A 415,702-nucleotide genomic window follows, 5' to 3' on the forward strand; every position below is an offset into this window, starting at 1 on the left:
CGGCAAGTATCGCCGGCCTTGTTTTTCTTGCGCTTAGGCGCGTTATACCTGGAAGCGTCCCACCGCTGAGCGCAGCAATTGCGCCTGCTCTTCCAGCGAAAGCGCAGCTGCCGCAGCCTGCTCCACCAGCGCAGCGTTCTGTTGCGTCACCTCATCCATCTGATTCACCGCCTGATTGACCTGCTCAATTCCCGAGCTTTGCTCGTCGGACGCGGCAGAAATCTCTCCCATGATGTCGGTCACGCGCTTGACCGCGACCACCACTTCGTCAATCACGGTTCCCGCTTCCTGCACCAGCGCAGAACCGTTCTGCACACGCCCCACCGAGTCGCCAATCAACTCCTTGATCTCCTTGGCGGCACTGGCCGAGCGCTGTGCCAGGCTGCGCACCTCACCCGCCACCACCGCAAAGCCGCGGCCCTGCTCGCCGGCGCGCGCAGCTTCCACCGCGGCGTTGAGTGCCAGGATGTTGGTCTGGAACGCAATGCCCTCGATCACACCAATGATGTCGGCAATCTTCTTGCTGCTCTCGTTGATGCCCGACATGGTCTCAACCACGCGCCCGACCACTTCGCCGCCCTTGACAGCAATATCCGACGCGTTGACGGCCAGCGTGCTGGCCTGACGCGCGTTGTCGGCGTTCTGCTTCACGATCGATGTCAGCTCTTCCATGCTCGATGCTGTCTCTTCCAGTGACGATGCTTGCTGCTCCGTCCGCTGTGACAGATCGGCATTGCCGGCCGCAATCTGTTTGGTTGCACTGGCAATGGAATCGGCGGAGTTCTTGATGTCGCTGATCGTGCCCGTCAGTTGCTGCTGCATCTGCGACATGGCAAAGAGCATGCTGTCGCGATCGCCTGGGCGCGTCTGCACACGCACCGCCAAATCGCCTCCTGCAATACGTGCGGCAACGTCTGCGGCATACGCCGGTTCACCGCCCAGCTGACGCTGCAAACCGCGCGTGACGGCCACGACAACCACGGTCATCAGCAGGCCAACACCCAGCAACAGGCCGAGCGATTGCATGAGCGAGGTACGAAACGCTGCATCAACGTCATCGATATACAGCCCTGTCGTCATCGACCAATCCCAGGGCTCGTAATACGAGACGTAGGTCAGCTTGGGTTCGGCCTTGTCGCTGCCAGGCTTGGGCCACAGATAGCGCACAAACCCGCCGCCCGCCTTGGCCATCTGCGCGATGTCCACGAACAGGTGCTTACCCTCAGGGTCGGTCGCAGCAGACATGTTCTTGCCGACCATCTCAGGCTTGAACGGGTGCATGACCGAAACGGTATCAGTTCTCGACAGCGAGAAATAACCGTCGGTGCCATAGCGCATGTCTTTCAAACGTGCGATGGCCTGGGCCTTGGCCTCTTCTACCGGCATCTTGCCGTCTTGCGCCAGTTGGCCGTATTCCTTAATGACGCTGAATGCGGTGGCACTGACGTTCTGGAGATCGCGTTGGCGCTCCTCCATGCGCACGGTGCGTGCGCTCCATGCACTCCACAATGTGATGACAAGCAGGCACAGCCAGCTCAGGACGAGCGGCAGCCACAGCTTCTGTCGAAGCGTGAGTCGGTTCATCTTCCTTCCTCCAAGCGTTTCTTCTTGTCCGCGTGATGCTAGCGGCGCTCCCCGGCGCGATTGCACGCGCTCTACATGGGCTAACGGGCAAGCCGGAAGAAAACTTGAGTACTAGGCGTGATCAACTTCCGTAAAGATGAAACGACCTCAACGCAGCGCGTTGGGATTGATGCTTGGCAACGTGCCGTTACTGGCCGGCGCGGGCGCAGGCTCGGTCGGCGCAGTCGCTGTGGCTGGTGTGCCTGAGGTATCGGGCGCATTGTCCAGCGGCGACCACGACTCCCACAGCCCCTGGCGACGAAGCGTCTCGGGCTGCACCGCAGACGAGGCAATTTCTGGCAAGGCAGTATTTGCTATAGCGACTTTTGCTGCCAGTTCGACATGCGAGCCGGCCATGCGTGTGGCACGACCGCCCGCATCGCGCAAAGCCACGCCGCGCGCGATGAGCTGACGATAGCTGCCGTCCTTGTGCCGCATGCGGAATTCCGCGGCGTAGGCGGGAGCATTGCCGTCAACGTGCGCCTGGATACGGTTCAGCACGAGCGGCAAGTCGTCCGGGTGCACGAGGCGCAGGTACTCGCTGGTACTCGGGCCGATCTCTTTGAGCGTGTAGCCGAGCATGGCGGCAAAGCGCGTGGAGAACTGCGCGCTGCGCGTGATCAGATCGAATTCCCACAAGCCGACATCCGCACCATCGAGCAGCAGTTGATGCCGCGCGGCCAACTCAGCCTCTCGCTGCCGATAGCTCTGCTCCAGATCGTTGAGCGCCTGCATCGTTTCCTTGCGGCGGCGGATCTCGCGGGTGGCAATTGCAGCAGAGGTGTCACCCGATGCCCGGTCACGGTAACCGAGCAGGAAGCCGGCAAGCACCGTCGCCATTGCCCCGCCTGCCAACAGTAATTGCAGCCAAGCCGGCGCACTGCCGACGGGAGCCGCTGGCGAATCCACCAGCGAAGCCGCATACACCGCATCGATGGCCAGACCGATGCCAAACAGCACACTCACGAACAGGCTCACGATGGGGCGACGGACCGCCACCCCCGTGGCACCTGATTGCGCCGACAGCGCAAACTGCAACGCCGCCGCACAGGCCGCCGCCGACAGCAAAATGACGATGCCAAGCACACCGGCATCTGCCCACGCCAGCGCATCGAAGCTGGTGACACCCACCAGCAACAACACGGCCACAGGGCCGCTGATACTCAGCAACACACCCAGCAGCACCGCGCGTACGGTGCCCGCCTGGCCACCCAGGATGCACCACAACGCGGCCACCGCCAGACTCCAGCAGAACGATGCCGGCGTCATCACCAGCAGCGCGGCGCCCTCATGCATCGGCCAGCGCGCAACCAGCGGCAGCAGCGGTACCGTCCACAGCGCAATCGCGCAGAACAGCGCCGTCATCGCCAGCGGCAATCGGGCGCGCGTGGCACTGGCACTGCGCAGATCGTCCAGCAAACGCAGCAGCAAACTGCCCGCGCCGCATGCCACGATCAATGGCAGCAATGCGCCGGCAAGCCTGCTGGTCAGTTGCGCAACTAGGTGAGCGACGTCATCCACTGCGGGGTGGTTCCAGTTCTACGGGTGTCAAACAGTGTCGTGGATCAGCGGGACTGAAAGCCGTCCGGGTTCATGCTTTGCCAGCGCCACGAGTCTTCGCACATGCGCTCGATGCCGTATTGCGCGCGCCAGCCCAGCATGGAGGCAGCGAGTGCCGGATCGGCGTAGCACGCGGCAATGTCGCCGGGGCGGCGGTCCACGATCTGGTACGGAACCGCGCGGCCGCTCGCACGCTTGTAGGCTTCAACGACTTCCAGCACCGAGTAGCCGCGCCCAGTGCCCAGGTTGACGGTAAAGCCACGACCATCGCGGCGCAGCACATCAAGCGCCGATAGATGTCCGCGCGCCAGGTCGACCACGTGGATGTAGTCGCGCACGCCCGTGCCATCGGGCGTGGGCCAATCGCCGCCGTAGACGGAAAGCTTCTCGCGCTTGCCAATCGCCACCTGGGCCACGTAGGGCATCAGGTTGTTCGGGATGCCGCGCGGGTCTTCGCCGATCAGGCCGCTGTGGTGCGCGCCCACCGGATTGAAGTAGCGCAGGTAGGCAATCTGCCAGGCGGCGTTGGATATCTCCAGATCGAGCAGTACCTGCTCGCCCATCAGCTTGGTCTGGCCGTACGGGTTGGTGGCCGACAGCGGAAACGACTCGGTAATCGGCACCGTATGCGGATTGCCATACACGGTGGCCGACGAGCTGAACACCAGCTGGCGCACGTTGGCATGCGCCATCGACGCGCACAGCGTGACCAGCCCTCCGATGTTGTTGTCGTAGTAGGCCAGCGGCTTCTGCACAGACTCACCCACTGATTTGAGCGCCGCGAAGTGGATGACGGCCGAGATGCGCGTGCTGGCAAAAAGATCGTCGAGCAGGCGGCGGTCACGCACATCGCCCTGTACAAACTTGGGGGTCTTGGCGGTGATCTGCTCGATGCGCGAGAGCACGGCCGAGTTGCTGTTGCACAGATTGTCGAGGCCGATCACCTGATAGCCCGCATCCAGCAGTTCAACCCAGGTATGCGAAGCAATGTAGCCGGTGGCGCCGGTCAGCAGAATGGTTTCTATCATTGGGTGCGAGGTATCGAGAAAGAGATCATGGCGTGCCGATTCGAGCGCGGCATCGGGTTCACCGCACAATACAACCGGCGCAGCGGAACAGCGCGATCATAGCAAGCCCAGTGCTGGTTTGCGGGCAGTTTGCATGCGATGTTGCGCAAAAAAACCGTGCTACAAAACGGTGCCCTCGCGCCCATCCGGATGGGCTGCCGCCTGCCAGTCGGCATACGCCGAGCGCAGCCGCCAGGCCGAGGCCTGGTCCCGCAAGCCCAACGCGTACCCCACCTCGGCGGGGGCGGCACCCGCATCGAACAGCGCCGCGGCATAGCCGTTACGCAGCGTCTGCGGCGAGAGCCGTTCGCTGCGGTGCATCAAAGCCGGCAACGCGGCCAGCCAAGCCTCAACGCGACGGTATACCGAGGCTGCGTGCATGACGCGCCCACCCGCATCGGCCACGAAGACGCGCTCGCCCGGCACCTCGGCATGGCCGCGCACAGCCAGCCAGGCCGCCAGTGCAGGGCGTGCGCTCGCCAGCAGCGGAGCATGGTAGGACGGGCCGCGCGACGGTTCGACAGTGATGCTCTGCAGCGCCGCATCCACCTGGCGCAGCAACAAGGACTGCACCTGCGCGACCTTCAGCCCGGCGCCGTGGCACACCGCCACCAAAGCCCTGTCGCGCGCCAGCTTGAACGCGCTGGCGTTCGCTGCCGCCTCGCTTGCCCGCGCGCCCACCTCCAGCGAGGCTTCGATGGCGACTCGTTCGATCGTCGAAAGAAAGGTGGTCGGATCGTTCTCGCCGTCGGCCAGTTTTTGCTGCACGGCAGCACTGGCCGGGTTGTGCGTGCCCGTGCGCAGCAATTCGAGCTGGTGGAAAACACGCTCGATCAGGCGCGCATACCGATACCGATGCAGCTTGGTCAGGCCCGACTCATCCAGGAACGCGGCGATGTCGCCAGCGCTCCAGTCCGCCAGCGCGCGCTGGTGCGATTCCACCCAGCGCAGCCATTTGCGCCACATCGCGCGGTAAACCGTCGCCGACGATTCGCGATAGCCGCGCGCGGCAAGCCAATGCTCGAAGGCCTGCGCTGGCTGCTCCGCCCAGTCCTGCAGGGTGGGCTGAAACAGGTCGGAAACAGGCGTGGCAGGCGGCGTTGGATTGACTGACATGCAGGAAAAACGGGCGGGGGCGAGCCGAGTGTTTGGCAATTCGCGTATCCTGCCGAGCGTAACATGCCGTCATCAGCTTCCTAGCAGACCCCATCGTGAAGAAAACCGACCTCGAAAAACTCAAGGGCCTCAAGATCGCCAATAACCTCAAGCGCGACAGCCAGCGCACCGGCAAGCCAGGCCAAGGCACCGGCAAGGCAATTCCTCAGAACAAACTGCTGAAGGCGCTGCTCGGCAAGCCCGCCGAAGACGACCCGAAAAAATCCTGACGCGCGCCCCCCACATCTAGAACCCCGCCCTGTTGTTCCAACGGGCGCTTGGGTGCTACCGTCCGGCGCGTTTCCACATCACGTGATGCGCCGGACATGTCCTCCTCCACGCCCTCCTCGCCGTACCCTCACCTGCTGGCCCCGCTCGATCTCGGCTTCACCACGCTCAAGAACCGCGTGTTGATGGGCTCGATGCACACCGGGCTGGAAGACGGCAACCACTTTGACCGCCTGGCCGCCTACTTTGCCGAACGCGCGCGTGGTGATGTCGGCCTGATCGTCACCGGTGGCTTTGCGCCCAACATTGCCGGGTGGACCAAGCCGTTTGCCGGGCGCCTGGCCACGCATGGCGCCGCACGCCGTCACCGCATCGTGACCGATGCCGTACACCAGGAAGGCGGCAAGATCGCGCTGCAGATCCTGCATACCGGCCGCTACGGCTATCACCCGTTTGCCGTGGCGCCCACAGCCCTGCGCTCCCCCATCAGCCCGTTCACGCCGCGCGAGTTGTCCGTGCGCGGCATCGAGCGCCAGATCCGCGCCTTCGTGCGCTGCGCCCAACTGGCCCGCGAGGCCGGTTACGACGGCGTCGAGATCATGGGTTCCGAGGGCTACTTCATCAACCAGTTCCTCGTCACCCACACCAACAAGCGCACCGACGACTGGGGCGGCAGCTACGCCAACCGCATGCGCCTGGCCGTCGAAATCGTCCGACGCACGCGCGAGGCGGTCGGCCGCGACTTCATCATCATCTACCGCCTGTCGATGATCGACCTGATTCCCGACGGCAGTTCGTGGGAAGAAGTCGTGCAACTCGCCAAGGCCGTGGAGCAGGCAGGCGCCACCATCATCAACACCGGCATCGGCTGGCACGAGGCGCGCATCCCCACCATCGCGACGAGCGTGCCGCGCGCCGCCTTCGCCTGGGTGACGAAGAAGATGAAGGGCGAGGTCGGCATTCCGCTGGTCACGTCCAACCGCATCAACACACCGGAAGTGGCCGAGAGCGTGCTGGCCGATGGCTGCGCCGATATGGTGTCGATGGCGCGCCCGCTGCTGGCCGACCCTGCGTTCGTACGCAAGGCGTCGACGAATCGCGCGCAGGACATCAACACCTGCATCGCCTGCAATCAGGCGTGCCTGGACCACGCGTTCAAGGCCAAGATTGCGAGCTGCCTGGTCAACCCGCGTGCATGTCACGAGACCGAGCTGGTCATCCGCCAGACGCCCGCGAAGCGCCGCTTTGCGGTGGTGGGTGCGGGGCCTGCGGGCCTGTCGGCTTCGATCACGCTGGCGGAGCGCGGCCATGCGGTGGACCTGTTCGATGCCGCACCGGAAATCGGCGGCCAGTTGAACATGGCCAAGACGATTCCGGGCAAGGAAGAGTTTCACGAGATGGTGCGCTACTTCACGCGCCGCGTGGAGGCCACCGGCGTGACGCTGCGCCTGGGCGCGCGCGTGGATGCGCAGCAGTTGCTGGCGGGCAAGTACGATGGGATCATCGTTGCGACAGGGGTATCGCCGCGCAATCCGAAGATTCCGGGGCAGGATCATCCGAGCGTGCTGTCGTACATCGACGTGCTGCGCCATCGCAAACCGGTGGGCAAGCGCGTGGCGATTGTCGGCGCAGGCGGCATCGGCTTTGACGTGGCCGAATTCCTCGCGCTGGATGGCCACTCGCCCACGCTCGATCTGCAGACGTGGCGCACCGAATGGGGCGTCGGCGATCCGACCGAGGTGCGCGGCGGCGTGGATGGCATCCGCCCGCAGCCCGAAGCGCCAGCGCGCGACATCATGTTGTTGCAGCGGCGCGCCGGCAAGCTGGGTGCGGGCCTGGGCAAGACAACCGGCTGGATCCATCGCACGAGCCTGAAGAACATGGGCGTGCGCATGATGGGCGGCGTCAACTACGAGCGCATCGGCGACGAAGGCCTCCTAGTCAGTTATGGCGAAAAACGCGAAGCTGCTGAATGGCTCGCGGTCGACTCCATCGTGCTGTGCGCTGGGCAGGAACCGCTGCGCGAATTGGTCGAACCGCTGCAGGCCGGCGGCGCCAAGGTGCATGTGATTGGCGGTGCAGACGAGGCACGCGAACTCGACGCTAAACGGGCCATCGATCAAGGCACCCGCCTGGCTGCATCGCTGTGACGCTGGCTGCGCGTACGGGCGCGGGGACACATGAAGGATTTTCACCCTGCGCCCGTTTTTACAAGCCCATCCCCCTTCAAACCGGCCGCAGATGGCGAATCGACAGCGCCTGGCGTGGTCGGTCCGGTTCTTGCGTGAAACATCGCATCACGCACATTCACATGAACCGGTTTGCCCAAGAGCGATCAATCACCACATTCCACCAGCGCGTCGCCTCTACCCGAGGTCGACGTTGCTCACACGGCCTTCCTGCTGGACTTTGACGGCACGCTCGTCGACATCGCCCCGCACCCCGATGCCGTGCGTGTCTCTGCGCCGCTGCGCAAAACCCTCGCTGCCTTGCATGCGGCCTGCGGTGGCGCGCTGGCCATCATCAGCGGGCGCACAGTGCATAACCTCGAATCCCTGCTCGCCCTGCCCGGCCTGGTGATTGCCGGCGTGCACGGCGCGGAACGCCGCTGTGCCGATGGCAACGTTGTCCGCCTGAACACCGACGCAGATGTCATCGCCGAATTGGAGCGTGAACTGCGCGCCGTACTCGTACAACTGCCGGGCGTCATGCTGGAGAGCAAGGGCATTGCCTTCGCGCTGCACTACCGTCACACGCCGGACGCAGAGAACACCGTGCTCGCCTTGGCCAATCGCCTCGCGCATCGCTACTCAGAACACATCCGCCTGCAGGCTGGCAAGATGGTCGTCGAGCTCAAACCGCGTGGTGCAAGCAAGGGCGATGCCGTACACACCCTGATGACCGAGCCCCCCTTCATGGGGCGCACGCCATTGTTTGCCGGCGATGACCTGACGGACGAAAGCGCCTTCGACGCGGTGAACACGCTCAACGGCTGGTCGGTCAAGATCGGCACGGGCCCGAGCCAGGCACGGTGGCGCGTGCACGATCCCTCAGCGCTGCGCGCGTGGTTGGCTGCGATGCTTCCAGATCAGCAAGATCGCACATGAGCCGGCTCATTGTGATCTCCAACCGCGTTGCGCCCATGACCGAAGGCCAGGGGACGGCGGGCGGACTAGCCGTCGGCGTGTTCGATGCGCTGCGCGAAACCGGCGGCGTGTGGTTCGGCTGGAGCGGCGAGGTGACGACACAGAGCGCAACCACCGTATCCAGCGAGCCCGCCATCGTTTCCAAGGGCAACATCACCTATGCCACCGTCGGCTTGAGCCGGCGCGACTACGACCAGTACTACCGCGGCTTTGCCAACGCGACGCTCTGGCCGATCTTTCACTACCGCGTCGATCTCGCGCGCTTCCAGCGGCAGGAGTACCACGGCTATCGACGCGTCAACTCGCAGTTCGCGCATCAACTCAAGGCGCTGGTCGAGCCCGACGACATCCTCTGGGTGCACGACTACCACCTGATCCCGTTCGCTGCCGAATGCCGCGCACTGGGGCTGACCAACCGCATCGGGTTCTTCCTGCACATCCCGTTTCCAGCGCCGGAAATCCTGACGACCATCCCACCGCACGAAGAGCTGATGCGCGCGCTGTGTGCGTACGACCTGGTCGGCTTCCAGTCCGAAACCGACCGCGTCGCCTTTTACGACTACATCGAGCGCGAGGCGCGCGGCTACATCGAGAACAAGGAACAGAACGGCCCGGTGCATGCGTTCGGCCACACGCTGCGCGCAGAGGTCTATCCCATCGGCGTGCACCCCGATGAGATCGCACAGCAGGCGGTGTCGTCGCTGGCGCGGCGCAACCCGCTCAGTCCGTTCATGCGGCACACCAGCCCGCGCGGTGAACACAACAGCAGCCAGCCCAAACTCATCATGAGCGTGGATCGCCTGGACTATTCGAAAGGGCTGCCTGAGCGCTTCCACGCGTTCGAGCAGTTGCTTGACGATTTTCCAGACCACCGCCGGCACGTGACCTTCATCCAGATCGCGCCGACCTCGCGCCAGGACGTGCAGAGCTACCAGCAGATTCGCCAACGCCTGGAGGCCGAATCGGGGCGCATCAACGGCAAGCATTCGGAGCTGGACTGGACGCCCATCCGCTACATCAACAAGCAATACGAGCGGCGCGTGCTGATGGCGCTGTTCCGCACCTCGCACGTCGGTTATGTCACACCGCTGCGCGATGGCATGAACCTGGTTGCCAAGGAATACGTTGCCGCGCAGGACCCTGAGGACCCGGGCGTGCTGGTGCTCTCACGTTTTGCCGGTGCGGCGCGCGAGCTGGATGCGGCACTCATCGTCAACCCGTACGACACACGCGGCATGGCCGAGGCACTCAACCGTGCACTGACGATGCCGCTGGAAGAACGCAAGGCGCGCTACGCCCACATGATGGATCGGCTACGCACAGCCAACCTGACGGTCTGGCGCGAGCGCTTCGTGGCCGACCTTCGCAACGTGGCGAGCGATGTGCACGTCGCCTCACATGAGGCTGTTACACAAATTTAGCTTGCTATTAGATAGTGCACGATCTAATATGCCCGACATGGACACACGCAAGACCTCCTCTCCGTACCCGAACCTGACGCTGGATGTGCAGCTGTGCTTCGCGCTGTACTCGACCATGATCGGGTTGAACAAGGTATACCGGACGCTGCTCAAGCCCCTGGGCCTGACGTATCCGCAATACCTTGTCATGCTGGTGCTGTGGGAGAACGACGCGCAAACCGTATCAGCCATCGGCGAGCGGCTGTTTCTCGATTCCGCCACCCTCACCCCCATGCTCAAGCGGCTGGAGGCGGCGGGCCTGGTCGAGCGTCAGCGTTCGGAGGCGGATGAACGGCAAGTGATCATCTCGCTGACGGACGCAGGCTGGCAGCTGCAGGAACGCGCCAAGGACGTGCCGAACTGCATCGGTGCCGCCGCAGAATGCGCGCCGGAGGAGATCGAATCCTTGCGCACACAGTTGAATGACTTGCGCGGGCGGCTCTTCAAACACGCCGCCTGAAGCAAGAGCACGACCCCGCGGGTGCCGCAATGCGCCCGTTTTTTTGAAGTAAATATATAGCATGCTATTTAATAGCAAGCCAATTAACCCCAGTGCTTCGGCTCCGACAGTCGTTGCACTTCGCTCCCAACCTTCATCAGGAGAACTGCCATGTCGATCGAAAACGTCGTCTACCGTGCCCAAGCCAACGTCACCGGTGGCCGTGATGGCCGCGCCACCACTGCCGATGGCCGCCTGGATCTGAGCCTGTCCACGCCCCGTGAGCTTGGCGGTGCCGGCGGTCAAGGCACCAACCCCGAGCAGCTGTTTGCTGCCGGCTATAGCGCCTGCTTCATCGGTGCGATGAAGTTCGTCGCGGCCCGCGACAAGCTGCGCATCCCGGCGGATGCAAGCGTGCAGGGCACCGTGGGCATCGGCCCGATCCCCAATGGCTTCGGTATCGAAGTCGAACTGGCCATCAGCCTGCCCGGTATGGACCGCGCCGAAGCGCAAACGCTGGTCGAACGCGCCCACATCGTCTGCCCGTACTCGAACGCCACGCGCGGCAACATCGACGTGCGCCTGAACCTGGTCTGATGGTTTGAGCGATTGCGTGGTAGTAAAAACGCCCGCCGGTGAAGAACACGACGGCGGGCGTTTTGCATTCAAGCGCCAGCGCTGCCGCTGCGCAGGATGTGCTCGATGTTCGGCGCCTCGTCGTCCTGCGGCGCCAGCATGCCGGCCAGCACGGCATTCATGCGCATCCAGTGCGAGCCCGGCCAGTAGACGCGCCGGCAGACATCGCAGGTACTGAACAGGCGCTGCCGTTCGCGCACACGCGGGGGCACGCTGGCGGCGGCCTCTTCCACGCTCAGCATGCGCAGTGGCACGTTGCACTCCAGGCAGCGGGAAAACGGCTTGGCGACACCGGCCAACTGGAAGCGCGCCACGATCTCACGCATCTGCTCCTGTGGCACTTGCGCACGAATAAACGCACCACGCCGGATACCCCGCCGCTTGAGCAACTCGCGATCGCGCGACAGGATGATCCAGTCTTCCTCCTGCGCCAGGGCTTCGATGGCGGCGTCGGCGTAATTGTTGTCGTAGGCGGTATCGAAACCAGCCATGCGCAGCAGACGGGCGGTGGCACCCAGGTGCGCGTCGCACAGAAAGCGCAGCGGCGCGCTCGGCAGCGCGGGTTCCACGGCGGACACCGCAACATGCCCATGCACTGGCAGCATGGCTTCGAGCACCTCCACACGGCCATCGACGAGCACCCGGCCGATTTCCGTATGCGGCACGCCAAGCGCCTCAATGGCGTGCTTGAGCGTGGCGCCCGATGCCCAGGCACGCGCAATGGTGTGTCCGCGCAAGGCCGATGGCAAAAGCGGCGTCAGGTCGGCATCGAACGTGAAGGCGACGGTCTGCATGACTGCCACGATACTCTCAACCCGGCATTGCCGCCCCGACAGCGCAGCCCGCCTGCCCTCACACGGAGATCGCTGCGTGGCGACTAGAGGGCCAAGCCCTGCGCGCCACCCTCCGAACACCGCACGCCGGGCTTTGAGCTCCACGCGTGAAGCCTGGAATGTCATGTCCAGGGTCCTGAGCTCTGTGACTTCCAGATTCCGAGTTCGGTGCTTGGAGTTCTGAGCTCAGCGTCCCGAGCTTTTCTCTCGACACTTGGACTGTTGAGCTCGACGCTCGCGCAAATAAAAAAAAGGCGTGACCTATTCAGTCACGCCACAACAAGGGAGGAGAAATCAGGGGTGCGGTTTAAGCGCGCGATGCGGTGCTGCCATTCGGGTAGCTGGTGTCGCCACTCCAGGCCAGATAGCCGTAGGTATCGGCCTGGCGGTCGGCGCCTTGGCTGTACGGGTCAAAGCGATCGCTCTTCCACGCTACGTAGCCGTAGGTGTCTGCTTGGCGGTCAGCGCCTTGGCTGTACGGGTCGAAACGGTCACCGGCGCGCGACAGATAGCCGTAGGTGTCTGCCTGGCGGTCAGCGCCTTGGCTGTACGGGTCGAAGCGGTCTCCGGCGCGCGACAGATAGCCGTAGGTGTCTGCCTTACGGTCGGCGCCTTGGGTGTACGGATCGAAGCGGCCAGCCTGCGTGGCAGCGGGTGCATCGAAGTTGGGTTGCTCTGCAGCGGCGGCCGGTTGGGCCGACAGCAGGGTTGCGGAAGCCGACAGCGCAGCCACCAGGGCCAATGCAGCGCGGCGAGAGAAGAGGGAGGAGAGGCGGGAGTTCATGATCGTTTCCTTGTTCGGTTGCGCTCGTTGTGTTGCGCTTGGAACCCAGAATAGATCGTTGCTCCCGATTGATAAATGTGACTTCCGGAAAAAGACTGTTCAGGCGGCGCTAACAATCTGAAGCCGTGGATTTTCCTTGAGCTGCAGGCACGGATGGTCGGCAAACAGCGTCGCCACCCAGTCCACAAACACCCGCACCTTGGGCGACAGGTGGCGGTTGTGCGGGTAGATGACCGACACCGGCAATGCCTCTGAGACGTAGTCCGGCAGCACTTCCACCAGCGCGCCCGACATCAGGTGCTCGTACACCAGGAAGCGTGCTGTCTGCATCAGCCCCAGGCCATGCAACCCGCACGCCACGGCGGATTCCGCATCGTTGACCGACACCATGCCGCGCACCTTGTGGATCTGCTTCTGGCCGTCGATAACGAAATCCCAATCCATGCGGCGCCCGTTGCGCGGCGAGAAGTAGTTCACTGCCGTGTGATCTTGCAGATCCTCCAGCGTCGTGGGCGTGCCGTGCCGCGCGAGGTATTCCGGCGAGGCGCAGTTCACCATCGACAGCTGGCCGATGCGGCGCGCCACCAGGCTGGAATCCTGCAACTCACCCACACGCACGGCGCAATCCACGCCTTCCTGCACCAGGTCGACGGTGCGGTCGCTCATACCGATCTCGAGCTGAAGATCGGGGTACGCGTCATGAAAATCGCGAATACGCGGCACCAGCAACCGTTTGCCAATCGAGCCGGGCACGTCGATACGCAGCGTGCCGCGTGCACCCGATGCGCTTTGTGAGAAGGCGGCTTCGGTCTCTTCCAAGTCACCGAGCAGCCGCACGCAGCGCTCGTAATAAGCCGCACCATCAGCAGTGACATTCACGCGGCGCGTAGTCCGGTGCAGCAGGCGCACGCCCAGGTGCGCCTCAAGGCTTTGCACCAGGTTTGTCACTGTGGCGCGGGGTAACTGAAGGCTGTCGGCAGCCTTGGTGAAACTACTGGCTTCCACAACGCGCGTGAAAACCTGCATGGCCTGCAATCGATCCATCTGCGGCTCCTGAGGGTCGGACTCCACGGGGCGGGCGCACTGCCGGAATCAAAACGGCAATGCGCTGGACCTGTGGAATCTGAAGGGGTGCACCCGGTTGGCTCGATTAATCAACATTGCTGCGCGCAGGGATTTTGCAGCGCAATAAGATCGGCCTCGAGCAATGCCACTTTGTAGCACAACCGTGGATTTTGATTGTTCGGCTGTGACTAATAGTGATGTCTGATTATAGGCATTTATCCGCGATCGTCTAATCACCATCATTCAGCCCATCGACATCCGGGTTATCCGCAAAGGTAAGCCCCGCCTGACATCATGGGTTCTTCTCCACCGCGTCTGGTTGTTTCGGATCGCTCGCTCGCCACCTCGCCGGCTTCAGCCGATGTTCGTGCGGAGCGTTCGCTCTCCGCCAATGGCGCCACAAATGTTGCACGGAATCACCATTTGCGCAGCGCAGCATGCGCATTGCCTGAGCAGCGACTGCCCGCCGGAAAACCGGGGGATGCCCTGCCACGCGAGGTGCGGGCCGAGGATTATTGGACGCAGGGCTACGCCAACCGCATCCGCCTGCGCGTATTCCACCCCGAAATGCACGCCGACGAGGCTGCCCCGCTGCGCCAGCCAGCCGTGCTGTATCTGCATGGCGGCGGCTTCGTGAATGGTTCGATTGACGATGCAGATGCCCCTGCGCGCCACCTTGCGGCCACGCTACCTGCGGTGGTGGTGACGGTCGGCTACTCGCTGGCACCGGCGGCGCCCTTCCCTGCTGCGCCCGAAGATGTGTACGCCGCGCTGTGCTGCATGGCGGAGCATGCCACCGCCTGGGGCATCGACCGCCGCCGCATGGCCGTGGCTGGTCACGACGCGGGCGGCAACCTGTCGGCCGCGTTGACGATGATCGCGCGTGACCGCGGCGGCCCGAACCTGCGTGCGCAGGTGCTGATCGCCCCCATGCTGGACCCGACCATGGCGCGCGTGCGCCCCGATCACCTTGCCAATGCCACCAACTCGGCCGAAGTCTGCGCTGATTGCTATCGCCAGTACCTGCCCCGCCCGACCGAGCGCGTGCATCCGTATGCCGCGCCGGTGGAATCGCGCCGCCTGCAGGGCCTGCCCCCTGCCCTGCTGCTGACTGCCCCGCAAGACTTGCTGCGCACGGAAGCCGAGCGCTACGCCGGCGCCCTCATCGAAGCAGGCGTGGTCACGCAGGTCGTGCGCGTGAACGAGGCGTGTCATGACTCGATCGCCATGAGTGCGGTCGCGCAAGACGAGATGACCTGTTTCCTGCGCTGGCACCTGGGCATGACGCGACAGGCGGCGACGCCTCGCAAACGCCGCGCACGTGCGGATCGCAAAGCCCCAACCTCCATTGACGCAACCGGGGAGACGCCTGGCTGAACCCACAACAACAAGAAACGGAGTGCGAGGCCGCGCGCGTGTTTCTACGCTGCGGCCCAAACGCTTTCCAACCTTTCCTCTTTGCTGACCCAACGAAATCGAGAGACATCATGAGCCTGTCCAAACGCACCATCGCCATTTCGGCTGCAGCAGTGCTTGGCGTTGCCGCCGTGGGCACCTACGGCCTTGTTTCCAGTGCCGGCGCCTCGCAACAACCGGCCGCACCCGTCGCCACGCCAGTGGATGTGGCACCCGTCGTCGCGCGCAACGTGGCGGAGTGGGATGAATTCTCCGGCCGCATTGAAGCCGTTGAGCGCGTCGAGATCCGTCCGCTGGTGGGCGGCACCGTCACGGCGGTCCACTTCAAGGACGGCAGCATCGTCAAGAAGGGCGACCCACTGTTCACCATCGACCCGCGCCCCTACGCTGCTGAAGTCGCCCGCACGCAAGCCGCGCTGACGGCCGCCAAATCGCGCGTGGCCTACACCACGTCGGAACTCGATCGCGCGCAGAAGCTGGTGGCCGACAACGCCATCGCCCGCCGCGAGTTTGAAGAGAAAGAAAACGCCGCACGCGAGGCGCAGGCCAACCTGCAAGGCGCCGCCGCCGCGCTGGATGCTGCCAAGCTGAACCTGGAATACACGCACATCGTGGCGCCGGTCTCGGGCCGTGTGTCGCGCGCAGAAATCACCGTGGGCAACGTGGTCTCCAGCGGTGGTGCTGCGCCGGTGCTGACGACGCTGGTGTCGGTGTCACCGATGTACGTGGCGTTTGATGCCGACGAGCAGAGCTACCTGCGGTACTCGGCCAAGGCCGCGCAGGGCACGAAGACACCGGTCTATATCGGCCTGGCCAATGAAGACGGCTACACGCGCCAAGGCGCCATCCAGTCCGTCGACAACCGCCTGGATGTGCGCTCGGGCACGATCCGCGTGCGCGCCACGCTGGACAACGCCGACGGCCGCCTCACGCCGGGCCTGTACGCCCGCGTGCGGATGAGCACCGGCGCCCCGCACGACGCCATCCTCATCAGCGACAAGGCCATCGGTACGGACCAGGACAAGAAGTTCGTCCTGGTGGTGGATGCGGCCAACAAGACCAGCTACCGCGCAGTGACGGTGGGTGCGTCCATTGATGGCCTGCGCGTGGTTAAGTCGGGCCTGAAGGCCGGCGACCGCATCGTCGTGAACGGTATCCAGCGCGTGCGCCCGGGTGACGCCGTGGCACCCAACGCGGTGACCATGGATAGCCTGGTTACCAAGCGTGTGGTGTTGCCAGGTGTACAGCCTGAAGCGCCTGCAGGATCAGCCCAACCCGCAGCCGAAGCCAAAGCCGACACAACCACTGCGCCTGCCGCCAAGGCTGAAACCAAGCCCGCGAACGCCAAGACTGCTGCCAACGCACAACGCCTTCCGGCCGACCGCGCCTGATTGCGACTGACACTCATCGCTCACAGCCATGAACTTCTCTAAATTTTTCGTGGACCGCCCGATCTTTGCGGGCGTGCTCTCCACGCTGATCCTGTTGATCGGGATCATCTCGATCTGGCGATTGCCGATCTCGGAATACCCCGAGGTCGTGCCGCCTTCGGTGGTGGTGCGCGCGCAGTTTCCGGGCGCCAACCCCAAGGTGATTGCCGAGACCGTCGCGTCGCCGCTCGAAGAGCAGATCAACGGCGTCGAAAACATGCTGTACATGCAGTCGCAAGCCAACAGCGACGGCAACATGACCACCACGGTCACCTTCAAGCTGGGCACCGACCCGGACAAGGCACAGCAGCTCGTACAGAACCGCGTGTCGCAAGCGCTGCCGCGCCTGCCCGACGTGGTGCAGCGCTTGGGCGTGACGACCATCAAGAGCAGCCCTGACTTGACGATGGTGGTGCACTTGCTGTCGCCGAATGACCGCTACGACATGACGTACCTGCGCAACTACGCAGTGCTCAACGTCAAGGATCGCCTGGCACGTATCAGCGGCGTGGGCCAGGTGCAACTCTTCGGCTCGGGTGACTACTCGATGCGTGTGTGGCTCGACCCGAACAAGGTGGCCGAGCGCGGCCTGACCGCCAACGAAGTGGTCAAGGCCATCCGTGACCAGAACGTACAGGTGGCGGCGGGTGTGATCGGCGGCTCGCCGTCGGTGCCGGGCACGGACCTGCAACTGTCCGTCAATGCGCAAGGCCGCCTGAAGACCGAACAGGAATTCGGCGACATCATCCTCAAGAGCTCGCCCAACGGCGCGGTGACGTATCTGCGTGACGTGGCCCGCATCGAGCTGGCCGCGTCGGAGTACGGCCTGCGCTCGCTGTTGGACAACAAGCAGGCAGTGGCCATTCCGATCTTCCAGGCGCCGGGCTCCAACGCGCTGCAGATTTCGGATGACGTGCGCAAGACGATGGAGGAACTGAAGCAGGACTTTCCCGAAGGCGTCGACTACCGCATCGTTTATGACCCGACGCAGTTCGTCCGATCGAGTATCGAAGCGGTCACACATACATTGCTGGAAGCGGTGGCGCTTGTGGTGCTCGTGGTGATCCTGTTCCTGCAAACGTGGCGTGCATCGATCATTCCGCTGCTGGCAGTGCCGGTGTCCATCATCGGTACGTTTGGCCTGATGTTGATGTTCGGCTTCTCGATCAACGCGCTGTCCCTCTTCGGGCTCGTGCTGGCGATCGGGATTGTGGTGGACGATGCCATCGTGGTGGTGGAAAACGTCGAGCGGAACATCGCCGAAGGGTTATCGCCACGCGAAGCCACGTACAAGGCCATGCGTGAGGTGAGCGGCCCGATCATCGCCATCGCCCTGACGCTGATTGCCGTGTTCGTGCCGCTGGCCTTCATGACGGGCCTGACCGGTCAGTTCTACAAGCAATTCGCGCTGACGATCGCAATCTCGACCGTTATCTCGGCATTCAACTCGCTCACGCTGTCTCCGGCACTGGCCGCCTTGCTGCTCAAGGGCCATGACGCGCCGAAGGATTGGCTGGCGCGTGTGATGGACAAGGGCCTTGGCTGGATCTTCCGCCCGTTCAACCGCGTGTTTGGTGCGGCTTCGGAATCGTATGGCCGCAGCACCTCGCGCGTGATCGGCCGCAAGGCTGTGATGCTCGGCATCTACCTCGCGCTGATCGGCTTGACTGCGCTGCTGTTCAACCGCGTGCCGGGCGGCTTCGTGCCGATGCAGGACAAGCAGTACCTGGTGAGCTTCGCGCAACTGCCGGACGGTGCCTCGCTGGACCGCACGGAAGACGTAATCCGCCGCATGTCGGACATTGCTCTAAAGCACCCCGGCGTAGAAAGCGCTGTGGCGTTCCCGGGCCTGTCGATCAACGGCTTCACCAACAGCCCGAGCGCCGGCATTGTGTTCGTCACGCTCAAGCCGTTTGACCAGCGCAAGAGCGCTGACCTGTCGGGCGGTGCGATTGCTGGCCAGTTGAACAAGCAGTACGGCGCCATCAAGGACGCGTTCATCGCGGTGTTCCCGCCCCCGCCGGTGCAGGGTCTGGGTACGGTGGGTGGCTTCAAGCTGCAACTGGAAGACCGGGGTTCGGTCGGCTACGAACAGCTCTTTGCCGCCACGCAGGCTTTTATGGCGAAGGCACGTCAGACGCCTGAGCTGGGCCCGTCGTTCTCGAGCTACCAGATCAACGTGCCGCAGTTGAATGCCGACCTTGACCGCGTGAAGGCCAAGCAGTTGGGTGTGCCGGTGACGGACGTGTTCGACACCATGCAGGTATACCTGGGCTCGCTGTACGTGAACGACTTCAACCGCTTCGGCCGCACGTATCAGGTAAAGGTGCAGGCAGACGCGCCGTTCCGTGCCCATGCAGAAGACATCCTGCAACTGAAGACGCGTAACACCGCTGGCGACATGGTGCCGCTGTCGTCTCTGCTGCGCGTGTCGCAAGGCTTCGGGCCGGACATGGTGGTGCGCTACAACGGCTACACCTCGGCGGATATCAACGGTGGTCCGGCACCGGGCTTCTCGTCGGGCCAGGCGCAGGCTGCGGTGGAGCGCATTGCGCATGAAACGCTGCCCAAGGGCGTGCGCTTCGAGTGGACGGACCTGACGTACCAGCAGATCCTGGCCGGCAACTCTGCGGTGTGGATCTTCCCGATCTGCGTGCTGCTGGTGTTCCTGGTGCTGGCTGCGCAGTACGAGAGCCTGACGCTGCCGCTGGCCGTGATCCTGATCGTGCCGATGAGCCTGTTCGCCGCCATGCTGGGGGTGTGGCTCTCGCATGGCGACAACAACATCTTCACGCAGATCGGTTTGGTGGTGCTGGTGGGGCTGGCGTGCAAGAACGCGATCCTGATCGTGGAGTTTGCGCGGGAGCTGGAGCTGCAAGGACGCTCCATCGTGGAAGCCGCCATCGAGGCCTGCCGCCTGCGTCTGCGCCCAATTCTGATGACGTCCATCGCCTTCATCATGGGTGTGGTACCCCTGGTGGTGTCGACCGGCGCCGGTGCGGAAATGCGTCATGCCATGGGCGTGGCCGTGTTCGCGGGGATGCTGGGGGTGACGCTGTTCGGCCTGTTCCTCACGCCGGTGTTCTATGTGCTGCTGCGCACGCTGGCCACGCGCCGCGGCCAGCGTGCGGAAGATGCCCCCGATCGTGATCTGGACCTGGATGGCGCATTGCCCGTGCCCTCAGGTCAGCACTAAGGTCAACACTAATCAAGACATCGCTATGAACGCGTTCAAACAACACACAGGTCAGGCCACGCGGCCTGGCCGCTGGACCCCGCTGGCACTGGCTGCCGCGCTGTTCCTCGCGGCCTGCTCGCTCGCGCCGACTTACGAGAAGCCGGATGTGGGCACGCCCACAGCTTTCAAGGAAGCATCAGCAACCGCAGATGCCCCGCTGGCCGCCGGCGAACAAGGCAAGTGGAAGACCGCCGAGCCTTCCCTGCCCGCCGACGGTGCGTGGTGGAAGGTCTTCAACGACCCGACGCTCGACAAGCTCGAAGCGCAGGCCGGGGAAGCCAGCCCCACGTTGGCCGCGGCAGCGGCGCGCGTGAACCAGGCGCGCGCCTTTGTGCAAGCCAACCGTGCATCGCTGTTCCCGGAACTGGATGCGGGCTTCGGCCCGACGCGCCAGCGGGGTTCCGCAGCATCCGCGGGCTTGCCGGTGGGCGCGCCCGTCCAGCCGCAGACGTACTGGCGTGCGCAGGCCACGGTAGCGTATGAGGTCGACCTGTTCGGCCGCGTGCGCAACAACATCGACGCGGCCGGTGCAGATGCCGAGCGTGTCGAAGCGCTGTACCGCGCCGCCCGGCTGTCGCTGCAAGCTGACGTGGCGCAGACGTATTTCAGCCTGCGCACGCTCGATGCGGAAGAGGCGCTGCTCGCCCGTACCCTAGTCGGCCGCGAAGAAGCGCTCAAGCTCGTGCAGCGCCGCTTCAATACCGGTGACATTGGCGAGCTGGATGTCGCGCGTGCCGACGCCGAACTGGCCACGGCACGTTCCGACCGCATCGGCGTGCAGCGCCGTCGCGCCGTGCTCGAACACGCGCTGGCAACCCTGCTGGGCAAGGCACCGGCCGACTTCACGATGGGCACTGACCCGCTGCAGGCCGCTGAAGTGCGCGTGCCAGCTGGCCTGCCTTCTGCCCTGCTGGAGCGCCGCCCCGATGTGGCCGCGGCAGAACGTTCGATGGCTGCGGCCAACGCACGCATCGGTGTGGCGCGTGCAGCGTTCTTCCCGCAGCTGCAGCTCACGGGCGGCTTCGGCTATGAGTCGCACGACATCGGTGATCTGCTCAAGTGGGGCAGCCGCACGTGGATTCTCGGGCCGCTGGTGGGCACGGCGCTGTCGCTGCCGATCTTTGACGGCGGTGCACGCAGTGCGGGCGTGAAGCAGGCGCGTGCCGCGTACGAAGAGAACGTCGCCAACTACCGTGAAAGCGTGCTGGTCGCCTTCCGCGAGGTGGAGGACAACCTGTCGGAACTGCGCCTGCTGGCTGATCAATCGAAAGCCCAGGACGATGCCGTGCGTGCCTCTTCGCGTGCCGCGCAGCTCTCGCGCACGCGCTACAACGCGGGCTCGGTCAACTACCTGGATGTGATCGATGCCGAGCGCAATATGCTGTCTGCCCAACGCATCGGCGTGCAGCTCGCCGGCAGCCGCGTGAATGCGACGGTGGGGCTGATCAAGGCGCTCGGCGGTGGATGGGGTGATTTGCCGACAGAACAGGCAAAGCCGGCTACGGTGGCGCAGCAGTAAGGATTCGTTTCCTCTCTCTCTCTGGAAAGCGAGACTCTGCGCGGCTTCGGCCGCGTTTTTTTTCCGAACGCTTCTGTGCCTGATTGCCGCTGTTTCCAGACACTCAGCCCTCGCCCAAGCCCACCGGCCCCAGCGAGTGCGTCGCCACGAGATCCCGAGCGCTTACGAATCCTGCCCCGAACCGATCTTCGCAGGTGGCTGCGGCACCTCTAGGGCCAGTCCCGGCGTATTGCGCAGCGGGTGCTTGAGCAGCCCATCGACGAGCGTTGGCGACACGTAGTGCGGCCCGTCGAACAGGTAGACCTTGAAGCCTTGGTAGTGCGCCAGTTGTGGCGCCAACTCATATGCGGTGGCGGGACGGAAACCGCCGCGGCGCTTGGGGCGGAACGCCTCGGCAATCACGCGTACGCGCTCGGTGCCGAATCGTCCAGCCAACGCATTGGCGTAGGCACGCGCAGTGCCCGGATCACGCTTGAATGCACCGCAACCGTCCTGCCAGAACACGCCCACATCGGCAGGCAGCCAGCGTGCAACCCAGTCGGCAAATTGCTGGGCGCCAAGCTCGCTATGGTCGTACACGCTGATCCACAGCGGGCGCGGCAACCGGTCCAGCGCGCGCTTGAGCCGCGCCATGTCTTTCCAGGTGGGATCGACTTCCACCGGGAAGTACCAGCCCTCGACATTGACGGGCGGGCGCACCGACACTAGGTTTCGCGAGCGCTCGGCAAGCTCTTCAACGTGGGCGCGTGCCCAGGTTTCATCAAATGCCCCAGCCAGCCCGACGATGACGTTGCGTGCCCAGGGCTCGGCCGCAATGCGCGACCAGTCTGGTGCATGTGCCACCGCCGACGGCCGGGCACCGGACACGAAGGTGGCATCGTCCACGGCCGTCCATTGCACCAGCAGGTTGCTGACACCGAGCCTGTCCCAGGTGCCCCGCGGGTTCTTGTGCAGGGCATCCGGCTGCCAGACGACGCCCTGTGCCAGCGGCTCGCCGGCGAGCTCCTGCGCGACCGCCCCGCCCGTCAACGACCCGGACAGGGCCAGCGCCACGACCAGCGCGGCGCATCGCCAGGAAGGACGGCGTTCAGCCATTGTGCTTGCCCTCGGTTGGGCGGCTCGGGTTGAGTTGCATGTCACGGTAATCCTGCGCCAGCTTGGCGCGATCAATCTTGAAGTTGACGGACACCGGCAACGTTTGCCGCGGAATCAACTCCGACGGAATCATATACGGCGGCAGCGCCTCACCCAACGATGCCTTCCAGTCTTGCGGTAAAAACGGCGAGTGCGCATCGCCTGAGGCAGGCTGCACAAAACCGACAATACGCGCCACCGACCCATCGGGCCGCCGCAACGGCACCGCTGCTGCACTCTGCACACCGGGCAGCTTGCCCAGCGCGGCATCGATCTCCAGCAACTCGATACGGTAGCCGCCCACCTTGACCTGGTCGTCAATCCGGCCATGGCAGAACAGGCGGCCGAGTTCATCCACCGCCCCCAGGTCGCCCGTGCGGAAACCGCGCGTGCCATTGTGCGAAAACATGCGTGTGGCGTTGAGGTCTTCCCGATTGAGGTAACCCCGCATCACATGCGGCCCAGCAATGCACAGCTCACCGTCCTGCACGAAGACCTCGCTGCCGCGCTTGGGATAGCCGATGGGCAACTTGTCTGCGCCGGCAAGCATCGCATCGTCCACCACGATCCAGGTGGTGGCCACGGTGGCCTCGGTGGGGCCGTAGGTGTTGATGATGCGCGCCTTTGGAAAACGCTGGCGCAAGTGACGTGCCAGTGTGACCGGGAGCACCTCGCCGCAGAACAGGAAGGTGTCGAGCGTCGGCAGGCCTTGCCCCGAGAAATCCGGCTGCAGCAATTGCTGTTGCGCAAACGACGGGGTCGAGACCCACGTCGTCACGCCGTGCGCGGCCAGCATCTTCAGGAATACATCGCCCTGGGTAATGGCCTCGCGCGAGGCCAGCACTACGGTGCCGCCCAGCGCGAGTGTCGCCATCACCTCGTACATCGACAAATCGAAGCTGAACGGCGCCTGATTCAGGAACACCGGTGCCGTGCCGAGCGCAAAGTCATGCGCCATCCAGTCAACCAGGGTATGCACGCTTTCGCGGCCGATCTGCACGCCCTTGGGTTCGCCCGTGGTGCCCGAGGTGAACAGCACGTAGGCCAGGCCCTTCTCCTGCAGCGGCTGCGGATGGCTGGCATACGGCAGGCGCTCGAACGTAGCGGTGCGCGCATCGTAGTAGGCATGCGCGCCCAGCGTGCGCGCGATGCGGTCCATGCGCTCATCGGGGTAGATCGTGTCGAGCGGCACGAAGGGCGCACCCAGCATCAGCGCGCCGGCAATCGCCACAAAGAAGGCGGCTTCCTTGTGCCCGCGCACGATGACCGGCACGTCGGCAGCAAAACCGGCCTCGCGTGCCTGTGCGCACCACGCAGCCGCCTCTTCGGCAAGCGCCTGCCAGGTGAGCGTGCGATCGGCACCGATCACCGCATCCTGGTCGGGCCGCAGCCCGGTATCGACGAACGTACCCGTATTGAGATCGAACCGCATCGCCCTCTCCTATCTGTTGGATTGGATATACGCCGCCAGCGCGTTGACCGAGGCCAGATGCTCGGCAATCTCCGTGGGCGGCACACGCACGCCAAACTGCATTTCGACAGCCATCACGATTTCGACCGCCAGTACGGAATCGACCAGCCCCATTTCGATCAGCGGCGTGTCGGGTTCGACCGTGCGGAGTACGACGTTCTCGACAAGCGCCTTTACATCGGCCAGCAGGGTTTCGGTTTGAGTCATGGTCATGGTTGCGACTAAGCGCGGTCAGAATTGGAAATAGAGGAAGCGCACTTCACCGTGCAGCTGCGCCATGCAGAACAGCAGCAGTGCGACGATGGCCACGCCCCAGCGCAGCGAGGGGTGCCAGCCAAAGCGCGCAGCCGCTGCATTGGCAGGACGCTCCAGCGCGGGCGAAAAACGGCCCATCCACTGATGCACGTTGGGCAGGCACCAGACGATGGCCAGCATCACCACGATCTGCAGCGCCAGCATGGAGCGGCCCAGCACGATGCGCAGCCACTCCAGGCCGCTCATGCCGGCCTCGCCCCAGGCGGGCCAGCCCAGCGGCTCGATGCCGCGCAGGCCAATCATGCCGCCCAGCATCTGCAGCGCGTCATGCACGCCGTGGGCACGGAAGAAGATGAACGCCACGAGCGCCGCAAAGAAAGTCAGCAGCACATTGGCCGCATGCCGCAGCGGCGTCGGCGGTGCTGGCTGCGCCGGTGCACCGGCCGGCGCACGCGCAGCCTGCCACGCCCGCCAGCCATGGTTGACGCTCAGGAAGCCCGCATGCAGCAAGCCGTAGATGAGGTACTGCAGCCCTGCCCCGTGCCACACCCCTGCCAGCCCCATGGTGTAGAAGGTCGGCACCGCCACGGTGGCCGCAAAGCCGCCCACCGAGCGCTGCGCCAAGCGCCCGGTCGACTTGCCGCTGGTCATGCGTGCGCGGTTGATGCGCATCGCCATCGGGTAGTAGAGGTAGCTGGTCAGGTAGCGCGTGAGCGTCATGTGCCAGCGCTGCCAGAACTCGATGATGCTGCCGGCCTTGAACGGCGAATTGAAGTTGAGCGGGAAGCGCACCCCGAACATCTTCGCCAGCCCCATCGCCATGTCGGAGTAGCCCGAGAAGTCGAAGTACAGCTGCATCGCATAGGCCAGGCAAGCGCCCCAGGCGGCCAGCATCTGCAGCTCGTGCGGCGCGGCAAAGCCCAGGTCGGCATACGGCGCAATTGCATCGGCCAGCAGCAGCTTCTTGGCCAGCCCGCAGGTGAACATGGTCAGGCCGATGGACAGGTTCTCCGCACGCAGCCGATACGTCTCGGGGCGCGCGAACTGCGTCATCATTTCCTTGTGGTGCAGGATCGGCCCGGCAATCAGGTGCGGGAAGAACGTGACGAACTGGATAAAGCCCAGCGGATCGCGCTCCTTGACGATGCCCGCATTGCAGTCGAGCAGATAGCCGATCTGCGTGAAGGTGAAGAACGACACGCCCAGCGGCAGTGCCACATCTTCCATCGCCACGGCAACCCAGCCGGCGGGCATGATGTCGGCCGCGTTCACCACGACTCCAATCAACGCCGCCAGGTACTTGTAGCGCACCAGCACGGCCAGATCGACCACGATGGCGAAGGCCAGCCAAGCGCGGCGCGCGCGCGAGCCCGCCGGGTTGCTCAGGATCAGCCAGCTCATCGCAAAGTTGAACGCGATCGACAACGTGAGCAGCAGCACGAACGACGGGTTCCACCATCCGTAGAACAGGAACGACGCCACGCACAGCCAGACTGACGCCGCACGCGGCGAGCGCGCACCCAGCAGGTAGTAGCCGGCAATCGAAAACGGCAGGAACAGCGTCAGGAAAATGAACGAGTTGAATAGCATCTCGGCCTCAATGGCTGGCGCCGTTGGGGAGGGTCTTGACCGGCAGGTGCAGCGCGTCTTCCGACATCTCCCACACCAGCACGCGCACACTCTTGGGCCACGTTGCGCGCTTGTCCCACATGGCTTGCATGGCACGGTCGAACTGGCCGTCGTCCAGGCTCACGTTCCAGACCTCGCAGCCAAGCTGTTCGCCCAGTCGGCCTGCAAACTCGCTGCGCCGTGAGAACGAGCTGCCCGCCAGCATGACCTCGACCGGCGGTGCGTCATCAAGCAGGCCGCCCGAATGCACCGCGCTGATGGTCTGCGCGGCCACCAGATCGGGCGCCGGGCGCCATGCGTCGGGCACATCGCCCAGACCACTGAGCGTGAGCAGATCGCCAACGCGGGGCTCTGCTGCTGCCTGTTGGTGCTCGAAGCGTGCCTCGCCCCGCCCACCCAGCAACGGCAGCACGGCCGCGCCGATCACGTTGGCGGCCGCCTGCGCACCGCTGGCGTTCCAGTGCACATCGGTGCGGAAGTACGCGGGGCTTGCCTGCTGCAATGCGGGCAGCAGTTCCACACGCGCGACACCAGCGGCGTCCAGCGCCTGCTGCCATCCGGCAAGGCGCTGCGTCATGCGGCCGTCCTGATGCAAGCCGCAGAGGGCCTGCGCTTCAACGCGCGCCTTGTCGGGCACCGTCACAACCACCAAGCGGATACCGTCTTTGCGCAGGGCATCGGCATAGCGGTGCAACGTCGCGATGCGGGCATCGAGCAATGCATCGGCACCCGGCACGCCCACCTGCCGCACCTGCCCGGCCGCAGCGGGGGGCGGGCGCAATCCATCGGCGTAGAAGAGCCAGCCAGGGCAGCCCTCGCGCACCTGCTGGCCGAGATCGCCCAGCACGCGATAGCGCAGTGCAGCCTGCCAACGGTGCAGCGTGCGTGCGTACGGCACGTCGATGGCACCTTCAATCTGGTGGCCCAGGGTGCCGTCACGCCACCCGGCCCATTTGAACGGCTCGCCGTTGTCAGTTTGTCGGACCAGTGCAACCACCGCCATGCCAAGGCCGGCGACCAGAAGCACCGCCACGGCCCAAGCCAACGCCCGGTGCCAGAACGCAGACCGATCCGGCGGCGCAGCCTCTGCCGGCTCCTGGCCGGGCAGCGCAGTTGCAGAAGAACGTGCGAGCCCGTCGCTCATCGCGCGAGTGCCTTGTCCAGGCGGGCGAGCCACGCGTCTTCCGCCATGATCGAAGCGGCATCCCACTGCGTTGCCGCATTCGGGCCGTTCATCATCTGGCCTTCATTGAACTGCCAGACCAGCGCCTTGATCTTGGCGGACTTGAACGCGGGCGACTCCAGATAGTTCAGCAGCGTCTTCCACGGGCCAACGTTGCCGAACGTCCAGGTCAGGCCGACGGGGCTGTCGATGGCGTTCGACAACTTCTGCGGAAAACCGAGGTACGGCTGCACCATGCTGTTGCCGACCACCTGCACCAGGGAGGGTGCGCTATCGAGCAAGTCCTTGTTGTTGCCGGCCTGGCGAACGAAGAAGTGGTCCTTGCCGACCGCCTTCTTCTTTTCCGGCGGCAGCAGGTCGGCCAGATCGCCGTAGCTGATCTCTTCCGTCCATTTGCCGAGCCGGGTGCCGCCACCGGTGCGCTCCGTAAACAAGCCGCGCGCTTGCAGCAGCTTGGCTGTTGCGGCGGCGTTGGCCTCGGCGGCACGTGCGGACCAGTGATAGTCGGCGCGGATGAATGTGGTGTCGTCGGTCGGGTTGACGGTGGCAATGGCCGCCTCTGCGTCGACCATGTCGAGCCCGATCTTGCCGGCATGAGCCGCCAGTGCGGCGTAGCGCCCCTTCACCGCCGGTGACAGCGTCATGCCATCGGGCAGCTTGTCGGCATAGGCACGGGCCTTGAGCGGCGCGATGACGATCACCGTGCGGATATCGGCGGCGCTGAGCTTGTCCGCCGCCTTGCGGATGAGATCGAGCGCTTGCAGACAACCGGCGGTATCGTCGTCGGTCAGGCTTTCCCAACCGGGGAACAGCCAGCGATCACGCCCTTCGATGATGGTCTGCGCCTTCGTGGCAGGCGCTTGTGCACCCTGGACGGCCAGGGCGAGGCTCGGCAACCCGGCCAGTGCACTGGCCAGCGGTGCGGCGCCCAGCGAGAACAGCACGCGGCGGCGGCGGGCATCGATGGATTGGCTGTCGGAGCCGAGCGGTGAACGAAGCGATACGGTCATGGAGTGGCCTTCAGATTCGGTGGTGAGATTCACTTCTTGGCGGGCGGCCAGGCGATGTCATCGCGCACGCCGGTGAGTACAGGCTTGGCAGCATCGCCGGCCAGGAACAGGCTGTAGCTGTCACCCGCGGCCAGCGTGGGCAGTTGCAGCGGCGCCGTCGTGGCATTGCCGCAGCTGCCCGTCAGGCGAGCGGCAATCGGGTTGATGGCGCGGGCCTGTTGCGTGCCAGCGGGCACCTGCGCAAACACGGTCGGGCCGTTGTCGGCCACGGCGATCTTCCCCGCGCAGGCGCCGCCCGCAACGTTGTAGACGCGCAGCGTGGCGCGCATGGCATCCAGACGCTCCTGCGGATTGGCCACACGTGTGGCGCGCCAGCCTTGCGACTCCCGCGTGAGCATCACGGTAATGGCCTGGCCGGCAGTGGCGTCACTGGCCGACACTGCGCCTGCGGCATCCGCGGCGGTTGCCTGCACGGGCTCGCGCCCATCGACCGTCACGCGCAGCGGCGTACCTGGGGTCACGACGCTCAGGCGCGTCGATGCGCCGGCTGCCAGCGTTTGGGCGGCTTCGCTACCCGGCAACGTCACGCGGGCGGGTTGCGTGGCCAGGTTGACCACGCGCACATACGTGGCGTTGGCGGGCGGCTGCGGGCCGTACAGGCTGGCAACATCCTGCGCGGCGGCGTGCGCGGCAGCGGGCGCACCCAGCACGAGCACAATGCCCAGCGCGCGCATCAGGTCGGTCAATGTCATGCGACGTTGCATAGGATCAGTAGGAATAGATGGCGTTGAAGAACACTCCGCGGGCACGGTCGTCGCCGGCCAGCTTGAAGCGGTATTGCAAGGACACGTCGACGTACGACTGTGGTGCGTCGTACTTGCTCTCCCGGAAGACATAGCGTGTGGACACCCCCACGCCTGCGCCGATCGGCACGCTGCTGTTGATACTGCTGTCGTAGTCCGCACCGACAACCACGTACGGGAACACCGTCCAGCGCGAGCTGACACTGTCGATGCGGTAGGTGCGGCCGAACTCGGCGTTGGCGGTGGCGTAGTTGGTGCCGGCCTGCAGGTAGCGCCCGGCCTCTGCGTAAACGCGGCCGGTCCACCACGATGGGACGTCAATGCGGCGTTCGGTGCCAAAGCCGTCGGAATAGGCGGTGCGCGCCAGCCAATCCCCGTTGGCGGCCGAGCCGATCGGGATCACGCGCTCAAGGGCGAAGATCACATTCAGATCGCTGAACGGCTTGACGCGCGCGCCCACTGAAGCCTGCAGCGTCTGGGCACCGCTGGATTCGCCACCCTTGACGCCAAAGCTCTCGAAAGCGCGTGCATAGACTTCAAACATCCGGTCACCCAGCGGCCCGAACGGGCGCCAGTATGCCTCCACGCCCGCCTGCCAGGCGTTGGCATCGCCGGGCGTGGTGGTCAGCAGCGGGCCTGACGGCATGCCGCCGCCACGGTAGCTGAGCGTCGCGTCAAAGCCCCAGTTGCGCGTGGCGTCGGCATGGGCCTCGCGCATGTCGAGCATGGCCTGGGGCGTGGGCGGCGGATCGTCGCCCTCTGGCGGCTCCAGGCCGGCATCGATGGCGCGCTCCAGATGCGCAATGGCAAGCTGGTTGCGGCGCGCTGCCAGGGCCGAATAGGCGGCATCGGTGCGCTCGTCAATGGACAGCGGCGTGATCTTGTCCGCGCGTTCGAACAAATCGGAAGCGGTCTGGTCTTCGCCTGCCCGCTGCGCGATGTATGCAGCGGAAAGCGGTGGCAAGGCGTCGAGCAGCCCGTCCTCAACGATCGCCTTCGATTCGCTTGTCGCCGCCCGCTCCTGCTTGGCGTCGATGAGTGCATTGACCAGATCAACGCGGTGCTGCGCGTCTTGCGGCGCCGCCTGCACGGCCTGACGGGCGAACTCAAGCGCCGCCTTGGTGTCTTTTGCTTCTGCAGCCCGGGCGGAGGCCTGTGCCGGCGCAAAGCCCGGGTCTGCCGGGTACAGATCGCAGTCCGACCCGAACTCGCTGGCGGCACAGTCGATCACCGGACGCGCTGCCACGGCCACGCGTTGTGCGGTCTCCTCGGCAGACGATGCTGGCGCGGTAGTCGTTGCCAATTGCCGCCGCGCGCTGTGTACCCGCATCGTGATGAGCGAATCCGTGTCGTCGTCGATCGGCTTGAGATCGCCAAGCACGTCAATCACGCGCTGCGGCTCGCCCTGGGCCAGCCAGATGTCGGCAGCAATGGTTTGCATCGAACGCCGCACCGCAGCCGTGGCATCGGCCTGCTTGAGCGCCTGTGCCAGGTCAGCGTTTGCTGCCTCCGACTTGCCTTGTGCCGCGCGCGCGTAGCCGCGCAACGTCCAGGCCATGATCTCGGTATCGTCGTAGGCGATGGCGTCGTCCATGGCGCGCTCCACGCCAGCCAGATCACCCGTGGCGAGCAGCCCGTCGATGAGTTGCAGGCGGTAGTCAAAACGCGCCGGTGCATAGACCACCGCCTGGCGTGCCAGCGCGATGGCGCGCGTTGTGTCGCCCGACTGACGCGCGTTGAGCGCGTCCTCCGCCACCTTCATGCCCAGGCCGACGCCGATGAACTCGCGGCGGATGCGCAGTGGTTCGCTGTCGCCAAATTGCTGGACGGCGGCCATGTCGGCATCCCAGGCGGCGGCGTCATCGCCGGCGGCGCTGGAGGCGTCGATCAGCAACAGGCGAAAACGCTTCAGGTCGGGGCGCAGCGCAATCACCTCGTTGGCGTAGCGCGCGGCGCCGGCAAAATCCTTGGCGTTGTAGGCCTTGTAAGCGTTCTGGGCGGCGTCCAGTGCTGCGCCTGTCAGCAAGGCGCCGCCCTCCTCGTCCTTGGCCTGCGCGTGCCCGGCCGCATTGGCGGGCGCCCGCAAGGCTGCAACGCGCCTGCGCTGTTCGGCAAGCTGCCTGTCCGCGCCAAAACGTGCGGTGGCGCCATTGAGTACGCGCCCTGCCTCCGCATACTGCCGTTGCGCCGCCAGCGCATCCGCCAGCAGCAGATGGAGCGACATCACATCAGGACGCTGCCGAATCGCCTCGCGCGCCAGCGCGACGCAGCTGTTGTACGCACGGCGCTTGCACGCATCGTAGGCCTGCTGCGCGACGCGGTAGGCAGCACCGGCCAATGGCAGCGGCTTGGTGCCGTTCGTCTGCGCATGCAGCAGTGCCGGCGCACACAGTGCGCCCGCCAGTGCGGTCATGGCCAGTCGTGCCGACCAGCGCGGCCGCAAGTTGCGTGCAGGGCGTGCGAGGGTTGTCTTCCGTTGCTTCATGCCGCTGCCGCCAGCACGCCGCCCAGGCGGTGCTGCTCCTTGATCACGTCATCCAGTGCCTCGTGCGAGATCACGCCGCGGCTCACCATGTAGTCGCCAATGCGGCCATCGCGGTGGGGGCTGTAGTCGCGCAGCGTGGCGTCAAAGGTTTCGCGCAGAACATGGCCGCGCTCGATCAGGAGATCGCCCAACAACGGCACGCCGCGCACAGCAGTCGGGCCATCCACGTGGCCCAACTGCGGTGCATTGGCCGCCAGTGCGCCAACGTCCGCCACGTTCACACCACGCAACTGACGCAGGCCTACGGCAATCTCACCTTCCCGCACGATCCGCTGCACCACCTCGCGCTGCAGTTGGGCGGACACCTGTGCAAGCTCGGCATCCTGCAGTGGGCTGGCGACCAGCAACACCACGCGCCCCGCAGCATCTTCACCTTGGGGCAGCACGCGGTGGCGGATCACGGTGTCAAGCGGCAGCAGGTCTGCATGCGCGCGCAGCTGCGCCAGGTCGAGCGCACCGCGCTCAAGATCGGCCTGGAAGGCGATCGCCTCGGCCAACGTTTCGTCGTCCAGCCAGCCTTTGGCCATCAGCACACGGCCCAGGGGCGCCTGACGGGCATGCGCGTCTTGCAGCGCCTGGTCCAGGGTCTCCTGCCCGATCGCCTGCCACGTCACCAGCAGTTCGCCCAAGCGGGGGCGCTCGCCGGTAAAGCCGTCCTCCGAAGGGAAATCGTGCATGGTCTTGTCCCATGCCAGCCGCTTGCCGGTAATGAGGTGGGTGAGGAACATCTTCCACGCCCGCGATACCGCCATGAAGTTGATGAAGTTGCCGACGATCATGCGCGGCACCGACAGCACCCCGTGCTCCCACCCATACAGCTGGGTGACGAAGTACACCCGCTGCACCACACGCAGCGTCAGCGCGATGGCGTTGAACCACAGCAGCGTGCCCAGCCATTCGTACTTCGACAGCGGCGAGGCGATCAGCTCGGGCATCCATCCAAACTGGTCGACCAGCGCAAACAGCAGAAACTGCACGATCAGCACATACGCCAGAATGCCGACGAACGCGGTGACAATGCCCTTGCGATCACGCGCGAGCAGGTACCGGTTGGCGGGGCCGCCGGTCCAGCCGGTCTGCTTCCAGCCTTGCAGCCCGATGCCCAGTGCCCAGCGCGCCCGCTGGCGGTAAGCCGTGCGGAAGGTATCCGGAAAGAACTCGCGCACGCATAGCGGCATGGTGAGCGTGAAATCACGCTCCGGCCCCAGCCCGAACCACGATTTGCGCCGCATGCTGAACTGCACGGGAAAGCGCGCAAAGATGGACTGCATGCCCATCTTGCCCAGCCGCGCACCCACGTCGTAGTCCTCGGTCAGGCTTTCGGTGTTGAAGGGCTGGTTGTCGGTCTCAGCCGCAAGCGCCAGCAGCGCGCGCCGCGAGAAGCACGTCCCGACACCGGCCGACGGCACCGTGCCGGCCAGGCTTTCGCGCACGACGAGGTCCTTGCCATGCCACTCGGCAAACTCGTCCATGTAGGTGCCGGCCACCAGCTCGAACCAGTTGCGCTCGAGCGACGCCACCGGCAACTGGATCATGTCCTTGCGCGGCAGCAGGTAGTTATAGAAACGCAGCTCCAGGGGATGCAGCACATCCTCGCTGTCGTGCAGCACCACGCCGGCAAACTCGATGTTGTGATCGCGCTCGTGCTTGAAGATGGCCTGGATGACCCAGTTCAGGCAGTCGGCCTTGCAGGTCGGGCCATCGTGCGGCACTTCCACGCGGCGCAACTGCTTGTAGCGGCGGCGCATGCGCTCCACTTCATTGATCGTTTGCGCATCGTTCTGGTAAGTGCCGACAAACACCATGTAGCTGCGGTAGTCCATCACGCTGACCATGTTCTCGATCATGGCCGCGATCACGTCGTACTCCAGCCATGCCGGCACCATGATGGCGATCGGCTGCTCAGCGCGGGCCTTGAGCTGCTCAGCCGTCAGCGGCGTGTACACCCGCTTGACCGTGAAGAAGCGGTAGACCTCGCGCACCCAGTACCACACGTCGATGAACAGATCGTCGAGGCTCGAGATCAGGATGAGCACCGCCACCACGATGGCCAGCAACTCCAGCCCGTGGTAGTACTGGGCCAGCAAGTGGCCCGCATACCATTGGATAACGTCGAACGTCACGACTTGGACTGACGACGCCGGCGTGCGTAGCCCGCCACGCCCAGCAGGATCAGGAACACCACCACCACGATGCCCGGCCCTGCCCACGACCAGAAGCTCTTGGTCAGGCGCGGACGGTCGACATCGCTGGGCAGCACTTCACCGGGGTGCAGCGTGTCGAACACGCGGGCGATGCCGTCGCTGGCCACCACCGCCACGTCGCCGCGCGACAGACGCAGCGTCGCCGGCAATACCGGCGCCACCGGCCCCACCGTGCGGTAGACCACCCCGGTCGCACTGCCCGCCTTCGCCACCTGAACGATGCCGAGATTGGTCAGGCCCGAAACATCGGCCAGCAGCTTGTCGGACGCCGTCGTCAGTGTCAGACGGTCTTTCGACAGCACGGCGCGGCCGGTCTCGTCGCGCAGGGGCACGTCGATTGCCAGGAAGGTGTCTTTGGGCGCAGCCGCCTCGTTATCCGCCACGGCGGTGAGCTGGCTGCGCGTGGGCGCGATCCCGGCGGCATTGGCCAGGCGTGCGACACGCGGCAGCGTTGCCGCTGCATCGCCCAGATAGGCCGTCGGCACGATCACGTTGGCCTGCGAGGCAAAGCGCGCCACCATGCCGGTGAAATCGGGGTCGAGGCTGGCGGTTTCCAGCGTCACGTGGCTGCTCGGCAGCACGGCCACCGGATAGCCTTGCAGACGCGCACGGCAGCCGTCTTCGGGCGGGCGCTGGAACAGCACGCGCAGCAGGTTGGATGCGCCCAGCGCGTAGCGCGGAATGCGCGCCGTGATGCGCTGCACGCGGCCATCCTGCTTGAGCAGCTCCGAGCCGATCAGCATGCCGTTGAAATAGACCGACGCCACCTGGCCGCTCACGCTGGCCGACGGTGCCGCCGCAACGTCGAGCACCACTTCGCCCGGCAGCTTGCCCTGGCCGGAGACGGTGCTCAGGTCAAAGCTGGCATCCCACGTTGCACGGCCCAGCACCTCCATCGTCCGCGGCTCGCCGCCCAGCAGCGCCAGCGCAACCTTGTCACCGTAGGCATGTGGTGCGCCCTCCAACTGGTGCACCACGATCTGGTTGGACGCATCGATCGGCCGCCATGCCGCCGCCAGCGCCGCCACCCCGCCTACGTCGCCCGTCACGATCACGACCTGCCCGGGCAGATGCGCAAGCCGAACCTCACCCGCCGCCAGCGGCTCGGTGATGGGTGCCCAGGTCTGTGCACGCCATTGGTCAAAGGCCTCCGCACCCGACGCGGAGACCGCGGCAACCTGCGCGCGCAGTGCATCCAGCGATGCTTTCAGGCTCCCGCGCAACGCGTCATCCGCCACCACGATGTCCGGTGCGAATGCCGAGCGCGAGGCCAGCAGCACGAACGCGCCCACCTCCGCCGGGTTGGCCAGCTTGCGCTGGCCGCCAGCCGCCAGCGCCGCGAATGCAGGCGCGGCCTGCAATGTCTTGGGCACGCTCACACCGGTCAGGTCAACCGTATCGCCCACAACGGGCCATGCACGCACTGCGGGGCGCTTGTTCTCTGCCTGGAGCAGCGCGATCGCCCGCCAGCTCACGTCGTACGCAGGGGCACCGACCTTGTTTGCGCTCAGCGCCACCGTCGGCGCCGTCGGCAATGCACTCCACGCGGTGCGCAGGTCCTTGACCGCAGCCGGATCGAAGCGGTACGTCAGCCGCGACGTGGGGGCGATACGCAGCACGTTGCCAATGGCCGTCTGGTCGGTACAGATGGTGTCGTTGATGATGGACGACCACTGCAGCCCCAGACGGACAAAACCTGTGGGCCGCGGGCCGCCGTCCACACCCAGGCTGGCCACAGCATCGCCCTGAAACTGGGTAAAGCCGCGCGCCAGCACCGGCGCCCCATCCAGCGACACCAGCATGGTGGTGCGGCCACCGTCTGCACGCATGTAGCCGCCATCCAACTGGAGCGTCGCATCGGAGATCGGCAGGTTGGCGGGCACCGGAAGGTACAGCTCGCGAATGGCATCCGGCGCCTGCAGCACCAGCGGCTCGCGCACGCCCACGTCTGCCAGCGACAAGCTGCGCGTCACGACACGCCCTTGAGAAAGCTGGGCCAATGCCGCGCCAAGCTCGTCGGGAGCCGCCTGGACACGGCCCGCAACCAGCAGGGCAACCGCAAACGTCGCGACGCAAGCGCGTGTCATGCGGCGAGGAGAACGTTCAGAATTCACGTCGATAGTCTCGCAATGATGGATAGCGCCTTACCGCAGCAAAGGCTCGCGGACGGCGGCACCCACAGAGGTGCGGCCGGGCCCGTCAGGATTGAACTCATTGAACGGCTGCCCCATCAGCGCCGCTACGATGCGGGCCGATGCCTGGCCGTCGCCGTACGGGTTGGAGCGGCCAGCGAAGGTCTCGCCGATTGCCAGGTACTCCAGCACCGTACGCGTCTCCCGCACGATCGTTTCGCGCTGGGTGCCGACCAGGCGCACCGTGCCGGCTGCGATCGCCTCGGGGCGCTCGGTCACGTCGCGCATCACCAGTACCGGTTTGCCCAGCGCCGGGGCCTCTTCCTGGATGCCACCCGAGTCGGTCAGGATGACGGCCGATCGCTGCATCAGGCGCACAAAGGTCAGGTAGTCCAGCGGCTCAATCAGGTGCACGTTGGGCTCGCTGCTGAGCGCCTGCCGCACCGGCCCGCTGACGTTGGGGTTGAGGTGCACCGGATAGACGATCTGCGCGACGTTGCTGCGCGCAAGATCGCCCAGCGCGGCGATGATCTCGGCAAAGCCCGCACCGAAGTTCTCGCGACGGTGACCGGTCACCAGCACCACGGGTTGCTGCGGATCGAGAAACGCCAGCGTCTGATCCAACTGCACACGCAGCGCGGCATCGGTGTCGATGCGCGCGGCACTCAGATAGAGCGCGTCGATCACGGTGTTGCCGGTCACGATGATGCGCCCCCCCAGCGACTCGGCCAGCAGGTTGATCCGGGAGCTCTCCGTTGGCGCGAACATCAGGTCGCTCATCACGTCGATCACGCGGCGGTTCATCTCTTCGGGCCACGGCTGCGCGAGGTTTCCGGTGCGCAGGCCGGCTTCCACGTGCCCGATCGGGATCTGCCGATGGAACGCAGCCAGCGCGGCGGCGCAGGCCGTGGTGGTATCGCCGTGCACCAGCACGCGGTCCGGCTTCTCAATGGCGAGCACTTCGTCAATCGAAGCAATCAGCCGTGACGCCAGCCCGTTGAGTGTCTGGTTGCCCGTCATCAGCGCGAGGTCGTGATGCGGCTGGACGCCGAACAGGTCGAGCACTTGCGACAGCATGGTGCGGTGTTGCCCCGTCACGCAGACGATGGACTCCACGCCCGGCGTCAGCTCAAGCTGCTTGACGACCGGCGCCATCTTGATGGCCTCGGGCCGGGTACCGAAGATGGAAAGGATCTTGGTTGGCATCAGGATTCGTTCTCTTACAAATGCGTCGCTGCGGCCGACATTGGCCACGAAGCGAAACAGACACGGTTCTCAATCCAAGCGGGGCGCGACATTACAGGGCACCAGCGTTCGTATGCAACGCCAGCGGCCATCACCCGGCTCACGACGACTTCAGCAGAAAGGTTGAGCGCGGGCGTGCAGAACTCATCCGCGAGCGCATTTAGCGCTAAACACCTATCCGAAATGCTTGGCCCAATCGCGCTTGGCCCAATCGCCAATCGATCGGTTGACTTGTTCACGTACAGCCCGCCGTACGACGCTCCGGGGCAGCAACACCACACCGGGCGCGCAGCGACGCGCGTCAAGTCAACCCGGGAGCACAGCACGCCCGGGGCCAGGAAAACGTCAGCGGAGAATCAGCTCGGGCCGAACAAGAAGTCGACCCGCGTGCCATAGCGGCACGGGTGTGTCGGCAAATGGGACGTCGTCCCTTTCCGTGTGATGGAAGTGAGCGCCGCAATCCCTTGCTGGGATTCGCGGAGCATCACCGTCGTGCGTTGTTTCATAACCTTCCCCGTCACCAATAGATCCAGACCAACATCGTCCGACCACCAACTCAAGGCTTAAACCTTTTTATTTATTGGATTACTTATCTTTCTTGTTTTCATACCCCCCGATGCCCGCGCACCAGCGCGTCTCGGTGAGTACAGCGATGCGCATACTAGCCCAAGATTTCCCGCCACGTCTTCGCCAACCGGCAGGGAACATTGGTTTTCCAACAATTGTTGATTATTCAACCAGCACTGCTTCACAGCCTCTGGATACTGGTCCGATCATGAAATGAGCAACGCCTTGAGCACCCACCAGAAATATCTGTTTGAAGGCAACGACCAATGAAGCACAACCCCATGCACCGCTGCGTTCTTACGCCCCCGGCCGTCATGCGCGGCATTTTGACGCAATACACGCCGAATACCCGGCAAAACAGCGACAGCACTGCGCGCCATTCCTGACTACGCGCCACTTCCAGCACCTTGAGGCAACCCGCATGCGCGCTCAGCCCGGTCAATACCGGCACCTTCATCATCCACCATCGGAAAACAGCGCCAATTATCGTGGTACAGAATTACGCCTCACCACCATGCTCTTTTTCAAATAGAGCGCCCCCAAAGAACTACCTAGCCTGCTTCACGCAGCGCATTTAATACTTTAAAAAATTCATCCATCATAAAACGGTGAATGCATCTGAATTTCTTGCCACAGCAGGATTAGCGAAGTGGCTCACACAGCACTACCAAAGAAGGCCCACGCGCCTTCTTTTTCGATTTCAAATGCAGTTGTACCGATTGAATTTTACAGGAATGCAAAAGCGATATCAGCCTGTCACCCCCACCCGTTCGGGGGGTCCCAATTCAAATACCTTTGATTGAACGACAATTTGTTTTGATAGAACGTCATCTCGCGCTGGCAAACCGCAGCTGCAGAGCGATGCGCTGATAAGCCACCCGTATACCGTGGCGCCACGCAACCCCGGACAACCCCAATACGAGATTCCATTCGGTCACAGCCCGGCCGGAGCCGCATGGACGAGGGCGCATCTGTCTATCTGGCGCCAACCCGCGCGCCTTCGCCCCACCCACAGCTCTGGCCAGACGCATTTCTCGGGTTTCATGTGCGGTATCAAGCGCAACGGATTGACCATCCGTTATAAACAACCCTATATTGCGCTAGAAGCACACGCTTGCCCCTTCGCCCGCCAGTGGGCGCCCGCTGGCACACCACGCATCCGCATGACCGATTCCGTTTGGACGCCCCTGCTGCTCTCGCTCAAAGTGGCCGGCTGGGCGACCGCCCTCAACCTCATCCTGGGTGTAGGCGCAGCCTACGGGCTGGCGCGCACGCGCAGCCGCCTGCGTGACCTGATCGACGCCGTCCTGACCCTGCCGCTGGTGCTGCCGCCCACGGTGCTGGGCTACTACCTGCTGGTGTTGCTGGGCCGGCGCGGCACGATCGGCGGGTGGCTGGACAGCATGGGCATCCAGCTTGTCTTCACGTGGCAAGGGGCGGTCGTTGCCTCGACCGTCGTGGCGTTTCCGCTGGTCATGAAGTCAGCGCGCGCCGCATTTGAAGGTGTGGATCACCAGTTGGAAAACGCTGCGCGTGTGCTCGGCCTGCCGGAAGCCGCCGTCTTCTTTCGCGTGACCCTGCCGCTGGCTGCGCGAGGCATCGCCGCCGGAGTGCTCCTGGCGTTTGCACGCGCACTGGGCGAATTTGGTGCCACGCTCATGATTGCCGGCAACCTGCCCGGCCGCACGCAGACGCTGTCCGTCGCCATCTACGAAGCTGTGCAGGCCGGTGACGACGCCACGGCCAACACGCTGGTGCTGATCACCTCGCTCACGTGCATCGTGGTGCTGGTGGTGGCTAGCCGCCTGCTGCAAGGGCGCGCACCCAACCTGCAGGAGCAACCGGCATGAGCGCCCATCCTGCTGCGATGGTGGATCTCGTCGTACAGAAAACGCTGACGAGCGCTGCGCGCGTGTTCTCGCTGGACATTGCCGTGCGCTCCGATAGCCGACGCGTGGTGCTCTACGGCCCGTCTGGCGCCGGCAAAAGCCTCGCCATGCGCGCCATCGCCGGCCTGATGACGCCCGACCGGGGCCGCATCGTGCTGAATGGCCGCACGCTGTTCAACCACGCAGATGGCGTCAACCTCAGCACACAGGAGCGCCGCGTCGGTTACCTCTTCCAGGACTACGCCCTCTTCAACTACCTGACGGTGGCGCAGAACATCGGCTTTGGGCTCAAGCGCGGGTGGTTCAATCCATCACGCCGACAACACGACGCACGCGTGCAACAGTGGATCGACACCTTCGAACTGGAAGCGGTGGCCGCCAACTACCCGACGCAGATTTCCGGTGGACAGCGGCAGCGCGTGGCGCTCGCCCGGGCGCTGATCGCCGAGCCCTCCATGCTGTTGCTCGACGAGCCCTTTGCCGCACTGGACCCGGCTTTGCGCACACGCATGCGTTCGGAATTGTCGGCATTGCAGCGGCGGCTGGATGTACCGATGCTGATGATCACGCACGATCCGGCGGACGTGGAGATCTTCGGTGACCACGTGTTCGAACTGCGCGATGGCCGTGTTGTGGCCGATGCGGTGCGTATGCCCGAGGCGGCGCCACTGTCACTGCACCCGCACCTGACGGCGGTTACGAACCGCCAGGCCTAGGGCCTGTTGACACCTAGAACACGCCCAGCGCCAGCCCTGTCGCCAGGGCTTCACCCAGTGCGCGGCAACGCTCCAGGTCTTCCGCACCGATCTGCTTGAGCGCCAGGATGGCCTCTGGCGACTGCGCATGGGTGCAAACAATGATCGGCTCAGCCACAGACCGCAGCCGCCAGCCTGTGGCGATGCGTTCGATCTGCCGCACGGCATTCTGCCCATCGCTGCCAGCACAAACGAGGCATGCGTAAGGGCGACCGTTGATGCGGTCGAGCGCGGGGTAGTAGCTGCGATCGAAGAAATCCTTGAGCTGCCCGCTGATGGCGGCCAGGTTTTCCGGCGTCGCGAACAGGTAGCCATCGGCGGCCAGCACGTCGCCGGGGCCCGCCTGCGCGGCTTGGAGCAGGCGCACGGCAACGCTGCCCTCTGCGGCGGCGCCGGCCTGCGCGGCTTCGGCCATTTGCCGCGTGCCGCCCGTCATCGAGTGATAGACGATCAGCAGTGTTTTGGGCGCGGCCATGGGGTTCAGACTCTGGCTCAAGCCAAGCCCAGGATCACGCTCGACGCCTCGAACACGGCCACGGCTTCCACGCCTTCGGCCAGGGCCAGCGTTTCAACAGCGGTGCGCGACAGCATGGCCACCAGCACGGTTCCCCCCGCAGACGTCGCGTTCGCATCCAGCAGGCGCAAGCGCACCTCAGCCTGCACCGCGCCATCACGGATTTCCGTCACCACGCACGGCAACTGGTTTTCCGCAGAGAGCCGCCACTCGCCCATACCGTCGCCCGTTCTATCGCCTATTCGGCGCAACAGCATCACGGCCGGTGCCTTGATGAGCGCAACAGCTTGCACGCCCGGGACCAGCCCCAACGTCTGCGTGCTTTCCTGCGTGATGGTGGCCACCACGGCCTGACCGCCGGGCAAGCGCAGCGTGACGGCATCATTGACGGCACCGGAGGCCACGGACTCCACCGTGCCGAACAGCGTATTGCGCGCACTCGTGCGCAGCATCAGGCGGCGCAGCACGTTCAGGTCTTCGCTGGCGGCCTGAGCGGCAGCATCCAGGCGCTCGACAAAGCGGCGGTGCTCCGCTTCCAGCACGCGGAAGCTATCGATCAGCCGTTGCGCACGCGGCGTCAGCACGCTGCCGCCACCGCCCTTGCCGCCCGTGGTACGCACCACCAGCGGCTCGCCGGCCAGGTTGTTCATGGTGTCGATGGCGTCCCAGGCAGCCTTGTAGGAAAGGCCCACGGCCTTGGCACCCGCCGTGATGGAACCTGTCTGCCCAATGGCGGACAGCAGTTCGATGCGACCGTGTCCGCCCCAGTTGTCTTCACCGGCGCGCAGCCAGATGGTGCCGTCGAGTTCCAGCATGTCGTCTCGTATTGGATGGAGATTGCAACATGCGGATGTTAACGCCGATTGGGATCGGGTCGCGCCGATCGAGGGCAGATCGGCGCATCGTCAGGCAAGGCGAGCTCAAGCCGCCATCAGTCGCGGCGTACGTACATGCATCAGCACCGAGCGCGAGAGCAGCAGCCCACCCAGAAACCCGAACAGCGCGCTGAACAGCGCCATGAAGCTGGCCGATTGCAGCACATCCGGATGCATCGCCAGCATCACGTTGTAAGCGTAACGCGCAGTGAACAGGCCCAGGATCACCACCATCGGCACCCAACTGCCGGGCACACGCACGGTGGCAGCTGATTCGGAGACGGCGCCGCTGGGCGGCATCAGGCGCGTCAGCAGGAAGGCCGCTGCAATGGCCGCCAGCCATGCAGCCAGCGCGAGCGCGCTGCCGTGGCTCGCCATCACCACACCGTAGAACGAGTACGCAGCCACCACCAGCGGCAGCACGATCAGCCGCCGGCGCGACACCACGCGTGGCTGCGTCTGGCGCAGGCCAAGCGCAATCAGCAGGGCAAACACCACGAACACCCAGCCGGGCGTATGCGACACGATGGAGGTGATCGATTCGAGCATGGCGGTCTCCCTGTTGGAATGACGCCAGCTTAGGCGCCGCATTCCGCGCACAGGAGCAGTTTGCGACGAATGGCAGGAAGGCTGGCGCGAACAGTCAGCCCGAACGGTCGACCGCGTACTCAGCCACGGGCCGCGCGCACCCCGGCATCCACCACCGAGAGGTGCGCCCGCAGCAGCCGGTCGAAGCCTTCCGCCGTCACGGGCTTGCCGATGTAGTAGCCCTGGATTTCCTGGCAGCCGGCCTTGGCGAGAAACTCCACCTGGTCGGCATCTTCCACACCTTCGGCCGTGACGGTCATACCGAGGGCGCGCGCCATGGCGACGATGGCCTCGGTCAGCGCCACCGAATCCGGGTCATGCGGAATGCCCGTGATGAACGAGCGGTCGATCTTCACGTTGCTGATCGGGAAGCGCTGCAGATACGACAGCGACGAATACCCCGTGCCGAAGTCGTCGATGGAAATACGGATGCCCTGCGCGGTAAGCGCGTCGAACATCGGGCGGACTTCGTCGGCGCCTCCCATCAGCAGGCTTTCGGTAATTTCCACTTCCAGCGCAGTGGGCGGCAAGCCGACCTCAGCCAGCGTCTGCTCGATCATCGGCACCACATCACCGGCCTGGAACTGGCGCGCTGACAAGTTGACCGCCATACGGAAGTCATAACCCAGTGCCTCGTACCACGTCACAGCCTGTTCGCACGCGCGGCGTAGCACCCATTCGCCGATCGGCACGATCAGGCCAGTCTCCTCGGCCACCGGAATGAACTCGACCGGCGAGATGGCGCCCAGCTTAGTGCTGTTCCAGCGCAGCAGCGCCTCTGCACCAACGATGCGGTGGCTGGCCAGGTCGTACTTGGGCTGGTAGACGAGCTGCAACTCGTTGTTCTCGAGCGCGTCGCGCAGCGCGTTTTCCAGCAGGTAACGGCGCTGCAAGCGGGCGTTGAGCTCGGCCGTGTAGAACTGCGCACGGTTGCGGCCATTCTGCTTGGCGCGGTACATGGCAGCATCGGCCGAACGCAGCAGGTCGGAGCCCGAAATCCCATCGTGCGGATACAGCGCCACACCAATCGACACGCCCAGGTAGTAGCGCCCGTTGACGGTATCAAACGGCTCGCGCATGGTCAGCAGCAAACGTTCGGCCAGCAGCGCGATGCGCTTACCCTCAACGCGCTGCTCAATCAGGATCACAAACTCGTCGCCGCCCAGGCGGGCGATCACGTCGCCGGGGCCAATGCAGTCCGTCAACCGTGCGGCCGCGCTCTGCAGCAGCGTGTCGCCGCAGGCATGGCCGGCGGTGTCGTTCACGCTCTTGAAGCGGTCCAGATCCAGGAAGAACAACCCAAGCTCGCGGCTTTCGTCACGCGCCCGCTCAATGGCGGCATCCAGGTGGGCGATGAAGAAGCTGCGGTTGGTCAGGCCGGTGAGCGCATCGTGCGCAGCAAGATGGCGCAGGCGCTGCTCGGCGCGCTTGATGTCGGTGATATCGGCGAACGACAGCATGATGCTGCTGGGCACCGGCTCGCCATGGCGGCGGATCGGAATGATGTTCTCGCGAATCCAGACCAACTCGCCGGTCTTGAGCAGGAGGCCATAGACCCGCCCCAGGATCGGCTCGCCGCTACGCTTGACGAGTTGTGAAGGCAGGACATCGTGCGCGATCTCGTTGCCGTCTTCGTCGATCACGCGCTGCAGCGGATCCAGGCGGTTGCGCCCAACCAGTTGCCCGGCACGCACCCGCAGGATGCGCTCGGCGCTGGCATTGGCTGCCAGCACCACGCCGTCCAGGTTCTGGATCAGCACGCCCTCGTTCAAGTGCGAGATGGCCAGGCGATAGCGCTCCTCGCTCTCGGCCAGGCCGCGCTCAATGGTGTCTTTCTGGATGGCGACGCCGGCCAGGTGGGTCACGTCGTCAAGGAAATTCAGTTCTTCTTCGCTCGGCAAGCACGGCTGACGGTAGAACAGCGTGAGCGCGCCCAGCTTGTCGCCGCGTGAAGACCGGATCGGCAACGCCCAGGCTGCCGCAAAGCCCGCAGCCAATGCTGCGGTGCGCTCATGCTGCCAACGCGGGTCGGTTGCGATGTCACCAATCAGCGCAGCATTCCCCAGGTAGACCGCGCAACCGCACGCGCCGGCATCAGGGCCGACGGGCGAGTTCTCCAGCGTGGCAGCGTAGGCCGCGGGCAACGTGGGCGCAGCGGCCACACGCAGGGTCAGGCTTTCGTCCGGGTTGCCCTCAGCAAGCAGCATCACCGCCGCCATGGCATTCGGATAGACCTGTTCGACGTACAGGCACAAATGGCGCAGCACTGTTGACAGCGTCGCATTGGACGCGAGTTGCGCAAGCACGGCGTTCTCCGAGGCGAGCAGGCGGCGTGCTTTCAAGGCTTCAGCACGGGCCTGTACGGCGTGGCGCTCAAGCGCGTGGCGCGAGCCGGCTTCACGCAGCACCAGCATCACTGCCGGTTGCCCCTCGTGCTCGCACGCAGCCGCTTCACTTGCAACCAGCACATGGGTGTAGTCGACCCGCACCAAGCGGTGCTCGACGGGCTGGGCACCCAAGCCACCGCTCACCATGCGCGCCAGATGCGGCACGGCCTGGCCCACATCATCTGGGTGGATCAGGCCGGCAAGCTGCGCACCTTCAAGCTGCTCCGGCGTCTGCGCATTCATCAAGCGCGCAGCAGCTGGGTTGGCTCGCACGACACGCCCCTCCACCGTCAGCAGCACGGCGTCGGACGACAGTCGCGCCAGCGCATCGAAATCCGTGCCCGTAGCCTGCGCTTCGGCTGCGGTCTGCGCCGGAGGAACAGGTGCCGTTGCCGGGCGCAGCATGGCCTCAGGGGCCAGCTCTGCGTCAACAGGAAGGGCTCCGGCATCGGCCGGATGAGAACGGTTCATCGGGGATACGGTTGCTTGGTCAGCGACTGCGACAGGAAATGCAGCCTACACGCGTTTCGACCTTATCCACAACGGCACGCCAGCGGAAAACTGAAGAGCGCTCTGCGCGATTTGCCTGAGCGCCTGTACGGTGCCCAAAGAAAACCCGCGCTCAGTTGACGAGGCGCGGGTTGAAATCTCTGGACCGTGTCGATCTGTTCCAGAGAGGAGAACCGACCCACGAAGCGACGGGCACATAGCTGCCGCGGCATCGCTTCCATGCTTTAAATAATAGTGTCCCGCCCAAAAAAACAAAGCGCGGAAAAGGCAGGGTATTCCATCCCTTTTCATAATCCGCCCCATTTTTCCTGACACCCTTTTTTTGGCACTGCACGAACCCCTTTGCTGCTTGTCCCGCCTGGGTGCACTGGCGCTTCTACGATGCACTGCACTGTGATACCGATGGCGCATATAAATCCCCCCGGCATATTGGTTGCTCGGAACATGCGCGCGAATGTTCTGCGTCTGGCTCGACATCGGCCGATTATGTCGATTGCATGCATCATTTTGCGCAGGGTGCATCACCCCCACGCGAACGATGGGGCAGTTTGCCGCGTCAAGTTTCGACACGAAGTGCCGTTACACTCGGGAGATCCCGCCTGCCCGCGTTGCTTTACAGGCGCACTCTGACCCCCGTGCTTTGACCGTCATGCCGTCTCTTTCCAACATGTCCCGATCGTCGTCGGCGTCGCCCGTGTTGCGGCGTTCCACGCGATTGCTGATTGCCGTAGCGACATTGGCCGCGCTGGTGACATTGCCGCGCGCGCTTGCCTCAACGCAGCCCAGTGCACCGGCCGCTGCCGAGCCGTCGGCAACCACCTCAACAACGGCAGCCAAGACCGGAAAAGAAGGCAAGGCCCCCACCTGCCAGGCCATCATGCAGCGCCTGTCGGGCAGCCTGGCCGGCACGCCCAGCCGCGCCGACAAGCCTGGCGCGGTGATGGTCGACTTCGAAAAATCCGGCGTGACCATGGCCTGCAGCCACTCCGACGCCGTCGCCATTCCGGTTCCAGGCAACGCCAAGCCACGATGACCACCACCGCAATCGCACGCGGTGTGCTGGCCGGCATGCTGGCCGGACTGGCCATGACTGTTTTCAGCGCGATCGGCGCCGAACGCTGGATCACGCTGCCCGATCAACCGGACAGCTATGCCTCGCTCGACGCCGGCAGCATCCAGCGCATGCCCAGCGGCCCGATCAGTGCCTGGGTGCGCGTGGAGGCCTCCAACCGCGCGGGCATGCGTTCATTGCAGCGCATGTTCGGCGCCTTCCGTGGCGACATGGCCGACTTCCTCTACACCGTCGACTGCCGCAGCCGGCAGTTCTCCGTCTCGCGCGCCAAGCTGTACCAGGGCGCCATGACCGTCAGCGAGAAGCAGTTCGCCAACGATGCCAATTGGCAACGCGTGGATGGCGTGGGCTTGGCGGGTGCGGTGGCGCACGAACTCTGCCCAGGCTAGCGGCCGAAGCCGCCCCGCACCGGCGGCGCGATCGTTGGTAACATCGATGCGTGCGCCCCACCCACGACCCCACTTCGCCTGACCCACGCGTAACCGCAGACGCCAGCGTCTTCGGTACGCTCGCGCGTGGGTCGCGCGCATCGCTGGAGCGCGTCGTCAATCTGGGCGATGGCGTGACCGCCGCCATCTGGTGCAACGAGCACGACGAGGCGCACTACGTCCAACCGGGTCACCACACGCTGTCGGTGTATCTGCAAGGTGGCTACACCACGCACCGGCAGGACTTGCCGAACCTGTTCGGCGCGCCGGGCCGCGTGTGCATGCTGCCGGCCGAGCATGAATCTGCCTGGGTGATCGAGAAGCCGATGCGCTTCGTCCATCTGTACTTCGCACCCGATGCTTTGGCCGGGCATGCAGTGCGTCTGCTCGACGCCGAGCCGCGCCTGTTTACCCTGCACGACCGCACTTTCATTGAAGACGCGCACCTCGCGCAATCGTGCGCGCGCATCGCCCAACTCGACTGGTCCGACCTGGACGACCGCATGCGTGCCAACGCGCTGGCCAATGACACGCTGTCGTATCTCGTGCAGACGCAGGGCCGTACACGCGCACTGGCGGTGCGTGGCGGGCTGGCACCGCATGTGTGCCGCCGCATTGCCTCACGCATTGAGGCCGAGTTGCACTTGCTGCTGTCGATCGGGGAGCTGGCGGCAGAGGCCAATCTGTCGGAATTTCACTTTGCGCGGATGTTTCGCGCGTCGTTCGGGGTGGCGCCGCACGAGTGGGTTCTGCAGCGGCGCATTGCACGCGCGCAAGACCTGCTGCGATCGACCACGCTGCCGCTGGCGGCGATTGCCGAGCGCTCCGGCTTTGCCAGCCCGAGCCATTTCAGCCGGCGCTTTGCCACCCAACTGGGGGCGTCGCCCTCGCGCTATCGGCAGGCTTGGCAAGGCAAGTAACACGCTTGTCTGTCGCACAAAAAACGAACGACCGTATTTCAGCAACCGCTGAAGAGTGGCGCCGGCCCTAGCGTTTTCCACGATAGAGCTGTCGTGTGCAGTGCAGTAATTTGGAAGTGGGTTCCCCATGGAGAGCACCATGTTTACCCATATCCTCTTGCCGACCGACGGCTCCGAGCAATGCCGCAAGGCAATCGACGGCGCATTGAAACTCGCGCGCGCCACCGGTTGTCGCCTCACCGCTTACACATGCATCGAAGAATTCCCCAACATGGCGTATTCCGCCGGGGTGGGCGAGTGTCCGCACGCGCACTACATGGAGCAGGTGCAGGGCTACGCGAAAGACTGTATCGATCGCATTGCTGAGCGTGCGCAGGAAGAAGGCATCCAGTTCGATAGCGATGTCTCGCAATTTTCCGAACCCTACCTTGGCATTCTGGATGCGGCGAAGCGGCACGCGTGCGACGTCATCTTCATGGCATCGCACGGGCACCGCAGCCTGATGGGCCGATTGCTGATCGGCAATGAAACGCGCAAGGTGCTGACTTACGCGCAGGTGCCGGTAGTGGTCTACCGCTAGCTACGGTAGACCACCAGGCAAGTCTGGTTACATTGCCGCCAGTTCCTGCGCGGGAGCGTCTTCGCCCTGCTCAAGCTCGGCCACGTGCCGCGCTTCGCGATCGGTAATCTGCTTGCGCTGTTCAGGCGTCAGCACCTGCATGATCTTGGCACCAGCTTGCGCGCGCAGTTGGGCTTCTTGGGTGACTGCGCGGCCCAGCGCTTCGGACAGCGTGCGCACGCGTGCCTCATCGTACTGGCCAGACATCACCATCTGACGCAGGTCACGACGTGCATGCGCGACGGCCTTGTGTTGCTCGCGCTCCTGCGGCATCTGCGCGTACTTGATCGCGAAAATCTTGTCGCGCTGTTCTTCGGTCAACTTCAGGCCACGCAGGAAGAACTCGCCACCGTGGTGGTGCCCGCGCTCCATACCGTGCGGCCCGGGTTGGCCAAAGCCGGGGCCCTGCCCGCGACCCATCATCCCGGGACCATGCCCAGGCATCGGCGACATGGGAACTGCGTCGGGGGCGGCCGTCTGGGCCAGCGCGGCGCAAGACAAGAGAAGCCCGGCAGCAACGGCAACCAGGCGGCGGGAAGTCACAGCGATCATGATGAGGCTCCGGATGAGAACGTCGGCCGCGCATGTCAACCATGCCAGCCATACGCTCACTGTAGCCATCGATGTCGCACCAAAGGTGGGCAAACGGAGGAGTTTTCTTGAACGCCCGTTACGCCGCAATCGGCATGCAACCGCGTCACGGGTATCAGGCGTCGAGCCGATATCCCACGCCGTAGACCGAGTGGATCATGTCGGTGCCGGGGCTCAGCAACTCCATCTTGCGGCGCAGATTCTTGACGTGCGTATCGACCGTGCGATCGGTCACGATGCGATGGTCGTCGTAGATCTGTTCAAGCAGATTCGCGCGTGAGAGGATGCGCCCCGGCGCACCGGCCAACGCCGCCAGCAAACGAAACTCCACAGGCGTGAGATCGAGGCGTTGCCCGCGCAGCGTGGCGGAATACGCGGAGCCATCGATTACGAGCGCACTCTCGGGCAGGCCGCCGCCGCGCTGCGCGCGGCGCAGAATGGTCTTGATGCGCGCCACCAGTTCGCGCGGGCTGAAGGGCTTGCAGAGGTAGTCATCTGCGCCGAGCTCGAGGCCGAGCAGGCGGTCGATCTCTTCTACACGCGCGGTCACCATGACGATGGGGACCTCGCTGAAAGTCCGCACCTCTCGGCAGATTTCCAGGCCGTCCTTTCCGGGCAGCATCAGGTCGAGCACGATCAGCTCGGGCATAGCCTCACGGACGCGCTGCACCGCGTTCGTACCGTCGGCCAGCCACTCGGTTTCATAGTGAGCGGCACGCAGATAATCGATCGTCAGTGCGGCCAGTTTGGGTTCGTCTTCAATGATCAGAATCATGGTCGGCAAGCGGATCAAGCAGATCAAGAATGGGCAGGCGGATGAGGATCCAGAGCCCGCCCAGCGGCGAGGGTCTGGCCTCAATAGTGCCGCCGTGTGCGGCAATAATGGTCTGACACAGGCTCAGGCCCAGCCCGGCTCCGCCCTGGGCACGGCTGCGTGAAGGGTCAGCGCGGAAGAGCCGGTCGAAGATGCGCGGCAGCATCGCTTCGGGCACGCCCGGCGCGCTGTCCTGCACGTCGATCTGTTGCCACTGGCCGTCCTGGTGGACGTGTACGCGCAATGTGCCACCCGCATCGGTATAGCGCAGCGTGTTTTCCAGCAAGTTCTGCATGACCTGACGCAGACGCTGTGGGTCGCCGTTCACCATGGCGTCTTGCGAAGGCACGCTCGGCACATCGAGCTGCAGCGCGATGCCCTTCTCCATCAGGCGCGGCGTAAAGCCCTGCACGGCACTGCACACGGTATCAGCCAGATCCAGTGCTTCCATGTGAAAGGCCAGCGCCCCCACATCAGCCAGTGACAACTCGTACAAGTCGTCGATGAGTTTGCTGAGCGTGGCCACTTCAGCCTGCAGCGAGGCCAGCGAGTTGACCGTCAACGGTCGCACGCCGTCTTGCATTGCCTCCAGTTCACCACGCAGCACGGCCAACGGGGTACGCAGCTCGTGCGAGATATCAGCGGTAAGTTGGCGACGCATTTTCTGGTTGGCTTCCAGCGATGCCGCCAAGTGGTTGAAGTCTGCCGCCAGCTCGCCAAGTTCATCGCGCGAATGCACGTCGACACGGGTGGCGTAATCGCCGTCGGCCATGCGGCGGGCGGCATCGGTCAGCCGTCGCATTGGTGCAAGCAGCCCGCGCGCGAGCAACACCGCCACCAGCGCGGCCAGCAATACCGACAACCCGGCGATGATCCATGTTGCACGCAGTTGCTGCCCAAGGAAGGCTTGGTCCGCACCTTCGGGCACACGCATGCGCGCCGGCATGGCCAGCCAGCCGATGGTCAGATCATTGTGGCGGAGTTCATGCCATTTTGCGGTGGGCCCCAGCGGTGGCCCATCGCCAATGATGACGTGGCGCTCAGCGTCCAACAGCCAGATCGGCGAACGCGGCATCGGTGGTGGAGGCTCCCCAGGCGGGTGCGAAGGCAGGCTGCCGGCGCGGGCAACATCCGGCGGCGCAGGCATGCCATGGCCCATGTCGGGCGGAAGCGGATCAAAGCGGTGACCGGGCGGCGGGTCGAGATGCTCGCCACCCATGCCGTTGCCACGGGCACGGGCGCCTTCGCGGCGCAGCAGGCGGAACCACGCCTGGCGGTCGTTGCGCAGGAATTCCCAGTTGCCGTGCTCGGCGTACGCAGCCTCAACGCCGCGGGCGAGCACGGTCATGCGCTCCGCCTCGCGCGTGTTGACGTACTCGAGAAAGTTGGCGTCGAAGCGCCATCTCACGGCCGCACCCATGGCAAGCGCCACGACGATGCTCAACGCGAACAGCACAACGAACAGCTTGGAGGTAATGCCGAAAGACGGACGCATGGATGGATGCCAACACACTGTCGCCCGCCCCAGCGGGGACGATTCCCGCATGGCCAAGCGTCAGGCTCTGCGCCATCTTACCGGGTCACCCCGGGGCGGGATGTCTTGAGGATAACAACCGCATGGCGCCAGAAATTGAGCGAAATGCGAAGAACACGTTCCACGGCGTTTCGATATGGCGCCGCGCGCACGTGCGGCTGTCGGCCGCCTCGTTGCGCCTTGCTCCGTAAACCACGCTATCCTGCTGCATTCGCCCTCCCGCCAGGAGACCCGCCTTGCCCAGCCGGCCGGCCCAGACTGCTTTCTCGATGCTCCGCTGCGCCATGCACGGCGTGGAGGCCGTTGCCGCCGACTCCGGCCATACCTTCCCGCGCCATACGCACGAGCAGTTCGGCATCGGCATTGTCGACCGGGGTGCACAGAAGTCGTTCAGCGGACGCGGCATGGTGGAAGCCGGTGCAGGCGACGTCATCATGGTCAACCCGGCCGAGGTGCACGATGGCATACCGATCGACGGCACGGGCCGTGCCTGGCGCATGCTGTACTTCGACCCGGGCACGGTTGGCACACTTGCGCATGATCTCCTGATCGGCAAGGACAATGCCGAATTCGACCGCCCTGTCTCGCGCGACGCCAACCTTGCGCGGCGCGTCCGCCTGTTGTTCGGGCAAATGACGGCACCCGCCGCGCAACGCGATGCACTGCTGCGCGAGCAGTTGCTGCTATCGGTGCTGGCCGATGCGCTGCACACCGCCAACCGCCACGCCGACGATGCCCCCGACGCCATCCGCATTGCGCGCATGCGCATCGACGATGACCCGGCCGCCGCGGTCTCCCTGCTCGACCTTGCCCAAGAGACCGGTCTCAGCCGCTTTCAGGTGTTGCGCGGCTTTGCGCGTGTCACGGGCCTCACGCCGCATGCCTATCAATTGCAGCGGCGCGTTGCCCTCGCGCGCCGGCTGATCGCCCAGGGGCTACCGCTGGCAGAGACCGCCGCGGCCTGTGGTTTTGCCGACCAAAGCCACATGACCCGTCAGTTCGTGCGCAAGTACGGCATATCGCCGGGCATGGTGGCGGCGGCGCGGTAGCCAGCCACCCCGCCCTCGTCCCTGCAATTTCGTTCAAGACGTGCGCTTCGGGCGCGGCCATCCTGCGGGCTTTCACAGACGCAGGGTTCGACATGTCCAGACGCCTCGAAGGCTGCCTCTACCTCGCGCTTGCGATGGTGCTGGTGGGCAGCACGGTTACGGCCAGCAAGATCATCGCTGCCGGGCTCCCGCCATTCACCGCCACGGCGTTGCGCTTTGCGATAGCGCTGCCGCTGTTTCTCATTGCCATGCGCGTGACCGGTGCGCGCTGGCCCGTGCTTTCACGCAAGGCATGGGGCCTGCTGTTCCTGCAGGCGGCAGCCGGCAGCGTGGGCTACACGACGCTGCTGATCTCAGGGCTTCGGCATACGTCGGCGGCAGATGCGGGCGTCATCATCGGCACGTTGCCGGTGGTATCCGCGCTCATTGCCATTGTGGTGCTGGGCGAACGGCCAGGGCGCGCGGTATTGGGGGCGATTGCACTGGCAACGGCAGGCGTGCTGGCCATCGCGTTCCAACCAGGAGGCGACGCCGCGCATACGCTCGCGGGCAACGTGCTGGTGATTGGTGCGGTCGTCTGCGAAGGGCTGTTCATCCTGCTCAACAAGCGATTGCGCACACCTGTGCCACCGCTGGCGCTATCGACGCTGATGAGCATGTTTGGCTTGCTGACGGCCTTGCTGCCCGCCTTGTGGGAAGCCCCCTGGCAACTGCATGCCTCCGCCCAGGCAACGCACGCACTGGCCGCTATTGCCTACTACGCCATCGTGCCCACCGTCGGCGGCTTTGTGCTCTGGTATGCGGGGGCCGCACGCGTAAGCGGTGCAGAGGCTGCGCTCTTCACCGCGCTCGCGCCGGTGGCCGCAGTCGCGTTCGCTGCCGTGCTGCTCGGTGAGGTGGTCAGCGTGCGGCAGATCAGCGGTATCACATGTGTGCTGGCGGCGGTGTTGAGCCTCGCCCTGGCGCGTTCGTCTGCGCCGGCTTCTTCCCGACCCAAGGAATCCACCTGACCATGCACTTCATTCATGCCCCACAGATCTGGCAAGACTTTCCCGAACTCGTGCCCGGCTTACTGTCCGTCGAGGGTGTCCGACAAGATGCTTGCTTCGATGCGGAGATTGCCCGGCTGCAGGCAACCGCACGCGCTCGGTTGGCAGGCACACCGGAAGGCGAATTGCCCGAAATCCAGGCGTGGCGGCGTGCATTCTCGCGCATGGGCCTGAAACCCACGCAATACCGCTGCGCCGCGGAATCGCTCTTGCGGCGTTTCAGGAAGGATGACGCGCTACCGCAACTGCACCCGCTGATCGACGTCTGCAACGCGGCCTCGCTGGCGTTTGCGATTCCGGTGGCGGTGTTCGATGCAACGGCCATCGACGGGCATCTGACCGTACGCCGCGCCACTGGCGACGAGCGCTATCTCACCTTCGCCGGCGAAATCGAGCAGCCCGAAGTGGATGAGGTGATCTTTGCCGATGGCGCCAACCATGCGCATGCGCGCCGCTGGTGCCACCGCCAGAGCGGCGATTCGGCCGTCCGCGCAGACACATCGGGCGCGTTGATCGTGGCGGAGGGCATGCACGCAAACGCAGCGGCAGACGTGCGTGCGCTGCTGGAAACGCTGGCGGCAACACTGACGGCTGCCGGGATGCGGGTCTCGGCGCCGCGCCTGCTGAGTGCGGCGGCGCCGGAATACGTGGCTTTTAGGCTTCAGCGTCAGGCGCCGTCACCTCTTCCATGCGCTCGATGCGCACACGCACAATGCGGCGGCTGCCAGCTTCGAGGATGACGAAACGCAGGTCGTGGCGCACCAACGTGTCGCCCACCTCAGGCAGACGATCCCACTGGTTGAACAGGTAGCCGCCCAGGCTCGTGGCGCCGCCACCTTCGTCGAGCAGCCAGTCGACGTGCAGCACGTCTTCGAGCTGGCGCAGGTCGGCCTCGCCAGCCACCTCCCAGCAGCCTTCGCTCGCCTGCTCCACGTCAAGGCGCTCGTCTTCGTCGGGAAACTCCCCGGCAATGGCTTCCAGAACGTCGATGGGCGTCACCACGCCCTGCACCACGTCCAGGGGATCGATCACCAGCAGCATGCGCCCGCGCGCGCGCTTGAGCAGATCCATCAAGCGCAGGATGCCGACGTTGTCCGACACCTTGAGCGCGGGCTTGACCGAGCGCTCCACGTCAATGGTGCCGCGCGTGTCGAGGTCCCCCATCAGATCCTTGGCGCGAGCCACGCCCACCAGGTCATCCAGGCCGCCTCGGCAGACCGGAAACTGGTTGTGCGGTACCGCCAGCAACAACTTGCGCGTGGTTGCCGCATCGGCCTCCAGGTCCACCCACGAGATGTCGTGGCGCGGCGTCATGACCGAACGCACCGAGCGCTCGGCCAAATCCAGCACGCCGCTGACCATGCTGCGTTCTTCGGGGCGGAACACAGCCTCGGGCGCGGGCTGGTCCGCATGGGGCGCGGTTTCGTGGGCCTCGGCATCGGCCGGGGTACCGCGGCGGTCGCCCAGCAGGCTCAGCACAGCGTCGGCAGTGCGCTCACGCAGCGGGCGGCGGCGCTCGTAGCGCACGGTGTTGCGCTGGGCCACCTGGTTGAAGAACTCGATCAGGATCGAGAAACCGATGGCCGCATACAGATAGCCCTTCGGAATATGAAAGCCCAGCCCTTCCGCCACCAGGCTGAAACCGATCATCAGCAGGAAGCTCAGGCACAGCACCACCACGGTGCGATGCGCGTTGACGAAGTCCGTCAACGGGCGCGACGCAAACAGCATGGCGCCCATGGCGATCACCACGGCGGCAATCATCACCGGCAGATCATTGACCATGCCCACCGCGGTGATGACGGAGTCGATGGAGAACACCGCGTCCAGGATCACCACCTGCGCGATCACGTTCCAGAACTTGCCGTGGCCGGTGCCGTGGCTCTCGTCCTGAGGCTCGCCATCCAGGCGCTCGTGCAGCTCAGACGTAGCCTTGAACAGCAGGAAGAACCCACCCAGCAACAGGATGATCGAGCGCCCCGACAGATCCACCGGCCCGATCGTCAGCAGAGGCTTGGTAAGCCCGATCAGCCATGACATGGCCATGAGCAACACCACCCGCATCCCCAGCGCCAGCCCCAGGCCGATCATCCGGGCACGATCACGCTGCGCGGGTGGCAGCTTGTTGACGAGGATGGCGATAAAAACGAGGTTGTCGATGCCGAGAACAATCTCGAGCACCACCAGGGTGAACAGGCCGATCCAGATGGACGGGTCAGCAAGCCAGGTCATAGGGAGAAGTCAGTGACAGCGCAAACGCAATCCGCCGATGATAACCGCAGCGCACGCATGGCCCGCGCTGCGGCAGAGAACGCAACAAACGGGCCGGGCGTCCGTGCGCTCAGCGCTGGGCCATTTGGGAAGCCCGGGCGGTTTGTCCGGCCGGTTTTTCCTGCACGGGGCGATAGCCGTCGGTCAGCGTCTTGAGGAAAGCGACAATGTCGCGCACGTCAGCCTCGGAGAGCACCGGCTTGTCTCCGTGCTTGCCACCAAAGGGCGGCTCCATGTTGACGTTGGCGCGGTACTGGGCCGGCAGATCGTCGAACTTGTCGACGGTGCCGTCAGCCTTGCGCGGATACCACTTCTGCGGCTGGGTATCGCGCTGGGCGTAGAAACGCACCGCATCTTCCAGCGTGTGGATGGCGCCATTGTGGAAGAACGTCTTGCGCAGCGCCACGTTGCGCAGTGACGGCGTGCGGAAGCGGCCGCAGTAGTCGGCACGGTCCTTCAGGTCCGTTCGGTCAGGGCCGCACAGGCCCAGGTCAAAGAACGCCGGATCGGCATTGGCTGCCAACGTGCGGTTGCGTGGCACGCCCACGGCAATGTGGCCGAAATCGGTGAACGCAGGAAAGGCGCCGTCCTGCTTGATTGCGCTCACGTGGCACGAGGCGCAGTTGCCCTTGGCTGGGTCGGCAAAGACTTGCAGGCCGCGCATCTCCTGCGGCGACAGCTTGACCTGTTTGCGCAAGAACGCGTCGTACTTGCTGTCGTACGGATAGAACTCCGACGGCGTCTGCTGAAAGACCTCCAGCGCCATCAGAGCGGCGCGGAAAGCCGTGTCTTCATTATCGAGAATGTCGTCGCCGAAAACCTGGCGGAACGTCTGCGCGTGACGGCCATTGCGTAGCTTGGCCACCACCGCATCCGGTGTGCCGTTTGCCATTTCGTGCGCGGAAAGCAGCGGGATGCGTGCCTGGTCGTGCGTGGAGGACACTCGGCCGTCCCAGGTGTAACCGCCGGTCGGGCCCTGGTCTTCGGAATCGTTGCCATCGTTCTCGTAGAAGTGCTCGGAGAACGGCGGCACATTCTGGATGTAGCGCAATGACGGTGCGGCGCGCACGCCGGTCTTGTTCATGTCGGTGCCACCCAGCTGCACCGACAGATCGTTCGGCGGGCCGTAGGCGTGCGTGGGGCTATGGCAGCTTGCGCAGGACTGCTTGCCCGAGGCAGACAGTGCGGGATCAAAGAACAGCGCCTTGCCGAGTGCCGTCATCGCTGGCACCGACGGACGGCGCGTCGCCATCATCGTGTAGAAGGCCTTTTCGTAGGCCGGTGCTGCCGGTGCGGAGGCAGCCACCGGCTTGGCTGCGGATGCGGGGGCTGACGGCGCCGAGGCAGTCGCCGCCGCCTGCGCCGACGAGGGCTCGCCGCGCCCGCACGCAGCCAACCCTGCAAGCGCAAGCGCCGAAACAGCGATCACGCGAAACGTTGCAACAGGCAAAAGGCGGCGCATTGGCGGTGGGCGGAATATTGGGAGCCTTGCAACTTAGCATGCGTGCGATGACACTTTGATGTCGTCAGCCGTCTGTCACGTCAGCCCTTGGAGAACGTTCATGGTGGCAAATGTCTTCAAACGTTCGGTGGTGCCCCTGCTCCTCCTGATGATGGTTATCACGATCAATTGGACCGAGACTCGCTTCAGGCCAACGTTTTCATCATCAACTTGTCACACAGGAAGACCAGACTCCGGCTCGCTTTCGTCCCCCACACAACAATCCAGGGAAATCATGAGCCGAGCATTCCGTCTTCTGCCGCTGACCGCGCTGGTCGCGGCCAGCATGTCCGCCTGTGGCGGCAGTGACTCGAACAGCAGCGCCTCCACCCAGTCCACTTCGGGCGTGGTGACCGGCAGCTACTTCGAGCACGCCAAGGTCTGTATCGATGCCAACAACAACGGCAAGTGCGATTCGGGTGAAACCAGCACCTATACCGATGCCAATGGCGCGTACACGCTGAGCGGCACGGGCGCCATCACGGTGGAAGTCGGCACGGATGCTTTCCGCAACGACCCGGCTACGGGTGCCCACACCGCCATCACGCGCCCGCTGGTGTTCCGCGCACCGACCGGCGCCGCTGGCGTGATCAGCGCAATCTCGACGGAACTGGCTGCTCTGATGGACAGCAACGGCGGCGACATCAACGCTGCCAAGACGGCCCTGGCCGCACGCCTGGGCGTGACGATCGACAAGCTGCTGGAAGACCACAACAAAGAAAGCGACGCCAACATCAAGGCGGCGCTGCAGGCTGAAATCGATCAGGCCATCGCGCTGATCGCCGATGCCGTGGCCGCCGGTGGCGACATCAACAAGGGCATCCGCGACGGCGTTGCCAAGCGCATGGCGCTGAACAACAACGTAAAAACCATCGTCGTGATCTACGCGGAAAACCGCGGTTTCGATAACCTGTACGGGCTGTTCCCGGGCGCCAACGGCATCCCAGGCGTGAACCAGACCTCGACGGGCACCGCCGTTGCGCAGAAGGACTTCGACGGCTCCGTGCTACCGACGCTGCCGCTGACCTGGACGGGTGTGACCGCCGCCGGCCAAAGCGTGCAGATCCCGCAAGCGGCGACCGCCAACATGCCCAACCAGATGTTCCAGATCGATAGCCCGTCGGGCTACGGCAGCACGGGCACGGTGGTCGGCCAGAACGTCATCACGCGTGACCTGTGGCACCGCTTCTACCAGAACCAGATGCAGATCCACGGCGGCAAGAACGACATGTTCGCCGCTTACGCCGACGCAGGCGGCCTGACCATGGGCTACTACGACGGCAGCAAGATGGCCATGTGGAACATCGCCAAGCAATACACGCTGGCTGACAATTTCTTCATGGGCGCCTTCGGCGGTTCGTTCCTGAACCACCAGTACCTGATCTGCGCCTGCGCCCCGATCTACCCGAACGCTGACACCTCGGTCGCCAAGAACAGCATCGCCAACATCAAGACGGATGCAAGCGGCAGCCCGACGCTCGTGCCCTCCGCTAGCTCGGTGATGGCTGGTGCGCCGACGTCGTACGCCGGCACCGGTGACAATGGCCAACCCACGAAGGATGGCTCCATCACCCCGGCTGATGCCAACGGCGTGTTCTACGCGGTCAACACGATGCAGCCGCCGTACCAGCCGTCGGGCAACGGCGTGGCCAGCGGCAACGCTGCCTATGCGGATCCGACCAAGGCATCGACCATGCCGGCGCAATCGCAACAAGCCAACATTGGTGACCTGCTGACCGCCAAGGGCGTGAACTGGGCCTGGTACGCCGGCGCCTGGAACGCCGCCCTGGCCGACGCACCCAACGCCACGCGCAGCGTGATTTACGGTGGCACGATCCAGTTCCAGCCGCACCACCAGCCGTTCAACTACTTCTCGCGCTTCGACCCAGCCACCACCACCGGTACCGCCGAGCGTGCGGCCCACTTGAAGGATTACGACGCCGCCTTCCTGCAAGATGCTGCCGCAGGCAAGCTGCCGGCCGTGACGTTCTACAAGCCGCAGGGCAACCTGAACCAGCACGCCGGTTATGCCAACGTGGCTGACGGTGACGCCCACATCGCCAACGTGATCGCCCAACTGCAGCAGAGCCCGCAGTGGAAGAACATGGTGATCGTTGTGACGTATGACGAAAACGGTGGCTTCTACGACCACGCCACGGTGCCGAAGGCTGACCGCTGGGGCCCGGGTACGCGCATCCCGGCAATCATCGTGTCGCCGTTCGCCAAGAAGGGCTTCGTTGACCACACCCAGTACGACACGGCTTCGGTGCTGCGCCTGATCACGCACCGCTTTGCCCTGCCGACGCTGCCGGGTCTGAAGCAGCGCGACGATGCGCTGGTGTCCAACGGCAACAAGCCGATGGGCGACCTGACCAACGCGCTGGACTTCTCGCAGTCGCAATAACGCCTGCAAGCGCAGTCCTCATGAAGAAGGCAGCCAGGAGACATTCCTGGCTGCCTTTTTCTTTGCCTACTTGCCTTTCTTCTTGCCGGCAGGCTTTTCGCTCGCCAGGCTCTCCAGCCGCATCCCCACCTTGATCGTCACCTGCCAGTGGGCGATCTTGCCATCCACCAGGTGGCCACGCGTCTCAAGCACTTCAAACCAGTCCAGGTACTTCAACGTCTCGCCGGCCCGGGCAACGGCATTGCGGATGGCCGCGTCGCTCGACTCCGGTGAAGACCCCACCAATTCGATCATCTTGTAGGTATGGGAACCCATATCGCCTCCATGTTGGTCTGGGTGTCGTGCAGAAGGTCTCCTGCAGACTGCACGCTGAACGCGGTCACCACAGAGCGTGCGCCACGTCACTTACCAGAATGGCTGCTGCTGCCCCACTCTGCCAGCCCATTTTTTGGTGGGCGAACTGAATGTCTGGCGGTTAATTGCGTTTACAAATTTGACAAAGCTTGTCACGCCAACCGACGCGGCGCGTCAAACCTGGCCAGGGCATCTGCTTGAACTGTCATATTTCGCAGGTACCCTGCGCGGCTTTTGTATGACATCACGGCATTCTGCCGCTGGCACAGAACGTGCCTAGGTAGTCCACCCGTGTCCCCATGAGGAGGCGCCATGCGCCACCCCGCCCAACAAGCTATCGCCACGCCCCCGCTTTCCCGCACGTCGTCTGCATCGCCGTCCGACACCTCGCGCCTGCTGGCCGAGACCGTCGCCTTCCATATCGAACGCAGCGGGCGCCGCATCGAGGCCACCTACTCGGCCCGCAACGGCATCGTCACGGTCAAACATCAGGGCAAATCCCTGTCCACCTATTCTCCGCAGGGCGATTTCAAGGCTGTTGCACGTCAACTGCTCAGCGTCATGCTGACCATCTGAACACACAGCGCAGCCGGACGGCCCTCAGCCCGCGGGCGGTGGTCATGGTGAAAGTTCCTGTAATGGTTTGCCGGCCGTTCCGCCCATTCAGCACCCGCACGGCCGAACGCTTGTGGCTGACATCCGTTACGATGACGGGCATCCCGTTCATCACTTTTGCGGACTGCCGGTTTCCGGCGCGCATTCACCGTGTCTGGCGACGCCGGCCTTTCCTCATCCTCCGTACCTGCGCCTTCAGCGATAGCGCTGTCGCACGCGCCCTTCTCCTACCCCGCCTTCCGGCTGTTCTGGTTCACCAGGCTATCCACCACCTTCGCCTACCAGATGTTCGGTGTGGCGGTCGGCTGGCAGATCTACGACCTCACGCGCAGCGCCTACGTGCTCGGGCTGGTGGGCCTCGCCCAATTCCTGCCTTCAGTGGTGCTGGTACTGGCTTCGGGCCATATCGCCGATCGCTACGACCGGCGCCGCGTGGTACGTGCATGCCAGGCCATCGAGGCACTGGTGGCCATTGCGCTGTCGGTCATGGCGTTCAACGGGCACGCCGGCGTGCAGTCGATCTTCCTGTGCGTGGTGGTGATCGGCGCGATGCGCGCATTCGAGACGCCGACGCTACAGGCGTTGCTGCCATCGCTGGTGCCGCAGCAGGCGCTGCCACGCGCCGTGGCGTTGTCCAGTTCGGCCGGGCAGACCGGCGTCATCCTGGGGCCGGCGCTGGGTGGCTTCCTCTATGTGGCCGGCGCACCGGTGGTGTATGCCACGGCAGCCGGGCTCTTTCTACTGGCGCACGTCCTGCTGGCGTTCGTGCGCATGGAGCGCGTGGTACCGGTCAGTACACCGGTGAGCCTGCAGTCGCTGTTCGCGGGCATCGCTTTCATCAAAGGGCGGCCGGTGGTGCTGGGCGCCATCTCGCTCGACCTGTTTGCCGTGCTGCTGGGGGGCGCAACGGCACTGCTGCCGATCTATGCGCGCGACATCCTGGGCACCCAGGCGTGGGGGCTGGGGCTGCTGCGCTCTGCGCCAGCAGTGGGCGCGCTCGGGATGGCGCTCTTTCTCGCGCATCGGCCGCTGGAGCGGCGCGTGGGCAAGGTGATGTTTACTGCCGTGGCCGTCTTTGGGCTGGCAACCCTGGTGTTCGGGGTTTCACGCTGGTTGCCGCTGTCGATGCTGGCGCTGGTGGTGCTCGGCGCGGCAGACATGATCAGCGTGGTAATCCGGACCTCGCTGGTGCAACTCGATACGCCCGATGCGATGCGCGGGCGCGTGAGTGCAGTCAACTCGGTTTTTGTGGGCGCATCCAACCAGTTGGGCGAGTTCGAGTCGGGCATGCTGGCCGGGTTGCTGGGGCCGGTGCCCTCGGTGGTGATGGGCGCGATGGGCACGCTGCTGGTGGTGGCGATCTGGATACGCCTGTTTCCGGATCTGACGCATCGAGACCGCCTGCGCGACCCGCATTCGCCGCACCCAACACCCCCCTCGTCAGGGGGATAACGCTGCACACCCGCGCCAGTATTGGCCCGGGCAGGAATCGGGCGCCAAATCGGCCACCCTCTGGCAGGCATGTCAGCGAAACCCCGATGGCGGCGGCGGCGGCCAATTCATATGCTGAGTCACCTTTGGCCGCTCTGTTCTGCCACGCCGGATCGTGAAGTTCATCCTGCACCCTCCCTCTCGCCCGCTGGACGCACGCGCTGTGCGCTCCGGGCACTACACGCGTCCCGCACGCCCAACCGGGCCCACCGAGCGCGTGCCCGATCCCGGGCCATTCAGCGGCAGCGGGCTGAACGTCGCACCGGCCATCCGGCCATCTGCCTGGCTGGTGGCGATCGGCGCGGCCGCGGTCGGCACGCTCGGGCGCCTGATGCTGGAGTCGGCCGCGGGCATTCGCCTGCCGTTCTATCTGGCGTTTCCGGTGGTGACGATTGCCGCCTGGTATGGCGGCTTCTGGCCGGGCATCGTCGCCATTGCCACGTATGCACTGCTGTTTGCCGGATTGGTCGAGCTGCAAGCAATTCCACCCATCAACCTCACGCCCGTGCAGTTGAGCGTGTTTGCGGCGGGCGCGCTGCTGATCTGCCTGCTGTGCGAACAGTTGCGTCGGGCGCGCGCCGGTGCCGAACGCCGCGCCCGCGCTGAAACGCTGCAGCGCGTGTCGCAACAGCGCCTGCTGGCCGCGCTGCAGGCCTCGCCCATTTCGCTCTACGACGTCGACAACACGATGCACTTCACCTGGGTGCACAACCCCGTGTTCGGCCTGCAGCCTGAGCAACTGATGGGACGCACCGTGCGTGAGGTGTTCGGCCGCCGTGCCGCCGCACGCCTGACGGAAGCTGGCCAGCGCGTGATTGCCAGCGGCATGCCCACGCGGGTGGAATTCGCCTTCCGGCGTCGGCACACCCAGCGCGTGGTCTACGACGTGGTCGTCATGCCCCTGCGTGATGACACGGGCGAGATCGTCGGCCTGACCAATGCCGTGATCGACATCAGCGAGCACCGCCAGGCCGAAGCCCGCCGCGCGCAGTTACTTGAAGCCGAATCGCGCGCCCGTGAAGAGGCCGAACGCGCCAGCCGCCTGAAGGACGACTTCCTCGCCACCGTCAGCCACGAACTGCGCACGCCGCTCAATGCTGTGCTGGGCTGGGCGCAGCTGCTGAACATGCGCGCCTACGACGAGGCTATGTTCAAGCGCGGCCTGGCAGCCATCGAGCGCAGCGCCCGCACGCAAGTCCACCTGATCGACGATTTGCTCGACATGTCGGCCATCCTGTCGGGCAAGGTGCCGCTGGAGATTGGAGACGTCGATCTGGCCGACGTGCTGGAGCGCGCCCGCGAAACCATCGAGCCGATGGCGCGCCAGAAGCAGATCAGCATCGACACGGAATACCTGCCCGTGCCCATGCTGCAAGGCGATGCGGGGCGCCTGAAGCAGGTGTTCTGGAACCTGCTGGCCAATGCCGTGAAGTTCACGCCCGAGGGTGGGCACGTCCGGCTGTCGGTACACCCTGCGCCGGAAGGCGTGGTGGCCACGGTGCGCGATACCGGCATTGGCATTGAGCCCGCCTTCCTGCCGCATATCTTCGACCGCTTCCAGCAGGCAGACCTGTCCAACACGCGGCGCCATGGCGGCCTGGGGCTGGGGCTGTCGATCGCCAAGCAACTGGTCGAACTGCATCATGGGCGCATTACCGCGGCCAGCAGCGGGGCCAATCACGGCACCACGATGGCGGTCACGCTGCCGCTGCATGCCGCACAGCCAGATGAGCAGCAGGGCCGCGTGCCCGGCGTCGTTTCCGGCACATCGGCCCCTGCGCTGGACGGCATGCGTGTGCTGGCCGTGGACGACAACCCGGAATCGCTCGGCGTGATTGCGCTGATGCTCGAGCGCTACGGCGCCGAGGTCGTTACCGTGTCCAACGGGCCCGCTGCACTCGACGCGTTGGAGCAAGCCGCAGCAGACTGCCCGTTCGATGCGCTGGTCAGCGACCTGGCCATGCCCGGCATGGATGGCATGCAGCTTGTGCGTGCCGTGCGCGCCAGTGGCATGGTCGACCTGCCGGCCATCGCCGTCACCGCATTTGCCGATCCGATCCGATTGAAAGCGGCCAAGGAGGCCGGCTACCAATCCGTCATCACCAAGCCGATCTTCCCCGGTGAACTGGGCCACGTGCTGGCCGCCAACGTGCGTCGCAAGACCGGCCCGCAGACGTTGGTTTAGCCGACTGGCCTGACCTGCGTGGAGCCATGCCTTGACGGAATGGTTGACCCAACAAAAGTCATTGGCGCGGGTGTGCGCGCATCCGCATACTGGGCGTCTGTGCCGGCCGGTGGGCATCTCTCCCCTGGCAGTTCCCACCCAGCCTCACCGATCGGCCAGCTTGCCCTTCCCATCCGCCGCCATGCGTCATTCAGACGGCTGTCTGCTGTACCTATAAGAACGCCTGAATCCTGCCCCCAAACTTGGGTTGCACTGGCATTCCGGGCGAAGAGAGGAGACTGCATCGCCATGCCCATCCGTTCACTTCCCGTTGTGCTGTCGGCCATTGCGCTCGGCATGTCTGCGCAGGCTATCGCCAAAGATGCGGCCAAACCGGCCAACTCAGCCGCCACGCAGACCATCGCCGTGCCGGGCCTATCCAAACCCGCCGACATCCTGATCGACCGCTGGGGCGTGCCGCACATCTACGCCAAGAGCGAGGACGACGGCTTCTTCGCGCAGGGCTTCAATGCCGCGCGCGATCGGCTGTTCCAGATCGACCTGTGGCGCCGCCGCGGCCTGGGGCAACTCTCCGAAGTGTTCGGCCCCGCCTATGTGGAACAGGATCGCGCCACGCGGCTGTTCCTTTATCGCGGTGACATGCAGGTCGAGTGGAACCACTACAGCCCGGATGCACAGCACATTGCTACGCGCTTTGTTGCCGGCATCAATGCGTATGTCGATTGGCTGGCCAAGCATCCGGAACAGATGCCGCTTGAATTCCGCAAGCTGAACTACACGCCCGCACACTGGGCGCCGGAAGATGTGGTGCGCATCCGCAGCCATGGCCTCACGCGCAACCTGCAGTCGGAAGTGGCACGCGCCAACGTGGCCTGCAAGTCCAGCCTGGCCGACGACACCATCCGCTTTGGCCTGCAACCCGACTGGCAAACCCAGTTGCCAGAAGGCCTGGATCCTTGCCTGCCGAAAGATCTGCTGAAGGTCTTCTCGCTTGCCACACAAGGCGTGAAACTCACACCGGAATCGCTGAAGGGCGTCGATATCGACAGCACCCGCGTAGCTGCCGCCATCAACCTCGAAGAGACCATGGAGGGCAGCAACAACTGGGTAATCGCGCCGGGCAAATCCACCACCGGCCGCGCCGTGATGGCCAACGACCCGCACCGCGCATACTCCGCACCGAGCCTGCGCTACATCGCCCACATCAGCACCCCCACACTCGACATCATTGGCGCGGGCGAGCCATCACTGCCGGCCGTGTCGATCGGGCATAACGGGCACGTCGCCTTTGGCCTGACCATCTTCAACATCGATCAGGAAGACCTCTACGTCTACGAGCTGAACCCGGCCAACAACAGCGAATACCGCTACAAGGACGGTTGGGAGCCCTTTACCGTGCTGCACGAAACCGTGAAGGTGCGCAGCGGCGAGGCTCGCCCCGTCGACCTGACCTTCACGCGCCACGGTCCCGTCATCTACATCGATGCCGAAAAGCACCGCGCATATGCCGTGCGTTCGGCCTGGCTGTCGCCTGGCATGTCGCCGTATTTCGGCTCGGTCGGCTACATGCGCGCGCGCACGTTCGCGCAGTTCAAGCAATCGATGCTGAACTGGGGCGCGCCCACAGAAAACCAGGTCTATGCCGATACGAAGGGCAACATCGGCTGGGTGCCGGGCGGCCTCGCCCCCATCCGCCCGAACTGGGATGGCCTGCTGCCCGTGCCCGGTGACGGCCGCTATGAGTGGGCTGGCTTCTGGCGCGGCGACCAGCTGCCCAGCACCTACAACCCGACGTCGGGCTACTTCACCTCGTCCAACGAGATGAACCTGCCGGCGGACTACCCGTACCGCGAGCGCAAGCTTGGCTTCGAGTGGACCAACGGTTCGCGTCACGCACGCATTGACGAAGTGCTGGCCAAGCTCGACAAGGTGTCGCTTGAAGATTCGATGCGCTTGCAGAACGACATGGTGTCGATTCCGGCGCGCCGGCTGATGGCACTGCTGGCGCCGCTATCGTCCAACGACGCCGACACACAAGCCGCGCTGAACCTCTTCAAGGGCTGGAACGCAACCATGCTAGCGGATTCTCCGCAGGCTGCGCTGCATGAGGTCTGGTTCACGCATCACCTGGGCCGCGCGTTCAAGAATGCGGTGCTACCCAAGGCGAGTGCCGATGCGATGGGCGCGCCCGACACGGCCGTGATGCTCGACACGCTGGAACACCCGCAAGGCAGCGAACGCAAGTTTGGCGAAGACCCACAACAGGCGGCCGCCAAGCGTGACGCGGTGCTGCTCGCCAGTCTGAAAGACGCGTGGGCCGACATGCTCAAGCGCCAGGGCCCGAACCCGCAGGCGTGGAACTGGGGCGTGCTGCACCACAACCTGAACGCCCACCCGTTCGCCGCCATCGTCGACGAGGCCACGCGTGCCAAGCTCAACGTTGGCCCGACACCGGAAGGCGGCAGCCCGTACACGCCCAACCAGTCGACGTATCGCGCGAGCGATTTCCTGCAGACCAACGGCCCGTCGTTCCGCACGGTGGTGGATGTCGGCAACTGGGACAACTCCCGTGCCGTCAACCTGCCCGGACAATCCGGCAACCCCGACAGCCAGCACTACCGCGACCTCGCGCCGATGTGGCTTAAGGGCGAATACTTCCCGCTGCTGTATTCGCGCAAAGCGGTGGAGGCTGCCACGGAATCACGGGTGCATCTGGTGCCGACAAAGTAAATTCTGAGCAAGGCACCCCAAACGAAAACGCCACCGCAGTAGGATGCAGTGGCGTTTTTTTTCAACCCTTGAGAGTGATTGATGAAATTTGGCGTTCTCTTGCCGCTGGTCGTCGTGCTGCTGAGCGCGTGTTCCAATCAGGGCATGTACACTTTTTTCCAGCCTTGGCGCGAAGATCAATGCCTGCGAATGCAGAACATTGACGCAAAACGCGAATGCATGAATGTCTCCCGAACCCCCTACGACACCTACAACGAAGCGCGCAGCAATGCCACCGCGCGCTAGACACGGTACTCAGGAAGCGACTGTCGCAGCAGCCAACGCCGCACGCACAGCATCCGCACGCGGAATCGGCGCAACAGCGCTGTAACCTGTAGTCGAAATGGCCGCAGCCACATTGGCATAACGTGCCGCCTCAACGGGCGAATCCCCGGCCACAATACGCGCAACAAACGAGCCACCAAAGCAATCCCCCGCTCCAGTCGCATCAATGGCATCCACCGTGTGCCGCGGCACCAGCGTGCGCGACTCGGGCGTGGCGACATAGCAGCCTTCCGCACCCATCTTGAGCGCCACCAGCTTCACGCCCCAGCCGAGCAGCGTATCGACGATGCCATCACGATCATGGCAATCGAGCAGCACCGTCACGTCATCCCAGCTCGGCAGGCACAGGTCGCACGTGCGCATGGCCTCGCGCATCACCGCACGGGCGCGAGCCAGCGGCCACAGGCGCAAGCGCAGATTGGTATCGAACGACACCAGCACGCCTGACGCCTGCGCATGCGACATCGCCGCCAAGCCAGCATCACAAGCCGTATCGCTGATCGCCAGGCTGATACCCGACAGGTGGAACGCCTTGGCCGCAGCAATCGCCTGCAACGGCAGTTGCGCGGTCTGGAAACGGCTGGCGGCGGAACCCGCGCGCAGGTAGTCAAAGTGATGACCGCGCGCATCGTGCGAGACGAAGTACAGGCCCGTCGGCGCCTGCGCATCGGTATGCACATAGGTGTGATCAACGCCCTCCGTTTGCCACAGCGCACGCAGCGCCTGGCCGAAGCGGTCACCGCCCACTGCGCTGATGTAGCCGGTGCGTGCGCCCTGCCGTGCCGCGGCAATGCAGAAGTTGGACGTATCGCCGCCGAAACCGAAGTTCCACGACGTGCTGCCGGAATCCGCCTGGTTGAACTCGATCAGCGCTTCGCCATAGGCGAGGATGTCTGCCATGTGCGCGCCCCGATCAGAAGTAGGTCTGCACCACGTCGACGACGTTGTACATGTCGTCGATGACCGGGATCTGGCGCCACTTATCGAACGTCAGGCACGGGTGCGAGATGTCGAAGGCAATCATGTCGCCGACCTTGATGTCGTCGCCGGGGGCGATCTTCAGGTAGGCGTGCTGATCCATCATGCCGGTCACCTCCCAGTGCGCGGGCGTGGCCGACGGGGCATTGTCACCGGGGCGGAAATGCAGCACCGGCAGCGGCAGGCCGGCATCGAAGGCCGCATCGCGCTTGCCCAGCGCCACGATGGCGCGCTCGGCCTCGGGCACCGACTGCACGTAGGCCCACAGTTGCAGCGCGGGCAGCAGGCTGGAACGCATCTTGTGCGCGATCGGGTTGTTGGCGTCGATGCGAGCCTGCGCTGCACGGTAGATGCCGACATCGTGCGTCAGGTAGCAACCGGGGCGCAGCACCACATCCAGCGGCTGGCCGATATCGGTCTTGGCAAATTCCTCGGCCACCACGTCGTACCAGGCCGAGCCGGCGCCGGTCAGGATGGCCGGATTGCGTTGCAGGCGGCCAGCCTTCGCCAGATCGCCGATGGTCTTCACGGCGCGCTGCAGGAAGGCACGAATATCGGCCTCTTCCTTGATCACGCCTTCATACACTTCCACGCCTGCTAGCTTGACGGCGCCATTGGCACGCGTGAGCGCATCCAGCACGGATTGCAGTTGCGCCTCATCGCGCACACCGGTACGGCCGCCCTGCACGCCCAGCTCGATCAGCACCTGGATCGGGCGGCCAGCCCTGCCGAAGAAGGCGGCGAGCTGATCCACTTGATCCGCCGCATCCACCAGGCAGAAGAATTCGAACGACGGATCGGCCAGCAACTCCGCCAGGATCGCCATGTTGCGCTTGCCGACCAGCTGGTTGGCCATCAGCACGCGGCGCACGCCATGCGCGTAGGCAACGCGCGTCTGGTGTGCCGTTGCCAGCGTGATACCCCACGCGCCGCCCGCCAGTTGGCGCTGGAACAGGCGCGGGGCCATCGTCGTCTTACCGTGCGGTGCCAGCTTGACACCGTATTCCCCCACAAAGCGCTGCATCCAGGCCAGGTTGTGCTCCAGACGCGATTGCGAGAGCACCGCTGCCGGCAGGTTCAGGTCTTCGTTCAGTACGTTCCAGCGCTGGGCAGCAATCTGCTCCGGCGCGCAAGCGGCTTCCAACGCACCCAAGCCCTTGTCGAGCGGGTTGACGACGGCGTTGGTGTCTCCTTGATACTTTGTATCACTCATAGAAATCGACTCGCGTTCCTTTGGGGGTAAACATCGGGTTGACACAATGATAGCGGCGAAATTATTCTCCGGGCCAGCCTGTTACAAAGTACCAAAACACTCCGATCGCAGCTGTCCGGACAACTACCGGGAGCCCAGCATGCTTGAACCAATGCGCGAACCGATGGACATCGTCACCCGAATCTCTCAGCGTGCCGCCGAGTTGCGGCCTGCTGAGCAGAAGGTCGCGCAGACGGTGCTGGGTGACATTGCCGAAGCGGCTGCCGGCAGCATCCAGACGCTGGCCGAACGCGCCGGTGTAAGCGAAGCCAGCGTCACCCGCTTCGCCAAAGCGATGGGTTGCCGCGACGTGCGCGAACTCAAACTCAAGCTAGCGCAGGCAGCCGCAGTCGGCCAGCGCTTTCTGGATGGCGGCGCGGATCGCCCACCCTCCAGCGCCGACGGCATCCTGGCCGACATCACCAACGTGCTGGAAGCCAACCGCGCTCTGGTAAGGCCCGAGGCGTTCCGCAACGCTGCCGAGGCTTTGGCACGGGCGCGCATGGTCGCCGTGTTCGGCATGGGCGGCGGCTCGACCACCATGGCAGACGAGATGCGCTACCGCCTCGCCCGCCTGGGACGGCCGGTCACCACCTATCATGATTCGATGCTGCAGCGGATGGTCGCGGCCACGCTCAGCCCCGACGACGTGGTGGTCGTGTTCTCCGTGACCGGCCACGTGCCGGAGGTGATCGACAGCGTGACCATCGCGCGCGAGTACGGCGCCAAGGTCATCGCCATCACGGCCATTGGTTCGCCGGTGGCGGCACTGGCCGATGTCTTGCTGCCGATCCAGGCCATGGAGACCGACTTCATCTTCAAGCCATCGTCATCGCGCTACGCCATGATGATGATGATCGACCTGCTGGCGACCGAGGTCGCGCTGCAGCAGGCCGATCGCAGCAAGGAGCTCTTACGGCGCATCAAGTACGTGCTCGATGCGCATCGCGGTGGCGGCAATCGTCAGCCGCTCGGAGACTGATATGCAGCAGTACGACACCGTCATCCGCCAGGTCCGCATCGTCGACGGCAGCGGCCACGAGCCCGAGGCCACGCTGTTTGACGTGGCCGTCACCGATGGGCGCATCGCTGCCATCGCCACGTCGGATTCCACCGCGTGGCTGGGCGACGAGGAAATCGCCGGCGAGGGCCGCGTGCTGGCCCCCGGCTTCATCGACGTGCACACGCACGACGACACCAACGTGATCCGCACGCCCGACATGCTGCCCAAGGTGTCGCAGGGCATCACCACGGTCATCGTCGGCAACTGCGGGATCAGCGCATCGCCCGCCACACTCAAGGGCGACCCGCCGGACCCGATGAACCTGCTGGGGCCCGCCAGCGCGTTTGCGTACCCGACTTTCGCGTCGTACGTGGAAGCCGTCGAACGTGCGCAACCGGCTGTTAACGTGGCGGCGCTGATCGGCCATACGGCGCTGCGCAACAACCACCTGGACCGCCTCGACCGCCCCGCCACCGCCAACGAAGTGGAAGGCATGCGCGCGCAACTGCGCGAGGCGCTCGACAACGGTGCACTGGGGCTGTCTACCGGCCTGGCCTACGCCAACGCCTTCGCCTCCACCACCGAAGAGGTGATGGGCCTGGCCGAGCCACTGGCTGAAGCCGGCGCCATCTACACCACGCATCTGCGCACCGAGTTCGCGGCGATCCTCGATGCGATGGACGAGGCGTACCGCGTGGGCAAACACGCGCGCGTGCCCATCGTGATCTCGCACCTGAAGTGTGCGGGTGCCGCCAACTGGGGCCGTGCAGGCGAAGTGCTGGAGTCGATCGAAAGTGCCCAGCGCTATCAGCCAGTGGGCTGCGACTGCTATCCGTACACCGCCAGTTCGTCCACGCTGGACCTCAAGCAGGTGACGGACGAATTCGACATCTTCATCACGTGGTCGGAACCTGAGCCGGGCATGGCTGGGCAGACGCTCAAGGAAATCGCCGCCGCATGGGGCACCGACTTGATGGACGCCGCGCGCCGCCTGCAACCGGCAGGCGCGGTGTACCACAACATGTCGGCGCAAGACCTGGACCGCATCATCACGCACCCCGCCACGGTAATCGGCTCGGACGGCCTGCCGAATGATCCGAAGCCGCACCCGCGCCTGTGGGGTGCCTTCCCGCGCGTGCTCGGCTACTACAGCCGCGAGCGCAAGCTGCTGTCGCTCTCTGCCGCCATTCGCAAGATGACGGGGCAGTCCGCCGAGCGCTTCGGCCTGACTGAGCGTGGCCTGGTACGCGAAGGCTACTGGGCTGATCTCGTGCTGTTCGACCCCGAAACGGTGCGCGATGTCGCCACCTTTACCGATCCGCAGCAACCGGCAGCCGGCATTGCGGCGGTTTGGGTGAACGGCCACCTGTCATACCGCGAGGGCACCGTGCAGCCGAATCGCGCCGGGCGCTTCCTCAAGCGCGGGCCGCGCGCACAGGCAGCCGCCGCTGAACTTCACTGAATCTCTGTATCTGTTTGAAAGAAAGGAACGTAGCTATGACGATTACCCGAATTGGCGTCGAAGGCGGCACCGGCACCGGCGGCCAGCATCTCCCCTTTGCCCGTGCAGCCGGCGCTGACGGCTGGTTGTTCGTCTCGGGCCAGACGCCCATGGTGAACGGCGAGGTAGTCGGCAACGGCATCGTTGAGCAGTCGCACCAGACCATTAAGAACGTGCTGGCCATCCTGGCCGAAGCGGGCTACGGCCCCGAGCACGTCGTGCGCTGCGGCGTGTGGCTGGATGATCCGCGTGACTTCCAGTCGTTCAACAAGGTGTTCAAGGAGTACTTCGGTGCCAACCCGCCGGCGCGTGCCTGCGTGGTGTCGAGCATGGTGATCGACTGCAAGGTCGAAGTCGATTGCGTGGCCTATAAGAAGCCGTAACCCGAGAAGCCGCAGTTCGCAACACAAGCGCATTTCAAAAGGAGCGCCCTGCACGACGGGGCGCTTACGACAACAAGAGCCGTGAATATCCCTGAGGAGGAAACCCGATGGTCCCGATGCAAGGCAACTCGCTATTGCTAACCGCCGCGTTGGCGGTGGTCGCGCTGATCTACCTGATCGCCGTTCAGAAACTGAACCCGTTCGTTACGCTGATCGTCGTCTCGCTCGCGCTGGGCGTGGTGGTCGGCATGCCGATGGGCGGTATCGTCAAGGCGTTCGAAACTGGTGTGGGCAACACGCTTGGCCACATTGCGCTGGTGGTGGGCTTGGGGACCATGCTCGGCAAGATGATGGCGGAGTCCGGTGGTGCCGAGCGCATCGCCAAGACGCTCATCAACGCCTTTGGCGAGAAGAATGCGCACTGGGCAATGATGGTGGTGGCCTTCATCATCGGTCTGCCGGTGTTCTTTGAAGTCGGTTTCGTGCTGCTGATTCCGATTGCCTTCAACGTGGCCAAACGCACGGGCACGCCGATCCTGATGGTCGGCCTGCCGATGGTGGCGGGCCTGTCGGTGGTGCACGGCCTGATCCCGCCGCACCCGGCGGCGCTGCTGGCCGTGACGGCTTACCAGGCGGACATCGGCAAGACCATCATGTACGCGTTGATCGTCGGCCTGCCGACCGCCATCCTGGCCGGTCCGCTGTGGGCCATGCTGGTCTCGCGCTACGTCAAGCCGAACGAAGACAACCCGCTGGCCGCGCAGTTTGTTGAAGCTGACCAGAAGCGCGAACTGCCGGGCTTTGGCATCACACTGTTCACGATCCTGCTGCCGGTGGTGCTGATGCTGATCGGCAGCTGGGCTGACCTGATCGCCACGCCCAAGACGCTGGCCAACGACATCCTCAAGCTGGCTGGAAACTCGGTCATGGCACTGCTGATTGCCGCGATCGTGAGCTTCTACACCTTCGGCAAGGCACGCGGCTTCAATCGCGAAACCATCCTCAAGTTCACCAACGAGTGTCTGGCCCCGATCGCCACCATCACGCTGGTGGTGGGCGCAGGCGGCGGCTTCGGCCAGATCCTGCGTGACTCGGGCGTGTCGAAGGCCATCGTGGGCGTCGCCACCGATGCACACCTGTCCCCGCTGCTGCTGGGCTGGGTTGTGGCCGTGATGATCCGTATCGCCACCGGCTCGGCCACCGTGGCCATGACCACTGCCTGCGGCATCGTCGCCCCCATCGCGGCTGCTTCGGGTGCCGCTGTCCGTCCGGAGCTGATGGTGCTGGCCACCGGCGCCGGCTCGCTGATCCTGTCGCACGTGAACGACGGCGGCTTCTGGCTGGTGAAGGAATACTTCAACCTGACCGTGCCGGAAACCTTCAAGACGTGGACGGTGCTGGAAACCATCATCTCGGTCGTGGCGCTGCTGCTGACGCTGGCGCTGTCGACTGTGGTTTAAGTTGTTCTGTTGATGTGAAGTTGATCTAGGAGAACGTTGTGGGTATCGATTCCGTCGTCCTGGCCGGCCCGGTCATTCCGGTGCTGCAGTTCCAATCCGTCGATGAAGGCGTCAAGGTGTGCCGCGCGCTGTACGAGGGCGGTATCCGCACGTTCGAGATCACGATGCGCACGCCGGTGGCGCTGGATGTGATCAGCGCGGTTGCCAAGGATTTGGGCAGCGACGCCATCGTCGGTGCCGGCACGCTCACGCGGCCGGAGCACTTTGCGCAGGCAAAAGAAGCCGGTGCGGTGTTTGCCGTGTCGCCGGGTATCACGGCTGCGCTGGCACTGGCGCAGGCCGATGTCGGCCTCGATTGGCTGCCGGGCATCGCCACGCCTTCCGAGTTGATCACGGCCCTGGAGTTTGGCCTGACCACGCTGAAGTTCTTCCCGGCGGAAGCGGCGGGCGGCATCCCGATGCTCAAGTCGATCCACGGCCCGTTCGGCGACGTGCGCTTCTGCCCCACGGGCGGCATCACGCCGCAGAGCGCGCCCAACTACCTCGCGCTGCCCAACGTGGTGTGCGTGGGCGGCTCGTGGATGGTGCCCAAGGACAAGGTCGCTGCCGGCGACTGGGCAGGCATCACGGCGCTCGCCAAGGAAGCGGCCGCGCTCAAGCGGTAGTCAACGTCACCTCTCCCGCGCGGCCGGTTTCCGCATCAAGCAAAACTGACCGCGCGCTCCATCTGTTCCCGATACTGGACGATGTCCTCAATGGTCAGCACCGGCAGATTGTGCTGATCGGCAAAACGCACCGCGTCGTCACGGCGCGCCATGGTGCCGTCGGGCAGCATCAGTTCGCATAGCACCGCAGCCGGCGGCAGACCCGCCAGACGCGCCAGGTCGACCGAGCCTTCGGTATGACCGCGCCGCGTAAGCACCCCACCCTCCTTTGCCACCAGCGGGAAAACATGCCCGGGGCTGACGACCGATTGCGTATCGGCGTCCGGCGCAATCGCCGCGCGGATGGTCGTGATGCGATCGGCCGCCGACACGCCGGTGCTCACGCCCGTACGCGCCTCGATCGACACGGTGAACGCCGTGCCGTACTGGCTGCGGTTGTCTGCCACCATCGGGCGCAGGCCGAGCGATGCGCTCTTCTCCGCCGTCAGGCACAGGCAGACGATGCCGCTGCACTCGCGAATCAGCATGGCCATGCTCGCCTGCGTGAGCTTGTCGGCGGCAACGATGAGGTCGGCCTCGTTTTCGCGGTCGGCATCATCGAGCACAACGACGGGCACGCCAAGCCGCACCGCATCGAGCGCAGCGGCCATGCGCGCAGGCATGTCGGCCGGGTCGAAGCGGGCTTCGATGGCGTCAAAGATCACATCGCTGTTGGGCAATGCGGGCGGGTGAACTACGGGGGATTGCTGAGTGGACAACATGGAAACGCTCCTCGCGAGATTGGCGACAAGACGTTCCAGGGCAAGCAGACAAACACGCCCGCGCAGCGGCACACCCGGCAAAGGCCAAGCGCGCCCCAGCAGCGGGAGCGTGTTGTTCCGCACATCTTCTTCCATCCGGACTCTGACCGTCGGCCCCGGCATCTCACCGGGTCTGCTGACCTTTGCGTGCTGACACATGCAAAGCGCTCGCGGGCTCACGGGCGCGAATACATTGCCCGCATACCGCCGGTGGGGAATTTCACCCCGCCCTGAAGACGTACTGCACCGGCAGGATTGCCGGCAGGCGTCATGCTACCGCAACAAGTTGCAATGCATCGACCCTACTGACGGGTCGGGAAAAGCGATGTGCTACTCACTTCGCCCGCACCAACATGGCATGCAGCAATACATCGGCGCCGCGCGTGACGTCTTCGGGCAGCGCATCTTCGGCTTCGTTGTGGCTCAGGCCGTTGACGCACGGGATGAAGATCATCGCCGTCGGGCAATGCTTGGCGATGTGGATGGCGTCATGCCCCGCACCGCTCACGATGCGCTGGTGCGGGTAGTCGAGCGCTTGCACCGCGTCGGCCACGGCCTTCACGCAGGCGGCGTCGAACGGCGTGGCGGGGCTCACCCAGTGCTGGTCGATCTTCACCGTCAGGCCACGGCGCTCGGCAATCTCGGCAAAGCGGTCGCGCAGCGCGGCTTCCATCTCGGCGATGCGCGCATCTTCGTGATGACGCAGGTCCACCGTGAAGGTCAGGTCTGCGGCGATGGTATTGCGCGAGGCGTTACGAATACCGATCTCGCCCACCGTGACCAAGCCACGTGGCGCAAAGTCATCGACCAGCGCTTCCAGCGAAGTCGCCATCTCGGCCGCCGCGAACAGCGCATCGCGGCGAAAGCGCATCGGCGTGGTGCCGGCGTGCGCGGCCTGCCCCTGCACGTGCACGTCGAGCCAGCGGATGGCCTGCCCACCCGTAACGACGCCAATCGGCACGCCGTTCTCCTCCAGGATCGGGCCTTGCTCGATATGCGCCTCGAAGTACGTATCGAACGGCTCGCCGGGGATGGCGCGTTCGCCTGCGTAACCCGTGGCCGCCAAAGCGTCGGCAACTGAAACGCCCTGCGCATCGCGCGAAGTCAGCGCCTGGTCGAGCGGCATCACACCGGCAAATGCCGCCGAGCCCAGCATGGCCGGCGTGAAGCGCGCGCCTTCCTCGTTGGTCCACACGACGATCTCGATGGGCTTGTCGGTTTCGACCCGCGCGTCGTTGAGCGTGCGGACAACTTCCAGTGCGGCCAACACGCCGTAAACGCCATCAAAGCGGCCGCCTTCGGGCTGCGTATCAAGGTGGCTGCCGCTGGCCACCGGGCGCGCGTTGGCCGACTTGCCCGCGCGGCGCGCAAACAGGTTGCCGACGCGGTCGGTGCTGAGCGTCAAGCCAGCGTCTTCGCACCAGCGCGCAAACAATGCACGGCCAGCTGCGTCCTCTTCAGTGAGCGCCAAACGCCGTACGCCGCCCTTGGGTGTACCGCCCACCTCAGCCATTTCCATCAGGCTCGACCACAGTCGCGCCCCGTTGACCTTCAACATGTCTCCCTTCCTTCGCATGCACGCCGACCGGCTCGGCGCATCCAGGCGTCTTTATCTGGCAGCGGGAGAAGACGCGTCAAATTGCGAATGTTTATCCGGTACATAAATCAGGCAAATACCGTTGGCGCAAAGCATGCATGAGGCCTTGGGCCTGCCGAGCGCCCGCACCGCGATGGCGCAATCACAGCGGCCAGCGCCCAACGCAAGGGCATAAGCGCGGCTAATACGGGGAATCAAAAATGCGAATTTGCCGGCATCTGCGTTGATGCGCATAAATGGCGACGTCGGCTGACGACCGACGCCCCGCTTCCGCGGCACAGACCGATGCCTGAACATCGGCGGCGCGGGGGCGGGCCACGCCCAATAGAGGAGGACGCCCCATGTCAGTGTCACAACCTACCACCGTGACGCACCAGCCCGTGCGCGCGGCCACCGCCGCATTCATCGGCACCGCTGTCGAGTTCTACGACTACTACACCTACGCCACCGCCGCCGCACTCGTGCTGGGCGAGGTGTTCTTCCCGAGCAGCAACCACTTCCTGAGCACGATGGCGTCGTTCGCGACGTTCTTTGTCGGCTTCATTGCGCGACCATTGTCGGGCGCCGTGTTCGGCCACCTGGGCGACCGCATCGGCCGCAAGAAGATGCTGCTGGTGACGATGTTCCTGATGGGCATCGCCACCACGGGCATCGGCCTGTTGCCGGGCTACGCGACCATCGGTATCTGGGCCCCAATCCTGCTGGTGCTGCTGCGCGTGCTGCAGGGCATTGCGGTGGGCGGCGAATGGGGCGGTGCGGTGTTGATGGCAAGCGAACATGCGCCGAAAGCCAAGCGCGTGTTCTTCGCCTCGTTCCCGCAGATGGGCAGCCCGGTGGGGTTGATCCTGTCGCTGCTGTCGTTCCGGCTGGTGTCGTCGCTCGACCACGAGAGCTTTGTCACGTGGGGCTGGCGCTTGCCGTTCCTGGCGAGCTTCATCCTGCTGCTGGTGGGCGTGGCGATCCGCATGGGCGTGAAGGAATCGCCCGAGTTCGAGCGTATGAAACAGAACAACGAGGTGCTCAAGAACCCGGTGGGCGAAGTGCTGCGCACGGCGTGGCGCCCGATCGTGCTGGCGGCTATGGCCACCACGATTGGCTCGGCGGGTTTCTTCTTCACCAACACCTTCATGATCTCGTACGTGACCACGTACCTGGGCATGTCGAAGGCGCTGATTCTCGATTGCCTGTTTGTCGTGACGATCCTGCAATTGCTGTCGCAGCCAGTGTCGGCGCTGCTGGCACAACGCTATGGCGATACGCGCTTCCTGACGTGGGCCGCCTTCATCTCGATGCTCACGCCATATCCGATGTTCCTGCTGGTGAGCACACAGAACCCGGTGGCGATGGTGGCGGGCATCACGCTGGCGGTGGTGACGCTGTCGGCGGTGTACGCCGTCATCGCAGGTTTCATGACCCCGGCTTTCCCGACATGCGTGCGCTATTCCGGCATCTCGATCGCCTATCAGGTCTGCACCATGATTGCCGGCGGCACCACCCCGCTGATCGGCACGATGCTGGCCGAGCGCTACAAGGGCGAATGGTTGCCGCTGGCGCTGTTCTTTACGGCGCTCTCCGCGATCTCGCTCGTCGGCATCATCGGCCTGGGCCGCTATCGCGACGGCAAGCAGCCTGAAGAAGCAACCGCGCTCGCCACAAATTGATGTCCACCTCCATACGCATGCCCATGGAAGCCCAACCCGTTTCGCTGCACACACGCCGCCCGGCGGCGTTCTCTGAAGCCGAATGGCAGGTCCGCACCGACCTCGCCGCGCTGTACCGGCTGATCGACCATTTCCGCATGACGGACATGATCGACACGCACATCACCGCGCGCCTGCCCGATGAGAACGGCCGCCCGACCTTCCTCATCAACCGCTACGGCGTGCTGTTTGGCGAGATGCGTGCGTCGGACCTCGTCAAGATCGACCTGGACGGCAACGTCATCGACGAACGCGCCGATGCCGACCCGGAACACTACGCCGTCAACGCGGCGGGCTTCACGATCCACTCGGCCATCCATGCCGCGCGCGACGATCTGCACTTCGTGGTGCATACGCATACGGCAGCGGGCATTGCGGTCTCTGCACAGGAGCACGGCCTGCTGCCGATCAGTCAACACGCGCTGAAGTTCTACGGCAAGCTCGCGTATCACGACTACGAGGGCATCGCACTGGACCTGGGCGAGCGCGAACGCCTCGTGCACGACTTCGGCCAGCACAAAGCGATGATCCTGCGCAACCACGGCCTGCTGGCTGGCGGCAACACCGCAGCGGATGCGTTCCACGAGATCTACTTTCTCGAACGCGCGTGCCAGGCGCAGATCCATGCCCTGGCCGGCGGCACGCCGCTGCGCTTTCCGCCCGAAGAAGTCCGCCAGCGCACGGCGGCACAGTTCAATCGGGAAGAGTCGCCCGTCATTGCACGCCGTGCATGGCTTGCTGCGCTACGGCTGATCGATACCTCCCGCTCCGACTATCGGAGCTGATGCGTATGACCACCCTCGCCCTCATCAGCCGCGACTACGACATGTCGCACCTGGTGCCCGCCATCCTGCGGGCTGCCCCGGAACTCGACGTGCGCATGTACGGCGAGCCCGCCGCGCAGGATGCGGAAGTCGCTGTCTGCTGGAACCCACCGGAAGGCGCCATCGCCGCAATGCCGCGCGTGCGGCTCGTGCACAGCATTGCGGCTGGCGTCGACAACATCCTCGTTGACCCCACGTTGCCCGCCGTCCCGCTGTGCCGCGTGGTCGATCCGCAGCACGCGCGCGGCATGGCGGAGTTCATCACCTGGGGCGTGCTGCATTTCCATCGGCAATTGGATCGCGTGTTGGCCAACCAGCGCAGCGCGACGTGGCTCCGGCCGGAACAGCAACATCCGTCAACCTGCAACGTCGGCGTGATGGGCTTGGGGGAGATCGGTTCGCACGTGGCCACCGAGCTGCATCGGCTCGGCTTCAACGTGCGCGGCTGGGCGCGGCAATCGCGTGATCTGCCGGGCGTTGGCGTGTATTGCGGCGGGGCGGGTCTGCCGATGTTCCTGGAAGGGACCGACATCCTGATCTGCCTGTTGCCGCTCACCGACGCCACGCGTGGCCTGCTGAATGGCAACACCTTCGCGCGGCTCAAACCGGGTGCCAAGCTGATTCATGTGGGGCGCGGCGAGCATCTTGTCGCCGCCGATCTGCTGGAGGCGCTGCAGAGCGGCCACCTCGGCGGCGCCATCGTCGACGTGTTCCCCAACGAGCCGCTGCCGGCGGATGACCCACTCTGGCGCGCGCCCAACCTGATCGTCACGCCGCATATGGCATCGGTCGCCAGTTCCGACACGATCGGCCTGCAAGTCGCGCAGAACGTACGGCGCCTGCTCAAGGGCGAGGCGCTCGCCAACTTCGTCGACGTCTCGCGCGGTTACTGACTACCCGCTGTTTCCGGATAGCGCGCATCGATAAAGCGGTGCAGCGCTTCCAGGAACGCCGCTTCCGCCGCGCTGAACTTGCGGTCGGCCATCCACAGCAGGTGCATGTCGACATCGGCCACGCCGCCTTCGGGTGGCAGGCGTTGCAGTTTCCCCTGCTCCACATCGTCCTGCGCCACGTGCTCGGGCAGGCAGCCGATGCCGAAGCCCGCCACGATCAACCGCCGCACTTCCCACATGCTCGATGACGAGCCGACTACCGGCCCGGTCAGCCCCATCTCGTCGCGGAAGAACGTGAGCATCGAGAGCGGATCACCGATCTTGTCACCGGTGAACGAGACGAACTTCTCGCCAGCCAGGTCGGCAATCTGCACATCCGCGTTGCCGAACAGCGGGTGGTACTGCCCGCAGAACAAGGCGTAGCGCTGGCGCAGGAACAGCCGGTGCTCGATCTTCTTGGGCAGCGCGCGCTTGGGTGAGAGCCCCAGCGTGGCCGTGCGCAACTCCAGGCTGCGCACCACATCAGCGCTGCGCATTTCTTGGCATTCGAGTTCGATGCGCGGATAGTCGCGGTGGAAGCGCCCGAGGAATGCGTCGTAGTCGGGGAAATCCAAGCCGCTGACGATGGCCACACGCACCATGCCGGCAATCTCGTGCCCACCCTCGCCACTGGCCTGCGACAGGCGCGAGATGGTGCCGTAGACCTCCTCCGCAATCTGGCGGACTTCCTCGCCCGCGCGGGTGATCTCGATGGGATTGGCCTGACGATCGATCAATTGCAGGCCGAGCTGATCTTCCAGCCGCTTGAGCGCCTGGCTCACGGCGGGCTGCGTCAGGTGCAGGCGTGTTGCAGCGCGGCTGATGCTGCGTTCGCGCGCAATGGCAAGAAAGGTGCGCAACAGATTCCAGTCGAGGCGGTCGTTGAGGTAGGTGTCGAGCTTGGTCTTGCTCATGGGGCGAATTGCGTTGGGGGATTGGGAGGATTCGGCCAGTGCAAGCCATATGCCAGCAGCTAACCGTGCGCTAACCCGGCATGGACTAGAATCCTAGCCTTTCCGACCGTGCCCGCGAAGTTCACCCCAGCATGGAATCCCGCATTACTCCTTCCCGCCGCTCGCCTTGGATGGCGCTGATTGTCGTTGCGCTCATCGCCGTGTTCCTGGCGCTCTGGACGGACGACCTGTTCCAGCGCTCCACCCTGTTCCGCCCCGATGAAGGCCGCTATGCGGAGATCCCGCGCGAGATGGTGGTCTCGGGCGATTGGGTGACGCCGCGCCTGAACGATCTCAAGTATTTCGAGAAGCCGCCCCTGCAGTACTGGACGACGGCCGCCACCTTCCAGGCGTTCGGCGTGAATGCCTGGGGCGCGCGCCTGTGGCCGGTGCTGTTCGGCCTGGGCGGCATCCTGATGACGGCGTGGACGCTGGCGGTCTATCGCGGCGGACGCACGGCGGCAACCGGCGCGGCGATCCTCGCGTCGTCACTGCTGTATCTGCTGTTCGGGCAGGTCATCACGCTCGACATGGGCGTGGGTTTCTTCCTGGCCGTGGGCGCGTGCGGCTTTGCGCTAGCGCAGCGGCCTGGCGTATCACGCAGAGGGCAGCTCGGTTGGATGCTGGTGGTCTGGCTGGCGCTGGCCGGTGCCACGCTCACCAAGGGACTGATCGGGCTGGTGGTGCCGGGGTTGATTGGCGTGGCCTATCTGCTGATGACGCGCAACTGGGCGCTGATCCGCCGCATGCATTGGCTGCCGGGTCTGGCGCTGTACCTGATCGCCACGGTGCCGTGGTTCGTGATCGTGCAGCAGCGCAACCCCGAGTTTTTCGACTTCTTCTTCATCCACGAGCACTTCCAGCGCTTCCTGACCAACGAGCACCACCGCAGCGGCAAGTGGTGGTACTTCATCGCGGTGGGCGCGGCTGGGCTGTTGCCGTGGACGCCGCTGTTCTTCACGGCCATCGGCAGACGCATTGGGCGCGTGGCCGATCTGTTTGTCGGCACGCGGGAGTTCGATCTGATGCGCTGGTCAATCGCCTGGACGGCGATGATCTTCCTGTTCTTCTCGGTCTCCAGCTCCAAGCTGCCGGGCTACATCGTGCCGGCCTTCCCTGCGTTGGCGATCATCCTGGCCCTGGCGCTGGAGAAGATGCCGACCCGCGCCGTGGCATGGGCGCTGGGCGTGAATCTGTTGATTGCCATCGGGCTGTGGTTTGCAGTGCCCCTGATTGGCGCGAAGGCGGGCGCCAAGATGCCGGCCGAGCAAGTGGCGCAAGCCGTGCCCGTGCTACGCAGCGTGATGGCCATGCTGGCCGTCGGCACGCTGGCAGCATTGCTGGCCCTGCGGTGGCAGCGGCACACGCTGGCGGTGATCGTGCTGTCGCTCTCCGCCCTGTTCTGCTGGGATCGTGTGCTCAACGCCACCGAGATCTTCCGCGATGCGCTCTCCGCACGTGACGTCATCGAGAAGACGCAACAGGCCGTCGGGCCGATTCCCGCCGAGATGCCGTTCTACTCGGTAGAGTGGCTGGACCAGACCGCCATCTATTACCTGGGCCGCCCGATGACGCTGGTCTCCGGTTTTGACGAGCTGGAAATGGGCGCCGGCCTGGAGCCAAACAAGGTGGTCGCCACCACCGACGAATGGATCAAGCGCTGGACCGACGGCCCGCCCGCTTACGCCTTCATGCGGCGCATGACGTGGCAGAAGTTGCAAGCCGCTGGCGTACCGATGCGCCTGGTGGCCGAATCCGCCGACAAGGTGGTGGTGGCGCGCCGGTAAGCACGCGCGACACCTCGCGAACGCAAAAGCAAAGGGCCGCAGATGCGGCCCTTTTTCATGGTGCGCGGCGTCTTACCACGTGCAACTGCCGCGCAGGAACGCCCACTCCTCGCACTCATCTCCACCAGGGCTCACACAGGTGCCGACTTCGGTGCCGTTGGCGCGGGTGGAAAACTCAAGCTGCCCACCACGCTGCAGGCAGTATTCCGAAGCAGGATTGGCCATGCCGACATTGGAGCGCGGCGGCTCGGTTGCTGTGCCAGCAGGCGGCGTGGCCGGTACCACCGGTGAAGGCCGCGCAACCGGCGGCTGCGAAACAGGGGACGACATGGGCGGCGGCGCCGGCTGGATGGTCGTGCGCGGCGGCTGCCAGGGCGGCATCGGCGACGAGCAGGCCGCCAGCCCCGTTGCCAGCATCAACGCGGCAACAACGGCAGCGCGGCGGCCTTGGCCAGCATCCTCAACAACCGTGGCGAGACAGACTGCGCGATCCATGCGTTTCCTCCCGGGGTTCCAGTGCTGCGCACGCAACCAGCGTGCTTGACCGCCTAAGGATAGCGTACGAAACCGCCGGCCCTTATGTCAGACGGTCAGACGGTCAGGCCGCCACAGCCGGCACGGGAAACCGCATGGTGACGCGAAAACCCGGCGTCGGCGCGTCGCTCGCAGCCGGCCCGATCGACAGATCGCCGCCAAGATGCCGCACCAGCCGGTCGACAATCGCCAGGCCCAGCCCGCAGTGCGCATTGCCGCCGCGCGCCGGGTCCAGGCGGACGAACGGGCGCATCACCCGATCAATATCGGCCGAGGGGATGCCCGCGCCGTGGTCTTCCACCGTCAACGTAAAACCATGCTCATCCGATGCCGTGCAGACGTTGACGGGCGCCGCGCCGTAAGCAAACGCGTTGTCGAGCAGATTGACGACGATGCGCTCCAGGTGCGTCGGCTTGAGGCGGAAGCGATCCCCGGCGTGCAAATCCAGCGCGACATGCTTGCCCTGCTCGGCAAACGGCTGCACCAACCCGCGCAGATGGCGATCGACCGTCACCTCGCGCGCCTCGCTGTCACCGCTCTGTGCATAGGCGAGAAACTGCTCGACGATGGCCGACATGGATTCGACATCGCGCTCGATGCCTGCGCCCGCCTTTTGGTCTGCCAGCATCTCGGCACGCAGGCGCAGGCGCGAGAGCGGTGTTTTCAGATCATGCGCAATGCCAGCCAGCATGGTGTTGCGCTCTTCATCCGCGGCGGACAGGTCGGCGGCCATGTGGTTGAACTGATCGGTCAACTGGCGCAGCTCGTACGGGCCGCGCTCCTTGAGCGGCGCCACATAGCGGCGCCGTGCCAGCGCACCGGCAGCCTCGGCCAGCGCGCGCACCGGGCGCTGGATCTGCCAAGCCGCAAACAACGAGAACGCAATGGCAATCGCCAGCACCACCATGATCCCGGGCACCACGGCCGAGATGGTCGGCGGCGCATGCACCCACACAAGCGGCATTGCGATCCATTTGTCGCGCTGCGGAAAACGCACAAACACCCGGGGAGTCGCTGCCGCTTCCAGCCGGAGTTCCGTGCCGGCAGGCAGGCGGCGGGCGAGTTGCCGCGCAAGCTCGGCGGATTTGTCCGATGCCGACAGTGCATCACCGGCCGGCGCCTCATTGGTTTCGATCACCAGGTCAGGCAGCTTGGCGCGCAGGTGGCCATCCATCACCGCCTGGAAGGCTTGCAACTGGAACGCCATCTGGTCGACCGACGCCTGGTACTGCCGCTCGCGCCGTTCGGAGCGCAGCACGCCAAGCCACGAAAAATGGCTCAGCACCAGCACCACCACGATCAGCCCGGCCAACCGGCCAAAAAGGGTGTCAAACCGCGGCGTATCGAATCTAGCCTTGAACTTCATCGCGCACTTCCTGCTCTTCCCGCTCGTCCGGCACAAAGGTGTAGCCGCGGCCGCGCACGGTCTGGATGTAACGCGGGCGCTGGGCATCCTCATCCAGCACGCGGCGCAGGCGCCAGATCTGCACGTCGATCCCGCGGTCGGACACACCGCTGCCCGGGCCATACATCAATTCGACGATGTGCTCGCGCGTCAGCACCTGCATGGCATGCGCAATCAGCAGCTTGAGCAGCGCAAACTCGGTGTCGCTGATGGACAGCGCGCGATCGCCGCGAAACAGCGTGCGCATGCGGAAGTTGAGCTTGAACGGGCCGAATGCAAAGCTGTCCCGGTCTTCCGGGGCGGAGGCCGGCACCGCCTGGCGGCGGCGCAGCACGGCGTTGATACGCGCCAACAGCTCACGCGGCGAGAACGGCTTGCCCAGGTAATCATCCGCGCCGATCTCCAGGCCGATGATGCGGTCGATCTCGTCGCTGCGGGCGGTGAGCAGGATGACGGGCACGTCGTCATTGCGGGCGCGCAGATCGCGCAGGGCCGACAGACCATCCACCTTGGGCATCATCAGGTCAAGCACCACGAGCGCGGGGCGCTCGCGCTCGAGCCGGGCGGCCAGGCCATCACCGTCGTGCATGACGGACACGGCAAAGCCCTGCTGGGTCAGGTATTCGCGCAGCAGGTCGCGCAGTTCGACGTCGTCATCGACGACCAGGATCTTGGTGCCGCTCATGTCTGGGGGAGGCGCTTGAAAGTGTGCTCATGATAACGACTGTCACGCGTGCAAAGCGTCTATGCATTGACGTCATATTGTTTCTCGCGGTAACAGCAGAATGGATTTGTAATCTGACGTAATACAACCCGCGGCGCGACTAATTCTGCGCAAAGACGATGCCTTTAAGCTGCGGTCTGACTGGAATAAGCGCCGGGTATCATGTGCGCTCATCCCCATATTGATCCAACCAGGAAGCACGACATGTCCGAGGCGATGGACCCTGAACGCGGCAACAATAAGAACGCCGGCCACAAAAATGCGGAGCACGGCACGCAAGAGATGCGCGATGGAGTCTCGCCGACGCTGCTGCCGCCGCCGCGCGAAGGTGGCAAGCGCCGCCGCTGGGGCATCTGGGTGGTGCTCGTCATTGTGGTGTTGATCGGCTACGCGGTCTGGCACGCAACGCATCGCAACGCCGGCGGCCCTGGCGGCGCGGGCCGAGGTGGCCCAGGCGGACGCGGCGCAGCCATGGCCAACAAGCCGATGCCCGTGATGGTGGCCACCGCCGCCAAGGGTGATATCAATGTGGTGATCTCGGCATTGGGCAACGTGACGCCCGTGGCCAACGTGACCGTCAAGAGCCGTGTGGACGGCCAGCTTGTGCGCATCCACTTTACCGAGGGGCAGAACGTGAAGGCCGGCGACCTGCTGGCTGAAATCGACCCGGCCACTTACCAGGCGCAACTGCTGCAGGCACAGGGCCAGCTTGCCCGCGATCAGGCCCTGCTGCAGAACGCCAAGCTCGACCTGCAGCGTTACCAAACGCTGGCTGCGCAGGATTCCATCGCCAAGCAACAGGTCGACACCCAGGCCTCGCTGGTGCGCCAGTATGAAGGCACGGTCAAGCTGGACCAGGGCAACGTCGACAACGCCCGCGTGCAGCTCTCGTACACGCGCATTACTGCGCCGGTGTCGGGCCGTGTGGGCCTGCGCCAGGTGGACCCGGGCAACATCGTGCATGCGTCGGACACCAACGGCATCGTCGTCATCACGCAGATCGACCCGATGACGGTCATCTACTCCATCCCCGAAGACAGCCTGCCCAAGGTCATGCCGCGCCTGCAGTCCGGTGACAAGCTGCCGGTGGATGCCTGGGACCGCGCACAGAGCACGGTGCTTGCACACGGCGTACTCATGACGGTGGACAACACCATCGACAACACCACGGGCACGGTCAAGCTGCGCGCGCAGTTCCCCAACCAGAACGCTGCGCTGTTCCCCAACCAGTTTGTGAACGTACGCATGCGCGTGGATACGCTGCACGACCAGGTGATCGTGCCGGGCGCCGCCATCCAGCGCGGCACGCAAGGCACGTTCGTCTACATCGTGGGCCAGGACAGCAACGTGACGCTGCGCGTGGTCAAGCTGGGCGTGACCGAGGGCGAGCGCGTCTCGATCACCTCCGGCCTGCAACCCGGCGAGCGCGTGGTCATTGACGGCGCCGACAAGCTGCGCGATGGCGCACCGGTGGAAGTGATCCAGCCCGGTGCTGCCAATGCGGCAAGTGCGCCTGCTGCGGGCCAGGCCCAACAGGGTGGGCAGGGCCAACGCCACCGCCGTGGCCAGGGTGGTGCATCCGCGCCCGCCGCAAGCGCCCCGGCCGCCAAGCAGTAAGCCGTGCCTCGCGCACTCGCCTGACGAAGTCCTCTGTTCTGAGTTGGCATGAATCCCTCACGAATTTTTATCCTCCGGCCCGTGGCGACCACCCTGCTGATGGTCGCCATCCTGCTGTCGGGCCTGGTGGCGTACCGGATGCTGCCGCTCTCCGCGCTGCCTGAGGTCGACTACCCGACCATCCAGGTGACGACGCTGTACCCGGGCGCAAGCCCGGACGTGATGACGTCGGCCATCACCGCGCCGCTGGAGCGGCAGTTCGGCCAGATGCCGGGTCTGAAGCAGATGACGTCATCCAGTTCGGGCGGCGCCTCGGTCATCACGCTGCAGTTTGATCTGTCGCTCTCGCTCGACATTGGTGAGCAGGAAGTGCAGGCGGCCATCAATGCGGCCGGCAACCTGCTGCCGACCGACCTGCCGATGCCACCGATCTACAGCAAGGTCAACCCGGCCGACGCGCCGATCCTGACGCTGGCGATCACCTCCAACACGATGCCGTTGCCCAAGCTGGAAGACCTGGTCGACACGCGCATCGCACAAAAGCTGTCGCAGCTGCCGGGTATCGGCCTGGTGAGCATCAGCGGTGGGCAACGGCCGGCGGTGCGCATCCAGGCCAACACGTCGGCACTGGCGGCGCTGGGGCTGTCGATCGATGACATCCGCACTTCCATCGGCACGGCCAACGTGAACGGCGCCAAGGGCAGCTTCGACGGCCCGATGCGCGCGTCCACCATTGACGCCAACGACCAGCTCAAGTCGGCTGCCGAGTACAGCAAGATGATCGTCGCCTACAAGAACGGCGCGCCCATCCGCCTGTCGGATGTGGCGCAGATCATCGACGGGGCCGAGAACAGCAAGCTGGCCGCCTGGGCCAACGCCACGCCCGCCATCATCCTGAACGTGCAGCGCCAGCCGGGTGCCAACGTGATCGAGGTCGTGGACCGCGCCAAGGCACTGCTGCCGCAGTTGAAGGACACCCTGCCCGGCAACGTGGACGTGGCCGTGCTGACCGACCGCACCACCACCATCCGCGCCTCCGTCACGGACGTGCAGCACGAGCTGATCCTGGCCGTGGCGCTGGTGGTGATGGTGATCTTCCTGTTCCTGCGCAATGTGCCGGCCACCTTGATTCCGGCCGCGGCGGTACCGCTGTCGCTGGTGGGCACCTTTGGCGTGATGTACATGGCCGGGTTCTCGATCAACAACCTGACGCTGATGGCGCTGACCATCGCCACCGGTTTCGTGGTGGATGACGCCATCGTCGTGATTGAGAACATCGCCCGCTACATTGAAGACGGCGACCCACCCATGGAGGCCGCGCTCAAGGGCTCCAAGCAGATCGGCTTCACCATCATCTCGCTCACCTTCTCGCTGATTGCGGTGCTGATTCCGCTGCTGTTCATGGGCGACGTAGTCGGGCGGCTGTTCCGCGAGTTCGCTATCACGCTGGCGGTGTCGATTTTGATTTCGGCAGTGGTGTCGCTCACGCTCACGCCGATGATGTGCGCGCGCTTGCTCAGGCATATTCCCGAAGCCGAGCAGAGCCGCTTCTACCACGCCGCCGGTGCATTTTTCGACAACGTGATTGCGCACTACGGCCGCATGCTGCAGTGGGTGCTCGACCGCCAGAAAAGCACGCTGCTGGTGGCGATCGGCACGCTGGTGCTGACGGGCGTGCTGTATGTGGTGGTGCCCAAGGGCTTCTTCCCGGTGCAGGACACGGGCGTGATCCAGGGTATTTCGGATGCGTCGCAATCGATCTCGTTCTCGGCCATGGCCGAGCGCCAGCAGAAGCTGGCCGAGGTGGTGCTGAAAGACCCGGCGGTGGAAAGCCTGTCGTCGTTCATTGGCGTGGATGGCACGAACACCACGCTCAACAGCGGCCGCATGCTGATCAACCTCAAGCCGAAGGACCAGCGCGATGCCGATGCGAGCGAGATCATCCAGCGCCTGCAGCCCGAGCTGGCCAAGGTGGCCGGTATCTCGCTGTACATGCAGCCGGTGCAGGATCTGACGATTGAAGACCGCGTCAGCCGCACGCAGTACCAGTTCACGGTGGAAGACCCGGACCCTGCCAACCTATCGAAATGGGTGCCCAAGCTGGTCGAGCGCCTGAAGCAGACCCACGAGCTGCGCGACGTGGCAAGCGACCTGCAGGACAACGGCCTGCGCGCCTATGTGCAGGTGGACCGCGACAAGGCAGCGGTGTACGGCATCACGATGGCGGCGGTCGATAGCGCGCTGTACAGCGCCTATGGCCAACGCCTGGTGTCGACCATCTTCACGCAGTCGAACCAGTACCGCGTGGTGCTGGAGAATGACCCCGGCATGCACGCCGGCCCGCAATCGCTGTATGACCTGCATGTGCCATCCAGCAACGGATCGCCCGTGCAACAGGTGCCGCTGGGGGCCTTTGCCACGGTGGTCGAACAACCCGGCTCGCTGGTCATCAACCACCAGGGCCAGTTCCCGTCCGCCACCATCTCGTTCAACGTGGCGCCGGGCGCATCATTGGGCGCGGCGGTGGAAACCATCAAGGCTGTCGAGCAGGAGATCGGCCTGCCGCTCAGCATGGCAACCAGCTTCCAGGGCGCGGCCCTGGCATTCCAGGCTGCCCTGTCGAACCAGCTTTGGCTGATCCTGGCCGCCATCATCACGATGTACATCGTGCTGGGTGTGCTGTACGAAAGCACGATTCACCCGGTGACGATTCTGTCGACGCTGCCCTCGGCCGGCGTGGGTGCGCTGCTGTCCTTGCTGATTGCCGGCAAGGACATGGGCATCATCGGGATCATCGGGATCATCCTGCTGATCGGTATCGTCAAGAAGAACGCGATCATGATGATCGACTTCGCGCTGGAGGCCGAACGCGAGCAGGGCATGAAACCGCGTGATGCCATCTACCAAGCCTGTCTGCTGCGCTTCCGCCCGATTCTGATGACGACCATGGCGGCCCTGCTGGGCGCGCTGCCGCTGATGCTCGGCTCGGGTGTGGGCTCGGAGCTGCGTCAGCCGCTGGGCATCACCATGGTGGGCGGCCTGCTGTTCAGCCAGGTGCTGACGCTGTTCACGACGCCGGTCATCTATCTGGCGTTTGACGGTCTGGGCGAGCGCCTGCGCGGTTGGCGTGAGCGCCGCGCTGGGCGCAATGCGCGCGGCGGCCACAATGCACCGGACGCCGATCAACCGGGCGGCCAGTCATGAACCTGTCTGCCACCTTCATCGCGCGGCCAGTTGCCACGGCCCTGCTGACCATTGGTGTGGCGCTGGCGGGCATGGCAGCATTCCGGTTGCTGCCGGTATCGCCGCTGCCGCAGGTGGATTTTCCGACCATCTCGGTCAGTGCCTCGCTGCCCGGCGCCAGCCCCGAGACGATGGCCGCTACCGTGGCGACACCGCTGGAGCGTTCGCTCGGCCGCATCGCGGGCATTACGGAGATGACGTCGTCCAGCTCGCTGGGCTCGTCACGCATCACGCTGCAGTTCGATCTGTCACGTGACATCGATGGCGCGGCACGCGATGTGCAGGCCGCCATCAACGCGTCGCGCAGCCTGCTGCCGTCTGGTCTGCCGAGCAACCCGACGTACCGCAAGGTCAACCCGGCTGACGCGCCGATCATGATTCTCGGGATGACGTCAGACACCATGTCGCGCGGCGAGCTGTACGACGCGGCATCGAGCATCCTGGCGCAGAAGCTGTCGCAGATCTCGGGTGTGGGCCAGGTGACCATCGGCGGCGCGTCGCTGCCGGCGGTGCGCGTGGAGCTGAACCCGACAGCATTGAACAAGTACGGCATCTCGATGGAGACCGTGCGCACCATCATCACTTCCACCAACGCCAACCGGCCCAAGGGCATGGTGGAATCCGGCGATCGCGTGTGGACGATCTTTGCCAATGATCAGGCCAAGAAAGCTGCCGAATACAAGCCGCTGATCATCGCCTACAACAAAGGCGCCCCGGTGCGGCTGTCCGACGTGGCAGAAGTCACCGATGGCGTGCAGGACATCCGCAACTACGGCTCGGCCAACGGCAAGGCCTCGGTGCTGCTCATCATCAGCCGGCAGCCGGGCGCCAACATCATCGACACCGTCGACGCCATCAACGAGACGCTGCCCTACCTGCGCAACACCATCCCCGCCCAGATCAACCTGGACGTGATGATGGACCGCACCCCCACCATCCGCGCTTCGCTCAAGGACGTGGAGCGCACGCTTGTGCTGTCCATTGCGCTGGTGATCATGGTGGTGTTTCTGTTCTTGCGTAACGTGCGGGCCACGCTCATCCCCAGTGTGGCGGTGCCAGTGTCGCTCATCGGCACGTTCGGGGTGATGTACCTGTGCGGCTACAGCCTCGACAACCTGTCACTCATGGCGCTGACGGTGGCGACCGGCTTCGTGGTCGATGACGCCATCGTGGTGCTGGAGAACGTCTCGCGCCACATCGAAAACGGCATGCGGCCCATGCAGGCAGCGCTCAAGGGCGCACGCGAGGTCGGCTTCACGGTCGTGTCGATGAGCTTCTCGCTGATTGCTGTGTTCATTCCGCTGCTGCTCATGGGCGGCATTGTCGGCCGGCTGTTCCGCGAGTTTGCGGTCACGCTGTCGGTGGCCATCTTGGTGTCGCTGGTGGTCTCGCTCACCACCACGCCGATGATGTGTGCACGGCTGCTCAAGCCCGCCAACGAAGAGGAATACGGCTGGTTCCACCGCAAGACCGAAGGCTTCTTCACCTTCCTGCTCGACCTCTACCGCAACTCGCTGGCCTGGGCGCTGCGCCATAGCTGGCTCACGCTGCTGATCCTGTTTGCCACGGTCTGCCTGAATGTCTACCTGTACATCATCGTGCCGAAGGGCTTCTTCCCGCAGCAGGACACGGGGCGCGTGATCGGGTTCATCCAGGCTGACCAGGCGATCTCGTTCCAGGCAATGCGCACCAAGCTCACGGACTTCATCACCATCGTGCGGCAGGACCCTGCCGTGGAAAACGTGGTGGGCTTCACGGGCGGCAGCCAGCGCAACACCGGGCAGATGTTCCTGCAGCTCAAGCCGCTGGCCGAGCGCAAGCTGTCGGCCGATCAGGTCATCAACCGGTTGCGCGGCAAGCTTGCGCAGGAGCCTGGTGCCACGCTGTTCCTGCAGTCGGTGCAGGACATTCGCGTGGGTGGCCGCGCCAGCAATGCGCAGTACCAGTACACGCTGCAGGCCGATGACCTGGACGAACTGCGCACCTGGGATCCGAAGATCAAGCAGGCGCTCATGCAGGCCAAGTCGCTGACGGACGTCAACACCGACACGCAGGACAAGGGCCTGCAGACCACGCTCGTGATCGACCGCGACAAGGCCAAGGCGCTCGGCATCAATCCATCCGATATCGACAACGCACTGAACGACGCGTTCGGCCAGCGCCAGGTGTCCACCATCTACAACCCGCTCAACCAGTATCGGGTGGTGATGGAAGCCGCGCCGCAGTACTGGCAAAACCCCGAGGGCCTGCGCGACATCTACGTCATCACGTCGTCCGGTGCGCAGGTGCCGCTGTCCACCTTTTCGCACTACGAGCCGACCAACACGGCGCTGGCGGTCAACCACCAAGGGCAGTTTGCGGCCAGCACGATCTCGTTCAACCTGGCGCCCGGGGCGTCGCTGTCCACCGCCACGCAGGAGATCCAGGACACGATGAACCGCATCGGCGTGCCGTCCTCCGTGCACGGCAGTTTCCAGGGCACCGCCAAGGCGTTTCAGGATTCGCTCTCAAGCCAGCCGGTGCTGATCCTGTTTGCGCTGATCACCATCTACATCGTGCTGGGCATTCTGTACGAGAGCTACGTGCACCCGATCACGATCCTGTCGACGCTGCCGTCGGCGGGCGTGGGGGCGCTGCTGGCACTGATCATTACCGATACGGACTTTTCGATCATCGCGCTGATCGGCGTGATCCTGCTGATTGGCATCGTCAAGAAGAACGCGATCATGATGATCGACTTTGCGCTGGAGGCTGAACGCAGCCAGGGCATGAGCCCGGCGGATGCGATCTTCCACGCCTGCGTGCTGCGCTTCCGGCCAATTCTGATGACGACGATGGCCGCACTGCTGGGCGCTCTGCCCCTCGCGCTCGGCCGCGGCGACGGTGCCGAACTGCGCACGCCGCTGGGCATCTCCATCGTCGGCGGCCTGCTGGTCAGCCAGATCCTGACGCTCTACACCACGCCGGTGGTCTACCTGGCGCTGGACCGCCTGCGCCTGCGCCGCGCCGGCCGCACGAAAGACACACCGTTGCCCTCTTTGGGTTCGCAAGGAAGCTCGACATGATGAAAAGAGGCCATCAAGCCCACCGCACACCCCGCCTGCTGCCGCACACGTTGTTGAGCGCGACGGCGCTGGCTGCCTGCGCACTGCTGAGCGCCTGCGCGGTCGGCCCCGACTACAAGCGCCCCGACACCGAGGTGCCGCAGCAGTACAAGGAAGCCGGCGACTGGAAGGTCGCCAACCCGAGCGACGCCATCGCCCGCGGCAAGTGGTGGGAGATCTTCAACGACCCGCAACTGAACGCGCTGGAAGAACAGGTGGCCGCGGCCAACCAGAACATCGCGGTGGCGGAGGCACAATACCGCCAGGCGCAGGCGCTGGTGCAATCGGCGCAGGCATCGTTCTTCCCGACCTTGGGCGCAAGTGCCTCGGCCACGCGCAGCCGCTCGGTGCGCACCACCGTCAACCCGGACGGCAGCCTGTCGGTCGGCAACCCAAGCCTGCAGAACTCACAAAGCCTGTCGCTCAACGCAAGCTGGGAGCTGGACCTGTGGGGCAGCATCCGCCGCAACGTTGAATCCAACAAGGCCAGCGCACAAGCCAGCGCGGGAGACCTGTCCGCCGCCCTGCTCTCGGCACAGGCGACGCTGGCGCAGGATTATTTTCAATTGCGCGTCACGGATACGCAGAAGGCGGTCCTGCAGCGCACGGTGGCCGACTATGCGCGTTTCCTGAAGCTCACGGAAAACCAGTACGCCGTGGGCGTGGCGCAGCGCTCTGACGTGCTGACCGCGCAAACGCAGCTCAAGCAGGCGCAGGCGCTACTGCTGGACACCGAAGTCACACGCGCCCAGCTCGAACATGCGATTGCGGTGCTGATCGGCAAGCCGCCGGCAGCGTTTTCGCTGGCGCCGTCAAAGGCGACCAACGTGTATGAACTGCCGGCGCTGCCGACGATTCCGCTGGAGATTCCGTCTGCCGTGCTGGAGCGCCGCCCCGACGTGGCCGCTGCCGAGCGCCGCATGGCCGCCGCCAACGCGCAGATCGGCGTCGCCAAGGCGGCCTTCTTCCCGACCCTCACGCTGGGTGCTTCGACTGGCCTTGCGGCCAACACGCTCACGCACCTGGCGACGCTGCCCAGCCGCATCTGGTCGATCGGCCCGACATTGGCCGCGACGCTGTTCGATGATGGTGCACGCTCGGCCGCCCTGGATAAGGCGGGTGCCGCCTATGACGGCTCGGTGGCCACATACCGCCAAACCGTGCTCGGCGCTTTCCAGGACGTTGAAGACAACCTGGCAGCCCTGCGCTGGCAGACCCAGGAGTTCGACGTGCAGGCCGATGCGGTCAAGGCCGCGCAAGAGGCCGCGCAGCTCTATCTCAACCGTTACCGCGCGGGCACCGTCAGCTTCCTCGACGTGATCACCGCGCAAGGGACTGCCTACAACGCCGAGCGCACGCTGCTTACCCTGCAGGGCAAGCAGTATTCGGCAGCGGTGTTGCTGGTCAAGGCGCTGGGCGGCGGCTGGCACGGCGAGGTGCCAGTCGTCGGCCAAGCCGCGCTGCAGCCGGCTTCCGCACCCACTGCGCAATAACCCCACGCTCTCCCCCGGTGTTGCCGGCGACTGACATTTCGTCGCCGGCAACACTGCCTTGTGCATAGGCGGCCGCACGCGGTGCGGTCATTCGCCCTATAATCGACGGAATTTTTCGGCCTAGTCTGATTGCCTCGGGCGCGCAAATTGCGTCAACCACGTCGCCGTCTCGGCTATCCGTTTATCTGCCGCCATGTCCGCTGCGCGCGTGGCCGGCCGCTGCCGTTGCCGTAATCGCGCGCTGCACAACTGCTTCTGCCGCTCTCTCTGATGACCCGATCGACACTTCCCCGCTCCGCCAAGCTGATGGCTGCCGCACTTGGCGCCGCATCGCTGTTCGCCGCCCTGCCCGCCCAGGCCGATCCGTCCGTGCGCGTCATCTACGGCAAGGACAATCGCCATGGCATCGAGAAGTACGGCGTGGATCTGGATTTCGATTCGGGCTTCCACTGGGGCAACCCGGAAGGCTGGTTCGTGAACCTGGACTGGGAAGTGGCACTGGGCCAATGGCGTTCGACGAAGGGCACCAACCGTCAGAACCTGACTGAATTTGGCGTGACGCCGCTGTTCCGTATTGAAAAGCGCGGCAGCTCCTGGGTGCCGTTCATTGAGGCTGGCGTCGGCCCGCGTCTGCTGTCGCACACCCGCACGTCGGATGAGCACAACTTCAGCACGGCCTTCCAGTTCTCCGACATGATCGGCGTGGGCGTGGCCTTCGGCAGCAAGCAACAGTTCCAGGTCGGCTACCGCTTCGAGCACCTCTCGAACGCGTCGATCAAGCGCCCGAACCCGGGTACGGATCTGAACGAGCTGTACTTGCGCTACACGTTCTGAGTGGTGTGAGCGGGCTGATGCCCGCCCCGGCACTTGGTGAAAGCGGCCTGCCCTTGCGGCGGGCCGTTTTGTTTTTGCGCGCAGGATTGACGGCAGATCAGCGCGCGTCAGCTTCGCCGTCGAGATCGTGGTCGCGGTCGCGCGATCGCATGCCCATCAAGCGCTCGTAGTTAAGCGAGGCATGGAAGCCAAAACCGTTGCCGCCGGCACGCTTGACCTCGTACATGGCGGCGTCGGCATTGCGGATCAGCGTATGGGCGTCGTGGCCGTCGGCTGGGTACAGCGCCACACCGGCACTCACGCCCATCGACAACACATGACCTTCCACGCGGAACGGCGCCTGCAGTTCATTGATCAAGCGCTCGAGCGTCTGCTCCACATCGTCGCGCGTGGCGCAATGCGTAAGGATGGCGACAAACTCATCGCCACCCAGTCGGGCAACCGTGTCGGACGCACGCAAGCCGCTGCGCAAGCGCATGGCGGTGGCCTTGAGAACGAGGTCGCCCACGCCGTGACCATACTCGTCGTTAACGGGCTTGAAGCGATCCAGGTCGATAAAGACAACGGCCACCTGGCCGCGCGCACGACGTGCCGCTTGAATGGCGACAAACAACCGGTCGCGCAACAGGCGTGCGTTGGGCAAATCGGTCAACGGATCATGCAGCGCAAGGTGATGCGCCTGGTCAAGCATGGCACGGCGCTTGGTCACGTCGAGCAGCGTGCCGCTCACGCGTGTCGCCATGCCGCGTGCATCGCGCTCGGTCACACGGCCGCGCGCGGCAATCCAGATCCACTGCCCGTGGCTTCCGCGCATGCGCTGCTCAACCTCAAAGCTCTCGACATCACCGCGCAGATGGCGATAGATGCGCCGAGCACTCAGCGCGGCATCCTGCGGATGCACCATGGAGAACCATGCGTCGGGATCGTTGGGTAGATCCTCGGGATCGTAGCCGAGCATGTCAGCCGTGCGGCGGTTGAAGGACACGTGCCGCGCCCGCGTCGACCAATCGAAGGTGCCAAGGCCAGCGCCATCGAGCACATAAGACAGGCGCTGCTCCGAAGCACGCAATGACTCGAGCGCCAGGCGCCGCGCAGTCACGTCCTGCACCTGCACGATGAGATGCTTGCTTGTGCTCGCACCGCTGTCCTCATGTGCGAGCGCAAGATCGGCCTGTACCCACACGGTACTGCCGTCCTGGCGCACGAAGCGGGTTTCCATCGACAGCGCTTCGCGCTGGCCGGAGAGCAGCGCTTCAACGCTATCGCGCGCGCGCTCGGTGTGATCGGGGTGGCAGAGATCGAACAGACCGCGCGTGCGCAGCGTCTGCGCCTCATGGCCTGTCAGCGCGCACAGCGCACGGTTCACGTCGAGGAAGCGACCCTCCGGCGCGCACAGGCCAATCCCTATCGGCGAATGTTCGATCGCAGCCTTGTACAAGTGGTGGTCCTCAAGCATGGCGATGCATTTTCGCGAATGCGGCAGTCCGGGGGTGGCTGATGTGATAACGGCCGTCCCGCCCCAGAGTGCTCAACAACGCATGCATTGCGTCGGGCGGGTGCGGTGGCGGCCGGCGTGATCCCCGTAACCGGTCTCGTGGTCTGCAACGCCGGCGGTGGCTGGCAGACCGGTCCGCGCGCATTGCGTGCGCGCGAATCGAGGCGGACTATAGAAGCCGCTGGTTAACGGGGCAATCCCTTCCCGCGAGGGGACATGGACCATGCGCTCACTCTGGCCCCCTCGTACTCGAAGTCGACGCGAAGGAAACGCGCCCCGCGTCATTCCCGTCAGCGTTTGTCGCTGTCGTTTGTCGACAGCCGCCCGGCGACGCCGGACATCCGACAACTGTACACCCGGGGCCTGTCGCAGAGCAGCTAACCGTTTGGTTAGGTCGAAAGGATGCCACGCGCGCCGCAATCGTTTGCCTGATATACGCGCAGGCTTCTCCACATTGTGGATGTCTCCACTTGCAGACAAGCCTTAGGCGATCATCCAGAAGAACGAGGTCGCGCAAAAAGGGGGCGCACTCCATTACTATTCTTGAAGATCGCTTCGGGAGGCGAGTGAACACGGCGAGCCGATGCGCGTCCAGACGGCGTGCGCGGCAAGTGGGAGGTTGTATGGAATTGAGTTTTGTCGCCCCCGGCACGCAAACGCACCGCTACGCCTTGAAGCTGGCGGGTCTGCCCGAGGGGTCTGAAGGCACCGAACCCATTGATCCAGTCTGGATTGACGATGCCCTCACCGCGGCCGTGCGTGTATTTGACGCACACCGCGTGCACTTTGCCGATGCGTACTTCGCCTATCGTGCGCGCGATGCGGCGCAGCACCCCGCGCATGCTGCAGACGTCGCGCAACCCACACGCGTTGCTGGCGATCTGCACGATGCCACACCGCTGCTTGCGGATACGTTTGCCATTGCGCAGCTTGCCGCACTTGTCTCGCTAGAGGCCGCGGGCGTAGCCGACATCATCGATGTGCATCTCGTGGTCGAGCGCCTGCGCGACGATGGCCCAACGCCACCCGCCGACAGCATCGGCGAAGTCACATTCACCACCGACAGCCTCCCGAGCCTACGCAGCGTCGCCAGGCGGCACTGATGACGGTGACGGCCGGGGCGACCTGCCCACGGCCGCGGCATCCCGAAAGGTCCGGTGTCGGTGCACCAGAAAGTTGACGACGGTGGTGACGGCCGAGGCAAACATCTGCGCCACGAGAGACTACAGCTACAGCCCGCGTGCCAAGCCGATTGCCACGATGGCGGCATTGCCCCCCAGTGTCAGAAACACCACCACGCCAAGTCGCAGCATCGCGCACGCTGCCAGCGACTGACGCCCGCCAGGGCGACACCCCCATCTGCACGAGTCTGCGCCGGATCGTGGCAACGATGCGCACAACGCCTGCACCCACTCGACCCGAAAGCGATGCCAAGTGCGCTTTGTGCTTAAAGTTGCGTGACATTTGGCCGTATAAAGTCGTGGGACCCGCGCGGGTGCGGGTGCGCCATTGCCATGCTTGAACTTCAACCTCTCGACATTCCGCTTGCAATCCCCCTGCCGTGGCCGATGCTGGACGCCGACGGGCAACTGCTCGTACCCAAAGGCGACGTCATCCACTCACCAGAGGAGATCGACCTGCTGTTCACTCTGCATCGTCCGCATCGTCAGGCGGATGGCTCGCCGCAGCCGGCGCCCGCGTTTGCCAACACGCAGTTTCCGAACACGCTGTTCCCCGACATGGGGGGTGAAGACCCTGACGGAGAGCGCAACATCGCCATGGAGCTGCTGGGCCTGCGCCCAGGTGGCATGCTCACCGTACGCCTGACGGCAGGCGCTGGGCAAAGCAAGGGCGCGGCGCGCGTGATGGGCTACAGCCCGCAGCGCCACCTGCTCATCACCATGCCGACCGACAGCGGCCGCGCAGTCATGCCCGTCAAGGACGAACTGCTGGAGATCCACGCGTTCTCGGGCGAGGGCATCGCCAGTTTCGAATGCACGGTGATGGCGGTGTGCCGCATCCCCTTTGAATACGTGGTGCTGTCACCGCCGCGGCGGATCAAGAACCGCACGTTGCGCAAATCGCTGCGCGTACGCACCAACGTGGTCGGCAAGATGTTGGTCAGCGGCGAGCCGCCGCGCATGATTCATATCTCCGATATCAGCACGACAGGGGCGTCATTCCGCTCTGCACATCGGCTGGAAGTCAGCGGTGCGCCCGCACGCCTGCGATTTCGGGTGAAGACGCGCGACTACCATTCAGAACTGGTGGCCGCAACACTCATTCGCAGCGAGAAGCCCGCCGATTTGCCCAACACCTATCAATACGGCGTGGAATTCATCGAGCTGGTCGCGGCGCAAAAAATGCTGTTGCAGTGCTTCATCTACGAGCAATTGCTGTGGGGTGGTCAGCGCATGGTGTAAGCCGGGCGCACGCCTGCCGCGACAGCGAAAACGCGCGCCCAAGAAAGCAGCAAGACGGATGTCAATTTCACTTTTATCTGAATTAATTAACGCTAAATTTATAAAAACGGCGCATGTGATTCCTGCGAAAACCTACCGGGAGTCGGCCACCCGCGCCGGGTTTGGGCTTATGATGCCCAACGGTTTGCCGTAACAACGTTGCACAATTGACGGCATGGGCAAACCCGTGCATTTCCGTTTCAAAGGCATTTGCAAGACGATCCCTATTTATGAGTCGCGCAACATCTGTCGCGCCATCGGGTCTGGATCCCATCTCCGAGTTGCCGGACCGAGAGCGATTCGTCCAACTGTTGGCAGCGATGCCACACGCCGCACGGCCCAACGCCGCGCCTGCGAGCGGCGCATTGCTGTTGATTGGACTGGATCATTTTGCCGAGGCGACCAACACGCTGGGACCCCTTGCGGCACGCGCGGTCATCGTTGAATGTGCGGCGCGTCTCAAGGCGCTGTGCACGCCCGATACCGATGGCAACGCCCCGATCGTCGGGCGCGTGGGCCACGAAACCTTTGCCATTGCCTCGGCTGAATTTGCCTCCGCGCAAGCCGTACACGATCTCGCACGACGTATCTCCGCAGCGCTCACGCGGCCGTTCATTGCGCAAGGGTACGAGCTGGTCTGCTCGTGCAGCATCGGCATGACGCTGTTTGAGAGCACACCCACGGAAGCCGCACGGCTGATCGAGCAGGCAGACCGCGCGCTCTATCACGTGCAGCACGGCGGCGAGCAAAGCCCCGCACTGTATGCTCCTGCCGCAATGCCGCCGCGTGCCGACGGCGCAGCTGCGACAGACCAGACAACCGACCCCGCCGCCGAACATCCGCGCCTGGCGGCGCAGCTACGCCACGCGTTGGCACGCCGCCAGTTCAGCCTGAACCTGCAACCGCAGTTGAGCCTGGCCGATGGCAGGATCGTCGGCTACGAATTTCTCCTGCGCTGGATATCACCTGAACTGGGCGGCGTGGCGCCGGCCGATTTCCTGCCGATCCTGGAGCAGACCGGTGACATCCGCGAGGTCGGCCGCTGGGTGCTCGACAATGCCGCGCAGATGCTCGCCGGCTTGCAACGCGAAGAATCCGAGCGGTCAGGTCGTGGTGGCCAGCGGCATCAGTCCAGCGTGCATGCGGCGGTCAACCTGTCGGTGGCGCAATTGCTTGACCCGCAGTTGAGCAACATCGTGCTCGACATTGCTGCACGCCATGCGGTGCCAACGACACGGCTGGTGTTCGAGGTGTCAGAGCACATGCTGCTGCGTGTCAATGGCGCAGCGCGTCAGGCCATCGACGCGCTGCATGCGTGCGGTGCGCGCGTGGCCGTGGAAGACTTTGGGGCGACGGAACACAGCCTGGCGTGCCTGGAAACCTTCCGCCCCGATCAGGTCAAGCTCGACCGGGGCGTCGTCAGTGCGGTGGCCGATGCCCACCACGATGGCGCATTGCAAGAGCTGGTGGCTGCCGCCCATGCTGCCGGTGTGCCCGTTACCGCCACACGCGTGGAAACGGCGGCGCAACTCCAAGCGCTGCGTGCCTGCCGTTGCGACGTGCTCCAGGGCTACCTGCTGTCACAACCGTTTCCTGCACGCTGGATCGACGATACGCAAGGTGTGATTGCCGAGCGCGCGCGCGATCTGATGCCTTAAGGCGTATTAAGGCGCCACCGCAAAAACGAACGCCCCTCCGTGCAAACGGAAGGGCGTTGCTATTGAGGGCTCAGGCGCGCGGCATTCAAGCGTGGTTCGTGCGGAAGACCGCAACTGCGCTGCGCAGCGCCTCCGCCTGCTCCTCCAGCGACTCTGCAGCGGCAGCCGCCTGCTCCACAAGCGCAGCGTTCTGCTGGGTCACCTGATCCATCTGCGTGACAGCCTGGTTGACCTGTTCGATGCCGCTGCTCTGCTCTTCCGATGCGGAAGAAATCTCGCCCATGATGTCCGTCACGCGCTTGACAGCCACCACCACTTCCTCGATCACCGTGCCGGCCTCGGCCACCAGGGTCGAACCGTTTTGCACGCGACCCACCGAGTCGCCGATCAACTCCTTGATCTCCTTGGCCGCCGTGGCGCTGCGCTGCGCGAGGCTGCGCACTTCGCCGGCCACCACGGCAAATCCACGGCCCTGCTCGCCGGCGCGGGCGGCTTCCACTGCCGCGTTCAGCGCCAGGATGTTGGTCTGGAAGGCGATGCCCTCGATCACACCAATGATGTCGGCAATTTTCTTGCTGCTGTCGTTGATGCCCGTCATTGTCTCGATGACGCGGCCCACGACTTCCCCGCCCTTGACCGCGATGTCCGACGCATTGACTGCCAGCGTGCTGGCCTGACGGGCGTTGTCGGCGTTCTGCTTCACGATGCTGGTCAGCTCTTCCATGCTGGAGGCGGTTTCCTCCAGCGAGCTGGCCTGCTGCTCCGTGCGTTGCGACAGGTCGGCATTGCCGGCGGCGATCTGCTTGGTGGCGCTGGCAATCGAGTCCGAACCCGTGCGCACCTGGCCGATGATCTGTTGCAGACTCGTCTGCATCGAGGCAACGGCATGCATAAGACGCGCGGTTTCATCGCGACGGCCGGCCGTGGTCTGCCCTTCCATACGCGTGGCCAGGTCACCCGAGGCCATGCGCTCGAACACCTGGATGGCACGCTCCAACGGACGCACCACAGTGCGGCCCAGCACACTACGCGCCACCACCGACAGCACCAGGGCTGCAGCCAGCAGCCCCCCCGCAATCCAGATGCTCATGGTGTAGCGCGACTGCGAGTTGTCAAAGCGCGTCTTGCCGTACTTGAAGCGCGCCCCAACCAGCGGCCCCAGCGCCGTGTCGTAATCGACAAACAGCTTCGGCACCTGGGTCGTATTCAGCTCGCGGTAGGTGGTCAGGTCGCTGCGCTCCAGCGCGGCAATGGCAGGCTCCAGCGCCGTCTTCACGAACTTGGTGCGTGCGGCGTCGGCGGCTTGCAACTGGGCGCGATCGGCGTCGGGAATCGGCAACTTCATGAACTCGGCCCACGCGTCGTTGGCCGTGTTGACCATCGTGTGCGCATCGGCCAGCAGCTTTTTCAGCTCTTCCGGCGACGACACCGAATCAAAATTGGTCAGGTGAATGCGTGCCCACAGCAGGTTGATGGTGTCCTTGGCCAACAGGTCGAGCCCCTTGGCATCTTCCAGGTACACGGCACGCAGGTCGTCATTTGTTGCCCGGCCGGTGGTGATGCCCGCAAAACCCACTACTGCGATCATCACGGCAAACACCGCAACCAGCATCGTCAATCGCGTCCGAATGCTCGTATCCATCCACTTCCACATATGTATTCCCCCGTATGGTTGGCCGTCAGGCGCTGACTTGTGCTCTTTTTTCCGGCGTCGATGCGCCCGTTGTCTGGCACCCGTTTCACTCCTGAAATGTCCTAACGGCAGGGGGCGGCGGAAGTAGAGACCTTCCCCACGAATGTCCGGGATACGCCGCAAGTGATACGAAAGACTGTCAAAAAGATGCGCCTGACGCACCCTCCGTGCGCAGGGTGGCACTAAAATGCGGGTTGCTCCACCGGATGGGTGGGCAATCACTGGAAACCGTGCAGGATTGCGCGGTAGGCCGCACTACTCACAAGGGGATCAAGATGAAGAAGCTGATTGCACTGGTGGCCCTGGGCTGCGCTTTCCTGGCCGGTTGCAACACGATGGCTGGCGTGGGCAAGGACATCCAGTCGGGTGGCCAGAAGCTGGAAAGCGCTGCCGACAACACCAAGCAGAAGATGTAATGCAGGATTGGCCGGAGCGATTACCCAGCCAGACTTGAAAGATGCTGCAAAAAAACGCCACACATCGTGGCGTTTTTTTTTCGCCCTGCACGCTGCCTACAGCAGTTCTTCCGGCGTGAACGGCGCGAGCATCTGAATCCACATGCGCCGGCCCAGGCTCACGTCCGGCTCGTGATCGGTCACGATCTCCTGGTCGTTCTCGTAGGTGGTCCAGCGCAGGTGGCCATTCACCTGGGTCACGTGGTAGGCGCTACTTCGGGTCGCCGCGTCAAACAACCGCGCCACCGCCTGCGACAGGACCGGGCTGTGGATGATCAGCCCCGTTTCCGTATTGAGCCCGACCGAACGCGGGTCCACGTTCATCGACCCCACAAAGAGCGTACTGCGGTCAACAATGACCGACTTCACGTGCAAGCTCGCCTGCGACGATCGGAACGTGCCGAACATCTTCGGTCGATCACCCAGCGTCGGACGCAATTCATAAAGCTCGACACCATCGTCCAACAACGCACTGCGGTATTTGGCGTAGCCGACGTGCACGATGGGCGCGTCGGTCGCGGCCAGCGAGTTGGTCAGCACGCGCAAGTGCACGCCGCGCTCCTGCAGGCCCTTGGCCACCGCCATGCCACGCACACCCGGCACGAAATACGGCGAGATCAGGATCACCTCGCGCTGGGCCTGGTCAACCTCGTGCATCAGGGTTCGGGCGACGCGCTCCTCGCCGGCGGTAACGTCTTCGCCGGACACCTTGGCCGGGCGATCGACCGTCACCCTTGCCGGTGCCCATTCGAGTCGTAGGCGGTTGCGGGCAATCTGATCCGCCAGGAACCAGTCGCGTGTGGCCGGGCGCAAGGGCAATGCGTCCGTCTGCGCCGGTGGCTGACCCGCCAGCGTGGAGACAGGCCCCTGCGGGCCGGGTGCGGCATCCATGTCGATGTGCTGCGTGGGCACCTCGATGTGTTGTGGCGGCGCGGCGGGGCGATCCGGCATCGTCACCAGCGGCGGATAACTGCCCTCCTTTGGCTCGGGCGGGTGTGCGGTGCTCGGCTCGGGCGCCAGCGCCTCTACGGGATAGGCGAATTCGCTGTTCCAGTACGCATCAAACGCGGCCGACAATTGCCGCACCGCTGGCCCGGCTGCCAGCACATCCAGGTCGACGAAATTGGTGGTCTGGTCCTGCGTGAAATACTCCGCGCCAAGGTTGCGGCCGCCCGTGACGGCCAGCGCGTTGTCGGCGATGAACGCCTTGTTGTGCATGCGCCGGTTGACGCGGCGGAACTCGGCCACGCCGCTCAGGTAGCGCGTCAGGTTCGACATGCGGCCGCCCGGAAACGGGTTGAACAGCCGCACATCGATGTTCTTGTGCGACGAAAACTTGAGGAAGGCCAGGTCGCGCCCGTCGCTGTGGAGGTCATCGACCAGCATGCGCACACGCACACCGCGCTCGGCGGCGGCCCGCACGTGGCGCATCAGCTCGCGCACGGCGTTGTCGCTCGCGATGATGAAGTACTGCAGATCCAGCGTGCGCTCTGCACGGTCAGCCAGCGTGAGCAAGGTGGCATAGGCCTCTTCCCCGGAGGGGATCAGCCGGAAGCCGGACACATCCGCCGACGGCGCCGCAGCCTGCGCCAGACGCCCGAGCGTGGTGGCCGATTCGGCATTGGGCAGCGCATTGCTGACAGGCCGATCGACATGCTCAGGCAGGCTGACACAGCCCGCCAGCCACAGCGCAGCCACCCACGCAAACAAAGCCAGCCACGCGCGGCGAGTCGTGCACGATGGAATCTGCGGGGGCCCTTGCATGTTTGATGGTGTTCTTTTGCTACCGTTGGTCGACAAGACGGCCTCTGCACATCAGCATGCGGCGTGCCACGCCCTCATGTCTGGTGAGCCTACGCCAGCCATACGGCGCCACTGTATCCGTGTTTGTCCGACGCCACTCGGGGCATGTCAGAATGCGCACTTCGTCGTGTGCCGGGCGCAGGGCCTTTTCTCCTTCTTCGATGCCGACCAGTACCACCGCGTTTTTTGCCACCTTCCTCTTCCTCGTCCACAGCGTGGGCGTGCTCGCGGCCATCCATGCGGTGCTCACGGTGCGCACCTCGCAGGGCGCCATTGCCTGGGCGATCTCGCTGGTCACGCTGCCCGAGTTCACGCTGATCCCCTACTTGATCTTCGGGCGCAGCACCTTTGCCGGCTACGTGGATGCCCGCCGCTTCCACAATGCCCGCCTGCGTGAGATCACCCTCTCGGACGATTGGCGCAGCCTGCGCGACCATGAATCCAGTGTGGTCGAGCCGCAGCACGCGAGCATGCAGGCCTTGCCGCGCCTGACCGGCATGCCTTGCCTGTCGCGCAACCGCGTGCGCCTGCTGGTGAACGGCGCCGAAACCTTCGAGGCCATCTTTGCCGCCATGGCCCAGGCGCGCCGCGTGCTGATCGTGCAGTTCTTCATCGTGCACGACGACACGCTCGGCCGTCGCCTGGCAGAGCTGATGCTTGAGCGCGCCCGCGCTGGGGTGCGCGTGTACTTCCTGTTCGACAGCATCGGCTGCCACGCCCTGCCCCGCCACTACGTGCAGCGCTTGATCGAAGGCGGCATCCACGCCAAGCCATTTGCCACGCACGGGGGCTTCGTCAACCGTTTCCAGCTCAACTTCCGCAACCACCGCAAGCTGGTGGTGGTGGATGGCGAGCGCGCCTATGTGGGCGGGCACAACGTCGGCAACGAATACCTGGGCGAAAAGCCGCCACTCTCGCCGTGGCGCGATACCCATATCGAGATCGTTGGAGCGGCGGTGATGGACCTGCAGCTCACCTTTGCCGAAGACTGGTACTGGGCCGCGAAGGAAGTGCCGCAATTGATCGTGCCCGAACAGCGTCCGGTGGAAGACATGGTCTGCCAGGTCGTGCCCAGTGGCCCGGCCGACAAGCAGGAGACCTGCTCGCTGTTCTTCATGGAGGCCATCCAGTCGGCGCGCAAGCGGCTGTGGATCACCACGCCGTACTTCATTCCCGATGAGGCCGTGTTTGCCGCGCTGCGTCTGGCCGTGCTGCGTGGGGTGGATGTGCGCATCCTGATCCCCTCTCGACCGGACCACCGCGTGGTGTTCCTGGCCTCGACGCTGTACGCGCATCAGGCCATCCGCGCGGGCGTGAAAATCTACCGCTACCTGCCCGGCTTCCTGCACCAGAAAGTCGTGCTGATCGACGACGATGCGGCCGCCGTGGGCAGCGCCAACCTCGACAACCGCTCGTTCCGCCTGAACTTCGAGGTGATGGTCATGACCGCCGACCACCGCTTCGCCAGCGACGTTGCACACATGCTCGACGCCGACTTTGCGGAAGCCACCCGCATCGGCCGCGACGAATACGAGCGCGCCCACCCGCTGCGCCGCGTGATCATGCACGTCGCCAAGCTGTTCGCGCCGATCCTGTAGTCGCGCTTCGAATTCACCCGCAAGAAGCGGAGCGCCACAACGCAGCGCCCTCCCTAACCTGAAGCCCAGCACTTTCAGGACTAGGAGACGTGCGATGCCCGCCCCCCTTGATTCATCGATCGACCGCCTAACTGCCGGCTTCAACCGGCTGGCGGGTTCCAACCTCGCCGCGCAATCCGCCGAGCAGATCGCGCTGGCCGCCATGCCGATGGTGGCGGTGCTCACCCTGCATGCCGATGCCAGTACAGCGAGCTGGCTGCAGGTGGCGCTCACGCTGCCGTTCGTGCTGTTTGCCATTCCCGTTGGGATGCTGGCGGCCCGTTGGCCCAAGCGCACGTTGATGGCCGGCGCAGAAGCGGTGCGTGCTGCGGCACTGTTCGGGGTGGCAGGGCTGCTGCTCGCGGGCCAACTGAGTCTGACGGCGCTGGTGGTGCTGGGCTTCGTGGCGGTCTGCGGCACGGTGGTGTTCAGCGTGGCAGCACCGGCGTTGGTGCCGTCGCTCGTGCCACCGGCGATGCTCTCGCGTGCCAACGGGCGCATCGAACTGGCGCGCACCGTGGCGTTTGCCTGCGGCCCGGCCATCGGTGGCGCGCTGATCGGATGGACCGGCGCCATGACGGCCTTCGTGCTGGCCGCCGCGCTATCCGTTGGTGCAGCAGCGCTGCTGACGGGCGTGCCCGCGCCCACGCCTGCAGCACGGCATGCGACGCATCCGCTGCGCGACATCGCCGAGGGTACGCGCTTCGTGTTCCGTCACCCGCTGCTGCGGCCGGTGTTCATCACGCAGTGTCTCTTCACGATGTCCTTTTTCATGGTGCTCGCCATATTCGTGCCGTATGCGGCGAACCGGCTTGGGCTGTCGGCGCAGGCCATCGGGCTCACGCTCGGGATGTATGGTGCGGGCATGGTGATCGGCGCACTGCTCGCTGCACGCATCCTGGCGCGCTGGCGCTTTGGCCACGTGGTGGCGACCGGCCCGGTGTGCGGGCTGGCCGGTGGTGCGTTGCTGGCAGCGACGCTCTGGCAACCGTGGCCGGCGCTCGCCCATGCGGGGTTCTTCATGCTGGGCTGTGGGCCGATCCTATGGGTGGTCAGCACGACCACGCTACGGCAGACAGTCACGCCGCCCGCGCTGCTGGCACGCGTGTCGGCGGTGAACGTGATGTCGTACGGTGCACGGCCGGTGGGTGCTGCATTGGCGGCATGGCTGGCGGCGCAGGCGGGTATGGGTGCGTGCCTGCTGATGGCGCTGGCCGGCTTTGCGCTGCAGTTGTTGTGCATTCTCCAGTCGCCAGCAGTCCGGCTCGCGCGTCAGCCGAGCCCGGATGACGCCGATACCGCGCTCAACCCAGCCTGACGCTATGGCGTCTGCGCATCGCGCCATGCGCGCGGCGTCATGCCGAAGTGGGCGACGAACCAGCGCGTGAATGATGCCTGCCGCGTGTACCCCAGCAGCGCCGCCACGCGGCCGATCCGGTAACTCGGGTTCGCCATGTAGCGGACGGCCAGGTTGTGGCGCACCTCCTCCACCAGTTCGGAGAACGTGGCACCGGCAGACTCCAACTGCCGCTGCAAGGTGCGTGCGCTCAGGTGAAGGTGCTCGGCCACCTGCTCCACCGAGGCACGCTCCAGCGGCAACAGCAGATACACCGCGCGCCGCACTTCCTGCACCACCGCATCCGGCCCCGACACGTTGAGCGGCTCGGCCAGGCTTTCTGCATAACGCACGAGCGCCGGGTCAGCGGCTGGATTGGGCGTCTCCAGATCGGCCGCCACGCAGACGATGCCGTTGAAATCGCTGTCAAACACGATCGGGCAGCCGAACACGCGGCGGTGCAGGCTGACATCCGCCGGGGCCGCATGTGTGAAGTGGATGCCGCGCGGCTTCCAATGCGTGCCCAGCAGCGCACTGCAAATGCGGGCCAGCACACCCACGGCCAACTCGTTGGCCTGACGCAGTGGCACAGGCGTCTCGGTGATGATCTCCTCGCGGATGACCACCATGTCGCCATCCGACTCCAGATAGACCGCCAGTGCCTCGTTCATGAGATGGCGGTACTGGATGATGGCCTGCAATGCCTCGCGCAAGGTGCGTTTGTGACCCAGCAGCAGGCCGAGCACGCCAAAGTCCAGCTCCTGCCGCGCCTCGGCCATCTGCAGGCCGAGTGTCGGGCATGGCGCACTGGCCGCCGTGAGCTCCATCAACTGGCAGATCGCCACCACGGGCACGAGCTGTTCCGTGTCGGCCAGCTTGGCTGGGTCGAGCCCCACCTGCCGCAACGCCTCCTGCGGGTTGAAACCGAGCCGCCGCACGACCTGAAAATAGCCGTTCAGCGACCGGGCGCGCACCATTGTCTCCATGGATTTCCGCCAGTATCAGGGGCCACGTGAGCCCTCTTGGTGTTTACACGGAATGGCGCACAAAGAGAAAAACTTGGCGCCAAATGAGAAATACAACCCTACCGTCTCCCTATAGTGGAGTCCACCAGAGACATCCCTTACAGGAGACACACCGTGCAATTCCTCGATGATTCGCTGCACCCCGAGAACCAAGACAAGGTCGTCATTACCGCCGCACCGTACGGCCCGGAATGGATGCCGGAAGATTTTCCGGAAGACATCCCGGTCACGATGGAAGAACAGGTGCAGAAAGCCGTGGATTGCTACAACGCCGGTGCCACCGTGCTGCACCTGCATGTGCGCGAGCTGGACGGCAAGGGCTCCAAGCGGCTGTCGAAATTCAACGAGCTGATTGCCGGCGTGCGCGCTGCGGTGCCGGACATGATCATCCAGGTGGGCGGCTCGATTTCGTTTGCGCCGGAAGACGAGGGCCAGGCCGCCAAGTGGCTGTCGGACGACACGCGCCACATGCTGGCCGACCTGACCCCGACGCCCGATCAGGTGACCGTGGCCATCAACACCACGCAGATGAACATCATGGAGCTGCTGTATCCGGAATACCTGGAAGGCACCTCCCTGTCACACCCCGCGCTGCAGCAGGCCTACCGCGAGATGACCGTGCCGGCCGGCCCGCAATGGCTGGAAGAACACCTGCGCCGCCTGCAGGCGGCCGGCGTGCAGCCGCACTTCCAGCTCACCGGCATCCATGCGATGGAAACGCTGGAGCGCCTGGTGCGCAAGGGGCTCTACAAGGGCCCGCTCAACCTCACGTGGATCGGCATTGGCGGTGGCTTTGACGGCCCCAACCCGTTCAACTTCTTCAACTTCATCCACCGCGCGCCGGACGGCTGCACGCTGACGGCGGAGTCGCTGCTCAAGAACGTGCTGCCGTTCAACATGATGGCCATGGCCATGGGCCTGCACCCGCGCTGCGGCATTGAAGACACCATCATCGACCAGCACGGCAATCGCATGACCTCGGTGCAGCAGATCGAGCAATGCGTGCGCGTGGCCAAGGAACTGGGGCGCGAAATCGCCAGTGGCAAGGAGGCCCGCGCGATCTACCGCATCGGCACCTGGTACGACAGCGCCGAGGAAACGCTGGCAGCCCACGGCATGGCCCCCAACCGTGCGCCGAACGTGAAGAACCTGCCGCTGCGCGCGGCCTAAACTACAAGACGCACTTTCACCGGGCCCAACACAGGCGGCGCTCAACGCAAGCGCCGCCACTCGGAGACAACCATGAATCTGCATGCCGCCGACCCGCGCGCAGACCAAGACGACTACCTCGTCAGCCGCCCCCAGGCGTGGTTTGCATTTGCAATGACCTTTGCGCTGATGCTGTTCGATTACATCGACCGGCAAGTCATCGTGTCGCTGTTCCCGCATCTGAAGACAGCCTGGGCGCTGTCGGACAAACAACTCGGCGCACTCGTCTCGGTCATCTCGATCGTGGTGGCGGTGGGCGGCTTGCCGGTGGCGCTGCTGGCCGACCGCTTCAGCCGCGTCAAGAGCATCGTCATCATGGCGACGGTGTGGAGCCTGGCCACCATCTCGTGCATGTTCACGCGCAACTACGCGCAGTTGTTCACCGCGCGTGCCATCGTGGGTGTGGGTGAAACCGGTTACGGCTCGGTGGGTGCAGCGCTCATCGCCAGCCTCTTCCCTAAACGCCTGCGCGCCACGCTGATGGGCGCCTTCTTTGCAGCAGCATCAGTGGGCTCGGTGCTCGGCGTGCTGCTCGGCGGTGTGATCGCGGCGCGCTGGGGCTGGCAGGCAGCCTTTGGCGTGGTGGGCGTGCCGGGGTTGCTGCTGGCACTGCTCTACGTGTTTGTGCCGGACTACAAGACAGTGGCGATGACACCCGGTGCGGCGCAGGCTCGGCAGTCGGCTGGCACGCTCCTGCAACGCGTGGCTGGCGCACTCACCAATTCACGCACGCTTTGGTGGACCTGCCTGGGCGCAGCCTTCCAGCTGATTGTTGTATCGACCATCTGGTCGTGGCTGCCGAGCTACCTGAACCGCTACCACGGCACACCGCCGGACCGCGCCGCAATGCAGGCCGCGCTGGTTGTGCTGTGCGGCGCGCTCGGGGCCTTCGTGTGGGGCGTGGTGGCTGACGTGGTGGCGGCACGCCGTCAACGCAACCGGCTGATTGCCGTGGCGGTGCTGGCCATCGTGACGCTGCTGGTGTTCACAACGGCGTTCGGCACGACCATGCCGGCCAACCAGCAATTCCTGCTGATCGCCTTCGGTGGTTTCCTGATGACGTGCACGGTGGCGCCAGCCTCCAGCGTGGTGTTCGACGTGGTCCACCCGGGTGTGCGCTCCACAGGGGCTGCGGTGCTCTCGCTGTTCCAGAACCTGTTCGGCCTGGCGATCGGCCCGTTCGTGGGTGGCGCCATGTCCGATGCGTGGGGCCTGCAGACCGCACTGGCTGTCATGCCGATCTTCGGTGTGGCTGCAGCAGGTTGCTTCTTGCTGGCTGCGCGCAGCTACGAGGCCGAACTGCAACGCGTGGCCAGCGTGCAAGTGGATGCAGCGCCGGCCCTCAGCCCCTCTGCGGTGGCCTCTGCATGAGCACCTAGCCCGACTTAACCGCGCGCTGCCTCCCGAGGCGCCTCCATCCCCTCTCCGCTTTGACCGCGGCTCGCCCAGCGAGCCGTGCCGGTGGCGCGCACCCCAAACATCTGAAAAAAACCTGGAGATACCCCATGGCAACCGCAGTCCGCTTTCATGAAACCGGCGGCCCCGAAGTCTTGCGCTGCGAGACCGTCGAAGTCGGCCGCCCTGGCCCCGGCCAGGTCCGCCTGCGCCACGAGGCCGTCGGCCTGAACTTTGCCGATACCTACTTCCGCTCTGGCCTGTATCCGGTGCCGTTGCCCGCCGGCATGGGTGTTGAAGCGGCAGGCATTGTCGAGGCCGTGGGTGATGACGTGACCAACGTCGCCGTGGGCGACCGCGTGACCTACACCGGCTTCATCAACACGCTGGGCGCCTACAGCACCGAACGCTTGATCCCCGCCGCACCGCTCATCAAGTTGCCCGACGCCATCGCCTGCGAAACCGCCGCCGCCATGACCATGCGCGGCCTGACCTCGGCCTACCTGCTGCGTCGCATCTATCCGTTTGCCAAGGGCGATACGGTGCTGCTGCACGCGGCTGCAGGGGGCGTGGGGCTGATCGTTTCGCAATGGGCCAAGCTGCTCGGGCTGACGGTGATCGGCACGGTGTCGAGCGAAGCCAAGGCGGACATCGCCCGCGCACATGGCTGTGACCACGTCATCAACTACACACATGAAGACGTCGCCAAGCGCGTGCGCGAGCTGACCGACGGCGTGGGCGTCAACGTGGTGTTTGACAGCGTGGGCAAGGCCACCTTTGATGCGTCGCTCGATTCGCTCAAGCGGCGCGGGCTCATGGTGTGCGTGGGCACGGCCTCGGGCCCGATCCCGCCGTTCAATCCGCAACTACTGGCGATGAAGGGCTCGCTGTACATGACGCGTCCGGCGCTGGCGGATTACATCGTTGATCCAGCCGAGAAAGCGGCGCTTGCCGGCGAGCTGTTCGACCACGTCGCAGCCGGGCGCATCCGGATCGAGATTCACCAGCGTTACGCACTCGAAGAGGCCGTGCAGGCGCACCGCGATCTGGAAGCACGCAAGACGACGGGCTCATCCGTCTTCGTCATCTGAGGCACCGCCATGCGTATCGAACCCTTGACCAACGCGCTCGGCGCAGAACTCATCGGCGTGCAATTGGCTGATGCCGTTGAAGACCATGGCCTGTTCAATGAGATCCGCGCTGCGCTGCTCAAGCACCGCGTGGTCTTCCTGCGCGATCAGGACCTGAGCCGCGCGCAGCACGTCGCCTTCGCCCGCCGCTTTGGTGATCTGGAAGACCACCCTGTCGCCGGCAGCGACCCTGAGCACCCTGGCCTCGTGCGCATCTACAAGACGCCCGACCACCCGAACGACCGCTACGAAAATTGCTGGCACTCCGACACGACATGGCGTGAGGCACCGCAGTTTGGCGCCGTGCTGCGCTGTGTGGAATGTCCGCCCGTGGGCGGCGACACCATGTGGGCCAACATGGCGCTAGCCTACGAAAAGCTGCCCGATGACGTGAAGCGCGAGATCGCCGATCTGCGCGCACGCCACAGCATCGAAGCGAGCTTTGGTGCGGTCATGCCGATCGAGAAGCGCCTCGCGCTCAAAGCGCAGTACCCCGATCCGGAACACCCGGTGGTGCGCACGCACCCCGAGACCGGCGAGAAGGTGCTGTACGTGAACGGCTTCACCACGCACTTCACGAACTACCACACGCCTGCACGCGTGCGCTATGGGCAGGACGCCACCAACGGCGCTTCAGAGCTGCTGCGCTACCTGATCAGCCAGGCGTACATCCCCGAATACCAGGTGCGCTGGCGCTGGAAGCCGAACAGCGTGGCCATCTGGGACAACACCGCCACGCAACACTACGCGGTCATGGATTACCCGCCGTGCCACCGGAAGATGGAGCGCGCCGGGATCATCGGCAGCAAGCCGTTCTAACGACCTCCGGGGCGCTTGGTACACCCAACGCACCCGGAGGCGACCACACCAAGAGGAGACCCTGCAACATGAAGAAGAAACACATCGCCCCCTTTGCGCTGCTGGCCTGCGCAGGCGCAGCCAGCGCACAATCCGGCGTCACGCTGTATGGCGTGGTGGACACCAACATCGAATATGCGACGAACTTGCCCGGCGCCACCCCGGGCAGTTCGGGCAATCGCGTGTCGATGCAGAGCGGCGGCCTGTCGGGCTCGCGCTGGGGCATGCGCGGGGTGGAAGACCTGGGCGGCGGCCTGAGTGCGCTGTTCGTGCTGGAGAGCGGCTTTGCGAGCGACACGGGGCAATCGCAGCAAGGGGGCCGCCTGTTCGGCCGCCAGGCTTACGTGGGGCTGAAGAGCAGCACGGTGGGGCAGTTCACGTTCGGCCGCCAGTACACGACGCTGTTCCAACTGCTCGCCAACTTCGAGCCAATGGCGTATTCCACGCAGTACGAACCGGCTGCGGTGCAGACCGGCGTCAATTTCCGCTCGGACAACACCGCCATGTACACCGGCACCTTTGGCCCCGTCACCGCACAGGTGCACTGGTCATTTGGCACCGGCGCGCCCAGCGCCAACCCCACGGGCGGCGGCAATGGCGAGGTACCCGGCCAACCCCGGCGCGACAGCGGCTACGGTGCGGGTGTGGCGTACTCTGCTGGCCCGCTGGGCGCCACGCTGGCCTACGACCAATACAACCCGAGCGTGGCACTGGGCGGCGGCGCCTTCAGCTCGGGCACTGTGCGCAAGGCCGCGCTGGCCGGCAGCTACCTGTTCGGCGATGTCATCAAGGTCATGGGCGGCTACCGGTGGGGCCAGAACAAGAACGCCAATGGCAGCGTGGCGCTGCGTGACGACTACTACTGGGCCGGCGTGAACTACCAGGCCACCAATGCACTGGGCCTGTCGCTCGAATACTCGTACCAGAAGATCAAGACGATCAACAGCGCACCCTCCACGCAGGCCAATCCGTGGCAGGTCGCGGTCATTGCCGACTACACCCTTTCCAAGCGCACCGACCTGTACCTGACCACGGCCTACGCGCGCAATGCAGGGCTGGCCCTGGACCAGGCCTCGGTGGATCTGAACGCCACCGGTTACGGCTTGGCCACCGGCAAGACCAGCATGATCGGCGCGGCTGTGGGCATCCGTCACAAGTTCTGAGTGGCCTACACCACGGGAGGCGGTTGCCGCCGTCTCCCCGGTCGGCATTCGAGGAGGGCGACCTCCTCGTTTTTTCTTCCACGCTGTCTTTCACGCCGTAGCGATCCACAACGATGTCCAAGCTCTCTCCCACGATCCTGATGGTGCCCGGTCTGCGCGACCACGTGCCCGAACATTGGCAGACACTGCTGCAGGCCAAGCTGCAGGCCGACGGCATCAAAACCGCCTCGGTGCCACCGCTGGAAGTCGACAAGCTGAGCTGCACAGCGCGCGTGACGGCGCTGGACAAAGCGCTGGCCACCATCGACGGGCCGGTCGTTCTGGTTGCGCACAGCGCGGGCGTGATGATCACCGCGCATTGGGCACGCCGGCATGCGCGCAAGATCCACGGCGCGCTGCTCGCGACGCCGGCCGATCTCGACACACCGCTGCCGTCGGGTTACCCCACCCACGACGCGCTGCAGACGAACGGCTGGCTGCCCTGCCCGCGCCGGCCGCTGCCGTTTCCGAGCATCGTCGCGGCCAGCCGCAATGATCCGCTCGCCGCTTACGATCGCGTGGCCGACATGGCCGCCGACTGGCGCAGCTGCCTAGTCGATCTGGGCGAAGTTGGGCACCTGAATCCCGCTGCGGGGTTCGGCCCGTGGGCGGATGCGGAAGCGCTGATCCATGACCTCCTTTGATCGACACGCTCCCGCGCGCCATGCAGTGCCAGCGCCGCAGCGTACGCAGCTCACCATCGACGTCTTCTTCGATCTGATCTGCCCGTGGTGCTGTATCGGCACACGCCATCTGGCCAGCGCGCTACGCACATTTGCAGCGCTGCGCCCCGACATGTGCCCCAAGGTGCAATGGCGCTCGACTCAACTGCTGCCAGACACACCCGTTGAAGGCGAGCCCTACCAGGCGTTCTACCTCAACCGCCTGGGCAGCCCCGCGGCCGTTTCCGCGCGGCGCGCCCAAGTACAGCAGGCTGGGCATGCCGCCGGTATCGAGTTCGATTTCGCGCGCATCAGCATCCTGCCCAATACCCAGCGCGCTCACCGTTTGATCGGCGGGTTTCTGCAGCGCAATGCCGATGCGCAACCGGCCCCACTCATCGAGCGGTTGTTCCGTGCCTATTTCCAGGAAGGCGAAGACATCGGCGACGACGACGTTCTGCGGCGCCTGGCAGCGGAATGCAGCCCCACGCAAGGCGCCACACACGCCGCGTGCTCAGCCATCACGCCAACGCAGGCACCGCTTGGGGTGGAGGTGTCGGGGGTGCCCTACTACGTCTTCAACTCGGAGATCGCGGTCTCGGGTGCACATCCGCCAAGCGCCCTGTTGCATGCCATGCAACGCGCTGTTTCTCCACAGCAATGGGCACACCATGCCGCGTAACGTCACGGTCACCCGCACGAGCGAACTGCCTCCCGGCCAACGCAAGCTGGTCTTCGTGGAGGGCCGCAGCATCGTGCTGTTCAACGTCGAGGGCCACCTTCATGCCGTCGACAACAGTTGTCCGCACACCGGCGCGTCGCTGGCCGGTGGGCGCTTGGATGGCAAGGTTCTGCAATGCCCCGCGCACGGCCTGCGGTTCGACCTCGCGACGGGCTGCACACCGGGTGCAAACGGCTTGTGCCTGAAGACCTTCCCGGTGCGCGCCGTTGAGGACGACATCGTCCTCGTGGTGGATGGCGCTGCCTGACCCCGCTGCTCGCCCACACGGGCTTCCCTCTGCAACGCTCTCACCCTCATGCAAGACAACCTGATCAACCCGACCCCATCGGCCTACACCTACCCGCTGCTCGTCAAGCAGTTGCTGACCAATTCGCAATGCCTGTACGGCGATCAGGAGATCACGTATCGCGGTGAACTGCGATACAGCTACCGTACGTTTCGCCAACGTATCGGCCAGTTGGCTTCAGCCTTGGCGGCGCTGGGCACACAGCACGGCAACACCGTGGCAGTCATGGACTGGGACAGCCATCGGTATCTGGAGAGCTACTTCGGCATCCCGATGATGGGCGCGACGCTGTTCACCGTGAACGTGCGCCTCTCGGCACAGCAGATTCTCTACACGCTGAATGACTCTGGCGCCGAGGTGGTGCTGGTGCACGCAGACTTCCTGCCCCTTCTGGAAGAGATCCGGGCGGAACTGCAGTCGGTGCGTCAAGTGGTGGTCATTGCCGATGGGCAAGCCGTGCCGCAGACCGGCTTTGCAGTCGCGGGTGAATATGAGGCGCTGCTGGACCGGGCCTCACCCGACTTTGCGTTTCCCGAGTTCGACGAACACACCCGGGCGGCCACGTTCTACACCACCGGCACCACCGGCGACCCCAAGGGCGTGAGCTACAGCCACCGCGACATCGTGCTGCACACGCTGACCACCGGCATGGCACTCAGCGCGCCACGCGATGGGCAACGGCTGCACCGTGAAGACGTCTACATGCCGATCACGCCGATGTTCCATGTGCTGGCCTGGGGCATGCCCTACATTGCAGTCACGCTGGGCCTGAAGATCGTCATGCCGGGGCGCTACGCACCGGACGTTCTGCTCAAGCTGCACGACACCGAGCGCGTCACGTTCTCGCACTGCGTGCCGACCCTGCTGCAGATGCTGTTGCAAGCCTCGGAAGGCGGCATGGTTGACCTGTCGGGGTGGAAGATCATCATCGGCGGTTCGGCGCTGTCGCCCGCGCTCTGCGAGGCAGCGCTTGCGCGTGGTATCGACGTGTTCGCGGGTTACGGCATGTCGGAGACGGGCCCCGTGGTATCGCTGGCGCAACTGCCGCCCAAGTTCCGACCATCGAACCGGCAGGAAGAGGTGCGCATGCGCTGCTCAACCGGGCGCCCCGTGCCGATGGTCGACTTCCGCATCGTCGACGATCAGCTGCGCGATGTGCCCCACGACACCAGGGCCCAGGGCGAAATCGTCCTGCGCGCCCCCTTCCTCACCCAGGGCTACTTCAAGAAGCCCGAAGCCTCCGAAACGCTTTGGGAAGGCGGGTACCTGCATACGCAAGACGTTGCGGTGATGGGGCCCGACGGCTTCGTACAGATCGTCGATCGCATCAAGGACGTGATCAAGACCGGCGGTGAATGGGTGTCGTCGATCGAGGTGGAGCAACTGATTGCCGAGGTGCCGGGCGTGCTGGAGAGCGCGGTCATCGGCGTGCGTGACGCGAAGTGGGGCGAGCGCCCCATGGCTTTCGTCGTCCGCAAGACCGGCAGCCACGTGAAGGCCGAGACCATTCGCGAGCACCTGCTGCAGCACGTCGATGCCAAGCGCATCAGCAAGTACGCGGTGCCGGAACTGGACCGCATCGCCTTTGTGGCCGAGATCCCGAAGACCAGCGTCGGCAAGATCAACAAGAAGGTACTGCGCGATCACGCGGCGTGATTCGGCTTTCGATCCCGCCGGAACATCGGCTGAACGACATGGCCTGCGCCAGGTGATAAGGCCGCCTGGCGCGGTCTGTCGCATGTTCGCATCCGTGCGCCTCACTCCTTGCCACCATGAACACACTCAGTATCAAGACACGGTTGATTCTTCTGGTTTCCGTCCTGCTGGCGTTGCTCACGCTGTCTTGCGTCATGGGCCTGCTGCGAATGCACCAGGCCAACACGGTAGTCGAGGCGCTCTACAACGACCGCGTGGTACGCCTCGGGCAGCTCAAGATCGTCTCCGACAGCTATGCGGTTGGTATCGTGCAGATAGCGCAGGAAGCGCTGGATGGCGCCGTCACGCCCGCTGACGCGGCACAGAAGCTTGCCGCCGCGCAGTCGGGCATCAAGCAGGCATGGAAAACCTACGCCGGTGCGCCTCTGGCGCATCAGGAAAGCGCGTTGGTGGCGCAGGTCGATCCGTTGATGAAACGGGCAGACGTTGCGATCGGGCTCCTGCTTGATCGCTTGAAAGCCAACGACATCGATGGGCTACGTGCCAGCATCAGCAGCGAGACGCCCCCGGTCGTGAAGCCTGTCGTGCGAGTGCTTGGCCAGTTGACCCAGTTGCAAATGGCCATCGCAAAGCAGGAGTACGTGCAGACTCAAGCGGCGTACCGGGCTGCGCTGTGGCGCGTCATTGGCGCGATGGCATTGGCACTCTTCGCTGCCGTGTTGGCCTGCGGGTGGTTGATCCGCTCCATCACCAGGCCGCTGGCGGAAGCGGTTCGCGTGGCAAAAACCGTGGCCGCCGGCGACTTGACTTGCCGAATCGCGGTCTCGGGTCGCGACGAAACGAGCCAGTTGCTGGCCGCGCTCAAACACATGAATGAGAATCTGCTGCATATCGTCGGCGGCGTGCGCGCAGGCAGCGAGGCCATCGGGTCGGCAACGCAACAGATCGCTGCAGGGAATCTCGACCTGTCTTCGCGTACGGAACAGCAGGCCGCTTCGCTCGAAGAAACTGCGTCCAGCATGGAGCAATTGACGGGCACCGTGCGGCAAAACGCCGACAACGCCCGGCAGGCAAGTGCGCTCGCAGACAACGCCTCGGAGACTGCCAGTCGCGGCAACGACGTAGTCACGCGCGTGATCGGAACGATGGGGCAGATCGGCGAGAGCTCGACAAAGATTGCCGACATCATCGGCATCATCGAGGGCATCGCGTTCCAGACCAATATCCTGGCGCTCAACGCGGCAGTGGAAGCGGCCCGAGCCGGCGAGCAGGGGCGTGGCTTTGCCGTGGTTGCCGGCGAGGTGCGCACGCTCGCCCAACGCTCATCCAGTGCAGCCAAGGACATCAAGGGCCTGATCGAAACCTCCGTCACCCGCGTAGCGGCCGGCACCGAACTCGCCGGCCGCGCCGGACGCACGATGCAGGAGATCATGCGCGCCGTGGCTCAGGTCACCGACATCATGAGCGAGATTGCCGCTGCGTCGGAGGAGCAGAGCCGAGGCATCGAGCAAGTCGGGCAGGCCGTCACGCAGATGGACGAAGTCACACAGCAGAATGTGGCGCTCGTGGAACAAGCCACAGCGGCCGCGCAATCGCTCGAAGATCAGGCCGCCGAACTCAAGGCAGCAGTGGCGGTGTTCCGGTTGACCCCGACGGCATCGGCGGCCTCTTGAAGGCGATCGGTGCACTCGGTGCTCGCGCCAGGCCTCATTGCCCATGAGGACGAGATACCGAAGGCCCGCGTCGGCAAGATCAACAAGAAGGCACTGCGCGAACGCTCGGTGTCGAGCGCTTGGCCCACTGAACGCCGGTGCTGCCGCGTGCGCAGCGCCCCGGCGAACCCACCATCACACCATGCGGCGAATACCAAAGCGCTGCGCGCGGCGCCGCCACACCAAACCGTAGTACGCCCCCTGCATCACGAACATGGCGATGAACGCAGCGGGATACGCCGCCCAGATGCCATCGGTGCCGATGTGCCGGCTCAGCATCCACGCTACCGGCACTTCCACCGCGGCAATCGCGAGGATGGAGATGGCCGTGGGCGCCATCACCGTGCCGCTGGCGCGCATCACGCCCGAGAACACACTCGCCATGCCAAAGATGACCGAGCTCCACAGTGAAATATGCAGCAGGCTCTGGGCCAGGCTCATCACTTCCGTGTTGGTGGTGAACCAGCCGATCACGGAGCGCGAGAATAGCAGCGCCAGCACCACCAGCAGCCCGGTGATCGCCACGTTGAGCACCAGCCCGGTGCGGGTGATGGCATCTAGCCGATCCGTGTTGCCCGAGCCAATGGCCTGGGCGCCCAGGATCGACGCGGTAATGGCGATCGACATGGCCGGGAACTGCACGTAGCTGATGATCTGCGTGCCGGCGCCGTAGGCGGCCGTGGCATCCGAGCCGAAGCTGTTGACGAACGACAGCAGCGCCAGCTCGGCAATCGAGATCACCACAAGCTGAACGCCCGTCGGCACGCCGATCTTCAGGACGGTTTTGAGCACACCAAAATCGACCCAAAGATGCCGTGCCAGCACGGCATCCGGCGCGAGCGGATGGTTACGGCGGCGCAGGAAGAACGCCAGCCACACCAGCGCGATCGTGAACGAGATGATGGTTGCCACCGCACCGCTGGCCACACCCAGCTGCGGCAAACCAAACCAGCCGCGAATAAACGTTGGCGTCAGCACCAGCCCAATCGACGTGGACAGCGCCAGAGTACGCAACGGCGTGCGCGTGTCGCCCACACCGCGCATCATCGCGGTGGCCAGCAGGTAGACGAACAGACCCGGCATGGCGTAGAGCATGACGCTGGCGTAGAGCGTGGCGTCCTGCAGGATGTCGGCCGGTGTGCCGAGCCAGCCGAGCAGCGCGTGCGCGAACGGCCCACCCAGCAGCGCCACGGCCAAGCCCACGGCAAAGCCCACCGACAGCGTGGTGCCCGCCACGGTCTTCATCGCCTCCGGCTTCTTGGCGCCCCACGCCTGGCCGATCAGCACCGCCGCGCCCGAGCCCAGCCCAATGATGAAAGCGATGAAGAAAAACAGGATCGGGAAGAACGCCGACACCGCTGCCAGTGCCTTCACACCCAGCATGTGCCCGACGTACACGTTATTGAGCGTGCCCGACAACGATTGCAGGATGTTGGCCAGAATCAGCGGCCCGAGAAAGGCCACGAAGGTCCGCCACAGCGGGCGGGGTGTCGGTACTGCGGAAGGTGCCGTCATGCAGCCGCCTCTTCTTGTGAGTGGGTATCGAACGCGGCGCGCGCCAGTTCACGCGCGAAGTCGCGCACGTCGGCAGGCCACGTTTGGGTAAGGGATTGGAATGCACCGGCATCGCCTGCGAACAACGCGCGCGTGGCCTCTTCAAAGCCTGCGGCATTGCCGGCCATGACCGCCATGAAGCGGTAGGCCGCCTCCTGTGCAGCGCGGCGGCGGTCGGCGCCTTCGGTCGCGCGGCGTGCGTGTTCCACCAGCTTGCGCAAGGTGACGGACGCCCCGCCTGGCTGCGCGGCCAGCCAGTCCCAGTGACGCGGCAATAGCGTCACCTCTCGGGCGATCACGCCCAGTTTGGGCCGGCCGGGGCCGCGCGGGCGGCACTCCGTATCAGCGGGCGCTGGCGCGGGCGACGTTGTGCGATCGAGTCGCGCGAGCACTTCATCCAGTGTGCCGCGCAGGTCGAGTTCCACGGGCTGCGCGGTTGCGTTGTCGAAGACGAGAACTTGGGAGTCGGGGTGCGCGTCGAGGTGCGCTTTGACCGCCAGGGCGACATCGCGGACGGGCCCGCCGGCTAGGCGTCGGGTGCCGGCAAAGGCCGTGCACGCGCGGATTGCTGTGGCATCCATGGGAATGTGCTCCTGTTGCGAATTTCAACAGGAATGCATTCTACCCGGGCTTAATTAAGAATCAATATTATCCGGGTGAAAAGTATCGGCAAGCCCCACCCCTGCCCCCAGCGAACACGGGAATCCCGGAATCCAAGCCTTGTTGGTAGCCCACACATGGGGCATGAGATCGCAATCGATCCGGCTGACTCCGCTCTCGTCAGCCAGCCGGTCAGTTCACCCGCGCTTGCCAGGACCTGCGATCCAACACGGGCCGCTCGCGCTGCTTCAGGTGACGCGCTGCCGAGCACAAGTCCTGCACGTGCTCAGCTTCCAGACTCCGGGCACGCGTGAGCAACGTGTTTGACGACGGAAGCTTCCCTTTCCAGGCCACCAGCGTGTAGTTGCCACCATCCTCGGAAAGCCAAATGGAGAATGACTCGCCAAATACCGAACGCACCTCGTCCAGGTAGAAGGGAATATCGGGGTCTGTTTCCAGAAAATTGGCGACCAGCACACCGTTGTCAGCAAGCCGCGCGCGACACGCCGCGTAGAAGTCCGCCGTACCGAGTTGCGCGGGCATGCCGCACGCCAGGAAGCCGTCTACCAAAATGACATCCGGGTGCGCTTCCCGGCCTTTGACGTATTCCACGCCATCTGCGCAGATCACTTCGAAGCGGCCGTCATCCGGCGGGATCTGGAATGCATCGCGCAGGGCGATCACTGCCGGATCAATCTCAATGGCCGCGACGTGGGTCTCGGGAAGATGGTGGTAACAATATTTGGCCAGCGATCCGCCGCCCAAGCCGATGATCGATATCCGAGCCGGCGCCGGCTGCAGGAGCAAAAAGCTCATCATCGTGCGGGTATAGCCGAGCACCAGCTTGTTGGGCGCGTTACGGAACATGAGGCTCTGTATCGCGGAGTCATCGAATTGGAGCGACACAATGTGGCCCGACTCCAGCACCATGGGCACGCCGTCGTCGGCGTCTACAGGGAGTGGCAGGTCGGTATCAAGGAGGGGGTCGAAGGCGTCCATCCGCGCATTCTATTGCGTGAGGCCGTTAGAACTGGCTCACGTTCTCAGACCAGTACGTGACGTGTTTCGACAAAGAAGCGCTGAATCTGCCGTTCAATGTCCGGATCGATCATCTGGTCCGGCCGCTTTCCATTTGGACAAGCAAGCCTCGGTGTCGTCCCAAACAAGCGGCAGATCAAGGGGCGTTCCAGATACACACTGCATCCCTTGGCATCAAGATGCGGGCAACTCAGGTTTGCCAATGCCGCTTCGTGCTCGGCATCGCTCTTGACGGGAAGTCTCGACATCTCTTCCGTTGAGGTTGTCACCGGGCCACAGCAATCATGACAGCCGGGGATGCACTCAAAGGCTGGAATGCGTGAGCGAAAAAATCTGATCTTTTGACTATGCATTGGCGAACGTATCCGGGACTCGACCAGACGAGATGATAAGGCGTTGCCCCAATGCGGTACCGCCATCAAAAGAAGGGACTGCGGTTGCCGCCCCGTCTTTTCGATGACACATCTTGCTGCCGTGACATTACGCCGCCTCTTCCGTCAGCACACGCGCCTCCACCAACAGCCGCTTGAGCTCCGGCACGCAGGAGCCGCAATTGCCGCCTGCCTTCAGGCAAGCCGTGATTTCGCCGGTTGAGCTCAGCCCCTGGGTGCGGATGGCATCGCAGATGGTGTTGCGGCCCACGCCAAAGCAGGAGCACACGGTCGGGCCCACATCCGCGCCGGCTTCGATCGGTTGGCCGAGCAGTACGCCCGCGCGGTTGAGGTCTTCTAGGCGCTCCTGCGCGAACAGCCCCGCCAGCCAGTTGCGCGATGGTAGGTCCGGGCGCGGCGAGAGAAACACGCAGGCTTCGATACGGTCGTCCACCACATGCACCGCGCGGTAGACGCGCGCGGTGGCGTCTTCGTATTCGAGCCAATCGGCATGCGGGTCATCCACGCTGAGCAGCTTGCGCGCCCAGTCATGCACGTTACCGAGTGGCTGGCGGCCGGCCAGTTCATACCGCACGAATTGTTTGCCCTGAATGCGCGTCCACCACGTTGCTTCGTCGGTATCCAGTGCGCGGCGCGAGAGCACGAAACCGTGCCATGCCACGTCAAACGGCTCCACCATCACCGGCGTGTGCTTGAACTCGGGCTCGCCCGATATCGGGTCCACCTCCGGATTGACGACCGCGCCCACGCGCGCGTCGGAGGCGAACTGGCCGTTCCAGTGGATCGGCACGAACACGCTGCCGCGCGCGATGCCGCCCGTCATGCGCACACGCGCCACGACGCTGCCCCAGCGCGAGGACACGCGCGCCAGGTTACCCTCGCGCACGCCGGCCAGCAGCGCATCGTGCGGGTGCAGGTCGACAAACGGTTCGGGAACGTGGTCCGCCAGCTTGGGCGCGCGGCCGGTGCGCGTCATGGTGTGCCACTGGTCGCGCACGCGGCCGGTGTTGAGGATGAGCGGATATTCGCCATCCGCCGCATGTGCCGGTGCGCGGGCCGACGTGGGTACGAAGCGCGCGCGACCATCGGCATAAGCGAAACGGCCATCGCTGAAGAGGCGCGCCTCGCTGGTGCCCGGCATGGCGACGGGCCATTGCGTGGGCACCATGCTGTCGTACGCGTCGGCATCCAGCCCTGTCAGCCCGCCAAGGTGGAAGGCCCTGCGCACGCCGTGCGCATCGTTGGCGTAGGCGGACAGGCGTGCGTGTTCGTCGAACACATCGTGCGGGCTTTTGAAATCGAAGCCGTCGTAGCCCATGCGGCGGGCGACGTCGGCAATGATGTCCCAGTCGGCACGCGCCTCGCCGGGCGCTGGCAGGAAGGCGCGCTGGCGCGAGATGCGGCGCTCGGAGTTCGTCACCGTGCCGTCTTTCTCGCCCCAGCCGAGCGCGGGCAGCGCGATGTCGGCCAGCACGGTGGTATCGGTGGCTTCCACGATGTCAGACGCGACAACCAGTTCGCACTTGGCCAGCGCACGGCGCGCCTGGTCGGCATCGGGCAGGCTGACCACGGGGTTGGTGCCGATGATCCACACGGCCTTCACGCGCCCGTCTTCAATGGCATTGAACAGGTCGACCGCCTTCAGGCCCACCTTGTCGGCCATGCGGGGCGCGTTCCAGAACGTCTGCACCAAGTCGCGATGCGCAGGCTCGTTCAACTCCATGTGCGCGGCCAGCATGTTGGCGAGGCCGCCCACTTCGCGCCCGCCCATCGCATTCGGCTGGCCGGTAATCGAGAACGGCCCCATGCCCGCACGCCCGATACGGCCGGTCAGCAGATGGCAGTTGATGATGCTATTGACCTTGTCGGTGCCCGCGCTGGATTGGTTGACCCCCATCGAGAATGCCGTGATGGTCCGTTCTGTGTTGGCAAACCAGCTGTAGAACGTGAGCAGATCGTCGAGCTTGAGCTTGCAGGCCTTGGCGACGGCTTCCACGTCTTCGCTCTCGGTGCCGGCGGCTTGCAGTGCGGCGTCGGGGCCGTTGGTGTGCAGCGTGACGAAGTTGCGGTCCACCACGCCGCGCCGCGAGAGGAATGACAGCAGGCCGTTGAACAGCCACACATCGGTGCCGGGCTTGATGGGCAGGTGCAGATCGGCCAGTTCGCACGTGGCGGTGTGGCGTGGGTCGACCACCACGACCTTCATCTCTGGCCGTGCTTCTTTGGCGCGCACGATGCGCTGGAACAGGATGGGGTGGCACCAGGCGGTGTTGGAGCCGACTAGCACGATCAGGTCTGCCGCTTCGAGATCGTCGTAGCAGACGGGCACGAGGTCTTCGCCAAACGCGCGCTTGTGCCCGGCCACGGCGGACGACATGCAGAGGCGTGAGTTGGTGTCGATGTTGGCGGTGCCGATGAAGCCCTTCATCAGCTTGTTGGCGACGTAGTAGTCCTCGGTTAGCAACTGGCCGGAGACGTAGAGGGCGACGGCGTCGGGGCCGTGTTGGTCGATGATGCGGCGGAAGCCCTGGGCGATGGTGTTGAGGGCGGTGTCCCACGATGTGCGTTGCAGTGGCGCGATGGGTGCGTCCAGGTCATGCGAGCGATCGCGCATGGCGGGATGCAGTAAGCGGCCTTCGAGGCTGACGGTTTCCCCGAGCGCGGAGCCCTTTACGCATAGGCGCCCTGCGTTGGCGGGATGCGTCGGGTCGCCTTGAATGCTGACAGTGCCATCCGCTTGCGGGGTAGCAAGCACGCCGCAGCCGACGCCGCAGTAGGGGCAGGTGGTGCGCACGGCGTCCGTTGTCGGCTGAATAGGGATGGTCTTCATCGTCATTTCCGTGTTGCTCTGTACGTGTTTGGTGCATCCCTGGTTTCATCCCCTGCCGGGGCTGACTCACTTTCTTTGTCTTGCCAAAGAAAGTAAGCAAAGAAAGGCGCGCCCGAGATGGCGACCCATCCCTTGAATTTTCGTAACCGGGCGGGGAAGGAGGCAAACTCGCTGCGCTCAAACAGGCCTCCTTCCTTTTTCCGCCCGCTTACGAAAATTCAAGGCGCCATCTAGGGCATCAACGGCCACACCGTCTGTATGCAAGGGTGTCGCCGGTTTCGTGTCTTGCCTCTCTCACTACGCGGCCTCCGCTTCGCATAGGGCGCGGCCGAATAGCAGTCGTTGGCGGATTGGGGTGATGGGGGTCTGGCGTTGGATCAGGTCGAAGTACCACGGGCCGTCGGCCACATCGCCGTACAGCACTGCGCCGACCACACGATCGTCTTTCAGGACGAGGCGCTTGTAGACGCCGCGGCGCGGGTCACGCAGCACGATGTCTTCGGTGCCTTCGCCGCCGATAAAGTCGCCAGCGGAGTACAGGTCGACGCCCGTGACCTTCAGCTTGGTCGCGGTGGCCTGTTGGATGTAGCGGCGGTGGCCGGCGCCGGCAAGGTGTGCGGCGCAGACGCGGGCTTGGTCCCAGATGGGGGCGACGAGGCCAAAGGTGGCGCTGCGGTGCTGCACGCATTCGCCTACGGCGTAGATGCGGGGGTCGTACGTTTGCAGCGTGTCGTCTACGATGATGGCGCGTTCGCAGTGCAGGCCGGCGGACTTGGTGAGTTCGATGTTCGGGCGCACGCCGGCGGTCATGACGACGAGGTCGGCGGGAATCTGCGTGCCGTCTTTGAAGCGCACGGCCGTCACACGATCGGTGCCGAGCAATTCGGCCGTGTGGGCGCCGAGCAGGAAGCGCAGGCCTTTGGCCTCCAGTGCTTTCTGCAGCAACAGCGCGGCGGGCTTGTCGAGCTGGCGCTCCATCAGCGTGTCGGACAGGTGGACGACCGTCACGTCCATGCCCTGGCGCATCAGGCCGTTAGCGGCCTCCAGGCCGAGCAGGCCGCCGCCGATGACGACTGCATGTCGATGGTTACGCGCGGCTTCCAGCATCGTCTCCACATCTTGAATATCGCGGAAGGCGATCACGCCCGGCAGCAGGTGACCCGGCACAGGCAGGATGAACGGCCGCGAGCCGGTGGCGATCAGGAGGCGGTCGTACTGCATTTCTACGCCGTCGCGCGAGCGCAGCGTGCGGCGGGGGCGGTCGATACTCACCACCGGGTCGCCCGCGTGCAGCGTGATGTGGTTCTGCACATACCACTCGCGCGTGTTGAGCATGATGTCGTCGACTTGCTTCTCACCTGCAAGCACCGGCGAGAGCAGGATGCGGTTGTAGTTGCCGTGCGGCTCTTCGCCAAACACGGTGATGTCGTACAGCTCCGGCGCCAGCTTGAGTAGCTCTTCGACCGTGCGCATGCCGGCCATGCCGTTGCCGATGACGACGAGCTTGGGGCGCGCGGTCCGGGCATTCATACAGCCACCCAGATACGTCCGTCTTCCACCTTCGTCGCGTATGCATGCACCGAGTTGGCCGGCGCCTCCAGGCACTCCCCCGTTGCCAGGTCAAAGTGCTGCTTGTAGATCGGCGAGGCGACGACAATGCGATCCCCCAGGTTGCCGACCAGTCCGCGCGAGAGTACAGCCGCATCGGCGTTGGGGTCGTAGTTGCCGATGGCGTAGACCCGCTGCGGCGCACTGCCCGCAACGTGGAACACGGCGACCTGCTCGCCCTCCACCAACGCACACACGCCGGTGTTGGGCACGATGTCGTCCAGCGAGCAAACAGGGGTCCAGCGAGGTGCTTGCATGATGGGCTCCTCTCTCAAGCGGCTTCAGCAACAACAGGAATGCGCACGGGGCGTGTCTTCGTGCGCTCATCCACCGTGGCGGGGCGGATCTGCCCGCGCTCCTCCACGAAGACGACGTTCGCGTCCTTCGCGTCGCTGTTGACGAAGTGGCGGAAGCGCTTGCGCACGTCCGGGTTCGTCACGGCGGTCTTCCATTCGTCCTGATAGGTGTCGACCACGTGCTGCATCTCGGCTTCCAGCTCGGCCACGATGCCCAGCTTGTCGTTGATGACCACGTCCTTCAGGTAGTCCAGGCCGCCTTCGAGGTTGTCGCGCCACGTGCTGGTACGTTGCAGGCGGTCGGCCGTGCGCACGTAGAACATCAGGAAGCGGTCGACATACTTGATGAGCGTGTCTCGATCGAGGTCCGCCGCCAGTAGTTCGGCATGGCGGGGCTTCATGCCGCCGTTGCCGCACACGTACAGGTTCCAGCCCTTCTCGGTGGCGATGATGCCAACGTCCTTGCCTTGCGCCTCGGCGCATTCGCGCGTGCAACCGGACACGCCAAACTTGATCTTGTGCGGCGAGCGCAGGCCCTTGTAGCGGTTCTCCAGCGCAATCGCAAAGCCCACCGAATCGCCCACGCCATAACGGCACCACGTGGAGCCCACGCACGACTTCACCGTACGCAGCGACTTGCCGTACGCATGGCCCGACTCGAAGCCAGCGGCAATCAGTTCCTCCCAGATCAGTGGCAGTTGCTCCAGGCGCGCACCGAACAGGTCCACGCGCTGGCCGCCGGTGATCTTGGTGTACAGGCCGTACTTCTTGGCGACCTGGCCGACGGCGATCAGGCCGTCTGCCGATACCTCGCCGCCCGGCATGCGCGGCACGACGGAGTACGTGCCGTCCTTCTGGATGTTGGCGAGGAAGTAGTCGTTGGAATCCTGCAGGCTGGCGTGCTCCTTCTTGAGCACGAATTCGTTCCAGCACGAAGCCAGGATGCTCGCCACGGCGGGCTTGCAGATGTCGCAGCCCATGCCGTGGCCGTGCGCTTCCAGCAGCGCATCGAACGACTGAATGCGCCCCACGCGCACCAGGTGATATAGCTCCTGACGCGAATACGGGAAGTGCTCGCAGATGTGATTGTTGACGGCCAGGCCCTGCTTCTTCATCTCGGCCTTCATCACCTGTGTCATCAGCGGCACGCACCCGCCGCACGAGGTACCGGCCTTGGTTGCATCCTTCAACGCACCCACGGTGGTGGCACCACCGCACACGGCCTGGCACAGCGCGCCCTTTGACACGTCATTGCACGAACAGATCTGCGCACTGTCCGGCAGTGCATCCACGCCGAGCGCCGGGCGAGCATTGCCATCGGCCTGCGGCAGGATCAGGAATTCCGGGGCCTCGGGCAGTTCAATGCGGTTGAGCATCATCTGCAGCAGGGTGCCGTACTCGGCTGCATCGCCCACCAGCACGCCGCCCAGCAGGTACTTGCCGTCTTCCGACACCACCAGCTTCTTGTAGATCTGCTTGCGCTCGTCGGTGAACTGCACGCTGCGGCTGCCCGGCGTCACGCCCTGCGCATCGCCCAGGCTGGCCACATCCACGCCCATCAGCTTGAGCTTGGTGCTCATGTCGGCACCGTTGAACTCGGTCGCGTCATCGGCGGCCAGAATCTGTTTGGCGGTGATGCGCGCCATCTCGTAGCCCGGCGCCACCAGACCATAGACCTTGCCGCCCCACAGCGCGCATTCGCCAATGGCGTACACGTCCGGCGCGGAGGTGCGGCATTCGGAGTCGATCACGATGCCGCCGCGCTCGCCCACTGCCAGGCCGCAGGCGCGTGCCAGCTCATCACGCGGGCGGATGCCGGCGGAGAAGACGACCATGTCGGCTTCCAGGTGCGTGCCATCGGCAAAGTTCAGGCGGTGCGTGCCCGCTTCCCCATCGACAATCTCCACCGTGTTCTTTTGCGTGTGGACGGTCACGCCCAGGTCTTCGATCTTCCGACGCAGCATACGGCCGCCGCCATCATCCACCTGCATGGCCATCAGGCGGCCGGCAAACTCGACCACGTGTGTTTGCAGATGCATGTCGCGCAGGGCTTTGGCGCATTCCAGGCCCAGCAGGCCGCCGCCGATCACCACGCCGGTCTTGGCGCGATGGCCGCATTCGGCCATCGCTTCCAGGTCTTCGATGGTGCGGTAGACGAAGCAGTCCTTCCGGTCCTTTCCCGGCACGGGCGGCACGAATGGTGACGAGCCCGAGGCAATCACGAGCTTGTCGTACGGCAGCACCTCGCCGGTGGAGGCAGTCACCGTTTTGGCCGTGGTATCGATGGCGGTGGCGCGGGCATTGAGTTTAAGCACCACGTCATCGCGGTCGAAGAAACCCGGGGCGACCAGCGAGAGGTCTTCCGCCGTCTTTCCGGCGAAGAATTCGGAGAGGTGCACGCGGTCGTACGCCGGGCGCGGCTCTTCGCACAGCACCGTCACTTGCAGGTGGTGGCCGGGCGCGTGCAACAGGCTTTCCAGAAACTTGTGGCCCACCATTCCGTGGCCGATGACGACGATCTTCATGGTCATGGTGATGTTCCTTGTCAGGCGTTGGCGGCGGCCAGCGTGTTGTCGTACAGCGCTTGTTCACGCGCCTTGTGTTCTGCCGAGAAGCGCACAGCGATGGCGCAGATGGCGGACAGCGCCACCAGCACGCCAAGGATGGACAGCGTGGCCTGCGTGTCGGCCATGCCCTTGAGCAGGAAGCCTGCCGCCACCGCGCCAGCGTTGCCGCCCGCGCCGATGATGCCGGCCACGCCGCCCAGCGCACGGCGGTCGATGAAGGGCACCAACGCATACGTGGCGCCGCAGGCCATGTGGGTGAACAGGCCGAAACCGAGCATCGCGAGAATGGCGACCGTCACGCTACCGGCGTGGGCAAAGCCGAACAGGCCCAGGCCCTCGCCCAGCATCAGCAAGCACAGCAGCTGGGTGCGCGCATCCAACCCACGCTTCGCTGCCATGCGGTCCGACACGATGCCGCCCAGTGCGCGGGCAAACAGTGCCAGCAGGCCAAAGCTCGCGGCGGCCATGCCGGCAGCCGACAGCGACAGGCCAAAGTGATCGACGTAGTAAATGGCGGCAATGTTGTGGATGAAGATCTCCACGCCAAAGCACGCACCGTAGGTGACGAACAGCAGCCACACGCGGTAGTTGCTGGCGGCGGTGATGAAGCTGCCCCAGCCACCCTTCTTGCTGCCCTCGATGGCCTTGCCGGCGGCGCGCAGTTCTGCGAAGTTGCCTTCCGGGCAGTCTTGCGTATAGCGCCAGTACAGCGCCGCGACGATCAGCATGGCCACGCCCGGCACCACCATGGCAAGACGCCAACCCAGGCTCTGCGTCACGCCCAGCATCACGATGGCGGTCAGCAGCAGTGGCATCGTGCCCTGCGCCACGCCGCCACCCGCATTGCCCCAGCCGGCTGCTGCCGCGTTGGCCGTGCCCACCACGTTGGGCGCGAACATGACCGACGTGTGGTACTGCGTGATGACGAAGCTCGCGCCAATCGCGCCAATCGCCAGACGGAAGAACAGGAACGCTTCGTAGCTCTGCGACGTTGCCACGCCCAGCACGGGGATGGCCCCCAGCACCAGCAACCCGGTATAGGTCTTGCGCGGGCCGAAGCGGTCGCACAGCGGGCCGACAATCAAGCGCACGAGAATCGTCACCGCCACCGCGGCGATGTTGATGTTGGCGATCTGTCCGGGTGTGAGATGAAACTCGCCCTTGAGCACTGGCATGAGCGGCGCACAGGCGAACCACGCGTAGAAGCAGACGAAGAACGCGAGCCACGTCAGATGAAAGGCACGCATCTGCGGCGTGCGCAGGCTGAACAGATCGATTCGGGTGGCCCGAGTGGCATTGGCGGTCATGTCGAATCCCAGTTCCAAAAAAAGAAAGGCGCCCGAGAACCGGGCAGCACTTGCCGGGTTCTGGGACGCCGTTGTCCAAATGACCCTGAGCACCAGGGCCTTCACCACGAAGAGCGCGGATCGCCATTGACACGCGCAATGGTGCTACGCAACAGGTGTGCCAGCACCGGAAACCCTTGATCTATTGCGGTTTACAGCAGATGCGCACAGTTGCCGTGCCTCGCGCGCGGGCAGCGCAAAGCACGGTTTCGGTGCGAAGGCGGTTCGTTATGGTGCGGCACGGCAAACGCGGCACGCGCCAATGGAAGGCCATCGGCGCGTCACATGCTGGCGCCGAAGCCACACGGGGCGAAGCGAATGACGAGATCAGTACCCGTGCGTAACGAGCGACAGCACCGACAAATCCGGATGCGTGCCGTCGACAATGCTGCGCGCGACGAGCACCGCTTCCTCCATTGCCGCTTCCGGGCTGCGGAAGCTGTCGTCGCCATCGGCATGGAACGGCACAACGTGGCCGGGCTGTGCTGGGTTAGCGCCGGGGTGGCAGACGTAGCCGGTGTAGGTGTAGCGCGTGCTATCGACCCCGTTGGCCCGGATTGGGCTGGGCAGCACATGAATCTCGAACCCTTCGTAGAGTTCTAGCGGTGGAGCGGGCTGGTCAGACATGGTGGTCTCGCTTGTGACGTACGCCTACCGCGCCGGCGCTTTTGGCGCGGCTTGGCTGTCTTGTACCAACCAGTCTAGGTGATGGGGTGGGTTGTGGAATCCGGCGGTTTGGAGGGGATGGGGACTGCTGCATTGCGGCCAGGCCTGCGCCGGAGGCGCTGGCCGCACGGTGCCGCTACGCGCGTTTGATGAGCCGGAGGATGAACAGCAGGATCACCGCACCAATCACTGCCGTGATGATCGAGCCGATCCAGCCGCCGCCCAGCGAGATGCCCAGCACCCCCGCCAGCCAACCGCCGATGAATGCACCGACGATACCGACCACGATGTCGACAAAGATGCCAAAGCCGCCGCCCTTGACCAGCAGCCCGGCCAGCCAACCAGCCAGTGCGCCAATGATCAACCAGGCAATCAAACCGTGTGAGGCCATGTTTCCACTCCTGAGGATGTGCGTTTTAAGGGGTGTTGCTGCATAGGCATAGTAGGCGAAGACCACACATTCGCCATGTGGCGATTTCGTGGTTTTTGCAATTGCCGATAGCGCACAACAGCCCTCGCACGCACAGGCGAGCAGCTCAGCGGAACACGTTCACGGCCTCCACCAGGCGCGTAGCCTGAATGCGCAGGCCTTCTGCCGCTGACGCGCTCTGCCCGACCAGCGTGGCGTTTTCCTGCGTGACCTGATCCAGATGGTTGACGGCCTGGCTGACCTGCGTGATGCCTTCGGTCTGCTGCGCGGTGGCCAGGCTGATGTCGGCGATCATGGACGACACCTTTTTGACCTGATCGACGATGTCTTCCATGGTCTTGCCGGCCTGGTCGACCAGCCGCGAGCCGGACTCCACCTTGTCAACGCTGGTGCCGATCAGCTCCTTGATCTCCTTGGCCGCGCCGGCACTGCGTTGTGCGAGCGCGCGCACCTCGCCCGCCACCACCGCAAAGCCACGGCCCTGCTCGCCGGCACGCGCTGCTTCCACGGCCGCATTGAGCGCCAGGATATTCGTCTGGAACGCAATGCTGTCGATCACGCCGATGATGTCGGCAATCTGCTTGGCGCTCTGCGAAATCGCGCCCATCGTCGCCACCACCTCTTCCATGGCACGGCCACCGTTAAGCGCAGCCTGTGTGGCAACGCTGGATAGCGTGTTGGCCTGCCCGGCCGTTTCTGCATTGCTGGCCACCGTGGCGGTCATCTGCGTCATCGAGCTGGAAGTTTCCTCCAGGCTGGCCGCAGCCTGTTCCGTACGGATGTTGATGTCGCCGTTGCCCTTGGCAATCTCCTGGCTGGCCGATTGCACGTTGACCACCTGCTCGGCCACATCGTCGATCAACCAGCGGAACATCAGCCCGAGCTGGCTGATGGAGCGCAACGTTATGCCGATCTCGTCCGTGCGGTCGGCGATAGCGACTTTGCGGCTCTCGCCCGAAGCCACGCTCAGGGCGTGCTCCTGCAGCTTTTCCAGCGGCGTGGCGATCTGCACCTTCAATGACCAGGCGCCCAGCATCAGCGCCGCGAGCAATGCCACAGCAAAACCGCCAAGCGCCGTGCCAGACAAGCCGAACGCCCACGCCGCGGCCAGCAGCGTCGGCAACAAGGTGAGAAACGTGAGCCGAATGCGCCAGCGCACGGGCATGACCTGGAACACCGAGCGCCAGGCCATCCACCCGGTCCGCACGATCAAGCCCTTGTGGAACTTGCGGCTGCCGGCCTGGCCGGTGCGGAAATCCTTGTACAGCGCCTCGGCAGCGGCAATCTCCTCGCGCGAGGGCTTGGTGCGCACCGACATGTAGCCCGTCGGCTGACCATTGCGCACCACTGGCGTGGCATTGGCCCGCACCCAATAGTGGTCGCCATTCTTGCGGCGGTTCTTGACCAGCGCCGTCCAGGGCTGGCCAGCTTTAAGCGTGGCCCACATGTCGCCAAAGGCCTCCGGCGGCATGTCCGGGTGACGCACCATGTTGTGCGGCTGGCCCTCGATCTCCTCTCGGGAGAAACCACTGACCTCGACAAACGCCGCGTTCGCGTAGGCGATGTAGCTCTGTGTGTCGGTGGTCGACATGAGCGTGGCGTTGTCGGGGAACTCGTATTCGCGCTGGGTAACCGGTTCGTTGACACGCATGGCGGGGCCTCTCCTTGCTGATTTGTTTTACAAACGGGTTTTCGGCAGGAATCCGCACTTATTAATAGAAAAATCACCCCTCGTTAGTGGGGTATTAGATATAAATAGGCCGAACTCCCCGAGACGCCTTTAGATGAGAATGATTTTTCTTTATTGAGATCAGGTACATCGCCACAGATCCAACGTGACAAATCAGACCGGCAAAAAACCCTTATAAGAAAAGGAATTTAGTTTTTTACCACCATCATCCACGGCAACGGCGAACGCAAGGAGATGATCGTCATTTGCCCTGCCAAGGAAGTTCGCTCGATTATTCCAACGGATCACTTTCGATAATCACTCATATTGGTTAATTCATGGATTTTCACCTTGAAATTGCCTGGTCAATATAAAAAGCCATACGTTTGCTTGGCAAAAAATCTCACATGCAAGAGCCCTAAGAAACGCGGGTAGACGGAAGGCCTACCATCCGGCCTGAGACCTGCCGTGAAGTTCGCCTCGAGGGGTTCCGCCGTCGGGCTCCCGCCCTCTTGAACTCAAAGATGAAATCAGAGAACTAAGGTTCACAGGACTTTAGGTAGGTGCGCATCCAACGCTGGATCGTGTGCCCAGCTTGTCGACGCGCTCTTCCGGGCTCGTATGAACCCCTGCTCGCCACGCGCTCCTGTCGCCCGCGACCCCGGTCACGTAGCCGTCCGCTGGCAGCGCCGAATCACCCGCGGAATTCTGTTTCCAGGCGCGCGATGATCACTGGGATCGCTTGGCGGTGCGAGCGCGCTCCCACATCACCAAACGCGCCGGAATCCGCACGTCCCCGTCGCCATCAGCGGTTGCCTCGTATCGTTGCCGGCAACATCTCGTCCGTGCCCCTCAGCAACGCCAACGTTGCCGCAACACAGGATGCCGTCGACTCGCAGCCGGTATCAAACGAAAGCGCCGGGGCCTGTGGGGGCTCATAGGCATCGCTGATGCCGGTGAAGTTGGTGATTGCCCCAGCGCGTGCGCGCTTGTATAGCCCCTTCGGATCACGCGCTTCGCACACCGACAGCGGCGTCGCCACGTGCACCTCGAAAAAACGTGATGCGCCGACGATCTGTCGAGCGCTATCCCGGTCTTTGCGGTAAGGCGAGATCAACGCGGCAATGGCCCACGTACCGGTGTTGTTGATCTGCGCGCACCATTGCGCGACGCGGCGGACATTCTCGCTGCGGTCTTCCCTGGAGAACCCGAGGTCGGGGCAGAGCTGCTTGCGCACGACATCGCCATCGAGCACGCGGCAAGGCACGCCCTGCGCGGTGAGCGATTCCGCCAACGCCAGCGCGAGCGTCGTCTTGCCGGCGCCGCTCAGCCCAGTCAGCCAAAGCGTGGAAGGAATCCGTTGCATGTCATGCCCCTGAGCGTGTTTTGCAGATCGGTGTGAGTGCCAGTAGCGCGGGCCATTGCCCAGCCCAGTCGCCATCGTGGGCAAGGCCCAGCACGGTGTCGGCTTGCGCGCATCGGTCGCCAACGGCCCGCACGAAACGTTGCGCCACTTCCGGCGGCACCACAGTGTCTTCCGCACCGCTGAAATGCACTTGCGGAACCGTTGCCACGCGCGATGCCACGTCGATCGGATTCATGGATTCCGGCATCGCCGAGACCGCGTGCTGACGGTTGATGAACTCGATATCCAGATTGCCCGCCACGGTACGGATGGACGCGACGTCGGTACGGTATGCAGCAACCAGCACGGCGATCGCTCCGCCTCCGGAATAACCGACAAGGTGAACGAGCTGGCCCGGCAACTTCGCACCGAAATGGCCTACCGCCTCATTCATCGTTGCCACCACTTCCGGCGCGAAGCGCTTGCCAGTCCAGTACGGCACGCCGCATTGCGGGTTCAGCGCCATGGGTGTGAATTGGCATGGGCGCGCGAGGTACACCACGTTCGGTGACGGGTCCGCGGCTGCCAGGGCAAGCGCAGTGGCATGGCGCGGTGTCGGGTCAGCAGACGGTTCGACGCGGGAGATCCACGCCAGCCCATCTCCTTCGATATAGATGGTGAGGGGCTGGTCTGGGCGCGTGATGCGCGCGAATGCCGTCAGGACGAAGTGGTCGGTCTTCACCAGCTCTCGATGCAATTGGAACGGTGCCGCCAATGCGTCTGCGTGCGCGTTGCGGTCGAGCGTCGCGCAGTCAGACAGTAGCGCACAAAACACGAGCAACAGCAGCCAGAAGAGGGGTTTCTGTGCGCGCATCATCCTTGCCCGCCTGCAAGCTGGGCCAACGCCTGCGCCATGTCACCCATGACGCTGCCCCAATCGCCACGAGACGGTTGGCGGAACAGGCGCACGCTCGGGTACCACGGCGTATCGTTGCGGCCGAGCAACCAACGCCAGTCCGGCACGAACGGCAGCATCACCCACGCAGGGCGGCCCAGCGCACCGGCCAGATGCACCGGCGACGAATCCACCGAGATCAGCAGATCAGCCACGGCGAGGATGGCAGCGGTGTCTTCAAAATCCTGGATCTCGTCGCTGAGCGACACCATCGCCATACCCGGCGGCGGCGATGCGGCCTGCTGGGCAGCCGGCCCTTTCTGGATGGAGAGGAAGGTGACATCGGGCCGGCACAGTGGTGCGAGGTCTACCAGCCTCATCGAACGGTTGGCGTCATTGACGTGCGTGGGGCGCCCGGCCCACACCAGCGCCACCAGTGGGCGCGGCAAACCGGCCAGACGTGCCTGCCACTTGGCTACACGCTGCGGGTCTGCCGACAGATACGGAGTTGTGCCAAGCAAGTCTGCGAGCTTCAGGCCCATCACCATGGGAAGGCTCATCAGCTCGCAATGCACGTCGAACGCGGGCGGCAGGTTGCCGCGCACGGTCAGCGCATCGAAACCGCTGCAGCGGCTGGCCAGCGATGCGCTCTCCGCGTTCACCTCCAGGATGACGCGCGCGCCGCTGCGCTCCTTCGCCCAGCGCACCATGCGCAGGAACTGGAAGGTATCGCCGTAACCCTGCTCATCGTGGATCAACAGCGTCTTGCCGGGGATGGGCTGACCAGTCCAACGCGGGCGCTGGACCTTGCGCTCGATCGCTGCCGTGTGCGGCATGCCGTAGCGGTGGTGATACTCGCGCCAGCCGCGCTCAAAGTTGCCTTGCAGCAGCAGCGTTTCCGCCAGGTTGAAGCGTGCGGTGAGATTGCCGGGCATGTTGGCAACCAGCATCTCCTGGATGGCCTGTGTCTCGGCAATCTTGCCTTGCGGGCGAATCGCGTCGGCCAGCAACTGCCACAACACGAGCGGCCCCGTGCCGGACGCCAGAAACGGACGTACGAACGCCTCCGCTTCGGTCAAGCGCCCATCGACCAGCAGCGCGCGGCCTTGGCGCTCGACCGTCGCGACATCAACCGTATTCATGTTCATGGCGCGCTGATCCCGAGTGCGGCGAGCAGCGGGCCGAGGTGGTTTGCGTGCTTCTGCCAGCGCCCCTTGGACGTGGTGTAGATCGGCTGGCGTACCTGGTTGACGCTGGCGGTGCGCACCACGCGGTCGTTTGCGTGGAACTGCAGGCAGGCGTCTTCCCAGGGCAGGCCGAGGAAGCTGACCAGGCGCCGCGCCTCGCCCTCCAGGTCATCCACCACGTGCTCATAGTCCACTTCGGTGAAGCGATCGGCCGGCAGGACTTGGGCCCAGTGGGCCATCAGCTTCTGATAGTCGGTGTAGAACTCGCCAAGCTCCGCCAGATCGTAGGAGAACGGCTGCTCACCGCCGAATTGCTTGGTGTAGCACGACAGGCACGTATCCACCGGATTGCGCCGGCAGTGGATGATGCGCGCACCGGGCAGGATCAGCGGAATCAGCCCCGCATACATGAAATTGCCCGGCATCTTGTCGATCAGGCGTTGTCGACCTTGTGCCAGCGGTTCGATACGGTCCAGGTAGGCGCGGCCCAGGTGTTGCACGCCCGCTGCCGTCAGCGCCTGCCCAATATCGGGAAACGGCCCGGCGCCCTCCACCACCAGACGCAGCGTCGAAAGCTCGCCCGCGCCCGTGACCTGCGAGTGCGACGACAGAATTTGCTCGACCAGCGTAGTGCCCGAGCGCGGCATCCCGACGATGAAGACCGGCAGATCGGACTGCGCGCCGGCGCCCGCCAAGGGTGCCATCCGCTCGGCGGTGAAGACTTCAGCGATGCGCTGCATCCATTGCCGGGTCGCCTTGGCGTCGTAACCGAACGTCGAGCGCTTCTGCTGGTTTGCGGTATGCAGGTGCGCGAAGGCCCGCGGCGCATCCTGCAGGTCGAGGTAGGCCTTGCCCAGCGCGAAATGCGCTGTGATGCGTTCGCTCAATGGCTTCGGTGCCTCGCTGGCGAGCCAGGCCTCGATGGCGTCGACATCCGAATCACCAGCCTGGAATGTCTTGGCTTCGGCGCGCGCCGTCAGCACCCGCACAGAACCGGGGAACATCGACAGCACCCGATCGAACGCCGCCCGAGCGGCCTCTTTCTGGCCTGACTCCATCAGGAGCGTGGCGCACCCGACCAATGCCTCTTCCGCCACTGTGCCGGGCAACGTTGCAGCCTGCTCGAAATGCGCGAGCGCCTGGTCGGTTTGACCCAGCCCCTGCAGCACCTGAGCCAGCGCGTGATGGGCTTCGGCACTGCGCGGCGCCAGGGTCACGGCCTGCTGTGCGCACGCGAGCGCAGCGTCCAGGCGCTCCAGTTGCTTCAACGCCTTCGCCCGGGCGACGAGTCCGGCGGGATGCTGTGGTGCAAACGACTGCAACGCATCCAACGCCTGCAGCGCCGCGGCATGCCGATGGCGCGTCGCCTCCGCATCGGCCAGGTTCAGGTAGGCATCAATCAGATGCGGGCTGAGTTCGATGGCCAGGCGCGCCTCTGCGGCGGCCTGGTCGTACTGCCCGTGCGCAGTCAGCAGGAAAGCGAGATTGCTGTGCGCCTCGGCATAGTGCGGGTTCAGCGCCAACGCCTGGCGGTAGTGCTGCTCGGCCCGGCCTAGCCTGTCCAGACGCCTGTACGTATTGGCCAGATTGTTGTGCGCTTCTGGCGCATCAGGCGTGAGCGCCACAACCCGCTCCAGGCACGCGAGGCTCTGCTCCAGCTTGCCGGCTTCCTGCAGCAGGATGCCGAGATTGCTCCAGCCCGGGACCAACGATGGGTCCAGCGTCACTGCGCGTTCGGCCGCTTCCTGTCCTTCGGCCAGCATACCCTTCTGGCGATACATCTCCGCCAGGTTGCTGAAATAGATGGCGGGTGCGCGTGGGGCCATGCAAGCCTGACGCACGTGCGCAATGGCCAGATCCAGGTTGCCATAGGCATGCGCCATGAGCCCGAGCAGGTGCAAGGCATCGGCCTGCCCCGGCCACGCCGCCAGCACACGCTGGCAATAGATTTCGGCTTCGGCCGCCTGGCCTGCGTTCCAGTGTGCATGCGCACGGTTGAGCGCTTCGGGAATGCTGATTGGGTCGGAATTGAGCGCGCTCGACATGCGTGGCTCCAATGAATCAAATGGGGAAAAACCAGTCCGATCGGACCGCCTGCGGGAGTCTGGTTGACCGCCCCCCCATAAAGCAATGAGCGCGCTCCCCCTTTCGGGAGGCGCGCCATTGGCACATCACTTCAAGACGTTAGAACAGCTGGCGCAGTTGCAAGCTGCCGGCATGCGATACATACCCACTACCCACTTGCAGCGAGTAACGCGCGCTGATGCTCAGGTTGTTTGCCCGCAGCAGCTTGACGCCGGCCGAGATCACCGCCAAATCCGTCACCGGGCTGGCACCCAACGACGTGAAGCTGGTCTGGCCCGTCGGGTCGGCCGCGAAGCTGGCTTGCGTCTGCGTACGCGTGTTGTTGTACTCATGACGCCATGCCACCTGCAGTTCCGGCACGAGCGTGCCGTACGAGGTTGCCAGCTCACGCGAGAACTTCACGCCGATGTCGCTGGTGACCGACGTCGTGTGTGACGCACCCACCGACAGCGCTGCACCATTGCCGCCCGACTCGGTATAGCCGTTCTGACGCAGGTAGCCATACGTCAGGCTGGCCAGCGGCGTGACCGTGGCAACGGCGGTCGCAAACGGATACCCGGCTTCCGCGCGGGCCACGTACTGCGTGCCGCTGAAGCTGCCGTCGGCATTGCCCGAGAAGCCGGCAAAGTTGACGGCGCGGGTGGTGTCGTAGTGCTGCTGCACGGCACCCGCCGACAGGTTTGCGTACCACGGGCTGCCCGTGTAACTGGCGTAACCCATTAGGCCGAACGAGTTCACACGCGTCGAGTTGCCGTCGGTGTCGCCCGTGTTGCTGATCTTGGCGTTGCTGTAGCTGAACACGCCGCCTGCACGCCAGGCATCGCTGACCGCGTGATCCACGCCGAACAGCAGGCCGCCGAAGTTGGCGCTGTAGCCATCCACCTGATCACGTTGGCCCTGGTGTGCGTGACCGCCGAATGCCTGGCCCCACACGCCCCATGCCGGACCGGCTTCACCGGTCGAGACACCGCTCAGGCCGCCGGCCTGGGCAAGGCGCACGCTGTCCGCATGCGTGGAGATGATGTTGAGCACATCCAGCGTCGGTGCCAGTGCGGCCTGGGCGGTCGAGCCCTGCGACACCGGGTTCAGTTGCTTGCCGGCGCGGTTGGCCGCGTCGCTACTGCCCAGGTTCAGCGCCATCGAGGCGTTGTACAGGTTCAGCAGGCCCGGATCGCTGATGCCGGTGTACTGCGACAGGCCGGTGAGTGCCGCTTGGGCATTCGGCACGGTCGCCGACGGGGTGGGAGCCGGGGCAGGCGCGGGAGCCGGTGCCGGGGCAGGTGCCGGCGAAGGGCTCGTGGTCGGGATCAGAGCTGCGCTGACCACGGTCACCACCAGATCGCTACGACCATTGGCCGTGACGTTCGCACCCGTCAGCACGCTGTTGTAGCCGCGGATCGAATACCGGAGCGTGCCTTCGTTGTAGTTCGTGCCGGTGCTGGACGCATCGACGATCACATAACGCTGGCCGGCCGCAAACGGATACGGGTTGACCTGCGCAAACGAAACAGCCGAGCCCGAAGCGATGTTCGCCGCGCCCGAGACAATCAGTCGGCCATAGCCGCTGTCGCCCGTCAGGGCGCCGTTGGCGACCGCACCGGTGTTCACGCCAATCTGCAGCGTACCGGCCGCGCTCTGGTTGTAGGTGCCGAAGATGTTGATTGCGTTGTTGACCTGCAGGACTGCGCCCGTGTTGCTCACGGCCACCTGACCGGTGGGGGTCGGGGCGGCAGAGGCAACGCGAACGCTGGCCAGGTTAGGGGGGGTCGTTGCGACACCAATGTTGTCGTTCAACACCAGGTTGCCCGAGCCGAATACGACGCCCGCGCTGGGGCTGGCGATGGTGCCGATCGTTCCGCCAAAGCCGGTCAGCGTGCCGAACGTCGTGCCCGTTCCACCATTGATATTCAGGCTCTGCGCGGAATTGTTAACGATATTGCCCGCGATCGTGCCCGCATTGGTGATTGTGCCAAGCGTGCCGGCTGTATCGTTGTGGATCGCGTAATCGCTGCCGGTAATGAAGCCGTTATTGGTCAGCGTGCCGATGATGCGATTGGTGTAGATACCCACATGCGAGCCGTTGATCACCCCGCTATTGGTCAACGTACCGATCCCGCCAAGGTTGTAGACGCCCGTCATACCACCTTGGATGGTGCCGCTCGCAGCGTTGCTCAGTGTGTTGATCGCGCCCCTGTTGCCGACGCCCCAGCCCACGATGGTGCCCGCGCCAGTGCCACCGAATCCGCTGATGTTGCCGGTATTGCTGAGCGCGACAATGGTCCCGGAGTTCACAATGCCGGCGCCACCACCACCGTTGCCAATAAACATGCCAGCGCCACCGTTACCACCCTGGCCACGGATGGTGCCAGCGTTGTTCAACGTGGTGATCAACGCGGAGTTGAGCAGCCCAATCCCGCCGCCCCCAGCACCACCAGCGCCTCCGGGCAAGCCCAGACCACCGGAACCGCCGTTACCACCGATGCCCTGAATCGTGCCACTGTTGTTCAGCGTCGTGATACTGCTTGCCTGGAGGCCGAACGCTGTGTTGCCAGCACCACCTGCCCCTCCAGGCCCCGGGATCGGCGGCGCAGGTGGAAGCAGGGTGCCGCCGTTCGCACCGTTGCTCCCTGCCTGGCCGTTAGCACTGATGATGCCGCCGGCCATGTTGTTCAACGTATCAATCGAGCCGCCGTAAGAGGCCATCCCAACAAAGCGCCCGGTGATCGCACCGCTGTTGGTGAGCGTGCCGACGACGCCAGAGCTTATCAGCGCAGTGTTGGAAGTGATGATGTTTCCAGCGCCGGTCACCGTGTAGTTGCCGGTACTCCAGGTCTGCAGGGTGGTGAGCGAGGTGCTGACAGTCGTATCGGCCGCAGCGATGGCCGGGGCCATGCTGGAGAGCGCGGCCGCGATTGCCAGCGTCAAGGTGCTCTGTTTAGGAAACTGATTGCGTTGAGCCATTGTTTTTGTACCTGAGATAGGCGGTTGAAGGGCCAATCCGAGCCGCGCCCCGGCACACGTGTTGAGGCTCAAGGCCTGCCTGTCGGCTTCCCCGAGCCTCAACACGTTGCGGTTTGCTTGCGTCGAACGACTTCCCCGTTTCGCAATCCGGTACGTTCCCGGCAAATGGCGCTGTTATGTTCTGCGCGCCTCTGCAAGCTACGTTCTTGGATCAGGCAAACCTGCCGGCTGGCTCTGTTTTGATGCGGCACCGAATGCCGCAAGCGAGCGTTTGACCGACAGCCCTGAGCCGCTACCGACTCCCCCCGGACTGCTGACACATGTGTGTCGGGCCCGATAGTGACGATGTTTTTTGGGCCAGTCTTGACCGTGCGTCTCAGTTTTTGGAAAGTTCCGCGCAATGTGGAAATTTCTATAAGATCCCTGCGCTACCTCAACACCACACGCTGCACAGGAATGCCTCGCATGCCCCCTCGGGCCCACAACACCGCGCACCAGGACAGTGCATGAGCCGGATCGTTTTTGCGTGGGAGCTGGGTGAGAACCACGGGCACCTGTGGCGCCTGCTCCCGATTGCCCTGGCGCTGCAGGCAAACGGCCATGAGGTGATGTTCGGGCTTAAACCAATGGCCCTGGCCCAGCGCTATCTGGCGCCCCATGGCATCCGCTGGTTTGCCTGCCCCGCCCCTGCAGACATCACGGCGCTGGGCCGCGAGATTGCGACCTACGTCGATATTCTTGCCACCTACGGCGCCACGCAACCCGATCTGCTGGGCGGCATGGTGCAGGCCTGGCAACACCTGTACGCCGCGCTCGAACCGGATCTCGTGGTGATCGAGCACGCGCCGCTTGCCTTGCTGGCGGCCAAGCGGGCAGGCATTCGCAGCGTCCAGGTCGGCACCGGCTTCACCATCCCCCCTACCCTGTCTCCGGCGCCGTGCTTCCGGCCGTGGGAAGCGGACCACGCCGAGGCACGCGCGCAAACGCAGGCGGCAGTGGAGCGCACCATCCAGGCGTTGTTCGACCAGCCGCAGGCGCTGACGACATTGCTCACCGCAGACCAGACGCGGCTGCTGACGCTGCCGGAGCTGGACCACTACGCAGCATCGCGGCCGCCCGGCACCACCTTCCTGGGGCCAGTGCCTGAGCCAGATACCGGCGAACGCGTGCAATGGCAGCAGCCCAACAAGCCGCACGTCTTTGTATATCTGCACACGCAGCCCTGGCTGGGGACCGTGCTGACGGCGCTGGAGGCGTCCGGCGCCGAGGTGATTGCCGTCATTCCCGATATCAGCAACGAACTGGCGAGCCGCCACCGCGGCCTGCGGCTATTCCGGCGGCCTGTGCAAATGGCGCCCTTGCTGCCCAGCTGCACGCTGGCCATCACCCACGCAGGCCATGGCACGGCATTGAACTGCTTATTGGCCGGCGTGCCGATGTTGCTGCTGCCGCTGCATATCGAGCAATTGATGGTGACCGAGCGTGTGGCCGCAACGGGCGCCGGCCTGGGGATCCTGCCCGCCTATGTGGAGGCCCGCTTCGGCCAGGTACTTCACGATGCCTTGGCCAATCCGCAGTACCGCGACGCCGCACGCACCATTGCAGTGCGCTACCAGAGCTTGCCGCGCGACCGCGTTCTGAAAGCCGTCACCGGGCTGATCGAGGACGTGCTGGCGCAGCGCTGTTAGCCGACGCCACTCCGCACGCGAGGTGTTGGTCTTGTGTCTCACCCTTTTGTAGGGGAATGCGCCGTCGCGCGTGATTGCACGTGTTTTCTTCGCTACAGTCCCAGCCATAAGACGCCGTACATAACAGCACAACCACAAAATACTCACGAGGCGGGGACTCTCTTGCATGGCACATTGCGTGTTCACGGTTGACGTTCGCTCGCCGTGCGAATCGTCGCTTGCGCACAGTGATCCGCGATGAGCACCGCATTGAACGACGACGCCCTCCACACTGCGCCAACGCTCAGTCGCCTGTTGTTGCCGCCAGCGCCACCAACGCTCGCACCGGGCATCGTGCACAGCGATTTCAGCGTGCAAGGCGACGCCCGCCAAAGCTTTTTGGCTTGGCAAGAGCGGATGAGCCCGGTCTATGACATACGGCCACCATCAAAGCAGGCCGACGATACGTTCAACGCATCGCTGTCACGCTACACGATCGACAATCTCAGCCTCTTCGACTTTCACACCGGCCCCAATCTGGCCGTGCGATCGTTGGGTCGGGTCTCGACCGAGAGCGTTCGTGATGTCACGTTCAGCATCTTCCTGGCAGGGCCGCCGTCGCAATTTCAGGGTGGCAAGCCGCGCGCTGACGCCGCGCATATCCCGCGCGTGCCAAGCATCCTCGCGCTGGACATGGACCAACCGTGCACCATCCGCAGCTTTGAGGGGCGACTCCTTCTTCTTTTTGTGCCGCGTGCGCTGGTGGAACAGTCATTCCCCGATGCGGCTTCGCTGCATGGCCGCTGGGTGCACGCCACCACCCCGCTGACGCGCTTGCTGATTGAGCATGTCGTGGCGCTCAGGCAGCAGATCGTTGGGCTGAGCAAGGAGGCGGCGCAGCGGGCCTTTCTCACCGCGGTGGAGCTGATCCTTGCCGCCTATGGGCGGCAGGCGGGCCTGGCCGGCAACGCCCGCGCGGCGGTGCGCGCGGCCGTCTATGGGAAAGTGCGGCGGCATGTTGAGAGCAATCTGCGTGATCCGAACCTGTCGCCGGAAAGCGTGTTGGCATCGCTGCATTTCTCGCGCGCAAGCGTGTACCGCATCTTCGAACACGATGGCGGCCTGGCCGCATATATCCGCAGTCGCAGGCTACGGATGGCCGCCGACGAACTGGTGCGCTTTCCGCAGCGGGGCATACAGGACGTTGCCTCGGGGCTGGGCTTCAACGATGCATCGAGCTTCACCCGTGCCTTCCGTCGCGCGTTCGACATCGCGCCCCGCGAACTCCACGAATACGCACCGTTGCTCCAGCACGGCCACGCCAAACGTGAGCGCTTCACCTAGAAGCCACGGGCCATTGACCCTCGCCAGGCTCCGCCAAGCCCCATAAAACCACGGCGCCGTCACTTTGCAGGCAAGGTGTTGGGCCTGAGCCTCACCCTTTAGGGGGGAGCGCTGCGCGCGATTTGTTCGCTACAGTCCTCATCACAATAAGCAGTTCATAAGCTGTACCACAGCACAGAATACTCACGGGGCGGGACTCTCTTGCATGGAACATTGCGCGTTCACGGCTGACGCTCGCTCGCCGTGTGACCCCTCCATCGCTTACAGCCATTTCGATACGTGCAAGCAGACGCATCAGCAGCCTCTACTGGCATGGCGAGAGCGGGTCGGCCACATCATCGACGTTCTGCCATCACGCGCTGATCTGGAGAAGCCGTTTCACGCCGCCATCGATCGCTACACGGTCGGTGATGCGACGTTCACCGATTGCCGGTCCGATGCGATGCTGCTGGACCGTTCGCTTGCGCGCATTTCGACTGATTCCATCCGCGATTACGCTTTCCATGTGTTCCTGCAAGGCGGTGTCAACGATGTTGCTGTGCGCTCGTCCTCATCGCGCGACAACACGCTGGCTGCCGGCAGCATCCTCGCCCTGCACATGGGTCAGCCCGTTCGCATGCAGCGCAGCGCCTGCCGGGTCGCCACCATCTTTGTGCCGGGCGCACTCGTGGGAGAAACGTTTCCCGACCCTGAGGCGATCCACGGTCGCTTGATCGAGAACACGACGCCGCTCACGCAACTGATCGTCGAGCACGTGACGGCGCTGAGCCGTGACATTCCAGACATGAGTGCACACGCCGCGGGCAGCGCCATTCATGCGAGCACGCAACTCCTCGTCTCTGCATTCGGCAAGCAAGCCCAACTGAGCGGCAATGCCCGCGCTGCGGCACGGGCCGCCATGTTCGGTCGGGTGCGGCGGTACATCCAGATGCATCTGCGCCAGGAAGACCTCTCGCCAGAAACCGTGTTGCAAGCACTGCAGCTGCCTCGCCAGACGCTGTATCGTCTGTTTCAGCACGAGGGCGGTCTGGGTGCGTACATCCGCCACCTGCGGTTGCGGGAGGCGGCAGATGAGTTGGTCCAGCGCCCCGACCTGACCGTGACGGACATCGCGTTCGGGTTGGGTTTCAAGAGCTCGTCCGATTTCACGCGGGCGTTCCGCCGTGCCTATGACATGGCGCCGCAGGACTTCCGGGCGCTGACGGGCAAGACGTTCTACGCGCAGCCCAGGGTGTCGCACAGCGCGCAGGTTGCAATCAGCGCGTAAGACGTCGCGGTTTCAGGCCATCGGTTTCAGGCTACTGCGCGGCGCTCCTTGAACGCGAGCACCGCCAAGAAACTCACCAGGCATGCGGGCGCCACATACCAGGCTGCGGATACTGGATCGCCCGTCCATTTGATCAGCCCAGTGATGATGAATTGCGCGGTGCCACCAAACAGCGTGACACCCAGCGCATGCGAAATCGCAAAGCCGCTGGCGCGCACGCTTGCCGGAAACGCTTCAAGAACAAGCAATGCGCCGATGCTGGTGCCCAGCGCCAACAACACGCTAATGACGGCTGTCCCGAACAACACGGTCAGCGGCCCTTTTGCGTGCGCCATCATCGCGAAGACCGGATACGCAAGCAGCGGCGACACCACGACGAGCAGCAACGTCGACAGCGTGGACGACAAGAACCCGATGATGGCCGGCATGTGCAACACGCGCGTCACGTAGCTCGGCATGAAGGTGATGACGGCGTAGACCGGCACCGTGCTCCAGATCTTCGTCAACGTGGCCAGCACAAGCGTTCCACCGTGCTCCCGGCACAGCTCGACGATCGGGATGGAGGTGCTGCGACCGGAAGCACCACGAGCCGGGCTATCGACCAGCTGACGCCGCAGGTAGAGACCCGCCGGCACAATCAGCAATCCAATCAGGAAGGGAATGCGCCAACCCCACTGCGTCAGGCTCGCCGGCGACATCGTGCTCGTGAGCAGTGTGCCCAGCAACGCACCGAACAACGCAGCCGCAGCCTGACTGGCGTATTGCCAGCTGACCAGAATCCCGCGTTGTGATGGCGGCCCGGCTTCCATTGCGAAGGTCACGGCCGCCCCCACCTCGCCCCCGGCGGCAAAGCCTTGCAGCAAGCGACCGACGAGGATGATGCATGGTGCCGCCACGCCAATCGCCGCAAAGGGTGGACATACGGCGATTGCGGCCGTCCCTGCGGCCGTCAGCCAGATGGTGATCGTCATGGCCGCGCGGCGGCCGACCCGGTCTGCGTAGGCGCCGATCACCATGGCACCAAGTGGCCGCATGAAGAAGCCAACACCGAAGGTGCCGACCGCAAGCAACAGCGACGTCATCGGATCGGTGGCCGGAAAAAACTGGTCACCGATCATCACCGCGAAGTAGCTGAACACCGTGAAGTCGAACAACTCGAGACACGTGACAAGCGATGTCGCAATGACGACCTTGAGCAGTTCGCGACGGGAGTTCGCGTTCGCGGCGCGCAGATCGCGTGTCATAGGTGGGAGCATATCGGCATTGTTGTTTTTGATTCACCTCGAGCGCAACCCATCTCCCCTCCGATTGACGTCACAGGAATGGCATGCTCGTTAATGCCGTCCATACCCTCTTTCTCAAGAAACTCTGAGACTCTGGACCGTCAACGGTGAGACGGATGCCATTGACTTTGAGACCGGACAGCCGCGACAGCGCGCCGCATTGTGCAAACGCACAAGACGACTAAACTTTCATAAATTCCTGAAAATTGAGAAAGATCAAAACCATGCAACTTTCTCCCTTGAAACAGCGCTTCGTCTTGCACTTTGGCGAGATGGGCAGCCGCTGGGGCATCAACCGCACGGTTGGGCAGATCTATGCGCTGCTTTATGCGGCACGCGAACCGATCAACGCCGACGAGATTGCCGAGGCGCTGGGCTTCTCGCGCTCGAACGTGAGCATCGGGCTGAAGGAGCTGGAGTCGTGGAAGCTGGTGCGGCTCTCGCACAAGCCTGGCGACCGGCGCGAATACTTCTCGGCCCCCGACGACATCTGGACCATCTTCCGCACGCTGGCTGAAGAGCGCCGCAAGCGCGAGATCGACCCCACGCTTTCGCTGCTGCGCGACGTGATGCTCGAATCCCCCACAGACCCGGATGACCGCCACGCCCAGGCGCGCATGAAGGAGATGTACCAGCTCATCACGCTCATGACCAACTGGTTTGACGACGTGCAGAAACTCGATGCCGACTCCTTGCAGCAGCTCATGAAGATGGGCGCCAAGGTGCACAAGCTGCTGGAAATGAAGAACAAGCTTGCCGTCGTGGTTGGCGGCAAATCGAAGTAGCCCCGAGAAGCACCATGTCACTTGATCCTGTTGCCCTGGCGCGCATCCAGTTCGGCGCCAACATCACGTTCCACATCCTCTTTCCCACCATCAGCATCGCGCTTGCTTGGGTGCTGCTGTTCTTCAAGCTGCGCTACCGCAAGACCGGCGACGAGGCCTGGATGGCCGCGTATCGGCTGTGGGTGAAGGTCTTTGCGCTGACCTTTGCGCTGGGCGTGGTGTCCGGCGTGACGATGAGCTTTCAGTTCGGCACCAACTGGCCGGGCTACATGAACACGGTGGGCAATATTGCGGGGCCGCTGCTGGCGTATGAGGTGCTGACCGCGTTCTTTCTGGAGGCCAGCTTCCTCGGCATCATGCTGTTCGGCACGAACCGTGTAAGCCCGCGCGTTCACACGCTGGCGACGTTCCTGGTGGCGCTGGGCACGACCATCTCGGTGTTCTGGATCATCGCGCTCAACTCGTGGATGCAGACACCCACCGGCTACGTGATGATCGATGGCCGCGCGCATCCGCAAAGCTGGCTGGCGATCATCTTCAACCCGTCGTTCCCATATCGGTTCACGCACATGCTGCTGGCCTCTGGGCTGACGGTGTCGTTCCTGCTGGCAGGGCTTTCCGCCTATCGCTGGCTGCGCAATGACCGCGGTGCCGACGTGCGTGCCAGCCTCAAGACGGGCGTGGTGCTGGCAGCCGTGCTGATCCCCTTGCAGATCGTCGCAGGCGATGCACACGGCCTGAACACGCTGGAGCACCAGCCGGCCAAGCTGGCCGCCATGGAAGGCATCTGGCAGACCGAGCGCGGCGTGCCCGCCGTGCTGTTCGGCATCCCGGATGCCGCCACGCGCAGCAACCGCTTCGAGATCGCCGTGCCCAAGCTGGCATCGCTGTATCTGACGCACTCGCTCGATGGTGAGGTCAAGGGGTTGGATCAGTTCGACCAGCACCCACCCGTGGTACCGGTGTTCTTTGCCTTCCGCCTGATGGTGGGCGTGGGGCTGCTGATGCTGGCGGTGTCATGGGTCAGCGCATGGCGCCTGCGCCGTAACGGAGAACTGCCGCGCTGGCTCGCGCGCACCCTCGTCGCGATGACGTTCTCCGGCTGGGTAGCCGTGGTCGCCGGCTGGTACGTCACAGAGATTGGCCGGCAGCCGTGGCTCGTCTACGGCGTACTGACCACCGCGCAGGCGGCCTCCACCGTGCCTGCCCAGATGATTGGCACGACGCTGGCGATGTACCTCGCGCTGTACGCCTTCCTCATCGCTTCGTATATCGGCGTGGTGTTCTACCTGGCCCGCAAGGCCGGCGGCGCCATCGACCCGACTGACGCCGACATTCCGGGCAAGCACAGCCCCCAACTCTCCGCCCCCGTTGCGAGCCACGCATGAGCCCCCTCCCTGACCTCTCCCAACCCGCCGGCTGGCTGCCGGTGGTCTTCATGGCCCTGATGGGCATTGCCGTGCTGGCCTACGTGGTGCTGGACGGCTACGACCTGGGCGTCGGCATCCTGCTGCGCCGTGCCGATGATGCCGAGAAGGACACGATGATCGCCTCCATCGGCCCGTTCTGGGATGCCAACGAAACCTGGCTCGTACTCGGCGTCGGCCTGCTGCTGGTGGCGTTTCCTGCCGCGCATGGCGAGATCCTGGGCGCGCTGTACTTGCCCGTCGCCATCATGCTGTTCGGGCTGATGCTGCGAGGCGTGGCGTTCGACTTTCGCGTCAAGGCACGCGCGCACCACAAGCCGTGGTGGAACCGTGCGTTCTACGCAGGCTCCGTCATCGCCACGGCGGCGCAGGGCCTGATGCTGGGGCTGTACATCACGGGTTTCCACTACGACACCGCCAACATCATCTTCGCGATCTGCACGGCGGGCGGGCTGATTGCCGGTTACCTGCTGCTGGGTGCCACGTGGCTGATCATGAAGACCGAAGGCGCGCTGCAATTGCGCGCGGTGCAGTGGGCGCGCGGCAGCCTGTGGTTCACGGCGCTGGGCGTGGCCGCGGTGTCGCTCGCCACGCCGTGGGTCAGCACGCGCGTGTTCGACAAGTGGTTTGCCTTGCCCAACATCATTCTGCTGGCACCCGTGCCGCTGGTGACGGTGGTGCTGTTCGGCCTGATCGATTGGGTGCTGCGCCGTCTACCGCAGCAGATTGCCAAGGGGGATGAACACCTGATCTGGGCACCCTTTGTGGGCACCGGCGCCATTTTCTTGCTGGCGTTCAACGGCCTGGCCTACAGCCTGTTCCCGTACCTGGTGGTGGACCGGCTCGACATCTGGCAAGCGGCCAGCGCGCCGGAGTCGCTCGAGTTCATGCTGGTGGGCGTGGCCATCGTGCTGCCGACCATCGTGGGCTACACCATCTACTCGTACAAGGTGTTCCACGGTAAGGCGACGGAGCTGCGGTACTACTGAGATTGACGACGCGGCGGGCAGGCATTTAGGCTCACAGCCTTTCTCCTCTCGCCCGCACACGCCATGATCACCTGCTACCTCCGCTACATCATCAATCCGGCCCGGCTTGTTGAGTTCGAGACCTACGGCAAGATGTGGATTCCGCTGGTCGAGAAATTTGGCGGCCAGCACCACGGCTATTTCCTGCCCTCTGAAGGTGCGAACAACGTCGCGCTGGCGTTGTTCTCGTTCCCGAGCCTCGCGGCATACGAGGTCTATCGAGAGCAGTCGAAAACCGACCCCGCCTGCATCGCCGCCTTCCAATATGCCGACGAAACCGGCTGCATTGTCAGCTACGAACGCAGCTTCTTCCGCCCTGTTCTTTCTTGATTCGTTGCGCGCGTATCAACCCACCGTCGCCTCAAACACGCGCCGATAGTTGCCGCCCAGAATCTGCCCCACCTCTGCCTGCGTGAACCCCGTCTGCAGCAACGCAGCGGCCAACGCAGGCAACTGCTTGTAGCTGTTGAACACCGGCGGCTTGATGAAGCCGAGCATGTCGGTACCCAGCCCCACGTGCGCCACGCCTACCACATCGGCCATCCGCTTGATGCCCAATGCCATGGCGTCGATGCTTGGGAAATCCGCCGCATTGGGCCATACGCCAATCACGCCGCCCGTGTCCGCCACCGCGCGCGCATGGTCGGCCGAGATCAACCGGCTGCGCGCCCTGGGCGATCCGGAGAGCGCCGTGTGCGACAGCACCAGCGGTTTGGTGGTGGTCGCCGCCGCGCGTTTGACGAGGTCATACGTGCCGTGCGCCACGTCCACCACGATACCCAGCGTATTGCAGCGTCGTACGACTTCCGCGCCAAAGTCAGTCAAACCGCCATGCACAGGCGGCTCGGTCTGGATGTCACCCAGCTCGTTCACGCGGTAGTGCGTGAGCTGTAGATGCCGCAGACGATGCTGTGTGTAGGCCTTGTCCACACGCTCGATGCGGCCCTCCAGAAAGTCCGCACCTTCTGACGCGATGATGACGCTCGGCCCTTGCGCGCCCATGGCCGCCAGCGATGCGGCATCCGTCACCACGTGCAGTTGCTCTTTGTCGATCAAGCGCTGGGCACGCGCAAACTCGGTCAGGCCAAGCTGGTACAGCTCGCCGGGTTCGGGTGTGCGGAAGGCCTCGAAGCGGTTGCCGCTGGCCGCCACGTGCACGGCAGTGGTATCGGTGACGATGGCTAGGCAGATGACGTTCATGCCGCCGGTGCGCATCGGCTCAGCCACCGGTAGAAACGGCCGGTTGGCGCCGATCTTGGGATCGCGCGAGACGATCACGCGGCCGGCGTGGCTGTGGATGTCGATGGTGAGTGCACCTGGCAATGGCGTCCAAGTCGTGTCCGCACCGGCATCGCCTTCGGTGTAGTTGGCGAAGCGGCCGGGTGCGCAAGCCGCCAGCCCCAACGCGGCGCCAGCGGCTAGGAACACGCGACGGCTCACGCGTGCTGATTGGCCCGAAGGTTGAGCGACAGTCGGTGCGGCGGCCACCAGTTGATAGCGCCAACCGGCCGGGTCGCTTTGCAAGCGCAGTAGACGGCCGCGCAGGCGAACGGCGTCATCATCCATGCGCACCGGCTGCGTGGCGAACACCTCGATGCTCGTTGCCGGGCTGCGCGGCATGCAACCGCCACAGCAAGGCGCGTCTGCCGAGAGCAGAAAATAGCTTGCCGACTGCGCTGTCGCATCGAGCGACAGTGCCCAACCTTCAATCTCAACGATGGTGTCGTGCAAGGCATCCGCCCCGCGTGTCTCGATGAGGGTCCAGTCGATCGGCATAGGCACTCCGCGTGGTTGGGCAGCGGTATTGTGCGTGCGATCCGACCCGGTTGCCACCGCGCCTGCCTACACCGTGTTACGCGCCACCCCGAAAGCACGAGTACCCCCACGGCGTCATCTTGAACGGCAGGTGGTAGTGCTGCGCCACATCGTCGAGCCCGAACCGGTAAGGCACCGTCTCCAGAAAAGGCGTGGCGGGCAAGGCGATACCGGCCTGCCGGTAGTAGTCACCCACCTCGAAGGTCGCCTCATACACGCCAGCCACGCACTGCGCCGCCAGTGCATCCAGCTCGCGCAGCGTGCCCGTCAGGCCGATGCGCCCGGCTGCCAGCAGCACGCGTTCGTTGCCGGCAAGCCGTTCGATGCGTACCTCCAGCCCCTGCGCCACCACGCCGCGCGATACGTCCACCACATGAATCGAGATGCCCGGCATGCCGGTCACTTCCAGAAGCCGGTGTGCGAGCGGGCGGCCTCGTCTTCGATCAGCGGGCCGTGCACTTCAATCTGCCGCTGCCCACGCACGAACACCTCGCGGCACGGCAAGGAGAACGTCGGGTTCTCGGGGTGGTCTCCGGTCAGCACCAGCAGATGGTGCTCCGACAGTGCGTAGACCACGCGGCCAATGTTGCACCAGTAGATGGCGCCCGAGCACATGCAGCAGGGCTCGGCGCTGGTGTACAGCGTGCAGCGCGCCAGCTGTTCGGGCGACAGCACCTTGGCGGCGGCAGCCGCAGCGGCCAGCTCGGCATGCTGCGTCGGGTCACCTTCAGGCGGCATGGAGTTGTTGCCCGCCGTGGCGATCACGTTGCCGTGCTCGTCAGCCACCAGCGCGCCGAACGGGTGGCGGCCGCGCTGGCGCGCATCGTCGGCAAGCTGAATCGCCTGGCGCAGCAGCGCCATGTCGCGGTCGGTCAGTCGGGGTTGGGCGTCGCGTGCGTTCATGGTGAAGTCCTTGGTGTCAGTGTTGTATGGAATGGGAATCAGTGCAGTTCAGCGCCGGCGGCCGGGCTGGCCACATCGGCGGTGTGCGGTGCGGACTCGCGATTGAGCAGCAGGTTGAGCACGATGGCCGTCAGCGCGCCCAGGAAGATGCCGCTGTCGAGCACCAGCTTGAGCGGCCCGTGCACGTGCTCGAACAGCGCCGGGAACGACATGGGCAGCACCCCCACGCTCACGGACACGGCCACCACGATGGCGTTGCGCGTGCCTTCAAAGCGCACCCGCGACAGCTCCTGGATGCCCGCCACCGTGGTCATGCCAAACATGACGATGGCGCAACCGCCGAGCACCGGCCGCGGCACGCAGGCAATCAACGCACCCAGCTTGGGGAACAGCCCCATCAACACCATGATGGCGCCGGCGGATGCCACCACAAAGCGGCTCTTCACGTTGGACAGCGCGATCAGGCCCGTATTCTGCGTAAAGGCGTTGTACGGAAAGCTGTTGAAGATGCCGCCCAGCATGGTCGACAGGCCGTCCGCGCGAAAGGCGTTGCCCAGCGTCTGCTGCGTCGACGGCCGGCCGATGATGGTGCCGATGGCCAGCACGTTGCCGGTGGTCTCCGCCATGATGACGAGCATCGCCAGCGTCATCACCAGTACGGGGGTGAGGGCAAAGCTCGGCAGGCCGAACGCAAACGGCGGGCTGATCTCGAACCAATTTGCGCGGCCCACCTCGGCAAAATGCGTCAGCCCGAAGCACGCAGCCAGCGCCGTCCCCGCCACAAGCCCGATCAGCACCGACAGGTTGCCCACGAAGCCGGTAAAACGCGCGTAGACGCACAGCGTGATCACCACCGTGGCCAGCCCGAGCAGCAGATTGGGCAAGCTGCCGAAGCTGCCATCCGCCGGGTTGCCGCCGCCCAACCAGATGGCCGCAGCCGGCATGAGCGACACGCCGATAATGGTGATCAGGCTGCCAATCACCACCGGCGGAAAGAACCGCAGCAGCCGGCTGAACACTGGCGCAATCGCAATGGTCAGCGCGCCGCTGGCGATCACCGCGCCAAACACGTGCTCCAGCCCGTATTGCTTGCCGATCATGATCATCGGCGCAATGGCGATGAACGAGCAGCCCTGGATGAGCGGCAGACGCGCGCCAAACTTCCACACTCCCAGGGTCTGGATCAAGGTGGCGATACCGGAAGTCAGCAGGTTGGCGTTGATCAGGGTCACCATCTGCTGCGGGGTGAGGCCCAGCGCGCTGCCCAGGATCAGGGGCACGGCCACCGCGCCCGCATACATCACAAGCACGTGCTGCAGCCCGTAGCTCAGCAGTTGCCGCAGCGGCAGGATTTCATCCACCGGGTGCACCGGTTGTGGGGTTTTCATGTCGTTGTCTCCATCCTCTTGGGTCGGTTTGTCCAGCGGGGCGTTCTTTACGACGCTGCAACCGGCAGCGCATAATCCACCGCAAGAATCGATATAAGAAGTTATAAATCATCGATTTTTTAGATATATAGATCCCACCGGGAGACGCCGTGCGCTATTCGCTGGACCAGCTGGAGACCTTTTCCACCATTGCGCATGCCGGGTCGTTTTCCGCGGCGGCGCGGCGGCTGGGCAAGACGCAATCGACCGTCAGCACAGCCATTGCCAATCTGGAGATCGATCTGGGGGTGGCGCTGTTCGACCGCAGCAGCCGCTCGCCCACGCTCACAGAGGCCGGCCAGCGCCTGCTACTGGAAGCCGAACTGGTGCTGGAGCGCTGCGCATCGCTTGAAGCACACGCGCAAGCCCTGGGCGACACGATCGAGCGCACGCTCACGCTGGCGATCGAGATTCCGGCCAGCGCACTGACCGAGCCGCTGCGTGCATTTGCCGCCACCTTCCCGCATGTCGACCTGGACATACGTCATCCCTTCCATGGCGATGTCACGACACTGGTGCGCGACGGCAGCGTGGATTTCGGTATCGGCTTCTCGCAGCCGCACTACACGCGGGACCTCGCGTTCAGGCAGTTGGGCAAGCTCATCCTCGTGCACGTTGTCAGCCGCGATCACCCGCTGGCACGCGAGACCACGGTGGACTTCGGCACGCTGCGTCAGCACCGGCGGCTCGCCTTCAGCGCACACAGCAACACGCTGCCGAGCACCGAGTATCTGGCATCGACACAAGAGTGGAAGGCCGAGAACTACCTCGTTCTGCTGGAGATGATGCGCGCGGGCCTTGGCTGGACCACGCTGCCACGCCAGCTTGTGCGAGATGGCATTGAGCGCGGCGAGTTTGTCGAACTGCAGCTCACCGCCTATCCGCATACCGACTGGCTGGTCGGCGTGGACCTGATCTGGGCGCAGTCACGCGTGATGGGGCGCGCCGGCACTTGGCTGATGGACTGCCTGGCACGCCACAAGGTGTTCGAGCTGGATCGCAGCGGGCACCCCACAACGCTGTAGTGCCGCCGCAATACCGGCGCGTTTCGCGCTACCCTTACGGCCTTCGCTGTTCCGCCGCACATTCGCTGTCACCGCTTCATGCCCACTCTGCAACACGTCGACCTGCGCACCGACCCCGCCGCACGCCCCTTCGTCAAGGACGAGACCGTCCAGGTCGATTTCGCCACGCAGCCTGGCGAGCTGATGAGCCTGGAAGGCCCCAACCGCTATGCGCCCGGCGATGCACTCATCACCGGTTCAACGGGCGACCGCTGGGTGGTCTCGCGCGAGCGTTTCGATGCGAAGTACCTGCCGGCCGACGCATCGCTCACGCATGGCCAAGCCGGTGCCTACCGCAACCGCCCGAGCGTGGTGCTGGCCAAGCAGATGCACGAACCCTTCTCGATGGCGCGCTCCGAAGCTGGCGACGTGCTGCACGGCCAAGCCGGAGACTGGGTCCTGCAATACGCCCCCGGCGACTACGGTGTCGTGCAGGCGCAGCGCTTCGCCAAGGTGTATCGCCCGGCCTGAAGCGCCGCGTGCACTGCCAGCACCCACCAGCACCACTACTGCGCCGTCTGCTGGCGCTCGACTTCGTGGTGCTTCATCTCCAGATAATCCTGTCGATCCAGTTCGTGTAGCTGACGCGGGTATTGCTCCGTGGCGCTGAACCATGTGTTGAGCCGCTGCTGCAAGCGCTTGTCCGGCGGCGCAGACAACGCCTTCAGATACGCGTCGATGGCGAGGTAATAGCGCATCGTGTTGCGCTCAAGCAGGCCGCGCACGCCGCCCACATAGTCGGGCTCCGCCCCCGAGGATTCCGCTGCCTTGGTAAAGCCGACCTTGCCGCTGCCCACGGTGGCAAGGTACGTGCGCATGGCCAGTCGGCCGGCGGCGCCATAACCGTAGGCGTAAGTCAGATGCAGAAAGGTGTGATTGGCGACGCCCGGGGCGGGAATGGCCTCCAGCATGATGTGGTAGTCCCGGGTGCTGAGCGGGCCGGAGTCCGCGCTGAGTTCGACACGAAAGTAATCCGCATTGCTCACAACCGGGCGATAGCTGAACTCAAGCCGGTAGCTACTGGAAAGTGATTCTTCCACCTTGCGGCCCAGGTTCACGTCGAGCACGCTGCCGCCGGCGCCCTGCGTGGCGTGGCAGTACTTGATGTTCAGATGCAGGATCAGCACGTCGCACCAATTGGCGGCGCCGTGCTCCGGGTCGTCCAACGCGCCCTTGACGGTGGCGAACGGGTAGTCGAGCACGCTGTAGATGTCGCTCTTGAGCCTGTCTGGCGCCTCGGTGGAGTCGAGCGCCAGCGGGCGGTGGAATGCGTTGTCGGCCAGCTGCGGCGCAAGGCTCTGGTACTTGTCGTGCAGGGCCTGCGCGCTTTCTGCGTGCGCTGCCGGACTCACGCCCAGGCACAAGCCACCGAGCATCAGGATGATGGCGGCCAACCAGCAGGCGTTTCGGTAAGGGGTGCGTTGCATGGCGTGTTCTCGAGGTGGTTTGTGCATTTTAGGAGGCGCTATCGCAGCGTGTGCGCAACAAACGCGCCACACCCACCGGGCATATCATGCGGCGTTCCGTCATCACAGCGGGTGTGATCGGCTCGGTAAAATGAAGGCATCCACTTCTCCCGCCGTTCGGCCCCATCCGGCACCATGCCCTCCCCGCTTGCAACGCTGCGCGAACGCATCGCCAACCAGGTCCGTGGCCTGACGCGCGCCACCGGCGGCCTCACGCTCGATATTGCCTCGCCCCCCGGCGACCCCGGTCTGTTCGGCCCCGATGCCGTCTGCTGGCAAGTCCATGCCGACTTCCCCGCGATGATGGCGGGCGGCATCAGCGCACTGCTGCTGCAGGCGCTGCATCCGCGCGCACTCGCCGGCGTGTGGGACCACTCCAACTTTCGTGAAGACCTGCAGGGGCGCCTGGGCCGCACCGCGCAATTCGTGGCCGGCACCACCTACGGCAGCCGACACGACGCGCTCACGCTGATCGAACACGTCAAGGTCATCCACGGCCGCATCCAGGGCATTGCACCCGACGGGCGCCCCTATTCCGCCAACGATCCGGACCTGCTCACCTGGGTGCACGTGGCCGAAATGTCGAGCTTCCTGGCCGGCTATCTGCGCTATGTGGATGGCAGCCTGAGCGGTGCCAACCAAGACCGCTACTTTGCAGAAACCGCGTTGATTGCCGAGCTGCTGGGTGCCACCGACGTGCCGAAATCACGCGCGGCGGTGCAGGCTTACCTGAACGCGATGCGCGCCGAACTGGTGGCGAGCGATCGCACCCGCACCGTGGTGGAAGTCTTGATGACATGGCAGGCACCACGGCCAGGGCTGCAACCGGCGGTGCGCGTTTTTCTCGACGCCGGTATTCAGTTGTTGCCACCGTGGGCCGCGCAGATGCTGCAACTGGAGCGCCCACCGTTGCGCGCCGCCTTCAGCGCGGCCGCCATGCGCACCGTGGCGCCGACACTGCGCTGGGCACTGCACGACGGCAGCGTCGCGCGTCGTGCGCGGCGGCGGGCCCTCGCGCCGCGCGTTTCGTAGCGATCAATCCACCACGGCGTGCGCGACCGACACCTTGCCGCGCAACGCCTTTTCCTCAAGCCGCACGAGCAACAGCGGTGCAATGACCGACACAGCCGCAGCAAAGAAGAACAGATGGCGGAACGCTGTCTCGCCCTCGCGTTGCAAGGCTTGCGCGTTGGCACTGTTGCTGGCGAGCGCCGCGTGGAACAGGTCCATCAGCAGATCACCACCTGCTGCCACCTGCGCCTCGGGTGCAGCCTGACGCAGCAGCGCGATCAGCACCGACGTCAGCACCGCCACGCCCACCGCGCCGCCCAGCAGGCGCGAGAACGCGGTGAGTGCGGTGGCCAGCCCCACGGTCTCGGGCGGGACAGCGTTCTGCGTTGCGACCAGCCCGGTGGGGAACTGCACGCCAATCGCCAGGCCCAGCACAATCATCGCCAAGGTCAGCGGCAACACACTGTGCGGATCCAGCAAGCCCAGTGACGCCACCGCAAACGGCACCACACAGGCACCACTGATCATCAACGGCTTGTAGCGGCCGCTGTGCGTCATCCACTTGCCGGCAAGGAAGGCCCCGAGCGGAATCGACAGCGTGAGCGGCACCAGACGCAGTGCCGCAGCATCCGGGCTGGCACCCGCCACCATCTGAAAGCGCAACGGCATCAGCACCGACGTGGCGATCAGTTGGAAAAAGCACAGGAACAGCGCCAGGCAGCAGATCGTGACCGTGCGCACACGGAACATCGACAGCGGAATGATCGGCTCGGCCGCACGGTTTTCCTGCCAGACGAAGGCAGCCAGTACCACCACCGCACCCACCAGCAGGCCCAGGTTGTCAGGCTGCATGAGCGGCACGCCCTGACCCACGCGCGTGATCATCACCAGCAACGCGGTCAGCCCCACGGCAAACAGCACGACACCCGGCACGTCGATCGGGCGACGCTGATGCGCCACCGGCAGGTGCCGCAGTGCACGGCGCACCACCACCAGCGCGACGAGCCCCAGCGGCAGGTTGATCCAGAAGATCCAGCGCCACGACAGGTAGTGCGTCAGGTAACCGCCGATCACCGGGCCGGCCAGACTGGCCATGGCCCACATACCGCTCACGTAGCCCTGGTAGCGGCCGCGCTCGCGCAACGGCACCACGTCGGCAATGGTGGCCTGCGCCACCGAGATCAGCCCGCCGCCGCCCAGCCCCTGCAGCACGCGCGCCACCAGCAGCATCGGCATGCTGGTCGCCAGCGCGCATGCCACCGAGGCCAGCACGAACAGCGCAATGGCCGTGGTCAGCATGGCACGGCGGCCGTATAGATCACTGAGTTTTCCGTAGATGGGCGTAACCACGGTGGAGGCCACAAGGTAGGCCGACACCAGCCATGCCATCAATGAAAAACCGTTGAGCTCCCCTGCAATGACCGGCAACGCCACCGCAACAATCGTTTGCTCCAGCGCCCCCAGCAGGATGGCAAGCATCAGGCCGCTCATCACCACCATTACCGGAATCTCGGGCACCGGCGGCGCGTCAAGCGAAGCGGCCGACGGCGTCGGCACGGTATCGGAGGTGGGCGGTTCGAGGTTCGGGCGGGAGGACATGGAAACGCGCATGAGCACCCTGGACGGCGTCACGCAAAGGCAGGAGGGAAGCCCCCGATGATACTGCCGATCCGAATTCGTTGCAGCGTCAACGATTGAGGTTGACGTCGTCGCCTTCGTAGCAGCGGGTGAGCACTTTCTCGGTCAATGGGGGCATTTCTGCGGCCAGCAGCTCGATAAATGCGCGCACCGCCGGCACCAGCCCGCGCCGCGACGGAAACACCGCATGAAACTGGTGCGTTTGCAGCTTGTAGTCGGCCAGCAATTGCACGAGCCGGCCTTCTTGCAGCGCTTCAGCACACACGTTGTAGGGCAGCCGCCCCACCCCCACGCCGCCGATGGCGCTCAGGCCGAGCAGACGCAGGTCGTCCGTGGCGAGCACCGGTTGGCATTCAATCTCGACAGCCGCACCGTCCGGCGCGGTCAGGCGCCAGCGTGATCGTTCACCGCTGAGGGTCCCCAACCACAGTCCGGCCACGCCGTGCAGTGATTCCGCGGTGTCGAACGGCCCGTGCTCGGCCACGAATTCCGGGCTGGCAACCAGCACTTGGTCGCTCACGCCAAAGGTCCGCACGATCAGGTTGGAATCGTCCAGCGTCGAGCGCACGCGCAATGCCACGTCGTATCCCTCGCCAATCACATCCACCCGGCGGTTGGTCACGTCCAGCTCCAGGCGCACGTCCGGATGGGCGCGCAGGAATCTCGGAATCACCGGCGCCAGGAACAGGCTCGACACGCCCACGGGGCAACTCACGCGCAACCGGCCGGAGGGCTTTTCTCCAGCATGCTCGGCCACTTCCAGCGCGGCGCGGGCGGCCTGGGTCATGGTCTCGCAATGCGCATAGAACGCCGAGCCGACATCAGTGACGTGCACGGCACGTGTTGAACGCTGCAGCAGCCGCACGCCCAACCGCGCCTCCAGATCCGCCACGCGGCGGCTCACGCGCGACTTGGGAATGCCCAACGCCCGCGCGGCGCTGGAAAAGCTGCCGTGCGTCACCACGCTGGCAAACAGGACGAGGTCGTTCAGGTCTTCCATGGCCTTTCTCCGAGATCCACGTGCATTGTCTCACTCATAGAACGATATGTGTCGATTCGACCCACTACTGGAACTTGGTGCGCCGCACTATCTTTGCAGCAACCCACCTTTTTCTTGGAGAGACACCATGCAAGTCCTTCACATCGATTCCAGCATCCTCGGCGACGCCTCGGCCTCGCGCATCCTGACCGCCGCCATCGTCGACGAGCTGCGCCGTGAGAACCCCGACGCCATCGTCGCCCGCCGTGACCTGGCCGTAGAAGCCATCCCCCACCTGGACGGCGCCATTGCCGCAGGCTTCCGTGCCACCGGCAGCGACGATTTTGACGACGCCACCCGCGCTGAACACGCCCGCTCGGAAGCGCTGGTCAACGAACTGCTCGCCAGCGACGTGATCGTGGTTGGCGCCCCGATGTACAACTTCTCGGTACCGAGCCAACTCAAGGCCTGGGTTGACCGCGTGGCGCAAGCCGGGCGTACGTTCAAGTACACGGAAAAGGGCCCGGCTGGCCTGGCCGGCGGCAAGAAGGTGATCGTTGCGTCAACGCGCGGCGGTGTGTATTCGACGGGCCCGGCCGCTGGCTTGGACTTCCAGGAAGCCTATCTGAAGGCGGTGTTCGGCTTCTTCGGCATTACCGACGTGCAATTCGTGCGTGCTGAAGGCCTGGCCATGGGCCCGGATGCCCGTACGCAAGCCATGGAAGCCGCACACACCGCGATGCGCGATGTGGTCAACCAGGCCGTGGCAGCCTAAGCGAAATCAGGCGCGACGCAACAGAGCGCGTCGCCAAGGATTCGTGCAACGCCAAACGGGCGCCTGCAGCAATGCGGCGCCCGTTTTGCATGGGCAAGCAGAATGCGGAAAGACCGGCGGCTTACTCGTCGCGGTGTTCGCGCGCCTGATGGATGGCTTCCAGGGCACGGCGCGTACGCAGCTTGCGCAAGATCACCGGCACGACGATCGCGGTGGCGATCAGGCACGGCACGGCCCAAGCAATGGTGGATTCCAGAAAAGTCGTCATGATGCGTTCCCCCGACACATATTGCCGACGCGCACGGTCAGGTTGGCGCGCATCGCGTAGTCCCCGCAGGGCGTCATGGCGCCCTGACATGTCTCTATGAACAGCTATCGGCGCCAGGCTTTCAGACTTGAATGCCCAACGTTTGCCGTTTGGTGTATTTCCTGCCTATCGCGCCAATCTGTCAATAGATCGACGATAAGTTTGTAGAACATTGTGGCGAAGCCCTGACAGCCCTCGCGCCGGCGTGGCGCGGCGTCTTGCCAGCGCAGGTCGCTCCACGGTCTGCTCGCAAAGGTAACGGCAAGTTACGACCGCCGATGCACGCGTGCAGCAAGGACAGCCCAAGCCGTCAATTGCCAGCTTGGGCATCACAGTTTTTCTTACAAACGGTAAAGCGCGGTTGCGAGGCATTTCCATAGAGTGAGGCAAGCCCAACAACACACCCGGAGCCTCATCATGAAACGCACGATTGCCCTGCTGATCCTTGCCGCTGCTGCCGCATCCTCGCTGAGTGCCTGCGTGGTCGTGCCGGCCGGCGGCTACTACGGCCCGCACTACTATCACCCGTACTACCGCGGCTATTGATCCGGCGCTGAGGATGCCGGAGGCTGATCAGTCGCCGGCGTCGGCGCTGCCGGCTTGCTCGTTCTCAGCGGGAGATTGCTGAGCCCGCCCCTCGGCAAACGCCTTGCGGATCAGCGCGCCGCATGCCGCGCTGCGCACGTAAGCCCGTGGGGCGAGCGTCTCGCGCACGATCATGCCGTAGTAGCGCTTGTCGGCGGTGATCCACGGATAGAAGCCGAACGCGCCGGGCGAGCTGAATGCACGATCGCCGCCGGGCTGGTCTTCAATCCAGTAGTTGAGCGCGTAGTGCCACGGCAGCGCAGCGGGCGTGCTGACTGCGGTCGGGCAACTGCCGGGCTCGGTGCACACGGCGTGCTGGCCGAGCATCTTGCCGAGCAGGTAATCGCCCCGGATCAGCCGGCGCAGAAACTGCCCGTACGCCGCAGGCGTGGCGATCATGCCGCCGGACGGTTCCGGTGCCAGGTACTTGATGCCGAGCGGCTTGTCGGCATCCCGCATGCCGGGCGTGTGACCAAGTTCGCGATCCAGCTCGTCACTGAGCGTGGCGGCATCTGCGCTGCCCAAACCGAGGTCCACCAGCAGCTTCTGGTCATGGCCACCGTTGTAGCTGAACCGGCCAACGTGGCCCGGCGTAAACGCGTCGTTGCGCCCGCGGCGGAAGCAGCTCTGCACCGTGTCGTTGCGATTGCAGAGCAGCGGGTTCAGCGCGTCGTAGCCCGAGCGCATGGTGAGTGCGTCGATCTCGGCCGGCGTGAGCTTGCCGCGCGTGCGCTCAACCACGTAGGCGCCAAACACCCATTTGGAGGCGGAGGCGAGCCGCACCGTCTTGTTGGCGCCAATGCGCTGGCCCTGCTGGCCGTGCATGAGCACGCCGCTGGCATCGCCGATTTCCCAGTAGTAGTCGCCCAGGCGCTGGCAATAACCAGCGTGCGCCAGTGTCGATTCAACGGCGGCACGGCGCATTGCGAGACGCGGCTCCCCTGCATGTACCACCCCGATCATTCCACTGCACCCGACCGCCCCCACGGCTGCCAGCACGGTGGCCCAACGGCGGCCAAGCCCTGCCAGCGCCCGAGGCTTCCGGGCGCGTTTTGCTTCCGTCATGTGTGGTTTCCTGCTTTTTATGGTGTTTTGTAGCCGCCAGCACTCTACCGCGTGTTGGTGGCGTTTCCCACCTCGTGACGTTGACATCGCACTGCAACATCCGAGCGTCGGGAAAAGGGCACGACTCTAGTGGCTCCACCTTGCGGGATGATTGTCTGGTTTGCCTGAATCAGGTTTGAAGCGTAAGCGTTTGCGTGCTGATTTAATCGTATTTTGGACTATGGAAAACCCTTTCATATTCGCTCCCCCAATATGTCCTAGATCGCACAGACGTGAGCCAAATGGAGTAGAGAAATCATGCCAAGGCGCACTAGCGCTCCGCGTAGAGTGTCCTAGAATGCATCCCAAGAACAGCAGAATTAAATAAAACTAAACACGAAGGAAATACAAGGCTGTCGGGAGCAAGCCATGGGAACGATGAGACGGGGAAGCGCGGGACTATCAACCCGCTTGGGGTGGGAACGTCATGCTGCCGATTCGCAAGTGATCGTGCAGGTCATTCCAACGCGCCGACGCTTGTTTCAAACGTCGCGCCTTCCGCCGACACGCATTCCCGTTGTTTTGCTCTGGCTGCTTGTGATTTCCATCGCAATCGGTATCGGCCGTGTGCTGCTGCAGCGATTGTGGTGACCATAACAATATTGAACAGAATGTGTGTACGGGGAAGGTCGCAGCGCGAGAGCGAATTTGTAGTTAAGCACCGAATTGACAGACCGCATAACGGCACCGAGGGATAGTCTGACCCGCTTCATGGGGTCCATTGCATCCAGATGGTATTGATATCTGGAGCAGCGTCTTTCCTCCTTTCGGACATCACGCTCCCGCATGTGATCAATGCGCCGCGAAAGCGGCATGTGGGGCACGCTGCCCACACAGCGGGCCTGATCATTGGGGGGAGCATCATGAACATCTCGTTCACCGGTAAGACTTTCAGGTCTGTAGGAGACCTGTTCTTCCAAGCCATCGTCGACGGCAAGGTCGTGAGCTGTTTTGTCACGTCCGAGGCGCTGTCGTTGTGCGACTGCGCGCATCAAAAAGCCACCGCCGAAGACGTCTATCGCAGCTACCGCGACTGGATCGAGCAGGCCGCATCGGACTTGATCCGTGCGGGCGCGCTTGCCCCGGTGATCGTGCGCGGCCGTGATCTGGCGGCCTCGCGTGCATCCCTGCCGCACGGTGGCGTACCGGCATACGACCTGGATCGCGCACGTCAGTTGCGTTTGGTCCCGCGTTCGTCGCGCTAAGCACCCATCTCACGCAGCCTCGCGCATGCGGCCTCGGGGGGCCGCATGTTTGTCTGCACTGCGTGTGCGTGCGTCGATATCAATCCGCTGGGAAATCGTCTTCCCAGTATTCCTGGGGGTTGCGGCCTGTTTCAGGGCGAGCGGCTTCGCGCAGGCGTAATTCGACGCGCCGGATTTTGCCTGAGATGGTCTTGGGCAACTCGGCAAACTCGATGCGCCGCACGCGCTTGTAAGAAGCCAGCCGGCTTTGGCAGAAGCGCAGGATGTCACGCGCCAGTTCGCGCCCAGGCTCGTGCCCGGCACGCAGCACCAGGAAGGCTTTCGGCACGGCCAGGCGCACGGGGTCGGGGCTCGGTACGACTGCGGCCTCGGCGATGGCGGGATGCTCGATCAGTACGCTTTCCAGCTCGAACGGGCTCACGCGGTAGTCCGATGCCTTGAACACGTCGTCGGCACGGCCAACGTAGGTGAGGTAGCCGCTTGCGTCGCGCGCGGCAATGTCGGAGGTGTGATACACGCCGCCGCGCATGGCCTCGGCCGTTTTTTCAGCGTTGCCGGCGTAGCCTTCCATCAATGCCAGCGGGCGTGATTTCAATTCGATGCAGATCTCTCCTTCGCTGGCTTCGTTGCCGTCCGGGTCGCGCAAGGTGATCTGATAGCCCGGCAGCGGTCGGCCCATCGAGCCCGGCTTGACCGGCTGCCCTGGGCTGTTGCCGACCTGGCACGTGGTTTCGGTCTGGCCGTAGCCATCACGGATGGTGATGCCCCAGGCCGCGCGTACGCGTTCGATCACCTCGGGGTTGAGCGGCTCGCCTGCGCCAACGAGTTCACGCAGCGCGGGCTTCCAGGCGGCCAGGTCTTCCTGGATCAGCATGCGCCACACGGTGGGCGGCGCGCACAGCGTGGTCACCTTGGCGCGGCACAGCACATCGAGCGCAGCCTTGGAATCAAAGCGCGCGTAGTTGTAGACGAACACGGTGGCGCCGGCATTCCACGGCGCGAAGAAGCAGCTCCACGCATGCTTGGCCCAACCCGGTGAACTGATATTCCAGTGCACATCGCCCGGACGCAGGCCGATCCAATACAGCGTGGAAAGATGCCCTACCGGATAGCTCGCATGCGTGTGCATCACCAGCTTGGGTTTGGACGTGGTGCCGGAGGTGAAATACAGCAGCAGCGGATCGCTCGCCAGCGTTGGCGCGTCGGGCGTGAACTCGGGCGAGGCGCCGTACGCATCTTCAAAGTGGTGCCAGCCCGCTGGCGCCTTGTCTGTGCCAGTTGCGATGCGCGTAAAGGTACCCGACACGACATCAAGCTTGGCGCAATCCGCCCCGCCCACGATCACGTGCCGCACATCGCCCATGGCAATGCGCTCGCGCAGGTCTTCGGCTGTCAGCAGCGTGGTGGCGGGAATGATGACGGCACCAAGCTTGATGCTGGCGAGCATCACATCCCACAGCGCGGGCACGTTGCCGAGCATAAGCAGGATGCGATCCCCGCGCTGCACGCCCAGCGCGCGCAAGTGGTTGGCCACGCGTGCGGAACGCTCGGCCATCTGCGCAAACGACAGGCGTGTTTCGTTGCCCTGATCGTCGAGCACCCAGAGAGCGATGGCGTCGTTGCCGCGGGCCATGGTGTCGAAATAATCGAGTGCCCAGTTGAAGCGATCCAGCGCGGGCCATGTGAAATCGCGCACGGCGGTGTCGTAGTCCTCACGGTGCGCGAGCAGAAAGTCGCGGCACCGCAGGAATGCATCCAGCGAGGTCATGCCAGTCTCCTGTAGTTGGATTGCGCGCCTCGTGCGGGCACTTCTGTCCGGGCGCTCTGAAAACGCACCAGCAACTGCCACACCAACTTATAGAAGGAAATGCCCCGCCAGACCAGCCCGGAATCACCCGGGCCACATGCTTATCGGCTCATTGCGAGCGCGGCGGAAAACGTAGGAAACGACCACCACCCAGGCTCAGCCATGCCCAGGCCGTGGCCGCAGCCACCGCACCCAGCACGGCGGCCCATTGTGCGCAGACCAGCATGAGCTCGATCGCGCCCGACATGCCCGGCAGGATCTGCGGCCATGCCGGCTCAAGCCAGCCATCGGCATCGAACCATGCCCCGCGCCCGGCGCCTGTTGCCAGCTCCACCGCCAGCAGCGCTGCGTTGATGGCGGCAAACGCCATGCCACCATGCGTCAGTACGCGACTGAACACCGGCAGTTCATACAGGGGCTTGAGATGCTGGATATGTCGGGTCAACGTCCATGCGCAGACGATCAGCAGCGCGACACTCAGCGCCGCCATTGGCGCCGGGCTGCGCAGGCACACGCCCAGCGCAATCCACGCCAGCGCGTTGATTTCGTGGCGCCGATAAATGCGCAGTGCACGCGCGGCGTGCAGCAGGCCAATCGGGGGAACACCGGCAGAAGCCATGATGTGCTCCATGAGCGGAAGGTTGATGCGGTGCCGCACGTCTGCCATGCGTCTCGCAACTGTTGTTGCAGTGTACCGACGTGATTTCACCGGCGCGAGTTCAAACAGCGCGCCTCCCCCAAATGACGGACGGGCACCACGCTCAGGCCTCGCGCAAATGCTCGATCAGTTGCCGCGCAAAGACCGGCAGGTCGTCAAAACTGCGCACGCAGATACGCAGCAAGCGTGTCGCCCACGCATCGGTCAGGCGCACGCGGCGAATCCCCATCGAGCGCTGCAGCCGGATGGCCGCATGCTCGGGAATCACGCCCACGCCCACGTTGCGCTCCACCATGCGGCACACCGCATCAAAGCTGCGCAGCCGCACGCGGTACTTGAGCCGATAGCCAGCGCGCGCAGCATGGCCGGCCAGGTAGGCCTGCAGCGCGTTATCCCCTGTCAGGCCGACAAAGGCTTCCTGCAATGTGTCGACGAAGGCCAGCTCGCGGCGCTCGGCCAATGGATGATCGCGCGCGGTCACCAGCACCAAACGGTCATGGCGAAACGGAAACGTCTCAAGCCCCGATAGATCCACCGCATCGTTGACGATGCCGATGTCGGCCCGCCCCTGTGCAATCGCCTCGACAATTTCGTGGCTGACCAGCTCTTCCAGGTCGATGTCGACTTCGGGATGGGCCGCGAGGAAAGCGCTCAGCGTTTCGGGCAGGAACTCGGTCATGGCGGCCGTGTTGGACAACAGCCGCACGTAGCCCTTCAGCCCGCGCGCGTACTCGCCCAACTCGCCGCGCATGCGGTCCATCTGCTGCAGGACGACGCGCGCGTGATGCGCCAGCGTTCTGCCGGCGGCAGTGGTTTCCACGCCGCGCCGGTTACGCATGAGCAGCGGCGCGCCCAAGGTCTCCTCCATGCCACGAATGCGCGCACTGGCGGAGGCCAGCGTCAGGTGCGAACGCTCAGCGCCGGCGGTAATGCTGCCGGCCTCGGCGGTATGCAGGAAAAGTCGCAAATCAGTCAGATCGAAGCGCATGGCAGGGCGAGATTGGCTTGAGCCTCAGTTTCATCCTGAGGCTGGATCAATGTATCGCAGATTGTGGCGGGGTCGCCAGTGGCAGAAACTGAGGCATCTTCCAACGCAACACCCCAACACATTCCTCGCCCCCAAATGGAATCTGCCACGCTGCTGCTTTTTGGCGCGGGCCTGCTCGCCGGCATGATGAATGCACTGGCGGGCGGCGGCTCGTTTGTCACCCTGCCCGCGCTCATGTTTGCCGGCGTGCCGTCGGTTGCAGCCAATGCGTCGAGCACGGTCGCGCTGCTGCCGGGTGCGGCCACCTCAGCGTGGGCCTATCGCAGCGACTACCGCGGGTTCGAGCAGGTCTCGATGCGTGCCATGGTGGCGGTCAGCCTGGTCGGCGGCCTGGCGGGTGCGCTGCTGCTGATGAACACGTCTTCGCGCGCGTTCGATTTCATCGTGCCGTGGCTGCTGCTGGTGGGCACGTTGGCGTTCACCTTCGGCAAACAGGCCGGGGCATGGTTGCGCCAGCGCATGCAGATCAACCGGACGATGCTGCTGGTCGCCCAAGGCGCACTGGCCATCTACGGCGGCTACTTTGGCGGCGCGGTCGGGATCATGATGATGGCGGTCTGGGCCCTGTTCGGCCACGACGACATCAAAGCGCTGAACGCCTCGCGCACGCTGCTGGTTGGGGCCACCAACCTGGTTGCGGTGCTGTGCTTTGCCCTGGCCAAGATGGTCTGGTGGCCGCAGACGCTGGTCATGCTGGTGGCCGCCGCGCTGGGCGGCTATCTGGGCGCGCAAGTCGGCAAGCGCCTGCCCGTGCTGGTCGTGCGGGCGTTGATTTCGACCTTCGGCTTTTCGATGACGGCGCTGCTGTTCTGGCGCGCCTGGTCCCACGCTTGAGTATGAGGAGAACCGCCATGCCAGACATGCAGCCTCATCCGACGCACCGCACGCGCGCACCGCGCGCCCATCGCGATGCTGTGCCGATGCACGCATCGCGCCACACCGCGTACGACACCTCGCATGCCCGCCCCACCGAAGCAAAGCCCCCTGAAGCAGAAATGATCAGTGCACAAACGGTGTTCTACATTGCGCGCGGCGTTGCCATCCTGCTGGCGGCACTCGCCATCGGCCTGGGTGCGGCCTCCAACGAAACGGAGCGCCCGGCCGCCGCATACCCCACTTCGTCGCACGCGACAACGCGTTAAGAGCGCGTTATCATCCGCCCCCGCCGCAGTACAGACCCGACATGGATCGGGCAAAGAAAAAGCCCGCGGGCCGGGGGGCGAGCGGGCTTAACATCTTCAGCCTTTGACGACGAAAGATGGTCGGGTGTGCTTTGTGAACGAGCAATGCGCCGGAATTCACAAAGCGAGGCCATTATAAAAAGGTCACGCCCCCCGCCATACCCCAACAACGAGGGGGGTCTGCGCCGTTTTCTTTAAGGACTGTTCATACTTCCGATAAGAGACATGCCTCGGCCGACCACTTGGTCGCCAGATGGCCTCAAGCGCGGGCGTTGGCTTCCGACATCACGCGGATGCTGCGCTCGATGCGAATCTGCACAATCAGCAGCACCAGCATGATGAACGCCGAGAACAGCGCGGCAATCATGTACACCGAGATATAGACGCCCGAGCGCTTGCCGCTGGCATCCAGCTTGGCCTCATCCTTCGCGTTGGAGATGCGCTCTTTCTCGGCGGCGTAGGCCATGTGGTAATCGACAAACACCTTGTTGACGATCGCGTAGAACGCCTCGCTCGTCTTGGCCTGCTTGGCCACATCGGCACGGCCCAGCACCTGGTCCAGATACGCCGTCTGCGAGGTCAGGAACGGCTCGCCCTGGTCAGGATCTTCCAGCGCCCCGATCACCAGTTCATGCACTTCCGCCTTGTCGAACTGGAACGATGCACCCAGCAGCGTCTTGCCGTGCTTGTTGATGACGTCCGCCAGTGCCGCTTCCAGCTTGGCCGCACCGGGGTGCTGCTTGGCGGCATCGTCGCCCGCCCCCTCTGCCGCATCGTCGTCGAGCTTGAACGCCGAGGCCTTGATGTCGATGGCCTCCGAGACGGTTGCCGGCTTGGCGTTGTAGTCGCTCACCGCGCTCACGCCCAGCACCACCACGCCCACCAGCACGATCGTGGCCAGCGCCAGCACGAGAATCCGCATCAGCTGCAGATAACCACTTTCGACTTTATTGAGAACGCTCATTTCCCTGCCTTTGTTGTGAATTGGGGCCGGGATTATTTCAGAGCGCTTCCTCCAGTAGGTTAAGAGAGCTTAGTGTGCGAGCGCCCCGTCCAGAGCTTCCGGCGTGAGCAAACCGCTCGATGCATGACGCTTGCCGTCGGCGCGCAGGATGATCGTGCGCGGCATCTCGCCTTGCCAGCCGGGGTCCAGCGCGGCGCGCATGCGCTCGGGCATGGCTTCTGCATTGGCGTATTGCGGCATGCGTGCGAGGCCGACCTTGCTGTCACGTGCCAACGGCGCCAGCGCGCGGTTCATCATGTCGGCCTGTTCCGGGCCGTCCATCGCCACCATTACCACGTCCACGTTTTGTTTGGCAGTGCGCCGCCATTGCGCGATACGACCGATGTTCTCGCGGCAGTAGCTGCAATCGAGCGACCAGATTTCGACGATGAGCGGGCGGGTGCGCGGCGTCTGCAGCAGCGCCGGCACGTCGCGCGCGAGCAGCGGCTGGAAGTGCAGTGCTTCAGCGGCCTGCACGACAAACGCTGCGGCAGACAGCACCGCTCCCATCACCCAGGTCTTCACGCGGATGTTCATAGCGCAGCCTCCAGCGTTGCGTTGGCGGGAACCGCCTGGGTCACGTCGATCAGCCGATAGCCCTCAGCCTGCGTGCGCCACGACAGGTAGATGCGGCCATCGCGCGCGAGCAGTTGCGGATGGTCGCTGCCGCTGTCGGTGCGCGCCAGGCTGACCGGCGCTGTCCAATGCGCGCCGCCATCAGTCGACTTGCGCAGCAGGATCTGCATGTGGTCGTCGGCAAATTGCTTCCAGGCGAGCCACAGCGCGCCATCGGCAGCCAGCAACGCCGGGTGCGATGCCTGCGCACCCGCTTGCGCGGAACCGGCAAACGCCCAGGCACCGCCAATCGGTCGGCCATCTGCCGAGAGTCGGCTGTAGAACAGCCCCGGCTTGTCCTGCTGCACCGAGAACCACGCCAGGTGCCGCACACCATCGGCCGTCACGGCCAGGGCCGGGCCGTGGTGCGGGCAGGCATCCACACGCCACTCGGAGAACGTCGCACGCGTGATGGCAAGCGGCGTGTTGTCGACGGGCAAGGTCGCCAGCGCATGATCGCGAATCTGCCCGGCAAACACGTTGCGCCAAAGCGCCAGCATGTGGCCGTTGGCATCTGGCGCCAGCGCAATGCGGCAGCACTCGCAGGTCTGGTCGATCACCTTGCGCTCCGGCGCGAACGTGGCGCCCCGGTCGGTGGAGACGGTGTAGTACACCGCCGCACCGTCATACGGCTGCTTGGCTGCCTGCGCGCGCAGCAGGTCGCGCTTGTCGATCCAAGTGACGAAGATGCGGCCGTCACCGTCCACCGCAATCGAATCGAAGCGATGCGTGATCGGCTGGCGATCATGGTGAACGACGATGGGCGCGCTCCACGCCTTGCCGCCGTCCAGCGAGCGCGAGAAGCGCACGTAGCCCGTGTACGGCGCATCGAGCGGACGCGACCAGCTCACGTACAGCGCACCGTCGGGGCTGGCGATCACCTTCGGGCGGTTCTCGCCGTCGGTGTAGATCGGCTCTGGCTGCGGGGTGATGCGCTGCGGCTTGGACAGCGTCTTGCCCAGGTCATCGGACGACGCAACCACCACGTGCTGCCCTTCGGCCCAGGTCACCCACAACCGGCCCGCCTTGTCGAACGCGGCCGTGGTGGCGAGTTGCGCGCGTTGTGGCTGGGCGGCGGCCTTGCCCGCCATGGCACCGTGGTCGTGCCCTTCGTGTGCGAATGCCAACGTACTTGCCAGCGCCAACAGCAGCCCAGCGGCCCATCGGGACAGTGAAGGAATCGAATGCATTACAGACGCCATTTCAGTTGGCCATAGAAGGTGCGCGACGGATACGGGTGGTACACGAAATACTTCCGATCCGTCAGGTTGTCGATGCCGAGCGCCAGCGTGAAGTGCTTGTCGATGCGATAGCTGGCTTTCAGGTCCACCGTGAAGAAGCTGCTGGTGCCGCCGTAGACGTTGGGCAGCACATCGGTGTTGTCGAGCGTGCCGTACTGCCGGCCCGAATAGCGTACACCTGCACCCACCGTCCAATCCGGCGTGGCATGCCAGCTCGCGAACAGGTTGGCGCGTACGCGCGGCATGCGCGGCCAGGTCTTGTCGACGTAGGTGGGGTTGGCGGCATCGGCCAGCGTCTTGGCCTGCGTGAAGGCCACGTTGGCCTCCACATCGACGCCGCGTACGCCCACATCGCGCATCACGTCCTGCCCGGAGTAAGCAAGTTCGATACCGCGCGTGCGCACGCGGTCAACGTTCTGCACGTTGGTCACGTTGGGCGTGACCAGGATGTTGGTCTGCGTGTAGATGCTGTCGCGCACGTCACTCTGGAACAGGCTCGTGCGCAGCGTGCCGTAGGGCACCGCCTGCTCGACGGTGAAGTCGAAATCGTTGGCGCGCTCGGGCTTGAGGTTGGGGTCGTTGTTGACGATGGTGTTGCCGCTGATCGTGCCCTGGAACAACTCCGACACCGTCGGGAAACGCACCGCGCGGCCATACGACAGGCGCAGCAGCGTGTCTTGCGTGGCTTGCCATTGCAACGCGGCCTTGGGGCTGAACGCGTCTTCGGTGCGGCTGGCGTAGCCCAGCGTGGCGCTACCGTTGCCAAGCTGGCCGTTGTAGGCGCGCCAGGTTTCATAACGCAGGCCCAGCGTCGCCAGCCAGCGCGGCGCAAAGGCCCAGGCGTCTTGCAGGAAAACGGCCTGCGTCTGCGTATCGCCCTGGTAGCTGGATTTGAGTGTTGAGATCGCCCCGGCCGACCAGTTGGTCGCGTTGAAGGTCTGGTTGCGCAGGTGGTATTGGTCGTAGTGGTAGCCGGTGGTGAAGGTATGGCCGGACACCGTGGGCGAGATGGCCTTCACGTCAAAGTTGGACCAGCCCGTGCCATCGCCGTAGAACACCATGCCGGGGCCGTTGCCGGCGGCTGTGTTGGAAGCGCGCAGGATGTCGCGCGTGACGTTGTAGGCCGAAGTATTGGCGTCGATCTTCCAGCCGCCGAGCTTGCCCTTGACGCCCAGGCCGTAGAGCCAGTTTTCCTGGTCGCCGTTCTGCGGGGCAAAGGCGTTCTGGGCGATGGTGTACGGCGTGCCGTTGACGAGCACGTTGCCCCCCGTCACGACGTTGCCGGCCGCATCACGCAGGAAGCTCAGCGCCTGATCGTTGTAGTGGTTCTCCCAGTGGCCGAGCGTGAGCGATGCCTCCAGGCTGTCGCTAAACACATAGCCCATGCGCAGCGTCTCTTGCAGTTGCTGCGTGCGCTCAAGCATCTGCGGCCCGAGAATCACGCGTGGCAGGCCGTTGGGGCCGAGGTCTTGCCTGGCGCCTGTTACCGGCACCGGCGTGCCGCCCGGCGTGAACCTGGAGTTGGGCGTGGCGTACTGCATCGGCTGGCTGTCGTTTTCCAGCCGATCGACCGACAGCGCATACCAGAACTTGCCGATGCGATCGCCCAGCGATGCGCTCTCGTGGTTGCCGGTGACGTTGCGCGAAAATCCGTACGCATCGCTGAAGCGCTGGCTCATGACCTGCGTCTGGGCTGCGGCCTCGAAGGTCTCGGGCTTGCGCAACGTCATCGAAATGGTCGTGCCCATCGAGTTGCCCGGCAGCAGCGCGGAGAACGGCCCGTACAGAATATCGACGCGCGCCAAATCATCCGGCCCGACCATCGACCAACGCGGCGGGTAGCTGTAGCTGGAACCGAGCAGGTTCGAGAGCAGGATGCCGTCGGCATACAGCAGGCCGCGCGCGCTCTGAATCTCGTTGAAATCGCGGCCGGCAAAGATGGAGTTGCGATCGCCAATGAAGCGGCGGCGCACCATCACGTTGGGCTGGTATTTGACTGCGTCTTCGGTGGTGACGACGTTGCGGTCGGCCAGTTGGTCAGCGGTGACGGTCTGCACCACGGCCGGCGTGTTGCGGGCGAACGGCGCGGGCGCGGCGTTGGCGCGCACTACGGTGGGCGCGAGCTCCTGGGCAACAAGCGCAGGGGCTTGCGCGGTATCTTCGGCAAAGGCGGGCAACGAGATGGACAGCGGTGCCGCTGCGCTCAGGGCGAGCGCTGCACGGCACACCAGCGTGCGCTTGGGGCGGGCAGCCACAGCGCGCTTGTGGAATGACATCGAGGTGGTCTCCGGATTGCGATGGCGCCGGCCATGCACGCGAACCTGCGTGCGGCCAGACGCAAAAGCGCCGCGAGGCTCAACCCCGCGGGCGCATCAGATCGACAACGACGGAGACGCAGGCGGCGCGCGCGACTCGGCCACGCGCAGCGCACTGCGCGCATACACGGGTGCCGGGCTGGCCGGCTGCCGCACGCGATAGATGAAATGGGCGGTGGGAACTTCCAGCGCCGGCGGCGATGCCAGCGCAAACCCGGCGGCAAACCCCGGGCAATACAGGCAGTGCGCCACGCTGTGGTGGGCAGCCGAATCCTCGTTGGAGCCATCGCCTTGCAAATCGATGGTCACCTGCACCGTGCTGCCATGCGGGGCCGTTGCGCTGCACAGGTCGACGGCGAGCGTGCCCGTGGCTGCCGCGCGTGCGGAAGCGAGCACCGGCGACAGTACATTCAGTACGATCGCAAGCCAGACGAGAGCGAGCCAGCGGCGATGGAGCATGGGGTGGGACGATGGAGTCCGGGGAGTATAGCGCTGCACATGGTTCCCCGTTTTGCCTGCGACGTACTGTCGCGCAACGTGCGAATCGGGCAGATCAAGTTGCAGTCCGTTGGGATTTATCCTTAATTATGGAGTTAGCTATAATTTATACCGTAACCCATAATTGCGTCTAAAGCGATGGCACCCACCGATTCAGACACCGACACTGGCCGCTTCAACTTCCACCGCCAGGACCTCGCCCACACGCTGTGCGACAGCCTGGAGGGCAAGGGCCTGGCCGATGCGCGTTCCGGCCTGTTCCTGGCGGCGCCACGGCGCACCGGCAAAAGCACCTTCCTGCGCGAAGACCTCGTGCCCGAAGTCGAGCGCCGCAAATGGGTCGCCATCTACGTCGACCTCTGGGCCGACCGCGCCCGCGATCCCGGCCAGCTGATCGCCGATGCCATCAAGTCCAAACTGGCCGAATTCGACGGGCCGATCGCCAAGCTGGCCAAGCAGGCCGGCATGGAGAAGGTGGAGGTACTGCGCGCCTTCACCTTCAATCTGGGCAAGATCGGGCTGCCGCCCGGCATTACCCTGGCCGATGCGCTGGATGTGCTCTACAAGGCAGTGCAGCGGCCGATCGTGCTGATCATCGACGAGGCGCAGCACGCGCTGTCCACCGAGGCGGGTACCAACGCCATGTTCGCGCTCAAGGCCGCGCGCGACCAGATGAACCAGGGGGTGGAGGCACAACGGGGGCCGCACCTGTTCCTGGTCTTCACGGGCTCAAACCGCGACAAGCTTGCCAACCTGCTGCTCAACCGTACGCAACCGTTCTTCGGCTCGCGCGTGACCAACTTTCCGCTACTGGGCCGCGCTTATGTGTCGGCCTATACCGCATGGGTCAACCAGCATCTGGCGCCCAACAACCAGTTCAAGGAAGACGACATCTTTGCCGCCTTCCAACTGGTCGGACACCGGCCGGAGATGCTCAAGGGCATCGTCAGCGAGATCGCGCTGGAGCTGGGCGAGGCCGCCAGCCTGGGCGAGCTGCTCAAGCGCGGTGCACAGGGCTTTCGTGACCGCATCTGGGGCGAAATCGAGAGCGAATACAGCGCCCTGACTGAAATCCAGCGCACCGTGCTGGCGGTGCTGATCGAGCGCGGTCAAGGCTACTCGCCGTTCTCGGAAGACGCGATGAAGGCCTACGCCGCACGCCTGGGACACAGTGATTTCTCCACCGCCACGGTGCAAGCCGCGCTCGACGCACTGCGCGACAAAAACCTGATCTGGAAGGAATCGCGCGGCGCCTACGCACTCGAAGACGAAAGCCTGGCGCTGTGGTTTCGCGAAACGCGCGGCGCGCACGCCGTACCGCCGCGCTTAAGCGAATAACCGTCAGGTCTGCAGACGAAACACCGCAACACGCGCGGCGATCGGTTCCGGCGCATCCTCTAGGCTGCCATGCCCCACCCCGCGCAACTGGTGGACGGGCCGCCTGCGGAAACAGCGCGCTGAGCAGCGGCAGGAAGTGCTCGGCGCGAGGCACTGCTCGCCACCGCCGATTGCGCGATGGCGGCATGGGACGCGATGGGACGCAACGGCCGGCGCCCGCTAAACTGCAGGCATCACGCTCACAAAATCACAAGATTTCTCGGGGAAGAGTCATGGCACGCAATCGCACCCAGTGGCGCACGCTTGCAGCGGCGCTCTGTCTGTTGTCGGGCATCGGCACCGCCACGGCGCAAGACGCATCACCGCAAACCGCAAGTGTTTGCCCGCCGCCTGCGTCCGACTCCATCCCCAAAGACGGCTGGGCCGCCGCCGCCCAGCGCGCCACCGACCATGGCCTGCTCTGGCGCATCGAAAAGGACGGCCGCACATCGTGGCTGTACGGCACGATCCACGTTGCGCGTGCCGACTGGATGCTGCCTGGCCCTACCGTTCGCGATGCGCTCAAGCACAGCGATGCTGTTGCCCTGGAACTCGATCTGCTCGACAAGGAAGGCAGCCGCAAGGCATTCGCTACGCGCACGACCAAGGACGATGTTCGCCTGACAAGCGGCCGCCGCGGCGAGCGCCTCGACAAGCTCATCGCTGCCGCGTGCCTGCCCGATGCCGCGCTCACGCAGATCCGCAAGTTCCAGCCGATCATGCAACTCGCCTCATTGTCAGCACTGGGGCTGCGCGCTGACGGGCTCTACCCCGATTTCGGCATCGACCTGTTTCTGACCACTTACGCCAACAGCGTGCACCTGCCCGTCGTGCCGCTGGAAACCCTGGCCGACCAACTGCGTGTGCTGGACGAAATCGTGCCGAAGAACGAGATGGTGCAGCAGTTCGACACCGAGCTCGACGCCATTGAATCAGGCGAGGCGCGCACGCAAACCCTGACGCTCGCCAATGCCTGGGCCGATAGCGACCTCAGCACGCTGGAGCGCTATCCGCAGTGGTGCGATTGCCTGAAAACGCCATCGGACAAGCGCGCCTTCAAGCGCCTGGTGACCAACCGCAACCGCGCCATGGCCGACAACATTGCCCGCGTGCATGCGCGTGGCCAACGTGTATTTGGTGCCGTGGGCGCGTTGCATATGATCGGGTCGCAGGGGTTGCCGGCCCTCATGGCTGCGCGCGGATTTACGGTCACGCAAGTGCTGCCGCCGGCAGCTTCGCACTAACCTGCGCTGGGCGTTAGCGCTTCTCCGGCGGGGTCGCCCCGACGGCAGCTGCCAATTGCGCATGTGCGGCCAAGTCGGCCGGCCGATGCTTGACCGTGGCACTGGCTGGATGGTTGCCAAGGAAATTGCCGTTCTTCCAGTTCTGGGATGGACGGATTGGCCGCGCGGTAAAACCACCGCCGCAGTTCGGGCACACGTTGCCGAGCACCTCATCCGCACAGGTCACGCAGAACGTGCATTCGAACGAGCAGATGCGTGCATTGGTGGCGTCGGGTGGCAGCGCGGTGTTGCAGTGCTCGCAGGTGGGCCGAAGTTCAAGCATGGGGTCCCCAATCGTGTTGTTGTTGGATGAGACCGCAACAATACCGAGAAACCGCTGCGCCCACACAAGCCAATGCCATGACGCAGCCATCCCGCCGCAACGTGCCACAATCGGCACCTGCATCCTGATTGCCCCGGCACCGACTCGTACTCGTGGACTTCCTCCGCATCGCCCTCCTGTTTGCCGTGACCGCCCTGGCGGAAATCGTTGGCTGCTACCTGCCGTGGCTCGTGCTGCGTCAGGGCAAACCCATCTGGCTGCTGCTGCCGGCAGTGGCATCGCTCGCGCTGTTTGCCTGGCTGCTGACACTGCACCCCACGGCGGCCGGGCGCACGTATGCGGCGTACGGCGGTATGTACATCGCCGTAGCGCTGGTGTGGTTGCGCTGGGTGGATGGCATTCCCCTCACGCGGTGGGACATCGGCGGCGCGGCCATCGCGCTGATCGGCATGGCGGTGATTGCGCTGCAACCGCAGGCAACTTGATCGATTGCGCGCGATATTTACGCTTTCCTGACCAAAACGGAACGCTAAGCCACGGCTATGATCGGAAAGAGGATCATTGCTGTCTGCAACCGCGCAGTCAGTCACTGCAGCCGATTGCCGTCAATTCAGTCCTTTTTGCCGATGGAGGGCCTCCATGCCTGCCACAATCCTTAAACACCTTGTCGTGGCGACGGCGTTGATGTCCGCAGCCATGACCGCTTCTGCGCTCACAACGTCGTCCACCACGTTCTCCGATCAGGAGCTTCAGGCGATGCTTGCGCAAAGCCGGCCGGTGCAGTCCGACCAGACTGCCGAGCCGACATCAAAGCCGAGGCTGCGCATCGGCCTGTCCGATTCGAGCACAGAACTCGTGCTGCCATGGTTTCTTGCCGAGCTCGTCAACGCCGTGAACCAGCGCACCTCCCCCCAGGACCTGGCAAAAAACCTGCGCGACGGAATCTGACTGCCCCGCCTCAATGGCCGGGAAAGAAAACCTCTCGCACAAAAGCCTGCACGTCTTTACGGGACTTCTGGTACGCGGCCTCGTTGCGTCCCACATGCGCGCCCAGCGACATGCACCCAGCGAAGAAATCCCGGAGCTTGGCGGGTTCAATGACTTCGCCAGTGCGCTCGGCGGTTGCCGTCCACGTATCGATATCCCACCGCACGACGCCGCATGACGTTGCCTTCGTAGCCCGGCCCAGATAAGCCAACGCAACCGTGCTGTCCCACCCGTGCCGAGCGCTGTCATAGCGGATCGTCCGTACGGGCACACCGGCATCTGCGTAGCGCTTGGCCAGCTGTTCGCACGGCTCAGGCATCACATAGTCGTCATCTGCCCCCACCAGATTGAGCATGGGCGCGCGACTCAGGTCGGGCGACCAGAACACCTGGCTGCACGCCGCATACACCGGAATGTGCAGCGCAAACTTGAGATCGCTCTTGATCACGGCGCGCCGCAGCGGCTCTTCTTCCGTTTGAAAGGCCACCGTACCGCCGCGCGAGAACCCCATGATGCCGATGCGCGCCGGGTCGATACGCGGGTGGGTCGCCAGCAATTGCAGCGCCTGGTAGGCATCGACCATGTCGGCCGAGTGGGGCACGCGCGTCTGGTCTTCCACCGTGCGTTTCACACCGCGCGGCTCGAAGATGTAAATGACAAAGGTGGCAACGCCGACCTCGTTGAGTGCCTGCACCCATTGCGCCATGGCGGGTTCCACACCACTGCTGCCGTGCACGAGCACGATGGCGGGCACCTTGGCGGCATCCGTCTTGGGCAGCGACAAGTCTCCCCAGACTTTCTGCTCAGGCCAATTCTGCCGACGCTCGCGCGCCAGATCGAACATGGTCTTGGGGGTGAAGCTGTTGAACTCGATCCGACCTTGGGTGTCCGGTTGCAGCGCCTGTGCCACCGCCATGGGCGACAGCACGACAGCAGCCAGCCAACTCAGACAAGAAACCCACCGGTTGAAGTGCAATGCATGGCCCGCTTCGTATCGCATGACACATCCCCTTGCGCAGATGATGGTTGATGTCCCGTAGAACCATCTTAGGGAGAACCTCTGGCACCGCAATACCGTCTGCCACTGGTTACACGTGCTGGCAGCCGTCTTGCAGGCTGTACGTCCATACAGCGACTTCTGCGACGCTCTGCCCTGCGGGCTGGTTCCTCCATGGCTGTGCCGGTTTGCCCGGACGCGCCGCCAATGGATACGAGCGTTTATTTTTTATAAACAGAGATAACAATGACTCTGCAATCAAAACACGGAAGATTGCCCTACAAGACCCGGTTTAATAGTGTAGGCAAACCAAAACCCTTATCCATATTCAGTCTTTGCCCATGAAGCACCCGCTTAAATTGATGAAAAATTTATCGCGTAATTTTTCGTAAACATCGATTTCGCATCAAAATTACAAAGCAAAAAAAATAGACGCATCACTCCATTGACACGGCAAATTTTGCCTCTATGATTCAACCACTCTTTTGACGCCAGACTGATGGCGAGAACCGAGCAAAACACCCAAAAGGTGTAAAAAACGGCCATCGATATCACCCACAATGGCCCGACAACTATCCTGATCCGGGAGACAGCATGTTGTCCGCAAGATCACAACAAAGAGATGGAACACGAGCACAACCTGGGCGCATAAGAACATATGAATTCCATGCCCGGAATCAGCCCCCCACTGCACCAGTGCACCATTGCCGTGCATCTGACGCTTGGTCAGCCAATCGCCGCATCATGCAATCGAGCAGCCCGGTGACGCCATTCACGACAGATGGAGGCGGTGACACCAGTTCGCCGCCAGAACCCACTGTCGACCTTGTTCTCCTCAAGCCACCGCCCTCCGGTGGCCGTGACTGGACTTAGCGCTTTTCAATGCAGATCAGGAATGCTTTTTTGATTCTTGATTTGCATGAAACCCGCCGCTAAAGCGCCGATCGCACCGATCAGATTATTGGCATTCATCGTTATCGTTTTTTTGATCACTGCGTGAAATCGTTTTGATTTCTCCAGTGAAATAAAAGCGTGCGTCGATTATTTTGCCCATTTTTGGTGATTTCTTCGCCAGGCGGCTTCTTGTTTGTTCGTATCTCATCAATGACAGGGATGCAAATGAAACCAAACCGTAGTTCCAGTGGTAATGGCCTTGGCCGCTCTCCTGCTTTGGGGCGGCTGGTCGGCGTTGGCGCGCTGCTTGTCGGCATATCGCTTGTTACCGGGTGCGGGGGCGATGATGGCAGCCCCGTGGCGTCCGCGGCGAGTACAAGCCAGACAGACGTGACCGCGAAAACGGTATCGACCAACCAGCCCTATGTCGACCCGGTTGCGTATTCGTCCAATGCGACGGATAGCCTGGATCCGTCACAGGTGTCCGAGAATGCAGCGGTCATGCACTACCAATGGACGGCCGGCGCCACCCCGGTGAACTACACCACCACCACCGGCCACCTGACCGCATCGGACGCCAGCGGCAACCCCGAGGCAACGATGTCATACGTCGCGTACACGGCGCCCAGCACCAACGGGCAGCCGCGGCCTATCACCTTCTTCTATAACGGGGGGCCGGGTTCGTCGTCGATCTGGTTGCGCCTGGGCTCATTCGCGCCCACCCGGGTTGCCACGCCTGATCCGCTGCTCACCAACTGGCCGAACTACACCCTGGTGGACAACGCGGAAAGCCTGATCGCCACCACCGACATGGTGTTCATCGATCCGCCGGGAACCGGCCTTTCCGAAGCGATTGCGCCGAACACCAACAGTTCGTTCTGGGGCAGCGATGTCGACGTCAACGTCATGCGCGACTTCATCCAGCGCTATCTGACGGTGAACAGCCGCAGCAGCTCGCCGATCTATCTGTACGGCGAGTCGTACGGCACACCGCGCACCAACATGCTGGCGCTGGCGCTGGAATCGGCGGGCGTGCACCTCACCGGCATCGTGCTGCAATCGTCCATCCTGAATTACTTTGCGGATGCGGTGGAAGCCACCGCCATCGAGAACTCGACCGCAGGGTTGAAGCTCGCGACCGATACGCTGGTGGGCTACTACCCCGGCTATGCCGCAGTGGCGTCGTACTTCAACCAGGTCTCGCCAAGCCAGCCTAACCAGTCGGCGTTTGCGACACAGTCTGAGCAGTTCGTCACGAACAAGTACAGCGCGTTCAAGACGTACGCAAACTCGTGGGCGCTCAGCCAGCTGGGTTCTCCAAACGCGCTCGGCACGCCGAAGTTCCCGTCCAAGTCGACGCTCGCGTCGTGGGAATCGCCTTCCGGCCTGACGCTGCAGGCGTTGACGGGGTACTTCAGCAAGACGCCGTTCCAGACAACGCTCCTGCCAGGCACCACGATTGGCCGCTACGACGGGCGCGTATCGCTGCCGAACTCGGATTCGCGTCTGGCAAGCGACGGAGACCCGTCGGACATCCTGATCTCGCAGCCGTTCACCACCGCGCTGCAGACGCAGATGCCGAACTACCTGGGCTATACCGCACCGAACGCAACGTTCATGCCTCTGAACGACAACATCATCGGTTCGTGGGACTTCTCGCATGATGGCCAGCCGCTGCCAGATACGTTGCCCGATCTGCTCGCCGCCATTCAGATGAACCCGCAGCTGAAGGTGCTCGCGTCCAACGGCTACCACGATCTCGCCACGCCGTTCTTCAATACCGAGAAGCAGTTGGCGCGTCTGCAAACCGTGTCGGGCCTGAACCCGAAGCTGCAGGTCACGTTCTATCAGGGCGGGCACATGATCTACCTGGATGACGTTGCCCGGCCGCAGATGAAGAGCGATCTGGTGGCGTATTTCGGTGGTCAGTCCATTCCGTCCGCACTGACGCTGGCAACGCTGCCCGCGCCGTGGGCCGACGAGAACCCTGCTGGCACGCCAACACTCACCGCACAAGCTGCGCATTAATCTTGATGAAGGAGTGATCATGTCCCTTATGAACACTGTGCGGCGCATGCTGCCCGCCATTCTCCTCGGTGCGCTGATGGGTCAGGCTTACGCATCGCCCACTACGCAGTCTGTGGCCCCAGTGACGCTGCCAAAGGGCGGCCACGGCGTGGATGGCCCGTTCTTTCCGGCCAACAAGGCCGCGCCTGCCGCCTCTTCCACGGGTGACCAACTGCAGCAGGAGGCCCAGCAGCGCATTGTGAAACGGCTGAGTGCAAACGCGGCGCTGAGCAAGGGTGGTTCGATCACCAAAGCGCAAGCCCAAGCCAGCGGTCTGGGCTATGTGGCAAAGCACTTTGACCAGATTGACACCGCCCATTCAGGCCAAGTCTCGATCAGCGATGTGCAGCGGTACGTGCAACAGCGCCACTAGTCCGCTGATTCATTGAAATGGGAGGTGAAGGCCATGTCATGCGGGATGGAGCGCTAGGCGCAAAGCGCAGCAATAGCGGGCTATTGCGAGCATTTGCAACGACGCGATGTGCCCGCATGGCATGGCAGGCACCGACCCATTTCAGGGATTCAGTGGACTAGGCAGGTCTGACGCACGCAAGCGGGTCTTACCGTGCGCAAATACGGTGGTGCCGCGCCCGTTGCCAGGGTGTGACACCACCGTTCTCGCTTTTGATCAGCGGGCAGCACGGTGCTGTATATTTATACAGTTATTTTCTGTGACGCCCCCGCCGTGCTTTCCGCTTCTCCCAACCCTGATATCGCCAATGACCCGGGTATCCCGAGTTACCTGGCCCAACTGAACGACCAGCAGCGCCAGGCGGTCGAGTTCGGCATTTCCGGGGCGGCAGCGGCGGAAACCGGCCCGCTACTTGTGCTGGCCGGTGCGGGGTCGGGTAAGACGCACACGCTGGGCTGGCGCGTCGCGCATCTGGTCGCCAACGGGGCGGATCCGCAACGCATCCTGCTGCTGACGTTCTCGCGCCGGGCTGCGAGCGAGTTATCCAACCGCGCCGGCCACCTGCTGGCGCGTGCCATGCACGGCGAACGCTCCAACAGCGTGCTAAACGCAGCCGGCACGTCGTACAAAACCACCCTGCCTTGGGCCGGCACCTTCCACGGCATCGGCGCGCGCCTGCTGCGCGAATACGCCGAGCGCGTCGGCCTCGCCCCCGATTTCACCATCCACGACCGCAGCGATTCCGCCGACCTGCTCAACGTCGTACGCCACGAGCTGAACCTGTCGACCAAGGAGCGCCGCTTCCCGCTCAAGCAGACCTGCCTGGCGATCTACTCGCGCGCCATCAATGCGGAGAGCCCGCTCAACGCTGTGCTCAAGCACCACTTCCCGTGGTGCGCGATGTGGGAAGCGCAACTACGCACACTGTTCGACGCCTATGTCGAAGCCAAGCAAGCGCAGCACGTGCTCGACTACGACGACCTGCTGCTCTACTGGCACGCGATGGTGTCCGATGCCGAACTGGCAGGCGAAATCGGCGCGCGCTTCGACCACATCCTCGTCGACGAATACCAGGACACCAACCGGCTGCAGTCGTCCATCCTGCGGGTGCTGCGCCCCGACGGCCGTGGCGTAACGGTGGTGGGCGACGATGCGCAGTCGATCTACGCGTTTCGTGCGGCGACGGTGCGCAATATCCTCGACTTCCCGCGCCACTTCACGCGGCCGGCGCACACGGTGCTGCTGGAACGCAACTACCGCTCGACGCAACCGATTCTCGATGCGTCGAATGGTGTGATGCGCTTCGCCACGGAACGCTTCGCCAAGACGCTGTGGACGGATCGTGCGTCGACGCATCGACCGCGTTTGATCTCGGTACGCGATGAAGCCGAGCAGGCGCGCTGCGTGGCCGAGCAGGTGCTGCATCAGCGTGAAGGCGGCTTGGCGTTGAAATCGCAAGCGGTGCTGTTCCGCACCGCAAGCCACAGCGCGCCGCTGGAGATCGAACTCACGCGCCGCAACATCCCCTTCGTGAAATACGGCGGGCTGAAGTTTCTGGAAGCGGCACACGTGAAGGATGTGCTCTCGGTGCTGCGCTGGGCCGAGAACCCGCGCAACCGTATCGCCGGGTTTCGCGTGATCCAGCTGCTGCCGGGTGCCGGCCCTGCCACCGCCGCACGCGTGCTCGACGCCATGGCTGAAGCGGTGGACCCAATTGCAGCGCTGCTCGCCTACGAGCCCCCCGCCCGCCTGGCCGGCGACTGGGCCGCGCTGATGGCGCTCATGCAGCTGCTGCGCGCGCCCAAGGACAGCGTGGCATGGGCCAGCGAACTCGAAGCCGTGGGCACCTGGTACACGCCGCACATGGAACGCCTGCACGACGATGCTGCCGTACGCCAGGGCGATCTGGACCAGCTCGCCCGCATGGCCGCCACCTACGCCACGCGCGAGCGCTTCCTGACCGAGATGACACTCGACCCGCCCGAGCTGACCAGCGATGAATCCGGCGCCCCGTACCGCGATGAGGACTACCTGATCCTCTCCACTATTCACTCGTCAAAGGGCCAGGAGTGGAAGGCGGTGTACGTGCTCAACGCCGTGGACGGCTGCATGCCTGCCGACCTGGGCGCCGGTTCGCATGACGAATTGGAAGAAGAGCGCCGCCTGCTCTATGTGGCCATGACGCGTGCGCGCGAGCATCTGGACATCCTGGTGCCGCAGCGCTTCTATGTTACGCAGCAGACGCCCAATGGCGACCGCCACATCTACGCCTCGCGCACGCGCTTCATCCCGCCAGCATTGCTGCCGCTGTTTGAGGCGTGCGCCTGGCCGCCGCCCGAGCCCGGTGTGGACCTTGCAGCCGAGGCCCGCGCCGCCGCCAAGGTGGATCTCAGCAAGAAGATGCGCGGCTACTGGAAGTAGACCGCGTTATTCGACATCGACTTCGGCGCGCTTGAGTACCTGCGCGGGCTCTGCGTGCGAAAGCTGCGCGAAGATCCATGCCGCCGCCGCAGTCATGAAACCGACGCACACGAAGGTCTTGTGGAAGGCCGCCAGTGTGTCGCGCCCTTCCGGCCCACCGGTAAAGTCGGTAAAGCCCGTGAGCAGCGCACCCGCTGCGGCCACCCCCAGGCTCATCGACAACATCATCACCATGGAAAGCATGCTGTTGCCCGAGCTGGCATGCGGCCCACTCAGGTCTTTGAGCGTGAGCGTGTTCATGGCAGTGAACTGCATCGAGTTGAACGTGCCAAACAGCGCCAACTGCACGATGCGCAGCCACACCGGTACGTCAGGCGTCATCACCGCAAAACTGGCCATCGTCAGGCCCACCATGAGCGTGTTGGTGAACAGCATGCGGCGATAGCCAAAGCGCTTGATGGCCCAGGTGCCCAACGGTTTGGCCGCCATGCCGGCCGCGGCCACCGGCACCATCATCAAGCCGGCCTGCAGCGGTGAATACCCCAGACTCACCTGCAACAGCAGCGGGATCAGGAACGGCATCCCACCGGTACCGATGCGGGCGAACAGGTTACCGAGAATGCCGATCGAGAAGCTCGGAATGGCAAACAGCGAGCGCGGAAACAGCGGCCCCGCCTTACCCTCAACCGTGCGCCCCGCATGCAGCCAATACGCGGTGAGCGCCGCCAGCCCGAAGATCAGCAGCACCAACACCGTCGCATGCTGAAAGCCCAACCCCGATAGCCCGTCGAGCGAGAACGACACCGCCGCCATGCCAAACGCGAGCATGGCGTAGCCGGTCCAATCGAATCGGCTGTCGTCGTCTGCGCGCACATCGGGCATGACCTTGAGCGTGACGAGCGCACCAGCCAGGCCCACCGGAATGTTGATCAGGAAGATCCAGTGCCACGACACCGCCTCCACCAGCCAGCCACCCAGCGTGGGGCCGATCAGCGGGCCGATCAGCCCCGGAATGGTGACGAAGCTCATGGCCGGCAGAAACTGCTCGCGCGGCACCACGCGCAATACTGTCAGCCGCCCGACCGGCATCAGCAATGCACCGCCCACGCCCTGCACCACGCGCGAGGCAATCAGCATGTTCAGGCTGCGCGACTCCGCGCACAGCAGCGAGCCGATGGTGAACAGGAAGATGGCCGCAAAAAACATGCGCCGCGTGCCGAAGCGGTCAGCCAGCCAGCCCGAGGCGGGCATCAGCATGGCGGTCGTCAGCGTGTAGGCAATGATGACCGACTGCATCTTCAGCGGGCTTTCCGACAGGCTGCGCGCCGTGGCCGGCAATGCCGTATTGACGATGCTGGAATCCAGCGTCTGCATGAAGAGACCAACCGCCACCAGCCAGAGCAAGGGTTGGAGGGATTTATCGACGGAAACGGAGGTGGACATGGCAGGCGGGGGCAGCAGACTTCGTACGGCGCCGAATTGCACGACAAGGCGACATTGTGGCGTGTGCGGCGCTGGCCCGCAAACCACGCAATGTGCCGGTCACCCTACAGCAAACGCGGGCACTAGGACCAAACCCCGCCGCCTATACTGGTGGGCGTTCGTCCCAGTCACCCTCATGCAGACCTGCCATGACCACCCGTACCGAACGCGACACCTTTGGCCCCATTGAAGTCCCCGCCAAACATCTGTGGGGCGCGCAGACGCAGCGCTCTCTGCAGAACTTCGACATTGCGGGCGACCGCATGCCGCGCGAGCTGATCGACGCGCTGGCCCGCATCAAGCGCGCAAGCGCCGCCGTCAACCACCGCCTGGGGCTGCTGCCGGCCGAGAAGGCCAACGCCATCATCGCCGCTGCAGATGAAGTCATCGCGGGCAAGCACCCGAACGAATTCCCGCTGGTGGTCTGGCAGACCGGCTCCGGCACGCAGAGCAACATGAACATGAACGAGGTGCTTGCCAACCGCGCCAGCGAACTGCTGGGCGGCGAGCGCGGCGAGGGCCGCCTCGTGCACCCGAACGACGACGTCAACCGCAGCCAGTCGTCCAACGACGTGTTCCCGACGGCGATGCACGTGGCGGCTGTTACCGCCATCACGCGGCACCTGATTCCGTCGCTGCGCACGCTGCGCGAAACGCTTGCCAAAAAGGCGGCGGACTTCGACAGCATCATCAAGATCGGCCGCACGCACCTGCAGGATGCGACGCCGCTCACGCTCGGCCAGGAGTTCTCCGGCTATGTCGCCCAACTGCAGCACAACGAAACGCACCTGAACGCGGCGCTGCCGCACCTGTGCGAGCTGGCGCTGGGCGGCACGGCAGTGGGCACCGGCCTGAACGCGCCGGCCGGCTACGCCGAACAGGTGGCCGCCGAGCTGGCTAACCTGACCGGCCTGCCCTTCATCACCTCGCCCAACAAGTTCGAGACCATGGCCTCCGCCGATGGTCTGGTGCACGCACATGGCACGTTGAAAACGCTGGCCGCCAGCCTCACCAAGATCGCCAACGACATCCGCTGGCTGGCGAGCGGCCCGCGCAGCGGCCTGGGGGAAATCTCCATCCCCGAGAACGAACCGGGCTCCTCGATCATGCCCGGCAAGGTCAACCCCACGCAGAGCGAAGCCGTGACGATGCTGTGCGCGCAGGTGTTCGGCAACGATGTCGCGGTCAACATTGGCGGTGCATCCGGCAACTTCGAACTGAACGTGTTCCGCCCGATGATTGCCTACAACTTCCTGCACAGCACGCGCCTGCTGGCCGACGGCATGCGCAGCTTCAACGACCACTGCGCCGTAGGCATCGAGCCCAACCGTGCCCGCATCGACGAACTTGTGCAGCGCTCGCTGATGCTGGTGACGGCACTCAACCCGCACATCGGCTACGACAAATCGGCGCAGATCGCCAAGAAGGCACACAAGGAAGGCACGAGCCTGCGCGAGGCCGCGCTGGCACTCGGCTATGTCACGCCCGAGCAGTTTGACGCGTGGGTGCGGCCGGAGAACATGGTCGGCCGGTAATAAGCCGCGGGCTGCCCCGGGCCTGCGTTGACAACCTCAGCGCGGGTTCGGGAAGCGGATGCGAAACTCTGTGTACTCGTGCTCGACGGATTTGCACGAAATGCTGGCGCCCCAGCCGCGCAGCACCTTGCGGCAGAACATCAGGCCGATGCCCGTGCCGCGATGCGCCGGGTAGGAGAAGAACGGCTCGAACATCCGCTTGAGCACGGTCGACGAGATGCCCGAACCGGTATCGCGTACGACAATCTCCACGCCGCGCGACGACTTCTCATAGCTGATGTGCAGATCCCCCTTGCCCACGCGTTGAATGGCCTCCAGCGCGTTCTTGGTCAGGTTGGTGATGATGTGCTCGAACAGGCTCGCGTTGCCGAGCACCCGCACTCCGATGCTCGGTGCAATCGACACCAGCTCCCGCGTCCCAGGCTCAAACGGAAACGCCGCAATGGCTGAGCAGATCGCCTCGTGCGGATCAAACCAGTTGACGCTGACAGTCTGCGGATCCTTTGAATTGGCGACCAGCAGCTCGATGCTGTTGTTGGCACGCACGACATCGGTACGCATGCGTTCGACCGCATGCTGTACTGCCGGCAGGTCTGGGTGATCGGCCGATACCAGCTTGGGCAAGCGGTCCTGAATACCGCGCGCTGTCAGGGCTAGGCTGGCCAGCGGCGTGCGCAACTCATGGGCCACCGTGCCCAACGCCAGCGCCACACCGCGCTGTTTCTGCTCAGCCAGGATCTGGCGGTCCAACTTGATGACGACCAGCACCGCCATGACAAACGCCACCACCGGCACCTGCTCCAGCAGCGCATGCCACGGAAACGCCGCCACTGCGTTGCCTGCCAGCAAGAACAGCCCCGTCGCAGCCACGGCACCACTGATGAGCGAGATCAGTGCAAACGCCGTACTGAAATGGAACAGGATGACGACGGCAATGACCACCGACTCCGCCCACACCATCGTCCCGGCGTTCTCGAGATAGAAGAAGATGAAGGCAAACGGCAGCCCGGCCGTGATGGCAAACAAGGCATAGGCCGGCAGCCACTTGTATTGCGACAGCCGGTTGGCAAACAGCAGCGGGATGAACAGCAGCGTGCAGATGGCGCGCAGCCAGACGTTCTCATACGGCTGCGGAAAAACGACCGACCAGATCACGAAGTACAACGGGTGGCCGAGCACGCCCAGCGCCCCCACGAAGCGGATGCGGCGCAGCCGCGCCGCGCTCTCTTCGTCAAGCAGTGCCGCGCTCGTCAACGAGGTCGCGAGGTACTGCCAGACGCGGGCCGGCCAGCGACCCGGATTGTCTGCGGGGACTCCACCCACTGTGTTCGTCATGCGTTCGCCAAACATGCATTGAGTTGAACGGCGGCTGCAGGTCTTCGCATCCGGCGCGTGGACGCCCAATCGTCCAGCCCCACCCGATCACGAATCTCTGCCAGGACACCAAGCAGCCGCCCGATCTCTGCGGGCGTGAGCTTGGCATGCAGCGTCAGGCGCACCAACGCCCGGTTTCTGGGCGTAGCCGGCGCACAGAATACCGCACCAAAGATGCCGTGGGCCTGCAATGCGTCGCGCAGCACCTTGACCTGCGGCTCGGGCCCCGCCTCCAGCCCGATGATCTGCTCGGTGCCGTCACTGATGTTGTAGCCCAGCGCGGCGATACCTGCGCGCACAGAGCGGGTGATGGCATGCAGACTCTCGCGGCGAGCCTCCGCCGCACCAATGAAATCCGCCGCGGCCTCGAACCAGGCCAGTTCGTGCCGCAGCAACCCCGAACTGAAAATGGCTGGGCGAGCCTCTACGGCAAAGAAATCCTTGAACAGGCCACTGCAGGCAACAAACCCGGCACGGCCGGCAAACGTCTTGGCCAATGACGCCGTACGAAAGTGCACACGGCGCTCCAGCCCCAGTTGCACCACCAGACCCGCCCCGCCCGGCCCGTGCGTGCCCAGGGAGTGGGATTCATCCACCACGATGACCGAGCCGCTGGCCTCGGCCGCCACCACCAGCGCCGTCAACGGCGCCACGCTGCCGGTGGTGCTGTAGACGGAATCCACCACGATGATGCCGGGGCCGGTCCGCTCCAGTTGCCGGTTCAGATGGTCTACGTCGTTATGGCGAAACGGCACCGGTACCGCGCCCGCCGCGGTGATGCCCTCCCACAGCGAGGCGTGCGCGGCCATATCGATATAGACGGGCACGCCTGGTCCTGCAATGCACTGGATCAGCCCGACATTCGCGGCCCAGCCGGATTGGGCGATCAAGCCGGCCTCGGCGCGCATCATGGCAGCCAGCCGGGCTTCCACCCGGCTCTGCGGCGTATCACCGTGCTGGAACACGGCTGACATGAGCAGTTCGTGCTCGTGCCCGAGCAGTGCGCGCGCCTGCGCACGTACCAATTCCCGCTCGCCAAGCAGGCATAGGTAGTCGTTGCTGTTCAGGAACAGGGCATCGGGCCCGGGCGTGCGGCCGTGGAGCAGGTGGTCTCCGCCCCAGAGCTTGCCCATGCGATCGTCATAGTGGCGCCGCATGCGAACAGCAATCCAGTCCGGCAACGCCGGCGCGGCAGGAGAAGGTGTGGGGAGCAGTGCAGAAGAGACGTGCGTTGGCAGCGTGGTCATGGAGGCCTCGTCGGGTTGGTAATGGAAAGACCAAACACCGGTGGCCTTGCATCGACCACCGGGATGCAATCCGAACAACCATCATGGCACGTCAGTGCGTGCGCATTTCATCTACAACGAAGCGCCCGCCAGCGCTGATTCAGGACGATGGCGGCCAAGCCCACTGCCTGCTTGAAGCGCGGGCCGGAAACGATATTGGATTAAACCAAATGTATTAAGCGGGTGCGCAACCGCGCTGCGCGACACGTACGTCAACACGCTCCGGTGCCAGCGCACGTTCAAACACGGCGCGCGCACCATGCGTTGTGCCGGTGCCGCACATGAAGGCATCAATGGCAGCAAACCCGTGCTCGGGCCACGTGTGGATCGACAAGTGTGACTCCGCCAGCAAGAGGACACCGGTCACACCACCCTGCTCACCGGCGGACGCGCCCACACGCAGCGAATCGAAACGATGGAGATGCGCATGAAGAATGGTGGCGCCCAGCGCGGCGGCGGCCTCGCGCAGCGCGGCCTCCAATGCCTGCGCATCGCGCAGCAGCACGGGCGCCACGCCATACAGATCGAGCAGCAGATGCTCGCCCACTGCAGCAGAGGTTGCGGCAGCGTGCGGCGTCGCGTCCGTGCGCGTCACTTGTGGCCCCCGCTGAAGCCGCCACCGTAACCGCTACCGCCGGACGAGCCGCCCCAGTACGAAGACCCGCTGGTGCTGCTGCCATACGACGGCGTGCGCGGCGCCGCAAAACCGGCTCTCCAGTCCATGACCGTTGCGCCAATCACCACGCACACGGCGTACAGCACGAACCAGCCTTTCATTCCCCTCCCCCGACCTTGGCGACCAGCCATGCCGGCACGATCAGCATCAGCGCTGCAAAGAACGTGATCACAAACACCGAACCCGGCGCCATGAAGAACGGCACCAGATTCAGCAAGCCGAGCAGCACGCAGGACACCACGGCCACCGTCATGTAGCCCGAGGCCGAAACGTCCTTGACCGGTTCGGCGACCACCTTGCCGAACCACGCCTTGATCTGCGCGGCGCTGACAGGGGTGCTCTTAGACCAGCTCAGTTCATGCGCATCGCTCTCTGCGGCAAGGCTTTCCTGGCCGGCCGTGTATTCGACCACGCGGGTCTGGTCGCCGGCCTGCACGCGCCAGTTGAAGGCGCCGGCAGCGTAGGTCACGCGTGCGGTGTAGTCCTCGTCGCGGGTGTACTGCGTGTTGCCCAGCGTGGCCTTGCGGCCGTCGGTCTGCGTGGGCCAGCGGTCGAGCACGTTGGCGCGGAACCAGCCGTCATCGGTCTCCACCATCCACGTGAAGCCACGCTTGGGGGTGTACAGCAGGTATTCGAACCACTCGCCGCCGCCGTCGACCACTGTGCGACGCATCACGCCAATCACCTGCCACTGCTGGCCGTCGATCAGCGCCTTGTCGCCCAACTCCAATGTGGTGACAACCTGCGGCACCGACCGGGCGCGAGCGATGATCTCGCCGCGCGGTGTGGCGGCATCGATGGCCGCCCCGCAACCGGGGCACAGCACGTGCCCGGTCACGCCGGGGCTGAACGGGATCGACGTGCCGCACTGCGGGCAGTCGAGGTTGGTGAGCTTGCGGGGGACGCGGCCGGCGGTTTCCTTGATCTCGGCGTCGGTGCGCAGGAGTTGGCACTTGAGCGCTTCGAGCGTGGTGGCCTCGCCCAGGTAGAGCGTGGGCGCCGTACCGTCGGAATAGTCGAGCGTGATGAAGGCGTCTTCGCGGCGGCCATCGGCCACGCGCGCATGCCAGCCCTCACCCACGCGGAAGGGCAACTCACCCTGGCCGCCGGTGCAATCGGCCTCGCGCACATCGGACAGCGTGAACTGCTTGCCGTCAGCATCGTAGAGCTGGCCAGGGCGCAACGTTTCGAACGCCACGGCGTTGCGCGGCACGCCACGCGAGAAGGTCATGGTGACCTGGCCCGAAGCCTCGGCCAGCCAGCCGTCGGTGCTGTCGTCAAACAGCACGTACCACTCGTTCCAGAAGCCCGCGTCGTAGCGCAACTGGATGCGCCCCACGACGGTGAAGGCCTTGTTCTTATAGCGCCCGGTGGTGCCGATCTGCACGCGCGCGTAGTCCTCCAGCACGGCAGACATCTTGCCGATGTCGGACAGCGTTTCGCCGTCGCGCAGCAGTGTGCTCTTGCAGAAGCTGCACACCGTCATCACGGCAGCGGCGGACTTCAGTTCCACCGGCGCGCCACACGCCGGGCAGTTGGCATGAAACATGGTCGGGTCGTTCGATTGCACAGCAAAACGGGCGGCTAAAAGGGCACAGCCCCTTCGCCGCCCGGTTATTCGATCAGCAAGGCTGCGCTCAGCCCCCGGTCAGCGCCTTGAGCACGGCGGCCTTGCCGGCATCAAAGTCGGCCTGGGTGATGAGGCCCTTGTCGAGCAGATCCTTGAGCTTGGTCAGGCGTGCGGTGGGGTCGTCGGCAGCCGGAGCGACCGGTGCGGCGGCAGCCGGTTGCGCGGCAGCGGGGGTAGCCGATCCGGCACCGGCACCGCCCTGCACAGCGGTGCGCAGGCTCTCGGCCATCGTCTGGCCCATTGCCAGGCCTGCCGCCAGACCCGCGCCCGTGCCAGCGATGCCACCTTCGTTCTGCGCAGCCAGCGGCAGCGATTCGGCCGCCTGATACTGCGTGAAGCGCCCCATGTCGCCGGTCATGTCCATGCTGATGCGGCGGTCCATCGCGGCCTGCAGTTCGTCCGGCAGCGTGACGCTGGAGACCTGGAAGCTGTCGAGCGCCAGGCCGTACTGCGTGAACTGCGGCGCCAGGGTCTCGCGCACTTTGTTCGACATCAGCGTCTGGTTGGCGGCCAGGTCCAGGAACGGCACACCGGATTCGCCAAACGCCGTGGCCATGGCGCCCATGATGACGGGGCCAAGCTGGGCTTCAACTTCGTCGACGGTATAGATGTCGCGCGTGCCGCTCACCTGCTGGTAAAACTGTTTCGGATCGGCCACGTGGTACGCATACACGCCAAAGGCGCGCAGGCGGATCATGCCGAAATCCTTGTCGCGCACCGTCACCGGTTGCGGCGTGCCCCAGCGGCGACCGAGCTGCTGGCGCGTGCTGAAGTAGTAGACGTCGGACTTGAAGGGGGACTCGAACAGCTTGTCCCAGTTCTTCAGGTAGGTCAGGACGGGCAGCGTCTGCGTGGTCAGCTTGAAGGTGCCGGCACCGAACACATCGGCAATCTGGCCTTCGTTGACGAACATCGCCATCTGCGAGTCGCGCACGACCAGGGTGCCGCCGTTCTGGATTTCCATGTCCTGCATGGGATAGCGCCAGGCGAGTACGCCGTCTTCGCTCTCCGTCCACTGCAGGATGTCAATAAACTGCTTTTTGATAAAGCTGGACAGGCTCACAGGAAACTCCTTCGCGATGATTCGCGGTGCAGGAACAATCAGGACAGGCAGGCAGCGTTGATCACACCAACGGCCAGTGCGCTCACGCCGAACAGCATACCGGCGGCGATGTTGTTGTGCTCGATCTGCAAGCGGTAGTCAGGCATCAGGCGCGTGAGCACCACGAAGACAATCAACTGCACGACAGACGCCATCACCGACCAGAACAGGAACGGCATCAGGCCATCGGCGTGCGTGATGCTGGACGCAATGGTCAGCACGAAGCCGAGCAGCGCACCGGCCAGCGACAGCGCTGCAGAGACGTTGCCTTCACGGATCAGCTTGAACTCGTCGTACGGCGTCAGACGCAGGTAGACAAAGAAGAAACCAGCAAACACCACAGCACCCGCCAGCAGGTGCGAGGCATAGGCGATCACGGAAGCGGTCATATCGGGCATGGGCAGAAGGCAATCAGCCTGGGCAGTGCGCAAGTGGCGCCACTATAGCGGCTGATGCGCCGCTTGCGTACCCCCCGATGTTGCCCTGCACAGCTGGCTCGCCGCGCAAGAAAAAAGGCGGCACAATCGCGCTCGCATTTGCGCCAGCCGTTTGTTAACGCACGATCATCTTTCCCCTGCCTTCGCATGTCCACGCCGCAGCCTGACGCCACCTACGAACCTACGCAACCGGCCGGCCGCGGCAACGCCTTGCTGGTCCTCGCCGTGTTCGTGGTCGCCTCATGCGGGCTGGCTTACGAACTGATTGCCGGGGCATTGGCTTCGTACCTGCTGGGCGATTCGATCCTGCAGTTCTCCTCCATCATCGGCGCCTACCTGTTTGCGATGGGCATCGGTTCGTGGCTCTCGCGCTACGTGGCGGACGATGCGTTGCTCGCCCGCTTTGTCGATCTGGAACTGCTGGTTGGGTTGTTTGGCGGCGTCTCGGCGGCGGCGCTGTTTGTCTTGTTTGCGGTGGAGTCAGCACCGTTCCGGTTGGTGCTGTACGCGCTGGTGACGGTCATCGGCGTGCTGGTCGGCATGGAGATTCCGCTGGTGATGCGCATGCTGCATCGCCGGCAAGCCAAATTCTCGGACCTAGTCAGCCGCGTGCTGACGTTCGATTACCTGGGCGCGCTGGCCGTGTCGCTGCTGTTTCCGCTGGTGCTTGCGCCGCGCCTAGGGCTGGTGCGCACGGGCTTCCTGTTCGGGCTGCTCAACACGGCGATTGCGGTCTGGACGCTCTGGCACTTTCGCGCAGAACTGGCGCTCACCGCCCGCATGCGCAGTGCGATGGCATGGCGTGCGGGCGCTGTCGCTGCCGCGCTGCTGGCGGGCTTTGCCGCATCAGACAAGCTCACGCACTGGTCTGAACGCGCGCTCTTTGGCGACGAGATCATCCATGCGATTTCATCACCGTATCAACGGCTGGTGGTGACGCGCTGGAAGGATGATCTGCGCTTGTACATCAACGGCAACCTGCAGTTCTCCTCGCGCGACGAATACCGCTATCACGAGGCGCTGGTGCTGCCCGCGCTGGAATCGGTGCGTGGTGCGCGGCGCGTGCTGGTGCTGGGCGGCGGCGATGGCCTCGCACTGCGGCAGATCCTGAAGTACCCGCAAGTCGAGCACGTCACCCTGGTCGATCTGGACCCGCGCATGATCAACCTGTTCTCGCATGCGGAGGCGCTGGTTGCGCTCAACCAGCATGCGTTCAGCGATCCGCGCGTGACGGTGGTCAATGCGGATGCTGGGCAATGGCTGCAGACCGCCCCCGACATGTTCGACGTGGCCATCGTCGATTTTCCGGACCCGTCCAACTTCAGCATCGGCAAGCTGTATTCGGTGCCGTTCTACCGGCTGCTGTCGCGGCACGTGGCGGATACGGGCTTAGTCGTCATTCAGGCCACCTCGCCCTACTTCGCGCCACGCTCGTACTGGTGCGTGGATGCGACCTTGAAGGAAGCCGGCTACCGCACGTGGCCGTATCACGCGCTGGTGCCGTCGTTTGGCGAATGGGGCTTCATCCTCGCCGCGCCGGGCCGGGCGGATTTCCAGCCGCCCACGTCGTACCGCGTGCCGACGCGCTTTCTGGATGCCGACACCACGCACCAGATGTTCAGCTTCGCGCCCGACATGCCGCGCCCGCAGGTGGAGCCCAACCGGCTGAACAACCAGTCGCTGGTGCGGTACTTTGAAGAAGACTGGCACGGCGTGCTGCGCTGATGGCAACGCGACGCAGTTTCCTGATCGGCGCCGCTGCGGCAGGTGTGGCTGCGGCCGGGGCCGCCTCCTGGGCCGGCTTTCGCGCGCTGACCGAGATCACGCCCAACGTGCGCATGCCCGGCCAGGCCGCTGGCCATCAGTTGCGCGACCTCAAGGCACTACCTGCCCCGTCGGAGACACGCCGCGTGGGCGTTGTCATCTGCGGCAGCGGCATCGGCGGATTGAGCTGCGCCTGGCGCTTGGCGAAAAGCGGCCGGCGCGACGTGGTGGTCGTGGAAGGCCCGGAGCGCTACGGCAATGCCGCTGGCGGTGCATTCGGCACGCAACGCTTCCCGACAGGCGCGCATTACCTGCCGCTGCCGTCGATGGAGTCAACACACGTACGCGAAATGCTGTCGGACTTCGGCGTGATCGAACGCAATCCGTTTGCGCTGCGTCCGACCTACGACGAACGCGTGCTCGTGCATGCCCCCGATGAACGCCTGTGGCTGGGCAACCGCTGGCAAGACGGCTTTGTGCCGCACGAAGGCATTACCGAGGCCGAGCGTGCCGAGCACACCCGCTTCTTCGCGCAGATCGACCGCCTGCGTCAAACCACCGGCAACGACGGCCGCCGTATCTTCGCCGTGCCGACCGCGCTCTCCTCCGCCGACCCGGCCTGGCGTGCGCTCGATACGCTCACCTTTCGCGACTGGCTGCACCGCGAGGGCTACCAGGCCGCCACGCTGCACTGGTATGCCGACTACTGTTGCCGCGACGACTACGGCGCCAAGGCGGATCACGTGTCCGCCTGGGCCGGCATCGCTTACTTTGCCAGCCGTGGCGGCATGGCCAGCAATGCGGAACAGGGCACCGTGCTCACCTGGCCGGAAGGGCTGGACTGGATGGCCGAACGCCTGTTCGAGGCCGCCGGCCTGAACGATGCCGGCCGCCTGCTTACGGGCAGCGCCGCACGCATCGGCAGGACCAACGAAGACGGCGCACGCGTCTATGCCGACGTGCTGCAAGCCGATGGCCGCGTGGTGCGTCTGCTGGCCGACCACGTGGTGAGCGCGATGCCGCTGCATGTTGCCAAGCACGTCGTCGAAGGCTTTGACGTGCCGGCCGCCGAATTGCCCGAAACCGCACCGTGGCTGCTTGCCAATCTGCTGATCGAAGGCTTTCCGCCCGAGTACGACGACACGCCGCTCGCGTGGGACAACGTGGTCTATCGGGGCACGGGGCTGGGCTATGTGGTGGCCAACCACCAGGACATTCGCGTGGGGCCACCTGCGCAGAGTGTGTTCACGGCCTACGTGGCGCTGTCAGACATGACGCCCAAGGCGGCGCGCGAGTGGATGCTGAACGCATCGCCGCAGGCATTGCTCGACCGCGCGTTGGCTGATCTAGATACGGTGTACGGCATCCGCCTGCGCACGCAGATCCGCCGGGCCGACCTGACCTTGCGCGGGCATGCCATGGCGATTCCCACGCCGGGCTTTCTCTCGCGGCCGGGCATTGCGCGCCTGCGCGAGAACACCGGGCCGATCCACTATGCACATGCGGACCTGTCCGGCTATTCCGTGTTTGAAGAAGCGGCGTGGTGGGGCGATCAGGCGGCGCGGGCCATCCTGGCCGCCTGATGAGGCTGTAGCGCTTTAGCCCTTGTTCGGCCAGAGCGTACGGCCGAAGAACGTCAGTGCACGATCCCACGCGTGCTGCGCCCACACCGGGTCGTACTGCGTGATGGCGATGCGGTTCTCGCCGACGGCCGTTTCGTTGGCGAAGGCGTGATGCGCAAGATAGCGATGGAAGTCGACATCGACGCCGGCGTCCACCAGCTTCTTCTCCAGTGCGTCCACCGTTTCGATCTTGAAGGCGGTGTCTTGCGTGCCCCAGTGGCCCTGCACCGGTACCTTGATCTTCGAGGCATCGATGTATTCCAGCGGCGGGAAGCCGTACCACACCACGCCTGCGGCGGCCTCCGGCACATTACATAGCGCCAGCAGCGTGAGCGCGCCGCCCATGCAGTAGCCCGTCACGCCCACGCGGTCGCAGGTCTGCTTGAGGTATTGCACGGCGCCGCGCACGTCTTGCGTGGCCGCATCGCCAAAGTTCAGGTTGCTCATCAGGTGGTGGGCCTCTTCCTCCTCCACCGTCATGGTGCCGCGATACAGATCGGGCACCAGCGCCACGTAGCCGGCGCGCGCCAGACGGTCGGCCACGCCACGAATCTGGTCGTTCAGGCCCCACCACTCCTGGATGACGACCACCCCGGGGGCGCCCTCCGTTTTGGCCGGCTTGGCCAGATAGCCCTGGAGTTCCTGCCCATCCGGGCGCTTGAACGAGATCATGGATCCTTGCGGTGCAGTCATGCGTGGCTCCTTTGCCTGAAACGAAAGCGCACAGCATAGCCGCGGGCGGTGAAATTTGCAGCCGCCCCCGCAACAGGCCAAGTGTTCGAAAGCACACGCGTCAAACATTTAACCCGGGTATTATTGACCAACCATTATTACCCGGGTAATAATTAGAAGACGACGCCCGCCTATCAACGCAGGCGGCACCACACATGCATCGCACAAGGACCCACCATGACTGACCGACGGGAGCTGAAACGCCAGTACCTGGAGACCCGAAGCCGCGCAGGCGCAGGCTGGGGTGTTTATGCCATCCGCAACCTCATCACCGGCCGGGCGCTGGTCAAGGGCAGCACGAACGCGCAGGGCACGCTCAACCGCCACCAGTTCGAACTGAAGCATGGCACCCATGCCAACGCGCTGCTGCGCAAGGACTGGGCGGACCACGGTGAATCGAGCTTCGTGTTTGAGGTGCTCGATCTGGTCAAGCACCGTGAGGCGCTGGATTTTGATGCGGCGCACGAACTGGAAACGCTGGTCACGCTCTGGCGCCAGGAAGTCCCCTGCCAGGGCGTATCTGGCTACGAAAACGAGGAGCGCGCAGCATGAGCACCGCCGGATTCACGTTCTGCATGGCGGTGCAGCGCGCGCAGGCCAGCCTGCGGCGCAAACTCGACGACAAGCTCGGCACGCACTACGGCATCGACTTCGCTGATTTCGTGCTGCTGGATTGGTTGGCCTCACATGCGGACAGCCATGTCAGCCTTGCAGCATGCGCGCAGCCGCTCGGGCTGCCTCGCCCTGCCGTGCTCAAGCGCGTGCTGGCGTTGGAGAAGATCGGCCTGGTTGCACGCCAAAGCACAGACGCGGGCCGCCAGATTGCCATTCGCCCCGCAGGCAAGACGCTCGCGCACAACGCACGCGAGACCATCGACTGGCTCGGCGGCCAGGCGCTGACGGCAATCGAGCCAGCATCCATCGCCTCGGCAGCAGCGTCGCTGCGCACCTTTGCCAACGCCCGCGCGCTGACGGCGCTCTGATACCCCTCGTCCTGGGAGCAGGCAGGCGGCGCAAAATCTCTATCATGGCGGCACGCTCATTCCTGACATGACAACCGCCATGATCAAAACCCTTGCCCTGATCGTCTACCTGCTGGTGCTGCTGATCCACGTCTACATCGTCGTGCTGGAGATGGTGCTGTGGAAGACACGCGGCCCCAAGGTGTTCCGCATCACGCCCGAGAAGGCGGCGGAAACCGCGGCGATGGCGTCCAACCAGGGCTTGTACAACGGCTTCCTCGTGGCCGCGCTGGTGATCGGGCTGGTGGCGCCCAACCCGGTGGTCAACGCATCGTTCGCGCTGTTTGGATTGATCTGCGTGGCGGTGGCCGGCATCTGGGGCGCAATCACCGTCAGCAAGCGGATTCTCTATGTGCAGACGGTGCCGGCGGTGGCAGCCCTGGTGCTGGGATGGTTTGCCTGAGCGGCGCAAACCCGGCGGTGCTTGTCGGCACCGCCATTGCGCACTAGCTTGAAGGAAGCCACGGGATTCCAATCATGTCGCGCGCAACCTGCCAATGGTGCTTCCTGACGTTGCTACTGGCGGGCGCATGCGGCCATCCCGTCTCCGCTCAAGTGAAAGCGAGAACCGCCATGACGCTCACCCTGACCTCACCCGCCTTTGCCACCGGTGGCGAAATCCCCAGCCACCTCACATGCGAAGGCGCGGATACCTCGCCACCACTGGCCTGGACCGGCGCGCCGGCGGGCACACGCAGCCTGGTGCTGATCGTCGACGACCCGGACGCGCCAGACCCTGCCGCCCCGAAGATGACCTGGGTGCACTGGCTGCTCTACAACATCCCGCCCAGCGCAACGGCCATCGCCGAAGACGCAGCACGCAAGGGGCTGCCACCCGGCACGCGCGCCGGCACCAACGACTGGCAGCGCACCGCGTACGGCGGCCCTTGCCCACCTGTCGGGCGCCATCGCTACTATCACAAGCTCTATGCGCTGAACGTGGAGCTGCCGGAGATGGGCGCCCCCGACAAGGCGGCACTGGAACGCGCCATGCGCGGTCACGTCATCGCAGAGGCGGAGCTCGTCGGTACCTATCAGAAGCACAAGCCCTGAAGATCAGGGCTTGGCAGCCGCGCCCTTGTGGAACAGCGCATACGGCACGCCGCGCTCTGGGTGTGCCGTCGTCTCGTTGATGAAGCGCTCGACATCCGGCACGTCGCGCAGCGCGGTCATGAACGGCTCGAACGCATAGCCCGGCGCCACGCATCCCTGCACGAGCATCCAGCGCTGCCACACCGTCACCCACAGCGTCGTGCTCTGCTTCCAGCCGGGCACGTGAATCGCCATCCACTGCAGGCGCCGCTGCGCTGTCTCGGCAATCTCATCGTCGTAGGCAAACGCATTGGGCAAGCGGCAGCGGCCCTCGACCCAGCAGTGGTTGCCGTGTTCGATACGGTGGTGCGAATCGCGCTTCCACTCGGCCTCGCTGATGCGCGGGCCGGCGGGCTCGGGGCAGTTGGCTACCCCTGACGAAATCTGGAAGAAGGGATCGTGGCCGCGATTCTGCAGATCGTCTTCTGCGTGCGCGGCCAAGGCGAATAACACCAGTCCTAGTGCAATGCAGCGGATGTCGATCGTCATGGCGGCCTCCCTGGCAGACCTGGCGCAATCGGTTGCTGCCAAGCATAGGTCCTGCAGGGCGACGCGGCCAAGGCTTAACTGAACGGGATCTCAAAGATCCACTTCAACGTCCAGCGATCCGTTGCGCGCGTCAGGCCACGCCCAATGCCAAAGTTGAAGACGACGGGCTTGAGGTCGACGTCAAACGCCAGGAACACCGTGTGCTGCTGCTCATGCAGCGGTGCGATGTGGTTGATGGGCCCAAGACCCGCGTAGTACTCCATGCCTGCCCGCACGCCCGTCGTGACCTTGCGAGCGATCTTGAAGCTCGGCGCGGCCTCCGGCACGCCACTGCGGCCCGGGCCGGACAGGTTCCAGTCCAGCACCGGGTTGACCGCCCACAGCCAGCGTTCGTCCTGGTACCCGTAGATGGGCCGCAGCTCCAGTGCGTTCTGCGATTGCTCGAAGCGCCCGGCAACGTGGGCCACCTCCACGTTGACACCGGCAAACTGGCCCACGTCGTCCTCGGGGCGGATCGGCATCCATTTCAGGCGCACCTTGGGGCCTGTTACGTAATACGTGTTCTCGCGTGTGAGCGTGGTCGGCACGTACAACCCAAGCTCCAGCGACGGCGTCAGCCCGTAGGAGAACTCCGCCGTGGCACGCCACCCGTGCGGCGTCGTGACTTCGCCCGGATAGCTGGGCTCGCCGATGCCGCTGGGCGTGGTATTCAGGTGCAGTTCCAGGCCGACTTGTCCGGGGGCATTGATGTCGCCGGTGTAGACCTGAATCTCGTCGGGCAAGACCGCGCGCGCGGGCAGCGCAGCGCCGCCGAGCACAGCCGCCATCCAAACAGCGCGTGTGACACGTCCAACCAGCATGATGACCCCAGGAAATTTCCGAGATCATAGTGGCGCAACGCGCGCTGCGCGGAATAACCGGAAGGCGCAGACAGAAATTCGCATAAGAGGCATTCGCATTTGCAGGCTGCTGGGAATATCTCTTATGCAGCTATCTCGATTTCACATGCGCGGCCAGCATCGCGGTGAATGCATCCGTCAACTCGGTCTTGCCAAAGCGCTGCTCGGACACGCCCTTCTCCACATCGATCTGCCCCGCGTTGACGGCGTCGTACAACTCGGTGAGCAGCTGTGTATGGTTTTCGCTCAAACCGGCCCGTTGCAGCATCGGTGCCCAGGCTTCGCGCGGCACGGCGTCGGCAATGACCTCGCGGCCAACAACAGTGCTGAAGGCGCGTGCAACCTCGATCAGGCTCACGCGGCGTGGCCCCTCCACGCTCACGATACGCGGCGCTTTGGTGGAGGGCACCTCAAGCAGCAACTCGGCAGCCAGCGCGCCCACGTCCTGCGTTGAGACAGTCGCAAGCGCTCGGTCCAACGGACTGTGCAGACTCGGCAGCCGCCCCGTCGCCAGCATCACGGGCAGCATTGCCGCCCAGTTCTGCACATGCTCCGCCGAGCGCAGCAGCGTCAGGTGTGTAGGTAGCGGTTTAAGACGCTCTTCCAGCAGGTGGAACAGGCGCGTCAGGCCGGTGCCCCGGTCAAGTTCCGCACCGTAGTCCGACAACGCCAGCACGGCCGGTGGTGGGTTGGCGCGCAGCGCATCGGCGGCAACGTCGATCATGCGGTGCATGGTCGATGCTGGGTCGGGATTCCCCACCGGCACCGGGCACAGGATCTGCACCGCCGTGGCGCCCTTGATGGCGGAGGCCACCGTGGTGGGATCGGTCAGATCAGCACAGACGATTTCGCAGCCGATCTTGGCCAGCGCTTCGCCCTGCTTGGCCTGGCGCACCACCGCGCGCACAGGGCGACCGGCGTTGCGCAACGCAATGGCCGTGGCACGCCCGACCTTGCCCGATGCCCCAAAAATGACGTACATGCTCGTGCTCCTGTCAGATGAGAGACGCGAGCTTAGGTCGGCCCGGCAATACGCACTTGCAGGAACGGAGGAATCTGGCAGGAATGGAGGATCGGGTTGTGCCGGCTATGCGGCGAGCGTGTCGGCAACGGCCGCCGCAGCCCGGCCTGCCCGCCCTGCCCGAATGACTTCACGCGGCGTCACGCCCAGCAGCCGCTGCATCCACTGCGTCAGGTGGCTCTGGTGCGCAAAGCCGACCTCCAGCGCAATCTGCGATGCGCTGCGCCGGCCCTCCAGCAGCAGCACCTTCGCGCGCTCCACCCGGCGCTGCACGACATACCGATGTACCGGCACACCCAGCGTTGCGCGAAACAGCACCTTGAAATGCGGTGTGCTCAGGCCCGTCAGTGCCGCCAGTTCAGCCAACGTCAGCCGCTGATGCAGATGGGCTTCGACGTAGTCGATCACGCGTGTGGCGATACGGGGGGCCAAGGTGCGCGCGCTGTCGGCCGCAGCGGCGGCAACCTCACGGCTGCTGTTCAGCAAGCGCACCACCAGCGCCGTGCACAGGCTTTCTGCATACAGCGCGTCGGAGGTGTTTTCCGCTTCCAGCTCTGCGCCGAGCGCCGCTGCCAGGTGATGCACGCGCGCATCGCGCCATTGCAGATGCGGCGCGATCTGTGCTGCCGGTGCCCCAACCTGTTCACCGATGCCTCGCACGAACGCATCACTGATGGCGATCCGGAGGATGCGGCAATCGGCATCGTCCGTCCACATGCCGGGCAACCCGGCGGGGATCACGTCCGCATCACCGTGCGCCTGGATGCGGGAATAGCGGCGGCCGTCGCACACGCAGTTCGCCCGGACAGGCGCGCCGATATGCACATTGATGCGGTGCGCTTCCATGGCCGGCACGCGGTACGTTCCCGGGCGGATGCCGAGCAGCGTGGCGGCAAAGCCCTGCCAGCCGAAGCCGTCACTGGATCGCAGGCTGATTGGGGCGGGTTCTCGCAAGGAGGCAGGCATGGCGGTGTTCATGGCGTGGGTAGGCAATCCCGTGATCACCCCGACATTCTGCCGCCAACCCCGTGCGTGCGTCAGGCGCGCGCCGGATACTGCGCCACCACCTGCTCGCGAATCGACGGCTTGATGTTCGCCTGCGACATGTCCCCCTGGTAATGCGCAATCACGCGCGGGTTCATCACGCGAAACCACAGCGGCGGCACATAGGCCAGCAACACCATCGCGGCATAGCCGGCGGGCAATTGCGGTGAATGCTCGAAGTGGCGCAACGCCTGGAACGAACGCGTCGGGTTGGCGTGATGGTCGGCATGGCGCTGCAGTTGATACAGGAACAGGTTCGTCACCACGTGATTGCTGTTCCACGAATGCTGCGGCGTGCAACGTTCGTAGCGGCCACTGGGCAGTTGCTTGCGGCACAGGCCGTAGTGCTCCAGATAGTTCACCACCTCCAGCAATGAAGCCCCGTACACCGCCTGGATCAGCAGGAAAGGCACAGCCTTGATACCGACAAAGGCGATGCACACGGCCCACAGCACCACCGTCATCGCCCAGGCATTGAGCACGTCATTGCGCCACGACCACACCGAATGCCCGTTGCGCTCAAGACGCTGCTTCTCCAGCGCCCAGGCCGATTTGACGCTGCCCACCACGGTGCGCGGCAGAAACTCCCAGAACGACTCACCAAAGCGTGCGCTCGCCGGGTCGGCTGGTGTGGCCACCCGCACGTGGTGGCCGCGGTTGTGCTCGACGAAGAAGTGCCCGTACGCCACCGGTGCCAGCGTGATCTTGGCAAGCCAGCGCTCGAAACCGTTGGTCTTGTGGCCGAGTTCGTGCGCGGTGTTGATCGAAATGCCCGTCACCACGCCCAGTGAAAACGCGAACGCAATGTAGTCGTACCAGGTGAGCTCGTAGGTGTGCAGCACCCACATCGCCACGGCAAAGCTCACGTAGAGCACGGTGGTCGCCAGATAGACGATGCGGCGGTAGTAGCGCTGCTTTTCCAGCTCGGGGACGACCTCTTCGGGCGGGTTGTCCCGGTCGTCGCCAATCAGGTAATCGAGCAGCGGAATGATCGTGAACACGATGACTGGCCCCGCCCACCACAACGGATGCCACCCGGTCGACAGCGCCAGGGCGGCGGCGACCATCGGCAGCGTGATCGTCAGCGCGCCGAGCATCCAGAGATACCGCTTGCTGTCGGTCCATTCCATGGACGCGACGGTGCCGGGTGTTGCCATTGTCTTCCTCCTGGTTGCCCCGCTTGATTCGGTTGGCTTGGAGGCGCTATCAAAACGAAGCGAAGCGGTTCTGGCTAGGCGTGCGGCTGCAGACAGTACAAGTCGTACGGCAAGGCCGCACAACGACGCCAGAATCGTTTTGATAGCGCCTCTCGTGCGCACGTGGGTGCGCCGTCGGGTCATGCCCAACGCCTGTTTTATAGGAGCGACAGAAGGAGCTTGCCAATGTCTCAGTTTAGGCTGGCACTTCCAAACAGGAACGCCCGTGGCATGGCGCGCACGGGCGGGAAAAACGCTGGTGATTGAAACTGGCGTTTTACAAACGATCGTTCGATTTTGGTGCAACGCACACGCACGGACTGCCTGACAAGCGCCTCAGATGGCACATCAGGCAGCACGCTCGTCTTACGCTGCGCCGGTCGGCGTATCGATGATGATGGCGCGGAAATCGTTGACGTTGGTCAGCGTCGGCCCGGTGATGACGGAGTCGCCCAGCGCCTGGAAGAAGCCGTGGCCGTCGTTGTTGTCGAGGCTCTTGCGCGGCTGGATGCCAGCTGCCCATGCACGGGCGAGCGTGTCGGGCGCGATGATGGCGCCGGCAATCTCTTCGGCACCGTCCACGCCGTCGGTGTCACCGGCAATGGCGTGTACGCCGGGCAGCCCGTCCAGCGCCACCGCCAGCGAGAGCAGGAACTCCACGTTGCGCCCACCGCGGCCGCTGCCCGTGACAGTGACGGTCGTCTCGCCGCCCGACAGCAGCACGCACGGCGTCTTGAACGGCTGGCCGCGCTGCACCACCTGACGCGCGATGCCGGCCATCGCCAGGCCCAGGTCGCGCGCCTCGCCTTCCAGGCTGTCACCCAGGATGTACGGCGTGTAGCCTGCTGCCTCTGCCACCTTTGCCGCAGCCTCCAGAGCGATCTGCGGTGCCGTGATGATGCGCGTGGTGATGTTCTGCAGACGTGCGTCGCCCGGCTTGATGCTCTCCGCTTCGTCCTTCGCAAGGAAGGCACGCACGTTGTCGGGCACGGCGATCCGGTAGCGCTCGATGATCGCCAGGGCGTCCGCACGCGTGGTCGGGTCTGCCACCGTGGGGCCGGACGCGATGTCGACCGGGTTGTCGCCCGGCACGTCAGAAATCAGCAGCGTCACCACACGCGCCGGGTGACAGGCCGCCGCCAGCCGCCCGCCCTTGACCTGCGACAGATGGCGCCGCACGCAATTCATCTCGGCAATGTTCGCGCCGCTCTTGAGCAGCGCCGCATTCACGGCCTGCTTGTCGGCCAGGCTGATGCCTTCGCCCGGCGCCACGAGCAGTGCCGAACCACCACCGGAAATCAGTGCGATGACGAGGTCGTCTTCGGTCAGCCCCGACACCAGTTGGCGCACGCGAGCCGTGGCTTCCAGGCCAGCCGCGTCCGGCACCGGGTGTGCCGCCTCGACAATCTCGATGCGCTCGCACGGCACGGCATAACCGTAGCGGGTGACGACCAGCCCTTCGAGTGGCCCCGGCCAATGCGCTTCAAGTGCCTGGGCCATGGCGGCCGATGCCTTGCCCGCACCGATGACAATGGTCCGTCCCTTGGGCGCCGGCGGCAGATGCTGCGCCAGGCAGAGCGACGGCTGGGCGCTGGCCACAGCGGCATCGAACATGGCGCGCAGCAGCGCGGGTTGGTTGGCGGGGGACGTAGGTTGCATGAGAAGCCTCGAGCGGAATGAACAGGTTGGAGGCAGTCTACGGAGCGGCGCGCAAGTCGCCTATTGGAGAATCTTCAAGACCGCCTGAACGCGCAGGCAACCCCTGATGGGGCAACGCTTTGCGGCTGACAAGCGGGGCGCTTGCCCGGGCAAACCCTAGGATGGGATACCCGGTTCAGGCGACGTCCGCCTCGGGTTGCCAGATCATCGGCAAGGTCGCCAGCAGGGCCTGGACCATGGGATTGTCCGCACTGGCACGACGATGCAGCAGGCACAGCGGGCATGGCAGCCGGGCGCCATCCCAGATGACGGCCTGGCCGCTCTGCACCATGCCGGCGGCCAGACGCTCGCGCATGATCCCCAGGGCCACACCGGACTGCACCAGTTCGATCATCGACGCTTCTTGATCGGCCTCGACCACGGTGTTGTGCGACAGGCCGCGTTCGGCAAACATCTGCGCGACCATGCCGTGCTGCGAGCTGCCGGCGGGCGTCGCCAGCCACGGCATGGCAGCAAGCTCCTGCAGGCTGGCCCCGCGCAGCTTGGCCTCCCACGCGGCGGGCGCCACCACCACGTAGTGCTCCACGGCAAGCGGGTGCACGGTGATCTCCGGATCGTGCAAGGTGCCCAGGTAGAAGCCTGCGTCGACCTGGCCATCACGCAGCATCTGCAGCACGCTGCCAGAAATGCCGTGTGCCAGCGTCACATCGATGTGCGGATAGAACTGCAGCAGCGCCGCCAGCAGCGGCCCCAGTCGGATCGACTCCGGATCGATGATCGTGCCCAAGCGCAGCACACCGGAGACATTGCCCCGCAGCGACGATGCCAGTGCCGTCATCTCCTGCGTGGCATCGACCACGCGCCCGGCAATCGGCAGCAAGCGTCGGCCCGCAGCGGTGACCGTCATGCCGGTGGGCGTGCGGTCGAACAGCAGCACGCCCAGCTCATCCTCCAGCCCCTTGATCTGCTTGGAGATGGCGGATTGCGTCAGATGCAGTTGCTCTGCAGCGCGTGCGAGCTGGCCGGTGCGTGCAACAGCAAGTACAGCCTTGAGTTGATAGAGTTCCATGGGGCAGCGCCAAATGGCCGATCGCGGATCAGCGGGACGCCGCCACGAACGGCTTCACGGTATCCAGCACCGTGGCTTCCTGCTCCCGATGCGGCACGTGACCGCAGTGCTGCAGCAACGCCAGCCGAGCCGGTGCGCCGGCCAAGGTCACAATGCGCTCGGGCTGCGCGGTCGAGCCATACTCGTCTTCCGTACCGTGCATGGCGAGCACCGGGCAGCGGACACCCAGCAGGTCTTCATCCAGGCACCAGTCGGCAAACGCGGGCGACAACCACGTGCTGACCCAGGCATCCAAGACCCAAGGCGCCTTGTCGCCGTGATACCGCTCCAGGCGTGACATCTGGCCGGGCTCGGCAAACTGGGCCTGGGCAGTGCGGATGCCGGCGCGCGTCTGCTCTTCAACAAAGGCTTGCGCAGACTCGGTGATCAGCCCAGCGCAACGGTCCGGATACGCGGCAGCAATCGACACCGCCATGCCGCCGCCCACGCTGTGGCCAAAGACAATGAAACGCTCCACGCCAAACTGGTCAATCAGGGCGGAAAAGCCGGTATGGGCCTCCTGGCGGATGAAATCCGCCCCGATCGGGCCCCGGTGCGAATCCGACTGGCCGAAACCGAGCCGGTCATAGGCAATCACCGCGCGCCCGGTCGCCTGCGCCAGGCGCTGCGGAAACTCGCGCCACAGCGCAACGCAGCCGAGCGAATCATGCAGCAGCACGATGGGCGGCAGCGCGGCGTCATCCGCCGCGCCACCCCAACGCTTGGCATAGAGACGGCCGTTGACGGTGGTGACCCACGTCTCGGCTGCGTCCAGGGAAAGCGACTCCGTCATATCCGAGCGCCGGGTTCAGAACACGCGGTCGAGCCAGCTGTGCGGATCCGGCGCGCGGCCGTTCTGCAGTTCGACCAGTGCAGCCTTCAGCTTGGTGGTCAGCGCGCCCGCCCCGCCATCGCCGATGGTGAAGTTGTGCTTGTGGCCCTTCACTTTGCCGATGGGCGTGACCACGGCGGCGGTACCGCATGCAAAGGCTTCACGCAAGCGACCGCTCTGGGCGTCGGCCTGCCATTGGTCGATGGAATACGGCTCTTCGCGCACGGTCAGGCCCATGTCGCGCGCCAGGGTGATCAGGGAATCGCGCGTGATGCCTGGCAGAATCGTGCCGGTCAACGGGGGCGTCTGCAGCGAGCCGTCTTCAAAGACGAAGAACACATTCATGCCGCCGAGTTCTTCAATCCAGCGGCGCTCCACTGCATCAAGGAAGACCACCTGGTCGCAGCCCTCGCGTGTGGCTTCGGCCTGGGCGAGCAGGCTGGCCGCATAGTTGCCGCCGCACTTGGCATCGCCCGTACCGCCGGGTGCGGCGCGCGTGTAGGTGTCCGACACCCAGATCGTGACAGCCGCCGACGCGCCGCCCTTGAAGTACGCGCCCACCGGGCAGGCGATCACGCAATACAGATATTCAGCCGCGGGCTTGACGCCCAGTGCAACCTCGGTGGCAATCATGAACGGCCGCAGATACAGCGCGGAACCCTCGCCCGACGGAATCCATTCGCGGTCCAGCTTCACGAGTTCGCGCACGGATTGCAGGAACAGATCTTCCGGCAGCGCGGGCATTGCCAGGCGCTTGGCGGAGTTCTGGAAGCGGCGTGCATTGGCGTCGGGTCGGAACAATGCACCGCCGCCATCCGGCAGCCGATACGCCTTCATGCCCTCAAAAATTTCCTGCGCGTAGTGCAATACCTGCGTCGCCGGATCCGTCGGGATCACACCGCGCGCGCCCACCTTCGCGTCGTGCCAGCCTTTGCCCTCGGTGTAGCGGATGGTGGCCATGTGGTCGGTGAACACGCGGCCGAAAGCCGGGCTCTCCAGCAGGCGAGCACGCTCGGCGGCGGGCACGGGGTTCGGGTTCTGTTCGATCGAAAGGGTCGACTCGACAACGTTGTTCATACCGTCTCCATGGGGTGCGAGGGGCGCAAAAACGCCCAAACCGCTATTTTGCGCCATTGCCGGTGCAATTTGGTTGCGTATTCACGCGCGCGCCGTTGCCCAGGCCGAACCAATCCCCCAGCGACGCTCCAAATGAAATACCCCGACGCAAGCGGCAATGCCGCCCACATCGGGGTATCTCGTTCACGGGCGAGGTCAGCAAGCCTTTATTTTCAAAGACTTACTGGCCGCCCAGGCAAGTTTGCGTCAGAACTTGTGACGCAGCGCAAGGCGCACGGTGGCCTGCGAAGACGTCGAAGACGGTGCCGCCGTGGTCGGCACGAATGCGCCGTCCAGTGCCGCTGCGCCGGTCTTGCCGCCAGCAACGTGCTGATACGACGTCTGCAAATACACGTCCGTGCGCTTGGAGAAGGCGTAGTCCGCCATCAACCCCACCGTGTGGATGCGCGGCGTGGCCCGACCGGTCGACGCATCGTACTTCAGCAGTGACAGCACATACTGGCTGCCCAGGAAGAACGCTGGCGTGATCTGGTACTTACCGCTGACTTCAAAGTTGTGGTACTTGATCGCGTCGACCGTTACACCCGGCGCGGCAATCGCGCTCACGTAGCTATTGCCAGTCGGGTTGCGGTAGTTCGAGTTGGAGTACACAAAGCCAACCGTTGCCGGGCCCGTCGTGTAGTTGATGCCCGCCCCGAAGACGCGCATTTGCGACGCAATGTAGGTCGCGTCGTTCGTTGCCAGGGCACCGCCGGGGGTACTGCCGACCCTGCTGCCAAACATGTAGCCCGCACCCAGCTTGAGCCCGCCGTTGGTGTACTTCGCGCCGAAGCTATAGACGCGGTTATCGGAGAACGATGTGCTTTCGCCAAACGCGTACGCACCGCCAAACTGGAAGCCGCCAAAATCGGGGCTCGCATACTTGATTGCGTTATCCAGGCGGAACGAGTTGTCGGTATTGTCGTTGTCGAACGGGTGTGCAAATTGCCAGCCCGCCCAGTTGCCGTTTGCGGTCGTGGGCGCGAGAAAATCCACCACGGAGTCATACTGGCGACCCAGCGTCAGCGTACCCGCCTGGGCGTCGCTCAGGCCCACATAGGCTTGCCGGCCAAACATGCGCCCGCCCTGTCCAAATCGGCCAGTGTCTGCGCTAAAGCCGTTCTCCAATTGGAAGATGGCTTTCGTACCAGCGCCCAGATCCTCGCTGCCACGCAAGCCCCAGCGGCTGCCTTGCACATGACCGCTTGCCATCTCCACGAGGCTGTGGCCGCCGACGTTGTTGGTGTAGTTAATGCCTTGGTCAATCACGCCATACAGCGTGACGCTGCTTTGCGCAGCTGCCGCTCCGGCCCATGCGGTCGATACCGCGAGCGCGACAACGTGTCTCTTCATTCCTGCTAGCTCCCTAAGTCAGTCGTTTTTTTGTCGTATCAAACTGCGTGGCGAATGCACACCCACGCGTTCGCCAGCGGCCGCGACGGGCGACACGTTGGCATGCACCGCACCCAGCACCAATGAGATTGATCTGAATTGGGCAGATCACATGGCGCACGCTCAAGCCGCTGGCGACACCACCACCGGTTCATGTGCTTCGACACGACGTACGGCTGCCGCATCGCGGGCTGCTGCACCCTGGAGAATCAGATCCGCGCCCTTCTCCGCAACCATCATCGTTGGCGCGTTGATGTTGCCGGACGTGATGTTCGGAAACACCGACGCGTCGACCACCCGCAGACCAACCAGACCATGCACGCGCAACGACGCGTCGACGACCGACGTGGCCGCATCCGGGCCCATCGCGCAGGAACCGCACAGGTGGTAGATCGAACCGGATTGCTCGCGGAAGTACTGCAACAGATCCTCATCGGACTGCATCTGCGGCCCCGGTGAAATCTCTTCCACCGTCATCGCCTTCAGGGCTGGCGCACACATCAGCGATCGAATCACCTTGCTGCCCTGCACAGCCTCGTCAAGGTCCTTCTGCGTCGTGAGCGCGTTGATGTGGATCTTTGCCGCATCCTCTGCACGGTTTGAGGCGATCTCGATCGCGCCACGGCTCGTCGGTCGGCATGGATTGAACGCAATCAGAAACCCCGAGTACGGTTCCGGTTCGATGCTCGCGTGCTCGCTCTTCGGAATCCGGTACGACAGCGGGTTGAAATAGAGCTGGATGTTCGGCGCTTGCACATCCGGCGCACCACGGAAGAAGCCACCCGCCTGGTTCACGCTCATCGCCAGCGGGCCACGCTTGGTCGACAGGTAGCGCAGGCCGATCTTCATCTTGCCAAGCAGCGTGCCCATCTCGTCGTTCAATGTGGGGCGATTCGCCTTGAAGTAGAAGCTCACGCACAGGTGGTCCTGCAGGTTGCGCCCAACGGCCGGCAACGCCTGCACGACCGGCACCTGATGACGCCTGAGCAAGGTTGGATCCCCCACGCCGGACAACTGCAGCAGCTTGGGGGTATCGACCGCGCCCGCAGCAAGAATCACCTCGCGCGACGCACCGATGACCTCATCACCGCTAGGGCCTGCCACGACCACGCCAACGGCGCGCTTGCCGTCAAACTGCACACGTCGCACCAGGGTGCTGGAGCGCACGGTCAGGTTCGAGCGGCTTTCCGCTGGGCGCAGATACGCGAAGCTGCTCGAGCAACGCTCACCGTTCTTCGTGTTCAGGTCGTAGATGCCAGCGCCCTCGAACTGCGCACCGTTGAAGTCGTGCGTACGCGGCAGTTTCAGCTGCTCGCAGCCCTTCAGGAATTCGTGGACGATCGGGTGCACATCCGCCTTCATCGACGTGATGTGAATCGGCCCGGCCGCGCCGTGATGCTCTGGATCGGTCGCGGCGGCCGCGTGCGATTCAAGCTTGCGGAAATAAGGCAGCACATCGTCGAATGACCAGCCCAGGTTACCGGCTGCCGCCCAGTCGTCAAAGTCGCTGCGCTGACCACGCACGTACACCATCGCGTTGATCGAACCGGAGCCGCCCACCACCTTGCCGCGCGGGCAGTAGAGCTTGCGCCCGCTCAGTTCCGCCTCCGGTTCGCTGTAGTACATCCAGTTGTACAGGCGGTTGTAGTAGGTCTTGGTAAAGCCGACCGGCACCTTGAACCAGAACGAGGCATCGCGCTCGCCGGCCTCGATCAGCAGTACCGAGTACTTGCCGGATTCGCTCAGCCGGTTCGCCAGAATGCAGCCGGCCGAACCCGCGCCGACGATGATGTAGTCGTAAGTCATGCCGCCCTCGTCGCGCAATCAGCCCTTGGCGGGCGCCAGGTCTTTCACGTCGACAGGCTTTTCGCCCATCTGCAGATGCAGGCGCTGGCCGGTGTACGGCGAATGCGCGCGCACCACGTCCATGTTCAGCTCGATGCCCAAGCCGGGTTCGTTGGACGGGATGATGTAGCCGTCTTCCCAGCTGATCGGCGTCTTGACGACTTCTGCGTGGAAACCACCCCACGTCATGATGCTTTCCTGGATCAGGAAGTTCGGCGTGCAGGCGGCAAGCTGGATGCTCGCGGCCGCGCCCACCGGGCCGTTGTACAGGTGCGGTGCGATCTGCGCGTAGTGCACTTCCGCCAGCGTGGCGATCTTCTTGGCTTCGAGCAGACCGCCGACGCGCGCAACGTTCAGTTGAAGAATCGACGCGCCGCCCGCTTGCAGCAGCTTGTGGAATTCGTACTTCGTGGTCAGGCGTTCGCCCGTGGCGATGGGGATGGACGTGTGCTGCGCGATGGTTGCCATGGCCTCTTCCTGGCCAGGCGGCACCGGCTCTTCAAACCACAGCGGATCGTACTTCTCCAACCGCTTGGCCAGGCGGATAGCCGATGACGGCACCATCTGACCATGCGTGCCGAACAGCAGGTCGGCCTTGCTGCCAACCGCTTCGCGCACGCGGCGGCAGAACAGCTCGCAGCGGTCGAGCACTTCCATCGACAGCTGATGACCGGAGTAAGCGGTGTACGGACCAGCCGGGTCGAACTTCACGGCGGTGAAGCCTAGCTTGACGTTTTCCAGCGCGCATTCTGCTGCGAGATCCGGATCGTCGTAGTCGTACTCGCCCTGCGCGTTCTTCGGGTACAGATACGTGTACGAACGCAGACGCTCGTTCACCTTGCCGCCCAGCAGTTCATGCACCGGCTTGCCCGCAGCCTTGCCGATGATGTCCCAGCAAGCCATCTCCAGGCCGCTGACCACGCCCATCATCGTGAGGTCGGGGCGCTGCGTGAAACCACTCGAATAGCACTGGCGGAACAGGCGCTCGGTGTGATGCGGGTCCTGGTTCAGCAGGTAGCGCTCGAACACATCTTCGATGATCGGCACCATGGCTTTGGGATGGAACGTTGCCGAGTAGATTTCGCCCACGCCCTCGATGCCGTCGTCAGTTTTGATCTTGACGAACAGCCAGTACATGCCACCCACATGCGGTGGCGGAACAGCAACGACGTGTGTTTCAAGCGAGACGACTTTCATGGCGTTTCCTTCTTGCGGTTCAAGCGTTGTTTGAGGATGGCTGCTGCGCCCGCACCCAGCAGGGCAACGGCGGCGATGTAGCCGAAGAACAGTTGATAGCCACGCGCGCCGGCAAAGGTCTGCGTGATGTAGCCATTGATGAGCGGAAGGAACACGTCGGGCGCATAGCCCAGTACCGAGATCAGGCCAATGGCAAGGCCGGCACAATGCGGCGGCACCTTGCAGTCATCCAGCAGCGACCAGTAGAGCCCGCGCACCGCATAGGTCAGGATGCCGATGAACAGCACCAGCACCACCAGCATGGCTGCGGGGCTATGGGTCGGCGCGAAGATCAGCCCGACCAGCGATACTGCCGCAAGCACCAGCGCCCAGAACAACACCGACGCCTTGGACGTGCGATCGCCCAGCCAACCACCGCCAATGCCGCCAATCGGGCGCATCCACAGCTTGAGCGTCGCGATGGCGCCTGCTGCGGTAGCGCTCAGGCCAAAGCCGCCTTCGTGCAGATAGGCCGAGAAGCTGTAGGTTGCCCAGAACACCTGATAGCCGCAGAACACGATGGCGACGACCAGCCACAACTCGGGAATGGCGGCGAGCGTTTTCAGATCGGCCAGCACGCTCCCACGCTTGGCGCTGGCAGCCTTGGCACCGCGCTGCGCGGCAGGCTGACCGTCCTTCACCAGCGCAAGCAGCACACCCAGCGCAATACAGCAGAACGCATACAGGTGGACGACGCGCTTGAAGCCCTCGATATCCGAGTCGCCACGTGTTTGCGTGACATAGGCGAACAACGCAATCGCAATGGTGGCGAGCAGCGCCTCGATCAGTCCACGCCCACCATCGAGCAAACCAAAGAAGCGCCCCTGCTCATCCGGGCCGGCAATCATGTTCACGCGCTTGATGACCGCAGCCCAGAACGTCAGCCCCGTGCTCAGGCCCCAGGCACCAAAGATCACCACCAGCACCGCGAACGACGGCCCGGTTACGTACAGCAGGCCGAGCGCGCCCGTCGCCAGCAGCGAAAAGCAGATCAACCAGCGCGGCGGCAGGCGGTCTGCCAGCCAGCCGCTGGGCAGGTAGCTCAACAGGAAAATCGTGCCGAGCGACGAATACAGATAGCCCAGTTGCACATCGTCGATGTGGAAGAACGCCAGCATCGTCGACTGGTAGACCTGCCGCAGATACAGCATCGGGTAGATCGCACCGGCAGCGATCACCAGCAACATCAGCTGCACATAACGCTGCGTGCGTGCGTTACGCGAAGCGCGCGCGTCGGTCGACAACGCGACGGAACCTGCCTGAGTCGATTGCGTCTGCATGGCTTGGAACGCCTCTACGTCCTTATGCCCGCTTCGCCTGACGGCCAAAGCGACGCTTCAAAACCAGCGCACCAAACGCGCCACACAGCGCCACCGCCACGATGTAGAAGAAGAAGTAGCGGTAACCCAGCCCATGCGGATACTTGGTCGTGAGATGCCCGCTAAGCAGCGGCAGAAAGATATCGGGCGAATAGCCGATCATCGAAACCAGGCCAATGGCCAGGCCCGTGCAATGCTCGGGCACCTTGCACTTATCGAGCAGCGCCCAGTACAAGCCGCGCACACCGTACGCCATCAGCCCCACAAACAGTACGAGACCCACCAGCGCGACCAGCGGAGCCCCCGCAGGCATCAGCGCCAGGGTGGCCAGGGCCGCGCTACCGCACACCAGCACACCGGCCAGCACGCCCTCGCGCGACAGCTTGTCGGACAGGTAGCCACCACCAATGCCGGCAACCGGACGCGTCCACATCTTTGCCATGGTGATGAAGCCGGTCACCGTGGCGGCCAGGCCGAAATCGCCCACCCGCAGATAGGCCGCAAAGTTGTAGGTGGACCAAAACAGTTGATAGCCGCAGAACACCACCGCCGCGAGAATCCACAGGTCCGGAATCTTGGCCAGGGTCTTCAGGTCGTCCAGCGTGCTGCCCTTGCGCGCTTTGGCTTTGGGTGCCGCGGGCACGACGCCCGACCGCTTGTCCTTGATGAAGGCCAGAACGGTCGCAATCACCATGCACAAGGTGGAGTACATCAGCAGCACCACGCGGAAGCCTTCGAACTCCGAGTGATTGCGTGTGAAATAAGCAAACACCGAGACGGCGATGAAGGCCAGTGATGCCTCGACCAAGCCGCGACCGCCATCGAGCATGCCGAAGAAACGTCCGCGCTCGCTGTCGGTGGCGATCGAGTTCACCCGCTTGATGACGGCCGACCAGAACGTGAGGCCGGTGGAGACGCCCCAGCAGCCGAAGATCACCATCAGCACCGGAAACGCCGGCGCCGTCGAATACAGGAACCCGAGCGCGCCCGTGAGATACAGCGAGAAGCTGATCAGGATACGCGGCGCGACGCGGTCTGCCAGCCAGCCGCTGGGGATGTAGCACGCAACGAATACCAAGCCCAGCGTGGAGTACAACTGACCGAGCTGTATGTCGTTGATGCCAAAGAACGCCTGCATCGTCGGCCCGTAGTACTGCCGCAGATACAGCATCGGGTAGATCGTGCCGGCTGCCAGCACGACAAGCGCCAGCTGGATGTAGCGTTGCGTGCGTGCGGACTGCTGCGCGTCACCGGCAGAGCGCGACGCAGCTTGCGCCGCCGAGGTGGAGGTCGTCATTTGGGTGGTCTCCGAGGAAAGCGTGTCCGCTGTTCCAATTGTTCTTTTTGGGGGAAACGGCGCGCCGCGCTACCGACTGCGAAAACACGGCGCGGTACGGCCAGCCGGTCAGTACTTCATGACCACCAGACGTGTTTGCGTGAACTCGAGCATCCCGTGCTTGCCGTCGTCGCCGCCAAGGCCGGATCGCTTCCAGCCGGCGTGGTAGCCCTGGTATGGATCAGCCGGTGTGCGGTTGACGTACAGCTCGCCAGATTCGATGGCATTGGCCACCTTCATGGCGGTGCGGTAGTTCTCGGTGTAGAGCACCGATGCCAGGCCGAACTGATGGTCGTTGGCCAAGGCAATGGCTTCGTCGATCGTGGAGTAGCGCAGCACGGCCAGAATCGGACCGAAGGTCTCTTCCTGAACGATCTCCATGTCCTGACGGCAGTTGGTCAGCAGCGTGGCCGGGTAAAAGAAGCCGGGACCATCGGGCAGCTTTCCGCCGGTCTCCAGCGTTGCACCGTCGGCAATGGCACCCTCGACCATCGCGTGAATGCCGGCGCGCGCCAATGCGCTCACCTGGGGCCCCATGCACGACGGATCAACCGCACGGTCACCGATGCGCACGGCGGCCATCTGCCCCTTGAGCAGGGCGACAAAGCGGTCGTGCACGCTCTCATGCACGTACACGCGCTCGATGGCCGTGCAACGTTGACCGCAATGTGCGACCTTGGCCGCGACAAGCGCAGCGGCCACCGCTTCCAGGTCTGTATCCGGCTCAACGATGGCAGGCGTCTTGCCGCCAAGCTCCAGCGACGGCTTGGCAATGTTCACCTTGCAGTAGTCGAGTACCTTGCGGCCGGCATTCACGCTGCCCGTGAGCGTGATCATGCCGACCGCCGCGTGGGTGCATAGCACCTCGGCCGTGGCGTGATCCATCGCCAGAATGTTGACGACACCCGGCGGAAAGCCGGCATCCTCAACCGCCTTTGCAATTTCGAAAGCCGAAACGGGCGTGTTGTTGCTGGGCCGAACCACCACGGTGTTGCCCGTAATCAGCGCCGGGGCGATCTTTCGCAGCAGCGTATAGACGGGGTAGTTGAACGGAATCAGGCACGCCACAACGCCGATCGGCTCGCGTTGCAGGAAGAGGCTCTCGTCCGGCGCATCGCTGGGGATCACCTCCCCCTCGATCCGGCGTGCCCACTCGGCGTGATAGCGCGTGATCTGACCGGCGTAGATGGCTTCGTTTGAAGCGTCTTCCAGGCTCTTGCCCGACTCCCGCGCGAGCGCTGCGCTAATCTCGGGGGCACGCGCCGTCAGCGCGTCGGCGAGCTTGTGCAGGTAAGCTGCGCGCTCGGTGCTCGGCAGCTTGCGCCAGGCCTTCTGCGCGGCGGCCGCTGCCTCGACAGCGGCGACTGCCTCATCGGCTGTCGCCGCCGACACGCGTGCAAACGGTGCTTCGGTGGCGGGGTTATGAACAACGATGACTGCATCGCATTGCGCATCGGCAAACCGGCCGTTCACATAGTTGCGCTCGGTACGCATGAAGAGGCTCCTTCGGACGGATGCACTAATCGCCGCATGAGCGATCGCGCATCACAGGACAGGAGCGCATTCTGTTCAGCCGTTCAGAGCCCGACAAACGACTTATTGTTACAGCGGGTATGCGAAAAACTCATGCTGTATCCACCGATCTGCCGCAAGCGCGCGCCACACAAGGCGATGCGCGAAACCACAGCAAGAATCGCCAATCATGCGACACCGAAAAATTCGGACGTATCCGAATGTCGACAAGCGACGAAGCGCATAACGTCTCGCCGCGTCGACGTCGAAAACGTGCCTGGGCGTTGTGACATAGTTTGACTTCCCGCAAACCAGCGGAGCCGGCATCGACGAACCAGAGGACACCGACACCATGCGACGCCTACCATCGCTGATCGCGCTGCGATTCTTCGAGGAGACCGCGCGTCACCTCAGCTTCAGCCGCGCGGCGGCTTCGCTGTTTGTTACGCAAAGCGCGGTCAGCCGACAGATCCGCCTGCTGGAAGACGCGCTTGGCGCGCAGCTTTTTGAGCGTGACCACAAAGGCGTCAACTTGACCGATGCTGGTCAGCGCCTTCTGCCGTTTGTCGAGCAGGCGTTCAACGCCATCGAGCGCGGCGTTGGAGAGGTGGCCGCAGCGCCTCCGAAAACGAAGCGCCGCCTCACGGTATCGCTGCCGCCCACGCTAGCGACACAGTGGTTCTCGCCACGGCTGGGCACGCTCTCTGAGGCGCAGCCGGATGTTGAACTGTCGATCCGCACCGATGCGTCGGACGACTGCGATTGCCGCATCCGTTTCGGACGCGCAGCGCTGCCGGACATGCATTCAGAACTACTGATGATGGAGCGGCACGCCTTGGTGGGTGCGCCGAGATTTTCGGGCGAAACACTCGATACGCTGTTCGGCAAGCTGTCGCCATTGCATGTATTGCACGAGGGCAAGCGCCTGACGATGTGGGTCGACTGGTGCGCGCAAGCAGGCATCCCCTACACACGGGTTAGCGATGGCATCGAATTTTCGACACTCGAGCAGGCGATCCACGCCGCGCGCAAGGGTGCGGGGCTCGCCATCGTTGATCTGAACATGATCGAAGAGGAGATCGGTGACGGCACGCTGGTGCGGCTGTCGCCCGCGCAGGTGGTCGGCCCGTTCGGCTACTGGCTGGATGTTGAGCCAGCCAACGTAGCGGCCGAACACGTACGTGCATTTGCTGCGTGGTTGCGGGAGCAAGTGGCGGAGCGGACCTGACTGGCAGGCGCCCCGCCCAGCTTGTTGTTTGCCGGTGTGTCTCAGTGACCCGCCGCCTGGTTGAGCGTCAGATGCTTTGTCTCCGGCGCCCACGCAATCGACACGATCATCCCGACCAACAGCACCCCGGCAAGCGCGAACATCGTTGCCTGGAACCCCAGCGTCGTAATACTGACCGGCAGCAGGAACGTGCCCACCGCAGACCCCAGCCGACTGCACGCAACAGAGAGACCGACGCCGCTTGCCCGCACTTCCGTCGGGAAGCATTCGGGAGGAAACACGCCAACCAAGTTGCTGAACGCCGACATCGTGAGCGTGAAGATTGCGAACGCGATAATCATGCCGACCGATGCCGTGGACGGCAGCAGCGCCAGCACCAGAAGCGACACGCAGGTCACCGCAAATGAGCCGATCAGAAAGCCACGTCGCGACAACACGATCGTGAGCCAGATGCCGACCAGTGCGCCGAGTACGAGGAAAGCATTGAGCAGCAGATCCGTGCCAAACCCTTGCGACAGTCCGATCGTCCAGAGGATCGTCGGCAAGAACGTGTAGATCGCGAAGTACGGGATCACCAGGCACATGAAGAACACGCAGTTGAAGAGCGTGCGGCGAATCAGATCCGGCTGAAACAGACGCCCGAAACCCACGTTGGCGTGCGGTTCGGCCGCGCCGTCCAGCACGACGTTCGGGCCGAAGAACTTGGCAACAATCGCGCGCGCTTCCTTCATGCGTCCCTTACCGGCCAACCAGCGCGGGGACTCCGGCGTGCCCATGCGCAGGAACAGGATGATTGCGGCAGGCAATGCGGCCGAGGCCAGCAGCCAGCGCCAGGAATCCGGCGTGGCGTGCGCGTAGACCATGCCGAGCACGTTGGCGACGACGTAGCCCACGGTCCAGATCACGCTGAACGAACCCAGCAAGACCCCACGATGCTTGCGTGGCGAGAACTCCGCCAAAATCGCATGGCCAACCGAAAAGTCACCGCCCATCCCGATACCAATCAAGATACGCAGCAGGAACAGCTCCATCGGTGACGTCACGAAGAACTGCGCTGCCGAAGCGACGGTGATGATCAGGAAGCTCGTCAGGAAGATCTTCTGACGGCCCATGATGTCGGACAGACGGCCAAACAGGAGGCTGCCCAAGAAGATGCCGATCAACGCGGAGCTGCCAAGCATCCCCATCCAGAACGGATCGAGCGGCATCTGGTTGCCCATGGCGCTGAGCGCATAACCAACGGTCCCCAGCACGTAGCCTTCGGTCAGGTGCGCACCGAACGTCAGGCCGGCGATCTTGATATGAAAGCGGTTCAGCGGAACATCGTCGAGATTGACCCGACCTTGCAGGCGTTTAACCGTGGACGGCTGCGGCATGGTGCCGTCAGCCACATACTGAGCATTCGAATGGCTCATGGCTCCTCCTGAATTTTTATGAGTGATGCGCGGGCGTGAGACGCCTCGGCGAGGGGAAAGGCGCGCCGCGCAGCCTGACGAGGTGCGCGGCGCAATCGCTGGGGGAGCGACTTAGCGGCCGAGACCGGCCATCAGCGTGTACTTGAGTTCGACGTACTCGTCGATGCCGTACTTCGAGCCTTCGCGGCCTAGGCCGGATTGCTTCACGCCGCCGAAGGGGGCGACTTCGGTCGAAATGATGCCGTCGTTGACACCCACCATCCCGCTTTCCAACGCGCCCGAGACACGCCATGCGCGACCGAGGTCACGCGTGTAAAAGTACGCGGACAGGCCAAACGGGGTGTCATTGGCGACGGCAATCGCCTCTTCCTCGGTCTCAAAGCGGAAGCACGCGGCGACGGGGCCGAAGGTTTCCTCTTCCGCGATCAGCATGTCGGGCGTCATGCCTGTCAGCACGGTCGGCTCGTAGAACGTACCGCCCAGCGCGTGGCGCTTGCCGCCAGTGACCACCGCAGCGCCCTTGGCCGTTGCGTCAGCAACGTGCGCTTCCACCTTGGCGAGTGCCGCCGCGTTGATCAACGGCCCCTGCTCGACGTCGCCCGTGAGCGCATTGCCCACGCGCTGCTTCTTGACCGCCGCCGCCAGCTTTTGCGTGAACGCGTCGTATACACCGTCTTGCACCAGGAAGCGGTTCACGCACACGCAGGTCTGCCCGGTGTTGCGGAACTTGGAAGCCATGGCGCCTTCCACCGCTGCATCGAGATCGGCATCATCAAACACGATAAACGGCGCGTTGCCACCCAGCTCCAGCGACAGCTTCTTCAGCGTGTCTGCCGACTGTTTGGCAAGCAGCTTGCCCACGCGTGTCGAGCCCGTGAACGACAGTTTGCGCACGACCTCCGACCCCGTGAGCACCGTGCCGATGGCCACCGCATCACCCGACACGACGTTGAACACGCCAGCCGGCACGCCTGCGCGCTCGGCCAGCACGGCCAGCGCAAATGCCGACAGCGGCGTTTCTTCCGACGGTTTGAGCACCATCGTGCAACCGGCCGCCAGCGCGGGACCCGCCTTGCGCGTGATCATCGCCAGCGGGAAGTTCCACGGCGTGATGGCCGCCACCACACCAATCGGCTCACGCGTGACGACAATCTGCGCGTTCGGCTTCGGGCTGGGGATCACGTCGCCGTACATGCGCTTGGCTTCTTCGGCAAACCACTCCAGAAAGCTCGCGGCATACGCGACTTCGCCCTTGGCTTCTGTCAACGGCTTGCCTTGCTCGCGCGACATCAGCTCGGCCAGTGCATCGCGGTGTTCGAGCATCAGTTCGCCCCAGCGCTTGACCCGTGCGCCGCGCTCCTTGGCGGTGAGTGCGCGCCAGGCCGGTAGTGCGCGCTCGGCGGCATCAATGGCCTGCTGGGTTTCGGCAGCGCCACCCTTGGAAACCTGCGCAATGGCTTCGCCCGTTGCGGGGTTCAGCACCGCGTAGGTGGCTGCACCGCCCTGCGGCTCGTACCATTCGCCACCAATGTAGTGGCCGGTCTTGAGAAATTCGCTCATGCCGTTTCAACTCCTTCCAACAGCGGCTGTGCTGCAAAAACGCCTTGCGCCGGACGCGACTCGCGCGCGATGCGGCGACCAGCGGTGTAGTCATTGATGAGATCGCAAGGCGTGTAGTTGCGCTCCAGCTCGAACAGTTCTTCCTCAGTGAGTTGGGTGCCCAGAGCACCGAGTGCGCTGTTGAACTGCTCAACCGAATCCGCCCCCACCAGCATGCTGTCGATACCCTTTTGGTTCAGCACCCAGGCTTGCGCGATCTGTGCAGGCGCCACGCCCCGGCGCTTCGCGACCCTCGCCACCGATTCCGCAATCGCCAGCGACGCCGGATCGCCATACATCTGCGCGGTAAAGAAGTCGGTCTGGTTGCGGGTCGATTTCGGCTCGCACGTCAGCAGGCCGCGCGCCAGCGGGCTGAACACCGACACACCAACCCCCTGGTCGATGCAGTACGGCACCATCTCGCGCTCTTCTTCGCGGTAAGCGAGGTTGAGCTGGAGCTGCATATTGATCGGCTTGTGCCAGCCGTTGCGCTCGCACACCTGCATGATCTTGGCGAACTGCCACGTGTACATGGTCGACACACCGAGGTAGCGGGCCTTGCCGGCCTCGACAACGTCGTGCATCGCGCGCATGGTTTCCTCAACAGGCGTGTTCACGTCGAAGAAATGCAGCATGTAGACATCGACATAGTCCATCTCGAGTCGCCTGAGCGACGCATCAATGCCATCGAGGATGTGTTTGCGCGAATGGCCACCCGCATTGGGATAGTTGCCCATGTCGTAGCCCACCTTGGTGGTCACGACCAGCTCTTCGCGGCGCGCGAGGCGCTTCAGGATGCGGCCAACCACCTCTTCGCCGACACCGGTCGAGTAGAAGTCAGCCAAGTCGATGAAGTTGACACCGGCTTCTAGCGCGTGACGCACGATGGACTCGCTTTGCGCCTCATCAAAGATCCACGGCTTCCACTGCGGCGTGCCCATGTTCATCGTGCCCAGACACAGGCGCGACACCTTCAGGCCGGATTGGCCCAGGCGGACGTATTCCATCTTGGGTCTCCTCAGCCCTTCTTCGGGGTGTAGAACGGGTTGGAGACTTCACGCGCGGCCGCAAACACGGCTTCCTTGCGCGGCAGACCTTCCATGGCGGCGACGATTGCGTTGCGGCAGGCCTTGTAGTTGTTCTCGAACACGGCGTCGAGATCGTCGGTCTTGGGGTTCACCCAGTTGGCCGACACGACCACCCAGTCGTTCTCCGCTTCCGGCGGCAGCGTGCCGTTTTCCAGCGCTTCAGCCACCGCCTTAGCGATGCCTGCCTGCGAGGCACCCCAGGTGGCATTGCCGTGGAAGTCGCTCTCGATCGGCGCCTTGTTCACATACAGCGTGAGCGGCTTGGTCGGCACGCCCGGCTGCGCAATGATGACGAACGGTGCGTGGCCTGCCGACGGGGTTGCCAGTGCGGTGGAGAACGCCTGGCCTGCAGGGCCGTTGCGCGGCCCGACCAGCACGTTGATGTGCGCGAGATTGACGCCAGGGCCTTCAAAGCCTTCGCCGATGTAGAGCTGCTTTTGGGTGGAGGAAGTCATTGCGATGTCACGTCCAAGATCAAGAGGGATATGCGCGGCCATTGTGTCGGCGCGCGAATCCACCCGGGAAGCGACAAATTTCGATGACGGGGTATGCGAGCGCCGCATATCGGGACTCGCCCCAGGGCTGCGGCGTGGCTGATCTGTGGAGGGAGGTAACGCGTGCGATCGAGGCGAATCAGCCGGCCTGGAAAGCACGGGGCAACGCCGCGGCATGCCCCATGGCAGGAGAAGCAAAGGGAGGGGCGTACCTGCAGCCGCCCCTCTTCGCCTGGTTACTGGATGGCTACGCGGCGCGCATACCCCGCAGCCCGGTCTGTCAGTTGCTGGGCGCGCTGGGCAGCGTTCACATAGCGCGTACCGACGGGCAACACATTTGCCAGGTTGCTCAGCTTCACCACCTGGGTCTGGATGGACGGCCCGCCTGCCAGCGGTTTGGTGGCCGGCAGATTCTGCCAGCGGACCATGATGGTGCCCTCATGCAGCCCCACCGGATCAATCCAGTTGGCCACACCCGGGTCCTGCGTTGACACCACGAAGGTGTAGCTGCCATCCGTGTTGGGCGCTGCCTGCACGTTGTTCAGGCTGGACTGATGGCGGATCGGGTCGACCGTGACAAGCCATGGGTCCGTCACCGGAAAGACCACGTACCCTGCCCCACCCGTCTGCACGGTGGCCACCAGCGCCTCGTCGTCTGCCAGCTTGAAATAGCCGAACGAGCTGGCTTGCGTGGTGAGCGTGCCCAGCGTGGACGAGATCGACGGGCTGGACAGCGTGTTCACGGGGTTGGTATGCGTCTTGAGGCCCAGCGCACCCACGCCGTAGTCAAGAATCGATTCCTGCAGATTGATCCACGCATCGGCCGCAATGGCAAAAGCACCCTTGGCCGGATAGCTGCGGCCGTCCGCCACGCGCTGCACGCTCAGCGTGTCGGGCGTTTCGGTATTCCAGTTGCCAAGGTTGTTTCGAATGAACAGCTGCCGCGCCTGCCCGTTGGACTGGATATGGTTCACGCGGCCGTTGGCCGGTGTGTTGTCCACCGTAATGGTGTACGTACCGTCGGCATTCACCACCAGGTCCTGGCCCGTGAGAATGGCCACGGTCTGCTGCGAGTTCGGATTGCTGATGAGCGAGAACGTGACATCAGTCGGGCCCGGGTAGGTGCGTTTGCCCTTGATGACGTAACGCGACGAGCCATCGATCGGGATGGTGCGATAGATGTTGTCCGGGTTGTCATAGGAGTAGCGCCCGCCCGGCACGCTCACGCCGGGCCAGTTGCGCGGCGGCGCATCCACCCAGTACACCTTGGGGTTGAACGGATCGCCGTTGGCCGATTTCTGGATGGCGCTGAATGCCAACTCGTCGATGGCGTTGTCCAGACGGCTTGCTGCTTCAGCGCTGACGTTGCCGCCGTAAGCCAAGGCGTAGGCGGCCTTCGCCTCCGCCTTGAGCACCGGGTAGCCGTTGGTCCGGTTGATCTGCACGGCCAGTGCGTCGAGCGCAACCTGATCGGCAGTCGCCAGTGGCGAGGCTGCTTGAGCCGGCACCACCAATGCGGCAAATAGCGCGGCAACACCCGCCACGCGAAGGGAACGTGCCAGCACGGCAGGCAATCGAGAAGAGAACTGCGAGGTCATCTTGCTTCCTTGTGGTTGTTGTGGGTGAACAGCAGCAAGAAAGTCTGTGACAGCGCCACGCCGGGCTGAACGAAGATAAAACGATGAAGTCATGCGCCGGCGGCATAACACTACCTCGCGTTGACCCAGGATGAACGGATGCGTCGCGTGCCCGCTTTCAACGTCGATGACGTTATGGCCCGCTACTGGCGCCGTATCAACGTTATGCGCAACAAGAGGCAGTGCACATGCCCAGCTGCGCAACGCATGCGTGCTGCATGCGGCCCTGCTCCAGGCTGGACGCAATCAACTTCTTGTACACACTGTATTGACCTGAAGGCAGCACCGGCTGCAGCGTCTCCAGGCATTTCTCTGCACCGTACAGGCGCCGCGCGGTTGCGGAGTGGCACACTTCCGTGTTCACTCCCCTTATAGGAGGTGCACTCATGGAATCCCACTCCACGACAACGGACGCGCTTGTGCTGCACGAAGCGCACGAAGGCGTCGTCACCCTCACGCTGAACCGCCCACTGCAATTCAACGCGCTGTCCGAAGCCATGCTGGACGCACTGCAGCGTGCCCTGGACGACGTTGCGGCAGACGACAGCGTGCGCTGCGTGGTGCTGGCCGCCGCAGGCAAGGCGTTTTGCGCCGGGCACGATTTGCGCGAAATGCGTGGCACGCCGCAGCTTGCCTACTACCAGGCGCTGTTTGCCCGCTGCAGCGCGGTGATGCGGGCCATCCAGGCCCTGCCGGTGCCCGTCATCGCGCGGGTGCATGGCATTGCCACCGCAGCGGGCTGCCAGCTCGTTGCCAGTTGCGACCTGGCGATTGCGTCCGACGCGGCACGGTTTGCGGTCTCGGGCATCAACGTCGGCCTGTTCTGCTCAACGCCCGCCGTGGCGTTGTCGCGCAACGTCTCGGCCAAGCGCGCGTTCGACATGCTGGTGACGGGCCGCTTCATCGACGCGGCCACGGCTGCAGACTGGGGCCTCATCAACGAGGCCGTGCCTGATGCGGCGCTTGACGAGGCCGTGGCACGCAAGGTGGCCGACATCCTGTCAAAGAGCCCCGCCGCCATCCGCTATGGCAAAGCGATGTTCTATCGGCAGCGGCAGATGGCGCTGGACGATGCGTATGCCTACGCTGGCGATGTCATGGCGCGCAACATGATGGAAGAGGATGCCAGCGAAGGGATTGACGCGTTTCTGGAGAAGCGTCCGGCCAAGTGGCGGCGGTAAGCGGATTCAGATTGCCCCGTGCAGCCACCGCCCGACCTGCAGCCTACGTCCGCTGCGCTGGCGTCAGGCGTGCAGGCATCGACATCGCTGCAACCCCCACGACGACGCACCCCAGCCCCAGCCAGGCCGACGGCGCGAGCGACTCCCCCAGGAAAGCCACGCTGATCCCCACGCCAATCGGAACCCGCAGATAGGCTTGCGCCGTGGTGCCAATCGCCCCCAGCACCTGAATCAGCCGAAAGTAGATGACGAACGCCAGCGCCGTCGAGAATGCCGCCAGTGCAACCAGCGCCATCAACGAGCGCGCGGACGGGTGAATCTCCCAAGGCCGATCGACTATCAGGCTGACGGGGGTCAGCAGCAGCGCACCCACGATCAACGACCCTGCCGCAGGTGCGGCAGGATTCAGCCCCTTGAAAGATCGGCCGTAGATGGCAGCGCCGGCATAGCAAGCCGTCGCCGCCACGATCGCCAACTGCCGGATGAGCTGGCCACCCAGCCCATCGATGGCGCTCGGGCCAATCACCATGCATGTCCCGACAAACCCGGCGATGACGCCCACGAGCTTGCGCCAGGACACCGGCTCGTGCCGGGTAATCAGCGCCGTCCCCAGGAACACCATCACGGGCGACGTTGAGTTCAGGATTGTGGCCAAGCCCGCCCCCACGGAGCGCTCCGCCCACGCGATGAGCGTGAACGGAATCACGCTGTTGAGCAGCGCCTGCACACCAAAGCGCACCCAGACAGCCCGATCGCGCGGCATCTGAACGCGACGCCACCGCATCCACAGCAGTAGCAGCGCACCTGCAATCAGCGTCCGTGCCGCGATGAACGTCAGCGGCGGAATGGTCTCCACGCCGATCCGGATGAACGTGTACGACGCACCCCACAAGCTTGATAGAACAAGCAGCAAGACCAGCCCGTTCAGATTGCCGGTCGCAGATATGTCGGTCTTTTGCACCGGAATCCCCTCACCGCTTATGCCCCAATGGAGGGAGATCGTAGATCGGATCGGCCTGTTTCCCTAGCGGGAACGGTTCGGTCTCGGCCAAAGTGTGGGCGATGGCTTTACGTGCTCAGCGGATGGAAAACCCCTTTGGGGATAGCCTCGAGAGCAAGCCGGCTGCGCTCATCACCCGTGATTTCTACATTCGATCCGCGCCAGTTTTGCTATCCTTTCTTGCAGCGTATCGCGCGGTGCGATACGCTAAAACCTTGCTGGCCCATTCACCTACTTCTGAATACTCCTATGGCAACCAAAGCTAAAACAGCAGCAAAGAAAGCAGCACCGAAGAAGGCCGCGCCGGCAAAGAAGCCTGCCGCCACCACGGCATCGGTCAAGCCGTTGAAGGACACGTTCACCAAATCGAGCCTGGTGAGCCATCTGGCCGAACAGGCACAGGTTGACGCCAAGGCGGTGAAAGCGGTTCTGCTGCATCTGGAAAACACCATCACGGGCGCACTGCACAAGAAGGGCGCCGGCGAGTTCACGCTGCCGGGTCTGTTCAAGGTGACGTCCGTGAAGGTTCCGGCAACCAAGCGCCGCTTCGGCAAGAACCCCTTCACTGGTTTGGAGCAGTGGTTCGAAGCCAAGCCGGCGTCGGTGCGCGTGAAAGTCCGTGCCCTGAAAAAGGTCAAGGATGCTGCCCTGAACGGGTAATACACCGCGACAGGAAGAAAGGGGGCTTAGGCCCCCTTTTTTTATGCTGAGCCCGAGCGCGCAAGCCCTGCCATACGCTCAACACGCTACATCGCCCGATATCTCCACCTGACCAAGGATCATTTAAGTGACGCCATTCACATCTGCTTACGTGCGCCGGGTGGCCCAACTATCCGTGGTTTTGAATATGGCGCTCGAAAGCGCAACGCTAGCCGTAGCGGCGCGTTCGGCAGAACCGGCCAGTCCGGAGGCATCTGAAAAGCAATGTGAGGCCGTCATTGATGGCGATATTCAGCGCTTGCGCACATTGAACGAACCGCCGCAGCCGTTCCTCAAATGCCCGCATACCGTATTCACGCTGGCGAAAATCGCAACGGAAAATCTCCGGCAGGATGATTGGCTGGCATTCCGCGATCTTGCCCGCCCGGAAGATCGGGCAGAACTGAATAACATGCGCCTGGAGTTCTTTATCGGCCTGGCGCCAAACCAATTGCAGGTGAAACCGGTCTTGCGCGGGATCGAGTTGCTGCTTGACGACGGCGCCACGCCAATGCGAGACGGCAAGTACGCCTGGGGAGAAGTTGGGCGCCTCCTGCAAGTGCTTGGGAACGGCCGTGTCACCCCTGAAGATTCGGCGCAGGTGGCTCACATTTTCCTTGATCGCCTGCTCGACAAGGCACCCGCGGAGCAGACGGCCAATCTATCGACACTCTGGTCGGGCATTGTCGATTTACCGGAACCGCAGCGCGGGGACGCCCTGCAACGGCTGAAGGCCAAGTTCGGCCAGTTCACCCCGCACCGCGATGCGTGGCAGCGGGATCCGGGCGTGAGCTATCCGCTCAGAAGCGCGGATATCGCGGTTGCCATCCGCAAGCGCGCGCCCATCGGCGTCGTACGCACCCTGCTCGACCTACGTGAGCCCGCCCCGCCCGAGATGGCCGTCTGGGATGACGCCATCCATGCCGGCCGCCTGGACATACTCGAAACCTTGATCCAACGCGGCTATGCGCTGCCGATGCAACGCCACGCAACCGGCGTCTGGACGTCACCACTCATGAGCAGCGCCCAGGTTGCCATCAAGGGAGATACCCGTGCGCTGGAGATGCTGATCGGCATGTCGCCGCAGCCGCTGATTCCGGATGAGGTCAATCAGCGCATGAAAACCGTGCTGTTTCAAGCGCTGGACACCATTCCCGAAGCCCAACTCCGGCATATCAATGACCAGCTGAACGCGATGTCGCCGTCGAGCCGTGTCGCTGACGTCACCGCGCGCGATCCTCGGGGATACAGCTTGCTGGTCCGCGCCGCAGCCTATGGGGACCTGCCGCTCACGAAATCTCTGCTGGATGCGGGTGCGGACCCCAATGCCAAATCCCCCGCGGGCTTCACCGCACTTGCCTACGCACGCTGCTATGGGCACCCGGAGGTTGCGCAACTGTTGCTGCAGAAGAGCCCGACAGCGCAAGCGGACGGTTGTCCGCGTTGAGTATCGGCCCAGCCAGCTCGGTGGTCTCCGTGACTGCGGGGTTGGTCAATCAACCGCACTAGCGTGCCCGCGCAGCCTCGGGCTCGGCGCGCTCAGGATGGAACGGTTTGGCGTCCAGCCGACGGAAGATGAACGCGGACAACACCGTCACCAGGCCCATGGTGAGGAAGGCGAGTTGGTAGGCCGGTGCGGCCACGCCGAGCCTCACCGAAAAAAGACTGACGAGCCCGCCGCCAATCGTCACGCCCAGGCCGATCGCCAGCATCTGCACCATCGAAAACAAGCTGTTGCCGCTGCCGGCATCCTGATGGGACAAACCTTTGAGCGTGATGCTGTTCATGGCGGCAAACTGCATCGAATTCGCCCACCCGAAAATCGACAGTTGCAGGATCGACAGTGCCAGCGGCCAGCCCGGCGACATCGCCGCAAACGATGCAATGGATACGCCGACGATCCACGTGTTGATCAGCAGGAATCCGTCGTACCCGAACCGGTTCACGAGGGGCACGACCCAGCGCTTGGCGACCATTCCCGCAATGGCAATCGGCAACAGCAGCAACCCCGAATGGAGCGGCGAATAGCCAAGCTGCAACTGAAACAGCAGCGGCAGCAGGAATGGCACGGCGCCCGAACCAATCCGGCAGAAAAGGTTGCCGATCAGGCCAACACTGAAGTTGGGCTCGCGAAACAGCGATAGCCGGAACAACGGAGAGGCACGCCGCCTTGCATGCGGGATATAGAGCAGCGCGCTGACGAGGCTGATGGCAACGAGCAGCGCACTCCACGGGCGATCCGCACCGTTCTCGAGCGCCAGCGAAAACGTCACCATGCACATCGACAGCAGGCCGCAGCCTATCCAGTCGAACGGCGGCACCACGCTCGATGCGTCGTGCGGCAGATAGCGTCGCACCGCAAACAGGCCCACCAGGCCGACCGGCACATTGATCAGGAAAATCCAGTGCCAAGAGGCATCCTGCACGAGCCATCCGCCCAGCGCCGGCCCCAGTAGTGGTCCCACCTGCCCCGCCACCGACACGAAAGCCAGCGCCGCGATGTACTGCTCGCCCGGGATATTGCGCAACACCGCCAGCCGGCCAACTGGTAGCAACATGGAGCCCCCAATGCCCTGCAGAACGCGTGCGATGACGAGTTGCGGCAGCGTGTGCGCCGTGGCGCAGAACACTGAGCCGAGAACAAAAATCAGGATGGCGCTGAAATACACGCGCCGCGTGCCGAACTTGTCAGCCAGCCAGCCCGACGCCGGCGTCAGCAGCGCCATGGTCAGCGTATAGGCCACCACCACTGATTTGAGGTCGAGCGGTTTCTCGCCCAGGCTGCGCGCCATCGAGGGCAGCGCGGTATTGACGATCGTCGTGTCCAGCGCCTGCATGAAGAAGCCGGCAAAAACGATCCACAGCATGGCCTTGTGAGACACATCCTGTTTGGCGGCGGAGGAAGAAACGGTGTGCATGCGCAATCCTGGGTGACCCTGCCCAGAACGTTCCGGACAACACCCGCAATGCTACGCACGGTTGACCAATCGGGAACCCCTCTGGAGTCGTTGACTGTCATTGGAAAATCCGATGACAATGCGCCATGCTCAATCCCGTATGGATTCAGACCTTCGCCACAGTGGCCGCGGCACGCAGCTTCACCGATGCCGGGCGGCAGCTTGGCTTGTCGCAATCGTCGGTCAGCGATCACATCCGCCGCCTGGAACAGAGCGTCAACCGGCGGCTGTTTGTGCGCGACACCCACTCCCTGTCGCTGACGCCCGACGGCGAGGCGCTGCTCGTCCACGCAAGGCTGATCCTCGAATCGCTGGCGCGCGCCGAGCTGCAGTTCAGCGCGCCGCGGCTGCAGGGGCGTGTTCGGCTGGGGACTTCGGAAGACCTGGCCTCCGGGCCCTTGCCCAATCTGCTGGCGGCGTTCCGCGCCACACACCCGGACGTCGAGCTCGAGATCACGATGGGGATGACCAGCAAGCTTTACGAGGGCATCGAAGATGGCTCGCTCGACCTGATCATCGGCAAGCGCCGTGAAGGCGGGCGGCGTGGTGTGCCGCTGTTCCGGGGTCAGCTCGAATGGCTGGCGCGGCCCGGCACCGTGGTCGATGTGGGGCAGCCGCTGCCGCTCATCCTCGTCAATGAGCCGAGCGTGACCCGCTCGGTGGTGATGGACACATTGGCTGCGGCAGGCTGGCTCTGGCGCGTGGTATGCACCAGCAGCAGCCACTCGGGCTGCATTGCTGCTGCACGCGGCGGGCTGGGCATTACGGTGCGTGCGCAAGACCTGAGCGGCGGCGGATTGGTGCCGCCCGTCAATGTCGATACCCTGCCGCCCCTGCCGGCAATCGAGTTCATCACGCTGTCGGCGCGGCGGCTCACCAAGCCTGCGGAAACGCTCCTGCAGCTCATCCGCAAGAGTGACCTGCGCGCGGGGCGAGCGGACTGAATCCAGGCAGGAGAAACGCGGCGGCGCATCAGGCTGCCTCCCCGCAAATGTGCGATAGAAAGCCGCGTGGCCCCGTGATAGACTCGCGCCCGTTGTCATTGGGGAGTAGCCATTCCGGGCGCAATGCTTGGAAGTCCACGTCAACAAACTTGAGGCGCTAAAGCCTCATGGTGTGGACAGCATCCGCTGCAAGCGGAATCGCCAGGCGAGACCTTTGGCCGCAACGTGCTCCCCAGGGCTGGGCGACGCGCGTTGCTGTGCCATTGGTTTATCTCGTCGCCTGGCCCCTCACATTTCATGCTTCTCACAATTGGCCTTTTCCTGATGTCAGCAGGCGCCATCTATCTGGCCTGCGAGTACTTCGTCAACGGCATTGAATGGTGCGGCAAGCGGTTGAACCTGGGCGCCACTGCGGTGGGCTCGGTGTTGGCCGCATTTGGCACCGCACTGCCGGAAAGCGCCGTCACGTTTGTGGCGGTCGCATTTGGCTCCACTCCCGAGAAAAAAGACCTCGGTGTCGGCGCGGCAATGGGCGGCCCGCTGGTTCTGGCGACCCTTGCCTACGCCGTGGTGGGACTGGCGTTGATCGCAAACCGGAAACGCCTTGGGCGACCCACGACAGAAGTCAAGGTCGACCACATGCGGATGAGCCGCGATCAGGCCGCCTTCCTCGGCGTCTTTGTCGTCAAGGTTGCCCTGGGGCTGGTCGCCTTTGCCTACAAGCCGTGGCTGGGTGTTCTCTTCCTTGCGGCATACGCCGTCTACGTTTGGCGAGAAATCAGGGATGGCGATACCGCACCTGAAGAAGAGGAACTGGAGCCCCTGTCGATCCGGCCCAATCAGGCAGAGCCCGCGCTCGGCTGGGCGGTACTGCAAGCCGTGCTTGCGCTCGTGGTGATTGGCGGCGCCTCCCATGTGTTTGTGTCGCAGTTGGAGTCGATCGGCACGGCGCTGCAATGGCCGCCCCACCTGGTTGCGCTGCTGCTGAGCCCTGTTGCCACCGAGTTGCCGGAAACGATGAACGCGTTGATCTGGGTTCGCCAAGGCAAGGAGCGCCTGGCCCTGGCCAACATCTCGGGCGCCATGATGATCCAGGCCACCATCCCGAGCGCACTGGGGATCTTCTTCACGCCCTGGCGCTTCGATGGGCCACTGCTCGCATCCGGCATCATCACTGCCGCAGCCATCCTGTATCTCTGGGCCATGTTCCGGCGGGGCATGGTGCACGGGCGCACGCTTGTCCTGGCCGGCAGCCTGTATGCGGTCTTTGCACTTGTGCTGGTTGTCCGGTTTTCCAACGGCTAGAAGCGAGAAGCAGCGCTGCTCCAGAAGCAAGGCCAGCCAGCTACCCAGGGTGGTCGATCTCCATCAGAATGCGCGTTTCAAATCGCGTGGATTGACCTCGCACTCTCGGAGACATCATGAAGGCTCCCGCTGGAACCGCCGGCTACGGCAGCCGTGCAACCGAGCTGGCTGCGCAGTATGAAAGCATCACGTTTGAGGCGGTTCATCGAGATGTCATCCACCTCTTTCCGCAGCATGACGCCGACGTGCTCGACATTGGTGCCGGCTCCGGCCGCGATGCTGCCGCACTGGCTGCACGCGGGCATCGCGTTGTCGCAGTCGAGCCGACGCCGGAACTACGCCAAGAAGGAAAGCGGCTTCACCCGCTACCCAATCTCGAATGGGTGGACGATCACTTGCCGATGCTGCACGTAATGCGCAGCAGCACGCGGCGCTTTGATCTCATTCTGCTCACCGCAGTCTGGATGCACCTTGACGAAGCGGAGCGGAAGGCTGCAATGTCTGCCGTGGCCGAATTGGTGCGCGCTGGTGGCGTTATCGTCATGTCGCTTCGGCACGGCCCGGTTCCGGAGGGGCGGCGCATGTTCGATGTTTCTGCAGACGAGACGATCGCTCTCGGCCAGCAAGCCGGCTTGCAAGAACATCACCACAGCACGCGCGAAGACATGCTGGGCCGGGGTGATGTGACGTGGAGTTTCCTCGCCCTGAAGCGAGAACCCTAAGCTGCCGCAGCCGGATGACGCTGCTCCAATCAAGGATGGCGTCTTCAAGCACGGCACGGCTGCGAATACCCTGTTGGACGTCTACACGGAGGCAAACCGATGGCACGCGTTCGAGTTGCAGGCTTCACCCTCTCGCTCGACGGATATGGAGCGGGTCCGAATCAAGGCATCAACAATCCGCTCGGCGATGGCGGGATCGAACTGCACCAATGGTTGATCCCGACGCGCACGTTCCAGCAGAACCTGTTCGGCAAGGACGGCGGTACGACCGGGGTAGACGATGATTTCGCCGCCCGTGGCTTTCAGAATGTGGGGGCCTGGATTCTCGGGCGCAACATGTTCGGCCCCATTCGCGGGGAATGGCCAGACATGAACTGGAAAGGCTGGTGGGGCGATAGCCCGCCGTATCACGTTCCGGTGTTCGTCCTGACCCATCATGCGCGACCCTCCATCGAGATGGAGGGCGGCACAACGTTCCACTTTGTCACAGGAGGCATTCGCGAGGCGCTCGACCGTGCACGCGAGGCCGCCGCCGGAAAGGACGTGCGGATCGGTGGTGGACCGAACACCATCCGGCAGTATCTTCGCGAAGGCCTCATTGACGAACTGCACATCGCGATCTCGCCCGTCCTGCTCGGTCGGGGGGAGCCGCTGTTCGAGGGGCTGGACTTGCGCGCGCTGGGATACGCGTGTGTTCAATCCGTCGCGTCAGAGAAGGCCACGCATGTCGTCCTGCAACGCCAGGGGCATGCGGACGCCGGCGCTTAAGGCCCCTCCGATCCGACCGCGCTTGGCCTATGCATGGATGGCCGAGCGCGCCGTTGGCAACAGCCGGTGTGTCTCGGTCGACCGGATCGGCCACTGCGCCAACTGCGGGGCAATCTCACGCGCCCACAGATTCGAACGGCCAAATGCCTCAAACCGTGCGAGGTCGGCAAACCGCCACCAATCCCCCAGCGGTCGTCGCTCGCGCTATCCAAGCCCGCCCATCTTCGGCGACTGAAAGCTCGTTTCACATTACGAAATTCGTCTGGAATTTCCCCGGCACTTCGTTTTCGTCCCGCGAAAACACTTTCCGCATTGCGGAAAACATAGCGTAACCCATTGAAAAATAACAATAAACAAAGTCTTATGTCTTATATAAGACCTTGTTGCGACGCATCAAGGCAGCACTACAATTTGGTCATGCGGTTCGCTTCGAGTTTCGACAAACGCGGCGACACACCCAGCCAGTTACTCAAACACGTTTTGCCCTTAGGAGAGACACATGGCCCAGTATCAAGACGACATCAAGGCAGTTGCCGAGTTGAAAGAGCAACATGGCAACGCATGGAATGCGATCAACCCGGAATACGCTGCCCGCATGCGCGCGCAGAACAAGTTCAAGACGGGTCTGGACATCGCCAAGTACACCGCCAAGATCATGCGCGCCGACATGGCTGCCTACGACGCTGATCCGGCCAAGTACACGCAATCGCTGGGTTGCTGGCACGGCTTCATCGGTCAGCAGAAGATGATCTCCATCAAGAAGCACTTCAACAGCACCGAGCGCCGCTATCTGTACCTGTCGGGCTGGATGGTCGCTGCGCTGCGCTCGGAGTTCGGCCCGCTGCCGGACCAGTCGATGCACGAAAAGACTTCGGTCAGCGCGCTGATCCGCGAGCTGTACACCTTCCTGCGCCAGGCAGATGCCCGTGAACTGGGCGGCCTGTTCCGCGAACTGGACGCTGCCAAGGACGCCGCCGCCAAGGCCGCCATCCAGCAGAAGATCGACAACCACGTCACCCACGTGGTGCCCATCATTGCCGACATCGACGCTGGTTTCGGCAACGCTGAAGCCACCTACCTGCTGGCCAAGCAGTTCATCGAAGCCGGTGCATGCTGCATCCAGATCGAGAACCAAGTGTCGGACGAGAAGCAGTGCGGTCACCAAGACGGCAAGGTCACCGTGCCGCACGAGGACTTCCTGGCCAAGATCCGCGCAATCCGCTACGCGTTCCTGGAACTGGGCGTGGACGACGGCATCATCGTGGCGCGTACCGACTCGCTGGGCGCCGGCCTGACCAAGCAGATCGCCGTGACGAACACGCCGGGCGACCTGGGCGACCAGTACAACTCGTTCCTCGACTGCGAAGAACTGTCGGCCGACCAACTGGGCAACGGTGACGTGGTCATCAAGCGCGACGGCAAGCTGCTGCGTCCGAAGCGTCTGCCGAGCAACCTGTTCCAGTTCCGCGCCGGTACGGGCGAAGCACGCTGCGTGCTGGACTGCATCACCTCGCTGCAGAACGGTGCTGACCTGCTGTGGATCGAAACCGAGAAGCCGCACATCGCGCAGATCGGCGGCATGGTGAAGGAAATCCGCAAGGTCATCCCGAACGCCAAGCTGGTGTACAACAACAGCCCGTCGTTCAACTGGACGCTGAACTTCCGTCAGCAGGTGTATGACGCGATGAAGGAAGCCGGCAAGGATGTGTCCGCCTACGAGCGCGGCGCGCTGATGAGCACGGAATACGACGACACCGAACTGGCAAAGCTGGCTGACGAGAAGATCCGCACGTTCCAGGCTGATGCATCGCGTGAAGCCGGTATCTTCCACCACCTGATCACGCTGCCGACGTACCACACCGCCGCGCTGTCGACCGACAACCTGGCCAAGGAATACTTCGGTGACCAAGGCATGCTGGGCTACGTGGCTGGCGTGCAGCGCAAGGAAATCCGCCAAGGCATCGCCTGCGTCAAGCACCAGAACATGTCGGGTTCGGACATCGGCGACGACCACAAGGAATACTTCAGCGGCGAAGCAGCGCTGAAGGCAGCCGGTAAGGACAACACCATGAATCAGTTCCACTGATACGGGTCTTGCCTCCAGCAAAACGCCAACCTTAGGGTTGGCGTTTTTTTTGGAGTGGCTCAGTGAAAAGACGCGCTGGCTGGGGCACCATGCTGGGTTGACTGCGGCATCGGGCACCCCCGCGTCGAACACGAAGATACGCTCTCACTCCCCCCACCCTCCATGCTTGGTTCTCTGGTTGATAGCCTGCTGACACGATTTTCGAAGTTACATCTCAAGCGCCAAGGCGGCGACGTTCTGCCGACCTTCCAAGTCAACACGCCAGTCGGGCCGATTCGCGCATACGACTCTGGGACCACGAAACCGTGCATCGTGTTTGTGCCGGACGGCCCCAATGTGATCGAACACTATGCGGTGTTGATTGGCTTGCTCGCGCAGCGCTTCCGGGTGGTGTGCTTCGACATGCCGGGCTTTGGATTTTCTTTTCCGCTGCCAACCTACACGCACTCTCTGGTGCAGGGCGCGAAAGCCGTGCTGGGCGTTCTGGACGCGCTGGGAATCAAGACGGCTGCGCTGGCATTCAGTTGCGCCAATGGTTTCTACGCCCTGCAAACCGCCCGCATGGCGCCGGAGCGCATTACGCATCTGGTGTTGTCTCAGACACCATCGCTGCCTGCGATGCACGCCTGGGCGCATCAGAACGTCCCTCGGCCGCTGCACGTTCCTGTCATCGGGCAGGTGGCGGCGTGGCTGTTCCGACAAAAGGCGGCGCATCGCTGGTATAGCCGTGCGCTACCTCGAACAACCGATGCACAACCTTTTCAGCAGACCGCACATCGCGCGCTTTCCGGCGGCGGGTGTTTCTGCCTGGCGGGTGTAGTCCAAGGGTTGATGCGTGAGAACGCAGCAGCGCAGCAAGCCGTCACGACGCCCTGCACCATCATCTGGGGGACGCAGGACCATTCGCACCGCGGCACCGATCCCGACTCGCTGCGTGCGTGCATACCGCATGCGGAGATGCTTCGCTTTGAAGACTGCGGTCACTTTCCGGATATTGAGCAGCCCGAGCGCTATGCCGCGATTTTGATTGAACGCATCGCTGGCAACGGCGCCATGTAAGCCCCAGCGCAACACGCCGCACCTCGCACACGTGTGACATGGCGAAAGCCGGCTCGGCATGCGCATAGGTTCAGTAGCAAATGCCCGTTGCAGTGGAGTTGGCGTTGATGGTGGGCGTCCTACTGCGCCCCTCTCCATAAACCCCAACTTGCCCGGCTCGCTGGCCGCCCGGTAAACTGCCCAGGCTCGCGCAAACAAGCGCAGCCGGGACTGCAATCCCGAATTCAAGTTCGCCCGTGAGTGCCGTTATGGCCCTTGCGCGCCGTCGTTCGCCTATATGGGCGGGCCCGGCAGGGAGGGCCTCACGGCCCTGCCGGTTGTTGGTGAACTTGATCGGTATTGCAGACCTTGCCGTGTGCCCGCCCACCCCCAACGGTGGGCGGCTCCCCTACTCAACCAGTAAGAGGGCAAGACGATGGCATTACTGATTCAAGCTGTTCCCTTCTCTTGCGGACGCTGCTCCGCGCATTTCCCCTCCCTGCCTTGTACTGATCGCACGCTCTTTGCGGAGGTGCGCAATGGCGCTTGAACGTAACCGCGACTATCTGCGAGGCGCGCTGGCAGCGCGTGAATTCTTGCGGCGGACGCAGGCGGGATTGAAGCTGCATCGGCAGTTTGAGCCGAGGGTGTTTCGGTGGGAGTTTCAGAGTTACGCCTGTGAGAAATCGGCGGAGTACCACGCGGGTTTTTTGGATGGGATTGGGGTGTATCTGCTCACCACGCTGGAGGGGGTGCTGGTGGAGTTGTATCGGTGGGAGTTGTTGGAGGCGTTGGAGCGGGGGCGGGGTAAATAAGAAGGTGTAGTTGCTTTCCCCGGGACGGGCGGGGAAAACTGGCGAGGAGAATGCCCCAGACGGTTACAGAAATAGGGAGTTACCACATGCTCACACCAATGATGGTTCAGTACCTTGTAGGGCTCTGCTGCCTCGGACGCGATCCAGAAGCGGTGGATGTCACTATCGGGGACATGGTCTTCGATGAAGCAGCAGAGAAGGAGCGAGATGTGGATGTGACGGTCACCATTGTCGACGAACATGGTGAAGTTACCGCATTTAAGGCTGCGGAGGTCAAGCACGAGGGAAAACCGGTAGACGTTGCGACAGTGGAACAACTCATCGCGAAACTAACGGATATGCCGAAAATCACGCACAAAGCGATCTTTTCCACAGCCGGCTATACAGATGGGGCTCGCACCAAAGCCAGGAAACGAGGCGTAAATCTGTATACGCTTCAGCCATGGGAAAATCCAATTGGTATCGATTTTCCCGATTTTTTAGGCGTCGGAACACCTAGCGAGTTCTTGTCTTGCTTCCGAAGTCATCTTCTCTATTGGCACCAATATAAATGTACCTATAGCTTACCTGCAACTTCGATACCGAACATATTAGATCTAGCAACCCGTACGGTAGACAGTAGCGGAAAGCCTCATCCCAGGTGGCCCACCTTAGGGGGCTATCAGAAGGATTTACTGCTTCGCTCCACAGGGATTCTATGCACGCAAGATGTAGCTCAGGCAGCATTGCAAGCATTCCCTCATGAATCAACTGACGAAGAAGCAGAATTCACAATGGGGCCAGAATGGCCCCATACTCATACGCTCGATATTGAGCGAGACGACGTTCATCTGGTGCTAAAAGATGGCAGCACCGTGTTGATCAATGAGGCAACAATTACTGGCCTTCTCCAATGGAGAAGAAGAACCATAAAGCCGAATTTCATGATTCTTAAAGATGCTTTCGACAATTCAGCATTCTCTGGAGCCGCTATAACTCACATCGGGACTGACGATGGCCGTATGTTCGCCTTGATATTCCCTGAAAAAGGACGTCAATTGTCAATACATCGATTCCAGATCCCTGATAAGCAACGAAATATGATCCGTAAACTCAGCATAAAAGACACATCTTATTTGGGTGGATATCGTGTATCGAGACGGCAAAGCTAATAGCGCCTGCAACATCGTGGCGGCCCAGTTGCCGATGTGCTGTTGTAAAGACAGTTGAGCTTTTCCCCCACACCACAAACTCCGTCCGACTCACCACATCTTTACGCCCCATAAACGACTACACCCGCCGTACCCCTGGTAGCTACGGCAGCTGCTCCGCACGCAGCCGACGGCGTTCTGCGCGGCTTTTCCGAAGACAGCGAAAGGCTCCGGCGTAACGCAATAGAGCGCCACGCCGATCGGCGCGGGTAGCTACATCGCGCACAGCTACCCCGCCTCACCACCCCTCCCAGGCAACGCAGCCCCCGCCCCCGGACAAGCCCGCGTCGCCTTCTCATCCAACACGCTGGGCTCCCCCAACAACGCAATCAACCCACAAGCCAACGTCCCCCGCCACTGCAGGTAATCGTGCCCACTGGCGAACTCGGCATGCCGCACTGGGTACCCCTTGGCCCGCAGCACATCACGCATGTGGCGCGTGGTGGTGAAAATATTGACCGCACCACGCCCATCCTCAAACTGCCCGGCCTCCAGATAAAAGCGCAGCGGCAGGCGCGGGCTGGTGGCGTAGGCGCGCATCATCCAGCCGGGCGTTTGCGGCGGGCGGTCTGGTGCGGAGTCGGGCGCCCACCAGAATGAGCCGGACTGGCTCAGCACCAGGCCAAAGCGTTCGGGGTGCTGCAGCCCGGCATACGCAGCTGCCAGCCCGCCGTAGCTCGACCCGGCCACCACGGTGCGCGCCGGCGGTGCCGAAAGCCCCTGTGCAGCAGCCCACGGCATCAGCTCGTCGGCCAGGAAGTCGGCAAAGGCGGGGTTGGGCGGCAGTTGCGTGGCGCGCGCCGCTGCGCTCGGGTTGGACAGGATCAGCGCGGCGGTGGGTGGAATGCGCCCTTCTGCGATGAGGTTGTCGAGCACCGTTGGGGTGGGCACCGTCGACAGGTAAGCGTGCGCGTCGAACAGCACCAGCAGCGCCTGCGGTGCGGCACCGGCCGGGCGGTAGACGTAGACATCGCGCGCTTCGCCCAGCCGTTGGCTGTTAAGGCGGTGCGCCGTTACGGTGCCGGCCGGTACGTCAGCGCGCCTTGCGAGCCACGGCTGGGGCGGTGCGCCGGGCAACTCCAGCACGGACTTCTGCTGATATGCATCGCCCTCGGTATCCGGAAAGCGCCGGGGGTTGAGCGGATCGCGCTGCAGCGTGGCCAGCAGCAGGCGCCGGCGCTGTGCGGCGGGGGCATCCGAGTCGGGCACGTTGGGGGCGAGTTGATAGCTCAGGCGCGTGCTGGCCGGTACGGCGTAGGTCTGGTACCAGACGTCGGTGTCGCCCAGGCGTTGCAGGGCGTCGTGGTTGCCGCTTGGGCTGCCGAGCAACGTGACGTTGCGCACCGGCCCCCGCCACAGGAAGGTCAGCAGCACCATGGGCGTGCCGTCTTGCGCGGCGGGCGCGGGTTCGACCAGCGGCGTGCCGGATTGGGCAACGTCGCGCCAGAAAGCATCGGTGCCGGTGCCGTGGCGCACAGCCTCTGCCAGTGCGCGAATGCGCGGGCTTTGCGGCAGTTCCGGCGCAGGTTGCTGCTGGGCCTGGGCGACGATGCGTTCAATGCGCAGCGCGTAGCGTGCGCCGGGCATCGGCACACCACCTGCCGCACCGGCCACGGCTGCGCCGTTCGGGTCGATGCGCAGCGTGTACACGCCATCAGCAGGCGCGACAAACAGGAAGCTGCGCGACAGCGACAGCGGGCTCAGCAGGCGGCGCACGTGCACGCTGCGGGCGTCGAGCAAGTCGAGCGCCGCAGCGGGGCCATCGAGCGTGCCCTGCACAAGATCACCCGCATGCAGCGTCACGCGGTAAGGCAACAACGTGCCGGGTTGCCAGGTTGCGTTGACTGACTGGCCGACAGCCACGTCAGCAACTGGCGCTACGGGTGAAGCGGCGACAGCCGTGCTAGCCGCCAGCGCCCAGGAGAGCAGAACGAGAGCGTGGCGCATCAGAAGTCGATCGTGGTGGTGAGCTTGAAGGTGCGGGGCGCGTTCTGCGTGACGTAGCCGTCGTTGAACGAGCCTGCCCAGTAGCTCTTGTTGAGCAGGTTTTCTACGTTGGCGAAGAAGCCGACGCGCTTGCCCATGATGCGGGTCAGGTAGCGCACGCCGGCGTCGTAGCGCGTCCAGCTGTCGATGCGCTGCGTGTTGGACGAATTGACGTATTGCGCGCCGGTGTAGGTGGCGCGGCCGGCAAGCGTCAGGCCCGGCACCCAGGGCACGTCCCACTCCGCGCCCAGGTTGCCCGACCAGGTAGGCGAGCCGAAGGCGGTGTTGCCGTCGTAGAGGCCGTTAGCGGTGTGCGTGAGTACCGAGCGCGTATAGGCCACGCCGCCCAGCAGGCGCACACCCGGTGTGACTTCGCCGGCGATGGTCCATTCGATGCCGCGGTTGCGGCGTTCACCATCAGGGCTGTAGAGGTTGGTGGCGTTGTCTTTAACCAGGCTCGGACGGCGGATCTGGAACACGCTGAGCGTTTGCGTCAGGCGGCCGTTCTCCCATTTGATGCCGGCCTCCATCTGCTTGGTCTTGTACGGCGCAAACACCTGCTGGTAGTTGCGCGCCGTGACGTCGGTCACGGTGTCGCCCTGGCTCAGGCCCTCGATGTAGTTGCCGTATAGCGAGAGGCCCGGCCCCCACGGCTTGACCACCAAACCCACCGAGGGCGTGATGGCACTTTGGTCGTAGTCGGCCGTCTGCGCGCCGGTGGCGGCGCTGAAGCTTTTGGCCTGCACGCGCTGGTGGCGCGCGCCTAGCGTCAGCAAGACAGCCTCCTGCGCAAACGCCATCGTATCGGCCACCGCCAGGCTGGTGAGCGTGGTGTCAGAGGTCTTGGGCGGCTCGCCGGGCTCGGGCGCGATGATGGCCTGCACCGGCGCGTAGATGTTGGAAATGAACGAGCGGCTGGCGTTGTTGACCGTGCCCGTGCGCAGGTCCAACTGGGTGTAGCCGACCACCAGCCGATGTTCGACGGGGCCGGTGCGCACGGTGCCGCGCACGCCGGCCTCGGCCGAGAGCGTGTCGGCAAACCCGCGCTGGTGATACGTCACGCCCGTGTAGTTGCCGTTGGGCTGGATGCCGTTGGCACGTGTGCCATTGATGAAGCCGGAGTAGCGATGGCTGAGCGTGCCGAGCCCGGCATAGGCGGTCCAGTCGGGCGCGAAGTCGACTTCGCCACGGGCCACGATGGCTTGGTTCTCGATACGACCGTGCACGCCGCGCAGGATGTTGGTGCCCGGCGCAGGCGGGCTCACGACATTGCGCGTGAACGAGGCCATCCAGGCGCTGCCGTTGCGGATCTCTTCGTCGCTCGCGTAGGCGTCGACCGAGGCGCGCACATGTTCACCGGCGTAGTCGAGGGCGATGGCGCCCAGCTCACGCCGCCTGCCCTGCCCGTCCAGGCCGGTGCGCCCATCGCCATAGGCGCCGTTGAAGCGTATGCCCACGGCCTTGTCGTCGCCAAAGCGCCGGCCCATGTCGACCGCGCCGGCCACGTAGCCGTCGGACTGGTAGTGGGTGGAAAACTGCATGACGGGCTTGGCCGTTGCGCGCTTGGGGATCAGGTTGATGGCACCACCCACAGCGCCGCTGGGCGACATGCCGGTCAGCAGCGCGGTGGGGCCGCGCAGCAGCTCCACGCGGTCGATGAACTCGGTGGGCGCATGGCCAAAAGGGGCCAGGCCGTACATGCCGTTGAACGCAAGGTCACTCGACGTAATGTCGAACCCGCGCACGGTGTAGTTCTCGTAGATGTGCCCGGTGGACGTGGTGTAGCGCACGGTCGGGTCATTGGCCAGCACGTCGGCAATGGTCTGCGCCTGTTGGTCCTGAATCGTGCGTGCGGTGTACGTGGTGCTGCTGTAGGGCGAATCGATGGCGTTGGTGTTGCCCAGCAAGCCGAGCTGCGCATCGCGCGCGATCTGGCCCCCCGGGTAGGTTGCCCCGCGCGCGGCAGAGACGGTGGCAATCGGCAGCGTTACCGTGGCAGACGACGTGCCCGTGGTCTCGACCGGCGTGGGTGCGGGTGCAGGCTGAATCGCGAATCCGCCCGGCACCGGTTGCGCGCGCAGGCCGGTGCCTTGCAGGAGCGCATCCAGACCATCGGCAGCACCGTACTGGCCCTGCAGGCCAGCGGTGCGGCGGCCCGCCAGGTCTGCCGCGTCATATGAGACCAGCACGCCAGCCTGCACACCAAAGCGCGTGAGCGCCGGTTGCAGCGCGCCTGCCGGAATGGCATACGACTGCCGCGCCGTTGCAGCAGCAGAGCCGGCCGGCGCCGCCTGTACACCCACATGCGGCGAGGCCGCCGCCAACAACGCGACAGCCTGACCAATAGCCAGCAGATGCCGGCGAAGACGCAAGGTGCTGGGTTGGCCGGCACCTTGCGTTGAAGCAGACAGCGGATAGCAGCCCATCTGTGATTTCCCCCTGATGATGTTGTGGTTGGGATTGATTGCTATTCCCGTAGGCCACTTGAGGCGCGCAAAGCCCTCACATCGGAGGCAAAAACTTTTCTATGGAGTGTGGGGTGGAGATAGCAGCGGGCACAGCTCAGTCGCTCGCCGAAACCATGACCCAGTAGCGGCTGAGCGTGCGGACCTGCACGGGCAGCACGTGTGGCAGGGCTTCCAGCACGCGCCCGGTATCGTCGATCGGGAACACACCTGAGACACGCAGCGCGGCCACGTCAGGCGCGCAGCGCACCCACCCAGGGCGATACCGCCCAAGCTCGGCGAGGAAGGTCGCCAGCGGCATCTCGTGCACGGCCAGCATGCCGCGCACCCACGCTGCATCGTCCATGTTGGTGTCGTCTTGCGCGTCGGATGCATCAATCGCCAGCCGGGTGAAACGCATGCGTTCTCCCGCGCGAACGACGCGCGCCACATCCGGCGCCGCTGCGGGGCGAATCTCCACCGCGCCTTCCTGCACGCCAACGCGCGTGCCGCCATCGGGCAAGCGGCGCACCGTGAACCGGGTGCCGATCGGGCGCAGCGTGCCGTCTTCGGTATCAACGTACAGCGGCCGACCCAGCGTGTCGCGGCCCGTGGTCACCTGAATGGCACCGGCACGCAGGATGATGCGGCGCGCTGCCGCGTCCAGGCGCACGTCGATTGCGCTGGCGGTATCAAGTTCGACGTGTGTGCCATCGGCCAGTTGGATGTGGCGGCGTTCGCCTGTGCCGGTTGCATAGGCACCGCCATCCGCGCCGGGTTTTGCGCAGCGCCAGGCAACGGCGCCACCCAACACCAGCGTGGCCGCCGCAACGCCAAGCACGTGGCGCCGCGCCGGATTGATCACGCGCCGGGGTTGCCGAAGCACGGCGCGCCCAAGATCAGCGGGCAGCGCCGCCAGCGATTGCCAGACGGTCTGCACGTGCTGCCACGCCCGCTCATGCTCGGGATGCTGTGCACGCCAATGCGTGCAGGCATCGTGGTCGTGCGCGGCGGCGTCGGGTGACATCAGCGTGATCATCCACTGCGATGCCTGCAGCGCAACGGCAGGATCGATCGGCGGATCAGGCTGTGTGGGGAAGGTGGTGCAAGACATCGGTGCCGGATGCGCTCAGCTAAGCCGGAAAGCAGCACTGGTGCAGCGCCTTGACCAGGTAGCGCTGCACGGTGGCAACGGACACCTCCAGTTGCGCGGCAATCTCGGCCTGCGGCACACCGTCGAGCTGGAACATCAGGAACGCGCTGCGTACGGCGGGTGGAACGGCCTGCAAACGGCGGTCGATCTCCACCAGGGTTTCCAGCACGATGGCGCGCGTCTCCAGATCCGGCACATGGGCCGCGGGCAGCGCAGCCAGCGCTTCTAGGTATGCCTGTTCGATCTGCCGCCGCCGGAAGAAGTTGGCCACCAGCCCATGCGCAACGGTGGCGAGGAAGGCGCGGGGCTCACGCGCGGCAATCTGCGCATCGCGTGCGAGCAATCGCGTGAAGGTGTCTTGCGCAAGGTCGGCCGCATCGGCGGCATTCCCCAGGCGCCGTCGCAGCCAGCCGTTCAGCCAACCGTGGTGGGCGATGTACAGCGACTGGATTTCATCGACGGGCGGTCGCTCGACGGCGGACATTGGCAAGCATGGCGGCGTAACAAAGCGCCATATTATTGCAAATGCGAATCATTATCAATAAAGGATCAACTTTATGGCCCCACGTTTCCACGCCGCGGCAGGAGCACTAGGTCGGCCGCTTCGTCAGCATCTTTCAGGAGCGTCTTGCGCGGCGTGCCTATCTGCGCACGCATTGTCAACCCACGAGCAAAATCCGTGACTTGCGTTGCGCGCGCGACTACGGGGAAGTCAGATGCGATTTCTCCCGCACTGATCCCGTCCCGGAAACGGCGCTCCACTAGCGCCGTGCCACCCGCAACGGCGTTCTGCAGAAACCGCTGAACCTCAGCGTCGTTCACAAGCGGCGCGACGCAAACCATAAGGCAGCCCCGGGCGGACCCTTTCTCAGTCGCACTCTCGACGGCGAACCTCAAAAAGCCTGCGATAGAGTCGCGAAGACTCTCTGGCGCGAGGAGCGCCTTCGCGGCTTTTGCGCCCTTCCGCTCCGCATACATCTTAAGGACGCGCAAGAATATCGCCCGCTTGTCGCCGAAGACGGCATACAGGCTCGGCCGTCCCACGCCCATCCCCGCGACAAGGTCGTCGATCGTGACGCCGTCATAGCCTTTCGACCAGAACACCTGAGTTGCCTTTTCCAGTGCATCTATCTCGTCGAAGCTGCGGGGCCGTCCACGCGGCGCAGGTGAATTCTGAACCATTTAGTTTCAAACTCCTTGACACCTGTTCTTGTACGAATATATAACTGAACAGTTCTAAATTAGCAAGCTGGCTCCAGCCTCACCGGACCATACGGTCCGGCTTTAACCCTCTACCACGGAGACGCCCTTGGAACATTCGATCGCTCTCGTAACCGGCACCACCTCCGGGCTCGGTCATGCTGCAGCCCGCCTTCTTGCTGGAGAGGGCTGGCGCGAGATCATCATCACCGGGCGCAGCCTGGCTCGAGTCCGGGAAACGGCCGCACTGCTTGCGGCGGAGACCAAAAGACAGATCTTCACGCCGCTCGAGCTGGACCTGGACACGCCCGCCAGCGTTCAGTCCGCCCTCGCCGCGCTTGTCGAGCTAGGTCGGCCGATCGATTTCCTGCTGCTCAATGCCGGGATGGTCCCGGGCAAGCAGCGGGTGATCACTGCGGCGGGCGTCGAGGCCTCTCAGGCCCCGCTCATCGGCCATCATCAATTGACGGTCGGATTGCTCCGCGCCAACCTGCTGAGCCCCAACGCAAGGATTGTTATCGCCAGCGCGGAACCTGCCCGAGGGGGCGTACCCATGTTCAAGTACACCGACGTGGACGCACTCGCTGCCAAATACCACGGAGGGGACCTGACCGCTGCTATGGAAGCCCTGCTGCGCAATGGGCCGAACGTGAGGTATGTGCCCAACAACGCGTATGCCGACGCGAAGCTCATCGTTGTTTGGTGGGCTGCGGCGCTGGCGCGTCGGCTGCCTTCGGACATGGCCGTATACGCTGTCTCGCCTGGTGCGGCGACCTCTACCAAGGTTTCGCGACAAGCTAGCCTGGCCGTGAAGTATCTGTTCATCCCGATCGCGAACCTCATTCCCGGCATGAATCAGACGCCGGAGACGGCGGCAGGCCGGTATATCCAGGCCTCGAAGTTCGGAACCGACGTCTCAGGGCAATTCTTCGCCTCGGCTGAAGGGAAGTTCTCGGGCCCAATTGAGGCGCAGCTCCAGCCACACCTACACGATGGCGCTTTTCAAGAAGCCGCGTGGCAGGCCGTCGTCAACGTCTCTGGCGTTAACCTGCCTGTCGTCGACTTGCATTAGGAGATCGGCCGTCCGCAAGATCTGGGCTTGGCTGACCGAGTGGTTTGAAGAAGGTTGTCTGACCGAAACGGGTCGGTAGCTGCCGTTGATCAACGGAGCGTCGGCTGTCCGCTTTCGGCCAGAACCTATCATTCAGCGAGCGGGGAAACCTGCCGTTTGAACGGCTGCAGTACTCCGGAAGCTGACGGACGAGCTACATGCACAATTCGGCCAAAGCCGACAGCGGCCGATCAGGAATACGCAGCCGTCCCAGGACGATTTCCCGACATTCGCGAATTGGTACAGGCCCAGCGTCCATTGCTGCAAAGAAATCCTTCACGATCTGAACATTCTCTACGATGCTCATCGAAGCTCTCTATTTGCCTTGCATCGGATCGTGTTCGATCTAATCGGATACCTAGTGGATCTGCCGATGAGAACATGGCGCCAGATGATCGGAGCACGGCTTACTGCCGTCCCCTCGCTTCAATCAAACTGTGCCTGCCCTTTATCCACGAGGCAGGATCGGATCGAAATTTGCGATCACGATACATCAGTCGAACTTCACCAGATCCTTAAAGATCAGTTGACCCCAGCGATTTCCGCGCGCGTGCACTAGCAGTCCACCTTCCGAAAGCCCGCCAAGTTTGATCGGCGAGAAACCGAGATTTTCCGCAAGCGCACCAATCTCCGCTGCGGCGCCGTCATCGTCGCTCGCCAGGAACACGACTCTCCTGCCACCATGTACGGCCGGATCCTGTTCAAGGACGGCAGCGCCCAAATGATTGAAACCCTTAACCAGTCTGCCGCCAGTGAAGGCCTGCGCGACGGCCCAGGAAGAAGGTTGTCCCCCCAGCTCCTCAGGAGGCACTCCGTAGGCATTGGTCACATCGACGATGATCTTGCCCGTCCAGGTGGGCAGCGCCTTCGCGACATCTCGGTGGGACTCGAAACGGACAGCCAAAAAGACGACGTCCGCCTTGACCGCTTCCGCCAGTTTTTTGGGAATGACCTCTGGTCCGATCGCGGCCGCAGCGGATGCAAAGCTTTCCGGATCACGAGTGGTTGCAACGGATACTTCAATGCCGCTTCGGGCAAACGCCTTGGCAAGCGCCTGGCCGATCTTGCCGAAGCCAATAATTGCGTAGCTCATACATTTCCCTTTGGTTTACCACGCCCTCCGGGCTCCGAATATCGAGTGGAGTGACCGGCCGGGCGTAGCGTGTCAGAGTTGCGCAAGGCCGCCGTCAACGGCAACCTCGCTGGCGGTCATGAAGCTGCTGTCCGGCGACGCGAGAAAGGCGGCCGCCGCTGCGATCTCTGCCGGATCGGCCATGCGCTGGAGCGGAGTCATCGAGGCGAAGACTTTCTGGCCTTCCTCGCCTAATGCTTCCTTCGCGAGTTCGGTGGCCGTCGCCCCGGGCGACAGCACGTTGACCCGGATGCCGGTGCCCTTCAGATCCTCCGCCCAGGTCCGAGCGAGGTTGCGCACTGCCGCCTTACTCGCGCTGTAGGCGCTCATTGCCGGGGCGCCCGTGGTGCCGGCGCTCGATCCGGTCAGGATGATCGAACCGCCTTTGCCCATCAGCGGCAGCGCCTTCTGGACCGTGAAGATCGTACCCTTCACATTGGTGTCGAAGGTTTCGTCAATGTGCTCGGCGGTGATCTTGCCGAGCGCAAGCTGGCTTCCCGCCCCGGCATTGGCGAAGACGATGTCGAGGGTTCCGCGCTCGGCCTTCACCGCCGCGTAGAGCCTGTCGAGGTCGTCCAGGTCCGAGACCGAGCCCTTGACCGCACGGGCATTGGGCCCGAGGTCGGCCACAGCGGCGTCGAGCACTTCCTGCCGCCGGCCGAAGATGAAGACGAAGGCGCCCTCCTCGATGAAGCGCTTTGCTGCGGCGCGGCCGATGCCGGTAGCGCCGCCGGTGATCACGGCGGTCTTTCCATTCAGTCTGTTCATGTCATGCATCCTTCGAAATAAAAGCGACAAACACGATTCTGATGGGCTTGATTCATGAAGTGAATTGACTAAATATCTATAAATTTCATCTATTCTTTAGATACCTATGCTCGATAACGTAACCATCAATCAACTTCGGGCCTTCGTTGCCGTGTGTGACCAAGGAAGCTTTTCCGGGGCTGCGCGGGAGCTGAGGCGTGCACAGTCGGCGGTCAGTCACGCGATCAGCGCGCTCGAGAGTGCCTTTGATGTGCTGCTGTTCGAGCGCAACGCGCGCAAAGCGACGCTTACGGCTGCGGGCCGCAGCCTCCTGCCTGATGCTCGTGGGGTGATCTCACGCACCGAGGAAATGAAGATGCGCGCGGTTGCGATTGCCGAAGCCGGGGTGCCACAGGTCTCGATTGCAGTGGATACCTATTTTCCGCGCGCGCACCTGATTGAATGCCTGCGCAGCGTGCAGTCGGACTTTCCTACCGTTGCAATCAATCTGCGCATGACGACCATGCAAGGAGGCGAGCGTCTGGTTCTCGAAGGCACGTGCGCATTGTCGGTGACGATCACCGACGTTCCGGAACTGAGCCCGGGCACCATAGAGAGGCTGCATTTGTGTGAAGCGCAAATGGTGACCGTCTGTGCGCCATCGCATCCGCTGGCCGCAACCAGGGGGCCGATCCCGCGAGAGGAATTTGGCCGGCACATCCAGCTCGTCGTAACCGACAATCAGCCCGATGCGGAAAAGACACAACACGGGGTCGCCGGTGAACGCCAGTGGCTGGTGAATGACCTCGGTGCGAAGCACGATTTGCTCAGGGGAGGCTTATGCTGGGGGCATATGCCGCGTCACGTGGTTGCGGAAGACCTCGCGAATGGAACACTTGTCGAACTCCAACGGCGCGCATGGCACATGCGCCCGCTCACGTTCATGATCTCGCAGCGGCGCGGGTACTCGTTTTCAGAATCCGAGACACGGCTGGTCGATCTCCTTGGCAATCGTCATCGCTTCTCAAAGAGTGCCAGCAAGCGCTCCGTCTCACGCAAAGGCAAAAAAACATGAAGGCCCGCCGCGCGTGAGCAACAGCCAGTACGGCCCGCTGTTCCTTGATGAGTGTCCGCAAAGTAGGTAATCAGAAGTCAGCCTTCTGGAGTCTTCAATGGCTGCAGCGGATCGCGAAGACTCATTCACTCTTGCCGAACGCCTTCAACTTGCCGACCGACTCGGTGCGGCGAGCGTCCGTTCCATTCCAGAAGCGGTCACGGCGGCAGCAGGTGTGCGAATGGCAGCTATGGGTCGAAAACAGTAAATCAAACCACCACCTCCGTCCGACTCACCACCTCCTTCAACCCCATAAACGACCTTACCTGCCGCACCCCCGGCAGATACAACAGCTGCTCCGCATGCAACCGCGTAAAGCTCTCTGAATCCCGCGTGCGGATCAGCAGGAAGTAGTCAAACTCCCCCGTCACCAGGTGGCACTCCATGCAGCCGGAGATGTTCTGCGCGGCCTTCTCAAAGGCAGCGAAGGACTCCGGCGTGGAGCGGTCGAGCACCACGCCGATCAGCACCACGGTGCCCGCCCCCATCGCCTGCGGATCGAGCAGCGCGACCGTCCCCCGGATCACCTTGGCGGCCTTGAGCCGCTCCACCCGCCGCAGGCATGCGGCCGGGCTCAGGTTCACACGTTTGGCCAACGCGACATTGCTGATGGAGGCGTCTTTCTGCAGGGCGCGGAGGATCGCTTTGTCTGTTCGATCCAGCTCGGGCGGCGGCGCGGTTGGTTTTGGCACTGCCTTGGCTCTTCCACGCAATTTTGTTGCCATAAATAGTAGTCATGCACAATTTCAGATACCAGCGTACCTGATTCTGCGTGCCATGATGCGTCAACTGGCCAATCTTCACAACCCTGTTTCGTGCGTTGTTCCCTAGCATGGAGGTACCCGATTCCCTCTCCCTTCACCCATCTGAACCGGAGCAACGCACATGAACCTGCAACGCTTTCCCCGTCACCCGCTCACCTTTGGGCCGACACCCATTCAAGCGTTGCCGCGCCTGTCTGCCCAGTTGGGCGGCAAGGTGGAGATCTACGCCAAGCGGGAGGACTGCAACAGCGGCCTGGCCTTTGGCGGCAACAAGACACGCAAGCTGGAGTACCTGATTCCAGAGGCGCTGGCGCAGGGCTGCGACACGCTGGTCACCATTGGCGGCATCCAGTCGAACCACACGCGGCAGGTGGCGGCGGTGGCGGCGCATCTGGGCATGCGCTGCGTGACGGTGCAGGAGAACTGGGTGAACTGGTTTGACGGCGCGTATGACCGCGTGGGCAACATCCAGATGTCACGCATCATGGGCGCGGATGTGCGGCTGGTGGATGCGGGCTTCGGCATCGAGTTCAAGGCGAGCTGGGAGCAGGCGCTGGAAGACGTGCGCCGCGCGGGCGGCAAGCCGTATGCGATTCCCGCCGGTGCGTCAGACCACCCGTTGGGCGGCCTGGGCTTTGTGGGCTTTGCGGAGGAAGTGCGCGAGCAGGAGAAGGCGCTCGGCTTCACCTTCGACTACATCATCGTGTGCTCGGTCACGGGCAGCACGCAGGCGGGCATGGTGGTGGGCTTTGCGGCGGATGGGCGTGCCGACCGCGTGATCGGCATTGATGCTTCCGCCAAGCCGGAGCAGACGCGTGAGCAGATCCTGCGCATTGCGCGCCAAACCGCCGACAAGGTGGACCTAGGCCGCGACATTACCGAGACCGATGTGGTGCTCGACACCCGTTACGCGTATCCGGAATACGGCGTGCCATCACAAGAGACGCTCGACGCCATCCGCCTGTGCGCCCGCGCCGAGGGCATGTTGACGGACCCGGTGTATGAGGGCAAATCAATGCAGGGCATGATCGATCTGATCCGCCGGGGTGACATTCCGGCGGGCTCACGCGTGCTGTATGCGCACCTGGGCGGCGTGCCCGCGCTGAACGGTTACAGCTTCCTGTTCCGTAACGGTTGACCTGCACGCACACAACTGCCGGGGTGGAGTGACGTCGATCAGGTTCACTCCGGAATGTCGGGCACGCGCAGCTGCTCGACCTCCGGCAGATCAAACCCAAAGTGGTCGGCAAGCAGCGTGCGCAACGCGGTGCGGTTGGCCAACTCGATCTTGTGCGATGTGCCCGCGCGCACGATCGTGACGTTGCGGTTCAAGACGGAGACGCGGCCGTCTTTGGTCAGCGCACGCAGCAAGATCTGATTGCGGAACGGTGATGCCGGATACGTTGCCGTGAAGTGGTTCCCCATTTCAAAATCGGCCGGCCCTTCCTCTTCCAACGTCGACACCCAAGCATCCACGGGCGGTTTGTCGCCCACTTGCGCGCGCAGGCTCCAGCGGTTTGCGTCGCGCACCATCCAATGGGTTTCCCTGTCGATCGTGGCCGGCGTGCCCTCCTTCAGCGGCACCGGCACGCGCGGCGCCAATGCACCAAACCCGGCGTCGACCACAAACGTGCCCTCTTCCAGCGGCACGGTCAGAAACATGTGCGTGCGGGCCATCTCCGTGCGGGGTCTCGATACCGTCACCCGCGCCAACTGGCGGACCGGCTGAAAACCGAGTTGCTCCAAGACCGCAGCAAGCAGCGTCGAATGCTCAAAGCAGTAGCCGCCACGGCGTGCACGCACGAGCTTGTTCTGGATGCTGTCGAGGTCGATACGGATGCCGCGCCCGAGCAGCACATCCAGGTTCTCAAATGGGATGTGCAGCATGTGGGCGCGCAGCAGCCCGGCCAACGTGTCGTAGCTTGGGCGAACATCGCCGCCCCATTGGATGCGGTTGAGATACGCGTCCAGATCGATGGAAGGTGTCACGTCCAACGTCCTTGCGAAATGACCGAAGCCACGACTATGCACGACCTTGCGAGCGGCGGCGGAATTGCTGTTCCGTCACCGTGCTGCCCCACTGCGACCCGTCTTCTTCCTGCGTGAGCACAAAGCCGAACGACTCATACAGGTGGCGCGCCGCATCCAAGCCCTTGAAGGTGTTCAGATAGGTTTCGTCGAAATGCGCATCGGCAAAGCGCATGGCGCGCGACATGAGTTCGCGCCCAACGCCAGTGCCGCGCAACGCATCATCGACGATGAACCACCGCAGGTGCGCGGCGCGGTAGTGCGGGTTGCCGTCCATCGCCAGCGAGGCCAGGCAGCGGCCGTTCTCCACGCATAGCCACAGCGCCTTGTTGTCATCAGGCAGCGCGGCCGCAAACGTAGCCAGCTCCGTTGCCACCCGGCGCTCGAAAAACACGCCAAACCCCCAGTGCTGCGCATAGAACCGGCCGTGCAGGCTGGCAATGTCGCCAATGCAACCGGGGACGTAGCCTTGCACGATCTGGATGCCGCCGCCGGTGCCACTTCCGGTGCCGGCTTGCTGCGGCTTGTGATCGTTGTCATCCGCCAGCGCACTGACGTATTGCGACAGCGACGCGAGCAGCCGCTGTTGGTCCAACGGGGCGAGGTGGCGCAGCGCGTTCGATACCTGGCCAGACGCATAGGCGTCGATCTTGCGGCGCAACTGCTGGCCGGCGCGGGTCAGGTAAAGCTCGGAAGATCGGCCGTCGCCATCACACGCACGGCGCTCGACCAGCCCGTCGGATTCCAGCCGAGTGACCTGGCGGCTGGTGCTGGATTTGTCCAGCCGCAAGCGTTCGGCCAGATCGCGCGCCTGGATGCCGGGCGCGCCGGCAATCTCCAGGATGGCGTGCACGGCGGAGGGCGGTAGATCACTCTGCGCCAGCGTGCTGCGCATAAAACCGAGTTCACGCACCAGCCTGCGCGACACCTCGCGCAACTCGCTGATGGTTTGCTCGCGGGGCTTGGCGGGCGCTTCGATGAAATCCATGACAGCCTCGATTGGTTGCGCTGAACAACCAATATAGTTGCATGGAACAACTTCTTCAAGCCGCCCGCTTCTGCCCTGCGCTACGCGTGGTCTTCAGGCAAATGCTGCGCCGGTGCCATTCCCCATGCGGAACACCGATACCGCGCGCCGCAAGGTCGTTGCCTGCTCTTCGAGCGACTGCGCTGCCGCTGCCGCCTGCTCCACCAGCGCGGCGTTCTGCTGCGTGACTTCGTCCATCTGCACGACGGCCTGGTTGACTTGTTCGATGCCCCGGCTTTGCTCGGCAGACGCCGCGGCAATCTCGGTCACGATCTCCGACACGCGGCGGATGGCCTCCTTCACTTCGGCCATGGTCTCGCCCACTTCGGCAGCCTGTTGTGAGCCCGCCTGCACCACGGCAACGGAGGCGCCAATCAGGCCCTTGATCTCCTTGGCAGCCGAGGCCGAGCGTTGTGCGAGCGTGCGCACCTCGCTGGCGACCACGGCAAAGCCTCGGCCCTGCTCGCCGGCCCGTGCGGCTTCCACGGCGGCGTTGAGCGCCAGGATGTTGGTCTGGAAGGCGATGCCCTCGATCAACCCGGTGATCTCGGAAATCTTGCCCGAACTGGTGCTGATCTGGTCGATCGTGCCGACCATCGCCTGCACGGCCACGTTGCCGGCCTGTGCGATGGTGCTGGCGTTGGAGGCCAGCGCATCGGCCTGGGCGGCGTTCTCTGCGTTCTGCTTCACGGTCTCGGTCAACTGGGTCATGCTCGACGCGGTTTCTTCCAGCGATGCGGCCTGCTGTTCCGTGCGTGAGGACAAGTCGATATTGCCGGCGGCAATCTCCTTGGACGCCACCGTCACCGATTCGGCCGAAACCTTGATGCCGCGCACCGTTTCGGTCAGTTGCTCATCCATCTTGCGCAACGCGACCAGCAGTTCGCCAAACTCGCCCTGCGTGTCGACAACGATGCCGTTCTCCAGCTTGCCACCGGCAATGTCGTTGGCCACGTTGACGGCGCGGCTGAGCGGGCGCGAGATCGCCCGCAGCAAGTACCAGCACATGCCCACACCCACTGCAAACCCTGCGCACACCAGCACGATGGCCCAGACAAGAATCCGGTGGTACGTGGCATCGCTATCGGCCGCAAAATCCTTGGCCTGCGCCACGTTGATGGCGATGTCTTGCTCGATCAGGTCGCCCATTTCTATGTTTGCAGCGGATTGGCGGTCGGTGATCTGGACCACCGCGTCAGCGTGACCCGCTTGCAGCGCGCTCACCGCGTCGTTCACGTTCGCATTGAACTGCGGCAGCGCCTCATTGAACTTGTTCGCAATGCGACGCTCTTCCTCGCTGGTGATGCTGGCGGGGAAGTATTTCTTCCAGCTGCTGTTGATCTTGTCCATGTCCTTACGGAGCGCTTCAACAAACGCTCGCACTTGGGCCGGATCGTCCTTGACCAACTGCGCACGACGTAACTGCAGACGTGCATCGAGCTGCGCCGCGCGCAACTCCCCCAACTGCACAATCGGCAGCGTGTTGCCGGTGTAGGCGTCGGCCATATTGCTGTTGAGCCGAATCAAGCCCATGACACCAAACACGCCCGTGGCGAGCAGCAATGCCAAGCAAAGACCGAAGGCCGCCAAAAGTTTGAACCGTACCGAATGCACCATTGAGCCCATGTTTTCCCCCGACCGTTGCCCAGTGATAAATATTCCGCATGTGAGACATGCCTAAAGCGCATATCGGCGCGCGACTGGTCCGCTGAAGAGGATTTTTGCGTTTCTCTGGGTGCAAAGGCACCTCACACAGACAATGCTTGGATGTGGTGCATTGGAACCGGCGGGCGCGCCACAATAACGCACCCACATGCTCCAATTTGGAGCGTTGGTACGGTGCTAATGCGATGCATCAGCCTGGCGATACCGTTGCATGCTGGGCGTGCCCGATAACAGCCGGGGCAGCGGCATCGTTGGCCGGTTTGGCAGCCTGCCGTGCCGAGCGATTACCGCCCAACGGCGGCACAGCCGCCCCACGCTGGCTACGTCCCGGCACGCGCTGCATGAGGCAGAACACACCCACCGCACTGCCGCTGATGCGTCCCACCCCACCGGTCAGCATCGTGCAGCCCACACAACGCCCCAGGCTGTCGCCCACAAAAATCGCAGAACCATATCGAAAAAGCTTCGTTCCCCCGGCAACGCTGGCTTTTTAGACTGGGCGAACTTGTTATGACGAGTTCGTACCCAGATGACGACGTCCCCACCCTCCACCCGCCTGCACGCGCCGCCGCTCTATGAACGGATCAAGGGCGCGCTGCGTGAGGCCATCCTTAGCGGGCAAGCCGCGCCCGATACGCTGCTGCCATCCGAAGCCGCCCTGTGCGAGCAGTTTGGCGCCAGCCGCATCACCGTGCGCCAGGCCCTGGCGGATCTGCAGAACGAAGGGCTGATCTTCCGCCGCCATGGCAAGGGCACCTTTGTCAGCGCGCCGAAGGCGTTCCAGAACGTGACGGCGCTGCAGGGCTTTGCGGAAGCGATGTCCGCGCAAGGGCACAACATCCACAACCGCGTACTGCGGTTGGAGACGGTGCCCGCGCCGATGGATGTAGCGCAGGCGCTGCAGCTTGCACCCGGCACACCCGTCACCGAATTGCATCGCGTGCGATTGCTGGACCGCGCGGCGGTATCGCTGGAAGTGACGTGGCTGCCGGAGGCACTTGGGCGCGTGGTGGCCCGTGCAGATCTGGCAACGCGCGACGTGTTTCTTGTGCTGGAGCAGGACGCAGGCGTGCCGCTGGGCCACGCCACGCTGGCCATTGATGCGGCGCTGGCGGATCACGCAACCGCGGCGGCACTCGACGTGGGTGCAGCCGCGCCCATCCTGCGCGTGGAGCGGCTGACGCACGACGCGCATGGCAAACCCATCGACTTTGAGCGCCTCTACTTTCGCGGTGACACCTTCCAGTACCGGCTACGGCTGGACCGGCACGTGGCCGCATCGGCGCAAACCATCTTCCCCTCGCAAGGCACCGTATGAACACGCAGGAACTGGAGTACGACCTCGTCATCGTGGGCGGCGGCACCGCCGGCCCCATGGCGGCGATCAAGGCAAAAGAGCGCAACCCCGCGCTGCGCGTGCTGCTGATCGACAAGGCGCACGTCAAGCGCAGCGGCGCCATCTCGATGGGCATGGACGGGCTGAACAACGCGGTCATTCCCGGCCACGCCACGCCCGAGCAATACACGCGCGAGATCACGCTGGCCAATGACGGCATCGTCGATCAATCCGCGGTGTATGCCTACGCGCAGCACAGCTTTGCCACCATCGAGCAACTCGACCGCTGGGGCGTGAAGTTCGAGAAGGATGAGACCGGCGACTACGCCGTCAAGAAGGTGCACCACATGGGCAGTTACGTGCTGCCCATGCCCGAGGGGCACGACATCAAGAAGGTGTTGTATCGGCAGCTCAAGCGTGCGCGGGTGGAAATCACCAACCGCATCGTCGTCACGCGTGTGCTGACGGATGCCGATGGCGCAGCGTGCGGTGTGCTCGGTTTTGATTGCCGCACGGCAGACTTCCTCGTGGTGCGCGCGAAGGCCGTGGTGTTGAGCTGCGGTGCGGCCGGGCGGCTCGGGCTGCCCGCATCGGGCTACCTGATGGGCACATACGAGAACCCCACCAACGCGGGCGATGGCTATGCGATGGCGTACCACGCCGGTGCAGAACTCGCCAACCTGGAATGCTTCCAGATCAACCCGCTCATCAAGGATTACAACGGCCCAGCCTGCGCCTACGTGACCGGCCCACTGGGCGGCTTCACCGCCAACGCGCGCGGCGAGTGCTTCATCCAGTGCGACTACTGGAGCGGTCAGATGATGTGGGAGTTCTATCAGGAGTTGCAGGGCGGCAAGGGGCCGGTCTTCCTCAAGCTCGACCACCTGGCGGAAGAAATCATCCAGACCATCGAGACCATCCTGCACACCAACGAGCGCCCGAGCCGCGGCCGCTTCCACGCCGGGCGCGGCACGGACTACCGCACGCAGATGGTGGAGATGCACATCTCGGAAATCGGCTTCTGCAGCGGGCACAGCGCATCGGGTGTGTATGTGAATGCGCGCGCAGAGACGACGGTGCCTGGTCTCTACTCCGCCGGTGACATGGCCGCCGTGCCGCACAACTACATGCTGGGCGCGTTCACCTACGGCTGGTTTGCGGGGCAGAACGCGGCGGACTACATCGCCGGCCGGCCAGGCGACGTGCGTGTCGACGACGAGCAGATCGCCCGCGAGCGCGCGCGCATCTTCGCGCCGCTGCAACGCGAACACGGACTCGCCCCGGCCCAGGTGGAATACAAGCTGCGCCGCATGGTGAACGACTACCTGCAGCCGCCCAAGGTCACCCGCAAGATGGAAATCGGCCTGCGCCGCTTCGACGAGATTGCCGAAGACATCACGCACCTGCACGCACGCAACCCGCACGAACTGATGCGCGCCATGGAAGTCAGCTTCATCCGCGACTGCGCAGAGATGGCCGCACGTGCCTCGCTCTTCCGCACGGAAAGCCGTTGGGGCCTGTACCACCACCGCGTGGACTATCCCGGGCGCGACGACGCCAACTGGTTCTGCCACACGCGCCTCTACAAAGATGCGCACGGCGCCATGACCAGTCGCAAGCAGGCCGTTGAGCCCTACGTCATCCCCGTCGACGTGCGCGGCACCGATTCCTACGCGCACCTGCGCATCCCCCAGGCAGCCTGATCATGTCTCACGCCCCACTCTCGTTTCATACGCCTCACGACATCACCTCGCGCAGCAGCGCGCCCGTCACCATTGACGAAGCCAAGTGCATTGCCGACAAGGGCTGCACGGTGTGCGTGGATGTCTGCCCGCTCGACCTGCTCGCCATTGATCTCACCAAGGGCAAGGCGTTCATGCAGTTTGACGAATGCTGGTACTGCATGCCCTGCGAACAGGACTGCCCGACCGGCGCGGTAAAGGTCGACATTCCCTATCTGCTGCGTTGAGGTGGCGATGACGACAACAATCCTGGCGCGCCTGCGCGACGCTGATGCCGCCACACGACGCGTCGCCCTCTTGCAGCTTGCCGATGAGGAAGACGCCGATGCGCTGCCCGACGTGATTGCCCTGCTTGCGGATGACCCAGCGCCCGAGGTTCGGCTGGAAGCCGCGCGCATCCTCTCGACTTGGGAACAGCCCGACACCGTGGCCGCACTCGCGCGTGCATTGGAAGACGTTGATGCCGCTGTGCGTGATGCGGCAGCGCTCGGCCTGGGTGAACTGAAGTCGCCCGACTCTGCGCCCGCACTGCTGCCCTACGTCGACCATGCGAGTGGCTTCGTGCGCGCAGCCGCCCTGCGTGGCTTGCGAGAACTGCGCGTGCCTGAGAGCGAGGCGCCCGCACTGCATGCCTTGCAGGACGCTGATGCCACTGTGCGCCGCGAAGCGGTGGCCGTGCTCGGTTGGCGCAAGCATGCGGCCGCGCTCCCTGCCCTGGCAGAACGCGCCCGCCATGATGACGACGCGCAAGTGCGACGCGCAGCTGCAGGTGCGCTTGGCCTTGCGACGGATGCATCCGTGCTACCCGCGCTGCTCGATGCGCTGCGCGACACCACCTGGCGCGTGCGAGAGGAAAGCGCCAGCACGCTCGGCAAGTTGCGCGCGCTGGCTCCCGAGGCGCACGTCACGCAAGCCTTGGCCGATGCGCTGGCGGATGACTACTGGCAAGTCCGTCTGCAAGCCGCTCGCGCACTTGGCCGTTGGCGCGCTGCGCATGCCGTTGATGCACTCGCCACGCTGTTCGCTCACCCCATCAGCAATCTGCGCAAGGAAGCGGCGTTGGCGCTGGGTGAGATCGGCGAAGCCGCTGCCCTGCCCGCCCTGCGCAACGCAGAAAGCGATGGGGACCCGGAAGTCGTTAAGGCCGTGCGGATTGCGCTGGCACAGATCGAGGGTGCCCGTGCAGCCACCTGAGCGCATCGACAACGACATCGCAAAGGGCGCATTGCGGCTGCATTGGAAAGAGGCAGCCATCACGCTCGACCACGTTGCGTTGCGTGAAGCCTGCCGATGTGCCGAATGCCAGTTCAAGCGCCATCACGGCACGTCGATCAGCGCGCCGGCCGATGTGCGCATCACCGCCATTGCGCCTGTGGGTTACGGCGTGCAACTGGTCTTCAACGATGGGCATGCGCGCGGCATCTATCCATGGGCCTACTTGGTCGAGTTGACTGCCACGGCAATAGGCTGACGCAGCTGCGCCTATGCACATGCAATCTTGTTCGTTCCTTCGCGCACGTGCGGTCCGTAGCATCGACCGCACAACACCCAACTCGCTGGAGGAATCATGCAAACCCAATCGCCTCATACCATCCCATCGTCTGGCCGACGACGCTGGCTTGCCGCGCTGCTGGGTGCCGGCCTTGCGCTGAGCGCGGGCCTCACCCAAGCCGCCGACCCGGCCGGCACGGTACGCATCGGTTTTCAGAAGGCAGGGCTGCTGGCCGTGCTCAAAGCGCAGGGCTCGCTCGACAAACCACTGGGAGACCTCGGCTACAAGGTCGAGTGGAAGGAATTCCCCGCCGGGCCGCAACTGCTGGAGGCACTGAACACGGGTAGCATCGACTTCGGCTATACCGGTGCGCCGCCGGCCGTGTTTGCGCAGGCGGCAGGTGCACGCCTCGTCTACGTGGGTGCAGAGCCCGGCGGCAAGACCAACGAGGCGCTGTTCGTGCTCGACGGCTCGCCCGCGCACAGCGTGGCCGACCTGAAGGGCAAGCGCATTGCGCTGCAGAAGGGCTCCAGCTCGCACTACCTGCTGGTGCAGTTGCTCAAGCGCGCCAACCTGACGGTGCAGGATGTGCAGCCGATCTACCTGCCGCCCGCCGAGGCACGTGCCGCCTTCGAGAGCGGCGCCGTCGATGCGTGGGTCGTGTGGGACCCGTACTACGCGCTGGCGCAGAAAGCGCTGAAGACGCGCACGCTGGGCGATTTCAGCGAGGTGCCGACCTCCAACTTCTACGAGGCCACGCCGGAGTTTGTGAAAGCGCATCCGCGCGCGGTGAATGCCATCCTGGCGCAGTTGCGCATCTCGGGCCTGTGGGTGAATCAGCACCCGCAGGAGACGGCGGCGCTGCTGGCGCCCAAGCTCGGTATTGAACAACCCGTGGTGGAAACTTGGCTGCGGCGCGTGCCTTACGGCGTAACGCCCATCACGCCGGAAATCGTGGCGTCACAGCAGCAGATTGCCGACCTGTTCCTGCAGCAGAAGCTGATTCCCAAAGCCGTGAATGTGCAGAGTGCGGTCTGGCAAGCGAGCTTCCCGGTTGCGGGGTTGTAAGCCGGTTGCCGGATGCAGTGCTAAGGTGCGGCACAAACACATGAACGGAGCCGCACCGTGGCCTCGAGAATTCCGCTTCTGGCAACGCTCTTCGCGCTGTGCATGGCTGGCACGGCCTGCGCGGCAGACGTCACCGTTCTGAGCGCGGGCGCGTTCCGGCCTGTGCTCGATGCGTTGGCGCCTTCGCTGGAACGCACGGGCGATCTCCACCTGATCATCTCCAACGGCACGGCGGGCGAACTGGCCAAGCGCATCCAGGGCGGCGAGGCTTTCGACGTGGCCATCCTGCCGGAGCCCTTGGCGAAAACGCTCAGTGCGTCGAGCAATCTGGCACCGACGCTCAGCAACGTGGCGCGCGTCGGCATTGGCGTTGCCGTGCCCGAGGGCGCGCCCAAGCCGGATATCTCGACGGTCGATGAGTTCAAGCAGACTTTGCTGGCGGCACCATCGGTGGCGTATCTGGACCCGGCGGCGGGCGGGTCGTCGGGCATCTATCTATCGAAGCTGTTTGAGACGCTGGGCATTGCGCAGGCGATTGCGCCGAAGGCGGTGCTGGTTCACGGCGGGCTGGTGGGCGCCCGGCTCGTCGATGGCAAAGCGGCGCTGGCCGTGCATCAAGTCAGCGAATTGCTCGCGGTGCCGCACATCCAGTACGTCGGACCGTTGCCTGCAGCCATTCAGAACTACACGGTGTATGCCGCCGGCGTGAGTGCCCATGTGAAGAACCTTGCGGGTGCGCAGGCATTGCTACAGGCGCTGCACAGTGAGGCGGCTGCCGCCCTACTCGAGCGCAAAGGCATGGAGCCGGCCGCAGCGCAGTGAGCGCAGGCGGCCAGCGCACTCACATCAGAAGTTGCCGAAGCGGCCAATCCAAGCCGCAGCGCCCTTGGTGTGTCCCTTGAGGGCGGCATCCAGCTCGGTGCGGGTGAGCCCGCTGGGCAGCGCGTCGGGCGCCAAGTCGGTGGCGATCAGCAGGAAGATGTAATGGTGCATGCCCGAGCCCTTGGGAGGGCACGGCCCCAGGTAGGCTGGGTCGCCAAAGGTATTCTGGCCCATGCGCAGGGCATCGCTTGTAGCGGCGCCTTCGCGCAACTCGGTCTGCGTGGCGGGAATGCCGTAGGTCAACCAATGGTTCGCACCTTGGCCGAGTTGGCCCTGCGGATCACTCACGATCAACGCCAGACTCTTGGTGCCGGCCGGCAGGTTGGACCAGCTCAGCGCCGGCGAGATGTTCTCGCCCGTGCAATTCTGGTTGGCGGGGTTCTTGCCGGCGTACTTGCGGTCGATGACGCCGTTGTCGGCAAACGCGGACGACTGAAGGGTGAAGGCGTTGGTCTCGGCATGCGCAGCAGGCGCGGCCGACAGGCATGCAAACAAAAACAGCCCGGCGCTGAGCGGCGCGCGGAGCATACGTAGTGCCACGATGGATCTCCTTGAGAGGTTTGTTCTCCGAAAAGCGCCAAGACGATACGCCAACACCCGCGACACGCCTACCGCGCGCGACACATCATCACAGGTAGCGCACGCAGCGTACCGTCAGAGTCCCGTGCGACAATAACCGCCCTCCGGCGAAGCTCTCGCCCTCGCAGCTTTTGCCTCACCTGACCATAGGAGACCCGGGCGCATGTTCGGCGACATCACGCGTTTTCTGCTCGACACGATCTTCTCGCTCTTTGGCGCCGCGCTGTTGATACGCGCCTGGACGCAGGCGGTGCGGCTGTCACCGCGCAATCCGCTGTCGCAGGCCATCTTTCAACTGACGGGCTGGCTGGTGCATCCGCTGCGCCGGGTGATTCCGGCCACGGGCTACATCGATTGGTCATCGCTGGTGGCAGCCTATGCCACCGCGCTCGTGTATCTGTTCCTGCTGCTGGCCTCCGTGGGCGTGAGCCCGATGGCGCTCCTGCCATGGGGCTTTGTGGCAGCGCTGTTCACCGTGCTCAAGTGGGCGTTCAACGTGCTGGTATGGGTGACCATTGCGTCGGCCATCCTGTCGTGGATGGGCCCGGCATCGCCCATGGGCGCGGTGCTCAATACGCTGGTTGACCCGCTGCTGCGCCCGATCCGCCGCGTGGTGCCGCCGCTGGGCGGGCGGCTGGATCTCTCTCCGCTGATCCTGCTTGTGATTGCGCAGGTGCTGGTGATCGCGCTGTCGCACCTGTCCCTTTCGCCGCTGTTCATGTGAAAACCTATTCACAATCCTACTGCGCAGCCCGATCTTGGCCCTGCGATGCTCACCGTACACATGTACGGTTGCGCTTCTCGGGTCAACCTCGAGCCGCTCGCTACGGATCGTGAACAGGTTCTGAGCGCGGCACGCGCCTTGCTCGACTGAAGGTGCCAGCGCACGCACTGCGCCGGCCCTATCAGGAGAGCACACATGAACACCTGGAAAACGGCGCTGATTTGCGTGATTGCGGCACTGGCCCCGGCATTGGCGGCATGCACCGTAGGCGGTGCAGTGGCGGGCGGCGTAGCAGGCCATGAGCTGACACACAGCCCGGCCGGCACGATCGGCGGCGCAGTGGCCGGCGGTGTGATCGGCCACGAGCTGAGCAAGTAGCCGGTCCCGCCCATCCCTTCTCTCTTCAGGTTTGCGCGAACAGCGCGCGATATGCGCTGGGCGAGGTGTGATACGTCCGGCTGAAATGCTGGCGCAACGACACCGCACTGCCGAAGCCTGCCAGTTGTGCAATCGCTTCCACCGGCTGGCGTGTGGTCTCCAGCATGCGCTGCGCATAGGCCAGGCGCTGGCCGAGCAGCCATTGGCCGACGGTCGCGCCAGTCAGCTCACGAAAGCGTCGCGTGAAATTGCGTCGGCTCATCGCGGCGCGTTCAGCCAGCGAATCCAGCGTGTGCGGCTCAGCCAGGTTGGCAACGGCCCAGTTCAGCAGATCGGATAAGCGATCACCGCCCGGTGCATCGTGCAGCGGTTGCTCAATGTATTGCGCCTGCCCGCCCTGCCGATGCGGCGCCACCACCAGCCGCCGCGCAATGCGGTTGGCCACCTCTGCACCATGCCAGCGGCGCACGAGATGCAGGCAGCAATCCAGCCCCGCAGCCGTACCGGCAGATGTCACCAGCCGGCCTGCATCGGCATCCAGATACAGCACATCGGGTACAAGCTTCACGCGCGGATAACGCTGCGAGAACGCCTCGACCGCGCTCCAGTGCGTGGTCGCCTCGCGGCCGTCAAGCACGCCGGCCTCCGCCAGCACGAACGCCCCCAGGCATAGGCCGACCACCGTGGCGCCCCGCTCATACGCAGCGCGCACGGCGTTCACCATGGGTGCGGGCGGGCGCTCGTCTGTGTCGCGCCATGACGGCACGATCAGCACGTCAGCGCGGGCCGCATCTTCCAGCGTCAGGTCAGTCTGTACAGCAAATCCAGCCGTGGTGCGCAGGCCGCCTTTCCTGGTCGGCTCACCCGCGCAGATGCGCAGGTTGTAGGCGGGCAGCCCCGCCCAGATGCGGTCTTCGAATACCAGGCACGGCACGGAGAGGTGAAACGGACTGATGTCGTTGAAGGCCAGAACGGCAATTTCCCGGGGTTGCATGGCGTATCCATTCGCTTTGGCCCAATTTCATCGATGAATGTCTTCCGGGCCACTGTCGGGAAGGATAGCCATGCACGAAGATGCTGTCCACGGGCACAACACAACGCCCCAGACAGCAAATCCCGAAATCCACTCCGAGGAGTCCGCCATGACCGCAAACGCCACCCCCAAGCGCGCCCTGATCGTCATCGATGTGCAGAACGAGTACTTCACCGGCGGCCTGCCGATCGAGTACCCGAACCCGCAGCAAACTGTCGCCAATATCGGCGTTGCCATGGATACGGCGCGTGAGGCCGGCATTCCGGTGATCGTCGTACAGCAGACCTCGCCCGCCAGCTCGCCGCTGTTTGCCATTGACACGGACGGCTGGCAACTGCACCCGGTGGTGGCCTCGCGTCCGCACGACCACTACGTGAGCAAGACGCTGCCGAGTGCATACCCGGAAACCGATCTGGCGCAATGGCTGCAAACCAACGGCATCGACACATTGACCGTGGTCGGCTACATGACGCACAACTGCGATGCCTCCACCATCAACCATGCGCTACACAACGGCACGGCAGTGGAGTTCTTGCACGATGCCTCGGGGTCGGTGCCGTATCAGAACCAGGCCGGCTTTGCGAGTGCCGAAGAGATCCATCGCGTATTCAGCGTGGTGCTGCAATCGCGCTTTGCGGCGGTGATGTCGACCCAGGATTGGGTGCAGAGCGTGAAGACCGGTGCGGTGCCGGTGCGCGACAACATCTACAAGTCCAATCAGCGGGCGCGTGGTCTGCTGAAGGATGATGTGGCGCAGAAGGCAGCCTGATCGCGCGACGTTGTCGACAGAATAAACACCTCGCCTTGCGCGGGGTGTTCGCGCTCAGCCGGCCACACCCTCTTCGGCCGGCAGAAACCCCCGGAAAGAGACTTCGACCTGCTCCACCATCGACGCCGAGGTGGCTTCGCGCAGGGCTGCCATCAGCGCCTCGAATGCGCCTTCCACAGACGCGCGGTCGGTGGCCTCGACCAGGCGCTGGCGGATCGGATGCTCGGCCGAGCTGAACGTGCGCGCCGCAATGTCCATGAGGTACATGCGTGCCGCAGCCAGCGATCGCTTGCGATTGGGCGCGGCGGGCTTGGGCGGCTCGGGCTGGGGTTCGGCAACCGGAACCAAGGCAGGCTCACCTGCAACATCGGCCGCAATTTGAATGAAACCCGCCTGCAGCAGTTCGAGCACGGCCTGCGCTTGCAGACCCAGTTGGCTCGCACGCACGGCAAGATCCTCGCCCGTGGCCTGGCCGTCCACCATGATGAGCAACGCGCGGCTTGAGCGGCTGAGCGCGCCGTTGCGCGTGGCGATCTCACGGCGCCCCGCGTCTGTCTTTTCGAATCGTGCTGATAGCGCTTGCATGGTTTCCCCCCGTTTTTTCTCTTCCTCCTCCGAAGATTGGGCACAACCTAAGGCGCTTTATTTGCAGAACCGTGAAACTGCGCAGCGTGCACGGTGAAATCGTTAAGCAAACGCTTGCGCTCAGATTGGTGTCGCCAAAGCAAAACACCCCGCCTGAAGCGGGGTGTTGCGTGGTTGCGGGTTGCGTTACTCAGTGCGCTGCAGCGGCGCCGCTCATCACCTCATGCGAACCACGGATGCCGTTGAACCATGCGTTGAGCACCACTGCCACCAGCGTGCCCAGGACGATGCCGCTGTGGGTAATCGGGTGCGTCCATTCCGGGAAGTGGTGGAAGAAGGTCGGCGCCAGCGTCGGCACCATGCCAAAGCCCACCGACACGGCGATGATCAGCAGGTTATGGCGCTGGTTCTGGAAATCCACCATGCCCAGCATGCGGATACCGGCCGCGGCCACCATGCCGAACATCACCAGCCCCGCGCCACCCAGCACGTACTGCGGCACGGATGCCACCACGTACGACAGCTTCGGAAAGAGCCCCAGCACGATCAGCAGCACACCGCCCGCTGCCGCCACGTAGCGCGAACGCACGCCCGTGATCGACACCAGCCCGATGTTCTGCGAGAACGACGTATGCGGGAACGTGTTGAACACACCGGCCACCACCGTCGCCAGACCGTCAGCGCGCAGGCCGTTGGTCAGCTCGTTGCGCGAGATGGGCTTGCCCACCACGTGCGACAGCGCGAGGAACATGCCGGTTGATTCCACCAGCGTGATCAAGATCACGATGCACATCGAAATGATGGCCGACAGTTCGAACTTGGGCATGCCGAAGTGGAACGGCGTCACCAGCGTCATCAGCGGCGCGGCGCTGGCATCGGCCAGCGACACCTTGCCGAAAGCGGCGGCCACCAGCGTACCCGCCACGATGCCCAGCAGCACAGCGATATTGCACAGCAGCGCGTTACCGAACTTGGTCAGCAGCAGGATCGTCACCAGCACCAGCGCGGCAATCGCCAGGCCAAACGGGTCGCCAAAGGCCGGGTTCGGCACCATGTGTTTCACACCGTCCACCACCTGCGGAATCATCTGCTGGCCACCGGCGGCCCAGTTGATGCCCACGCTCAGCAGCGAAAAGCCGATCAGCATGATGACCGTGCCCGTCACCACACGCGGGAACAGGCCCAGCAGCCGCCCCATCAGCGGTGCAATGGCAATGCCGAACACACCCGAGACGATGGATGCTCCAAAGATGCCGGGCAGCCCCATGCCGGGTTCCACACCGATGGCGATCATCGGTGCCACGGCGGCAAACGTCACCCCCATCATCACCGGCAGCCGGATCCCGAAGATCAGGAAGCCGAGCGACTGGATGAGCGTGCCGATACCGGCTGCAAACAGGTCGCAATTGACGAGATACGAAAGATCGCTCTTCGACAGGCCGAGCGCATTGCCGACAATCAGCGGCACCGCAATCGCACCGGCATACATCACCAGCAGGTGCTGCAAGCCGAGTGCAAACAGGCGCGGCAGCGGCAGGCGTTCGTTGACAGGATCGACGCAGGTCGAGGACGACGGCGAGGGAAGGCCGGGGGATTGGCGCATTGTCTTGTCTCCTGGGGCCACTCCCGTGTACGTGCCGGGAGCGTGCCTGGTGTGCATCGAGCGGACCGGGCACGGGCCCCGTCTGCCGACATTTGCGCGACGTGATGTCGCACATTTGCCGGCATCTTGGAGCGCGCTCCGGCTTATGTCAACAATTGCTATCGTCTTTTGTGTACATATTTTGCGTTCCGAAATGCGAGTGCGCTTCGAACATCGCCACACCCTGGTAGGTCACGCCGGAGTCGAATCGCTGGCGGTACAGGATGGCGCATCGCAGCATGCCGTTGTCGGCCACCACGGGCGTGAGATCATAGGTGCCGCGCCCAAACGGGCTACCACCGTGGCAGGTGGCGCCAATATCGGGCTGGTAGTGCCGGATCAGCAGCGTCGCGCGCAGCCCGCTGGCTTGCACTTCCAGGCTGCCGATCAGACGCAGGGTGCCGCCCTGCCAAACCATGTCCAACGTGCCGCTCACGCAGCCTACGGGCCCGCATCCGCCAACCACGGTGGGCGTTGTAAACACGCCGCGACACCCGAGCGCCGTCTGCTGGCGCAGGGTCAGGTCGGCCTGATCGATCACGGCGTAGTGGTAGTCCCCGGCGTTGCCGCCCACCGCTAACGTTTGCGCGCCCATGCGCACGGTGCCGCGCGTCCAGCGCCCGTGCATGTAACCGCGGTGGTGATGGAGATCCGCCAGCTCGGCGGTGTCGCCAATCAGCTGGTAGTCGTTGATGCCGATGATGGCACCCGAACGCAGTTGCGCCAGCCGAGCAGCGCTACCGCTGACCTGCCGCGCCCCGTTGCCCAGCATGAAGCGGGGTGGCGCACTACGATGGGCAGGCAATGACTCTGTGGCAAACGTGACAACCCGGGCGTCGGGCAGAAGAACAGCCTGCCCACTCGCCGCCGGTTTCTGACAACCTGTCAAATTGTTGGCGGTCCCCTTTTTTTATGCGCATCGTGCGCATCCGTAACATCGGTTTGCCCAGCCAAGTGATGAGATGAATCCATTGTGGTCCTTGAGGAAGGTTGAACTGCCGCGACTCCGTAGCGGAATGTGCTGCGCAGCGCGCCTCAGCGAGGCGGATTCAGCCTAGGCAGTGGCTCACCCAAAGTTCAAGAAACAACACAACTTCATATTCCTTGATATTCAAACGGGCTCCCTCAACTGCGGGACTCGTCCATCCCCAGCGATGCCATGAAGAACCCTCACTATGATCCGGCCAAGCCTCACCACACGCCGGATGGCTTCCGCAACCGCTATCCCCATCCGCGCCCCGGCGGGGATTTCTGGAAATGGCAACGCGAGCGCCGCAAGTCAGGGCTCCCCAAACCGCCCACACTGGACCTCGCCTGCATTGCCCCCAACCTGAGCGCGGTACACCAGCCGCCTGACGTGCCGCAGCTCACCTGGATCGGCCATGAAACGCTGCTGCTGCAGATTGACGGGCTCAACGTGCTGACAGACCCGGTGTTCTCCAAGCGCGCCTCACCGCTGCCGTTTGCCGGCCCGCGCCGCCACCAGCCGCCGGGCCTGTCGCTCAAGCAGTTGCCGCATATCGACCTGGTGCTGATCTCGCACAACCACTACGACCATCTGGACCGTGCCAGCGTGCGTGCGCTGATGCGTCAGCCGGGCGGCGCACCGATGTTTTTCGTGCCGCTGGGCATCGACCACTGGTTTGCGCGCAACGTGCGCGGCACGCGCCTATCAGGTGACAAGCCCAACGTGCGCGCCTTCGACTGGGACGATGAAGCACACTTCGGCCCCTTCACCGCGCACTTCTGCGCCGTGCAGCATTGGTCCGCACGTGGCCTGTACGACCGCAACCAGACGCTATGGGGCAGTTGGGCACTGCTGCATCCGCGCCTGCGCTTCTGGTTCTCGGGCGATCTGGGGTATTCGCAAGACACGCGCGACATCGGCACACGCTTCGGCCACTTTGATGTGGCGGCGATTGCCGTGGGCGCGTACGAGCCACGCTGGTTCATGAAGGCCCAGCACATCGACCCGACCGAGGCGGTGCAGGTCATGCAGGACATCGGTGCGCGGCAGGCGGTGGGCATCCACTGGGGCACGTTCGCGCTGACGGACGAACCGTTGGACCAGCCCATCGCCGATCTGGCCAACGCATTGAAGGTTGCCGACGTGCCCGCAGAACGCTTCGTCCTCTTCAAGCATGGCGAGACGCGCGTATGGGATGCAGCGGCCCAACGCCTTGTCACCGCATTACCCAAAGAAAAAGCGCGGCCGCGAGATGACTCGCTGGCCGCGCAATAAGACTTTGGCAGGGAAAGCTCGGAACTACGCCGGCATCAGGTCGGCGTCGGCAGCCATGCACGATCACGCAGACGAGCGCGGATGCGTGCGATGGCCTGGCTGTGGATCTGGCACACGCGCGATTCCGACACGCCCATCACGGCGCCGATTTCGCGCAGGTTCAGATCCTGCTCGTAGTAGAGGCTCATCATGAGCTTCTCACGCTCGGGCAGGCCTTCGATGGCGGCCACCACCGATTCGCGCAAGTCGTGGTCCAGCAACTGGTCCAGCGGCGTCAAATCGTTCTCGGCGGCGCGGTTCTCGATGAAGGCGTCGGCGTCTTCGCGGTCGAAATCTTCGTAGTACAGCAGCTGGCTGCCTTGCAGGTCGACCAGTTGCTTCTGGTAGTCGGCCAGCGACATATTCAGCGCAGCGGCAATTTCCGTTTCCGTGGGCGCGCGGCCCTTCTGCTGCTGCAGCTTCTGGATCGCCTGCTCGATCGTGCGGGCGCTGCGGCGCAGGCCGCGCGGCAGCCAATCGGAGCCACGCAGCTCGTCCAGGATCGCGCCGCGAATGCGCTGGGCCGCGTAGAACTCGAACTGCACGCCCTGTGTTTCTTCATAGCGCGACAGTGCATCGAGCAAACCCATCATGCCGGCCTGGATCAGATCGTCGAGTTCGACGCTGGCCGGCAGCTTCACCATCATCTGGTTGGCAATGCGGCGTACCAGCGGTGCATACGTCGCCATCTCGTCGGACTTGGTCTTGCGACCGGTTGCGGTGTACATATCCATGCCTGCCTTTGGCGCTTCGTTCATGGTGCGCCTCAATAAACCATCTCGGCCGCGCGCGCGGTAGCGCGGGGCGTCAGGATCGACGTTGTTTGTGCCGCCTCATGGGCCGCCGCATCCGGCGCAGCCTGAGTCGGTTCTTGCGCCGATACCGTCACCCGCGACGCCGCCGTGCTACCAGCGACATCAGCGGCCTGGGCCTCGGCGCTGGCCCAGCTCAGCATCTCTTCGGCAAGCTGGCGGAAGGCCATGGCCGAAGGCGATGCGGGAAACGCGCTCGCCACGGGCTTGCCGAGCGAGAGCGCCAGTTCTACGTGCCGGTCTTCCGGCAGATAACCGGCAAAGTCGATCCGGGTGTTCAGATACTGCCCCACCGTGTTGGCCAGGTTGCCGAACACGCGCACGGCGGAGTCGACCGAATGCGCACCGCACACCACAGTGCGGATGCCGGCGCCGCTACCTTGCAGCACAGCGGTTTTCTTGAGCAGCGTGTACGCGCTCTTGATGCCTTCCGGACCGTCGGTGAAGGTCAGCAGTACGTCATCGCAAGCCTCGGCCACGGTGGCGAGCGCGCGGGTACCGAAATGCGCGGCCACTAGCGTCACGTCCGCCTTGTCGTCGTACTGTTCGAGCATGCCCGCCACAGCCAGCATGGTCTGCGCGCTCACCACGGCGGCGTCGCGGCCCATGGCGGACAGCGCAATGCGCAGGTTGTCGACAAAGTCATCCACCTGCTCTTGCTCGCCGATCACCAGCACGCGGCGGCTGGCTGCCTGACCGAGCATGCGGCGCAGCCCGGCGGCTTGATCCTTGGCGAAAGGTGTGGTCATGCTCGCCCCCTTGTTCAGGCGAAATCGAAAGCGGCCAGGCCCGGTTCGCGGCTGCGTGCGGCGCCTTGCGCCACCAGCAGCGATTCATCTGAATCCAGCGCGAACGACGATTGCTCGGCACTTGCACGGAAGCTGCGGTGGATCAGCAGCTTCTTGTTCGGTACTGCAATGTCCTCCGGCACACGCTGGCCGTACGACACGTAGTGCAGCGGCAGGCGGCGGCGGATCATCACGTCCATGGCGTGGCCCACCGATGCAGCCTCGTCGATCTTGGTCAGAATGCAGCCGGCCAGGTTGGCATCGCGGTAGGCGCTCACCACTTCGTCGAGCGTCTTACCGTTGCTTGCCGCGTTCAGCAGCAGCAGGCGTTTGATCGACGGGCCCACGGCGTGCAGCATCGCCATCTGTTCAGACACCGCGCGATCGCGCTGGCTCATGCCGATGGTGTCGATCAGCACGACGTGTTTCTCACGCAGATCATTGAGCGCCAGGCTCAGGTCTTGCGCGTCTTTCACGGCATGCACCGAGACGCCCAGGATCTTGCCGTAGATGCGCAGCTGTTCGTGGCCGCCGATCCGGTAGCTGTCGGTCGACAGCAGTGCCACGCGCGACGCACCGTGGCGCAGCACGAAGCGCGCAGCCAGCTTGGCGGTGGTGGTGGTCTTGCCCACACCCGTCGGGCCCATCAGGGCAAACACGCCGCCCTGGTCGAGCAGGCTGTTTTCATCCGACACGGTGGTCAGGTTCTTTTCAATGGCGCGCTGCACGAAGTCCAGCGCACCTTCATACGTGTCGTGCTGCGGCATGTTCTCGAGCACGTAGCGTGTGAGCTGTGCCGAGAAACCCGCGTTCAGCATGGTCTGGAACAGGCGCGTGCGCACCGGATCGCCCAGCTTCACACCCAGCGAGGCCAGGCTCGACATGGCGTCGGTCAACGTGCTCTTGAGCGTTTCGATCTCGCCCACCATGCGGCGGGTCATGGCGTCGGTTTCCGCCTTGATGTCGGCCTTGATGGCCGAGCGCTGCAGGCTCACGTCTTCGCGCGGGGTGTCCGGTTTGGCCATCGAATCCTCCATGCGGACGAAGATGTCGGCCGGGTTGGCGCTCTCAACTTGCGGTTGCGGGCGGGCAATCTGCTGCTCGGCAGCGCGCGTAGCGCGTGCCTGGGCTTCCACACGCTCGGCAAACGAGCGCAGCGTGGTCGGCTGGTCATCCTGCTCACGCTGCGATTCACGGCGGGCGGCCGTGCGCTTGATCGGCTCGACGGGTTCGTCTTCCGGCACCACGGTGCGGCGGGCGATGAACTGGGCCGTGCTGGCCAGCGTCTGGGCGGCATCTTCGTTGGCGCGATCCAGCGACAGGCCTGCCAGCATGCGGGTGGAGGCCACCAGCGGGTCCACACCCAGCAGCGTTTCCGATGCGCCGAGCTCCACGTCGTCATCCACGCGGGCTTGCAGCTTGCGGCCAGCGGCCGGCTCAGCCAGCGCGTCTTCCTGCACCGGGGCTTGCACGGCAGCGCGGCGCGCAGCGGTAAAGCGGTTGCGCAGGCGGGCCAGCGCGTTGGGTGCGGCCGAGGCTTCTGCTGGGGCCGAGGCCGACACCTGCATTTGCACTTGCGGCTCGGCAGGCGCCTGGGCGGCAACCTCGGCCACCGGTGCGGGCTCGGGAATTGGAGCCGGCATGCTCGGGCGGCGTTGTGCGGCCTTCGGTGCGGTCGAGTGCGTATCGACCAGCGCATCCAGGTGCGTATCGGAGGCGGCGATGACCTCGATGCCGCCCGGCACGGCGCGGTTCGAGAGGATCAGCGCGTCGTCGCCCAACTGGTCGCGCACTTTACGCAACACGTCGCGCGACGTCAGTCCGGTGAATCGATGCATTTTCATGCGCGGCCTCCAAGCATGGCGACAACCTTAATCGTTCGGTGATCTGGAATTTCAGCGTGTGACAGCACGCGCAGGCTGGGTGCGGCACGCTTGAACAAGCGGGCCAGCATGGGGCGCAGCGCGGGCGGTACGAGCAGGACGCCCGTCTGGCCCATCTGTTCGTATTGACGTGACGAATCCGCAGCCGCTTGCATGAGCGAATCAGCCAGTTGCGGTTCGATCGGGCCGGCTGAGCCGGCATGTGCGCCAACGATGCTTTGCAGCAAGATGTTCTCCAGATTCGGGTCGAGCGTGACGACCTGCATTTCGTTCTTGGCCGGAAACAGGTGCTGGGCGATTGCCCGGCCCAGCGCGATCCGCACGGCGGCGGTGAGTTCGGCGGGGTCTTGCGTCCTGCCTCCGTGCTCCGCCAGCGTCTCGACGATGGTGCGGATGTCGCGGATGTGCAGGCCTTCGTCCAGCAGGTTCTGCAGCACCTTCTGCACGGTCGCGACGGGCAACAGCTTGGGCACAACGTCTTCGACCAGCTTCGGTGCTTCCTTGGCCAAATGATCGAGCAACTGCTGCACTTCCAAACGGCCGAGAAGCTCGGTGCTATGGGTGTAAATCAACTGATTGACGTGCGTGGCGATGACCGTGCTGCAATCGACCACGGTATAGCCCTCGGCCTGCGCGCGATCGCGCACATCGGCGGTGATCCACATGGCCGGCAGGCCGAAGGTCGGGTCCACGGTGGGGGTGCCCGGCAGTTGCGTGCCCAAGCGTTCGCCATGCCCGTCCTGACCGCCCGGGTTGATGGCCAGGAACTTGCCCTGCTGCACCTCGCCCTGCCCGATTTCCACGCCCTTGAGCGTGATGCGGTACGACGACGGGCCTAGCTCCAGGTTGTCGCGAATGTGCACAACCGGCGCCAGAAAGCCCATGTCCTGCGTGAATTTCTTGCGGATGCCCTTGATGCGGCGCAGCAGCTCGCCGTCCTGGCTCTTGTCGACCAGCGGGATCAGGCGGTAGCCGATCTCCAGACCCAGCACGTCGACCCACGACACGTCGTCCCAGCTCGCTTCCGGCGTATCGACCGGGGCAATAGCCTGCAGCACCGGTTCCGGCTCGGGAATCTCGCGGCGCTTCTTCAGGTACCAGCCCAGATAACCCAGGCCGCCGCCAAACAGGATGAACGGGATGTGCGGCATGCCCGGCACCAGGCCCAGCAGGCCGATCACGCCGGCGGTGGTCATCAGCACCATCGGCATGGCAAACAACTCGCTCGACAGTTGCTGGCCGACGTCCTTGTCGGTGGACACGCGGCTGACCATGATGCCCGCCGCGGTGGAGATCACCAGCGCGGGAATCTGCGCAACCAGGCCGTCGCCAATGGTCAGCAGCGTGTAGTTGGTGGCCGCGTGGCCGATGTCCATGTTGTGCTGGAGCACGCCCACGGCCAGGCCACCGATGATGTTGATCAGCAGAATGGCGATACCCGCCACCGAGTCGCCACGCACGAACTTGCTAGCACCGTCCATGGAACCGAAGAATTCGGCTTCCTGTGCGATGGTCGTGCGGCGCTTGCGGGCTTCGTCTTCACGGATCAGGCCGGCGTTCAGGTCGGCGTCAATCGCCATCTGCTTGCCGGGCATGGCATCGAGCGTGAAGCGCGCGCTGACCTCGGCAATCCGGCCCGCGCCCTTGCTGATCACCATGAAGTTGATGATCACCAGGATGACGAACAGCACGATGCCGACGGTGTAGTTGCCGCCCACCAGGAAGTGGCCGAACGCCTCGATCACCTTGCCGGCGGCGTCGGGGCCGGTGTGGCCTTCCATCAGCACCACGCGGGTGGAGGCCACGTTAAGCGACAGCCGCATCAGCGTGGTGATCAGCAGGATGCTGGGGAACGACGAGAAATCCAGCGGCCGCAGCGTGTGCATGCTGATCAGCAGCACCATGATCGACAGCGCGATGTTGAACGTGAACAGCAAGTCCAGGATGAACGGCGGCAGCGGCAGCACCATCATCGCCAGGATCAGGATGATCAGCACCGGGCCGGCGGCGGAGCGGTAGTCGCCCTGGCGCAGGAAGCTGGAGACTCGGAGCAGTGCGGCGTTCATCTGGACGGGTGTGCCAACGTCGGGGCGGCGGGGGGCTTTTCGATGGGTGCCATCTTGCCGGGGGAGACACCAAATCGAAGAAGCGAGAAAGCCGCCCAAAAGGCGGCTTTTCTTTGAAATACCCTCCCATCGGGGGGTGTGCTTATGCCCCTTCCTGCCGCCTAGCAGGGTGCGGCGTGCGCGGCAGCAGACTTCCATGCAGAATCGCGTACCCAAATGGGCTGTGCCAATCCTGTCCCTGAACCCGCACCCCCTGCGATACCCTCGCAGTGCAGCAGCGGCCTGGCTGTATGTGTTCCATGCCGCCAGGGGCGCTGGGTATGGGACTTGCAAATCATCCTGAAACGCCCGCCCACCAGACCCGGATCCACGCACGCCGCACAAAGGCGGTGCATTGGCCGGTGCGTGGATGCACCAACCCGATCATAGGCAACGTTCAATGAAGCGCCCCACATCTGCACTACTGGACATACACGATTGTTTGCCCGACGGGCCGTTCATGCGATGAGCGGCGCCATGGACCATCAGCTTCATCACGCAAGCGGCACCGTTGCGGCAAGCAGCCCCCATGCAGCCGGACACACGATGCTTGAGGACATCTATGGCATGGCCGTCGGCATGATGTTTATCGTGACGGGGGTGGTGTTGCTCAGCGCGGCCGGACTCGTGACCGGTGGCATTGCCGGGATCGCGTTGCTCGTGTCGTATGTCGCGCCGTTGTCGGTCGGCACCATTTTCACGTTGGTCAACGTGCCGTTTTTCGTGTTTGCCTATTTCGTGATGGGCCCGCGTTTTGCCATCAAGTCGACGCTGGCCAGTTGTGGCATCACCCTCCTGCTCGCGTTGACGCGGCAGGCCTTGCACATCGATTTTGAGAGCCCGCTGTTTGCAGCGCTGGTGGGCGGAACGCTCAACGGCATGGGGGTGTTGGCGCTCGCCCGGCATGGCTCCGGCGTTGGCGGCACGGGCGTTCTGACGCTCTGGCTGCAACGCGCGCATGGGATCAATGCGGGGATCGTGCAGGTGGCCATCGATTCGATGATTCTGCTGACATCGACCCTGGTGATCCCGACTGGCCGCGCGGGATGGTCGGCGCTGAGCGCGGTTGCCATGAGCGCGATGGTGATCGCATGGCACCGCCCGGGTCGATATAACGTCGTGGTGCGGTAGCGCCCGTCGGGGCCTCACCGGCGGAAGCATCAACGCTGGGATTGCCGATCCCGCTGATCCCTTAGGCGTCGTCAGTGGCGTCTTCTGGGCCGGCCTGCGGGCCGGGGTCCATCTCCGCCGGCACCGGCAGATCGGTCGGCCGTGTTGGCGCCCGGCCGCCCACCTGGTGCATACGGCGCAGCTGATACACATACGCCAGCACCTCAGCCACGGCGGCATACAGGGCCTCCGGGATCTGGTGGCCGATCTCGGTATGCCGATACAGCGCACGGGCCAGCGGCGGGGCTTCCAGAATGGGGATCTTGTGCTCGGTGCCCAGCTCGCGGATCTTGGCCGCCACCAGGTCGGCGCCCTTGGCCAGCACGCGCGGTGCGCCGCCTTCCTTTTCGGAATAGCGCAGCGCCACGGCGTAGTGCGTCGGGTTGGTGACGATCACGTCGGCCTTGGGCACGTCGGCCATCATGCGGCGCTGGGCCGCTTGGCGCTGCAGGTTGCGGATGCGGCCCTTGACGTGTGGATCCCCTTCAGACTCGCGGTGCTCCTTGCGCACTTCTTCCTTGGTCATGCGGTGCTTGCGGGCGTATTGCCACAGCACCAGCGGCACATCCACGGCGGCCACCAGCAGCATCACCGCGGCCATGCAGAGAAACGCCACTCCGGCCACGTGCATGACATCGCCCATGGCGGCGCGCAGGTCCTGCTGGGGCAGCTCCATGAACTCGCCCCGGTAGTGCAGGATCAGCCCCCAGGCGACGCCACCCACCATCGCCAGCTTGAGCAGCAGCCGAGGCAACTCCAGCAGCCCTTCCACCGAGAACATGCGCGTCAAACCCTGCAGCTTGAACAGGCGCGAGATGTCCGGCTCCAGCGGCTTGAACGAGATCGCCCCGCGCGTGAGCGCCAGCGGCGTGAGCGCGGCCAGGACCAGCATGAGAACCAGCCCGCCCAGCACCGTGGCCAGCGGCGTGAATTGCGCGCTGATGTAGATCCACTGGTCTTGCGCCCGGGTGTAGTCGTAGCGGTGGAACTCCAGGCAGCGCGCCAGAAACGACGACGCGGCCCGCACGATCGACTCGCCCATCACCCACAGCCCGCCGGCACTGACGGCCAGCAGGGCGAACGAACCCAGTTCCCGTGATTTGGGAACGTCGCCTTCTTCGCGCGCCTGCTCGAGGCGCCGCGGAGAGGCGGGTTCGGTTTTTTCGAGATCGCTTTCTTCGGACATGCCGGGATGCGAGGGATGGATGGGTAGACGCTCGCATTATTCCGGCACCTCGCGCTTGCTAAAGCGTGGAGAAAACCGCCTCAGGCAGGCTTTTTCCGTGGAATGACCGGCCCGCGCCGCCCAACGGCCAAAGTCTCAAAACAGCTGCTTGATAACACTGGCTTAACAAAACACCCTCCACCGGCCACTACCATGCGCCGCAGTCACATGCACTGCGGCGCATACGGTACGTCGGGCAGTCCAACCTCGTCATGCAGGAGGGGATATGCGGTGGCAGGTCAAGGCCGGGGCCATCCTGGCGACGGCAGTCCTGGTGTTTGCGGGGGTACGGCTGTTATCGGCCGATGCCGCCGATGCCCCGCCGGCCGATCCGCCAAAGCAGGCCGCTGCGGCCACGCCACCCACGCCCGCCCCACCCCCCGCCAGCGTGCAACCACCCCAGGCTGCGTCCGCCGACAAGCCACCGCCGCCGCCCGAGCGCCCGCTGCCGCCCCGCTTTACCGATTACCTCGCCCGCGAGTACCCCAACTCCGCCGCTACCCGCCAGGCCCTCACGCAGATCGCCTATGGCTGGAGCGAGGCCGTCAACGACGTGCGCGGCCCGCACGACGCCAAGCTGGCCGGCAACGACATCGCCCGGGGCATCGCCTGCGCGCTGGGCCCGGGTGTGCTCGCCAGGACCGGCGTCGACCAGCAGACGATGCTCGACCGCATCAAGAACGCACGCGCCGTCATGCTCGACAACGACAGCGACACGATGGCCTATCTGCGCTTCCAGTCGCTGGCCGGCGGCCAGTACTTTGACGACCCCGGCGCCGCCTCGTGCAGTTTCGATCCGGCCACGCTGCCGAACTGAGTTTCCCGCCTGACTTCACCCACGCCCTCACCACGCACCAAGGAGACTGCTGCATGAAGAAGATGAAGAGACTTGCCCCCATCGTGCTCGCCGGTTCGCTGCTCGCCGCGCCCCTGAGTGTCCTGGCGGCTGCCCCCGGGTCGGCCATCGTGTTCGTCAACGGCATCAACAACACGTTTGACGATGCGGTTGCCAGCCTGCAGGTGCTGAAGACCCAGCTCAACGCCCGCGACAAGAACAACACCTACCTCTACGGAAACGCCTACAACGCCACACAAGGCGCGTTAAGCGACATCTACCAGGTGTTCAAACAGAAAAGCGTAGAAGGATCGAGCCCGGCCGATTTCTGGCGCGCCATCGACGGCAACAGCTTGCCGGCCAGCGGCATGAATGCGGCACTCCAGCAGAAGTACATCGACCTCCTTACCAAGAACGACATTCCCGAGCTGCCGGACCACCTGAACCAGTACCGCAACTATCTGAAGGCGCAGCGCAAGGTCGTGCTGGTCGGCCACTCGCAGGGCACGCTGTACACCAACTTCGAGATCAACCTGCTGGTGACGGGGCCGGACAAGGCGCAGGGCAAGATCAGCGCGGTCAATGTGGGGAACGCGGCGCGCTATCAACTGCCGGGGTCGACCTATCTGACGTCGACCTCCGATACGGTGATCGGCGCATTGAGCCTGGTGCAGACGGTGCTGCCCGCCAACTACTCGCTCGGCTGGCACCCGCTGTCTGACGTGCTGGGCCATTCGTTCGCGAAGATCTACATGAACGCGAGTTACAGCGCGGCGGGCCAGATCCTGCAGCAGGTATCGCAACAAGCACGCAACTGAACGCAGGACTGAGCAGACGTGCGGTTCGCAATAGCGCCGCACGCCTGCATGGCAGCGGCAAGCGCCTGCCACGTCATATCGACCTGCGGAAAACTTCGTCGCCTTATACCGGGTGCGTCCATAGCATGACCCGTTCTTTTCAAACCAGAACGGACCAACCGTCATGTCACCCGACCGAGCCATCTCCCCTGCCTTGCCCTTGCATCAACGTGCGCTGGCTGCGCTGCTTGCCGGCGCCATTGCCACACTCACTGCCTGCGGCAGTGATGCGCCGCCCGGTACATCTGCCGGTACCGTGGCCGACAGCAGCACGCCCACTACACCGGCGCGCAAGCCCAACATCCTCTACATCATGGCCGATGACCTCGGCTATTCCGACATCCATGCCATGGGCGGGGAGATCGACACGCCCAACCTGGATGCCCTCGTGCAATCAGGCCGGCTGCTGACCAACCACCACGCCGGCACCGTCTGCGCCATCACGCGCGCGATGCTCATCTCGGGCACCGATCACCACCTCGTGGGCGAAGGCACCATGGGCGCGCCCAATGACGAGCGCGCAGGGCTGCCCGGCTACGAGGGCTATCTGAACGACCGCTCGCTCTCCGTCGCGCAACTGCTCAAGGACGGCGGCTATCACACCTACATGGCCGGCAAGTGGCACCTGGGCAACGGCATTCCCGGTAGCGCGGCCAACCTGGGCAAGACGCCTGACCAGTGGGGCTTCGAGCGCTCGTACGCGCTGCTGCCGGGTGCAGCCGCCAACCACTTCGGGCATGAGAACGCCAACGCCAAGAACTACACGGAAGACGGCGTCTACGTGCAACCCGGCCAGCCGGGACAACCGGGCGGCACCGGCGGCAGCCCGGCGGTGTTCTATTCGACGGATTTCTACACGCAGAAGCTGATCAGCTACATCGATTCGCACAAGGGCGACGGCAAGCCGTTCTTCGCCTATGCGGCCTACACGTCGCCGCACTGGCCGCTGCAGGTACCGGACCCGTGGCTGCACAAATACGCCGGCCGCTATGACGCGGGCTACGACGCCATCCGCAACGCGCGCAATGCGCGGCAGAAGGCGCTGGGCATCATCCCGGCCGATTTCACGCCGTTTGCCGGCCTGCCCGGCACGACCACGCGCCCGGCGGCCTCGCCCAACAACGGCACGGCCAACGCGCGCTACATCAACGCCAACCACGGCCCCGCGCAGGGCTATACCGACTACGGCCCCGGCTACGTCAACAAGAAGTGGAGCGACCTCACGCCGCTGGAGCGCAAGGCGCAGGCGCGCTACATGGAGATCTACGCCGGCATGGTCGAGAACCTCGACTACAACATCGGCCTCTTGATCCAGCACCTGAAAGACATTGGCGAGTACGACAACACCTTCATCATGTTCCAGTCGGACAACGGCGCGGAAGGCTGGCCGATCGACTCGGGCGCAGACCCGAAGGCCACCGATGAAGCCAATGCCACCGACCCGGTCTACTCCAAGCTCGGCTCCGACAACGGCTTGTCTGCCGCGCAACGCCTGCAATACGGCCTGCGCTGGGCCGAGGTGAGTGCCACGCCGTTCAACCTGGTCAAGGGCCATGCAGCCGAAGGCGGTGTCTCCGTGCCGGCCATCGTGCGCCTGCCGGGCCAGACCCAGGCGCTGCCGCCCATCACGCGCTTCACGCACGTGACGGACAACACCGCCACCTTCCTGGCTGTGGCCGGCATTACGCCGCCCAGCACACCGGCGCAACCCGCCGTGGATGGCAACGGCGTCGACCAGAACAAGGGCAAGGTGCAGTACGGCAACCGCGCGGTGTATCCGGTGACGGGGGTGTCGCTACTGGCGTCGATCCAGCAATCTGCGGATGCAGGCCCGATCCACACCCAGCCCTTTGGTGACGAGTCGTACGGCCGTGCCTACCTGCGCAGTGCTGACGGCCGCTGGAAGGCACTGTGGACCGAACCGCCGCTGGGCGTGGCGGATGGTCACTGGCAGCTCTTCGATATCTCCAAGGACCGCGGCGAGACCACCGATGTGTCTGCGCAATATCCGGATGTGGCGGCCACGCTGTACCAGCAATGGCAGCAGTACATGAACAGCGTCGGCGGCGTGGAGCCCCTGCGCCCGCGTGGGTTCTACTGATGCGCGCAGCAAACACGCACAAGCGCGTGCGCTGGGTGCTTGCGGGCGCGGCGCTGGCAGCCGCCGGCACCGCGCTGCTGCACCCAGCCGGCGGCAACATGGCGGCACCGCTTGTCGCCAATGCAGCCAACGTGGTCAGCGCGCACACCGCACCGCGCCTGCCGCTGGGCACCAGCGAAGCCTGCGGCCGCTACGCCGGCCTGCCGCCCGCTTGGCGCCAGGACACACGTGCCGGCATGGTGCATGTGAGCAGCGGCAGCTTCACCTTTGGCACCACGCTCGGCTACCCGGACGAGCGCCCCGCTCAGGGCGCCGGCAAGACCCGCGTGGGCGGCTTCTGGATCGACCAGACGGAAGTCACCAACGCGCAGTTCGCCGCTTTCGTCACCGCCACCGGCTACGTGACCGACGCCGAGCGCCAGGGTGGCGCGGTGGTCTTTCACGTGCCGGACACGGCGGAGTTGCAGGCGCGCCCGTACGCGTGGTGGCGCTGGGTCAAGGGCGCAGACTGGCGGCACCCGACCGGGCCCGACAGCAAGCTCGTCGATGTCGACAACCAGCCCGTGACGCGGGTCACACAGGCCGATGCGTTGGCCTATGCACACTGGCTCGGCCACGACCTACCCACTGAAGCGGAATGGGAATACGCCGGCAAAGCCGGGCAAGACGGTGCCGACCTGGAGAAGGCACCGCGCGATGGCAACGGCAAACCCGGTGCCAACTACTGGCAGGGCATCTTTCCCGTGCTCGACACGGCGGAGGATGGCCGCGCCGGCATTGGCCCGGTCGGCTGCTATGCGGCCAACGGCTTCGCGCTGTACGACATGATCGGCAACGTGTGGGAATGGACGCGCGATGCGTACACCGGCCCGCACCAGTCGCATGCAAACGGCGACACGCGCGCCGTAGCCGCGCTGGACCAGCCGCAACTGTTTGGCCGCAATGGCAGCCAGCCGAATCGGCCGACGGTGATCAAGGGGGGCTCGTTCCTGTGCTCGCCGGACTTTTGCGTGCGCTATCGGGCCTCGGCACGCGAGGCACAGGAGGCTGACCTGCCCGCCGCACACATCGGGTTCAGAACGATCCTGCGCGACTGAAACACCGCCTCCGGAAATGAAAACGCCCGCCAAATTGGCGGGCGCCGGCAGCAAACGGGGAGCGTTGACAGCCGATTCAGATGCTCAGAAGCCGAGGCTTTCCAGCAGGTCGTCCACCTGCTCTTGGCTACCGACCACGTCTGGGTGGTCCGGATTGATCTGCGGACCATTCAGCAGCGACGTCGACGACGCTTCCGTGCGCAGATGCTCGGGTGCGTTCTCCAGCAGGATGCCAACCAACTGGCTTTCAATCAGTTGCACGACATCCAGCACCTTCTTGATCACCTGGCCGGTCAAATCCTGGAAGTCCTGAGCCATCAGGATTTCCATGAGCTGCTGGTTGGTGTCGCGCGTCTTTTCCGGAACGCTGCGCAGGAAGCCGTTGGTCTGGCCGACCAGATCACGGATCTCGTCGTCGCCCAGTTGGCGGTCCATCCACGACTGCCAGCGGGTGACCAGCGCTTGGGCATCGGTTTCCAGCGCGTCTTGCACCGGGCGGGCCGCGTCGATGGCGTTGAGCACGCGGGTCGCCGCCTGCTCGGTCATATTGGCGATGTAGTTCAGGCGGTCGCGTGCGTCGGGAATGGCCGATGCGGCCTTCTCCACGCCCTTGTCCAGGCCCAGCTCACGCATGCTTTCACGCAACATGCGCGTGAGGTGGCCGATGCGCTGGAGCATTTCCGGCATGTCGCCGTGGTCGACACCTTCTGTGGCTGGCGCGAGGGCGCCATCAAGCATCTCGCTCATCACGCCCCCTTTTCGATCTTCTCGAAAATCTTGCCCAGCTTTTCGTCCAGCGTGGCAGCGGTAAAGGGCTTGACCACGTAGCCGTTGGCACCGGCCTGGGCGGCGGCAATGATGTTTTCCTTCTTGGCTTCAGCCGTCACCATCAGCACCGGCAGCTTGCTGATAACCGGGTTGGCGTCGCCGCGGATGCTCTGCAGCATCTGCAGGCCATCCATGTTGGGCATGTTCCAGTCCGAGATCACGAAATCGAACCGGCCTTCCTTGACCTTGGCCAGGCCGGCGGCGCCATCTTCGGCCTCGTCGACATTGGCAAAACCGAGTTCCTTGAGCAGGTTACGCACGATCCGGCGCATCGTCGGAAAATCGTCGACGACGAGGAATCGGTACTGGCTCTTGTCCATGGACACAATCTCCGCAAACTAACTGAAATGGGGGGTTTCGGGCTTCCTTGGCAATCTTATCGGCGCCAGGAGCCGTTTCTTGAGCGCCACATAGCCAAGGAACCGGTTCACGATCCGTAGCGAGCGGCCCGAGGTTGGCCTGACGAGTTGGCCAACCCGGCAGCCTTACACGGGTACGGCGAGCATCACAGGGCCAAGATCGGGTCGCGCAGAAGGATCGTGGGCCGGTTACACACGCGTCACACGGCCATGCGCCGACAGCTTGGCCAGCACGTGCGGGCCGATCTGGTGCAGCGGCAGGACCTCATGCACGCCACCGTGGGCCACGGCTTCCTTGGGCATGCCGTAGACCACGCACGAGGCCTCGTCCTGGGCGACGTTATACGCGCCCGCGTTGCGCATTTCCAGCATGCCGACCGCGCCATCCTTACCCATGCCTGTCAGGATCACGCCCAAGGCGTTGGCGCCGGCATTGCGCGCGGCGGAGCGGAACAGCACATCCACTGCCGGGCGATGGCGATTGACCGGCGGCCCCTGGTCCAGCTCGGTGACGTAGTTGGCGCCGCTGCGGCCCAGCGACAGGTGCATGTCGCCCGGGGCGATGTAGGCGTGGCCGGGCAGCACACGCTCGCCGTGCACGGCCTCTTTCACGCGGATGCGGCACAGGCCATCAAGCCGCTTGGCGAACGACGTGGTGAACCCCGCCGGCATGTGCTGCACGATCAGGATGCCGGGGCAGTCGGGCGGCATTTCCAGCAGAAAATCCTTGATGGCCTCGGTGCCGCCAGTGGAAGCGCCCACGATGATGAGCTTTTCCGTCGACGAGAAATGGGTACGGGCCGGTGCCGATGCCACCGGGGCGGCCGGGGCGTGCTCCGCGCGAACGTGTGCGCCGTGGGACGCAGCAGTTGTGTGGGCCACGGGTGCCGCCGCGCGCGGACGCAGCCGGGCACGGGCTGCCGCGCGGATCTTGTCGGCAATCTGGTCGGCGTATTCGTTCATGCCGTCGCGCATGCCCAGCTTGGGCTTGGCAACGAAATCCACCGCGCCCAGCTCCAGCGCGCGCAGCGTGGCTTCAGAGCCGCGCTCGGTCAGCGACGAGATCATGACCACCGGCGTCGGGCGCAGGCGCATGAGCTTTTCCAGGAAGTCGAGGCCGTCCATCTTCGGCATTTCGACGTCCAGCGTAAGCACGTCCGGATTGGTCTGCTTGATGAGGTCGCGCGCGATGATCGGGTCGGGCGCCACCCCCACCACTTCCATGTCGGGCTGGCTGTTGATGATCTCCTTCAGGATGCTGCGGATCAGTGCCGAATCGTCGATGCACAGCACCTGAATCTTGCGTTTGTCGTTCATATTTTCGGGGGGCAAGGTCAGGAATTACGTAAACAGTTGCAGGCGCGAAGTGGGCTTCGTCGCAATGGACTTCGACAGCTTGCTGGCGTATTGGGCTTCGCTGTCCAGTTCGGCAGCGGAGCTTTGCGAGCGGAGCTTGCGCACCATGATCTGGCCCGTGGAGGGCACGAAGTACACCTTGCGCGGATGCACGTCGAACAGGTCCTTGGCGGCCACCGCCAGCCCTTCGTTGCGCAGGAATTCGAGCACGAACTTGCCGTTGCGCTCGCCCACATCCAGCGTGCTCATGCCGGCCAGCACGGCAGCGCCGCCAAACACCTTGATCTCCAGGTGCTCGCGGCGGGCGCCGGCCTTGTAGAGCTGGTTGAGCAGTACTTCCATGGCGTGCGTGCCATAGCGCATGGAGGGCGAGAGAATCGATTCGCCCTCGTTGCGCGAGGGCAGCATGAAGTGGTTCATGCCGCCAATGCCGAGAATCTTGTCGCGCACGCAGGCCGACACGCACGAGCCGAGCACCGTCACCAGCATCAGGTCTTCGGTGGTGACGTAGTACTCACCGGGCAGCACCTTCATGGCGCGGCGGCTGAAGGTGGTGTCGTAATACGCGTGCGTGCTGGCGGCAGCCTGGGCCAGCGTCGCCATGGCACCGACCGTCATGCCGCTGTCGCTGCGCACGGAGTCGGCGGCGGTGCGCAAGGTTGCGTGTGCAGTTGCCTTCTTGCCGAGTTCGATCATTTCGCCCCCGTCATCTTCGCGCGCAGTTCGGGCGCGATTTCATATACGGTCTTGCCGCGCAGCGACCATGCCTTGGTCACCTGCAGGAAGCTCTCGGAATGGCCGGCAAACAGCAGGCCATCCGGCTTCATCACGTCGATGAAGTGCTCAAGGATCTTGGCCTGCGTCGGCTTATCGAAATAGATCATCACGTTGCGGCAGAAGATCACGTCAAACTTCTGTTGCAACGGCCAATCGCGGTCGAGCAGGTTGATCTGGCGGAAATCAATCATGGCCTGCAGCTCGGGCCGCACGCGTGCGTAGCCCTCCTGCTTGCCGGTGCCGCGCAGGAAATACTTCTTCAGACGATCAGAGGACAGCGCTGCCACACGCTCCATCGGATAGATGCCGGCGCGGGCGCGCGCCAGTGCATTGGTATCCACGTCGGACGCAATCACGCTCACCTGGCCCGGATTCATCGAGCCAAAGGTCTCCGCCAAGGTGATGGCGATCGAATACGGTTCTTCACCCGTCGACGAGGCTGAACACCACACGGTGAATGGCGTGCGCTTGGCCTTGGCGTGCTCGGCCAACAACGGAAAGTGGTGCTGCTCGCGGAAGAACGCGGTCAGGTTGGTGGTGAGCGCATTGGTAAAGGCTTCCCACTCGTCGGGCAGGTGGCCATGTTCCAGCGCATCCAGGTACTCGCGGAACGAGCCGAGGTTGACCACGCGCAGGCGGCGGGCCAGCCGGCTATAGACCATCTCGCTCTTGCGGTCGGACAGCGAAATGCCGACGCGGCGATAGATCAGGTCGCGAATGCGGGCGAAATCTGCCGCGGTAAACGAAAACTCACGCGACGCGAGCGTCGGCGAAACTGGCGCCAAGGTTTGTGCCGTTTGTGCCATTAGATAACTACCCCGTAATTGCGCGAGTCTTGGCGCCCGCTTTCAGTCGATTGGCGGGCACCGGGCTTCTGGTGCCGCGCCGCAGATGTTGCTGGTGATGCTGGCCAGGCGAGGCGTCAGAAGGTGCTCCAATCATCATCATCGGCAGAAGCGGCGGACAGCTTGAGGGCTGGCGCTGCAACGGCCACCGAAACAGCAGCCGCGACCACAGGTGCAGCCGGGGAATGTGCTTCTTGGGGCGCTTTTACGCCTTGATCCAGCGCAACGGCGGGCGCTTGGGTGGGAGCCGGGGCTTCCGCAACGGCCGGTGCCGGTTTGGCTGATTGCCCCGCCTTGCGCGAAGCAATCGCGCGGGCCACTGAACGCACGATCTGCGTCTTGCCTTCCAGGGGAACTTCACTGCGCACTGCCGGCCTGGCGGGCTCGGCCGGCAGATGGGGCTTCACGGGTGCCGCCAGTTCGGCAGACGCATCGGTACGGAACGCCGACACCGCGTTGCGTAACAGGTGCGCCTGCTCTTCCAGCGACAGCGCGGCGGCGGCGGCCTGCTCGACCAGCGCGGCGTTCTGCTGCGTCACCTCGTCCATCTGATTGACGGCTTGGTTGACCTGCTCGATGCCAGAGCTTTGCTCATCCGATGCGGCGGAAATCTCGCCCATGATGTCGGTCACGCGCTTGACGGCAACGACCACCTCTTCGATCACCCCGCCCGCTTCCGACACCAGTGCCGAGCCGTTGCGCACGCGGCCAACGGAATCGCCAATCAGCTCCTTGATCTCCTTGGCGGCCGTGGCCGAGCGCTGCGCCAGGCTGCGCACCTCACCGGCCACCACGGCAAAGCCGCGCCCCTGCTCGCCTGCCCGCGCCGCTTCCACGGCGGCATTCAGCGCCAGGATGTTGGTCTGGAAGGCGATGCCCTCGATCACGCCGATGATGTCGGCAATCTTCTTGCTGCTGGCGTTGATGCCCGACATGGTCTCGATGACGCGGCCCACCACCTCGCCGCCCTTGACAGCAATGTCCGATGCACTGCCGGCCAGTACGCTGGCCTGACGGGCGTTGTCGGCGTTCTGCTTCACGATGCTGGTCAGCTCTTCCATGCTGGAGGCGGTTTCCTCCAGCGAGCTGGCCTGCTCTTCCGTACGCTGCGACAGATCGGCATTGCCCGCAGCGATCTGCTTGGTGGCACTGGCAATCGAATCCGCCGAGCTCTTGATGTTGCTGATGGTGCCGGTCAGTTGCTGCTGCATCTGCGACATGGCGAAGAGCATGCTGCTGCGGTCACCCGGTCGGGTCTGCACCTGCACGGCCAGATCACCGCCCGCGATACGGCGGGCAACATCGGCGGCGTAAGACGGCTCACCACCCAGCTGGCGCGACAGCCGGCGCGCAATGACAAACCCCAGCACGATGCCCAGCACCGCACCCACGGCGGCCATCACCATCATCAGCAAGCGCGAGCGCTGCGCATCTTCACGGGCCTTGACGGTAGATGCGGCAGACACGTCTTCCACGCGCTTGACCATCTTGTCGAGCGTCTTCTCAAACGCGCCCGTGTCGTCCAGCAGGCCCACGTTTTCTGCGGTGACGCGACTGTCGAACTGGGTCGGGTCCAGGCCCTGCTTGTCCATCAGCGCGACGAAATCCGTCATGCGCTTGCTCCAGACGGGGTAGATGGCATCCACCTCGCGGATCATCTTCTTGCCCTCATCCGACGCAAATAGCGGACGCACATTCTCCACGCCGTCCTTCAGGCGCTGCATGTTGCTGCTGATCTCGTCGCTCAGCGTCTTGCGCTCATTGAGCGTGGTGGCAATCAGCAAGGCCGTCTGCGCACGGCTGGCGTGCGCAAGGCTGTTGGCCGCGCTGCCCATCTGCGTGATGGCACGCATCTGCTTTTGCGCCAGCTCGTCACTGGCGCGGGTCAACTGCGTAATCGTATAAATGCCCAACCCGCCGATGGCCGCGCCCATGGCGGCCACGATCAGGAATCCGCCGGTCAGTACCGTGGACACCGGCAAACGCTTGATCCAACCCATCTTGTCTACCTCTCTTTTTTGTATGCCCCTGTAACCGCTATCGGTTCTTAGGGGACGGCTCTTTAGAACCGCCTCGGGGTCATGCCACTTCAGAGGGGGATCGCCCCTTCCTTAGCAGGCCCTAGCCCAGGCAAAAAAAAACCTGCCCCGAAGGGCAGGCTGCACACCACAAAGACACACGAGAGAGCTTTCGCGAGCAGCGAAGATCCCGTGCATACATGGTTAAAAGGTTTCCCAGTCGCTATCGTCGCCGCCGGCGGCAACGAGCTTGGGCGTTTGCAATTTGGGCGCTTGTGCAGCCGCCGACGTTGTCGACTTGGCCGCTGCGGGGCGCACACGTTGTTGTTCCTCTGCGGCCGCTTCCACGACGGCAGGCTTGGGTTGTTCGTTGGTCAGCTGCACAGGGGCAGGCGTTTTACGGGCCGGCGCAACCTTGGCTGCCGCACGGCGCGCAGCCGGTTTCACCACCGCCGGCTTGGTCACACGCGGCGCGCTCGCAACCGGCCGAGCCGGTTCGATTTGCGTGCCGGCATTCGTACGGAACACGGCCACGGTCTGACGCAGCCCGTCGGCCTGCTCCTGCAGCGACATGGCCGCCGCAGCCGCCTGCTCCACCAGCGCCGCGTTCTGCTGCGTACCCTCATCCATGCGGTTGACGGCCTGGTTGACCTGCTCGATCCCCGCGCTCTGCTCGTCCGACGCTGAGCTGATCTCGCCCATGATGTCGGTCACGCGCTTGACGGCCACAACAACTTCGTCGATCACGCTGCCGGCTTCTGCCACCAGCGTGGTGCCATTTTCAACGCGGCCCACCGAATCGCTGATGAGTTCCTTGATCTCCTTGGCGGCCGTCGCGCTACGCTGCGCGAGGCTGCGCACTTCCCCCGCCACCACCGCAAAGCCACGGCCTTGCTCGCCCGCACGTGCTGCTTCCACAGCCGCATTCAGCGCCAGGATGTTGGTCTGGAAGGCAATGCCTTCAATCACGCCGATGATGTCGGCAATCTTCTTGCTGCTTTCATTGATGCCGGCCATGGTGTCCACCACCCGGCCCACTACCTCGCCGCCCTTGACGGCGATGTCCGACGCGTTGCCGGCCAGCGTGCTGGCCTGACGGGCGTTGTCGGCGTTCTGCTTCACGATGCTTGTGAGCTGCTCCATGCTCGACGCGGTCTGCTCCAGCGACGAGGCTTGCTGCTCGGTGCGCTGCGACAGGTCCACGTTGCCTGCGCTGATCTGCTGCGTGGCGCTGGCAATCGAATCCGAGCCCGAGCGCACCTGCACCACCATCTTCTGCAGGCTCTCCTGCATGCGCTGCAGCGCCATCAACAAGCGGCCGGTTTCGTCCGCACGGTTCACCTGGATGCTGTGCGTGAGATCGCCCTGCGTGATGTGTTCCGCCTGCTCGATGGCGCGCGTCAGCGGCAGCGTGATCGAGCGGCGCAGCGCCCACGTCAGCAACCCACCCACCACAATGCCACCCAGCAGCAGGCTGATCGTCAGCGCGCTCAGGCTGGCGTGTTCACGCTGGCCGGCTTCGTAGCCCGTCTTGGCAGACGCCAGCTGCATGCGGCTGAGTGCTGCCACCTTGTCGCCCAGCGGGCGATACAGGGCGGGCATCACGTCCATCACTGTCTTGGTGACGGTCGCCTGGTCACCGGCCTGCACGGCGCGCATCAGCACCTCGGCGCCGTCGCGCACGAACGTGTTGCGCAATCCATCGGCTTCATCGGCCAGCGCGCGCTCTTCCGATGACGTCGGCAGTGCGCGGTAGCGCTTCCAGGCCGCATCGGATTTGTCGAGGAACATCCTGGCGCGCTCGATCGTCTTGTCCATGCCGGGCGCACCAGGCGCCATGGCTGCGCGATCCAGCACGATGCGGGCGCTCAGCAGGTTGGAATCGGAATCAGCCAATGCCACCGCACCCGCCAGTTGCACGGCGTACGTGTCCTGCAGGCGAGTATTGGCATGACGCATGCCGACGAGGCCCGTCACACCCACGATGACGGCAAGCACACCAATGCCCGCCATCATCAGCCCCAACCGGAGCCGGATGGTCATGTTGCTGAACATGGATTTTCCTCCCCTTTCAGCGCCGCACCTGTGATACGGCGGGCATTTGAATGCCCGCCGCAAGGTGTCTTGTCGCCTGCCGGGCGCACTTGCGTGCCCCGGCCAAACGGATCCGCTGGACTTAGGCCGCCTCGGCCTCGTCGCACAGCGCCATGTCAGCCGACATCAGCAGGCGCTCGATGTCCACCAGGATCAGCATGCGCTCGTCGATCGAGCCCAGGCCACGGATGTATTCCGTGTCCAGCGCGCCAGAGAACTCCGGCGCCGGCTTGATCTGCTGGCTTTGCAGCGTCAGCACGTCCGACACGCCATCCACCACGATGCCGACCACGCGGTCCATCAGGTTCAGGATGATGACCACGGTGTACTGGTTGTACTCCACGCGGTCGAGTTGGAACTTGATGCGCAGATCAACGATCGGCACGATGATGCCGCGCAGGTTGATCACCCCTTTGATGAAGTCGGGTGCGTTGGCAATGCGCGTGACGGTCTCGTAGCCGCGGATCTCCTGCACCTTCAGGATATCGATGCCGTACTCTTCGCGACCCAGGGTGAAGGCCAGGTACTCCTCCCCGCCGGTTTCCTCACCGATCGCATGTTCCTTGACTGCCATTGCGGTTCCCCTCGGCCCCGTCGGGCCACTAGATTGAATTCGTTGTCGGGCGGTACATCCCACCACCCAAAGCTGCGTGGACGCTTATGCCGCGGCCATCGCCTCGGTCGAGAATCGACGGCCCTGTGCCTCGCCCATCTCGTGCTTCTCGGCAGTAACGGCACGCGCTGCATTTTCTGAATGGCCCGAACGTGCCTCGCGCATGAGCGCCGACACGTCAACGATCAGCGCCACGCTACCGTCACCCAGGATGGTCGCGCCCGAAATGCCCGGCACCCGGCGGTAGTTGGTCTCCAGGTTCTTGACCACCACCTGTTGCTGGCCGACCAGCTCATCAATCTGCAGAGCGATCTTCTTGCCTTCCGAATCCAGAATGACGACGATGCCTTCCGACGGATCGGGCAGCGACGGCGTAATGCGGAAGCGCTCGTACATCGGCACCAGCGTCAGGTATTCGTTGCGCACCTTGAGCAGGCGTCCGCCGCCCGGCACGGCCTTGATGTCTTCCGGACGCGGCTGCAGCGATTCGGCCACGCACGACAGCGGCAGGATGAACACCTCGTCACCGGTCTTGACCGACATGCCGTCCAGAATGGCCAGCGTGAGCGGCAGCACGATGCGGATGGTCGTGCCCTTGCCCTTCTGCGACTGGATCTCGACGTAGCCGCCCATCGACTGGATGTTCTGCTTGACCACGTCCATGCCCACGCCACGGCCGGACACGTCCGTCACCTGGTCGGCGGTGGAGAAGCCCGGTGCGAAGATCAACTGGTTGATCTCGTCGTCGGTCATGTTGTCCGACACGGGCAGGCCACGCTCGCGGGCCTTCTTCAGAATCTTGTCGCGGTTCAGGCCCTGGCCGTCGTCGCTCACCTCGATGACGATGTTGCCGCCTTGGTGGGCTGCCGAGAGCAGCAGTTGGCCGGTCGCATCCTTGCCAGCGGCCACGCGGGCCTCGGGCAGTTCGATGCCGTGGTCCAGGCTGTTGCGCACCAGGTGCGTGAGCGGATCGATGATGCGTTCGATCAGGCCCTTGTCCAGCTCGGTCGATTTGCCAAACGTCGACAGTTCGACCTGCTTGCCCAGCTTGTGCGCCAGGTCGCGCACCAGACGCGGGAAGCGGTTGAACACGTAGTCCATCGGCATCATGCGGATGGACATGGCGGCTTCCTGCAGGTCGCGTGCGTTGCGCGTGAGCTGCGAGAGACCAGAGAACAGGCGCTCGTTCAACACCGGATCGAACGACGACGCGGTCTGCGCCAGCATGGCCTGCGTAATGACGAGCTCACCGACCAGGTTGATGAGCTGGTCGACCTTCTCCACGCCCACGCGAATCGACGTTTCCGCAGCAACAGCCGGCTTTTCTGAAGCGGCCGGGCGAGCCGGCATCGGTGCCGCAGCAACGGCAGCGGCCGGCGGGGCGGCAACTTCATTCGCGGCCGGTGCGTGCGCTTCGGTCTGCGCAGCAGCGGGCGTCGGGGCGGCAACCTGGGCTTCCACCACCGCTGCAGCGGCTGCAGCAGGCGCAGCACCACCCACATGCGGCGTGATGACGATCTGGTCGGCATCGATGATGAAGCAGCTCACCGCGATGATGTCGTCGGCGGTGCAGGTGCTCTGCAGCACGATGTCGCTGTTGCGGCCATTGCGCGCATGGCTCACCAGCGTGCCCAGGTGCTTGAGTTCGGTAACGATCAGCTCGCAGTCTTCGTTGGAGACGTCGATGAGCTTGATGTCCAGGCCACCGTCGATCGACACCACCGGCGCAGCGGCCGGTGCCTCCACCACGGCGGGCGCGGCCGCAACGGGCTCGACAGCCGACGGAGCCGGCGCGGCTACGGGTGCTGCCGGCGCAGGCTGCGCTGCCGCGGCGCCATCCTCGGCAGCCAGGCTGTTGAGCTTGGCCACCATGTATTCGAGCGTGGCCGTATCGATGGGGTGCTCTTGCCGGTAGGCATCAAGTTGGCTTTTCAACACGTCTTTCGTTTCCAGGAAGGCATCTACCATGTTCTCGCGCAGCTGCAGGGTGCCGGTGCGGGCGCGGTCCAGAATCGATTCCGCCACATGCGTGAGTTCCGTCATGTGCGTGAAACCGAAGGTTGCGGCACCACCCTTGATGGAGTGTGCGCAACGGAAGATGGCGTTCAGATCATCAGAAGAAGGGTTGGCGACATCGAGATTGAGCAGCAGCCGCTCCATGTCGACAAGCAGCTCCTCCGCCTCCTCAAAGAAGGCGCCGAAAAACTGGCTAAGGTCGAGGTTCATATCTGTCGTCTCGGTCGTTTAATGCGTCGATGCAGATCCGTGGGTCTGCGCATGCCATTCGAACAGCTGCATCACCGAATCCGTCAGACCATCAGGGTCGAACGGCTTGGGCAGGAAGCCCGTGGCGCCGGCGGCACGCGCCTGCTCGCGGATCGTGCCGTCTGCCTCGGTGGTCAGCATCAGGATCGGCGTGTCGGCATAGGCCGACAGCGATCGCAGCGCGCGGATCAGGGTGAGGCCGTCCATTGCTGGCATCACCTGATCGGTAATCACGAGGTCGTGCTTGCCGTCGGTCTGCTTGCGCACGGCTTCCAGCGCGGCGGCGCCGTCAGTGGCTTCCGTCACGGCAAAGCCGCACTCGCGCAGGCATGCGGCGATCATGCGGCGGATCGAGGTGGAGTCATCCACCACCAGGATGTGTTTCTCGCTCATTGGCTCCGTTCTCCCCTGGGCGCTTATGGCTTGGCTGGAGCAGCCGCATCGGCACCAGCCGCGGCCACTCCTGTTGCACGTGCGGCTGCATCGGGCAGCGTGTCTTTACCGTCATTACGCAGGTCGGCCACCGGCTCGACCCCGCCCGAGCGGACGGCTTCAGCGGCCCGTGCGTTGAGCACGACGATGCTGATGCGACGGTTGATCGGGTTGTATGCGTTGGTCTTGTCCAGCGGCACCGATGCCTCCAGACCCACCACGCGGCTCACCTTCTCGGGCTTCATGCCGCCCGCAATCAACTCGCGGCGCGATGCGTTGGCGCGATCGGCGGAGAGCTCCCAGTTGCTGTAGCCGTGTTGCGTGGCGTATTGCGTGGCATCGGTATGGCCCGACAGGCTGATCGGGTTGGGCACGTCATTGAGTGCCGAGCCCAGCTCACGCAGGATGGTGCGCATGTACGGCTGTACCTCGGCGCTGGCGTTGGCAAACATCGGGCGGTTCTGCTGGTCGACGATCTGGATGCGCAGCCCTTCGCTGGTCATGTCGATCAGCAGCTGGTGCTTGAACTGGCTCATCACCGGGTTGGTCTCGACCATCTCGGCAATCTTTTGCTTGAGCTTGTTCAGCGCGGCGTCGTCGGACTCATCGCGGATATTGCGCTGGCGCTGCACCGTGGGGCTGGGGCTCGGGTTCGGCTGCGGCACGTTCTGCTTGAGCGACGGGCTGCCCTGCAGGATGCTCGACTGATCGCCCGAACCGGCGCCGCCAAACAGCGCCACCTTCAGCGGCGTGCGGAAATACGTTTCCACCGACGACAACTCGGCCTTGGTGACCGAGCTGAGCAGCCACATCAGCAGGAAGAACGCCATCATGGCGGTCACGAAGTCGGCATAGGCGATCTTCCACGCGCCACCATGGTGGCCGTGCCCAGCCTTCTTGTTGCGCCGGATGACAATGAAGGTCGGTGTGCTGGACTTGCTCATGGTCCGTTCCCGTCGGTGTGTGCTGCGTCGTTAATGGCGTGGCTCGTGGGCCGCACTCGGTGTCATAGGGGGTTCAGCGCTACGCTGTTTTGGCGCCACGCACGTGGTCTTCCAGCTCGGCAAACGACGGGCGCTCGGTCGAGAACAGCACCTTGCGGCCGAACTCAACAGCAATCGCCGGGGCGTAGCCGTTCATGCTGGCCAGCAGCGTCACCTTGATGCACTGGAACAACTTGGTCGATTCTTCGGCGCGCTGCTCCAGCAACGAACCCAGCGGCCCGATAAAGCCGTACGCCAGCAAAATGCCGAGGAAGGTGCCGACCAGCGCCGAGGCGATCAGCTTGCCCAGCTCTGCCGGCGGCAGGCCGACCGAGCCCATGGTGTGCACCACGCCCATCACCGCAGCCACGATGCCGAAGGCCGGCATGGCGTCGCCCACCTTGGTGATGATGCGAGCCGGTTGTTCAGCTTCGTGGTGGTGGGTGTCGATTTCCTGATCCATCAGCGCTTCGATCTGGAACGGATTCAGGTTGCCGCCCACCATCAGGCGCAGGTAGTCGCAGATGAAATCCAGCGCGTGGTGATCGGCCTGGATGGCGGGGTAGTTGGCGAACAGCGCGCTTTCGTGCGGGGATTCGATGTCGGCTTCGATCGACATCATCCCTTCGCGGCGGATCTTGGACAGCACCACATACAGCAGCGCCATCACTTCCATATAGAGGGCCTTGGTGTACTTCGAGCCCTTGAACAGGCCCGGGAGCGCCTTGACCGTGGCGTTGATGGCCTTTTTGTCGTTGCCGACCACGAAGGCACCAATGCCAGCGCCGAAGATGATCAGCAGTTCGGTCGGCTGGAACAGCGGCCCCAGGTGGCCACCGGCCAGCATGTAGCCGCCGAACACCGAGGCGAGAATCACGATGTAACCGATGGCGACTAACACTGGGCGAACTCCTGAATGGGCATCGCACGATCAATTCGAGCGATCAATACAAGGGTGATTAACGGCATCGCCCCGGTTTCCTGAAGGCTTGGCGCCGGGTTTTGCTGCAAGGGTTGGCGCTCGAGGACAACCGAAAATCGTTGTGCCACGCCCCTCTTCACCAAGAACGGCATCAAAACGGGCGGCTTGAGCGCCACGTCGCCCCGGGAAGACACGAAAAGCGGGGGCAACCAAGCCGAACGAAAGAAAAAAGGGACGGAAATTGCTTTCCGTCCCTTCCTTCATGCGCGGCGGCAAAAAAAATGCCGGTCCGCAGTTTCCTGCGACGACCGGCCTACCCCCTTCCCCTTTTGTGCTGTCTGAGCCCCTGTGCTGTTGCTGCTCTGTGTTCTGTGCTGTCTTGTTATGTGCCGAACTTGCCGGCTATTGTTGTTGTGTTCCCGTATTTCCCGTCATTCCCCGGCGTTCGTTCCCGTACGTCCCGTAATCCCGGTGGTACCGCTCAGGCGTCGATCGTCTTGTCTGCGACCGCATCTACCTGGCCAGCGACGCGCTTTTTCTTGCCTGCGCGTGAAGGTGGCTGGCATACACCGCACACGAAACCATGGTGCAAGTCTTCTGCATGGGCCACGAAATGGCCGGTGCAGCGCGTGCACTTCACGGTGTGCAGCATCTTTCCCTCGAAGAACTTCAGCATCATCCACGCGCGGGTGATGGAAAGCACTTCTTCCTGCTCGTGAACGTGAATGTGTTCCTGGTACAGCTTGTAGGCCGAGATCAGGCGGCGCACACCCGTGCTGCGGCTGTTCTCACCCAGAAAACGGTAAATGTTCAGGAAGATCGACGAGTGGATGTTCGGCGACCACGTCAGGAACCAGTCTGCCGAGAAGGGCAGCATGCCCTTGGGCGGCGATTCCCCACGAATTTCCTTGTACAGCTTGACCAAACGCTCACGGCTGAGCGTGGTTTCTTGTTCCAGCAATTGCAGACGCGCACCGAGCGAAATCAATTCCGCTGCGAGGTGGATCTGCTGAACTTCGTTCATGACGCTGGTATGACGCATGGCACTGCTCCCGCTTTGCTTCTGCTACCCATCCGAATCACGCTAAACCCGACGGAAAACCCGCCGCAAAAGGCTTAGCTGATCTGCTCAACCGCCTGACGCGCCAGCAGAATCGACATTTGCGATTGCTGCAGGCCCTTGTCACGGTGCGGCTGGGTCACCAGACCCAGGATGGCGTGATCGTCGAAGCGGAAGCGGCACAGCATCATGTTCGTGCTGGCCAGCTTGACGATCTGCGCGGGCGACATCGTCAACAGGATGTCAGCCAATTCTTCAGAGATGCCAAGGCGAAACAGAGCGGCATCGCGATCCTTGGCCAGCATCTGCTGGGCAAGCATCAAATAGGTGAGATTCAGCTCGCTGATCTCAGAAACGAGTTCTTGCGTGTCCATGTATGTCCCGTCGTGTGCAGTAAAAGTACAACCTGCATCCGATCCCGCATGGTGCTGCCCGGTGGCGCCGTTGTGTTTCGCGCCTACCCTCGCCGGGCGGTCACCAATCCCCACAGATCGGATGTTCCTGGCAGTCGGTACCGTTGCCGGCACTTCCTGCCTCCTTCTTACTCACGTCGCTAAGACATGGTGAAGTTGTTTTCTGTTGAACACATTGTGGTTTGACGACCGGGGTAAGTAAAGAAGGGTGACCCCCTACATTGGAGGGGTGAGGTAAGCCATTTTCTTGTAGGCAAACTTCCTACAAAGTTGTTAATAAATGTTGTAAACACGGCCCTTGCCGACGCAGCAAGCCTGGATAGACCGTGCGCTAAAGCGGTCGTTTGACACGGTTTTACCCCAATGTTTGGCCGAAAATAGCAATATTATTGCCTAAAGAAGCCATGAATCGACAAAGAAGGCGTCGCACTTCTGCCACTATGAGCATCGGATGCCGGGTTAACGGTTTGTAGGACACTTCTTACCTCGTCCTACAGGCCGTGTAGGACAGTTCCGACTGCGATTTGACCGGTTTTGTAGGAGTGGTCCTACAGTGGAACAGCAATTTTGTAGGACACATCCTACTTATATGTATCTCTATCCAATACATGTCTTTTATAGAGATACAAAATTGCCCGCTTCGACAAGCTTGTCGGGGCCGGGAAGGAAGGCAGCGGCACTTACCCTGCAGGGCCGCACAGGAAAGTGCGGCATGGTCGACCAACCGTGAGAGAAACGTCGGAATTTCTGCGATTGCGCGCGGGCGCTGTTGTAGGACAACGCCCGCGCATGCAGGCGTGCTCAGGGGTGTTGGGGCGGGGTCCAGTGGGCCAGCAATACCGTGCCCGTGGCAGATTCGGTGATGACGAGTGATTGCCCGTCGGGTGTCAGTGCGACATTGGTGGTGGTCCGCCCCCGGCACGACGCGATGCGCGCCAGCGGTTCGCCATGCGGTGAGAGCACAAAGACCGCGCCCAGCGAGGCATGGGCCACAAACAGGTTGCCGGCGGCGTCCATCGCCATGCCGTCCGGGCCGCTGGTGCCGTAGAACTGCGCGAAGCGGCCGACCTTGCTGGTGCTGCCGTCAGCCAAGAGCGGCAGGCGCCAGACAGCGTTGTCGCGCGTCATGGCCACGAACAGTGCGGACTCGTCTGGCGTGAGCACCAGCCCGTTCGGGCTTGGGCCGTTCGACAACAGGCAATCGAGCCGGCCATCCGGGCGTAGGCGGTAGACGCGACCGGTCGGGTCGTGCAGGCCGGTCTGGCCTTGATCGGTGAAATAGACATCGCCATTGCGGGCGACAATCAGGTCGTTCGGGCCCTTGAAGCGCTCGCTGTTGCGGCGGGTGAGAAGCGGCGCAACCACGCCCGTCGCCGGATCGAGCGACAGCACTCCATTCTTATAGTCAGCAATCAGCAGCGTACCGTCATGGCGCAGCGCCAGGCCGTTCGGTTCGCCATCGTATTCGGCCACCACGGCCCAATCGCCCCGTGGCGAGACCCGCAGGATGCGTCCGTGGGGAATGTCGACCAGCCAGAGATTGCCTTGCGCATCCCAGCACGGGCCTTCCAAAAAGCAATCGACCGGCCCCCCGCCCTTGTTGGCGCGCGACCATTCGGTCGGCACGGGGCGGCGCAGCTCGGCCGGCATCTCGGCAAAGACCGTGGTTTCGATGACCGGCCAGTTGAAGTAGGTCATGGCGCGGGCACGGCGTCAGCGTCGGATTCGGCCAGATGGCGCGTGGCTGTGCCGGTATAGCGGTAGGGCAGCTGACGCGGCATCGGTCCCTTGTTGCGCTCGCTGCGACCGCTCTGCTCCCAAGCGTGCGCCAGGATGCCGACCGCGCGCGACAGGCAGAACACGCCGCGCGCCAATGGCGCTGCAAACCCGAGTTCCGCGTAGATGACGGCAGTGGCGCCGTCGATGTTCATCGGGATCGGCTTGCCCTTGCGCGCGGAGAGCAGCGCCTCGATGGCGCGGCCGATGGCGGCGTAGTGACCGCCGACCACGCTGTCTTGTGCTGCCTCGTCCACCAATGCCAGCAATCGTCCCGCTCGTGGGTCTACCGGGTGGAAACGGTGCCCGAAGCCTGGCAGGTACTTGCCATGCGCGGCGATGAAGGCATCGACACCCGCCGCCGTAGCCGCTTCCAGCGATGCACCATCAAACATGCGCGCCTCGATGTCATGGAACAGCTCGACCGCCTGCTGCCCGGCCCCACCATGCACGTCGTCCAGCGCATTCAGCGCAGACGCCATTGCGCCGTTGAGCGGCAGGCCGCAGCTCGTCGCCATCTTGGCAATCGCAATGGAGGGGGCGTGCGGGCCGTGGTCGACCGAGGCCACCAGCGCCGCCTCCAGCAGCGCCGCCTGGCGCTTGGTCGGCAGCTCACCACGCAGCATCAGCCAGATCATTTCGGCAAACCCGATGTTGCCGATCAACTCCTGGATCGGGTAGCCGCGCACGTGGATGCGGCCGGGTTCGATGTCGATGATGTCGGTGCGCCAGTAGTCGGCAGCGAGGGCGGCGGCGTCAAGAGGAGGCGTTGTCGTCATGGTCAGATGGCGCCTTCAGCGCGCAGCACTTCGATTTGGTCAGTCTGGTAGCCGAGCTTGGCGAGCCAGTCGTCGGTGTGGGCAGATAGGGCCGGTGCGGGCGTCTGCGGGCACGGGTCTTCGCCCGACAACCGGAAGCCCGCGCGCGTGACGTGCTGCCCGGCTTCCGGGAATGAGGTGACGAAGCCGCGCCCCGTCACCTGCTCATGCGCGAGCACGCCGGGCACATCGAGCACCAGCCCGGCCGGGACGCCGGCGTCGATCAGCAGCGGCTCCCATTCAGCGGCCGGGCGCTCGGCCAAGGCAGCTTCCAGCGCATCGTTAAGCGCGTGGCGGTGCTCCTTGCGCGACTGGCGCTCGGCAAAACGCGCATCGGTCACCAGTTCCGGATGACCAATCACGCGGCACAGCGCGGCAAACTGCTTGTCTTCGTTGGCGGCAATGTTGATGAGCCCATCGCCCGTGCGGAACGTGCCCGACGGCGCCGCCGTGAAGTTCTGGTTGCCCATCGGGCGCGGGCTCACGCCGGCGTTCAGATAGTTGGAGACGACCCAGCCCATGGTGGCGAGCGTCGACTCCAGCATCGACACATCCACCATGCAACCCTCGCCCGTGCGCTGCGCGCCGAGCAGGCAGGCCGTGACGGCCAGCGCCGCCGTGATGCCGCCCACCGTATCGCTGATCGGGTAACCAACGCGCAGCGGCGCCGATGCATCATCGCCCGTGACGCTCATCACGCCGGAAATGCCCTGGATGATCTGGTCGTACGCGGGCCGCCCGCTCAACGGGCCGTCCTTGCCGAAGCCCGAGATTGCGCAATAGACGAGGCGCGGGTTGACCTCGCGCAGCACGTCGTAGCCGAGATCCAGGCGATCCATCACGCCGGGGCGGTAGTTTTCGATCAGCGCATCGGCCTGTGCCACCAGCTTGAGCAGGATGGCGCGCCCTTCCGGGTGCTTGAGGTTGACCGTGACGGACTGCTTGCCCGCATTGACGGCGACAAACGAGGCGCCCATCTTGCGGCGCGCCTGTTCCGGATCAGCACCCAGGCGGCGGGCGAGATCGCCATTGCCGGGCACCTCGACCTTGATGACTTCTGCGCCGAGCAAGCCCAGCTGATAGCCGCAAAACGGCCCGGCCAGCACGTTCGACAAGTCGAGGACGCGCAAACCCGCGAGAGGCAAAGCCATGAACACAACTCCTACAACTACGGTGGCTCCGCCCCTCGCCCCCTCTCACCCATGCAGGAGGTATTGGGCGTCTTGGCGGCGCCTAGGGTTTAGAGATGAGCTGAGTGGCGTGGCGCAACGGCGCGGGGTCGCCACCCAGCGTGGAGGTGATTTGCGCGGCGTGCTCCAGCACCGGGGCGCGCCACGACTGCAGCAACGTACCGTCGATGCGCGAAGCCGGGCCCGCCAGGCACAGCGCCCCGCGCAGCGCCTGCTGCGCACCGAACACCGGCACCGAGATGCCGACCGTTTCCCGATCGCGCTCGCCAATCGACACGTAGTAGTAATCGCGCCGGATCGCGTCGTACGTGGCGCCCTGCATGCCCGAGAACGCGCACAGCACGCGCCCGCCGGAGCCGCGCTCCAGCGGCAGCACATCGCCCTCGCGCACGTGGTCGCGGATCGAATGGTTCGAATCCACGCGGTGCAGGCACACACGCACGTCGCGCTCGCGGATGTAGAGCGACACGGCTTCGCCCGTGGCCTCGGCCAGCGCACGCATGTGCGGCAGCACCACGTCGGCGAGGCGCATGCTGCGCTGGTAGAGCGCGCCCAGCATCAACGGCGCAGCGCCAATCTGGTAGCGGCCGTCTTCCAGGCGGAACAGCATGCGGTGCTGGATAAGCGAGCCGGCCAGCCGCAGAATCGTGCTCTTGTAGAGCCCGGTGCGTGCGGCCAGCTCAGCCAGCGTGAGCGCGTAATCGCCCGGGCGGAACGCAAACAGGATCGAGAACGCGCGGTCCAGCGCAGCCACACCCGATTGCCCCGGCGTAACCGCATCGCCCTCATTGGCGGCGGACGTGGTCTCGTTCTGAGTGGTTTGGCGTTCTGCAGTCATGACGATGTTGGGAAGGCGGCTCACTGGACCGTCTTCAAGGCTTGGTCGACGAAGCGGTTAGTGTACGTTTTCGCCAGGTCGATCTTGGCATTGCGGATCTTTTCGTCGTAACTGGAGAGCACCGTCAGGGCCACCTTGGCATCGGCATCGGTCATCAGGCCATCTTTGGAGAAGATCGGCTTGGAGTGGCGCAACGCATCAACAAACACATCGCGACCGCCCACCTGCTGTTCCTTGGGCATCTTGTCGGCAATGGCCTCGGGCGTGTTGGCGTCGATCCACTTGAGCGTGCGGATGAAGGCGTTCACCAGGCGCTGCACGGTCTCGGGGTTCTTGGTCATGAAGTCGCGCGTGACGTAGAGCGTGGCCGTCGGGTAGCGGCCGCCGAACACGGCGTTGGAGCCGGCATCGGTGCGCGTATCGACCAGGAACTTGGCGGCGCGGCGCTTCTCCAGCAGGCTCGCCACAGGGTCGAAGTTGACCAGCGCGTCGATCTCCTTGCGATCGAGCGCCACCATGCCCGGCGCGCCCGACCCCACCGCGATGTACGACACGTCATTCACCTGCAGGCCATTCTTGATGGCGTAGTAGCGCGCGAACAAGTCCGTCGACGAACCCGGCGCGGTGATGCCGATCTTCTTGCCCTTCAGATCCTTGCCGCTCTTGATGTCGAGATCGGGCCGCACCGCCAGTACGATGCCCGGCGTGATGTTGAGCAGCGCCACCGAGACGATGTCCTTGCCCTGCGCCTGGATGTGGATGGTGTGGTCATAGAAGCCCACCACCGCATCGGTCGAACCGGCAATCAGCGCCTGCAGCGCCTTGCTGCCGCCGGCCTGGAAGTTCTCCACCTTCACGTTCAGACCTTCCTTCTGGAAGTTGCCTAGCGACTGCGTGAGCGGCACCGGCATGTAGTTCAGGATCATCGAGCCGACCGACAGGCTCACGTCCTTCTTTTCCGGCTCGGCGGCGTTGGCCGCCGACCAGACGGCCGCGCATAGCAGGGCCGAAATCCATCGCTTCATGGTTGTCTCCGTAGATGTTGTATTGGGTCAGGCGCCGGCTCATGTGCCAACTTCGGGGTCCGCCTTCGGGCGCCACACCAGCAACTTGCCTTCGAGCGCATCCACGCTGCGGTCCAGTGCGATCACGAAAGCGGACAGCACGACGATCCCCGAGAACACGCCGGTGGCATCGAACACGCCTTCGGCCTGCGCAATCAGGTGGCCCAGGCCGGCGGAGGAACCGAGGTACTCGGCCACGATCGCGCCCATCACCGCCATGCCAACGGAGGCACGCAGGCTGGAGAGAATCCAGCTCGTGGCGGACGGCACATACACATGGCGCAGCAGGCTCATGCGGCTGGCCTTGAGCAGGCGCGCGTTGGCCAGGATGACCGGGTTCACCTCGCGCACGCCCTGGTAGGTATTGAAGAAGGTGATAAACAGCACCATGGTCGCGCCCAGCGCCACCTTGGAGGTCAGCCCCAGCCCGAACCACATCACGAAGATGGGCGCGAGCAGAATCCGCGGGATGGCGTTGACGATCTTGATGAATGGGTCCAGCACCTCGGCGGCCAGCTTCGACAAACCCAACCACAACCCGAGGCTGATCCCCATCAACGTGCCGATGCCGAACGAGAGAATCGTCTCGGCCAGCGTGATGGCTAGGTGCGTGTAGATGTCGCCGCCGGTGAACCACTCCCAGACGCGCGCGACGATGGACGACGGCATCGAGAAGTAAAACGGATCAATCACGCCCGTGCGGCCGAAGCCCTCCCACGCGCCGAACAGCACCACCACCACGGCCAGCTGAAACAGGCGGATCTTGGTCTTGTGCGCGAGACCCGCGCGCGGCGTGCTCATGGCAGGCGCAACGTTAGTGCTGGACGGCATGACTTTTCTCCACTTCGGTGCCGAGGATCGACCAGATCTCGCGATACAGGCGGATGAACGCGTCGGACATGTTGATTTCAGACACGTTGCGCGGGCGCGGCAGCGTGATTTCCACATCGCCGACCGGGCGACTGGCGGGGCCTGCGGACATGACCACCACGCGGTCCGCCAGGGCAATCGCCTCTTCCAAGTCGTGTGTGATGAACAGCAGCGATTTGCGGTCTTCCTGCCACAGGCGCAGCAGTTCGCTCTGCATGAGGTGGCGCGTGTGCACGTCCAACGCCGAGAACGGCTCGTCCATCAGCACGATCTTGGGCGAGAGGATTAGCGTCTGCGCCATGCTGATGCGCTTCTTCTGCCCGCCAGACAGTTGATGCGGATAGCGCGCTTCAAAGCCCGCCAGGCCGACCTTCTTCATCCAGGGGCGGGCGCGTTCACGGGCCTCGTCCACCGACATGCCCTGAAACACCAGGCCCAGCGCGACGTTATCCAGCGCCGTCTTCCAGGGCAGCAGCGAGTCCTGCTGCATCATGAAACCGGCACTGCCATTCAGCCCGGTCAGCGGCTCGCCAAACACGTTGACGGTGCCGCCGGCCGGCTTGAGCAGCCCCGTCACGGCATTGAGCAGCGTGCTCTTGCCGCAGCCGGTGGGCCCCACCACCGCGACGAACTCGCCTTCACCGATCGACAGATCGACGCCCTGCACGGCCGTGAAGCTGCCGAACCGTACCGATACCTGATTGAGCTGAACCGCTGGCAGGCCGCCGTGCAGCCGACCGCTGGCGGCCTGGGAAGAGGAAAGCATGGGCGTCTCCTTGAACGCGCCGATCACCGTGCGTTCTGTGTGCTGGAATATAGTTCTATTTTATACATACACATCAACCAGAATAAGGCGCGTAAACCCGTAAACCAGGCAAGCCCCCCCGGGCACCACGCAATAATGACGCAAATTTTCCCATAAATGTTCTTTTTGAAGGAACATAGTTCTATCTAATAGAATTTATGAACAATCCGGATGGTGGGAAATATTTTTAAGCCGCCCTAAAGTTTTCCGCCCGCCTCCCGTTCAAGGACGTACTGACTAGCGAGATGGCGATGCAACTCTCTTCCTCCTCCGTTTCCAGCACTGCGGGCACCGGCGCCTCGGGCGGCGGGAGTTCGGCCTCAGAAATCGAACGCCTGCAGCGCCAGCTCAAAAACCTGCAGAAGTCGATGGCGGATTTGCCCAACCAAGGGCTGCCCCCCGACCAAGCCAAAGAGCAGGCCCAGCTCCTGAGCCAGCAGATCCAGATCGTGCAGGCGCAGATCGCACGCCTGCAGGCCCAGAAGAGTCTGGAGCAGGCCCAGACCCAGCTGGAAAACCTTCACAGCGAATCGAGTTCCAGCCAGACCGAGGTTGCGGCCAAGGCACGGACGACTGACAAGGTCACCGGCTCGTCGTCATTGACCGATGCCCGGCTGCAAGCGCAGAAAGCCGCCCAGGCAACCCATCCGGCCAGCGCCGAAGCCATCGAACCAGCAGAGCCCCCCCTGGTTTCAGTCAGGGTCTGACGGCAGGAGCTCGGCGGCGGCACTGCTTTGATGTCGCCCCTGCTGATCTCCACTTCGCGCATCAGCCACACCCTCCCAACGAGGGGAGGCCGGCATGCATCGGCAACAGCGACAATCGCCGCGCTGCCGCGATAGGTGCGGTATCGAGAACCCGCATGACCGCCGCCAGCGACGCCCTTCCCCCCGCTCAACCGACAGACCCGAACGCGCCTGCCGACCCACAGCCAGCGCGCGTGCCGTCCCGCAACTTCTTCGCCCGCCACTGGCGTGGTGACTACAGCCTCGTCCGCTCGTACTGGCTGCACACCGCGCTGATGCAATTTGGTGTGATGGCGCTGAGCGCTGGCGTCACGCACGCCCTGGCACACAATGCGCCGGCACGCGCGGCCTCGTCGGCGCTGCTGCTGATCTACGTGCTGGGTGTGATGCTGTGGATCTGGGCGGTGGTCGGCACATGGCGTTCGGCCGACCGAGAACAGGCGCGTAACCAGCTAGCGGGGATGACGAGCCTGTGGCCGTTCGTTGCCAAACTGATGATTGCGCTGGGTGCCATCGGCACAGGCTCACGTGTCATCAATGACCTGCCGCGCCTGCAGGCACACCTGCGCACGGCGCTCGGCGAGCAAGCCGCGTCGCCCTTTACCGTGGTGCCACAACGTGACGGCCGCGCGGTGCTCTTCACCGGCGGGATGAACGACGGCGCAGCCGATGCGCTGGAAGCTGCGTTGCGCCGCGCGCCCAACGCCACCGCTGTTGTACTGCGCTCCGAGGGCGGCTGGCTGCGCGAAGGCGCACTGGTGGCCGATGTCATTCGTCGCCACCATCTGCGCACCTATGTGGAACGCGCCTGCGCTTCGGCCTGCACGATCGCCTTTCTTGCGGGCGAGGACCGCGCCGCCGCGCCAGGCGCTCGCCTCGGCTTCCATCGCCCGCGTGCGGTGGGCGCCGACCATGACCAGATGCCCGGCGCCACCGACAGCGAGTTATGGCGCGCCTATGCCGCCGCCGGCTTGCCCGACGCGTTCATCCGCCGCGTGGAGGGCACGCCGTTTGACCACATGTGGTTCCCCAGCCCACAGGAGCTGCTGGACAACCATGTCGTCACGCGCGCCTCACCCGGTGGGGAATACGCAACCATGAACACGCAGTTCACCACGCGCGATGCGTGGGCCGCCGAGCTGCGCAGCGTCGCGCTCTATGCGGCACTGGAGCGCAAGTACCCGGCGCACTTCAACCGCCTGCTCGACACCGTGTGGCAAGCCCTCAAGCGCAATGCCGGCGACGCCGAGGTCATGGCACTGCTGCATACCCAGTCGGCCAAGCTGTATCGCGCACTCATTCCTACCGCACCAGACGTGCTGCTGTTTGCCAACGCGCAGCTGACCATTGACGAGGCCCAGGCACTGCAACGCCTGAGCCCCGAAGCCTGTGTCGCTTACCTGGATGGCACGGCCGATGCCGTCGCCGCGACCGCACGCTTGCCGCGTGCACTGATCGCGCGTGAGCAAACCCTGTTCTCCGATCTGGTACAGGCGGCAGACCCGGAACATGTGCCCGTCGTCACCCGCGCGCAAGCGCTGCCCGCGCTGCAACTGGCCATAGCGGCCCTGCCACTGCAGGAGCAGCGTGTGCTGACCTTGCCCGCGCTGCGGCACACAACACCGCCCGCCGAGCGCTGCCAGGCCCTGATCCGTTTCGCGCATTCCATCCTGGCCCTGCCGGAAGCTGAACGCGCACTCGCCTTGCGCGGCATGTACGCAGCCACGTCTGCCCCAGACTTGTAACCGCCTCTTTTCCGAGGGCCGGGCGGCGCACGGCCAGCGCTTCAGTAGAGAGGCTGCCGGCACACCTGCTTGTCAGGACGCGGCAAGCGTCCATCCGCATGAGCGCCAGGCCGAGCGGATCCGACTGGTCGAACAGCGCTCACGCGGATTGGCCAGCGCGCAACGCGGCAAGCGACACCCGTTGACGGCCTTGCGCGTCAAAGTTATCGGGCAGCAGCCATTGTTCAAACACGGCGCGCAGTTGGGGCCAATCGGCATCGATGATGGAAAACCACGCGGTATCGCGGCTGCGACCCTTGTAGACCACCGCTTGACGGAAGATGCCTTCGAACTCGAAGCCCAGCCGCAGCGCGGCCTGACGGGACGGCGCGTTCAGCGTGTCGCACTTCCACTCGTAGCGGCGATAGCCAAGATCGTCGAACACGTGCTTCATCAGCAGAAACTGCGCCTCGGTTGAAAGCGGCGTGCGCTGCAGCAAGGGCGAGAACGTGACGGCACCCACCTCGACCACACCATGATCCGGTGTGATGCGCATCAGCGCCAGCGTGCCGACCGCGCGATCGGTGCGCGCGTCGATCACCGCGTACTGCAGCGGATCACGCTTGGCCGCAATGCGCTCGATATAGGCACGAAACGCACCGGCATCGGCAAACGGGCCTTCCATCAGGTAGGTCCAATCGCGGCCATCCTGCGCGTGGCCAAAGGCCTCGAACAACGCGTCGGCATGGCGCGCGGCATCCAGCGGCTCCAGCCGGCAGTAATGGCCAGCCAACGGCACATGCGGCGGCAGCGGTCGGGGGCTCCAGTTCGGCAAGGCGTTGCCGATGGGTTGTTGGTAGGGGTTAAGCGTGGTGGCAGTCATACGAAACCATGGGTGCGGACATCAATACGGCAGACCGTACCGAATCTCATGGTTCTGTGAAAAGAGCCATCCCCCCTCAGCGCGATGGAACCACGGCCGGCAGCGCCTGAAGTGGATTAGTCCATTCGGCGCCCCGCTACGTGGCAATAGCGCTCAACAGCATGCGTCGATATGTTGAGGGCCGGGGGAGGACAGCGCCAGGAAACGGCGCGGGCACGCGCTTTGCCGCACGGCAAGCGCGCGTCCGCATTCGGATGCACCGTTCATCGGCCAACGCCTCGGCCAGCTGTCTTCTTTCAGGAGCCCACGCATGGCGCCATTGCTCAATGGGTGGATTTGCCGGCACGGCCGGTGTGGATATGCCTTCACGCTGTGGATTGCGCTTGCCTGCCTGGCGCCATGCAGCCCTGCGCTGGCTGGCCCCAAGTTCGCCAACCTGATCACCGTACGCGTTGACACGGATGCAACCGTTGCCCTGCCGCGCACGTGGGGGCCGCTTCAGTTGAACGAGGACGCGCCCATCCCCTCGGTTGCCGGGACGATCAACTCGCCATTCGGGCCGTCACGCCTGGTGTTTGCGCAACAAGCGACGCCCGCTGAGGGCTTTGGTCTGGTCACGGTGCGCAAATCCGATTTCGAAAAAGGCACGCCGCAGTATTTGGAGAGCATTCCCCCGCGCCACTTGGCAATCCTGCTCAACCATATGGAATCGCGCGTGCATGGCGACCGCCCCATCTGGGCCACACGCCTGATCCGCGGCAAAACCCCCGCACAACGCTCGCTGGGCGAGCGCCGCGTGATTTACTGGGAAGGCGAGTGGCATACCGCCAACAACCAAACCGCGATGGTTCGGGGCTATGCCTTCTTTGGAAACGGTGCGGTGTATCTGCTGCGGGTGTTCGGTGCGGCGGGGCACAACCAACCCGCGTTTGCCGAGGAATCCCGCTTTGCCGAAGCGGTGGCCGCCACCTTCCGCATGAAATAGGCCGCGCTGAAAGCCGTGGATTTTGTTGCGCGGCAACATCACTCCCACGAGCGTCGGCCGGCCAGTGCACAAGCGTAGGCCGCGCCACGCAAGCTTTGAAATTTGTTGTTACCTTTGGAACAGTCTGTTCACCCCGAACCATATTGTTCTCCCGCATTGCAACACCTAAACTTCGCTCCAGTTGTCCAGACATCGATTGCCTGGACATCCATGCAAGTGTTGTAAGGAGAACAATCATGAAATGGTTCGACATTGGCGCCGTCATGGCTGCCTGGATCGCAAGCTGCGTCGCAGCAGGCTGGCTCATCAGCGCAGCCTCCTTCCTGGCCTAAAGCCCGAATCGGGCTCGACCCCGCCCCAGAAGCAAAAACGGCCGAGCAGGACCCCTTCCCGCCCGGCCTTGTATTCAAGTCGATGGGTTCGTCAGGCGCGTCTCAGGCGCCCTTCGCCTCCGCCCACTGGACGAATCGATCGACAAACCCCTGCAGGAACTGGCGCGTTCGTGCATCCGTGACCCCACCCTGGGCGTCGAACGGTTCCCCCGCAAAGTGGAAGAACACCTCCGGCAACGGCACGATCTGCACGCCCACCGCCGAGAGCACGTTGCGCAGTTGCGCCTGCGCCAGGGCCGTACCGATCGCCCCCGGTGACGCCCCCGCAATGCCCGCCGGCTTGCCGCCCCACACGCTCTGGCCGTACGGACGCGAACCCCAGTCAATCGCATTTTTCAGCACGCCCGGAATGCCGCGGTTGTATTCCGCCGTGACGAACAGTAGCGCGTCCACCCCTGCCACCTCCGCCTTGAAGCGCTGTACCGGCTCGGGAAGGCTGCCGTCCAGATCCTGGTTGTACAGCGGCAACTCGCCAATTTCGATGATCTTGGCGGTGGCGCCGGCTGGCAGCAGGCCAATCAGCGCGTGCGCCAGCTGGCGGTTGAACGACGCCTTGCGCAGGCTGCCGACGATGACACCGATAGTCAGATTGCTCATGAGGACTCCTCGCTCGACAAAGGTTCAGGGGTAGCGCCCTATTCCGCCCGCGCCGGCTCGGCCAGCGCAGCACGTTTGTTCAGACGATCAATGAGGCCGAACATCAACGGATTCAGCAAGATCGACAGGATGGCGGCCGCCAGCAGCAGGCCACGGGCACGCACCGGCAGGATCTCCAGGCTGATGCCCAGACCAATCAGGATGAACGAAAACTCGCCGATCTGCGCGAGACTGGCAGAAATCGTGAGCGCCGTGCGGTTGGCATGGCCAAAGGCGCGCACCACCGCAAACGCCGCCAGCGACTTGCCCACCACCACGATCAGCACCGTGCCCAGCACCGCCCAGGTGTCTTCCACCAGCACGCTCGGGTCGAACAGCATGCCGACCGACACAAAGAACAGCACCGAGAAGGCGTCGCGCAGCGGCAGCGACTCTTCCGCCGCACGCTGGCTGAAGGGGGATTCGGCCAGCACCATGCCGGCAAAGAACGCCCCCAGCGCAAACGACACGCCAAACAGCACCGTCGCGCCGTAAGCCACACCCAGCGCGGTCGCCAGCACACCGAGGCGGAACAGCTCCCGGCTGCCGGTCATGACAATGCGCTCCAGCATCCACGGAATCACGCGGCGGCCCACCACCAGCATCAGCGCGGCAAACGCCACCACCTTGCCCAGCGTGATGGCCAGCACCTTGATGATGTCCCACGCGCCCACGGTCGTGCTACCCGCGCCGCCCAGCGCGCCGGAAAGCGCCGGCAGCAGCACCAGCGTCACCACCATCACGAGGTCTTCCACGATCAGCCAGCCGACGGCGATATGGCCTTCGTGCGAGCTATCAATGCCACGGTCTTCCAGCGCCTTGAGCAGCACCACCGTACTGGCCACCGACAGCGCCAGCCCGAACACCAGCCCGGGGCCCCAGTTCCAGTCGAGCAGCCACGCCAGCCCCATGCCCATCAGCGTGGCGAGTGCGATCTGCCCAAGCGCCCCCGGAATGGCGATGGACTTGACCGCCAGCAACTCCTTCATCGAGAAATGCAGCCCCACGCCAAACATCAGCAGGATCACGCCCAGCTCGGCCAGTTGCGGCGCGAGGCTCTGGTCCGCCACGAACCCCGGGGTGAACGGCCCGGCAACCACACCTGCCACCAGATAGCCCACCAGCGGCGGCAAGCGCAGCCGATGCGCGATGGTGCCGAAGATGAAAGCCAGCACCAGGCCACCGATGACGGTGGAGATGAGCGGGGTGTCGACGTGCATGCGTTCCTGTGAAGTTGGGGCGGATGGAAAGACGGGGTGGACCAGCGGAACAGCGGGATCGGGCCTGCGGGCCCTTGTGCGACAACGGCGACGCCGATTTGTTCATGTTGCGTCACAACTATAAGGGATGCGGCTTGGCAAACCTTACGAAGCAAATGTCATGCAGAAGACATCGCCGCCGGAATGTCGCTCCTACACTGCGCCGCAGACCCGCTCCCGCCGGGCAGACCAGGAGACAACACATGCGCTACGCCAACAAGGTCCTTTCCGTGGACGAGGCCATTGCCCACGTCCGCAGCGGCAGCCGGCTGATGCTGGGCGAATTCGTCGGCGCCGGTGAGCCCGCCTGCTGCATCGAGGCGCTACTCGCCAGCGGCACCAACCAGCTCACGCTCATCGCCAATACGGCGGGCCTGCGCGGCGGCTTCCTCAAGGCCAGACTGTTTGCTTCGGGCCAGTTGGCGGAGTACATCGGCACGCACGTCGGCACCACGGATGAATCGACACAGGCTTACCTGAGCGACAGCGTGCGCGTGGCCGAATTCTTCCCGATGGGCACCTGGGCCGAGAAAGTGCGCGCGGGCGCGATGGGCCTGGGCGGCGCACTCGTGCCGGTGGGCGTGGGCATCCTCGACCAGCCGGGGATGTTCCCCGCGCGTGGCGCCCCCAAGCAGACGCTCACCGTGAATGGCATGACCTGTTTCGTGGAGCCGCCCTTGCGCGCCGACGTATCGATCATCAAGGGCTGGCGCGCCGATACCTTCGGCAATGTGGAGTTTCGCGGCACGGCACTGCAGAACCAGCGTGACATCGCCATGGCGGGCGATTACACCATCGTCGAGGTGAACGAGATCGTAGAGGTAGGCACGATCCCGCCCGAGCGCGTGGGGTGCCCGGGCGTGTTCGTCAACGCCGTGGTGCAAGGGTTGTCGCTGGAAGACCAGCATGCGCTCTACAAGCAGCACTGGACCAAGCTCGGCCGTCTGCCGGCCGCCGCGCAGGCCTGATCGGCCGACAACACGAACAAGGAGACCGCCATGCAGCCGCTACCCGAGCACCCCAAACAACGCATTGCCGCCCGCTGCGCGCAGGAATTGCGCGCGGGCGAAGTCGTCAACCTCGGCCTGGGCATCCCCACGCTCACGGCCAACTATCTGGATGCCGATGCCGGCGTCATCTTCCACACTGAAAACGGCGCCTTCGGCTTTGGCGGACGCCCAGCGCTGGACGCCATCGACAGCGACGTCACCAACGCCGGCTGCGAGCCGATCACGCTGCCACCCGGTGCGGCCATCATGGACCTTGCTACGTCGCTGGGCGCGATGCGCAACGGCTATATCGACGTGACCATCCTCGGCGCGCTGCAGGTGGATGCGCTGGGCAACCTGGCCAACTGGGCGTGCGAGCGCAACGGCAAGTGGTGGCCCGGCATCGGCGGGGCGATGGACCTGTGCTACGGCACGCGCAAGGTGATTGCCGCGCTGGCCCATACCGACAAGCATGGCAACTCGAAGATCTTGCCGCGCTGCACGCTGCCGCTCACGGGCCAGGGCTGCGTCAAGGTCATCGTGACCGAGCACGCGGTGTTTGATGTGACCGACGCGGGGCTCGTGCTGCGTGAAATCCTCTCGCATGCGACACTCGCCGACATTCGCGCCATGACGGCAGCCCCCTTCACACTGGCGCCGCTGCTGCAGACGCCCATACCGCTTGAGGCCTGAGGAACGTTCATGCCCACCACCGTCGACTGGTTCTTCGATGTCATCTCGCCGTTTGCCTACCTGCAGCTCGAGCAGCTCGACCGGCTGCAGAAAGACCACGACATCGTCATCCGCCCGCGCCCGATTGTGCTGGGCGCACTCCTGAACCACTGGGGCCAGAAGGGCCCGGCAGAGATCGGCGCCAAGCGGGTGTTCACGTATCGGCATGCGCTCTTTCGCGCGCAACAACTCGGCATGCCGTTTCGCATGCCGCCCGCGCATCCGTTCAACCCGATCAAGGCATTGCGGCTGACGCTTGCGATGGATGGCTCGCTCGATGCCGTGCGCGCGGTGTTCCGGCACATCTGGCGGGATGGCAACGATGTCGCATCGCCCGAGGGTTTTGCCGCGCTGTGCGAGGCCGTCGGCTTTCCGGCGGGCGCGACGGCTGTCGACCAACCCGCCGTGAAAGACGCCCTGCGTGCGCACACGGATGCCGCCATCGCACTCGGCGTGTTTGGCGTGCCCACGCTGGTCCACAACGGCGAGTTATTCTGGGGTGAAGACGCAACCGACATGTTCGTGCAGTGCCTCACCACCGATTGGCTTGCCACACCCGAAGTGCTGCGCGTGAGCACGTTGCCAGTAGGCATTCAACGTGGCTGAACACGCTATCCACGCAAACCCCAGCGACTCCCGCCCCGGCATCAGCCGCGCGCGGCTGGCGCACATTGCTGCCTGGTCGATCGACCTGCCCAGCGACGAGGCCGACCGTGCGTGCGCCGGCATCGTCGAAAAAACCTACGCGCGCGGCGCCTGCATCTGCCCAAAGAACACACTGCTGGAAAGCTGGACGGGCGTGGTCACGGGCCTGATCAAGATCGGCACGGTATCGCCCGAGGGGCGCAGCGTCACGTTCACGGGCGTACCGGCTGGCGGCTGGTTTGGCGAGGGGACAGTGCTCAAGAACGAGCCGCGCCGCTACGACATCGTCGCGCTGCGCGACACGCGCATGGCCTTTATGGAGCGCGCTACCTTCATGTGGCTGGTTGAGAACAGCGTGGCCTTCAATCGTTTCCTGGTGAAGCAGCTCAACGAGCGGCTTGGCCATTTCATGGCGCTGCTCGAATACGACCGCCTGCTCGATGTCACGCCGCGCCTGGCGCGCTGTATTGCTTCGCTCTTCAACCCGGTGCTTTATCCCGGCGCGGGCGACCATCTGGAGATCACGCAGGAAGAACTCGGCCTGCTCTCCGGCATGACGCGGCAGGTTGCCAACCAGTCATTGAAGGCGCTGGAGAAAGACGGCGTGGTACGGCTGGAATACGGCGGCGTGACGGTGGTGGACCTCGATCGGCTGCGCAGCTACGGCGCCTGATCACACCTGCCGCATTGTTATGGAATCTTCATTCAGCGCAACGACCTGCAGCCGCTAGAATCGCGGCACAACAAGACAAGATCGTTACGCTGCGGCACACGCACTGCGCTACCCGCAGCCGGAAGAGGAACCAGGGCGACGCAACACATGCGCGCCTGCATCTATGCTGCCGATTCATCTGCTTTCCACCGGCAAGGCGCTGCCGGAGCAACGGGTCACGTCCGCAGAGCTGGATACGCGCCTGGGCCATTCGGCCGGCTACGTACGCAAGAAGTCCGGCATTGACGTGCGCCACCACGCCACACTTGCCGAGCACCAGTCAGAACTTGCCGGCGCCGCCGTACGCGATGCACTGCGCCGCGCGAATGTGCCTGCTGCCTCCATCGACCTGCTGATCTCCGCCTCGGGCGTGCAGGAGCAGGCGCTGCCCAACACGGCCACGCGCATCCTGGAGCCCGCTGGGCTACCTGCCGGCACGCCTGCGTTTGACGTCAACGCCAGCTGTCTGAGCTTCATCACCGCATTACACGTGGCGGCCAATCTGCTGACGACGGGCGCGTACCGGCGCATTGCCGTGGTGGCTTCAGACCTTGCCTCGCGCGGCATCAACTGGAGCGATGCGGAAACCGCACTCATCTTTGGCGATGGCGCGGCCGCCGTGATTGTGGAAGCGGCACCTGCGGCGTCCGGCGCCGGCATCCATGCCTATCGCATGGAGACCTACCCCGCCGGCAAGACCTTCTGCGAGATCCCAGCCGGTGGCACCCGCCGTAACCCGCGCACGGGCGCGCAGGCGTCTGACTACCTGTTCCACATGGATGGCAAGCGCGTGTTCAAGCTGGCCTCGCAGTTGATGGATGGTTTTCTCGATCGCCTGTTCGCCGGCAGCCGCTACACGCTGCGCGACATGCACGTGGTCGTGCCGCACCAGGCCAGTCACCTTGGCATGCAGCACCTGCGCAAACGATTGGGCGTGCCTGAGGCCAGCGTCGTCGACATCTATGCGCAGCACGGCAACCAGGTGGCCGCATCGATTCCCACTGCGCTGCATGAAGCCATCACAAGTGGACGTATTGCGCCGGGCCGCCCAGTGCTGCTGGTGGGCACCGCAGCGGGGCTGACGCTTGGCGGCATGGTACTGACGACATGACGGCACTGGTGACCGGCGCCACGGGTGGGCTGGGCCGCAACGCTGTCGATGCGTTGCTGGCACAGGGTGCGCGCGTGCGTACCACCGGGCGCGATGCCGCGCAGCGTGACGCCTTTCTTGCACGTGGTGCCGACTATGTGCCAGCCGATCTCGCACGCCTCACGCCGGCCACGCTGGATGCGCTTTTCGAGGGTGTCGATACGGTCTGGCATTGCGCGGCGCTGTCGTCGCCGTGGGGTGCCTATGACGACTTCTACGCGGCCAACGTGCGTGCAACGACAGCTCTGGCCGACGGCGCGGTCAAACGCGGCGTCCGGCGCTTTGTGCAGATCTCCACGCCGTCGATCTACTTCGACTACCAGCACCACGCGAACCTGCCCGAGACCTATCGCCCCGCCCGCTTCGCCAATCATTACGCGGCAACCAAGATGCAGGCGGAAGACGCGATTCAGCAGCAGGCAGCCACACAAGACACCACGCGCTTCGTCATCCTGCGCCCGCGCGGGCTGTTTGGCCCGCACGACCGCGTGGTGCTACCGCGCATCCTGCATCTGCTGAAGCTGCGCGGCGGCACGCTGCCCCTGCCGCGTGGCGGCGCCGCGCGCATGGACCTGACCTATCTGGAGAACGTGGTGCACGCCATGCAGTGCGCCACCACGGCCGACGTGCCCAGCGGCGCCGCGTACAACATCACCAACCACGCACCCGCCACGCTGCGCGATCTGCTGGACCAGTTGCTGGGGCAGCAGCTTGGCTTGCGCTACCGCATTCGCGCTGTGCCGTATCCAGCCATGGCGCTGGCCGCACGCCTGATGGAATCGGCCAGCCACATCACGCGCCGCGAGCCGCTGCTCACGCGCTACAGCGCCGCGGCCCTGCACTACGACATGACGCTCGCCAACGACCGTGCGCGCGCCGAACTCGGCTACGTGCCGCCCATCGACATGGCAGAAGGCATCCGCCGCACAGCCCACTGGTTACGTGAACATGGCAATGGAATATGGCAACGCTAACGGTCTTTGAAGCCGGCTACTGCACGCACACCGCCTGCGTGGCGCTGCGCGGCGCGGGCCTGCGCACCTGTGCGTTTCCGGCGCGTGCCTGGCTGATCGAAACGGCCGGCCGCCGCTGGCTGTGGGACACGGGCTATGCGTCGCATTTTCACGACCACACGCGCAGCGGCCTGTTTGCGATCTACCGCAAGGTCACGCCGGTGTACTTCGATACGTCCGAATCGACGGCGGCGCAGCTTGCGCAGCAGGGGCTGCGGCCGGCCGATCTGGACGGGCTGATCGTTTCGCACTTCCACGGCGACCACGTGGCCGGCTTGCGCGACTTTCCCGGGGTGCCCGTCATCTGCTCGGGCGAGGGCTGGATGCACTTGCGCGCGCTGCGTGGTGTCTCCGCATTGCGGCGTGCCTTTGTGCCGGGGCTGATTCCCGAAGATTTCGAAACGCGCACGCGCTTTGTCGAACAGTTCGAGCACGTTGCGCTGCCGCCTGAGCTGGCGCCGTTCACGTCTGCGTGGGCCTTGCCCGACAGCAACGGCGACGTATTGCTCGTACCGCTGCCCGGCCACGCAGCTGGGCACATCGGCGCCTTCGTCCGCACGCACGAGGGCTGGGTGCTGCTGGCGGCGGATGCGGCGTGGTCTCCGCTGAGTTATCGCGAACTGCGCGGGCCGTCAGTGCTGGCCTATTCGATCATGGAAGACCGCCGCGCCTACTTCGACACGCTGCGCAAACTGCACGCGCTGGACGCAGGCGGCCACGTGCGCATTCTGCTCACGCACGAGGGTGCGCTGTGACGGCATTCCATCGCCTGCTGTGGTCGTACTGGCAGACGCGCCGGTTGCAGCCAGCCAACCGTGCCGCGCTGGAGGCGCATCAGCAGCGCCAGATTGCGCGCTTCACGCAGCGTGTGCTCACGCGCAGCCCGTACTTCCGCGCCTTCGCATCGAAGCCGATGCGCGAATGGCCGCTGATGGACAAGGCCACGATGATGGCCAACTTCGACACCATGAACACCGCCGGCCTACGCCTGGACGACGTGTTGGCCTGCGCCCGCCAGGCTGAACAATCGCGCGACTTCCGGCCGATGGTCGGGCCGTATTCGGTGGGCCTATCTTCCGGCACGTCGGGCGGGCGCGGCGTGTTTGTCGTCAGCCCTGCGGAGCGCGCCCAGTGGGCGGGCATCCTGCTGGCCAAGCTGCTGCCGCGCGGGCTGCTGCACGGTGAACGTGTCGCCCTGTTCCTGCGCGCCAACAACAACCTGTACACGGCGGTGCGCAACCCGTGGCTGACGTTCGCGTTCTTCGATCTGTTCGCGCCATTCGAATCACACCGTGCGCCGCTGGAAGCATTGCGGCCCACCATTGTCGTGGGGCCGGCGCAAGTGCTGCGCGCGCTGGCGCTGGAGAAGCTCGCAGGCCGGCTCGACATCGCACCGGTGCAAGTGTTGTCTGGCGCCGAGGTGCTGGAACCGATGGACCGCGCACTGCTGGCGCAGGCCTTCGGCAACGTCGGCGAGGTCTACCAGGCCACCGAGGGCTTCCTGGGCGCCACCTGCTCGCACGGCACGCTGCACCTGAACGAGGCGCACGTGCACATCGAGCCGCAGTGGCTGGACGACCGTCGTTTCGCACCCATCGTCACCGATTTCACGCGCAGCACGCAGCCCATCGTGCGCTACCGGCTGGATGACATCCTCATCCGCCGTGACCCTGCACTGCCGCCCTGCCCGTGTGGCAACCCAGCGATGGCCATCGAGCGCATCGAAGGCCGCTGCGACGACACGCTCGTCCTACCCGCACACGGCGGCGGCACCGTCACGCTGTTTGCCGATGTGTGCTCGCGCGCCCTGGCACAAGCGCTGCCGCTGCGGGCCGACTACCGCCTGGTGCAGACCGATACGCACACGCTGGCGCTCTCCATCCACCCCGCCGATGCCGACATCGCCCGCGCATGCCAAGCGCATCTGGCGGACGTCTTTGCCTGCCAGGGTATCGACATGACACGCGTGACATGGCACCCAGCACCACAAGACATTGCGACCGACTTCACCACCAAGCGGCGTCGCATCGTCCGGCTTGCAGCATCAGGAGTCGCGCAATGAGCCCGCTCGCCACACGCTTGCGTCATATGGCGTTGGGCTGGTGTTCCGTCGGCCTCGTCTACGGCACCTGCGGCGTGCTGCAAGGCGCAGGCACCGTGGTGCCCGAGACGGCGCTGGACCGCGCCATCCCGTTCAGCACGTCGGGCATCTGGCTGTACCTGTCGTTCTTTGCGCTGATTCCGCTGGCGTATCTGCTGGCCGACATGCATCGTCTGCGTTGGCTGGAACGTGCCATGCAGATGAGTGCGCTGGTGAGCGGCGCAGTCTTCCTGCTCTGGCCGACCACGCTGCACTACCCGCCGCTGGCGGACGGGCCTCTGCCGGCCAGCGTGCAACGCATGCTGATGGCCATGGACTCAAGCCAGAACTGCCTGCCATCCCTGCACGGCGCACTCACGGTGCTCGCTGTCTGGGCGCTGGCCGATGCGCGCAAGCCGGTTCGCACCGTGCTGGCGGCGGCGTGGGGGCTTGGCGTGCTGTACGCAACCATCCAGACGCGCCGGCACGTTGCACTCGATCTGTCCGCTGGCGTGGCGGTCGGCCTGCTGTCCGGCGTAGCTGTACGCCAATGGCTCAGGCGGCGCGCTCCCACCCTCTCGATTGAAACCGTATCGACATGAATGCATTTGCCTTGCCGCTGGCCCTGATGCTCGGGTGCGTGCTGCTGGAACTGGCTGCGCTCAAGTGGTGGCGCGGCCAGCCGCTGCCGTGGCGCGACGTCATCCTCAACCTGAACTCCGGTCACGTGCTGATGTGGTTATGCCGCGGCCTGGAGGTGGCCGGCTTCACGTGGCTGTATGCCAATGCCAGCCTGCACTGGGTGGATGGCTGGCACCCGGTCATCGGCTGGGCCTTCGCCTTCGTGGCGTGGGACCTGGGCTTCTACTGGCTGCACCGCATGCACCATCGGTTCGGTTTTCTGTGGGCCATCCACGCGGTGCATCACGAAGGCGAGCACTTCAACCTGTCACTGGGGGTGCGCAATGCGTGGCTGTCGTCGCTGACCTCGCTGCCGTTCTTCGTGCCGCTGGCGCTGCTGGGCGTCACGCCGGAGATGTTTGTGGCAGTGTCGGGCATCCACTATTCGGTGCAGTTCTACAACCACTGCGGGCTGGTGGGTAGCTCGGGTGTGCTCGACAAGTTCATGGTCACGCCGGCCAACCACCGCGTGCACCACGGCTGCAACCCGGAATACATCGACCGCAACTTCGGCGGCACGCTGCTGCTGTGGGACAAGGTGTTCGGCACCTACCAGCGCGCCCTGCCCGGCGTGCCGATCCGCTATGGCGTGCACAAGCCCACGCACAGCGACAACCCGTTCTGGGCCAACATCGTGCCGGCACTGCACTGGCTCGGCCTGCGTGCGCCGCATCTGCAGCGCGACACGCGTGTGACACCGGCCGGCTGGATCGCCACCGGCGGTGTGCAGCTCTTTGGCGTGGTGATCGACTACGTGCGCACCGACGGCTTCTGGCCAGCGCACTGGCAGGCCGCGTGGTTCGCGTTCATCCTGCTGCTGACGGTTGCGCTGGGCGGCCTGTCTGACGGACGCACGTGGGGCCGCTGGCTGTGGTCGTTGCTGGCGCTCGCGCTGCCTGCGCTGATGATCGGCGTCTGCGGTACCGGCGATACGCTCTCCAATGGCCTTGCCGTTGCGCTGGGTGTGCATGGCCTCGCCTGTGGCCTGTGGCATGCGCTGCGTACGGGCACACCGTTGCAACCTTCACCTCATGCCGAATCTCAGTAAGCTCCGCTACGCCTCGCCGCGTTCATCCACGCTGGCCGACGACCTGCGCCGCGCCGCACATGGTTACCTGCAGGAAAACGGCGACCACCGCTTTGCCGATTCCGGCCTGATCGCCAAAGGCCTGTTCCTCGCGACCTGCGCGGCGCTGCTCTATGTGGCCATGGCCACGGCTACAAGCCCGGTCGTCTTCGTGCTGGCGTATCTCGCGTTTCCGTTCTTCGCGATGCTCCTGGCCATGAACGTGCTGCACGATGGCGCACACCGAGCGCTGTCGCCGTGGGCGTGGTTGGACGGCGCGATGATCCGGCTCACCGCCATCCCGCTAGGCATCGAGCCCGCGTACTGGACGGTGCGCCACGTGCACTACCACCACGCGCACGCCAACATCGAGCACTACGACCTCGACACTGCCGCCAACCGCTTCCTGCGACAGACGCCGTTTCAGCCGTGGTACCCGCAGTTTCAGTACCAGCATCGCTACTGGCCGCTGATCGCTGCGCTATCACTGCCGTACATCAACTGGATTTACGACTGGTCAGACCGACTCGGGCTCACCGCACTCAAAGCAGACCGCGTGCTGCCCGGCCTGCGTGGATGGGCAACCTTTCTGTGTGCAAAGGCGCTGCATCTGCTGATGGCCGTGGCCGCGCCGGCCTGGGTGGCGCATCAGCTTGGCCTCGGCTGCGGCTGGGTGGCGTTCGGCTACTTTGTCGGACAGATGCTGGCGTCGTGCGTGCTGGTGGCGCTGATCCTGGGCACGCACTGGGCCGACGTGACGTTCTATCTGCCGCCCGAATCCGGCCAGTTGCCGCACACGTGGCATGAGCACGCCTTCCACACTGCATGTGATTGGAAGCCGCAACCGACGTGGATCGGCTACTGGCTGGGCGGCCTGAACTGGCACCTCACGCATCATCTGTTTCCGACCTACAGCCACCGCCACTATCCGGCGCTGGCCGCGCGCGTGGCGGAGGTTGCACGCGCGCATGCGCTCGACTACCGCACGCTCACCTATCCAGAACTCCTGGCTGCACAGCAGACCTTTCTGCGTGCGATGGGTGAGCGGCCAAGCTGACGCTCTGTCCGTCACCGCTTCCTACCACACGCGCACCACACGCGCCCCTCAGTTACGCACCTCGACCGCTTGCACGGCATCGAGGATGACCTTCGCCACCGCCTGCGGCCGCGACTGCTGCGGCACATGGCTGGTCGGCAGGCTCGTCACCTTGGCGCCGATCTTCCTGGCCATGGCGCGCTCCAGGTCCGGCTGGATCATCCGGTCGTGCTCGCTGACGATGAACCATGACGGCTTGCTCTGCCATGCAGCCACCGTGGTCCGCTCACCAAATGCCGTTGCCTTGATGGGCCCTTGCGAGGCCGCCATCACGCGGGCCTGCGCGGCCGGCACATCCTGCGCAAAGTCGCTCGCCAGTGCCGTAGCGGGTAGCGAGAGATAGCCATTGGCATCCGCCACCAGCTTGCCGATACCGGGCGCCGGTGCGTAGTCCTTGCCGACCTCTTCCGTCGACTGGCCGGCATCCGGCGCAAAGGCTGCCACATAGACCAACCCGGCCACCTTGCTGTCCGCGCCGGCCTCGGTGATGACCGTGCCACCCCACGAATGCCCCACCAGCACGACCTTGCCGGCCTGGTTGCCGATGGCGCGGCGTGTGGCCGCCACGTCGTCGGCCAGCGAGTTCAGCCCGTTCTGCACGGCCTGCACCTTCACGCCCTTGGCCTGCAGCAGCGGAATGACCTTGGACCAATCCGAGCCATCGGCAAAGGCGCCATGCACGATCACCACAGAAGGCTGGTCGGCGTCTGCCGCCAGGAGCGGTGCGCTGGTGGCCGTGCCCAGTGCAAGCAATGCGAAGGAGACAGCGTTGCGTTTCAACATGTCGATTCCTGAGTCGTTGAGCGAGCGTGTGGTGGGTGGGGCCTTCAGGCGTGGGCACCGTCGTAGTACGGGTCAGCGTTACGCGCACCGTCGGTATAGACATCAGCCGTGCGGGCACCGTCGGTATAGATGTCGGTCGAGCGAGCGCCCTTGGTGTACACGTCGCGCGCCTCTTGAACGGAACGTGCACCTTCGGTGTACGGCTCGCGTGCACCGCCAAACGCAGTGGCGGCGTGTGCACCAGCAGCAGCAACGGCGAGTGCAACAACAGCAAAAGACTTGGCGAGATTGCGGGTCATGATCGTTTTCCTCAGAAGGATGAGTTAGGGGTTGCGCAGCCCGGCGTTGCTTCGTATCGGTTCAGCGTCGGGCCACGGAATGCATTGAAGCGGGCGGACGTATCCCGTACGTAGCAGCAGGCGGCCCGTTTTGTCTGGCCGTGTACCGCCGTCATGGCTGGATACATGCGCATACAAAACCCCAGTCATCGAAGCCCGTTGGTACACAGCGATACAAATCGGCAGAACCGTGAAACATGCGGGATACACCGCAGTTGCCTAATGCAGGGAACGAGGCCGGCCGGACCACTCCTGGACCCTCCCTCGTCATCCATCCTTGATTTCAGGAGCTCCCATGCAACCGATTCGAATCGCCGCCGCCCTGCTCGTGCTCAGCGGCGCCGTGGCTTCCCACAGCGCGTTGGCCCACTCAGGCGGCGTACAACGCACCGACCTCGTTCACCAAGACCTGAGTGCGAATGGCTACGAAACCCTGCAGGTACGGGTGGATTTTGATGAGAAGGCGTTCGCCCCCAACCACGCGCATCCAGGCGAAGAGATCGCCCACGTGTTGAACGGGTCGCTTGAGTACCGGCTGGACGGCAAGCCTCCCGTAACGCTGCAAGCCGGTGAGTCGCTGTTCATTCCGGCCGGTGTCGCGCATTCGGCAAGAAACGTCGGCAGCGGCAAGGCATCGGAGCTGGCGACTTACGTGGTCAGGAAAGGCGAGCCGCTCGTCCAACCCGTCCGGTAAGCACATTCACCCAACCGACCAAACACCTGAGGGGAGCCCCCCCATGTCGAACGCCGTCAACCTCCGTCGCCGCCGTCTTCTTGGCACCACCATCGCCAGCATTGGCGTGCTCGATCTCGGGCTGGCCGAGCTTGTGCATGCGCAGCCCGCACCATCCACGTCGAACACATCGAATGCGCTGTCCGGCGGTCAAACCAATCCGTTTGGCACGCTGCATCAGATTGATGCGGGCGTACTCAACATCGGCTATGCAGACCTAGGGCCGAAGAACGGCCCCGCCGTGATCCTGCTGCATGGCTGGCCGTATGACATCTATAGCTATGCGGAGGTGGCGCCGGCACTTGCGGCTGCCGGCTATCGCGTGCTCGTGCCGTACCTGCGCGGCTATGGCACGACGCGCATCCGCTCGGCAGACACGCCGCGCAACGGGCAGCAGGCGGCGCTGGCGGTCGACATCATCGCGTTCATGGACGCGCTCAAGATAGAGCAAGCCCACTTTGGCGGCTATGACTGGGGGGCACGCACGGCAGACATCATCGCGGCGCTGTGGCCGGAACGTTGCAAGACGCTGGTTTCAGTGAGCGGCTACCTGATCGGCAGCCAGGAGGCCAACCGCAAGCCGTTGCCGCCGGCCGCGGAGTTTGCGTGGTGGTATCAGTTCTACTTCACCACGGAGCGCGGCGCGCAGGGCTATGCCGCCAACTGCAAAGACTTCAACCGCCTGATCTGGAAGCTCGCCTCGCCCACGTGGAAGTTTGACGACGCCACCTACGACCGCAGCGCCGCGGCGTTCGACAACCCGGACCACGTAGCCGTCGTCATCCACAACTACCGCTGGCGCCTGGGGCTGGCCCAGGGTGAATCGCAGTTCGATGCACTAGAGAAGCGCCTGGCCGCCGCGCCAGCCATTACGGTGCCCACTATCACCATGGAGGGCGACGCCAACGGCGCACCGCATCCAGAGCCATCGGCCTATGCGAAGAAGTTCACGGGCAAGTACCAGCACCGGAATATCGGCGGTGGCATCGGGCACAACCTGCCGCAAGAAGCACCGAAGGCATTTGTGCAGGCGATGCTGGATGTGGTGCGGTTTTGAAGATGGCAGCAATCCGGTGATGCACGAGAAGCCGATCACCGGGTTGCGTGTTCACAAGGCGGAAATCAACCCCTGCGGCAACCCGCGCGTCACTACCAGCAGTGTCATTACCGCCGGCATGGCGGCCGCAGCCAGCACGGTTTGCGCCGCGGTAATGCCCGCCATGAGCGGCGCATCGCCGCCGAGCTGGCGCGCCATGATGTAAGACGACGATGCCGTCGGCAGTGCCTGGAACAGCAGCGCGACCATCAGCGCCACATCGGTCAACCCGATGGCATGGCCCACCAACAGTGTCAGCACCGGCATGGCCAGAAACTTGGCGAGCGACGACACAGCCACCGGCTGCACCCACGCGCGCACGCCGCTGAAGTTCAGCGCCGCGCCCACACACAGCAGGCCGAGCGGCATCGACGCCACGCCGAGCGAACGCACCGCCGGCTCGATCAACGTGGGGACCTGCACGCCGGCGATCTGCATGGCGATGCCCAACACGCACGCCACCACCAGCGGGTTCGTCACGATCTGGCGCGCAAGCGCCTTGCCGCTCAGGCGCACCGACCCAAAGCGCGCAAACACCAGCACGCACAGCAGATTGACGGTCGGCACGATGGCCGCGTTGCACACGGCAGCCAACGCAATGCCCTTCGCGCCAAAGAGCCCTGCTGCAAGCGACACGCCCACGTAGTTGTTGAAGCGCACGCCACCTTGAAACACCGACGTGAACGCCGCGCCGTCCACACGCATCCACGGCCGGGTCAGCACCAGGGCCACCGCCACCACCACCGTTGCCACGATCAGCGTGCCGGCCAGCGGCAGCACCGGCAAGGCTTGCAGGTGTGCGCTGGCCAGCCCGTGCGTGAACAGCGCTGGCAGCAGGGCGTAGTAGCAGAGCCGCTCTGCCTGCGGCCAGAACGCATCTGCAATGAAACCGGTGTGCTTGAGCCCGTAGCCGAGCGCTACCAGCAGGGCGACCGGCGCCAGCGCCAGCAGGATTGCGGCGGTCATCGCGGTACTCCTGCTAGGCAATGTGCGCGTAGCGTGGAAGAGATCAGGGAGAGGATGCGGAACAACATGGCGATGCTCGATCAGAACAGGAACACCGCCAAGCTATCACGCGGTAACAGCAGCAATCATTGTGATTGATCGTGCAATCAACGAGAAATACTCATGGCAGATTCGACCACCGCGTCGGCCAATGCCTGTGTGAAGCGCTCTGCCGGACGCGATTGATGTTCAAGCAGAACGACGGCCCGGCGCGTCTGCGGCTGGCCGAACGGCAGGCGTGTGATGGGCGGCAGCTGCGTCAGCACGGCATCGGACAGCGCCACCACGGCAGCGCCCAGGCCGCTCGCCACCATCTGCACGATGGTGTCCTTGTTGTCGAGCACCATCTCTTCACGCACCCGCACGCCCAGGCGACGCAGCTCTGAGGCGATCATGCGACCGGCCCACGCCTGCGCGTCAAACCGGATGAATGGCAGTTCGGTCAGCAGCGCACGGGCGTCGTACTTTGCATACTGCGGTGGGGCCAACAACCAGAAGCGGTCTTCATAGAGCGTTGACCACACCAGCTCTGCCGGATGCGGCCGTACGGGCTGCGAGGTGATGGCCGCATCCAGCTCACCATCGGCCACGCGCTGTGCGAGCTCCGCCGACATGCCGGCCGCCACATGCACGCGCAGGCCTGGATGATCGCGCCGCAAGGTCAGCAGCGCATTGGGCAGCGGGCCCGACAACGCGGTCTGGATGGCGCCGATACGCAACCGGCCGACCAGCGATTTTTCATCGCTCAGTGCATCAGGAATGCGGTCGTACAGGGCCAGGATCTGCTCGGCCTGCGCGAGCACAATGCGCCCCGCCTCTGTAAGCGAAGGCTCGCGGCGCGAGCGGTCGAACAGGCGGACGTTGAACTCCTCCTCCAAGGATTTGACCTGCAGGCTGACGGCCGATTGCGTCAGTCCGATGGCTTCACCCGCGCGGGCAAACGTGCGGTGGCGGGCAATGGCAACGAGCGTTCTCAGTGCGCGTAAAGACATGGTCAGGAGCGAGATTCGATCGGACGAGGATAGCGCATCGCACGCACGCGCAAACGCTATCGGCGCAGCTTGATGGCCTGCGCTTGCCGCCACAATGCGGCAGCCGCAGGCGACAGCCTGCGCTGGTTCAGGCAGGCCAGCCCCACGCGGCGCGACGTGCGCGGTGTGATCTTGCGCACCACCACGCCCTCATGCCGCTCGGGCAGCGCTAAAGACGCCAAGATCGACACGCCCTGGCCGCGCGCCACAAACTCCAGGATCGACAGCAACTGCGACAGTTCGTGCGTGACTTTCGGCTGCACGTTGGCCCGCGCAAACATGCGCGCCACCAAATCTTGCGAGCCGGCATGGGTGAGGATCAGCGGATGCCGCGCCAGCGCGCGCAAGTCGACGGAATCGGCCTGCGCCAGCGGGTGCCGCGCCGGCACGACCGCCACGAGTTCATCCACGGCCAGCGGCAGTGTGTCGAACTGCGGCTTGGGCAAGGTGACCACGGCAAGCTCGATGCGGCGCTCAACCAGCGCCTGCTCGATTTCCGCATCGGGCTTTTCCGTGACATACACCTCAATGCCCGGATGACGATCCTGAAAGCGCTCCAGCAACGGCGGCAGCAGCCGCAGCGATGAACTGGCACCAAACGAGCCGATCCGCAGCACACCGCTCTGCAAACCCGTACTGGCACTGGCCGTGGCCTGAATCAGGTTCAGCGCTGCAAAGAGATCCCGCACATGCGGCAGGATCTGCTGCCCCGCATGCGTCAGCTCAACCGCCTGCGCATTGCGATCCACCAGCGCCGTGCCCAGCGCCGTTTCCAATGCGCGCAACGCATGGCTTGTTGCCGACGGCGTCATGCCGATCCTGGCGCCGGCATTGGCGATACCGTCGGCACCGGCCAGTGACAGCAACAGCTCCAACTGGCGAAGCGTCGGGGGGTGCGGCGCAAGGGCATTTTTCATGTTGAAGCAAAACTCAATTGAGATTGAACAACATGAATTCTAGATTACGAGCATTCCCACGCACCATGCTCGTCGAAAGGCCACCCGAATGTTTTCCAAGACCGTCGCCACCCTTCGCCCTTCCCCCATCCAGGTCATGGCGGAACGTACGCGTCAGGCACAGCAAGCCGGCCACAGCGTCGTCGACATGACACTGGGCGAACCCGACTTTCCCACGCCCGAGCACATCGGCGAGGCTGCCATGCGCGCGATTGCCGAGGGGCAGACCCGCTACACCGCCATCAACGGCACGGTGCAACTGCGTGAGGCCATCGTGCGCAAACTGCTGCGTGAGAACGGCCTGATCTATACGCCGGCTGACATCAGCGTGGGCTGTGGCGGCAAGCAGGTGATCTATCAAGCGTTCCTGGCTACGTTGAACCCCGGGGATGAGGTTCTGATTCCGGCGCCGTATTGGGCCTCTTACGCAGACATCGTGTCCATGAACGGTGGCACGCTACGGCCGCTGCTCACATCGCCCGAGACCGGCTACGCGCTCCAGCCCGAAACCCTGGAAGCCGCGATCACGCTACGCACCAAATGGCTGGTGCTGAACTCGCCCAGCAACCCGAGCGGCACGGCGTACACGGCCGACCAGTTGCTGCGCTTTGCGGAGGTTCTGCGCAAGAGCGCCAACCAGCGGTTCTTCATCCTCGTGGATGACATCTACGAGCATATCCTGTACGACGGGCGCAAGCCGGCCACGCTGGCAGCAATTGCTCCGGATCTGGCGCCGCGCATCCTGACGGTCAACGGGGTGTCTAAGGCGTACTCCATGACCGGCTGGCGCGTGGGGTATGCGTGCGGGCCGCGCACGCTGATCGAAGCGATGACCAAAATTCAGATGCAGATCAACTCGCATACGTCATCCGTGTCGCAAGCAGCGGCGGTGGCGGCGCTGGATGGTCCGCAGGATGAGGTTGCGCGTCGATGCGGCATCTTCCAGGCGCGGCGGGATTTCCTCCTGCAGCAGTTCGCCACCATCGATGGGCTGCGTACACCCACGCCGGAAGGTGCCTTCTACCTGTTTCCGGATGTGCGCGCCTTCATCGGCCGCACAACACCGAACGGCAGCAAGGTTGACGACGATGTCGCGCTGGCGGCCTATCTGCTGGAACAGGGCGTGGCCGTGGTGCCGGGGTCGGGATTTGGCATGCCGGGCTTCTTGCGGCTGTCGTATGCGACGTCGGATGCGCAGCTTGTGCTGGCGGCGGATCGGATGGCGGCGGCACTGACAGCGCTGCAGTGATAAGCGTTCAGGTACTGAGCACGCGTGCCACGACGATCGAGAACGGTGCGCGCTTCGCCATCGAGGTGGCCACTGCCATTGCCGAGGAGATCGGCACCGATGTCGCATCCGGCCTGGTCGACGTGGAAGCGTACGGCCAGATGGTGCAAACCAACCCGGACTTCGTGCCCCGCCTGCAAGCCGACGCCCCGATGAACGAAGCGAACCACAACGACCTCTTTGGCGACACGGCGCAGGGCGACACAAACTACCCAACGCTGCGTGAAGCGCAGAGCGCATGAAGCACCACGGGCTCTTCAATGCAGCCCACCAAAACGCGGCCCCAGCGCGAGCCACAAGTCATTCCCCACATGAATGACCAGCCATTAAAACAATAAATTTCAAAAATAGATGTCCTGCCGCTAAGCTGGCTCCCCCAACTCAGCGAGCAGACGATGGCGGAGCTTTATCTCGTACGGCATGGACAGGCCTCGTTTGGTGCGGCCAACTACGACCAGCTCTCCGAACGCGGCGTGCAACAAAGCGTCTGGCTGGGCGAGTACTTCGCACAGCGGCGCATCACCTTCGACCGGGTCATCTGCGGCACGCTGCGCCGGCACGAACAGACCGTCGATGGCATCCGGCTTGGCATGGGCCACCCCAACCTCAGCTACGAACAGCACGCCGGCCTGAACGAGTACGACTTCCAAGGATTGTTCGCCGCACTTGGCGACGACCACCCGGAGTTGACGCGCATGGCCACCGGCTCGATGCGCGACCACTACCGCGCGCTCAAGCAGGTGCTGCAACTCTGGTCCGAAGACAAGATTCGCGGGCCCGTTTCCGAGACCTGGGCCCAGTTCCAGCAGCGCGTGGCCGATGCGCGCGCCGCCATCCAACGCGGCGGTGGGCAGCGTGTGCTGGCGGTCAGTTCAGGCGGCCCGATTGCAGTGACTGCACAACAGGTGCTGGCGGCACCGGCGGCCAGCGCCATCGCGCTGAACCTACAGGTGCGCAACTGCAGCATCTCGCAGTACTTCTTCAACGCCGACGCGTTCCAGCTCGCCACCTTCAACGGCATTCCGCATCTGGACCATTCCGAGCGGCATGATTTCCAGACCTACGGCTAGGCGCCAACCAGCGCTCAACGCGTTTCAGTTTCAACACATGACGAACGACCCGCAGCAACTCGATATCGCCGCACTGGCGCGGTATCTGCAAGACCACGTTCCGGGCTTTGAAGGCCCCGTTGTGGCCGAGAAATTCTCCGGCGGCCAATCAAACCCGACCTTTCTCCTGCGCACGCCGAAGACCCGCTACGTGCTGCGCCGGCAGCCGCCCGGCGAGCTGCTGAAATCCGCCCACGCAGTCGACCGCGAATTCCGCATCCTGACCGCGCTGTCGGGCACGGCAGTGCCAGTGGCGCGCCCGTATCACCTGTGCGAAGACCGCACCGTGATCGGCAGCCTGTTCTACGTGATGAGTTTCGAAGACGGGCGCATCTTCTGGAATCCCGCCCTGCCCGAGCTGTCGCAAACGGACCGGACCGCCGCCTACGACGCCATGCTGCGCACGATGGCCGCACTGCACGACATTGACGTGGAAACCGTGGGGCTGGCCGACTACGGCAAACCTGGCAACTACTTCGAGCGCCAGATCGGCATCTGGACCAAGCAGTACCGCCTGGCGGAAACCGAGCGGATTGATGCGATGGAGCGGCTCATTGAATGGCTGCCCTCGGCCTGCCCCGCGGATGACGGCAAGCCTGCCCTCGTGCACGGCGACTTCCGCCTCGACAACATGATGTTCGAGCCGGACAGCACACGCGTGAAGGCGGTGCTCGACTGGGAGCTGTCGACGCTCGGCAATCCGTTGGCAGACCTGGCGTACTTCTGCATGTGCCTGCGGCTGCCTTCGTCAGGCTCGCACATCCCGGGCCTTGCCGGACAAGACCGCAATGCCTTGGGGATTCCGCAAGAAGCGGAGATGGTCGCGCGCTATTGCGAGCTGCGCGGCCTGCCGCCCATCGAGAACTGGCACTTCTACCTGGCGTTCAGCTTCTTCCGCCTCGCGTCCATTGCACAGGGCGTCAAACGGCGCGCGCTCAACGGCAACGCCTCCAGCACACAAGCCAGCAAGGCCGGCGACATGACCGGGCCGCTGGCAGAAGCGGCGGTGCGCCTGATCGACACCCAACACTGACACCGCCGCGGTCAACGACATTCCAACCATTGGAGGAGCACAGCATGAGCACGAACCTGTTCGACCTGACCGGCAAGATCGCCCTGGTGACCGGCGCCAGCCGCGGCATTGGTGAAGAGATCGCCAAACTGCTCGCCCAGCAGGGCGCGCACGTGATCGTCTCCAGCCGCAAGCTGGCCGATTGCGAAACCGTGGCAGAAAGCATTCGCGCAGCCGGCGGCAAGGCCGAAGCACTCGCCTGCCACGTCGGCCGCATGGAAGACATCACCACCACGTTCGACACCATCCGCCGCACGCACGGCAGGCTCGACATCCTTATCAACAACGCGGCCGCCAATCCGCATTTCGGGCACATCCTCGACACCGATCTCGGTGCGTACGAGAAGACGGTGGAAGTGAACATTCGCGGCTACTTCTTCATGTCGGTCGAAGCCGGCAAGATGATGAAGGCGCAAGGCGGCGGTGCGATCGTCAATACTGCGTCAGTCAACGCGCTCCACCCGGGCGACAAGCAAGGCATCTACTCCATCACCAAGGCAGCGGTCGCCCACATGACGCGCGCGTTCGCCATGGAATGCGGGCCGTTCGGCATCCGCGTCAATGCCTTGCTGCCGGGTCTGACCAAGACCAAGTTCGCCGGTGCGTTGTTTGAAGACAAGGCAACCTACGACCGCTGGATCAGCCAGATCCCGCTGCGCCGCCATGCTGAGCCGCGCGAGATGGCCGGCACGGTGCTCTATCTGGTGTCCGACGCCGCGAGCTACACCAACGGCGAGTGCATCGTCGTGGATGGCGGCATGACGGTCTGATGACGCATGGTGGATGGCCCGCCAGCGCGGGTCAGTCCGCTGCGTCGCGCATCAGGGTCATCAGTTGTTCGCGCAGCCACTGGTTGCCGGGGTCCCGATCGACACTGCGGTGCCAGTAGCAGTGCCATTCCAGATCGGGAATCTCGAACGGCAGTTCAAGAATGCGCACGGGATAGCGCTGCAGCAGCCTGAGCGGCGCCGTCAGCACCAGATCCGTCCGCATGGCGATCAACGGCGCGACCATGTAGTGCTGCACGCGTATGCGGATGTTCCGGCGCTGCCCGAGCCGCGTGAGTTCTGCATCCACGTACCCGCTGCCCTTGCGGCGGCTCGACACGTGAATGTGCCCCATCGCCAGGTAGTCCTCCATCGACAGCACGTTGCCCTTGAACGGATGGTCGTGGCGGATCATGCAGGCGTAGCGGTCGCGCCCAAGCGCCGTCTGGCACAGCTGCGCATCCGCAATGAGCGGCGCATCGATGGCCAGGGCGATGGAGCCGTTCGCCAAGGCAATGGGCACCTCGGCACGGTCGGTGTAGTAACTGCGGATGTGCATGCCGGGCGCCTGCTGCTGGAGCCGTTCGCCCAGCGCGGGCAGCACCAGGGCTTCGGTCAGGTCGCTCATGCTGACGGGAAAGACGCGCTCCGACGCGGCCGGGTCGAACACATCGCCTTCGTGCGCGCTGGCGTCGAGCAACTGCAGTGCCTCGCGCACGCGGCCGATGATGTTTTCCGACGTCGGTGTCGGTACCATGCCGGCAGGGGTGCTGACGAACAGCGGGTCATTGAAGGTCTTGCGCATGCGCGCCAGCGCGTTACTGACGGCGGGTTGTGTAATGCACAGCGTCTCTGCCGCCCGCGTCAGATTGCGGTGGTGGTAGATCGCTTCAAATACAACAAACAGATTCAGGTCAACCTTCGAAATGCGCATCGCCATGCCTCCATGGCGGGATCATAAGCGCGATCGAGCACACGGCGCCCATCGCCCATGGAAGGAAGGATCAACGTGAGCACGACTGCCGGCAACGCCGTTCCGCATGTCCCCGTCCAGCGTGTCGACTTCGGCCGCGTGTCGGTCTTCTTTGGCGAGAAGAGTGGGAAGTACCCCGACGGCAATCAGGTGCTGATCCACGGCTCAGACACCCGCGCTGCGTTCGACACGCCCATCGTCTCGAACCACATCGGCCCCGAGTTCGATGCAACCGAACTGGTGGTGATGGGCCACGCGCACGAAGACCACATGGCCGGCCTGCATCGCCTGCCGCATGCCAGCGTGTATGTGAATGAAGCCGATCTGACCGCCGTGCACAGTTGGGACGGCATGGTTGCCCACTACGGTCTGGACGAGGCACATGCGCCGGCCATGCTGGCCGCCATCCAGCGCGATTTCTTCTACGCACCGCGCCCCGACGCACTGGGCTACGTGGACGGCGCCGCGTGGGACGTTGGCCAGACGCAGATTCGCGCCATCCACATGCCTGGCCACACGGCAGGCCACACCGTGCTGCTGGTCGAGCCGGAGGGCGTGGCCTTCATCGGCGACATCGACCTGACCGGCTTCGGCCCCTACTACGGCGATGCGTGCTCCAGCTTGCGCGAATTCCGCCGCAGCCTCGCGCTGCTGCCGCAGATTCCGGCAAAAGTGTGGGTCACGTCGCACCACCGAGGCGTGTACACCGATCGCGCGCACTTCCTGCGCGATCTTGCGGCATACGCGGCCAAGCTCGATGCGCGCGAGCTGCGCCTGCTGACGTTGCTGAACGAATCGCCCAAGACGCTGGAACAGTTGGTCGAGCAGCGGCTGCTGTATCCGCCCGGTTACGAGAGCCTATGGGCAGTGAGTGCAGAAACCCGCACCATCTCGCAGCACCTGGACGAACTTCTGGCCGACGGCCGAGTGCAAGTGGACGCGCAGGGCGTCTATCACCCGAGCTAAGGCAGTCGACAGACAGCGAGCAAAGGCGCGGGTTTTCCTGAACTGCAGCATCAGAGTCATCCTCCTACAATGTGTGGTCATATAGATGAATAGTTGACCTGCATTGTTGCCCATGCCCGCCGACCTCCGCCTGCCCCGCTACCAGCAATTGCGCGATGACCTGGCCGCGCAGATCGCCCAACAGCACTGGCGCCCGGGCGACGCCATCCCCACCGAGGCGGAACTCGCCAAGACCTACAACGTGGCCGTTGGCACGGTACGCAAAGCCGTGGACGTGCTCGTGGCCGAGGGCCTGCTGGAGCGCTTCCAGGGGCGCGGCACCTTCGTGCGGCGTGCCAGCTTTGCCAGTTCCCTCTTCCGCTTCTTCCGCTTCCAGAGCGAAGCCGGCGAGCGCCGCATTCCCGAGAGCCGCATCCTCAAGCGCGATGTGCTCGATGCACCCTCTGCGCCCGCTGCGGGCCTGCAGATCGAGACCGGCGCACCGGTCATCCGCCTCACGCGTTTGCGCTTGCTCGACAGGGCCCCGCTGCTGGCCGAAGAAATCTGGCTGCCGCATGACCGCTTTGCTGACCTGGCCACGCTGGACCTCGGCGCCTTTGGCGACCTGCTCTATCCGCTGTACGAATCGCACTGCGGCCAGATCATCGCAAGCGCCGAAGAAACGCTCACCGCCGAGGCCGTCAACGCCACCTACGCGCGCCTGCTGCGCATCCAGGCCGGTGACCCTGTCATGGTGATCGAGCGCGTGGCGCGCGGCTACGACCGCGTGCCGCTCGAATGGCGGCGCTCACGCGGTGCGGCGGCGCACTTCCGGTACCACGTCGATATTCGGTAACGCCGCCCGCATCGCACACCTATACCTACAAAGCACACACAGGAGACAACACCATGCAGGCGACCTCACCGCCATTGCTGGACGTACGCGGCGTGACGCTGCAGTACAAGACGCGCCAGCATCTGGTCACGGCCACTTACCGCGTCGACTTCCAGGTCTACCCCGGCGAGCGCTACATCCTGCTGGGCCCGTCGGGTTGCGGCAAATCGACGTTGCTCAAGGCGATTGGCGGCTACCTCACGCCCACCGAAGGCGAGATCCGCCTGAAGGGCCAGCCTGTGACCAAGCCCGGGCCGGATCGCATGATGGTGTTCCAGGAGTTCGACCAGCTCCTGCCGTGGAAGACGGTGAAGGAGAACGTGCTTTTCCCGCTGCTCGCCACCGGCAAGCTAGGTGCACGCGAGGCAGAAGAACGCGCGCTGCACTACATCAACAAGGTGAACCTCACCAAGTTTGCGGACCACCATCCGCACATGCTCTCGGGCGGGATGAAGCAACGCGTGGCCATCGCGCGCGGCATGGCCATGGAACCCGACGTGCTGCTGATGGACGAGCCCTTTGCCGCGCTCGACGCGCTCACCCGCCGCAAGATGCAGGACGAACTGCTGCAACTGTGGGACGAAACGCGCTTCACCGTACTGTTCGTCACGCACTCGATTCCGGAAGCGATCCGCTGCGGCAGCCGCATCCTCATCCTCTCGCCGCACCCGGGCCAAGTGCGTGCAGAACTGCCGAGCCTCGCACGCGGCGATGATGATCCCGAGCGCTTCAAGGCCCTCGAAGCCGAGATCCACGACATGCTGTTCGCCCGCGCAGTGGAGGAAACCCATGCAGACTGAAACCCTTTCCATGCCCACCACGAACATCAGCGAGCGCGAGCCCGTGTATCGCACGCCCGTGGCGTTCGAGCGCATCGGCGTGGTCGAAAAGCCGTTGTCGATTGCTGAACGCCTATACGAGCAGGTGTGGCTGCGTAAGCTCGTCATCCTCGTCGTGCTCGCCCTCATCTGGGAAGGTGGCGCACGCTGGCTCGACAACCCGCTGCTCCTGCCAACCTTCTCCGACACCGTGCAAGCGCTGTGGGCAGGCCTCGCCAGCGGCACGCTGTTTGCGCGCATCGGCACGTCCATGGAGACACTGCTCGCCGGCTATGCGCTGGGGTTGGCGCTGTCGTGTGCGCTGGTGGTGCTAGGCATCAGCAACCGCCTCGGTCAGGACTTCCTGGAAACGCTCACCGCCATGTTCAACCCGCTGCCGGCCATTGCCCTGCTGCCAATCGCACTGGTGTGGTTCGGCCTGGGCAACGGCAGCCTGATCTTCGTGATCGTGCACTCGGTGGTGTGGGCGGTGTCGCTCAACACGCACGCCGGCTTCCTGTCGGTCTCGAACACGCTGCGCATGGTGGGCCGCAACTACGGCCTCTCTGGCATGGGGTACCTGACCAAGATCCTGATTCCGGCAGCGTTCCCGTCCATCCTCACCGGCCTGAAGATCGGCTGGGCATTCGCATGGCGCACGTTGATCGCGTCGGAACTGGTGTTTGGCGTCAGCTCCGGCCAAGGCGGCCTCGGCTGGTACATCTACGAAAACAAGAACCAGCTGCAAATTCCAGAAGTGTTTGCCGGCCTGCTGACCGTCATCATCATCGGCCTGCTGGTGGAGAACCTGGTGTTCCGCACGCTGGAAGCCCGCACCATCAAACGCTGGGGCATGCAGAACTAAGCATTGGCGCCCACACAAGCGCCCCGATGGTTTGGCCCTTGACGTTCCTGCCCTAGATGGCGCCTTGAATTTTTGTAAGCGGGCGGAAAAAAGACGGGGAACTGTCTGAGCGAAGCGAGTTTTCCCCGTCTCCGCACGGTTACGGAAATTCAAGGAGTCTTTCGCCATCTCGGGCGCGCCTCTCTTTGCTTACTTTCTCTGGCAAGACAGAGAAAGTGAGTCGGCCCCGGCAGGGGACGAAACCCAGAATGCACCACCAACAAACAACAAGGAGACACCCCATGCAGCAAACCCGCCGCAATGTCCTACGCCTGACCATGGCCGCCACCCTGGCAACATCGCTCTTCGGCGGCGCCATCACCACTGCCCACGCAGAAGCCAACGAAGTCCGCATCTCCCACGGCTACGGCATCCTCTATCTGCCCATCATGGTGATGTCCAGCGAGCACCTGCTAGAGAAGCAGGCCAAGGCGGCGGGCCTGGGCGACGTAAAGGTCAGCTACCGCATTCTGGACGGCGGCAACGTCATCAACGACGCCATGCTGTCGGGCGCGCTCGACATCGCCTCCCTGGGCGTCCCAGGCTTCCTCACGCTATGGGACAAGACCCGCGGCAGCGCCATGGAAGTGCGCGGCCTGTCGTCGCTCAGCTCATCATCGATGTACCTGATGACGCGCAACCCGAACGTGAAGACGCTGGCCGACTTCTCCGACAAGGACCGCATTGCCGTGCCCGGCATCAAGACCTCACTGCCCGCCGTGGTGCTGCAAATGGCCGCCGCCAAAACCTTCGGCGACAAGCAGTTCAACAAGCTCGACCCGATCACCGTACCGCTGCCGCACCCCGACGCCACCGCCGTCATGCTGGCAGGCGGCAGCCAGATCAACAGCCACATGGCCTCGCCGCCGTTCTCGTACACCGAGGCCGCCGCACCTGGCCTGCACCGCGTGTTCAACACCGTCGACGTGCTCGGCAACATCACGCTGGACATGACCTACACCAGCAAGAAGTTCTACGACGCCAACCCGAAGCTGTCAGCAGCATTCGTGGCGGCGCTGGATGAAGCCAACGCGCTCATCGCCAAGGACAAGACGAAGGCCGCGCAGATCTACATCGCGCAATCGAAGGTGAAGAGCTCGCCGGACGAGGTGAAGAAGATCCTCGACGACCCGGATTCGCGCTTCACGACCACGCCGGTGGGCGTCGCGCACTATGCTGAGTTCATGCAGCGCGTGGGCACGCTGAAGAACAAGCCGGCATCGTGGAAGGACCTGTTCTTCCCGACGGTGCAGAACCGGCAGGGCTCCTAAACGACAACGCAACAACGCGCCGCACACGGCATCCGCACGGAGGCATCCATGACCCTACGCATCGTCCGGCTCGGCGCGCCGCGCTCCCCCGATGAAGGCCTGCGCATCGGCACCGTGCGGCGCCCCCCGCGCGGCGTGCCCAAGGAAGAATTCGCCAGCCGCGATTTCTACGACGTCTGGATGCCGTTACTCTCCCCCACACCCGAACTCGTCAAGCAAGCTCAAACGGCACAAGCCGAGCACGACGAGAAGGGCTGGCAGACTTTCGTGCGCCACTTCCGCGCCGAGATGCGCGATGGCGATGCGGCACGCACCCTCGACATGCTGGCCGCGCTGTCCCATCAGACCAATCTCTCAGTCGGCTGCTATTGCGAAGAGGAAGCGCATTGCCATCGGTCGGTGTTGCGCGAGCTATTGAAGGAGCGGGGCGCGAAGGTGGCTGACTGAAATGGCGTGAGATACAGTCCCGTCTTCGATTATCTGGAGTTCATCCCCATGAAGATTGGCTGCAAGTGCGGTGCTGTGATCTACGATCAGACCGACTTTCTACCTGGGAAAGCACGGTTAATTGCCGACCAAGACTGGGAAGACTTTGCGAATACCGTAGTTGATTGCGCACAGATCGATCGGACACTCACACGCGCGTGCTATCAATGCGAAAGCTGCGGTCGGCTGTATGTTGAGGGGCCTGATCGAGAACTTCATACCTTCACACCAGAGGACACTTCTGGCCCTCTGCTGACATCCTCACATGGCTCCGCATGGAAGGCGCCGCTGGTTGGTAACTGGTCCGATCGACCCATGTTCGCCGGCCACGCGAAAGGTGATCTCTGGTGCAACAGCCCACATGCCCACGACACGCCTAGGGAGTACGAATCGTGGCCCGCACTCGAGGCAGCTTACTTTGCGCTGTTCTTCCAGATGCAAGCCAACGGTGTACTGCGCTCAGCGCTCTTACGGAAGAACAACGAAACCGTTCACGTATGGCCTTGCGATTAGGCTTCCGTCTCAGCAACACGAAAACCCGAAGCCGAGCTAAATCCTGCCTGTCGCTCTTGTCAAAGGAAGATCATGCCTAATATTGCTCGCACATTGTTCCGCCCCTTGGCTTACAGCATCACGCTTGCTCTGACATTCAGCGCCGCGCAAATAGCCGTCGCGCAAACTGTACCCGACACGCTTCAACCCGCCGGCGCACACCGCACCATCGCCAGCCTGTCGGCAACCGGTGTGCAGATCTACGTCTGCAAGCGCGACGGCGACAAGCCGCTCGCATGGGCATTCAAGGCACCGCTGGCGGATCTGTATGACGCGTCCGGCAAACTGGTCATCAAGCATGCCGCCGGCCCGAGCTGGGAAGCACCGGACGGCAGCAAGATCACGGGCAAGGTCATGCAGCAGGCTGCCAACACGGCAGAAGCCGGCGCTATTCCGCTGCTCTTACTGCAAGCGACCAACGTTGGCGGCGCAGGGCTATTGAGTACCGTGCACTATGTGCAGCGGCTGCAGACACACGGCGGCATCGCGCCTGCACAACCCTGCACGGAAGAAGGCCAGGAAGGCCGCAGCCCGTACCTGGCGCAGTACGTCTTCCTCGACTGACATCACCATCGGCGCCATACGCGCCATACGCACGGTACCCTGCATGGGTGACGCCGCATCCCTGGGGCAGACCTATAACGAAGACACGCGCGACCGGCGCCCTGCCGCGTCACGCTGTTGTCGTTTCAGGAGCTCCATCATGGGCCGCCGCTACATTGACTGCCGTGCCTTCCCCAGCGAGAACAACTGCTCGGTCGCCATCAGCGCCGACAGCGATGCCGAGTTGCTGGAGGCCGCCGTGCAGCACGCTGTGTCCGTACACAAGCACACCGACTCGCCCGAGCTGCGCGCGCAACTGCAAACCCTCTTCAAGGATGGCAGCCCCACCACTGAGCGGCCGCCAATGGCAACCGCGTGATACAGGTGCAGCCCATTCCGGATGCGTTGCAGCCGATGCAGGTGTGTGTTGCGCTGCCGCGCAAAGGTCTGCCTAGCGATGCGCAGATGACGCCAGCATCAACCGCACCACATCGCACTGGCTATGTGTATTGGTCTTGCGGTAGACGTGCTTGAGGTGCGTGCGCACCGTGTCGAGCGAAATACCCAGCGTGCGCGCAATGCATGCCGGGTCCGCACCACGCGCGAGCAGATCCGCCACGTCCGCTTCACGCGGGGTCAGCCGAAACGCGTCGGTCAGCCACAGGCTGGGGGATTGCGCAGGCGCGATGCCGGCGCGGGCGGCAATGCGTTGCCAGCAAAGCGGCAACGCCTGCGCAAGATGCGGCAGCAGATCCCGCGGCGCAGAACGCTTGGCCAACAGCGGCACGCCGCGCACGCGATAGTCCAGCCATACCGCACCACGCACCTCCGCATCGGCCAGCGGCCAGGCATCCACCCCGTCGCAGCGTGCCGCATGTAATAGCAAATCCGCTGTGTGCGCACCGCCTGAGGCCGCCCAATGCAGGCGACCATCTACCCGCCAGCGGACCATGGCCGCAGCATGATCCGCGCTGCAGACATCGCGCAGCACGTTCATGATGCCCACGGCATCACCCGCGCACGCCGCTTCGTAACACCGGCGCAGCACGGTTGCCGAGGCATGGGAGGGCATGGCGGCAAAACGCGGCATGGATGAAATCCGGGCATAGCAGGCATCGGGGCTCGCAACTGATACGCCCCGATAGACCCTTTTCGGAAAAGGATTTCATTATAGAAAGCGCACCCGACAGCGCGCTGCGTCGTTTGCCCTAGGCCGGAATCTCAGGCCAGCGCACGGCGCGCCATCCACCGGGCCCGCAGGTGGTCGTACGCAAGGTTGAAGAAGAACGTGTACGGCAGGAAAAACAGCATGATGCCGATGTCGATCACGAAGGCTTCCCACAGGCTCACGTTCAGCCACCACGCGCCCAGCGGCACCAGCATCACGACCAGACCGCCTTCGAATAGGCAGGCGTGCACCACGCGCACGGCCAAGGTGCGCGAGAGCTTGTAGCGATGCTCCACGCGCTCGAAGAGCGCGTTGAAGACCATGTTCCACACCATCGCCACGCCGGCAAACATGAGCGTGAGCGCACCCATGTGTGCAAGCGGCACGCCCATCAGCCAGCTAAACAGCGGCGCGCAGATGATGGTGGCGAGAAGCTCGAAGCTCAGCGCGTGGAAGACGCGCTCAACAGGGGTTTTGGCTGGGACTTGCATGAAGGACTCCGATGAATGGGCGCAATTTTCATCGGTGGAAGCCGGTTTATCCAGTTCGATAGCATCGGTTTTTCCGATATATTGAGCGGATACCGTCATCTGGAGCCAACCATGCGTCACTCCCCTGAAGCGCTGCTGGCCTTTGCGGAGGCCGCCACGCTCGGTTCGTTCTCGGCGGCGGCGCGCAAACTGGGCAAACGGCAATCGACCATCAGCGAGGCGATCGGCAACCTGGAAATCGACCTCGGCCTGACGCTGTTCGACCGCAGCACGCGCCAGCCGACCCTCACCGAAGCGGGCCGCGCCATGCTCACGCAGGTGCGCCGCGTGCTCGAAGCCGGTGAGCAGATGGACCGCCTGGCCGCGCAGATGGCCGGCGGCCTGGAGGCGCGCCTCACCCTGGTGGTGTCCGACACGTACCAGTCCGACCGCTACGAGCAGACCCTTGCCGCGCTTGAGCAGCGGTTTCCCGACCTGGAACTCGAATGCCTGATCGCCGAGTACGAAGACGTGCTCGACATCATCCAGCAGGGCCGTGCGCAACTGGGGCTGGTGGCAACACAACCGACCTATCCGCCCGACATTGGCGCGGCCACCATTGCCGAGCAGTCGGAGATCGGCCTGTTCGTCGGGCGGCAGCATCCGTTTGCGCAATACGGTGACGCGGAAGTACCGCACGCGGTGCTGCGCGAGGCGCGTGAACTGCGCCTGAACACCTTTGTCGATCCGGTGGGGCCGCGCGCAGAGACCACGCCCGTGCGCAGCCTGCGCCGGTGGTCTGCGCCGAGCTACCTGATGCTGCTGGAAATGGCGGTGCTGGGCTTCGGCTGGACAGAGCTGCCGCGCTGGCTGGTCGACCATTTCGCCGCGGATCGCCTGCATGAAGTGTGCGCGCGCGGCTGGCCCCGGCATGTGCCGGTCGATGTGGTGTGGTCACGCAAACGCACGCTCGGCCAGGCCGGTGCGTGGCTGCTGGAAACGATGCTGGCGGAAACGGCGTAGGCGGGGCTTACTCGTCCAGCCGCTCGATGATCAGGCGCGAGAGCCGTGCCGTCTGTTCTTTCGAGAGCGAGAACTCCACGCCGAACGACGGAAACGCAGACGCGCGCGCACCGAGCGCCGGCGAGCCGCTGGCAACACGCCCCGTGATCGAGAAATCTTCTTGCTGGCCGTCGACATAGGCGCTGAAATCCAGGATCAGCCGATCGCCCGGCTGACACGTTGCGCCCACGCTCTGTACCAGGGCACCGTTCAAGCAAATGTCCCGGATGATGACGACGCGATCGGCCGCCGTTGCCGTTTGCCCCTCCGCGCGCATCGTGGCGCCGATGCGGACCTGCACCCGCTTTGCCTTGCGCAGCGGCACCTTATGTACCTTGGTGGGCATCGCAAGGACGATGTAGGGTGAGGGAAACTGTCCTGACGCCACCACGCTGCATAGCATGCTGACGACCGCGCGGCCGGAGAATCCGCGCAACAGCAGCACGTCACGCACTTCGGGGCGCAGCGTGCGCTTGGCATCGGTGGGCTGCGTAATGAACAGCGCCTCGCCCTCGATATAGCCGATCAAGCGGCACGGCAACGGGCCCCGCACCGGGGCCGATTTTTCCTGAACCTGCAATACCGTACCAATCGTCAGGCCGGTCGCACCCAGGCGCGGCTTGCCCTCGGTGGCATCAACGGATGGAGCCACTGCGGCCGCGCCGGGCTGATCAGAAGCCATCACCGGACCGTGGTGGAACAGCAGTCGCGCGTCTTCCGCATCGGGCACCACCACCCCAGCCGGCAGCAGCAGCCTGCCCCCGCTGTCTGCCAGTGCAAACGGCAGTGGTTGGCCGATCGGTACATCTTCCTGCGTGAGTTGCCGCGTAGGCTGGGTCATGGCTGGCGTTGGGGGCGTGTTCGTCAGGGTCTTGTCCAAGGCTCGTGCCTTGGCAGGTATGTCGACCATTTTGCAACAATGGATGGCAAATGCGCGGAGATCAACCACCGCGCCCTGCTTCCTGCCTGACACACATCAACGCCAAGCGTTTGCGTCAACCGGCCAGCGCGGTTGCCTCGATCTCGACGGCCAGGCCGTAGTGCAGCGTCGGCACCGGCACCACGGCACGCGCGGGGCGCAGCTCCCCGATCCATGCGCGATACAGCGCGTCGAACGCGGGCCAGTGCGTCTCCATATCGGTCACGTACACGCGCACCTGCACCAGGCGTGAACGGTCGGTGCCGGCAGCGGCAAGCACCGCATCCAGATTGGAGAGGACTTGCCGCACCTGCACCTCGAACGGCGCATCGACCAGCTTGTCACCAGTGGGCGTGACCGGAATCTGCCCAGCCACGAATACGAAGCCGTTGGCGCAAACCGCGTGCGAGTAATGCCCGGCGGGCGGGCGCAAATCGGGCGCGTTCAGGTAGCGAGCTTCGCTCATGCGGCACCCAATACCAGCTTGGCGAACAACTGCAGATCCACATTGCCGCCCGACAGGATCACGCCGACACGCTTGCCACGCACGTCCACCTTGCCATTCAGCACGGCAGCCGCCGCCAGGCAGCCCGTGGGCTCGACCACCGCCTTCATGCGGCTAGCGAAAAACTGCATGGTGCTCACCAGTTCGGCATCGCTCACAGTGATGATGTCGTCCACCAGCTCGCGGATCACGGCAAACGTGTAGTTGCCCAGATGCTGTGTCTGCGCGCCATCGGCCAACGTCTTGGGCGTATCAATGTGGACGATCTCGCCCTTGCGGAAGCTCTGCTGGCCGTCGTTGCCGGCCTCGGGCTCCACGCCGACGATCTTGCACGCGGGGTTCAGCGCGCGCACTGCCGTAGCCGTACCCGAGAGCAGTCCGCCACCGCCCAGCGGCGCCAGCACCACGTCGAACGGTCCAGCCTCTTCGATCAGTTCCTTAGCGGCCGTGCCCTGCCCGGCCATCACGTGTGGATGGTCGTACGGAGGGATCAGCGTCAGGCCCTGTTCTTCGGCCAGCTTGCGCCCGATGGCTTCGCGATCTTCGGTGTAGCGGTCGAAAAACACCACCTCGCCGCCGTAGCCACGCGTGGCTTCCACCTTGATGATCGGTGCGTCCTTGGGCATGACGATGACGGCACGCATGCCGAGCAGCCGCGCCGACAGTGCAATCGCCTGCGCATGGTTGCCCGACGAGAACGTGATCACACCCGCCTTACGCTGCGCCGGCGTGAACTGCGACAGCGCGTTGTACGCGCCGCGAAACTTGAACGCGCCCATGCGCTGGAAGGTCTCGGCCTTGAAGAACAGTTCGGCGCCGGTCATGGCGTTGGCGGTGGCGGACGTCAGCACGGGCGTCTTGTGGGCTACGCCTTGCAGGCGGGCATGGGCGGCAACAACGTCGTCGTAGGAGATGGGCAGGCTCATGGCGGGCTCAGTTTGGAGAATTTTCGGGAAGGTAGGTGTAGACGGTGGAGCGCGCCACGCCCAGCGTTTGCGCAACTTCCGACAGCGCGCGGCGCAGGTTCAGCAGGCCGCTGGCTTCCAGCTCACGCATGGCTTCGCGGCGCTGGTCCAGCGTCATGGCCATGGGCGTGGTGTTGCGTGCGGCAGCAAAGCGTTCGAGTGCGGCGCGCACGTCTTCCACACGGCGGGAGGTGAGCGATTCGGGCACCGGCGGTGCCGCCACATCAACGCGCATCAACTGGGTGAGCCCCGCCGTCACGGCGCCGAGCATCGACACATCCATGTTCAGACAGATGGCGGCCACGTAGTCGCCACGGCTGTTCTTCAGGCCGATGGACGTGCTCTTGGCGGGCCGCCCGTCGGGAAACCGGTTGGCGTAGTTTTCAATGACTTCAGGGAAGTCCGGGTCGGCCATGCGCGCCAAGCCCAGCTCGGTCACGGCATCGCCCACCTGGCGGCCCGAGAGGTTGTTGGCGATGGCGACAACGGAATGATCGGGGTCGGTCAGGTCGTGCAGCACAACCTCGACCAGCGGCGCCAGGGTCTTGCCCAGCGCCTCGACGATCTTGCGGCCTTCGCGCAGCAGAAGGTGGTTTTCTTCAGCGTGTGTCATGGCGATGACGATACGTCAATAAATGACATTTCGTCAACACCATGTGGCCTACTCAACCCTTCGGTTACTGGGCGGACGCGTTGATGAAGCGCACCAGTTCGTTCATGGTCGCCTCAGGCGCTTCTTCCATCAGCCAGTGGCCGGAACCCTTCATCGTCACACTGTTGACGTTGGTCGCCACCAGCTTGGCCTGTTCGATCAGGAACGCGCCAGACGCCCGTTCACCGGCCAGCACGAGCATCGGCATCTTGAGCGGCGTCTTGGCAAAGCCGGCAAAGTCCTCCGCATCCTGCGGGAAGGCGTGGAAGTACTCAAACCCGGCAGCCATGCGGCCCGGTTGGCCGTAAGTGCGCGCATAGAACTGACGGTCCGCCTCGGGCACCGAGTGCTTCGGATCGGCGGCAAAGTCGTTCCAGAAGTGCTCGAAGTAGATGCGCTCGCGGCCCTGCACCAGCTTGAGCGGCGTATCGCCGTAGAAGTGGAAGTGCCACAGGTCGCGCAACAGCCAGACCTTCGTCCAGTCACCCACGCCGGGCAGGAAGGCGTCCATGAGGGTGATGCTTTCCACTTCATCGGGGTACTGCGCGGCGTAGGCGTACGCCACCATCAGGCCGATGTCGTGGCCGACCAGCTTGACCTTGCGATAGCCCATGGCCTGCACCATGGCGTGGATGTCCTGCGCGAGCGTCTTCTTGTCGAAGCCCGAGGCGGGAATCGACGACGTGCCGGCACCCGGCAGGTCTGGCGCCAGCACCACGCGGCGATCGGCCAGGCGCGGAATCAGCGGCAGCCACATATGGCTGGTCTCGGTATAGCCATGCAGCAGCACGACCGGGGTTTCTGGGCCGCTACCGGCTTGCAGCGTATGGATCTGCAGGCCGGCGGCATCGACGATGCGGTCCTGCACGGCAGGGGCGGCCTGCGCCTGCAGCGCAGCCAGACCGATCAGCGCGGCACCCAGGTGGCGCGCCAGAGTAGGAAGAATCTTCATGGTGGTCTCCAGCGCGGGCCGCATCAGTGCGGCCCGCAGGAACAAGGGGATGGGTTTAGAGCTGGCTCATGCCGCCGTCGGCAATGATTTCCGTGCCAACGATGAACGCCGACTCGGGCGCCGACAGATGCAGCACCGTGGCGGCAATCTCTGCCGGCTGGCCAAAGCGGCCCAGCGGGATCTGGCTCTGGATCTGCGCTGCCGTGGCCGACAGCGTGTCCGCATCCAGGCCGAGCTTGCCGTAGATGGGCGTACTGACCGGGCCGGGGCTGACCACGTTCACGCGGATGCCCGAGCTGAGCAGCTCACCCGACAGCGTCTTGGCCAGCGAGATCAACGCCGCCTTGCTCGCCGCATACACCGACGAATTCGGCATGCCGATGCGTGCGTTGATCGAGCCGTTCAGCACGATCGAGGTGCCCGGATTCAGGATGGGCAGCAGCGCCTGAATCTGGAAGAACGCGCCCTTCACGTTGGCGTTGAAGGTGGCGTCCCACATGGCCTCCTCCACGTCTGCCACGGCCGCAAACTTGGCCATACCGGCATTGATGAACACGGCGTCCAGGCGCACGCCGGCTTCCTGCAGTTGGCGCGTCAGTTCGCGTGCCGCAGCCACGGTGCCGGTTTCATTGCGGATGGCAATCGCCTTGTTGCCAAGCGTGGCGCGTGCCGTTTCCAGCGCCGCCGCGTCACGACCCGTGATGACCACGCGGGCGCCTTCCTGCACAAATGCCTGGGCGGCTGCCAGGCCAATACCGCTGTTGCCGCCAGTGACCAGAACGGTCTTGCCTTCGAAGCGATTCATGATGTCCTCCAGTAGGAAAGTTGAACTTGAACAATCGCGTGACTGCAGTGTGGACGCGGGCAGGCGGTTTGCCATACGATCCAAACGATGAACACGTTCGAAGGAGTTGCACATGTTGACGGACGAAGAATTGGCCCTGCTGGAGGCCATCCGCCAGACCGGCAGCCTGTCGCGCGCGGCGGCGCAACTGGGCAAGGCGCCATCGACCGTGTCGTATGCGGCGCGGCAGCTGGAGCAGCGTTTCGACGCCCTGCTGTTTGATCGGCGCCGCTACCGGCTACAGCTCACGCGCGCCGGGCTGCTCCTGACCGAAGAAGCGGCGCGACTGGCGCAGGACGTGTCGCGCATCACGCAGCGCGTGCGGCAGGTGGCCAACGGCTGGGAAGACCGGCTCTGGATCGTGACCGACGAGCTGCTGGAGTTCGAATCGCTCATGCCGGTCATGCATGCGTTTGATGCGCTGCAATCAGGCGTGGCATTGCGTGTGACGCATGAGGTGCTGGCGGGCACGTGGGAAGCCCTGCGCGATGGCCGTGCCGATCTGGTCATCGGGGCGACCAACGAGCCGCCGGCCATCCCCAACCTGGGGTGGTTTGAGCTGGGCGTGGTGGAGTGGGTGTTTGCCGTGTCACCGCGACATCCGCTGGCGGCCATCCAGGCGCCGCTCACGCGCGAAGAAATCGCCCGGCACCGCGGCGTGGTGGTGGCCGATTCCGCACGAACAACCGCGGGCCGCGCCTACGGCATGCTCAGCGGACAACCCACGCTGGCCGTGCCGAGCATGCACGCCAAGACGCTCGCGCAGCGCGACGGCCTGGGTGTGGGCTGGCTGCCGAAACATCGGGTGACGTCGCTGCTTGCACGCGGCGAGCTGGTGGAGAAACGCACCACCGACCCGCGCGAGCCCAATCTGCTCTACGTCGGCTGGCGCAGCGGCGACGGACTTGGCGAAGGCCGGGCGCTCCAGTGGTGGCTCGAGCAATTGCGTCAACCGCGCCTGGCAAAACGCCTCGTGCAAGGCATCGACGCCTTCGCCTGAAGATTCGCCCTGCCGAGTGATCTCGCCTATGCTGGGATGGCGCCGACGCCGCATCGCACAAAACCGGCGCACCATCCACAGGCCGCCAACTGTTGCGGAATGATCAACACCGGGGCATTTTCCCTCAGACAAACCCTCGGTTTGGTCAACGCAAGCATTACCCCGGCGTTAATCGGTCACGCACGTATCTCCGTGCCTCGTTGAGGGTCTCGTTATGAAACTGTCTGCGTTGATGTTTTCGATGGGCGCGCTGATGATGGGCTCGGCGTTTGCGCAGGGCACTGCCGCGCCAGCCACGGCACCTGCCGCAGCACCCGCCGCTGTCCACGCGGTCTGCAAGGACGGCACGCCTTATTCCGGTGCAACGCTCAAGGGGGCTTGCCATGGCCACGGCGGCGTAGACAAGAAGGCCAGCGCTGCAGGCGCTTCCGCTGCTGCACCAGCCGCTGCAGCACCGATGGCCGCCGCGCCCGCCGCAGCCGCCCCGGCCACACCTGCTGCGCCGGCCGCACCCGCTACTGCCCCCGCAGCCGCTGCCAAGCCGGCAGCAGCAGCCGGCGCTGTCGCCCCCGGCGGCGGCCCCGACAAGGTGTGGGCCAATACCAGCACCAAGGTCTACCACTGCCCGGGCGACCGCTACTACGGCAAGACCAAGCAAGGTTCGTACATGACCGAGGCCGATGCCAAGGCCCAGGGCCTGCACGCAAGCCACGGCAAGGCCTGTACCAAGTAAGCCGAACCCGTCGCGCTCGGAACGTCTAGAGCGCGCCCCGCACGCCGCGGCCCACTTGGGTTGCGGCGTATTCCTTTTCTGCCTCACCGTTGCACCGCATGCCCCCCCGCTACGAACATCCTTCCGCCGCCCTCCAGCGCCCCGACCACTACGCGCCATTGAGCACACCGCCCCTGCCTGCGCAGCAACGCGTGTTGCGTGACGTGATTGCGGGGTTCTCGATCGCGGGCCTGCTGCTGCCCGAAGCCGTTGCGTATGCAGGGATTGCCAGCCTGCCGCCGCAGGCCGGGTTGATCGCACTGCTATCAGGGCTGGTGGTGTATGCGCTGGTCGGGTCGAGCCGCTTTGCGATTGTGTCGGCCACATCGTCGTCGGCAGCGGTGCTGTTTGCGACGGTGCTCTCGGAACCCGGCAACGCAGGCACGGCGCTCACGCTGGCGTCGGCGCTCATCATTGCCACAGGCTTGCTGTTCATCCTCGCAGGCGTGGGGCGGCTGGGCGGTATGTCGGATTTCATCGCGCGGCCGGTGCTGCGCGGCTTCACCTTCGGGCTGGCGCTGACGATTGCCATCAAGCAGTTGCCGAAGATTCTCGACGTGGCGGTCCACCACAGCGACACGCCGCGCGTTGCGCTAGACCTGCTCAGCGGCGCAGCCAGCGCCAACCCCTACAGCACGACGTTGGGTGCCGTGGCGCTTGCCTTGCTGTTTGGCCTCGGGCGCTGGGGGGGCCGCATTCCGGCCACGCTCGTCGTCATCGTGCTGGCCATTGCGGCGGGCTACTGGCTCGACTGGCATGCGTATGGCATTGCCGTGGTCGGTCATATCGACTTGCAAAACATCAGCTTCGGCGTGCCGGATCTTGGCCGTGCGGAGTGGATGCAGAGCATCGAACTCGGCTTCGCGCTCATGCTGATTCTGTACGCCGAGTCGTATGGGTCCATCCGCAACTTCGCGCTCAAACATGGGGATGGCATCTCCGCCAACCGAGACCTCATCGCGCTGGGTTGCGCCAACCTGCTCTCGGGCCTACTGCACGGCATGCCGGTGGGCGCGGGTTACTCCGCCACCTCTGCCAACGAGGCCGCAGGCGCGCAGTCACGCCTGGCCGGGCTGTGCGCAGCGGTGGTGGTGGCGCTGATCGTCTGGCTGTTCCTGCCGCAACTGGCGCGTATTCCCGAGCCGGTGCTGGCGGCCATCGTGATCTTTGCGGTCAGCCACTCGCTGCACCCGAGCGTGTTCAAGCCGTACTGGTCGTGGCACCGGGATCGGCTCGTGGTGATTGCCGCGCTGCTCGCCGTGCTGGTGCTGGGCGTGCTGCACGGGCTGCTGGCCGCAATTGGCGTCAGCCTGCTGCTGACGCTGCGCAAACTCTCCGAGCCGACCGTCAGCCTGCTCGGCCGTCTGCGCGACAGCCATGACTTTGTGGACGTGTCGTTGCACCCCGATGCCAAACCGCTGCCCGGCGTGCTGATCGTGCGGCCGGAAGTGCCACTGTTCTTCGCCAACACCGAACGTGTGCTGGGCAAGGTGCGCGCGCTGCTGCAAGCCCCGCAGCAACCACCGCTGCGCACCGTCATGCTGAGCCTGGAAGAAACGCCCGACGTGGATGGCTCCGCCATCGAGGCGCTGCGCATCTTTGCGGCGGAATGTGCGGCGCGTGGTTTGCAGTTGATGTTCGTACGGCTCAAGCCGCGTGCGCTGACGGTGTTGCAACGTGCCACGGACGACACGCTGCGGCCCGAGATGCTGCATGAACTGAGCGTGGATGAGTGTGTGCAGTCGTTGACGGAGAACGGCACCAGCCGCTGACAGCGGACTCAGTCGCCACCACCGCCGCCACCGCCACACCCACCGCCGTCGCCTCCACAACCACCACCGTCGCCGCCGCAACCGCTGCCATCGCCTCCACTGCCGGCGCAACCACTGCTGGCACCACAGCCACCGTCGCGCTTTCTGCCAAAGCCCTCGATGGTGCCGTCAATGCGGCGACTGGCAAAATCGGCGCCGCATTGCATGACCTCGCCACCGGGCAGGATGGCGGCGCAATCCGGCACGTAGTAAAAGCCGTTGGGAATGGCGAGTTGGTGGTCGATGGCAAACAGCAGCGGCAGCCGATCGGGATTGCGCGGGTTGATCGACTCCTCCCGGCAAGCCCACCACCACGTGCGGCGCAGCCCGACGTTGGAACGCTTGCGCAACGGCGAGAGTGCGGCGGAGGGCAAGTGGTGCAGAAACTTGCCGAATGCGCGCCGGCAGAAATCGCGGTACTCGCGTGTGTAGAGGATGAACTCGTGCCACAGGTCGTCAACCACGCGCGAGGGCATCGACACATAGTCGCAATCACTGCGCAGGTGGACCAGGAAGAACTGCCGCAACCCGCGCACGACCTGCTCGCGCTGGGCAGGGGTCAGATCGGGATGCTTTTCGGCAAAGCGCTCCAGCAGGCCTGGCGGCCAGCGGTAGTTCTGGATGAACACTTCACGCTGTTCGCTCTTGAAGCGCCCTCGCACTGAAAGTGCGGCCAGCGTGGCAACCAGGCCGACCACAATGACCCCGGTTTGGAGTGCTGCCATCCGATCCCCCCGAATCGCGCTAATAGGCGCGGTCATTATGCCGCGCCGTCGTGGCCCGCAACGTTATGCGTCCGTAACGCCCGCGGGGTCTTGGTCGGCGGTATTTGGCAGCACGCGCAACTAGTACTGATAGATCAGCTGAAACCCGCCCGTCACGCCAGCCGTGTGGAACGTAGCCGGCTTGTGGATCGGCATACCGACAAACAGGTCGACGAGATTGGGATCAACGCTGATCTCGTTCATTTATTGTCCTTTCGAAGGGTAGATTCCGGACGCAATACAATTAACAAACCCTTGTCTCGCATCCGGATCCTCGAACGCCATCTCCACGTCTTTCAATACAATTCCGAAAATCGGAACCTGGGTTTTATTCTCGTGCAGCGCTGCCAAGAGCATCCCAAAGAACATAGAGTAAAAAGGCAGAAATCTCTCTGACAGGACAGCTTCCAAGTTCGCACTTGGAACAATCCAAATATCCGATCCTGGCAACTTCTCCTCGCGAATTACTACAATTTGATCATCAAACCGAATTTCAATCTCCCTAATTTCGGGCGAGAATGAAAACGATAAAATATCAATAATTAAATCATTTATTTTCATGTCACCATAATGACGACGCCATTTTCCAGGCACTATTGAAACAGGATCGTGCCACTGCACCCATCAAATCGACCAAATACACATATGCTATATCACCACATCAGTAGTCGACGTGACCGGAAACAGCCCGACCAATACCCCTCTTTGCAGATGTGACAGCACGGGTGCCACACGCATCCAGTGCCACGACTATCAGATTGCCTCTGCCACATCCCAAACGCCCGTCTTGACCACCTCCCGCACATAGTCCACAAAATCCCGCGGCGCCCGGCCCAGCGCGCGCTGCACGCCATCGGCCACCTGCACGTTCCGGCCATCGAGCACTTCGGCAAACAGCCCACCGAGAAACACCGCAAACTCGCGCGGCACATAGTCGGAGAGCATCTCCACGTATGCATCCGTCTCCATCGGCTGATAGTGGATGTCGCGGCCGAGCGCGTCGCTCAGGGTGTCAGCCACTTCGGCAAAGGTCAGCGCGCGCGGGCCGGTCATCTCGTACAACTGACCGATATGGCGCGCGTCGGTAAAGGCGGCGATGGCGGCATCAGCCAGATCGCCAGCATCAACAAACGGTTCGGCGACGTTGCCGCCTGGCAGCGCAATCACACCGGCCAGCACGGGTTCCAGCAAATGGCCTTCACTGAAGTTCTGGTTGAACCAGCTGGCGCGCAGCAACGTCCACGCAAGGCCGCTCTTCTGCACGATGGCTTCGCAGCGCTGCGCAGCAGGCTCGCCACGGCCGGAGAGCAGCACGAGATGGCGCACGCCGGCTGCCTTGGCCGCCACTACGAAGGCGTGGATAACTGCCTCGGCGCCCGGCGCGGCCAGGTCGGGTTGGTAGGTAATGTAGACGCCGTCCATGCCGGCCAATGCTGCGGGCCAGGTGGTCGGGGCCTCCCAGTCAAAGGCCGGGTTGGCATTGCGCGAGCCCTCACGCACAGTCACGCCGTGCGCACGCAAACCCTGTGCGACGCGCGCACCCGTCTTGCCGGTGGCGCCCAGAACGAGGACGGAGGAGATGGGGAAAGCCTGGACGATCTGCATGGTGAAACTCCTGAAAGCGTTGGGGTGGAAAACGCCTCCAGTATGGAAAACGGGCCCGTTTCAGGTGTGACCGGGCGTCCGTGGTTCATGCTCAATCGTCCAGATCAGCGCACAATCGGCACGTTGTTGCTCAGGATGTCGCCATGACTTCGACAAACACGCCACCTCCCTGGACCCACATCGACCCGCTGGGCGAAGCACTGCACTTTCTGCGCATGAGCGGCGTGTTCTATTGCCGCTCGGAGTTCTCCGCGCCATGGGGGCTGGCGCTGCCGCCCATGCCCGACTGCATGATGCTGCACGTGGTGGCCAGCGGCCGTGCCTGGCTGGAGGTGGATGGTGAGCCGGCACGCGCGCTCTCCCCCGGCGACTTGGCCATCGTGCCGCGTGGCACCGGGCACCGACTGACCAGCCAGCCGGGTGTGGCGTGTGCGGGCCTGTTCGATCTGCCGCGCGAGTTGATGAGCGAGCGTTATGAAGTGCTGCGCCACGGCGGCAGCGGCGAGCCCGCACAGATGATCTGCGCCGCTGTGCGCTTCGGCCACCCGGCCGCGCAACGGCTGGCGGCACTGCTGCCGGCGGCGCTGTGCATTGACAGCCGGCAATCACCACACGCGCAATGGATCGAGCAAACCCTGCGCTTCATGGCCGCCGAGGCCCGCATGCCTCAACCCGGCGGCGAAACCATGGTGACGCGGCTGGCGGACATTCTCGTCATCCTCGCCATTCGCGATTGGATTGAACGCGATCCGGCTGCACGCAGCGGTTGGGTGGGCGCATTGCAGGACAAGCAGATTGGCCGCGCGATGGCATTGATCCATCGTGAGCCCGCGCGGGAGTGGACCCTCGGTGCGCTGGCCGAAGCGGCCGCGATGTCCCGCTCGGCATTTGCCGCACGCTTCACACGGTTGGTAGGCGAGCCGGCCATGCAGTACGTTGCACGCTGGCGCATGCAGATTGCGCTGGGCTGGCTGCAGGAAGACCGCCTGCCGCTGGCCGAGGCCGCCAGCCGGCTGGGTTACCAATCGGAGGCGGCGTTCAGCCGGGCGTTCAAACGGTTCAATGGGGTGACGCCCGGGGCCGCACGACGTAGCACGCCCCCGGAAGCGATGGCCTAGCGCACAGCCGCGCCGGGTGCGCGCGCACCTTCCAGAATGATGCGTGCCAGCTTGGCGTAGTCGCCATCGAAGTGATGCCCGCCGGGCAGCTTCACGAGCTGGACTTGCTTCGGGTCCAGACCAGGGCAGTTGGTGTCCTTCTCTTCCTTGCCGTAGATGCACATCCCCAGGCCGGCCGGCAGCTTTTGCACTTCGGGCAGGATCAGCAGGCCCGACGCACTGCTCGACACCCAGTTGGTCATGTGAAACTCGAAGTCGGCACGCTTGCCCAGGCCCATCATCACGGCCAATGCCACATGCTCGCGCGATGCGGCAGGCAACCGGTTGACGATGAAGGGCAGCACATCCGCACCCTGCGAATAGCCGATCAGCAGCGCCTTGCTTTTCTTCCAGCGCGCGGCGTAGAAGCGCACCAGGCGGTCCATGTCGGCCGCAGCCGAGGCCGGTGTGCGCGGGGTCCAGAAGTAGCGCAGCGAATCGATGCCGACCACAGGCACGCCGGACTTGGACAACGCGGCCGCCACCTCCTTGTCGAGCCCGGCCCAGCCGCCGTCACCCGACAGCAGGATCGCGAACAGCTCCGACGATGTGCCGGGCTGCGCAGCCACTTCGATGATCGGCAGATCCGACACGGCTGCAGGCGGCGGCGGGGGCGGCGGTTTGCGCTGCGCGTTCAGCTTGGCGAAGGCGGCCTTGAACGGCTCGCTTGCCGTCACGGGGGGCACGTTGGCCCCACTCGGCGCAGCCGTTTGCACAGCGGGCAGCGCAACCGACTGCGCACCAGAAATCGTATCGATGAAGGCTTGCGTGGCGCGTGCCTCGCACAGCGGACCCGACCGACGCGCAAATGGCGTGAGCGTGCCCGACTGCAGCGCCACCCACGGCGCCGACAGCTTCGTGGCCGGCAGCAGCACCACGCCTGCGTTCTCCGGTGGCTTAGTACGTTTTGCCGTGGTGCGGCTCTCGCTCTGGCGGCGGCTGAAGTGCACGCCCTCGCCCTTGCACAGCGGCTTGCGCAGCTCCAGCACCGGGCAGAACTCCATCGACATGGCTGCGGCAAAGATGTTCGGGCGTGCCTGCGCAATCATCGCGTAGGCAAGTGCGCCCCCCTCGTTGTCACCCACGAGGATGGGCGGGTAGTAGCCCGGCACCTTCTCGTAGGCTTGCAGGAAGCGGCTGAAGTTCTCCAGGTCACCGTCGGGGAAGGCGCAGTCGCCCAGATCTGCCTCAAGGCTTGAAAACAGTGCGGGCGTGGAGAGGCCGGCCACCAGCGCGCCCTGCTCCGCCAGGCTCTGCGCCATGCGCGAGGTGGCGGGCGTCCAGCCCTGGTCGCCCGAGAGCATCAGCACGACAGAGCGGATTTCGCCCTTCGGCTTGTAGACCGGCACATCACGAAAACGCCCGTGCGTGACGAACTCGACGGCACCCGGCGCGGCAGCTGGTGTAGCCGGCGCCACCACGGGCAGCGACAGCACGCCGCCGTTGGCTGCCTTGTTGGCGGTCACGGCGGCGGCGCTCATCTGCAGACGCGGCGGCATGTCACCTTGCGGCGGCGCGGCTGTCACGCCACTGGCACCCGTCATGCCCACCTGCGGCACCAGCACCGGCCCTTGCACCGGCGTGGGCTTAGGCGCCGAAGCTGCCGCAGGCGCATCCGCAGCCACGGCCGGCGATGTCGTCAGCCAGCACACGACTGCCGTGGCGGCCACTGCCACCACGTACTGTCCGATACGTCGCACTCCCCGATGCCGCGCCTCTTGCGTGCGCGGTACTTGCCAACTCATTTGGAGATCACTCCCTTCAGCCCGCCGCCGATCAGTGCGGCAACGTCTGTCAATGTGAATAGCGGCGCCAACCCGCCGCGCGCGAGCAGGTAGCGGGGTTCCCACACCGGCTCGAATTTGTCCTTGAAACTGCGCAGCCCACGGAAATTGTAGAAGCGCGCGCCGTGGCGGAACATCATCCGTCCGAAGCGGTGCCAGCGCGGCGCAAGCTCATGCTCGACCATGCCCGACATCGGCGCCATTCCCAGGCCAAAGCGCTGATAGCCCTCGGCCTGGAAGTGCAGGATCAGCTTGCCGAAGAGGAAGTCCATGGTGCCCGGCGGCACAGTGCCGCGCTGGCGCATCAGGTCGACGCTCGCTTCAATGCGCAGCACATCGGGGCACATCAGCGTGGCAAACGCGAGGATGGCGCCTTCGCGCCGCACGATGGCCACCGGTTGGCTGAGCACATAGCGGTCTTCAAACGCGCCGAGCGAGAAACCTTTCTCGCGCGCGTTCTGGTTGTGCAGCCACTCATCGGAGATGGCGCGCAACTCCTCCAGCACCGCCGGTACCCCTTCAGCCGGCACGATCTCGAACGACAGCCCTTCACGCTCACCGCGCGTCACGCCATGACGCAGGTTGGCGCGGCGCGAGCCCTTGAGGCTGAACTCGGGCAGCGACACATAAGCCTCTTCACCCAGCTTGTAGGCACGCAGGCCGGCATCGAGATACAGCGGCAGCGTTTGCGGGCGCGTCTTGTAAAACGCCGCGCGGCCACCGTGCGCGTCGGCCATCTCGATAAACCGCCAGATCAGTTCGGGCCACTCCTGCTGCGCGCCCACCGGGTCGCCCAGCGCCACCCACGAGCGCCCTTGCTTGGCATACATGATGAACGCGTTGCCCGACGGCGAGAACAGCAGGCTCTTGTCACCCATCAGCGCCAGCGCGGCGTCTGCGGCAGGTTGCTTGCGGATGATCTCTGCGGCGCGGGCCAGTTCTTCCGTGCTCGGGCAAATGGTCTCGCCGGGCTCGCGGCGAAAGAGCTGCCACATACCGAAGCCGAGGCCCGTGACCGCCACCGCCATCAGCGCGCGAATGGAGCGCGGCGCATCGCCATCAAAGGTGAACTGCCACCAGAGTTGGTTGGCGTAAGCCACCTCGCGATAGGCGAAGAAGAGGATCCACACGCAGGCGGCAAACACGCACGCCATGGCAGCCAGCCAACCCACCTCCAGCCGCTGCGAGAACAGCGACGACGGCCGATCAAACTGCCGGCGCGAGATGATCAGCAGCACCGCCAGCGTGACCAGCACCACCATCTCCGACACCGCAATGCCCTTGGGCAGCGCCAGCACGCCCGTGAGCAGCGACAGCACCAGCGCCGCCCACCATGCGGCATCCAGCCGGTGCAGCAGTCCGCGTGCGACAAACAGCATGATGAGCCCCGCCACACTGCCGATCATGTGCGACGCTTCCACCACAAACAGCGGCACATGCATACGCAGCAGGTCTTCCGCTTCATCCGTGGCGGGGGTGACGCCGGAGACGAGCAGCATCACACCCGCCACCATGGTCAGCGCAGCCAGCAAACCGGGCGACAGTTTGACTGCCGCGCGACCGAATGGGGCAGCAAAGGGCGCCCCCGCCCCCGAGCGCAACTCGAACACGCCCAGCATGGCTGCAGCCACGATCAACGGCAGCAGAAAGTAAATAGCGCGGTAGAGGAGCAACGCGGCGAACACCTCGGCCGGTGGCGCCTGACCACTGCAGCCCAGCAGGATGACCGCCTCGAACACGCCCAGGCCGCCCGGGCTCTGACTCAGCACGCCCAGCGTGACAGCCAGTGCGTAAAAGGCGACGAAAGTAGGCAAGTCAACGGCACCCGCCGGCATGAGCACCCACAACGCAGCGGCCGCCGCACTCAGGTCTGCCGCTGAAATCACGAACTGGCGCGCCGCCAGCGCCGGCGGCGGCGGGCGGATCTCCCACCGGCCGAACAACGTGACGTGGCGCTGGCGCATGCACAGCGCCAGCAGCGCAAACACGCCCGCCAGCACGAGCAGCGCAACCGCTTCCAGCAACGCTGCCGGTAGGTGCGTGATGCCGGCAATATGAGAGGCGCCCCACAGCAACCCGATCGCGCCGAAAGCCGTGGTGGACACGCCCAGCGCGCTCGCATCAAAGGCGACCGCCTCGGTCACCCGCGCTGCGTCCAGGCCGGCCGCGGTGTACAGGCGCGTGCGCACCGCCCCGGCTGTCAGTGAACCCAGGCCAACGGTGTTGCCCAGCGCATAAGCGATGAAGGACGTCGTGGCGACCGTGCCGGGCGCCACCTGCGCACCGGCATAGCGCAGACCGGAGGCGTCGTAGCCCGTGAGGGCGACATAGCTGAGCACGGTGGCCAGAATCGCCAGCCACACGTGCGAGCGCGGCGTGGCATGCAACGCGGCAACCATATCGGCGTAGTGCACGTGGTCGAGCAACGCGTACAGGCTGTCGAACACCAGCGCGCCGACGATCAGCACGATGCCGAGCACGGTCCAGTTGCCCAGGCCAAAACCACGACCGGTATCGGCATCAGGGCGGGAAGCAACCGCAGTTTCAGCAGGCGCGGGCGCAGCCTGCTTGACCGGCGATCGGTGAGGTTTGGGACTGGCGTCGTGGGACGCGGCGTCAGGCATGGTGTGAAACGAGATCCTGCTGGCTGGGCTGGTTTGGCTGGTTTGGGTCAGGCGGCGCCGGATCCCAACCTGATAGACGGAATACGAGCGCCGGCGATGTGCCTATAGCGAATCCCAAGGCGCGCAGACGGGAGACGGTGGCGAGCAAAGCACCCGGCTGCCACATGTGCGGCATCGACATCATGAATTGACCCCGACTTGCCGGTGCTGGCGTGTTGTCGTCCGGGCCGGAACAGCGTCCGACCGGCGCACCGGTTGCTCTGCCGATTGCTCCTGCAATGCGCGCGCTGAATTCGCACGATTGTTTCTGATGCCACGTAACACGGACAAAACCGCCGTTTCGTTGACACGCAAACACATATTTTACGGCGCGGGCGCGCTCCCCGGCGCTTTTGGTGTCACATCCGGCTTGCCGGTGTCGATGGAAACCGGGTCACTGGCGGGAAATGTCTCCTCCAGGCCCTCGTCCAGCAGGGCCTCCTCGTGCGAGTCGGGCACAGGCGGATGCGGGTTGGCGGGCACAGGGGCGGACGAGACACGGTCATCTGGCATGGCGTTCTCCAAGAGGGCTCACCCAGCATAGACAATCCGGGCAACCGGCAATCAGCGGTGGGCGATCGGCAACCAGCAAAGGCGGCTGTGCAGCGTGGCACGGGCATGTGTCGCTGGACCGTGCACAGTCGGGCGCGACGTGCACGATACTCAGGGGATGCTCAGCAAGTGGCGGACCCGGTCGCGACATCAATACGACAACTGCTGCGTCGCCGCGGCCGCGCAAACGATTGCAAACCCGACAAACGCTCTAGGCGATATTGCGTAGCCAGGTGGAGTCCGGTACACAATCAAGACAACCTTTTCAAACCCTCCACATTGACTGTTTTCACCTCACGCGCATGCCTCTCCAGCGCACCATCGGCGCCCTCTTGCGGCACCCTCCCCTGCTGATCATCGGTGCCTCGGCGCTGTCGCTGCTGCTGGCCGCGCTCACAGCCCTGTCGCTGTGGGAAATGCGCGTCGATGCGCTGGCACGTGCCCGCGACGCCGCCGACAACCTCTCGCTGATCCTGCAGCGCGACATCGCCCGCAACATCGAGGTGTACGACCTGTCGCTGCAGGCCGTGATCGACGGCATGCGGGACCCGAAGATCGTTGCCCTGCCCCAGGACATCCGGCAGCTGGTGCTGTTCGACCGCTCAACCAACGCGCAGGACCTGGGCTCGCTGCTGGTGGCCAACCCGGCGGGCGACGTCATCATCGATTCGCACGCGGTACCGCCGCGGCATATCCATGTGGGCGACCGCGATTACTTTCAGGTGCATCAGGGCTCCCCGGATGTCGGCCTGTATATCAGCGAGCCATTCAAGCCGCGCATCAACGGCGTCGATGCATCACTGGGACTGAGCCGGCGCCTGAACGGGCCGCATGGCGAATTCAAGGGCATCGTGGTCGGCACGCTGCGGCTGAACTACTTCCGGCGGCTCTTTGACGGCCTCAACCTCGGGCCGCGCGCCACCGTGACGCTGGTACGCTCCGACGGCACGCTGCTCATGCGCCGCCCTTACAACGAAACACTCATCGGCCGCAGCCTGGCCGATAGCCCGGCCTTCCAGCGGCGCCTGCTGTCGCCCGAAGGGTCTTACGTGGAGATGGCCGCGACTGACGGCATCGAGCGTCTGTTCAGCTTCCGCCATATCGGCGAGCACCCGCTGATCGTGGCGGTGGGCTTGGCCACCGAAGACATCTACGCCGAATGGCGGCAGCGCGCATGGGTGATCGGCAGCATCGTGCTGCTGCTCGATGCGGTGTTCATGACACTGTCGGTCTTGTTTGCCAAGCAGTTGCGCAAGCGGCTGGAAATGGAGCAGCAACTGCAGTGGCTGGCCAACACGGATGGCCTGACCGGCCTGGGCACGCGCCGCGCATTGGATGCCACGCTGGACGTGGAATGGCGCCGCGCCAATCGCAACCACATGCCGCTGGCTGTGCTGATGATTGACGTGGACGAGTTCAAGCATTTCAACGACCGCTACGGCCACGCCGCCGGCGACACGGCCCTGCGCACTGTCGCGCGCTGCGTGAACGACAACATCAAGCGCCCGGGCGATTTTGCCGGCCGTTACGGCGGTGAGGAGTTCTGCGCCATCCTACCCAGTACCGATCTGGCCGGCGCGGTGCGCGTGGCCGAGAACATCCGCGCCGCCGTGCTGGCCGCCGACGAGCCCAACGCGGGCAGCGCGCATGGCAAGCTGACGGTGAGCATCGGCGTGGCCGTGCACACGGGCATCGTCACGGCCGAAGACACCGCCGAAGACCTGCTGCGACTGGCCGACGGGCGGCTGTACGAAGCCAAGGCCGCCGGGCGCAACACGGTCATCCCGCGCCAGGAGCGGCCCAAGCTGGCGGTGGTGTAGACGCAGCCGCTTGCGTAGCAGGCGCTGATGCCCGTACCGTAGGCCCCCCCACTTTGGGGGCATGCCACCATCACGCAAGGGTTTTGCACAATGGTGGCTCCGAGGAACCGGCCATGAACAAACCCCCGCATTCTCATTTCGATACGAGTGCACTCCCGCGCGAGCATCAGTTCGCCGCGTGGCGAGAGGCCATCAACGTGCTGTTCGACACCCGGTCTGCCGCACCGCAATCGCACGGCTTTCGCGCCAGCGTGGATGCCTATCTGTGCGGCGAGGCGGGGCTGGGCATGATCAGCGCGCAGGCACAACACTACGACCGCTCGCGCTCCAAGCTCGGGCGTGACGGCGTAGACGTCTACGTGCTCCAGTACTACCTCGAAGGCAGTTGCGGACAGCGTGACGGTGGCACCGTCACCCGGCCAGGAGATCTGTTCATCGTCGATGCCGCACAGCCACTGGCCACCAGCACCAGCGACAGCCGCTTCCTGAGCCTGGTCGTGCCGCGGCGCCTGCTGGCGCCGGAACTGCGGTCGCCTGACGAACTGAGCATGCGCCTGTTGCGCGGCGATGCGCCCATGGTCGGCCTGCTGCGCGACCACCTGTGCGCCCTGTATCGAACCGCCGGACAACTGAGTGCCGCAGAAGCGCAAGCCATCATTCCGGGCACGCTGCAACTGGCGGCCGCAGCCATCAATTGCCAGGTGACAGAAGCCAATGCCACGGCCGTCAAGGAAAGCCTGTTCGCATCGATCTGCCGGCACATACAGCACAACCTGGCCGACCTCACCCTCACGCCCGAGGCAGTTGCCGCGCAGTTTGGTGTTTCGCGCGCCACGCTCTACCGGCTGTTTGAACGCGAAGGCGGCTTCTTCAACTACCTGCGCCTGCAGCGCCTGCGGCAATGTCACGCGATCCTGGCGAATCGCTCGCAGGCACATCGCTCGGTGGCCGAGATCGCGCAGACCTATGGCTTTTCCGACGCATCCAACTTTGCACGCGCGTATCGCCGGGCGTCGGGCATGTCGCCACGTGAGACGCGCATGCTGGCTCAGGAAGGCCGTGCCGCTGCGCTGCCGTTCGTGCAGCACAAAGACTGGCGGACATGGGTCATACAGATGCGCTGAAACACACGCGCAGCTACCCCTCCCTCCCAATCCCATCCCAAGACTTGAAGCGCGCTCGCCCTGAGACGCGCTGACAGGTTCCCGCGACGGCCGTACCAGTTCACGGCCGGCGCGGCGTTCTTCATTGAACCGCTACCAGCGTGCATGCGAGCATCCGGCCCGACCTGATTGGCGCCTGCGCGCTTGCGGCAAATACGGCCCTCGTGCTCTCGCTTCGTCGAACAGGTCGGAACGGCGCAAGCATCTGCGCCTTGCACAACACACAACGACAAAACGAGGGTCTCGTGAAAGACATAACGGGAAAGACGCTTGCCTTGACGCTGTTCGCCACGGTGGCCTTGGCCGCATGCGGCGGTGGGGACTCGGGAACCAACACGGCAACCAATGGCGGCGGCAACACCGGCGGCAATACGCCACCGGCATCCACCTGCGCTGAAACCGGCGTAGACGCCAAGTACGCCTGCCAGACCGGCAGTACCGAGCCGCTGTACGCCTACCAATGGGCGCTCAAGCAGGCAACGAGCTTCTTTGCGGCATTCGGCCTGGTCGCCAACGGCACGACCGACATCAACGTGGAAGATGCACACAGGGCCGGCATCAAAGGCCAGGGTGTGAACGTGCTGGTGCTGGACGACGGCATCGACGTGCACAACGAAGACCTGTACGCCAATGCCAACTCGGATATGACGTACAACTTCGACGATGGCTCGAATGACCCAACGCCGGCAGATATTCCCGCCAACGTGGACGCTGCACACGGCACCAACGCGGCAGGCATCATTGCCGGTGCGCAGAACGGCAAGGGCGTGATGGGCATCGCACCGCGCGCGACGCTGGGTGGTGCGCGGTTTCTGGTCAATGACCAAGACATTCCCAAGGCGTACGGCGGCGCTCCATGGTCGAAGAACGGTCACATCATCAATGCCTCGTATGGCGAGAACCCGATCGCGCCCCTGGAGTACGACACCGCAACCTCCACCCAAGCAGCCGTGCGCGCCTTCCCGAATCTGCGTGGCGGGCGAGGACTGGTCATGCTCAAGGCGTCGGGCAACGAGTACGAAGAGATTAGCGTGACGGGTCAGCCGCTACGCCAGTGCCCCACGCTGGGCGGTCAGGCCGGCCTGATCAGCTGCGAAAATCCGGCGAACGATCCTGAAGCGCTGGAGCCGGGCGTCATCGTCGTCGGCGCGGCCAATGCACTTGGCGTCAAGTCGAGCTACTCCAACGCAGGCTCCGTCAACTGGATCACGGGGCTGGGCGGTGAGTTCGGGGAAGGCGGCAAGTACGGCGAGGTCGGATCGGGCCCAAAGATCTTCTCGACCGATCTTTCCGGCTGCGCGCGCGGCTACAGCCGCAATGGCGTGACCCGAACCAATGAGTTTGCGACCGGCGGATCGGCCACCAACACCAAAGACAATGCCAAATGCGATTACTCCAGCATGAACGGCACGTCGGCGGCCACACCCACACTGTCCGGCGTGGTCGCGCTGATGCTGTCGGCCAACCCGAACCTGACCTGGCGCGATGTGCGTGAGATCCTGCGCGCCACCGCCAGGCAGATCGACCCGAACTACGGCAGCCGCGACAACCGCAACGCCAAGGTGGATCTGACCAGCGGCACCCTGACGGCCGACACCAGCACCACCCTGGTCGACGGCGCAACCACGGCGCGTTTGGACTACGGCTGGCAAACCAATGGTGCCGGCTACGCCTACTCCACGTGGTACGGCTTCGGCCTGGTGGATGCTTCGGCAGCCGTCAAGATGGCCAAGGCATACACCGCGTACAAACCTGCCGCCCTCTCGGTACCGGACTTTGCAGCGGCCTTTGGCAACGTCAACCAACTGAACTACGGCTCGGTGCAGAAGCTGGGCCAATTCAACGTGTCGGGCAGCGACAAGGTCGATGCGCTGCAACTGCGCGTGTCGGGCTCGGTGTGTGTCGGCAGTGTCGGCTTCTTCGTGAAATCGCCATCAGGCACGGTGTCGGCATTGTCCTTGCCGTACAACGGCTACTACAACAACGGCGCCAGTGCCGTGAACAAGTACGGCCTGGGCAGTTATGCCTTCTATGGCGAGAACGCGGCCGGCACGTGGGAGGTCTACGCCGTGAGCGGCGTGCCAACCAATACCTGTTCGACCTATCAGCCGCAGGGTGGTACGCACACCGTGACCCTGGCCACGCCGCTGGCCGTGGAGTATCGCGTGATTGCCGCCAAGTAAGCATGCTCGGAGACCTTTCAACATGATCAATCCAACTGTTATGAAAACCGTGGCGCTGGCGGCGCTCCTTTCGATGGGTTCGGCATGCCAGGCGGCAGACCTGGTGGTCGGCAAGCACCTGACGACGCAGGAGCTGGCGCAATATGCAAGCGCACCGGTGGTGCAGATCGAATCGCAGTCGTTCAAGGTGCTCTCCAGTGGTACACGCACCAAGTCGGCAGGCGCCACCTCTGCAGCCGTCACGCAAGTGGCCAACGAGCGTGGCGTGGTCGGCGAGAGCCGCAACGAGGTCGTCGTCTCGCAGGTGGCGGTCGACAGCGTGCGCCAGGCGGTGGCGGGGCTGGCAGTCACGCCCGTATCGGCGGAGTACTACGGCCACACGAGCATCAGCACGCTGCGGTTTGCATCGTTCCAGGACGCGGTGGATGCACGTGCGCTGCTCAAGAAGCTGCTGCCACAAGCGCGGGTGGATGTGCCGGTGCAGTACGCCAAGCCCGTGGCGCGCTGATCCGCCCAACCGGCATGCAATTGAACAAACGCCCCGCCCCGAGCGGGGCGTTTTGCATGAGGGCGTATCATCCCGACCTTTTACCGAGCCTCGCACCATGACCAAGGCCTCCGGCAGCTTTGAAGCACTCGCCGCACGCGAAGGCGGCTTGCAGCACCGTCTTTCTTCCGCGCAACTCACCATGATCGCCATCGGCAGCGCGATCGGCACCGGCCTGTTCCTGGGCAGTGGTGCAGCCATCCAACTGGCCGGCCCCGGCGTGATTGCCAGCTACGCCATCGGCGCGGTCATCGCGCTGCTGCTGATGGGTTGCCTGGCCGAAATGGTCGTCGCGCACCCCACCACCGGCTCGTTCGGTGCCTATGCCGAGCACTACGTCAGCCCGCTCGCCGGCTTCCTGGTGCGCTATGCGTACTGGGCAGCGGTCGTTTTCGTGATCGGCGCGGAAGTGACAGCGGTGGCGGTGTACATGGCGTACTGGTTTCCGGGCGTGCCGGCGTGGGTGTGGATCGTCGGGTTCTCGGCGGTGCTGGTGTGGATCAACGCGAGCAGCGTCGACGTGTTTGGCGTGGCGGAATACTGGTGCTCGATGATCAAGGTGGTGGCCATCGTCGCGTTTCTGGCCGTGGCGAGCTATGCCATCTATCGCGCACCGGATGGCGGGCCGATCGGTTTCCACAACTACGTGGATGCGGGCGGCTTCCTGCCGCACGGCTGGTCTGGCGTGTGGTTTGGCGCGGTGGTCAGCATCTTCAGCTTCTTCGGCATCGAGCTGATTGCCGTGGCCGCCGGTGAGGCTCGCGAGCCCGAGGCCGCTGCCACCAGCGCGTTCCGCTCCACGCTGTTCCGGCTGGTGTTCTTCTACCTCTGCACGCTGGCGCTGATGCTGGCCGTGGTGCCCTGGCAGGAGGCCGGCACCGGCAAGAGCCCGTTCGTGCGCGTCATGGAAATCCTGGGCATTGCCGGCGGTGCGGGTGTGATGAACTTCGTGGTGCTGACCGCGGCGCTGTCGTCGATGAACGCGCAGTTGTATGTGTCCACGCGCATGCTGTTCAGCCTCGCGCGCGGCGGGCAGGCACCAGGGGCGCTGGGTGTGGTGAGCAATCGCGGCGTACCGCTGCGCGCGCTGGCGGTATCCAGCTCCGGCGCGGCGCTGGCGGCGGTGCTGAGCGTGGTGCTGCCCGGCCACTCGTTCCTGCTGATGATGTCGCTGGCGATGTTCGGCGCGCTGTTCACGTGGCTCGTCATCTTCGTCACGCACTTGCGCTTCCGTCGTGCAGTGGAGCGTGAAGGGCGCACGCTGCGGTTCCGCATGTGGGGCTACCCCGTGCTGACCCTCATTGGCGCCGTCGCCATGGTGGTCATCATCGTCAGCACGGCATGGATGGCAGATTTCCGCATGACGCTGGTGGTGGGGGTGCCGTTTCTGGTGGTGATGGCGGTGGTGTTCCGCTGGGTGCGGCGCAAGTAGTCGCTCGGGCGCGACACCCCTCTTCTTGATGGCCCGGCTGACACGCGTTTGGCGGGGTTGTGAGATAGGATCGCAATCTTACGAAACGCTTAGCGCACTCCTGACCATGATCTCGGCCAAGCTGGTTGTCGCCTCTCTTGCCCTCTCCATGCCGCTGATTGCCGCGGCGCAGTCCGCCGATGCGCCGGTCGTCAAGAGTGGTGATCAATGGACGTATCAGAACACCGTCGAGACCGGGCCTTCCGGCTGGAAGCAATCGCACGACACGATCACCGTTGTGCGAACCACGTCATCCAGCATCTACTACACCGTCCAGGCCAAGGGCGCACCGACCGGGCCGGTTGAAGTCATTGCCGGCACGGACTGGAGCCGCATCCGCAACGTGGATGGCAAGGAAACCACGGTCAACCGCTCGCTCGCGTTCCCCCTGCAACCTGGCAAGACCTGGGACGTGTCCTTCACCGAACACAACCCCAACAAGGCCCACACGGTTGAGCAGCTGGACACCCATTACAAGGTGATCGGCTACGAAACCGTGGAAGTGCCTGCTGGCAAATTCAATGCCATCAAGATCGAAGCCGAAGGCCAGTGGAATGCGGAACTGGCGCCGATGAGCAACGTGACGCAAGCCGCCAACACCTCAGCAGGTGGCACCACGATGGTCACGCAGGTGCAACGCACCCAGCCAGGCAAGGCAACCGGGCGCACCTACAAGGCCATGTGGTACGTGCCGGAAGTGGGCCGTTGGGTGAAGTCGATCGAGGAGTACTACAACAGCGGCGGCGTACGCAGCCAGCGCTTCACGGCGGAGCTGGAGTCGTATCAACTGACCGCACGATAAGCCGCGAGGGCGACGGGCAGCACAAGGCATGCCCGCCCTCGCCCACGGATCAGGCTTGCGCCAACGCCTGATCCAGATCCGCCAGCAGGTCATCGATATGCTCGATACCGATCGACAGCCGGATGGTTTCCTGCCGCACGCCGGCCTTGGCCAGCTCCGCCTCTGAAAGCTGCCGGTGCGTGGTCGATGCCGGATGCGTGGCGAGCGATTTCGCATCGCCGATGTTCACCAATCGCGTGAACAGTTGCAGCGCATCCTGGAAGCGCGCACCTGCCGCAAACCCCCCCTTCACGCCAAACGTCAGCAGCCCCGGTGCCTTGCCGGAGAGGTACTTTTTCGCCAGCGCGTAGTCGGGGTGATCATCCAGGCTGGCATGGTTGACCCACTCCACCTTGGCGTGCCCTTGAAGATGACGTGCAATGCGTGCGGCGTTTTGCGTGATGCGGTCGATGCGCAAGCCCAGCGTCTCGATGCCCTGCAGGATCAGGAACGCGTTGAACGGTGACAGCGCCGCGCCGGTATTGCGCAGCGGCACCACGCGCGCCCGGCCGATGTACGCCGCATCACCCAGCGCTTCCGTATAGACCACGCCGTGGTAGCTCACATCCGGCTCGTTCAGGCGCTTGAAGCGCGCCTTGTGCTTCGCCCACGGGAATTTGCCTGAATCGACAATCGCGCCACCCAGGCTGGTGCCGTGTCCGCCCAGGTACTTGGTCAGCGAATGCACAACGATGTCGGCGCCGTGCTCGATCGGCCGTACCAGATACGGTGTCGGCACCGTGTTGTCGACGATGAGCGGCACGCCATGCCGGTGCGCAATCTCCGCCAGCGCAGCAATGTCGGTGATGTTGCCCAACGGGTTGCCGACCGTCTCGGCAAAGATGGCCTTCGTGCGATCGTCGATCAGTGCTTCGAACGAGGCCGGGTCCCGCGGGTCAGCAAAGCGCGTGGTGATGCCCGACAGCGGCAGCGTGTGCGCAAACAGGTTGTAGGTACCGCCGTACAGCGTACTGGCAGAGACAATGTTGTCGCCCGCCTCCGCAATCGTCTGGATCGCATACGTGACGGCCGCCTGGCCCGAGGCCAACGCCAGCGCACCGATGCCGCCCTCCAGCGCCGCGACGCGCTTCTCCAGCACGTCGTTGGTCGGGTTCATGATGCGTGAGTAGATGTTGCCCTGGACCTTCAGGTCGAACAGGTCAGCACCGTGCTGCGTATCGTCAAAGGCAAAGGCGACGGTCTGGTAGATCGGCACCGCCACTGCGCGCGTGGTCGGGTCGGCGCTGTAGCCGCCGTGGACGGCGAGGGTGTCGAGTTTCCAGTTGGGCGAGGTGGACGTCGTGGGCTGCGTCATCGTTGCGTCTCCGGAGGGTTGATCCGGCGAGCATATGGGCAGCCCTGCGGCGCACAAACGATCGTTTTTGTCTTTGCTTATTCTTTTCCTACCTCGAAACTTCGCGGCAGCCTGATGCGTGGCTTATGCTCCAGACTGCCCGTCCGCCCCGCATAACCGATCACCCACCTGAAGGAGAAGTCGACATGGCTGCCGAAAGAACCGGACTGACTGCGATTGCCATTGGACTGGCTGTCGGCCTGCTCGGCGGCGCGGCGATCCTGGGTCACTCACTGCGCGACATCCGCCCGAGCGAGCGCTTTGTCACCGTGCGCGGTGTCGCAGAAAAACAGGTGACGGCAGATTTGGCAATCTGGCCTCTGAAGGTTCGCGTTGCCGGCAACGACTTGGCCACGGCCAGCCAATCGGCGGATGCCGCCCGCGACAAGGTTCTGGCCTTCCTGCAAGACAACGGCATCAACGCAAAGGACATCGTCGGACGGGATGTTCATGTCGTCGACCGCCAGGCGACCGACTATGCGCAGGCGAACACGCAACTGCGCTACATGGTCGAGCACACCATCCTCGTGCGGTCCGCTGAAGTGGATAAGGTGCAGAAGATCAGCCAGATGACCGACAAGCTGGTTGCGGCTGGCGTGGTGTTGTCTTCCCAGGGCACGTGGGACAAGACGTCGCCCCAGTTCCTCTTCACGCAGCTCAACGCCATCAAGCCGGGCATGATGGCCGAAGCCACCAAATCTGCGCGAGAAGCCGCCACCCAGTTTGCGGCGGACAGTGGCAGCAAGGTCGGGGCCATACGTCGTGCTAGCCAGGGGCTCTTCTCCATCGCTGACCGTGACCGGACAGGCCCGGACGGCGGCGAAGGTGGTGGTGGTCCGGCGTCGGACCCGAACAAGAAGGTACGCGTGGTGGTGTCGGTCGATTACTTCCTGGAGAAGTAGTCAGCAATTCCTACGCCGGATAACAAAAAACGCGAGCACCACGCTCGCGTTTTTTTTGCCGGAAACCCCACTCTACTTCTTCACCAACGGACAAGCTGATTCCGCCAGCGTATTGAACGCCTGCTCACCCGGAATCGTCTGCGCGAGCTTGTAGTAGTCCCACGGGCGCGTCGATTCCGACGGCTTCTTGACCTCGAACAGGTAGATGTCGTGGATCATCATGCCGTCAGCGCGCACGTAGCCGCCCTTGGTGTACATATCGTCGATCTTCATCGACTTGAGCTTGGCCATCACGCGATCGGAGTCATCTGTGCCGGCGGCCTGCACGGCCTTCAGGTACGTGAGCGTGGCGGAGTAATCGGCAGCTTGCAGGGCGCTCGGCATCTTCTTGTACTTGGCGTAGAAACGTTCGCCAAACTTGCGCGCGGCGTCGCTGGAGTTCCAGTACCACGGGTCGATCAGTTGCATGCCCTGCGCGGTCTGCAGGCCGAGTGAGTGGATCTCGTCGATGGTCATGACCAGGCCGACCACGCGCATCTTCTTGTCCAGGCCAAAGTCCTTGGCGGCCTTGATGGCGTTGATCGTGTCGCCGCCTGCATTGGCCAGCGCCACGGCCTGTGCACCCGAACTTTGCGCCTGCAGCAGATACGATGAGAAATCCGGCGCGCCCAGCGGATGCTTGGTGCCGCCCACCACCTTGCCGCCGCCCGCCGCAATCACGCGGCGCGATTCGGCATCCATATCCTTGCCGAAGGCGTAGTCGACCGACAGCAGGTACCACGAATTCACGCCCTGCTTGCGCAATGCGCCGATGGTGCCGCGCACGTGCGCGTTGGTGTCGTACGCATAGTGCACGGTGTAGGGCGTGCACTCCTCGTTGGTCAGGCGCGGGGTGCCGCCGCCGAGATTGATGTACACGCGCTTCTTCTCTGCCGCGATGCGGTTCATCGCCAGGCCCGCCGCCGAGTTCGGGCCGGCAAAGAGCACGTCCACACCTTCACGGTCGATCCACTCGCGCGCTTTGGAGGCTGCTACGTCGGCCTTGTTCTGGTGGTCGGCCGAGACGATCTCGATGGGCTTGCCCAGCACCTTGCCGCCGAAGTCCGCCACCGCCATGCGGATGGCTTCCAGCCCGCCGGGGCCGTCCAGATCGGCATAGACACCGGACATATCGGTAATGAAGCCGATCTTGACCTTGTCGTCGGAAACCTGTGCGTGAGCGAAGGTTGAGGCGATGGCCAAAGCCACCGCAGCCGTGGCGCGGCGTGCGTGCATGTGTGTCTCCTGGTGTGTTTTGTTGTGGGTGCATGCCAGTGGCTGCACCTATTTGGAGCACATGGTATCGACACCATCCGTCGCGAACAGCCCCGGTGTGCGAAACACACTGTCAAGTGAGAGTCGACAGTGGCCTGTTTGCGATACGCCGTACGGCGCTCAGAAGCACATGCCTGTTGCCGTGGAGTTAGCGTTGATGGCGGCGGTATTGAAATCAACGATATGCGGCAACCCGCTGATGCGCACCATCACCCACGACTTCTGGTTCTGCACATTGGTACCCAGCACCATTTCGGTCTGGCCAGGGTCGTGGTGCTGCCACCACCGCCGTCGGGCGAACTCCGCGGTCCGGAAGCCAGGTGGACATTGAGACCGCTTTGGCCACCGCCGGCGCAGTTCCGGCATTACACAAACCCGTAGAGCTTGACCGGATTGGCAACGAAGATCATCTCCTGCCAATCGGCCCATCCGATCCACACGGCCATCGTGTCGACCAGTGCGGCATCGTCAGGCTTGTGCGTCTTCTCGGTCGGATGCGGCCAGTCGGTGCCCCACAGCATCCGCTCGGGTGCCATGTCGATGAACGCCTTGGCCACCGGCTCGACGTCGGCATAGGCGGGGGCACCAGTCTTTGTGTCGACGTAGGGGCCGGAGAGTGTGATCCACGTGTTGCCCTTGTCGACCAGGCGCTGCGCGGTCCGCATGGCGTCGGACTGCATGCCACCCGGCTGCGGCACGTGCGCGATGTGGTCGATGACGAGCGGGCATGGCAGCGCGCGCAGATGGGGCTCCAGTTCCGGCAGTTTTGCGCCCTGCACCACCAGTTCGATATGCCACCCGATTGCGCCGATGCGCGCGGCCAGCGGCGCGAGCATGTCAACCGTGGTGGCCCCCGGATAGCTGAGGTTGAAACGGATGGCGCGCACGCCCGCCGCGTGCATCTCCGTGAGCTGCGCGTCGGTGACCGACGTATCGACCACCGCAACGCCGCGTGCGTTGGGGCCGAAGCGTTTGAGCGCGTCCAGCGTGCAGCGGTTGTCGGTGCCGTAGGTGGATGGCGTGACGACCACGTTGCGCTGTACGCCCAGGCGCGCCTGCACCTTGCGGTACTGCTCGATGCTCGCGTTGGGTGGCTGGAGCGTGGTGCCTGGCGCGCTGGGGAAGCGGTCGTCGTAGATATGCATGTGGCAGTCCACCGCGCCGGCCGGCAGCTTGAATGCCGGCTTGTCGCTGCCGCTGGACCACACCTCGTCGGCCTCTGCGAACGCTGGCATCGCTGCTGCCACGGCACCCGCACCTGCCATCTGCAGGAACTGCCTTCTGCTGAACGCGCGCATGGTCAGGCCGTCTCCGTCTTGTTCAGCAACTGCCCTTCGGGCTTCGCCCGGCTCAACAGCAGCAGCGTCGCCACGCTCACCAGTGTCAGCACGGCCAACGGCATCAACGCCAATGCATAGCTGCCGGTGGACTGTTTGACCCACCCGTACACGTTCACCATCAGGCCACCGCCGATGAGGTTGGCGATCGCGTTGATGGTGGCCAGCCCGGCTGCTGCCGCGCTGTTGGAGAGCATGCCCGAGGCCAGTGCCCAGAACGGCCCCTTGAACGAATACGCGCCCACCAGTACCGCGCACAACATCATCATGGTCGGCATCAACGACCCGCTGAGCGACGTGCCAAACAGACCCAGCCCGATCAGCAGCATGGGGATGGCGGTGTGCCAGCGGCGCTCCTTCAGGCGATCCGAACGGCGGCCCCAGTAGACCATCAGCACCGATGCCACCGCATACGGCACCGAATTGAGCAGCCCCGTCTGCATGACTGTCAACCCGAATGATTTGAGCAACTGCGGCTGCCACACCGACAGCGTGCTGCCGGCGGCCGACGCGCACACATCCACCAGCGCCAGGCACAGCACATAACGGTTGCAGAACAGCTTGGCCAGCGACATCTGCGCGACCTTCTTGGGCCCACGCGCTTCACCGGCCAGCGTGTTGGTAAGCCAATTGCGCTCTTCGGTCGACAGCCACTTGGCTTCTTCCGGCCGATTGGTCAGCAAGCGCAGGCAGGCGATGCCCAGCAGCACTGTCGGAATGCCTTCGAGGAGGAACAGCCAATGCCAGCCACGCAGTCCGGCAAAGCCATCCATCTGCAGCAGCGCGGCCGAGATGGGCGAGCCGATAAAGCTCGCGGCCGGAATCGCCACCATGAACGTCGCCACGATGCGCGCACGGTGCGTGGCCGGAATCCAGTACGACAGATACAGCAGCACGCCGGGAAAGAATCCCGCCTCTGCCGCGCCCAGCAAGAAGCGCAGCGCATAGAACGAGGCCGGCCCGCGCACTAGCGCCGTTGCGGCCGAGACCAGCCCCCACGTGATCATGATCCGCGCGATCCAGATACGCGCGCCATAGCGCTGCAGCGCAAGGTTGCTCGGCACCTCGAAGAAGAAGTACGACACGAAGAACAGGCTGCTGCCGAACCCAAACACGCTGGCTGTGAGCCCGAGGTCATGGTTCATCTGCAATGAGGCCATGCCCACGTTGCCGCGGTCGATGAAAGCCAGCAGGTAGCAGACCATAAGGAATGGCACGAGCCGCCAGACCACCTTGCGCAGGGTGCGCTGTTCGAGATCGGTCACACCGGTACTGCCCGTCACTTGCATGTATGTCTCCTGACGCCGTCGTGTGTTTTGCGGCGCTGTTGGGTGTGCAGAAAGAAAGGTACTGCGATCAGGCCATCAATGGGCGACCGCTTCGCCCGCATCGGCGCCCGGGTCGCCCAGCCAGGCGATGGCCAGCGCGCCGATAAGCAGCACAGCCGACACCGCCAGCAGCGGCGCCGTGAAGCCATGCGAAAACTGCTTGATGGCGCCGATCATCGACGGGCCGACAAAGCCGCCCAGGTTGCCCACGGAAACGATCAGCGCCAGGCCGCCCGCCGCCGCACGGCCGGTCAGAAAGTTGGAGGGAATCGCCCAGTACGTGGCCTGGAATGCAAGGATGCCGCTCACCGTCAGGCACAGCGCTGCGAGCTTGAGCGCGGGCGCATCCAGCGCCGTGCTGGCCGCCAGCGCGACCGCCGCCACCACCAGCGCGCCCGCCACATACGGGATGCAGCTCTGCGCGCGGTTCGCCATGCGCGCCCACCACAGCATGGCGACCGCGCCCAAGGCGTACGGAATGGCCGTCAGCCACCCGACCGTTGCATGGCCGACACCAAATTGCTTGATGATCTGCGGCATCCACAGGCCCACGCCGATGGAACCGACGATGCCGCAGAAGTTGATGAACGCCAGCACGAACACGCGCCAGTTGGTCATGGCGTCACGCAGGCTCGCGCCGTGCTTGCTGGCGATGTCGCGTTGCTCCAGCGCAAGGCGGCGCGCGAGCACGGCCTTTTCGTCATCGCTCAGCCAGGTAGCCTTTTCCGGGCGATCCGCCAGCACAAACAGGCACGCGATACCCAGCACCACGGCAGGCAGCCCTTCGATCAGCAGCAGCCACTGCCAGCTGCGCAGGCCATACAGCCCGCCGAGTTCCAGCAACGCACCGGAAATCGGCGAGCCGATCATGTTCGCCACCGGAATGCCGACCAGGAATGCGGCCGTCACCTTGGCGCGCCACTTGCCGGGAAACCAGTGCGTGAAATACAGGTAGATGCCCGGCGTGAACCCGGCCTCGGCCAGGCCCAGCAGGAAGCGCGCGGCTGCAAAACTCTTGGGCCCGACCACAAACGCCGTGGCCATCGAGAAGAGGCCCCACGTGATCATGATCCGCGCGATCCAGATGCGCGCACCTACCTTCTGCATGATCAGGTTGCTCGGAATCTCGAACAGGAAGTAGCCGATGAAGAACAGCCCCGCCCCGAACCCGAACTGCTCGGCGGTCAGGCCAAGGTCCTTGTTCATGGTGAGCGCCGCAAAGCCCACGTTGGTGCGATCGAGATAGCTGATCACATAGCAGGCGAAGATGAACGGCAGGATGCGGCGGAACGCCTTGGCGAGCGTGCGTTCGCTCGCCTGGTAGTCCGCGTCGGGCAGCGTGGCAGCTGCGCGCACGTCCGCGCCATCGGAGGGTCTGGTGGCGCGCAGGGTGCCTAAGGTCTGGGACATTTGCATGGTCTCCTCCATCGCGCTTCTGTGAGCGCTAGGGGTTACGTATCGATGCGCTAGTGCTGGGGCCTGGCCTGCTTTGCCCGATGCGGCAGCGGGCCGGCGACGTCCATCTCGGCTTTCAGCACGGTGCCGGACACCGACTCCGTCATGAAGAGCGTCTTCATGTCAGGGCCGCCAAAGCACAGGTTGGTGAGCGAGGCTCCTTCCGGGCTGGTGACGATCACCTCGGGCTCGGCGCGGTGGTTCAGCACCCACGCACGGCCGAGACCAGGGTTGGCCACGAACAACCGGCCTGCCGTGTCGATCGTCAAACCATCGGGGCCGCTCGGGCCGTACGACGTGAAGAACTGCCCCACCTTGCTGACGGAGCCATCGGCCTGCAGCGGCACGCGCCACACGCAGTTCCCGCGTGTCATGGCGACGTACAAGACCTTCTCGTCAGGCGACAGCACAAGCCCGTTCGGGCTGGGGCAATTGCCGAGCAGCATGTCGAGCTTGCCGTCCACCGACAGGCGATAGACGCGACCCGTCGGGTCGTGCAAACCCGTCTGCCCCTGGTCGGTGAAATACAGGTTGCCTTGCGAATCGAACGTGAGGTCATTCACACCCCTGAAACGCTCCGAGTTGCGGCGCTCCAGATAGGGCGTGACTTCCCCACGCTTGATATCGAGCAGCATCAGCCCGTTGCGGTAGTCGGTGATGAGCAGGTGCGCATCGTCGACCAACTTCATGCCGTTCGGCTCGCCGTCGTACTCGGCCACCAGCTCCCAATCGCCCGCAGCAGAGATGCGAAAGATGCGGCCATGCGGAATGTCGGTCACGTACAGATGGCCGCGACCTTGGCCATCGGGGCACCACACCGGCCCTTCGAGGAAGGAGTCGGTGGCTTGCCCGCCACGATTGGCGCGTGCCCAGTCCGTCTGGACATCGGGCTTGCGAAACTTGGCCGGCATGCGCGTGAAGACTTCAGCTTCACGCACAACAGGTGGCGAGAGCAGGAACATGGCTATCACGCCGCCGTGCGGGCGCGTTCCTCGATCACCGCGAGCACATTGGCCGCCGCGCCCTTGCCCATGTTCACGTAAGCCGCGTCGCTCACGCCGCCGATGTGCGGCGACAGGATGACGTTCGCAATGTCCTGGAACGGGTGCGGCGTGGTCATCGGCTCCACATCGAAGCTGTCGAGCCCGGCCGCACGGAGTTGGCCGCTGGCCAGTGCCTCCGCCAATGCGGCCTCGTCGATGAGCCCGCCGCGCGCCGTGTTCACAAGGATCGCGCCCGGCTTGAAGCAACTGAACGCATCGCGGTTCAGCATCTTGCGGTTCTCAGCAGTCAGCGGGCAGTGCAACGAGACCACGTCTGACTGTGCGTACAGCTCGCCCAGGCTGACCAGCTTCACACCGGCCGGCGCTTCCTTCGCATACGGGTCAAACGCGATCACGTTCATGCCGAACGCCACCCCGATGGCAGCCGCCCGGCGCCCGATCGCGCCCAGGCCGACCAGGCCCAGTGTGCGGCCATCGAGTTCGACCGATTTGTGCGTCGCCTTATCCCAATGCCCGGCACGCATGCGCGCGTCGAGTTGTGGGACGGCCTTGGCGCACGCCAGAATCAGCGCCCACGCATGCTCGGCCACAGCCGCCGCGTTGGCGCCCACGGCAGCGCGCACGGCAATGCCACGCGCTGCGGCGGCGTCCTGGTCAATCACATCGATACCGCTGCCATGCTTGGAAATCACCTGCAGGTTGGCGGCCGCATCCATGATGCGTGCGTTGACCTTGCCGTAGCGGACGATGATCGCCACCGGCTTGTGGCGCGCGCAGAGCGCGACGATGTCATCTTCGGTGGGCTGCTTGCCGGCAAACACGACCTCGAAGTCGCTCAGCATATCGAGCGCCTGCGGCGCCAGATCGGCCGCCGTCACCAGTACAACGGGCTTGTGTGCAGACGCGCTCATCACAGTGCCTCGCCTTCGGCCAGCATGCCGGCAGCGCGCAATTCTTTCTCCAGCCAACCCGGGCGCGTGTCGCCCTTGCGAATGGCTGCGATGCGCGCGGCCTCCGCATCCACCTTCTTCTGTGCGAGCACGAGAATGCGCTCGACGTCTTCACGCGGGATGACGACCACGCCGTCCGCATCGCCCACCACCAGATCACCGGGGTGCACGGTCGCGCCGGCAGCAGACACCGGCAGGTTCACGCGCCCCGCCACGCTCTTGGTCGGCCCGCACGGGTTGAGCCCGGCGGAAAAAATCGGGAACGTGCCGTGCGCCAGTTCGTGCGAATCGCGCACCGCGCCGTCGATCACAAACCCGGCGATACCCGTGGCGTGCGCCTGCGTGGCCATGATCTCGCCGATGAGCGCGCAGCTCTGGTCGCCCTTGCCATCCACGACGATCACATCGCCGGGCTTGGCAACGGCCAGGGCGGCGTGGATGGCGAGGTTGTCGCCGGGGCGGACTTCGACCGTCACGGCCGGCCCGGCCACCTTCATCGTCGGTGCGAGCGGTTTGACGCGGCTGTTCAACGTGCCGCGGCGGCCAGCCACGTCGGCCAGGATGGCGGCCTGGAAGCGGGCAGCCGCCTCCACAAGGTGGGGGGAAACGCGCTCGATGTCGCGAACGATGGTGGAAGTGGTATGCGAAGGGGTACTCATGAAAAGCCTGCCTCTGTCTTTAGCGTTGTACTATGTACAACAGTGGTGTACTGAGCGAAACCACTATAGCCATAGCAATCGAAGCCATCCACTAGCGTTTACCCGTCCGCCCTATACAACTGCGTTGTACACAGTACAATCATCCTGTTCATCAGTTCAGGGAGTTGGGAATGGGAAACGACGGCGTCGCCGCGGTGGAAAAGGCGCTGGCCTTGTTGGATTGCTTCAAGCCGGGGGCGGAAGCGCTGTCACTCGCAGCCCTGGCGCAAGCCTCAGGCATGCACAAGACCACGGTGTACCGGCTGATGAACTCGTTGGAGCGCATGAGCTATGTCATTCGCTCGGAGTCTGGCGCGTATTCGCTCGGGCCTCGCCTGCTGTATCTGGGCAAGCTCTATGAGCAGTCCTTCCACCTGTCGTCGGTGGTCGAACCGGTGCTGCATGCGCTGGCGGCGGCCACACGGGAGAGCGCATCGTACTACGTCATCGATCACGGCCGGCGGCTGTGCCTGTTCCGCGCGGAGCCATCGGAGGGCCTGCGCGAGACGCGCCTGCCCGGTACCTCGCTGCCGTTGGACGACACGGCCATCAGCCACGTGCTCCGCTACTGGGGCCTGGGCGAAGCGCTGTATGACGAAGCGCCTGCCCTGCCGCTCTTCACCTCGGGCGCGCGCGACCAGCACACGGCGGCGTTTGCTACGCCCGTCTTCGGCTCCGGCGACAAGTTCATGGCGGCGCTGACGCTGTCTGGCGCGGCCTCCCGGCTCGAAGCGGCGCGCACCTCCGGTGACGTCGTCGCGCTGCAGCTGCAGGCGGCGTCCGACCTGTCGCGCAAGCTCGGTGCAAGTGCGGCGCTGTGCGAGCGAATCTACGGCCGCTGATTGGAGGCGCCAGCATGCGCACCAAAAGAAAAGCCCGCCCAGGCATGACACCGGGGCGGGCTTTTGTCGCTTCAGGCTGGCCGCTTACTGCCGCAGACCCTTCACCTTGTCTGCGGTGATATCAGCGGGCTGGCCGCCAAAGTTCGTGCGCAGGTAGTTCGTAAGTGCGGCCAGTTCCGTGTCGCTCATCTGCGCGAAGCCCGGCATCTCCTGCAGGGCTTCCGTGCCCGGGAAGCGCTGCGCCTCAATGCCGTCGAGCATGGCAACGAGCAGGTTGTGCGCATCAGCGTTGCGCACGGTGGCGTTGCCCAGCATCGGTACGGCAACGTGCGGCTTGCCCTCGCCATCGCGGCCATGACAACCGGCGCAAACGGCCAGGTAGCTCGCGCGGCCGGCCTTGAGCTGGTCGGCGTTGTCCGCCGTGGCGGCCACCGGCTTGAGCGGTTGCGGCGCGGGCGCCTTGTCGCCCAGCAGGTACGTTGCCAGCGCGCCCAGGTCCGCCTGATTCAGGTACTGCGTGCTCAGGTGGACCACCGGGTACATCTCGCCAAAGGCCGAGCCCTGCGGCGCAATGCCAACGCCAAAGAACGTCTGCAGATCGGCTTGTGTCCAGCCACGAGCCGCCAGGCCGGCGGGCGTGATGTCCGGCGCGACCACACGGCCCAGTGCAGCACCGGCGAGTGGTTTGCTGGCATCAAGCTGACCGGCAAACCCGCGCGGGCTATGGCATTCCGCACAGTGGCCCAGCGCATTGGCCAGATACCGCCCACGCTGCCACGCGGCAGCATTGCCGACCGATGCATCGGGCAGCGCGTCCTTCAGGAAGAACACGTTCCAGCCCGCCATGGCGATGCGGATGTTGTACGGGAAACGCAGCTCGTGCTCGCGGTTGGCGACTGCCACCGGCTTCACCTGCTGCGTCAGATACGCGTACATCGCATCGGTATCGCCACGCGACAGGCCGCGATACGACGTGTACGGCATCGCCGGATACAAATGCTTGTCGGGCGATACGCCGTCATGCAGCGCCTTGTAGAACTCGTCGGCACTCCACTTGCCGATGCCGTGGTCCTTGTCGGGCGTGATGTTGGTGCCGTAGAACGTGCCGAACGGTGAGGCCAGCGGCACACCGCCCGCGAACGGCGCACCGTCCTTGGCTGTGTGGCAGGCCGCGCAGTCGGCCGCGCGCACGAGGTAGCGGCCGCGGTTGATCAGGTCTGCACCGGTCAGCTTGGTGGGCGATGGTTGATCGGCAGCGGCCGGGATGTCGGTGGAGCGGTCACCGCAGGCGGCCAGCGTGGCGACCGCCAGCAGCGGCAACACGGCCAGGCGAGCCAGGCGAAACAGATTGCGATGGTTGGGTTGAGCCATGGTCATCGTCATCACTTGCCGTCCTTGACGAGTCCGGGTGTGCTCAGGACGACGTCCTTGACGGCCTCGAAGTAGCGCACGTAGCCGGTGCAACGGCAAATGTGGTCGTTCAGCGCTTCGGTGATGGTCTCGTCCAGTTGCTCACGCGCCACCGGCTGGCGCTTGAGGCGCTCCACCAGCACCGTCGCGCCGTTGACGAAGCCCGGCGTGCAGTAGCCGCACTGGAAGCTGAAGTGCTCCAGAAACTTCTGCTGCACCAGCGAGAGCGATACCACCTCGCCCTTCTCATTGCGCGTGGCGTGCCCTTCCACCGTGCGCACCTTCTTGCCCTGGAAGAAATGCGCACCGGTAATACACGTGCGGACTTCTTCGCTGGTGCCGTCTGGCTTGTCGAGGATGACCGTGCACGCGCGGCACACGCCCTGCCCACAGCCCAGGCGTGAACCCGTCAGGCCGGTGTATTCGTGCAGGAAGTCGATCATCATCAGACCTTCGGGCACTTGCACGGGGCCCACATCCTTGCCGTTCAGGTGCAAGGTGATCGGTTGGGTGGTGATGCTGCTCATGCCAGTACCTCCTGAATCTTTTCCGCGGTCACTGGCAGGCTCGTGAAGCGGTGTCCGATGGCATGCGCGATGCCGTTCACAATGGCGCCCACCACCGGAATCATCACCACCTCGGCGATGCCCTTGGGCGGATCGGTTTCCGACAGGGGCGGCAGCACCGTCCCGGTCTGCGTCCATACAGCCACGTCCTTGGCGCGCGGCAGTTGGTAGCGGTTGAAGTTCCAGGTGCCGTTGCCGGGGCCGTCTTCATACAGCGGCAGGGATTCGTGCAGTGCATGACCGATACCCATCGCCAGACCGCCCTGCAACTGCCCCGACACGAGCTGCGGCGAGAGTTGCGAGCCGCACTCCATGATCGAGTGGTGCGACAGCAGTTCCACCTTACCGCTGGCCTCATGCACCGACAGCTCGACCAGCGTGCCGACCGCGCTGTAGTACGTGACTGACGCGTTGTTACGCTGCGTGGGCGCGATGTACACCTTCTTGCGATCGAGCACGTGGTAGCCGCCGGCCGTCGTCATCTTGGCCTTGTGCGCGGCATCGGCGTTGTCGCCATAGCGCACGGACAGCCCATCGATCGGCACGCGCGTGGCCGTACCGTTCACATCGAAGTCCGCCTCGCTCCACTGCCAGCGGTTGAACACGTGCACCACAGCGCCCGTCACCAGGCCCAGGTCGTGCGCCTTCTTGACGATCTGCTCGTAGGGCAGCGCCTCCAGGCCGCCGGCCGTGAGCTTGCCGTCCACCCAGCGCGCGTCTTCCACACGCACCACCAGCGAAGTCGCCTGACCACCGCCAATGCCCTGGCTCCAGATCGCCATGGCTGCCGGCCACAGGCCGTGCATGAAGACGATGCGTGCCGCCTCACGCGTGCTGTGCGTGAAGTAGTACGCCGAGTTGGTCGCACTGGCCGGTGATGCATAGGCCGGAGACCAGCGCGGGTTGGCCGCCAGCTTGTCCTGGTCGGCCTGGCTCATGATGTACGGATCGCCGCTGGTGGTCACGGGCAGGTCTGCCCAGTCCGTCACCGCCACGCGCACTTCCGATGCAGGGCGGCCCAGCCAGCGCGCCACGGCCATCGCCTGCGAGGTCGACATGCCGGTGCCGATCTCGGCCCCCGTATGGTTCAGCACGATCTGCCCGTCAGCGCGGATCTCCACCTTGGCGAACGAGGCTTCCGCACCCGTACCGAAGTCCTTCTGCACACACGCAAAGCCCACGCCGTAGCGCTTGCCCGGGTGCGCCGCTTCAAACTCGGCCTTCTTCTTGGCGCGGTTCACCCACATCGGGTGCACCTTGGCGGCCTCCAGCACTTCATCCACGCGGATGGCGCCGGCAGGAATCGCGCCCTGCGTGTTCTTCATGCCCGAGCGCAGCGCGTTCTTCAGGCGAAACTCGATCGGGTCGAGCTTCAGTTGCTCGGCAAACTCGTCGACCATCATTTCGGTCGCGGCCATGCTCTGCAGCGTGCCGTAGCCACGTGCCGAGCCCGCGTCGATGGCGCGCGAGGCAATGGCCACCGTGGCGAGGTCGTTCTTCGGGAAGTAGTAGATCGACTGCGCAGCCGTGGCGCCCACCATCGCCACCGACGGCGAGAAGTTGCAGCGCCCGCCGCCGTTGGCCTCGAAATCGCCCTGGAACGACTGGAACAGGCCCGTCTTCTTGTCCACAGCGATGCGGTAATGCATCTTGAACGCGTGGCGCTTGATGGAGGTCTGGAACTGCTCGTAGCGGTCATTGGCCAGGCGCACGGGCTTGCCGTCTGCGTACAGCGCCGTCACCAGGCCGTAGAACGGGAAGTTGTAGTGGTCTTTCGAGCCGTAGCCGACCGTGTAGCACGGGTGCACGATCACCTGCTTCACAGGGAAGGCGCCGCGGGCCTTGGCCAGCATCTCGGCCGTGCTCTCGCCCACTTCAATCGGGCTTTGCGTGGGCACCACCATGTGCAGCGTCTGCGTGGCACTGTCGTACCAGCAGTTGGCGTTGTCGGCTTCCAGCGCGGCGGTGTCGATGGACTGCGTGTTGTACTCGCGGTCGAGCACCAGCCAGTCTTCAGGCGGCTTGGCCAGTTCGTCGCGAATCTGGCCGGCGTAGAACATGCCCTGCTCGCCCAGCTTGCCGTGGTCCACACCATCGGGCCACACGGGCTCGTGCTTGCGCATCTGGCTGGGGAAGATCGGCGCGTTCTTCAGGCTGGAGAACACGTCGTCGTCATACGGCGTCTGACCACCTACGCGCACGAAACGGAAGGTGCCCCACGGGTCGCGCTCCAGCGGGCCGGTCACCGCGCCGTAGCGGATGATCTTGTCCTGGAACTTGAGCTTGTCTTTCGCAAAGCGGAAGCGCGCGAAGTCGTGATAGATCAGGATAGCGACCGCGTGGCCGTGATACGCAGGCGTCTTGCCCGTCGGCAGCAGCATGTCGTCGCCATAGAACGCGGGGAAGGCCACGCCGTCGCGCGCCAGGTCTTCCGCGGTCACAACGCGATCGGGCTTCAACTCGTCGCCCAGCAGGCTCAGGTCAAAGCCCTCGTACGTGCGGTCGGCCAGCGTGGTGCGCAGAATGCATGCGTGCGATTGCTGCTGCGGCCAGTGCGGCATGTCGCGCGAGCGGATGTCGCGGGCGAACACCTTGTCGCCCGTGACCTTGGCAATGCCGTCAATACGGAACTTTGGGGTACTGGTCTTGGGGTCCCACTGGACCGGGGTGAGGATCTTTTCTTCAAACAGAGCCGCAAATGCGCGGCCGCCCAACGGTGCGATAACCACCGAGACGCCGGCCACGACAGTCGCTTTCAGGAAAGCGCGGCGCGACGGATGGGTAAGCGGCATGAACTTCTTCCTCGAAGGAATGCTACGGCGCACCCGCGTTCGGCGGGTGGCGTGGGGAGGGATGGGGAGCCTGGGTGCAAGTGATTGCCAGGCGGCTCCGCCTCTTTCGATTTTGGTATTCGCCTTGACCCAAGACAAGGCGCGATGCCGAATATCGTCTATTTGGCGGACGTTATCTGCCTTGGCACAATTTTGTGCATACGCAGCAGTGCGTGACCGCTGCGTTGGCTGCGTTTAGCGCCAGTCTGCGGCCTGCGCGCTGACACGCGCGCGCACAAAATCGATCAGCGCGCGCATGGCGGGCGAAGCGTACCGATTGGGCAGCGTGAGGATGAACAGGTGCGTGCCCAGTCCGCCCACCTCATAGCCGGGCAGCACGCGCTCGAACGGTGTGGCCGTAGCGCGTGTTACGTAATTGGGTAGCAAACCGATGGCCATGCCGCGCGCAACCGCATCGGCCAGGAACGGAAAATCCTCCGACTGCATGCGCGGCTCCACTGTCACGCTGTGCTGCATGGTCTTGCCGCGCACGGTGCGCGAAAGCGCCAGCGTCAGGCGCCGCCCCGGCATGGGCGGGCAAACAATGGCTTGTTCGACCAGCGCCTCGGGTGTTGCCACCGGGCCATGCGTCTTCAGATAGGCCTTGGTCGCAAACAGGCTCCAGCCGATCGGGCACACCTCACGCGCAACGGTGTCCTGCGGCGGCGCCGAAGTGATCTTGAATGCCACGTCAATCTCCGAGGCAATCAGGTCATTGACGCGGTTGTTGAACGTCACGCGCAAGGTCACGTTCGGGTGCTCGCGCGCGAATTCGAGCAGCATGTCGCCCAGGAAGAAGCGGCCGAGCCCCGTCGGCACACTCACGCGCACGTGGCCGCGCACGGTCTGGCCCAGGCCGTCGATGGAGGCGCGCGCGGTCTCCACCTCCTGCAGCATGCGGCGGCCGTGCTCGAACAGCGTCTCGCCCGCCTGTGTCAGCTCCAGGCTGCGCGTGGAGCGGCGCAGCAGTTGCGCGCCCGTTTCTCGCTCCAGCACCTTCAGGCGGTTGCTCAGGTTGGAGCGCGTCATGCCCAGCTTTTGCGCGGCAGCAGTAAAGCTGCGCGCTTCCACAATCTCGACAAACAGGTGGATGAGGTTGAGGTCCATGATGGAAGCGGGCTGCAAATCGACGGGCAGTGTTGTTCAATGGCATTCACCAGTGTGCGCAATACTAAGCGGATTGTTCAGTACGATTCAATCCGGCATGCTGCGCAGATCAAGCAGAGGTCCAACCCAATAACGAGACCTTGCCCCCCAAGGAGACACGCATGACCGCCAGCCTCATCTTCGAAGACCGCCCCGTCGATGCCGACACCCTGCTCGCGCGTGGCGCGGCCCTTGCCGGTGGATTGCGCCGCATGGGTGTGCAGGAAGGCGACGTGATCGGCGTGCTGATGCGCAATGCGCCGGCCTACATCGACGTAATGCATGCGTGCCGCATTGCAGGCTGCCACTTCTGCCCGATCAACTGGCATTTCACGCCGGCCGAGGTGGAATTCCTCATGCGTGACTCGGGTGCCAAGGTGCTGATCGGCCATCGTGACCTGGTGGACGCGGTGGAGCCGCTGCTGCCGCCGCTCGTGCAGTTGCTGCGCGTGGATGCTGAAGGTACTGACCGTGCGGACGGCTATGCCAACTGGCTCGCGCTGCAAACACCGTACGACGGGCCGCTGGTCTCGCCGCGCGGGCACATGGCCTACACCTCTGGCACCACGGGCCGGCCCAAGGGCGTGGTACGGCAAGCAGTGCCGCTAGATCAACTCGACACGCACCTGCAACAAGCGCGCGCTGTGGTGGCTGCCACCTTCGGCATCGTGCCGGGCTGCCGCGCGCTGCTGCCGGCGCCGCTGTATCACAGCGCCCCCAGCCTCTTCGCCCAGCAGGCCGCGCAGATGGCGGAAGTGCTGGTGCTGCATCCACGCTTTGATCCGCTGCGCGTGCTGGAGCAGATCGAGCGCTACCGCATCGACACCGTCTACCTCGTGCCGATCATGTACGTGCGCATGCTCAAGCTGACGGAAGAAGAGCGCAACCGCTACGACCTCTCCTCACTGCGCTTCGTGGCTTCCACCGGCGCACCGTGCGCACCCGAGATCAAGCGCAAGATGATCGACTGGCTCGGTCCCGTCATCTATGAGACGTATGCCTCCAGCGAGACCGGCATGATCACCGTGATGGACCCGCGCGATGCCGCCGCCCGCCCCGGTAGCGCCGGCCGCCCGGTGTGCGATGCCGAGGTGCGCATCCTGCGTGAAGACGGCACGCCCTGCCCCACCGGCGAGGTCGGCCTGATCTACAGCCGCCAACCCGCCTACCCAGACTTCACCTACCGCGGCAATGACGAAGCGCGCAGCAAGATCGAGCGCGACGGTCTGGTCACGCTCGGCGACATGGGTTACCTCGACGCAGACGGCTACCTGTACGTGTGCGATCGCGCCTCAGACATGGTCATCTCGGGCGGCGTGAACATCTATCCGGCCGAGATCGAACACGCGCTGCTGCGCCACCCCGATGTGGTGGACTGCGCCGTCTTTGGCGTGCCGTGCGATGAATACGGCGAACGCCTGGTGGCTGTCGTTCAGACCGAACGCGAAGGGCTGCAGGCCGAGCCCGTGATCGACTGGCTGCGCGGCCAGATTGCCGGTTTCAAGATCCCGCGCCAGATCGAGTTCACGGCCGCCCTGCCGCGCGACGACAATGGCAAGATCGCCAAGCGCCGCCTGCGCGATGCATGGTGGGGCGACCGGCAGCGGCGCGTCTGACGCCCGAACCGCTGCTGGCGCGGGTCAAGCAACCGCAGCAGCCTGCGCCGCGCCTGACTTGGCAAACAGCGTGCGCTCCGTGAACTTGATGTTCTGCGGATCGTAGTACAGGTCGGCCCACGCGCCAGTCGTCTTCAGCACCAGCGGGTTGGCAGCCGTGGCCTTCGATTCGCCCGCGCGGAAGCGGTAGTGATCGAACAGGCGGATGGCCTCGATCGCGTAGGCCATGACGATGGCCGGTTCGTAGATGGCGATCAGGCTGTCGCCGTTCTGCTCCTCGCCGCCCTTCGACAGGTTGGAGGAGCCGCAGAACACCACCGGCTCGTCGCCGTTGAAATCGCAGACGACAAACTTGTGGTGGATGTGCTGGCCGGTGCCGGCATCCACTTCCTGTTTGAACGGTGCGGGCGCCTCGTCCTTCAGGTAGGCGAACGACACAGTCTGTGAAGGCACGTCGCGGCCCGGTGCGAAGGCATCCACGCCGCCCTCCTTGTCGATCACGCCCAACGAGAGCAGCCCTGCCTTGTGCGGCACGACCTGTTCCAGCGTGGTCAGCATCTCGCCGCCGCCATCGGTGGCCATCACCGCAAACAGTACGGACGACAACGCGCCCTTCACGCGGTCAGCCGCCTCGGAGAGCAGCGCATCCGTCTGGTGCGGCGAAAAGCCGAAGCGTGCACGCGGCGCGCCGCCCTGTGGCACGGCCTGCCAGTTGGCGGCCAGCGCATCGGTGCGGAAGGCCGTGGCCACCTTGCGGCTGCCGGCGGCGTCTTCACCGTATTGGCCGATCAAACCCCAGATGTGCTCGAACACCTGCGCATAGAGCTGAGCAGGCTCCTGCTCGAACACCAGCACGCTGTTGGCCTGCACGTACAGCCCACGCAGCGAAAAATTGGCCGAGCCCGCCAGCACGCGCACTGGTTTGCCGGCGGCATCGCGCAGCAGGATCGCCTTGTGGTGTTGAAAGCGTGCGAAGTGCGTGCGGCGAACATCCGCCCCGGCCTGCTTGAAATAGTCGGTGGCCTGCGTCTCAAACGCGTCGTCGGTGCCGTGCCCGGTCGGGTGCGCGCCTGTGCCGATGTAGTTGTCCTGGATCACGCGCACCTTGCGGCCGTTCTGCGCGAGCCACGCAATGGCGCGAATGATGTCCGGCTCGTCCAGGTCATAGGCCAGCACGTCGATGCCATAGCCGTCGGATGCCTGGCACTGGTTGAGCAGATCGATGATGAGGTGGCGGCCAGTGGCCCCCAGATAGGCGTACTTGTTCTGGTAAGGCTGCGTGTCATACAGCAGCGGCGATTTGGTCTGTGCGCGCTTCTCGGGCGCCAGCGCCGTGTTGCCGCCGTAGTGGTCAATGAACGCCTGCGACGACACATAGCCGCGCACCATGCCCACTGTGGCCCAGTCGCTCATGGGTTGATGCAAGGCCACGTTCACGTTGCGTGTGGCGCGTGTTTCAAGCTGCACCGGGTTGGTGGACACGAAGTAGCGCGCGTGCACGGTGTAGGTGTACTGCCCGGCGGCGTGCGGCGGAAAGTGGACCCAGTGGAACGACTGGAATGGCGCGTCGATGGAGTCGGCGTATTTGCCGGCCTGCAGGGGGGCATCCGCGTGGATGGGCGTGTCGAACGTCAACCGGTTGGGCACCCAGTAGGGCGCACCACCCTGCGGCGTGCACTGGATGGCAAAACCGGCCAGATCAGCACGGTCTGCATCGGCCACGTCAAAGGCAAACAGCACCGCGCTGTCGCCCTGATACACCTTCACCTGGAATGAATCGACGGATGTCGCCATGGGGGTCTCCTGGGGTGGCAAAGCATCCGGTTTTTATAGCACCGCGATCGTGACAATCCTCTGACGCAAACGGCGTATTTTGCAGGCGCCATGCGGGTTTACAGGCGATGCGTTCAACGCCGTTTCAATCGGATCTGCAAGAATTCGCGTACACGTGGATACGGTCGCGCGTTCCGGCGGGCAAAAAAAAAAACGCAGCGGAAACCGCTGCGTACGATGAGAACGTGAGGGGAGACCTCTCCTCGCCTGCGTAAGTTACCCGTAAGTTATGACAAAAAAATGTCACGCGACTGTCTTAATCGCCGCTTTTAGGGCAAAACTGCCAACCAAAAGCGAAATTCTTGGCGGATGTGTATGTGTAAATCACATATTCAAGCGATGTGACCTGCTTGCGCGTGAGCCCCAAGCCCCGCCAACGGATGCGCACTTGCCCGCCACGGCGACGACAGGAAGTGCTGCACCCGCTCCGGCCGTACCCCGGCAAGCGTGGACGGTGCCCACCCCGGGCGGTGGTCCTTGTCGACCAGATACGCGCGCACGCCTTCGCAGAAATCGCCGTCTTCAATCCCACGCGCCACGATGCCCAGCTCCATCTGGAAGCACTCGGCCAGCGACAGCTGCCGCCCACGCAGCAACGCCTCGCGCGTGACATGCAGCATGGTCGGCGAATGCGTGGTCATCGCATCGAGCGTGGCCTGCAGCCACTGGCGCTTTTCGTGTCCCGGACTGCGGGCCGATTCGCGTTCGAGGCTCTCGCGCAACGTGGCGACAATGCGATCCACCGTTGAACGCCGATCGAAATAGCGCAGCACCCACGGCATGGCCTGCGCCAGCGGCGCGTGCGGAACAATGTTGCACGGCGGCTCAAACACGCGGCGCAGGGCCTGCAGCAGATCACCGTCGTGCGGCATGCGCTGCAAGCGGTCTTCCAACGTGGCCAGCCATTCCGCCGGTACGCACAGATCCGCAAGGTGGCAATGCAATGCGTCGGCGCCGGAAAGCGTCACACCCGTCAGCCCGACATACAACTCCAGTTCGGGCGACATCACGCTCAGGAAACGCGTTGCCCCCACGTCGGGCAGGAAGCCAATGCGCGTCTCGGGCATCGCCATCTTCGTGCGTTCGGTCACCACGCGCAGGCGCGCCGCCTGCCCGAGACCCATGCCGCCGCCCATGGTGATGCCGTCCATCAGCGCGACGATGGGTTTCGGGAACTGGTGCAGCGCGTAGTCGAGCCGGTATTCGTCGATGAAGAATTGCAGCCAGCCGTCATCGCCGTTCCGGCGGCCCTGCTTGGCAAGCTGATAGAGCGAACGCACATCGCCGCCCGCACAGAAGCCCTTCTGGCCCGCGCCGCGCAGCACCAGCGCGACGATGCTGTCATCGTGGCGGCACTGCTCCAGCAGCACGGCCAACTGCCGCACCATGTCATGCGACAGCGCATTCAACGCAGACGGCCGGTTCAGCGTGATGATGGCCACGCGGTTCACCACGTGCATCAGCACTTCGGGTTCGGCGGCGGTCTCGGGCGGCGGCGCCTGCATCTGGACTGCGCTCATTGCAGCGTCTCCGATATCTGGACTGCGCTCATTGCAGCGTCTCCGATTCATGAGCGGTGTGTGCCTGCCAACGCGGCGTGCGCTTTTCCAGGAAAGCGTTCACGCCTTCGCGCTGATCGGGGTGATCGAACAGATCAACAAAACGCTCGCGCTCCACAGCCAGCGCCGCGCCACGCGGCACACCGTTGCGCGCCTGGTGAATCAATTGCTTGCTGAACGTCACGGCCTGCGGGCTGAGCGTCGTCACCCGCAGCGCCATGGCGATGGCGGCCTCGCGCGCGGCACCGGTCTCGACCACCTCTTCGACAAGGCCGATGCGCAGGGCGGTCTGCGCATCAACGCGCTCGCCGGTCAGGATCATGCGCTTGGCCCAGCCTTCGCCCACGAGCCATGGCAGCGTCTGCGTGCCGCAACCGCAGCACAACAGGCCGACGGCGGTTTCGGGCACAGCGAGCTTGGCGTGGGCTTCGGCGATGCGGATGTCGCAGGCCAGCGCGCATTCCAGCCCACCGCCCATTGCAAAGCCGTTGATGGCGGCGATCACTACGGGGCGCGCATTCTGCAACGCCTCAAATGCCGCGCCGAAACGTGCAGCGGCCTCGCGTGCCACATCGCGGTCGCCATCGGCAAAGGTGTTGAGATCAGCCCCGGCACTGAAGAACTTCGGGCCATCACCAGTGATGACGATGGCGCGCACGCGCGCATTGGCGTTCAGTTGCTCGGTGGTGGATTGCAGTTGCAGCAAGCCCTCCGGGGTGAACGCGTTGGCGGGCGGACGCTTGAGCGTCAACAGCGCGACAGTGTTGTCGTGGAGGAAGTCGAGTTCGATCATCATGCGGCTCCGTCTTTCCGGTACAGCTTGATGACGGCGGAGAAATCCAGCTTGCCGTCGCCCTTGCTGCTCACGGTCTGATAGAGCTGCTGTGCGAGTGCACCCAGGTAGACAGGCTGATGAACGGACTTGGCCGCATCACCCGCCAAGCCCAGATCCTTGAGCATCAGGTCCGTGCCGAAGCCACCGGTATAGCCGCGCGACGATGGCGCGGTCTCGATCACGCCGGGGAATGGGTTGTATGTGTCCGAGCTCCAGCAGCGCCCGGTGGACGTGTTGATGATGCCGCCCAGCACCTTTGGGTCGATGCCCAGCGCCTCACCCAGCGACATGGCCTCGGCCACACCCGCCATGGTGATGCCGAGCACGAGGTTGTTGCAGATCTTCGCGCCCTGGCCTGCGCCCGTATCACCGCAGTGCACGAGGTTCTTGCCCATGGCGGAGAGCACCGTGCGCACCTGTTCGAACGCCGCCGCACTGCCGCCCACCATAAAGGTGAGCGTGCCCGCAACCGCCCCGCCCGTACCGCCCGAGACCGGCGCGTCGATGAAGGTGTTGCCATGCTCGGCCGCAAGCGCCGCAAACGCCTTCACGCTGGCAGGGTCGATGGTGCTCGAATCGATGATGGGCACGCCCTTGGCAATGCCGGCCAGCACACCATCCTCCGCTGTCAGCACGCTGCGCACATGTGCAGCCGCGGGCAGCATGGTGATGACGGTCTCTGCCCCGGTCACCGCTTCCTTGGGTGAGGCAGCCGCCACGGCGCCGGCTTCCACCAGCGCCCCGACTGCCTGCGTGTTCAAATCGAACACGTTGAGCGCGTGGCCCGCCTTGAGCAGGTTGCGCGCCATCGGGGCGCCCATGTTGCCCAGGCCGATGAATGCGATCTTCATGACAACGCTCCTTGGCCGCTCAGCGCAGGCTGATGGTGGTGTTCACGCCGCCGGCATCGACCGCGTCGTCAAACCAGCGCGCGGTAACCGTCTTCGTCTGCGTGTAAAACTGCACAACCTGCTTGCCGTACGGGCCCAGGTCGCCCAGCTTGGAGCCGCGCGAGCCGGTAAAGCTGAAGTAAGGCACCGGCACCGGGATCGGGATGTTGATACCGACCTGGCCGACATCGATCTCGCTCTGGAACTTGCGTGCCGACGCGCCGCTCTGCGTGAACAGGCCCACGCCGTTGCCGAACGGGTTGGCGTTGACCAGCGCAATGGCTTCATCCAGCGTCGCTGCCGTCAGCACCACCATCACCGGCCCGAAGATCTCGTTGGTGTAGATGTCCATATCGGTCGTCACATCGGTGAAGATGGTCGGGCCGACGAAGTTGCCGTCCTCATAGCCGGCCACGCGGACGTTGCGGCCGTCCAGTGCCAGCGTGGCGCCTTGCTGTACACCCGATTCGATCAGCCCAAGAATGCGTTGCTTGGCGGCGCGCGAAACGACAGGGCCAACGTCCGTGCCTGGCTCCACGCCGGCATTCACCTTGAGCGTCTTGGCCTTCTCCACAAGCTCGGGCACCCACTGCTGTGCCGCACCCACCAGCACCACGACAGACGTTGCCATGCAGCGCTGCCCGGCAGCACCAAAGGCCGCACCGGCCAGCGCATTGAGCGTCTGCTCACGGTTGGCATCCGGCAGCACCACGGCGTGGTTCTTCGCGCCCATCATCGATTGCACGCGCTTGCCGTGCTCACTGCCCAGGCGGTACACATGCGTGCCCACGGCGGTGGAGCCCACGAACGAGATCGCCTTCACGTGATCATGCGTGCAGAGCGCATCCACCACATCCTTGCCACCATGCACAACGTTCAGCACGCCCGCCGGCACACCGGCTTCCAGCGCCAGTTCCACCAGCATCATGGTCGACAGCGGGTCCTGCTCCGACGGCTTCAGCACGAACGTGTTGCCGCACACGATGGCCATCGGGAACATCCACAGCGGGATCATCGCCGGGAAGTTGAATGGCGTAATGCCTGCGCACACGCCAATCGGCTGGCGCAGCGTGTAGGTATCGACCGCGCCGGCCACGTTCTCCAGAAACTCGCCCTGCTGCAGTGAGCCGATCGAGCACGCGTGCTCCACCACTTCCAGCCCACGGAAGATGTCGCCTTCGGCGTCAGGCAGCGTCTTGCCCTGCTCCGCCGTGAGCGTGCGCGCGATGCGCGGCGAGTGCTCGCGAATCAGCGCCTGGAACTTGAGCATGATGCGCATGCGCGCGCCCACCGGCGTGTTCTTCCACGTTGCAAAGGCCGCGTGTGCGGACTGGATGGCCGCATCCACCTCGGCTGCCGTGGCAAACGGCACGCGCGCCAACACCTCCTGCGTGGCGGGGTTCACGATGTCGCGCCACTCCTTCGACTTGGACTCGACAAACTCACCGCCGATCAGCAGCTTGACGGTGGGCGGGGTGTCTTGGTGGGCGGCAGTCTTGGCGGAAGCGAGAGAGGCAACGGCGCTCATGTGGGTCTCCTAGGCAAATCGATGGCGGGGTTCAATGGGATCAGCGGCATCCGGAATCAGGCGAAGTCTTCTTCCCAGAACTCGCCGGTCATGCGGGCAGGTTCAGGCGTGCGCTCCAGTTCGAGCCGGCGCAGCTCAACGCGGCGGATCTTTCCCGAGATGGTCTTGGGCAGCTCGCTGAACTGCAGGCGGCGGATGCGCTTGTAAGGCGCGAGCTTTTCGCGCGAGAACAGGAACACAGCACGTGCCAGTTCGGGCCCGGCTTCGTAGCCCTGGCGCACCGTGACGAAGGCCTTGGGAACCGACAGGCGCAGCGGATCGGAACTCGGCACCACGGCGGCCTCGGCAATGGCCTCGTGCTCGATCAGCACGCTCTCCAGCTCGAAGGGGCTCAAGCGATAGTCGGACGACTTGAACACGTCGTCCGTGCGGCCGACGTAGACGAAGTAGCCGTCATCGCGACGCATGGCCACATCAGACGTGTGGTAGTAGCCGTTGCGCGTGGCTTCCGCCGTAGCCTTGGCGTTGTTGGCGTAACCCTGCATCAGGCCCAGCGGGCGATGCGAGAGCGGCAGCACGATCTCGCCTTCGCTGGCGGGCTGGTCATCGTGGTCGACCAGTTCTACGCGGTAGCCCGGCAGCGGGCGGCCCACCGAGCCCGGCACCACCGGCTGGCCCGGCGTGTTGCCGATCTGGCAGGTGGTCTCGGTCTGGCCGAAGCCATCGCGGATAGTCACGCCCCACGCGCTGCGCACGCGCTCGATGATCTCGGGGTTCAGCGGCTCACCCGCACCAACGATCTCGCGCAGCTTGACCGGGTACGACGCGAGCGGCTCCTGCACCAGCATGCGCCACACGGTGGGCGGCGCGCACAGCGTAGTCACGCCACAGCGCACCAGCACATCGAGCGTGTCTTTCGGCACGAAGCGCGCGTAGTTGTAGACGAACACGCAGGCCTGCGCATTCCACGGCGCGAAGAAGCAACTCCACGCGTGCTTGGCCCAGCCCGGCGAACTGATGTTCCAGTGGATGTCGCCCGGCTGGAGGCCGATCCAGTACATGGTCGACAGGTGTCCCACCGGATAGCTTTGGTGTGTGTGCTCCACAAGCTTGGGCTTGGACGTGGTGCCGGAAGTGAAATACAGCAGCAGCGGATCGGTGGCCTTGGTCGCGCCATCAGGGATGAACTCAACCGGTGCGCTGTAGGCACCGGCCAGATCGATCCAGCCCTCTCGCTGTGCCCCCACCGCGATGCGCCTAACGCCAGCATCCACCGTATCGAACTTGTGCAGTTCCGCCGCATCAACCACCACGCAGTTCGCCCCGCCCAGCTCCACGCGATCGCGCACGTCGCCGGGCGATAGTTGCGTCGTAGCGGGCAAAACGACAGCGCCCAGCTTCATGGCCGCCAGCATCACGTCCCACAGTTCCACGCGGTTGGGCAGCATCAGCAGCAGACGGTCGCCCCGCACGATGCCGAGGCCGCGCAGGAAGTTCGCCATGCGCGACGAGCGCTCGGACATCTGCGCAAACGAGAGCTTCAGCCCGTCGCCTTGCAGGTCGTCGACGATCCACAGCGCCGGGTTGTCGTTGCCGCGCGCCATCACATCGAAGTAATCGAGCGCCCAGTTGAACGTGTCCAGCTTCGGCCAGGTGAACTCGCGGTACGCGCGGTCGTAGTCGGTGCGATGGCGCAGCAGGAAATCGCGCGCCTCGACAAACCCCTTTGCTGCAGATGCCACTTCGTTCATCGTCGTCTCCTGGTCGGCGCGTGCGCGCTCTTTCGTCGCTGTTTCGTACTCGGTCGATGCTGCGTACGACGTCCTACACGTGCCGCGCAATCACCATCCGCTGGACTTCGCTGGTGCCTTCGTAGATCTGGGTGATGCGGGCGTCGCGGTAGTGGCGCTCGACGGCGTAGTCGGCCAGGTAGCCGTAGCCGCCGTGGATCTGGATGGCGTTGGAGCAGATTTCCTCGGCCAGTTCCGACGCATACAGCTTGGCCTGCGAGGCTTCAGACAGGCAGGGCTTGTCGGCACTTCGCAGGCGCGCTGCGTGGTGGACGAGCAGCCGCGCCGCATTCAGGCGCGTGGCCATGTCGGCGAGCATGTTGGCGATGGTCTGGTGCTCGCGCAGCGCCTTGCCGAACTGGATGCGCTCGTTCGCATAGTTGCGTGCGGCATCGAATGCGGCGCGCGCAATGCCCACAGCCTGCGCAGCAATGCCGATGCGCCCGCCTTCCAGGTTGGACAGTGCGATCTTCAAGCCCTCGCCGCGCCCGCCCAGCAGGTTCTCTTCGGGCACGGCGCAGTCTTCCAGCGTGATCGGGCAGGTGTCCGACGCACGAATGCCAAGCTTGTGTTCCGGCCGCCCAACATGAAAGCCCGGCGTGTCCGTCGGCACGATAAAGGCGGAGATGCCACGCTTGCCGGCCTCGGGGTCGGTCACCGCAAACACGATGGCGATGTCGGCCCGCGCGCCGTTAGTGACGAACTGCTTGTTGCCGTTGAGCACCCACTTGCCATCGCGCAATACAGCACGCGTGCGCAGGTTGTTGGCTTCGGACCCGGCATGCGGCTCGGTCAGGCAGAACGCACCGATCGCCCGACCCGTGGCCAGGTCCGGCAGGTAACGCGCCTTCTGCGCCTCGGTGCCGAACTTGAGGATCGGGCCGCAGCCCACCGAGTTGTGCACGCTCATCATCGTGGCGCAGGCGGCGCAACCGGCGGCCACTTCTTCCAGCGCGAGCGCATAGGCCACGTAGTCGGTATAGGAGCCGCCCCACTCGGGCGGCACGATCATGCCCAGCAGGCCCAGTTCGCCCATCTGGCGGACCACGTCATCTGGCAGTGCACCATCGCGGTCCCATTGCGCCGCGTTGGGCGCCAGGCGCTCGGTGGCAAAGTCGCGGGCAGCGTCGTGGATCATCCGCTGCTCTTCCGTGTAGAAATCGTCCATCGCTTGCTCTCTGCTTGCCGACTGCGTGACGGTGCGTGCATGGGCGCCTTACACTGTGCAACCCATCAGGGTAGCGTTCACGCGGCCATTCGATGGGGAAAAAGTGTAGGCACGCGGCGCGCCAGCTTCGATGCCCGTCACGCTCAACTTGCGTGAGCGGATTTGCCATACTGCGCTGCCGCAACGTTCGCTACAACGATGAAGAACAACGAAAAAGGGACCGTCTCCGTCAGCCTCGTCAACGAGGCCGTGACACGCGCACGCGCGCACGGTGTCGACACGCTGCCGATCATGGCGGCCGCCGGCATCACGCCGCAGATGCTCGCCTCACCACGCAGCCGCGTGTCGTCTGCCCAGTACGGCGTGCTGTGGGCCGGCATTGCGCAGGCGATGGACGATGAGTTCTTCGGGCAGGACGCCCACCCCATGCGCTGGGGCAGCTTCGTGACGATGACGCAGGCGGCGCTCACCGCGCGCACCGGCCGCCAAGCGCTGCAGCGCGCAACCGGTTTCCTGCGGCTGGTGCTGGATGATCTGCACGTGCAGATTGAAGAAGATGCGCAGCGCGTGCGCCTGGTGTTCGTGCACCGCAAGGGCACGCGGGTGCCGCCCATGTTCACCTACGCCACATGGCTCATCATGGTGTACGGGCTGGTCTGCTGGCTGGTCGGGCGGCGCATTCCGTTCATCGCCGCGCGCTTCCGCTGTGCCGCGCCGCAAGATGCGCAGGAGTACCGCCTGATGTTCTGCGATGACATGGCGTTCAAGCACAGCGCGTCTTATGTCGATCTATCGCCCGCCTTTCTTGACCTGCCGGTCATCCAGACCGCCGCATCCATCAAGACCTTTCTGCGCGATGCGCCGGGCAGCTTCATCGTCAAGTATCGCAACCCGGATTCATTCGCGGCACGCGTGCGCAAGACGCTGCGCAACCTGCCGGTGGCAAGCTGGCCGGCATCAGACGCGATGGCGCTCAAGCTGAACGTGGCCGAGGCCACTATGCGCCGGCGCCTCAAGCTGGAAGGCCACACGTATCAGTCCATCAAGGATGACCTGCGGCGTGACATCGCCATCAGCCAGCTGCAGGACACGCGCCGGACGATTGCCGACATAGCAGTCGCCGTCGGCTTTGCAGAGCCGAGCGCATTTCACCGCGCCTTCCGCAAGTGGACGGGCATGCGGCCGACGGACTATCGATTGGCCAGCGCCGACTGAGACTCGAGGACCAAGTCCTCTGCGCTTGCGCCACTCACCTCTCGCAGCGTCTCCAGAAACAGCTTGAGCACCGGCGATGTGTCGTCCACCCGGTAGTGCACGTACAGCGGCACGGCTGGCAGTGCGGGCTCCAGCGGTTTGAAGACCACCCCCGGCGGCGCCAGGTTGGCGGTGGACCCAGGCAGAAGCGCCACGCCAAAGCCGGCGCTTACCAGCGCCAGCAGTGTCTGCACCTCGGTCACCTGCTGGCGCACCAGCGGCGCAAACCCCGCCTGGATGCACAGATGCATCAGGTGGTCAGCAAAGCGGGAGCGCTTGGATTCGAATGCGACGAAGGGCTCGCCAGCAAAGTCGCCAAGCGCCAGGCTGGCCTGCCCCGCCAGCCGATGTGAGGCGGGCAGCGCCATCACGATCGGCTCTTGCTGCAGCAGTTCGCTGCGCACGGCAGGGTCTTCATGGCCGAGGCGGAAAATGCAGGCATCGATGCGGCGCTCCTTGAGCGCGGCCACCTGCGCGGCGGGCGTCATCTCTTTCAAGCGCCACTCCACACCGGGATAGCGCTCGCGAAACTGGCGCAACGCCTCGGGCAGCAGCCCCACCATCACCGAGCTGATCATGCCGATTTCCAGCTCGCCCACCTGGCCACGGCCGGCCTGCCGCGTGAGATCGAGTGCGCGATTCAACTGCTCGAACACCAGCGGCGCCTGCTCCTTGAGCGTGCGACCGGCGGCCGTCAGTTCCACGCGATGGTGGCTGCGCACGAACAGCGGCGTGCCGATCTCGTCTTCCAGCAGGCGGATCTGCTGGCTCAGCGGCGGCTGCGACATGAACAGGCGCGCCGCTGCTCGCCCGAAGTGCAGTTCGTCGGCCAGGACCGAGAAGTAGCGCAGCAGGCGAATGTCCATGATGTGCGCTATGCCTGCAGGTCGAGCTTGAACGGCGTCTCGCGCTGGCGCTTGCCGGTCAGCCGGAAGATGGCGTTGGCAATGGCCGGAGCCACCGGCGGGTTGGCCAGTTCGCCCACGCCGCCCGGCTTGTCAAGATTGCCGTCCACCACCACGATCTCGATGGCGGGCATGTCCGACATGCGCATCACCGGGTAGTCGTGGAAGTTGCTCTGCTGCACCGCCCCGCCCTGGATGTCGATGCGATCAAACAGTGCATGGCCGAGACCCCACATCAGGCCACCATAGAGCTGTTCTTCCACGCCGGTGCGCGAGACGGCCAAGCCGACGTCCGCCACGCAGGTGAGCCTCTCCACCACCACGCGGCCATCCTTGCGCGCCACCTGCGCCACCACGGCGATGTAGCTGTCATAGGCCTGGTGCGTGGCCACGCCCAGCGCGTGCCCGTGAGCAGTCTTTCCCCACCCGGCGCGCTGTGCGGCGGTGCGCAGCACCTCCACATGGCGTGGGCGGTCAGCCATATGGGCAACGCGAAATTCCACCGGATCGCGCTTGGCCGCCGCGGCCAGTTCGTCCATAAAGCTCTCGGTGGCGAACACGTTGGGGATAAAGCTGACCGCCCGGTACCAGCCCGTCGGGATGCCCGTTTCGTGGCGCACCCAGCCGATGTCCATGTGGTTGGCGCGGTACGGAAAATCCCACTTCGAGATGGCCTCGGTGGTGCTGTAGTCCATGCGGTCGGGCCGGTCGAAGTAGCCAGGCTCCCACTGCTCGGGGGAGGCAGGAGACACCGCGCGGATGCGCAGCGCATCCAACCTGCCCTGCGCATCGAGCGCGCCTTCAAGCTGGTGATACGTGGCCGGATGGCCGTACAGCGCGCGCATTTCGTCTTCGCGGCTGTTCATCAGCTTGACGGGCACGCCGGCCTTCTTGGCCAGATAGCTCACCTCGAACAGCCAGTACTTGCTCTCGCGCGCGCCAAAGCTGCCGCCGGACACCATCTCGTGCAGCACCACCTTGTCGCGCGGCAGGCCGCAGATCGTCTCGGCCGCTTCCATGGCGGTGGACGGCACCTGGATGCCGCCCCAGTACTGGATCGTCCCGTCCTTCAACCACGCGGTGATGTTGACGGGCTCCAGCGGGTTCTGCTGCTTGTAGGGCATGCGGTAGGCCGCGTTGATGCGCTTGGCGCCGTGCGCGATTGCCGCATCCGTGTTGCCGGCCTGTACGGTATGCACCACGCGGGCCTTGCCACTGGCGAGCCACGCCGCCTGATGCGCGGCGACATGGCCGCTGTCGAAATCGGCGAAGGCGCTGTCGTCCCACTCAACCTTGAGTGCGGCGCGGCCTTTGTTTGCGGCCCAGTAGTCGTCGGCCAGCACGGCCACGCCTTCCTGGTTGCCGCCCAGCACGTCAGACCGCAGCGGGATCGTGATGACCTGACGCACGCCGCGCACCTTCAGCGTCTCGGCGCTGTCGATATGCCGCACGCGCGCACCGGGCATGGGGGCACGTTGCACCACCGCCACCAGCATGCCGGGCAACGCCACGTCGATGCCGTAGTGGAACCGGCCCGTTGCCTTGGCCAGCGCATCGCGCTTGTGGCGCAGCTTCCCGATGTATTTGAAGTCCGCCGGGTTCTTGAGCGCCACGTTGGTAGGCGCAGGCAGGCGGCCTGCCGCGTCGGCCAGTTCGCCATAGGTGGCCTTGCGGCCATCAGCGTTGCAGATGACGGTGCCGTCCGTCGTGCTGCAACTGGCCACCGGTACGCCCCAGCGTTGCGCCGCAGCGCTCACGAGCATCGCGCGTGCCGTGGCACCGGCTTGCCGCAGGCGCGTGTATTCGAGCGACACGCTGGTGCTGCCGCCGGTGGAATACACCTTCCAGATCGGGTGGATGTAGTCCTGGAAGAACGGATCTTCCGGCGTGATGACGGCGATGCGCATCGGGTCCACATCCAGCTCTTCCGCCACGCAGGCGGCGAGCGCGGTTTGCGTGCCAGTGCCGGAGTCATGCTTGTGCACGACGATCTTGACCGTGTTGTCCGCCAGCACACGCACCCAGGCGTTGGGCTCGAACTCGCCGGCAGTGGCGTCCTTGCCGGCGGCCAGCGCATCCGGCAGGCGAAAGCCAACCGCCAGCCCAGCCGTCAGCAATGCGCTCTGTTGCAGGAAACGGCGGCGCGAGGGCGCGTCGGGCATCGGTGCAAGGGGTTCACGCGGCGCGTTCATGCCTTGCCTCCCTCGTCGGCGGCGCGCTTGATGGCTTTGCGGATGCGCCCATAAGTGCCGCAGCGGCAGATGTTGCCGGCCATGGCATTGGTGATGGCTTCATCGTTGACGGGGCTGCCAGAAGCCAGCAGCGCCGCTGCCGACATGATCTGCCCCGACTGGCAGTAGCCGCACTGCGGCACGTCTTCGGCCACCCAGGCACGCTGCAGCGGGTGCGTGCCGTCCTTGGACAGCCCTTCGATGGTGGTGATCTTGTGCCCGGCCGCCACCGATGCCGGCGTGATGCACGCGCGGATCGGCGTGCCATCCAGGTGGACCGTGCAGGCCCCGCAGAAGCCGCCACCGCAGCCGAATTTGGTGCCGGTCAGCTTGAGCCGGTCGCGCAACACCCACAGCAGGGGCATGTCAGCGTCGGCATCATCCAGCGCATGGGGGGTGCCATTGACCAGAATGTCGGTCATTATTGTTTCCTCCAGAAACCGGGCCGTCTTGTGCGGCCGCTACTGGCCGCAATATGAAGCCGCGCCCCGGCACCCCGCCAGCGACGATTTCTGCCGGACCATGTAAGTCGAACTAACAGCCAGCCAACCGCCGCCATGTACAAGCGTTATCCGTCGATCCAGTCGATGCATGCCTTCCTGCAAGCCGCCCGCACCGGCAGCTTTACCAAGGCCGCGCAGCAACTGGACTTGACGCACAGCGCCATCAGCCAGCAGATCCGGTCTCTGGAGGAGTTCATTGGCCAACCACTGTTTGTGCGCGAGGCCGGCGGCATCGTGCTGACCGATGCCGGCCAGCTCTTCGCCAGCATGCTCACCGACGGCTTTGGGCAGGTAGACCGGGCGCTGTCTTCCGTGCGCAACCGGCATGTACCGCAAACGTTGATCATCGATGTCGACAGCGAACTGGCGCAGGGCTGGCTCAACGCGCGGCTGCCGCAGTTGCTGGCAGCGCTGCCGGGGTATCAGGTGATGTTCCTGTCGACCACGCGCGGCGAGCGGCCCTCGTTCGAGCGGGTGGATGTCTCGCTGCGCTACGGCTACGGTGAGTGGGACGACTGCGAGATGGCACCGATCTGTGGTGACCACGTCACCGCCGTGGCTGCGCCGGCCCTGCTGGAGCGACATGGTGTGCAGGCGCCGCTGGCGCCGTCGGCGGTGATGACGCTGCCGCTGCTGGGCTATACGCGGCGCTCGTGGATTCCTTGGCTGGACGCGGCCGCGCTGGAGCCGCTGGAACCCGCCGTGGTGGCCGCCTTCGACAACGCGGCCAACATGGTTGCCGCGGCTGAGGCCGGCATCGGCGTGGCACTGGTGCGCGGCCTGCTGGCTGCCGATGCACTGCAGCAAGGGCGACTCGTGCAGTTGACGGACGTGGCCATCCCGGCGCACTACAACTTGTATGCCGTCTGGCAACGCGGCCAAGGCGAACGTGCGCAGGCCGTGGTGAACGCAGTGCAGCAACTCGCACGCGACACGCTGGGCGGCTGAGCCGCCGCTTTTCTCCTCCCCACTCCTCCCCCGCGTTGCCGATATCGGCAACGTATCAAGACCGCCGCCAAATAGTATTGGCCGGCCCCCGGCCCCGACTCCGATACTGCGCCCCAAGCAGCACGCATCCGGCATCAACGCGAATCAACGCGATCCGGCGAGGGGAAGGCACACGCCTAGCAAAGAGCGCCGCGCTGCAGGACGTGCCTGCCCTCACCGGGAAGCCATCACGCTTCCTCCCAGTCATCAGGAGATCCAACGATGATCATCGACATCAGCTGCTACCCCACCGACCTGGTGGACCTCGCGTGGTGGCACGACGGCGACCCCTTTACCGGCGAGCGCCTGCTCGAAATGATGGACGGCCCTTACATGATCAACGGCAAACCACGCCGTATCGACAAGGCCTTCATCCAGCCACCGCAGGGCAACACCATTTATACGTGGACGGACGGCGAGCTCACGGGCCGCGAGTCCATCGACGCCTACATGGCGTACACCCTCAAGATGGTGCAGACGTATCCGGACCGCTTCATCGGCTGCTTCGTCTACAACCCGCGCTGCGGCGTGCAGAACGGCGTGGAAGCCATCGAGCGCTACGTCAAGGAGCACGGCTTCAAGATGGTCCAGATGCAGGCCAACATGCACGCCTACCGGCCCGACCGCGCGCTGGACTGGGTGATGCCGGCCTTCGAGAAATGCGCCGAGCTGGGCGTGCCCGTCAAGCTGCACACGGGTGACGGCCCTTACAGCATCCCATCGGAATGGATTCCGATGATCAAGCAGTTCCCGAACGTCGATTTCATCATGGCGCACTTCGGTGTGCAGACCGGCGGCGTGTACGTGTTCGAGCCGATGCAGTGGGCGATGGAACTGCCCAACGTGTATTGCGAATCGGGCTGGTGCCTGCAGTCGCGCATCGTCGAATTTGCCAAGGTGCTGCCCAAGCACAAGATCCTGTTCGGCACCGACACGCCCCCCAACGAGCCCGGCATGTGGCTGCGCCTGCTGGAAGTGCTGTGCATGGACCCGCCGCAGGGCCTGAACCTCGATGAAGACACGCTCGAGGATTACCTGGGCAACAACATCGCCCGCATGATCGGCCTGGAGCCGACCCGTCCGCCCAAGACCGTGGCCGAAGCCGAAGCGCAGCTTGCGCTGGCTGCTGCCTGAGCCACCGCAGACCGCACGGAGCGCACACATGATTATCGATACCCATCTGCACCCGACCAACCTCGTTGACGAGGCCTGGCGCCACACTGGCACGCCCTTCAACGGCGAGCGCATGATCCAGCTGATGGATGGCCCCTACATGATCAACGGCAAGCCGCGCCGCATCGACATGGGCTTCATCCAGCCGCCGCCGGGCAACACTGGCTACCGCGACGGCAACCGCCGTGGCCGTGAAGGCATTCGCGACTACATGTCGTACATCGCCGAGCTCACACAGAAGTACCCCGACCGCTTCATCGGCAACTTCACCTACAACCCGCGCTGGGGCCCGGAAAACGGCGCAGCGGAGCTGGAATTCCACATCAAGGAATACGGCTTCAAGATGGTCAAGCTGCACGCCAACATGCATGGCTACCGCCCCGACCGCGCACTGGACTGGCTGCGCCCGGCCATGAAGGTCTGCGCCAAGTACAACATCGTGGTGCTGATCCACACCGGCGACGGCCCGTACACCATCCCGACGATGTTCTACCCGATCATCCGCGAGTTCCCGATGGTGAACTTCATCATCGGCCACTTCGGGATCCAGACCGGCGGCAACTACTCGTTCGAGGCGTTCTGGATGGCGATGGACACGCCCAACGTGTACTGCGAATCGGGCTGGTGCTTCCAGTCGCGCATCGTTGAGTTTGCGAAGCAGCTGCCGCGCGACAAGATCGTGTTCGGCACCGATTCGCCGCCCAACGAGCCCGGCATGTGGCTGCGCGAGCTGGAGGTGCTGTGTTCGGCGCCGCCGCAAGGGCTGGGTATCGACGAGGACCACCTCGAAGACTATCTGGGCAACAACATTGCGCGACTGGTCGGCATCGAGCCCACCAAGCCGCCCAAGGACCTGGCCGAGGCGGAACTGCGCCTGAAGTCGACCTACGTCCAGACAGCAGAAGCGGCCTGAGCGCCGATCCCGCGGGCGCCGCGCCTCTGTGGTGGTCGGCGCCCGCCTCTAGCGAGGTGTGCCATGAGCATGACCCGGCTTGGCGAAGGCCAGGATTTCCACGTCTTCGCCAATCTCTATCGCGAGCTGTATCCCGATGATGTGCTGACCCTGCACAACGGTGTTTCCGCCGATCAGGATGTCACCGCCGTCATCGACCAGCTTGCTGCGCGCAACCGCCACCCCATGCTGGTCTGCGAGCAGGTCAGCGGCCTGCAGGTGCCGCTGGTCACCAACGTCTTTGCCTCGCGCACCCGGTTGGCACGGTTGTTCGACGTGCTGCCGCATCAACTGCACGACGCCTTCCAGGCGCGTGCCAATGCCCCCATCGCACCGCGTGTCGTTTCACACGGCCCCATCACCGACGAAGTGATTGAAGGCGATGCGGTGGACGTTGCGCTGCTGCCGATGATCAAGCACTTCGAGAGCGACCGCGCGCCCTACGTCACCAACGCCATCATCGTGGCCGAAGATCCGGTGACGGGCGTGTCGAACATGAGCTATCACCGCTCGATGCGCCACGCGCGCAACGCACTGGCCACCAGCCTGCACTCGCGCGGGCACCTCTGGCGCATGCTGCAGACCGCGCGCGAGCGCGGCGACGTGCTGCGCGTGGCGATGGTGGTGGGTGCGCACCCGCTGTTCATGCTGGCCGCCGCTGCGCGCCTGCCCTTCGGCGCCGACGAGCGTGCCGTGGCTGGTGGCCTGCTTGGCGCGCCGCTCGATATCGTGCGCACGCCGCGCTACGGCATCGGCGTGCCGGCGGCGGCGGAGTTTGTGCTGGAAGGCACCATCGACCCGGCTGCCTATGCGGAAGAAGGCCCGTTCGGCGAGTTCACCGGCTACTCATCAGACCGCTCCACCAACAACGTGCTGCGCATCGATGCACTGATGCGCCGGCGCGACGCATGGCTGGTCGACGTGGTGGGCGGTCAATACGCGGAGCACCTCACCTTGGCCCGCCTGCCGCGCGAAGCCGAGATGAGCGAGAAGCTCAAGGCGCGCTTCCCGTCGGTCACAGCGCTGCACTACCCGAACTCCGGCACGCACTTCCACTGCTACGTGGCGCTCAACCCGACACGCGACGGTGAGGCACGTCAGATCATGCTGGCCCTGCTCGGCTGGGACCCGTACCTCAAGACCGTGATTGCCGTGGATTCGGATATCGATCTGCAGCAGGACGAACAGGTGCTGTGGGCCATGGCCACGCACTTCCAGCCGCATCAGGATCTGTTCATGATCGATGGCCTGCCGGGCAGCCCGCTTGATCCGTCGTCGTCGGTGCACGGCACGACATCGCGCATGGGCATCGACGCCACGCGCGGCGCCAGCTTCGAGGGCATCCGCGCACGCCTCGATCCGGCCGTCATTGCACGCGCCAGCGACATCCTCCGCCAGACAGGAGTGCAGTCATGAACGCGCGCAACCTTCAGCACCTCCGCCCCGCGCCCCCGCGCATGGTGGTCGGCATCAGCGGCGCGTCGGGCTTTATCTACGGCGTGCGTCTGCTGGAGCTGCTGCGGGCGCTGGAGGTGGAAACGCACCTCGTCGTCACACGGTCCGCCTTGCTGACGATGACGCACGAAACGCCGTACAAGCTGGCCGACGTGATCGACCGCGCCTCGCATTACCACCGGGCAGACGACATGGCCGCCGGCATTGCCAGCGGATCGTTTCGCGCGCTCGGGATGATCGTGGCGCCGTGTTCGATGAAATCGCTGGCGGAAATCGCCACCGGTGTCTCGTCGAGCCTGCTGACACGCGCGGCGGACGTCACGCTCAAGGAGCGCCGTCCGCTCGTCCTGATGGCGCGCGAGACGCCATTCACGCTGGCACACCTGCGCAACATGCAGGCCGTCACGGAGATGGGCGCCATCGTCGCCCCGCCCGTGCCGGCCTTCTATGCAAGACCCAATACGTTGGACGACATGATCGACCACACCCTCGGCCGCGTACTCGACCTCTTCGGGCTCGATGCCGGCACCGCCCTGCGCTGGGGCGAACACGCCTTACCAACCTTAGTCCGCACCCCACCCACGATTGACAAGGAGTCCGTATGACCACCCATGCCCACCCGAACGCCGTGCTTCCCGGCCCGAACACCAAGATCCCGGTCACCATCCTGACCGGCTTCCTGGGCGCCGGCAAAACCACGCTGCTCAACTACATCCTGCGCGAAAACCACGGCCGTAAGATTGCCGTGATCGAAAACGAATTCGGCGAGGTCGGCATCGACGGTGGCCTGGTGATGGCCTCTGAAAACGAGGAGATTTACGAGATGGTCAACGGCTGCGTGTGCTGCACGGCCGAAGTGCGCGAAGACCTCGTACGCATCGTGCGCCAGCTCGTTGCACGCCCTGAGCGTCTGGACCACATCCTGGTGGAAACCAGCGGCCTGGCCGATCCGTATCCGGTGGCACAGTCGTTCTTCATCGACGACCCGATCGCCGAGCACGTGGAGCTGGACGCCATCGTCACCATGGTCGACGCAAAACACATCGGCGCGCATCTGGACGACCTGCAACTGGACGGCGTCGACAACCAGGCCGTCGACCAGATCGTCTGCGCAGACCGCATCGTCATCAACAAGGTGGACCTGGTCGATGCCGAAGCCGTCAACGCGCTGCGCGGTCGCGTGCGCGGACTGAACGCCACGGCCGACATCGTCACCTCCAGCTATGCCGAGATCGACCTGAACAAGATCATCGGTGTGGGCGCGTTCGAAGCAACGCAGAAGCTGCTGGAGATCGGTGCCGAGGCCAACCATGGCGACCATGATGAGCATCACGATCATGGCCACCATGATCACGACCACGAGCATGTTCACGCCGATGCGCATGACCATGACCACGAGCCCGACCACCAGCACGACCCAAGCGTCAGTTCGGTGGGTTTTGACGTACCGGCCGACGTGGACCTCGCCCGCTTCCATACCTGGATCGAAGCCCTGCGCAACGAACAGGCGGAAACGCTGTTCCGCATGAAGGGCATCCTGGCCGTGCAGGGCCAGTCGCAGCGCTACGTGCTGCAGGGCGTGCACAGCCTCATCGACTTTCGCGCGACGCAGCCCTGGGGCAGCGAAGCGCGCAGCAGCAAGATCGTCTTCATCGGCCGCGACCTCGATCGTGCGGCCCTGCAGGACGGTTTCAACGCATGTCTGGCGGCGTGAGCATGCCATGACGTGACATCCCCCTGACCCGCGGGCAGCCCCTGGCATGCCCCGGGCATGACAACGATAGGAGACAACCATGACAACAGCCGTACACCCGGTCGACCAGATTCTGTCGACCCGACAGATGTTGACGCTGGGCTTGCAGCATATGGCGGTGTCGTACATCGGCGCCATCGCGGTGCCGCTGATCATTGCATCGGCACTCAAGATGTCGCAGGCGGACACCATTGTCCTCATCAGCACCACGTTGTTCTGCTCGGGGATCGCCACGCTGTTACAGACCATCGGGTTCTGGAAGTTCGGGGTACGGTTGCCGATCCTGCAGGGGGTCGCGTTCAGCAGCGTGGGGCCGGTGATTGCCATCGGCACCAACCCTGCCGTAGGTTTCGCGGGCGTATGCGGTGCGGTCATTACGGCCGGTCTGTTTACGCTGCTCGCCGCACCGCTGGTGGGGCGGCTGCGGCGATTTTTTCCACCGGTGGTCACGGGCTGCATCGTGACCGTCATCGGCCTGCAGCTCTTTCCGGTCGCCTATGACTGGGTGGGTGGAGGGCGCAACGCCGCCAACTTCGGTGCGCCGCTGTACCTGATGGTCGCCGTTGTCGTCGTGCTCACCATCCTACTCATCAACCGCTTCGGCACCCCACTGCTGCGCAACCTTGCTGTGCTGATCGGCATGATCGTCGGTACGTTGCTCGGCTGCGCCTTGGGCATGGGCGACTTCCACGGCGTGGCAGATGCGCCGTGGGCCACGCTGCCCGTACCGTTCCACTTCGGGATGCCCATCTTTGCCCTGGTGCCGGCGCTGACCATGATCGTGGTGATGATCGTGCAGATGGTGGAATCGATGGGCCTGTTCCTGGCCATCGGCGACATTGTCGAAAAACCCATCCAGGAAGAAGAAGCCATCAATGGCCTGCGCGCCAACGGCCTGGCCAGTGCCATTGCCGGCATGTTTGCGGCCTTCCCGTTCATCGCGTTCATGGAGAACGTCGGGCTGGTGGTGCTCACCGGCGTACGCAGCCGCTGGGTGGTGGCCGTGAGCGGCGTGCTGATGTGCCTGGTGGCGCTGGTGCCCAAGGCAGGCGCCGTGATTGCCGCCACGCCGCCGGCCGCGCTGGGCGGTGCCGGTATCGCCATGTTCGGTGTGGTGGCCGCTGCGGGCATCCAGACGCTGGCCCGCGTTGACTATGAAGAGAACCGCTACAACGTGCTGATCGTGGGCTTCACGATTGCAGCCGCACTGATCCCGGTGCTCGCCCCGGCGCTGTTCAAGCAGATGCCCGACTGGGCGCAGCCGTTCCTGCACAGCGGCGTGGTCATCGCCTGCCTGGTGTCGGTGGCGCTGAACCTGCTGCTCAACGGTACCGAAGAAGCGCACGTGCCATCCAACATCGTGCGTACGGCTGGCCGTGCCTGACTTTCCACTGGACACCTCCATGCACAACACGCCTCAAGACATCCTGATCCGCCGCCCCGTGGCCGTCATGACCGGCCTGCGTGGCGACGCGGCGCGCGCGGGAGCCGTCGACATCCGCATCGTCGGCGGCCGCATCGCCGAGATGGCCCCCGACCTCACGCCCCGCCCCGGCGAGCGCGTGATCGACGCCAGCGATTGCCTGGTCTACCCCGGCTGGATCAACACGCACCACCACCTGTTCCAGAACCTGCTCAAGGCCGTGCCGGAAGGCATAAACCAGGACCTGCAAGGGTGGCTGGCCAGCGTACCGTATCCGCGCCTGCCGCTGTTCACGCCAGAGCTGATGCGCACGGCTGCACGCTTGGGCATGGCAGAGCTGCTGCTGTCGGGCGCCACCACCTGTGCTGACCACCACTACCTCTATCACGCCAACGGCGGCACCGAGTCGGGTGACATGCTGTTCGACGTGGCTGACGAGTTCGGCATGCGCTTCGTGCTGTGCCGCGGTGGTGCGGTTGAATCGGCCAACAGCCACCCGGGTTTCTCGAAGACGGCGCTGCAACCCGAGACGTTCGACCAGATGGTGGCCGACATCGAGCGGCTCAAAAATCGCTATCACGACGACGCGCCTGACGCGATGCGCCGTGTGGTGGTCGCACCGACCACGCCCACCTTCTCGCTGCCGCCCGCGCTGCTGGTAAAGATGGCACACGTGGCACGCGCCATGAACCTGCGCATGCACACGCACTTGTCTGAGACCGACAACTACGTGCGCTTCTGCCGCGAGAAATACAACTGCCTGCCGGTGGAGTTCGTGGCCGAACACGAGTGGCTGGGGCCGGACGTCTGGTTTGCGCACATGGTGCACATGCAGCCGGCGGAGATCCGCATGCTCGCGCAAACCGGCACCGGCGTCGCGCACTGCCCGGTCAGCAACAGCCGGCTGGGCAGCGGCATCGCGCCGGTGCCGCAAATGGCCGCGGCCGGCGTGCCGGTGTCGCTGGGGGTGGACGGCGTAGCGTCGAACGAATCAGGCAGCATGACCGGCGAGGTCAACACTGCGTGGCTGATCCACCGCGCCGCACAGGGCGCCAGTGCCACCACCGCCGAAGAGGTGATCCACTGGGCCACGGCCGGCGGTGCGCGCGTGCTGGGTCTGGGCGAAGTCGGCACGCTGCAGGTCGGGCAAGCCGCCGATCTGGTGCTCTACGACATCAACCACCCGCGCTTCTACGGCTTCCACGACCCGGCGATCGCACCCGTGGCGGCCGGCGAGCCCATCACCGTGCGCACCAGCATCATTGGTGGGCGTGTGGTGGTGGATGAAGGTGTGGTGTGCGGGCTGGATGTGGCGAGCATCCGCGCGCAGGCCAGCCAGGGCGTGGCTGACCTGATGGCATGCGCTTGACGGATCAGGTGTCGAGCCGCAGCGCCATGTGTTCTTCGTCGTAGAAGCGCTCTCCGACACGCATGGCGCGGCGCTCGACGCCGAAGGTTTCGAAACCCGCGTTGCGATATAGCTGTTGCGCACGCGGGTTTTCGGCGTTGACGCACAGTTGGATTTGCAACACGCGTGTGGCACGCGCATGCGCAATTGCGGCGTCCAGCAGCCTGCCCGCAATACCGCCCCGCCGGTGCGCGGGGTCTACAAACACGCCCCACAGCACGGCCTTGTGCGTAACCTGCGCGAGCGGCTCGCGGCGCAGCCCGGCAATGCCAATCAACGCGGGTCCCACAAACGCACCGAACACGATCTGGTGATCGGTCGTGCGGATGCGGTTGCGCGTTTCCTCCAGCGTGCGTCCAGACTCCTCATCGTGCGTCGGCCAGATGGCGGTTGGTGCATCCTGAATCGCCTTTAAGCGCAGCGCCTTGAACGCTTCGGCATCCTCGTCGCTCAACGGGCGGATGGCGATGTCGCTCATGGCTGTTTGGCTTCCACGTTGAATGCGTCGCCCGTTTCAAAGAAGGCTCCGCCTGCGAGGTAGTGCACGGTCTTGCTGCCGGCATCGGTGAAGTGCCAGCGCCCGTTGCTGAACAATGCGGGGTCGGCCCAGGCGGCGGTCACTTCTGCAATGAAAAGGTCGTAGCGCTTTTCGTTGTGTGGCTCGGGAATGACGCGGCATTCCAGCCACGCTGCGCAACCGGCCACCAGCGGCACGTCGATGGTGCGGGCGGGCGTGGTGGCGATGCCTAACGCATCGAACTTGTCGCCATCGCGGCCGGTGAGCGTGCCGACGGTCAGTGTTGTTTCGGCAATTGCGCGGGTGGGGATGTTGAGTGCGAACACGCCAGACGCTTCGATCAGCTCGCGTGTGAGTGTGCGGCTGTCGACTACCAATAGCACCTTGGGTGGGTCGAAGTCGAGCGGCATCGCCCAGGCGGCGGCCATGATGTTGCGGACGCCGTTGTGGGCGGTGCTGACCAGGGTGGTCGGGCCGTGGTTCAGGAGGCGGTAGGACTTTGCCAGCTCTACCGGGGCTAACGTGATGGGGGTGGACATGAGGGCAAAGGGCGACTTGGGGGAGGCGTCATCATAGGGCAACGCTATTGGATGTGCTGGTTGCGGCCATGCCCCTCTTTTTTTTTTGGTGTTGGTGCATCCCTTGTTTCATCCCCTGCCGGGGCTGACT

Annotated in this window: 369 protein-coding genes, 2 pseudogenes and 2 riboswitches; of the genes and pseudogenes, 167 read left to right on the forward strand and 204 right to left on the reverse strand. The window is 64.4% G+C overall.

The genetic code is table 11. The annotated features are described in order from the left end of the window. Positions 1 to 42: 42 nt before the first annotated feature. The 4 genes from C404_RS31180 to C404_RS31195 all read right to left on the reverse strand — a co-directional run bounded on the left by C404_RS31180 (position 43) and on the right by C404_RS31195 (position 5,366). Positions 43 to 1,584 carry a methyl-accepting chemotaxis protein gene (locus C404_RS31180; RefSeq protein WP_021192591.1) on the reverse strand — a complete coding sequence of 514 codons (1,542 nt, stop codon included), beginning with the start codon at positions 1,582 to 1,584 and terminating at the stop codon, positions 43 to 45. A gap of 147 nt (positions 1,585 to 1,731) precedes the next feature. Then, a complete protein-coding gene (locus C404_RS31185) occupies positions 1,732 to 3,144 on the reverse strand; it encodes a PAS domain-containing protein (protein WP_021192592.1) in 1,413 nt (470 codons plus the stop codon). A gap of 44 nt (positions 3,145 to 3,188) precedes the next feature. Next, positions 3,189 to 4,211, reverse strand: a complete 1,023-nt coding sequence (galE, locus tag C404_RS31190; RefSeq protein ID WP_031328650.1) for a UDP-glucose 4-epimerase GalE — start codon at positions 4,209 to 4,211, stop codon at positions 3,189 to 3,191. Between the two features lie 159 nt (positions 4,212 to 4,370). Further along, on the reverse strand, positions 4,371 to 5,366 hold the full coding sequence (locus C404_RS31195) for a tyrosine-type recombinase/integrase (RefSeq protein ID WP_021192594.1): 996 nt from the start codon (positions 5,364 to 5,366) through the stop codon (positions 4,371 to 4,373). Between the two features lie 95 nt (positions 5,367 to 5,461). Here C404_RS31195 and C404_RS59815 point away from each other — a divergent pair, with 95 nt between their 5' ends. From C404_RS59815 to C404_RS31220, 6 genes are all read left to right on the forward strand, one after another. Continuing rightward, complete coding sequence (locus C404_RS59815; RefSeq protein ID WP_021192595.1) at positions 5,462 to 5,635, forward strand: hypothetical protein; 174 nt, start codon at positions 5,462 to 5,464, stop codon at positions 5,633 to 5,635. Positions 5,636 to 5,731: 96 nt separating this feature from the next. After that, entirely contained in the window at positions 5,732 to 7,783 is a 2,052-nt protein-coding gene (locus C404_RS31200; RefSeq protein ID WP_021192596.1) for an NADPH-dependent 2,4-dienoyl-CoA reductase, read from the forward strand. 171 nt (positions 7,784 to 7,954) lie between these two features. Then, positions 7,955 to 8,740 carry a trehalose-phosphatase gene (otsB, locus tag C404_RS31205; protein WP_021192597.1) on the forward strand — a complete coding sequence of 262 codons (786 nt, stop codon included), beginning with the start codon at positions 7,955 to 7,957 and terminating at the stop codon, positions 8,738 to 8,740. Then, entirely contained in the window at positions 8,737 to 10,200 is a 1,464-nt protein-coding gene (otsA, locus tag C404_RS31210) for an alpha,alpha-trehalose-phosphate synthase (UDP-forming) (protein WP_021192598.1), read from the forward strand. The genes otsB and otsA overlap by 4 nt, the downstream gene beginning before the upstream one ends. 37 nt (positions 10,201 to 10,237) lie before the next feature. Beyond that, a complete protein-coding gene (locus tag C404_RS31215) occupies positions 10,238 to 10,699 on the forward strand; it encodes a MarR family winged helix-turn-helix transcriptional regulator (protein ID WP_031328651.1) in 462 nt (153 codons plus the stop codon). A 150-nt stretch (positions 10,700 to 10,849) separates the two neighbouring features. Then, positions 10,850 to 11,275, forward strand: a complete 426-nt coding sequence (locus C404_RS31220) for an organic hydroperoxide resistance protein (protein WP_021192600.1) — start codon at positions 10,850 to 10,852, stop codon at positions 11,273 to 11,275. A 68-nt stretch (positions 11,276 to 11,343) separates the two neighbouring features. On the opposite strand, the gene C404_RS31225 is transcribed toward C404_RS31220, so the two are convergent. The 3 genes from C404_RS31225 to C404_RS31235 all read right to left on the reverse strand — a co-directional run bounded on the left by C404_RS31225 (position 11,344) and on the right by C404_RS31235 (position 13,975). Beyond that, positions 11,344 to 12,108 carry a Mut7-C RNAse domain-containing protein gene (locus C404_RS31225; protein ID WP_021192601.1) on the reverse strand — a complete coding sequence of 255 codons (765 nt, stop codon included), beginning with the start codon at positions 12,106 to 12,108 and terminating at the stop codon, positions 11,344 to 11,346. A gap of 346 nt (positions 12,109 to 12,454) precedes the next feature. Next, entirely contained in the window at positions 12,455 to 12,931 is a 477-nt protein-coding gene (locus tag C404_RS31230; protein WP_021192602.1) for a hypothetical protein, read from the reverse strand. 99 nt (positions 12,932 to 13,030) lie between these two features. Continuing rightward, positions 13,031 to 13,975: a LysR family transcriptional regulator gene (locus C404_RS31235; protein WP_021192603.1), complete on the reverse strand. Its 945-nt coding sequence runs from the start codon at positions 13,973 to 13,975 to the stop codon at positions 13,031 to 13,033. A 315-nt stretch (positions 13,976 to 14,290) separates the two neighbouring features. Here C404_RS31235 and C404_RS31240 point away from each other — a divergent pair, with 315 nt between their 5' ends. The 4 genes from C404_RS31240 (at position 14,291) to C404_RS31255 (ending at position 21,599) form a co-directional block, all read left to right on the forward strand. Beyond that, positions 14,291 to 15,373, forward strand: a complete 1,083-nt coding sequence (locus C404_RS31240) for an alpha/beta hydrolase (protein WP_031328652.1) — start codon at positions 14,291 to 14,293, stop codon at positions 15,371 to 15,373. A 110-nt stretch (positions 15,374 to 15,483) separates the two neighbouring features. After that, complete coding sequence (locus C404_RS31245) at positions 15,484 to 16,803, forward strand: efflux RND transporter periplasmic adaptor subunit (protein WP_021192605.1); 1,320 nt, start codon at positions 15,484 to 15,486, stop codon at positions 16,801 to 16,803. Between the two features lie 28 nt (positions 16,804 to 16,831). Beyond that, positions 16,832 to 20,038: an efflux RND transporter permease subunit gene (locus tag C404_RS31250; protein ID WP_021192606.1), complete on the forward strand. Its 3,207-nt coding sequence runs from the start codon at positions 16,832 to 16,834 to the stop codon at positions 20,036 to 20,038. 25 nt (positions 20,039 to 20,063) lie between these two features. Further along, positions 20,064 to 21,599, forward strand: coding sequence for an efflux transporter outer membrane subunit (locus C404_RS31255; protein WP_021192607.1), 1,536 nt, complete (start codon positions 20,064 to 20,066; stop codon positions 21,597 to 21,599). Positions 21,600 to 21,761: 162 nt separating this feature from the next. Here C404_RS31255 and C404_RS31260 read toward each other — a convergent pair whose 3' ends face one another. The 11 genes from C404_RS31260 to wecB all read right to left on the reverse strand — a co-directional run bounded on the left by C404_RS31260 (position 21,762) and on the right by wecB (position 37,171). Beyond that, on the reverse strand, positions 21,762 to 22,694 hold the full coding sequence (locus tag C404_RS31260) for a hypothetical protein (protein WP_021192608.1): 933 nt from the start codon (positions 22,692 to 22,694) through the stop codon (positions 21,762 to 21,764). Continuing rightward, complete coding sequence (locus tag C404_RS31265; protein WP_021192609.1) at positions 22,687 to 24,165, reverse strand: D-alanine--poly(phosphoribitol) ligase; 1,479 nt, start codon at positions 24,163 to 24,165, stop codon at positions 22,687 to 22,689. The genes C404_RS31260 and C404_RS31265 overlap by 8 nt, the downstream gene beginning before the upstream one ends. A gap of 9 nt (positions 24,166 to 24,174) precedes the next feature. Then, positions 24,175 to 24,411 carry an acyl carrier protein gene (locus tag C404_RS31270; protein WP_031328656.1) on the reverse strand — a complete coding sequence of 79 codons (237 nt, stop codon included), beginning with the start codon at positions 24,409 to 24,411 and terminating at the stop codon, positions 24,175 to 24,177. Positions 24,412 to 24,435: 24 nt separating this feature from the next. Continuing rightward, the gene (locus C404_RS31275; protein ID WP_021192611.1) at positions 24,436 to 26,049 is read right to left on the reverse strand and encodes an MBOAT family O-acyltransferase; all 1,614 of its coding nucleotides are present in this window, start codon (positions 26,047 to 26,049) and stop codon (positions 24,436 to 24,438) included. Positions 26,050 to 26,056: 7 nt separating this feature from the next. Continuing rightward, on the reverse strand, positions 26,057 to 27,232 hold the full coding sequence (locus tag C404_RS31280) for an alginate O-acetyltransferase AlgX-related protein (RefSeq protein ID WP_021192612.1): 1,176 nt from the start codon (positions 27,230 to 27,232) through the stop codon (positions 26,057 to 26,059). Then, positions 27,229 to 28,281: an alginate O-acetyltransferase AlgX-related protein gene (locus C404_RS31285; RefSeq protein WP_021192613.1), complete on the reverse strand. Its 1,053-nt coding sequence runs from the start codon at positions 28,279 to 28,281 to the stop codon at positions 27,229 to 27,231. Before C404_RS31285 ends, C404_RS31280 begins: the two co-directional genes overlap by 4 nt. 29 nt (positions 28,282 to 28,310) lie before the next feature. Then, a complete protein-coding gene (locus tag C404_RS31290; RefSeq protein WP_021192614.1) occupies positions 28,311 to 29,033 on the reverse strand; it encodes an alginate O-acetyltransferase AlgF in 723 nt (240 codons plus the stop codon). 16 nt (positions 29,034 to 29,049) lie between these two features. Next, a complete protein-coding gene (locus C404_RS31295; RefSeq protein WP_031328659.1) occupies positions 29,050 to 31,497 on the reverse strand; it encodes an NfrA family protein in 2,448 nt (815 codons plus the stop codon). Between the two features lie 68 nt (positions 31,498 to 31,565). Then, entirely contained in the window at positions 31,566 to 33,752 is a 2,187-nt protein-coding gene (locus C404_RS31300) for a glycosyl transferase family protein (protein ID WP_021192616.1), read from the reverse strand. Beyond that, positions 33,749 to 35,920, reverse strand: a complete 2,172-nt coding sequence (locus tag C404_RS31305) for a cellulose biosynthesis cyclic di-GMP-binding regulatory protein BcsB (protein WP_021192617.1) — start codon at positions 35,918 to 35,920, stop codon at positions 33,749 to 33,751. Before C404_RS31305 ends, C404_RS31300 begins: the two co-directional genes overlap by 4 nt. 57 nt (positions 35,921 to 35,977) lie before the next feature. Next, positions 35,978 to 37,171 carry a non-hydrolyzing UDP-N-acetylglucosamine 2-epimerase gene (wecB, locus tag C404_RS31310; protein WP_021192618.1) on the reverse strand — a complete coding sequence of 398 codons (1,194 nt, stop codon included), beginning with the start codon at positions 37,169 to 37,171 and terminating at the stop codon, positions 35,978 to 35,980. Between the two features lie 1,769 nt (positions 37,172 to 38,940). On the opposite strand from wecB, the gene modB reads away from it, so the two are divergent. Further along, positions 38,941 to 39,627 carry a molybdate ABC transporter permease subunit gene (gene modB, locus C404_RS31315; RefSeq protein WP_021192619.1) on the forward strand — a complete coding sequence of 229 codons (687 nt, stop codon included), beginning with the start codon at positions 38,941 to 38,943 and terminating at the stop codon, positions 39,625 to 39,627. After that, the gene (locus C404_RS31320) at positions 39,624 to 40,382 is read left to right on the forward strand and encodes a sulfate/molybdate ABC transporter ATP-binding protein (RefSeq protein WP_021192620.1); all 759 of its coding nucleotides are present in this window, start codon (positions 39,624 to 39,626) and stop codon (positions 40,380 to 40,382) included. The genes modB and C404_RS31320 overlap by 4 nt, the downstream gene beginning before the upstream one ends. Before the next feature lie 13 nt (positions 40,383 to 40,395). Here C404_RS31320 and C404_RS31325 read toward each other — a convergent pair whose 3' ends face one another. The 4 genes from C404_RS31325 to C404_RS31340 all read right to left on the reverse strand — a co-directional run bounded on the left by C404_RS31325 (position 40,396) and on the right by C404_RS31340 (position 45,256). Next, entirely contained in the window at positions 40,396 to 40,896 is a 501-nt protein-coding gene (locus C404_RS31325) for a flavodoxin family protein (protein WP_021192621.1), read from the reverse strand. 17 nt (positions 40,897 to 40,913) lie between these two features. Beyond that, the gene (locus C404_RS31330; protein WP_021192622.1) at positions 40,914 to 41,750 is read right to left on the reverse strand and encodes a TOBE domain-containing protein; all 837 of its coding nucleotides are present in this window, start codon (positions 41,748 to 41,750) and stop codon (positions 40,914 to 40,916) included. A gap of 105 nt (positions 41,751 to 41,855) precedes the next feature. Beyond that, a complete protein-coding gene (locus C404_RS31335; protein WP_021192623.1) occupies positions 41,856 to 42,359 on the reverse strand; it encodes a DUF6622 family protein in 504 nt (167 codons plus the stop codon). Positions 42,360 to 42,478: 119 nt separating this feature from the next. Then, on the reverse strand, positions 42,479 to 45,256 hold the full coding sequence (locus C404_RS31340) for a sensor domain-containing protein (RefSeq protein WP_031328665.1): 2,778 nt from the start codon (positions 45,254 to 45,256) through the stop codon (positions 42,479 to 42,481). Between the two features lie 733 nt (positions 45,257 to 45,989). Here C404_RS31340 and C404_RS31345 point away from each other — a divergent pair. The 4 genes from C404_RS31345 to C404_RS31360 all read left to right on the forward strand — a co-directional run bounded on the left by C404_RS31345 (position 45,990) and on the right by C404_RS31360 (position 48,295). Further along, positions 45,990 to 46,328: a glycoprotein gene (locus tag C404_RS31345; RefSeq protein ID WP_315854374.1), complete on the forward strand. Its 339-nt coding sequence runs from the start codon at positions 45,990 to 45,992 to the stop codon at positions 46,326 to 46,328. Beyond that, the gene (locus tag C404_RS31350; protein WP_021192626.1) at positions 46,325 to 46,756 is read left to right on the forward strand and encodes a hypothetical protein; all 432 of its coding nucleotides are present in this window, start codon (positions 46,325 to 46,327) and stop codon (positions 46,754 to 46,756) included. Before C404_RS31345 ends, C404_RS31350 begins: the two co-directional genes overlap by 4 nt. Positions 46,757 to 46,806: 50 nt before the next feature. Next, the gene (locus tag C404_RS31355; RefSeq protein ID WP_021192627.1) at positions 46,807 to 47,715 is read left to right on the forward strand and encodes a helix-turn-helix domain-containing protein; all 909 of its coding nucleotides are present in this window, start codon (positions 46,807 to 46,809) and stop codon (positions 47,713 to 47,715) included. Positions 47,716 to 47,854: 139 nt separating this feature from the next. Further along, positions 47,855 to 48,295 (forward strand): universal stress protein, encoded by a 441-nt coding sequence (locus C404_RS31360; RefSeq protein ID WP_021192628.1) that lies wholly within the window; start codon positions 47,855 to 47,857, stop codon positions 48,293 to 48,295. A gap of 27 nt (positions 48,296 to 48,322) precedes the next feature. Here C404_RS31360 and C404_RS31365 read toward each other — a convergent pair whose 3' ends face one another. The 3 genes from C404_RS31365 to C404_RS31375 form a co-directional block, all read right to left on the reverse strand. After that, a complete protein-coding gene (locus tag C404_RS31365) occupies positions 48,323 to 48,886 on the reverse strand; it encodes a Spy/CpxP family protein refolding chaperone (RefSeq protein WP_021192629.1) in 564 nt (187 codons plus the stop codon). A gap of 154 nt (positions 48,887 to 49,040) precedes the next feature. Then, positions 49,041 to 49,700, reverse strand: a complete 660-nt coding sequence (locus tag C404_RS31370) for a response regulator (protein WP_021192630.1) — start codon at positions 49,698 to 49,700, stop codon at positions 49,041 to 49,043. Further along, positions 49,684 to 51,234 (reverse strand): ATP-binding protein, encoded by a 1,551-nt coding sequence (locus tag C404_RS31375; protein ID WP_021192631.1) that lies wholly within the window; start codon positions 51,232 to 51,234, stop codon positions 49,684 to 49,686. The genes C404_RS31370 and C404_RS31375 overlap by 17 nt, the downstream gene beginning before the upstream one ends. Before the next feature lie 308 nt (positions 51,235 to 51,542). Between C404_RS31375 and C404_RS31380 the strand changes: the two genes are divergently transcribed. From C404_RS31380 to C404_RS31390, 3 genes are all read left to right on the forward strand, one after another. After that, a complete protein-coding gene (locus C404_RS31380) occupies positions 51,543 to 52,322 on the forward strand; it encodes an AraC family transcriptional regulator (RefSeq protein WP_031328667.1) in 780 nt (259 codons plus the stop codon). Positions 52,323 to 52,414: 92 nt separating this feature from the next. After that, entirely contained in the window at positions 52,415 to 53,332 is a 918-nt protein-coding gene (locus tag C404_RS31385) for a DMT family transporter (RefSeq protein ID WP_021192633.1), read from the forward strand. 2 nt (positions 53,333 to 53,334) lie between these two features. Next, positions 53,335 to 54,111 carry a B3/B4 domain-containing protein gene (locus C404_RS31390; protein WP_021192634.1) on the forward strand — a complete coding sequence of 259 codons (777 nt, stop codon included), beginning with the start codon at positions 53,335 to 53,337 and terminating at the stop codon, positions 54,109 to 54,111. Here the strand turns inward: C404_RS31390 and C404_RS31395 are convergent. Both C404_RS31395 and C404_RS31400 read right to left on the reverse strand, forming a co-directional pair. Then, entirely contained in the window at positions 54,026 to 55,603 is a 1,578-nt protein-coding gene (locus tag C404_RS31395; RefSeq protein WP_021192635.1) for a TerC family protein, read from the reverse strand. The two genes, C404_RS31390 and C404_RS31395, sit on opposite strands and share 86 nt — an antisense overlap. Positions 55,604 to 55,712: 109 nt before the next feature. After that, positions 55,713 to 57,104 (reverse strand): cytochrome-c peroxidase, encoded by a 1,392-nt coding sequence (locus C404_RS31400; protein WP_021192636.1) that lies wholly within the window; start codon positions 57,102 to 57,104, stop codon positions 55,713 to 55,715. A gap of 274 nt (positions 57,105 to 57,378) precedes the next feature. Here C404_RS31400 and acpA point away from each other — a divergent pair, with 274 nt between their 5' ends. Then, entirely contained in the window at positions 57,379 to 59,547 is a 2,169-nt protein-coding gene (gene acpA / locus C404_RS31405) for an acid phosphatase (RefSeq protein ID WP_021192637.1), read from the forward strand. A gap of 66 nt (positions 59,548 to 59,613) precedes the next feature. On the opposite strand, the gene C404_RS31410 is transcribed toward acpA, so the two are convergent. Then, the gene (locus tag C404_RS31410; protein ID WP_021192638.1) at positions 59,614 to 59,862 is read right to left on the reverse strand and encodes a dodecin; all 249 of its coding nucleotides are present in this window, start codon (positions 59,860 to 59,862) and stop codon (positions 59,614 to 59,616) included. 351 nt (positions 59,863 to 60,213) lie between these two features. Here C404_RS31410 and C404_RS31415 point away from each other — a divergent pair, with 351 nt between their 5' ends. From C404_RS31415 to C404_RS31435, 5 genes are all read left to right on the forward strand, one after another. After that, positions 60,214 to 60,477 (forward strand): hypothetical protein, encoded by a 264-nt coding sequence (locus C404_RS31415; RefSeq protein WP_021192639.1) that lies wholly within the window; start codon positions 60,214 to 60,216, stop codon positions 60,475 to 60,477. A gap of 189 nt (positions 60,478 to 60,666) precedes the next feature. Then, positions 60,667 to 61,968: an MFS transporter gene (locus C404_RS31420; RefSeq protein WP_031328670.1), complete on the forward strand. Its 1,302-nt coding sequence runs from the start codon at positions 60,667 to 60,669 to the stop codon at positions 61,966 to 61,968. 334 nt (positions 61,969 to 62,302) lie between these two features. Further along, positions 62,303 to 64,192: a hybrid sensor histidine kinase/response regulator gene (locus C404_RS31425; protein WP_031328671.1), complete on the forward strand. Its 1,890-nt coding sequence runs from the start codon at positions 62,303 to 62,305 to the stop codon at positions 64,190 to 64,192. A gap of 288 nt (positions 64,193 to 64,480) precedes the next feature. Next, on the forward strand, positions 64,481 to 66,922 hold the full coding sequence (locus C404_RS31430; RefSeq protein ID WP_021192642.1) for a penicillin acylase family protein: 2,442 nt from the start codon (positions 64,481 to 64,483) through the stop codon (positions 66,920 to 66,922). Positions 66,923 to 67,003: 81 nt separating this feature from the next. After that, the gene (locus tag C404_RS31435) at positions 67,004 to 67,207 is read left to right on the forward strand and encodes a hypothetical protein (RefSeq protein ID WP_021192643.1); all 204 of its coding nucleotides are present in this window, start codon (positions 67,004 to 67,006) and stop codon (positions 67,205 to 67,207) included. A gap of 9 nt (positions 67,208 to 67,216) precedes the next feature. Here the strand turns inward: C404_RS31435 and C404_RS31440 are convergent, their stop codons facing one another. Continuing rightward, a complete protein-coding gene (locus tag C404_RS31440) occupies positions 67,217 to 68,146 on the reverse strand; it encodes a sugar kinase (RefSeq protein ID WP_021192644.1) in 930 nt (309 codons plus the stop codon). 13 nt (positions 68,147 to 68,159) lie between these two features. Continuing rightward, positions 68,160 to 69,437, reverse strand: coding sequence for an amino acid deaminase (locus C404_RS31445; protein WP_021192645.1), 1,278 nt, complete (start codon positions 69,435 to 69,437; stop codon positions 68,160 to 68,162). A 151-nt stretch (positions 69,438 to 69,588) separates the two neighbouring features. Between C404_RS31445 and C404_RS31450 the strand changes: the two genes are divergently transcribed. The 5 genes from C404_RS31450 (at position 69,589) to C404_RS31470 (ending at position 74,488) form a co-directional block, all read left to right on the forward strand. Next, on the forward strand, positions 69,589 to 70,458 hold the full coding sequence (locus C404_RS31450) for a MurR/RpiR family transcriptional regulator (protein WP_021192646.1): 870 nt from the start codon (positions 69,589 to 69,591) through the stop codon (positions 70,456 to 70,458). Position 70,459: 1 nt separating this feature from the next. Then, entirely contained in the window at positions 70,460 to 71,941 is a 1,482-nt protein-coding gene (locus C404_RS31455; protein WP_031328672.1) for a D-aminoacylase, read from the forward strand. Positions 71,942 to 71,976: 35 nt separating this feature from the next. Further along, the gene (locus C404_RS31460; RefSeq protein WP_009240594.1) at positions 71,977 to 72,363 is read left to right on the forward strand and encodes a RidA family protein; all 387 of its coding nucleotides are present in this window, start codon (positions 71,977 to 71,979) and stop codon (positions 72,361 to 72,363) included. Positions 72,364 to 72,470: 107 nt separating this feature from the next. Continuing rightward, positions 72,471 to 73,823, forward strand: a complete 1,353-nt coding sequence (locus C404_RS31465) for a GntT/GntP/DsdX family permease (protein WP_021192648.1) — start codon at positions 72,471 to 72,473, stop codon at positions 73,821 to 73,823. 38 nt (positions 73,824 to 73,861) lie between these two features. Beyond that, positions 73,862 to 74,488 carry a bifunctional 4-hydroxy-2-oxoglutarate aldolase/2-dehydro-3-deoxy-phosphogluconate aldolase gene (locus C404_RS31470; protein WP_021192649.1) on the forward strand — a complete coding sequence of 209 codons (627 nt, stop codon included), beginning with the start codon at positions 73,862 to 73,864 and terminating at the stop codon, positions 74,486 to 74,488. Positions 74,489 to 74,523: 35 nt separating this feature from the next. On the opposite strand, the gene ribB is transcribed toward C404_RS31470, so the two are convergent. After that, complete coding sequence (gene ribB / locus C404_RS31475; protein ID WP_031328674.1) at positions 74,524 to 75,249, reverse strand: 3,4-dihydroxy-2-butanone-4-phosphate synthase; 726 nt, start codon at positions 75,247 to 75,249, stop codon at positions 74,524 to 74,526. Positions 75,250 to 75,368: 119 nt separating this feature from the next. Beyond that, a riboswitch (FMN riboswitch) is annotated at positions 75,369 to 75,530 on the reverse strand. Positions 75,531 to 75,622: 92 nt separating this feature from the next. Then, positions 75,623 to 76,846: a Zn-dependent hydrolase gene (locus C404_RS31480; RefSeq protein ID WP_021192651.1), complete on the reverse strand. Its 1,224-nt coding sequence runs from the start codon at positions 76,844 to 76,846 to the stop codon at positions 75,623 to 75,625. A 380-nt stretch (positions 76,847 to 77,226) separates the two neighbouring features. On the opposite strand from C404_RS31480, the gene C404_RS31485 reads away from it, so the two are divergent. Genes C404_RS31485 through C404_RS31495 form a run of 3 tightly spaced genes read left to right on the forward strand, consistent with a single transcriptional unit; the run spans position 77,227 to position 80,302 of the window. Further along, positions 77,227 to 78,546 (forward strand): MFS transporter, encoded by a 1,320-nt coding sequence (locus tag C404_RS31485; RefSeq protein ID WP_021192652.1) that lies wholly within the window; start codon positions 77,227 to 77,229, stop codon positions 78,544 to 78,546. Positions 78,547 to 78,569: 23 nt separating this feature from the next. Beyond that, on the forward strand, positions 78,570 to 79,370 hold the full coding sequence (locus C404_RS31490) for a class II aldolase/adducin family protein (RefSeq protein ID WP_021192653.1): 801 nt from the start codon (positions 78,570 to 78,572) through the stop codon (positions 79,368 to 79,370). 5 nt (positions 79,371 to 79,375) lie between these two features. Then, the gene (locus C404_RS31495; RefSeq protein WP_021192654.1) at positions 79,376 to 80,302 is read left to right on the forward strand and encodes a 2-hydroxyacid dehydrogenase; all 927 of its coding nucleotides are present in this window, start codon (positions 79,376 to 79,378) and stop codon (positions 80,300 to 80,302) included. Here C404_RS31495 and C404_RS31500 read toward each other — a convergent pair. Further along, positions 80,296 to 81,255, reverse strand: a complete 960-nt coding sequence (locus C404_RS31500) for a LysR family transcriptional regulator (RefSeq protein WP_021192655.1) — start codon at positions 81,253 to 81,255, stop codon at positions 80,296 to 80,298. The genes C404_RS31495 and C404_RS31500 overlap by 7 nt on opposite strands. Before the next feature lie 170 nt (positions 81,256 to 81,425). Between C404_RS31500 and C404_RS31505 the strand changes: the two genes are divergently transcribed. Next, a complete protein-coding gene (locus tag C404_RS31505; protein ID WP_021192656.1) occupies positions 81,426 to 83,081 on the forward strand; it encodes an ArnT family glycosyltransferase in 1,656 nt (551 codons plus the stop codon). A 72-nt stretch (positions 83,082 to 83,153) separates the two neighbouring features. Here the strand turns inward: C404_RS31505 and C404_RS31510 are convergent, their stop codons facing one another. The 3 genes from C404_RS31510 to C404_RS31520 all read right to left on the reverse strand — a co-directional run bounded on the left by C404_RS31510 (position 83,154) and on the right by C404_RS31520 (position 85,705). Next, positions 83,154 to 83,576: a putative hemolysin gene (locus tag C404_RS31510; RefSeq protein ID WP_021192657.1), complete on the reverse strand. Its 423-nt coding sequence runs from the start codon at positions 83,574 to 83,576 to the stop codon at positions 83,154 to 83,156. A 103-nt stretch (positions 83,577 to 83,679) separates the two neighbouring features. Then, a complete protein-coding gene (locus C404_RS31515) occupies positions 83,680 to 84,981 on the reverse strand; it encodes an ATP-binding protein (protein ID WP_021192658.1) in 1,302 nt (433 codons plus the stop codon). Continuing rightward, positions 84,965 to 85,705 carry a response regulator gene (locus tag C404_RS31520; RefSeq protein WP_021192659.1) on the reverse strand — a complete coding sequence of 247 codons (741 nt, stop codon included), beginning with the start codon at positions 85,703 to 85,705 and terminating at the stop codon, positions 84,965 to 84,967. The genes C404_RS31515 and C404_RS31520 overlap by 17 nt, the downstream gene beginning before the upstream one ends. Before the next feature lie 243 nt (positions 85,706 to 85,948). On the opposite strand from C404_RS31520, the gene C404_RS31525 reads away from it, so the two are divergent. The 5 genes from C404_RS31525 to C404_RS31545 all read left to right on the forward strand — a co-directional run bounded on the left by C404_RS31525 (position 85,949) and on the right by C404_RS31545 (position 96,035). Beyond that, positions 85,949 to 87,361, forward strand: a complete 1,413-nt coding sequence (locus C404_RS31525) for an MdtA/MuxA family multidrug efflux RND transporter periplasmic adaptor subunit (RefSeq protein ID WP_021192660.1) — start codon at positions 85,949 to 85,951, stop codon at positions 87,359 to 87,361. Positions 87,362 to 87,409: 48 nt separating this feature from the next. Beyond that, a complete protein-coding gene (locus tag C404_RS31530) occupies positions 87,410 to 90,565 on the forward strand; it encodes an MdtB/MuxB family multidrug efflux RND transporter permease subunit (protein WP_031328678.1) in 3,156 nt (1,051 codons plus the stop codon). Next, on the forward strand, positions 90,562 to 93,669 hold the full coding sequence (locus C404_RS31535; protein ID WP_021192662.1) for a multidrug efflux RND transporter permease subunit: 3,108 nt from the start codon (positions 90,562 to 90,564) through the stop codon (positions 93,667 to 93,669). Before C404_RS31530 ends, C404_RS31535 begins: the two co-directional genes overlap by 4 nt. Continuing rightward, positions 93,669 to 95,201: an AdeC/AdeK/OprM family multidrug efflux complex outer membrane factor gene (locus tag C404_RS31540; protein WP_031328679.1), complete on the forward strand. Its 1,533-nt coding sequence runs from the start codon at positions 93,669 to 93,671 to the stop codon at positions 95,199 to 95,201. The genes C404_RS31535 and C404_RS31540 overlap by 1 nt, the downstream gene beginning before the upstream one ends. A 270-nt stretch (positions 95,202 to 95,471) precedes the next feature. Continuing rightward, entirely contained in the window at positions 95,472 to 96,035 is a 564-nt protein-coding gene (locus tag C404_RS31545; RefSeq protein ID WP_031328681.1) for an acyloxyacyl hydrolase, read from the forward strand. A 97-nt stretch (positions 96,036 to 96,132) separates the two neighbouring features. Here C404_RS31545 and C404_RS31550 read toward each other — a convergent pair whose 3' ends face one another. Continuing rightward, positions 96,133 to 97,491 (reverse strand): diguanylate cyclase domain-containing protein, encoded by a 1,359-nt coding sequence (locus tag C404_RS31550; RefSeq protein ID WP_021192665.1) that lies wholly within the window; start codon positions 97,489 to 97,491, stop codon positions 96,133 to 96,135. Between the two features lie 662 nt (positions 97,492 to 98,153). Between C404_RS31550 and C404_RS31555 the strand changes: the two genes are divergently transcribed. The 3 genes from C404_RS31555 to C404_RS31565 all read left to right on the forward strand — a co-directional run bounded on the left by C404_RS31555 (position 98,154) and on the right by C404_RS31565 (position 101,650). After that, positions 98,154 to 98,633 (forward strand): hypothetical protein, encoded by a 480-nt coding sequence (locus tag C404_RS31555; protein ID WP_021192666.1) that lies wholly within the window; start codon positions 98,154 to 98,156, stop codon positions 98,631 to 98,633. Positions 98,634 to 99,044: 411 nt separating this feature from the next. Then, positions 99,045 to 99,953, forward strand: coding sequence for a flagellar brake protein (locus C404_RS31560; protein WP_031328683.1), 909 nt, complete (start codon positions 99,045 to 99,047; stop codon positions 99,951 to 99,953). Positions 99,954 to 100,222: 269 nt separating this feature from the next. After that, positions 100,223 to 101,650 carry a bifunctional diguanylate cyclase/phosphodiesterase gene (locus tag C404_RS31565; RefSeq protein ID WP_031328684.1) on the forward strand — a complete coding sequence of 476 codons (1,428 nt, stop codon included), beginning with the start codon at positions 100,223 to 100,225 and terminating at the stop codon, positions 101,648 to 101,650. 85 nt (positions 101,651 to 101,735) lie between these two features. Here the strand turns inward: C404_RS31565 and C404_RS31570 are convergent, their stop codons facing one another. Further along, complete coding sequence (locus tag C404_RS31570) at positions 101,736 to 103,304, reverse strand: methyl-accepting chemotaxis protein (protein WP_031328686.1); 1,569 nt, start codon at positions 103,302 to 103,304, stop codon at positions 101,736 to 101,738. 314 nt (positions 103,305 to 103,618) lie between these two features. Between C404_RS31570 and C404_RS0129455 the strand changes: the two genes are divergently transcribed. Further along, entirely contained in the window at positions 103,619 to 103,759 is a 141-nt protein-coding gene (locus tag C404_RS0129455; RefSeq protein ID WP_031328687.1) for an entericidin A/B family lipoprotein, read from the forward strand. Between the two features lie 96 nt (positions 103,760 to 103,855). On the opposite strand, the gene C404_RS60930 is transcribed toward C404_RS0129455, so the two are convergent. Both C404_RS60930 and C404_RS60935 read right to left on the reverse strand, forming a co-directional pair. Then, complete coding sequence (locus tag C404_RS60930; RefSeq protein WP_442792365.1) at positions 103,856 to 104,749, reverse strand: phospholipase D-like domain-containing protein; 894 nt, start codon at positions 104,747 to 104,749, stop codon at positions 103,856 to 103,858. 159 nt (positions 104,750 to 104,908) lie between these two features. Then, a pseudogene (locus C404_RS60935) lies at positions 104,909 to 105,562 on the reverse strand (phospholipase D-like domain-containing protein); the annotation flags it as partial. Positions 105,563 to 105,762: 200 nt separating this feature from the next. Here C404_RS60935 and cls point away from each other — a divergent pair. Beyond that, positions 105,763 to 107,199 carry a cardiolipin synthase gene (cls, locus tag C404_RS31580; protein ID WP_021192672.1) on the forward strand — a complete coding sequence of 479 codons (1,437 nt, stop codon included), beginning with the start codon at positions 105,763 to 105,765 and terminating at the stop codon, positions 107,197 to 107,199. Between the two features lie 94 nt (positions 107,200 to 107,293). Next, on the forward strand, positions 107,294 to 108,556 hold the full coding sequence (locus C404_RS31585; RefSeq protein WP_021192673.1) for an MFS transporter: 1,263 nt from the start codon (positions 107,294 to 107,296) through the stop codon (positions 108,554 to 108,556). Between the two features lie 2 nt (positions 108,557 to 108,558). On the opposite strand, the gene C404_RS31590 is transcribed toward C404_RS31585, so the two are convergent. After that, positions 108,559 to 109,560, reverse strand: coding sequence for an AraC family transcriptional regulator (locus C404_RS31590; RefSeq protein ID WP_031328688.1), 1,002 nt, complete (start codon positions 109,558 to 109,560; stop codon positions 108,559 to 108,561). 153 nt (positions 109,561 to 109,713) lie between these two features. Between C404_RS31590 and C404_RS31595 the strand changes: the two genes are divergently transcribed. The 10 genes from C404_RS31595 (at position 109,714) to C404_RS60885 (ending at position 120,412) form a co-directional block, all read left to right on the forward strand. After that, positions 109,714 to 110,769: a 3-keto-5-aminohexanoate cleavage protein gene (locus tag C404_RS31595; protein WP_021192675.1), complete on the forward strand. Its 1,056-nt coding sequence runs from the start codon at positions 109,714 to 109,716 to the stop codon at positions 110,767 to 110,769. Between the two features lie 72 nt (positions 110,770 to 110,841). Beyond that, entirely contained in the window at positions 110,842 to 112,179 is a 1,338-nt protein-coding gene (locus tag C404_RS31600; RefSeq protein WP_021192676.1) for an MFS transporter, read from the forward strand. Positions 112,180 to 112,313: 134 nt separating this feature from the next. Beyond that, entirely contained in the window at positions 112,314 to 113,294 is a 981-nt protein-coding gene (locus C404_RS31605) for a quinone oxidoreductase family protein (protein ID WP_021192677.1), read from the forward strand. 9 nt (positions 113,295 to 113,303) lie between these two features. Further along, positions 113,304 to 114,152, forward strand: coding sequence for a TauD/TfdA dioxygenase family protein (locus C404_RS31610; RefSeq protein ID WP_021192678.1), 849 nt, complete (start codon positions 113,304 to 113,306; stop codon positions 114,150 to 114,152). A gap of 68 nt (positions 114,153 to 114,220) precedes the next feature. Beyond that, positions 114,221 to 115,354 (forward strand): porin, encoded by a 1,134-nt coding sequence (locus C404_RS31615; protein WP_021192679.1) that lies wholly within the window; start codon positions 114,221 to 114,223, stop codon positions 115,352 to 115,354. A 113-nt stretch (positions 115,355 to 115,467) separates the two neighbouring features. Continuing rightward, positions 115,468 to 116,037, forward strand: a complete 570-nt coding sequence (locus tag C404_RS31620; RefSeq protein WP_021192680.1) for an RBBP9/YdeN family alpha/beta hydrolase — start codon at positions 115,468 to 115,470, stop codon at positions 116,035 to 116,037. Beyond that, positions 116,024 to 116,737: a DsbA family oxidoreductase gene (locus C404_RS31625; protein ID WP_021192681.1), complete on the forward strand. Its 714-nt coding sequence runs from the start codon at positions 116,024 to 116,026 to the stop codon at positions 116,735 to 116,737. The genes C404_RS31620 and C404_RS31625 overlap by 14 nt, the downstream gene beginning before the upstream one ends. Next, positions 116,727 to 117,044 (forward strand): Rieske (2Fe-2S) protein, encoded by a 318-nt coding sequence (locus C404_RS31630; protein WP_021192682.1) that lies wholly within the window; start codon positions 116,727 to 116,729, stop codon positions 117,042 to 117,044. The genes C404_RS31625 and C404_RS31630 overlap by 11 nt, the downstream gene beginning before the upstream one ends. A gap of 48 nt (positions 117,045 to 117,092) precedes the next feature. Next, complete coding sequence (locus C404_RS31635; protein ID WP_021192683.1) at positions 117,093 to 118,739, forward strand: fatty acid--CoA ligase; 1,647 nt, start codon at positions 117,093 to 117,095, stop codon at positions 118,737 to 118,739. Positions 118,740 to 118,855: 116 nt separating this feature from the next. After that, the gene (locus C404_RS60885; protein ID WP_031328690.1) at positions 118,856 to 120,412 is read left to right on the forward strand and encodes a methyl-accepting chemotaxis protein; all 1,557 of its coding nucleotides are present in this window, start codon (positions 118,856 to 118,858) and stop codon (positions 120,410 to 120,412) included. 174 nt (positions 120,413 to 120,586) lie between these two features. On the opposite strand, the gene C404_RS31645 is transcribed toward C404_RS60885, so the two are convergent. From C404_RS31645 to C404_RS31720, 17 genes are all read right to left on the reverse strand, one after another. Beyond that, positions 120,587 to 121,966 (reverse strand): MATE family efflux transporter, encoded by a 1,380-nt coding sequence (locus tag C404_RS31645; protein WP_021192685.1) that lies wholly within the window; start codon positions 121,964 to 121,966, stop codon positions 120,587 to 120,589. Further along, entirely contained in the window at positions 121,963 to 122,586 is a 624-nt protein-coding gene (locus C404_RS31650; RefSeq protein ID WP_021192686.1) for a DUF2239 family protein, read from the reverse strand. Before C404_RS31650 ends, C404_RS31645 begins: the two co-directional genes overlap by 4 nt. Before the next feature lie 211 nt (positions 122,587 to 122,797). Then, the gene (locus C404_RS31655; protein WP_021192687.1) at positions 122,798 to 123,604 is read right to left on the reverse strand and encodes a fused MFS/spermidine synthase; all 807 of its coding nucleotides are present in this window, start codon (positions 123,602 to 123,604) and stop codon (positions 122,798 to 122,800) included. Positions 123,605 to 123,648: 44 nt separating this feature from the next. Further along, the gene (locus C404_RS59015) at positions 123,649 to 123,996 is read right to left on the reverse strand and encodes a YkgJ family cysteine cluster protein (protein WP_080981240.1); all 348 of its coding nucleotides are present in this window, start codon (positions 123,994 to 123,996) and stop codon (positions 123,649 to 123,651) included. Between the two features lie 127 nt (positions 123,997 to 124,123). Then, positions 124,124 to 126,871 (reverse strand): nitrate reductase, encoded by a 2,748-nt coding sequence (locus C404_RS31660; RefSeq protein ID WP_031328692.1) that lies wholly within the window; start codon positions 126,869 to 126,871, stop codon positions 124,124 to 124,126. A 291-nt stretch (positions 126,872 to 127,162) separates the two neighbouring features. Then, the gene (locus tag C404_RS31665; RefSeq protein ID WP_021192689.1) at positions 127,163 to 128,395 is read right to left on the reverse strand and encodes an NAD(P)/FAD-dependent oxidoreductase; all 1,233 of its coding nucleotides are present in this window, start codon (positions 128,393 to 128,395) and stop codon (positions 127,163 to 127,165) included. Continuing rightward, positions 128,392 to 128,730: a nitrite reductase small subunit NirD gene (nirD, locus tag C404_RS31670; RefSeq protein WP_021192690.1), complete on the reverse strand. Its 339-nt coding sequence runs from the start codon at positions 128,728 to 128,730 to the stop codon at positions 128,392 to 128,394. Before nirD ends, C404_RS31665 begins: the two co-directional genes overlap by 4 nt. 14 nt (positions 128,731 to 128,744) lie before the next feature. After that, on the reverse strand, positions 128,745 to 131,300 hold the full coding sequence (gene nirB, locus C404_RS31675) for a nitrite reductase large subunit NirB (RefSeq protein ID WP_021192691.1): 2,556 nt from the start codon (positions 131,298 to 131,300) through the stop codon (positions 128,745 to 128,747). 14 nt (positions 131,301 to 131,314) lie between these two features. Then, positions 131,315 to 132,643 carry an MFS transporter gene (locus C404_RS31680; RefSeq protein ID WP_021192692.1) on the reverse strand — a complete coding sequence of 443 codons (1,329 nt, stop codon included), beginning with the start codon at positions 132,641 to 132,643 and terminating at the stop codon, positions 131,315 to 131,317. 366 nt (positions 132,644 to 133,009) lie between these two features. Next, positions 133,010 to 133,309, reverse strand: coding sequence for a hypothetical protein (locus C404_RS31685; protein ID WP_021192694.1), 300 nt, complete (start codon positions 133,307 to 133,309; stop codon positions 133,010 to 133,012). Between the two features lie 175 nt (positions 133,310 to 133,484). Beyond that, a complete protein-coding gene (locus C404_RS31690; RefSeq protein WP_021192695.1) occupies positions 133,485 to 133,739 on the reverse strand; it encodes a GlsB/YeaQ/YmgE family stress response membrane protein in 255 nt (84 codons plus the stop codon). Positions 133,740 to 133,884: 145 nt separating this feature from the next. Beyond that, positions 133,885 to 135,429 (reverse strand): methyl-accepting chemotaxis protein, encoded by a 1,545-nt coding sequence (locus C404_RS31695; protein ID WP_021192696.1) that lies wholly within the window; start codon positions 135,427 to 135,429, stop codon positions 133,885 to 133,887. 823 nt (positions 135,430 to 136,252) lie between these two features. After that, on the reverse strand, positions 136,253 to 136,813 hold the full coding sequence (gene cysC / locus C404_RS31700; RefSeq protein WP_021192697.1) for an adenylyl-sulfate kinase: 561 nt from the start codon (positions 136,811 to 136,813) through the stop codon (positions 136,253 to 136,255). 1 nt (position 136,814) lies between these two features. Next, the gene (locus C404_RS31705) at positions 136,815 to 137,669 is read right to left on the reverse strand and encodes an alpha/beta hydrolase family protein (RefSeq protein ID WP_021192698.1); all 855 of its coding nucleotides are present in this window, start codon (positions 137,667 to 137,669) and stop codon (positions 136,815 to 136,817) included. After that, complete coding sequence (locus tag C404_RS31710; protein WP_021192699.1) at positions 137,666 to 138,835, reverse strand: glycosyltransferase family 9 protein; 1,170 nt, start codon at positions 138,833 to 138,835, stop codon at positions 137,666 to 137,668. The genes C404_RS31705 and C404_RS31710 overlap by 4 nt, the downstream gene beginning before the upstream one ends. Further along, entirely contained in the window at positions 138,832 to 140,919 is a 2,088-nt protein-coding gene (locus C404_RS31715; RefSeq protein WP_021192700.1) for a tetratricopeptide repeat-containing sulfotransferase family protein, read from the reverse strand. Before C404_RS31715 ends, C404_RS31710 begins: the two co-directional genes overlap by 4 nt. A 139-nt stretch (positions 140,920 to 141,058) precedes the next feature. After that, positions 141,059 to 143,920, reverse strand: a complete 2,862-nt coding sequence (locus C404_RS31720; protein WP_031328697.1) for an autotransporter domain-containing protein — start codon at positions 143,918 to 143,920, stop codon at positions 141,059 to 141,061. 506 nt (positions 143,921 to 144,426) lie between these two features. Here C404_RS31720 and C404_RS31725 point away from each other — a divergent pair. The 3 genes from C404_RS31725 (at position 144,427) to C404_RS31735 (ending at position 148,198) form a co-directional block, all read left to right on the forward strand. Then, complete coding sequence (locus C404_RS31725; RefSeq protein WP_021192702.1) at positions 144,427 to 145,608, forward strand: glycosyltransferase; 1,182 nt, start codon at positions 144,427 to 144,429, stop codon at positions 145,606 to 145,608. 351 nt (positions 145,609 to 145,959) lie between these two features. Continuing rightward, on the forward strand, positions 145,960 to 146,931 hold the full coding sequence (locus C404_RS31730) for a helix-turn-helix domain-containing protein (protein WP_235180604.1): 972 nt from the start codon (positions 145,960 to 145,962) through the stop codon (positions 146,929 to 146,931). 205 nt (positions 146,932 to 147,136) lie between these two features. Then, positions 147,137 to 148,198 (forward strand): helix-turn-helix domain-containing protein, encoded by a 1,062-nt coding sequence (locus C404_RS31735; RefSeq protein ID WP_021192704.1) that lies wholly within the window; start codon positions 147,137 to 147,139, stop codon positions 148,196 to 148,198. 26 nt (positions 148,199 to 148,224) lie between these two features. On the opposite strand, the gene C404_RS31740 is transcribed toward C404_RS31735, so the two are convergent. Beyond that, entirely contained in the window at positions 148,225 to 149,442 is a 1,218-nt protein-coding gene (locus tag C404_RS31740; RefSeq protein WP_021192705.1) for an MFS transporter, read from the reverse strand. Between the two features lie 263 nt (positions 149,443 to 149,705). Between C404_RS31740 and C404_RS31745 the strand changes: the two genes are divergently transcribed. From C404_RS31745 to C404_RS31760, 4 genes are all read left to right on the forward strand, one after another. Next, positions 149,706 to 150,266: a GbsR/MarR family transcriptional regulator gene (locus C404_RS31745; protein WP_031328699.1), complete on the forward strand. Its 561-nt coding sequence runs from the start codon at positions 149,706 to 149,708 to the stop codon at positions 150,264 to 150,266. 14 nt (positions 150,267 to 150,280) lie between these two features. Then, positions 150,281 to 151,654 carry a cytochrome ubiquinol oxidase subunit I gene (locus C404_RS31750; RefSeq protein ID WP_021192707.1) on the forward strand — a complete coding sequence of 458 codons (1,374 nt, stop codon included), beginning with the start codon at positions 150,281 to 150,283 and terminating at the stop codon, positions 151,652 to 151,654. Beyond that, entirely contained in the window at positions 151,651 to 152,682 is a 1,032-nt protein-coding gene (locus tag C404_RS31755; RefSeq protein ID WP_021192708.1) for a cytochrome d ubiquinol oxidase subunit II, read from the forward strand. The genes C404_RS31750 and C404_RS31755 overlap by 4 nt, the downstream gene beginning before the upstream one ends. 63 nt (positions 152,683 to 152,745) lie before the next feature. Continuing rightward, positions 152,746 to 153,051: an NIPSNAP family protein gene (locus C404_RS31760; RefSeq protein WP_021192709.1), complete on the forward strand. Its 306-nt coding sequence runs from the start codon at positions 152,746 to 152,748 to the stop codon at positions 153,049 to 153,051. Positions 153,052 to 153,066: 15 nt separating this feature from the next. Here the strand turns inward: C404_RS31760 and C404_RS59020 are convergent, their stop codons facing one another. The 4 genes from C404_RS59020 to C404_RS31775 form a co-directional block, all read right to left on the reverse strand. Next, entirely contained in the window at positions 153,067 to 154,497 is a 1,431-nt protein-coding gene (locus C404_RS59020) for a dipeptidase (protein WP_021192710.1), read from the reverse strand. A 76-nt stretch (positions 154,498 to 154,573) separates the two neighbouring features. After that, positions 154,574 to 154,930, reverse strand: a complete 357-nt coding sequence (locus C404_RS31765) for a hydroxyisourate hydrolase (RefSeq protein ID WP_021192711.1) — start codon at positions 154,928 to 154,930, stop codon at positions 154,574 to 154,576. Positions 154,931 to 154,935: 5 nt separating this feature from the next. Beyond that, a complete protein-coding gene (locus C404_RS31770) occupies positions 154,936 to 155,439 on the reverse strand; it encodes a nucleoside deaminase (protein WP_021192712.1) in 504 nt (167 codons plus the stop codon). Between the two features lie 38 nt (positions 155,440 to 155,477). Further along, positions 155,478 to 156,827, reverse strand: coding sequence for a nucleobase:cation symporter-2 family protein (locus tag C404_RS31775; RefSeq protein WP_021192713.1), 1,350 nt, complete (start codon positions 156,825 to 156,827; stop codon positions 155,478 to 155,480). A 149-nt stretch (positions 156,828 to 156,976) separates the two neighbouring features. Between C404_RS31775 and C404_RS31780 the strand changes: the two genes are divergently transcribed. Both C404_RS31780 and C404_RS31785 read left to right on the forward strand, forming a co-directional pair. After that, entirely contained in the window at positions 156,977 to 157,891 is a 915-nt protein-coding gene (locus C404_RS31780) for a LysR family transcriptional regulator (RefSeq protein WP_021192714.1), read from the forward strand. A 78-nt stretch (positions 157,892 to 157,969) separates the two neighbouring features. Further along, positions 157,970 to 158,401: a PGDYG domain-containing protein gene (locus tag C404_RS31785; RefSeq protein WP_021192715.1), complete on the forward strand. Its 432-nt coding sequence runs from the start codon at positions 157,970 to 157,972 to the stop codon at positions 158,399 to 158,401. A 35-nt stretch (positions 158,402 to 158,436) separates the two neighbouring features. Here C404_RS31785 and C404_RS31790 read toward each other — a convergent pair whose 3' ends face one another. Beyond that, complete coding sequence (locus C404_RS31790; RefSeq protein ID WP_031328703.1) at positions 158,437 to 159,357, reverse strand: hypothetical protein; 921 nt, start codon at positions 159,355 to 159,357, stop codon at positions 158,437 to 158,439. Positions 159,358 to 159,531: 174 nt separating this feature from the next. On the opposite strand from C404_RS31790, the gene C404_RS31795 reads away from it, so the two are divergent. Then, positions 159,532 to 160,428 (forward strand): oxygenase MpaB family protein, encoded by an 897-nt coding sequence (locus C404_RS31795; protein WP_021192717.1) that lies wholly within the window; start codon positions 159,532 to 159,534, stop codon positions 160,426 to 160,428. Between the two features lie 3 nt (positions 160,429 to 160,431). Here the strand turns inward: C404_RS31795 and C404_RS31800 are convergent, their stop codons facing one another. Beyond that, positions 160,432 to 162,006 (reverse strand): MDR family MFS transporter, encoded by a 1,575-nt coding sequence (locus C404_RS31800; protein ID WP_021192718.1) that lies wholly within the window; start codon positions 162,004 to 162,006, stop codon positions 160,432 to 160,434. 88 nt (positions 162,007 to 162,094) lie between these two features. Further along, positions 162,095 to 163,045: a LysR family transcriptional regulator gene (locus C404_RS31805; protein WP_021192719.1), complete on the reverse strand. Its 951-nt coding sequence runs from the start codon at positions 163,043 to 163,045 to the stop codon at positions 162,095 to 162,097. Positions 163,046 to 163,172: 127 nt separating this feature from the next. Between C404_RS31805 and C404_RS31810 the strand changes: the two genes are divergently transcribed. After that, a complete protein-coding gene (locus C404_RS31810; RefSeq protein WP_021192720.1) occupies positions 163,173 to 163,799 on the forward strand; it encodes an FMN-dependent NADH-azoreductase in 627 nt (208 codons plus the stop codon). Positions 163,800 to 163,920: 121 nt separating this feature from the next. Here C404_RS31810 and C404_RS60370 read toward each other — a convergent pair whose 3' ends face one another. After that, entirely contained in the window at positions 163,921 to 164,067 is a 147-nt protein-coding gene (locus tag C404_RS60370) for a hypothetical protein (RefSeq protein WP_021192721.1), read from the reverse strand. Positions 164,068 to 164,523: 456 nt separating this feature from the next. Here C404_RS60370 and C404_RS60825 point away from each other — a divergent pair, with 456 nt between their 5' ends. After that, positions 164,524 to 164,652, forward strand: coding sequence for a hypothetical protein (locus C404_RS60825; protein ID WP_021192722.1), 129 nt, complete (start codon positions 164,524 to 164,526; stop codon positions 164,650 to 164,652). Between the two features lie 27 nt (positions 164,653 to 164,679). Here the strand turns inward: C404_RS60825 and C404_RS31825 are convergent, their stop codons facing one another. Then, complete coding sequence (locus C404_RS31825; protein ID WP_031328705.1) at positions 164,680 to 165,756, reverse strand: serine hydrolase; 1,077 nt, start codon at positions 165,754 to 165,756, stop codon at positions 164,680 to 164,682. Between the two features lie 902 nt (positions 165,757 to 166,658). Between C404_RS31825 and C404_RS31835 the strand changes: the two genes are divergently transcribed. Further along, a complete protein-coding gene (locus tag C404_RS31835; RefSeq protein ID WP_031328709.1) occupies positions 166,659 to 167,000 on the forward strand; it encodes a DUF1488 family protein in 342 nt (113 codons plus the stop codon). A gap of 79 nt (positions 167,001 to 167,079) precedes the next feature. On the opposite strand, the gene C404_RS31840 is transcribed toward C404_RS31835, so the two are convergent. The 3 genes from C404_RS31840 to C404_RS31850 form a co-directional block, all read right to left on the reverse strand. Then, positions 167,080 to 168,768 carry an AMP-binding protein gene (locus C404_RS31840; protein WP_021192726.1) on the reverse strand — a complete coding sequence of 563 codons (1,689 nt, stop codon included), beginning with the start codon at positions 168,766 to 168,768 and terminating at the stop codon, positions 167,080 to 167,082. Positions 168,769 to 168,916: 148 nt separating this feature from the next. Next, a complete protein-coding gene (locus tag C404_RS31845; protein WP_031328710.1) occupies positions 168,917 to 169,426 on the reverse strand; it encodes a hypothetical protein in 510 nt (169 codons plus the stop codon). 142 nt (positions 169,427 to 169,568) lie between these two features. Further along, positions 169,569 to 170,453 (reverse strand): LysR substrate-binding domain-containing protein, encoded by an 885-nt coding sequence (locus tag C404_RS31850; protein WP_021192728.1) that lies wholly within the window; start codon positions 170,451 to 170,453, stop codon positions 169,569 to 169,571. 135 nt (positions 170,454 to 170,588) lie between these two features. On the opposite strand from C404_RS31850, the gene C404_RS31855 reads away from it, so the two are divergent. Next, a complete protein-coding gene (locus C404_RS31855) occupies positions 170,589 to 171,347 on the forward strand; it encodes a sulfite exporter TauE/SafE family protein (RefSeq protein WP_021192729.1) in 759 nt (252 codons plus the stop codon). 17 nt (positions 171,348 to 171,364) lie between these two features. Continuing rightward, the gene (locus C404_RS31860) at positions 171,365 to 171,655 is read left to right on the forward strand and encodes a hypothetical protein (protein WP_021192730.1); all 291 of its coding nucleotides are present in this window, start codon (positions 171,365 to 171,367) and stop codon (positions 171,653 to 171,655) included. A gap of 298 nt (positions 171,656 to 171,953) precedes the next feature. Here C404_RS31860 and C404_RS31865 read toward each other — a convergent pair whose 3' ends face one another. From C404_RS31865 to C404_RS31885, 5 genes are all read right to left on the reverse strand, one after another. Then, the gene (locus C404_RS31865) at positions 171,954 to 172,658 is read right to left on the reverse strand and encodes a hypothetical protein (RefSeq protein WP_021192731.1); all 705 of its coding nucleotides are present in this window, start codon (positions 172,656 to 172,658) and stop codon (positions 171,954 to 171,956) included. Between the two features lie 69 nt (positions 172,659 to 172,727). Further along, on the reverse strand, positions 172,728 to 173,234 hold the full coding sequence (locus tag C404_RS31870) for a redoxin domain-containing protein (protein WP_021192732.1): 507 nt from the start codon (positions 173,232 to 173,234) through the stop codon (positions 172,728 to 172,730). Further along, positions 173,231 to 174,514, reverse strand: a complete 1,284-nt coding sequence (locus tag C404_RS31875; RefSeq protein WP_065426156.1) for a sialidase family protein — start codon at positions 174,512 to 174,514, stop codon at positions 173,231 to 173,233. Before C404_RS31875 ends, C404_RS31870 begins: the two co-directional genes overlap by 4 nt. Further along, the gene (locus C404_RS31880; RefSeq protein ID WP_021192734.1) at positions 174,502 to 176,829 is read right to left on the reverse strand and encodes a TonB-dependent receptor; all 2,328 of its coding nucleotides are present in this window, start codon (positions 176,827 to 176,829) and stop codon (positions 174,502 to 174,504) included. The genes C404_RS31875 and C404_RS31880 overlap by 13 nt, the downstream gene beginning before the upstream one ends. A 96-nt stretch (positions 176,830 to 176,925) precedes the next feature. Further along, positions 176,926 to 177,327, reverse strand: a complete 402-nt coding sequence (locus C404_RS31885) for a DUF2946 domain-containing protein (RefSeq protein ID WP_021192735.1) — start codon at positions 177,325 to 177,327, stop codon at positions 176,926 to 176,928. A 177-nt stretch (positions 177,328 to 177,504) separates the two neighbouring features. On the opposite strand from C404_RS31885, the gene C404_RS31890 reads away from it, so the two are divergent. Next, the gene (locus C404_RS31890; protein WP_021192736.1) at positions 177,505 to 178,704 is read left to right on the forward strand and encodes a hypothetical protein; all 1,200 of its coding nucleotides are present in this window, start codon (positions 177,505 to 177,507) and stop codon (positions 178,702 to 178,704) included. A gap of 3 nt (positions 178,705 to 178,707) precedes the next feature. On the opposite strand, the pseudogene C404_RS60545 reads toward C404_RS31890, so the two are convergent. Then, a pseudogene (locus C404_RS60545) lies at positions 178,708 to 178,849 on the reverse strand (alpha/beta fold hydrolase); the annotation flags it as partial. A gap of 127 nt (positions 178,850 to 178,976) precedes the next feature. Between C404_RS60545 and C404_RS31895 the strand changes: the two are divergent. Next, a complete protein-coding gene (locus C404_RS31895) occupies positions 178,977 to 179,987 on the forward strand; it encodes a TraB/GumN family protein (RefSeq protein ID WP_021192737.1) in 1,011 nt (336 codons plus the stop codon). A 13-nt stretch (positions 179,988 to 180,000) separates the two neighbouring features. On the opposite strand, the gene C404_RS0129465 is transcribed toward C404_RS31895, so the two are convergent. Next, the gene (locus C404_RS0129465; protein WP_031328711.1) at positions 180,001 to 180,309 is read right to left on the reverse strand and encodes a DUF1272 domain-containing protein; all 309 of its coding nucleotides are present in this window, start codon (positions 180,307 to 180,309) and stop codon (positions 180,001 to 180,003) included. 152 nt (positions 180,310 to 180,461) lie between these two features. On the opposite strand from C404_RS0129465, the gene C404_RS31900 reads away from it, so the two are divergent. Both C404_RS31900 and C404_RS31905 read left to right on the forward strand, forming a co-directional pair. Beyond that, positions 180,462 to 180,794, forward strand: a complete 333-nt coding sequence (locus tag C404_RS31900) for a YnfA family protein (protein ID WP_021192739.1) — start codon at positions 180,462 to 180,464, stop codon at positions 180,792 to 180,794. A gap of 199 nt (positions 180,795 to 180,993) precedes the next feature. After that, positions 180,994 to 181,257: a hypothetical protein gene (locus C404_RS31905; RefSeq protein ID WP_235180606.1), complete on the forward strand. Its 264-nt coding sequence runs from the start codon at positions 180,994 to 180,996 to the stop codon at positions 181,255 to 181,257. 10 nt (positions 181,258 to 181,267) lie between these two features. On the opposite strand, the gene C404_RS31910 is transcribed toward C404_RS31905, so the two are convergent. Beyond that, positions 181,268 to 182,296 carry a dienelactone hydrolase family protein gene (locus C404_RS31910; protein WP_031328712.1) on the reverse strand — a complete coding sequence of 343 codons (1,029 nt, stop codon included), beginning with the start codon at positions 182,294 to 182,296 and terminating at the stop codon, positions 181,268 to 181,270. Positions 182,297 to 183,412: 1,116 nt separating this feature from the next. On the opposite strand from C404_RS31910, the gene C404_RS31915 reads away from it, so the two are divergent. The 3 genes from C404_RS31915 (at position 183,413) to C404_RS31925 (ending at position 188,087) form a co-directional block, all read left to right on the forward strand. Continuing rightward, positions 183,413 to 185,215, forward strand: a complete 1,803-nt coding sequence (locus C404_RS31915; protein ID WP_031328718.1) for a S10 family serine carboxypeptidase-like protein — start codon at positions 183,413 to 183,415, stop codon at positions 185,213 to 185,215. Positions 185,216 to 185,234: 19 nt separating this feature from the next. Continuing rightward, positions 185,235 to 185,627 carry a hypothetical protein gene (locus C404_RS31920; protein WP_031328719.1) on the forward strand — a complete coding sequence of 131 codons (393 nt, stop codon included), beginning with the start codon at positions 185,235 to 185,237 and terminating at the stop codon, positions 185,625 to 185,627. Between the two features lie 312 nt (positions 185,628 to 185,939). Beyond that, positions 185,940 to 188,087: an ATP-dependent helicase gene (locus tag C404_RS31925; protein ID WP_031328721.1), complete on the forward strand. Its 2,148-nt coding sequence runs from the start codon at positions 185,940 to 185,942 to the stop codon at positions 188,085 to 188,087. Between the two features lie 6 nt (positions 188,088 to 188,093). On the opposite strand, the gene mdtD (C404_RS31930) is transcribed toward C404_RS31925, so the two are convergent. Next, positions 188,094 to 189,530 (reverse strand): multidrug transporter subunit MdtD, encoded by a 1,437-nt coding sequence (gene mdtD, locus C404_RS31930; protein WP_031328722.1) that lies wholly within the window; start codon positions 189,528 to 189,530, stop codon positions 188,094 to 188,096. A gap of 188 nt (positions 189,531 to 189,718) precedes the next feature. On the opposite strand from mdtD (C404_RS31930), the gene fumC reads away from it, so the two are divergent. After that, positions 189,719 to 191,104, forward strand: a complete 1,386-nt coding sequence (gene fumC / locus C404_RS31935; RefSeq protein ID WP_021192746.1) for a class II fumarate hydratase — start codon at positions 189,719 to 189,721, stop codon at positions 191,102 to 191,104. A 36-nt stretch (positions 191,105 to 191,140) separates the two neighbouring features. On the opposite strand, the gene C404_RS31940 is transcribed toward fumC, so the two are convergent. The 7 genes from C404_RS31940 to C404_RS31970 all read right to left on the reverse strand — a co-directional run bounded on the left by C404_RS31940 (position 191,141) and on the right by C404_RS31970 (position 197,570). Beyond that, complete coding sequence (locus C404_RS31940; RefSeq protein ID WP_052027459.1) at positions 191,141 to 192,439, reverse strand: sensor histidine kinase; 1,299 nt, start codon at positions 192,437 to 192,439, stop codon at positions 191,141 to 191,143. After that, positions 192,436 to 193,725: an alpha-hydroxyketone-type quorum-sensing autoinducer synthase gene (cqsA, locus tag C404_RS31945; RefSeq protein WP_021192748.1), complete on the reverse strand. Its 1,290-nt coding sequence runs from the start codon at positions 193,723 to 193,725 to the stop codon at positions 192,436 to 192,438. The genes C404_RS31940 and cqsA overlap by 4 nt, the downstream gene beginning before the upstream one ends. Before the next feature lie 214 nt (positions 193,726 to 193,939). Next, positions 193,940 to 194,359 (reverse strand): adenosylmethionine decarboxylase, encoded by a 420-nt coding sequence (gene speD / locus C404_RS31950; RefSeq protein ID WP_021192749.1) that lies wholly within the window; start codon positions 194,357 to 194,359, stop codon positions 193,940 to 193,942. Beyond that, positions 194,356 to 194,541: a hypothetical protein gene (locus tag C404_RS31955; protein ID WP_021192750.1), complete on the reverse strand. Its 186-nt coding sequence runs from the start codon at positions 194,539 to 194,541 to the stop codon at positions 194,356 to 194,358. The genes speD and C404_RS31955 overlap by 4 nt, the downstream gene beginning before the upstream one ends. Continuing rightward, complete coding sequence (locus tag C404_RS31960; protein WP_031328725.1) at positions 194,538 to 195,989, reverse strand: DUF4178 domain-containing protein; 1,452 nt, start codon at positions 195,987 to 195,989, stop codon at positions 194,538 to 194,540. Before C404_RS31960 ends, C404_RS31955 begins: the two co-directional genes overlap by 4 nt. Positions 195,990 to 196,077: 88 nt before the next feature. Continuing rightward, positions 196,078 to 197,133, reverse strand: a complete 1,056-nt coding sequence (locus C404_RS31965; protein WP_021192752.1) for an SPFH domain-containing protein — start codon at positions 197,131 to 197,133, stop codon at positions 196,078 to 196,080. 38 nt (positions 197,134 to 197,171) lie between these two features. Continuing rightward, positions 197,172 to 197,570, reverse strand: coding sequence for a DUF350 domain-containing protein (locus C404_RS31970; protein WP_021192753.1), 399 nt, complete (start codon positions 197,568 to 197,570; stop codon positions 197,172 to 197,174). A gap of 186 nt (positions 197,571 to 197,756) precedes the next feature. On the opposite strand from C404_RS31970, the gene C404_RS31975 reads away from it, so the two are divergent. Both C404_RS31975 and C404_RS31980 read left to right on the forward strand, forming a co-directional pair. After that, positions 197,757 to 199,334: a polyamine aminopropyltransferase gene (locus tag C404_RS31975; RefSeq protein ID WP_021192754.1), complete on the forward strand. Its 1,578-nt coding sequence runs from the start codon at positions 197,757 to 197,759 to the stop codon at positions 199,332 to 199,334. Then, positions 199,334 to 200,956 (forward strand): NAD(P)/FAD-dependent oxidoreductase, encoded by a 1,623-nt coding sequence (locus C404_RS31980; RefSeq protein WP_021192755.1) that lies wholly within the window; start codon positions 199,334 to 199,336, stop codon positions 200,954 to 200,956. Before C404_RS31975 ends, C404_RS31980 begins: the two co-directional genes overlap by 1 nt. Positions 200,957 to 200,971: 15 nt before the next feature. Here the strand turns inward: C404_RS31980 and C404_RS31985 are convergent, their stop codons facing one another. Beyond that, positions 200,972 to 201,688 carry a dienelactone hydrolase family protein gene (locus tag C404_RS31985; RefSeq protein ID WP_021192756.1) on the reverse strand — a complete coding sequence of 239 codons (717 nt, stop codon included), beginning with the start codon at positions 201,686 to 201,688 and terminating at the stop codon, positions 200,972 to 200,974. Positions 201,689 to 201,904: 216 nt separating this feature from the next. Here C404_RS31985 and C404_RS31990 point away from each other — a divergent pair, with 216 nt between their 5' ends. The 4 genes from C404_RS31990 to C404_RS32005 all read left to right on the forward strand — a co-directional run bounded on the left by C404_RS31990 (position 201,905) and on the right by C404_RS32005 (position 203,802). Next, on the forward strand, positions 201,905 to 202,279 hold the full coding sequence (locus tag C404_RS31990; protein WP_021192757.1) for a GIY-YIG nuclease family protein: 375 nt from the start codon (positions 201,905 to 201,907) through the stop codon (positions 202,277 to 202,279). Beyond that, positions 202,276 to 202,710, forward strand: coding sequence for a hypothetical protein (locus C404_RS31995; RefSeq protein ID WP_021192758.1), 435 nt, complete (start codon positions 202,276 to 202,278; stop codon positions 202,708 to 202,710). Before C404_RS31990 ends, C404_RS31995 begins: the two co-directional genes overlap by 4 nt. A 79-nt stretch (positions 202,711 to 202,789) precedes the next feature. Continuing rightward, on the forward strand, positions 202,790 to 203,152 hold the full coding sequence (locus C404_RS32000) for a DUF1304 domain-containing protein (RefSeq protein ID WP_031328726.1): 363 nt from the start codon (positions 202,790 to 202,792) through the stop codon (positions 203,150 to 203,152). A 170-nt stretch (positions 203,153 to 203,322) separates the two neighbouring features. Further along, positions 203,323 to 203,802, forward strand: coding sequence for a YbhB/YbcL family Raf kinase inhibitor-like protein (locus C404_RS32005; protein WP_021192760.1), 480 nt, complete (start codon positions 203,323 to 203,325; stop codon positions 203,800 to 203,802). A gap of 3 nt (positions 203,803 to 203,805) precedes the next feature. Here the strand turns inward: C404_RS32005 and C404_RS32010 are convergent, their stop codons facing one another. From C404_RS32010 to aldA, 15 genes are all read right to left on the reverse strand, one after another. After that, positions 203,806 to 204,330 (reverse strand): hypothetical protein, encoded by a 525-nt coding sequence (locus C404_RS32010; protein WP_021192761.1) that lies wholly within the window; start codon positions 204,328 to 204,330, stop codon positions 203,806 to 203,808. Positions 204,331 to 204,404: 74 nt separating this feature from the next. Beyond that, complete coding sequence (locus tag C404_RS32015) at positions 204,405 to 205,190, reverse strand: hypothetical protein (protein ID WP_031328727.1); 786 nt, start codon at positions 205,188 to 205,190, stop codon at positions 204,405 to 204,407. Positions 205,191 to 205,320: 130 nt separating this feature from the next. Continuing rightward, positions 205,321 to 206,211, reverse strand: coding sequence for an NmrA family NAD(P)-binding protein (locus tag C404_RS32020; RefSeq protein WP_021192763.1), 891 nt, complete (start codon positions 206,209 to 206,211; stop codon positions 205,321 to 205,323). Between the two features lie 105 nt (positions 206,212 to 206,316). Further along, positions 206,317 to 207,216: an AraC family transcriptional regulator gene (locus tag C404_RS32025; protein WP_021192764.1), complete on the reverse strand. Its 900-nt coding sequence runs from the start codon at positions 207,214 to 207,216 to the stop codon at positions 206,317 to 206,319. Positions 207,217 to 207,287: 71 nt separating this feature from the next. Beyond that, positions 207,288 to 208,451: an alkane 1-monooxygenase gene (locus tag C404_RS32030; protein WP_021192765.1), complete on the reverse strand. Its 1,164-nt coding sequence runs from the start codon at positions 208,449 to 208,451 to the stop codon at positions 207,288 to 207,290. 405 nt (positions 208,452 to 208,856) lie between these two features. After that, positions 208,857 to 210,149 (reverse strand): glycerate kinase type-2 family protein, encoded by a 1,293-nt coding sequence (locus C404_RS32035; protein ID WP_021192766.1) that lies wholly within the window; start codon positions 210,147 to 210,149, stop codon positions 208,857 to 208,859. 175 nt (positions 210,150 to 210,324) lie between these two features. Next, positions 210,325 to 211,218, reverse strand: a complete 894-nt coding sequence (locus tag C404_RS32040; protein WP_021192767.1) for a LysR family transcriptional regulator — start codon at positions 211,216 to 211,218, stop codon at positions 210,325 to 210,327. A gap of 28 nt (positions 211,219 to 211,246) precedes the next feature. Next, positions 211,247 to 212,050, reverse strand: coding sequence for an alpha/beta fold hydrolase (locus C404_RS32045; protein WP_021192768.1), 804 nt, complete (start codon positions 212,048 to 212,050; stop codon positions 211,247 to 211,249). A gap of 15 nt (positions 212,051 to 212,065) precedes the next feature. Further along, on the reverse strand, positions 212,066 to 213,166 hold the full coding sequence (locus C404_RS32050; RefSeq protein WP_021192769.1) for a branched-chain amino acid aminotransferase: 1,101 nt from the start codon (positions 213,164 to 213,166) through the stop codon (positions 212,066 to 212,068). Positions 213,167 to 213,412: 246 nt separating this feature from the next. After that, on the reverse strand, positions 213,413 to 214,558 hold the full coding sequence (locus C404_RS32055) for a porin (protein WP_021192770.1): 1,146 nt from the start codon (positions 214,556 to 214,558) through the stop codon (positions 213,413 to 213,415). A gap of 162 nt (positions 214,559 to 214,720) precedes the next feature. Beyond that, entirely contained in the window at positions 214,721 to 216,403 is a 1,683-nt protein-coding gene (locus C404_RS32060; protein ID WP_031328729.1) for a GMC family oxidoreductase, read from the reverse strand. A gap of 18 nt (positions 216,404 to 216,421) precedes the next feature. Then, positions 216,422 to 217,639: a mandelate racemase/muconate lactonizing enzyme family protein gene (locus tag C404_RS32065; RefSeq protein ID WP_021192772.1), complete on the reverse strand. Its 1,218-nt coding sequence runs from the start codon at positions 217,637 to 217,639 to the stop codon at positions 216,422 to 216,424. Further along, positions 217,636 to 218,958 carry an MFS transporter gene (locus tag C404_RS32070; RefSeq protein WP_021192773.1) on the reverse strand — a complete coding sequence of 441 codons (1,323 nt, stop codon included), beginning with the start codon at positions 218,956 to 218,958 and terminating at the stop codon, positions 217,636 to 217,638. The genes C404_RS32065 and C404_RS32070 overlap by 4 nt, the downstream gene beginning before the upstream one ends. Positions 218,959 to 218,980: 22 nt before the next feature. Beyond that, complete coding sequence (locus C404_RS32075; RefSeq protein ID WP_021192774.1) at positions 218,981 to 220,294, reverse strand: MFS transporter; 1,314 nt, start codon at positions 220,292 to 220,294, stop codon at positions 218,981 to 218,983. Positions 220,295 to 220,402: 108 nt separating this feature from the next. Then, complete coding sequence (gene aldA / locus C404_RS32080; protein WP_021192775.1) at positions 220,403 to 221,827, reverse strand: aldehyde dehydrogenase; 1,425 nt, start codon at positions 221,825 to 221,827, stop codon at positions 220,403 to 220,405. 370 nt (positions 221,828 to 222,197) lie between these two features. Between aldA and C404_RS32085 the strand changes: the two genes are divergently transcribed. After that, positions 222,198 to 223,073: a LysR substrate-binding domain-containing protein gene (locus tag C404_RS32085; RefSeq protein ID WP_021192776.1), complete on the forward strand. Its 876-nt coding sequence runs from the start codon at positions 222,198 to 222,200 to the stop codon at positions 223,071 to 223,073. 41 nt (positions 223,074 to 223,114) lie between these two features. Here C404_RS32085 and C404_RS32090 read toward each other — a convergent pair whose 3' ends face one another. The 5 genes from C404_RS32090 to C404_RS32110 all read right to left on the reverse strand — a co-directional run bounded on the left by C404_RS32090 (position 223,115) and on the right by C404_RS32110 (position 229,267). Continuing rightward, a complete protein-coding gene (locus C404_RS32090) occupies positions 223,115 to 224,449 on the reverse strand; it encodes an MFS transporter (protein ID WP_235180610.1) in 1,335 nt (444 codons plus the stop codon). 150 nt (positions 224,450 to 224,599) lie between these two features. Continuing rightward, positions 224,600 to 226,048, reverse strand: a complete 1,449-nt coding sequence (locus tag C404_RS32095; RefSeq protein ID WP_021192778.1) for an NAD-dependent succinate-semialdehyde dehydrogenase — start codon at positions 226,046 to 226,048, stop codon at positions 224,600 to 224,602. After that, complete coding sequence (locus tag C404_RS32100) at positions 226,045 to 227,094, reverse strand: aldo/keto reductase (protein ID WP_021192779.1); 1,050 nt, start codon at positions 227,092 to 227,094, stop codon at positions 226,045 to 226,047. The genes C404_RS32095 and C404_RS32100 overlap by 4 nt, the downstream gene beginning before the upstream one ends. Positions 227,095 to 227,105: 11 nt before the next feature. Beyond that, positions 227,106 to 227,630 (reverse strand): formaldehyde-activating enzyme, encoded by a 525-nt coding sequence (gene fae, locus C404_RS32105; RefSeq protein ID WP_021192780.1) that lies wholly within the window; start codon positions 227,628 to 227,630, stop codon positions 227,106 to 227,108. 275 nt (positions 227,631 to 227,905) lie between these two features. After that, positions 227,906 to 229,267: a DUF1214 domain-containing protein gene (locus tag C404_RS32110; protein WP_021192781.1), complete on the reverse strand. Its 1,362-nt coding sequence runs from the start codon at positions 229,265 to 229,267 to the stop codon at positions 227,906 to 227,908. Positions 229,268 to 229,692: 425 nt separating this feature from the next. On the opposite strand from C404_RS32110, the gene C404_RS32120 reads away from it, so the two are divergent. Continuing rightward, entirely contained in the window at positions 229,693 to 230,487 is a 795-nt protein-coding gene (locus tag C404_RS32120) for an enoyl-CoA hydratase (RefSeq protein ID WP_021192783.1), read from the forward strand. 43 nt (positions 230,488 to 230,530) lie between these two features. On the opposite strand, the gene C404_RS32125 is transcribed toward C404_RS32120, so the two are convergent. Further along, a complete protein-coding gene (locus tag C404_RS32125) occupies positions 230,531 to 231,448 on the reverse strand; it encodes a DMT family transporter (RefSeq protein ID WP_021192784.1) in 918 nt (305 codons plus the stop codon). Positions 231,449 to 231,736: 288 nt separating this feature from the next. Here C404_RS32125 and C404_RS32130 point away from each other — a divergent pair, with 288 nt between their 5' ends. Next, the gene (locus tag C404_RS32130; protein ID WP_021192785.1) at positions 231,737 to 232,147 is read left to right on the forward strand and encodes an HU family DNA-binding protein; all 411 of its coding nucleotides are present in this window, start codon (positions 231,737 to 231,739) and stop codon (positions 232,145 to 232,147) included. A gap of 127 nt (positions 232,148 to 232,274) precedes the next feature. Continuing rightward, positions 232,275 to 233,633, forward strand: a complete 1,359-nt coding sequence (locus tag C404_RS32135; RefSeq protein ID WP_152524386.1) for an ankyrin repeat domain-containing protein — start codon at positions 232,275 to 232,277, stop codon at positions 233,631 to 233,633. Positions 233,634 to 233,691: 58 nt separating this feature from the next. Here the strand turns inward: C404_RS32135 and mdtD (C404_RS32140) are convergent, their stop codons facing one another. After that, positions 233,692 to 235,104, reverse strand: coding sequence for a multidrug transporter subunit MdtD (mdtD, locus tag C404_RS32140; RefSeq protein WP_021192787.1), 1,413 nt, complete (start codon positions 235,102 to 235,104; stop codon positions 233,692 to 233,694). Positions 235,105 to 235,229: 125 nt separating this feature from the next. Here mdtD (C404_RS32140) and C404_RS32145 point away from each other — a divergent pair, with 125 nt between their 5' ends. From C404_RS32145 to C404_RS59830, 8 genes are all read left to right on the forward strand, one after another. Next, positions 235,230 to 236,087, forward strand: coding sequence for a LysR family transcriptional regulator (locus tag C404_RS32145; protein WP_021192788.1), 858 nt, complete (start codon positions 235,230 to 235,232; stop codon positions 236,085 to 236,087). Between the two features lie 88 nt (positions 236,088 to 236,175). Beyond that, positions 236,176 to 236,318: riboswitch (yybP-ykoY riboswitch) on the forward strand. Positions 236,319 to 236,384: 66 nt separating this feature from the next. Then, a complete protein-coding gene (locus C404_RS32150; protein ID WP_031328733.1) occupies positions 236,385 to 237,392 on the forward strand; it encodes a sodium:calcium antiporter in 1,008 nt (335 codons plus the stop codon). A gap of 116 nt (positions 237,393 to 237,508) precedes the next feature. Further along, on the forward strand, positions 237,509 to 238,114 hold the full coding sequence (locus C404_RS32155) for a class I SAM-dependent methyltransferase (RefSeq protein ID WP_021192790.1): 606 nt from the start codon (positions 237,509 to 237,511) through the stop codon (positions 238,112 to 238,114). A gap of 99 nt (positions 238,115 to 238,213) precedes the next feature. Next, positions 238,214 to 238,882 carry a dihydrofolate reductase family protein gene (locus C404_RS32160; protein ID WP_021192791.1) on the forward strand — a complete coding sequence of 223 codons (669 nt, stop codon included), beginning with the start codon at positions 238,214 to 238,216 and terminating at the stop codon, positions 238,880 to 238,882. Positions 238,883 to 239,381: 499 nt separating this feature from the next. After that, positions 239,382 to 240,968 carry an isocitrate lyase gene (locus tag C404_RS32165; protein WP_021192792.1) on the forward strand — a complete coding sequence of 529 codons (1,587 nt, stop codon included), beginning with the start codon at positions 239,382 to 239,384 and terminating at the stop codon, positions 240,966 to 240,968. Positions 240,969 to 241,130: 162 nt separating this feature from the next. Beyond that, on the forward strand, positions 241,131 to 242,027 hold the full coding sequence (locus C404_RS32170) for an alpha/beta fold hydrolase (RefSeq protein ID WP_021192793.1): 897 nt from the start codon (positions 241,131 to 241,133) through the stop codon (positions 242,025 to 242,027). A gap of 518 nt (positions 242,028 to 242,545) precedes the next feature. Further along, a complete protein-coding gene (locus C404_RS32175; RefSeq protein WP_021192794.1) occupies positions 242,546 to 242,821 on the forward strand; it encodes a hypothetical protein in 276 nt (91 codons plus the stop codon). An 86-nt stretch (positions 242,822 to 242,907) separates the two neighbouring features. Next, the gene (locus C404_RS59830) at positions 242,908 to 243,972 is read left to right on the forward strand and encodes a restriction endonuclease (protein ID WP_160170163.1); all 1,065 of its coding nucleotides are present in this window, start codon (positions 242,908 to 242,910) and stop codon (positions 243,970 to 243,972) included. 267 nt (positions 243,973 to 244,239) lie between these two features. On the opposite strand, the gene fes is transcribed toward C404_RS59830, so the two are convergent. From fes to C404_RS32200, 5 genes are all read right to left on the reverse strand, one after another. Beyond that, on the reverse strand, positions 244,240 to 245,958 hold the full coding sequence (gene fes, locus C404_RS32180; RefSeq protein WP_081659332.1) for an enterochelin esterase: 1,719 nt from the start codon (positions 245,956 to 245,958) through the stop codon (positions 244,240 to 244,242). Beyond that, a complete protein-coding gene (locus C404_RS32185; protein WP_021192796.1) occupies positions 245,958 to 248,423 on the reverse strand; it encodes a TonB-dependent receptor in 2,466 nt (821 codons plus the stop codon). Before C404_RS32185 ends, fes begins: the two co-directional genes overlap by 1 nt. Positions 248,424 to 248,559: 136 nt before the next feature. Further along, positions 248,560 to 249,555: a FecR domain-containing protein gene (locus C404_RS32190; RefSeq protein WP_021192797.1), complete on the reverse strand. Its 996-nt coding sequence runs from the start codon at positions 249,553 to 249,555 to the stop codon at positions 248,560 to 248,562. A gap of 19 nt (positions 249,556 to 249,574) precedes the next feature. After that, entirely contained in the window at positions 249,575 to 250,078 is a 504-nt protein-coding gene (locus C404_RS32195) for a sigma-70 family RNA polymerase sigma factor (protein ID WP_021192798.1), read from the reverse strand. Between the two features lie 71 nt (positions 250,079 to 250,149). Then, complete coding sequence (locus C404_RS32200) at positions 250,150 to 250,776, reverse strand: TetR/AcrR family transcriptional regulator (RefSeq protein WP_021192799.1); 627 nt, start codon at positions 250,774 to 250,776, stop codon at positions 250,150 to 250,152. A gap of 127 nt (positions 250,777 to 250,903) precedes the next feature. Between C404_RS32200 and C404_RS32205 the strand changes: the two genes are divergently transcribed. Further along, positions 250,904 to 251,866, forward strand: a complete 963-nt coding sequence (locus tag C404_RS32205) for an SDR family NAD(P)-dependent oxidoreductase (RefSeq protein ID WP_021192800.1) — start codon at positions 250,904 to 250,906, stop codon at positions 251,864 to 251,866. A 193-nt stretch (positions 251,867 to 252,059) separates the two neighbouring features. Here the strand turns inward: C404_RS32205 and C404_RS60235 are convergent, their stop codons facing one another. The 3 genes from C404_RS60235 to C404_RS32215 all read right to left on the reverse strand — a co-directional run bounded on the left by C404_RS60235 (position 252,060) and on the right by C404_RS32215 (position 253,805). Next, positions 252,060 to 252,212 (reverse strand): hypothetical protein, encoded by a 153-nt coding sequence (locus tag C404_RS60235; protein WP_156667259.1) that lies wholly within the window; start codon positions 252,210 to 252,212, stop codon positions 252,060 to 252,062. A 186-nt stretch (positions 252,213 to 252,398) separates the two neighbouring features. Continuing rightward, a complete protein-coding gene (locus C404_RS32210) occupies positions 252,399 to 252,998 on the reverse strand; it encodes an NADPH-dependent F420 reductase (RefSeq protein WP_021192801.1) in 600 nt (199 codons plus the stop codon). Positions 252,999 to 253,070: 72 nt separating this feature from the next. Then, on the reverse strand, positions 253,071 to 253,805 hold the full coding sequence (locus tag C404_RS32215) for an SDR family NAD(P)-dependent oxidoreductase (protein ID WP_031328735.1): 735 nt from the start codon (positions 253,803 to 253,805) through the stop codon (positions 253,071 to 253,073). A gap of 106 nt (positions 253,806 to 253,911) precedes the next feature. On the opposite strand from C404_RS32215, the gene C404_RS32220 reads away from it, so the two are divergent. Continuing rightward, positions 253,912 to 254,859 (forward strand): LysR family transcriptional regulator, encoded by a 948-nt coding sequence (locus tag C404_RS32220; RefSeq protein WP_021192803.1) that lies wholly within the window; start codon positions 253,912 to 253,914, stop codon positions 254,857 to 254,859. Between the two features lie 248 nt (positions 254,860 to 255,107). Here the strand turns inward: C404_RS32220 and C404_RS32225 are convergent, their stop codons facing one another. Next, on the reverse strand, positions 255,108 to 255,623 hold the full coding sequence (locus C404_RS32225) for an Lrp/AsnC family transcriptional regulator (RefSeq protein WP_037010820.1): 516 nt from the start codon (positions 255,621 to 255,623) through the stop codon (positions 255,108 to 255,110). Positions 255,624 to 255,783: 160 nt separating this feature from the next. Between C404_RS32225 and C404_RS32230 the strand changes: the two genes are divergently transcribed. Continuing rightward, entirely contained in the window at positions 255,784 to 256,800 is a 1,017-nt protein-coding gene (locus tag C404_RS32230) for a 1-aminocyclopropane-1-carboxylate deaminase (protein ID WP_021192805.1), read from the forward strand. A 44-nt stretch (positions 256,801 to 256,844) separates the two neighbouring features. Here C404_RS32230 and C404_RS32235 read toward each other — a convergent pair whose 3' ends face one another. The 4 genes from C404_RS32235 to C404_RS59835 form a co-directional block, all read right to left on the reverse strand. Continuing rightward, positions 256,845 to 257,651, reverse strand: coding sequence for an arylamine N-acetyltransferase family protein (locus C404_RS32235; RefSeq protein ID WP_152524388.1), 807 nt, complete (start codon positions 257,649 to 257,651; stop codon positions 256,845 to 256,847). A 34-nt stretch (positions 257,652 to 257,685) separates the two neighbouring features. Then, positions 257,686 to 258,678, reverse strand: coding sequence for a bifunctional helix-turn-helix transcriptional regulator/GNAT family N-acetyltransferase (locus C404_RS32240; RefSeq protein ID WP_021192807.1), 993 nt, complete (start codon positions 258,676 to 258,678; stop codon positions 257,686 to 257,688). Positions 258,679 to 258,771: 93 nt separating this feature from the next. Next, the gene (locus C404_RS32245) at positions 258,772 to 260,343 is read right to left on the reverse strand and encodes a methyl-accepting chemotaxis protein (RefSeq protein ID WP_031328736.1); all 1,572 of its coding nucleotides are present in this window, start codon (positions 260,341 to 260,343) and stop codon (positions 258,772 to 258,774) included. A 229-nt stretch (positions 260,344 to 260,572) separates the two neighbouring features. Then, positions 260,573 to 260,818 carry a hypothetical protein gene (locus C404_RS59835; protein ID WP_049285480.1) on the reverse strand — a complete coding sequence of 82 codons (246 nt, stop codon included), beginning with the start codon at positions 260,816 to 260,818 and terminating at the stop codon, positions 260,573 to 260,575. A 93-nt stretch (positions 260,819 to 260,911) separates the two neighbouring features. On the opposite strand from C404_RS59835, the gene C404_RS32250 reads away from it, so the two are divergent. The 7 genes from C404_RS32250 (at position 260,912) to C404_RS32280 (ending at position 266,842) form a co-directional block, all read left to right on the forward strand. Beyond that, positions 260,912 to 261,700, forward strand: coding sequence for a GntR family transcriptional regulator (locus C404_RS32250; protein ID WP_021192809.1), 789 nt, complete (start codon positions 260,912 to 260,914; stop codon positions 261,698 to 261,700). Continuing rightward, entirely contained in the window at positions 261,697 to 263,421 is a 1,725-nt protein-coding gene (locus C404_RS32255; RefSeq protein WP_021192810.1) for a fumarate reductase/succinate dehydrogenase flavoprotein subunit, read from the forward strand. Before C404_RS32250 ends, C404_RS32255 begins: the two co-directional genes overlap by 4 nt. A 2-nt stretch (positions 263,422 to 263,423) precedes the next feature. Beyond that, a complete protein-coding gene (locus C404_RS32260) occupies positions 263,424 to 263,687 on the forward strand; it encodes a 4Fe-4S dicluster domain-containing protein (RefSeq protein ID WP_021192811.1) in 264 nt (87 codons plus the stop codon). Between the two features lie 7 nt (positions 263,688 to 263,694). After that, on the forward strand, positions 263,695 to 264,654 hold the full coding sequence (locus C404_RS32265; protein WP_021192812.1) for a HEAT repeat domain-containing protein: 960 nt from the start codon (positions 263,695 to 263,697) through the stop codon (positions 264,652 to 264,654). After that, complete coding sequence (locus C404_RS32270; RefSeq protein ID WP_031328737.1) at positions 264,641 to 264,931, forward strand: DUF971 domain-containing protein; 291 nt, start codon at positions 264,641 to 264,643, stop codon at positions 264,929 to 264,931. Before C404_RS32265 ends, C404_RS32270 begins: the two co-directional genes overlap by 14 nt. 96 nt (positions 264,932 to 265,027) lie before the next feature. Then, positions 265,028 to 266,020 carry a sulfonate ABC transporter substrate-binding protein gene (locus C404_RS32275; protein ID WP_021192814.1) on the forward strand — a complete coding sequence of 331 codons (993 nt, stop codon included), beginning with the start codon at positions 265,028 to 265,030 and terminating at the stop codon, positions 266,018 to 266,020. Between the two features lie 57 nt (positions 266,021 to 266,077). Next, positions 266,078 to 266,842: a molybdate ABC transporter substrate-binding protein gene (locus C404_RS32280; protein ID WP_052027458.1), complete on the forward strand. Its 765-nt coding sequence runs from the start codon at positions 266,078 to 266,080 to the stop codon at positions 266,840 to 266,842. Between the two features lie 24 nt (positions 266,843 to 266,866). Here the strand turns inward: C404_RS32280 and C404_RS32285 are convergent, their stop codons facing one another. Beyond that, positions 266,867 to 267,442, reverse strand: a complete 576-nt coding sequence (locus C404_RS32285; protein WP_232317451.1) for a YbhB/YbcL family Raf kinase inhibitor-like protein — start codon at positions 267,440 to 267,442, stop codon at positions 266,867 to 266,869. A gap of 202 nt (positions 267,443 to 267,644) precedes the next feature. Here C404_RS32285 and C404_RS32290 point away from each other — a divergent pair, with 202 nt between their 5' ends. After that, positions 267,645 to 268,205, forward strand: coding sequence for a YggT family protein (locus tag C404_RS32290; RefSeq protein WP_021192817.1), 561 nt, complete (start codon positions 267,645 to 267,647; stop codon positions 268,203 to 268,205). A 195-nt stretch (positions 268,206 to 268,400) separates the two neighbouring features. Further along, positions 268,401 to 268,583, forward strand: coding sequence for a glycine zipper 2TM domain-containing protein (locus tag C404_RS32295; protein ID WP_021192818.1), 183 nt, complete (start codon positions 268,401 to 268,403; stop codon positions 268,581 to 268,583). Between the two features lie 25 nt (positions 268,584 to 268,608). Here C404_RS32295 and C404_RS32300 read toward each other — a convergent pair whose 3' ends face one another. Continuing rightward, positions 268,609 to 269,577 carry a GlxA family transcriptional regulator gene (locus C404_RS32300; protein ID WP_021192819.1) on the reverse strand — a complete coding sequence of 323 codons (969 nt, stop codon included), beginning with the start codon at positions 269,575 to 269,577 and terminating at the stop codon, positions 268,609 to 268,611. A gap of 148 nt (positions 269,578 to 269,725) precedes the next feature. Between C404_RS32300 and C404_RS32305 the strand changes: the two genes are divergently transcribed. Continuing rightward, on the forward strand, positions 269,726 to 270,385 hold the full coding sequence (locus tag C404_RS32305; protein WP_021192820.1) for a cysteine hydrolase family protein: 660 nt from the start codon (positions 269,726 to 269,728) through the stop codon (positions 270,383 to 270,385). Positions 270,386 to 270,439: 54 nt separating this feature from the next. Here the strand turns inward: C404_RS32305 and C404_RS32310 are convergent, their stop codons facing one another. From C404_RS32310 to C404_RS32320, 3 genes are all read right to left on the reverse strand, one after another. Then, positions 270,440 to 270,970 (reverse strand): hypothetical protein, encoded by a 531-nt coding sequence (locus tag C404_RS32310; RefSeq protein WP_021192821.1) that lies wholly within the window; start codon positions 270,968 to 270,970, stop codon positions 270,440 to 270,442. A 190-nt stretch (positions 270,971 to 271,160) separates the two neighbouring features. Then, a complete protein-coding gene (locus tag C404_RS32315; protein ID WP_021192822.1) occupies positions 271,161 to 272,573 on the reverse strand; it encodes a nucleobase:cation symporter-2 family protein in 1,413 nt (470 codons plus the stop codon). A 148-nt stretch (positions 272,574 to 272,721) separates the two neighbouring features. Further along, entirely contained in the window at positions 272,722 to 273,384 is a 663-nt protein-coding gene (locus tag C404_RS32320) for a hypothetical protein (RefSeq protein ID WP_021192823.1), read from the reverse strand. 387 nt (positions 273,385 to 273,771) lie between these two features. On the opposite strand from C404_RS32320, the gene C404_RS32325 reads away from it, so the two are divergent. After that, a complete protein-coding gene (locus C404_RS32325; RefSeq protein ID WP_021192824.1) occupies positions 273,772 to 274,854 on the forward strand; it encodes an MBL fold metallo-hydrolase in 1,083 nt (360 codons plus the stop codon). A gap of 35 nt (positions 274,855 to 274,889) precedes the next feature. On the opposite strand, the gene C404_RS32330 is transcribed toward C404_RS32325, so the two are convergent. The 4 genes from C404_RS32330 to flhA are packed head-to-tail and all read right to left on the reverse strand — an operon-like array spanning position 274,890 to position 280,442. Next, positions 274,890 to 275,651 carry an RNA polymerase sigma factor FliA gene (locus C404_RS32330; protein WP_021192825.1) on the reverse strand — a complete coding sequence of 254 codons (762 nt, stop codon included), beginning with the start codon at positions 275,649 to 275,651 and terminating at the stop codon, positions 274,890 to 274,892. 8 nt (positions 275,652 to 275,659) lie between these two features. Continuing rightward, positions 275,660 to 276,454: a MinD/ParA family ATP-binding protein gene (locus tag C404_RS32335; RefSeq protein WP_021192826.1), complete on the reverse strand. Its 795-nt coding sequence runs from the start codon at positions 276,452 to 276,454 to the stop codon at positions 275,660 to 275,662. 14 nt (positions 276,455 to 276,468) lie between these two features. Next, entirely contained in the window at positions 276,469 to 278,337 is a 1,869-nt protein-coding gene (gene flhF, locus C404_RS32340) for a flagellar biosynthesis protein FlhF (RefSeq protein WP_021192827.1), read from the reverse strand. Next, the gene (gene flhA / locus C404_RS32345) at positions 278,334 to 280,442 is read right to left on the reverse strand and encodes a flagellar biosynthesis protein FlhA (protein ID WP_021192828.1); all 2,109 of its coding nucleotides are present in this window, start codon (positions 280,440 to 280,442) and stop codon (positions 278,334 to 278,336) included. Before flhA ends, flhF begins: the two co-directional genes overlap by 4 nt. A 516-nt stretch (positions 280,443 to 280,958) precedes the next feature. Between flhA and C404_RS32350 the strand changes: the two genes are divergently transcribed. Next, positions 280,959 to 281,612: a YitT family protein gene (locus tag C404_RS32350; RefSeq protein WP_021192829.1), complete on the forward strand. Its 654-nt coding sequence runs from the start codon at positions 280,959 to 280,961 to the stop codon at positions 281,610 to 281,612. A gap of 61 nt (positions 281,613 to 281,673) precedes the next feature. On the opposite strand, the gene flhB is transcribed toward C404_RS32350, so the two are convergent. Then, complete coding sequence (gene flhB, locus C404_RS32355) at positions 281,674 to 282,837, reverse strand: flagellar biosynthesis protein FlhB (protein WP_021192830.1); 1,164 nt, start codon at positions 282,835 to 282,837, stop codon at positions 281,674 to 281,676. A 265-nt stretch (positions 282,838 to 283,102) separates the two neighbouring features. Between flhB and C404_RS32360 the strand changes: the two genes are divergently transcribed. The 4 genes from C404_RS32360 (at position 283,103) to C404_RS32375 (ending at position 287,766) form a co-directional block, all read left to right on the forward strand. Beyond that, on the forward strand, positions 283,103 to 283,693 hold the full coding sequence (locus C404_RS32360) for a hypothetical protein (RefSeq protein WP_021192831.1): 591 nt from the start codon (positions 283,103 to 283,105) through the stop codon (positions 283,691 to 283,693). Between the two features lie 62 nt (positions 283,694 to 283,755). Next, the gene (locus C404_RS32365; RefSeq protein ID WP_031328739.1) at positions 283,756 to 284,529 is read left to right on the forward strand and encodes a hypothetical protein; all 774 of its coding nucleotides are present in this window, start codon (positions 283,756 to 283,758) and stop codon (positions 284,527 to 284,529) included. A gap of 163 nt (positions 284,530 to 284,692) precedes the next feature. After that, positions 284,693 to 286,669 (forward strand): arylsulfatase, encoded by a 1,977-nt coding sequence (locus C404_RS32370; protein ID WP_021192833.1) that lies wholly within the window; start codon positions 284,693 to 284,695, stop codon positions 286,667 to 286,669. Continuing rightward, entirely contained in the window at positions 286,669 to 287,766 is a 1,098-nt protein-coding gene (locus C404_RS32375; protein ID WP_021192834.1) for a formylglycine-generating enzyme family protein, read from the forward strand. Before C404_RS32370 ends, C404_RS32375 begins: the two co-directional genes overlap by 1 nt. Positions 287,767 to 287,850: 84 nt before the next feature. On the opposite strand, the gene cheZ is transcribed toward C404_RS32375, so the two are convergent. From cheZ to C404_RS32480, 22 genes are all read right to left on the reverse strand, one after another. Then, positions 287,851 to 288,513 carry a protein phosphatase CheZ gene (gene cheZ, locus C404_RS32380; RefSeq protein WP_021192835.1) on the reverse strand — a complete coding sequence of 221 codons (663 nt, stop codon included), beginning with the start codon at positions 288,511 to 288,513 and terminating at the stop codon, positions 287,851 to 287,853. Beyond that, on the reverse strand, positions 288,513 to 288,914 hold the full coding sequence (gene cheY / locus C404_RS32385) for a chemotaxis response regulator CheY (protein WP_021192836.1): 402 nt from the start codon (positions 288,912 to 288,914) through the stop codon (positions 288,513 to 288,515). Before cheY ends, cheZ begins: the two co-directional genes overlap by 1 nt. A 228-nt stretch (positions 288,915 to 289,142) precedes the next feature. Next, positions 289,143 to 290,270 carry a protein-glutamate methylesterase/protein-glutamine glutaminase gene (locus C404_RS32390; RefSeq protein WP_021192837.1) on the reverse strand — a complete coding sequence of 376 codons (1,128 nt, stop codon included), beginning with the start codon at positions 290,268 to 290,270 and terminating at the stop codon, positions 289,143 to 289,145. Between the two features lie 24 nt (positions 290,271 to 290,294). Beyond that, positions 290,295 to 290,912: a chemoreceptor glutamine deamidase CheD gene (cheD, locus tag C404_RS32395; protein ID WP_037010877.1), complete on the reverse strand. Its 618-nt coding sequence runs from the start codon at positions 290,910 to 290,912 to the stop codon at positions 290,295 to 290,297. Positions 290,913 to 291,001: 89 nt separating this feature from the next. Further along, the gene (locus tag C404_RS32400; RefSeq protein WP_021192839.1) at positions 291,002 to 291,892 is read right to left on the reverse strand and encodes a CheR family methyltransferase; all 891 of its coding nucleotides are present in this window, start codon (positions 291,890 to 291,892) and stop codon (positions 291,002 to 291,004) included. A gap of 116 nt (positions 291,893 to 292,008) precedes the next feature. After that, a complete protein-coding gene (locus tag C404_RS32405; RefSeq protein WP_021192840.1) occupies positions 292,009 to 293,931 on the reverse strand; it encodes a methyl-accepting chemotaxis protein in 1,923 nt (640 codons plus the stop codon). 222 nt (positions 293,932 to 294,153) lie between these two features. Beyond that, on the reverse strand, positions 294,154 to 296,004 hold the full coding sequence (locus tag C404_RS32410) for a methyl-accepting chemotaxis protein (protein WP_021192841.1): 1,851 nt from the start codon (positions 296,002 to 296,004) through the stop codon (positions 294,154 to 294,156). Positions 296,005 to 296,125: 121 nt separating this feature from the next. Beyond that, the gene (locus C404_RS32415) at positions 296,126 to 296,617 is read right to left on the reverse strand and encodes a chemotaxis protein CheW (RefSeq protein WP_021192842.1); all 492 of its coding nucleotides are present in this window, start codon (positions 296,615 to 296,617) and stop codon (positions 296,126 to 296,128) included. 84 nt (positions 296,618 to 296,701) lie between these two features. Next, positions 296,702 to 298,882 carry a chemotaxis protein CheA gene (cheA, locus tag C404_RS32420; protein ID WP_021192843.1) on the reverse strand — a complete coding sequence of 727 codons (2,181 nt, stop codon included), beginning with the start codon at positions 298,880 to 298,882 and terminating at the stop codon, positions 296,702 to 296,704. An 18-nt stretch (positions 298,883 to 298,900) separates the two neighbouring features. Further along, positions 298,901 to 299,314 (reverse strand): response regulator, encoded by a 414-nt coding sequence (locus C404_RS32425; RefSeq protein WP_021192844.1) that lies wholly within the window; start codon positions 299,312 to 299,314, stop codon positions 298,901 to 298,903. A 23-nt stretch (positions 299,315 to 299,337) separates the two neighbouring features. Then, positions 299,338 to 300,297, reverse strand: coding sequence for a flagellar motor protein MotB (gene motB / locus C404_RS32430; RefSeq protein ID WP_021192845.1), 960 nt, complete (start codon positions 300,295 to 300,297; stop codon positions 299,338 to 299,340). A 79-nt stretch (positions 300,298 to 300,376) separates the two neighbouring features. After that, the gene (gene motA / locus C404_RS32435; protein ID WP_021192846.1) at positions 300,377 to 301,237 is read right to left on the reverse strand and encodes a flagellar motor stator protein MotA; all 861 of its coding nucleotides are present in this window, start codon (positions 301,235 to 301,237) and stop codon (positions 300,377 to 300,379) included. Between the two features lie 30 nt (positions 301,238 to 301,267). After that, positions 301,268 to 301,522 (reverse strand): hypothetical protein, encoded by a 255-nt coding sequence (locus tag C404_RS59840; RefSeq protein WP_152524389.1) that lies wholly within the window; start codon positions 301,520 to 301,522, stop codon positions 301,268 to 301,270. A gap of 217 nt (positions 301,523 to 301,739) precedes the next feature. Beyond that, positions 301,740 to 302,300 carry a flagellar transcriptional regulator FlhC gene (gene flhC, locus C404_RS32440; RefSeq protein ID WP_021192848.1) on the reverse strand — a complete coding sequence of 187 codons (561 nt, stop codon included), beginning with the start codon at positions 302,298 to 302,300 and terminating at the stop codon, positions 301,740 to 301,742. Positions 302,301 to 302,374: 74 nt separating this feature from the next. Continuing rightward, positions 302,375 to 302,692, reverse strand: a complete 318-nt coding sequence (gene flhD / locus C404_RS32445) for a flagellar transcriptional regulator FlhD (protein ID WP_021192849.1) — start codon at positions 302,690 to 302,692, stop codon at positions 302,375 to 302,377. An 840-nt stretch (positions 302,693 to 303,532) separates the two neighbouring features. Next, a complete protein-coding gene (locus C404_RS32450; RefSeq protein WP_021192850.1) occupies positions 303,533 to 304,429 on the reverse strand; it encodes an SMP-30/gluconolactonase/LRE family protein in 897 nt (298 codons plus the stop codon). After that, the gene (locus tag C404_RS32455; RefSeq protein WP_021192851.1) at positions 304,426 to 305,286 is read right to left on the reverse strand and encodes a citryl-CoA lyase; all 861 of its coding nucleotides are present in this window, start codon (positions 305,284 to 305,286) and stop codon (positions 304,426 to 304,428) included. Before C404_RS32455 ends, C404_RS32450 begins: the two co-directional genes overlap by 4 nt. Before the next feature lie 2 nt (positions 305,287 to 305,288). Further along, positions 305,289 to 306,476 (reverse strand): CaiB/BaiF CoA transferase family protein, encoded by a 1,188-nt coding sequence (locus tag C404_RS32460; RefSeq protein WP_021192852.1) that lies wholly within the window; start codon positions 306,474 to 306,476, stop codon positions 305,289 to 305,291. A gap of 82 nt (positions 306,477 to 306,558) precedes the next feature. Beyond that, a complete protein-coding gene (locus tag C404_RS32465; RefSeq protein WP_031328741.1) occupies positions 306,559 to 307,353 on the reverse strand; it encodes an IclR family transcriptional regulator in 795 nt (264 codons plus the stop codon). A gap of 20 nt (positions 307,354 to 307,373) precedes the next feature. Beyond that, complete coding sequence (locus C404_RS32470; RefSeq protein WP_021192854.1) at positions 307,374 to 308,378, reverse strand: ABC transporter substrate-binding protein; 1,005 nt, start codon at positions 308,376 to 308,378, stop codon at positions 307,374 to 307,376. 39 nt (positions 308,379 to 308,417) lie between these two features. Beyond that, positions 308,418 to 309,248 carry an ABC transporter permease gene (locus C404_RS32475; protein WP_021192855.1) on the reverse strand — a complete coding sequence of 277 codons (831 nt, stop codon included), beginning with the start codon at positions 309,246 to 309,248 and terminating at the stop codon, positions 308,418 to 308,420. Beyond that, positions 309,232 to 310,053 carry an ABC transporter ATP-binding protein gene (locus tag C404_RS32480; RefSeq protein WP_021192856.1) on the reverse strand — a complete coding sequence of 274 codons (822 nt, stop codon included), beginning with the start codon at positions 310,051 to 310,053 and terminating at the stop codon, positions 309,232 to 309,234. Before C404_RS32480 ends, C404_RS32475 begins: the two co-directional genes overlap by 17 nt. 290 nt (positions 310,054 to 310,343) lie before the next feature. On the opposite strand from C404_RS32480, the gene C404_RS32485 reads away from it, so the two are divergent. Both C404_RS32485 and C404_RS32490 read left to right on the forward strand, forming a co-directional pair. Next, positions 310,344 to 310,799 (forward strand): FlxA-like family protein, encoded by a 456-nt coding sequence (locus C404_RS32485; protein ID WP_031328742.1) that lies wholly within the window; start codon positions 310,344 to 310,346, stop codon positions 310,797 to 310,799. Positions 310,800 to 310,954: 155 nt separating this feature from the next. Continuing rightward, positions 310,955 to 312,583, forward strand: a complete 1,629-nt coding sequence (locus tag C404_RS32490; protein WP_021192858.1) for a membrane protein — start codon at positions 310,955 to 310,957, stop codon at positions 312,581 to 312,583. Between the two features lie 139 nt (positions 312,584 to 312,722). Here C404_RS32490 and C404_RS32495 read toward each other — a convergent pair whose 3' ends face one another. Beyond that, a complete protein-coding gene (locus tag C404_RS32495) occupies positions 312,723 to 313,445 on the reverse strand; it encodes a GNAT family N-acetyltransferase (RefSeq protein WP_021192859.1) in 723 nt (240 codons plus the stop codon). A 310-nt stretch (positions 313,446 to 313,755) separates the two neighbouring features. On the opposite strand from C404_RS32495, the gene C404_RS32500 reads away from it, so the two are divergent. Next, positions 313,756 to 314,430 carry a hypothetical protein gene (locus C404_RS32500; protein WP_021192860.1) on the forward strand — a complete coding sequence of 225 codons (675 nt, stop codon included), beginning with the start codon at positions 313,756 to 313,758 and terminating at the stop codon, positions 314,428 to 314,430. A gap of 434 nt (positions 314,431 to 314,864) precedes the next feature. Here the strand turns inward: C404_RS32500 and C404_RS32505 are convergent, their stop codons facing one another. Both C404_RS32505 and C404_RS32510 read right to left on the reverse strand, forming a co-directional pair. Next, positions 314,865 to 315,419, reverse strand: a complete 555-nt coding sequence (locus tag C404_RS32505) for an NADPH-dependent FMN reductase (RefSeq protein ID WP_021192862.1) — start codon at positions 315,417 to 315,419, stop codon at positions 314,865 to 314,867. A 38-nt stretch (positions 315,420 to 315,457) separates the two neighbouring features. Beyond that, positions 315,458 to 316,678 carry a cation:proton antiporter domain-containing protein gene (locus tag C404_RS32510; protein WP_021192863.1) on the reverse strand — a complete coding sequence of 407 codons (1,221 nt, stop codon included), beginning with the start codon at positions 316,676 to 316,678 and terminating at the stop codon, positions 315,458 to 315,460. A 242-nt stretch (positions 316,679 to 316,920) separates the two neighbouring features. Between C404_RS32510 and C404_RS32515 the strand changes: the two genes are divergently transcribed. From C404_RS32515 to C404_RS32565, 11 genes are all read left to right on the forward strand, one after another. Then, positions 316,921 to 317,685: a CoA transferase subunit A gene (locus C404_RS32515; RefSeq protein WP_021192864.1), complete on the forward strand. Its 765-nt coding sequence runs from the start codon at positions 316,921 to 316,923 to the stop codon at positions 317,683 to 317,685. A 30-nt stretch (positions 317,686 to 317,715) separates the two neighbouring features. After that, positions 317,716 to 318,399, forward strand: a complete 684-nt coding sequence (locus C404_RS32520) for a 3-oxoacid CoA-transferase subunit B (RefSeq protein WP_021192865.1) — start codon at positions 317,716 to 317,718, stop codon at positions 318,397 to 318,399. A 9-nt stretch (positions 318,400 to 318,408) separates the two neighbouring features. Then, complete coding sequence (locus tag C404_RS32525) at positions 318,409 to 319,044, forward strand: 2-hydroxychromene-2-carboxylate isomerase (protein ID WP_021192866.1); 636 nt, start codon at positions 318,409 to 318,411, stop codon at positions 319,042 to 319,044. 40 nt (positions 319,045 to 319,084) lie between these two features. After that, the gene (locus tag C404_RS32530) at positions 319,085 to 319,756 is read left to right on the forward strand and encodes a Crp/Fnr family transcriptional regulator (protein ID WP_037010884.1); all 672 of its coding nucleotides are present in this window, start codon (positions 319,085 to 319,087) and stop codon (positions 319,754 to 319,756) included. A gap of 163 nt (positions 319,757 to 319,919) precedes the next feature. Next, complete coding sequence (locus tag C404_RS32535; RefSeq protein ID WP_021192868.1) at positions 319,920 to 320,906, forward strand: 3-oxoacyl-ACP synthase; 987 nt, start codon at positions 319,920 to 319,922, stop codon at positions 320,904 to 320,906. Then, complete coding sequence (locus tag C404_RS32540; protein ID WP_021192869.1) at positions 320,903 to 321,919, forward strand: NAD-dependent epimerase/dehydratase family protein; 1,017 nt, start codon at positions 320,903 to 320,905, stop codon at positions 321,917 to 321,919. The genes C404_RS32535 and C404_RS32540 overlap by 4 nt, the downstream gene beginning before the upstream one ends. Further along, a complete protein-coding gene (locus C404_RS32545) occupies positions 321,907 to 322,713 on the forward strand; it encodes an MBL fold metallo-hydrolase (protein ID WP_021192870.1) in 807 nt (268 codons plus the stop codon). Before C404_RS32540 ends, C404_RS32545 begins: the two co-directional genes overlap by 13 nt. Then, positions 322,710 to 324,020, forward strand: a complete 1,311-nt coding sequence (locus C404_RS32550; protein ID WP_021192871.1) for a F390 synthetase-related protein — start codon at positions 322,710 to 322,712, stop codon at positions 324,018 to 324,020. Before C404_RS32545 ends, C404_RS32550 begins: the two co-directional genes overlap by 4 nt. Continuing rightward, positions 324,017 to 324,640 (forward strand): phosphatase PAP2 family protein, encoded by a 624-nt coding sequence (locus C404_RS32555; RefSeq protein WP_021192872.1) that lies wholly within the window; start codon positions 324,017 to 324,019, stop codon positions 324,638 to 324,640. Before C404_RS32550 ends, C404_RS32555 begins: the two co-directional genes overlap by 4 nt. Then, positions 324,637 to 325,767 carry a sterol desaturase family protein gene (locus tag C404_RS32560; protein ID WP_021192873.1) on the forward strand — a complete coding sequence of 377 codons (1,131 nt, stop codon included), beginning with the start codon at positions 324,637 to 324,639 and terminating at the stop codon, positions 325,765 to 325,767. The genes C404_RS32555 and C404_RS32560 overlap by 4 nt, the downstream gene beginning before the upstream one ends. Next, positions 325,751 to 326,842, forward strand: coding sequence for an acyl-CoA desaturase (locus tag C404_RS32565; protein WP_021192874.1), 1,092 nt, complete (start codon positions 325,751 to 325,753; stop codon positions 326,840 to 326,842). Before C404_RS32560 ends, C404_RS32565 begins: the two co-directional genes overlap by 17 nt. 48 nt (positions 326,843 to 326,890) lie before the next feature. Here C404_RS32565 and C404_RS32570 read toward each other — a convergent pair whose 3' ends face one another. Both C404_RS32570 and C404_RS32575 read right to left on the reverse strand, forming a co-directional pair. Beyond that, positions 326,891 to 327,661 (reverse strand): alpha/beta fold hydrolase, encoded by a 771-nt coding sequence (locus tag C404_RS32570; RefSeq protein WP_037010891.1) that lies wholly within the window; start codon positions 327,659 to 327,661, stop codon positions 326,891 to 326,893. Positions 327,662 to 327,708: 47 nt separating this feature from the next. After that, complete coding sequence (locus C404_RS32575) at positions 327,709 to 327,963, reverse strand: hypothetical protein (RefSeq protein ID WP_021192876.1); 255 nt, start codon at positions 327,961 to 327,963, stop codon at positions 327,709 to 327,711. Positions 327,964 to 328,297: 334 nt separating this feature from the next. On the opposite strand from C404_RS32575, the gene C404_RS32580 reads away from it, so the two are divergent. Together C404_RS32580 and C404_RS32585 are read left to right on the forward strand one after the other, a co-directional pair. Then, positions 328,298 to 328,696 carry a cupin domain-containing protein gene (locus C404_RS32580; protein ID WP_021192877.1) on the forward strand — a complete coding sequence of 133 codons (399 nt, stop codon included), beginning with the start codon at positions 328,298 to 328,300 and terminating at the stop codon, positions 328,694 to 328,696. 43 nt (positions 328,697 to 328,739) lie between these two features. After that, positions 328,740 to 329,792 carry an alpha/beta fold hydrolase gene (locus C404_RS32585; RefSeq protein WP_021192878.1) on the forward strand — a complete coding sequence of 351 codons (1,053 nt, stop codon included), beginning with the start codon at positions 328,740 to 328,742 and terminating at the stop codon, positions 329,790 to 329,792. Between the two features lie 51 nt (positions 329,793 to 329,843). Here the strand turns inward: C404_RS32585 and C404_RS32590 are convergent, their stop codons facing one another. The 3 genes from C404_RS32590 to C404_RS32600 form a co-directional block, all read right to left on the reverse strand. Then, the gene (locus C404_RS32590; RefSeq protein WP_021192879.1) at positions 329,844 to 330,797 is read right to left on the reverse strand and encodes an AEC family transporter; all 954 of its coding nucleotides are present in this window, start codon (positions 330,795 to 330,797) and stop codon (positions 329,844 to 329,846) included. A gap of 146 nt (positions 330,798 to 330,943) precedes the next feature. Continuing rightward, complete coding sequence (locus C404_RS32595) at positions 330,944 to 331,828, reverse strand: LysR family transcriptional regulator (protein ID WP_021192880.1); 885 nt, start codon at positions 331,826 to 331,828, stop codon at positions 330,944 to 330,946. Between the two features lie 56 nt (positions 331,829 to 331,884). Continuing rightward, complete coding sequence (locus C404_RS32600) at positions 331,885 to 332,784, reverse strand: LysR family transcriptional regulator (protein ID WP_021192881.1); 900 nt, start codon at positions 332,782 to 332,784, stop codon at positions 331,885 to 331,887. A gap of 88 nt (positions 332,785 to 332,872) precedes the next feature. Here C404_RS32600 and C404_RS32605 point away from each other — a divergent pair, with 88 nt between their 5' ends. The 5 genes from C404_RS32605 to C404_RS32625 all read left to right on the forward strand — a co-directional run bounded on the left by C404_RS32605 (position 332,873) and on the right by C404_RS32625 (position 337,062). After that, on the forward strand, positions 332,873 to 334,072 hold the full coding sequence (locus C404_RS32605; protein ID WP_021192882.1) for a pyridoxal phosphate-dependent aminotransferase: 1,200 nt from the start codon (positions 332,873 to 332,875) through the stop codon (positions 334,070 to 334,072). Next, entirely contained in the window at positions 334,069 to 334,353 is a 285-nt protein-coding gene (locus tag C404_RS60550) for a hypothetical protein (protein WP_021192883.1), read from the forward strand. The genes C404_RS32605 and C404_RS60550 overlap by 4 nt, the downstream gene beginning before the upstream one ends. Before the next feature lie 153 nt (positions 334,354 to 334,506). Then, positions 334,507 to 335,181, forward strand: coding sequence for a histidine phosphatase family protein (locus C404_RS32615; RefSeq protein ID WP_021192884.1), 675 nt, complete (start codon positions 334,507 to 334,509; stop codon positions 335,179 to 335,181). Between the two features lie 37 nt (positions 335,182 to 335,218). Beyond that, entirely contained in the window at positions 335,219 to 336,253 is a 1,035-nt protein-coding gene (locus tag C404_RS32620) for a phosphotransferase (RefSeq protein ID WP_021192885.1), read from the forward strand. A 44-nt stretch (positions 336,254 to 336,297) separates the two neighbouring features. Next, positions 336,298 to 337,062: an SDR family oxidoreductase gene (locus C404_RS32625; protein ID WP_021192886.1), complete on the forward strand. Its 765-nt coding sequence runs from the start codon at positions 336,298 to 336,300 to the stop codon at positions 337,060 to 337,062. Positions 337,063 to 337,093: 31 nt separating this feature from the next. Here C404_RS32625 and C404_RS32630 read toward each other — a convergent pair whose 3' ends face one another. After that, positions 337,094 to 337,993, reverse strand: a complete 900-nt coding sequence (locus tag C404_RS32630; protein ID WP_031328745.1) for a LysR family transcriptional regulator — start codon at positions 337,991 to 337,993, stop codon at positions 337,094 to 337,096. 57 nt (positions 337,994 to 338,050) lie between these two features. Here C404_RS32630 and C404_RS32635 point away from each other — a divergent pair, with 57 nt between their 5' ends. The 8 genes from C404_RS32635 to C404_RS32670 all read left to right on the forward strand — a co-directional run bounded on the left by C404_RS32635 (position 338,051) and on the right by C404_RS32670 (position 344,825). Beyond that, positions 338,051 to 338,998: an MBL fold metallo-hydrolase gene (locus C404_RS32635; RefSeq protein ID WP_021192888.1), complete on the forward strand. Its 948-nt coding sequence runs from the start codon at positions 338,051 to 338,053 to the stop codon at positions 338,996 to 338,998. A 112-nt stretch (positions 338,999 to 339,110) separates the two neighbouring features. After that, the gene (locus tag C404_RS32640; RefSeq protein ID WP_021192889.1) at positions 339,111 to 339,833 is read left to right on the forward strand and encodes a GntR family transcriptional regulator; all 723 of its coding nucleotides are present in this window, start codon (positions 339,111 to 339,113) and stop codon (positions 339,831 to 339,833) included. Positions 339,834 to 339,886: 53 nt separating this feature from the next. Further along, positions 339,887 to 340,672 (forward strand): ABC transporter ATP-binding protein, encoded by a 786-nt coding sequence (locus C404_RS32645; protein WP_021192890.1) that lies wholly within the window; start codon positions 339,887 to 339,889, stop codon positions 340,670 to 340,672. Continuing rightward, entirely contained in the window at positions 340,662 to 341,555 is an 894-nt protein-coding gene (locus tag C404_RS32650) for an ABC transporter permease (RefSeq protein ID WP_021192891.1), read from the forward strand. The genes C404_RS32645 and C404_RS32650 overlap by 11 nt, the downstream gene beginning before the upstream one ends. Positions 341,556 to 341,836: 281 nt before the next feature. Then, positions 341,837 to 342,865: an ABC transporter substrate-binding protein gene (locus tag C404_RS32655; RefSeq protein ID WP_021192892.1), complete on the forward strand. Its 1,029-nt coding sequence runs from the start codon at positions 341,837 to 341,839 to the stop codon at positions 342,863 to 342,865. A gap of 48 nt (positions 342,866 to 342,913) precedes the next feature. Continuing rightward, positions 342,914 to 343,312, forward strand: a complete 399-nt coding sequence (locus C404_RS32660; RefSeq protein WP_021192893.1) for a DUF488 domain-containing protein — start codon at positions 342,914 to 342,916, stop codon at positions 343,310 to 343,312. Positions 343,313 to 343,936: 624 nt separating this feature from the next. Continuing rightward, positions 343,937 to 344,467: a DUF3455 domain-containing protein gene (locus C404_RS32665; protein ID WP_031328746.1), complete on the forward strand. Its 531-nt coding sequence runs from the start codon at positions 343,937 to 343,939 to the stop codon at positions 344,465 to 344,467. A 139-nt stretch (positions 344,468 to 344,606) separates the two neighbouring features. Then, on the forward strand, positions 344,607 to 344,825 hold the full coding sequence (locus C404_RS32670; protein WP_021192895.1) for a DUF1059 domain-containing protein: 219 nt from the start codon (positions 344,607 to 344,609) through the stop codon (positions 344,823 to 344,825). Between the two features lie 72 nt (positions 344,826 to 344,897). Here C404_RS32670 and C404_RS32675 read toward each other — a convergent pair whose 3' ends face one another. Further along, positions 344,898 to 345,536 carry a helix-turn-helix transcriptional regulator gene (locus C404_RS32675; RefSeq protein WP_021192896.1) on the reverse strand — a complete coding sequence of 213 codons (639 nt, stop codon included), beginning with the start codon at positions 345,534 to 345,536 and terminating at the stop codon, positions 344,898 to 344,900. 131 nt (positions 345,537 to 345,667) lie between these two features. Then, a complete protein-coding gene (locus C404_RS32680; RefSeq protein ID WP_021192897.1) occupies positions 345,668 to 346,105 on the reverse strand; it encodes a multidrug/biocide efflux PACE transporter in 438 nt (145 codons plus the stop codon). Between the two features lie 111 nt (positions 346,106 to 346,216). Here C404_RS32680 and C404_RS32685 point away from each other — a divergent pair, with 111 nt between their 5' ends. Next, positions 346,217 to 347,107 (forward strand): LysR family transcriptional regulator, encoded by an 891-nt coding sequence (locus C404_RS32685; protein WP_021192898.1) that lies wholly within the window; start codon positions 346,217 to 346,219, stop codon positions 347,105 to 347,107. 7 nt (positions 347,108 to 347,114) lie between these two features. Here the strand turns inward: C404_RS32685 and C404_RS32690 are convergent, their stop codons facing one another. The 6 genes from C404_RS32690 to C404_RS32715 form a co-directional block, all read right to left on the reverse strand. Next, complete coding sequence (locus C404_RS32690) at positions 347,115 to 348,026, reverse strand: flagellar brake protein (protein ID WP_021192899.1); 912 nt, start codon at positions 348,024 to 348,026, stop codon at positions 347,115 to 347,117. A 115-nt stretch (positions 348,027 to 348,141) separates the two neighbouring features. Beyond that, entirely contained in the window at positions 348,142 to 348,531 is a 390-nt protein-coding gene (locus C404_RS32695; protein ID WP_021192900.1) for a RidA family protein, read from the reverse strand. Further along, complete coding sequence (locus C404_RS32700; RefSeq protein ID WP_021192901.1) at positions 348,528 to 349,496, reverse strand: threo-3-hydroxy-L-aspartate ammonia-lyase; 969 nt, start codon at positions 349,494 to 349,496, stop codon at positions 348,528 to 348,530. Before C404_RS32700 ends, C404_RS32695 begins: the two co-directional genes overlap by 4 nt. 7 nt (positions 349,497 to 349,503) lie before the next feature. Beyond that, positions 349,504 to 350,148 (reverse strand): helix-turn-helix transcriptional regulator, encoded by a 645-nt coding sequence (locus tag C404_RS32705; protein WP_021192902.1) that lies wholly within the window; start codon positions 350,146 to 350,148, stop codon positions 349,504 to 349,506. Positions 350,149 to 350,212: 64 nt separating this feature from the next. After that, complete coding sequence (locus C404_RS32710) at positions 350,213 to 351,139, reverse strand: alpha/beta fold hydrolase (protein WP_031328748.1); 927 nt, start codon at positions 351,137 to 351,139, stop codon at positions 350,213 to 350,215. Between the two features lie 55 nt (positions 351,140 to 351,194). Beyond that, positions 351,195 to 351,944, reverse strand: coding sequence for an SDR family oxidoreductase (locus C404_RS32715; RefSeq protein ID WP_021192904.1), 750 nt, complete (start codon positions 351,942 to 351,944; stop codon positions 351,195 to 351,197). Between the two features lie 112 nt (positions 351,945 to 352,056). On the opposite strand from C404_RS32715, the gene C404_RS32720 reads away from it, so the two are divergent. The 3 genes from C404_RS32720 (at position 352,057) to C404_RS32730 (ending at position 355,527) form a co-directional block, all read left to right on the forward strand. Further along, the gene (locus C404_RS32720) at positions 352,057 to 352,983 is read left to right on the forward strand and encodes a LysR family transcriptional regulator (protein WP_021192905.1); all 927 of its coding nucleotides are present in this window, start codon (positions 352,057 to 352,059) and stop codon (positions 352,981 to 352,983) included. Between the two features lie 214 nt (positions 352,984 to 353,197). Further along, positions 353,198 to 353,716, forward strand: coding sequence for a hypothetical protein (locus C404_RS32725; protein WP_021192906.1), 519 nt, complete (start codon positions 353,198 to 353,200; stop codon positions 353,714 to 353,716). Positions 353,717 to 353,814: 98 nt separating this feature from the next. Next, complete coding sequence (locus C404_RS32730; protein ID WP_031328749.1) at positions 353,815 to 355,527, forward strand: SulP family inorganic anion transporter; 1,713 nt, start codon at positions 353,815 to 353,817, stop codon at positions 355,525 to 355,527. Positions 355,528 to 355,535: 8 nt separating this feature from the next. On the opposite strand, the gene C404_RS60380 is transcribed toward C404_RS32730, so the two are convergent. The 4 genes from C404_RS60380 to C404_RS32745 form a co-directional block, all read right to left on the reverse strand. Beyond that, positions 355,536 to 356,291, reverse strand: coding sequence for a glycine-rich domain-containing protein (locus tag C404_RS60380; RefSeq protein ID WP_021192908.1), 756 nt, complete (start codon positions 356,289 to 356,291; stop codon positions 355,536 to 355,538). A 120-nt stretch (positions 356,292 to 356,411) separates the two neighbouring features. After that, entirely contained in the window at positions 356,412 to 356,534 is a 123-nt protein-coding gene (locus C404_RS60830; protein WP_021192909.1) for a hypothetical protein, read from the reverse strand. Continuing rightward, on the reverse strand, positions 356,535 to 356,951 hold the full coding sequence (locus C404_RS32740; RefSeq protein WP_152524390.1) for a hypothetical protein: 417 nt from the start codon (positions 356,949 to 356,951) through the stop codon (positions 356,535 to 356,537). Positions 356,952 to 357,083: 132 nt separating this feature from the next. Continuing rightward, positions 357,084 to 357,935, reverse strand: a complete 852-nt coding sequence (locus C404_RS32745) for an NAD(P)H-binding protein (protein ID WP_021192911.1) — start codon at positions 357,933 to 357,935, stop codon at positions 357,084 to 357,086. A 143-nt stretch (positions 357,936 to 358,078) separates the two neighbouring features. Here C404_RS32745 and C404_RS32750 point away from each other — a divergent pair, with 143 nt between their 5' ends. After that, complete coding sequence (locus tag C404_RS32750; protein ID WP_021192912.1) at positions 358,079 to 359,053, forward strand: AraC family transcriptional regulator; 975 nt, start codon at positions 358,079 to 358,081, stop codon at positions 359,051 to 359,053. On the opposite strand, the gene C404_RS32755 is transcribed toward C404_RS32750, so the two are convergent. From C404_RS32755 to C404_RS32765, 3 genes are all read right to left on the reverse strand, one after another. Beyond that, positions 359,050 to 360,837 carry a virulence factor gene (locus C404_RS32755; RefSeq protein WP_031328752.1) on the reverse strand — a complete coding sequence of 596 codons (1,788 nt, stop codon included), beginning with the start codon at positions 360,835 to 360,837 and terminating at the stop codon, positions 359,050 to 359,052. The two genes, C404_RS32750 and C404_RS32755, sit on opposite strands and share 4 nt — an antisense overlap. Next, entirely contained in the window at positions 360,834 to 363,500 is a 2,667-nt protein-coding gene (gene mprF, locus C404_RS32760; protein ID WP_021192914.1) for a bifunctional lysylphosphatidylglycerol flippase/synthetase MprF, read from the reverse strand. Before mprF ends, C404_RS32755 begins: the two co-directional genes overlap by 4 nt. 363 nt (positions 363,501 to 363,863) lie before the next feature. After that, complete coding sequence (locus C404_RS32765) at positions 363,864 to 364,052, reverse strand: hypothetical protein (protein ID WP_021192915.1); 189 nt, start codon at positions 364,050 to 364,052, stop codon at positions 363,864 to 363,866. 341 nt (positions 364,053 to 364,393) lie between these two features. On the opposite strand from C404_RS32765, the gene C404_RS32770 reads away from it, so the two are divergent. The 6 genes from C404_RS32770 (at position 364,394) to C404_RS32795 (ending at position 372,077) form a co-directional block, all read left to right on the forward strand. After that, complete coding sequence (locus C404_RS32770; RefSeq protein ID WP_021192916.1) at positions 364,394 to 365,911, forward strand: sensor domain-containing diguanylate cyclase; 1,518 nt, start codon at positions 364,394 to 364,396, stop codon at positions 365,909 to 365,911. Between the two features lie 113 nt (positions 365,912 to 366,024). Then, a complete protein-coding gene (locus C404_RS32775) occupies positions 366,025 to 367,035 on the forward strand; it encodes a helix-turn-helix domain-containing protein (RefSeq protein WP_021192917.1) in 1,011 nt (336 codons plus the stop codon). A gap of 284 nt (positions 367,036 to 367,319) precedes the next feature. Beyond that, positions 367,320 to 369,257: a S8 family serine peptidase gene (locus C404_RS32780; protein ID WP_031328753.1), complete on the forward strand. Its 1,938-nt coding sequence runs from the start codon at positions 367,320 to 367,322 to the stop codon at positions 369,255 to 369,257. 22 nt (positions 369,258 to 369,279) lie between these two features. Then, positions 369,280 to 369,765, forward strand: a complete 486-nt coding sequence (locus C404_RS32785) for a hypothetical protein (RefSeq protein WP_152524391.1) — start codon at positions 369,280 to 369,282, stop codon at positions 369,763 to 369,765. Positions 369,766 to 369,862: 97 nt separating this feature from the next. Further along, the gene (locus tag C404_RS32790) at positions 369,863 to 371,236 is read left to right on the forward strand and encodes an amino acid permease (protein WP_021192920.1); all 1,374 of its coding nucleotides are present in this window, start codon (positions 369,863 to 369,865) and stop codon (positions 371,234 to 371,236) included. Positions 371,237 to 371,342: 106 nt separating this feature from the next. Next, positions 371,343 to 372,077, forward strand: a complete 735-nt coding sequence (locus C404_RS32795; protein WP_021192921.1) for a hypothetical protein — start codon at positions 371,343 to 371,345, stop codon at positions 372,075 to 372,077. Positions 372,078 to 372,126: 49 nt separating this feature from the next. Here the strand turns inward: C404_RS32795 and C404_RS32800 are convergent, their stop codons facing one another. After that, positions 372,127 to 373,431, reverse strand: coding sequence for an O-acetylhomoserine aminocarboxypropyltransferase/cysteine synthase family protein (locus tag C404_RS32800; protein ID WP_021192922.1), 1,305 nt, complete (start codon positions 373,429 to 373,431; stop codon positions 372,127 to 372,129). Positions 373,432 to 373,616: 185 nt separating this feature from the next. Here C404_RS32800 and C404_RS32805 point away from each other — a divergent pair, with 185 nt between their 5' ends. Further along, positions 373,617 to 374,372 carry an SIMPL domain-containing protein gene (locus C404_RS32805; RefSeq protein WP_021192923.1) on the forward strand — a complete coding sequence of 252 codons (756 nt, stop codon included), beginning with the start codon at positions 373,617 to 373,619 and terminating at the stop codon, positions 374,370 to 374,372. 72 nt (positions 374,373 to 374,444) lie between these two features. Here C404_RS32805 and C404_RS32810 read toward each other — a convergent pair whose 3' ends face one another. From C404_RS32810 to C404_RS32840, 8 genes are all read right to left on the reverse strand, one after another. After that, on the reverse strand, positions 374,445 to 375,647 hold the full coding sequence (locus C404_RS32810; RefSeq protein WP_021192924.1) for an ABC transporter substrate-binding protein: 1,203 nt from the start codon (positions 375,645 to 375,647) through the stop codon (positions 374,445 to 374,447). A 159-nt stretch (positions 375,648 to 375,806) separates the two neighbouring features. Further along, entirely contained in the window at positions 375,807 to 375,938 is a 132-nt protein-coding gene (locus tag C404_RS60835; protein WP_021192925.1) for a hypothetical protein, read from the reverse strand. A 113-nt stretch (positions 375,939 to 376,051) separates the two neighbouring features. Further along, positions 376,052 to 376,984 carry an amidohydrolase family protein gene (locus tag C404_RS32815; RefSeq protein WP_021192926.1) on the reverse strand — a complete coding sequence of 311 codons (933 nt, stop codon included), beginning with the start codon at positions 376,982 to 376,984 and terminating at the stop codon, positions 376,052 to 376,054. A gap of 2 nt (positions 376,985 to 376,986) precedes the next feature. After that, the gene (locus C404_RS32820) at positions 376,987 to 378,312 is read right to left on the reverse strand and encodes an MFS transporter (RefSeq protein ID WP_021192927.1); all 1,326 of its coding nucleotides are present in this window, start codon (positions 378,310 to 378,312) and stop codon (positions 376,987 to 376,989) included. Positions 378,313 to 378,387: 75 nt separating this feature from the next. Then, the gene (locus C404_RS32825; RefSeq protein WP_021192928.1) at positions 378,388 to 379,761 is read right to left on the reverse strand and encodes an MFS transporter; all 1,374 of its coding nucleotides are present in this window, start codon (positions 379,759 to 379,761) and stop codon (positions 378,388 to 378,390) included. Between the two features lie 56 nt (positions 379,762 to 379,817). Next, a complete protein-coding gene (locus tag C404_RS32830) occupies positions 379,818 to 380,768 on the reverse strand; it encodes an SMP-30/gluconolactonase/LRE family protein (RefSeq protein WP_021192929.1) in 951 nt (316 codons plus the stop codon). Between the two features lie 5 nt (positions 380,769 to 380,773). Next, the gene (locus tag C404_RS32835) at positions 380,774 to 381,721 is read right to left on the reverse strand and encodes an NAD(P)-dependent oxidoreductase (protein WP_021192930.1); all 948 of its coding nucleotides are present in this window, start codon (positions 381,719 to 381,721) and stop codon (positions 380,774 to 380,776) included. Next, complete coding sequence (locus C404_RS32840) at positions 381,721 to 382,419, reverse strand: RraA family protein (RefSeq protein WP_021192931.1); 699 nt, start codon at positions 382,417 to 382,419, stop codon at positions 381,721 to 381,723. The genes C404_RS32835 and C404_RS32840 overlap by 1 nt, the downstream gene beginning before the upstream one ends. Positions 382,420 to 382,589: 170 nt before the next feature. Here C404_RS32840 and C404_RS32845 point away from each other — a divergent pair, with 170 nt between their 5' ends. After that, entirely contained in the window at positions 382,590 to 383,300 is a 711-nt protein-coding gene (locus tag C404_RS32845; RefSeq protein WP_021192932.1) for an IclR family transcriptional regulator, read from the forward strand. Between the two features lie 84 nt (positions 383,301 to 383,384). On the opposite strand, the gene C404_RS32850 is transcribed toward C404_RS32845, so the two are convergent. From C404_RS32850 to C404_RS32865, 4 genes are all read right to left on the reverse strand, one after another. Then, a complete protein-coding gene (locus tag C404_RS32850; RefSeq protein WP_021192933.1) occupies positions 383,385 to 384,683 on the reverse strand; it encodes a c-type cytochrome in 1,299 nt (432 codons plus the stop codon). After that, entirely contained in the window at positions 384,683 to 385,237 is a 555-nt protein-coding gene (locus C404_RS32855) for a (2Fe-2S)-binding protein (RefSeq protein WP_021192934.1), read from the reverse strand. The genes C404_RS32850 and C404_RS32855 overlap by 1 nt, the downstream gene beginning before the upstream one ends. After that, positions 385,234 to 388,068 (reverse strand): xanthine dehydrogenase family protein molybdopterin-binding subunit, encoded by a 2,835-nt coding sequence (locus tag C404_RS32860; RefSeq protein ID WP_021192935.1) that lies wholly within the window; start codon positions 388,066 to 388,068, stop codon positions 385,234 to 385,236. Before C404_RS32860 ends, C404_RS32855 begins: the two co-directional genes overlap by 4 nt. Positions 388,069 to 388,302: 234 nt before the next feature. Further along, entirely contained in the window at positions 388,303 to 389,214 is a 912-nt protein-coding gene (locus C404_RS32865; RefSeq protein ID WP_021192936.1) for a LysR family transcriptional regulator, read from the reverse strand. A 161-nt stretch (positions 389,215 to 389,375) separates the two neighbouring features. Between C404_RS32865 and C404_RS32870 the strand changes: the two genes are divergently transcribed. Next, positions 389,376 to 390,869, forward strand: a complete 1,494-nt coding sequence (locus C404_RS32870) for an acyl-CoA synthetase (protein ID WP_021192937.1) — start codon at positions 389,376 to 389,378, stop codon at positions 390,867 to 390,869. A gap of 24 nt (positions 390,870 to 390,893) precedes the next feature. Here C404_RS32870 and C404_RS32875 read toward each other — a convergent pair whose 3' ends face one another. The 7 genes from C404_RS32875 to C404_RS32905 all read right to left on the reverse strand — a co-directional run bounded on the left by C404_RS32875 (position 390,894) and on the right by C404_RS32905 (position 400,472). Beyond that, entirely contained in the window at positions 390,894 to 392,663 is a 1,770-nt protein-coding gene (locus C404_RS32875; protein ID WP_021192938.1) for a phospholipase D-like domain-containing protein, read from the reverse strand. A 371-nt stretch (positions 392,664 to 393,034) separates the two neighbouring features. Next, positions 393,035 to 394,222 carry an enoyl-CoA hydratase/isomerase family protein gene (locus tag C404_RS32880; protein ID WP_021192939.1) on the reverse strand — a complete coding sequence of 396 codons (1,188 nt, stop codon included), beginning with the start codon at positions 394,220 to 394,222 and terminating at the stop codon, positions 393,035 to 393,037. Between the two features lie 28 nt (positions 394,223 to 394,250). Beyond that, entirely contained in the window at positions 394,251 to 395,054 is an 804-nt protein-coding gene (locus C404_RS32885) for an enoyl-CoA hydratase (RefSeq protein WP_021192940.1), read from the reverse strand. After that, the gene (gene mmsB / locus C404_RS32890; protein ID WP_021192941.1) at positions 395,054 to 395,947 is read right to left on the reverse strand and encodes a 3-hydroxyisobutyrate dehydrogenase; all 894 of its coding nucleotides are present in this window, start codon (positions 395,945 to 395,947) and stop codon (positions 395,054 to 395,056) included. The genes C404_RS32885 and mmsB overlap by 1 nt, the downstream gene beginning before the upstream one ends. Before the next feature lie 19 nt (positions 395,948 to 395,966). Beyond that, the gene (locus C404_RS32895) at positions 395,967 to 397,514 is read right to left on the reverse strand and encodes a CoA-acylating methylmalonate-semialdehyde dehydrogenase (protein ID WP_021192942.1); all 1,548 of its coding nucleotides are present in this window, start codon (positions 397,512 to 397,514) and stop codon (positions 395,967 to 395,969) included. Between the two features lie 56 nt (positions 397,515 to 397,570). Further along, positions 397,571 to 399,265, reverse strand: a complete 1,695-nt coding sequence (locus tag C404_RS32900) for an AMP-binding protein (protein ID WP_021192943.1) — start codon at positions 399,263 to 399,265, stop codon at positions 397,571 to 397,573. A gap of 73 nt (positions 399,266 to 399,338) precedes the next feature. Beyond that, the gene (locus tag C404_RS32905; protein ID WP_021192944.1) at positions 399,339 to 400,472 is read right to left on the reverse strand and encodes an acyl-CoA dehydrogenase; all 1,134 of its coding nucleotides are present in this window, start codon (positions 400,470 to 400,472) and stop codon (positions 399,339 to 399,341) included. 198 nt (positions 400,473 to 400,670) lie between these two features. Here C404_RS32905 and C404_RS32910 point away from each other — a divergent pair, with 198 nt between their 5' ends. Further along, positions 400,671 to 401,687: an AraC family transcriptional regulator gene (locus C404_RS32910; RefSeq protein WP_021192945.1), complete on the forward strand. Its 1,017-nt coding sequence runs from the start codon at positions 400,671 to 400,673 to the stop codon at positions 401,685 to 401,687. Here C404_RS32910 and C404_RS32915 read toward each other — a convergent pair. The 3 genes from C404_RS32915 to C404_RS32925 are packed head-to-tail and all read right to left on the reverse strand — an operon-like array spanning position 401,663 to position 405,284. Then, complete coding sequence (locus C404_RS32915; protein ID WP_021192946.1) at positions 401,663 to 402,592, reverse strand: LysR family transcriptional regulator; 930 nt, start codon at positions 402,590 to 402,592, stop codon at positions 401,663 to 401,665. The two genes, C404_RS32910 and C404_RS32915, sit on opposite strands and share 25 nt — an antisense overlap. An 8-nt stretch (positions 402,593 to 402,600) precedes the next feature. Beyond that, the gene (locus C404_RS32920) at positions 402,601 to 404,823 is read right to left on the reverse strand and encodes a xanthine dehydrogenase family protein molybdopterin-binding subunit (RefSeq protein ID WP_021192947.1); all 2,223 of its coding nucleotides are present in this window, start codon (positions 404,821 to 404,823) and stop codon (positions 402,601 to 402,603) included. Continuing rightward, the gene (locus C404_RS32925) at positions 404,820 to 405,284 is read right to left on the reverse strand and encodes a (2Fe-2S)-binding protein (RefSeq protein ID WP_021192948.1); all 465 of its coding nucleotides are present in this window, start codon (positions 405,282 to 405,284) and stop codon (positions 404,820 to 404,822) included. Before C404_RS32925 ends, C404_RS32920 begins: the two co-directional genes overlap by 4 nt. A gap of 135 nt (positions 405,285 to 405,419) precedes the next feature. Here C404_RS32925 and C404_RS32930 point away from each other — a divergent pair, with 135 nt between their 5' ends. The 8 genes from C404_RS32930 (at position 405,420) to C404_RS32965 (ending at position 414,477) form a co-directional block, all read left to right on the forward strand. Next, a complete protein-coding gene (locus C404_RS32930; protein WP_021192949.1) occupies positions 405,420 to 406,313 on the forward strand; it encodes a LysR family transcriptional regulator in 894 nt (297 codons plus the stop codon). 261 nt (positions 406,314 to 406,574) lie between these two features. Further along, on the forward strand, positions 406,575 to 407,486 hold the full coding sequence (locus tag C404_RS32935) for an amidohydrolase family protein (protein ID WP_021192950.1): 912 nt from the start codon (positions 406,575 to 406,577) through the stop codon (positions 407,484 to 407,486). Positions 407,487 to 407,514: 28 nt separating this feature from the next. Then, entirely contained in the window at positions 407,515 to 408,438 is a 924-nt protein-coding gene (locus C404_RS32940; protein ID WP_021192951.1) for an amidohydrolase family protein, read from the forward strand. Positions 408,439 to 408,501: 63 nt separating this feature from the next. Further along, a complete protein-coding gene (locus C404_RS32945; RefSeq protein WP_021192952.1) occupies positions 408,502 to 409,893 on the forward strand; it encodes a UbiD family decarboxylase in 1,392 nt (463 codons plus the stop codon). Further along, complete coding sequence (locus C404_RS32950; protein ID WP_021192953.1) at positions 409,890 to 410,537, forward strand: UbiX family flavin prenyltransferase; 648 nt, start codon at positions 409,890 to 409,892, stop codon at positions 410,535 to 410,537. Before C404_RS32945 ends, C404_RS32950 begins: the two co-directional genes overlap by 4 nt. Next, the gene (locus C404_RS32955; protein WP_021192954.1) at positions 410,534 to 411,646 is read left to right on the forward strand and encodes a CobW family GTP-binding protein; all 1,113 of its coding nucleotides are present in this window, start codon (positions 410,534 to 410,536) and stop codon (positions 411,644 to 411,646) included. Before C404_RS32950 ends, C404_RS32955 begins: the two co-directional genes overlap by 4 nt. A gap of 79 nt (positions 411,647 to 411,725) precedes the next feature. Beyond that, complete coding sequence (locus C404_RS32960) at positions 411,726 to 413,069, forward strand: nucleobase:cation symporter-2 family protein (protein ID WP_021192955.1); 1,344 nt, start codon at positions 411,726 to 411,728, stop codon at positions 413,067 to 413,069. Positions 413,070 to 413,088: 19 nt separating this feature from the next. Further along, positions 413,089 to 414,477, forward strand: coding sequence for an amidohydrolase family protein (locus tag C404_RS32965; protein WP_021192956.1), 1,389 nt, complete (start codon positions 413,089 to 413,091; stop codon positions 414,475 to 414,477). 4 nt (positions 414,478 to 414,481) lie between these two features. On the opposite strand, the gene C404_RS32970 is transcribed toward C404_RS32965, so the two are convergent. After that, on the reverse strand, positions 414,482 to 414,994 hold the full coding sequence (locus C404_RS32970) for a GNAT family N-acetyltransferase (protein WP_021192957.1): 513 nt from the start codon (positions 414,992 to 414,994) through the stop codon (positions 414,482 to 414,484). Continuing rightward, on the reverse strand, positions 414,991 to 415,572 hold the full coding sequence (locus C404_RS32975) for a flavin reductase family protein (RefSeq protein WP_021192958.1): 582 nt from the start codon (positions 415,570 to 415,572) through the stop codon (positions 414,991 to 414,993). The genes C404_RS32970 and C404_RS32975 overlap by 4 nt, the downstream gene beginning before the upstream one ends. Positions 415,573 to 415,702: the final 130 nt, after the last annotated feature.

Origin of the sequence: Ralstonia sp. AU12-08 (assembly GCF_000442475.1) — a bacterium.
Taxonomy (GTDB): domain Bacteria; phylum Pseudomonadota; class Gammaproteobacteria; order Burkholderiales; family Burkholderiaceae; genus Ralstonia; species Ralstonia insidiosa.

What these genes read in the sequence shown, in the direction of transcription:
- C404_RS31180 (WP_021192591.1), bottom strand. Translation starts at nt 1,584, where the DNA reads ATGAACCGACTCACGCTTCGACAGAAGCTGTGGCTGCCGCTCGTCCTG.
- galE (WP_031328650.1), bottom strand. Translation starts at nt 4,211, where the DNA reads ATGATAGAAACCATTCTGCTGACCGGCGCCACCGGCTACATTGCTTCG.
- C404_RS31195 (WP_021192594.1), bottom strand. Translation starts at nt 5,366, where the DNA reads ATGTCAGTCAATCCAACGCCGCCTGCCACGCCTGTTTCCGACCTGTTT.
- C404_RS31200 (WP_021192596.1), top strand. Translation starts at nt 5,732, where the DNA reads ATGTCCTCCTCCACGCCCTCCTCGCCGTACCCTCACCTGCTGGCCCCG.
- otsA (WP_021192598.1), top strand. Translation starts at nt 8,737, where the DNA reads ATGAGCCGGCTCATTGTGATCTCCAACCGCGTTGCGCCCATGACCGAA.
- C404_RS31215 (WP_031328651.1), top strand. Translation starts at nt 10,238, where the DNA reads ATGGACACACGCAAGACCTCCTCTCCGTACCCGAACCTGACGCTGGAT.
- C404_RS31220 (WP_021192600.1), top strand. Translation starts at nt 10,850, where the DNA reads ATGTCGATCGAAAACGTCGTCTACCGTGCCCAAGCCAACGTCACCGGT.
- C404_RS31225 (WP_021192601.1), bottom strand. Translation starts at nt 12,108, where the DNA reads ATGCAGACCGTCGCCTTCACGTTCGATGCCGACCTGACGCCGCTTTTG.
- C404_RS31230 (WP_021192602.1), bottom strand. Translation starts at nt 12,931, where the DNA reads ATGAACTCCCGCCTCTCCTCCCTCTTCTCTCGCCGCGCTGCATTGGCC.
- C404_RS31235 (WP_021192603.1), bottom strand. Translation starts at nt 13,975, where the DNA reads ATGGATCGATTGCAGGCCATGCAGGTTTTCACGCGCGTTGTGGAAGCC.
- C404_RS31240 (WP_031328652.1), top strand. Translation starts at nt 14,291, where the DNA reads ATGGGTTCTTCTCCACCGCGTCTGGTTGTTTCGGATCGCTCGCTCGCC.
- C404_RS31245 (WP_021192605.1), top strand. Translation starts at nt 15,484, where the DNA reads ATGAGCCTGTCCAAACGCACCATCGCCATTTCGGCTGCAGCAGTGCTT.
- C404_RS31250 (WP_021192606.1), top strand. Translation starts at nt 16,832, where the DNA reads ATGAACTTCTCTAAATTTTTCGTGGACCGCCCGATCTTTGCGGGCGTG.
- C404_RS31255 (WP_021192607.1), top strand. Translation starts at nt 20,064, where the DNA reads ATGAACGCGTTCAAACAACACACAGGTCAGGCCACGCGGCCTGGCCGC.
- C404_RS31260 (WP_021192608.1), bottom strand. Translation starts at nt 22,694, where the DNA reads ATGGCTGAACGCCGTCCTTCCTGGCGATGCGCCGCGCTGGTCGTGGCG.
- C404_RS31265 (WP_021192609.1), bottom strand. Translation starts at nt 24,165, where the DNA reads ATGCGGTTCGATCTCAATACGGGTACGTTCGTCGATACCGGGCTGCGG.
- C404_RS31270 (WP_031328656.1), bottom strand. Translation starts at nt 24,411, where the DNA reads ATGACTCAAACCGAAACCCTGCTGGCCGATGTAAAGGCGCTTGTCGAG.
- C404_RS31275 (WP_021192611.1), bottom strand. Translation starts at nt 26,049, where the DNA reads ATGCTATTCAACTCGTTCATTTTCCTGACGCTGTTCCTGCCGTTTTCG.
- C404_RS31280 (WP_021192612.1), bottom strand. Translation starts at nt 27,232, where the DNA reads ATGAGCGACGGGCTCGCACGTTCTTCTGCAACTGCGCTGCCCGGCCAG.
- C404_RS31285 (WP_021192613.1), bottom strand. Translation starts at nt 28,281, where the DNA reads ATGACCGTATCGCTTCGTTCACCGCTCGGCTCCGACAGCCAATCCATC.
- C404_RS31290 (WP_021192614.1), bottom strand. Translation starts at nt 29,033, where the DNA reads ATGACATTGACCGACCTGATGCGCGCGCTGGGCATTGTGCTCGTGCTG.
- C404_RS31295 (WP_031328659.1), bottom strand. Translation starts at nt 31,497, where the DNA reads ATGACCGCACTGGCGGGCGCACTGTGTGCGCCGGCACTGCTGCATGCG.
- C404_RS31305 (WP_021192617.1), bottom strand. Translation starts at nt 35,920, where the DNA reads ATGACACGCGCTTGCGTCGCGACGTTTGCGGTTGCCCTGCTGGTTGCG.
- wecB (WP_021192618.1), bottom strand. Translation starts at nt 37,171, where the DNA reads ATGCCAACCAAGATCCTTTCCATCTTCGGTACCCGGCCCGAGGCCATC.
- modB (WP_021192619.1), top strand. Translation starts at nt 38,941, where the DNA reads ATGACCGATTCCGTTTGGACGCCCCTGCTGCTCTCGCTCAAAGTGGCC.
- C404_RS31320 (WP_021192620.1), top strand. Translation starts at nt 39,624, where the DNA reads ATGAGCGCCCATCCTGCTGCGATGGTGGATCTCGTCGTACAGAAAACG.
- C404_RS31325 (WP_021192621.1), bottom strand. Translation starts at nt 40,896, where the DNA reads ATGGCCGCGCCCAAAACACTGCTGATCGTCTATCACTCGATGACGGGC.
- C404_RS31330 (WP_021192622.1), bottom strand. Translation starts at nt 41,750, where the DNA reads ATGCTGGAACTCGACGGCACCATCTGGCTGCGCGCCGGTGAAGACAAC.
- C404_RS31335 (WP_021192623.1), bottom strand. Translation starts at nt 42,359, where the DNA reads ATGCTCGAATCGATCACCTCCATCGTGTCGCATACGCCCGGCTGGGTG.
- C404_RS31340 (WP_031328665.1), bottom strand. Translation starts at nt 45,256, where the DNA reads ATGAACCGTTCTCATCCGGCCGATGCCGGAGCCCTTCCTGTTGACGCA.
- C404_RS31350 (WP_021192626.1), top strand. Translation starts at nt 46,325, where the DNA reads ATGACCACCACCGCAATCGCACGCGGTGTGCTGGCCGGCATGCTGGCC.
- C404_RS31360 (WP_021192628.1), top strand. Translation starts at nt 47,855, where the DNA reads ATGTTTACCCATATCCTCTTGCCGACCGACGGCTCCGAGCAATGCCGC.
- C404_RS31365 (WP_021192629.1), bottom strand. Translation starts at nt 48,886, where the DNA reads ATGATCGCTGTGACTTCCCGCCGCCTGGTTGCCGTTGCTGCCGGGCTT.
- C404_RS31370 (WP_021192630.1), bottom strand. Translation starts at nt 49,700, where the DNA reads ATGATTCTGATCATTGAAGACGAACCCAAACTGGCCGCACTGACGATC.
- C404_RS31375 (WP_021192631.1), bottom strand. Translation starts at nt 51,234, where the DNA reads ATGCGTCCGTCTTTCGGCATTACCTCCAAGCTGTTCGTTGTGCTGTTC.
- C404_RS31380 (WP_031328667.1), top strand. Translation starts at nt 51,543, where the DNA reads ATGCTCCGCTGCGCCATGCACGGCGTGGAGGCCGTTGCCGCCGACTCC.
- C404_RS31385 (WP_021192633.1), top strand. Translation starts at nt 52,415, where the DNA reads ATGTCCAGACGCCTCGAAGGCTGCCTCTACCTCGCGCTTGCGATGGTG.
- C404_RS31390 (WP_021192634.1), top strand. Translation starts at nt 53,335, where the DNA reads ATGCACTTCATTCATGCCCCACAGATCTGGCAAGACTTTCCCGAACTC.
- C404_RS31395 (WP_021192635.1), bottom strand. Translation starts at nt 55,603, where the DNA reads ATGACCTGGCTTGCTGACCCGTCCATCTGGATCGGCCTGTTCACCCTG.
- C404_RS31400 (WP_021192636.1), bottom strand. Translation starts at nt 57,104, where the DNA reads ATGCGCCGCCTTTTGCCTGTTGCAACGTTTCGCGTGATCGCTGTTTCG.
- acpA (WP_021192637.1), top strand. Translation starts at nt 57,379, where the DNA reads ATGAGCCGAGCATTCCGTCTTCTGCCGCTGACCGCGCTGGTCGCGGCC.
- C404_RS31410 (WP_021192638.1), bottom strand. Translation starts at nt 59,862, where the DNA reads ATGGGTTCCCATACCTACAAGATGATCGAATTGGTGGGGTCTTCACCG.
- C404_RS31415 (WP_021192639.1), top strand. Translation starts at nt 60,214, where the DNA reads ATGCGCCACCCCGCCCAACAAGCTATCGCCACGCCCCCGCTTTCCCGC.
- C404_RS31430 (WP_021192642.1), top strand. Translation starts at nt 64,481, where the DNA reads ATGCCCATCCGTTCACTTCCCGTTGTGCTGTCGGCCATTGCGCTCGGC.
- C404_RS31435 (WP_021192643.1), top strand. Translation starts at nt 67,004, where the DNA reads ATGAAATTTGGCGTTCTCTTGCCGCTGGTCGTCGTGCTGCTGAGCGCG.
- C404_RS31440 (WP_021192644.1), bottom strand. Translation starts at nt 68,146, where the DNA reads ATGGCAGACATCCTCGCCTATGGCGAAGCGCTGATCGAGTTCAACCAG.
- C404_RS31445 (WP_021192645.1), bottom strand. Translation starts at nt 69,437, where the DNA reads ATGAGTGATACAAAGTATCAAGGAGACACCAACGCCGTCGTCAACCCG.
- C404_RS31450 (WP_021192646.1), top strand. Translation starts at nt 69,589, where the DNA reads ATGCGCGAACCGATGGACATCGTCACCCGAATCTCTCAGCGTGCCGCC.
- C404_RS31455 (WP_031328672.1), top strand. Translation starts at nt 70,460, where the DNA reads ATGCAGCAGTACGACACCGTCATCCGCCAGGTCCGCATCGTCGACGGC.
- C404_RS31460 (WP_009240594.1), top strand. Translation starts at nt 71,977, where the DNA reads ATGACGATTACCCGAATTGGCGTCGAAGGCGGCACCGGCACCGGCGGC.
- C404_RS31465 (WP_021192648.1), top strand. Translation starts at nt 72,471, where the DNA reads ATGGTCCCGATGCAAGGCAACTCGCTATTGCTAACCGCCGCGTTGGCG.
- ribB (WP_031328674.1), bottom strand. Translation starts at nt 75,249, where the DNA reads ATGTTGTCCACTCAGCAATCCCCCGTAGTTCACCCGCCCGCATTGCCC.
- C404_RS31480 (WP_021192651.1), bottom strand. Translation starts at nt 76,846, where the DNA reads ATGTTGAAGGTCAACGGGGCGCGACTGTGGTCGAGCCTGATGGAAATG.
- C404_RS31485 (WP_021192652.1), top strand. Translation starts at nt 77,227, where the DNA reads ATGTCAGTGTCACAACCTACCACCGTGACGCACCAGCCCGTGCGCGCG.
- C404_RS31490 (WP_021192653.1), top strand. Translation starts at nt 78,570, where the DNA reads ATGGAAGCCCAACCCGTTTCGCTGCACACACGCCGCCCGGCGGCGTTC.
- C404_RS31495 (WP_021192654.1), top strand. Translation starts at nt 79,376, where the DNA reads ATGACCACCCTCGCCCTCATCAGCCGCGACTACGACATGTCGCACCTG.
- C404_RS31500 (WP_021192655.1), bottom strand. Translation starts at nt 81,255, where the DNA reads ATGAGCAAGACCAAGCTCGACACCTACCTCAACGACCGCCTCGACTGG.
- C404_RS31505 (WP_021192656.1), top strand. Translation starts at nt 81,426, where the DNA reads ATGGCGCTGATTGTCGTTGCGCTCATCGCCGTGTTCCTGGCGCTCTGG.
- C404_RS31510 (WP_021192657.1), bottom strand. Translation starts at nt 83,576, where the DNA reads ATGGATCGCGCAGTCTGTCTCGCCACGGTTGTTGAGGATGCTGGCCAA.
- C404_RS31515 (WP_021192658.1), bottom strand. Translation starts at nt 84,981, where the DNA reads ATGAAGTTCAAGGCTAGATTCGATACGCCGCGGTTTGACACCCTTTTT.
- C404_RS31520 (WP_021192659.1), bottom strand. Translation starts at nt 85,705, where the DNA reads ATGAGCGGCACCAAGATCCTGGTCGTCGATGACGACGTCGAACTGCGC.
- C404_RS31525 (WP_021192660.1), top strand. Translation starts at nt 85,949, where the DNA reads ATGTCCGAGGCGATGGACCCTGAACGCGGCAACAATAAGAACGCCGGC.
- C404_RS31530 (WP_031328678.1), top strand. Translation starts at nt 87,410, where the DNA reads ATGAATCCCTCACGAATTTTTATCCTCCGGCCCGTGGCGACCACCCTG.
- C404_RS31535 (WP_021192662.1), top strand. Translation starts at nt 90,562, where the DNA reads ATGAACCTGTCTGCCACCTTCATCGCGCGGCCAGTTGCCACGGCCCTG.
- C404_RS31540 (WP_031328679.1), top strand. Translation starts at nt 93,669, where the DNA reads ATGAAAAGAGGCCATCAAGCCCACCGCACACCCCGCCTGCTGCCGCAC.
- C404_RS31545 (WP_031328681.1), top strand. Translation starts at nt 95,472, where the DNA reads ATGACCCGATCGACACTTCCCCGCTCCGCCAAGCTGATGGCTGCCGCA.
- C404_RS31550 (WP_021192665.1), bottom strand. Translation starts at nt 97,491, where the DNA reads ATGCTTGAGGACCACCACTTGTACAAGGCTGCGATCGAACATTCGCCG.
- C404_RS31555 (WP_021192666.1), top strand. Translation starts at nt 98,154, where the DNA reads ATGGAATTGAGTTTTGTCGCCCCCGGCACGCAAACGCACCGCTACGCC.
- C404_RS31560 (WP_031328683.1), top strand. Translation starts at nt 99,045, where the DNA reads ATGCTTGAACTTCAACCTCTCGACATTCCGCTTGCAATCCCCCTGCCG.
- C404_RS31565 (WP_031328684.1), top strand. Translation starts at nt 100,223, where the DNA reads ATGAGTCGCGCAACATCTGTCGCGCCATCGGGTCTGGATCCCATCTCC.
- C404_RS31570 (WP_031328686.1), bottom strand. Translation starts at nt 103,304, where the DNA reads ATGTGGAAGTGGATGGATACGAGCATTCGGACGCGATTGACGATGCTG.
- C404_RS0129455 (WP_031328687.1), top strand. Translation starts at nt 103,619, where the DNA reads ATGAAGAAGCTGATTGCACTGGTGGCCCTGGGCTGCGCTTTCCTGGCC.
- C404_RS60930 (WP_442792365.1), bottom strand. Translation starts at nt 104,749, where the DNA reads ATGCCGGATCGCCCCGCCGCGCCGCCACAACACATCGAGGTGCCCACG.
- cls (WP_021192672.1), top strand. Translation starts at nt 105,763, where the DNA reads ATGCCGACCAGTACCACCGCGTTTTTTGCCACCTTCCTCTTCCTCGTC.
- C404_RS31585 (WP_021192673.1), top strand. Translation starts at nt 107,294, where the DNA reads ATGCCCGCCCCCCTTGATTCATCGATCGACCGCCTAACTGCCGGCTTC.
- C404_RS31590 (WP_031328688.1), bottom strand. Translation starts at nt 109,560, where the DNA reads ATGGAGACAATGGTGCGCGCCCGGTCGCTGAACGGCTATTTTCAGGTC.
- C404_RS31600 (WP_021192676.1), top strand. Translation starts at nt 110,842, where the DNA reads ATGAATCTGCATGCCGCCGACCCGCGCGCAGACCAAGACGACTACCTC.
- C404_RS31605 (WP_021192677.1), top strand. Translation starts at nt 112,314, where the DNA reads ATGGCAACCGCAGTCCGCTTTCATGAAACCGGCGGCCCCGAAGTCTTG.
- C404_RS31610 (WP_021192678.1), top strand. Translation starts at nt 113,304, where the DNA reads ATGCGTATCGAACCCTTGACCAACGCGCTCGGCGCAGAACTCATCGGC.
- C404_RS31615 (WP_021192679.1), top strand. Translation starts at nt 114,221, where the DNA reads ATGAAGAAGAAACACATCGCCCCCTTTGCGCTGCTGGCCTGCGCAGGC.
- C404_RS31620 (WP_021192680.1), top strand. Translation starts at nt 115,468, where the DNA reads ATGTCCAAGCTCTCTCCCACGATCCTGATGGTGCCCGGTCTGCGCGAC.
- C404_RS31625 (WP_021192681.1), top strand. Translation starts at nt 116,024, where the DNA reads ATGACCTCCTTTGATCGACACGCTCCCGCGCGCCATGCAGTGCCAGCG.
- C404_RS31630 (WP_021192682.1), top strand. Translation starts at nt 116,727, where the DNA reads ATGCCGCGTAACGTCACGGTCACCCGCACGAGCGAACTGCCTCCCGGC.
- C404_RS31635 (WP_021192683.1), top strand. Translation starts at nt 117,093, where the DNA reads ATGCAAGACAACCTGATCAACCCGACCCCATCGGCCTACACCTACCCG.
- C404_RS60885 (WP_031328690.1), top strand. Translation starts at nt 118,856, where the DNA reads ATGAACACACTCAGTATCAAGACACGGTTGATTCTTCTGGTTTCCGTC.
- C404_RS31645 (WP_021192685.1), bottom strand. Translation starts at nt 121,966, where the DNA reads ATGACGGCACCTTCCGCAGTACCGACACCCCGCCCGCTGTGGCGGACC.
- C404_RS31650 (WP_021192686.1), bottom strand. Translation starts at nt 122,586, where the DNA reads ATGGATGCCACAGCAATCCGCGCGTGCACGGCCTTTGCCGGCACCCGA.
- C404_RS31655 (WP_021192687.1), bottom strand. Translation starts at nt 123,604, where the DNA reads ATGGACGCCTTCGACCCCCTCCTTGATACCGACCTGCCACTCCCTGTA.
- C404_RS59015 (WP_080981240.1), bottom strand. Translation starts at nt 123,996, where the DNA reads ATGCATAGTCAAAAGATCAGATTTTTTCGCTCACGCATTCCAGCCTTT.
- C404_RS31660 (WP_031328692.1), bottom strand. Translation starts at nt 126,871, where the DNA reads ATGACGATGAAGACCATCCCTATTCAGCCGACAACGGACGCCGTGCGC.
- C404_RS31665 (WP_021192689.1), bottom strand. Translation starts at nt 128,395, where the DNA reads ATGAATGCCCGGACCGCGCGCCCCAAGCTCGTCGTCATCGGCAACGGC.
- nirD (WP_021192690.1), bottom strand. Translation starts at nt 128,730, where the DNA reads ATGCAAGCACCTCGCTGGACCCCTGTTTGCTCGCTGGACGACATCGTG.
- nirB (WP_021192691.1), bottom strand. Translation starts at nt 131,300, where the DNA reads ATGACCATGAAGATCGTCGTCATCGGCCACGGAATGGTGGGCCACAAG.
- C404_RS31680 (WP_021192692.1), bottom strand. Translation starts at nt 132,643, where the DNA reads ATGACCGCCAATGCCACTCGGGCCACCCGAATCGATCTGTTCAGCCTG.
- C404_RS31685 (WP_021192694.1), bottom strand. Translation starts at nt 133,309, where the DNA reads ATGTCTGACCAGCCCGCTCCACCGCTAGAACTCTACGAAGGGTTCGAG.
- C404_RS31690 (WP_021192695.1), bottom strand. Translation starts at nt 133,739, where the DNA reads ATGGCCTCACACGGTTTGATTGCCTGGTTGATCATTGGCGCACTGGCT.
- C404_RS31695 (WP_021192696.1), bottom strand. Translation starts at nt 135,429, where the DNA reads ATGCGTGTCAACGAACCGGTTACCCAGCGCGAATACGAGTTCCCCGAC.
- cysC (WP_021192697.1), bottom strand. Translation starts at nt 136,813, where the DNA reads ATGCAACGGATTCCTTCCACGCTTTGGCTGACTGGGCTGAGCGGCGCC.
- C404_RS31705 (WP_021192698.1), bottom strand. Translation starts at nt 137,669, where the DNA reads ATGATGCGCGCACAGAAACCCCTCTTCTGGCTGCTGTTGCTCGTGTTT.
- C404_RS31710 (WP_021192699.1), bottom strand. Translation starts at nt 138,835, where the DNA reads ATGAACATGAATACGGTTGATGTCGCGACGGTCGAGCGCCAAGGCCGC.
- C404_RS31715 (WP_021192700.1), bottom strand. Translation starts at nt 140,919, where the DNA reads ATGTCGAGCGCGCTCAATTCCGACCCAATCAGCATTCCCGAAGCGCTC.
- C404_RS31720 (WP_031328697.1), bottom strand. Translation starts at nt 143,920, where the DNA reads ATGGCTCAACGCAATCAGTTTCCTAAACAGAGCACCTTGACGCTGGCA.
- C404_RS31725 (WP_021192702.1), top strand. Translation starts at nt 144,427, where the DNA reads ATGAGCCGGATCGTTTTTGCGTGGGAGCTGGGTGAGAACCACGGGCAC.
- C404_RS31735 (WP_021192704.1), top strand. Translation starts at nt 147,137, where the DNA reads ATGGAACATTGCGCGTTCACGGCTGACGCTCGCTCGCCGTGTGACCCC.
- C404_RS31740 (WP_021192705.1), bottom strand. Translation starts at nt 149,442, where the DNA reads ATGACACGCGATCTGCGCGCCGCGAACGCGAACTCCCGTCGCGAACTG.
- C404_RS31745 (WP_031328699.1), top strand. Translation starts at nt 149,706, where the DNA reads ATGCAACTTTCTCCCTTGAAACAGCGCTTCGTCTTGCACTTTGGCGAG.
- C404_RS31750 (WP_021192707.1), top strand. Translation starts at nt 150,281, where the DNA reads ATGTCACTTGATCCTGTTGCCCTGGCGCGCATCCAGTTCGGCGCCAAC.
- C404_RS31755 (WP_021192708.1), top strand. Translation starts at nt 151,651, where the DNA reads ATGAGCCCCCTCCCTGACCTCTCCCAACCCGCCGGCTGGCTGCCGGTG.
- C404_RS31760 (WP_021192709.1), top strand. Translation starts at nt 152,746, where the DNA reads ATGATCACCTGCTACCTCCGCTACATCATCAATCCGGCCCGGCTTGTT.
- C404_RS59020 (WP_021192710.1), bottom strand. Translation starts at nt 154,497, where the DNA reads ATGCCGATCGACTGGACCCTCATCGAGACACGCGGGGCGGATGCCTTG.
- C404_RS31765 (WP_021192711.1), bottom strand. Translation starts at nt 154,930, where the DNA reads ATGCCGGGCATCTCGATTCATGTGGTGGACGTATCGCGCGGCGTGGTG.
- C404_RS31770 (WP_021192712.1), bottom strand. Translation starts at nt 155,439, where the DNA reads ATGAACGCACGCGACGCCCAACCCCGACTGACCGACCGCGACATGGCG.
- C404_RS31775 (WP_021192713.1), bottom strand. Translation starts at nt 156,827, where the DNA reads ATGAAAACCCCACAACCGGTGCACCCGGTGGATGAAATCCTGCCGCTG.
- C404_RS31785 (WP_021192715.1), top strand. Translation starts at nt 157,970, where the DNA reads ATGCCCACTCTGCAACACGTCGACCTGCGCACCGACCCCGCCGCACGC.
- C404_RS31790 (WP_031328703.1), bottom strand. Translation starts at nt 159,357, where the DNA reads ATGCAACGCACCCCTTACCGAAACGCCTGCTGGTTGGCCGCCATCATC.
- C404_RS31795 (WP_021192717.1), top strand. Translation starts at nt 159,532, where the DNA reads ATGCCCTCCCCGCTTGCAACGCTGCGCGAACGCATCGCCAACCAGGTC.
- C404_RS31800 (WP_021192718.1), bottom strand. Translation starts at nt 162,006, where the DNA reads ATGTCCTCCCGCCCGAACCTCGAACCGCCCACCTCCGATACCGTGCCG.
- C404_RS31805 (WP_021192719.1), bottom strand. Translation starts at nt 163,045, where the DNA reads ATGGAAGACCTGAACGACCTCGTCCTGTTTGCCAGCGTGGTGACGCAC.
- C404_RS31810 (WP_021192720.1), top strand. Translation starts at nt 163,173, where the DNA reads ATGCAAGTCCTTCACATCGATTCCAGCATCCTCGGCGACGCCTCGGCC.
- C404_RS60370 (WP_021192721.1), bottom strand. Translation starts at nt 164,067, where the DNA reads ATGACGACTTTTCTGGAATCCACCATTGCTTGGGCCGTGCCGTGCCTG.
- C404_RS60825 (WP_021192722.1), top strand. Translation starts at nt 164,524, where the DNA reads ATGAAACGCACGATTGCCCTGCTGATCCTTGCCGCTGCTGCCGCATCC.
- C404_RS31825 (WP_031328705.1), bottom strand. Translation starts at nt 165,756, where the DNA reads ATGACGGAAGCAAAACGCGCCCGGAAGCCTCGGGCGCTGGCAGGGCTT.
- C404_RS31835 (WP_031328709.1), top strand. Translation starts at nt 166,659, where the DNA reads ATGAACATCTCGTTCACCGGTAAGACTTTCAGGTCTGTAGGAGACCTG.
- C404_RS31840 (WP_021192726.1), bottom strand. Translation starts at nt 168,768, where the DNA reads ATGACCTCGCTGGATGCATTCCTGCGGTGCCGCGACTTTCTGCTCGCG.
- C404_RS31845 (WP_031328710.1), bottom strand. Translation starts at nt 169,426, where the DNA reads ATGGCTTCTGCCGGTGTTCCCCCGATTGGCCTGCTGCACGCCGCGCGT.
- C404_RS31850 (WP_021192728.1), bottom strand. Translation starts at nt 170,453, where the DNA reads ATGCGCTTCGATCTGACTGATTTGCGACTTTTCCTGCATACCGCCGAG.
- C404_RS31855 (WP_021192729.1), top strand. Translation starts at nt 170,589, where the DNA reads ATGGAATCTGCCACGCTGCTGCTTTTTGGCGCGGGCCTGCTCGCCGGC.
- C404_RS31860 (WP_021192730.1), top strand. Translation starts at nt 171,365, where the DNA reads ATGCCAGACATGCAGCCTCATCCGACGCACCGCACGCGCGCACCGCGC.
- C404_RS31865 (WP_021192731.1), bottom strand. Translation starts at nt 172,658, where the DNA reads ATGAGCGTTCTCAATAAAGTCGAAAGTGGTTATCTGCAGCTGATGCGG.
- C404_RS31870 (WP_021192732.1), bottom strand. Translation starts at nt 173,234, where the DNA reads ATGAACATCCGCGTGAAGACCTGGGTGATGGGAGCGGTGCTGTCTGCC.
- C404_RS31875 (WP_065426156.1), bottom strand. Translation starts at nt 174,514, where the DNA reads ATGGCGTCTGTAATGCATTCGATTCCTTCACTGTCCCGATGGGCCGCT.
- C404_RS31880 (WP_021192734.1), bottom strand. Translation starts at nt 176,829, where the DNA reads ATGTCATTCCACAAGCGCGCTGTGGCTGCCCGCCCCAAGCGCACGCTG.
- C404_RS31885 (WP_021192735.1), bottom strand. Translation starts at nt 177,327, where the DNA reads ATGCTCCATCGCCGCTGGCTCGCTCTCGTCTGGCTTGCGATCGTACTG.
- C404_RS31890 (WP_021192736.1), top strand. Translation starts at nt 177,505, where the DNA reads ATGGCACCCACCGATTCAGACACCGACACTGGCCGCTTCAACTTCCAC.
- C404_RS31895 (WP_021192737.1), top strand. Translation starts at nt 178,977, where the DNA reads ATGGCACGCAATCGCACCCAGTGGCGCACGCTTGCAGCGGCGCTCTGT.
- C404_RS0129465 (WP_031328711.1), bottom strand. Translation starts at nt 180,309, where the DNA reads ATGCTTGAACTTCGGCCCACCTGCGAGCACTGCAACACCGCGCTGCCA.
- C404_RS31905 (WP_235180606.1), top strand. Translation starts at nt 180,994, where the DNA reads ATGTCCGCAGCCATGACCGCTTCTGCGCTCACAACGTCGTCCACCACG.
- C404_RS31910 (WP_031328712.1), bottom strand. Translation starts at nt 182,296, where the DNA reads ATGCGATACGAAGCGGGCCATGCATTGCACTTCAACCGGTGGGTTTCT.
- C404_RS31915 (WP_031328718.1), top strand. Translation starts at nt 183,413, where the DNA reads ATGAAACCAAACCGTAGTTCCAGTGGTAATGGCCTTGGCCGCTCTCCT.
- C404_RS31920 (WP_031328719.1), top strand. Translation starts at nt 185,235, where the DNA reads ATGTCCCTTATGAACACTGTGCGGCGCATGCTGCCCGCCATTCTCCTC.
- mdtD (WP_031328722.1), bottom strand. Translation starts at nt 189,530, where the DNA reads ATGTCCACCTCCGTTTCCGTCGATAAATCCCTCCAACCCTTGCTCTGG.
- fumC (WP_021192746.1), top strand. Translation starts at nt 189,719, where the DNA reads ATGACCACCCGTACCGAACGCGACACCTTTGGCCCCATTGAAGTCCCC.
- C404_RS31940 (WP_052027459.1), bottom strand. Translation starts at nt 192,439, where the DNA reads ATGACGAACACAGTGGGTGGAGTCCCCGCAGACAATCCGGGTCGCTGG.
- cqsA (WP_021192748.1), bottom strand. Translation starts at nt 193,725, where the DNA reads ATGACCACGCTGCCAACGCACGTCTCTTCTGCACTGCTCCCCACACCT.
- C404_RS31955 (WP_021192750.1), bottom strand. Translation starts at nt 194,541, where the DNA reads ATGAAAGGCTGGTTCGTGCTGTACGCCGTGTGCGTGGTGATTGGCGCA.
- C404_RS31960 (WP_031328725.1), bottom strand. Translation starts at nt 195,989, where the DNA reads ATGTTTCATGCCAACTGCCCGGCGTGTGGCGCGCCGGTGGAACTGAAG.
- C404_RS31970 (WP_021192753.1), bottom strand. Translation starts at nt 197,570, where the DNA reads ATGCCCGATATGACCGCTTCCGTGATCGCCTATGCCTCGCACCTGCTG.
- C404_RS31975 (WP_021192754.1), top strand. Translation starts at nt 197,757, where the DNA reads ATGTCCACGCCGCAGCCTGACGCCACCTACGAACCTACGCAACCGGCC.
- C404_RS31980 (WP_021192755.1), top strand. Translation starts at nt 199,334, where the DNA reads ATGGCAACGCGACGCAGTTTCCTGATCGGCGCCGCTGCGGCAGGTGTG.
- C404_RS31985 (WP_021192756.1), bottom strand. Translation starts at nt 201,688, where the DNA reads ATGACTGCACCGCAAGGATCCATGATCTCGTTCAAGCGCCCGGATGGG.
- C404_RS31990 (WP_021192757.1), top strand. Translation starts at nt 201,905, where the DNA reads ATGACTGACCGACGGGAGCTGAAACGCCAGTACCTGGAGACCCGAAGC.
- C404_RS31995 (WP_021192758.1), top strand. Translation starts at nt 202,276, where the DNA reads ATGAGCACCGCCGGATTCACGTTCTGCATGGCGGTGCAGCGCGCGCAG.
- C404_RS32000 (WP_031328726.1), top strand. Translation starts at nt 202,790, where the DNA reads ATGATCAAAACCCTTGCCCTGATCGTCTACCTGCTGGTGCTGCTGATC.
- C404_RS32005 (WP_021192760.1), top strand. Translation starts at nt 203,323, where the DNA reads ATGACGCTCACCCTGACCTCACCCGCCTTTGCCACCGGTGGCGAAATC.
- C404_RS32010 (WP_021192761.1), bottom strand. Translation starts at nt 204,330, where the DNA reads ATGACGATCGACATCCGCTGCATTGCACTAGGACTGGTGTTATTCGCC.
- C404_RS32015 (WP_031328727.1), bottom strand. Translation starts at nt 205,190, where the DNA reads ATGCTGGTTGGACGTGTCACACGCGCTGTTTGGATGGCGGCTGTGCTC.
- C404_RS32020 (WP_021192763.1), bottom strand. Translation starts at nt 206,211, where the DNA reads ATGTACGTCATTTTTGGGGCATCGGGCAAGGTCGGGCGTGCCACGGCC.
- C404_RS32025 (WP_021192764.1), bottom strand. Translation starts at nt 207,216, where the DNA reads ATGCCTGCCTCCTTGCGAGAACCCGCCCCAATCAGCCTGCGATCCAGT.
- C404_RS32030 (WP_021192765.1), bottom strand. Translation starts at nt 208,451, where the DNA reads ATGGCAACACCCGGCACCGTCGCGTCCATGGAATGGACCGACAGCAAG.
- C404_RS32035 (WP_021192766.1), bottom strand. Translation starts at nt 210,149, where the DNA reads ATGCAACCTACGTCCCCCGCCAACCAACCCGCGCTGCTGCGCGCCATG.
- C404_RS32040 (WP_021192767.1), bottom strand. Translation starts at nt 211,218, where the DNA reads ATGGAACTCTATCAACTCAAGGCTGTACTTGCTGTTGCACGCACCGGC.
- C404_RS32045 (WP_021192768.1), bottom strand. Translation starts at nt 212,050, where the DNA reads ATGACGGAGTCGCTTTCCCTGGACGCAGCCGAGACGTGGGTCACCACC.
- C404_RS32050 (WP_021192769.1), bottom strand. Translation starts at nt 213,166, where the DNA reads ATGAACAACGTTGTCGAGTCGACCCTTTCGATCGAACAGAACCCGAAC.
- C404_RS32055 (WP_021192770.1), bottom strand. Translation starts at nt 214,558, where the DNA reads ATGAAGAGACACGTTGTCGCGCTCGCGGTATCGACCGCATGGGCCGGA.
- C404_RS32060 (WP_031328729.1), bottom strand. Translation starts at nt 216,403, where the DNA reads ATGACTTACGACTACATCATCGTCGGCGCGGGTTCGGCCGGCTGCATT.
- C404_RS32065 (WP_021192772.1), bottom strand. Translation starts at nt 217,639, where the DNA reads ATGAAAGTCGTCTCGCTTGAAACACACGTCGTTGCTGTTCCGCCACCG.
- C404_RS32070 (WP_021192773.1), bottom strand. Translation starts at nt 218,958, where the DNA reads ATGCAGACGCAATCGACTCAGGCAGGTTCCGTCGCGTTGTCGACCGAC.
- C404_RS32075 (WP_021192774.1), bottom strand. Translation starts at nt 220,294, where the DNA reads ATGACGACCTCCACCTCGGCGGCGCAAGCTGCGTCGCGCTCTGCCGGT.
- aldA (WP_021192775.1), bottom strand. Translation starts at nt 221,827, where the DNA reads ATGCGTACCGAGCGCAACTATGTGAACGGCCGGTTTGCCGATGCGCAA.
- C404_RS32085 (WP_021192776.1), top strand. Translation starts at nt 222,198, where the DNA reads ATGCGACGCCTACCATCGCTGATCGCGCTGCGATTCTTCGAGGAGACC.
- C404_RS32090 (WP_235180610.1), bottom strand. Translation starts at nt 224,449, where the DNA reads ATGCCGCAGCCGTCCACGGTTAAACGCCTGCAAGGTCGGGTCAATCTC.
- C404_RS32095 (WP_021192778.1), bottom strand. Translation starts at nt 226,048, where the DNA reads ATGAGCGAATTTCTCAAGACCGGCCACTACATTGGTGGCGAATGGTAC.
- C404_RS32100 (WP_021192779.1), bottom strand. Translation starts at nt 227,094, where the DNA reads ATGGAATACGTCCGCCTGGGCCAATCCGGCCTGAAGGTGTCGCGCCTG.
- fae (WP_021192780.1), bottom strand. Translation starts at nt 227,630, where the DNA reads ATGACTTCCTCCACCCAAAAGCAGCTCTACATCGGCGAAGGCTTTGAA.
- C404_RS32110 (WP_021192781.1), bottom strand. Translation starts at nt 229,267, where the DNA reads ATGACCTCGCAGTTCTCTTCTCGATTGCCTGCCGTGCTGGCACGTTCC.
- C404_RS32120 (WP_021192783.1), top strand. Translation starts at nt 229,693, where the DNA reads ATGGAATCCCACTCCACGACAACGGACGCGCTTGTGCTGCACGAAGCG.
- C404_RS32130 (WP_021192785.1), top strand. Translation starts at nt 231,737, where the DNA reads ATGGCAACCAAAGCTAAAACAGCAGCAAAGAAAGCAGCACCGAAGAAG.
- mdtD (WP_021192787.1), bottom strand. Translation starts at nt 235,104, where the DNA reads ATGCACACCGTTTCTTCCTCCGCCGCCAAACAGGATGTGTCTCACAAG.
- C404_RS32145 (WP_021192788.1), top strand. Translation starts at nt 235,230, where the DNA reads ATGCTCAATCCCGTATGGATTCAGACCTTCGCCACAGTGGCCGCGGCA.
- C404_RS32150 (WP_031328733.1), top strand. Translation starts at nt 236,385, where the DNA reads ATGCTTCTCACAATTGGCCTTTTCCTGATGTCAGCAGGCGCCATCTAT.
- C404_RS32155 (WP_021192790.1), top strand. Translation starts at nt 237,509, where the DNA reads ATGAAGGCTCCCGCTGGAACCGCCGGCTACGGCAGCCGTGCAACCGAG.
- C404_RS32160 (WP_021192791.1), top strand. Translation starts at nt 238,214, where the DNA reads ATGGCACGCGTTCGAGTTGCAGGCTTCACCCTCTCGCTCGACGGATAT.
- C404_RS32165 (WP_021192792.1), top strand. Translation starts at nt 239,382, where the DNA reads ATGGCCCAGTATCAAGACGACATCAAGGCAGTTGCCGAGTTGAAAGAG.
- C404_RS32170 (WP_021192793.1), top strand. Translation starts at nt 241,131, where the DNA reads ATGCTTGGTTCTCTGGTTGATAGCCTGCTGACACGATTTTCGAAGTTA.
- C404_RS32175 (WP_021192794.1), top strand. Translation starts at nt 242,546, where the DNA reads ATGGCGCTTGAACGTAACCGCGACTATCTGCGAGGCGCGCTGGCAGCG.
- C404_RS59830 (WP_160170163.1), top strand. Translation starts at nt 242,908, where the DNA reads ATGCTCACACCAATGATGGTTCAGTACCTTGTAGGGCTCTGCTGCCTC.
- fes (WP_081659332.1), bottom strand. Translation starts at nt 245,958, where the DNA reads ATGCGCCACGCTCTCGTTCTGCTCTCCTGGGCGCTGGCGGCTAGCACG.
- C404_RS32185 (WP_021192796.1), bottom strand. Translation starts at nt 248,423, where the DNA reads ATGGGCTGCTATCCGCTGTCTGCTTCAACGCAAGGTGCCGGCCAACCC.
- C404_RS32190 (WP_021192797.1), bottom strand. Translation starts at nt 249,555, where the DNA reads ATGTCTTGCACCACCTTCCCCACACAGCCTGATCCGCCGATCGATCCT.
- C404_RS32195 (WP_021192798.1), bottom strand. Translation starts at nt 250,078, where the DNA reads ATGTCCGCCGTCGAGCGACCGCCCGTCGATGAAATCCAGTCGCTGTAC.
- C404_RS32200 (WP_021192799.1), bottom strand. Translation starts at nt 250,776, where the DNA reads ATGGTTCAGAATTCACCTGCGCCGCGTGGACGGCCCCGCAGCTTCGAC.
- C404_RS60235 (WP_156667259.1), bottom strand. Translation starts at nt 252,212, where the DNA reads ATGAGCATCGTAGAGAATGTTCAGATCGTGAAGGATTTCTTTGCAGCA.
- C404_RS32210 (WP_021192801.1), bottom strand. Translation starts at nt 252,998, where the DNA reads ATGAGCTACGCAATTATTGGCTTCGGCAAGATCGGCCAGGCGCTTGCC.
- C404_RS32215 (WP_031328735.1), bottom strand. Translation starts at nt 253,805, where the DNA reads ATGAACAGACTGAATGGAAAGACCGCCGTGATCACCGGCGGCGCTACC.
- C404_RS32220 (WP_021192803.1), top strand. Translation starts at nt 253,912, where the DNA reads ATGCTCGATAACGTAACCATCAATCAACTTCGGGCCTTCGTTGCCGTG.
- C404_RS32225 (WP_037010820.1), bottom strand. Translation starts at nt 255,623, where the DNA reads ATGGCAACAAAATTGCGTGGAAGAGCCAAGGCAGTGCCAAAACCAACC.
- C404_RS32230 (WP_021192805.1), top strand. Translation starts at nt 255,784, where the DNA reads ATGAACCTGCAACGCTTTCCCCGTCACCCGCTCACCTTTGGGCCGACA.
- C404_RS32240 (WP_021192807.1), bottom strand. Translation starts at nt 258,678, where the DNA reads ATGGATTTCATCGAAGCGCCCGCCAAGCCCCGCGAGCAAACCATCAGC.
- C404_RS32245 (WP_031328736.1), bottom strand. Translation starts at nt 260,343, where the DNA reads ATGGGCTCAATGGTGCATTCGGTACGGTTCAAACTTTTGGCGGCCTTC.
- C404_RS32250 (WP_021192809.1), top strand. Translation starts at nt 260,912, where the DNA reads ATGACGACGTCCCCACCCTCCACCCGCCTGCACGCGCCGCCGCTCTAT.
- C404_RS32255 (WP_021192810.1), top strand. Translation starts at nt 261,697, where the DNA reads ATGAACACGCAGGAACTGGAGTACGACCTCGTCATCGTGGGCGGCGGC.
- C404_RS32260 (WP_021192811.1), top strand. Translation starts at nt 263,424, where the DNA reads ATGTCTCACGCCCCACTCTCGTTTCATACGCCTCACGACATCACCTCG.
- C404_RS32265 (WP_021192812.1), top strand. Translation starts at nt 263,695, where the DNA reads ATGACGACAACAATCCTGGCGCGCCTGCGCGACGCTGATGCCGCCACA.
- C404_RS32275 (WP_021192814.1), top strand. Translation starts at nt 265,028, where the DNA reads ATGCAAACCCAATCGCCTCATACCATCCCATCGTCTGGCCGACGACGC.
- C404_RS32290 (WP_021192817.1), top strand. Translation starts at nt 267,645, where the DNA reads ATGTTCGGCGACATCACGCGTTTTCTGCTCGACACGATCTTCTCGCTC.
- C404_RS32295 (WP_021192818.1), top strand. Translation starts at nt 268,401, where the DNA reads ATGAACACCTGGAAAACGGCGCTGATTTGCGTGATTGCGGCACTGGCC.
- C404_RS32300 (WP_021192819.1), bottom strand. Translation starts at nt 269,577, where the DNA reads ATGCAACCCCGGGAAATTGCCGTTCTGGCCTTCAACGACATCAGTCCG.
- C404_RS32305 (WP_021192820.1), top strand. Translation starts at nt 269,726, where the DNA reads ATGACCGCAAACGCCACCCCCAAGCGCGCCCTGATCGTCATCGATGTG.
- C404_RS32310 (WP_021192821.1), bottom strand. Translation starts at nt 270,970, where the DNA reads ATGCAAGCGCTATCAGCACGATTCGAAAAGACAGACGCGGGGCGCCGT.
- C404_RS32315 (WP_021192822.1), bottom strand. Translation starts at nt 272,573, where the DNA reads ATGCGCCAATCCCCCGGCCTTCCCTCGCCGTCGTCCTCGACCTGCGTC.
- C404_RS32320 (WP_021192823.1), bottom strand. Translation starts at nt 273,384, where the DNA reads ATGCTGGGCAACGGGGCGCGGCAGGTCAGCGGTAGCGCTGCTCGGCTG.
- C404_RS32325 (WP_021192824.1), top strand. Translation starts at nt 273,772, where the DNA reads ATGAAGAACCCTCACTATGATCCGGCCAAGCCTCACCACACGCCGGAT.
- C404_RS32330 (WP_021192825.1), bottom strand. Translation starts at nt 275,651, where the DNA reads ATGAACGAAGCGCCAAAGGCAGGCATGGATATGTACACCGCAACCGGT.
- C404_RS32335 (WP_021192826.1), bottom strand. Translation starts at nt 276,454, where the DNA reads ATGACCACACCTTTCGCCAAGGATCAAGCCGCCGGGCTGCGCCGCATG.
- flhF (WP_021192827.1), bottom strand. Translation starts at nt 278,337, where the DNA reads ATGAAAATGCATCGATTCACCGGACTGACGTCGCGCGACGTGTTGCGT.
- flhA (WP_021192828.1), bottom strand. Translation starts at nt 280,442, where the DNA reads ATGAACGCCGCACTGCTCCGAGTCTCCAGCTTCCTGCGCCAGGGCGAC.
- C404_RS32350 (WP_021192829.1), top strand. Translation starts at nt 280,959, where the DNA reads ATGGACCATCAGCTTCATCACGCAAGCGGCACCGTTGCGGCAAGCAGC.
- flhB (WP_021192830.1), bottom strand. Translation starts at nt 282,837, where the DNA reads ATGTCCGAAGAAAGCGATCTCGAAAAAACCGAACCCGCCTCTCCGCGG.
- C404_RS32360 (WP_021192831.1), top strand. Translation starts at nt 283,103, where the DNA reads ATGCGGTGGCAGGTCAAGGCCGGGGCCATCCTGGCGACGGCAGTCCTG.
- C404_RS32365 (WP_031328739.1), top strand. Translation starts at nt 283,756, where the DNA reads ATGAAGAGACTTGCCCCCATCGTGCTCGCCGGTTCGCTGCTCGCCGCG.
- C404_RS32370 (WP_021192833.1), top strand. Translation starts at nt 284,693, where the DNA reads ATGTCACCCGACCGAGCCATCTCCCCTGCCTTGCCCTTGCATCAACGT.
- C404_RS32375 (WP_021192834.1), top strand. Translation starts at nt 286,669, where the DNA reads ATGCGCGCAGCAAACACGCACAAGCGCGTGCGCTGGGTGCTTGCGGGC.
- cheZ (WP_021192835.1), bottom strand. Translation starts at nt 288,513, where the DNA reads ATGAGCGAGATGCTTGATGGCGCCCTCGCGCCAGCCACAGAAGGTGTC.
- cheY (WP_021192836.1), bottom strand. Translation starts at nt 288,914, where the DNA reads ATGGACAAGAGCCAGTACCGATTCCTCGTCGTCGACGATTTTCCGACG.
- C404_RS32390 (WP_021192837.1), bottom strand. Translation starts at nt 290,270, where the DNA reads ATGAACGACAAACGCAAGATTCAGGTGCTGTGCATCGACGATTCGGCA.
- cheD (WP_037010877.1), bottom strand. Translation starts at nt 290,912, where the DNA reads ATGGCGACGCTGGCCCAGGCTGCCGCCAGCACGCACGCGTATTACGAC.
- C404_RS32400 (WP_021192839.1), bottom strand. Translation starts at nt 291,892, where the DNA reads ATGGCACAAACGGCACAAACCTTGGCGCCAGTTTCGCCGACGCTCGCG.
- C404_RS32405 (WP_021192840.1), bottom strand. Translation starts at nt 293,931, where the DNA reads ATGGGTTGGATCAAGCGTTTGCCGGTGTCCACGGTACTGACCGGCGGA.
- C404_RS32410 (WP_021192841.1), bottom strand. Translation starts at nt 296,004, where the DNA reads ATGTTCAGCAACATGACCATCCGGCTCCGGTTGGGGCTGATGATGGCG.
- C404_RS32415 (WP_021192842.1), bottom strand. Translation starts at nt 296,617, where the DNA reads ATGGCAGTCAAGGAACATGCGATCGGTGAGGAAACCGGCGGGGAGGAG.
- cheA (WP_021192843.1), bottom strand. Translation starts at nt 298,882, where the DNA reads ATGAACCTCGACCTTAGCCAGTTTTTCGGCGCCTTCTTTGAGGAGGCG.
- C404_RS32425 (WP_021192844.1), bottom strand. Translation starts at nt 299,314, where the DNA reads ATGAGCGAGAAACACATCCTGGTGGTGGATGACTCCACCTCGATCCGC.
- motB (WP_021192845.1), bottom strand. Translation starts at nt 300,297, where the DNA reads ATGAGCAAGTCCAGCACACCGACCTTCATTGTCATCCGGCGCAACAAG.
- C404_RS59840 (WP_152524389.1), bottom strand. Translation starts at nt 301,522, where the DNA reads ATGAAGGAAGGGACGGAAAGCAATTTCCGTCCCTTTTTTCTTTCGTTC.
- flhC (WP_021192848.1), bottom strand. Translation starts at nt 302,300, where the DNA reads ATGCGTCATACCAGCGTCATGAACGAAGTTCAGCAGATCCACCTCGCA.
- flhD (WP_021192849.1), bottom strand. Translation starts at nt 302,692, where the DNA reads ATGGACACGCAAGAACTCGTTTCTGAGATCAGCGAGCTGAATCTCACC.
- C404_RS32450 (WP_021192850.1), bottom strand. Translation starts at nt 304,429, where the DNA reads ATGACCTACTTCAACTGGCCGGTCATCGAAACCACGGTCTTTGCCGAG.
- C404_RS32455 (WP_021192851.1), bottom strand. Translation starts at nt 305,286, where the DNA reads ATGACGACAACGCCTCCTCTTGACGCCGCCGCCCTCGCTGCCGACTAC.
- C404_RS32460 (WP_021192852.1), bottom strand. Translation starts at nt 306,476, where the DNA reads ATGGCTTTGCCTCTCGCGGGTTTGCGCGTCCTCGACTTGTCGAACGTG.
- C404_RS32465 (WP_031328741.1), bottom strand. Translation starts at nt 307,353, where the DNA reads ATGACTGCAGAACGCCAAACCACTCAGAACGAGACCACGTCCGCCGCC.
- C404_RS32470 (WP_021192854.1), bottom strand. Translation starts at nt 308,378, where the DNA reads ATGAAGCGATGGATTTCGGCCCTGCTATGCGCGGCCGTCTGGTCGGCG.
- C404_RS32475 (WP_021192855.1), bottom strand. Translation starts at nt 309,248, where the DNA reads ATGCCGTCCAGCACTAACGTTGCGCCTGCCATGAGCACGCCGCGCGCG.
- C404_RS32480 (WP_021192856.1), bottom strand. Translation starts at nt 310,053, where the DNA reads ATGCTTTCCTCTTCCCAGGCCGCCAGCGGTCGGCTGCACGGCGGCCTG.
- C404_RS32485 (WP_031328742.1), top strand. Translation starts at nt 310,344, where the DNA reads ATGCAACTCTCTTCCTCCTCCGTTTCCAGCACTGCGGGCACCGGCGCC.
- C404_RS32490 (WP_021192858.1), top strand. Translation starts at nt 310,955, where the DNA reads ATGACCGCCGCCAGCGACGCCCTTCCCCCCGCTCAACCGACAGACCCG.
- C404_RS32495 (WP_021192859.1), bottom strand. Translation starts at nt 313,445, where the DNA reads ATGACTGCCACCACGCTTAACCCCTACCAACAACCCATCGGCAACGCC.
- C404_RS32500 (WP_021192860.1), top strand. Translation starts at nt 313,756, where the DNA reads ATGGCGCCATTGCTCAATGGGTGGATTTGCCGGCACGGCCGGTGTGGA.
- C404_RS32505 (WP_021192862.1), bottom strand. Translation starts at nt 315,419, where the DNA reads ATGAGCAATCTGACTATCGGTGTCATCGTCGGCAGCCTGCGCAAGGCG.
- C404_RS32510 (WP_021192863.1), bottom strand. Translation starts at nt 316,678, where the DNA reads ATGCACGTCGACACCCCGCTCATCTCCACCGTCATCGGTGGCCTGGTG.
- C404_RS32515 (WP_021192864.1), top strand. Translation starts at nt 316,921, where the DNA reads ATGCGCTACGCCAACAAGGTCCTTTCCGTGGACGAGGCCATTGCCCAC.
- C404_RS32520 (WP_021192865.1), top strand. Translation starts at nt 317,716, where the DNA reads ATGCAGCCGCTACCCGAGCACCCCAAACAACGCATTGCCGCCCGCTGC.
- C404_RS32525 (WP_021192866.1), top strand. Translation starts at nt 318,409, where the DNA reads ATGCCCACCACCGTCGACTGGTTCTTCGATGTCATCTCGCCGTTTGCC.
- C404_RS32535 (WP_021192868.1), top strand. Translation starts at nt 319,920, where the DNA reads ATGCTGCCGATTCATCTGCTTTCCACCGGCAAGGCGCTGCCGGAGCAA.
- C404_RS32540 (WP_021192869.1), top strand. Translation starts at nt 320,903, where the DNA reads ATGACGGCACTGGTGACCGGCGCCACGGGTGGGCTGGGCCGCAACGCT.
- C404_RS32545 (WP_021192870.1), top strand. Translation starts at nt 321,907, where the DNA reads ATGGCAACGCTAACGGTCTTTGAAGCCGGCTACTGCACGCACACCGCC.
- C404_RS32555 (WP_021192872.1), top strand. Translation starts at nt 324,017, where the DNA reads ATGAGCCCGCTCGCCACACGCTTGCGTCATATGGCGTTGGGCTGGTGT.
- C404_RS32560 (WP_021192873.1), top strand. Translation starts at nt 324,637, where the DNA reads ATGAATGCATTTGCCTTGCCGCTGGCCCTGATGCTCGGGTGCGTGCTG.
- C404_RS32565 (WP_021192874.1), top strand. Translation starts at nt 325,751, where the DNA reads ATGCCGAATCTCAGTAAGCTCCGCTACGCCTCGCCGCGTTCATCCACG.
- C404_RS32575 (WP_021192876.1), bottom strand. Translation starts at nt 327,963, where the DNA reads ATGACCCGCAATCTCGCCAAGTCTTTTGCTGTTGTTGCACTCGCCGTT.
- C404_RS32580 (WP_021192877.1), top strand. Translation starts at nt 328,298, where the DNA reads ATGCAACCGATTCGAATCGCCGCCGCCCTGCTCGTGCTCAGCGGCGCC.
- C404_RS32585 (WP_021192878.1), top strand. Translation starts at nt 328,740, where the DNA reads ATGTCGAACGCCGTCAACCTCCGTCGCCGCCGTCTTCTTGGCACCACC.
- C404_RS32590 (WP_021192879.1), bottom strand. Translation starts at nt 330,797, where the DNA reads ATGACCGCCGCAATCCTGCTGGCGCTGGCGCCGGTCGCCCTGCTGGTA.
- C404_RS32595 (WP_021192880.1), bottom strand. Translation starts at nt 331,828, where the DNA reads ATGTCTTTACGCGCACTGAGAACGCTCGTTGCCATTGCCCGCCACCGC.
- C404_RS32600 (WP_021192881.1), bottom strand. Translation starts at nt 332,784, where the DNA reads ATGAAAAATGCCCTTGCGCCGCACCCCCCGACGCTTCGCCAGTTGGAG.
- C404_RS32605 (WP_021192882.1), top strand. Translation starts at nt 332,873, where the DNA reads ATGTTTTCCAAGACCGTCGCCACCCTTCGCCCTTCCCCCATCCAGGTC.
- C404_RS32615 (WP_021192884.1), top strand. Translation starts at nt 334,507, where the DNA reads ATGGCGGAGCTTTATCTCGTACGGCATGGACAGGCCTCGTTTGGTGCG.
- C404_RS32620 (WP_021192885.1), top strand. Translation starts at nt 335,219, where the DNA reads ATGACGAACGACCCGCAGCAACTCGATATCGCCGCACTGGCGCGGTAT.
- C404_RS32625 (WP_021192886.1), top strand. Translation starts at nt 336,298, where the DNA reads ATGAGCACGAACCTGTTCGACCTGACCGGCAAGATCGCCCTGGTGACC.
- C404_RS32630 (WP_031328745.1), bottom strand. Translation starts at nt 337,993, where the DNA reads ATGCGCATTTCGAAGGTTGACCTGAATCTGTTTGTTGTATTTGAAGCG.
- C404_RS32635 (WP_021192888.1), top strand. Translation starts at nt 338,051, where the DNA reads ATGGAAGGAAGGATCAACGTGAGCACGACTGCCGGCAACGCCGTTCCG.
- C404_RS32640 (WP_021192889.1), top strand. Translation starts at nt 339,111, where the DNA reads ATGCCCGCCGACCTCCGCCTGCCCCGCTACCAGCAATTGCGCGATGAC.
- C404_RS32645 (WP_021192890.1), top strand. Translation starts at nt 339,887, where the DNA reads ATGCAGGCGACCTCACCGCCATTGCTGGACGTACGCGGCGTGACGCTG.
- C404_RS32650 (WP_021192891.1), top strand. Translation starts at nt 340,662, where the DNA reads ATGCAGACTGAAACCCTTTCCATGCCCACCACGAACATCAGCGAGCGC.
- C404_RS32655 (WP_021192892.1), top strand. Translation starts at nt 341,837, where the DNA reads ATGCAGCAAACCCGCCGCAATGTCCTACGCCTGACCATGGCCGCCACC.
- C404_RS32660 (WP_021192893.1), top strand. Translation starts at nt 342,914, where the DNA reads ATGACCCTACGCATCGTCCGGCTCGGCGCGCCGCGCTCCCCCGATGAA.
- C404_RS32665 (WP_031328746.1), top strand. Translation starts at nt 343,937, where the DNA reads ATGCCTAATATTGCTCGCACATTGTTCCGCCCCTTGGCTTACAGCATC.
- C404_RS32670 (WP_021192895.1), top strand. Translation starts at nt 344,607, where the DNA reads ATGGGCCGCCGCTACATTGACTGCCGTGCCTTCCCCAGCGAGAACAAC.
- C404_RS32675 (WP_021192896.1), bottom strand. Translation starts at nt 345,536, where the DNA reads ATGCCGCGTTTTGCCGCCATGCCCTCCCATGCCTCGGCAACCGTGCTG.
- C404_RS32680 (WP_021192897.1), bottom strand. Translation starts at nt 346,105, where the DNA reads ATGCAAGTCCCAGCCAAAACCCCTGTTGAGCGCGTCTTCCACGCGCTG.
- C404_RS32685 (WP_021192898.1), top strand. Translation starts at nt 346,217, where the DNA reads ATGCGTCACTCCCCTGAAGCGCTGCTGGCCTTTGCGGAGGCCGCCACG.
- C404_RS32695 (WP_021192900.1), bottom strand. Translation starts at nt 348,531, where the DNA reads ATGAGCGAAGCTCGCTACCTGAACGCGCCCGATTTGCGCCCGCCCGCC.
- C404_RS32700 (WP_021192901.1), bottom strand. Translation starts at nt 349,496, where the DNA reads ATGAGCCTGCCCATCTCCTACGACGACGTTGTTGCCGCCCATGCCCGC.
- C404_RS32705 (WP_021192902.1), bottom strand. Translation starts at nt 350,148, where the DNA reads ATGACACACGCTGAAGAAAACCACCTTCTGCTGCGCGAAGGCCGCAAG.
- C404_RS32710 (WP_031328748.1), bottom strand. Translation starts at nt 351,139, where the DNA reads ATGAAGATTCTTCCTACTCTGGCGCGCCACCTGGGTGCCGCGCTGATC.
- C404_RS32715 (WP_021192904.1), bottom strand. Translation starts at nt 351,944, where the DNA reads ATGAATCGCTTCGAAGGCAAGACCGTTCTGGTCACTGGCGGCAACAGC.
- C404_RS32720 (WP_021192905.1), top strand. Translation starts at nt 352,057, where the DNA reads ATGTTGACGGACGAAGAATTGGCCCTGCTGGAGGCCATCCGCCAGACC.
- C404_RS32725 (WP_021192906.1), top strand. Translation starts at nt 353,198, where the DNA reads ATGAAACTGTCTGCGTTGATGTTTTCGATGGGCGCGCTGATGATGGGC.
- C404_RS32730 (WP_031328749.1), top strand. Translation starts at nt 353,815, where the DNA reads ATGCCCCCCCGCTACGAACATCCTTCCGCCGCCCTCCAGCGCCCCGAC.
- C404_RS60380 (WP_021192908.1), bottom strand. Translation starts at nt 356,291, where the DNA reads ATGGCAGCACTCCAAACCGGGGTCATTGTGGTCGGCCTGGTTGCCACG.
- C404_RS60830 (WP_021192909.1), bottom strand. Translation starts at nt 356,534, where the DNA reads ATGAACGAGATCAGCGTTGATCCCAATCTCGTCGACCTGTTTGTCGGT.
- C404_RS32745 (WP_021192911.1), bottom strand. Translation starts at nt 357,935, where the DNA reads ATGCAGATCGTCCAGGCTTTCCCCATCTCCTCCGTCCTCGTTCTGGGC.
- C404_RS32750 (WP_021192912.1), top strand. Translation starts at nt 358,079, where the DNA reads ATGACTTCGACAAACACGCCACCTCCCTGGACCCACATCGACCCGCTG.
- C404_RS32755 (WP_031328752.1), bottom strand. Translation starts at nt 360,837, where the DNA reads ATGAGTTGGCAAGTACCGCGCACGCAAGAGGCGCGGCATCGGGGAGTG.
- mprF (WP_021192914.1), bottom strand. Translation starts at nt 363,500, where the DNA reads ATGCCTGACGCCGCGTCCCACGACGCCAGTCCCAAACCTCACCGATCG.
- C404_RS32765 (WP_021192915.1), bottom strand. Translation starts at nt 364,052, where the DNA reads ATGCCAGATGACCGTGTCTCGTCCGCCCCTGTGCCCGCCAACCCGCAT.
- C404_RS32770 (WP_021192916.1), top strand. Translation starts at nt 364,394, where the DNA reads ATGCCTCTCCAGCGCACCATCGGCGCCCTCTTGCGGCACCCTCCCCTG.
- C404_RS32775 (WP_021192917.1), top strand. Translation starts at nt 366,025, where the DNA reads ATGAACAAACCCCCGCATTCTCATTTCGATACGAGTGCACTCCCGCGC.
- C404_RS32785 (WP_152524391.1), top strand. Translation starts at nt 369,280, where the DNA reads ATGATCAATCCAACTGTTATGAAAACCGTGGCGCTGGCGGCGCTCCTT.
- C404_RS32790 (WP_021192920.1), top strand. Translation starts at nt 369,863, where the DNA reads ATGACCAAGGCCTCCGGCAGCTTTGAAGCACTCGCCGCACGCGAAGGC.
- C404_RS32795 (WP_021192921.1), top strand. Translation starts at nt 371,343, where the DNA reads ATGATCTCGGCCAAGCTGGTTGTCGCCTCTCTTGCCCTCTCCATGCCG.
- C404_RS32800 (WP_021192922.1), bottom strand. Translation starts at nt 373,431, where the DNA reads ATGACGCAGCCCACGACGTCCACCTCGCCCAACTGGAAACTCGACACC.
- C404_RS32805 (WP_021192923.1), top strand. Translation starts at nt 373,617, where the DNA reads ATGGCTGCCGAAAGAACCGGACTGACTGCGATTGCCATTGGACTGGCT.
- C404_RS32810 (WP_021192924.1), bottom strand. Translation starts at nt 375,647, where the DNA reads ATGCACGCACGCCGCGCCACGGCTGCGGTGGCTTTGGCCATCGCCTCA.
- C404_RS60835 (WP_021192925.1), bottom strand. Translation starts at nt 375,938, where the DNA reads ATGGTGCTGGGTACCAATGTGCAGAACCAGAAGTCGTGGGTGATGGTG.
- C404_RS32815 (WP_021192926.1), bottom strand. Translation starts at nt 376,984, where the DNA reads ATGCGCGCGTTCAGCAGAAGGCAGTTCCTGCAGATGGCAGGTGCGGGT.
- C404_RS32820 (WP_021192927.1), bottom strand. Translation starts at nt 378,312, where the DNA reads ATGCAAGTGACGGGCAGTACCGGTGTGACCGATCTCGAACAGCGCACC.
- C404_RS32825 (WP_021192928.1), bottom strand. Translation starts at nt 379,761, where the DNA reads ATGTCCCAGACCTTAGGCACCCTGCGCGCCACCAGACCCTCCGATGGC.
- C404_RS32830 (WP_021192929.1), bottom strand. Translation starts at nt 380,768, where the DNA reads ATGTTCCTGCTCTCGCCACCTGTTGTGCGTGAAGCTGAAGTCTTCACG.
- C404_RS32835 (WP_021192930.1), bottom strand. Translation starts at nt 381,721, where the DNA reads ATGAGCGCGTCTGCACACAAGCCCGTTGTACTGGTGACGGCGGCCGAT.
- C404_RS32840 (WP_021192931.1), bottom strand. Translation starts at nt 382,419, where the DNA reads ATGAGTACCCCTTCGCATACCACTTCCACCATCGTTCGCGACATCGAG.
- C404_RS32845 (WP_021192932.1), top strand. Translation starts at nt 382,590, where the DNA reads ATGGGAAACGACGGCGTCGCCGCGGTGGAAAAGGCGCTGGCCTTGTTG.
- C404_RS32850 (WP_021192933.1), bottom strand. Translation starts at nt 384,683, where the DNA reads ATGACGATGACCATGGCTCAACCCAACCATCGCAATCTGTTTCGCCTG.
- C404_RS32855 (WP_021192934.1), bottom strand. Translation starts at nt 385,237, where the DNA reads ATGAGCAGCATCACCACCCAACCGATCACCTTGCACCTGAACGGCAAG.
- C404_RS32860 (WP_021192935.1), bottom strand. Translation starts at nt 388,068, where the DNA reads ATGCCGCTTACCCATCCGTCGCGCCGCGCTTTCCTGAAAGCGACTGTC.
- C404_RS32865 (WP_021192936.1), bottom strand. Translation starts at nt 389,214, where the DNA reads ATGGACCTCAACCTCATCCACCTGTTTGTCGAGATTGTGGAAGCGCGC.
- C404_RS32870 (WP_021192937.1), top strand. Translation starts at nt 389,376, where the DNA reads ATGACCGCCAGCCTCATCTTCGAAGACCGCCCCGTCGATGCCGACACC.
- C404_RS32875 (WP_021192938.1), bottom strand. Translation starts at nt 392,663, where the DNA reads ATGGCGACATCCGTCGATTCATTCCAGGTGAAGGTGTATCAGGGCGAC.
- C404_RS32880 (WP_021192939.1), bottom strand. Translation starts at nt 394,222, where the DNA reads ATGAGCGCAGTCCAGATGCAGGCGCCGCCGCCCGAGACCGCCGCCGAA.
- C404_RS32885 (WP_021192940.1), bottom strand. Translation starts at nt 395,054, where the DNA reads ATGATCGAACTCGACTTCCTCCACGACAACACTGTCGCGCTGTTGACG.
- mmsB (WP_021192941.1), bottom strand. Translation starts at nt 395,947, where the DNA reads ATGAAGATCGCATTCATCGGCCTGGGCAACATGGGCGCCCCGATGGCG.
- C404_RS32895 (WP_021192942.1), bottom strand. Translation starts at nt 397,514, where the DNA reads ATGAGCGCCGTTGCCTCTCTCGCTTCCGCCAAGACTGCCGCCCACCAA.
- C404_RS32900 (WP_021192943.1), bottom strand. Translation starts at nt 399,265, where the DNA reads ATGAACGAAGTGGCATCTGCAGCAAAGGGGTTTGTCGAGGCGCGCGAT.
- C404_RS32905 (WP_021192944.1), bottom strand. Translation starts at nt 400,472, where the DNA reads ATGGACGATTTCTACACGGAAGAGCAGCGGATGATCCACGACGCTGCC.
- C404_RS32910 (WP_021192945.1), top strand. Translation starts at nt 400,671, where the DNA reads ATGAAGAACAACGAAAAAGGGACCGTCTCCGTCAGCCTCGTCAACGAG.
- C404_RS32915 (WP_021192946.1), bottom strand. Translation starts at nt 402,592, where the DNA reads ATGGACATTCGCCTGCTGCGCTACTTCTCGGTCCTGGCCGACGAACTG.
- C404_RS32920 (WP_021192947.1), bottom strand. Translation starts at nt 404,823, where the DNA reads ATGAACGCGCCGCGTGAACCCCTTGCACCGATGCCCGACGCGCCCTCG.
- C404_RS32925 (WP_021192948.1), bottom strand. Translation starts at nt 405,284, where the DNA reads ATGACCGACATTCTGGTCAATGGCACCCCCCATGCGCTGGATGATGCC.
- C404_RS32930 (WP_021192949.1), top strand. Translation starts at nt 405,420, where the DNA reads ATGTACAAGCGTTATCCGTCGATCCAGTCGATGCATGCCTTCCTGCAA.
- C404_RS32935 (WP_021192950.1), top strand. Translation starts at nt 406,575, where the DNA reads ATGATCATCGACATCAGCTGCTACCCCACCGACCTGGTGGACCTCGCG.
- C404_RS32940 (WP_021192951.1), top strand. Translation starts at nt 407,515, where the DNA reads ATGATTATCGATACCCATCTGCACCCGACCAACCTCGTTGACGAGGCC.
- C404_RS32945 (WP_021192952.1), top strand. Translation starts at nt 408,502, where the DNA reads ATGAGCATGACCCGGCTTGGCGAAGGCCAGGATTTCCACGTCTTCGCC.
- C404_RS32950 (WP_021192953.1), top strand. Translation starts at nt 409,890, where the DNA reads ATGAACGCGCGCAACCTTCAGCACCTCCGCCCCGCGCCCCCGCGCATG.
- C404_RS32955 (WP_021192954.1), top strand. Translation starts at nt 410,534, where the DNA reads ATGACCACCCATGCCCACCCGAACGCCGTGCTTCCCGGCCCGAACACC.
- C404_RS32960 (WP_021192955.1), top strand. Translation starts at nt 411,726, where the DNA reads ATGACAACAGCCGTACACCCGGTCGACCAGATTCTGTCGACCCGACAG.
- C404_RS32965 (WP_021192956.1), top strand. Translation starts at nt 413,089, where the DNA reads ATGCACAACACGCCTCAAGACATCCTGATCCGCCGCCCCGTGGCCGTC.
- C404_RS32970 (WP_021192957.1), bottom strand. Translation starts at nt 414,994, where the DNA reads ATGAGCGACATCGCCATCCGCCCGTTGAGCGACGAGGATGCCGAAGCG.
- C404_RS32975 (WP_021192958.1), bottom strand. Translation starts at nt 415,572, where the DNA reads ATGTCCACCCCCATCACGTTAGCCCCGGTAGAGCTGGCAAAGTCCTAC.